Origin of the sequence: Desulfovibrio diazotrophicus, from assembly GCF_902498985.2 — a bacterium.
GTDB lineage: Bacteria > Desulfobacterota > Desulfovibrionia > Desulfovibrionales > Desulfovibrionaceae > Desulfovibrio > Desulfovibrio legallii.
Map to the genome: position 1 here is coordinate 1,355,001 of NZ_OX346397.1, position 461,373 is coordinate 1,816,373.

398 protein-coding genes, 8 tRNA genes, 1 other RNA gene, 5 pseudogenes and 1 CRISPR repeat array (2 of these 413 running past the window's edge) are annotated in these 461,373 nt (G+C 61.0%); of the genes and pseudogenes, 218 read left to right on the top strand and 194 right to left on the bottom strand.

Annotated elements, in window-relative coordinates; all coding sequences use genetic code 11:
* From J7I12_RS05840 to proC, 9 genes are all read left to right on the top strand, one after another.
* A protein-coding gene (locus J7I12_RS05840; RefSeq protein ID WP_302548742.1) for an energy transducer TonB crosses the window boundary here: on the top strand, positions 1-775 show its 3' portion. The gene continues 197 nt to the left of window position 1, outside the view; the window shows 775 of its 972 coding nt (coding positions 198-972); its start codon lies off the left edge, out of view; its stop codon occupies positions 773-775.
* A gap of 54 nt (positions 776-829) precedes the next feature.
* Positions 830-1,852 carry a TonB C-terminal domain-containing protein gene (locus tag J7I12_RS05845; protein WP_498794130.1) on the top strand — a complete coding sequence of 341 codons (1,023 nt, stop codon included), beginning with the start codon at positions 830-832 and terminating at the stop codon, positions 1,850-1,852.
* Between the two features lie 111 nt (positions 1,853-1,963).
* Positions 1,964-3,280: a PD40 domain-containing protein gene (locus J7I12_RS05850; RefSeq protein ID WP_118230559.1), complete on the top strand. Its 1,317-nt coding sequence runs from the start codon at positions 1,964-1,966 to the stop codon at positions 3,278-3,280.
* A gap of 215 nt (positions 3,281-3,495) precedes the next feature.
* Complete coding sequence (gene pal, locus J7I12_RS05855; protein WP_118230558.1) at positions 3,496-3,963, top strand: peptidoglycan-associated lipoprotein Pal; 468 nt, start codon at positions 3,496-3,498, stop codon at positions 3,961-3,963.
* A gap of 106 nt (positions 3,964-4,069) precedes the next feature.
* Entirely contained in the window at positions 4,070-4,864 is a 795-nt protein-coding gene (locus J7I12_RS05860; RefSeq protein ID WP_288907426.1) for a flagellar biosynthetic protein FliR, read from the top strand.
* Positions 4,865-4,979: 115 nt separating this feature from the next.
* On the top strand, positions 4,980-6,293 hold the full coding sequence (locus J7I12_RS05865) for a S41 family peptidase (RefSeq protein WP_118230566.1): 1,314 nt from the start codon (positions 4,980-4,982) through the stop codon (positions 6,291-6,293).
* A gap of 12 nt (positions 6,294-6,305) precedes the next feature.
* Positions 6,306-7,691: a divergent polysaccharide deacetylase family protein gene (locus J7I12_RS05870; protein WP_302413419.1), complete on the top strand. Its 1,386-nt coding sequence runs from the start codon at positions 6,306-6,308 to the stop codon at positions 7,689-7,691.
* A gap of 2 nt (positions 7,692-7,693) precedes the next feature.
* Positions 7,694-8,113, top strand: a complete 420-nt coding sequence (gene ndk, locus J7I12_RS05875) for a nucleoside-diphosphate kinase (protein ID WP_302548744.1) — start codon at positions 7,694-7,696, stop codon at positions 8,111-8,113.
* Positions 8,114-8,117: 4 nt separating this feature from the next.
* Positions 8,118-8,918 (top strand): pyrroline-5-carboxylate reductase, encoded by an 801-nt coding sequence (gene proC, locus J7I12_RS05880; RefSeq protein ID WP_302413418.1) that lies wholly within the window; start codon positions 8,118-8,120, stop codon positions 8,916-8,918.
* Between the two features lie 433 nt (positions 8,919-9,351).
* Here the strand turns inward: proC and J7I12_RS05885 are convergent, their stop codons facing one another.
* From J7I12_RS05885 to J7I12_RS05905, 5 genes are all read right to left on the bottom strand, one after another.
* Complete coding sequence (locus J7I12_RS05885) at positions 9,352-9,984, bottom strand: tetratricopeptide repeat protein (protein ID WP_118230555.1); 633 nt, start codon at positions 9,982-9,984, stop codon at positions 9,352-9,354.
* Complete coding sequence (locus J7I12_RS05890) at positions 9,981-10,373, bottom strand: hypothetical protein (RefSeq protein WP_118230554.1); 393 nt, start codon at positions 10,371-10,373, stop codon at positions 9,981-9,983. Before J7I12_RS05890 ends, J7I12_RS05885 begins: the two co-directional genes overlap by 4 nt.
* A 44-nt stretch (positions 10,374-10,417) precedes the next feature.
* Positions 10,418-11,089 (bottom strand): YkgJ family cysteine cluster protein, encoded by a 672-nt coding sequence (locus J7I12_RS05895; protein WP_118230553.1) that lies wholly within the window; start codon positions 11,087-11,089, stop codon positions 10,418-10,420.
* Between the two features lie 285 nt (positions 11,090-11,374).
* Positions 11,375-11,563: a ferredoxin gene (locus tag J7I12_RS05900; RefSeq protein ID WP_092152487.1), complete on the bottom strand. Its 189-nt coding sequence runs from the start codon at positions 11,561-11,563 to the stop codon at positions 11,375-11,377.
* 379 nt (positions 11,564-11,942) lie between these two features.
* Entirely contained in the window at positions 11,943-13,337 is a 1,395-nt protein-coding gene (locus J7I12_RS05905; protein ID WP_302413417.1) for a trypsin-like peptidase domain-containing protein, read from the bottom strand.
* A 219-nt stretch (positions 13,338-13,556) separates the two neighbouring features.
* Between J7I12_RS05905 and cobT the strand changes: the two genes are divergently transcribed.
* The 26 genes from cobT to rplL all read left to right on the top strand — a co-directional run bounded on the left by cobT (position 13,557) and on the right by rplL (position 33,715).
* Entirely contained in the window at positions 13,557-14,657 is a 1,101-nt protein-coding gene (gene cobT, locus J7I12_RS05910) for a nicotinate-nucleotide--dimethylbenzimidazole phosphoribosyltransferase (protein ID WP_288907429.1), read from the top strand.
* Positions 14,654-15,601, top strand: a complete 948-nt coding sequence (locus J7I12_RS05915; RefSeq protein WP_118230550.1) for an ABC transporter ATP-binding protein — start codon at positions 14,654-14,656, stop codon at positions 15,599-15,601. The genes cobT and J7I12_RS05915 overlap by 4 nt, the downstream gene beginning before the upstream one ends.
* A gap of 130 nt (positions 15,602-15,731) precedes the next feature.
* Complete coding sequence (locus J7I12_RS05920) at positions 15,732-16,931, top strand: sensor domain-containing diguanylate cyclase (protein WP_288908262.1); 1,200 nt, start codon at positions 15,732-15,734, stop codon at positions 16,929-16,931.
* 185 nt (positions 16,932-17,116) lie between these two features.
* Positions 17,117-17,950, top strand: coding sequence for a TatD family hydrolase (locus tag J7I12_RS05925; RefSeq protein ID WP_118230548.1), 834 nt, complete (start codon positions 17,117-17,119; stop codon positions 17,948-17,950).
* 422 nt (positions 17,951-18,372) lie between these two features.
* Complete coding sequence (locus J7I12_RS05930) at positions 18,373-18,936, top strand: tetratricopeptide repeat protein (RefSeq protein ID WP_118230547.1); 564 nt, start codon at positions 18,373-18,375, stop codon at positions 18,934-18,936.
* Positions 18,937-19,206: 270 nt separating this feature from the next.
* A complete protein-coding gene (locus tag J7I12_RS05935; protein ID WP_118230546.1) occupies positions 19,207-19,554 on the top strand; it encodes a DMT family protein in 348 nt (115 codons plus the stop codon).
* Between the two features lie 4 nt (positions 19,555-19,558).
* Positions 19,559-20,338, top strand: a complete 780-nt coding sequence (locus tag J7I12_RS05940) for a sulfite exporter TauE/SafE family protein (RefSeq protein WP_118230545.1) — start codon at positions 19,559-19,561, stop codon at positions 20,336-20,338.
* 143 nt (positions 20,339-20,481) lie between these two features.
* A complete protein-coding gene (locus J7I12_RS05945; protein ID WP_118230544.1) occupies positions 20,482-21,447 on the top strand; it encodes a D-2-hydroxyacid dehydrogenase in 966 nt (321 codons plus the stop codon).
* Positions 21,448-21,449: 2 nt separating this feature from the next.
* Positions 21,450-22,316 (top strand): amidohydrolase family protein, encoded by an 867-nt coding sequence (locus J7I12_RS05950; protein WP_118230543.1) that lies wholly within the window; start codon positions 21,450-21,452, stop codon positions 22,314-22,316.
* A gap of 26 nt (positions 22,317-22,342) precedes the next feature.
* Positions 22,343-22,433: signal recognition particle sRNA small type (gene ffs, locus J7I12_RS05955), an RNA gene on the top strand.
* A gap of 398 nt (positions 22,434-22,831) precedes the next feature.
* Positions 22,832-23,836 (top strand): DNA polymerase III subunit delta, encoded by a 1,005-nt coding sequence (locus J7I12_RS05960; protein ID WP_118230542.1) that lies wholly within the window; start codon positions 22,832-22,834, stop codon positions 23,834-23,836.
* 76 nt (positions 23,837-23,912) lie between these two features.
* Positions 23,913-24,629: a JAB domain-containing protein gene (locus J7I12_RS05965; protein ID WP_302548782.1), complete on the top strand. Its 717-nt coding sequence runs from the start codon at positions 23,913-23,915 to the stop codon at positions 24,627-24,629.
* A complete protein-coding gene (gene lon / locus J7I12_RS05970; RefSeq protein ID WP_118230540.1) occupies positions 24,626-27,187 on the top strand; it encodes an endopeptidase La in 2,562 nt (853 codons plus the stop codon). Before J7I12_RS05965 ends, lon begins: the two co-directional genes overlap by 4 nt.
* Positions 27,187-28,044: a peptide chain release factor N(5)-glutamine methyltransferase gene (prmC, locus tag J7I12_RS05975; protein ID WP_118230539.1), complete on the top strand. Its 858-nt coding sequence runs from the start codon at positions 27,187-27,189 to the stop codon at positions 28,042-28,044. Before lon ends, prmC begins: the two co-directional genes overlap by 1 nt.
* A 195-nt stretch (positions 28,045-28,239) precedes the next feature.
* Positions 28,240-28,315 (top strand) — tRNA-Thr (locus J7I12_RS05980).
* Between the two features lie 47 nt (positions 28,316-28,362).
* Positions 28,363-28,448: transfer RNA gene (locus J7I12_RS05985), tRNA-Tyr, on the top strand.
* 103 nt (positions 28,449-28,551) lie between these two features.
* Positions 28,552-28,627: transfer RNA gene (locus tag J7I12_RS05990), tRNA-Gly, on the top strand.
* Positions 28,628-28,838: 211 nt separating this feature from the next.
* Complete coding sequence (gene tuf / locus J7I12_RS05995) at positions 28,839-30,032, top strand: elongation factor Tu (protein WP_118230538.1); 1,194 nt, start codon at positions 28,839-28,841, stop codon at positions 30,030-30,032.
* Positions 30,033-30,036: 4 nt separating this feature from the next.
* Positions 30,037-30,186 (top strand): 50S ribosomal protein L33, encoded by a 150-nt coding sequence (rpmG, locus tag J7I12_RS06000; RefSeq protein ID WP_092152471.1) that lies wholly within the window; start codon positions 30,037-30,039, stop codon positions 30,184-30,186.
* 43 nt (positions 30,187-30,229) lie between these two features.
* Positions 30,230-30,306 (top strand) — tRNA-Trp (locus J7I12_RS06005).
* A 21-nt stretch (positions 30,307-30,327) separates the two neighbouring features.
* Positions 30,328-30,567: a preprotein translocase subunit SecE gene (gene secE, locus J7I12_RS06010; RefSeq protein ID WP_118230537.1), complete on the top strand. Its 240-nt coding sequence runs from the start codon at positions 30,328-30,330 to the stop codon at positions 30,565-30,567.
* A gap of 8 nt (positions 30,568-30,575) precedes the next feature.
* On the top strand, positions 30,576-31,148 hold the full coding sequence (gene nusG / locus J7I12_RS06015; protein ID WP_092152469.1) for a transcription termination/antitermination protein NusG: 573 nt from the start codon (positions 30,576-30,578) through the stop codon (positions 31,146-31,148).
* A gap of 121 nt (positions 31,149-31,269) precedes the next feature.
* Complete coding sequence (rplK, locus tag J7I12_RS06020; RefSeq protein ID WP_118230536.1) at positions 31,270-31,692, top strand: 50S ribosomal protein L11; 423 nt, start codon at positions 31,270-31,272, stop codon at positions 31,690-31,692.
* Positions 31,693-31,875: 183 nt separating this feature from the next.
* On the top strand, positions 31,876-32,583 hold the full coding sequence (rplA, locus tag J7I12_RS06025; RefSeq protein ID WP_118230535.1) for a 50S ribosomal protein L1: 708 nt from the start codon (positions 31,876-31,878) through the stop codon (positions 32,581-32,583).
* Between the two features lie 178 nt (positions 32,584-32,761).
* The gene (rplJ, locus tag J7I12_RS06030) at positions 32,762-33,286 is read left to right on the top strand and encodes a 50S ribosomal protein L10 (protein ID WP_118230534.1); all 525 of its coding nucleotides are present in this window, start codon (positions 32,762-32,764) and stop codon (positions 33,284-33,286) included.
* Positions 33,287-33,331: 45 nt separating this feature from the next.
* Entirely contained in the window at positions 33,332-33,715 is a 384-nt protein-coding gene (rplL, locus tag J7I12_RS06035) for a 50S ribosomal protein L7/L12 (protein ID WP_118230533.1), read from the top strand.
* A gap of 125 nt (positions 33,716-33,840) precedes the next feature.
* On the opposite strand, the gene ahpC is transcribed toward rplL, so the two are convergent.
* Complete coding sequence (gene ahpC, locus J7I12_RS06040) at positions 33,841-34,407, bottom strand: alkyl hydroperoxide reductase subunit C (RefSeq protein ID WP_118230532.1); 567 nt, start codon at positions 34,405-34,407, stop codon at positions 33,841-33,843.
* Between the two features lie 326 nt (positions 34,408-34,733).
* On the opposite strand from ahpC, the gene J7I12_RS06045 reads away from it, so the two are divergent.
* The gene (locus J7I12_RS06045) at positions 34,734-35,195 is read left to right on the top strand and encodes a Fur family transcriptional regulator (protein ID WP_118230531.1); all 462 of its coding nucleotides are present in this window, start codon (positions 34,734-34,736) and stop codon (positions 35,193-35,195) included.
* A 327-nt stretch (positions 35,196-35,522) separates the two neighbouring features.
* On the top strand, positions 35,523-35,723 hold the full coding sequence (locus J7I12_RS06050; RefSeq protein ID WP_498794137.1) for a hypothetical protein: 201 nt from the start codon (positions 35,523-35,525) through the stop codon (positions 35,721-35,723).
* A 375-nt stretch (positions 35,724-36,098) separates the two neighbouring features.
* Here J7I12_RS06050 and pstA read toward each other — a convergent pair whose 3' ends face one another.
* The 3 genes from pstA to J7I12_RS06065 form a co-directional block, all read right to left on the bottom strand.
* Positions 36,099-36,917 carry a phosphate ABC transporter permease PstA gene (gene pstA / locus J7I12_RS06055; RefSeq protein WP_118230564.1) on the bottom strand — a complete coding sequence of 273 codons (819 nt, stop codon included), beginning with the start codon at positions 36,915-36,917 and terminating at the stop codon, positions 36,099-36,101.
* A 149-nt stretch (positions 36,918-37,066) separates the two neighbouring features.
* A complete protein-coding gene (gene pstC / locus J7I12_RS06060) occupies positions 37,067-37,954 on the bottom strand; it encodes a phosphate ABC transporter permease subunit PstC (protein WP_498794138.1) in 888 nt (295 codons plus the stop codon).
* 146 nt (positions 37,955-38,100) lie between these two features.
* Complete coding sequence (locus J7I12_RS06065) at positions 38,101-38,919, bottom strand: phosphate ABC transporter substrate-binding protein (RefSeq protein ID WP_130958297.1); 819 nt, start codon at positions 38,917-38,919, stop codon at positions 38,101-38,103.
* Positions 38,920-39,176: 257 nt separating this feature from the next.
* On the opposite strand from J7I12_RS06065, the gene J7I12_RS06070 reads away from it, so the two are divergent.
* From J7I12_RS06070 to phoU, 4 genes are all read left to right on the top strand, one after another.
* Entirely contained in the window at positions 39,177-39,851 is a 675-nt protein-coding gene (locus J7I12_RS06070; RefSeq protein WP_130958296.1) for a response regulator, read from the top strand.
* Between the two features lie 97 nt (positions 39,852-39,948).
* A complete protein-coding gene (locus tag J7I12_RS06075) occupies positions 39,949-41,745 on the top strand; it encodes a HAMP domain-containing sensor histidine kinase (protein WP_118230526.1) in 1,797 nt (598 codons plus the stop codon).
* Positions 41,742-42,497: a phosphate ABC transporter ATP-binding protein PstB gene (pstB, locus tag J7I12_RS06080; protein WP_118230525.1), complete on the top strand. Its 756-nt coding sequence runs from the start codon at positions 41,742-41,744 to the stop codon at positions 42,495-42,497. Before J7I12_RS06075 ends, pstB begins: the two co-directional genes overlap by 4 nt.
* Positions 42,498-42,513: 16 nt before the next feature.
* On the top strand, positions 42,514-43,284 hold the full coding sequence (phoU, locus tag J7I12_RS06085) for a phosphate signaling complex protein PhoU (protein WP_118230524.1): 771 nt from the start codon (positions 42,514-42,516) through the stop codon (positions 43,282-43,284).
* Here phoU and J7I12_RS06090 read toward each other — a convergent pair.
* The 4 genes from J7I12_RS06090 to mtnA all read right to left on the bottom strand — a co-directional run bounded on the left by J7I12_RS06090 (position 43,281) and on the right by mtnA (position 47,239).
* Positions 43,281-43,601: a hypothetical protein gene (locus J7I12_RS06090; protein ID WP_498794141.1), complete on the bottom strand. Its 321-nt coding sequence runs from the start codon at positions 43,599-43,601 to the stop codon at positions 43,281-43,283. The two genes, phoU and J7I12_RS06090, sit on opposite strands and share 4 nt — an antisense overlap.
* 84 nt (positions 43,602-43,685) lie before the next feature.
* The gene (locus J7I12_RS06095; protein WP_130957740.1) at positions 43,686-44,123 is read right to left on the bottom strand and encodes a C-GCAxxG-C-C family (seleno)protein; all 438 of its coding nucleotides are present in this window, start codon (positions 44,121-44,123) and stop codon (positions 43,686-43,688) included.
* Positions 44,120-46,144, bottom strand: coding sequence for a TIGR04326 family surface carbohydrate biosynthesis protein (locus J7I12_RS06100; protein ID WP_498794142.1), 2,025 nt, complete (start codon positions 46,142-46,144; stop codon positions 44,120-44,122). The genes J7I12_RS06095 and J7I12_RS06100 overlap by 4 nt, the downstream gene beginning before the upstream one ends.
* A gap of 9 nt (positions 46,145-46,153) precedes the next feature.
* Complete coding sequence (gene mtnA / locus J7I12_RS06105) at positions 46,154-47,239, bottom strand: S-methyl-5-thioribose-1-phosphate isomerase (protein WP_118230835.1); 1,086 nt, start codon at positions 47,237-47,239, stop codon at positions 46,154-46,156.
* Between the two features lie 218 nt (positions 47,240-47,457).
* On the opposite strand from mtnA, the gene J7I12_RS06110 reads away from it, so the two are divergent.
* The 5 genes from J7I12_RS06110 (at position 47,458) to J7I12_RS06130 (ending at position 53,580) form a co-directional block, all read left to right on the top strand.
* Positions 47,458-48,639: an aminotransferase class I/II-fold pyridoxal phosphate-dependent enzyme gene (locus J7I12_RS06110; protein WP_118230834.1), complete on the top strand. Its 1,182-nt coding sequence runs from the start codon at positions 47,458-47,460 to the stop codon at positions 48,637-48,639.
* A 171-nt stretch (positions 48,640-48,810) separates the two neighbouring features.
* Positions 48,811-50,139 carry a homoserine dehydrogenase gene (locus J7I12_RS06115; protein WP_118230833.1) on the top strand — a complete coding sequence of 443 codons (1,329 nt, stop codon included), beginning with the start codon at positions 48,811-48,813 and terminating at the stop codon, positions 50,137-50,139.
* A 60-nt stretch (positions 50,140-50,199) separates the two neighbouring features.
* Positions 50,200-50,577 (top strand): secondary thiamine-phosphate synthase enzyme YjbQ, encoded by a 378-nt coding sequence (locus tag J7I12_RS06120; RefSeq protein WP_498794157.1) that lies wholly within the window; start codon positions 50,200-50,202, stop codon positions 50,575-50,577.
* 6 nt (positions 50,578-50,583) lie between these two features.
* On the top strand, positions 50,584-52,272 hold the full coding sequence (locus J7I12_RS06125) for a cation:proton antiporter (protein WP_118230831.1): 1,689 nt from the start codon (positions 50,584-50,586) through the stop codon (positions 52,270-52,272).
* Positions 52,273-52,374: 102 nt separating this feature from the next.
* A complete protein-coding gene (locus J7I12_RS06130) occupies positions 52,375-53,580 on the top strand; it encodes a DNA polymerase IV (RefSeq protein WP_302148688.1) in 1,206 nt (401 codons plus the stop codon).
* Positions 53,581-54,534: 954 nt separating this feature from the next.
* Here the strand turns inward: J7I12_RS06130 and J7I12_RS06135 are convergent.
* Positions 54,535-55,308 (bottom strand): TlyA family RNA methyltransferase, encoded by a 774-nt coding sequence (locus tag J7I12_RS06135; protein ID WP_118230844.1) that lies wholly within the window; start codon positions 55,306-55,308, stop codon positions 54,535-54,537.
* A gap of 181 nt (positions 55,309-55,489) precedes the next feature.
* Here J7I12_RS06135 and rpmE point away from each other — a divergent pair, with 181 nt between their 5' ends.
* The 3 genes from rpmE to prfA all read left to right on the top strand — a co-directional run bounded on the left by rpmE (position 55,490) and on the right by prfA (position 57,865).
* On the top strand, positions 55,490-55,702 hold the full coding sequence (gene rpmE / locus J7I12_RS06140; protein WP_118230843.1) for a 50S ribosomal protein L31: 213 nt from the start codon (positions 55,490-55,492) through the stop codon (positions 55,700-55,702).
* A gap of 157 nt (positions 55,703-55,859) precedes the next feature.
* Positions 55,860-56,774, top strand: coding sequence for a DUF1385 domain-containing protein (locus J7I12_RS06145; protein WP_118230845.1), 915 nt, complete (start codon positions 55,860-55,862; stop codon positions 56,772-56,774).
* Between the two features lie 20 nt (positions 56,775-56,794).
* A complete protein-coding gene (gene prfA, locus J7I12_RS06150; protein WP_118230842.1) occupies positions 56,795-57,865 on the top strand; it encodes a peptide chain release factor 1 in 1,071 nt (356 codons plus the stop codon).
* 181 nt (positions 57,866-58,046) lie between these two features.
* Here the strand turns inward: prfA and J7I12_RS06155 are convergent, their stop codons facing one another.
* Both J7I12_RS06155 and J7I12_RS06160 read right to left on the bottom strand, forming a co-directional pair.
* On the bottom strand, positions 58,047-59,102 hold the full coding sequence (locus tag J7I12_RS06155) for a sulfite exporter TauE/SafE family protein (protein ID WP_118230841.1): 1,056 nt from the start codon (positions 59,100-59,102) through the stop codon (positions 58,047-58,049).
* Between the two features lie 171 nt (positions 59,103-59,273).
* A complete protein-coding gene (locus tag J7I12_RS06160; RefSeq protein ID WP_302413340.1) occupies positions 59,274-59,696 on the bottom strand; it encodes a hypothetical protein in 423 nt (140 codons plus the stop codon).
* Between the two features lie 250 nt (positions 59,697-59,946).
* On the opposite strand from J7I12_RS06160, the gene J7I12_RS06165 reads away from it, so the two are divergent.
* The gene (locus tag J7I12_RS06165; RefSeq protein WP_118230839.1) at positions 59,947-61,401 is read left to right on the top strand and encodes a sensor histidine kinase; all 1,455 of its coding nucleotides are present in this window, start codon (positions 59,947-59,949) and stop codon (positions 61,399-61,401) included.
* Entirely contained in the window at positions 61,398-62,939 is a 1,542-nt protein-coding gene (locus J7I12_RS06170; RefSeq protein WP_302548828.1) for a sigma-54-dependent transcriptional regulator, read from the top strand. The genes J7I12_RS06165 and J7I12_RS06170 overlap by 4 nt, the downstream gene beginning before the upstream one ends.
* A gap of 33 nt (positions 62,940-62,972) precedes the next feature.
* A CRISPR array of direct repeats spans positions 62,973-74,867; the repeat unit is 31 nt; unit sequence GTTTCAATCCACGCCCCCGTGAAGGGGCGAC.
* Between the two features lie 836 nt (positions 74,868-75,703).
* Here J7I12_RS06170 and cas2 read toward each other — a convergent pair.
* The 8 genes from cas2 to J7I12_RS06210 all read right to left on the bottom strand — a co-directional run bounded on the left by cas2 (position 75,704) and on the right by J7I12_RS06210 (position 84,030).
* Positions 75,704-75,997, bottom strand: coding sequence for a CRISPR-associated endonuclease Cas2 (gene cas2 / locus J7I12_RS06175; RefSeq protein ID WP_118230349.1), 294 nt, complete (start codon positions 75,995-75,997; stop codon positions 75,704-75,706).
* 3 nt (positions 75,998-76,000) lie between these two features.
* Positions 76,001-77,032 carry a type I-C CRISPR-associated endonuclease Cas1c gene (cas1c, locus tag J7I12_RS06180; protein WP_118230348.1) on the bottom strand — a complete coding sequence of 344 codons (1,032 nt, stop codon included), beginning with the start codon at positions 77,030-77,032 and terminating at the stop codon, positions 76,001-76,003.
* Entirely contained in the window at positions 77,029-77,658 is a 630-nt protein-coding gene (gene cas4 / locus J7I12_RS06185) for a CRISPR-associated protein Cas4 (RefSeq protein WP_118230347.1), read from the bottom strand. Before cas4 ends, cas1c begins: the two co-directional genes overlap by 4 nt.
* A gap of 14 nt (positions 77,659-77,672) precedes the next feature.
* On the bottom strand, positions 77,673-78,551 hold the full coding sequence (gene cas7c / locus J7I12_RS06190) for a type I-C CRISPR-associated protein Cas7/Csd2 (protein ID WP_118230346.1): 879 nt from the start codon (positions 78,549-78,551) through the stop codon (positions 77,673-77,675).
* A gap of 3 nt (positions 78,552-78,554) precedes the next feature.
* Positions 78,555-80,300, bottom strand: coding sequence for a type I-C CRISPR-associated protein Cas8c/Csd1 (gene cas8c, locus J7I12_RS06195; RefSeq protein ID WP_118230345.1), 1,746 nt, complete (start codon positions 80,298-80,300; stop codon positions 78,555-78,557).
* Positions 80,297-80,941, bottom strand: a complete 645-nt coding sequence (gene cas5c / locus J7I12_RS06200; protein WP_118230344.1) for a type I-C CRISPR-associated protein Cas5c — start codon at positions 80,939-80,941, stop codon at positions 80,297-80,299. The genes cas8c and cas5c overlap by 4 nt, the downstream gene beginning before the upstream one ends.
* Positions 80,942-80,971: 30 nt before the next feature.
* Positions 80,972-83,179 carry a CRISPR-associated helicase Cas3' gene (gene cas3, locus J7I12_RS06205; RefSeq protein WP_118230343.1) on the bottom strand — a complete coding sequence of 736 codons (2,208 nt, stop codon included), beginning with the start codon at positions 83,177-83,179 and terminating at the stop codon, positions 80,972-80,974.
* 182 nt (positions 83,180-83,361) lie between these two features.
* The gene (locus tag J7I12_RS06210; RefSeq protein ID WP_207287299.1) at positions 83,362-84,030 is read right to left on the bottom strand and encodes a tetratricopeptide repeat protein; all 669 of its coding nucleotides are present in this window, start codon (positions 84,028-84,030) and stop codon (positions 83,362-83,364) included.
* A gap of 249 nt (positions 84,031-84,279) precedes the next feature.
* Between J7I12_RS06210 and J7I12_RS06215 the strand changes: the two genes are divergently transcribed.
* The 23 genes from J7I12_RS06215 (at position 84,280) to J7I12_RS06325 (ending at position 104,920) form a co-directional block, all read left to right on the top strand.
* Positions 84,280-84,792, top strand: coding sequence for a hypothetical protein (locus J7I12_RS06215; protein WP_118230341.1), 513 nt, complete (start codon positions 84,280-84,282; stop codon positions 84,790-84,792).
* 62 nt (positions 84,793-84,854) lie between these two features.
* Positions 84,855-85,133: a GIY-YIG nuclease family protein gene (locus J7I12_RS06220; RefSeq protein ID WP_118230352.1), complete on the top strand. Its 279-nt coding sequence runs from the start codon at positions 84,855-84,857 to the stop codon at positions 85,131-85,133.
* The gene (locus tag J7I12_RS06225) at positions 85,127-85,765 is read left to right on the top strand and encodes a LysE family translocator (protein ID WP_118230340.1); all 639 of its coding nucleotides are present in this window, start codon (positions 85,127-85,129) and stop codon (positions 85,763-85,765) included. The genes J7I12_RS06220 and J7I12_RS06225 overlap by 7 nt, the downstream gene beginning before the upstream one ends.
* Positions 85,766-85,825: 60 nt before the next feature.
* Positions 85,826-86,386, top strand: a complete 561-nt coding sequence (locus J7I12_RS06230) for a YceD family protein (RefSeq protein ID WP_118230339.1) — start codon at positions 85,826-85,828, stop codon at positions 86,384-86,386.
* 107 nt (positions 86,387-86,493) lie between these two features.
* Complete coding sequence (rpmF, locus tag J7I12_RS06235; protein WP_118230338.1) at positions 86,494-86,676, top strand: 50S ribosomal protein L32; 183 nt, start codon at positions 86,494-86,496, stop codon at positions 86,674-86,676.
* Positions 86,676-87,710 carry a phosphate acyltransferase PlsX gene (gene plsX / locus J7I12_RS06240; protein WP_118230337.1) on the top strand — a complete coding sequence of 345 codons (1,035 nt, stop codon included), beginning with the start codon at positions 86,676-86,678 and terminating at the stop codon, positions 87,708-87,710. The genes rpmF and plsX overlap by 1 nt, the downstream gene beginning before the upstream one ends.
* A gap of 15 nt (positions 87,711-87,725) precedes the next feature.
* Complete coding sequence (locus J7I12_RS06245) at positions 87,726-88,712, top strand: beta-ketoacyl-ACP synthase III (protein ID WP_118230336.1); 987 nt, start codon at positions 87,726-87,728, stop codon at positions 88,710-88,712.
* Between the two features lie 226 nt (positions 88,713-88,938).
* Positions 88,939-89,703: a 3-oxoacyl-[acyl-carrier-protein] reductase gene (gene fabG / locus J7I12_RS06250; protein WP_118230335.1), complete on the top strand. Its 765-nt coding sequence runs from the start codon at positions 88,939-88,941 to the stop codon at positions 89,701-89,703.
* Between the two features lie 81 nt (positions 89,704-89,784).
* On the top strand, positions 89,785-90,018 hold the full coding sequence (gene acpP / locus J7I12_RS06255) for an acyl carrier protein (protein WP_118230334.1): 234 nt from the start codon (positions 89,785-89,787) through the stop codon (positions 90,016-90,018).
* 243 nt (positions 90,019-90,261) lie between these two features.
* Complete coding sequence (gene fabF / locus J7I12_RS06260) at positions 90,262-91,509, top strand: beta-ketoacyl-ACP synthase II (RefSeq protein WP_118230333.1); 1,248 nt, start codon at positions 90,262-90,264, stop codon at positions 91,507-91,509.
* Positions 91,510-91,577: 68 nt separating this feature from the next.
* Positions 91,578-92,816, top strand: a complete 1,239-nt coding sequence (gene glyA, locus J7I12_RS06265) for a serine hydroxymethyltransferase (RefSeq protein ID WP_302549063.1) — start codon at positions 91,578-91,580, stop codon at positions 92,814-92,816.
* 116 nt (positions 92,817-92,932) lie between these two features.
* Entirely contained in the window at positions 92,933-93,424 is a 492-nt protein-coding gene (locus tag J7I12_RS06270) for a deoxycytidylate deaminase (RefSeq protein ID WP_118230331.1), read from the top strand.
* Positions 93,417-94,565, top strand: coding sequence for a bifunctional diaminohydroxyphosphoribosylaminopyrimidine deaminase/5-amino-6-(5-phosphoribosylamino)uracil reductase RibD (ribD, locus tag J7I12_RS06275; protein ID WP_118230330.1), 1,149 nt, complete (start codon positions 93,417-93,419; stop codon positions 94,563-94,565). The genes J7I12_RS06270 and ribD overlap by 8 nt, the downstream gene beginning before the upstream one ends.
* 162 nt (positions 94,566-94,727) lie before the next feature.
* The gene (locus tag J7I12_RS06280) at positions 94,728-95,432 is read left to right on the top strand and encodes a riboflavin synthase (protein ID WP_118230329.1); all 705 of its coding nucleotides are present in this window, start codon (positions 94,728-94,730) and stop codon (positions 95,430-95,432) included.
* 80 nt (positions 95,433-95,512) lie between these two features.
* Complete coding sequence (gene ribH / locus J7I12_RS06285) at positions 95,513-95,980, top strand: 6,7-dimethyl-8-ribityllumazine synthase (RefSeq protein ID WP_165450861.1); 468 nt, start codon at positions 95,513-95,515, stop codon at positions 95,978-95,980.
* Between the two features lie 3 nt (positions 95,981-95,983).
* Positions 95,984-96,469: a transcription antitermination factor NusB gene (nusB, locus tag J7I12_RS06290; protein WP_118230328.1), complete on the top strand. Its 486-nt coding sequence runs from the start codon at positions 95,984-95,986 to the stop codon at positions 96,467-96,469.
* A 14-nt stretch (positions 96,470-96,483) separates the two neighbouring features.
* The gene (leuS, locus tag J7I12_RS06295; protein ID WP_118230327.1) at positions 96,484-98,997 is read left to right on the top strand and encodes a leucine--tRNA ligase; all 2,514 of its coding nucleotides are present in this window, start codon (positions 96,484-96,486) and stop codon (positions 98,995-98,997) included.
* A 590-nt stretch (positions 98,998-99,587) separates the two neighbouring features.
* On the top strand, positions 99,588-101,543 hold the full coding sequence (locus tag J7I12_RS06300) for an NADH-quinone oxidoreductase subunit 5 family protein (protein ID WP_288908014.1): 1,956 nt from the start codon (positions 99,588-99,590) through the stop codon (positions 101,541-101,543).
* Complete coding sequence (locus J7I12_RS06305; protein ID WP_118230325.1) at positions 101,543-102,394, top strand: NADH-quinone oxidoreductase subunit H; 852 nt, start codon at positions 101,543-101,545, stop codon at positions 102,392-102,394. Before J7I12_RS06300 ends, J7I12_RS06305 begins: the two co-directional genes overlap by 1 nt.
* A 12-nt stretch (positions 102,395-102,406) precedes the next feature.
* Positions 102,407-102,955: an NADH-quinone oxidoreductase subunit B family protein gene (locus tag J7I12_RS06310; protein ID WP_118230324.1), complete on the top strand. Its 549-nt coding sequence runs from the start codon at positions 102,407-102,409 to the stop codon at positions 102,953-102,955.
* A gap of 18 nt (positions 102,956-102,973) precedes the next feature.
* Positions 102,974-103,450 carry an NADH-quinone oxidoreductase subunit C gene (locus J7I12_RS06315; RefSeq protein WP_118230323.1) on the top strand — a complete coding sequence of 159 codons (477 nt, stop codon included), beginning with the start codon at positions 102,974-102,976 and terminating at the stop codon, positions 103,448-103,450.
* Positions 103,447-104,529, top strand: coding sequence for a hydrogenase large subunit (locus tag J7I12_RS06320; RefSeq protein WP_118230322.1), 1,083 nt, complete (start codon positions 103,447-103,449; stop codon positions 104,527-104,529). Before J7I12_RS06315 ends, J7I12_RS06320 begins: the two co-directional genes overlap by 4 nt.
* Before the next feature lie 4 nt (positions 104,530-104,533).
* Entirely contained in the window at positions 104,534-104,920 is a 387-nt protein-coding gene (locus J7I12_RS06325) for a 4Fe-4S binding protein (RefSeq protein WP_118230321.1), read from the top strand.
* Positions 104,921-105,394: 474 nt separating this feature from the next.
* Here J7I12_RS06325 and rplQ read toward each other — a convergent pair whose 3' ends face one another.
* From rplQ to rpsJ, 29 genes are all read right to left on the bottom strand, one after another.
* Positions 105,395-105,820, bottom strand: coding sequence for a 50S ribosomal protein L17 (gene rplQ, locus J7I12_RS06330; protein ID WP_118230320.1), 426 nt, complete (start codon positions 105,818-105,820; stop codon positions 105,395-105,397).
* A complete protein-coding gene (locus J7I12_RS06335) occupies positions 105,810-106,853 on the bottom strand; it encodes a DNA-directed RNA polymerase subunit alpha (protein ID WP_118230319.1) in 1,044 nt (347 codons plus the stop codon). Before J7I12_RS06335 ends, rplQ begins: the two co-directional genes overlap by 11 nt.
* Before the next feature lie 12 nt (positions 106,854-106,865).
* The gene (gene rpsD / locus J7I12_RS06340) at positions 106,866-107,492 is read right to left on the bottom strand and encodes a 30S ribosomal protein S4 (protein WP_118230318.1); all 627 of its coding nucleotides are present in this window, start codon (positions 107,490-107,492) and stop codon (positions 106,866-106,868) included.
* A 45-nt stretch (positions 107,493-107,537) separates the two neighbouring features.
* Positions 107,538-107,927, bottom strand: a complete 390-nt coding sequence (gene rpsK / locus J7I12_RS06345; protein ID WP_092154033.1) for a 30S ribosomal protein S11 — start codon at positions 107,925-107,927, stop codon at positions 107,538-107,540.
* A gap of 127 nt (positions 107,928-108,054) precedes the next feature.
* Positions 108,055-108,423: a 30S ribosomal protein S13 gene (gene rpsM, locus J7I12_RS06350; protein WP_118230317.1), complete on the bottom strand. Its 369-nt coding sequence runs from the start codon at positions 108,421-108,423 to the stop codon at positions 108,055-108,057.
* Positions 108,424-108,438: 15 nt separating this feature from the next.
* Entirely contained in the window at positions 108,439-108,552 is a 114-nt protein-coding gene (gene rpmJ, locus J7I12_RS06355) for a 50S ribosomal protein L36 (protein WP_005027799.1), read from the bottom strand.
* 146 nt (positions 108,553-108,698) lie between these two features.
* Positions 108,699-109,490, bottom strand: coding sequence for a type I methionyl aminopeptidase (map, locus tag J7I12_RS06360; protein ID WP_118230316.1), 792 nt, complete (start codon positions 109,488-109,490; stop codon positions 108,699-108,701).
* 17 nt (positions 109,491-109,507) lie between these two features.
* Positions 109,508-110,821 (bottom strand): preprotein translocase subunit SecY, encoded by a 1,314-nt coding sequence (gene secY / locus J7I12_RS06365; protein ID WP_118230315.1) that lies wholly within the window; start codon positions 110,819-110,821, stop codon positions 109,508-109,510.
* 138 nt (positions 110,822-110,959) lie between these two features.
* On the bottom strand, positions 110,960-111,421 hold the full coding sequence (gene rplO, locus J7I12_RS06370; RefSeq protein WP_118230314.1) for a 50S ribosomal protein L15: 462 nt from the start codon (positions 111,419-111,421) through the stop codon (positions 110,960-110,962).
* 19 nt (positions 111,422-111,440) lie between these two features.
* Entirely contained in the window at positions 111,441-111,620 is a 180-nt protein-coding gene (gene rpmD, locus J7I12_RS06375; RefSeq protein ID WP_092154043.1) for a 50S ribosomal protein L30, read from the bottom strand.
* A gap of 2 nt (positions 111,621-111,622) precedes the next feature.
* The gene (rpsE, locus tag J7I12_RS06380) at positions 111,623-112,135 is read right to left on the bottom strand and encodes a 30S ribosomal protein S5 (protein ID WP_118230313.1); all 513 of its coding nucleotides are present in this window, start codon (positions 112,133-112,135) and stop codon (positions 111,623-111,625) included.
* 1 nt (position 112,136) lies between these two features.
* The gene (gene rplR, locus J7I12_RS06385) at positions 112,137-112,496 is read right to left on the bottom strand and encodes a 50S ribosomal protein L18 (protein ID WP_118230312.1); all 360 of its coding nucleotides are present in this window, start codon (positions 112,494-112,496) and stop codon (positions 112,137-112,139) included.
* A 10-nt stretch (positions 112,497-112,506) separates the two neighbouring features.
* Positions 112,507-113,046 (bottom strand): 50S ribosomal protein L6, encoded by a 540-nt coding sequence (gene rplF / locus J7I12_RS06390; protein WP_118230311.1) that lies wholly within the window; start codon positions 113,044-113,046, stop codon positions 112,507-112,509.
* A gap of 10 nt (positions 113,047-113,056) precedes the next feature.
* Positions 113,057-113,437, bottom strand: coding sequence for a 30S ribosomal protein S8 (gene rpsH / locus J7I12_RS06395; protein WP_118230310.1), 381 nt, complete (start codon positions 113,435-113,437; stop codon positions 113,057-113,059).
* Between the two features lie 110 nt (positions 113,438-113,547).
* Positions 113,548-113,733, bottom strand: coding sequence for a type Z 30S ribosomal protein S14 (locus J7I12_RS06400; protein WP_118230309.1), 186 nt, complete (start codon positions 113,731-113,733; stop codon positions 113,548-113,550).
* 10 nt (positions 113,734-113,743) lie between these two features.
* Positions 113,744-114,283 (bottom strand): 50S ribosomal protein L5, encoded by a 540-nt coding sequence (gene rplE / locus J7I12_RS06405; RefSeq protein WP_130957747.1) that lies wholly within the window; start codon positions 114,281-114,283, stop codon positions 113,744-113,746.
* Positions 114,284-114,292: 9 nt separating this feature from the next.
* Positions 114,293-114,625: a 50S ribosomal protein L24 gene (gene rplX, locus J7I12_RS06410; protein WP_118230307.1), complete on the bottom strand. Its 333-nt coding sequence runs from the start codon at positions 114,623-114,625 to the stop codon at positions 114,293-114,295.
* Between the two features lie 9 nt (positions 114,626-114,634).
* On the bottom strand, positions 114,635-115,003 hold the full coding sequence (gene rplN, locus J7I12_RS06415; protein WP_118230306.1) for a 50S ribosomal protein L14: 369 nt from the start codon (positions 115,001-115,003) through the stop codon (positions 114,635-114,637).
* A gap of 9 nt (positions 115,004-115,012) precedes the next feature.
* A complete protein-coding gene (gene rpsQ / locus J7I12_RS06420) occupies positions 115,013-115,276 on the bottom strand; it encodes a 30S ribosomal protein S17 (RefSeq protein WP_118230305.1) in 264 nt (87 codons plus the stop codon).
* A 1-nt stretch (position 115,277) separates the two neighbouring features.
* Positions 115,278-115,505 (bottom strand): 50S ribosomal protein L29, encoded by a 228-nt coding sequence (gene rpmC, locus J7I12_RS06425; RefSeq protein ID WP_118230304.1) that lies wholly within the window; start codon positions 115,503-115,505, stop codon positions 115,278-115,280.
* Position 115,506: 1 nt separating this feature from the next.
* Positions 115,507-115,920, bottom strand: coding sequence for a 50S ribosomal protein L16 (rplP, locus tag J7I12_RS06430; RefSeq protein WP_118230303.1), 414 nt, complete (start codon positions 115,918-115,920; stop codon positions 115,507-115,509).
* A 2-nt stretch (positions 115,921-115,922) separates the two neighbouring features.
* Positions 115,923-116,561 carry a 30S ribosomal protein S3 gene (gene rpsC, locus J7I12_RS06435; protein ID WP_118230302.1) on the bottom strand — a complete coding sequence of 213 codons (639 nt, stop codon included), beginning with the start codon at positions 116,559-116,561 and terminating at the stop codon, positions 115,923-115,925.
* 3 nt (positions 116,562-116,564) lie between these two features.
* The gene (gene rplV / locus J7I12_RS06440) at positions 116,565-116,903 is read right to left on the bottom strand and encodes a 50S ribosomal protein L22 (protein WP_092154068.1); all 339 of its coding nucleotides are present in this window, start codon (positions 116,901-116,903) and stop codon (positions 116,565-116,567) included.
* A 9-nt stretch (positions 116,904-116,912) separates the two neighbouring features.
* The gene (rpsS, locus tag J7I12_RS06445) at positions 116,913-117,197 is read right to left on the bottom strand and encodes a 30S ribosomal protein S19 (protein ID WP_092154070.1); all 285 of its coding nucleotides are present in this window, start codon (positions 117,195-117,197) and stop codon (positions 116,913-116,915) included.
* Positions 117,198-117,206: 9 nt separating this feature from the next.
* On the bottom strand, positions 117,207-118,055 hold the full coding sequence (gene rplB, locus J7I12_RS06450) for a 50S ribosomal protein L2 (RefSeq protein WP_118230301.1): 849 nt from the start codon (positions 118,053-118,055) through the stop codon (positions 117,207-117,209).
* Positions 118,056-118,057: 2 nt separating this feature from the next.
* A complete protein-coding gene (rplW, locus tag J7I12_RS06455; RefSeq protein WP_092154074.1) occupies positions 118,058-118,348 on the bottom strand; it encodes a 50S ribosomal protein L23 in 291 nt (96 codons plus the stop codon).
* 2 nt (positions 118,349-118,350) lie between these two features.
* The gene (gene rplD, locus J7I12_RS06460; RefSeq protein ID WP_118230300.1) at positions 118,351-118,983 is read right to left on the bottom strand and encodes a 50S ribosomal protein L4; all 633 of its coding nucleotides are present in this window, start codon (positions 118,981-118,983) and stop codon (positions 118,351-118,353) included.
* Positions 118,984-118,994: 11 nt separating this feature from the next.
* Positions 118,995-119,624: a 50S ribosomal protein L3 gene (gene rplC, locus J7I12_RS06465; RefSeq protein WP_118230299.1), complete on the bottom strand. Its 630-nt coding sequence runs from the start codon at positions 119,622-119,624 to the stop codon at positions 118,995-118,997.
* Positions 119,625-119,636: 12 nt separating this feature from the next.
* Entirely contained in the window at positions 119,637-119,954 is a 318-nt protein-coding gene (rpsJ, locus tag J7I12_RS06470; RefSeq protein WP_006008400.1) for a 30S ribosomal protein S10, read from the bottom strand.
* Between the two features lie 743 nt (positions 119,955-120,697).
* Between rpsJ and J7I12_RS06475 the strand changes: the two genes are divergently transcribed.
* Positions 120,698-122,059 carry a response regulator gene (locus J7I12_RS06475; RefSeq protein WP_302413452.1) on the top strand — a complete coding sequence of 454 codons (1,362 nt, stop codon included), beginning with the start codon at positions 120,698-120,700 and terminating at the stop codon, positions 122,057-122,059.
* A 21-nt stretch (positions 122,060-122,080) separates the two neighbouring features.
* Here the strand turns inward: J7I12_RS06475 and bioF are convergent, their stop codons facing one another.
* A complete protein-coding gene (bioF, locus tag J7I12_RS06480; protein WP_302548583.1) occupies positions 122,081-123,235 on the bottom strand; it encodes an 8-amino-7-oxononanoate synthase in 1,155 nt (384 codons plus the stop codon).
* An 8-nt stretch (positions 123,236-123,243) separates the two neighbouring features.
* Positions 123,244-123,942, bottom strand: coding sequence for a 6-carboxyhexanoate--CoA ligase (locus J7I12_RS06485; protein ID WP_165450862.1), 699 nt, complete (start codon positions 123,940-123,942; stop codon positions 123,244-123,246).
* 314 nt (positions 123,943-124,256) lie between these two features.
* Between J7I12_RS06485 and rfbF the strand changes: the two genes are divergently transcribed.
* The 5 genes from rfbF to J7I12_RS06510 are packed head-to-tail and all read left to right on the top strand — an operon-like array spanning position 124,257 to position 129,146.
* Positions 124,257-125,021 (top strand): glucose-1-phosphate cytidylyltransferase, encoded by a 765-nt coding sequence (gene rfbF, locus J7I12_RS06490; protein ID WP_118230295.1) that lies wholly within the window; start codon positions 124,257-124,259, stop codon positions 125,019-125,021.
* A 19-nt stretch (positions 125,022-125,040) separates the two neighbouring features.
* Positions 125,041-126,156 (top strand): CDP-glucose 4,6-dehydratase, encoded by a 1,116-nt coding sequence (gene rfbG, locus J7I12_RS06495; RefSeq protein WP_130957750.1) that lies wholly within the window; start codon positions 125,041-125,043, stop codon positions 126,154-126,156.
* 1 nt (position 126,157) lies between these two features.
* Positions 126,158-126,667 carry a dTDP-4-dehydrorhamnose 3,5-epimerase gene (locus J7I12_RS06500; protein ID WP_242621155.1) on the top strand — a complete coding sequence of 170 codons (510 nt, stop codon included), beginning with the start codon at positions 126,158-126,160 and terminating at the stop codon, positions 126,665-126,667.
* Entirely contained in the window at positions 126,664-127,644 is a 981-nt protein-coding gene (locus J7I12_RS06505) for a prenyltransferase (protein ID WP_118230293.1), read from the top strand. Before J7I12_RS06500 ends, J7I12_RS06505 begins: the two co-directional genes overlap by 4 nt.
* 23 nt (positions 127,645-127,667) lie before the next feature.
* Positions 127,668-129,146 (top strand): ATP-binding cassette domain-containing protein, encoded by a 1,479-nt coding sequence (locus J7I12_RS06510; protein WP_118230292.1) that lies wholly within the window; start codon positions 127,668-127,670, stop codon positions 129,144-129,146.
* A gap of 413 nt (positions 129,147-129,559) precedes the next feature.
* Here the strand turns inward: J7I12_RS06510 and J7I12_RS06515 are convergent, their stop codons facing one another.
* Positions 129,560-130,825 (bottom strand): O-acetylhomoserine aminocarboxypropyltransferase/cysteine synthase family protein, encoded by a 1,266-nt coding sequence (locus J7I12_RS06515; RefSeq protein ID WP_130957751.1) that lies wholly within the window; start codon positions 130,823-130,825, stop codon positions 129,560-129,562.
* 555 nt (positions 130,826-131,380) lie between these two features.
* Here J7I12_RS06515 and J7I12_RS06520 point away from each other — a divergent pair.
* From J7I12_RS06520 to J7I12_RS06530, 3 genes are all read left to right on the top strand, one after another.
* Positions 131,381-132,328 (top strand): hydrogenase small subunit, encoded by a 948-nt coding sequence (locus tag J7I12_RS06520; protein ID WP_118230290.1) that lies wholly within the window; start codon positions 131,381-131,383, stop codon positions 132,326-132,328.
* A 10-nt stretch (positions 132,329-132,338) separates the two neighbouring features.
* The gene (locus J7I12_RS06525) at positions 132,339-134,018 is read left to right on the top strand and encodes a nickel-dependent hydrogenase large subunit (RefSeq protein WP_118230289.1); all 1,680 of its coding nucleotides are present in this window, start codon (positions 132,339-132,341) and stop codon (positions 134,016-134,018) included.
* A 99-nt stretch (positions 134,019-134,117) separates the two neighbouring features.
* On the top strand, positions 134,118-134,615 hold the full coding sequence (locus J7I12_RS06530; protein WP_118230288.1) for a HyaD/HybD family hydrogenase maturation endopeptidase: 498 nt from the start codon (positions 134,118-134,120) through the stop codon (positions 134,613-134,615).
* Between the two features lie 376 nt (positions 134,616-134,991).
* Here the strand turns inward: J7I12_RS06530 and thiF are convergent, their stop codons facing one another.
* Both thiF and J7I12_RS06540 read right to left on the bottom strand, forming a co-directional pair.
* A complete protein-coding gene (thiF, locus tag J7I12_RS06535) occupies positions 134,992-135,597 on the bottom strand; it encodes a sulfur carrier protein ThiS adenylyltransferase ThiF (RefSeq protein ID WP_118230287.1) in 606 nt (201 codons plus the stop codon).
* A 9-nt stretch (positions 135,598-135,606) separates the two neighbouring features.
* Complete coding sequence (locus J7I12_RS06540) at positions 135,607-137,364, bottom strand: methyl-accepting chemotaxis protein (protein ID WP_118230286.1); 1,758 nt, start codon at positions 137,362-137,364, stop codon at positions 135,607-135,609.
* Positions 137,365-137,820: 456 nt separating this feature from the next.
* On the opposite strand from J7I12_RS06540, the gene J7I12_RS06545 reads away from it, so the two are divergent.
* Positions 137,821-139,866 carry a cache domain-containing protein gene (locus tag J7I12_RS06545; RefSeq protein ID WP_302549041.1) on the top strand — a complete coding sequence of 682 codons (2,046 nt, stop codon included), beginning with the start codon at positions 137,821-137,823 and terminating at the stop codon, positions 139,864-139,866.
* A gap of 355 nt (positions 139,867-140,221) precedes the next feature.
* Entirely contained in the window at positions 140,222-141,655 is a 1,434-nt protein-coding gene (locus J7I12_RS06550; RefSeq protein WP_303192725.1) for a diguanylate cyclase, read from the top strand.
* Between the two features lie 286 nt (positions 141,656-141,941).
* Here J7I12_RS06550 and J7I12_RS06555 read toward each other — a convergent pair whose 3' ends face one another.
* Together J7I12_RS06555 and J7I12_RS06560 are read right to left on the bottom strand one after the other, a co-directional pair.
* A complete protein-coding gene (locus J7I12_RS06555) occupies positions 141,942-146,450 on the bottom strand; it encodes a translocation/assembly module TamB domain-containing protein (protein ID WP_302148801.1) in 4,509 nt (1,502 codons plus the stop codon).
* Positions 146,450-148,435 carry an autotransporter assembly complex protein TamA gene (locus J7I12_RS06560; RefSeq protein WP_288907906.1) on the bottom strand — a complete coding sequence of 662 codons (1,986 nt, stop codon included), beginning with the start codon at positions 148,433-148,435 and terminating at the stop codon, positions 146,450-146,452. The genes J7I12_RS06555 and J7I12_RS06560 overlap by 1 nt, the downstream gene beginning before the upstream one ends.
* Positions 148,436-148,704: 269 nt before the next feature.
* Between J7I12_RS06560 and J7I12_RS06565 the strand changes: the two genes are divergently transcribed.
* The 12 genes from J7I12_RS06565 (at position 148,705) to clpB (ending at position 161,490) form a co-directional block, all read left to right on the top strand.
* Positions 148,705-149,052 carry a DsrE family protein gene (locus tag J7I12_RS06565; RefSeq protein ID WP_288907905.1) on the top strand — a complete coding sequence of 116 codons (348 nt, stop codon included), beginning with the start codon at positions 148,705-148,707 and terminating at the stop codon, positions 149,050-149,052.
* A gap of 117 nt (positions 149,053-149,169) precedes the next feature.
* Positions 149,170-150,003 (top strand): hydroxyethylthiazole kinase, encoded by an 834-nt coding sequence (thiM, locus tag J7I12_RS06570; RefSeq protein WP_118229585.1) that lies wholly within the window; start codon positions 149,170-149,172, stop codon positions 150,001-150,003.
* Positions 150,004-150,210: 207 nt separating this feature from the next.
* A complete protein-coding gene (locus tag J7I12_RS06575; RefSeq protein ID WP_288907904.1) occupies positions 150,211-151,215 on the top strand; it encodes a hypothetical protein in 1,005 nt (334 codons plus the stop codon).
* Positions 151,216-151,404: 189 nt separating this feature from the next.
* The gene (locus tag J7I12_RS06580) at positions 151,405-151,941 is read left to right on the top strand and encodes an RsbRD N-terminal domain-containing protein (RefSeq protein WP_118229587.1); all 537 of its coding nucleotides are present in this window, start codon (positions 151,405-151,407) and stop codon (positions 151,939-151,941) included.
* A 278-nt stretch (positions 151,942-152,219) separates the two neighbouring features.
* Positions 152,220-153,239, top strand: coding sequence for a sulfate reduction electron transfer complex DsrMKJOP subunit DsrM (gene dsrM, locus J7I12_RS06585; protein WP_118229588.1), 1,020 nt, complete (start codon positions 152,220-152,222; stop codon positions 153,237-153,239).
* 12 nt (positions 153,240-153,251) lie between these two features.
* Positions 153,252-154,898: a sulfate reduction electron transfer complex DsrMKJOP subunit DsrK gene (gene dsrK, locus J7I12_RS06590; protein ID WP_118229589.1), complete on the top strand. Its 1,647-nt coding sequence runs from the start codon at positions 153,252-153,254 to the stop codon at positions 154,896-154,898.
* The gene (gene dsrJ, locus J7I12_RS06595) at positions 154,899-155,279 is read left to right on the top strand and encodes a sulfate reduction electron transfer complex DsrMKJOP subunit DsrJ (RefSeq protein ID WP_118229590.1); all 381 of its coding nucleotides are present in this window, start codon (positions 154,899-154,901) and stop codon (positions 155,277-155,279) included.
* Positions 155,279-156,070: a sulfate reduction electron transfer complex DsrMKJOP subunit DsrO gene (dsrO, locus tag J7I12_RS06600; protein ID WP_118229591.1), complete on the top strand. Its 792-nt coding sequence runs from the start codon at positions 155,279-155,281 to the stop codon at positions 156,068-156,070. Before dsrJ ends, dsrO begins: the two co-directional genes overlap by 1 nt.
* 12 nt (positions 156,071-156,082) lie before the next feature.
* Positions 156,083-157,255: a sulfate reduction electron transfer complex DsrMKJOP subunit DsrP gene (gene dsrP, locus J7I12_RS06605; RefSeq protein ID WP_118229592.1), complete on the top strand. Its 1,173-nt coding sequence runs from the start codon at positions 156,083-156,085 to the stop codon at positions 157,253-157,255.
* A gap of 262 nt (positions 157,256-157,517) precedes the next feature.
* A complete protein-coding gene (locus J7I12_RS06610; RefSeq protein ID WP_118229593.1) occupies positions 157,518-158,468 on the top strand; it encodes a DnaJ C-terminal domain-containing protein in 951 nt (316 codons plus the stop codon).
* Between the two features lie 22 nt (positions 158,469-158,490).
* Positions 158,491-158,805, top strand: coding sequence for a chaperone modulator CbpM (locus tag J7I12_RS06615; RefSeq protein WP_118229594.1), 315 nt, complete (start codon positions 158,491-158,493; stop codon positions 158,803-158,805).
* Positions 158,806-158,889: 84 nt separating this feature from the next.
* Entirely contained in the window at positions 158,890-161,490 is a 2,601-nt protein-coding gene (gene clpB / locus J7I12_RS06620; protein WP_118229595.1) for an ATP-dependent chaperone ClpB, read from the top strand.
* 481 nt (positions 161,491-161,971) lie between these two features.
* On the opposite strand, the gene J7I12_RS06625 is transcribed toward clpB, so the two are convergent.
* Positions 161,972-162,358, bottom strand: coding sequence for a cytochrome c3 family protein (locus tag J7I12_RS06625; protein WP_118229596.1), 387 nt, complete (start codon positions 162,356-162,358; stop codon positions 161,972-161,974).
* Positions 162,359-162,681: 323 nt separating this feature from the next.
* Here J7I12_RS06625 and J7I12_RS06630 point away from each other — a divergent pair, with 323 nt between their 5' ends.
* Entirely contained in the window at positions 162,682-163,443 is a 762-nt protein-coding gene (locus J7I12_RS06630) for a DUF169 domain-containing protein (protein WP_270229163.1), read from the top strand.
* 116 nt (positions 163,444-163,559) lie between these two features.
* On the opposite strand, the gene cobJ is transcribed toward J7I12_RS06630, so the two are convergent.
* The 7 genes from cobJ to J7I12_RS06665 form a co-directional block, all read right to left on the bottom strand.
* On the bottom strand, positions 163,560-164,351 hold the full coding sequence (cobJ, locus tag J7I12_RS06635; protein ID WP_288908410.1) for a precorrin-3B C(17)-methyltransferase: 792 nt from the start codon (positions 164,349-164,351) through the stop codon (positions 163,560-163,562).
* Positions 164,348-165,631 (bottom strand): cobalamin biosynthesis protein, encoded by a 1,284-nt coding sequence (locus J7I12_RS06640; protein ID WP_288908408.1) that lies wholly within the window; start codon positions 165,629-165,631, stop codon positions 164,348-164,350. Before J7I12_RS06640 ends, cobJ begins: the two co-directional genes overlap by 4 nt.
* Before the next feature lie 49 nt (positions 165,632-165,680).
* Entirely contained in the window at positions 165,681-166,391 is a 711-nt protein-coding gene (locus J7I12_RS06645) for an ABC transporter ATP-binding protein (RefSeq protein WP_118229599.1), read from the bottom strand.
* Between the two features lie 2 nt (positions 166,392-166,393).
* Positions 166,394-167,164 carry an ABC transporter ATP-binding protein gene (locus J7I12_RS06650; protein ID WP_118229600.1) on the bottom strand — a complete coding sequence of 257 codons (771 nt, stop codon included), beginning with the start codon at positions 167,162-167,164 and terminating at the stop codon, positions 166,394-166,396.
* A complete protein-coding gene (locus tag J7I12_RS06655) occupies positions 167,161-168,147 on the bottom strand; it encodes a branched-chain amino acid ABC transporter permease (protein ID WP_118229601.1) in 987 nt (328 codons plus the stop codon). The genes J7I12_RS06650 and J7I12_RS06655 overlap by 4 nt, the downstream gene beginning before the upstream one ends.
* Positions 168,144-169,049, bottom strand: coding sequence for a branched-chain amino acid ABC transporter permease (locus J7I12_RS06660; RefSeq protein WP_118229602.1), 906 nt, complete (start codon positions 169,047-169,049; stop codon positions 168,144-168,146). The genes J7I12_RS06655 and J7I12_RS06660 overlap by 4 nt, the downstream gene beginning before the upstream one ends.
* A 144-nt stretch (positions 169,050-169,193) precedes the next feature.
* Positions 169,194-170,315, bottom strand: coding sequence for a branched-chain amino acid ABC transporter substrate-binding protein (locus J7I12_RS06665; RefSeq protein ID WP_118229603.1), 1,122 nt, complete (start codon positions 170,313-170,315; stop codon positions 169,194-169,196).
* Between the two features lie 459 nt (positions 170,316-170,774).
* Between J7I12_RS06665 and J7I12_RS06670 the strand changes: the two genes are divergently transcribed.
* From J7I12_RS06670 to glgP, 4 genes are all read left to right on the top strand, one after another.
* Complete coding sequence (locus J7I12_RS06670) at positions 170,775-172,979, top strand: amylo-alpha-1,6-glucosidase (RefSeq protein ID WP_288908405.1); 2,205 nt, start codon at positions 170,775-170,777, stop codon at positions 172,977-172,979.
* A 10-nt stretch (positions 172,980-172,989) separates the two neighbouring features.
* The gene (locus J7I12_RS06675; protein ID WP_302148827.1) at positions 172,990-174,315 is read left to right on the top strand and encodes a glycosyltransferase family 4 protein; all 1,326 of its coding nucleotides are present in this window, start codon (positions 172,990-172,992) and stop codon (positions 174,313-174,315) included.
* Positions 174,315-175,619: a glycoside hydrolase family 57 protein gene (locus J7I12_RS06680; protein ID WP_288907455.1), complete on the top strand. Its 1,305-nt coding sequence runs from the start codon at positions 174,315-174,317 to the stop codon at positions 175,617-175,619. Before J7I12_RS06675 ends, J7I12_RS06680 begins: the two co-directional genes overlap by 1 nt.
* Before the next feature lie 77 nt (positions 175,620-175,696).
* Positions 175,697-179,953: an alpha-glucan family phosphorylase gene (gene glgP, locus J7I12_RS06685; RefSeq protein ID WP_302148828.1), complete on the top strand. Its 4,257-nt coding sequence runs from the start codon at positions 175,697-175,699 to the stop codon at positions 179,951-179,953.
* A 262-nt stretch (positions 179,954-180,215) separates the two neighbouring features.
* Here glgP and J7I12_RS06690 read toward each other — a convergent pair whose 3' ends face one another.
* The 6 genes from J7I12_RS06690 to J7I12_RS06715 all read right to left on the bottom strand — a co-directional run bounded on the left by J7I12_RS06690 (position 180,216) and on the right by J7I12_RS06715 (position 186,673).
* Entirely contained in the window at positions 180,216-181,013 is a 798-nt protein-coding gene (locus J7I12_RS06690) for an FCD domain-containing protein (protein ID WP_118229608.1), read from the bottom strand.
* A gap of 305 nt (positions 181,014-181,318) precedes the next feature.
* Entirely contained in the window at positions 181,319-182,698 is a 1,380-nt protein-coding gene (locus tag J7I12_RS06695; RefSeq protein ID WP_118229609.1) for a sigma-54-dependent transcriptional regulator, read from the bottom strand.
* Positions 182,698-184,197 (bottom strand): sensor histidine kinase, encoded by a 1,500-nt coding sequence (locus tag J7I12_RS06700; RefSeq protein WP_118229610.1) that lies wholly within the window; start codon positions 184,195-184,197, stop codon positions 182,698-182,700. Before J7I12_RS06700 ends, J7I12_RS06695 begins: the two co-directional genes overlap by 1 nt.
* 228 nt (positions 184,198-184,425) lie before the next feature.
* Positions 184,426-185,766 carry a phosphoglucose isomerase-related protein gene (locus J7I12_RS06705; RefSeq protein WP_288907453.1) on the bottom strand — a complete coding sequence of 447 codons (1,341 nt, stop codon included), beginning with the start codon at positions 185,764-185,766 and terminating at the stop codon, positions 184,426-184,428.
* Between the two features lie 50 nt (positions 185,767-185,816).
* Positions 185,817-186,164 carry a hypothetical protein gene (locus J7I12_RS06710; RefSeq protein WP_302413269.1) on the bottom strand — a complete coding sequence of 116 codons (348 nt, stop codon included), beginning with the start codon at positions 186,162-186,164 and terminating at the stop codon, positions 185,817-185,819.
* Entirely contained in the window at positions 186,161-186,673 is a 513-nt protein-coding gene (locus tag J7I12_RS06715; protein ID WP_118229613.1) for a YchJ family protein, read from the bottom strand. The genes J7I12_RS06710 and J7I12_RS06715 overlap by 4 nt, the downstream gene beginning before the upstream one ends.
* Before the next feature lie 193 nt (positions 186,674-186,866).
* On the opposite strand from J7I12_RS06715, the gene J7I12_RS06720 reads away from it, so the two are divergent.
* The gene (locus J7I12_RS06720; RefSeq protein ID WP_118229614.1) at positions 186,867-188,474 is read left to right on the top strand and encodes an NADP-dependent glyceraldehyde-3-phosphate dehydrogenase; all 1,608 of its coding nucleotides are present in this window, start codon (positions 186,867-186,869) and stop codon (positions 188,472-188,474) included.
* Positions 188,475-188,659: 185 nt separating this feature from the next.
* Here the strand turns inward: J7I12_RS06720 and J7I12_RS06725 are convergent, their stop codons facing one another.
* The 5 genes from J7I12_RS06725 to J7I12_RS06745 are packed head-to-tail and all read right to left on the bottom strand — an operon-like array spanning position 188,660 to position 192,814.
* The gene (locus J7I12_RS06725; protein WP_118229615.1) at positions 188,660-189,484 is read right to left on the bottom strand and encodes a DUF4198 domain-containing protein; all 825 of its coding nucleotides are present in this window, start codon (positions 189,482-189,484) and stop codon (positions 188,660-188,662) included.
* A 49-nt stretch (positions 189,485-189,533) separates the two neighbouring features.
* Positions 189,534-189,851: a hypothetical protein gene (locus tag J7I12_RS06730; protein WP_118229616.1), complete on the bottom strand. Its 318-nt coding sequence runs from the start codon at positions 189,849-189,851 to the stop codon at positions 189,534-189,536.
* Positions 189,852-189,870: 19 nt separating this feature from the next.
* Entirely contained in the window at positions 189,871-192,354 is a 2,484-nt protein-coding gene (gene feoB / locus J7I12_RS06735) for a ferrous iron transport protein B (RefSeq protein WP_302413267.1), read from the bottom strand.
* Positions 192,351-192,575 (bottom strand): FeoA family protein, encoded by a 225-nt coding sequence (locus J7I12_RS06740; RefSeq protein ID WP_118229618.1) that lies wholly within the window; start codon positions 192,573-192,575, stop codon positions 192,351-192,353. The genes feoB (J7I12_RS06735) and J7I12_RS06740 overlap by 4 nt, the downstream gene beginning before the upstream one ends.
* Positions 192,576-192,589: 14 nt before the next feature.
* Positions 192,590-192,814, bottom strand: a complete 225-nt coding sequence (locus J7I12_RS06745) for a FeoA family protein (protein WP_118229619.1) — start codon at positions 192,812-192,814, stop codon at positions 192,590-192,592.
* A 340-nt stretch (positions 192,815-193,154) separates the two neighbouring features.
* Between J7I12_RS06745 and gdhA the strand changes: the two genes are divergently transcribed.
* On the top strand, positions 193,155-194,504 hold the full coding sequence (gene gdhA, locus J7I12_RS06750) for an NADP-specific glutamate dehydrogenase (protein ID WP_303193282.1): 1,350 nt from the start codon (positions 193,155-193,157) through the stop codon (positions 194,502-194,504).
* Positions 194,505-194,818: 314 nt separating this feature from the next.
* On the opposite strand, the gene J7I12_RS06755 is transcribed toward gdhA, so the two are convergent.
* From J7I12_RS06755 to wecB, 5 genes are all read right to left on the bottom strand, one after another.
* A complete protein-coding gene (locus J7I12_RS06755) occupies positions 194,819-196,918 on the bottom strand; it encodes a methyl-accepting chemotaxis protein (protein ID WP_303193274.1) in 2,100 nt (699 codons plus the stop codon).
* Positions 196,919-197,565: 647 nt separating this feature from the next.
* Positions 197,566-198,612 carry a DUF4434 domain-containing protein gene (locus J7I12_RS06760; protein ID WP_302548861.1) on the bottom strand — a complete coding sequence of 349 codons (1,047 nt, stop codon included), beginning with the start codon at positions 198,610-198,612 and terminating at the stop codon, positions 197,566-197,568.
* 11 nt (positions 198,613-198,623) lie between these two features.
* Positions 198,624-201,587 carry a tetratricopeptide repeat protein gene (locus tag J7I12_RS06765; RefSeq protein ID WP_302548862.1) on the bottom strand — a complete coding sequence of 988 codons (2,964 nt, stop codon included), beginning with the start codon at positions 201,585-201,587 and terminating at the stop codon, positions 198,624-198,626.
* Between the two features lie 187 nt (positions 201,588-201,774).
* Positions 201,775-204,105, bottom strand: a complete 2,331-nt coding sequence (locus tag J7I12_RS06770) for a glycosyl transferase family protein (protein WP_498794160.1) — start codon at positions 204,103-204,105, stop codon at positions 201,775-201,777.
* Positions 204,105-205,283, bottom strand: a complete 1,179-nt coding sequence (gene wecB, locus J7I12_RS06775; RefSeq protein ID WP_303193022.1) for a non-hydrolyzing UDP-N-acetylglucosamine 2-epimerase — start codon at positions 205,281-205,283, stop codon at positions 204,105-204,107. The genes J7I12_RS06770 and wecB overlap by 1 nt, the downstream gene beginning before the upstream one ends.
* Positions 205,284-205,790: 507 nt before the next feature.
* On the opposite strand from wecB, the gene J7I12_RS06780 reads away from it, so the two are divergent.
* A complete protein-coding gene (locus tag J7I12_RS06780; RefSeq protein WP_303193021.1) occupies positions 205,791-207,554 on the top strand; it encodes a DEAD/DEAH box helicase in 1,764 nt (587 codons plus the stop codon).
* 576 nt (positions 207,555-208,130) lie between these two features.
* Positions 208,131-209,612: an aldehyde dehydrogenase family protein gene (locus tag J7I12_RS06785; protein ID WP_118229627.1), complete on the top strand. Its 1,482-nt coding sequence runs from the start codon at positions 208,131-208,133 to the stop codon at positions 209,610-209,612.
* A 149-nt stretch (positions 209,613-209,761) separates the two neighbouring features.
* Here J7I12_RS06785 and J7I12_RS06790 read toward each other — a convergent pair whose 3' ends face one another.
* The 4 genes from J7I12_RS06790 to J7I12_RS06805 all read right to left on the bottom strand — a co-directional run bounded on the left by J7I12_RS06790 (position 209,762) and on the right by J7I12_RS06805 (position 217,048).
* A complete protein-coding gene (locus tag J7I12_RS06790) occupies positions 209,762-210,379 on the bottom strand; it encodes a nitroreductase family protein (RefSeq protein ID WP_130957759.1) in 618 nt (205 codons plus the stop codon).
* 64 nt (positions 210,380-210,443) lie between these two features.
* Complete coding sequence (gene mgtA / locus J7I12_RS06795; protein ID WP_130957760.1) at positions 210,444-213,185, bottom strand: magnesium-translocating P-type ATPase; 2,742 nt, start codon at positions 213,183-213,185, stop codon at positions 210,444-210,446.
* A gap of 510 nt (positions 213,186-213,695) precedes the next feature.
* Complete coding sequence (secA, locus tag J7I12_RS06800) at positions 213,696-216,272, bottom strand: preprotein translocase subunit SecA (RefSeq protein ID WP_118229630.1); 2,577 nt, start codon at positions 216,270-216,272, stop codon at positions 213,696-213,698.
* Between the two features lie 158 nt (positions 216,273-216,430).
* Positions 216,431-217,048, bottom strand: coding sequence for a hypothetical protein (locus J7I12_RS06805; RefSeq protein WP_118229631.1), 618 nt, complete (start codon positions 217,046-217,048; stop codon positions 216,431-216,433).
* Positions 217,049-217,441: 393 nt separating this feature from the next.
* Here J7I12_RS06805 and J7I12_RS06810 point away from each other — a divergent pair, with 393 nt between their 5' ends.
* From J7I12_RS06810 to J7I12_RS06870, 13 genes are all read left to right on the top strand, one after another.
* Positions 217,442-217,861, top strand: a complete 420-nt coding sequence (locus tag J7I12_RS06810; protein ID WP_302548644.1) for a F0F1 ATP synthase subunit B — start codon at positions 217,442-217,444, stop codon at positions 217,859-217,861.
* 70 nt (positions 217,862-217,931) lie between these two features.
* Positions 217,932-218,513, top strand: coding sequence for a F0F1 ATP synthase subunit B (locus tag J7I12_RS06815; protein WP_118229633.1), 582 nt, complete (start codon positions 217,932-217,934; stop codon positions 218,511-218,513).
* Complete coding sequence (gene atpH / locus J7I12_RS06820; protein ID WP_118229634.1) at positions 218,510-219,061, top strand: ATP synthase F1 subunit delta; 552 nt, start codon at positions 218,510-218,512, stop codon at positions 219,059-219,061. The genes J7I12_RS06815 and atpH overlap by 4 nt, the downstream gene beginning before the upstream one ends.
* A gap of 3 nt (positions 219,062-219,064) precedes the next feature.
* Complete coding sequence (gene atpA / locus J7I12_RS06825; protein ID WP_118229635.1) at positions 219,065-220,573, top strand: F0F1 ATP synthase subunit alpha; 1,509 nt, start codon at positions 219,065-219,067, stop codon at positions 220,571-220,573.
* Positions 220,574-220,598: 25 nt separating this feature from the next.
* A complete protein-coding gene (locus J7I12_RS06830) occupies positions 220,599-221,483 on the top strand; it encodes a F0F1 ATP synthase subunit gamma (RefSeq protein ID WP_498793439.1) in 885 nt (294 codons plus the stop codon).
* A 10-nt stretch (positions 221,484-221,493) separates the two neighbouring features.
* Complete coding sequence (gene atpD, locus J7I12_RS06835) at positions 221,494-222,915, top strand: F0F1 ATP synthase subunit beta (protein ID WP_118229637.1); 1,422 nt, start codon at positions 221,494-221,496, stop codon at positions 222,913-222,915.
* Between the two features lie 75 nt (positions 222,916-222,990).
* The gene (locus J7I12_RS06840) at positions 222,991-223,392 is read left to right on the top strand and encodes a F0F1 ATP synthase subunit epsilon (RefSeq protein WP_288908442.1); all 402 of its coding nucleotides are present in this window, start codon (positions 222,991-222,993) and stop codon (positions 223,390-223,392) included.
* A gap of 227 nt (positions 223,393-223,619) precedes the next feature.
* Positions 223,620-224,030, top strand: coding sequence for a transposase (locus J7I12_RS06845; protein WP_165450863.1), 411 nt, complete (start codon positions 223,620-223,622; stop codon positions 224,028-224,030).
* 65 nt (positions 224,031-224,095) lie between these two features.
* Positions 224,096-224,674, top strand: a complete 579-nt coding sequence (locus J7I12_RS06850) for a hypothetical protein (protein WP_498794161.1) — start codon at positions 224,096-224,098, stop codon at positions 224,672-224,674.
* Positions 224,675-225,193: 519 nt separating this feature from the next.
* Positions 225,194-225,487, top strand: coding sequence for a CopG family ribbon-helix-helix protein (locus J7I12_RS06855; RefSeq protein ID WP_302413260.1), 294 nt, complete (start codon positions 225,194-225,196; stop codon positions 225,485-225,487).
* On the top strand, positions 225,475-225,783 hold the full coding sequence (locus tag J7I12_RS06860; protein WP_118229641.1) for a type II toxin-antitoxin system RelE/ParE family toxin: 309 nt from the start codon (positions 225,475-225,477) through the stop codon (positions 225,781-225,783). Before J7I12_RS06855 ends, J7I12_RS06860 begins: the two co-directional genes overlap by 13 nt.
* Before the next feature lie 592 nt (positions 225,784-226,375).
* Positions 226,376-226,687 carry a helix-turn-helix domain-containing protein gene (locus J7I12_RS06865; protein ID WP_303193337.1) on the top strand — a complete coding sequence of 104 codons (312 nt, stop codon included), beginning with the start codon at positions 226,376-226,378 and terminating at the stop codon, positions 226,685-226,687.
* Positions 226,677-227,828 (top strand): type II toxin-antitoxin system HipA family toxin, encoded by a 1,152-nt coding sequence (locus J7I12_RS06870; RefSeq protein ID WP_303193338.1) that lies wholly within the window; start codon positions 226,677-226,679, stop codon positions 227,826-227,828. Before J7I12_RS06865 ends, J7I12_RS06870 begins: the two co-directional genes overlap by 11 nt.
* 441 nt (positions 227,829-228,269) lie before the next feature.
* Here J7I12_RS06870 and J7I12_RS06875 read toward each other — a convergent pair.
* The 5 genes from J7I12_RS06875 to rplU all read right to left on the bottom strand — a co-directional run bounded on the left by J7I12_RS06875 (position 228,270) and on the right by rplU (position 231,824).
* Positions 228,270-228,363: transfer RNA gene (locus tag J7I12_RS06875), tRNA-Ser, on the bottom strand.
* A gap of 89 nt (positions 228,364-228,452) precedes the next feature.
* Positions 228,453-229,667: a glutamate 5-kinase gene (proB, locus tag J7I12_RS06880; RefSeq protein WP_118229642.1), complete on the bottom strand. Its 1,215-nt coding sequence runs from the start codon at positions 229,665-229,667 to the stop codon at positions 228,453-228,455.
* Between the two features lie 52 nt (positions 229,668-229,719).
* Positions 229,720-230,820, bottom strand: coding sequence for a GTPase ObgE (obgE, locus tag J7I12_RS06885; RefSeq protein WP_118229643.1), 1,101 nt, complete (start codon positions 230,818-230,820; stop codon positions 229,720-229,722).
* Between the two features lie 306 nt (positions 230,821-231,126).
* On the bottom strand, positions 231,127-231,396 hold the full coding sequence (rpmA, locus tag J7I12_RS06890) for a 50S ribosomal protein L27 (RefSeq protein ID WP_118229644.1): 270 nt from the start codon (positions 231,394-231,396) through the stop codon (positions 231,127-231,129).
* Between the two features lie 119 nt (positions 231,397-231,515).
* On the bottom strand, positions 231,516-231,824 hold the full coding sequence (rplU, locus tag J7I12_RS06895) for a 50S ribosomal protein L21 (protein ID WP_118229645.1): 309 nt from the start codon (positions 231,822-231,824) through the stop codon (positions 231,516-231,518).
* 267 nt (positions 231,825-232,091) lie between these two features.
* Here rplU and J7I12_RS06900 point away from each other — a divergent pair, with 267 nt between their 5' ends.
* Genes J7I12_RS06900 through J7I12_RS06930 form a run of 7 tightly spaced genes read left to right on the top strand, consistent with a single transcriptional unit; the run spans position 232,092 to position 237,211 of the window.
* Entirely contained in the window at positions 232,092-233,246 is a 1,155-nt protein-coding gene (locus J7I12_RS06900) for an MFS transporter (RefSeq protein WP_498793441.1), read from the top strand.
* Positions 233,243-233,731, top strand: coding sequence for a methylated-DNA--[protein]-cysteine S-methyltransferase (locus tag J7I12_RS06905; protein ID WP_118229647.1), 489 nt, complete (start codon positions 233,243-233,245; stop codon positions 233,729-233,731). Before J7I12_RS06900 ends, J7I12_RS06905 begins: the two co-directional genes overlap by 4 nt.
* A 52-nt stretch (positions 233,732-233,783) precedes the next feature.
* A complete protein-coding gene (locus tag J7I12_RS06910) occupies positions 233,784-234,458 on the top strand; it encodes a site-2 protease family protein (protein ID WP_288907558.1) in 675 nt (224 codons plus the stop codon).
* A gap of 16 nt (positions 234,459-234,474) precedes the next feature.
* Positions 234,475-235,461: a tryptophan--tRNA ligase gene (gene trpS, locus J7I12_RS06915; RefSeq protein WP_302548915.1), complete on the top strand. Its 987-nt coding sequence runs from the start codon at positions 234,475-234,477 to the stop codon at positions 235,459-235,461.
* A gap of 1 nt (position 235,462) precedes the next feature.
* Positions 235,463-235,900 (top strand): Holliday junction resolvase RuvX, encoded by a 438-nt coding sequence (gene ruvX, locus J7I12_RS06920; RefSeq protein ID WP_303192999.1) that lies wholly within the window; start codon positions 235,463-235,465, stop codon positions 235,898-235,900.
* Positions 235,897-236,934 (top strand): endolytic transglycosylase MltG, encoded by a 1,038-nt coding sequence (gene mltG, locus J7I12_RS06925; protein WP_118229651.1) that lies wholly within the window; start codon positions 235,897-235,899, stop codon positions 236,932-236,934. The genes ruvX and mltG overlap by 4 nt, the downstream gene beginning before the upstream one ends.
* Before the next feature lie 40 nt (positions 236,935-236,974).
* Positions 236,975-237,211, top strand: coding sequence for a hypothetical protein (locus J7I12_RS06930; protein WP_118229652.1), 237 nt, complete (start codon positions 236,975-236,977; stop codon positions 237,209-237,211).
* Between the two features lie 411 nt (positions 237,212-237,622).
* Here the strand turns inward: J7I12_RS06930 and J7I12_RS06935 are convergent, their stop codons facing one another.
* The 3 genes from J7I12_RS06935 to J7I12_RS06945 all read right to left on the bottom strand — a co-directional run bounded on the left by J7I12_RS06935 (position 237,623) and on the right by J7I12_RS06945 (position 240,927).
* The gene (locus J7I12_RS06935) at positions 237,623-237,910 is read right to left on the bottom strand and encodes a hypothetical protein (protein ID WP_118229653.1); all 288 of its coding nucleotides are present in this window, start codon (positions 237,908-237,910) and stop codon (positions 237,623-237,625) included.
* A 669-nt stretch (positions 237,911-238,579) separates the two neighbouring features.
* Positions 238,580-239,608 carry a cytochrome d ubiquinol oxidase subunit II gene (gene cydB, locus J7I12_RS06940; RefSeq protein WP_118229655.1) on the bottom strand — a complete coding sequence of 343 codons (1,029 nt, stop codon included), beginning with the start codon at positions 239,606-239,608 and terminating at the stop codon, positions 238,580-238,582.
* 2 nt (positions 239,609-239,610) lie between these two features.
* Positions 239,611-240,927, bottom strand: a complete 1,317-nt coding sequence (locus tag J7I12_RS06945) for a cytochrome ubiquinol oxidase subunit I (RefSeq protein ID WP_118229656.1) — start codon at positions 240,925-240,927, stop codon at positions 239,611-239,613.
* A gap of 215 nt (positions 240,928-241,142) precedes the next feature.
* Between J7I12_RS06945 and htpG the strand changes: the two genes are divergently transcribed.
* From htpG to J7I12_RS06965, 4 genes are all read left to right on the top strand, one after another.
* Positions 241,143-243,110: a molecular chaperone HtpG gene (gene htpG / locus J7I12_RS06950; protein WP_302549001.1), complete on the top strand. Its 1,968-nt coding sequence runs from the start codon at positions 241,143-241,145 to the stop codon at positions 243,108-243,110.
* A 391-nt stretch (positions 243,111-243,501) separates the two neighbouring features.
* Positions 243,502-244,557: an NAD(P)-dependent alcohol dehydrogenase gene (locus J7I12_RS06955; protein ID WP_302549002.1), complete on the top strand. Its 1,056-nt coding sequence runs from the start codon at positions 243,502-243,504 to the stop codon at positions 244,555-244,557.
* Positions 244,558-244,872: 315 nt separating this feature from the next.
* Positions 244,873-247,161 (top strand): ferrous iron transport protein B, encoded by a 2,289-nt coding sequence (gene feoB, locus J7I12_RS06960; protein WP_130957762.1) that lies wholly within the window; start codon positions 244,873-244,875, stop codon positions 247,159-247,161.
* A gap of 29 nt (positions 247,162-247,190) precedes the next feature.
* Positions 247,191-248,519: a GGDEF domain-containing protein gene (locus J7I12_RS06965; protein ID WP_302413397.1), complete on the top strand. Its 1,329-nt coding sequence runs from the start codon at positions 247,191-247,193 to the stop codon at positions 248,517-248,519.
* 346 nt (positions 248,520-248,865) lie between these two features.
* On the opposite strand, the gene J7I12_RS06970 is transcribed toward J7I12_RS06965, so the two are convergent.
* From J7I12_RS06970 to J7I12_RS07005, 8 genes are all read right to left on the bottom strand, one after another.
* Entirely contained in the window at positions 248,866-249,102 is a 237-nt protein-coding gene (locus J7I12_RS06970) for a FeoA family protein (RefSeq protein WP_118229668.1), read from the bottom strand.
* Positions 249,103-249,480: 378 nt separating this feature from the next.
* Positions 249,481-249,744, bottom strand: coding sequence for a hypothetical protein (locus J7I12_RS06975; protein ID WP_118229661.1), 264 nt, complete (start codon positions 249,742-249,744; stop codon positions 249,481-249,483).
* Between the two features lie 117 nt (positions 249,745-249,861).
* Entirely contained in the window at positions 249,862-250,482 is a 621-nt protein-coding gene (gene mobA / locus J7I12_RS06980; RefSeq protein ID WP_302413398.1) for a molybdenum cofactor guanylyltransferase, read from the bottom strand.
* A gap of 108 nt (positions 250,483-250,590) precedes the next feature.
* Entirely contained in the window at positions 250,591-250,815 is a 225-nt protein-coding gene (locus J7I12_RS06985; protein WP_118229663.1) for a SlyX family protein, read from the bottom strand.
* 1 nt (position 250,816) lies between these two features.
* On the bottom strand, positions 250,817-251,233 hold the full coding sequence (locus tag J7I12_RS06990; protein WP_302548754.1) for an EF-hand domain-containing protein: 417 nt from the start codon (positions 251,231-251,233) through the stop codon (positions 250,817-250,819).
* A 48-nt stretch (positions 251,234-251,281) separates the two neighbouring features.
* Positions 251,282-251,671, bottom strand: coding sequence for a hypothetical protein (locus J7I12_RS06995; RefSeq protein ID WP_118229665.1), 390 nt, complete (start codon positions 251,669-251,671; stop codon positions 251,282-251,284).
* 155 nt (positions 251,672-251,826) lie between these two features.
* On the bottom strand, positions 251,827-253,356 hold the full coding sequence (locus J7I12_RS07000; protein ID WP_270229172.1) for an outer membrane homotrimeric porin: 1,530 nt from the start codon (positions 253,354-253,356) through the stop codon (positions 251,827-251,829).
* A gap of 233 nt (positions 253,357-253,589) precedes the next feature.
* Positions 253,590-263,303, bottom strand: coding sequence for a VCBS domain-containing protein (locus J7I12_RS07005; protein WP_498793445.1), 9,714 nt, complete (start codon positions 263,301-263,303; stop codon positions 253,590-253,592).
* Positions 263,304-263,719: 416 nt separating this feature from the next.
* Between J7I12_RS07005 and J7I12_RS07010 the strand changes: the two genes are divergently transcribed.
* Positions 263,720-264,235, top strand: a complete 516-nt coding sequence (locus J7I12_RS07010; RefSeq protein ID WP_288908277.1) for a YceI family protein — start codon at positions 263,720-263,722, stop codon at positions 264,233-264,235.
* A gap of 234 nt (positions 264,236-264,469) precedes the next feature.
* Positions 264,470-265,858 carry a GNAT family N-acetyltransferase gene (locus J7I12_RS07015; RefSeq protein ID WP_242621159.1) on the top strand — a complete coding sequence of 463 codons (1,389 nt, stop codon included), beginning with the start codon at positions 264,470-264,472 and terminating at the stop codon, positions 265,856-265,858.
* 238 nt (positions 265,859-266,096) lie between these two features.
* Here J7I12_RS07015 and J7I12_RS07020 read toward each other — a convergent pair whose 3' ends face one another.
* The 5 genes from J7I12_RS07020 to queA form a co-directional block, all read right to left on the bottom strand.
* Positions 266,097-266,639, bottom strand: coding sequence for a 2-oxoacid:ferredoxin oxidoreductase subunit gamma family protein (locus tag J7I12_RS07020; RefSeq protein WP_118230279.1), 543 nt, complete (start codon positions 266,637-266,639; stop codon positions 266,097-266,099).
* A complete protein-coding gene (locus tag J7I12_RS07025) occupies positions 266,632-267,435 on the bottom strand; it encodes a thiamine pyrophosphate-dependent enzyme (RefSeq protein WP_118230278.1) in 804 nt (267 codons plus the stop codon). Before J7I12_RS07025 ends, J7I12_RS07020 begins: the two co-directional genes overlap by 8 nt.
* Entirely contained in the window at positions 267,435-268,538 is a 1,104-nt protein-coding gene (gene vorB / locus J7I12_RS07030; RefSeq protein WP_288907351.1) for a 3-methyl-2-oxobutanoate dehydrogenase subunit VorB, read from the bottom strand. Before vorB ends, J7I12_RS07025 begins: the two co-directional genes overlap by 1 nt.
* Positions 268,535-268,759 (bottom strand): 4Fe-4S dicluster domain-containing protein, encoded by a 225-nt coding sequence (locus J7I12_RS07035; RefSeq protein ID WP_118230276.1) that lies wholly within the window; start codon positions 268,757-268,759, stop codon positions 268,535-268,537. The genes vorB and J7I12_RS07035 overlap by 4 nt, the downstream gene beginning before the upstream one ends.
* 96 nt (positions 268,760-268,855) lie before the next feature.
* Positions 268,856-269,953 (bottom strand): tRNA preQ1(34) S-adenosylmethionine ribosyltransferase-isomerase QueA, encoded by a 1,098-nt coding sequence (gene queA / locus J7I12_RS07040; protein WP_118230275.1) that lies wholly within the window; start codon positions 269,951-269,953, stop codon positions 268,856-268,858.
* Positions 269,954-270,169: 216 nt separating this feature from the next.
* On the opposite strand from queA, the gene J7I12_RS07045 reads away from it, so the two are divergent.
* The 9 genes from J7I12_RS07045 (at position 270,170) to J7I12_RS07085 (ending at position 279,358) form a co-directional block, all read left to right on the top strand.
* A complete protein-coding gene (locus tag J7I12_RS07045) occupies positions 270,170-270,781 on the top strand; it encodes a hypothetical protein (RefSeq protein WP_302148887.1) in 612 nt (203 codons plus the stop codon).
* The gene (gene coaBC, locus J7I12_RS07050; RefSeq protein ID WP_242621160.1) at positions 270,778-272,019 is read left to right on the top strand and encodes a bifunctional phosphopantothenoylcysteine decarboxylase/phosphopantothenate--cysteine ligase CoaBC; all 1,242 of its coding nucleotides are present in this window, start codon (positions 270,778-270,780) and stop codon (positions 272,017-272,019) included. Before J7I12_RS07045 ends, coaBC begins: the two co-directional genes overlap by 4 nt.
* Positions 272,001-272,861, top strand: coding sequence for a hypothetical protein (locus J7I12_RS07055; RefSeq protein ID WP_302548641.1), 861 nt, complete (start codon positions 272,001-272,003; stop codon positions 272,859-272,861). Before coaBC ends, J7I12_RS07055 begins: the two co-directional genes overlap by 19 nt.
* Positions 272,862-272,912: 51 nt before the next feature.
* Complete coding sequence (locus J7I12_RS07060) at positions 272,913-273,233, top strand: LysO family transporter (RefSeq protein ID WP_118230272.1); 321 nt, start codon at positions 272,913-272,915, stop codon at positions 273,231-273,233.
* Complete coding sequence (locus J7I12_RS07065) at positions 273,220-273,918, top strand: carbonic anhydrase (protein WP_130957769.1); 699 nt, start codon at positions 273,220-273,222, stop codon at positions 273,916-273,918. Before J7I12_RS07060 ends, J7I12_RS07065 begins: the two co-directional genes overlap by 14 nt.
* Before the next feature lie 33 nt (positions 273,919-273,951).
* Positions 273,952-274,539: a LysO family transporter gene (locus J7I12_RS07070; protein ID WP_242621161.1), complete on the top strand. Its 588-nt coding sequence runs from the start codon at positions 273,952-273,954 to the stop codon at positions 274,537-274,539.
* Positions 274,540-274,619: 80 nt separating this feature from the next.
* Entirely contained in the window at positions 274,620-275,330 is a 711-nt protein-coding gene (locus J7I12_RS07075; RefSeq protein WP_118230269.1) for a DVU0298 family protein, read from the top strand.
* A 164-nt stretch (positions 275,331-275,494) separates the two neighbouring features.
* On the top strand, positions 275,495-277,498 hold the full coding sequence (gene selB / locus J7I12_RS07080; protein WP_302548642.1) for a selenocysteine-specific translation elongation factor: 2,004 nt from the start codon (positions 275,495-275,497) through the stop codon (positions 277,496-277,498).
* A gap of 150 nt (positions 277,499-277,648) precedes the next feature.
* Positions 277,649-279,358, top strand: coding sequence for an FAD-dependent oxidoreductase (locus tag J7I12_RS07085; RefSeq protein ID WP_302548643.1), 1,710 nt, complete (start codon positions 277,649-277,651; stop codon positions 279,356-279,358).
* Between the two features lie 143 nt (positions 279,359-279,501).
* On the opposite strand, the gene J7I12_RS07090 is transcribed toward J7I12_RS07085, so the two are convergent.
* A complete protein-coding gene (locus J7I12_RS07090) occupies positions 279,502-280,803 on the bottom strand; it encodes a BPL-N domain-containing protein (protein WP_303193067.1) in 1,302 nt (433 codons plus the stop codon).
* Positions 280,804-280,839: 36 nt separating this feature from the next.
* On the opposite strand from J7I12_RS07090, the gene J7I12_RS07095 reads away from it, so the two are divergent.
* From J7I12_RS07095 to argJ, 6 genes are all read left to right on the top strand, one after another.
* The gene (locus J7I12_RS07095) at positions 280,840-283,506 is read left to right on the top strand and encodes a valine--tRNA ligase (RefSeq protein WP_118230265.1); all 2,667 of its coding nucleotides are present in this window, start codon (positions 280,840-280,842) and stop codon (positions 283,504-283,506) included.
* 146 nt (positions 283,507-283,652) lie between these two features.
* A complete protein-coding gene (locus J7I12_RS07100) occupies positions 283,653-283,997 on the top strand; it encodes an SMR family transporter (protein WP_118230264.1) in 345 nt (114 codons plus the stop codon).
* A gap of 157 nt (positions 283,998-284,154) precedes the next feature.
* Positions 284,155-284,526: a 30S ribosomal protein S12 gene (gene rpsL / locus J7I12_RS07105; RefSeq protein WP_118230263.1), complete on the top strand. Its 372-nt coding sequence runs from the start codon at positions 284,155-284,157 to the stop codon at positions 284,524-284,526.
* Positions 284,527-284,636: 110 nt separating this feature from the next.
* Complete coding sequence (gene rpsG / locus J7I12_RS07110) at positions 284,637-285,107, top strand: 30S ribosomal protein S7 (RefSeq protein ID WP_118230262.1); 471 nt, start codon at positions 284,637-284,639, stop codon at positions 285,105-285,107.
* Between the two features lie 101 nt (positions 285,108-285,208).
* Positions 285,209-287,290, top strand: a complete 2,082-nt coding sequence (gene fusA / locus J7I12_RS07115; RefSeq protein ID WP_118230261.1) for an elongation factor G — start codon at positions 285,209-285,211, stop codon at positions 287,288-287,290.
* A gap of 166 nt (positions 287,291-287,456) precedes the next feature.
* Complete coding sequence (gene argJ, locus J7I12_RS07120) at positions 287,457-288,644, top strand: bifunctional glutamate N-acetyltransferase/amino-acid acetyltransferase ArgJ (RefSeq protein WP_118230260.1); 1,188 nt, start codon at positions 287,457-287,459, stop codon at positions 288,642-288,644.
* Positions 288,645-288,977: 333 nt separating this feature from the next.
* Here the strand turns inward: argJ and J7I12_RS07125 are convergent, their stop codons facing one another.
* The 7 genes from J7I12_RS07125 to aprB form a co-directional block, all read right to left on the bottom strand.
* Complete coding sequence (locus tag J7I12_RS07125) at positions 288,978-290,735, bottom strand: bifunctional lysophospholipid acyltransferase family protein/GNAT family N-acetyltransferase (protein ID WP_118230259.1); 1,758 nt, start codon at positions 290,733-290,735, stop codon at positions 288,978-288,980.
* 492 nt (positions 290,736-291,227) lie between these two features.
* Positions 291,228-291,950, bottom strand: coding sequence for a hypothetical protein (locus J7I12_RS07130; RefSeq protein WP_288907710.1), 723 nt, complete (start codon positions 291,948-291,950; stop codon positions 291,228-291,230).
* 93 nt (positions 291,951-292,043) lie between these two features.
* Positions 292,044-293,225 (bottom strand): quinone-interacting membrane-bound oxidoreductase complex subunit QmoC, encoded by a 1,182-nt coding sequence (gene qmoC, locus J7I12_RS07135; RefSeq protein ID WP_118230257.1) that lies wholly within the window; start codon positions 293,223-293,225, stop codon positions 292,044-292,046.
* 13 nt (positions 293,226-293,238) lie between these two features.
* Entirely contained in the window at positions 293,239-295,515 is a 2,277-nt protein-coding gene (locus J7I12_RS07140) for a hydrogenase iron-sulfur subunit (RefSeq protein ID WP_288907709.1), read from the bottom strand.
* A gap of 5 nt (positions 295,516-295,520) precedes the next feature.
* On the bottom strand, positions 295,521-296,756 hold the full coding sequence (locus J7I12_RS07145) for a CoB--CoM heterodisulfide reductase iron-sulfur subunit A family protein (protein WP_118230255.1): 1,236 nt from the start codon (positions 296,754-296,756) through the stop codon (positions 295,521-295,523).
* A 217-nt stretch (positions 296,757-296,973) separates the two neighbouring features.
* On the bottom strand, positions 296,974-298,962 hold the full coding sequence (gene aprA / locus J7I12_RS07150; RefSeq protein ID WP_118230254.1) for an adenylyl-sulfate reductase subunit alpha: 1,989 nt from the start codon (positions 298,960-298,962) through the stop codon (positions 296,974-296,976).
* Positions 298,963-298,998: 36 nt separating this feature from the next.
* On the bottom strand, positions 298,999-299,487 hold the full coding sequence (aprB, locus tag J7I12_RS07155) for an adenylyl-sulfate reductase subunit beta (RefSeq protein WP_288907707.1): 489 nt from the start codon (positions 299,485-299,487) through the stop codon (positions 298,999-299,001).
* A 515-nt stretch (positions 299,488-300,002) separates the two neighbouring features.
* Between aprB and J7I12_RS07160 the strand changes: the two genes are divergently transcribed.
* On the top strand, positions 300,003-301,742 hold the full coding sequence (locus J7I12_RS07160) for a 3-phosphoshikimate 1-carboxyvinyltransferase (protein WP_288907706.1): 1,740 nt from the start codon (positions 300,003-300,005) through the stop codon (positions 301,740-301,742).
* 357 nt (positions 301,743-302,099) lie between these two features.
* Here J7I12_RS07160 and J7I12_RS07165 read toward each other — a convergent pair whose 3' ends face one another.
* The 11 genes and pseudogenes from J7I12_RS07165 to J7I12_RS07215 all read right to left on the bottom strand — a co-directional run bounded on the left by J7I12_RS07165 (position 302,100) and on the right by J7I12_RS07215 (position 311,075).
* Positions 302,100-302,531 (bottom strand): hypothetical protein, encoded by a 432-nt coding sequence (locus J7I12_RS07165; protein WP_118230251.1) that lies wholly within the window; start codon positions 302,529-302,531, stop codon positions 302,100-302,102.
* The gene (locus J7I12_RS07170) at positions 302,528-302,845 is read right to left on the bottom strand and encodes a hypothetical protein (protein WP_118230250.1); all 318 of its coding nucleotides are present in this window, start codon (positions 302,843-302,845) and stop codon (positions 302,528-302,530) included. The genes J7I12_RS07165 and J7I12_RS07170 overlap by 4 nt, the downstream gene beginning before the upstream one ends.
* 48 nt (positions 302,846-302,893) lie before the next feature.
* Positions 302,894-303,556 carry a flagellar basal body-associated FliL family protein gene (locus J7I12_RS07175; RefSeq protein WP_118230249.1) on the bottom strand — a complete coding sequence of 221 codons (663 nt, stop codon included), beginning with the start codon at positions 303,554-303,556 and terminating at the stop codon, positions 302,894-302,896.
* A gap of 92 nt (positions 303,557-303,648) precedes the next feature.
* Positions 303,649-304,029: a chemotaxis response regulator CheY gene (locus tag J7I12_RS07180; protein ID WP_118230248.1), complete on the bottom strand. Its 381-nt coding sequence runs from the start codon at positions 304,027-304,029 to the stop codon at positions 303,649-303,651.
* Between the two features lie 44 nt (positions 304,030-304,073).
* On the bottom strand, positions 304,074-304,847 hold the full coding sequence (locus tag J7I12_RS07185; protein WP_118230247.1) for a FliA/WhiG family RNA polymerase sigma factor: 774 nt from the start codon (positions 304,845-304,847) through the stop codon (positions 304,074-304,076).
* A 116-nt stretch (positions 304,848-304,963) separates the two neighbouring features.
* On the bottom strand, positions 304,964-305,776 hold the full coding sequence (locus tag J7I12_RS07190; protein ID WP_118230246.1) for a MinD/ParA family protein: 813 nt from the start codon (positions 305,774-305,776) through the stop codon (positions 304,964-304,966).
* Between the two features lie 29 nt (positions 305,777-305,805).
* Positions 305,806-306,840 carry a flagellar biosynthesis protein FlhF gene (locus J7I12_RS07195; protein ID WP_118230245.1) on the bottom strand — a complete coding sequence of 345 codons (1,035 nt, stop codon included), beginning with the start codon at positions 306,838-306,840 and terminating at the stop codon, positions 305,806-305,808.
* Positions 306,841-307,080: 240 nt separating this feature from the next.
* The gene (gcvH, locus tag J7I12_RS07200) at positions 307,081-307,461 is read right to left on the bottom strand and encodes a glycine cleavage system protein GcvH (protein ID WP_118230244.1); all 381 of its coding nucleotides are present in this window, start codon (positions 307,459-307,461) and stop codon (positions 307,081-307,083) included.
* 12 nt (positions 307,462-307,473) lie between these two features.
* The gene (locus J7I12_RS07205; protein ID WP_118230243.1) at positions 307,474-308,853 is read right to left on the bottom strand and encodes a dihydrolipoyl dehydrogenase family protein; all 1,380 of its coding nucleotides are present in this window, start codon (positions 308,851-308,853) and stop codon (positions 307,474-307,476) included.
* Between the two features lie 102 nt (positions 308,854-308,955).
* Complete coding sequence (locus tag J7I12_RS07210; RefSeq protein ID WP_288907704.1) at positions 308,956-309,780, bottom strand: thioredoxin domain-containing protein; 825 nt, start codon at positions 309,778-309,780, stop codon at positions 308,956-308,958.
* 46 nt (positions 309,781-309,826) lie between these two features.
* A pseudogene (locus J7I12_RS07215) lies at positions 309,827-311,075 on the bottom strand (MFS transporter).
* On the opposite strand from J7I12_RS07215, the gene J7I12_RS07220 reads away from it, so the two are divergent.
* Positions 310,974-311,312 (top strand): hypothetical protein, encoded by a 339-nt coding sequence (locus tag J7I12_RS07220; protein ID WP_270229314.1) that lies wholly within the window; start codon positions 310,974-310,976, stop codon positions 311,310-311,312. The pseudogene J7I12_RS07215 and the gene J7I12_RS07220 sit on opposite strands and share 102 nt — an antisense overlap.
* A gap of 166 nt (positions 311,313-311,478) precedes the next feature.
* Positions 311,479-313,014, top strand: coding sequence for an outer membrane homotrimeric porin (locus J7I12_RS07225; RefSeq protein WP_118230242.1), 1,536 nt, complete (start codon positions 311,479-311,481; stop codon positions 313,012-313,014).
* 457 nt (positions 313,015-313,471) lie between these two features.
* On the opposite strand, the gene J7I12_RS07230 is transcribed toward J7I12_RS07225, so the two are convergent.
* Together J7I12_RS07230 and J7I12_RS07235 are read right to left on the bottom strand one after the other, a co-directional pair.
* Complete coding sequence (locus tag J7I12_RS07230) at positions 313,472-313,900, bottom strand: OsmC family protein (RefSeq protein WP_118230241.1); 429 nt, start codon at positions 313,898-313,900, stop codon at positions 313,472-313,474.
* 107 nt (positions 313,901-314,007) lie between these two features.
* Positions 314,008-315,456 (bottom strand): aryl-sulfate sulfotransferase, encoded by a 1,449-nt coding sequence (locus J7I12_RS07235; protein ID WP_118230240.1) that lies wholly within the window; start codon positions 315,454-315,456, stop codon positions 314,008-314,010.
* A 244-nt stretch (positions 315,457-315,700) separates the two neighbouring features.
* Here J7I12_RS07235 and J7I12_RS07240 point away from each other — a divergent pair, with 244 nt between their 5' ends.
* A complete protein-coding gene (locus J7I12_RS07240) occupies positions 315,701-316,396 on the top strand; it encodes a Crp/Fnr family transcriptional regulator (protein ID WP_165450866.1) in 696 nt (231 codons plus the stop codon).
* Between the two features lie 26 nt (positions 316,397-316,422).
* Here the strand turns inward: J7I12_RS07240 and asnS are convergent, their stop codons facing one another.
* Positions 316,423-317,787, bottom strand: a complete 1,365-nt coding sequence (gene asnS, locus J7I12_RS07245; RefSeq protein ID WP_302413352.1) for an asparagine--tRNA ligase — start codon at positions 317,785-317,787, stop codon at positions 316,423-316,425.
* A 215-nt stretch (positions 317,788-318,002) separates the two neighbouring features.
* On the opposite strand from asnS, the gene J7I12_RS07250 reads away from it, so the two are divergent.
* Positions 318,003-318,479, top strand: coding sequence for a hypothetical protein (locus J7I12_RS07250; protein WP_118230237.1), 477 nt, complete (start codon positions 318,003-318,005; stop codon positions 318,477-318,479).
* 148 nt (positions 318,480-318,627) lie between these two features.
* Here the strand turns inward: J7I12_RS07250 and J7I12_RS07255 are convergent, their stop codons facing one another.
* From J7I12_RS07255 to J7I12_RS07265, 3 genes are all read right to left on the bottom strand, one after another.
* On the bottom strand, positions 318,628-319,614 hold the full coding sequence (locus J7I12_RS07255) for an NAD(P)H-dependent glycerol-3-phosphate dehydrogenase (RefSeq protein ID WP_302548872.1): 987 nt from the start codon (positions 319,612-319,614) through the stop codon (positions 318,628-318,630).
* A gap of 234 nt (positions 319,615-319,848) precedes the next feature.
* Positions 319,849-321,285, bottom strand: coding sequence for a M14 family metallopeptidase (locus J7I12_RS07260; protein ID WP_118230236.1), 1,437 nt, complete (start codon positions 321,283-321,285; stop codon positions 319,849-319,851).
* Positions 321,286-321,648: 363 nt separating this feature from the next.
* Positions 321,649-321,846: a heavy-metal-associated domain-containing protein gene (locus tag J7I12_RS07265; RefSeq protein WP_118230235.1), complete on the bottom strand. Its 198-nt coding sequence runs from the start codon at positions 321,844-321,846 to the stop codon at positions 321,649-321,651.
* Positions 321,847-321,930: 84 nt separating this feature from the next.
* On the opposite strand from J7I12_RS07265, the gene J7I12_RS07270 reads away from it, so the two are divergent.
* Entirely contained in the window at positions 321,931-324,270 is a 2,340-nt protein-coding gene (locus J7I12_RS07270; RefSeq protein ID WP_118230234.1) for a heavy metal translocating P-type ATPase, read from the top strand.
* A 333-nt stretch (positions 324,271-324,603) separates the two neighbouring features.
* Here the strand turns inward: J7I12_RS07270 and J7I12_RS07275 are convergent, their stop codons facing one another.
* The 3 genes from J7I12_RS07275 to J7I12_RS07285 all read right to left on the bottom strand — a co-directional run bounded on the left by J7I12_RS07275 (position 324,604) and on the right by J7I12_RS07285 (position 326,277).
* Positions 324,604-325,890, bottom strand: coding sequence for a sensor domain-containing diguanylate cyclase (locus tag J7I12_RS07275; protein WP_498793451.1), 1,287 nt, complete (start codon positions 325,888-325,890; stop codon positions 324,604-324,606).
* A gap of 223 nt (positions 325,891-326,113) precedes the next feature.
* Positions 326,114-326,190 (bottom strand) — tRNA-Asp (locus J7I12_RS07280).
* 11 nt (positions 326,191-326,201) lie between these two features.
* A tRNA-Val gene (locus J7I12_RS07285) sits at positions 326,202-326,277 on the bottom strand.
* A 235-nt stretch (positions 326,278-326,512) separates the two neighbouring features.
* Here J7I12_RS07285 and J7I12_RS07290 point away from each other — a divergent pair.
* Positions 326,513-327,634 carry a polysaccharide deacetylase family protein gene (locus tag J7I12_RS07290; RefSeq protein ID WP_302548458.1) on the top strand — a complete coding sequence of 374 codons (1,122 nt, stop codon included), beginning with the start codon at positions 326,513-326,515 and terminating at the stop codon, positions 327,632-327,634.
* A 300-nt stretch (positions 327,635-327,934) separates the two neighbouring features.
* Here J7I12_RS07290 and J7I12_RS07295 read toward each other — a convergent pair whose 3' ends face one another.
* The 4 genes from J7I12_RS07295 to J7I12_RS07310 all read right to left on the bottom strand — a co-directional run bounded on the left by J7I12_RS07295 (position 327,935) and on the right by J7I12_RS07310 (position 334,092).
* On the bottom strand, positions 327,935-330,931 hold the full coding sequence (locus J7I12_RS07295) for an AIR synthase-related protein (protein ID WP_288908447.1): 2,997 nt from the start codon (positions 330,929-330,931) through the stop codon (positions 327,935-327,937).
* Positions 330,932-331,053: 122 nt separating this feature from the next.
* Entirely contained in the window at positions 331,054-332,019 is a 966-nt protein-coding gene (locus J7I12_RS07300; protein ID WP_302548460.1) for a polyprenyl synthetase family protein, read from the bottom strand.
* Positions 332,020-332,027: 8 nt separating this feature from the next.
* On the bottom strand, positions 332,028-332,774 hold the full coding sequence (gene mqnB, locus J7I12_RS07305; RefSeq protein ID WP_498793452.1) for a futalosine hydrolase: 747 nt from the start codon (positions 332,772-332,774) through the stop codon (positions 332,028-332,030).
* A gap of 4 nt (positions 332,775-332,778) precedes the next feature.
* Positions 332,779-334,092, bottom strand: coding sequence for a nucleotide sugar dehydrogenase (locus tag J7I12_RS07310; RefSeq protein WP_288908214.1), 1,314 nt, complete (start codon positions 334,090-334,092; stop codon positions 332,779-332,781).
* A gap of 46 nt (positions 334,093-334,138) precedes the next feature.
* On the opposite strand from J7I12_RS07310, the gene J7I12_RS07315 reads away from it, so the two are divergent.
* Entirely contained in the window at positions 334,139-334,333 is a 195-nt protein-coding gene (locus tag J7I12_RS07315; protein ID WP_288908216.1) for a DUF2065 domain-containing protein, read from the top strand.
* Here the strand turns inward: J7I12_RS07315 and J7I12_RS07320 are convergent.
* The 11 genes from J7I12_RS07320 to J7I12_RS07370 form a co-directional block, all read right to left on the bottom strand.
* Positions 334,330-335,001 (bottom strand): ubiquinone/menaquinone biosynthesis methyltransferase, encoded by a 672-nt coding sequence (locus J7I12_RS07320; protein ID WP_118230711.1) that lies wholly within the window; start codon positions 334,999-335,001, stop codon positions 334,330-334,332. The two genes, J7I12_RS07315 and J7I12_RS07320, sit on opposite strands and share 4 nt — an antisense overlap.
* Before the next feature lie 83 nt (positions 335,002-335,084).
* Complete coding sequence (locus J7I12_RS07325; RefSeq protein WP_302413356.1) at positions 335,085-335,261, bottom strand: hypothetical protein; 177 nt, start codon at positions 335,259-335,261, stop codon at positions 335,085-335,087.
* A gap of 346 nt (positions 335,262-335,607) precedes the next feature.
* Positions 335,608-337,038, bottom strand: a complete 1,431-nt coding sequence (locus J7I12_RS07330) for an SLC13 family permease (RefSeq protein ID WP_118230708.1) — start codon at positions 337,036-337,038, stop codon at positions 335,608-335,610.
* A gap of 630 nt (positions 337,039-337,668) precedes the next feature.
* Positions 337,669-338,757 (bottom strand): butyrate kinase, encoded by a 1,089-nt coding sequence (buk, locus tag J7I12_RS07335; protein WP_118230707.1) that lies wholly within the window; start codon positions 338,755-338,757, stop codon positions 337,669-337,671.
* 149 nt (positions 338,758-338,906) lie between these two features.
* Entirely contained in the window at positions 338,907-339,812 is a 906-nt protein-coding gene (locus J7I12_RS07340) for a bifunctional enoyl-CoA hydratase/phosphate acetyltransferase (RefSeq protein WP_118230706.1), read from the bottom strand.
* A 62-nt stretch (positions 339,813-339,874) separates the two neighbouring features.
* Complete coding sequence (locus tag J7I12_RS07345; RefSeq protein ID WP_118230705.1) at positions 339,875-340,099, bottom strand: 4Fe-4S dicluster domain-containing protein; 225 nt, start codon at positions 340,097-340,099, stop codon at positions 339,875-339,877.
* A complete protein-coding gene (locus tag J7I12_RS07350; RefSeq protein WP_165450869.1) occupies positions 340,099-340,629 on the bottom strand; it encodes a 2-oxoacid:ferredoxin oxidoreductase subunit gamma family protein in 531 nt (176 codons plus the stop codon). Before J7I12_RS07350 ends, J7I12_RS07345 begins: the two co-directional genes overlap by 1 nt.
* Position 340,630: 1 nt before the next feature.
* Positions 340,631-341,461 (bottom strand): thiamine pyrophosphate-dependent enzyme, encoded by an 831-nt coding sequence (locus J7I12_RS07355; protein WP_302548462.1) that lies wholly within the window; start codon positions 341,459-341,461, stop codon positions 340,631-340,633.
* A 13-nt stretch (positions 341,462-341,474) separates the two neighbouring features.
* The gene (locus tag J7I12_RS07360; RefSeq protein WP_118230702.1) at positions 341,475-342,602 is read right to left on the bottom strand and encodes a 2-oxoacid:acceptor oxidoreductase subunit alpha; all 1,128 of its coding nucleotides are present in this window, start codon (positions 342,600-342,602) and stop codon (positions 341,475-341,477) included.
* Between the two features lie 322 nt (positions 342,603-342,924).
* The gene (locus J7I12_RS07365) at positions 342,925-344,193 is read right to left on the bottom strand and encodes a (Fe-S)-binding protein (RefSeq protein WP_118230701.1); all 1,269 of its coding nucleotides are present in this window, start codon (positions 344,191-344,193) and stop codon (positions 342,925-342,927) included.
* A complete protein-coding gene (locus tag J7I12_RS07370; protein ID WP_302548463.1) occupies positions 344,190-345,581 on the bottom strand; it encodes an FAD-binding oxidoreductase in 1,392 nt (463 codons plus the stop codon). The genes J7I12_RS07365 and J7I12_RS07370 overlap by 4 nt, the downstream gene beginning before the upstream one ends.
* Positions 345,582-345,995: 414 nt before the next feature.
* Here J7I12_RS07370 and J7I12_RS07375 point away from each other — a divergent pair, with 414 nt between their 5' ends.
* Positions 345,996-347,972 (top strand): sigma 54-interacting transcriptional regulator, encoded by a 1,977-nt coding sequence (locus J7I12_RS07375; RefSeq protein ID WP_302548464.1) that lies wholly within the window; start codon positions 345,996-345,998, stop codon positions 347,970-347,972.
* Between the two features lie 27 nt (positions 347,973-347,999).
* Here the strand turns inward: J7I12_RS07375 and J7I12_RS07380 are convergent, their stop codons facing one another.
* Together J7I12_RS07380 and J7I12_RS07385 are read right to left on the bottom strand one after the other, a co-directional pair.
* A complete protein-coding gene (locus J7I12_RS07380) occupies positions 348,000-349,175 on the bottom strand; it encodes a hypothetical protein (protein ID WP_498793454.1) in 1,176 nt (391 codons plus the stop codon).
* Positions 349,114-350,190: a hypothetical protein gene (locus tag J7I12_RS07385; protein ID WP_498793455.1), complete on the bottom strand. Its 1,077-nt coding sequence runs from the start codon at positions 350,188-350,190 to the stop codon at positions 349,114-349,116. The genes J7I12_RS07380 and J7I12_RS07385 overlap by 62 nt, the downstream gene beginning before the upstream one ends.
* A gap of 399 nt (positions 350,191-350,589) precedes the next feature.
* On the opposite strand from J7I12_RS07385, the gene J7I12_RS07390 reads away from it, so the two are divergent.
* The 15 genes from J7I12_RS07390 to J7I12_RS07460 all read left to right on the top strand — a co-directional run bounded on the left by J7I12_RS07390 (position 350,590) and on the right by J7I12_RS07460 (position 365,560).
* Positions 350,590-351,417 (top strand): nitroreductase family protein, encoded by an 828-nt coding sequence (locus tag J7I12_RS07390; RefSeq protein WP_302413358.1) that lies wholly within the window; start codon positions 350,590-350,592, stop codon positions 351,415-351,417.
* 793 nt (positions 351,418-352,210) lie between these two features.
* Complete coding sequence (locus J7I12_RS07395; RefSeq protein ID WP_302548690.1) at positions 352,211-355,927, top strand: complex I subunit 5 family protein; 3,717 nt, start codon at positions 352,211-352,213, stop codon at positions 355,925-355,927.
* Positions 355,924-356,895 (top strand): respiratory chain complex I subunit 1 family protein, encoded by a 972-nt coding sequence (locus J7I12_RS07400; RefSeq protein ID WP_288907452.1) that lies wholly within the window; start codon positions 355,924-355,926, stop codon positions 356,893-356,895. The genes J7I12_RS07395 and J7I12_RS07400 overlap by 4 nt, the downstream gene beginning before the upstream one ends.
* 11 nt (positions 356,896-356,906) lie before the next feature.
* Positions 356,907-357,356, top strand: a complete 450-nt coding sequence (locus tag J7I12_RS07405) for an NADH-quinone oxidoreductase subunit B family protein (RefSeq protein ID WP_118230694.1) — start codon at positions 356,907-356,909, stop codon at positions 357,354-357,356.
* A gap of 2 nt (positions 357,357-357,358) precedes the next feature.
* Entirely contained in the window at positions 357,359-357,937 is a 579-nt protein-coding gene (locus tag J7I12_RS07410; RefSeq protein WP_118230693.1) for a 4Fe-4S binding protein, read from the top strand.
* Positions 357,938-358,147: 210 nt separating this feature from the next.
* Complete coding sequence (locus tag J7I12_RS07415) at positions 358,148-358,498, top strand: NADH-quinone oxidoreductase subunit C (RefSeq protein WP_498793458.1); 351 nt, start codon at positions 358,148-358,150, stop codon at positions 358,496-358,498.
* Positions 358,495-359,580, top strand: coding sequence for a hydrogenase large subunit (locus J7I12_RS07420; protein WP_302548694.1), 1,086 nt, complete (start codon positions 358,495-358,497; stop codon positions 359,578-359,580). The genes J7I12_RS07415 and J7I12_RS07420 overlap by 4 nt, the downstream gene beginning before the upstream one ends.
* A 3-nt stretch (positions 359,581-359,583) precedes the next feature.
* A complete protein-coding gene (locus J7I12_RS07425) occupies positions 359,584-359,967 on the top strand; it encodes a hydrogenase maturation nickel metallochaperone HypA/HybF (RefSeq protein ID WP_302548696.1) in 384 nt (127 codons plus the stop codon).
* Positions 359,960-360,556: a 4Fe-4S dicluster domain-containing protein gene (locus J7I12_RS07430; protein WP_118230689.1), complete on the top strand. Its 597-nt coding sequence runs from the start codon at positions 359,960-359,962 to the stop codon at positions 360,554-360,556. The genes J7I12_RS07425 and J7I12_RS07430 overlap by 8 nt, the downstream gene beginning before the upstream one ends.
* 206 nt (positions 360,557-360,762) lie before the next feature.
* Positions 360,763-361,143 carry a desulfoferrodoxin gene (locus tag J7I12_RS07435; RefSeq protein WP_092154296.1) on the top strand — a complete coding sequence of 127 codons (381 nt, stop codon included), beginning with the start codon at positions 360,763-360,765 and terminating at the stop codon, positions 361,141-361,143.
* Between the two features lie 28 nt (positions 361,144-361,171).
* On the top strand, positions 361,172-361,309 hold the full coding sequence (locus J7I12_RS07440; protein ID WP_118230688.1) for a rubredoxin: 138 nt from the start codon (positions 361,172-361,174) through the stop codon (positions 361,307-361,309).
* A gap of 184 nt (positions 361,310-361,493) precedes the next feature.
* Positions 361,494-362,699 (top strand): FprA family A-type flavoprotein, encoded by a 1,206-nt coding sequence (locus tag J7I12_RS07445; protein WP_118230687.1) that lies wholly within the window; start codon positions 361,494-361,496, stop codon positions 362,697-362,699.
* A gap of 616 nt (positions 362,700-363,315) precedes the next feature.
* Positions 363,316-363,391, top strand: a tRNA-Ala gene (locus J7I12_RS07450).
* 546 nt (positions 363,392-363,937) lie between these two features.
* Positions 363,938-364,704 (top strand): IS5 family transposase gene (locus tag J7I12_RS07455; protein WP_368890570.1). Its coding sequence is split into 2 segments (ribosomal slippage): positions 363,938-364,313 and positions 364,313-364,704, totalling 768 coding nucleotides; the frame shifts between segments, so codons are not numbered across the junction.
* Positions 364,705-364,768: 64 nt separating this feature from the next.
* Positions 364,769-365,560, top strand: coding sequence for an acyltransferase family protein (locus tag J7I12_RS07460; RefSeq protein ID WP_498793460.1), 792 nt, complete (start codon positions 364,769-364,771; stop codon positions 365,558-365,560).
* Positions 365,561-365,566: 6 nt separating this feature from the next.
* Here the strand turns inward: J7I12_RS07460 and J7I12_RS07465 are convergent, their stop codons facing one another.
* Complete coding sequence (locus J7I12_RS07465) at positions 365,567-366,802, bottom strand: ISL3 family transposase (RefSeq protein WP_096152604.1); 1,236 nt, start codon at positions 366,800-366,802, stop codon at positions 365,567-365,569.
* Positions 366,803-366,877: 75 nt separating this feature from the next.
* Here J7I12_RS07465 and J7I12_RS07470 point away from each other — a divergent pair, with 75 nt between their 5' ends.
* The 3 genes from J7I12_RS07470 to J7I12_RS07480 all read left to right on the top strand — a co-directional run bounded on the left by J7I12_RS07470 (position 366,878) and on the right by J7I12_RS07480 (position 371,120).
* Positions 366,878-368,200, top strand: coding sequence for an acyltransferase family protein (locus J7I12_RS07470; RefSeq protein WP_498793462.1), 1,323 nt, complete (start codon positions 366,878-366,880; stop codon positions 368,198-368,200).
* Between the two features lie 635 nt (positions 368,201-368,835).
* Entirely contained in the window at positions 368,836-370,080 is a 1,245-nt protein-coding gene (locus J7I12_RS07475; RefSeq protein ID WP_303193154.1) for a tyrosine-type recombinase/integrase, read from the top strand.
* A gap of 26 nt (positions 370,081-370,106) precedes the next feature.
* Positions 370,107-371,120 (top strand): hypothetical protein, encoded by a 1,014-nt coding sequence (locus J7I12_RS07480; protein ID WP_303193156.1) that lies wholly within the window; start codon positions 370,107-370,109, stop codon positions 371,118-371,120.
* A 78-nt stretch (positions 371,121-371,198) separates the two neighbouring features.
* On the opposite strand, the gene J7I12_RS07485 is transcribed toward J7I12_RS07480, so the two are convergent.
* The 7 genes and pseudogenes from J7I12_RS07485 to J7I12_RS07515 form a co-directional block, all read right to left on the bottom strand.
* Positions 371,199-371,348, bottom strand: coding sequence for a hypothetical protein (locus J7I12_RS07485; protein ID WP_192113948.1), 150 nt, complete (start codon positions 371,346-371,348; stop codon positions 371,199-371,201).
* A gap of 251 nt (positions 371,349-371,599) precedes the next feature.
* Positions 371,600-373,249 carry a cobaltochelatase CobT-related protein gene (locus tag J7I12_RS07490; RefSeq protein WP_303193157.1) on the bottom strand — a complete coding sequence of 550 codons (1,650 nt, stop codon included), beginning with the start codon at positions 373,247-373,249 and terminating at the stop codon, positions 371,600-371,602.
* A 4-nt stretch (positions 373,250-373,253) separates the two neighbouring features.
* A complete protein-coding gene (locus J7I12_RS07495; protein ID WP_303193158.1) occupies positions 373,254-374,288 on the bottom strand; it encodes a DUF3150 domain-containing protein in 1,035 nt (344 codons plus the stop codon).
* 369 nt (positions 374,289-374,657) lie between these two features.
* Positions 374,658-375,632 (bottom strand): annotated as a pseudogene (locus J7I12_RS07500) (AAA family ATPase); the annotation flags it as partial.
* A gap of 78 nt (positions 375,633-375,710) precedes the next feature.
* Positions 375,711-376,184: an ATPase gene (locus tag J7I12_RS07505; protein ID WP_303193210.1), complete on the bottom strand. Its 474-nt coding sequence runs from the start codon at positions 376,182-376,184 to the stop codon at positions 375,711-375,713.
* A complete protein-coding gene (locus J7I12_RS07510; protein WP_209818072.1) occupies positions 376,184-376,366 on the bottom strand; it encodes a hypothetical protein in 183 nt (60 codons plus the stop codon). Before J7I12_RS07510 ends, J7I12_RS07505 begins: the two co-directional genes overlap by 1 nt.
* Before the next feature lie 93 nt (positions 376,367-376,459).
* Complete coding sequence (locus J7I12_RS07515) at positions 376,460-376,822, bottom strand: hypothetical protein (RefSeq protein ID WP_303193211.1); 363 nt, start codon at positions 376,820-376,822, stop codon at positions 376,460-376,462.
* A 334-nt stretch (positions 376,823-377,156) separates the two neighbouring features.
* Here J7I12_RS07515 and J7I12_RS07520 point away from each other — a divergent pair, with 334 nt between their 5' ends.
* Positions 377,157-378,392: an ISL3 family transposase gene (locus J7I12_RS07520; RefSeq protein ID WP_096152604.1), complete on the top strand. Its 1,236-nt coding sequence runs from the start codon at positions 377,157-377,159 to the stop codon at positions 378,390-378,392.
* Positions 378,393-378,398: 6 nt separating this feature from the next.
* Here the strand turns inward: J7I12_RS07520 and J7I12_RS07525 are convergent, their stop codons facing one another.
* The 12 genes from J7I12_RS07525 to J7I12_RS07580 form a co-directional block, all read right to left on the bottom strand.
* The gene (locus J7I12_RS07525) at positions 378,399-379,337 is read right to left on the bottom strand and encodes a hypothetical protein (protein WP_498793466.1); all 939 of its coding nucleotides are present in this window, start codon (positions 379,335-379,337) and stop codon (positions 378,399-378,401) included.
* Positions 379,338-379,405: 68 nt separating this feature from the next.
* Positions 379,406-380,107 (bottom strand): ERF family protein, encoded by a 702-nt coding sequence (locus J7I12_RS07530; RefSeq protein ID WP_303193213.1) that lies wholly within the window; start codon positions 380,105-380,107, stop codon positions 379,406-379,408.
* A gap of 232 nt (positions 380,108-380,339) precedes the next feature.
* Complete coding sequence (locus tag J7I12_RS07535) at positions 380,340-380,801, bottom strand: rhodanese-like domain-containing protein (protein ID WP_498793468.1); 462 nt, start codon at positions 380,799-380,801, stop codon at positions 380,340-380,342.
* Positions 380,802-381,066: 265 nt separating this feature from the next.
* Entirely contained in the window at positions 381,067-381,441 is a 375-nt protein-coding gene (locus J7I12_RS07540; RefSeq protein WP_303193168.1) for a putative zinc-binding protein, read from the bottom strand.
* 21 nt (positions 381,442-381,462) lie between these two features.
* Entirely contained in the window at positions 381,463-381,696 is a 234-nt protein-coding gene (locus J7I12_RS07545) for a thioredoxin family protein (protein WP_303193169.1), read from the bottom strand.
* 12 nt (positions 381,697-381,708) lie between these two features.
* Positions 381,709-383,010, bottom strand: a complete 1,302-nt coding sequence (locus J7I12_RS07550) for a permease (RefSeq protein WP_498793469.1) — start codon at positions 383,008-383,010, stop codon at positions 381,709-381,711.
* A 53-nt stretch (positions 383,011-383,063) separates the two neighbouring features.
* Positions 383,064-383,396 (bottom strand): ArsR/SmtB family transcription factor, encoded by a 333-nt coding sequence (locus J7I12_RS07555; RefSeq protein WP_303193171.1) that lies wholly within the window; start codon positions 383,394-383,396, stop codon positions 383,064-383,066.
* A 93-nt stretch (positions 383,397-383,489) separates the two neighbouring features.
* Positions 383,490-386,348, bottom strand: coding sequence for an efflux RND transporter permease subunit (locus tag J7I12_RS07560; RefSeq protein ID WP_498793470.1), 2,859 nt, complete (start codon positions 386,346-386,348; stop codon positions 383,490-383,492).
* An 89-nt stretch (positions 386,349-386,437) separates the two neighbouring features.
* Positions 386,438-387,673: an ISL3 family transposase gene (locus J7I12_RS07565; RefSeq protein ID WP_096152604.1), complete on the bottom strand. Its 1,236-nt coding sequence runs from the start codon at positions 387,671-387,673 to the stop codon at positions 386,438-386,440.
* Positions 387,615-387,911, bottom strand: a complete 297-nt coding sequence (locus tag J7I12_RS07570; protein WP_498793471.1) for an efflux RND transporter permease subunit — start codon at positions 387,909-387,911, stop codon at positions 387,615-387,617. The genes J7I12_RS07565 and J7I12_RS07570 overlap by 59 nt, the downstream gene beginning before the upstream one ends.
* A gap of 2 nt (positions 387,912-387,913) precedes the next feature.
* Entirely contained in the window at positions 387,914-389,011 is a 1,098-nt protein-coding gene (locus J7I12_RS07575; protein ID WP_498793472.1) for an efflux RND transporter periplasmic adaptor subunit, read from the bottom strand.
* Complete coding sequence (locus J7I12_RS07580; RefSeq protein WP_498793474.1) at positions 389,008-390,354, bottom strand: TolC family protein; 1,347 nt, start codon at positions 390,352-390,354, stop codon at positions 389,008-389,010. Before J7I12_RS07580 ends, J7I12_RS07575 begins: the two co-directional genes overlap by 4 nt.
* Positions 390,355-390,389: 35 nt before the next feature.
* Here J7I12_RS07580 and J7I12_RS07585 point away from each other — a divergent pair.
* A protein-coding gene (locus J7I12_RS07585) for an IS3 family transposase (protein ID WP_209817515.1) occupies positions 390,390-391,522 on the top strand; the annotation gives its coding sequence in 2 pieces (ribosomal slippage) (positions 390,390-390,642 and positions 390,642-391,522; 1,134 coding nt in all).
* A gap of 362 nt (positions 391,523-391,884) precedes the next feature.
* On the opposite strand, the gene J7I12_RS07590 is transcribed toward J7I12_RS07585, so the two are convergent.
* The 5 genes and pseudogenes from J7I12_RS07590 to arsB form a co-directional block, all read right to left on the bottom strand.
* Positions 391,885-392,202: an ArsR/SmtB family transcription factor gene (locus J7I12_RS07590; RefSeq protein ID WP_498793475.1), complete on the bottom strand. Its 318-nt coding sequence runs from the start codon at positions 392,200-392,202 to the stop codon at positions 391,885-391,887.
* Between the two features lie 45 nt (positions 392,203-392,247).
* Positions 392,248-392,958 (bottom strand): cytochrome c biogenesis CcdA family protein, encoded by a 711-nt coding sequence (locus J7I12_RS07595; RefSeq protein ID WP_498793476.1) that lies wholly within the window; start codon positions 392,956-392,958, stop codon positions 392,248-392,250.
* Positions 392,958-393,323: a thioredoxin family protein gene (locus J7I12_RS07600; protein ID WP_498793477.1), complete on the bottom strand. Its 366-nt coding sequence runs from the start codon at positions 393,321-393,323 to the stop codon at positions 392,958-392,960. The genes J7I12_RS07595 and J7I12_RS07600 overlap by 1 nt, the downstream gene beginning before the upstream one ends.
* Before the next feature lie 123 nt (positions 393,324-393,446).
* Positions 393,447-394,535, bottom strand: a complete 1,089-nt coding sequence (locus J7I12_RS07605) for a permease (RefSeq protein ID WP_498793479.1) — start codon at positions 394,533-394,535, stop codon at positions 393,447-393,449.
* A 47-nt stretch (positions 394,536-394,582) separates the two neighbouring features.
* A pseudogene (arsB, locus tag J7I12_RS07610) lies at positions 394,583-395,371 on the bottom strand (ACR3 family arsenite efflux transporter); the annotation flags it as partial.
* 59 nt (positions 395,372-395,430) lie between these two features.
* On the opposite strand from arsB, the gene J7I12_RS07615 reads away from it, so the two are divergent.
* Both J7I12_RS07615 and J7I12_RS07620 read left to right on the top strand, forming a co-directional pair.
* Positions 395,431-396,666 (top strand): ISL3 family transposase, encoded by a 1,236-nt coding sequence (locus J7I12_RS07615; RefSeq protein WP_096152604.1) that lies wholly within the window; start codon positions 395,431-395,433, stop codon positions 396,664-396,666.
* 96 nt (positions 396,667-396,762) lie between these two features.
* On the top strand, positions 396,763-397,998 hold the full coding sequence (locus J7I12_RS07620; RefSeq protein ID WP_498793481.1) for an ISL3 family transposase: 1,236 nt from the start codon (positions 396,763-396,765) through the stop codon (positions 397,996-397,998).
* On the opposite strand, the gene J7I12_RS07625 is transcribed toward J7I12_RS07620, so the two are convergent.
* The 5 genes from J7I12_RS07625 to J7I12_RS07645 all read right to left on the bottom strand — a co-directional run bounded on the left by J7I12_RS07625 (position 397,940) and on the right by J7I12_RS07645 (position 402,955).
* Complete coding sequence (locus J7I12_RS07625; RefSeq protein ID WP_498793482.1) at positions 397,940-398,272, bottom strand: arsenate reductase ArsC; 333 nt, start codon at positions 398,270-398,272, stop codon at positions 397,940-397,942. The genes J7I12_RS07620 and J7I12_RS07625 overlap by 59 nt on opposite strands.
* A complete protein-coding gene (arsM, locus tag J7I12_RS07630; RefSeq protein WP_303193232.1) occupies positions 398,269-399,117 on the bottom strand; it encodes an arsenite methyltransferase in 849 nt (282 codons plus the stop codon). Before arsM ends, J7I12_RS07625 begins: the two co-directional genes overlap by 4 nt.
* Positions 399,118-399,135: 18 nt before the next feature.
* Positions 399,136-399,498 (bottom strand): ArsR/SmtB family transcription factor, encoded by a 363-nt coding sequence (locus J7I12_RS07635; protein ID WP_303193231.1) that lies wholly within the window; start codon positions 399,496-399,498, stop codon positions 399,136-399,138.
* A 245-nt stretch (positions 399,499-399,743) separates the two neighbouring features.
* Positions 399,744-400,415, bottom strand: coding sequence for an autotransporter outer membrane beta-barrel domain-containing protein (locus J7I12_RS07640; protein WP_303193230.1), 672 nt, complete (start codon positions 400,413-400,415; stop codon positions 399,744-399,746).
* On the bottom strand, positions 400,379-402,955 hold the full coding sequence (locus J7I12_RS07645) for a beta strand repeat-containing protein (protein ID WP_498793484.1): 2,577 nt from the start codon (positions 402,953-402,955) through the stop codon (positions 400,379-400,381). Before J7I12_RS07645 ends, J7I12_RS07640 begins: the two co-directional genes overlap by 37 nt.
* Before the next feature lie 236 nt (positions 402,956-403,191).
* Between J7I12_RS07645 and J7I12_RS07650 the strand changes: the two genes are divergently transcribed.
* Together J7I12_RS07650 and J7I12_RS07655 are read left to right on the top strand one after the other, a co-directional pair.
* Positions 403,192-403,647 (top strand): helix-turn-helix transcriptional regulator, encoded by a 456-nt coding sequence (locus J7I12_RS07650; RefSeq protein WP_498793485.1) that lies wholly within the window; start codon positions 403,192-403,194, stop codon positions 403,645-403,647.
* Positions 403,648-403,703: 56 nt separating this feature from the next.
* The gene (locus J7I12_RS07655; RefSeq protein ID WP_498793487.1) at positions 403,704-404,570 is read left to right on the top strand and encodes a hypothetical protein; all 867 of its coding nucleotides are present in this window, start codon (positions 403,704-403,706) and stop codon (positions 404,568-404,570) included.
* Positions 404,571-404,600: 30 nt separating this feature from the next.
* Here the strand turns inward: J7I12_RS07655 and J7I12_RS07660 are convergent, their stop codons facing one another.
* The 6 genes from J7I12_RS07660 to J7I12_RS07685 form a co-directional block, all read right to left on the bottom strand.
* The gene (locus J7I12_RS07660) at positions 404,601-404,837 is read right to left on the bottom strand and encodes a hypothetical protein (protein ID WP_498793488.1); all 237 of its coding nucleotides are present in this window, start codon (positions 404,835-404,837) and stop codon (positions 404,601-404,603) included.
* Between the two features lie 150 nt (positions 404,838-404,987).
* Positions 404,988-405,644, bottom strand: a complete 657-nt coding sequence (locus tag J7I12_RS07665; RefSeq protein ID WP_498793490.1) for a YagK/YfjJ domain-containing protein — start codon at positions 405,642-405,644, stop codon at positions 404,988-404,990.
* A gap of 747 nt (positions 405,645-406,391) precedes the next feature.
* Positions 406,392-409,001 carry an AAA family ATPase gene (locus J7I12_RS07670; protein WP_498793491.1) on the bottom strand — a complete coding sequence of 870 codons (2,610 nt, stop codon included), beginning with the start codon at positions 408,999-409,001 and terminating at the stop codon, positions 406,392-406,394.
* Between the two features lie 49 nt (positions 409,002-409,050).
* On the bottom strand, positions 409,051-409,209 hold the full coding sequence (locus J7I12_RS07675) for a hypothetical protein (RefSeq protein WP_498793493.1): 159 nt from the start codon (positions 409,207-409,209) through the stop codon (positions 409,051-409,053).
* A gap of 147 nt (positions 409,210-409,356) precedes the next feature.
* Positions 409,357-409,611 (bottom strand): hypothetical protein, encoded by a 255-nt coding sequence (locus tag J7I12_RS07680; RefSeq protein ID WP_374283546.1) that lies wholly within the window; start codon positions 409,609-409,611, stop codon positions 409,357-409,359.
* 567 nt (positions 409,612-410,178) lie between these two features.
* Positions 410,179-410,850 carry a flavodoxin family protein gene (locus J7I12_RS07685; RefSeq protein ID WP_302413363.1) on the bottom strand — a complete coding sequence of 224 codons (672 nt, stop codon included), beginning with the start codon at positions 410,848-410,850 and terminating at the stop codon, positions 410,179-410,181.
* Between the two features lie 141 nt (positions 410,851-410,991).
* On the opposite strand from J7I12_RS07685, the gene J7I12_RS07690 reads away from it, so the two are divergent.
* The 3 genes from J7I12_RS07690 to J7I12_RS07700 all read left to right on the top strand — a co-directional run bounded on the left by J7I12_RS07690 (position 410,992) and on the right by J7I12_RS07700 (position 414,272).
* Complete coding sequence (locus tag J7I12_RS07690) at positions 410,992-412,008, top strand: GlxA family transcriptional regulator (protein ID WP_118230166.1); 1,017 nt, start codon at positions 410,992-410,994, stop codon at positions 412,006-412,008.
* A gap of 16 nt (positions 412,009-412,024) precedes the next feature.
* Positions 412,025-412,813 (top strand): DJ-1/PfpI family protein, encoded by a 789-nt coding sequence (locus J7I12_RS07695; protein WP_498793496.1) that lies wholly within the window; start codon positions 412,025-412,027, stop codon positions 412,811-412,813.
* Between the two features lie 280 nt (positions 412,814-413,093).
* Positions 413,094-414,272: a sugar transporter gene (locus J7I12_RS07700; RefSeq protein ID WP_165450928.1), complete on the top strand. Its 1,179-nt coding sequence runs from the start codon at positions 413,094-413,096 to the stop codon at positions 414,270-414,272.
* A 144-nt stretch (positions 414,273-414,416) separates the two neighbouring features.
* On the opposite strand, the gene J7I12_RS07705 is transcribed toward J7I12_RS07700, so the two are convergent.
* Complete coding sequence (locus tag J7I12_RS07705; protein WP_498793497.1) at positions 414,417-415,607, bottom strand: MFS transporter; 1,191 nt, start codon at positions 415,605-415,607, stop codon at positions 414,417-414,419.
* A gap of 529 nt (positions 415,608-416,136) precedes the next feature.
* Between J7I12_RS07705 and J7I12_RS07710 the strand changes: the two genes are divergently transcribed.
* The 23 genes and pseudogenes from J7I12_RS07710 (at position 416,137) to J7I12_RS07820 (ending at position 442,920) form a co-directional block, all read left to right on the top strand.
* Entirely contained in the window at positions 416,137-417,324 is a 1,188-nt protein-coding gene (locus J7I12_RS07710) for a M20 metallopeptidase family protein (protein WP_303193265.1), read from the top strand.
* Between the two features lie 52 nt (positions 417,325-417,376).
* Complete coding sequence (locus J7I12_RS07715; protein ID WP_288907375.1) at positions 417,377-418,639, top strand: MFS transporter; 1,263 nt, start codon at positions 417,377-417,379, stop codon at positions 418,637-418,639.
* 381 nt (positions 418,640-419,020) lie between these two features.
* The gene (locus J7I12_RS07720) at positions 419,021-419,563 is read left to right on the top strand and encodes a flavin reductase family protein (RefSeq protein ID WP_302548752.1); all 543 of its coding nucleotides are present in this window, start codon (positions 419,021-419,023) and stop codon (positions 419,561-419,563) included.
* A gap of 282 nt (positions 419,564-419,845) precedes the next feature.
* On the top strand, positions 419,846-421,885 hold the full coding sequence (locus J7I12_RS07725) for a proton-conducting transporter transmembrane domain-containing protein (RefSeq protein ID WP_302413575.1): 2,040 nt from the start codon (positions 419,846-419,848) through the stop codon (positions 421,883-421,885).
* Positions 421,882-422,820 (top strand): respiratory chain complex I subunit 1 family protein, encoded by a 939-nt coding sequence (locus J7I12_RS07730; protein WP_118230158.1) that lies wholly within the window; start codon positions 421,882-421,884, stop codon positions 422,818-422,820. The genes J7I12_RS07725 and J7I12_RS07730 overlap by 4 nt, the downstream gene beginning before the upstream one ends.
* A gap of 2 nt (positions 422,821-422,822) precedes the next feature.
* The gene (locus J7I12_RS07735) at positions 422,823-423,446 is read left to right on the top strand and encodes a hydrogenase-4 component E (protein ID WP_118230157.1); all 624 of its coding nucleotides are present in this window, start codon (positions 422,823-422,825) and stop codon (positions 423,444-423,446) included.
* Positions 423,447-423,695: 249 nt separating this feature from the next.
* Positions 423,696-425,192: a proton-conducting transporter transmembrane domain-containing protein gene (locus J7I12_RS07740; RefSeq protein ID WP_118230172.1), complete on the top strand. Its 1,497-nt coding sequence runs from the start codon at positions 423,696-423,698 to the stop codon at positions 425,190-425,192.
* A gap of 200 nt (positions 425,193-425,392) precedes the next feature.
* On the top strand, positions 425,393-426,493 hold the full coding sequence (locus J7I12_RS07745; RefSeq protein ID WP_498793499.1) for an NADH-quinone oxidoreductase subunit C: 1,101 nt from the start codon (positions 425,393-425,395) through the stop codon (positions 426,491-426,493).
* Between the two features lie 32 nt (positions 426,494-426,525).
* Positions 426,526-426,957, top strand: a complete 432-nt coding sequence (locus J7I12_RS07750; protein WP_498794163.1) for a hypothetical protein — start codon at positions 426,526-426,528, stop codon at positions 426,955-426,957.
* 9 nt (positions 426,958-426,966) lie between these two features.
* Entirely contained in the window at positions 426,967-427,746 is a 780-nt protein-coding gene (locus J7I12_RS07755; RefSeq protein WP_302548750.1) for an NADH-quinone oxidoreductase subunit B family protein, read from the top strand.
* A 447-nt stretch (positions 427,747-428,193) separates the two neighbouring features.
* Positions 428,194-429,615 carry a mannose-1-phosphate guanylyltransferase/mannose-6-phosphate isomerase gene (locus J7I12_RS07760; RefSeq protein ID WP_498793500.1) on the top strand — a complete coding sequence of 474 codons (1,422 nt, stop codon included), beginning with the start codon at positions 428,194-428,196 and terminating at the stop codon, positions 429,613-429,615.
* A 133-nt stretch (positions 429,616-429,748) separates the two neighbouring features.
* Positions 429,749-430,039: pseudogene (locus J7I12_RS07765) on the top strand (GDP-mannose 4,6-dehydratase); the annotation flags it as partial.
* Positions 430,040-430,068: 29 nt separating this feature from the next.
* Positions 430,069-431,913 carry an ABC transporter ATP-binding protein gene (locus J7I12_RS07770; RefSeq protein ID WP_498793501.1) on the top strand — a complete coding sequence of 615 codons (1,845 nt, stop codon included), beginning with the start codon at positions 430,069-430,071 and terminating at the stop codon, positions 431,911-431,913.
* Positions 431,914-431,916: 3 nt separating this feature from the next.
* Positions 431,917-433,065: a dTDP-glucose 4,6-dehydratase gene (rfbB, locus tag J7I12_RS07775; RefSeq protein ID WP_498793502.1), complete on the top strand. Its 1,149-nt coding sequence runs from the start codon at positions 431,917-431,919 to the stop codon at positions 433,063-433,065.
* A complete protein-coding gene (gene rfbA / locus J7I12_RS07780) occupies positions 433,062-433,955 on the top strand; it encodes a glucose-1-phosphate thymidylyltransferase RfbA (protein WP_118229475.1) in 894 nt (297 codons plus the stop codon). The genes rfbB and rfbA overlap by 4 nt, the downstream gene beginning before the upstream one ends.
* Entirely contained in the window at positions 433,946-434,473 is a 528-nt protein-coding gene (gene rfbC / locus J7I12_RS07785; RefSeq protein WP_498793504.1) for a dTDP-4-dehydrorhamnose 3,5-epimerase, read from the top strand. The genes rfbA and rfbC overlap by 10 nt, the downstream gene beginning before the upstream one ends.
* Positions 434,463-436,319, top strand: coding sequence for a rhamnan synthesis F family protein (locus tag J7I12_RS07790; protein ID WP_498793506.1), 1,857 nt, complete (start codon positions 434,463-434,465; stop codon positions 436,317-436,319). Before rfbC ends, J7I12_RS07790 begins: the two co-directional genes overlap by 11 nt.
* Positions 436,320-436,343: 24 nt before the next feature.
* On the top strand, positions 436,344-438,146 hold the full coding sequence (locus J7I12_RS07795; protein ID WP_208360841.1) for a class I SAM-dependent methyltransferase: 1,803 nt from the start codon (positions 436,344-436,346) through the stop codon (positions 438,144-438,146).
* A gap of 46 nt (positions 438,147-438,192) precedes the next feature.
* Positions 438,193-438,348, top strand: a pseudogene (locus J7I12_RS07800) (transposase); the annotation flags it as partial.
* A gap of 128 nt (positions 438,349-438,476) precedes the next feature.
* Positions 438,477-439,028, top strand: coding sequence for a glycosyltransferase family protein (locus tag J7I12_RS07805; protein ID WP_208360840.1), 552 nt, complete (start codon positions 438,477-438,479; stop codon positions 439,026-439,028).
* Complete coding sequence (locus tag J7I12_RS07810; protein ID WP_498793508.1) at positions 439,025-440,053, top strand: glycosyltransferase family 2 protein; 1,029 nt, start codon at positions 439,025-439,027, stop codon at positions 440,051-440,053. Before J7I12_RS07805 ends, J7I12_RS07810 begins: the two co-directional genes overlap by 4 nt.
* A 7-nt stretch (positions 440,054-440,060) precedes the next feature.
* Entirely contained in the window at positions 440,061-441,140 is a 1,080-nt protein-coding gene (locus tag J7I12_RS07815) for a glycosyltransferase family 4 protein (RefSeq protein ID WP_208360836.1), read from the top strand.
* A gap of 553 nt (positions 441,141-441,693) precedes the next feature.
* Positions 441,694-442,920, top strand: coding sequence for a tyrosine-type recombinase/integrase (locus J7I12_RS07820; RefSeq protein WP_208360834.1), 1,227 nt, complete (start codon positions 441,694-441,696; stop codon positions 442,918-442,920).
* Here the strand turns inward: J7I12_RS07820 and J7I12_RS07825 are convergent.
* Together J7I12_RS07825 and J7I12_RS07830 are read right to left on the bottom strand one after the other, a co-directional pair.
* Complete coding sequence (locus J7I12_RS07825; RefSeq protein ID WP_208360832.1) at positions 442,907-443,176, bottom strand: hypothetical protein; 270 nt, start codon at positions 443,174-443,176, stop codon at positions 442,907-442,909. The two genes, J7I12_RS07820 and J7I12_RS07825, sit on opposite strands and share 14 nt — an antisense overlap.
* 18 nt (positions 443,177-443,194) lie before the next feature.
* Positions 443,195-443,554: a helix-turn-helix transcriptional regulator gene (locus tag J7I12_RS07830; RefSeq protein ID WP_498794165.1), complete on the bottom strand. Its 360-nt coding sequence runs from the start codon at positions 443,552-443,554 to the stop codon at positions 443,195-443,197.
* A gap of 433 nt (positions 443,555-443,987) precedes the next feature.
* On the opposite strand from J7I12_RS07830, the gene J7I12_RS07835 reads away from it, so the two are divergent.
* The 10 genes from J7I12_RS07835 (at position 443,988) to J7I12_RS07880 (ending at position 458,690) form a co-directional block, all read left to right on the top strand.
* Positions 443,988-444,197, top strand: coding sequence for a helix-turn-helix domain-containing protein (locus J7I12_RS07835; RefSeq protein ID WP_208360828.1), 210 nt, complete (start codon positions 443,988-443,990; stop codon positions 444,195-444,197).
* A complete protein-coding gene (locus tag J7I12_RS07840) occupies positions 444,194-447,460 on the top strand; it encodes a helicase-related protein (protein ID WP_208360826.1) in 3,267 nt (1,088 codons plus the stop codon). Before J7I12_RS07835 ends, J7I12_RS07840 begins: the two co-directional genes overlap by 4 nt.
* Positions 447,457-448,167, top strand: a complete 711-nt coding sequence (locus J7I12_RS07845) for a DUF4391 domain-containing protein (protein ID WP_208360824.1) — start codon at positions 447,457-447,459, stop codon at positions 448,165-448,167. Before J7I12_RS07840 ends, J7I12_RS07845 begins: the two co-directional genes overlap by 4 nt.
* 3 nt (positions 448,168-448,170) lie before the next feature.
* Positions 448,171-449,073, top strand: coding sequence for a DNA adenine methylase (locus tag J7I12_RS07850; RefSeq protein ID WP_208360822.1), 903 nt, complete (start codon positions 448,171-448,173; stop codon positions 449,071-449,073).
* A complete protein-coding gene (locus J7I12_RS07855; RefSeq protein ID WP_208360820.1) occupies positions 449,057-450,793 on the top strand; it encodes an AAA family ATPase in 1,737 nt (578 codons plus the stop codon). Before J7I12_RS07850 ends, J7I12_RS07855 begins: the two co-directional genes overlap by 17 nt.
* 8 nt (positions 450,794-450,801) lie before the next feature.
* Complete coding sequence (locus J7I12_RS07860; protein WP_208360818.1) at positions 450,802-452,823, top strand: site-specific DNA-methyltransferase; 2,022 nt, start codon at positions 450,802-450,804, stop codon at positions 452,821-452,823.
* Complete coding sequence (locus tag J7I12_RS07865) at positions 452,820-453,857, top strand: virulence RhuM family protein (protein ID WP_208360816.1); 1,038 nt, start codon at positions 452,820-452,822, stop codon at positions 453,855-453,857. The genes J7I12_RS07860 and J7I12_RS07865 overlap by 4 nt, the downstream gene beginning before the upstream one ends.
* Positions 453,854-456,946, top strand: a complete 3,093-nt coding sequence (locus tag J7I12_RS07870; protein WP_208360814.1) for a type III restriction-modification system endonuclease — start codon at positions 453,854-453,856, stop codon at positions 456,944-456,946. The genes J7I12_RS07865 and J7I12_RS07870 overlap by 4 nt, the downstream gene beginning before the upstream one ends.
* 23 nt (positions 456,947-456,969) lie before the next feature.
* Positions 456,970-457,797, top strand: a complete 828-nt coding sequence (locus J7I12_RS07875) for a TIR domain-containing protein (protein WP_208360812.1) — start codon at positions 456,970-456,972, stop codon at positions 457,795-457,797.
* Positions 457,798-457,859: 62 nt separating this feature from the next.
* Positions 457,860-458,690 (top strand): hypothetical protein, encoded by an 831-nt coding sequence (locus J7I12_RS07880; RefSeq protein ID WP_208360810.1) that lies wholly within the window; start codon positions 457,860-457,862, stop codon positions 458,688-458,690.
* 45 nt (positions 458,691-458,735) lie between these two features.
* On the opposite strand, the gene J7I12_RS07885 is transcribed toward J7I12_RS07880, so the two are convergent.
* Positions 458,736-458,963, bottom strand: coding sequence for a hypothetical protein (locus J7I12_RS07885; RefSeq protein WP_208360808.1), 228 nt, complete (start codon positions 458,961-458,963; stop codon positions 458,736-458,738).
* A 218-nt stretch (positions 458,964-459,181) separates the two neighbouring features.
* On the opposite strand from J7I12_RS07885, the gene J7I12_RS07890 reads away from it, so the two are divergent.
* The gene (locus J7I12_RS07890) at positions 459,182-459,505 is read left to right on the top strand and encodes a plasmid mobilization protein (protein WP_208360806.1); all 324 of its coding nucleotides are present in this window, start codon (positions 459,182-459,184) and stop codon (positions 459,503-459,505) included.
* A protein-coding gene (locus J7I12_RS07895) for a DNA-primase RepB domain-containing protein (RefSeq protein ID WP_208360804.1) crosses the window boundary here: on the top strand, positions 459,502-461,373 show its 5' portion. Its footprint extends 396 nt past the window's final position; 1,872 of the gene's 2,268 nt are visible here — the first part of the coding sequence; the start codon lies at positions 459,502-459,504; its stop codon lies off the right edge, out of view. Before J7I12_RS07890 ends, J7I12_RS07895 begins: the two co-directional genes overlap by 4 nt.

The window sequence follows — 461,373 nt, forward strand, 5'->3', positions numbered from 1 at the left end:
GGCCCCCACGCCGCCCGCGCCCAAGGCCGAAGTGGCTGCGCCCGAACGGGCGGAGATCAAGGAGCCCACGCCCCTGCCGCCCACGCCCAGGCAAGAGGCTGCACCAGTTAAAAAGCCGGCGCCCAAACCGGAACCCAAACACGAGCCCAAGCCGGAACCAAAACCCGCGCCCAAAGAGGACGCCAAGCCCATAGCCCAGAAAAAAAAGGACAAACCCAAAGAAGAGCCCAAAAAAGAAGCGCCCAAGGATACAAAAAAGCCGGAGTCGACCAAACCGCAGCCCAGCAAAAAAGCGGACAAAAACGGCAAAAGTACGGCTGAGGATCCCGTGGCCGCAGCCCTGCAGCACGCCCGCAAAGCCACCTCGCGCGCCGATTCCGGCGACCGGGGCACTGCCGTGGAGCAGGCCCTGGCTCAGGCCCAGCGGCGGGCCGGCGGCAACCGCGGCGGCGGCGGGGGCGAAGGCTCCGGCCCCGGCGGCGGCGGTTTGGGCGACGTCTACATGGGCCAGGTTATGCTGGCCGTGCGCCCCAACTGGGGCTTTGCCTCGGCCGGACGCGTCAACCTGGTCTGCGTGGTCAACGTCAAGGTGGACCTGCAGGGCCGCGTGCAGCAGACCGCCGTAACGCGCGGTTCGGGCAACGCGCAGTTTGACGCTTCGGCCGTGAACGCCATTATCCGCACCAGCCAGAGCGGACAGTTCCCGCCGCCCCCTTCGGCGGAATACACCGACCTGGACCTGGTGTTCACCCTGGACGAGCTCATGGGGCGCTAGCCTCCGGCCGGCGCGCCCACGGCCCGCCAGGAAGTCCAGAGGAGGACGGACACCATGCCTTCCCCCATTTTTACACACCAGCGTTGCGCCGTAGTTGCGGCGTTCGCCTGCCTGTGGGCGGGCGTGCTGTCGCCCCTGTGCGCGCCCGGCCCGCTTCTGCCGCAGGCGCAGGCCGCTGCCGGCGCGGCTCTGGACCAGGGTGACGGCTACGGCGCAAAAATGCTGGAAAAAATCGTGGCCGTTTGGGCCCCGCCGCCCGCGCTTAAAGGGGACTTCATAGTCCGTTTGCGCGTGCGGGTGGACGCAAAGGGCGCGGTGACGGACTGCGTGCCGTTGCGTTCTTCCGGCATGGAAGCCCTGGATATTTCCGCCTGCGGGGCCGTGCGCCAGGGCGGCGGCTACGGCGTCCCGCCCTACGCCCAACCCCTGGAAGTCCAACTGGCCTTCTGGACCGGCACGCCCAAAGGCAAGCCGCGACTTACGGCCCCCAGCAGTGAAGAAGCCCTGCGCGCCGAAGTACGCGCCCGCACCAAGGCCGAGGCCGCCATAAGCGACGCCCGCGCGGCTGCGGCCGAAGACCGCGCCCGCGAAAAAGCCGAAGAGCTGGCCCGCCAGACGGCCGAGGCCGCAGTGGCGCAAACGCCCGCCGCCGCTGCGCAACAGCCTGCCCCGTCAGTGCTCCCGGCGGCCCCCTTTCCGGCGGCCGCCGGAAGGCCTGTTACCCCGGCAGCAGAGCCCCGGCAGCACGCCGTCCCTGCCGTGCAGGCGGACAAAACGGCGGGCAGCGCGCCGGACAAAGCGGCCTTGCAGCGCTATACGCGCGCTGTTTCCCGACGGCTGCGCGAACATATTGTCATCCCGGCGGAAACCGCACCCGGCGAATACCGCGTGCCGCTGCGCCTGGAAGTGGATTCGCAAAGCGGAGAAATCAAGGATTTTACAGTGTTGCGAGATACAGGCGACAAGCTCCTTGACAGATATATACGCCTCGGCATACGCCGTGCGGGCAGCGTACCGCCGCCACCGCAGGGCCAGGGCGGCAGGCTGGAATTCACCCTTGTGCTGCTCCGGCCCTGACTGGCTGACGTCGGCGGCCCCACAACGGCGCAGGCCTGCAGACCGCACGCCGTGGTCAAAATTTTCTACACAGATTTCAAGACCATTATGGTAAGGAAGGATGGGATAACCATGAAAAAAGTGCTGCTTCTCCTCACTCTGGGGCTCTGGCTGGCGCTGGAGGGCGGTGCGCAGGCCGCCATGCGCGTGGACATTTACGGCCCTGGCCAGAACATCGTCAATCTGGCCCTGGCCGCGCCCATCAAAGGCCCGCAGACCCAGGCCAGCGGCATGGGCACGGAACTGCAGAAAATTGTGGAACAGAACCTCAGTTTTCTGCCCTTTATGCGCCTCACGGACCCCAGGGCTGTGCTGGGCGGCGTGCTGCTGGCGGGCTACGAACCGCCCAGCCTGGATTTCAAACGCTTTCAGCTGGCTGGTTCCGACATTGTGGTGACCACCTTCTGGCCCGAGGGCGACAGTGGCACCCGCCCGGTGCAGATCCGCGCGTTTGAAACCAACACGGGCGGCCGCCTGTTCGGCAAGGAATACCCCAAGGTTTCTTCCCGCGATCTGCCCGAAGTGGCGGACCGCTTCTGCGCCGACCTGCTGGAAGCCCTTACGGGCAACGGCTCTTTTTTCCGCTCCACGCTGACCTTTGTGAAAAAGACGGGCAAACTCAGCGCCAACGTCTGGCTGGTCAAACCCACGGGCCGCGACCTGCGGCAGATCACCAACCTGGCCGGCGAATCCATGTCCCCGGCCTGGTCGCCCGACGGGCGCTTCATTGTCTTTACCCACATTGACCAGAAATCCCACGCTCTGGGCGTATGGGACCGCTCCACCGGCAAGGTGCAGCGCATCCGCTTTCCCGGCAACGTGGTCATCGGTCCGGCCTTTATGCCCGACAATAAGGTAGCCGTGGCCCTTTCCAACGGCAAGTACCCGGTCATCTTCCAGCTTAACCACGTCTTCCAGAAAGAAAGGGTGCTGGAACAGGGCAATTCCATCAATGTGTCCCCCACCTTTGATAAAACCGGCACCAAGATGGCCTTTACCTCCTCCCGGCTGGGCGGGCCGCAGATTTTCCTCAAGGATCTGAGCAGCGGCAGCACCACCCGCGTCAGCATGAACGGCACCTACAATACTGAAGCCAACCTCTCCCCCGACGGCACCCTAGTGGTCTACAGCCGCATGACAGACTTCGGCCACCGCATTTTTGTACAGGACATGCTCACGGGCATGGAGCGGCAGATCACCTTCGGCCCCGGCAGCGACGAGCAGCCCTCCTTCTGTGCGGACAGCTACTTCATCGCTTTTGCCTCCACCAGGGGCGGCGGGCGCGGCATTTACCTCACCACCAGGCACGGCGGCGATGCCAAGCGCGTGCCCACGGGCGGCGGGCCCGCCTCCTTCCCGCGCTGGGGCATGCCCGGCGCCGCGAAATAGCCGTGTCAGATCCCCGGCCGCAAAGCCTTGCCCCGCGCAGATTTTGACGGCCGGGTAAAAAATATTTTACAAAGTGCCCCGAAAGGGGCCTCACGCTTCTTGACAAAACTCTCACTGCAGATACCATCTTATATGCGAGGGCAAAACGGCCTCGTGTGTGAAGAAAGGAAAGGTATCATATTTTTTTTGGAGAATGAGCTGTTCAGGAGGACACAATGAAACGCTACGCTCTTATTCTCGCTCTGGTCATGGCCCTTGCCGCCGGTTTCGGCTGCGCAAAAAAAACCACCAGCGAACCCGGCTACGATGACGGCATGACCCCTGAAATGCGCGCCGCCATCCAGCAGATCACCGACGCCCGCGTCTACTTTGCCTTTGATAAATTCGACATCAAGGCCGAATACAAAGACATGCTCAAGACCAAGGCCGATCTGCTCAAGAAGTACGCCTCCATCCGCGTGCGCATCGAAGGCAACTGCGACGAACGCGGCACCCAGGAGTACAACCTCGCCCTCGGCGAACGCCGCGCCCGCGCCGCCTATGAGTACATGGTCATGCTGGGCGTGAACCCCAGCCAGCTTGAGATGATCAGCTACGGCAAGGAAAATCCGGCCGTCCAGGGCAACAACGAAGCCGCGTGGTCCAAGAACCGCCGCGACGACTTCCGCGTCATCGCCCACTAGGCTAGGTCTGCTCCGGCAGTACGGCCGCCCTCCTTCAGGAGGGCGGCTTTTTTTACGCCCTTTGCCCTTCCTCCAGTTTTGGCAGCTTTTTTGCAAACCTCCAGGCATGGACGTCTTCAGCTACAACCCGGCAGACATGTTTAGCCTGCTGCTTACCATCATGCGCGTGAGCATTGTGGTCTTCATGCTGCCCATCTTTTCCACCAACAACATCCCCATACAGGTCAAGGCAGCCATAACCATTGTTCTTTCTTTGGGAATATGGCCCAACCTGGCGGTGCAGGCGCCCATGCCGCAGCACCCTTTCGATGTGGCCCTCATGCTTCTGGGCGAGCTGGTGTTGGGCTTGGTCCTGGGCATGGCCGTCAATTTTCTGTTCATGGGCATCCAGGCCGGCGGCGAATTGCTGGGCTTTCAGATGGGCTTCACCATGATCAACTTCGCCGACCCCCTCACCGGCAACCAGACGGGCATCACGGCCTTTTTTCTCTGGATGGTCACGGCCCTGACCTTCCTGGCCCTCAACGGCCATCTTTACATGCTGCGGGGCTTTGCGGCCTCGTTCAGTCTGGTGCCCCCTGGGGGGCTGCTGCTCGGTTCCGTGGTGCTGCATCAGGTTCTCCATCTGGCGGGGCAGATGTTCGTGCTGGCCCTGCAGATCGCCGCTCCGGTCATGGTCGCTCTGTTCCTGGTGGAAGTGTCTTTGGGGCTGGTTTCACGCACCTCGCCGCAAATCCACATCATGGAATTCGGCTTTCCCATCAAGATTGGGGTGGGATTTTTCTTTACCGGACTTTTGCTGGTGGTGCTTTCCGAGCATGTGGCCGTGTTTGTGAGCGGGCTGGACGCCCTGTTCAGCAACCTGCTGCGGGCCATGAGCCCCTTAAGCGCCGCCGGATGATGCGCCCGCGCCGTTGCAATTTAGGCCGAAAAGGGTCAGTATCCGCCGATGTACGCCCGCAACGGCGCAAGCGGGGCGCGGCGTCAAATTCCCATCGTGTGGGGTGAGCATGGTCATGCGCGTTTTTTCCCGTTTTTGCCTTGTGTTGTGCCTTGGACTGACCGTTCTGCACGGCCCCGCCTTGGGCGCCGAAAAAAAAGATCCGCCCAAGGAGGCCCCCAACAAATACGAGGCCCTCAAACGCTTCAGCCAGGTACTTGACCTGGTGGAGCGCTACTATGTGCGCGACGTCACGCAAACGGACCTCATTAACGGCGCCGTCAAGGGCATGCTGCAGGGGCTCGACCCCCACTCCACCTTCCTCACTGCAGAAGAATATAAAGAAATGCAGGAGACCACCTCCGGCGAATTTTTCGGCGTGGGCATTGAAATTTCCATGGAAAACGGCCAGGTCACCGTGGTCACGCCCATTGAGGATACCCCCGCCTTTCGCGCCGGGCTGCAGTCCGGCGATGTGATCCTGTCCATCAACGGTCAGGCCACCCAGGAGCTTTCCTTGCAGGAAGTGGTCTCCCGCATTCGCGGGCCCAAAGGCTCGGAAGTGGAGCTCACCATCCTGCACAGCGACGCCAAGGCCCCGCAGACCGTCCATATCGTGCGCGACGCCATCCCCCTCATCAGCGTCAAATCCAAGAAACTGGACGAGGGTTACTACTGGGTGCGCCTTACCCGCTTCTCCGAACGCACCACAGAAGAGCTCCACGACGCGCTCAAAGCGGCGGAAAAAGAAAGCAAGGCCCAGGGTGGCCTTAAAGGCATAGTGCTGGACCTGCGCAACAACCCCGGCGGTCTGCTGGACCAGGCCGTCAGCGTCAGCGACACCTTCCTCGAAGGCGGCACCATCGTTTCCATCAAAGGCCGCCGCGAAAATACCGAACGCGTCTATACGGCCAAAAAACAGAACGACGATGTGCGCGTGCCCCTGGTGGTACTGATCAACGCGGGCTCCGCCTCGGCCTCGGAAATTGTGGCCGGCGCCCTGCGCGATCAGAAACGTGCGCTCATTGCCGGTGAGCGCTCCTTCGGCAAGGGCTCGGTGCAAAACATCATTCCGCTGACCGACGGCTCCGGCCTCAAGCTGACCGTGGCCCTCTACTACACGCCCAACGGCAGTTCCATCCAGGCCGAAGGCATTGTGCCGGACCTGGAAATCCCCTTTGAGCCGCCCCGCGCCGAAGACAAGGACGGCCGCTTCCTCCTGCGCGAACAGGATCTTAACCGGCACCTGGAAAACGGCAAAGCCAAAAAGCCCGCCAAGGCCAAAGACAGCAAGGGCGACGTGCAGGAACAACTGGCCCGCGATAACCAGCTGCGCATGGGCCTGCAACTGGTCAAAGGGTTGCCCAAAATGCGCGAACTCCGCAACTAGGACCGGCGGGCCATGCGGCCGCAGGCTTCCCCCACCACTTCCGGCGACGCCCTGCCCCACCAAGGGGCAGGGCGTCGCAACGCGCCTGAGCGCCCCCACCCGCGCAACCCCGCCGGGATGTCGCCCCCAGGGCTGCCCGCTTCCACCCGCCTTTTTCTCGGTGGTCTGGCCTGGTTGGCAGGCTGCTTCCTTTTGGTCTGGCTGCTCACCCCGCAGCAGTTCCCGGCGCCCAAGGCCGAGCTCCCCCATCTGCCGACCGGGCTCCCTGCACCGGAAGAACCAGCCAGCGTGGCAATATTGCAGCATCTGGACGCCCTGGTGGAGCAAATCCTGCCCCAGGCCCTGCCGCGGGCGCGCTGGCAGCGCAGCCTGACGCCCCCACTGGGCGCGGTTGACACCCCTGCCCTGCCTGCGAACGCGGCCCCCCGCCGCTATACCGTCACCGGGCCCTGCGCGCCCCTCCGCCTGGCCCTGGCCCTGCTGGCCGCCTTGCACCACGGGCCGGAAGGGGCTTTCGCCGCCCGTCCGACCCCCGCACAAAGCCATCCCGCCACTTTCCAGACCGATGTGCTCTGGACCGCCGCCGGCGTACTGGAAATCCGCGTCAACGGCCGCCTAAGCCACAGTTTTCACTTTCCGGGGCGTGAAAATATCCTTATGGACCTGGCCCAGCCCCCCACCTTGCCGGCCCTGGCCGTCGTCATGGACGACATGGGCCAGCGCCTGGAAGCGGCCGAAGCCTTGACGGCCCTGCCCTTTCCCGTGACCCTGGCCATCTGGCCCCACGCGCCTTTGGCCGCAGAAACCGCGCGCCTGACCGAAGAACGCCGCCTGGACAGCCTCATCCACCTGCCCATGGAGGCCCTGCCCAGACCGGACGGCCGACGGCCGAACCCCGGCCCCGGCGCACTGCTGACCCACATGGACGCCCGCCACCTGGCCCTGACCCTGGAAGAAGACCTCCAGGCCCTGCCCACGGCTATCGGCCTGAACAACCATATGGGCTCGGCCTTCACCGGCGACGTGGACGCCTGCCGCCGCCTCTGCGCCCTGCTGGCGGGCCGGGGCTATCTGGTGCTGGACAGCGTTACCCGCCCCCACGCGCTGCTGGCTGCCGCCGCACGGCAGACAGGCCTGGTCAGCGCCGAGCGCGACATTTTCCTGGACTCGCACCGCGACCCGCAGGCCGTGCTGCAGGCCCTGGACGCAGCAGCCCACACAGCGCGCCGCCGGGGCTGGGCCGTGGCCATCGGCCACCCCTACGGCGTTACCCTGGCCGCCCTGCGCGCCTGGTCAGACAGCGGAGGCGTAGCCCTGGTGCCCCTGCGGCGGCTTGTCTGGTTCTGGGCGCGGCAACAGTACGCGGCCCCCTTCATCCACCCAACCAACAAGGAGTGAGCATGCAACAGACCACCTTTGCCATCATCAAACCCGATGCCGTGGCCCGTAACCTCTGCGGCGAAATTCTGGCCGCTATGGAATCCGCCGGTCTGCGCATTGTGGGCCTCAAACGGCTGCGCCTTTCCAAACTCCAGGCCGCGGGCTTCTATGCCGTGCACCGGGAACGCCCTTTTTTTGAAAGCCTGACCGACTATATGTCTTCGGGCCCCGTGGTCTGTGTGGCCCTGCGCGGTGAAAACGCCATTGCCGCCTGGCGCGGCCTCATGGGCGCTACTGACCCGGCCAAGGCCGAACCCGGCACCCTGCGCCGCAAGTACGGCCAAAGCCTGGAGGCCAACACCGTACACGGCTCAGACGCGCCCGAAACCGCAGCCTTTGAACTGGGGTACTTCTTTAACGGACTGGAAATAGTGGAGTAAAATCATGAGCATCAGCGTGGGGTGTGTGGGCTGCGGCAATATGGGCGGGGCCATTCTGGCGGGACTGGCCCGGCACGAAGGCTACGACCTCTGCGGCTACAACCGCACCCGGGAAAAACTGCGCCCCCTGGAAACCCTGGGCGTGCGCGCCCTGCCGGACGCCCGCGCCGTGGCCGCTGCAGCCGACGTCGTTGTACTGGCCGTCAAGCCCTATCAGACGGCCGCCGTGCTGGAAGAACTGCGCCCGGCCCTCAACCCGCACAAGGTGCTGGTTTCCGTGGCGGCGGGCGTGAACATGGGCAGGCTGACCGCCGCCGTGGAAGGTCGCTGCCCCGTGGTGCGCTGCATGCCCAACACCCCGGCGCTGGTGGGCAAGGGCGTCTTTGCCTTCTGCTTTGACGACCCGGCCCTCAGCCCCGACACTCGCGACCTCCTGCTCCAGGTCTTCGGTTGCCTGGGCCTCTGTATCCCCCTGCCCGAAGCCCGGTTCACGGCCTTTTCCGCCTTGGTGGGCGCGGGCCCGGCTTACGTCTTTGCCATGATGCAGGGCTTGGTCCAGGCAGGCGTCACCCTGGGCCTCCAACACGCCGAAGCCCGCCGCATGGTCGTTGCCCTCTTTGCCGGTTCCGCCCTCATGGCTGAAAAAAGCTCCAAACACCTCATGCAGCTCCGCGATGACGTCTGCTCCCCCGCAGGCCTGACCATCGCCGGCGTCAACGCCCTGGACCAGGCCGGCCTCGCCGGCCTTCTGGTAGATGCCGTTCTCGCCGCCGACCAGCGCGGCCGCGAAATGGAGAAAGAATAAAAAAAGGGGAGGAGCTTTTTTGCGGGGGAGGGCTCTTTTAAAAAGGGGCGCCTCCCCCGCGCCCTCAGCCCCTAGAGCATTTAACACTTGAAATGCTCGCTTACGGCAGGCAAAAGCCTGCCTTCTCGCATTTCGTGGCAAGGATTTTCAAGAAAATCCTTGCAGAGCAGTTAGCTCATTTCATTCGCTAACTGCTCTAAAGTTTTTACTTTCTCAGTCTACGCCACAGCCCCTCCTTTTGAGAATATATCTTCTCAAAAATACGGCACGCTCGTTCCTGCAAAAAGGGCGCAACCGGAGTATCCCGGTTGCGCCCTTGCTCTTCCGCTCAGGGTACGCCCTGTGCGGTATGCTAAAAAATAAAATTTTTTGAAGGGTCCGGGGTGCGGGGGACTTTTGCTCACAAAGGTTCCCGCACCCCGCAAAAATCTTCCTACACTTCCTGCCCGGCGGTACGCAGCTCTTCTTTGAAGCCCTGGGGCACGTCGAAGCCCAGCTCGACGGCCTTGCGGGCGGCTTCGGCCGCGCCAACGGCGTCACCCAGGTCAAAGAGGGCCAGGGCCAGGTTATTCCAGGCCGGGGCAAAGCCGGGGTGGGTTTCAATAATTTTGCGGCACTGCTCTTCGGCGGCCTTGAATTCGCCCTGCATGTAATAGGCAGTAGCCAAGGCGTTTTGGGCCTGAACAAAGTCGGGATCCCACTTGAGGGCCTTTTTAAGGGCGGTGACGGCCTTGCCCGGTTCGCCGCGCTGCAGGTGGACGAAGGCGATATTGCTCCAGGGCACGGGGAATTTGGCGCGGCAGTTGGCGGCCTCTTCATTGTAGCGCAGGCAGCCGTCCAGGTCGCCGCGTTCCAGGCAGATGCCGCCCAGCTGCACATAGGCTTCGGCCAGATGCGGCGAATTGCGCACGGCATTGAGGAAAGATTCCTCGGCGGCCACAAAGTCGCGCTTGGTCAGCAGGGCCAGGCCCAGATTGTAGTAGTGGGTAGCGCACTGCTCATTTTGGGCGATTTCCGCCTTGAGGTCCGCAATATATTCGTCCAGGTCGTCGTAACGCGCTTTCATAGCCGGTGCCCCTCTTTTTTCAAAAGCTCGTTGTACCACAGGCAGAATTCAAAGATGCCCAGGTATTTTTCGTCTTTGTTGATGACGCCCAGGGCACATTCCGTAGCACCTTTGGCGTAGTCCTTGCCCACGGTCCCCTTGCTGGAAGCGTAGTGCAGAAATTCGTTGACCAGTTGCTGGGTGGTGCGCCGAGTTGCGTCCGTGCGCAGGTCCAGCGGGTCGTTAGGCTTCTGGAACGGATCCCAGTTGTCATAGCCGATGCGGTCCACAAACTTGCGCCGGCGCGGCTGCATTTTTTCGTAGATTTCGCGCTTGAGCCCTTCCTCTTCGGGCGTGAGCCGTTGCGGTGTGCCGTCACGAAAAACCGTTGCGGGAATATTGCCGAACATGCCGACTCCTTGAGGTCTGGCCCGCGCCGGCGCGGACCGCGCGCTCACTCCTGTTCCGGCCGGGCCGGGCCGATGCCCAGGTAGGCTTCGTCGTAGCGGGTGAGCAGGGCCATGGACAGGGGCACATAGACTTCGTGCAGCTCGGTAAACCGGGTCTGCACGGTCTGGGCCAGTTCCAGGCTCAGGTCTTCCAGCCGGTTCTGGATTTTGTCCAGATGTATGGTAGGATAGGCCTTACCGGCGGCAAAGGCCGAAAAGCCGCACACATGCCCCTGACCGGCGATGGCCGTAGGCACGCCGTAAACCCTGCAGGTAATGGGCCGCGCCGCGTAAAGCAGGCAACGGTCGTCCTGCCCCAGCAAAGGGCAGCGCAGTTTGATCTGGGCGGCGCGCTCCATAATGACGCCGGGGTCTTCACCGTCCTTTTCGGCCCGGTAGAGGTCGCGCTTGAGGCGCGTGGCCTGTCGGTCCAGGTCGGCGGCGCGTTGCAGCACGGCCGAACGCTCCGGCCCGTAGGGGAAGTGCTCCGCAAAGGCCTGGTTGATGTACATGGCCTCCACCAGAGAAAGGTCAAACAGGGCGTGACAGCAATCGCTGCAGCCCTCCTTGCAGGCGACGCATTGGGGGTACTGGTCGCGCACCCGCGCAAAGAGGCTGTCGGCCTCGTGGCGCAGGGCCTCGTAGCGGGCAAAAATGGCGCTCAGGTCGGGGATCATGGCGTTCCTGTAGCAAAAGTAGGGAAATGCCGCCAGACGCGCGCGCCGGGCGGCACTTCAACGAAATGGATGGCGGGGTTTGCGCCCCGTGCCGCAGACGGTCGCGCCCAAAGCGCGGCCGCCGCTTCCACCGTCAGGGGACTCAAAAGCGGGGCGTCTTCAAAAACAGGCGTTTTCAAAGGTGCGCCAGAAATCCACGCCCAAGGCCCATCACGCAGCCAGGCTGCGCCTTTGCGGCGGGCGTCCGCTTTCGCAGCCGCCAGAGCACTTCAGGGGTACAATGCTCTAGTTTTCCTCAACAGTGATGGCGCTGGCCTCGCACACTTCCACACAGGATTCACAGCCCAGACACTCTTCGGCGTTCACGGGTTCGGACTTGCCGTCCTTAATCTCGTAAACTTCCACGGGGCACACGTCCACACACTCGCCACAGCCCACGCACTTTTCCGCATCAACATTCACATTATAGCCCATGATATCCTCCCAAGTTGGCAGTATTTCTGCCCATGTAGTACAGCGGCCAAAATCCGCTTGTGCATTGGATAGCTTTAGCCCCCCACCCTGTCAAGTGCCGCACCCGAACCGCCGTAAAACCGGCGCGGACCAAGGCCCTGCAGCCGGGGGGACCATCCCCCCGGCCAGTGGCAGGACTAAAACATTCTGAAATTTCAAATGATTTTCGCAAGGGGAAAATCACACGTTTTCACAAACCGACGCCACACAGGGGTCTGCTCCACCGCTGAAGCTGGGGCGGACAGCCTTCAGGCACCGGTCCGCTCCGGATAACAGCCGGGGCCGGTTGGCCTGCCGCTGCGGGCGGGGACGACAGCCCTGGCCGGGAGCTTTCCGTCAGCTAGGGCGTCAGGCGCGCGTAATAGCCCTTGCCGCCGCGCGCCACCTGCAAAAGGACCTGACCGGCCATGCGCTCCCGCCGGAAAGCCTGCAGCAGGTCGTCCAGACTGCGCACGGCCGCGCCGCCCACGGCGGCAATCACGTCGCCCTGGCGCAAAAAGGCGGCCGGCCCGTCCCGCCGCACCCGACTCACCCGCACCTGCCGGCCGTTCTGGGCGGCCTCGAAGCCCCAGCGCCGTTCCATCAGGGCACGGGCCGCAGCATCGCTGAAAGGCGCCGGCGTCAGCGAACGTTGCAGGACAGCGCCCTCGCGCCGCAACTGCAGACGCAAAGGCGTACCCGCCGTCTGGTTGCGCAGAATATCCGCATAGTCGCGGCGGTCGCGCACGGGGGAGCCATTGATGCTTTCCAGGATGTCGCCGGCCGCCAGGCCCGTCCCTGCCGCCGGCGTACCGGCGAACACGCGGGTAAGCAGCACGCCGCGGGCCTCGCGCAGGCCCAGGGCCATGGCCACGCGGCTGTCCACATCCTGCAGCTCCAGTCCCAGCCAGAGCGGGGCCACCCGGCCCCGGCCCAGCAAGTCCGTCATGACGCGCCGGGCCTTGTTGCTGGGGATGGCGAAGCCAATGCCCTCGGCCCTGGCGTCCACCGCCGTGTTAATGCCGATGAGCACCCCTTCCAGGTTGAGCAGAGGGCCGCCGCTGTTGCCGGGGTTGATGGCCGCGTCGGTCTGAATCAGATCCGTAAAGGCGCCGTTTTTGCTGCGGATGGTGCGCCCCAGGGCCGAAACCACGCCTGTGGTCACTGTATGGTTAAAGCCAAAGGGATTGCCGATGGCCACCACAGTTTCGCCGGGCAGAATATCGTCGGAATCGCCCAGCCGCACAGCGGGCAGGTCGCGCGCGCCGGTCAGTTCCAATACAGCGATGTCGAAGTCGGAGTCCGCCCCCCGCACCCTGGCGGGAAATTCCCGCCCGTCCAGCAGGTGGACCATGATCTCGTCTCCGCCGGCGATGACATGGGCATTGGTCAGCACCAGCCCCTTGACGCCGTCCACAATGACCCCAGATCCGAGGCTCACCCGCTTCTGCCGCCGGGGCGCGCCGCCAAAATCTTCAAAACCCGGCAGACCGGAAATGCCGAAGCCGAAAAACTGTTCCAGAGGCGAAAGGCGCTGACCTTCTACCACATGGGTGCTGGTGATGTTGACCACGGCCGGGGCCACGGCCTGCACCACCCGCACCACAGGCGTGAGCCGCGGGCTGCCGGGGGCCGGGGCCGCCGCTGCCGGCAAGGATGCCAGACAGCAGAAAAGCGCCGCCAGCAGCGGCAAAACCCGCCACCGCAGCGCGTGGGAAATAACAAAAAAAGCGGGAAAAACACGGGGTCGGATCATGTCGCTCTGTCCTTGACGGCATGGATTGGTGCCGCTTTGTACATAAGCACCCCGCGCGCCCGCGTAAAGGGCTGCGGGCGGAGCAATCTGCCGCCGTCCCGAAAAACGGCGGTCCACGTCGACGGTCTGCGGCAGTCAACGCGGCCATGCGTCCCGCCCGATGCCGCCGCTGCCGCATGCCTCTTGCGCCCCGCCCGGCGAGAGGCTACACAAAACTCCATGACTACCGCACTGCTCCAAACCATCGACCCCGGCCTGCCTCTGCCCGCAGACGCCCCCCTGTTGCTGGAAGCCCGCAGCCGCGAAGCGCAGGCCCGGCTGGATTCCCTCACCAAGCCCCAGGGCAGCCTGGGCCGACTGGAGGAACTGGCCCGTCGCCTCTATGCTCTGCGGGGCGAACGGCCCTTGCGCGTTGCCCCGGCGGTCATGCTCACCGTAGCCGGAGACCACGGCGTGGCGGCCCAGAAAGTTTCGCCTTTTCCGCAGGACGTGACCCGGCAGATGGTCCACAATTTTCTGCGCGGCGGGGCCGCGGTCAATGCCCTGTGCGCGGCCTCCGGCATGGACCTTTACGTGGTGGACGCGGGCTGCGCCGGCGGGCCCTTTGCCCCCCACCCCCTGCTGCTGGACCGCCGCCTGGGCGACGGCACTGCGGACATGAGCCGGGGGCCGGCCATGAGCCGGAAGACCTGCCTGGAGGGCCTGCGCCGGGGCGTGACCCTGGCCCGCGAACTGGCGGCCCGGGGCTACCGCTGCCTGGGTCTGGGCGAGATGGGTATAGCCAATTCCACGGCGGGCGCAGCCCTGACCTGCGCCCTGCTGCACCTGTCGCCGGAAGCCATGGCCGGGCCAGGCGCGGGGGCCGACCCCGCAATGGTGCGCCACAAGGCGACCGTGCTGCACCAGGCCCTCACGGCCAATGCCGGGCTGCTGGACGAAGGCGACGCTGTAGACGCCTTGGCGGCCCTGGGCGGCTTTGAACTCACGCTTATGGCCGGACTGCTGTTGGGTGCGGCAGCGGAGCGCCTGCCCGTGCTGGTGGACGGCTTCATCTGCACGGCGGCCTGCGTGGCAGCCCTGCGCATAGCGCCGGAGGCCGCGCCGGCGGTTTTTCTTTCGCACGCTTCGGCAGAGCCGGGGCACGCCCGCATGACGGCAGCCCTGGCGGATCTGCTGCCCGCGCCCCTACTGCGGCTGGACATGCGCCTGGGCGAAGGCACAGGCGGAGCCGTGGCCTACAACCTGCTGCGTTGCGCCGCCGCCGTCTTCAACGACATGGCCACCTTTGACGAAGCCGGTGTGGCGGAGAAACTGCCGTGAGCCCTGCGGCAGTCAGCGCCCCCCTGCTGCGACTGGAGGGGGTGACCCGCCGGTTTGCCGTACGCCGGGGCTTGTGGGCCGCGCGGGGCAGCCTGCTGGCCGTCAATGACGTAAGTCTGGATTTGGCTCCGGGGGAAAGCCTGGGGCTGGTGGGCGAATCGGGCTGCGGCAAATCCACCTTGGGGCGGCTGGCCTGCGGCCTGTTGCCGCCCACCACAGGGCGCGTGCTGCTTGAGGGCCGTCCCTTGCCGCCGGCGGGCGCAGCCAGCTGGGCCGCCGGGCGCATCCAGATGGTTTTTCAGGATCCGTTTTCCTCCCTCAATCCCCGTTTGACCGTACTGGCTTCAGTGTCCGAGCCCCTGGCCGCCCAGGGCGTGCCCAGGGCGGAACGCCACGCCAGGGCTGCAGCCATGCTGGCTACGGTCGGGCTGGAAGGCGCGGGCGGCCGGTATCCGCACCAGTTTTCCGGCGGGCAGCGCCAGCGGGTGGCCGTGGCCCGCGCCCTGGTCACGGAGCCCTTGGCCGTGGTCTGCGATGAGCCCGTTTCCGCGCTGGACGCCTCAGTGCAGGCCCAGGTGCTCAATCTGCTCTGCGACGTGCGGGAGCGCTTCGGCCCAGCCTACCTGTTTATTTCGCACGACCTTGCCGTAGTGGATTTTCTGTGCACCCGTGTGGCCGTCATGTATCTGGGCCTGGTGGTGGAAGAGGCCCCCGCCCGCACCCTGCTGACAGACGCGGCCCACCCTTACAGCCGCGCTCTGGCGGCGGCCATGCCGGGCCGCAACGGCCGCCCGCTGGAAGGCGAACTGCCGAGTCCTCTGGCCCCGCCGTCGGGCTGCCCCTTCCACCCCCGCTGTCCTGAGGCGCGGCCCCTGTGCCGCGAAAGCCTCCCACAATGGAAAACCCTGGCCCCAGGCTGGCGCGTGCGCTGCCACCGGGCCTGAACCCGCGCCGCCGGGCAACGGGACGCCAGACGGACAGGAGGCTACCGGCTTGCCCTTTTGCGTGTTGCGGCATAGCATAATCCGTCCGCCTTTGACAAAAAAGGCGTCGGACGACCTGTCTGGACCGCCTATGCAGCACACCGCCCCTTCTCCTTTTTCCAGCACGGAGCGCAAAATCCTGCTCGTAGTGCTGGTGGCCATTCTGGGCACGGGTCTGAGCACCTACGCCATCTTCCAACAGACGCTCAGCCGCGTTATGACCGCCACCCTGGTCAACCGTTCCGACGCCGTCTTCAGCCTGCTGGGCCAACGCATTCCGCCCGCCAGCCTTACCTGCATCCGCAGCCGTGAAGACGCACACGGCCCCCTCTACCGCAGCGTGCACAGAATGCTGGCCAACACCCGTCACCTTACGGCCGTGCGTTACCTGTACACGGCCAGCCGCAACGCCGCGGGCCAGGTCATCTATGTAGTGGACGGGCTCCCCCTCGACGCCGCAGACTTTCGCTATCCCGGCGACCTGCTGGAATCTGAGGTGCTCCCCATGGTGCGGCGCTGTCTGGACGGGCAGACGGTCTGCGAAGGGGCCGTGCTGCAGACCTCCTGGGGCAAAATCATCCCGGCCTGCGCGCCCATAGCTGATGACAGGGGCGTGGTGGGGGCCCTGGTCATAGAATACGACCTGGACGGCTTCGCCACCGACATCCGGCGGTCTTTTTCCTACAGTCTGGTGACCACGGGCGTCATTGCCCTGGGCATTGCGCTGCTCACAGGCTGGTTGCTGCGTCGACTGGCCGTGCCCCTCTATCGCCGACTGGCCTATACGGACCTGCTCACCGGCGTTTACAACCGCAATGCTTTTGAACTGGACCTGCGCCGCCTGCACAACACGGGTGCGGAAAAAAATCTTGTGCTTCTGAGCTGCGACCTCAATCTGCTCAAGACCATCAACGATCAGCGCGGCCACGCGGCGGGCGACGCCACCATCCGCACCCTGGCGGGATTGCTGGTGCGCCAGTTTCAGGATGCGGGGCAGACCTACCGCATCGGCGGCGACGAATTTGTGACTGTCCTGCACGGCGTATCGCCTGAAAGCGTACTCCAGACCATTACGGCAATGGAGGCCAAAGCGCAGGGGACGGCCATCGCCGGCTTTCCACTGAGTTTCGCCTGGGGCGTGGCCGCCTTTGACCCAGAACAGGACGCCAACCTCCACGCCACCCTCACCCGCGCCGACGCCCGCATGTACGCCCGCAAACACGCCTGCAAGAAAGCCCCGCCCCAGAGCCCCGCGCGGCCTTGCTCTCCGGAAGACAAACCGGCGCAGTAGCGCAGTTTGCCGTTGGTTTCCCCTTGCAAAAGGCCTGCGCCCTTGTGGCGGGCCCCTGCGACACGCCGCCAAGACATTGCAGGGTAACGTCGTCTGAACGCAGCGACAAAACAGTCTGCCGCGCTGCAGGGACAAACTTGCCTTGCAGCCATGCTGTTGGTAAAAAAATCGGTTGCGAGGTAGCCATGTCCAAAAAATCCGTAACCCGAGTGGATCCCCTGACTCTGGCCCTGCCCCTGGGTGGCGTGGACAGCCACGCCCATCTGGACGGCGAAGAATTTGACCAGGACCGCGAAGCCGTGCTGACCCGCGCCAGGGCCGTGGGCCTGAGCCAGATAGGCAATATCTTTCAGGGGCCGGAAGCCTTTGCCGCGGGGCGCGGCCTGTTTGACGCCCACCCGGAAGTTTTTTTTGTACTGGGCGTCCACCCCTGCGAAGGCCAGCGCTGCACTCCGGCCTGCCTTGCGGCCATGGACGCGGCTTTTGCCGCCGAACCGCGCTTACGGGCCGTGGGCGAAATCGGCCTGGACTTTCACTGGCCGGACTGCCCGCGCGAAATCCAGCTGCAGGCCTTTGCCGACCAGCTGGACCTGGCCCGCGCCCGCAATCTGCCCGTGGTCATCCACTGCCGCGACGCCGAAGACGAAGCCCTGACCCTGCTGGAGGCGCGCGGTTTTGCCGGCTACCCCCTGCTCTGGCACTGCTTCGGCAAAGGGCCGGACCTGGCCCGCCGCCTGACGCACAACGGCTGGCACATTTCCGTGCCCGGCCCCATCACCTACAAGGCCAACGAGAATCTTCGCCAGGCCGTGCCCTTCATTCCCGCCGACCGCCTGCTGCTGGAAACGGACGCCCCCTACCTTGCTCCCCACCCCTGGCGCGGCCAACGCAACGAGCCTGCCTTTACGGTCTTCACGGCCCAGGCCCTGGCCGCAGCGCGCGACGAAGATCCCGCCCGGCTCTGGCGGCGCTGCGGCGACAACGCCCGCCGCTTCTTCGGCCTGACGACGCAGGCCTGACCCCACGCCGCGTCTGCAGATTCGGGACAGAACCGCGAACAGCGCCTCTTCCCCGCTTGCCGCACCTTTGGGCCTGGCGAAGATCTACGTACAGCCAGGCATTGACGCCGCTGGGCGACAGGGTCCCACTGTACTCGCCGCAAGCGACGTGCGACCCACGGCGGGCAGTTTTGTCCGTCCCTGCGCCGCGCCCGACACAGGAGAAAAGACCGGCGGGCAAAACTTGCCGTCCGCGCCAGGTTTTTGGCGCGCTCGGCCGTCCTTTTCCTGCCGTCGCACGGGCTGCGCCCTTTCACACAGCATACAATACTTCTTTTTTACTATATTTTTTTATTCTGGCACGCAGTCTGCATCCTTCCGTGCACGCCATTGGCGCAGTGAGCGTTCTGAACACAACAGCCAGAGCTGGGGAGGAAACTACCATGAGCAACCAACTGGATTACGAAATCAACAAAGAACTGGGCGAGTGCTACCTGTTTATGGGCGATTTTGACAAGGCCGAAGAATATTACCGCAAAGCCGCCAGCAGCGGCGCGCAGAATGCCGCGCCCTATATGGGGCTGGCTACGGTGGCCGTGCAGCGCTCCGAGCTGGACAAGGCCCTGGTCCTCTACCAGAAGGCCGCCGCCGTGGAAGAAACCGACAAGGCCCTCTGCGGCATCGGCCTGGTACTGATGGAACAGGGCAAGCACGAGGCGGCCTATGACCACTTTGCCCGCGCCCTGCACAAATCGGCGGAAAATATCGTGGCCCTCAACTGCCTGGTGCGCGAGGCCTACCAGCTGGGCCGGGTGGAAGAAGTCCTGCCCTATCTGGAAGACACCCTGCAGACCGGCGCGGAGGCCGAGGCCGTGCGCGTGACCCTGGCCGGCTGCCTCATCTATCTGGGCCGCAGCGATGAAGCCCGTCAGCACCTGGAAAGCGTGCTGGGCGTCAACCCCGGCAACGCCAGCGCCAAGGAACTGTTCGACACCATGGCCGCCTGAACCGGAGCGCCGCAACATCCCCTCCCCACATGATTTTCCGGCCTCGGCAGGCGTCGGGGCCGGGAAATCCTTTCTCCGGAAGGGGCCACGCTCTGCCCACATCCCTGAAGTTTCTTCAGGGATTTTTTTGCCGAACGGCCCGGCCGCCTTATTGACGCGCCCCGGCCCGCCAGCTATAGACCCCTCTGCGCCGCAACGCGGCTTCTGTCGCCGTGCCCCTCGCGCCCGCCCACGTGCGGATCTTTTTACCCGCCTTCAGAGGGCGTCGCCATGCACCTGCCCGTTCCCTGCATCACCGTGGGGCTGCTGCTTTGCTCCAACGTTTTCATGACCTTTGCCTGGTACGGGCACCTGCGTTACAAAAGCGCGGCTCTGCCTCTGGTCATTCTGACCAGCTGGGGCCTCGCCTTTTTTGAATACACCTTGCAGGTGCCGGCCAACCGCATAGGTTATGGCTATTTTTCCGCCGCGGAACTCAAAACCGTGCAGGAGGTCATCTCGCTTTGCGTGTTCATGGCCTTTTCCGTCTTCTGGCTGCACGAACCCCTGCGCTGGAACCATGTGCTGGGCTTTGCCCTCATCGTGCTGGCTGCCTGGGTCATCTTTAAAAAATGGTAAGCCCATGTGGGAACTGACGCTGCCCGTCCTGCTGGCGGGCATGGCCGCTGCCCTGGGGGGCGGCTTTATCGACGCCATCGCCGGCGGCGGCGGGCTGGTGACCATGCCCGTGCTGCTGCTCACCGGCGTGCCCCCGCACATGGCCCTGGGGGCCAACAAAGTCAGCGCCTGTCTGGGCACGGGCGTGGCCCTGGGCAACTTTGCCCGCAGCCGTCTGGTGCTCTGGCGCGTAGCCCTGGCCGGCCTTGGTTTCTCCCTGCTGGGCTCCTGGGTCGGATCCCGTCTGACCCTGCTGCTGGACGCCGCCCTGCTGGGCAAAATACTGGTGGCTCTGCTGCCCGTGGGCCTCTGCGCCACCCTGCTGCCCCAAAAAGACCGCAGCCTGCCCCCCCTGCCTCTGCAGGGACCGCGCTTCTGGCTGCCCGTAACCCTGGTCTGCCTGCTGCTGGGCGCGTACGACGGCTTTTTCGGCCCCGGCACCGGCAGCTTTCTCATTCTGGCCTTCCACTGGGTGCTGCGCATGGGGCTCATGCAGGCTTCGGCCACGGCCAAGGTGCTCAACCTGGCCTCCAATCTGGGCGGGGCCACGGTCTTCGTCCTCAACGGCGTGGTGCTCTGGAAGCTGGCTTTGCCCATGGCCGCGGCCTGCTGCCTGGGCAACTGGCTGGGCAGCCGCATGGCCATCCGGGTGGGGCCCGCCGCCGTGCGCCGCTTTCTGGTGGTTTCGCTCAGTCTGCTGCTGCTTTCGCTGGTCTGGCAGTATTTTTTTGCATCGGCAGGCTAAGCGCCGCACCAGCCCCCAGCCTTTATACTGTTCGCTGCCCTGCAGGCACGCGGCTCCCGGCCCACGCGGCTGCGCTTCTTTTCTTCAGGTTGCGGGCCGACGCGGGCCGCGCTACACTGCTTTGGCAAACCGAGGTTAGACCTATGAAAATCACCATTCTGGACGGCGCGGTGCTCAATCCCGGCGACGTGGACTGGGGTCCCATCACCGCTCTGGGCGATGTAACCATTTATGACGAAACCCCGGCGGACAAACTGGCGGAACGGGCCAAAGGCGTGGACGTGCTGCTGACCAACAAAACGCCCCTGGGCTGCGCAGATCTGGAAAAAATTCCCGACGTGCGCATGGTGGGCGTGCTGGCCACGGGCTACAATACCGTGGATATCGCCGCCCTGGCCAAGCGCAACGTGCCTGTGTGCAACGTGGTGGCCTACGGCGTGAGCGACGTGGCGCAGCACGCCATGGCCCTGCTGCTGGAACTTTGCCGCCACACCACCCTGCATACCGAAAGCGTCAAAAATGGCGACTGGATCAAAAGCCGCAACTGGTGCTACTGGAAAATTCCACCTGTCTGTCTGGAAGGGCTGACTATGGGCCTCATCGGCTTCGGCTCCATTGGTCGGCGCATGGGCGAACTGGCCCACGCCTTCGGCATGAGCGTGCTGGCCTACTGCCGCACGCCCAAGGATCCGCCCGCGTACAGCCCCTTTACCTTTGCCCCGCTGGAACAGCTGCTGGCCGCCGCCAACGTGGTTTCGCTGCACTGCCCCCTGACCGAAAGCACGCGCCATATCATCAATGCCAAAACCCTGGCCCTCATGCCCAAGGGGAGCTTTTTGCTGAACACGGCGCGCGGCCCCCTGGTGGACGAAGCCGCCGCGGCAGCTGCCCTCAAAAGCGGCCAGCTGCGCGGCCTGGGCACAGACGTACTTTCCACCGAGCCGCCCCAGATGAACAACCCCCTGCTCAGCGCGCCCAACACGCTGATCACCCCGCACATTGCCTGGGCCACCACCCGCGCCCGCCAGAACATCATCAACCTCACAGCGGAAAACATCCGCCGCTGGCAGGCCGGTACGCCCATCAACGTGGTCAACGGGGTCAAATAACCGTGCGCATAGACATCCATACCCACGCCTTTCACCCCAAAATCGCGCGTAAAGCCGTGGACCACCTCAATGCCTACTATCAGCTCACCTGCGCCGGCGATGGCACCATAGACCACCTGCTGGCCCGACAAAGCGCCGCCGGAATTGACAAATGCGTGGTGCTCTGCGCGGCCACGGCCCCGGCCCAGGTCATCCCGGCCAACAATTATGCCATAGCCCTGCAGCGTGCGCATCCCGACAGGGTCATTGCCTTCGGCACCCTGCACCCCGGCTACGCCCAATGGCAAAAAGAGCTGGACCGCCTCAAGGCCGCCAACATCCGGGGGATCAAGCTGCACCCGGACTTTCAGGGCTTTCGCCTGGACGACCCGCGCCTGTGGCCCATCTTTGAAGCGGCTCAGAAGGATTTTATTTTTGAAATCCACATCGGCGACGCCATGCGCCCGGAAAGCGCGCCCTCCTGCCCCTACAAGCTGGCCGCCATTCTGGACGCCTTTCCAGGCTTGCGCATCATTGCCGCCCACTTCGGCGGCTACCGCATGTGGGCGCACTCGCTCAAGGTGCTGGGCGGCAAATTGCGGGAAAATCTCTGGCTGGACACCTCCAGCACCTCGCCCTTTGCCACGCCCTTGCTGTTACGACGGCTGCTGGCCGCCTTCCCGTCAGAGCGCATCCTCTTCGGCACAGACTGGCCCCTCTACGATCCTCTGGACGAACGCCGCCGCCTGCAACAAAAAGCCGGCCTCGACGCTGAGGGAATGGACCGCCTGCTGACCAACGCCGCGGCCCTTTTCGGCCCAGGCCACGGGCAAGACGCCGCCGCGCCGGTCCAGGCAGTCCCGCCCCTTTCCGTGGCCGCCGGCCATTGACAAGCCGCCCCCTTACCGTATAAAGCAGGGCCAGGCCGGGCGGCGGCAGCACTGCCAACCCCGTCAGGTCCGAAAGGAAGCAGCGGTAACAGCCGCTGCCGGGTGTCCGGCCCCTGGAAGCCGCAACGGTTCGCCGTTGCGGCTTCTGCGTTATGGCCCGCAACCCGCCAGCCCGGCGACGGCAAGACCGCGCATACACCGGGGCAAAAACGCCCCGGCTGGTAGGGCATTGCAATGTTGCAATGCCCTGGCGGTTGCGTCAGCAGGGTAGTGTCAGAATTGTTCGCACATTGCGTAGCCGCCAAGTGGTTATGCCTGGGTTGGGCCTCAAAGTGCGGGCGCGGGCAGCCTCTTCCCCACACGGCCGTTTCGCCCTATACTGCAGCCAGTGTTCCCTGGGGCTCAGCCCGCTGCGCGCGTGCCGGGCCCCATTCGACCACGACGACGGAACAATTCACCGCAGGGATTTTTACGGGCGGCAGCACACGCCCCACAACCTTGTTACTGAAGGCATTATGAGCACTCCACGCCCCGGCTTTTCCCTCCTGATCTGCCCGGACGGCCAGCTCCTGCGCGCCCGCCTGGACCGCCTGCTGGCGGCCCATCCCCCCCGCTCCGGCGTCTGGGAACGCCGCGTCTACTGGGGCGATGAGGAACCGCCAGCCGCTTTCTGGGAAGAGCTGACCCTGCCTGGCCTGCTGGGCGCCTCCCGCGCTCTGGTGGTGCGGCAGGCCCAGCTCTGGCCCGTGGCAGTGTGGAAAAAACTTTCGCGCGCGCTCTCCCGCCCTACAGAACAGTGCTGGCCTTTTTTTTGCCTGGAAGTCCCGTGGGAAAAAGGCCACCCCAAACTGCCCGCAGCCCTGACCAAGCTGCGCTGCCTGAAATTTGCTGAGGAACAGGGCTGGCTGTGGCGGCACGAGGGCCTCACCCCCTACAGTCTTAAAAACCACCTTGTGCAACGGGGCCGTGCCCTGGGCCTGCGCTTTGCGCCCGACGCCCTGGAACGGCTCTGCGCCTCGGTGCCGCCCGACGCCAGGGCCGTGGAAAACGAGCTGGAAAAAATTTTGCTGCTGCGGGCGGCGCTGACGGCCCAGGGCGCGCCCCAGCCCCCTGAGGTGGACCTGAGCCAGATCCCCACAGGCGGCTGGAGCCCGGACTGCAACGTCTTTGCCTGCATCCGGCATATGGAGGCCGGCAACATCACGGCCCTCTGGCAGGAGCTGGCCCGCAACGAAGACGGCTCCGGCCTGCTTTTCTCCTTTCTGGCCCTGCTGGCCAGGGAACTGCGTCTGCTCTGGCAGATCAAAGCCGGTGAGAACGTACGCCTCTACCCCAAGGACGCCGCGGCCAAACGCGCCCTGGCCGCACGCCTGAGCCCCGCAACCCTGGCCGAGGCTCTGGCCCATGTTATGGACGCCGAATGGCAGGTCAAGAGCGGCCGCCGCAGCCCGGAACAAAGTCTGGATTTTCTGGCCGCACGCCTCACGGGGCTGCTGGCCCCGGCGGGGACCGTCCACTGACTGCGGCACGCTTGCCGACGCGGCGTCTTCTTTCCGCCGCCCAACCCCTTGCACACCTCTGAAAACTGCTTACTTTATGACAGCAAAGCCGGCATCCAATCCTTCAAGCTATCTTGGTCACCGGGCCAGAGTGCGTGAACGGCTGGCCCACGAGGCCACGGCAGTAGCGGATTATGAAGTGCTGGAGCTTTTACTGGGCTATGGGCTGACCCGCAAGGACACCAAGCCCCTGGCCAAGGAACTGCTGCAGCGTTTCGGCAGCATCCGCGGCGTGCTGGACGCCCGTCCGGACGAACTGCTGGCCGTGCCCGGCTTTGGACCGGGGCTGCTGGCCTTCTGGCAGGTACTGCGCGAAACCCGGGCCCGCAGCGTGGCGGCCCCGGTACGCCGACGCGAGGTGCTGGCCACCCCGGAAGCCGTGGCCCAAATGGCCCAGGCCCGGCTGGCCGGATGCCCGCACGAGGAATGCTGGCTGGCCCTGGTGGACCAGCGCAACGGCCTGATCGCCTGGGAACGCCTGCGTCGCGGCGGCGTGGCGGAGATACCCCTCTACCCCCGCGACGTGCTGGAGGCGGCCCTTGCCCACAAGGCCGGCGGCATCATCCTGGTCCACAACCACCCCGGCGGGCATGTCCTGCCGTCACAGGCGGACAAACTGCTGACGGAGGAACTGCAAAGGCTGGCGCCGCGCCTGGGCCTGCGCTTTCTGGACCATGTCATCGTTACAGAGGGAGACTGCTACAGCATCACGCAAGCACAGCGCATATGCCTGCAGTCGGGGAGTAATATATGAGCGATTTTGACAAAAAAACCACTTTGACGCCCAGCGAAACCGGCCCCACGCCCGACGCGAACCCGCAGCCGGAGCATGAGGCCGCCGCGCCCGAAACCGGCGAACACGAAGGCGGCCCTTCCGCCCAGGCCGTGCCCGACGTGCTGCCCGTGCTGCCCGTGCGCGATGTGGTCATCTTTAATTATATGATCCTGCCCCTGTTCATCGGGCGGGAAAAATCCGTGCGCGCCGTGGACGCGGCCCTGCAGAACGGCCGCCATTTGCTGGTCTGCGCCCAGAAGGAAGAAAGCACCGAAGACCCCCGGCCCGAAGACCTCTACCAGGTGGGCACGGTGGTGCAGGTCATGCGCATGCTCAAAATGCCCGACTCGCGCGTCAAAATCCTGGTGCAGGGCGTAAGTCGCGCCAAGGTGGAGGCCTTCAGTCGGGTGGAACCCTATCTGGAGGCCCGCATCACCACCCTGAGCGAACGCACGGCCGTCACCGACGCCACGGTGGAAGCCCTGTTGCGCTCCGTACGCGAGCAGAGCGAAAAAGTGCTCACCCTGCGCGGGCTTTCCTCGCCGGACGTGCTGGCCGTGCTGCAGGGCGTGGACGACCCCGGCCGCCTGGCGGACCTCATCGCCGCCAACATGCGCGTAAAAACAGCCGAGGCCCAGCGCATCCTGGAAACGGAAGACCCCATCGAACGCCTTATGCTGGTCAATACCCAGCTCCAGCGCGAAGTGGAAGTGGCCACCGTGCAGGCCCGCATCCAGAGCTCCGCCCGCGAAGGCATGGACAAGGCGCAGAAGGACTATTTTCTGCGCGAGCAGCTCAAGGCCATCCGCAATGAGCTGGGCGACAAGGACGAAGACGCCGAAGAAGACCTGGAAAACCTGCGCAAGGCCTTGGATAAAGCCGGCCTGCCCAAGGATGTGCGCAAAGAGGCCGACAAGCAGCTGCGCCGCCTGGCGGGCATGCACGCCGATTCCTCCGAAGCCAATGTGGCGCGCACCTATCTGGACTGGCTGGTGGAGCTGCCGTGGAAAAAGCTCTCCCGCGACCGCCTGGACATCGCCCACGCCAAGGAAATTCTGGATGCAGACCACTGTGGTCTGGACAAGGTCAAAGACCGCATCCTGGAATTTCTGAGCGTACGCAAGCTCAACCCCCAGTCCAAGGGCCCCATCCTCTGCTTTGCGGGCCCTCCCGGCGTGGGCAAAACCTCGCTGGGGCGCTCCATTGCACGGGCCATGGGCCGCAAATTCCAGCGGCTTTCTCTGGGCGGCATGCACGACGAGGCCGAAATCCGCGGGCACCGGCGCACCTATATCGGGGCCATGCCCGGACGCATCATCCAGGCCCTCAAACAGGCCGGCACGCGCAACCCTGTCATGGTCCTCGACGAAGTGGACAAGATCGGCACGGACTTTCGCGGCGACCCCTCCTCGGCCCTGCTGGAAGTGCTGGACCCGGAGCAGAACTACACCTTCAGCGACCACTACCTGAACGTCCCCTTTGATCTCTCCAAGGTCATGTTCATCTGCACCGCCAACCACTTGGACACCATCCCGGCGCCCCTGCGCGACCGCATGGAGGTCATCTCCCTGCCCGGCTACACCCTGCAGGAAAAGACCGAAATCGCCCGCAAGCACCTGCTGCCCAAAAAGGTTGAAGAAAACGGCCTGGAAGAAAAAGACGTGGTTGTAAGCGACGCGGCCCTGGTCAAGGTGGTGCGCGAATACACCCGCGAGGCCGGCCTGCGCAATCTGGAGCGTGAGCTCTCCTCCATCTGCCGCAAACTGGCCCGCCGCAAGGCCGAAGGCGAAGACGGCCCCTTCAAGGTGGGCGTGGCGGATGTGGAAAAGCTCCTGGGCGCGCCCCGCTTTATAGAAGATGAAAAGGAAAAGACCCTCCTGCCCGGCATGGCTCTGGGCCTGGCCTGGACCCCGGCGGGCGGCGAAGTGCTTACTGTAGAGGCCACGGTCATGAAGGGCAAGGGCGGGCTCACCCTCACCGGTCAGCTGGGCGACGTCATGAAGGAAAGCGCCCAGGCGGCCCTGAGCTACATCCGCAGCCGGGCCGACGAGCTGGGCGTGGACCCAGGCTTCATCACCAAACACGACATCCATGTGCATGTGCCCGCAGGGGCCACGCCCAAGGACGGCCCCTCGGCGGGCGTCACCCTGACCACGGCCCTCATCTCGGCCCTGAGCGGCCGCCGCGTGCGCGCCGACCTCTGCATGACCGGCGAAATCACCCTCCAGGGCCGGGTGCTGCCCGTAGGCGGCATCAAGGAAAAGATCCTGGCGGGCGTGGCGCGCGGCCTCAAGCACGTGGTCATCCCCTACCAGAACGTGAAGGATCTGGAAGACGTGCCCAAAGACCTGCTCAAGCGCATCAGCGTGCACCCCGTGCACCACTATGACGAACTGCCGTCTCTGGTCTTTGAAGACGCCCAGGGCGGCGCGCGCCCGACGGGCAACGGCTCCGGTCGGGGCGGCAAAGCTAAAACCGCTGCGGCCAAAACCGCCGCCAGGCCGCGCGCCCGGCGACGGGAAGGCGCGGAGGCCTAGTGCGTCTGGGCGAGTATCTGGCTCTGGCGGGCCGGCGTTTGCAAAAGGCGGGGGCGGACAGCCCCCGCCTTTGCGCGCAGGTGCTGGCCGAAAATCTGCTGGGCCTCAGCCGTCTGGAATGCGTGCTGGCAACCCGGCGGGAGCTGGACTCCCGCGAAATCGCAGCCCTGGACGCCCTTGTGGACCGCCGGGCCGCAGGCGAACCCCTGGCCCACATCACAGGCCACAAGGAATTTTACGGCCTGGACTTTCTGGTCACGCCGCAAACCCTTATTCCCCGCCCGGAAACGGAACTGCTGGTGGATACGGCTCTGGAGCTGCTGCCCGATCCGCAGGGGGAACTCCGCTTTGCCGACCTGGGCGCGGGTTGCGGCTGCATCGGCCTGGCCCTGGCCCGTTGCCGACCTCGCTGGCGCGGCCTGGCCCTGGACCTCAGCGCAGAGGCCCTGACCGTGACCCTGGCCAACGCCCAACGCCTGGAGCTTGCGCACCGGGTACGCCCCGTGCGGGCCGATCTGTTTGCCCCGCCCCTGCGGCCCGCAAGCCTTGACCTGGTGGTGAGCAACCCCCCCTATGTGGCCCCGGGCGAACGTTCGCGGGTCATGGCCGAAGTGCTGCGTTTTGAGCCGCATACAGCCTTGTTTTCGCCGCAAAACGGCCTGGCCCACCTGGACGCCGCAACCCAGGCCGCAACACGCAGCCTGCGGCCCGGCGGCCTGCTGCTGCTGGAACACGGCGACAGGCAGGGCGAAGCCGTGCGGGGCCTGCTGGTCCAGGCCGGCTTTGCTGCCCCCCAGACGCGCCGGGATCTGGCCGGGCTTGAGCGTTGCACTCTTGGCCGGAAAGCGGCACTATAAAAAAGCAGCCTTGTCAGAAACGCTGCGGAAACACGGCTTGCGCTTCTGGGCAGAGTGCAGTAGTATAAATGCCGTTTTTCCGCGTCCGGCGCGGACGAACGCCCCCTGCAGCCCAAGGGCGCAAACAGAAATTTGTCGCAAAATGCATTTTTTGCTTGCCAAGCAGGGTGGAAATAGCTAAGAAGCAGTGTTGCCGCTGGCGTAGCTCAACTGGCAGAGCAGCTGATTTGTAATCAGCAGGTTGCGGGTTCGAGTCCCATCGCCAGCTCCACAAAAAGCAGAACAAAGATCGCAATAGGGATCTTTGCCAAGCTCAGTGGAGGGGTTCCCGAGTGGCCAAAGGGAACAGACTGTAAATCTGTCGTCGTAAGACTTCGGTGGTTCAAATCCACCCCCCTCCACCACCACTTTTCCGTCTTCCCTTAATAAGGGACGGTAGGTGGGTGGTTACAAAAAACTGCCTTGGCTGTAGGAGACAGGAAGCCTGTCGGGGTACTACGGTAATGTGCGGGAATAGCTCAACGGCTAGAGCATCAGCCTTCCAAGCTGAGGGTTGCGGGTTCGAATCCCGTTTCCCGCTCCATTCCTGCTGGCCCTACCCCCCTTCAGTCATCTTGTCCGCCAATGCACGTTCCCTGGTGTCCAGGGACTGAATGCGGATAGCGGGCCGCCCTCACGGCCTTGCCCCCTGCCGCAGCCGTTACGCGAGGAGCAGGCGTTACAGCACGCGCGAACCCGATTTATCAGTGTAACGCAGGTAAAACGCAAAACTTTTTTCTCCAGGGAGACGTACAATGGGCAAGGAAAAATTTCAGCGCAAAAAGCCCCATGTAAACATCGGCACCATCGGCCACATCGACCACGGCAAGACCACCCTGACCGCCGCCATCACCAAGATCGCCGGCCTCAAGGGCGAGGGCAAGTTCATTTCTTATGACGAAATCGACAAAGCCCCCGAAGAAAAAGAGCGCGGCATCACCATCTCTACCTCCCACGTGGAGTACGAGACCGACAAACGCCATTACGCCCACGTGGACTGCCCCGGCCACGCCGACTACATCAAGAACATGATCACCGGCGCCGCCCAGATGGACGGCGGCATCCTGGTGGTGGCCGCCACTGACGGCCCCATGCCCCAGACCCGTGAGCACATTCTGCTTGCCCGTCAGGTGGGCGTGCCCCAGCTGGTGGTCTTTCTGAACAAGTGCGATCTGGTGGACGACGAAGAGCTGCTGGAACTGGTGGAAATGGAAGTGCGCGAGCTGCTCTCTTCCTACGACTTCCCCGGCGACGACGTGCCCGTTATCCGCGGTTCCGCCCTCAAGGCTCTGGAAGCCGACAGCGCCGACGCCCCTGAAGCCAAATGCATTCTGGACCTGCTCCAGGCTTGCGACGACTTCATCCCTGAGCCCGTGCGCGATATCGACAAGCCCTTCCTGATGCCCATTGAAGACGTGTTCTCCATCTCCGGCCGCGGCACTGTGGTGACCGGTCGTGTGGAGCGCGGCGTCATCAAGGTGGGCGACGAAGTGGAAATCGTGGGCATCAAGCCCACCCAGAAGACCACCTGCACCGGCGTGGAAATGTTCCGCAAGCTGCTCGACCAGGGCGAAGCCGGCGACAACATCGGCGTGCTGCTGCGCGGCACCAAGCGTGACGACGTGGAACGCGGCCAGGTGCTTGCCGCGCCCAAGTCCATCACGCCCCACAAGAAGTTCAAGGCCGAAGTGTATGTGCTCGCCAAGGAAGAAGGCGGTCGTCACACCCCCTTCTTCACCGGCTACCGTCCTCAGTTCTACTTCCGCACCACGGACATCACCGGCGTTATCAACCTGCCTGAAGGCGTGGAAATGGTCATGCCCGGCGATAACTCCCAGTTCCTGGTGGAGCTTATCGCCCCCATCGCCATGGAAGCCGGCCTGCGCTTCGCCATTCGCGAAGGCGGCCGCACGGTGGGTTCGGGCGTCGTGACCGAAATCATCGAGTAACGCCATGCGAGTCAACATTATCCTGGCCTGCACCGAGTGCAAACGCCGCAACTACAGCACCCGGAAGAACAAAAAGACCACTACCGGGCGGCTGGAAATGAAAAAGTATTGCCCCTGGGACAAGAAGCACACTGTGCATCGTGAAACCAGGTAACAACCTTTCCGCCGGGGGGCGGTAAGCCCCCCGGACGGCACGCAGGGCAGTAGCTCTAACGGCTAGAGCGGCGGTCTCCAAAACCGCATGTTGGGGGTTCGAATCCCTCCTGCCCTGCCATTTTTTATCCCCGGACGCACCATGGCAAAAAAACAGGCTCAAGCCGTTGACGTAAAGGCGGCCAAAGGTCCCAACCCCGTGGCCCGCTTTGCCCGCTATGTGGAGGACTCCAAGGCCGAGCTGCGCAAAGTCACCTGGCCCACGCTGCAGGAGACACGCAAGGCCGCATTGGCCGTGCTGGGCTTTGTCGCCGTGATGGCTGTCATCCTGGGGCTGGTGGACCTTGGTCTCTCCTCCCTCATCAAGACCATTCTGTCCTGAAGGCCGTTATGAAAGAACCCGTTATCGACGAAACTTCCGAGCTTTCCAAAAAAGCTCGCTGGTATATTGTGCACACCTACTCGGGCTTCGAGCAGCGTGTGCAGAAGACCATTAACGAGTTGCGCCGCACCGGGCAGGACCAGGGCCTGATTGAGGAAGTGGTGGTGCCCACCGAAAAGGTCATTGAGCCCACCAAGGGCGGCCAGCAGCGCACCTCCACCCGCAAGTTCTACCCCGGTTACGTCATGGTGCGTATGGTCATGACCGACCTTTCCTGGCACCTGGTGCAGTCCATTTCCAAGGTGACCGGCTTTGTGGGCGGCAAAAACCGCCCCACCCCCATGCGCGACGCCGAAGCCGAACGCATTCTGGCCCTGATGGAAACCCGCAAGGAGACGCCCCGTCCCAAGTTCAATTTTGACCGGGGCGACGAGGTGCGCGTCATCGAAGGGCCCTTTGGGGGCTTCAACGGCGTGGTGGAAGACGTGAATTACGACAAGGGAAAGCTGCGCGTCTCCGTATCCATCTTCGGCCGGCAAACGCCGGTGGAGCTGGATTTTGTGCAGGTTTCCAAAGGATAACGCGGCCCCTTTTGTCCGGGCGCTTTGCCAGGGTCTTGTGTCCTGCGCGCGCCCGGCTCTTTAATGACCTGCCCGCACGGCGCAATGTCCGCGCCACAGCAGCGATGTAAGGATTACGCACATGGCCAAAAAAGAAGTTGCCAAAATCAAATTGCAGATCCCCGCAGGCGCGGCCAATCCCTCGCCGCCGGTGGGTCCGGCCCTGGGCCAGCACGGCCTGAACATTATGGGCTTCTGCAAGGAGTTCAACGCCCGTACCCAGGACCAGAAGGGCATGATCATCCCGGTGGTCATCACGGTGTACGCCGACCGCTCCTTCACCTTTGTCACCAAGACGCCCCCGGCCTCCGTACTGATCATGAAGGCCGCCAAGATCGAAAAGGGCTCCGGCGAACCCAACCGCAACAAGGTTGGCAGCCTGACCCACGCCCAGGTGGAAGAAATCGCCAAGCTCAAGCTGCCGGACCTCAACGCCGCCAGCCTTGAGTCTGCGGTCAAGTCCATTGCGGGCACGGCCCGCAGCATGGGCATCGACGTCAAGTAAGCTCGCGTGCCGCCGGGAGCGCCGCCGGCGTTCTACCCTTTTGCGCGGCGCAACGGCCTTGTGGCGGCGGGAACCGGCGCGTTGCGTCGGAGATTATCGGCCCGCCCTCGTTGGAATCAATTGTACTGCCGGCCCCGTGCAGTCGGGCCCCGGCAGGAGATGCAAACGACAAGGATTATTCCCATGCCCAATCATGGCAAAAAATTTCGCAACGCCCTTGAAGGGGTTGACCTTCAAGCGCGATTCAGCATTGAAGACGCTGTGAGCAAGTCTCTGGCCGCCGCTTTCGCCAAATTTGACGAAACCGTGGACGTGGCCATTCGTCTGGGCGTTGACCCCAAATATTCCGACCAGATGGTGCGCGGCGCCGTTACCCTGCCCCACGGATTGGGCAAATCCGTGCGCGTGGCCGTGTTCTGTAAGGGCGAGAAGCAGGCCGAGGCCCGCGAGGCCGGCGCCGACGTGGTGGGCGCCGAAGACCTGGTGGCCAAGGTCAAGGAAGGCTGGCTCGAATTTGACGCCGCCGTGGCCACGCCCGACGTCATGGCCCTGGTGGGCCAGATCGGCCGTGTGCTGGGCCCCCGCGGGCTCATGCCCAACGCCAAGACCGGCTCGGTCACCTTTGACGTGACCAAGGCTGTCACCGAGCTCAAGGCCGGCCGCGTAGACTTTAAGGTGGACAAGGCCGGCGTGCTGCACGCGCCCTTGGGCAAGGTTTCCTTTGGGCCGGAAAAGATCCTGGGCAACCTCAAGGCCCTGCTTGAGACGGTCAATCGTCTCAAGCCCTCGGCCGCCAAAGGCTCCTACATGCTCTCCATGGCTGTTTCCACCACTATGGGCCCCGGCTTCAGGGTGGACATAGCGCAGGTCAAAAAATTTCTTGAAGGCTAAGCCTTCAGGAGCGCCCCCGGTCTTGCGGTTTGTCCGCGGGTTTTGGGGGCGCACTGTCTGAGGAACGGGATTTCGAGTCGAAGACGGCAGGCGGGGGCGACCCCTTAATCTGCCCTGCCCAGACGCTTCTTCTTTGGCTCGGCATTCCACCTGGCAACCCCAACGTGAGAGGTATCACGTGAACAGGTCTGAAAAAGCCGCCGTTATTGAGGCCATCAAGGCTCGCGCCGAGAAGGCTCCTTTTACGGTGCTCACGGACTTCAAGGGCATGTCGGTGGAAGAGCTGACGAACCTGCGTGTCAGCCTGCGCAAGGCTGGCGGCGAATACCACGTCGTCAAGAACACGCTGGCCCGTATTGCTCTGACCGACGGCACGCATGCCGCTATCAAGGACAAGTTCCACGATAACTGCGGCGTGGCCTTTGGGTACGACGACCCGGTGGCGGTGGCCAAGGCGCTTAGTGATTTTGCCAAGCAGAGCAAGCTCTTTGAGCTGCGTTGCGCCAGCCTGGACGGCAAGGCGCTGGACGCCGCCCAGATCGACGCTCTGGCCAAGCTGCCCGGCAGGGAACAGCTTCTGGGTCAGCTGCTCGGCACCATGAACGCCGTGCCCACCAATTTTGTGTCGCTGTTTGCCAACCTGCTGCGTGGCCTGCTCTACGCCCTCAAGGGTATTGAAGAGCAGAAAGGCAAGGCCGCCTAAGGCCTTTTGCAACGCAGCCAAGCCAAATTATTCAGGAGACATATCATGGCCATTACTAAAGAAGAAGTCGTTGAATTTATTTCCAGCATGACGGTGCTGGAACTTTCTGAATTCATCAAAGAACTGGAAGAAAAGTTCGGCGTTTCCGCCGCTGCCCCCGCTGCCGCCATGGTCATGGCTGCTCCGGCCGGCGGCGCCGCTGAGGCCGCCGAAGAGAAGACCGAGTTCGACGTGGTGCTGAAGGAAGCCGGCGCCAACAAGATCGCCGTCATCAAGGTGGTCCGCGCCCTCACCAGCCTTGGCCTCAAAGAAGCCAAGGAAAAGGTGGACGGCTGCCCCTCCACCCTCAAGGAAGCCGTTTCCAAGGAAGAAGCCGAAGAAGCCAAGAAGCAGCTTACCGAAGCCGGCGCCACTGCGGAAATCAAGTAAGTTCCGCGTATACCGGACGCAGGGGGCGGGGCCGCAGGGCTCCGCCCTTTTTTGTATGGAGCCCCAGCCAAATGGAGGGGCTCCATACAAAAATTACGTGGGGGCCGCCGCTCCCCACAGTATTCCTATAATTTGCCTACCAGATCCAGGCCCGGCTTCAGCGTGGCTTTACCCGGCTTCCAGCGGGCGGGGCAAACCTGGTCGCCGTGCTCGGCCACAAACTGGGCGGCCTCCAGCTTGCGCAGCAGTTCCTCTACGTTGCGGCCGATGCTGGTGTCGTGGATTTCATAGGCCTTGACCACCCCTTCAGGATTGATGACGAAACTACCGCGCAAGGCCTGTCCTGCCCCTTCGATCATCACGCCGAAAGCCCGGGAAAGTTCGCCCGCGCAGTCCGCCAGCATGGGATAACGGATTTTGGCAATGTTGGGCGAGGCGTCGGCCCAAGCCTTGTGCACAAAGGCGCTGTCCGTAGAGACGGAATACACTTCGCAATTGAGCTTTTTAAAGGCCTCGTAGTTCTCGGCCAGATCTTCCAGCTCCGTAGGGCAAACAAAGGTAAAATCCGCAGGGTAAAAGAAGACCACAGACCAGTGCCCCAGCAACTCCGCATCGGTCACGGTTTTCAGCTCCCCGGCCTGATAGGCCTGCACGCTGAACGGAGCCACTTTTTTGTTGATAAGATTTTCCATACTGTCATCCTTGTTCGGCGGAGCGTACCGCTCCGGCAAAGGTTTTTTGCTGTCTCTTTTTGAAAACAGTATTCAATCTTGTTATTCCTGTCAAGAACAGGGCAGCGAGAAATACCGCGTTACTGTAGTCTGCGCACGCCCTAACGACAAGGCCGTCGCGCCTGTGCGTAAAGCGTGCGCTGGTTTGGGGACTGCGCGTTGCTTTTTAAATAAAAGTGGTGCATCCTAGAAGCCGCGCGGACATCCCCAACCGTCACGCTTCCCCGCCTGGAAGCGTTTTGGCAGCCCCGCGCGCTGCCAGACCGCTTTCGGGAGCAGGCGCAATTATGACAGCAAAACCGAGGACCGTGGGCCTGCCGGAATTTCTGGACTTCATGAACCGCAAGGGCCTGAACACCACCTCGCAGCGACGCACCATTGCCGAGGCTTTTTTTGAACTGCCCGGCCACCACTCGCTGGAAGAATTTTACCAGCATATTTTGCAGCGCGATCCCGGCATCGGGCAGACTACGGTTTACCGTACGCTCAAGCTGCTCTGCGACGCGGGCCTGGCTATGGAGATCCACTTCAGCGACGGCATCACCCGCTATGAAGTGGCCAGGCCCGACAGCCACCACGACCACCTGGTCTGCCTCGGCTGCGGTAAGATTGTGGAAATCTGCGATCCCCGCATCGAAAAACTGCAACGCGAACTGGCCGAAAAATACGGCTTCAAACTGCGCGGCCATGTGCACAACCTCTACGGCCTCTGCGCCGAATGCCGGGCCAAGGCCGCCAAAGAGCTTTAGGGCTTTTCAAGGTTGAAACGCCCAGGCGACTGCTTGCGCAACCGCCCACCACGCAAGTTAAGCGCAAGGTATCTGCAAGGTTAAGTTCTGAAGCGCGCGAGCCGTAACTGTTGAGCATATGTATTCTTAAAGGCAAGCTGCGCTGAGACAAACGCACCTTAGCGTTCCCCTGTGGTTGCGGGCCTGCCTTTTAGGGCGCGGCCAGAAAAAATTTATTTCCCCCCGCAAAGAACTTGACTTTCATTTTCTAAAGAACCATCTTCTTGCTACAGACAACCGCGGTTGAGCGTCACATGTCGCGACGCCGCCGCGCCAAGGTGAATGCATATGGATCTGCAACTTGTCCTCATTATTCTTTGCGTCCTGGTGGCGCTGGTCTTCATGATCCGGCGTATGCGCCGCGCCATGCGCAGCGGCCAGTGCGGCTGTGGCTGCGACGCCAAGGCGCACCCCACCTGCAATTGCGGCGGGCAGGCAACTATTGAGCCTTTGCACCCGGAAAAAACAGAAAAAAACAAACTGTCCTGAGTGTTCCTGTCACCATGCCGCCTCGGCTTACGGCGGCGGACTTTACTCGCCCCCTCCTCCCGTTTCCCTGGGGGAAACGGATATGCGAAACCCCGGCCTTTCGGTCGGGGTTTCGTCATGTTCAGATGTTGTTGCCCAATTTCTGCTGCGCTGTCCGCACGCCCGGCAACCGGCGATCTGCCGCCACCTGTCCTGGCGGCAGCCGTATACGGCAGTCGGGAACTTCGCCCAGGGCAAGATAATCTGCTCCTCGAGCATTTAACACTTGAAATGCTCGCTTACGGCAGGCAAAAGCCTGCCTTCTCGCATTTCGTGGCAAAGGATTTTCAAGAAAATCCTTGCAGAGCAGTTAGCTCATTCCATTCGCTAACTGCTCTAAGCCCGCCTCTGCAGCCGGTCGCGCAACAGAATGGCCAGCAGGTTCATGCCCAGCACCAACAAGAGCAGCACCAGGCCCGTGCCGTACTGCAGAGGGCGGGTTTTTTCGATTTCCGTACCCGCCGTGGCCAGTACATACATGTGGTAGGGCAGGGCCATGACCGCACTGAATACGGAATCGGGCGTGCGCGGGGTGTAAAACACGGCGGCGGTAAACATGATGGCCGCGGTTTCACCCGCCGCACGGGCCACCCCCAAAATGGCTCCGGTAAGCATGCCCGGCAAGGCGCAGGGCAGCACCACCCTGGCGATGGTCTGCGACTTGGTGGCCCCCAGGGCCAGGGAGGCTTCACGGTAAGTATCCGGCACGTTGCGCAAGGCTTCTTCGGCCGTGCCGATGATCACCGGCAGGGTCAGCACGGCCAGGGTCAGCACGCCGGAAAGAATGCTCACCCCAAAGCCGCAAAAAGTGACAAAAAAAGAAAGTCCGAACAGGCCGAAGACCACCGAGGGCACGCCGGCCAGGTTATTGACGCCCAGGCGCACATAGCGGGCAAAAGGGCTGCGGCCCGCATACTCGTGCAGATATACGGCCGAGGCCACTCCCAAAGGAAAGGCCAGCAGCAGCGAGCCCAGCGAGAGAATGGCCGTGCCCACGATGCAGGGCCAGATGCCCCCCTCGGTCATCATGTTGCGGGGCGCCTGGGTGAGAAATTCCCAGCTCAGGGCCGGCAGACCGTTGCGCAGCAAAAAGGCGCACACCCCGAGCAGAGCCAGAACGTTACAGGCGGCCACAGCCCGCAGCAGCCAGAACATAAGGGTCTGGCGGCGGGCCCGCCGTCGTCCGCTGGCGGGCAGGCGCAGAGCGGACGACGGCGGAGCGGGCGGCGGGACGGGCCTGCCGCCCTGGGGCACGGACGGCAGCGTGGGGGTGGGTATGATGGAAGGCATGAAAATTCCCCTTGTTACAGGCTGGAGGTGCCGGCCTGGCGGTGTTTTTCAGCAATATGTCCGGCCAGAACATTGAAGGCCAGCGTCAGGAAAAAGAGCACTATGCCAATGGCGAACAGGGCATGGTAGTGTTCACTGCGGAAGGGGGCTTCGGCCATTTCCGCAGCTATGGAGGCGGGCATGGGCCGCACCGGATCCAGCAGTGAAGTGGGCAGAATGGCCGCGCCGCCGGCCACCATGAGCACCACCATGGTTTCGCCTATGGCACGGGACATGCCCAACATTACCGCCGTGCCGATGCCGGAAAGGGCGGCTGGCACCACCACGCGCACCGTGGTCTGCCAGCGGGTGGCCCCCAAAGCCAGGGAGGCCTCACGCAGGTCACGCGGCACGCTGTAGAGGGCGTCCTCCGAAACAGAACAGATGGTGGGCACGCTCATAAGGGCCAGCACCAGGGAGGCGTTGAGCAGGTTGAGGCCCGAAGCCGCGCCCAGGGCGTCCTGAAGAAAGGGGGCCAGCACCACCATGCCCAGAAAGCCCAGCACCACCGAGGGCAAAGCCGCCAGCAGCTCCACAAAGGGCTTGACCACGCGGCGCACGGCCGGGTGGGCGATTTCCGTCAGATAAACGGCCGTGAGCACGCCCAGGGGCACAGCCAGCAGCGATGAACACAGCGTCACGGCCAGCGAAGCCGCCAACAGCGGGAAAATGCCGAACAGGCCGGGCTCCTCCGTGGGGTACCAGAGCTTGCCGAACAAGAAATCGATAAAGGAATACTCGCTGAACAGCGGCACGCCTTCCATAAACAAAAACAACACAATGCCGCCCAAAGCCAGCAGAGAACTGCCCGCCAGGACGGCCAGGGTGTGCCGCACCAGATTTTCCCGCATTGCCGAGCGCATGGCCCCTCCCCTTCCCAGATGGTCTTGCATGATTTTTATTGGCCCTGGTCCACACCGGGCGGCCTTGTCCCGCCGACGGCGGAGGCCTCCGCCACGGCAGAGGCCTCCACGCGAGGCTTTATCACCCCGCTGTGTGTGGGTCGTCCTTATTTGGCCAGGGGCACATAGCCCACTTCCAGCACGTTCTTCTGGCCCTTGCCGGGATCCAGCAGGTAATCCACAAAGTCTTTAACGCTGCCGGCAGGCGCACCGTTGGTAAAGATGAACAGCTCGCGCGCGATGGGCCACTGCTTGGAAAGCGCCGTCTGGGCGTTGGCGGTCACCTTGTTGACCGTAAGGCCCTTGGTGGACTTGTCCACATAGCCCAGACCGATGTAGCCGATGGCGTTTTTATTTTTAGAAACAGCCTGCACCACAGCGCCGTTGGAAGCCTGCATAAGGGCTGCGGGGCTGACGCGCTGCTTCTTCATGACCATTTCTTCCCAGCACTCAAAGGTGCCGGAAGAGGTGTCGCGTGAGATGACCACGATCTTGGCGTTCGCGCCGCCCAGGTCTTTCCAGTTGGTGATCTTGCCGGTGTAGATGTCGCGCAGCTGCTCAACGGTCAGGCCGCTCACGGGATTGGCGGGGTTAACCACGGGCACGATGGCGTCCACGGCAATGGCCGTGCGCTGCGGGTTCACGCCGTTCTTTTTGGCCGCTTCCACTTCCTTGTCCTTAATGTCGCGCGAGCTCATGGCGATGTCGCACTGTTTTTCCAGCAGGGCCTTGAGGCCGTTGCCCGAACCGCCGCCGGAAATGCTCAGCTCCACGCCGGGGTGCGCGGCCATAAAGGCTTCGCCCGCCTTCTGCACCACAGGCAGCACCGTGGTGGAACCGTTGATAACGACCTGCCCGGCCGCAAAAGCCGGGGCGCTCAAGCTCAGCATGGCCAGGGCCAGAACCAATTTTTTACCAATAAACATGAATATGCTCCTTTGTTGCACTTTGGTTGCGTATGCCGTTCCGGGCGGGCCGTTTCCCGCCGCGTTTCCCTTTTGGCCCGCCTCTGTTACAGAATGATGACGGAACGCAGAACACTGCGTGAAACCGCGCAACACCCTGCCGCGCCGCGCAAAATTCTGTCAGCCCCGTTGACGGCGGCTGTCACGCAATTGTCACACAGCCACCACACGCCTGGCGCACAACCGCGCTGAACTGGGTCGGGAAAAAGGAAGACGCCATGCAGCAGATACTTGTAGTAGAAGATGAGGCCGACATTCGCGAACTGTTACGCTTCAATCTGGAGCGCGAAGGCTTCAGCGTGCTGGAAGCGGCCGACGGCCCCCAGGCCCTGGACATGGCCCGGCGGCACACGCCCGCGCTGGTCCTGCTGGACGTCATGCTGCCGGGGCTGGACGGCTTTGAAGTCTGCCGGCGGCTGGGCGCGCAGACGGAAACGGCTCACATCCCCATACTCATGCTCACGGCCCGCGGCGAAGAGATGGACCGGGTGGTGGGCCTGAGCCTGGGCGCAGACGATTATGTGGTCAAACCCTTCAGCGTACGCGAGCTTATGCTGCGGGTACGGGCCGTGCTGCGGCGCGGCGGACGCGAAACCCAAAGCCCCGCGCTGGAACGTCACGGCATTCGCCTGCGCACGGACGCCCATACCGCCGAAGTGGAGGATACCCCCCTCAACCTCACGGCCACGGAATTTCGCCTGCTGGAAGACCTGCTGCGCCACGCGGGCACGGTGCGCACCCGCGAGCAACTGCTCAACAAGGTCTGGGGCTACTCCTTTGAAGGCTATGCCCGCACGGTGGATACCCATGTACGCCGTTTGCGCGCCAAACTGGGGCCCGCCGCCCCCCTGCTGGAAACTGTGCGCGGCGTGGGCTACCGGATCAAGGAATAGCGCGGCAGAGCCGACGGCGTCATGCCCCCCGCCGCTGGCCCCTCCCCCTGTGACGGAAGGTTGCAGGGCACAACAATCTTATACCCCGGTGAAACACATGCTTTCTTTCAGAACGCGCATTTTTGGCGGCATGCTGGCCGTGGCCCTGGTGGTAGCGGGCATAGCCGTGTTTACGGGCCGTTCGTGGTTTGAGGAGGGCCAGTTGGAGGCCGCGCGGCAGCGCCTGCTGCGTGAAACGACCCTGGCCGCCGCCCTGCTGGCCCAGCTGGGGCCAGAACCGGCAAGTCTGCCCCAACTGGCGCGCATCCTGGACATGCCCCAGGAACGCCTGACCCTCACAGACGCCACGGGGCAGGTGCTGGCCGACACGTCCCCCGGCGCACAGCCGGTGACGCGCCTGGACAACCACGCCGATCGCCCCGAAATCCACGCCGCCCTTATGGGCGAGCCGGGCTTTGCCCTGCGCCCCAGCGGCACCCTGGGCACAGACATGGCCTACGCCGCCGTGCCCGCGGCCACCGGGCGCGTGCTGCGGGTGGCCGTGCCCCTGGACCACCTGCGCCAGGACATCGCCCACCAGGCTTCTTTTTTCACCCGTCTGGGGCTGACGGCTCTGTTGCTTTCACTGGTCCTGGCGGGCGTGCTTTCCGGCGCGCTGCGCCGTTCGCTGGACCAGATGGTGGCGGTGGTGGAGGCCATTTCGCTGGGACATTTTCAGCGTCGACTCCGGCACATCCCCGGCCGGGAATTTGCCCCGCTGGCCGAGGCCGTCAACCGCATGGCCGAGAATATTGAGGAACACATACGCGCCGCCGCAGAGCAGACCGCCCAACTGGAATGCGTGCTGGAAACCATGAGCGACGGCGTGCTGGTACTGGGGCCGCGTGGCCGCATCCGCCGCTGCAACCGCGCCCTGGCCCGATGCTTTCCCCAGGCCGCCGCGGCTCAGGGCGCGCCTGTGGTGGAGGTCATCCCCTCCCCCGCTCTGCAGGAAGCTGTAGACGCTCTTATGGCCGAGCCGGAAGCGCGAAGCGATGAAGCCGAATCCAGGGCCCGCCGGCAACGTTATCTGCACCTGGAGCTGTCTTCGGGCGAAGTCATGTCCGTCTGCCTTTCCCGCCCTTCCGGCCAGGAGGACGCGCACGTGCCCACCGGCGTGGGCGCGGTGGCCGTGTTCCACGATATCACGGAGCTCATGCGCCTGGAGCGCGTGCGCCGCGACTTTGTGGCCAACGTGTCGCACGAGCTGCGCACGCCCCTTACGGCTATCCAGGGCTATGCGGAAACCCTCATGAATCTGGACCTGCCGCCCCAGTGCCGCCGCTTCGGCGAGATCATCCTCAAACACGGCCTGAGCCTTTCGCGCATGGTGGAGGATCTGCTCTCTCTGGCCCGCCTGGAGGGCAAGGGCGGCAGCCTGGAGCTCAGCCCCATTGATCCGCTCGAGGCTCTGAACCAGGCCACGGCCCAGTGTCACGAGAGCCTGGAGGCTAGACGCTGCACGGTAGCGGTGAACATGCCCCAGGGCTGCCGGGTCATGGCCAGCCAGCCCCACCTGACCCAGGTCTTCCGCAACCTGCTGGAAAACGCGGCCCGCTTTACGCCTGAAGGCGGCACTGTGCGCGTGAGCGCGCAGGAAGCGGAAAACACGGTCACCTTTCGCGTGACGGACGACGGGCCGGGCATTCCCAAGGCGGATCTAGAACGGATTTTTGAGCGCTTCTACCAGGTGGAGCGCCACCGGGGCCAGGCCAGCACCGGGCTGGGCCTGGCCATCTGCAAGCACATCATTGAGCGGCACGGCGGCCATATCCGGGCGGAAAGTCCGGCCCCGGACGGCAGCACGGCCCTGGTCTTTACCCTCACACCCGTCCACGGAGCGGCACACTCATGAAGGAAGCACTGCTGACGCGCAAGGTCAGTGTTTTTTACGGGCAGAACAAAGCCCTGCACGAGGTCAGTCTGGAGTTCCCCCCCAGCCGGGTCACGGCCCTCATCGGGCCTTCCGGCTGCGGCAAATCCACCTTTCTGCGCTGTCTTAACCGCATGAACGACCTGGTGCCCGGCGCGCGCGTGGAAGGCGAAATCCTGCTGGACGGGCAAGACGTGAATCGCCCGGACACAGACGTAGTTTCCCTGCGCTGTAAGGTGGGTATGGTCTTTCAGAAGCCCAATCCTTTCCCCAAAACTATTTATGAAAACGTGGCCTACGGCCTGCGCGTCAACGGCCTGCGCGACGAAAGCCTCATTGCCGAAAAGGTGGAGCTTTCCCTGCGCCGGGCAGCCATCTTTGACGAAGTGAAGGACCGCCTGCAGGCCCCGGCCCTGGGGCTTTCCGGCGGGCAGCAGCAGCGTTTGTGCATTGCCCGCGCCCTGGCTGTGGAGCCGGAGGTGCTGCTTATGGACGAACCCGCCAGCGCCCTGGACCCCATTGCCACCCAAAAGATAGAAGAAAGTATCCGCGAGCTGCGGCAATCCCTGTGCATTATCATCGTCACCCACAATATGCAGCAGGCGGCCCGCGTTTCTGACTACACGGCCTTTTTCTACATGGGCAAACTCATTGAACACAATACCACGGACAGCATGTTCACCCGGCCGGCCAAAAAGCAGACCGAGGATTACATTACCGGCCGCTTCGGTTAGAGGGAGGGATTCTCTTATGCAACAGGAAATCAACTACTTGCAGCAACTGCTCGCCACTCTGCGCACCCGTCTGTTGGTCATGGCCGCCAGCGTGGGCATCGCGCTGGAAGAAGCGGGCAAAGCCCTGGCCGCCAACGACCCTGGCAGGGCCACGGCAGTTATGGAAAACGACGCGGCCATCGATGCCCTGGAAAACGAAATTGATGAAATGGCCCTGCAGCTGCTGGCCCGCACCCAGCCCGTGGCCGGCGATCTGCGCTTTGTGGTCAGCGCCCTGCGCATGGTGGTGGACCTGGAGCGCATCGGCGACGAAGCCGTGAGCGTGGCGGAACAGGCCGTGCTTATGCAGGACACGCCGGGCTGCGCCGTGATCCCACAGGTGCTGCCCATGTTTCAGCGCGCCCGCGAGGCCTATGAACAGGCCGTGCGCATTTTTCGTGAAAACCGCGCCGACGAGGCCCTGCAGTGCATCCACGGCGATGGCGAAGCTCTGCAGTGCGAGGTGCGCATCATCCAGGGCATTATGGAGCGGCTTTCGGATCCGACCTCTGGCCTCAAGCCGCCTTTGGCCATGCACATCATCCTCATCACCCGCTCCCTCACGCGCATCTGGCGGCGCTCCATCAATATTGCGGAGCACGTCTACTTCATCAGCCAGGGCGAGAGCCTCAAACACAACAAGCTCGAAGACAAAACCGCCCCTCCTGCGGCTTTGGCGGACGGGATGGAAGAAGACATTGCCACAGCGACAGAGGCTCCGACGACGGCAAATCCTGCGGAGGTCTAACCGGACGGGCGACTTTGTCCTGCAAGGCCGCCCTCGCCGCCGCATCCTCGCCGCCGCCCTGCCGTTGCATCCTCGCCGTTGCATCCTCTCTGGCGCGCCTTTGCTATGAAGCGCCGCGCCCCCAGCTGTTGCGCGAAGCCACCTTGGACCGCCGAGCTTGCGAGGCGGGGGCTGGTGTCGTAAGGATTGGGGGAAAATAAGATTTTTTTGATGCCGACAAGGAAACGGCGGATTTTTGCGCGCAGCGGACTCAAGTCCGTGAGCAGCAAAAACCCGCCGTTGACGCCGTCGGCGCAAAAAAGGCTGTTTTTGTCCAAACGGTACGATAATCTCCTGCCCCGCCCTGCGGCTGCCTCTACGCCAGAACCCGCCGCCCTGCCGTTGCATCCTCTCTGGCGCGCCTACTCCTCAGGCGGCAAGCCCGTAAGCGCGCGCACATAGTTATTCAGAAAACAAATGGCGTCCACGCTGAGAATCTCGCACAAATGGGGCGGATCCTTCTTGTGGAAGCCGCCGGGCCGCAGATCACTGCAGCCCAGACTGCCAAAACGCGCGGCAAACTCGCGGGCATAAGCGGCACAAATATCCACGGTTTCGTCCTCGCTCAGCCCCAGCCGCGCCCCGTACAGCCCAAGAAACAGCAGACCGCCTTCCACCAACCCGCACTGGGCGCCAATGCCCCCGGCCCCGTGGCAGCCCACCACGGCCTGATACAACTGTGGGTGCACCTCCTGCCCCGTCAGGCTTTCCATGCAGCGCAGGGTAGTACGCGCGCAGTTCATATCCCTGTCCCAGTAATAGTGGCGCACCAGGGCGGCCACGCGGTCGTGTACGGTCATGACGTCCTCACCAGGTTCAGAAGGTGTCGCCAACGCGGCAGAGCCAGATCCAGATCAAGATAGCCGGGAGGCAGGGCCAGCGGGGCCGCTGCGGCCAGGGCGGCCTTCACGTCCTCCAGAGTGCCCGTGCGGGGCAGGCCCGGCACATCCTGCAAGGGGCAGAGGTCAAAATCATTGGCCGGCAGCATGACCATGACCGGCAGCCCCTTGAGGGCCGCCTCCAGGGCCACGGTAGTGGAGTTGCTGGCCCAGACCAGCACGCCCGGCGCAAGCTGCGGTCCGATGGGGCCTTCCAGCACCCGCACCTCGCCCGCGCGACCGCCCAGCAGGATTTGCAGACGCTCGCTCACGGGCAGGTACGGGTGGGGCTTGACGCAGACTTCCCAACCCTCCAGCAGCCCGCCCAGCAGGGAGCGGGCCAGCAGCCGCAGGTGCGCGTCTGTTTCATCGGCAAAAAAACCCGTCACGGCCAGCAGTCGCCGGGGGGACGGCGGGGACAACGGCGCGGACAACGGGGGCACGCCATCCGCAAAAGAAGACGCAAAAGACGGCGCAGAGGCAGCAGCGGGAGAGCCGCCTGGCGCGGATGCGTCTGCAGGGGCATTCCCGTCAACGGTTCTGGCAAGATAAAGATAGCGCAAGGCTTCCACCAGGTCCAGCCTGTCGGCGGGCAAGCCCGCCTCCTGCCACTGCGCCAGGGCAGAGCCGCCATTGGCGCGCACCTGATCGGGCTGCAGAACGGCCAGGGGCGGCGCAAAGGTGCGAGGATCGTCAAAATAGCGGAAGTCTGTGGGCCGGATGGTGGAATGCTGGGCCCCCACCACCGGGCCGTTGCCCGCCCGGTGCGTGGCCGCTGTGAGCATACGCTCCCATGGGCAGTTTTCCAGAGGAAAGAGCGTCCAGCGCTGGGGCCCGGCGGCCGCGGCGTAACACTCGCAGGCGCGCAGCTGCAGGCAGCGCTCCAGGCCGCGCCAGCCCCGGAAGGATTCAGCCCAGTACGGCCCCAGGTATTCCCAGAAATTCAGCTGCGACCCCGGCAGCCGGAAGGCCGGACGCGCGGCCCGCTCCAGGCGCAGGCTGGAAAAGCAGATGCGCATGTAGCGCCAAATGGCAACGGCCAGATCGCGGGGCCGCAGCAGCTCCTCCAGATAGTGGAAGCTGCAGCCGTCCGCGCCGTTCTGCCGAAAACGGTCGCGCAGAGCCAGACATTGGTCCAGGCTGAGCTGCGGCGCGGGAAAACGGATGAACAGCCAGCGCACAAAATGCCTGCCCTCGGCTTGGGCGGTGGCGTTGAGGGCGTCGTGCAGGCTCTCCCAATAGCGGGAGCGGAAGCGTCCCTGCCGGGCCGCGTCCATATCCACGTTGGGGAAGTAAGTAGCGATGGTGGCGGTTTGTCCGGTTGTGGGCGACAGCGGGCAGGCAGGCAAGCGCCGCCGCACGGTCCACCACCAGTGGGCGTAGCGGGCCAGGGCGCGCACAGGCGCCGGGCAGGCCGCGTAACAGCGCTGCAGCAGGCTTTGCCGCACCGGAAGGGCGGCGTCCGTATCCGGCCCCACGGCGGCAAAGGTGCGGCCTCCGGCACGACAAAAGGCTTCCAGCACGCGGCGTAGGCGCGCATCGCCGCCGTTCAGACGCAGGGACGTGACGCCCTTGGCGTCCATAAAGCGTTCCAGAGCGCGCAGTTTGTAAACTTCGTAGAGACCCGGCGTCATCTTGGGATGGCGTTCGTAAAGCAGGGAGCACCACCACAGGGACAGAGACGCTCCACCGGTAAGGCGATCCTGCAGTTCGCGCCCTCCTGCGTCCAGCCGACCCAGCTCATAGGCCCAAGCCGCGTGTTCCGCGCGGATGTCCGCAAGCTCCCGCCGCAGCAAGGCAGGCAGAGAGTACTCACCCTCCGGGGCCTCCCAACCCTCCCAATGGAGCACCAGGCGTTCCGGCCCGCAGTCCGTGCAGCAATCCCGTCCGCAGGGCTGCGGACGGGGCGCCGCCACCGCCGCCACTACCAGTTCCAGTTCCATAGCCGCACCTCAATGGTCCGTTGCGGGGGCTGCGTCGCAGGCCCGACCCGCGTCGGCGTCGTTGCAGGCCGCCCAGATGGAAAGGCCGTAGGGCGGGCGCAGCACGCCTTTTTCTGTGATGATGCCCGTAATAAACGCGGCCGGGGTCACGTCAAAGGCAAAATTGTATACGGGTACGCCCTCTGGACACAGGCGGGTCGGGCCCATCTGGGTCACTTCCTCGGCCGGACGCTCTTCAATGGGGATGGCCGCGCCCGTAGGCGTGGCCGGATCAATGGTGGAAAGAGGCGCGGCCACATAAAAAGGGACGCCGAAGTGCCGGGCCAGCAGAGCCACACCCAGGGTGCCGATCTTGTTGGCCGTATCGCCGTTGGCGGCAATGCGGTCCGCGCCCACCACCACGCGCTGCACCAGCCCCTTGCTCATGAGCAGGGCGCAGGCATTGTCACAGGCCACAGTCACGGGGATGTCGTCCTTGTGCAGCTCCCAGGCGGTAAGCCGCGCGCCCTGCAGAAAAGGCCGTGTTTCGTCGGCGATGACCCGGATGCGCTTGCCGGACTCCACAGCGGCGCGCACCACGCCCAGAGCCGTGCCGTAGCCCGCTGTGGCCAGCGCCCCGGCATTGCAGTGGGTCAGCACGGTGTCGCCGTCCTCCAGCAGAGCCGCGCCGTGGTGGCCCAGGGCCCGACAGGCGGCCACGTCCTCTTCCTGCATGCGCCTGGCCTCTTCCATAAAGGCCGCCAGCAGGGCTTCCCGTCCCGTTTCCGGCCCCAGCCGCCGCCACAGGGCGCGCAGGCGCTCCACAGCCCAGCGCAGATTCACGGCCGTGGGTCTGGCCTGGGCCAGGGCTTCCAGGGCCGCGTCCAGCCGGGCGGGCCAGTCTGCGCCAGGCGGCAGGCCGTGCAGGGCCAGCACGCAGCCCCAGGCCGCGGTAACGCCGATGGCCGGCGCACCGCGCACCACCATACGGCGCAGAGCTTCGGCTACTTCCTGAGGCGTACGGCAGAGAACGTAGTCCTCCGCTGTCGGCAGCAGACGCTGGTCCAGCAGGCACAGTGCCGGAATGGCGGGGTCAAAGCGGATATGTTCTTCCATACCGTCCTCCTGGCGTAGCCCAGACTACACCAAGCGGCTTCCAAAGGCAAAAGCGCCTTTACAAAACGGCGGGCCGCTGGCTATGCTGCCTGTGCCGGAAACGCGGCCGATTGCGGGGCCGCGGCCCGGGCTGACGCGCTGCCCCGGACGGGCTTCCGCATGGTGCGGAGGTCACGCCGCGGGCGTCTGACGCGCCGAACCATTCAGGAGCCAGTGACATGGAAGATTTCTCGCGGATTCGCCGTCTGCCCCCCTATGTGTTTGCGCTGGTGGGCGACCTCAAAATGCGGCTGCGGCGGCAGAACATTGATATTGTGGACTTCAGCATGGGAAATCCGGATATTCCCACGCCGCCCCACATTGTGGAAAAACTTGTCGAGGCCGCCCAAAAGCCGGTAAACCACCGTTATTCCCTTTCCCGCGGCATTCCCAATCTGCGTAAGGCCATCTGCGACCGTTACGCCCGCAATTACGGCGTGCAGCTGGACCCGGACAGTGAAGCCATTGTCACCTTGGGCTGTAAAGAAGGTCTTGCCCACCTTTCTCTGGCCATGCTGGAACCGGGCGACGTGGTGCTGGCTCCCGACCCCACCTACCCCATCCACAAATACGCCTCGGTCATCGCCGGGGCGGACGTGCGCAGCGTGCCCATCGGCCACGGCCGCGATTTTTTTGAGGATCTGGAAACAGCCACCCGCCAGGCCTGGCCCAAGCCCAAGGTGCTCTTTCTCTGCTACCCGCATAACCCCACCACAGAAGTGACCGACCTGGAATTTTTCCAGAAGATTGCGGATTTTGCCAAAGAGAACAATATTTGGGTGGTGCACGATCTGGCCTACGCCGACCTGGTCTTTGACGGCTACAAGGCCCCCAGCTTTTTGCAGGCCAAGGGAGCCAAGGACGTGGGCGTGGAGTTTTACTCCATGTCCAAAAGCTATTCCATGCCCGGCTGGCGCGTGGGCTTCTGCGTGGGCAACCAGCACCTGATCCACTCTCTGGCGCGCATCAAGAGCTACCTTGACTACGGCATGTTCCAGCCCATCCAGATCGCCGCCACCGTAGCCCTCAACGGCCCGCAGGACTGCGTGCAGCACATCTGCGACGTGTACAAAGAACGGCGCGACTGGCTCATTGACGGGCTGAACCGCATCGGCTGGCAGACGCCTTCGCCGCGGGCCACCATGTTTGTCTGGGCGCACATCCCCGAACCCTTCCGCAAACTGGGCTCAGTGGAATTTTCCAAGCTGCTGTTACAGGAGGCCCATGTGGCCGTTTCACCGGGCCTGGGTTTCGGCTCCTACGGCGACGAATACGTACGCTTTGCCCTTATCGAAAACGACCAGCGTACCCGACAGGCCATGAGCAGCATGCGGCGTCTGCTTTCCGGCGTGGGCGACTAGAGCATTTAACACTTGAAATGCTCGCTTACGGCAGGCAAAAGCCTGCCTTCTCGCATTTCGTGGCAAGGATTTTCAAGAAAATCCTTGCAGGGCAGTTAGCTCATTTCATTCGCTAACTGCTCTAGCCCCAACCCTTTGGGCCGGACGTCCGGCGGCGGCAACGGAGCAACTATGACCAAGAACAGTGACAAACCCCTGGTGGCGGCACTGGCCGGCTACGGCACCGTGGGCGGCGGCCTGGTACGGCTGCTGCAGGAAAATGCGGAGATCATCCGCCACCGCACGGGGCGCGACATCATCCTCAAAAAAGTGCTGGTACGCGACGCCGCCAAGGCGCGCAGCGTGCCCCTGCCGCCGGACGCCGTCCTTACCACCGACCCGCGCGAACTCACGGACGACCCGGAAATCGACGTGCTGGTGGAGCTTATGGGCGGCATCGACCACGCCCGCGCCCTTATTGACCGCGCCTTGGACCAAGGTAAGCACATCGTCACGGCCAACAAAGCCCTGCTGGCCGAAGAAGGCCTGGCCCTTTTTCAGAAAGCCGACCGCAAAAAGCGCGTGCTGCGCTATGAGGCCAGCGTGGCAGGGGCCATCCCCATTGTAGAGACGCTCAAGGAAAGCCTGGCAGGCAACCGGGTGCTTTCGCTCATGGGCATTCTCAACGGCACCAGCAACTACATCCTCTCGGCCATGACCTCCGACGGGGTGGATTTTGACCTGGCCCTCAAGCAGGCCCAGGAACTGGGCTATGCCGAGGCCGACCCGACCCTGGACATCGACGGGCACGACGCGGCCCACAAGCTCATTCTGCTCATCCGTCTGGCCTTCGGTGCGCACTATCCGTATACAGCCCTCTCTGTGCGTGGCATCCGGGGGCTTTCCAGCATGGACATCCGCCTGGCGCGGGAATTCGGCTACCGCATCAAGCTCATCGGCCAGGCGCGCGAAGCCCTCCGTCCGGAGGGCGAGGAAGGCCCGGTGCGTCTGGAGGCCGGGGTCTTTCCCGCCCTGGTCTATCACAAGTATCTGCTGGCCAGGGTGGGCGGCGTGTACAACGCCATCCGTGTAGAAGGCAACGCCTCCGGCCCCCTCTTCTTCCATGGGCGCGGCGCGGGCGACCTGCCCACGGCCGGGGCCGTGCTGGCCGACCTCATGGCCGTGGCCAGAGAAGAACGCCCCAACAACACGGGCTTTGCCGGCAAGGAACTGCCCAAGGCCGCCATTGTGCCGCCGGAAGAATGGCGATCCTGCTACTATGTGCGCGTTATGGTAGAGGATACGCCCGGCGTGCTGCGCGATCTTTCGGGCTGCATGGCCGCCGAGGGCATCAGCCTGGCCCAGGTCATCCAGAAGTCTGACGAAGGCCACGGCGTGCCCCTGGTCTTCATGACTCATGAAACCACGGCCAAGGCCATGAGCGACGCCCTGCAGCGCACCATGGACGCCGGACTGCTGCGCGAGCCCGCCGTGTACTTCCGCGTGCTGGGCGGCGCGTAGCCACGCCCCCCGGAGACCGCCGTGTTCACCCTGGAATGCGCCACCCACAGCCGCTGCGAAATGCGCGACATCACCGCCGAGGTCCGTTCTTTTGTGCGGCGCATGGCCGTAGAGCGCGGCTGGCGCTACGGCGCGCTGACCCTCTTTTGCCCGCACACCACCTGCGGCCTGACCCTCAATGAAGGGGCGGACCCGGACGTGCGCCGCGACATGCTGGCCTTTTTCAGCCGCCTGGCGCCCGAAGCGGGAGACTACCGCCACGCCGAAGGCAACAGCGACGCCCACATCAAAACCACGCTGCACGGATCTTCACTGCTTTTGCTGGTGGAGGAAGGCGAACTCTGCCTGGGCACATGGCAGGCCGTTTATCTGTGCGAAGGCGACGGCCCGCGCCGCCGCAACCTCTGGCTGCAATGGTTGCCGGGGGCACGGGAGTAACCGCGCATGCCTCACGAAACAGTCCTTATCCTCACGCTGGCCGGCGGCCTGAGCGCCGCCCTGGTTCTGGGTATTATCACCCAGAAACTGCGCCTTTCCCCCCTGGTAGGCTATCTGCTGGCGGGTGTGCTGGTGGGGCCGTACTCGCCGGGCTTTGTGGCCGACGCGGCCACGGCTGCCCAGTTTGCCGAACTCGGCATAATCCTGCTCATGTTCGGCGTGGGCCTGCACTTTCACCTGCAGGATCTGCTGGCCGTAGGGGCCATTGCCGTGAGCGGCGCGATTATCCAGATCTCCGCCGCCACCCTTGCCAGCATGATCATTCTGCACTTTTTCGGCTTTTCCCTGCTGGCGGGCGCGGTGTTCGGCATGGCCATTTCTGTAGCCAGCACTGTGGTGCTTACCCGCGTCCTGGCCGACAACCACGTCCTGCACACCCACACCGGCCATGTGGCCCTGGGCTGGCTGGTGGTGGAGGACATCTTCACCATTCTTCTGCTGGTGCTGCTGCCCGCCGTGTTTGCCCCCGGCGGAGAGTTCTGGAGCGCCCTGGGGCTCACCCTGCTCAAACTGGGCGCCCTTACCCTGTTTACCCTGGTGGTGGGGCAAAAGCTCATCCCGCTTTTTCTGGGCTATGTGGCCCGCACAGGCACGCGCGACCTCTTTACCCTGACGGTCATTGCCCTGGCCCTGGGCATTGCCGTGGCCGCCGCCCACTTTTTTGACGCCAGCATGGCCCTGGGGGCGTTTCTTGCCGGTATGGTGGTGGGACAATCCGAATTCAGCGCCCGCGCCGCCGCCGAGGCTTTGCCCCTGCGCGACGCCTTTGCCGTGCTTTTCTTTGTTTCCGTGGGCATGCTTTTCAATCCGGCGGCTTTGCTGACGGACTGGCCCCTGATGCTGGCCACGCTTTTCATCATTTTGGTGGTCAAACCCCTTGGGGCCTTCATCACCACCAAGCTCTTCCGCAAGCCCCTGCGACTGTGTCTGGCCGTTTCGGCCTCACTTTCGCAGATCGGGGAATTTTCCTTCATCCTTGCCGGGCTGGGCATCAGCCTGGGGCTCTTTGATGAACGGGTCAACAACGCCATTATCCCGGCGGCCATGATCTCCATTACCCTCAACCCCATTATCTACCGCCGCCTGGAAGCCCTGGCCCGCTGGCTGGAATGCCGCCAACCGGGAAAAATCGCCCACAATGAACCCTGCCCAACCCTGCAGCACGAAGACGACGCCTCCCCCGTGGTGGTAGTGGGCTACGGCCCCGTGGGCCGCAGCTGCTGCCGCATCCTGCGGGACAGCGGCGTCCCGGTCATGGTTGTTGAGATGAATATCGACACCGTCCTCCACCTGCGCGACAAGGGACGGCCCGTAGTGCACGGTGATGCCCAGCAGGCTCAGGTGCTGCGCGAAGCCGGCCTGGAAAAGGCCGAAGCCCTGCTGCTCACCTCCACCAGCATACCAGCCAGGGAAGTGACCTCCATTGCCCGTGCCGTCAACCCGGACATACGCATTCTGGCCCATACGGCCTATGTGGGCGAAACCAGCGCACTAAAGGAGCTGGGCGTTACTGCCGTGTTCAGCGGCGAACGCGAGGTGGCCCTGGCCATGTCTGAATTTTTGCTGCGCTCTCAGGGCGCGCCCGAAGTCTATGTCCAGTCGGAACTGGAGCGCGTGCGGGAAAAACTGGCCTGAGGCGGCGCCAACGCGCATCAGCCCCTCCCCCGAACCATTTCCGCAGACCCCGACGCGCACCGTCCGGCGTCTGCCCTTGCCTCCTGCCGCACGGACCAGCCTATGATTCTGCATCTGGACATGGACGCCTTTTTCGCTTCCGTGGAGCAAAGGGACAATCCAGAGCTGCGCGGCCGCCCCGTCATTGTGGGCGGCGGCCAACGGGGCGTGGTTTCCACCTGCTCCTATGAGGCGCGGGCCTTTGGCGTGCGCTCCGCCATGCCCATGGGCACGGCCCGACGGCTCTGCCCCCAGGCTGTGGTCTTGCGTGGCCGACACAGCCGCTACGCCGAAGTTTCCCACACCGTCATGGCGGCCCTGGGCGAATTTTCCCCCCTGGTGGAACAGGCCAGCGTGGACGAGGCCTATATGGACGCCACCGGCCTGGAACGCCTGTTCGGCCCCCTGGAAGAACTCATCGCCCGCATGAAGGCCCGCGTCACCGCCGTCACCGGCGGGCTCACCTGCTCTGTGGGCGCGGCCCCGGTCAAATTCCTGGCCAAAATCTGCTCGGACATCAACAAACCCAACGGCGTCTGCATCCTCCACCCCGAAGAGGTGGACGCCTTTCTGGAAAACCTGCCCGTGGAAAAGCTCCCTGGCGTGGGCCAGCGCGGCGTGCAGCACCTGCACGGCCTGGGCATCCGCAGCGTGGGTCAGCTGCGCCGCTTCGGCCCGGATTTTCTGGAACGCCGCTTCGGCCAGTGGGGCCGCGTGCTGGGCGAACGCGCCCAGGGCCGCGACCCACGTCCTGTGGAACCCGTACGCGCGGCCAAAAGCGAAAGCGCGGAATGCACCTTTGCCCAAGATACCCGCGACCGCGAGCAACTGCGCCGCGCCCTGCTGGCCCACGCCGAGCGCGTGGGGGCCTCCCTGCGCCGCCACCATTGCAAGGGCCGCACCATTACCCTGAAGGTCAAATTCGCGGATTTTCGCCAGCTCACCCGCTCCCGCACGCTGCCTGAACCCGTCAACGCCACGGAAACCATCTTCACCGTGGGCGCGGCCCTGCTCCAGGCCCTGCCCTTGCCCCAACCCGTGCGCCTGGTGGGCCTGGGCGTCTCCGGCTTCGACCAGTCCCCCGCCGCACAGCTGGCCCTGCCCGGACTGACCGCCCCCACGCCCGGCGGCGTGGACCCCGCCCTGGAAGCCCGCCGCGAACGCCTGGACGCCGCCCTGGACCGCCTGCGCCATAAATTCGGCACCCAGGCCGTCCAACGCGGCCGCCTGTTCCACCCCCGCGCGCTCACGGATGAAGAGGAGAGGTAATTTTTTGTGGGGGGAAGGGAACTTTTGTGAACAAAAGTTCCCTTCCCCCCACACCCCCCATCCTTCAAAAAACTTTTTCTTCCCACAGAACCGCGTGGGGCATACCCAGACCGAGGAAACGGATTGGCCGCTTCTGTCTTCGCGGTCGGCGTCCCTGCGGGGCTTCTTCAAAACCGCGCTTCTGTAGAGTCCCGCCCCCAAAGACAGCCCTCCTGCACAGGCCGCCGCAAAAGAAAAATTTTTTGTGGAGAAAGGGAGAAAACCGCCCTGAACATCCTGACCTGCCGCCACATGCCACTGCCTTTCTCAGGATGTTGCGTAGAGCATACCTGCCGCCACATGCCCAATGCCTTTCTCAGGACGTTGAGCGCGGCATAAAGGGGGGTGGTCGCGCAGCGGCACACCCCAGCCGCGCCGAACATGGTCACGCGGACGCCCAACCAACAGAGGGCAAAAAATGACGGCAAACGCGATGAAGACCTGGAGGATACAAAAGCTGCGAGGCACGGGACAACGTAACGGATGTTGGCTGTAGGGCCTGCGGTTGTTGCGCCCGGCATAAGGGGCGCGGTCGCGCAAGCGGCGCGTCCCAGCCGCGCCGAACATGGTGGGGCTGCCCTGAAAAGCGGGGGGTTATGGGGGGTGTGGGGGGCCTAAGGGGGGGCGCAGCCCCGCCCTTGGCCCCCTGCCCTCGCCGGAGGCGGCCCAAACGCCAGACAAAAACCAAGCCGCCGCGCCCGCAGGGCAACCAGCCCCCGGTCAAGGCAGCCTTTTACTCAATGCCTTTCGCGCAGCGCCCCCCCCGCCTTCCAGCGGAACTCCCAGCCGCGCAGCGGCCCCCTCGCCGGAGGCGGCCCAAATAGCGTGCAAAGGAAAAACCCGCCGCGCCCGCAGGGCAACAAAAAACCAAAATAAAAGCAGGCTTCCCTTCTGCGGTTACCGCATTGAAATGCCCTATCTCGCTCCTTCAGCCCGCTCCAGCAAAGCCATGAATTCCTGATTCCCCTTGGGCCCCTTAACTGCGGCAGGCAACACCCCCCGACAGTCCAACCCCAGCTGCGCCCCGGCAAAGGTCAGGATCTTGTCCACAGCCCGCTGTCGGGCCTCAGGGTCACGTACCACGCCTTTGACCGTTTCGCCCGGCCCCAGCTCAAACTGCGGCTTGATGAGCACGGCGGCCTTCCCGCCGGGCTTAAGCCAGGTCATGCAGGATGGCAGCACCAGAGTGAGAGAAATAAAAGAAACGTCCGCCACCACCAGATCCACGGTTTCGGGGATAAGGTCTGACGGCGCGTGCCGCAGATTTACCCCCTCCAGACTGACCACCCGTGGATCGGCGCGCAGTTTTTCATGCAGCTGATTTTTGCCCACATCCACGGCGTAAACCCGCGCGGCCCCGCGCTGGAGCAGACAATCCGTAAATCCGCCCGTGGAGGCACCAGCGTCAAGGCAGACCAGACCGACCACATCCAGGTGAAAATGCTCCAGGATGGTCAGAAGTTTGTAGGCCCCCCGGCTCACATAGCGCTCCGGCTCCAGAAGGGTAAAGGCCGTGTCCGCAGGATAGGGGTGGCCGGGCTTGGGCACCAGTGTGGGCGGCGCACCCGGCGGCGTGCCGGCCAGGGCAATGCGTCCCGCCATGATCAGACGGCGGGCCTGCTCCCGGCTTTCAGCCAGGCCCTGTTCAAAAGCCAGTTGGTCAGCGCGTTGGCGCAAGGTCTTGGACATGGCGGCTGTATAGCGCCTTCGGGCACGGCTGGCAATGCGCGGCACATTCCCCTTGCCAATCCGCGCGCGAGAGGCTATATATTTTCCCCTTGTGCGACACCATTGCCGCTCGGGGCAACAACGCGCGGGCGTCCGGCAGGCTGTGCGCCGGATTATGCCGCGTTTACAAGGAAAAAGAGTCATGAAAGAAAACATCCATCCCAAAGTGTACAACGCCACCATCACCTGCGCCTGCGGGCATGAAGAAAAAGTGCTCTCCACCAAGGGCGAGCAGGTGCATGTGGAAGTTTGCTCCCACTGCCATCCCTTTTTCACCGGCAAGCAGCGCTTTTTGGATACTGCGGGCCGTATTGACCGCTTCCGCAAAAAGTACGCCAAATTTGAACAAAAGTAAGCGCATGCGTGAGCTTGCGCCCCATTGTGAAGGGCAGGCCTGCCCTTCCGGGGCAGGCGAACGCGGCGGCTTTGCCCGGCGTTGGCGGTTGTGGCCTTTGGCTGCGGCAGCCTTGCAGCTGGCCTCAGGTTGCCCCGTGGTGGGCGGTCAGGCGGTTATGGAGGGCGTGATGATGCGCAACGGCGCGGTGTACGGCTTGGCCGTGCGCCGGGCCGACGGCGGCATCTGCGCCCGACGTTACCCCTGGTACAGCCTGACCCGCACGTCCTGGCTGCAAAAGCCTTTTTTGCGCGGCTTCCCCGTGCTGCTGGAAACCCTGGTCAACGGGGTCAAAGCTCTCAACCGTTCGGTAGAGGTGGCGGCTCAGGGCGAAGGGGAAGAACTTTCGGGCTGGCAGCTCACCTTGACGCTGGCAGCGGCTCTGCTCATGGCCGTGGGCCTGTTTGTGCTGGCGCCGCACCTGCTCTCCCTGCTCATGCTCTGGCTGGGTTTGGGCGGGGATGTGGAAGGGCTCTCCTTCCACATCTGGGACGGCTTTTTCAAGTGCTGCATTTTCATGGCTTATATCCGGGCCATTGCCTGCGTGCCGGACATCCGTCGGGTGTTCCAGTACCACGGGGCCGAGCACAAGACCATCCACGCCTTTGAGGCGGGGGGGGAAGTGGACGCCACAACGGCGGCGGGCATGAGCCGGCTGCATCCGCGTTGCGGCACTACCTTTCTTTTGTTTGTGATCTGCCTTTCCATAGTGCTGCACGCCGTGCTGGTGCCCCTGCTGCTGCACGTTTACACGCCGCAGAGCGAGGTGGCCAAACACGCCCTGACGGTTGCTTTTAAACTGCTGCTTATGGTTCCCATCAGCGCGTTGGCCTATGAGCTTATCCGCTATGCGGCCCGGCTGCGTCAGGGCTTCTGGGCGACGTTTTTGCGCGCCCCGGGCCTGGCCCTGCAGCGCCTGACCACGGACGAGCCCGACGCCGCGCAGCTGGAAGTGGCTGTGGTAGCCCTGCGCGAGGCCCTGGACCCGGAGGAGGCGCAGCGCGTGCGCGCCGTGCCCTACGCTGCGGACTGAGAATTTTTACCGGAGATCCCATGTTTGCCAAGCTGGAAGGTCTGGAAAAGAAGTATCTGGAATTGGAACACAGCCTGGCGCAGCCCGAGGTGTTCAACGATCAGGAGCACTACCGCAAACTGGCCAAAGCTCACGCGGATTTGCGCCCTGTGGTGGATTTGTTCCGCCAGTACCGCTCCCTTTCGCAGGAACTGGAGGAAAACAAGCAGCTGCTCCACGACGACGATGCGGACATCCACCAGCTTGCCCTGGAAGAAGTTCACCGTCTGGAAGCAGCCCTGCCGAACATCGAGCACAAACTCAAGGTGCAGCTGCTGCCTACCGACCCCCTGGACGAAAAGAACACCATCCTTGAAATCCGCGCCGGAACCGGCGGAGAGGAAGCCGCCCTGTTTGCGGCGGACCTTTTCCGCATGTATTCCCGCTATGCTGAGCTCAAAGGCTGGAAGGCGGAGATTATGAGTGAATCCCCTTCCGAATCCGGGGGATATAAAGAAATTATCTGCCTTATCACCGGCGACCGGGTATACAGCCGCCTCAAGTTTGAGGCCGGAGCCCACCGGGTGCAGCGCGTGCCCGCCACTGAGGCGCAGGGCCGCATCCACACCTCGGCGGCCACCGTGGCCGTCATGCCCGAAGCCGAAGAGGTGGACGTGGAAATCAAGCCCGACGACCTGCGCATAGATATTTACCGGGCGTCGGGCGCGGGCGGCCAGCATGTGAACAAGACGGAATCGGCCGTACGCATCACCCATATCCCCACGGGCACGGTGGTCACTTGCCAGGACGAACGCTCCCAGCACAAAAACAAGGCCCGCGCCATGAAGGTGCTGGCCTCGCGCATCCTGGCCGCCGAGCGCGCCCGCCAGAGCTCGGAGCTTTCCGCCGACCGCAAGGCGCAGGTGGGCAGCGGCGACCGCTCTGAGCGCATCCGCACCTACAACTTTCCGCAGGGGCGCTGCACAGACCACCGCATCAACCTGACCCTTTATTCTCTGGACCGCATCATGGAAGGCGAGCTGGACCCCTTGGTAGAGGCCCTGGTCACGGCGGCCCAGGCGGACGCCCTCAAGGCACAGGCTTCGGAATAGCCGCAGAGGCGTTACGGCTGACGGACCGCGCACGCCCTTGCAGGCGGGCGCACCGGAAAGCAAACGAAACGGCACCCGCACGACGGACAGGAGCGGCAGTTCGTTGCGACACAGTATTGGCAGACAGCAAAAGGCGCGGGGTTTTGCCCCGCGCCTTTTTGCACTGTTGGGCGGATTCCGGTCAGGCGGTCTGGCAGGCCGTGCGGCTTCGGCGCGCGCCGCGCCACATACCGCCCAAAATCATGCCCGCGCCCACCAGCAGCCCGGCGCACATGACCACAAAACTGATCGCCTTGAGCGCGCCCAGCAGTTCGGGGCTCAGATTCATCAGGCCCAGATCCTGCAGATAACCGGGTAAGGCAATGATCCGGCTCACGGCCACAATAAGCATAATGGCGGCCATGACAAATTTGACCATGATGGGCCGCACATAGGTGGTGCCGATGGCCCCCAGCTGTACGCCCAGGAGGGAACCGCCCAGAATGATGAAGACCAGGCGGATGTCGATCATGCCGTGCAGGGCCCAGTTGACGGAGCCGCACAGTCCCATGACAAAAGCGGTAACCAGCTCCGTGCCTGAAGCCACCAGCCCAGGCACGCCCAGCACATAAATGAGGCCCGGCACGCCGATAAACCCGCCCACGGCAATGGTGGCGGCCAGCATACCCGTAGCGATGCCCACCGGCAGGGTAAACCACAGAGAAATGCGCAACCCAGAACGAGGAAAGGTAATCATGGGCGGCAGCTCAATGCGCTGCAGACGCGCGGCCAGGGGCGGCGTACCCTCAGGCGCGGCGGAATGGGAGGCCCGCAGCGCGTCCTTGAGAATATAACCGCCCACAATAACCAGCACAGCCACAAAAGAAAGGCTTACATACAGGTTGGAACCGGCCTGGCCCCAGCGCTCCAGAATGATGTTCTGGATGCGGATGCCGAATTGCACGCCCACCCCGGCAGAGGCGGCCACCACCAGACCGAGCTTGATGTCCACCTGCCCAAAGCGAAAGCGCCGGATGGCCCCAACCAGGGCTTTGGGAAACTTGTGGCACATGTTGCTGGCCACAGCCACGGTGCCGGGCACGCCCAGGCCCATCATGCCCGGAGTGAGAATAAAGGCCCCGCCGGAACCGATAAAGCCGCTGACCAGCCCCCCCACAAAGCCCACGCCCAACAAAAAGGCGATGGACACCGGAGTCAGGGTAATAAACAGGTCGGGGTTGAGCGTGAACACGTCCATACGCTTTTCCTTTTAGAACAGATTACCTTTGAAATATGTATTCGCAACGTTTACGGCACGCTCGCTCCAGCGCTTGAGCGCAGAAATAAATAGCGCTTGCGCCTCCACGGCGGGCGTTTGCTTACGCAACCGCCAGGGCATGTTAACGTTAAAATGCCCTAGCCAAAGCCGTTAACTGTGTGCGGCGGCCACATCCAGCCGCACAGGACGGCGAGACGCAGTGCCCCGCCGGTTCGTCGCCTCGGCGGCCTGGGGTGCGGCGGCCTCCTGCTTGCACACGCCGGTAATGCCGCACAGTTCCCACAGGGCGGCGGCAAAGCTGCCGTGCACATATGAAAGCACCAGCACGGACACAATGGGCAGCACGCTCCACCAGCCACCCCGCGCGCACAAAGACGCAAAGGCCGTGGCATGGCTGAAGGCCAGCACATAAATGAGCACACTGCCGCAGCCAAAGAGCAGCAACCGCGCAAGGGGCGTGCTCGCATGCTTTCCGTCAACGCTCCAGACGTCTTCCACCCAGCCGGGCTGGCCCGCATCGGCATACGCCACGGCCGTGAAACAATCTTCCATGTGTTCTTGCAAGCTGTTCATGGCTACCTCCTGCTTTTCCCTTTTCAACTTTTGTGCCATAAATCCCAATCACACATCTTCATTATTTTATTACTTATTTTTTTCAGCTGTTACATTCTGGAGGCCATATCGTTGCATTGTGAAACAAATTTTTTCGGCCAAAACTCCACAGGCGGTCGCAAACCCCGCACGCAGGCCCTTGCAGCTACTGTTTCATTCCGCTACGCTGTTTCAAAGTTAAACAGATACCAGCCCAGCGTCCGGAGGCCGCATGTCCCTGCTTTCACTTCGCCAGACCCTGCGCGGCAAAATCATCATGGGTATGGGGCTTTTTTTGGCCCTGCTGCTGCTGTTGGGCGGCATTGCCAGGTATGACCTGGGCCGCATAGAACGGGCCGCCAGGCTTATCGATATGGTGGACGACCTGCGCAATGATGTGCTGGAAATGCGGCGCTATGAAAAAAATCTCCAGATTTTTCCCGGCCGCGAAGGCGATTTGGCGGCTTTGCGCCATTTTGTGGACAATGCCCGCGCCAGAGCCGCCGCTATCCTGGAAGCGCACACCACCGCCCTGGGGCACCGCCCCGGCGACGGCACGCACCACAACCTGGGCCAGCTTCTGGAAGGGATGGAAAAATACGCCCGTCTGCTCACCCACCCGGATGAAAACCTGTCGGCTCTGAGCAGCCTGGGCACCGGCCTGAGCAATCTGGCAGACGCCGTGGTGCGCCAGATGCGCCAGGGCATTTTCAAAACCGTACGGGATCTGCGCCTTCAGTTGCTGGCCGCAGTGGTCACCCTGCTGGCCTTGGGCGTGGTCTTTGCCTGGCAGCTGGTCCGCCGCGTGCTGCTGGCCCTGGGGGCTATAGAAAGCGCCGCGCTGGAGGTGGGCGCGGGCCGCCCCTTGCCCCGGCCGCCTGCGCAACTGGAAAAAGAAGCCCGCCATGTGCTCCACACTCTGGAGCAAATGACCGCTGAGCTGGAAAACCGCCATGCCCTGCTGCTGCAGGAAAAAAAACTGGCTTCTCTGGGCGTGCTCACCGCTGGGGTGGCCCACCAGCTCAACAATCCGCTCAACAATATTTATGTGGGCTGCGGCCTGCTGCGCGAAGATCTGGAGGACGGCAGGCAGGGCCGCCGCCCCCCGCCTGCGCCCGACGACGTCCTGGCCCAGCTGGACGCCATCAGCGCGGAGACCCTGCGTGCCCGCGACATTGTACGCGGTCTGCTCGATTTCGCCCGTAACACGCCTTTTACGGCTACCTTCCAACCCCTGGCCCAGGCGGCGGCCCAGGCCCTTGCCCTGGTGCGTCACGACCTGGGGCCCGGCGTACAGGTAAGCGTCCACATCCCCCAAGACCTTGTCCTGCCCCTGGACGGCCGACATATGCAAGAGGCCCTCATCAACCTGCTGCTCAATGCTGCCCAGGCCATGCACGGCCAAGGGCACATCCGCATCACAGCCGTCGCCGACACTGACGCCGACCAGGCCGTACTGCGCGTGGAAGACTCCGGCCCCGGCATCCCGCCGCAGTACCTGAACCGTATTTTTGACCCCTTCTTCACCCTTAAGCCCGTGGGCGAGGGCACGGGCCTGGGGCTTTCTATCGCTTTCGGCATCGTGCGCCGCCACCACGGACGCATCGACGCAACCAACCTCCCCGAAGGCGGCGCGTGCTTCACCCTGCGGCTGCCTCTCACACCCCACAAGGACGGTACGGCATGACCACCCTTCCCCCGGCCAGAATTCTGGTGGTGGACGATGAACGCCTGGCGCGCGCCAACCTGGCGCGGGTGCTGGAACGTGAAGGCCACTTGCTGCGCCAGGCGGCCAGCGGCGAAGAGGCCCTCGCCCTGCTGCGCGACGAACCCGCCGACCTGGTCATCACAGATCTGGCCATGCCCGGTATGGACGGCATGGCCCTGCTGCGCGCCGTGCGCGCTGAGCACCCGCAGACAGAAATCATTATGGTCACGGGCTATCCCATGATCGAAAGCGCCGTGGAGGCCATGCGCCAGGGGGCCTTTCACTACCTGGCCAAACCCTATTCCCTGGACGAAGCCCGCCTGCTGGTGCGCCGCGCCCTGGAAAAATGCCGCCTGCGCCAACAGGTGGAACAGATGCGCGCGCAACTGGAAGCCGAAGGCCACATGCCCCCCATGGTGGGCAATTCTCCGGCCATGCGCGGCCTGCGTCAGGCCCTGCAACGCCTGGCCCCCACGGATGTGGCCGTGCTGCTGCAGGGCGAAACAGGCACCGGCAAAGAACTGGCCGCGCGCACCATGCACGCTCAAAGCCAGCGGGCCCGACGACGCTTCCTGGCCGTTAACTGCGGGGCGCTGGCCCCGGAACTGCTGGAAAGCGAACTCTTCGGCCACGAGCAAGGGGCTTTTTCCGGCGCGCTGCGCCGCAAGGAAGGCCTCTTTGAAGCCGCGGACGGCGGCACGCTCTTTTTGGACGAAATCGGCGAAATGCCCGTCCCCATGCAGGTCAAACTGCTGCGCGTTTTGCAGGAGCAATCCCTGCGCCGGGTGGGCGGCACTGCGGATATCCCTGTGGACGTACGCATCATCGCGGCCACCAACCGCAATCTCAAGGACGAAGTGGCCGCCGGGCGCTTTCGACGCGACCTCTACTACCGCGTGGCCGTGGTCACGCAGGAGGTGCCGCCCCTGCGCAGCCGCCCCGAAGACATCCCCCTTCTGGCCCGCTACTTCCTTGAAAAACTCGCCGCCGGCAAAAACGCCCCTCTCGAACTGGACGATGCAGCCCTGCAGGCCCTCTGCGCCTATCCTTTTCCCGGCAATGTGCGTGAACTGGGCAATATTTTGGAGCGTGCCGCCGTGTTTTGCCCCCAGGGCGGCCGCATAAGCCCAGCCAGCCTGCCTGCGGAAGTGCGCGGCGGCGCACCAGACCCGCAACCCGCGGATACACCGTCCATGCCGGACGCTTCGCCAGCCACGCCAACCACGCCCACAAGTCTGCCGCCCCTTTCCCCGACGACGACGCCATTCGCGTCGGCCACGCCCCCGGCCACGTCAATCCCCTTCCCGACAACGTCCCAAACGTTATCTTCCGCCGCCATCGTCGGCTCCAACCAGCCTGCGGGCACAGACACCTTGCCAACCTTGGCCGAACTGGAACAAAAATACATCCTCCAGACTCTGGAACGCGCCCAGGGCAACCGCACTTTGGCCGCCGACCTGCTCGGCATCAGCCGCTCATCCCTCTGGCGCAAACTGCGCCAGTACGGCGTGGAGTAAAACGAGAGAAGCCCCCTGGCGAGTCCGCCGCGAGATTCAATCCACTCCCCCGTGAAGGGGCGACACCAAGGACGACGTATCCGAATTTCTTGACGCCGTGTTTCAATCCACGCCCCCGTGAAGGGGCGACGGCTTTGGCGTCATCGGCTTCCGCGCCAGCCTAAGTTTCAATCCACGCCCCCGTGAAGGGGCGACGCGCCTTTCCATTTCACGGATAAGCGATGCTTCAGTTTCAATCCACGCCCCCGTGAAGGGGCGACTGTGGCCACTTGGGCCACTTTGGCCGATGGCACAGTTTCAATCCACGCCCCCGTGAAGGGGCGACCTGCGCGGTCTGCGCGATATTATGCACCGCGTCGAGTTTCAATCCACGCCCCCGTGAAGGGGCGACACACGCTGTGCGCCTTGCACCATATCTCGCTGTGGTTTCAATCCACGCCCCCGTGAAGGGGCGACCCCCGGCGCTCATGGACATAGGGCCGATGTTTATCTGTTTCAATCCACGCCCCCGTGAAGGGGCGACCGCGGTAGCTTCGTGCAGTTTTGTGTAGTCTGCCGTTTCAATCCACGCCCCCGTGAAGGGGCGACTTTTTGCCAGGCCATGCGCTTGATGGTGCGATCAAGTTTCAATCCACGCCCCCGTGAAGGGGCGACCTTCCCCACACGCACAGCTTCTCGCGCAGATTGGTTTCAATCCACGCCCCCGTGAAGGGGCGACAACCACGGGTTTCGCTCTTGTGCGTCATGTTGACGTTTCAATCCACGCCCCCGTGAAGGGGCGACCGCATAACACAGACGGGAGAGATACACTACTATGGGTTTCAATCCACGCCCCCGTGAAGGGGCGACAAAAGGTGCTGGGCTACGCCATCACGGGTTTGTGTTTCAATCCACGCCCCCGTGAAGGGGCGACTCGGCAGAGGACTGTCCTGTCGGCATCGCCAAGCGTTTCAATCCACGCCCCCGTGAAGGGGCGACTCTTGCCGACGCGGAGCGGACATGGCACTGCGCAGTTTCAATCCACGCCCCCGTGAAGGGGCGACTCGGCAGAGGACTGTCCTGTCGGCATCGCCAAGCGTTTCAATCCACGCCCCCGTGAAGGGGCGACTGCCTGCCACACAGATCATGTTTGGCTATACCCGTTTCAATCCACGCCCCCGTGAAGGGGCGACCTGCGCCAGCCTTGTCGCAGTCGAGAGCCACTAGTTTCAATCCACGCCCCCGTGAAGGGGCGACTGGACGGCATACGCGAGAGCGTGGGCGTAGCCGCAGTTTCAATCCACGCCCCCGTGAAGGGGCGACACCGCATCGCCGCACAGGCCAAGGATATGGACAGTTTCAATCCACGCCCCCGTGAAGGGGCGACCTGTAGCCGCGCAGTCATTCCATTTTGATCTCACGTTTCAATCCACGCCCCCGTGAAGGGGCGACCGTGGTTCGCTGCAACAAAATACGCGCGGAAACGGTTTCAATCCACGCCCCCGTGAAGGGGCGACCGGCGTACAGCTTGATGATACGCTTGTCTTTAGCGTTTCAATCCACGCCCCCGTGAAGGGGCGACTTTTTGCCAGGCCATGCGCTTGATGGTGCGATCAAGTTTCAATCCACGCCCCCGTGAAGGGGCGACGCTCGTGGGTATGTCTGGAGATATGCAGACAGATCTGTTTCAATCCACGCCCCCGTGAAGGGGCGACCCGTCCTGGGTGTTTTCACCTTTTCCGCTACACCGTTTCAATCCACGCCCCCGTGAAGGGGCGACCAAGGGCCCCGAAAACGGCGGCGGCCAGAATGGCGTTTCAATCCACGCCCCCGTGAAGGGGCGACGTCTCGCCCCGGCGACGTAACCGAGGTGGAGATTGTTTCAATCCACGCCCCCGTGAAGGGGCGACCCCTTCAAGCTTTTTGACGTTTGTGTGCAGCCAGTTTCAATCCACGCCCCCGTGAAGGGGCGACGTCAACAGTCCGCGAACGCCGCCGGGCTCTCAAAAGTTTCAATCCACGCCCCCGTGAAGGGGCGACTGTTGCAGACTTTGCAGCGCGGGTTTCTGGTGGAGTTTCAATCCACGCCCCCGTGAAGGGGCGACGAAGACGCCGAAGCGATAAGGGCTGATGCAACGGTTTCAATCCACGCCCCCGTGAAGGGGCGACTCAGACTGCACCGCGCACCGCACCCCACGCAACAGTTTCAATCCACGCCCCCGTGAAGGGGCGACTCCCATAAGCCAGCTTACCTTGCCGGAGGGTTGGGTTTCAATCCACGCCCCCGTGAAGGGGCGACGGCGCTTGCTGGCCCGCACGGGTCTTGCTGTAGGTGTTTCAATCCACGCCCCCGTGAAGGGGCGACGGAACTGGTGGTCAAGGATGCAAACCCGCGAGAGTTTCAATCCACGCCCCCGTGAAGGGGCGACCCACGCCTCGCGTTCTTATGTCCCAGCCTTACAGTTTCAATCCACGCCCCCGTGAAGGGGCGACCCAGGGCCCGCAGGCCGTGGCTGAAATGCTTGATGTTTCAATCCACGCCCCCGTGAAGGGGCGACTTCATGGTCAAAGGTTGCGTCAGTTTCTGGCTTGTTTCAATCCACGCCCCCGTGAAGGGGCGACATCGACAGTGCAGCATCAACGCCAAAGCTCACGTTAGTTTCAATCCACGCCCCCGTGAAGGGGCGACGGACAGATAAGCCGCCATGTCGGGATACGTCGTGGTTTCAATCCACGCCCCCGTGAAGGGGCGACTGTTACCGTTGCGGCTAATATTTATGCATTGATGTTTCAATCCACGCCCCCGTGAAGGGGCGACACTATAAAAAGTAGAAGTCGTCGGCACTGGTTCAGGTTTCAATCCACGCCCCCGTGAAGGGGCGACTCTCATGTCCCGCCCCGGCGACGTAACCGGGGTAGGTTTCAATCCACGCCCCCGTGAAGGGGCGACTGTTGAGCTAACGAAAAAAAACCTTCAAAGGAGTTTCAATCCACGCCCCCGTGAAGGGGCGACGTAACTGGCAGAGCCCTCGCCGCAGGCGCTGTGGGTTTCAATCCACGCCCCCGTGAAGGGGCGACTCATAGTTGTACACGTCCTGCAGACTGCGAACGGTGTTTCAATCCACGCCCCCGTGAAGGGGCGACGGGGTGATTTTGCTGGGCGGCTAGCGGCCCCAGGTTTCAATCCACGCCCCCGTGAAGGGGCGACTAGCCCCTCAAGGGAGCCCTCCCACGCGTACCCGGTTTCAATCCACGCCCCCGTGAAGGGGCGACTCGCGGCCCCAGTTTATGCCGACGACCTGGGCGCGTTTCAATCCACGCCCCCGTGAAGGGGCGACGCCGGAAGGATAAAGCTTGGAAGCTTTAGGCGCAGTTTCAATCCACGCCCCCGTGAAGGGGCGACGCGGAGTTACTGGTTTTAGATAGGCCGCCCACAGTTTCAATCCACGCCCCCGTGAAGGGGCGACCCAAGGAGTGCTATTCAGAAACTTTTTCGAGTACGTTTCAATCCACGCCCCCGTGAAGGGGCGACCAAGCCGCCCCAGGACGCTACAAATGCGCTGATGTTTCAATCCACGCCCCCGTGAAGGGGCGACGGCAAAATTATAAGCCCGGTCACCATCTGCAGCCGTTTCAATCCACGCCCCCGTGAAGGGGCGACCATAAGCGGTCTTGAGGATGCCCTGAAGGTCGATGTTTCAATCCACGCCCCCGTGAAGGGGCGACGGGGCGTACCGCCCGATGGCGTGATCTGCACAGTTTCAATCCACGCCCCCGTGAAGGGGCGACGACCATCCGCCGCGTGGGCGACCTGGAAGAAGAGTTTCAATCCACGCCCCCATGAAGGGGCGACGCTGGCTGAAGGAGAGTCTTTTAATTCTGGATAAAGTTTCAATCCACGCCCCCGTGAAGGGGCGACCGCCCATGCTTACAGATCCTCCAGCTTGCGCCTGTTTCAATCCACGCCCCCGTGAAGGGGCGACCAACCATGGATTTTGAGCTTCTTGGCATTGATGTTTCAATCCACGCCCCCGTGAAGGGGCGACAAAGCGACGGCTCCGCTTTCGCGGAGCCGTTCAGGTTTCAATCCACGCCCCCGTGAAGGGGCGACTGACGGCGTTGGCACGAGCCAGGCGTTCCAGCATTTCGTTTCAATCCACGCCCCCGTGAAGGGGCGACCGGCCCGGCCTTTTCTGGGCGTGAGCGCTCAGGACGTTTCAATCCACGCCCCCGTGAAGGGGCGACTCAGTGTCAGCCCCACGGATTTCCCAGGCCGCCAGTTTCAATCCACGCCCCCGTGAAGGGGCGACCGCTACCCCCCACGCCGAACCGTCCGTCGTTGTAGTTTCAATCCACGCCCCCGTGAAGGGGCGACTGTTTCAAGGGCGAGAATTTCTTTGCCCGCTTCTGTTTCAATCCACGCCCCCGTGAAGGGGCGACCTTGAAGCAGTTGGGGTTTGATGAGGCGGGAGAGTTTCAATCCACGCCCCCGTGAAGGGGCGACCCACGCCTCGCGTTCTTATGTCCCAGCCTTACAGTTTCAATCCACGCCCCCGTGAAGGGGCGACGCCACCAGCCGCGCCCATACGCACCATGTCATCAGTTTCAATCCACGCCCCCGTGAAGGGGCGACACAAGGTGCAAGGCCGTATCCGTAACATGGCTGTGTTTCAATCCACGCCCCCGTGAAGGGGCGACATTGACGGCGCGAACGGGGCGACCACCTGCCCGTGTTTCAATCCACGCCCCCGTGAAGGGGCGACTAATTATAACGCAAATCTGGGATAAGGTCGTTTGTGTTTCAATCCACGCCCCCGTGAAGGGGCGACGGACACGCGCCTGGAAGCATTGAGGCAGCGCAGCGTTTCAATCCACGCCCCCGTGAAGGGGCGACCCCCCCGCCGTGGGGGGTGTAAGCCATGTGGCGTGTTTCAATCCACGCCCCCGTGAAGGGGCGACGTTAAGCACAGGTGATGCGTCAAGACGTCGCAAAAGTTTCAATCCACGCCCCCGTGAAGGGGCGACCCTCATCATCCCCGGTCCCTGCCGGGTACTGGCGGTTTCAATCCACGCCCCCGTGAAGGGGCGACCGGAGATGGGTATGGAACTTAACGAGCGGCAAATAGTTTCAATCCACGCCCCCGTGAAGGGGCGACGACCAGCATCGGCCCGGTACGCGGTAAGCTGCTCGTTTCAATCCACGCCCCCGTGAAGGGGCGACTGACAACCTGACGGTGGGCGGCTCCCTCGACCTCGTTTCAATCCACGCCCCCGTGAAGGGGCGACACGGGATACGAGCCACGGCTTCCCCCCTGTTTGTGTTTCAATCCACGCCCCCGTGAAGGGGCGACCTGTCGTCAGCGATGGCGGCAGGGACTGGAGCAGTTTCAATCCACGCCCCCGTGAAGGGGCGACGGTGCAACATGGGTACAGAAACAACGGTCGAATGGTTTCAATCCACGCCCCCGTGAAGGGGCGACCGCATTATACGTCGCCAGCGAGGCCGTAGCGGCTGTTTCAATCCACGCCCCCGTGAAGGGGCGACCGCTGCTCACCTGCGGATACACATCCCGGTGAGCGTTTCAATCCACGCCCCCGTGAAGGGGCGACGTTACTACGCCCGCCCACCCCGTGGGGCCTGTCTGGTTTCAATCCACGCCCCCGTGAAGGGGCGACCGCCCACGTCGCCCTCGGCGCGCACCGGCACACCGTTTCAATCCACGCCCCCGTGAAGGGGCGACTCCCTGCGGGCGTACTTGCCTTCAATGATTTTTGCGTTTCAATCCACGCCCCCGTGAAGGGGCGACCTGTAGAGGCCGGACTGCTGGCAGCGGCAGACCCCGTTTCAATCCACGCCCCCGTGAAGGGGCGACCCCGGAAACTGTTCTCTTCCCGGTTCTGCCACGAGTTTCAATCCACGCCCCCGTGAAGGGGCGACCGCCCCATGAGCCAATCGCATTCCCGGCCAATGTGTTTCAATCCACGCCCCCGTGAAGGGGCGACCTCCGCGATGGCGCGAAAAATCGCCAAGGCGGATTGTTTCAATCCACGCCCCCGTGAAGGGGCGACCCGGGGGCTCCGACCATTCTCCTCATGCGGATGGTTTCAATCCACGCCCCCGTGAAGGGGCGACGGTATCGGCGGCGTGACCAAGTTTGTTTGGGACAAGTTTCAATCCACGCCCCCGTGAAGGGGCGACCGCCAAGAATCCGCCGATGATTTACAGGCTAAATGTTTCAATCCACGCCCCCGTGAAGGGGCGACCCCAGTACAATTGCAACTCGCCGTTTTCGTAGGCGGTTTCAATCCACGCCCCCGTGAAGGGGCGACTCCCCCCGCCGTGGGGGGTGTAAGCCATGTGGCGTGTTTCAATCCACGCCCCCGTGAAGGGGCGACCGTAGTGCCGGGCAAGAGCGGTGCGCGGATTGTTGTTTCAATCCACGCCCCCGTGAAGGGGCGACCTTTTCCTCAAGAGGCGTATCGATGAGATGACCAGTTTCAATCCACGCCCCCGTGAAGGGGCGACCTACAGAGTGGGTGCCGACATCGGCGCAATGGGATGTTTCAATCCACGCCCCCGTGAAGGGGCGACCCGACGATACCGGGCGCATGCTGCTGGACTGGCTGTTTCAATCCACGCCCCCGTGAAGGGGCGACCAGGGCGCACCTTTTTAGGGTTGATGCTGGCGAAGTTTCAATCCACGCCCCCGTGAAGGGGCGACCATATGCAATAATGTTGAATACATCCTTGCACTGGTTTCAATCCACGCCCCCGTGAAGGGGCGACGGCGCTATTCGCCTGCCAGGAACGTCCTTCGCAAAGTTTCAATCCACGCCCCCGTGAAGGGGCGACTAGAGTTCGCCCGCCTCACGGGCATCACTCACAAGGTTTCAATCCACGCCCCCGTGAAGGGGCGACTTGGCACGGTCAGGAGCCTTTCTGAAGGGGTTAAAGTTTCAATCCACGCCCCCGTGAAGGGGCGACTTTCGGCGACAACCTCTCCGTCCTGCTCCCAGCAGGTTTCAATCCACGCCCCCGTGAAGGGGCGACCGACCCCCTCGGTCAGCGCGGTAGCGTAAGCTGGTTTCAATCCACGCCCCCGTGAAGGGGCGACTGTCGGCGTCACACTGATAAACATCCCAATTAACGTTTCAATCCACGCCCCCGTGAAGGGGCGACCGTTGCGCGCGCTTCAGGGTTTGACGTCCCAAAAGTTTCAATCCACGCCCCCGTGAAGGGGCGACCCGCCCCGGCGAATTGTCATCCGCCGCTTGGGGAGTTTCAATCCACGCCCCCGTGAAGGGGCGACGGATAATCACGGTTATTGGTTTGGGAGCTGGATAAGTTTCAATCCACGCCCCCGTGAAGGGGCGACTTAACCTCAAGGACAGTCCCTGCACTTTTGACAGTTTCAATCCACGCCCCCGTGAAGGGGCGACCGATGCCGCCAGCTATCCAAAGAGCCTTGGCTGACGTTTCAATCCACGCCCCCGTGAAGGGGCGACGCAACAGCGGTGGGTCGCACAGTCCAAGACGCGGGTTTCAATCCACGCCCCCGTGAAGGGGCGACGCGGACACATACAGGCGCTCCGCATTCGGGTCCAGTTTCAATCCACGCCCCCGTGAAGGGGCGACGATCAGCGCAACCATGTATTGCGTACTTTGCTGCGTTTCAATCCACGCCCCCGTGAAGGGGCGACAGAGTCGGCAATGTGTCTCGATGGACTCAAGGAGGTTTCAATCCACGCCCCCGTGAAGGGGCGACCGGGGGTTACGGCCCCTGCCCGAAATCGAGAGCGGGTTTCAATCCACGCCCCCGTGAAGGGGCGACTTTATAGGCGCGCACGGCATCTCGCTTTTCAAATGTTTCAATCCACGCCCCCGTGAAGGGGCGACTGTAGTGCCGGGCAAGAACGGTGCGCGGATCGTTGTTTCAATCCACGCCCCCGTGAAGGGGCGACGCCGCCAGGGTTTTCGTGGCGCGGCGATGAACGACGTTTCAATCCACGCCCCCGTGAAGGGGCGACCGGGCCCCTCAAACCGCGCGATGACGGACAGGAGTTTCAATCCACGCCCCCGTGAAGGGGCGACATTGGCGCACAGTGACGGCAGACATAGAGCTGCAGTTTCAATCCACGCCCCCGTGAAGGGGCGACTTAAAATCGCACAGAAATGGCCTTCTAAGCGATGTTTCAATCCACGCCCCCGTGAAGGGGCGACACTATGGCTTGCAGACTGGTCCCAGGTATGGGTTTCAATCCACGCCCCCGTGAAGGGGCGACGAGTGGTGATATGTCCAGGGCTTCGGCCTAAAGGTTTCAATCCACGCCCCCGTGAAGGGGCGACACTATGGCTTGCAGACTGGTCCCAGGTATGGTCGGTTTCAATCCACGCCCCCGTGAAGGGGCGACTACGGGCAGCGTAAAGCGCCTGGGGCCTCTGGGAGTTTCAATCCACGCCCCCGTGAAGGGGCGACAACCGTTTTGCATCTGGCCGGGGTGGTCCGCCGTGTTTCAATCCACGCCCCCGTGAAGGGGCGACGTTGCGCGTACCGGGCGATGCGGAAGTGTCGGTTGTTTCAATCCACGCCCCCGTGAAGGGGCGACCATGGCTCCCCATCTTTCTCCACAACACGGACAGTTTCAATCCACGCCCCCGTGAAGGGGCGACTTTTTTTGGTGCGCATCTAGGTCGTCAGGATACGCGTTTCAATCCACGCCCCCGTGAAGGGGCGACCCCAAGGATATGAGCACGGGCCGTAGGGAAGCCTTGGTTTCAATCCACGCCCCCGTGAAGGGGCGACCCCACCACATGCCAAGAGGGGCCGCGTGCCCAGGGTTTCAATCCACGCCCCCGTGAAGGGGCGACCTGACGGCAACGACATTGTGCTGTCGCCAGATTGGGTTTCAATCCACGCCCCCGTGAAGGGGCGACCTGCGGCTTACGAGCGCTACGACACCATGAAGTGGTTTCAATCCACGCCCCCGTGAAGGGGCGACTGATACGGCTTTTCACCGTCTTCGGTGGCCGAAAGTTTCAATCCACGCCCCCGTGAAGGGGCGACCGTTTTGCGGTTGTCGGTCAACAAAGGATAGAGGGTTTCAATCCACGCCCCCGTGAAGGGGCGACAAAGCCTGCGACAATTCTGGATTGCCGCTCTTGATGTTTCAATCCACGCCCCCGTGAAGGGGCGACCCTTCTTCTGTGACGACTTCAAGCTTGTGGATCCGGTTTCAATCCACGCCCCCGTGAAGGGGCGACCTCGTCCTTTTCGCCGGGGACTAGGCTTGGGCAGTTTCAATCCACGCCCCCGTGAAGGGGCGACCATGACCTTTTCTCCTATATGTATTTTTGGGCCAGTTTCAATCCACGCCCCCGTGAAGGGGCGACTGGACGCCGTCACGCTGCTCGACCTTGAGGACATGTTCAATCCACGCCCCCGTGAAGGGGCGACTGAAACAGAAATCACGTATTGTATCTTTAATGTCTGTTTCAATCCACGCCCCCGTGAAGGGGCGACGAAATTCGGATACATCATCCTTGGTCAGTTCGCGGGTTTCAATCCACGCCCCCGTGAAGGGGCGACGGTCGCACAAACCCTGCCACCACCACAACGCAGGGTTTCAATCCACGCCCCCGTGAAGGGGCGACACAATATCACGCTGGTGGGGCTTGAGCATGGGGTGTTTCAATCCACGCCCCCGTGAAGGGGCGACCTCGGCCTTTGTTTTTTCAGCCTCGGTATTGCGTGTGTTTCAATCCACGCCCCCGTGAAGGGGCGACTCATTGGACACGCTGCCGCCGTAGCGCCAAGACAAGTTTCAATCCACGCCCCCGTGAAGGGGCGACGCAGGATGTTGGGGGCATGCTCAATGCCCTGACGGTTTCAATCCACGCCCCCGTGAAGGGGCGACGAGACGGTAGATACGTTGGAAAAAATGTCGTCAGTTTCAATCCACGCCCCCGTGAAGGGGCGACGAGGCGCACGAGGTCAATCACGCCCAGCTTCGCGGTTTCAATCCACGCCCCCGTGAAGGGGCGACCATGGCATTAGGCATATGGCTGCTTGGTGAGCCTGTTTCAATCCACGCCCCCGTGAAGGGGCGACGGCGAGGTGGCGCTCTACACCGATGAAGGCGATAGTTTCAATCCACGCCCCCGTGAAGGGGCGACTGGCACTCTTGCCCCAGGGCGTGGCGTGGTCGCGGGTTTCAATCCACGCCCCCGTGAAGGGGCGACCTGTCGTCAGCGATGGCGGCAGGGACTGGAGCAGTTTCAATCCACGCCCCCGTGAAGGGGCGACGTGGACAGATGCCCAGGGGGCCAAAGTAGCCCTTGTTTCAATCCACGCCCCCGTGAAGGGGCGACGCAAGTGGTTAGACCTTGACGACTTCACAGACCTTGTTTCAATCCACGCCCCCGTGAAGGGGCGACTAAACTCTTCGCTGGCGTGGGCATCATTTTCAGAGTTTCAATCCACGCCCCCGTGAAGGGGCGACGAAAGACTGCCGGTTTCTCTCATTTCCCGGCAGGGTTTCAATCCACGCCCCCGTGAAGGGGCGACTAATACCCTTGCCGCGCATTTCTTCCTGATAGCGTTTCAATCCACGCCCCCGTGAAGGGGCGACTTCCGAGACCTCCTTATCATGGACCAGATTCGGGGTTTCAATCCACGCCCCCGTGAAGGGGCGACGCTGATGGCGGAACTTGATGCCGGGCTGTCACCCGTTTCAATCCACGCCCCCGTGAAGGGGCGACGTCGGATTCTCCAAGGGTGTTTTTACGTGTTCATGTTTCAATCCACGCCCCCGTGAAGGGGCGACATTTTCCCGAAGAGGATATGGCAGCCTTTCTTCGGGTTTCAATCCACGCCCCCGTGAAGGGGCGACCTTGTCTCTACATCAGTAGAGAGACAAGCGGCAAGTTTCAATCCACGCCCCCGTGAAGGGGCGACCGCAGCGAAAAGCGTGTTATCTATGTGTAATAATTGTTTCAATCCACGCCCCCGTGAAGGGGCGACTTCTTCAAATCCTGTGATTGCGCCGTCTTGAATCGTTTCAATCCACGCCCCCGTGAAGGGGCGACCACCGCGGAACACCTGATTATTCCCGTCAAAGCTGTTTCAATCCACGCCCCCGTGAAGGGGCGACATAGTCCATCTGTCAGTCCTTCCAGGCGATGCCGAAGGTTTCAATCCACGCCCCCGTGAAGGGGCGACCCTTGCCGCCGGAGGCCTGTTCTGCAGCAGCGGAGTTTCAATCCACGCCCCCGTGAAGGGGCGACCGATCACGTTCAGGCCGGGCACAGCCGCTTCGAGGTGTTTCAATCCACGCCCCCGTGAAGGGGCGACCCCCGCCCGATACCGCGCAACGTCAAAACCTGGCATGTTTCAATCCACGCCCCCGTGAAGGGGCGACGTTCTGAGCGGAGGCGGTCAAAGAGGATTGGTTCCTGTTTCAATCCACGCCCCCGTGAAGGGGCGACTTTTGCGCCACTGAATCCCCAAACCATGCTTTAAAGTTTCAATCCACGCCCCCGTGAAGGGGCGACTAGCCTCACCCTCGCGGATATCGTTGTCAGGGAAGTTTCAATCCACGCCCCCGTGAAGGGGCGACGCCCGGCGCATTGCCTCCGCTGGTTTCTAGGTCGAGTTTCAATCCACGCCCCCGTGAAGGGGCGACACAGGGCGAAAGAAACGACCACCACATAGCGCAAAAGTTTCAATCCACGCCCCCGTGAAGGGGCGACGCCTCCGTTCCACGGCTGGCGCACTGGACAGGCTTACGGTTTCAATCCACGCCCCCGTGAAGGGGCGACTTGCAGCCCGCTCCGTTCAGTTCGCGCCCGATTTTGTTTCAATCCACGCCCCCGTGAAGGGGCGACGATATGGCCTCGCCCTGCTCGCGGGCGATACCGCGTTTCAATCCACGCCCCCGTGAAGGGGCGACAGCGGCGTCCAGGCTCTGCACGCCGCGCGGGATACGGGGCGCATTTCCGCGAACGTACGTCCCGCAGCCTCCAGTTGTTCTTCTCAAGCTGAGGCGGTCCTCCTATTTCCGCCACAAGCGGGCCTTGGCGCCATTTGCGAACCCGCTGGGTTTCCGCCACAGCTTGGGGTTCGCGGCGCAGCCAGTTTCTTTATGAAATTTATAGTAAATTCATACCGCAAGGCGATGCTGATGGCAAGATTTTTGAAATCGGTCCGGGGTCTGCGGCGGGCTCGCGGGCACAGGCCACGCCGCAAGGGATGGTGGCAACCCCACAAGACACTTGAGCAGCGGAGGGATACCACTAGGCACACCATTTTGCGCCGAAAAAACGCGCCCGCGATCGTCCACGTAAAGAGCCGGCTTCGGCAAGGGGAAACAGCTTAAAAAACTCCCCCACGCCTTTGCGTCGGTCGCCCTTGCACCTGTGAAGCAGATTACCGCCAAGGGATATCTCTCTCGCGCCCATGATTGACAGCTCGCACATACTTGCACCTGTGAAGCAGATTACCGCCAAGGGATATACCGCCCCCATGCATGAAAGGCAGGGAAGACGTCATTGGGGCGTAGTATTGCGCAGCCCGGCTTTACGTGCGCCTTTGCGGCAGGCGTCCTGCCCTCGCAGCCGCCAGAACAATTACAGACCAAGGCTGTCTTAAATCAGACTAACTTATGGATATTTATAAATATTATAACACACCCATTCTTGCGCTTAACCGCGCAAATACATCGCGATTGCGCCTCAACGGCGGGCGCCTGCTGACGCAACCGCCAGGGCATTGCAACGTTGCAATGCCCTAAAAAATGAGCGCGTCGGTTTCCGGGTCATAGCTCTGGCCCGCGCCGTGCTGCTCCACGCGCCGCTGCCAGTTTTTGCCCAAAAAATAAAACCTCAGGCTGTCCTGCGCGGCGTCAAACGCTTCCAGCAATTGCGCACGCAGCGCCGCCCACTGGGCCGGGTCCACCACGCATTCAAACACGGAATACTGCACGCGCTGACCGTAATTGGTGCAGATGCGGGCAATGCGCCGCAACCGCCGTTTGCCGCCGGGGTCTTCAAAACTCACATCATAACTCACCAGCACCAGCATGACTTACTTCCAGAAAAAGGGCGGATACCCGTCCAGATCGCCCCGCAGATATCGCGCCAGCAATTGCGCCTGAATATGGAAGACCAGCCCTAAGGGGAGAGACTGGTTCAGAAAAGGATGGGTCACTTCCTGCTGCTTGCGTTTCTGCCAGGCGGTGAGCACACGCTTGCGCGCGTCGTCGTCCATAAGCACCGCCCCGCTCTCTTTGCGCGCAAAATCCCGGCCGCGCACCTCGCCCCGGTTGATGAGCGAAAGTACTAGCCGATCCGCCACCACAGCGCGGAATTCTTCCATCATATCCAGGGCAAGGCCGGGCCTGCCGGGCCTGTCCCGGTGCAGAAAACCCACCTGTGGATCCAGCCCCACACCCTCCAAAGCGGAACGCACGTCGTGCGCCAACAGGGTATAGACAAACGAGAGCAGACAATTGACCGCATCCAGCGGCGGGCGACGATTGCGCCCGGCAAAGGGGAATTCCTCCCGATTCTGCAGAATCAGACAGTCGAACACGCCAAAATAGGCGCTGGCCGCCTGCCCTTCCATCCCTCGGGCCTGATCCAGACCCAACGGACGGCGCAACTCCTGGGCACAGGCTTCCAACACCTGCAGAGCCTGCCCCACGCGCGCGGCGTCCACCCGCTCACCGTGGTCCCGCAGGCAGCGGCGCAGCACCGTCCGCGTATTGGCCACCTTGCCCGCCAGCACGGCCCGCGCCACCCCGGCCACGCCCGCCGCGTCGTCGGCCTGGCGGTACTGAGCCTTGCGCAGGCGCACATTGCCCTGCTGCGGCCCGCGCACCATGGCCAGAAAGCGGCCGTGCTCCGTCAAAAAAGAAACAGCCAGCCCCTGTTCAGCGCAATGCCCCAGCAAAAAAGGGCTGCACAGCACATTGCCAAAGCAGACAATGCCGTCCAGCACATGCAGAGGGAAGCGCCGCGAAGCCCCGTCCTCGCCCCGCACCAGCACACACTCCCCATCCTTGGAAAGATACGTGCCCTGAGCCGTGATATAGAGGGTATTGAGCAGCTTTTTCATGACAAAAGCCCCCGCAATAAATAGTCCTCCACCCCTTGTCGGGGGGCCTTGGGCATGCAGCGGGAGAGGAGCGAACAGCCCCGGCAGCGCGGGCCGTAGCGCCCCGGCGGCGTGCGGCCGCCCTCCAGCAGGGCGTGCAATCCGGCACAGGATTCCGTCACCACGGCCCGCAGGCGGGCATCAAAGAGCACCCGCTCCCGCCGTCGCGGCTGCCCATAAAAAATGGCCCCTTCAGGGATGTCCCGGCCCAGCATTTCCTCCAGACACATGGCCTGGGCGCAAAGCTGCGCGCGGTCCCAGTCCTCCACCTTGGGGCTGCCCCGCTTGTATTCCACGGGATAGACCATGTCGTCCGCCGATGCTGCGGCTGACGCGCCGTTCTCCCGCCGTTCCACCAGATCGGCAATGCCGTAGAGCCCCAGACGTTCGCTCCTGACCGGCACGCTGCGATCCTCTGCCACACCGCCGCGCGCGCCGGGAAGCCCGGCGTCCACACGGCGGTGCAGCAGACGGCCCTCGGCCGTAAAGCGGTTCTCCTCCCAGACGCCTTCCAGATGAATGAGCGCGCACTGGCGCGGGCAGTACAGATAGTGCTGCAGGGCGGAAAGGGGCAGAAGATCGTCCACGGCCAGTCTTCCTTTTACAACAGTTCTTCCACGCTGACGCCAGCGGGCACGGCGGCCGCATCCACGCTCACCGCATAGTCGCCAAAGGCCCTGGCCGGCGCGCTGCCGTCGCCCTGGCGGGCCACGCGCACGGCGTCAAACAAAACGTGCGCCGGGGCGTTGCCCAGGGCGTCCGCATGCTTGAAGACAATGAGCTTACGGGCGCTCATGAGGCCGCGCGCCGCCGAATGGTCCAGATCGAACATCTGCCGCAGGGCCTGCCAGAAAAGCTGCAGGTCGTCGTCGGAAAAGCCCGTGCCTTTGTCCCCTTGCGCCAGATGGGGAGAAATAAAGCCGTGGGCCAGGTACAGGGCATAGGGCAGGATGTGTTTGTTGCCCATGGTACGGTTGCCGCCGCCCTGTTTTTCAGCCTCCTTCTCCGTTTCCACGGCCATGCGGGTGATGCTCACCTCCACAGGCACCACAGCTTCCACGCTGCGGGCAAAGGTCAATTGCACGGGGCCGCGTACCTGGCCGCAGTTGTTGAGCTTGGTGGACATGACCGCCCCGAAAGCGCGCACGTCATAAAAATTGGCGCACATCCAGCGCCGGGCCGCGTCGATTCTTGCCGACTCGCCTTTGCAGGCCTTGGCTTCGACGCTTTCATAGGCGGGTTCACGGGACTGGGACAATACGGCCCGCTCCGCCACATAAATCTTGTAGCCCGGCTCTCCGGCCTTGGCGATTTCCACAAAATTGCGCACCTTGCGCTTAAGGCAGACGTCCGTCACCAGGCCGAAGCCCGTTTCCGGGTCCAGACGCGGGGTGTTGCCCGCATCCGGATCGCCGTTGGGGTTGCCGTTCTCCACGTCAAACAGGTAGACAAAATCGTAACGGTTGCTGATGGCGGCCATGGCTTAGTCCTCCCTTTGCGCTGCGGGCGCGACGGTTGCGCTTTCTGCGGTTTCTTTTTTGGTAAAAAAGGCCTGGCGCTGCTGATAGTAGCCCAGGATAAACATGCCCTGCTCTTCCAGCCGAAGGGCAGCGGGAAAGCCGCCGCGGGCGGCGTCCAGGCCGTTCAGGATTTCCTGCAGAGCTTTTTCCAGATTAATGGCCTTTCCCGGCTCCTCCTTGCGAATTTTTGCCAGCCCGTGCTGGGCGTTGCGCAATATTATGGGAAAAACGCGGGCCGGCGTGGCCGAAGCCGCGCCGAAAAAGCGGTCACGCACTGTGGCGTTGGCCCCGGGAACGGCATTTTCCTGAATGCGTTCCACCAGAGCGAACAGACGGCCCAGACGATAGGCCACATCCGTAATACCGATATCCAGGCTCATGGGAACCTCCTTCTGTGCGTTGCGGACCAGCCAGGCCTTGAGCATGGCCGCCCGAAGAGAGTTGACGCCCCTGTCCGCCCGGATGCGCTCCACGGCGGCAGTGAGCAGCGTACGGGGGTAGGGCAGTTTGCCCACAATGGCCCGCAGCAGTTGCCCGGCCAGCAGAGGGGAAATGTTTTTGGAATCCCGTCGGGAGGCCAGCTCCCGCAACAGCTGCCAGGGGCTGGGGAACTCCGGTTCGCTGTCAAAACTGCGGCGCAGGCGTAACGCCTGGTAGTGGGCCGCCAGGTTGGCGGCCATGCCGCCCACTGTGTCCCGCTGCCAGAAGCGTACGGCCACGCGGGCCGCATTGCCCGCCAGGCCCAGCACAAAAAAGCCTGTGGCCGGGTCGCCCAATTCCTCAGGATAGCGGCCTTGCGCCACGGCGGTAAGATAGCCCTGCAATTGCCGGGTCAGGCTGTCGTCTTCCGCCTTGCCGCCCATGCTCATGCCGAACAGCCCCTCCGCCGCCGGGGCCGCGGACCAGAACACCACTGTGGTTTCGCCGATGACGACTTTGCGCGGGCTGCCCTTGGCCAGCAAGTGGTTGAGGGCCGTGGTGTAGGCAAAGGCCGCGCCCTGCCCTACCGGGGCATTGTAGTTCTGTTCCTTGCCGAAAGATTTGAAGGACGCGATGTTAAACGAAACCAGGGCGGCCCCGGTGGGCTGCGCCCCGGCCACCCCTTTGAGGGCCGGATGGATGGCCGGAATGGGCGCGTTGTCTTCGCCGGTCACCAGGCACATACCCCTTTCTTCTACGGCGTTGGCGGCCAGATGCCCCAGCCATGCCTTCTGAAACGCCGGACAGTCGTGCAGAAAACGCCGTTCTCCGTCCAGACGGAAAACCAGATTCCAGCCTTCCATTTCTTTCCAGCACGGCAGTTCCGCAGCCTGTTCCGGGGTCCAGGCTTCCAGAAAACGCAGCAGGGCCAGGGCCCCGGCGTCGTCCAGGGGATCCAGCAACTCGTGGGCCAGGGCCTTGAAGGCGGCGTGGGCCTGCGCCGTGCGTTCGGGCTTGCCCTTGGCGTCCGCGCCCAACACATAGCCCGTATTGTCCCAGGCGAAATTGGCCAACACGTTGACGGACCGCTTCACCGGCCCCGGCACACGGAGTATCTTTGCCTTGCCCTTGGCGTCGCGCAGGTCTTCCGGCGGCCCGGCCAGGGTGCCGTCGGGCCGCAGCGCCAGACAGAACTGCACGCCCTGCATACCGAAGCCGTAGGGCGAGATGTCGGCTTCCGGGTCGGCGGCCAGACGTTGGTAATAGTCGTTGAGGGCTTGCAGAATCATGCGCTTTCCCTCCCTTCCCGGCAGTCCAGCACGCCGTTGCGCAGCCGCGCGCGAAAAAAGCGCGGGCTCATGTCCGCCGTGTAGTCCAGGTCATAAAGCATCCAGCCCAGATCCGCTTCGCCCTGCAGGGGAGAAGTGGGAATATCCCCCTCCACCGGACCGAAAAAGGCGGCAAACTCCCGGCAGCCCAGGTACGGCCGGTGAAAGCACTGGCCTTTGGCCGCCCTGCGGTTAAAGATGTCCAGATGTTTGCCGTCATTGCGGTCTTCTGTCGAAGTATAGCTGAAATGGGCTTCAATGACGTAGTCCACCTGGCGCAGCACCAGGGCGGCCCGCTGCTGACGGCTGTCCTCCACAAAAAGTCGCAGGGGCGTGGTCCCGTCCTTCATGGCGGAACTCACCGTGCCAGGAGGGATTTTGTCGGCCACCTCGTTACGTCGCACATTATCAAAAACAATGGGCCGCAGGACGTGGATTTTGTCCACCACCCAGCAAATGCTGGGCTTCCAATACACGGCCTCCAGCACGCCGCGCGCGGCGGAGGGCGTCATGACGTCGTAGCTCACGCGCTCCGCCTTCATTTCCGGGCGGGTAAAGCAGGCATACTCCCCCCAGACCCGCAATCGTACACCTTGAGACACGGGCAGACCTCCTTGGTAAAAAGGCCAGGATCAAAAAATAAAATCTTCCGCCGTGGGGGCCTGGCAGACCAGCCCCAGGCGCTCATCGTAAAAATCCATATCCGCAAGCACTGCGCAGCCGCCCGCCCCGTCTCCCTGCTCCGTTTCCGGCCATTCCAGCGCGCCGCGCAGATCCAGAGCCTGGAACTGGCCCTCGTAAACCTGCACCGTGTACTGTTGCAGTTGCCGTAAAATGCCGCGCGGATGTTCCGCAAACGGCAGGGCGGCCAGCAGCTCGCGCGCCGTGGCGTCGTAGGGGATGACAATGGGCAGCATGGCATTTTCAATGAAGTGGAAGGCCTGCGCCGCACTGCGGAAAAACCACTGTCCTTTGGGGTCGGAAAGCAGATCGAGAATGCCCTTGCTGTCCAGGCTGTCCTCTTTTTTCCAGTACACTGTGCGAAAATAACGGTGCAACGCCTCAGGGCTGAAGGGATCCGCCACATGGCGCAAGACTTCGCGGGCGCTGTCAGCCGCGTAGCGGAAGGCCCTGGGCACGCCGCCTTCCGGCGTGAATACGGTGACCGGCGCAAGGCCGTCACATTCGCCCTCGCGGTTGCAGCGCCCGGCCGCCTGCACCAGCGAATCCAGACCGGCCAGTTCGCGAAAAACGCGGGGAAAGGACACGTCCACACCGGCCTCTACCAGTTGCGTGGACACGGTCAGGCAGGGCGCGCCTTCCCGCAGCTGCCCACGGATGTCCTCCAGCACGCGGGAGCGGTGCGCCGGACACATGAGGGCGCTCAAATGGCGCGCGCCCGGCTGGTCCTGCAGCAGACGAAACAGCTCCGCCGCCCGCTGCCGGGTGTTGACGATGCACAGAACCTGCCCTTGCTGCCGCAGACGGCCAGCCAGATTTTCCAGGCCAAGGGGCTCGTCAAGCAGTTCCAGACGGGTACGGGCCAGATCGCGCTGCAGACGGGTGGGGTCCGGGGCCAGCTCCCGCACCGCGCCGCGCAGGCCCTTTTTGAACTCCGTGGGGTCGTACGCCAGAGCCGGCTGGGTGGCCGTACAAAAAACAATGCTGCAGCCATAATGGGCGGCGAGTTCTTCCAGGGCCCGCAGGCAGGGAAGGAGGTAGTCCGTGGGCAACATCTGCGCTTCGTCCAGCACAATGACCGAACGGGCCAGATTGTGCAGCTTGCGGCAGCGCGAAGGTTTAGCCGCAAACAAGGACTCAAAGAACTGCACGTTGGTGGTCACCACCACGGGCGCGTCCCAGTTTTCGCAGGCCAGGCGGTGGCGGCGCGCGGCCGGGCTTTCGCCCACCGTGTCCGTGTCCGCGCCGGGCGCAAGCACGCGCGGGTCAAAATTGCTGTGGTGCTCAATCACCGCGCCTTCAGGAAAGATCTCCCGAAAAACCCTGGCGTTCTGTTCAATAATGGAAGTGTAGGGGATGACGTAGACCACCCGCCGCAGGCCGTGGGCCAGGGCGTGCCGCAGGGCAAAGCTCATGGACGAAAGGGTTTTGCCGCCGCCCGTGGGCACGGTCAGGCTGAACAGACCGGGCGCGAGGGCCGCCCCCTTGCGGCAGCTTTCCAGCACGGCGGCCCGCAGGACGTTGACCCGCCCTGTGGGGCTGAAGCCCGCGCAGTGCGCGTCCAGGGCGGTGGCCAGGGCTTCCAGCGGCGGCGCGCCAGACGCGCCTTTTTGCCGCTCCGCCGCCTTTGCCGGTTGGGTAAAGGCTTCAGTATCCGTATAGTCCGCATCCACCAGGGCGGAAAACAGCAGCCGCGTAAAAAAACTCAGGCCAAACGGCGTGGGCGCAAAGGGCGGCTGCAGCACGCGCACAAGGTCCGCATCCGGAGTGGCGACCTCCGGCAAGGGTACGGCCCGGGCGCAAAGCTGCCGCAAGGAGGCCGCCCCGTCCCGGCCGCTGTTGTGAAAATCCGGCAGGCCGCCGTGGTGTCCGGCCACGCAGTAGGCCAGCAACAGGCCCGGCGCCTCGCCGTGCTCCAAGAGCCAGCGCGCGCCGGGGCCCTTGTGGTCCACCAGGCGGCGCAACGTGCCCAAAAGCCGCTGCTGAAAATCGGGCAGAGCCTTGCCCGCATCGTGTGACAGACCACATTGCCGGCCCCAGTCCGCCGCGCCGAAAACGGCAGCCCTGGACGACGCCCCGGCCGCCACCTTTTGTAAATGCTCGGCCAGGGGCTGCCATTGGTCGGGCGGGCGACCTTCCAACGTGTGCGCGTAGAGCATACACACCCCCAAAAAACCATCGCGTCCTGTGCAGACGAGGCATTTCGTTATTTTTATTCATTGGCTTATCAAAATGCGCTTGCCGCAGCAAGCGCGGCAGAACAAAAAATGCCCGGCAGACGCGAAGCCGGGTTGCGGCTACCGCGCCTGCCGGGCGACAGGCTGTACAAAAACGGACAGGGTTACGGCATGGTGTATTCGCGCTTGGTGGCAAAGATATTGCCTTCGCGCTCCAGCCCCTGGGCAGCGGCCTTGCTGTACCACTGGGCGGCTGTGGTCGCGTCCTGCGTCGTGCCCACGCCATACTCGTAGCAGGCCCCCACATAGCGCTGAGCCTGGGCAAAGCCCTGGTCCGCCGCCAGCTTGGCCCAACGGAAGCTCTCTTCCGGATTTTTGGGGAAGCCGTACTTGCCCTGGCTGTAGTAGAGGGCCAGGTTGAAGCGGGCTTCGGCATTGCCGCTGTCGGCCGCGCGACGCATAAGGTCCGCCACGGCGGCCTCGTTGCGGGGCAGGCCCACGCCCAGTTCGTACTGATAGGCCAGCAGCACCTGCGCTTCGCTGTCGTTTTGGTCCGCCGCCAGGCGGAACCACTTGGCCGCGGTGCTCAGGTCCTGGTTCACGCCCAGGCCGTTTTCATAGCAACGGCCCAGCAGCACCTGCGCCCGCGGGTTGCCGTCCGAGGCCAGGGGCTGCACCATCTGGATAACCTGCTTGTATTGCCCTATGTTATAGGCCGTCCAGGCTTTTTCCAGAGTCTGCGCCGCAGTGGCGGCCGGCGCGGCCACCGCCGTCCCTGCAAGGCCGCAGGACAGAACCAAGGCCGCCAAAAGCGCCGGGAGGGATCGTTTCATGACAAAACTCCTTAGTATGGCGGGGCGGAATGGCCCCTGCCCGTGCATAAGAATAGTGTGCCGTCCGCCCCTTGGCAAGGGTTCCGCACGACCGCGCCGCATCCGTCATGGAGAGGCCGGGGCCGGTCCATCACCCGGTCCGGCCCCGGCCGTCTTCTGCACCCTGTCTTGACGCCCCGGCCCGCGCAGGGCACAACCAAGTGACCACATTGCCAGCCGGGTTCCCGAACCCGCTTTGAGGAGAACGTCATGCCCCAGTCCGACCAGCAGCCCCCCCGCACGCCGGGCGCAAACCCCGGCCGCAAAGCCCTGCCCGCGGGCAACGGCAGCTCCGTCACGGACGGCCCCAAGGTGGTGGAGGCCGAAGTGCTGCACGGGGACGCGGACGCAGGCCATGAAAGGGAGGACGCCCGCCGCGACGGGACTGCGGGCTCCCGCCGGGAAGAACATTTTTATTATCGCGCCACCTACGGCAACCGCGGCGACGGCTTTGCCCGACTGTGGAGCTTTGGCCGAGAGGACGGCAATGCCTGTCTGGCCCCCTGCATCACCTTTACGCTGTTTCTGGTCTGTCTTGCGCAGTTTGGCTTTCTGGCGGGCCTGGGCTTCGTGTTTTTTCACACCGTAGGGGCTGTACTGGGAGCCCTGAGCGAAGTGCGCCGCCTGGCCGCCGGCCGCGTATCCAATCCCTGGCTCTGGCGACTGGGCAACTGGGCGGTTTCGTTCCTTATCACCGTCTGGCTGGCGGGCGGCTTTGATTGAACTTGCGGGACCGCCTGCGCCATCTTTGCCAGATGCGGCCTCCCCGCGCCTCTACTATGATTATGCTGCAAAAATCCTTACTGTGGCAGGTCTACCTGCTGGAATGCGCCGACGGCACCCTCTACTGCGGCGTCACCCGCGACCTGCGCCGCCGTCTGGACCAGCACAACGGCCTGTGCGCGGGCGGAGCGCGCTACACGCGGGGCCGCCGCCCCGTACGCCTGCTGGAACACCGCACCTGCCCCGACCAGGGTACGGCCCTGCGCCTGGAGCGGGCGGTCAAGGCCCGGCCGCGCGCACAAAAACGGATTTTTCTGCAAAAGGGGACGCTGCCGTGCTGACGCCCGAAACCGCTTTGGCCTTTTTTGCCGCAGCCCTGCTGCTGGCCGTGGCTCCGGGGCCGGACAACATCTTTGTGCTCACCCAGTCCGCCGTGTACGGCGCGGGCGCGGGCGTAGCCACCACCTTCGGGCTGGTCACAGGCCTCTGCGTGCACACCACGGCCGTGGCCTTGGGCGTGGCCGCCCTGTTCCAGAGTTCGGCCCTGGCCTTTACCCTGCTCAAGGCCGCGGGCGCGCTCTATCTGCTGCGCCTGGCCTGGCTTTCCTTTCGCGCGGGCGCGGCCCTGGCCCTGACCCCGGAGGCAAAGCCGCCCTTTCCCGGCTATCTGGCTCTGTACCGCCGGGGCATTGTGCTGAACGTGACCAACCCCAAGGTTTCCCTGTTTTTTCTGGCTTTTTTGCCCCAGTTTTGCGACCCGGCGCGGGGCAGTGTGGCCCTGCAGGTGCTTCAACTGGGCGGGCTGTTCATGCTGGCCACGGTGGTGGTGTTCTGCGCCGTGGCCGCCCTGGGGGGACGGCTGGCCCTCTGGTTCAACCGCTCGCCGCGCGGGCAGATGCTCATCCACCGGGCAGCCGGAACCGTTTTTGCCGGGCTGGCCCTGCTGCTGCTGTGCAGCGGCCGTGGCGCTTGAGCGCGACTGCTTGACATCCCCTGCCCCAGGGCGTATGGGAATCAACTTTCAGAGGACAGCATGCAAAACTACCGCATCGGACTCGGCGATCTGCCCCCGGAGGGCAAAGAATTTGTGCTGGATGACCCCGCCATCTGGCTGGAACCCCTCAAGGAGTTCCATATGGATTGCCGGGTGCGCAAACCCTTGCGCGCCACGATTTCCGTAACGCCCGTAGAGGACGGCTGGCTGGTGCGCGGCAGCCTGGAGGGCGAAGTGGCCCTGCCCTGCAGCCGCTGCGCGGAAGACGCCATTACCCCGCTGGCCGCGCGGTTTGAAGACTTTGAAAGCCTGCCGGAAGAGCCCGAACCCGAAGCGCCCAGGCGTCACGCCGCGCAGGAACCGACGCCGGCGGGCGAGCGACTGGTCTGGGAGCGCGGCGCGCTGCTGCTGGACCTGGCCGCCGTATGCTGGGAAGAATTTGTGCTGGCCCTGCCACCCACGCCCCTCTGCCAAGAGGGCTGCAAGGGCCTGTGCGCCCGCTGCGGGGCCAACCTTAATGCCGGACCCTGCGGCTGCCCGCCCGAAGAAGGCGACCCCCGCCTGGCAGTGCTGCGCGGGCTTGTCCGGCGCGGCAAGTAGACATCCGCCCGACTTTTGCGTAACCTGCTGTGTCTTGCGGGCGGGCCTTTCCCGCCCCTTTGCACAGCCAGCCCAAGCCTTCCGTCTATACGGAAAAGGAGACCGCCATGGCCGTTCAGCAGAATAAAAAATCCCGTTCCCGCAAAGGAATGCGCCGCTCTCACGACCGCGTGGCCGTGCCCGCCGTCATCTACTGCACCTGCGGCGAACCCACCCTGCCCCACAGCGTTTGCCCTAACTGCGGCGAATACAAAGGGCGCAAGGTGATTGCCGGCAACGACAACGCGTGATGAACGAGCGCCCCGTCATTGCCGTGGACGCCATGGGGGGAGATTTTGGCCCTTCCGTGGTGGTGCCTGGGGCCATTGAGGCCGCCAGGCTGTACGACCTGCACGTGCAGCTTGTGGGAGATACCCCCAAGCTGGAGGCCGAGCTGGACAAGCTCGACCTCGTCAACGTGCATTTTGACATCGTGCAGGCCGATGACGTGGTGCACATGAACGAACGCCCCTCGGACATCCTGCGGCGCAAAAAAAACGCCTCCATCCAGGTGGCCTGCCGCCTGGTCAAGGAGGGCGCGGCCGACGCCGTGGTCAGCGCCGGGCATTCCGGAGCCACGGTGGCCTGCGGCATGTTCATCATGGGGCGGCTCGCCGGGGTGGAACGTCCGGCCCTGGCGGCCCTGCTGCCCACAGAAAAAGACCCCGTCGTGGTGCTGGACGTGGGCGCCAATGTGGATTGCCGCCCCTACCACCTCTTTCAATTCGGCCTCATGGGCGACGCTTTTGCCCGCGACCTGCTGGGCTATGCAGCGCCGCGCGTGAGCCTTTTGAGCATCGGCGAGGAAGAAGGCAAAGGCAACAGCCAGGTCAAGGAAGCCTACGAACTGCTGAAAATGGCTCAGAACCTCAACTTCGCGGGCAACGCCGAAGGGCGGGACATTTTTACCGGCGACCTGGACGTGGTGGTCTGTGACGGTTTTGTGGGCAATGTGGTGGTCAAGATGAGCGAAGGGCTTGCCGCCTCGCTGGTGCGCATGCTCAAAAAAGTCTTCACATCCGGCCTGTTGCCGGCCCTGGGCGGCATGCTGGCCCGGGGGGCCTTCCGGCGCTTTGCGCGCACGGTGGACTACGCCGAATACGGCGGCGCGCCGCTTTTGGGCCTGCAGGGTCTGGCCATCGTCTGTCACGGGCGCTCCAGCGCGCGGGCCATGACCAACGCCGTGCGCATGAGCGGCACCTTTATACGTAAAGGCACCAATCTTCGCCTGGCCGAAACCATCCTGGCCAACGAGGAGCTTACCCGCTTCTCCCGCGCCATCTAACCCACGGTACCCCCAATGAAGCCTTTTTGCCATCTGCTTGCCCTGCACGCCTACGTTCCCGACACGGTGCTGACCAATGCCGACCTGGCCGCCGTGGTGGACACCAACGATGAATGGATCGTTTCCCGGACGGGCATCCGCCGCCGCCACAGGCTGGACGCGGCCGACAACGCTTCGGACATGGCCCTGCGCGCGGCGCGCGGCGCGCTGGACGATGCGGGGCTGCTGCCTGCCGAGCTCACCCACGTCATCACCGCCACCTGCACGCCGGACGTGCTCTCTCCTTCAGTGGCCTGCATTGTGGCCGGGCAATTGGACACAGGGCCGGTCATGGCCTTTGACTTCAGTGCCGCCTGTTCCGGTTTTTTGTACGGCCTTTCCCTCTGCCGTTCGCTGCTGGCCCAGGATCACGAGGCCAAGATTCTGTTTATCTGCGCCGAGGCCCTCAGCCGCCGGGTCAACTGGGCGGACCGTTCCACCTGCGTGCTCTTTGGCGACGCGGCCACGGCCTGCGTGGTCAGCGCGGGTTCGGCCAATGTGCTGGCCGGGCTGGAAGACGTGCTCTGCCTGAGCGACGGCCGCCAGCGCGACCTTATCGTCGTGGGCGGCGGCACCTCCAGCCGTTATGGCCTGGGCGACCCCGTGGGCGAAGATTTTTTCATCCGCATGCAAGGGCGTGAAACGTACAAGCATGCCGTGCGCAGCATGGTGCAGGTCTGCGAAGACGTGCTGGCCAAAAACGGCCTCACGGCTGCGGATGTGGACCTGCTGGTGCCCCACCAGGCCAACCTGCGCATTATAGAAGCCGTGGGCGGCCGCCTGGGCATCACGGGCGAGCGCGTGTTCGTCAATGTGGACCAGTACGGCAACACCTCTTCGGCCTCCATTCCCCTGGCCATTGCCGAAGCGCACGCGCAGGGGCGCATCAGGCCGGGCTGCCGGGTACTGGCTACGGCTTTCGGCGCAGGGCTTACCTGGGGCGCGGCCCTGCTGCGCTTTTAAGCCGATTTTTCTCCGGCCGCACGCGGGGCCGGGGCGCACGCGGCGCACCGCGCGTGCAACAACATTTTTTACGGGCGTTTCTCCACGCAGGGGGCACGCCGGGCGCGCAGGACACGCCCAGAAAAACGGCGATGCTTCGCCCCTGCCGCGCGGCCGGCCCTGACGGCTTTTCCGCGCTTTTCGCTCCAACTGGCGTGCCGCACGCCGCAGACTAAAGGCAGGCAATATGACAACCGTGCAGTGCCCTTCCACCCAAGACGCGCCGACGGCCTTGGTAACCGGCGGATCACGCGGCATCGGCCGGGCCATTGCCCGCACCCTGGCACGGGAGGGCTTTCAGGTTTACCTTACCTACGTCAGCCGCCCGGAAGAGGCGGAAAAAACCGTAGAGGAAATCCGCTCCCAGGGCGGCCAGGCCAGGGCTTTTGGCCTGGACGTGAGCGACGGGGCCGCCGTGGCCGACTTTTTTGGCGCCGAGATCAAGGACCAGGTCAACCTGGCCGTGCTGGTCAACAACGCGGGCATCACCAGGGATGTTCTCTTACTGCGCATGAAGGACGAGGACTTTGACCGCGTGCTCACCGTCAACCTGCGCGGAGCCTTTTTGTGCTCGCGCGAGGCGGCCAAGATCATGAGCCGAGCCCGCTACGGCCGGATCGTCAATATTTCTTCCGTGGTGGGGCAGATGGGCAACGTCGGGCAGGTCAACTACGCCGCGGCCAAGGCAGCCCTGCTGGGACTCACCAAATCTTGCGCCAAAGAGCTGGCCGCCAGGCAGATCACGGTCAATGCCGTGGCCCCCGGCTTTATTGAAACGGACATGACCGCAGCCCTTACCGATGAAGTGCGCGCGGATTATGTGGCGGCCATACCCCTGCGGCGCATGGGCCGGGCCGAAGACGTGGCCGAAGCCGTGGCCTTTCTGGCCTCGGACAAGGCCGCCTACATCACCGGACAGGTGCTGGGCGTCAACGGCGGCATGTACTGCTGACCGCGCCCGCGCCACAAAGACCCCGCCCGGCCCCGACGCCGGGCCAACAGAGAGACCATTACTTTATTGCTGGAGGATACCATGTCTGATGTTTCTGAAAAGGTAAAAAAGATCATTGTGGATCAACTGGGCGTGAGCGCCGAAGAAGTGAAGCCCGAAGCCTCCTTTGTGGAGGACCTGGGCGCCGATTCTCTGGACCTGACCGAGCTGATCATGGCTATGGAAGAAGAGTTCGACATTGAAATTGCCGACGACGACGCCCAGAAGATCCTGAAAGTGCAAGACGCCATCAGCTACATCGAAAACAAGCAATAGTACCGGCGCGCCAACGCCGGAGGGGCTTCCGGCTTTCCGGCCCGCAGCCTGTCGCCGGGCTTTGCCGCACGGGCGCGCCGTGCCCACCCGTCGCAAAAACGGCGCGGCGGCACAAACGCCCAACGAAACCGCGCTGTTGCCGCGACCGTGAGGCGTCCGCCGCTGCGGACGAAGGACGCTTTGAATTCCCATGACAGCCGCAGTGGGGGGACGCCGCGTCCCCCCGCCTTCAAAGGAGCATGCATGACCCGTCCCCGCGTAGTGATCACCGGCATTGGCGGCGTTACGCCCCTCGCCAATGATATGGAAAGCACCTGGAAAAAGCTGCTCGCCGGCGAGTCGGGCATTGCGCCCATCACCCTTTTTGACGCTTCGGCCTACGATGCCCGCATTGCCGGCGAAGTGAAAAATTTTGTGCCCGAAGACCACATCCCCATGAAGCAGGCCCGCCGCATGGACCGCTTCACCCAGTTTGCCGTGACTTCGGCCCAGATGCTCCTCAAAGACGCGGACTTTACCGTAACCGACGCTAACGCCTACGATACGGGCGTCATCCTCGGCATCGGTCTGGGCGGTCTGCACACCCTGGAGACCTACCACGCCAAGCTGCTGCAGTCCGGTCCCAACAAAATCTCGCCCTTCATGATCCCCATGCTCATTTCCAATATGGGTCCGGGGCAGATTTCCATTTTTACCGGCGCCAAAGGCCCCAACATCGTCACCACCACGGCCTGCGCCTCCGCCATCCACGCTCTGGGCACGGCTTTTGACAACATCCGCCTGGGGCGGGTCACTGCGGTTATTTCCGGCGGCGTGGAGGCCACGGTCACGCCCCTGGGCGTGGCGGGCTTTACGGCGCTCAAGGCGCTTTCCACCCAGTTTAACGACGAGCCCACCCGCGCCTCCCGCCCCTTTGACGCCAAGCGCGACGGCTTTGTCATCGGCGAGGGCGCCGGCCTGCTGCTGCTGGAATCGCTGGAATCGGCCCAGGCGCGCGGCGCCAAAATCTACGCTGAAATGGTGGGCTACGGCGCCACGGGCGACGCCTACCATATGACCGCTCCCTGTGAGGACGGCGTAGGCATGGCCCGCGCCATGCAAAACGCCCTCAAGGATGCGGGCATCCAGCCAGAGGCCGTGGAGCACATCAACGCCCACGCCACCTCCACCATGCTCAACGACAAGACCGAAACCCGCGCCATTAAACTGGTCTTTGGCGCGCATGCGCCCAAGCTCAAAATTTCCGCCACCAAATCCATGACCGGCCATTTGCTGGGCGCAGCCGGCGGCATCGAATCCGTATTCACGGCCCTGGCCCTGCGCGACGGCATGCTGCCTGGCACCATCAACCTGGAAAATCCCGATCCGGAATGCGATCTGGACTACCTGGCGAACGGCACGGTGCACCAGGCCTGCAGCTACGCCATGTGCAACTCTTTCGGCTTCGGCGGCACCAACGCCAGCGTCATTTTTAAAAAGTGGGAAGCCTAGGGCCCCACGCCCTTTGCCCCGCGGCCGGGGGGGCATGGTCCGCCCCCGCCAACCATAAGGAAGCGCTCATGGACGAAATCCTGCTCCAAGACCCGGAACTGGCCCAGGCCATCATTCTGGAATCCAACCGTCAGGTCAGCAAACTGGAACTCATCGCCTCGGAAAACTTCGTTTCGCCGGCAGTGCGCGAGGCCCAGGGCAGCGTGCTGACCCACAAGTACGCCGAAGGCTACCCCGGCAAGCGCTATTACGGCGGCTGCGAATACGTGGATATAGCCGAGACCTTGGCCCAGGACCGCGCCAAGCAGCTTTTTGACTGCCAGTATGTCAACGTGCAGCCTCATTCCGGCTCACAGGCCAACATGGCCGCCTATCTGGCCTTCATGAAGCCCGGCGATACCATTTTGGGCATGAACCTTTCGCACGGCGGGCACCTGACCCACGGCAGCCCGGTGAACTTCTCCGGCCGCCTCTTCCACGTGGTTTCTTACGGCGTGGAGCGCGAAACAGGCCGCATTGACTACGACCAGGTGGCCACCCTGGCCCGTGAACACAAACCTCAGGCCATTGTGGCGGGCGCCAGCGCCTACCCCCGCGCCATTGATTTTGCGCGTTTTCGGCAGATTGCCGACGAAGTGGGCGCCACCCTGGTGGTGGACATGGCCCACATTGCCGGGCTGGTGGCCGCAGGCCTGCACCAGAGCCCCCTGCCCTACGCCCACATCACCACCACCACCACGCACAAGACATTGCGCGGTCCGCGCGGCGGCATGATCCTTTCCGGCGAAAGCATGGCCAAAACCCTCAACAGCCAGATTTTCCCCGGCATTCAGGGCGGGCCGCTCATGCACGTCATCGCGGCCAAAGCCGTGGCCTTTGGCGAGGCCCTGCGTCCTGCCTTCAAAAAATACCAGCTGCAGGTGGTGCAGAACGCCGCCACCCTGGCCGCCTGCCTCACGAAGGCGGGCTACGACCTGGTTTCCGGCGGCACGGACAACCACTTAATGCTGGTGGACCTGACCAGCAAGGACATTACGGGCAAGGACGCCGAACAGGCCCTGGACAAGGCGGGCATTACGGTAAACAAAAACACCGTGCCTTTTGAAACCCGTTCGCCCTTTGTTACTTCGGGCGTCCGCCTGGGCTCTGCGGCCCTGACCACGCGCGGCATGAAAGAAGACGATATGCGCCTGGTGGGCAGCTTTATTGTGGAAGCCCTGGAAAAACGCAACGAACCCGCCGCGCTGGAAAACATCCGTAAAAAGGTGGAGGAGTTCGCCCGGCAGTTCCCGCTGTTTGCCTGGTAAGCCGTTTATGGCGGTCCGGCTTACGTTTGGGCGTAAGCCGGACCGCGCTCAAGGCAGCGCACGCGGCGGCAGTCTGGCCGGGCTTGTCCCCGGCCGCAACTATTTCAGGTGGTCCTATGCAACGCATGCCTTGGCCCGAATACTTCATGAACATCACCTACCTGGTAAGCGGGCGCTCCACGTGCCTGCGCCGCCGGGTGGGCGCGGTGCTGGTGAAGAACAAACGCATCCTGGCCACGGGCTACAACGGCGCTCCGGCCGGGGTGCCCCACTGCCTGGAGGTGGGCTGCCTGCGCGAACAGCTGGGCATCCCTTCCGGCCAGCGGCACGAAATCTGCCGGGGGCTGCACGCGGAGCAAAACGTCATCATTCAGGCCGCGGTGCACGGCATCAATATCAGCGGCGCGGAGCTCTACTGCACCACCCATCCCTGCGTGCTCTGCAGCAAAATGCTTATCAACTGCGGCGTTCGCCATATCCTCTATGCAGAGGACTATCCAGACGAACTGGCCACGCAAATGCTGCGTGAAGCCGGGGTTCTTGTGGAACAGCTGCCCTTCGTCCCCCCCGTGGTCAGCGCTCAAACCGGAGAAGGCTCCCATGTCTGAACTGGATTACGCTCCCTTTATGCGCGAGGCCATAGCCCTTGCCGAGAGGGGTCGTTGGAAGACCTGTCCCAATCCCACGGTGGGGGCCGTACTGGTGCGCGACGGACACGTGGCGGCGCGCGGCTGGCACCATGCCGCCGGGGAAGACCACGCCGAGGTCGCCTGTATCAAGGACGCCCGCGCGCACGGGGTGGACCCGGCAGACTGCACCCTGGTGGTCACCCTGGAGCCTTGCTGCCATCAGGGCAAAACCCCACCCTGCACCGCGGCCGTGCGCGAGGCCGGCATCAAAAAGCTGGTGGTGGGTCTGGCCGACCCCAACCCCGTGGCCTGCGGCGGTGCGTGTCAGTTACGCGAAGCCGGGCTGGAGGTGGTGGAGGGCGTGTGCGCGCAGGAGTGCCGCGACCTGGTGGCGGATTTTCTGGTCTGGCAGACCCAAAACCGGCCTTACGTCATCCTCAAGATGGCCGCCACTCTGGACGGACGCATCGCCACGCGCAAGGGGCAATCCCAGTGGATCAGCTCCGAGCCTTCTCGGCAGGAAGTGCAGCGCCTGCGCGCAGGCATTGGCCTGTGCGGTGGAGCTGTGCTTATCGGCGGCGGCACCTTCAGGGCGGACGACCCGCGCCTGACGGTACACGAGGCCGGGGCAACGGCCCCACAACCCTTGGCCTGCGTGCTGACCTCGCGCCTGCCGCAGCCCGACGCGGATTTTCATTTGCTCAGGCACAGGCCGGAGCAGACCATTTTTATGGCCTCGCCAGCGGCGGCGGCCTCCACCACGGCCAAAGCCCTGCGCGAAATGGGCGTGCGCGTGCTGGCCCTGGGCCCGCGCGCGCGCGGAGGCGGCCCGGACTTTGTCGGCCTGCTGCAACTTTTGTGGCAAGAACTGCACTGCCCCTACGTACTCTGCGAAGGGGGCGGCAAGCTGGCGCTGAGCCTGCTGGAAGCCGGCATGGTGGACGACTTTCGCCTGCACCTGGCCCCTATAATTCTAGGCGACGCGGACGCCCATCCGCTGTTTTCCGGCCGTGCGCCCCTGAGCCTGGACGAGGCCCTGCGCCTGCGTGTAAGCCGCACGGACATTTGCGGCGGGGACGTGCACATCCGGCTGCATCCCCTGGACACGCTGCTCGCCTGAGCGCACGTGCCGCCTCCCCTATGCCGGTGGGCTCACCGCGCACACGCTTACGCAAAAAAGGTTTTTGAAAGATAGAGGGCGTGGGGCGAAGGGAACTTTTGATCACAAAAGTTCCCTTCGCCCCACAAAAAACACAACTAAAACCATCCCAAGGGTACAAATATGTTCACGGGTCTGGTGCAAGGCGAGGGCGAGGTCGCGGACCTGCGTCGTTCAGGCGCGGAGTGCCGCCTGCGTCTGCGCCCGCTGTTTGCTCTTTCCGGGCTTGTAGCGGGCGAATCCATTGCCGTCAACGGCGCCTGCCTTTCAGTGGAAACCTTTGGGGACGCGGACTTTACAGCCTACGCTTCGGCGGAGACCCTGGCCCGGACTACCCTGGGCGCGCTGCGGCCTGGCGACCGCGTCAATCTGGAGCGCGCCCTGGCCCTGGGCGACCGTCTGGGCGGGCATCTGGTAAGCGGCCATGTGGACGGCATTGCCACGGTGCAGGAAGTGCGGGCCGTGGGGCAGTCCTTGCGCTGTCGGCTGCGCTTTCCTCCGGAGTTCGCGCCGGAAATCATCCCCAAAGGGTCGGTGACCCTTGACGGCATCAGCTTAACAGTCAATGATTGCGGTCCGGATTTTCTTGAGGTCAACGTCATTCCCGACACCAGGCAACGCACGGGCATGCGCCGCTGGCGGCCCGGCGTGTCGGTGAATCTGGAAACGGACCTTATCGGCAAATATGTGCGGCGCGTACTGGACGCGCGCGCGGCAAGCAGCACGCCGCCGGGCGCGCAAACGGCGGCTGAAGACCCCGGCGCGCAGGACGCGGCCGGCGGCGCGGGCGTGACCCGTGAGCTGCTGCTGCGCAACGGTTTTATCTGATTATGGCGCGTTCCGGCTTTGGGCCGGGGCGCTTTGTCGTGAACAACGGCCTTGAGGAATATACCTTCCTGGGAGTGAACATGACCGTACAAACCATCGCCGGCCAGTTGGACGCCAAGGGCCTTAAAGTGGCCATGGTGGCCGCGCGTTTCAACGATTTTATCGTGGACAGGCTGATCAGCGGCGCGCTGGACTATCTGGAACGCCACGGCGCAAGCCAGGACGACATCACCCTGGTGCGCGTGCCCGGCGCTTTCGAGATGCCTCTGGTCTGCCAAAAGCTGGCCCAGAGCGGCCGTTTTGACGGCGTGCTGGCCCTGGGCGCGGTCATCCGCGGCGGTACGCCGCACTTTGACTATGTCTGCGCCGAGGCCACCAAGGGCATTGCCCAGGCCATGCTGCACGCGGGCACGCCCATCGGCTTCGGTCTGCTGACCTGCGACAACATTGAACAGGCCATTGAACGCGCCGGGGCCAAAGCTGGCAATAAAGGGGCCGAAGCCGCCGCCGCCATGCTGGAAACCGTCCGCGTGCTGGAGCAGCTCTAACCCATGGCCAAAGGAAAAAACGCCACCCGTCACGGCGAGCGGGCCCAGGCCTTTCAAGTGCTCTACGGCCTTTCTTTTACCTCGGCCACCAGCATGACGGACCTGCGCAGTCAGTTTTTGCGCACGCCCGCCGCCACGCCCGACCCCGCCAGGGAGCCGGGCGATATGCCGGTGGGCTTTGCCTGGGAACTGGTGGAAGGCGTCTGGCGGGAACGCGAACGCCTGGATCAGCTCATTGCCCGCCACGCCCGCAACTGGCGGCTGGACCGCATGGGCCGGGTAGAGCTGACCCTGCTGCGGCTGGCCGTCTACGAGCTGCTCTGCCGACCCGACGTGCCGCCCCGGGTAGCCATTAACGAGGCCCTGGAACTGAGCCGGGAATACGGCGCGGACACGGCCAAAAACTTTATCAACGGCATTCTGGACGCCGTAGCCAAGGCCCTGGAATCCCCCTCCGGGGAAAACCCTGCGCCCGTCCCGTCCGCCTAACCTCCTGGTACGCCATGACGCACGAACGCTACAATCCGCAAGCTATTGAAGAAAAATGGCAGGCCCGCTGGCAGGCGGAAAACGCCTTTGCCTGCAGCGACAAGAGCGACAAGCCCAAGTACTATGTGCTGGAGATGTTTCCCTACCCTTCGGGCAACATCCACATGGGCCATGTGCGCAACTACGCCATTGGCGACGTGGTGGCGCGCACCAGGCGCATGCTGGGCTACAACGTGCTGCACCCCATGGGCTGGGACGCCTTTGGCCTGCCGGCGGAAAACGCGGCCATCAAACACCACACCCATCCCGCCCGCTGGACTTACGACAACATCGCCAACATGCGCGCCCAGCTCCAACGCCTGGGCTATTCCTACGACTGGTCGAGAGAAGTCGCCACCTGCCGGCCGGAATACTACCGCTGGGAACAGATGTTCTTTCTGCGCCTGCTGGAAAAAGGTCTGGTCTACCGCAAGAAGGCCGCGCAGAACTGGTGCCCCTCCTGCCATACGGTACTGGCCAACGAGCAGGTCATTGACGGCCTGTGCTGGCGCTGTGACAGCCGCGTGATCCAGAAAGACCTGACCCAATGGTTCCTTAAAATCACGGCTTACGGCGACGAACTGCTGGAAGACCTGCAGAAGCTGGAGGGCGGCTGGCCCGAACGCGTGCTGGCCATGCAGCGCAACTGGATCGGCAAATCCACGGGCGCGGCCGTCACCTTTGCCCTGGAAAAACCCGTGGAGGGCGCGCAGAGCCTGGACGTTTTCACCACCCGTCCGGACACGCTCTTCGGCGTCACCTTCATGACGCTTGCGCCGGAACACCCCCTGGTGGAACAACTCATTGCCGGGCAGCCGCAGGCCGACCAGGTACGCGCCTTTGTGGAGCGCATCCGCAATATGGACCGCCTGGACCGGCAGTCCGAAAATTTGGAAAAAGAAGGCATCTTTACCGGAGCCTACGCCCTGCACCCCTTCACAGGGCAGCGCGTGCCCCTGTGGCTGGGCAACTTTGTGCTGGCGGACTACGGCACCGGCGCGGTCATGGGCGTGCCCGCCCACGACCAGCGCGACTTTGAGTTTGCCCGCAAGTACGGCTTGCCCGTCAAGGTGGTCATCTGCCCCAAGGGGGAGGAACTGCGGGCCGAAGAGCTTGCGGAGGCCTTTACCGCCGAGGGCGTCATGGTGGGCTCCGGCCCCTTTGACGGCCTGCCCAATGTGGAAGGCAAGGCCGCCGTGGCCGCAGCCTTGGAAAAAGAAGGCAAAGGCCGCGCCACCACCCAGTTTCGCCTGCGGGACTGGAACATCTCGCGCCAGCGCTACTGGGGCGCGCCCATCCCCGTGATCTACTGCGAAAAATGCGGCGTGGTGCCGGAAAAGGAAGAAAACCTGCCCGTGCTCCTGCCCATGGACGTCAAAATCCGCGAGGACGGCCGTTCCCCCCTGCCGGAGACCCCGGCTTTTGCCCAATGCGTCTGCCCGCGTTGCGGAGGCCCGGCCCGGCGCGAAACCGACACTCTGGACACCTTTGTGGAGTCTTCCTGGTATTTCGCCCGCTACACCAGCGCCCGCAATACCCAGGCCCCCTTTGACCCCGCCGCCCTCAGCTACTGGCTGCCCGTGGACCAGTACATCGGCGGTGTGGAACACGCCATCCTGCACCTGCTCTATTCCCGCTTTTTCACTAAGGCACTGCGCGACCTGGGCTTTTTCCCCGCCGGGCTGGACGAGCCCTTCGCCAACCTGCTCACCCAGGGCATGGTGCTGAAGGACGGCGGCAAAATGTCAAAATCCAAGGGCAATGTGGTGGCCCCTGCAGAGATGATCGCCAAATACGGGGCAGACACGGTGCGGCTGTTCTGCCTCTTCGCCGCCCCGGCGGAACGGGACTTTGACTGGTCCGATTCAGGCATCGAAGGAGCCTCGCGCTTCATCGGCCGCGTCTGGCGGCTGTTTATGGAAGAACGGGAACGGCTCCTGCCCCTCAAGGCCTGCCAGGCCACGGACGCGGACGCCCAAACGGTCGAAGCCCGCGACCTGCGCCGCCGCGAACACCTGACGGTCAAAAAGGCCGGGGAGGACATGGGCGAACGCTTCCAGTGCAATACGGCCATTGCCGCCGTCATGGAGCTGGTCAACGCCATGTACCTGGCCCGGGAAAAAATGGGCAACAGCGAGAGCGAACGCCGCGTGTTCTCCTCTGCCATGGCCACGGTGCTGACCCTGCTCGCGCCCATTACCCCCCACGTCTGCGAAGAACTGTGGGAGCGCCTGGGCCACGTCGACACCCTGTCCGGCGAGGCATGGCCCCGCTGGGAGGCCGCAGCCACCGCGCAGGACATGCTTACCGTGGCCCTGCAGGTCAACGGCAAACTGCGCGGCACCGTGCAGGTGCCGGCGGAAGCGGACAAGGTCGCGCTGGAGCAGGCCGCCTTGGCGGACCCCAACGTACAACGCCACACAGCCGGGCTTACCGTGCGCAAGGTGGTGGTAGTGCCGGGCAAGCTGGTCAACATCGTGGCCAACTGACGACAGCGCCGCCCGCTGCGGGCTGACCGGAGGAATCCGGAAAACGGGCGGCAAGGTCCGGCAACGAGAACTTGCCCCACTCTGAACAAAACCGCCCTTCTTTGCGCCCGCGGCGTTAACGGCCCGCCCGGCCGCTCGCGCCAATCTGACATCTGCCCCGCAAAAAAACGCCCCGGCAAGAGCCGGGGCGTTTTTTATGCGCCGCCCCAGAAACGCATACTCAGGAGGTAGGATTCTTACAAAACCTCAGGACGCACAGACCACCCCCAGTATGGCTGTTCTGCCTGCCTACTCGCATTTCGTGGCAAGGATTTTCAAGAAAATCCTTGCAGAGCAGTTAGCTCATTTCATTCGCTAACTGTTCCGGTAACACGTTTTTTGTAAATTTATTACAAGTAAACTACAACGATATTCATCAAGCAATCAATCTGTGAATTTTTTCTTGCCCATTGACGTAATACAACAGTTGCGATACTGGAATTATTACTCATATGCACCAATTTTTTTGAAGGAGGTCTTTGTTGCAGGTTGTGAGAAGGTCTGGATTTGGTGAATGTTTTCACAACTACTAGGGTAATGGGGCAACTATCATGAGCTTACTTGTTTTTTGTTGCGTTGTGCTGCCCTTTATTGTGGCCATTGCGCTTTATTTCACACAAAGCGACGGGTGTCGCAAACTGTTGGTGCCCACCGCCGTGGCGGTCATGGCGCTTTCTGCGGTCTTCCTGGGGGCCAACGGGGCCTTCCGGCTGGAAGCCGAAACCTTCTTTGGCATGCCGCTGGACACGCTTTTCAGCGTCCTGGACCTCCTGCTGCTGCTCTACATTCTGGGCATCGGCTGGAAGCTGGGCAGCAGACTGGTCATGGGCATGACCGTATTGCAGCTGGTCGGCCTGCTCTACCTCAAATTTGTGCTGGCCGAAGGGGACGCCCCCGCAGTAGCCTTTGCCCCCGATGGGCTTTCTCTCATCATGGTTATCATTATTTCCGTGGTGGGCGGGCTTATCACCATTTATGGTCTGGGCTACATGGATGTGCACGAAGAGCACCTGCATTTGCGCGTTTCCCGCAAGCCGCGCTTTTTTGCCATTATTTTCTGCTTCCTGGGGGCCATGAACGGCCTGGTGCTGTGCAACAATCTTTCCTGGATGTTTTTCTTCTGGGAAGTGACCACCTTGTGCTCCTTCCTGCTCATCGGGCACGACCAGACCGAAGAAGCCAAGGCCAACGCCTACCGCGCCCTGTGGATGAACGTGCTGGGCGGCCTGGCCTTTGTTTCGGCCATGCTGTTTATCCAGAAAAGTCTGGGCACCCTTTCCACCGAACTGGTGCTGCAGAAGATGACCGGCATGGATGTGAAGAGCACGGCCATGCTGCTGCCTTTTGCCTTCTTCTGCGTGGCGGCCTTTACCAAATCCGCCCAGGTGCCCTTTGAAAGCTGGCTGTGCGGGGCCATGGTGGCGCCCACGCCCGTTTCCGCCCTGCTGCACTCGGCCACTATGGTCAAGGCCGGCACCTATTTGCTGCTGCGCATGGCCCCGGCCTTTGCCGACACCACCATGTCCACCATCGTGGCCCTGTTCGGCGCTTTCACCTTTGTGGCCACCTGCATCCTGGCCGTAAGCCAGAGCAACGCCAAAAAAATTCTGGCCTACTCCACCATCGCCAACCTGGGCCTGATCATCGCCTGCGTGGGCATTAATACGGCAGCCTCCATGATGGCGGCCACCACCATCATCATCTACCACTCCGTTTCCAAGGGCCTGCTCTTCATGTGCGTGGGCACCATCGAACAGCGCATCGGCTCTCGCGATATTGAAGACATGCGCGGCCTGTACGGCAAAATGCCGCGCACGGCCGTCATCACGGTCATCGGCATCTTCACCATGATGCTGCCGCCCTTTGGCATGCTCATCGGCAAGTGGATGGCCATTGAAGCTATCGCCCGCGCCACCCAGGCCATGACGCCCATCGTCTTTTTCGTGGCCCTGGGCTCGGCCTTCACCGTGCTGTTCTGGGCGCGCTGGGCCGGCGTCATCGTGTCTTCGTCCAACTTGCACGAGCATCCGCGGCACGGCGACACCCGCCCGTCCATCATGTTTGCCCTGCGGTCGCTCTGCGGTCTGGCGCTGATCTTTTCCTTCATTGCGCCGCTGGTGCTCAAGACCTTTGTGGAGCCCTCCGTGGTCGGCGTTTACGCCCGCTTCAACCTGCACAGCGAAGGCTTCATCCCCGGCGCGTCCCTTACAGGCGCGGGGGGCTTCGGCTGGATGTACATTCTTTTCATCCTGCTGGCCGTGGGCGTCTGGCTGGCCTGGCGCGCGGCCCGCAAGGTGCCGGGCAAGGCCCATGCCGAACCCTACTTCTCCGGTCTGACCCAGGTAAAGGATGGCCAGGTGGGCTTCAAAGGCCCCATGAACGTCTTTGAACCAGCCCGTGTGGCCAACTTCTACCTGGCCCAGTACTTTGGCGAAGGCACCATCACCAGAGGCATAGACATCATTTCCACGGCATTCCTGATCGTTCTCATAGGAGGTCTGCTCTGATGCTCTCTATCCTCGGCGCTCTCGGCGGCCTGCTCTTGTCGCCCCTGGCGGGCGGATTGCTTAACGGTGTGGACAGACGCCTCACGGCGCGCATGCAGTCGCGCGTGGGGCCGCCCCTGTTGCAGCCTTTCTACGACATCCTCAAACTGGCGGGCAAAGAAGCCAAAGTAACTAACGCCTGGCTGGTCTTCTGCGCCTACATCACGCTCATTTCTTCGGCTCTGGCCCTGTTCATCTTCTTCATGGGCGGCGACTTGCTGCTGCTTTTCTTTGTACTTTCGGTGGGCGCGGTGTTTCAGGTGGTAGGCGCCATCTGCGTGCCCTCCCCCTACAGCAATGTGGGCGCCCAACGTGAACTGCTGCTCATGCTGGCCTACGAGCCCATCCTTATTCTGGTCTTTGTGGGTTTTGCCATGTGCACGGGCTCCTTCTCTCTGGCGGACGTGTTCAGCTTGAAGGAACCCCTGCTGCTCAAAATGCCCCTGCTTTTCCTGGCCCTGGGCTACGCCCTGACCATCAAGCTACGCAAATCGCCCTTTGACATCGCGGCCAGCCACCACGGCCATCAGGAACTGGTCCGCGGCGTGCAGACCGAATATTCCGGTCCTTTCCTGGCCATTATTGAAGTGGCCCACTGGCTGGACCTGGTGCTTATCCTGGGCCTGTGCGCCATGTTCTGGCACACCAGCGTGGTGGGTATGGCCATTCTGGTGGCCGCTTCGCTGTTTACGGAAATCGTCATCGACAACATCACGGCCCGGCTTACCTGGCAGTGGATGGTGCAGAAAAAGTCCCTGCTGCTCGGCATGGGGCTGGCCCTGGTAAACCTTTTGTGGCTGTACGTTGCGTAAGGAGGCGGGAAAATGGGATTTGTCGATAAAATGATCAAGCGGAGCCGGCTCAAGTCTCCGTGGATCGTGCACTTTGACTGCGGTTCCTGCAACGGCTGTGACATTGAGGTGCTGGCCTGTCTCACGCCCCTCTACGATGTGGAGCGCTTTGGCGTGGTCAACACGGGCAACCCCAAGCACGCGGACGTGCTGCTGGTCACCGGCACGGTGAACCACCGCAACCGCCATGTGCTCCAGCAGATCTATGAACAGATGCCCGAACCCAAGGCCGTGGTTTCCATCGGCGCGTGCAACCTTTCGGGCGGCGTGTTCAAAGACACCTATAATGTACTCAACGGCGCGCACACCATCATCCCTGTGGATGTCTTTGTGCCCGGCTGCCCGCCCAAACCCGAGGCTATCATCGACGGCGTGGTGCAGGCCCTGGGCGTGCTGCAGGCCAAGATGGGCCTGGGCCCGGAACCGGAACCCACCCGCATGCCCGGCGATGAGGACAATACCCCGCCCACGGAAGCGGCCGCCCCAAAAACCGACGACCAGCCACTGCAAAACGCGGGCTAGGACCCGAAGGATTGCGCCATGCTTTTTGAAGCCAAGGAAGTTACGCCGGAAACGCTGCTGGGCGAAGTGCAGCAGCTGGCCAACAAAAAATACCGTTTTGTGACCATGTCGCAGACCGTGGTGGACGAAAACACCCTGCGGCTGTTTTACCACTTTGATGAAAACCTGACCATGACCGACCTGCGCAACAACGCCGATATGTGCGTGTGGGAACCGCAGGACGCCAAGGGCATGGTCCATTTGCGCATGGACGTAAACAAGGATGCCCCCATCCCCAGCATCACGCCCGTCTACTTCTGCGCCGTGCTTATTGAAAACGAAACCCAGGACCAGTTCGGCGTGCGTTTTGCGGGCCTGCCCCTGGACTACCAGGGCGGCATGTACCTGGAAGGCGAAGTCAGCCACGCCCCTTACTTCACCATGACCACCGTGCGGCGCGCCCCGGCGGCCAAGGCCGGCGCCGCGGACGCGGCCCCCAAAGGAGAGCAGGCATGAGCAACCGCACCACCGTCATCCCCTTCGGGCCGCAGCACCCTGTGCTGCCCGAACCGCTGCACATCAAGTTTGTGGTGGAGGACGAAACCGTGGTGGGGGCCGTGCCCCAACTCGGCTTTGTGCACCGTGGGCTGGAAAGCCTGGTCCGCGTCAAGGACTACAACCAGATGGTCTTTGTGGTGGAGCGCATCTGCGGCATCTGCTCCTGCATCCACGCCAACTGCTATTGCAATGCCATTGAAGACCTCATGGGCATCACGGCCCCGCCACGCGCCCAGTTTCTGCGCGTGGTCTGGTCAGAACTGCACCGCATGCACTCGCACCTGCTCTGGCTTGGCCTGTTTGCCGATGCTTTTGGCTTTGAAAGCGTCTTCCAGCAGTTCTGGCGCATTCGTGAACACGTCATGGACATCTGTGAAGCCACGGCCGGCAACCGCGTCATCCTCTCCGTCAATGTGGTGGGCGGCGTGCGCCGCGACCTCACCCCGGACCAGATCCGCTGGATGCTGGGCCGCCTGGACGAACTGGAAACCGGCATGCGCGAGCTGACCCGCACCATGCTGGACGACTATACCGTGCAGGAGCGCACCCGCGGCATCGGCTATCTGAGCAAAGAGGACGCCCGCCTGCTGGGCGCAGCCGGCCCCACCCTGCGCGGCAGCGGCTGGGAAATTGATGAGCGCATGCACGGCTATGCCGCCTACAAGGATCTCAACTTCATCCCCGTGGTGGAGCCGGACGGCGACTGCTACGCCCGCGCCAAGGTGCGCTTTTACGAAGTGCTGCACGCCATTGAGCTCGTCCGCGAAGCCCTGAACCGGCTGCCCGAAAGCGAACTCACCGTCAAGGTGCCCGGCAACCCGGAGGGCGAATCCGTCTTCCGTGTGGAGCAGCCCCGCGGTGAGCTGTTCTACTACATCCGCGCCAACGGCACCAAAAACCTGGAACGCATGCGCGTGCGCACGCCCACTTTTGCCAACATCCCCGCCCTGCTGCACATGCTGCCGGGCTGCAAACTGCCCGACGTGCCGGTGATCGTGCTGAGCATCGACCCGTGCATTTCCTGCACTGAGAGGTAGCGCCATGTATATGCTTCCCAACGTGTTGCGCAATCTGTCCGCCAAGCCGGCCACCAGGCTCTATCCCCTGGAGGAGCGCGAGCCCTTCGCCAGCTACCGCGGCGTCATCACCAACGACGTGGAGCACTGCATCTTCTGCAGCACCTGCGCCAGAGTCTGCCCCACCGGGGCCATTGTGGTGGATGCCAAGGGCGGCAAGTGGAACTACGATCCCTTTCTCTGCGTCTACTGCTCCGCCTGCGTGGAAAAATGCCCTACCAAGTGTTTGCTGCAGGAACCCATCCACCGCAAGCCTTCGGTGAGCAAATTTGTGGTCCACCGTTCCGGCACCCCCAGGACAAAGAAAACCAAACCCGCTCCGGCAGCCGCCAAGGCGGAAGAAAAACAGTAAAAGGCCTTGCGGGGGCCCTCTTTTGCTCTGCCGTCTATTTTCCCAGGCCGCGGCCTGACAAGCGTCCATCCGGGACGCCCTGTGGACGGCAGAAAAAGAGGGCCCCCTATCCTTCAGAACAGCTTGCTGGTGAGAATCTGTATTCTCGCAACGGCACGCCCGTTCCGGCGCGTAACCACGCCAATCCTTGCACTTGACCTGCATGCCGGGCGTCTCTTATGCAGCTGCCAAAGCAGTTTCAACGTAAATTTGCCACCATACCTTTATTCCGCAACCCAATCATAGCGGAAAATGCAGGGGCAAGACAGCAAGATAGCCAGTCCGCTTGCCCAGGCAGACAGTTTGCCGCTATGGCGGCCTGCCGGTGCTGAAAAGGCGTTGCACAAGCGCAAAGCGCCCCCTGCAAACACAGGGGGCGCTTTGTATCTGGACGGCGCTACGGCCGTTGAGGGCCGCTGCTGTAGCGGTTTGTTGTTACTTGTCGCCTTCGGGCGCCGTGGCTTCCTTGGCGGGGGCAGCTTCCTTAACGGGAGCGGCCTGCTGGCTGCGCGTCAGCTCAATGACGGCCATGGGGGCGTTGTCGCCCTTACGCGGCATGGCCAGTTTGATCACACGGGTGTAGCCGCCGGGCACGCCGGCAAACAGGGGCCCAATGTCGTCAAACAGACGCTTGACCAGGGCATGATCGTTAAGGGCCCGATACGCCAGCCTACGAGAGTGCAGGTCGTTGCGTTTAGCAAGGGTAATCAGGGGCTCCACCACCCGGCGCAGTTCCTTGGCCTTCATTTCCGTGGTGCGGATTTTGCCGTGGAGCAGCAGCGCCTTGGCGAGATTGTGCAACAGGGCCTTGCGGTGCGCAGGCGTGCGCGAAAGTTTCCTTCCGGAATTGCTATGCCTCATTTTGCTGCTTCCTTTTCCAGTCCTGATATTTCTTGTCGAAGTTGTCGACCTTCAAGCCAAAGTCGAGGCCCATATCCAGCAGCACGCTCTTGATTTCGTCCAGCGATTTGCGGCCGAAATTCTTGGTCTTGAGCATTTCGGCCTCGGTCCGCTGCACCAGTTCGCCCACCAGGGCAATGTTGGCGCTGCGCAGGCAGTTGGTCGCCCGCACGGAAAGCTCCAGGTCATCAATGCTTTTGAACAAGTGCTCATTGAGCTCACCGCTGTCGCCGTTGCCGTCGCGCATGTCGCCGGAAACCCGCTCATCAAAATTGATGAACACGGAAATCTGGTCTTTAATGATCTTGGCGCTGTAGGCAATGGCGTCTTCGGGCGTGAGGGAGCCGTCGGTCCATACTTCCAACAACAGGCGGTCGTAGTTGGTCATCTGGCCCACGCGGGCCTGCTCCACCGTATAGGCCACCTTGCGCACCGGAGAAAAGCTGGAGTCCAGGCGGATCAGCCCGATCTCGTCGTCCAGGCCCTCATGCATGTCGGCGGGCACATAGCCCTTGCCCATGCGGACCTCAAACTCCATCTCCAGGTCCACGTCCTCGGTAAGAGTGGCGATGTGCAGGTCGGGGTTGAGCACGCTCACATGCTGATTGGTCTCAATCTGCCCGGCCAGCACCGGCCCGCGAGAAGAAGCCCGCAGAGTCAGGCGCTGGGGTTCCTCCGTATCCAGGCGCAGGCGAACCTGCTTGATGTTCAGAATGACGTCGGTGACGTCCTCCAACACCCCATGGATCGTGGTGAACTCGTGCTGCACGCCGGCAATCTTGACGGACACAAAGGCCGCCCCCTGCAGAGAGGAGAGCAGCACTCGCCGCAAAGCGTTGCCGATGGTGGTGCCGTAGCCCCGCTCCAGCGGTTCACAGATGAACTTGCCGTGGGTGGGGCTGGCGGTTTCTTCTTCACGCGCGATCTGTTCCGGCTTGACCAGCTCGGACCAGTTGCGCGCGTTGATAAGGCGTTCGCCCTGTTTTATAAGCATGCGAACCCCCGGTTATTTCGAGTAAAGTTCGACGATCAGCTGCTCGTTGACGGGGAACTGAATTTCGTCGCGCTGCGGCAAGGCCTTGACCGAGCCCTTAAAGGCGGCGCCGTCCGCTTCCAGCCAGGGCGGGCAGCCGCGGCGGGCAATGGCCTCCTGAGCTTCGGCCAGAACGGGAATTTTACGGTTCTTTTCAGGAATCTCAATGGTATCGCCCACCCGCACCTGCAGGGAAGGGATATTCACCTTACGGCCGTTGAGCGTGAAAATGCCGTGACGCACCAGCTGACGGGCCTGGTTGCGCGAGTTGGCAAAACCCAGACGGTAAATCACGTTGTCCAGGCGGCGCTCCAGCATAACCAGCAGGTTGGTGCCGGTAACGCCCTTCTGCATTTCGGCTTTTTCAAAATACAGGTGGAACTGACGTTCCAGCATGCCGTACGCGCGGCGGGTCTTTTGCTTCTCCCGCAGCTGCACCGCGTATTCGCTCACCTTCTTACGCGCACGGCCGTGCTGGCCGGGGGCGTAGGGGCGGCGGTCATAGGCGCATTTGTCGGTAAAGCAACGATCGCCCTTCAAAAAGAGCTTGCAGCCCTCGCGGCGGCACATGCGGCACTTGGCTTCGGTATATTTGGCCATGAATCTGATCCTCTTGCGGTTTTACGCTGTCCGCGCCAAGGCGGACTAGACGCGGCGGCGCTTGGGCGGCCGGCAGCCATTGTGCGGAATGGGCGTAACGTCACGGATAAAGGCCACCTTGAAGCCCACGGACGAAATGGCGCGCATGGCGGCCTCACGACCGGAGCCGGGCCCCTTCACATAAATGCCCACGGTGCGCATGCCGTTGTCCTGCGCCTTGCGAGCCGCCGTTTCGGCCGCCACCTGGGCGGCAAAAGGCGTAGATTTGCGCGAGCCCTTAAAGCCGCTCTGGCCCGAAGAGGCCCACGAAACGGCGTTGCCGCGCGTGTCCGTAAACGTGATGATGGTATTGTTGAACGAGGCCTGAATGTGGGCAATGCCCACAGGCACGTTCTTCTTTTCCTTCTTTTTGACCGCTTTCTTGGGTCTGGCCATACTGCAATCCCTCTGACTGGAGCTTTTCAGATTATGCTCCGCGCGGCGGCGGAAATTCCGTTCGTCCTCACGGCAGCCTTCTACGCTGCGTCCGCTTTACAAACTGCGTCCGACGCAACCGCCAAACTTACTTCTTTTTGCCCACGGCCCCACGGCGCGGCCCCTTGCGGGTGCGCGCGTTGGTGTGGGTACGCTGCCCACGGGAGGGCAGGCCGCGCCGATGACGCAGGCCACGGTAGCAGCCGATGTCCATAAGGCGCTTGATATTGCCGGAGATGTCACGGCGGAGGTCGCCCTCCACCTTGTAGTGCTGCTCCAGCTCTTTACGAATTTCGTTCACCTCGTCGGCGGAGAGGTCGTCAATGTTCCGCTCCCAGTTGACGCCGGTGGTGTCCAGAATTTTCAGGGCCGTGGTGCGGCCAATGCCATAGATATAGGTGAGCGCAATGTCCACCCGTTTGCCGCGCGGCAAATCAACACCTGCTATTCTCGCCACTGTACGTCTCCTGCCCTAGCCCTGGCGCTGCTTGTGCCGGGGGTTTTCGCAGATAACTCGAAGCACTCCCTTGCGCCGGATAACCTTACACTTGGGGCATATTTTCTTGACGGAAGGTCTTACTTTCATTTTACATCTCCCAAATACGAGCCATTGCGTTGGCCGATAAAGCCGCCGGCACAACCCGGGCCGCCGCAGCCGCTGGCAACCCGCCGCCCCAAGAAGAAGGAGCGGGAACGGAAATCTTTATCCGGCTTTAGGTATTCTGTCAACCATCAAACAATGGTGTGCCGGTTCAGCCCCTTGTCCGAAACGCTGAGGATGCGCGGTCCGGCCGGAGTGATGGCCACACTGTGTTCAAAATGGGCCGCCCACTGGCCGTCGCGGGTCACGGCCGTCCACTGGTCGTCCAGGATGTCCACTTCATAGGTGCCCATGGTCACCATGGGCTCAATGGCGATGACCATGCCGTTCTGCAGGGTCAGGCCCTTCATACCGGGGCGAAAATTGGGCACCTCGGGCTTTTCGTGCATGCGCGAACCCACGCCGTGCCCCACAAAACGGCGCACCACGTTGAAGCCGGCGGCCTCCACATAGTCCTGCACGGCCCCGCCGATACTGTAGACGTCGTTGCCGGCCCTGGCCTGTTCAATGCCCACGTAGAGGCTCTCCTCCGTAACCTTGAGCAGTTTGTGCACGTCTTCGCTCACCGTGCCCACAGGAAAGGTCCGCGCCGCGTCGCCCACAAAACCTTCAAACACCACGCCCATGTCGGCGCTGACGATATCCCCTTCCTGCAAAACCCGGTCAGAAGGAAACCCATGCACCACCTGCTCGTTTACCGAGCAGCACAGGGCAAAAGGATAGCCGCAGTAGCCCAAAAAGGCGGGCTTGACCTTATAGTCGGCGCACATGTCGCGCGCCAGCTCTTCCAGACGCATGGTGGGCACACCCGGCACCGCCATTGCGCCCACGGCATCCAGAATGTTGGCCACCATGCGGTTGGCTTCCCGCAGGCAGGCCACTTCCCGCTCATTCTTGATGAATGCGCCGTGATACTTCTTCATGATTCACCGTCCCGCGCTTAGAGCCTGCCGCTCTTGCGCGCCTTGGCCATCAGGCCCTGGTACTGGCTGGAGATCATGTGGGATTCCACCTGATTCATGAAGTCCATGGCCACGCCCACGAGGATGAGGAGGCTGGTGCCGCCAAAGTAAAACGGCACGTTAAAGTTGCTGATGAGCAACATGGGCAGCAGGCAGACAATGGAAATGTAGATGCCCCCCGAAAGGGTCAGCCGCGAAAGCACCGTATCAATATATTCCTGTGTTCTGTCTCCGGGCCGGATGCCGGGGATGAAGCCGCCGTTCTTCTTCAAATTTTCGGCCATATCCTTGGGGTCAAAAATAATGGCCGTGTAAAAATAGCAGAAGAAGAACATCAGCGCCACATAAAGCACGTTGTAAGCCACACCGTGGGGCGAAAACCACTCCGCGGCCTGCTTCACATAGTGGTTGGTCGAAAACTGCCCGATAGTGGCCGGAAACAACAGCAGCGAAGAGGCAAAAATAGGAGGAATGACGCCCGCCGTATTCAGCCGCAGGGGCAAATGCGAGTTCTGCCCGCCATACATTTTACGCCCGATCTGGCGCTTGGCATAGCTGATGGGGATGCGCCGCTGGGCCCGCTCCACAAAGACAATGGCCACCAGCACCGCCGCCATAAAGGCCACAATGACCACGGCCATAAAAAGGCTCATGTCCCCGGCTTCAATAAGGGCCACAGACTGAATGATGCCACGCGGGATGCCCACCACGATGCCGCAGAAGATGATCAACGAAATGCCGTTGCCGATGCCCCGCTCGGTGATCTGTTCGCCCAGCCACATGACCAGCACAGAGCCGGCCGTAAAGGTGATCATGGTCACCAGCCGAAAATGCCAGCCCGGCGTCAGCACCACGGGCATGCCCGCAGGACTGGTCATATTTTCCAGGCCCACGGCAATGCCCAGGCCCTGCACCAAGGTGATGAGCACCGTCATATAGCGGGTGTACTGGGTTATCTTGCGCCGGCCGGCCTGCCCTTCTTCGCGCGCCATACGCTTGACGTCCGGGCTGACCACCTGCAACAGCTGCATGATGATGCTGGCCGAAATGTAGGGCATGACGCCCAGGGCAAAGACCGAAACGTTGGAGAGCCCGCCGCCGGAAAACATGTCAAAAAGACTGAACAGCGTGCCGGACATACTTTCAAAAAAAGACGCCAGAGCCGAGGCGTTGACCCCCGGCACGGGCACATGCACGCCAATGCGGTAGCAGCACAGAATCAGGAAGGTCCAGCCCAGCTTTTTGGTCAGCGAAGCCTGTCCTGCCGTCACGTTTGCCGATCCTACTGCCATGTATCACCTGCCGTAAAAACCCTTTGTGGTGCTGCGCCGACGTAGGCACGCCGGCAAAAAACCGAACCCGGAACCACAACACGGCCGGGGCTTCGCCGCAAAGGACGCCGCCCCGGCTGTGTCGCAGCCTGAAACCGGCTATTCCGCCGGAACAGCCTCAAGCTCGTTGACGCTGCCGCCGGCCTGACGGATTTTGTCCGCCGCGGCCTTGCTGAACTTGTGGGCCTCCACCGTGAGGGCCGTCGACACGTCGCCGCGCGACAGCACTTTGACCGGTGCGCCCATACGGACCAGGCCACGGGCGTAGATGTCGTCCAGGGTGATGGAAGTCTGCTCGCCAAAGGCGGCAATAAGACTGTCCAGATTGATCACCGCGTAGGTCACCTTGAACAGATAGTTCTTGAAACCGTGCTTGGGCAGACGCCGCTGCAGGGGCATCTGGCCGCCCTCAAAACCGGGGCGCACGCCGCCGCCTGCACGGGCGTTCTGGCCCTTGTGGCCCTTGCCCGCCGTGCAGCCCAAACCGGATCCGGCGCCGCGGCCCACACGACGGCGGGTCTTGCGCTCTTCCGGAAAGGGAAAAAGATTGTGCAGTTGCATGGTCTATGTCCTCCGGCCGTTACTCAACAACGGCCACCATATGCGGAACTTTGGCGATGATGCCCCGAATGGCCGGGGTGTCCTTGAACGTCCTGACCTTTTCGCGGCGCTTGAGGCCCAGGGCATCCAGCAGCTTGCGTTGCGCGGGCGTAGCGCCGATGCGCGAGCGCACCAGTTTGACCTTGATTTCTGCTGCCATGACTACTTCCTTGGAGCTTCCAGCTTCTTGCCGCGCAGGGCCGAGACATCGGCCGCGCTGCGCAGGGCGCCCAGGCCCTGCAGTGTGGCGCGAAGCACGTTGTGCGGATTGTTGGTACCGATAGCCTTGGCCAGCACGTCGCGCACGCCCACGGCTTCCATCACCGCGCGCACGGCGCCGCCGGCGATGATGCCCGTGCCTTCAGAGGCGGGCTTAAGCATGACGCGCCCGGCGCCGAAACGCCCCAGCACCTCATAGGGCAAGGTGCCCTCCACCAGGGGAATCTGCACACGGTTCTTGCGGGCGCGTTCTGTGGCTTTGCGCAAGGCTTCGGGCACTTCCTGGGCTTTGCCCAGGCCAAAGCCCACGCCGCCCTTGCCGTCGCCCACCACCACAAGGGCGCTGAAGCTGAACCGGCGACCGCCTTTGACCACCTTGGCCACGCGGTTGAGGGAAACGATCTTCTCGATTTCGCCCAGTTCGTTCTGCTGGGTTTCGCTATTTTCCTGACGCATACTAGAACTCCAGGCCGCCTTCGCGGGCGCCGTCGGCCACGGCCTTGACGCGACCGTGATAAAGATACCCGTTGCGATCGAATACCACCAGGCTGATATTCTTCTCCTTGGCCAGGCGGGCAATTTCCTTGCCCACGCGTTGGGCGCCGCTCAGGTTGCAGTGCAGGCCCGGTTCCGTCTTGGCCAGCGTGAGGGTGGAGGCGCAGGCCAGGGTGGCCCCGTCCACGTCGTTCACGATCTGGGCATAGATGTGCAGGTTGGACCGGAAGACCACCAGACGCGGCCGTACCGCCGTGCCGTTGACCTTTTTGCGGATGCGAATCTTGCGGCGCTGCCGGGATGAGTTCTTGCTGTTAATCATGACGCACTCCCTACTTCTTGCCGCCGGACTTGCCCACCTTACGGCGGATGGTCTCGGTCACATACTTGATGCCCTTGCCCTTGTAAGGTTCGGGCTTGCGGATACGGCGGATCTTGGCGGCCATTTCGCCCACCAGCTCCTTGTCAATGCCGGAGAGGGTGAGCACCTGGCCCGCCACCGCCGCCGTAATGCCATCGGGCAGATCCACCACCACGGGGTGGGAATAGCCCACAGAAAGCTCAATCAAATTGCCCTTCACCGCCACGCGGTAGCCCACGCCAATGACTTCCAGGCCCTTGGAAAAGCCCTTGGTCACGCCTTCAATGCAGTTGGCCAGCAGCGTACGCCGCAGCCCATGCTGGGCGCGGGTGTGGCGCTCGTCGTCCACACGGGTGAGGGTCAGGTGGCCGTCGGCCAGTTCATACTTAAGCAGGGGGCAGACAGGGGTGCGCAACGTGCCCTTGGGGCCCTTCACTTCCACAACATCCGTTCCGATCTTGACGTCAACGCCATTAGGAACGGGAATGGGCAGTCTACCTATTCTCGACATGGTGCACCGCCTACCAGATTTCGCACAAAAGTTCGCCGCCCACTTTCTTTTCTTGGGCGGTCATACCGTCCAGCACACCGCTGGACGTGGACAATATGCAGATGCCGAGGCCGTTCTGCACCCTGGGGATCTGGTGCGCGCCCACATACACCCGGCGACCGGGCGTGCTCACGCGCTTGAGCCCGGTGATGACGGGCCGGCCCTTTTCGTAGCGCAGGGCTATGGTGATGTTTTTATCGGCCACAGCCACGTCTTCCACATAGCCTTCCTGCTTGAGGATGGCGGCCAGCGCTTCCTTCATTTTTGAGCGCGGCACTTGCACATCTTTATGCAGGGCCAGATGCGCGTTGCGGATGCGGGTGAGCATGTCCGCAATAGGGTCTGTCAACATGGAAAGCTCCTGAGAGGTTGGGGGGCGGGGTTGACGGCCCCATGCCGCCACTTCCCGCGGGCGTGCGGAGCACGCCCCGGACCGCCCTGAGGCGGCCCTGAAAAACTGTGCTACCAGCTGGACTTGCGCACGCCCGGCAGCTCGCCCTTGAGGGCGAGGCTGCGGAAGCAGATACGGCAAACGCCGAACTGGCGCAGAAAGGCACGCGACCGGCCGCAAATGGGGCAGCGGTTGTAGGCGCGGGCGCTGAACTTGGGCTTGCGCTTGGCCTTTACTTCCAGAGAAGTACGGGACATGGCTTGACTCCTACTTACGGAACGGCATGCCAAGCTGGTCCAGAAGGAATTTGCCCTCCTTGTCCGTGGCCGCCGTGGTGACGATGGTGATGTTCATGCCCTTGGGGTTTTCCACGCGGTCCACCTCAAGCTCGGGGAAAATGGTATGCTCTTTGATGCCCAGAGTGAAGTTGCCGCGCCCGTCAAAGCCACGGTCAGGAATGCCGCGAAAGTCGCGCACACGCGGCAGGGCGAAGTTCATGAGCTTGTCCAGAAAGTCCCACATGCGGTCCTTGCGCAGGGTCACGCGCGCGCCGATGGGCATCCCTTCGCGCAGTTTGAAGGCGGCGATGGACTTTTTGGCACGGGTCACCACAGCTTTCTGGCCGGCAATGGCGGTGAGCTCCGCCACAGCCTCTTCCATGAGCTTGTTGTTCTGGCTGGCCGCGCCCATGCCGATGTTCAGAGAGACTTTTTCAATCCCGGGCAGTTGCATGACAGAGGAGTAACTGAACTCCTTTTGCAGTACCGGAACCACCTTCTCTCTATAGATCTTTTCAAGGCGTGTCATCGTTTCACCTTATTCCATGACTTCGTTGCACTTTTTGCAAAAGCGCACTTTCTTTTCCTTGCCCTCGGACTCGATGGTCCTGTAGCCCACGCGCGTGGCTTTGCCGCAGGCGGAGCACACCACCATGACATTGGAGACATGGATGGGCATCTCTTTTTCCACGATGCCGCCGGGCTGTTGGGCATAGGGGTTGGGGCGCATGTGGCGCTTGACCATATTGGCCTTCTCTACCAGCACCTTGTCCTTCTTGCGCAGGATTTTGAGCACCTTGCCGATCTTGCCCGCGTCCTTGCCGGCGATTACCATCACCTTGTCGTCCTTGCGGATGCGATACGTTTTCATGACGGTCTCCTACAGCACTTCCGGGGCCAGCGAAATAATCTTCATAAAGTTCTGGGCGCGCAGCTCACGGGCCACGGGGCCGAAAATACGGGTGCCCACGGGTTCGCCCTGGCTGGACAAAAGCACAGCCGCATTGCCGTCAAACTTGATGTAGCTGCCGTCGGCCCGGCGCACTTCCTTGGCCGTGCGCACGATGACGGCCTTCATCACGTCGCCCTTTTTCACCTTACTGTGGGGCATGGCTTCCTTGACGGAAACCATGATGATATCGCCCACAGAGGCATAGCGACGGTGTGAACCGCCCAGCACCTTAATGCAGGCAACCTTTTTGGCGCCGGAATTATCGGCGACCTGAAGCGTGGATTCAACCTGAATCATGGCGCTACCCTACACGGCTTTTTCAATGACGGAGACCAGATGCCAACGCTTGTTGCGTGACAGGGGACGGTACTCCACAATCTTCACCTTGTCGCCCATACCGCATTCGTTCATGGGATCATGAGCCGTGAACTTCTTGCGGCGCCTCACATACTTTTTGAGCAGGGGGTGCTTGACCAGGGTTTCGACGCGCACGACAATGGTCTTGTCGTTTTTGTCGCTTACCACTACGCCGGTCAGCGTCCTGCCCTTGCGATCTTCCAGAGTGTGCATGTTACGCCCTCTGTTCCTTTTCGTTGAGAATGGTCTCCATACGCGCCACCTGGCGGCGCATGGCCTTAAGCTCGGAAGTCTTTTCGAGCTGCGCCATGGCGTGCTTGAAACGGGCGTGCATCATCTCCTGACGCTGTTCGGTCAGCTTGCCGCGCAGTTCTTCAGCGCTCATGGCGCGCAGGGCGGCAACGTCGGGCCTTGCGGCGTCGATCTTTTTTTTGGCAGCCATCTTACAGGCCCTCCCTCACCACAATAACGGTCTTCACAGGCAGCTTGTGCGCGGCGCGGGTCAGCGCCTCGCGAGCCAGGTCCAGGCTCACGCCGCGGATCTCATAGAGCACGCGGCCGGGTTTGACCGGCGCGCACCAGCCCACGGGTGCGCCCTTACCGGAACCCTGACGGGTTTCCAGAGGCTTGGCCGTCACGGGGCGGTCGGGGAAGATGCGGATCCAGACCTTGCCGCCGCGCTTGATGTGTCGCATCATGGCGATACGCGCGGCCTCAATCTGCTGGCTGGAAAGGTGCCCGTGCTGCACAGCCTTGAGGCCGATATCGCCGAAGGCAATGGTGGCGCCGCGGGTGGCCAGGCCGCGCAGGCGGCCTTTCTGCCACTTGCGGTATTTAACTTTTTTGGGCGCAAGCATTACTATTCAACCTCTTTGTCAAGGATTTCACCCTTGTAGATCCACACCTTGACGCCAATGATGCCGTAGGTGGTGCGCGCTTCGGCAAAGCCGTAGTCAATATCGGCGCGCAGGGTCTGCAGGGGCACGCGGCCGTCGCGGTACCATTCGGTGCGGGCGATTTCCGCGCCGGCCAGTCGTCCGGCGCAGGTCACCTTGATGCCTTCGCCGCCGAACTTGCGGGCCATGGAAACCGTGCGCTTCATGGCGCGGCGGAAGGCCACGCGGCGCTCCAGCTGCTGGGCGATGTTTTCGGCCACCAGCTGGGCGTCCACTTCGGGACGACGGATTTCATTCACTTCCAGCGAAAATTCGCGGCCGAATTTCTGGCGCAGGTCGGCGCGCAGTTTTTCAATTTCCACACCCTTGCGCCCGATGACGATGCCGGGACGGGCCGTGGACAGGATGAGCCGTACCTTGCCGCCGGCGCGCTCGATTTCGATTTTGGAAAGCCCCGCATGATAAAGGAGCTTTTTGACGAACACGCGGATTTTGCTGTCCTCGTAGACAAAGGCAGGGTATTCCTTCTTGCTGAACCAGCGGGACTGCCAGTTTTTGTTGTACCCAAGCCGGAACCCGAACGGATGTACTTTCTGACCCATAGCCTATTCCTGCCCTTCTGCGAGTATGACGGTGATGTGGCTCGTGCGCTTGCGGATCTTGGTGGCCCGGCCCTGAGCACGGGGCATGAAGCGCTTCCAGGAGGGGCCCTCGTTGACGACGATTTCCTTCACCACCATGGCGTCCACATCCACGCCGCCCAGCTGGGAGGCGTTGGCGAGCGCGCTTTTGACCACGCCGTAGAGCACGCCGGCGGGCTTGTTGGGCGTAAAGCGGAGGAGGTTCATGGCCTCTTCCACGCCCAGGCCCTGCACGTTGCGGGCCACCAGGCGGGTCTTGCGCGGCGAGACGCGCTGGAACTTGGCAATTGCTTTGGATTCCATATCCCTACCCTACTTCTTGGCGGCCTTGGCCTTTTTGTCGGCGGCGTGCCCATGAAAGGTGCGGGTGGGCGAAAACTCGCCCAGTTTGTGGCCCACCATGTTTTCGGTGACGAACACCGGCACGAACTTCTTGCCATTATGCACCGCAAAGGTCAGCCCCACCATTTCGGGCAGGATGGTCGAGCGGCGCGACCAGGTCTTGAGCACGCGGCGGTCACTGTTGGCCACGGCGCTGTCGACCTTCTTCATCAGATGGCCGTCCACAAACGGCCCTTTTTTCAGCGATCTCGGCATGAGCTACTCCTACTTCTGGCCGCGGCGTTTGATGATCAGCCGGGAAGAAGGCTTCTTCCTGTCACGGGTCTTGTAGCCCTTGGCGGGCATGCCCCACGGCGACACTGGGTGCCGGCCGCCGGAGCTGCGGCCTTCGCCGCCGCCCAAGGGGTGATCGATGGGGTTCATGGCCACGCCGCGCACCTTGGGGCGACGACCCAGCCAGCGGTTGCGGCCAGCCTTGCCCAGCGAGATGGTTTCGTGGTGCAGGTTGCCCACCTGACCCACCGTGGCCACGCACATGGCCAGCACCTTGCGCACTTCGCCGGAAGGCAGGCGCAGCAGGGCGTACTTGCCCTCCTTGGCCACCAGCTGGGCGTAAGCGCCGGCGGCGCGGCAGATCTGCCCGCCCTTGCCGGGATAGAGCTCCACATTGTGGAGCACCGTGCCCACGGGGATACGCTGCATGGGCAGAGCGTTGCCGGGCTTGATGTCGGCAGTTTCGCCGTTGCGGACGTTGACGCCGGCCATGACCGTATCGCCCTGCTTTAACCCCACGGGCGCGAGGATGTAGCGCTTTTCACCGTCTGCATAGTGCAGAAGGGCGATGCGCGCCGTGCGGTTGGGGTCATATTCAATATGGGCCACTGTGGCCGGAACGCCGGTTTTATCGCGCTTGAAGTCGATAATGCGGTACAACCGCTTGACCCCACCGCCGCGACGGCGGCTGGTAACGCGCCCCAGATTATTGCGACCGGCCTTTTTGGTCAGGCCCTCGGTGAGGGACTTTTCGGGCCGGGTCCGGGTGATTTCCTCAAAATCGGAAACCGTCTGGAAACGACGTCCCGCGGAGGTCGGTTTCAGCTTGCGGACAGCCATGATTACACTCCCTCAAAGAACTCGATTTTGTCGCCCTGGCGCAGCGTCACATACGCTTTCTTGAAGCCGGGCTTGCGGCCCACCACGCGGCCCTGCCGCTCCCGATTCCGGGGAGCGTGGCGCACCACGTTGACCGCTTCCACCTTTACGTCAAAGGCCTGCTCAACGGCCTTCTTGATTTCCATCTTGTTGGCCCCGGTGTGGACCAGAAAGGCCACCTGCCGCGCTTCGTCCTTGACCAGCGTGGTCTTTTCCGTCAGCAGGGGCTTGAGCAGAACAGAAGTGCTTTCCATGATTAGGCCCCCTTCCTGGCAAAACGCGCCTGCACGGATTCCACAGCGCCTTCCAGCAGCACCAGCTGCTTGTGCCGAAGGATCTCCAGCACGCTGAGGCTTTCTGCCGTAATCAGGGTGAGGCCCGGGATGTTGCGGACCGAGCGGCACAAGGCCTCGTCCGCGCCGGGCGCCACAATGAGGGCTTTGGAAAGGCCCAGGGCGTCGGCCACTTTGGCGAAATGCTTGGTCTTGGCTTCGGGCAGGGCGATCTCTTTGACCACCATCAGGCTGTCCTCGGCAAGACGGCTCGAAAGGGCCATCCTGAGCGCCAGGGCACGCACCTTGCTGTTGACCTTGAAGCTGTAGTCGCGCGGGCTGGGGCCAAAAATAATGGCGCCGCCCCGCCACACGGGCGAACGGTTGGAGCCCGCGCGAGCGCGGCCCGTGCCCTTCTGCTTCCAGGGCTTGACGCCGCCGCCGGAAACCAGGGCGCGGGTTTTGACCATGTGGGTGCCGGCGCGCTTGGCGGCCATCTGGGCACGCACCACAAGGTGGAGGATTTCCGGACGGACCTCCACTTCAAACACGTCGGAAGCCAGCGTCACTTCACCGCTTTCCTGTTTGTTTTGATCGTAAACTTTCACGGTAGCCATCGCTGCTTCCCCTACTGCTTGCGGATCAGCACCAGCCCGTTTTTGGGGCCGGGCACAGAGCCTTTGACCAGAATGACGTTGTCTTCGGGACGCACGTCAACGATGGTCAGGCCCAATTCCGTCACGGTTTCATTGCCCCAATGGCCGGCCATTTTCCGGCCCTTGAAGACGTGACCGGGAAAAGTGTTGTTACCGACGGAGCCGTTGTTGCGGTGCACCTTTTCGCAGCCGTGGGTGTCTTTAGAACCGGCGAAGTTCCAGCGGCGCATGCGCCCCTGATAGCCCTTGCCCACGCTGGTGCCCGTAACCTTGACCTTGTCGCCGGCGGCGAACATGCCCACGGTGAGCTCCTGCCCCAGCTCCTGATCCGGCGCGCCTTCCAGGCGGATTTCGCGCAGATGGCGGAAGAGCCCCTTGCCCGCCTTGGCCAGATGGCCGCGCAAGGGCTTGGAGACGTGCTTTTCCTTGGCGGCGGTCAGCGCGATCTGCACGGCGTTGTAGCCGTCCGTCGCCACAGACTTAACCTGGGTGACGGGGCACGGACCGGCCTCAATCACCGTGACAGGCACGGCGGCGCCGGCGCCGTCAAATATGCGGGTCATACCGAGTTTGCGACCCAAAATTCCCATTTTCTCAGCCATGACTGCCTCTCGCTAGAGCTTGATTTCCACGTCCACACCGGCGGGCAAAGAAAGCTTGCCCAGCGCGTCGACGGTCTGCTGCGTGGGTTCCAGAATGTCCATGAGCCGCTTGTGGATACGCATTTCAAACTGCTCACGCGACTTTTTGTCCACGTGCACGGAGCGCTGGATGGTGTACTTGTGAATGTTGGTGGGCAGGGGGATGGGTCCCGCCACACCGGCACCGGTATTGCGCGCCGTATCCACGATTTCCGCAACGGCCTTGTCCAGGATGCGGTAATCGTAGGCTTTGAGCTTGATCCGAATGCGATCGCTGCTAACTGTCGTCATTGTGCCTACTCCGTTTGCAAAAACATCCCACGCGGCCCCAGGGCGGCAACGCGGGCTCCTTCACAGCATACACGGGCCATGAAGCGTGGCTCAGAAGGCCGGCCTCACCCTCAAGGGACGATAACGGAGCAACGTAAGGGGCTGCGCTGTTGCGCGCATCACGCCTGAACGGATCAGGATATTCGGAAGATGTGGACGCCCGAGCGCGCCCTTTGTGCATCATCCGCGTGATGCTCCCCGGCGTCGCCCAGGCCAGGCCACCGCAGAAAAGCAGTGGCGCGGCGGTCCCGCAGGGTCACCAAATGGGGTTTTTCCCCCAACCTTACAGCCCCGGGTCACACGCCGCCATAAGGCTGCGGTGGGGTCCGTCCTTGGGCTGGAACGGCTCGACATTGTTCGGCATTTGGCAACGCCTGCACATGTCAAAACCCGTAACGCGCGGTATTCCGCCGCCAAGGGTACAGCAGAACGGGCTCAACCCGTCCTTCCCTGCCGTCCAGGGAATGCCGCCACAGTCTGCAGCGGCACCGAATGGATTAGCCTACCTCTGCCGCGGCGTCAAGTTTTTTTCGCGATTTTGCCACAACCTTTTTCCGGCGGCCCTGGGCGCGGCCCTGTGGGTTGTGATCGTCTTCACGCTGCCGAGGATATTGACACCAACTCCTCAAAGCCGATAGCCTGATTAAATTCATACAGTTTCGCGCATCCCGTGCGCCGCAACCGCACCATCCCAAGGGGCTCTCATGGCTTTTGATCCATCACAACGCGCCCGCCAGACCGTTTATCAAGATACCGTCATCAATTATTTTACTAAGGAAAAGGGCCAAGCCCTGACCGTAAGTGACGACCAAGCCTTCTGCACCCAGCTGCGCCTGACCCTTTCCCGCGAACTGGGCGTTACCGAGGTGGGGGCCATCACCCAGTTCCCCAACCCCGCGCAGATGGTCCGCTGCCTGAACGAACTGCCCCCCGACCATTCCTCGCCCCTGCTTTTTCTGGAGCGCGTCCTCAACGGACAGGATCAGAGCCTACTGGTCAAAAAACTGCGCCAGACCTTTCCCAACATCAAAATCATCATCCTCACTACCGAGGTGCCGCGCGAACGCCTTTTACTGTTCCATGAGCTGGGCGCGGACAACGTCATTGCCAAACCCGTGTCGGCCAACACCCTTATCGAAAAAATGGCCTTCACCCTCAAACCGCAAAGCCGCATCGGGCAGGCCATTGACCTGGCCCGCAGCCTGCTGCAGCAAAAAAAATACGCCGCAGCCCAGGACGCCTGCGCCAAAATCCTGGCGCTCAAACCCGGCAGCGCCGCCGCCTACCTGCTCTTGGGCGATACCTACCGAGAAACGGGCGACTTTACCAAGGCCCGCACCGCCTACGAAACCGCCGCCAGCAGCGCCGAGCTCTACCTGGCCCCCCTGCAGCGTCTGGCCGAGCTCTACGAAGCTACGGGCGACAAAACCCGCCTCAAGGAATGCCTGGAACGCCTGGACGAGCTCTCCCCCCTCAACGTTGACCGCAAAGTCAGCCTGGGATCCGTTAACCTTGACCTTGGAAATACGGAAGAGGCTGAAGAATACTTCAGCAAAGCCATGGTACAGATGCAGCGCGACGCGTTAGAGGGGATCAGCGCTCTTTCCGGCCGCATTGCGGATATATACACAGAACGAGATCCGGAAAAGGCTGAGAAATATATTCGTACTAGTTTAGAAGTAAAAGAAAAATTTCTTTCGCGTGACGACATCGCCCTCTTCAACCGGCTGGGCCTCAGCCTGCGCCGCCAGGGCCGCTGGCAGGACGCCGTCACCGAATACCGCCGTGCCCTCAAGCTGGCCCCGGACGACGCCAACCTCTATTATAACCTCGCCATGGCCCTGGCCGAAGGCCGCGCTTTTCCGCAGGCCAAAGCCCACATGCTCAAGGCCCTGGAGTACAACCCCCAGCTTCCCCAAACCGGCGCCACCATAGCCTTTAACTGCGGCGCGGTCTTTTTGCAGAACGGCGACCGCTCCCGCGCCGCCGCCTTTTTTCGGCAGGCCCTGGAACAGAACCCCGACCTGCGTTCCGCCCAGGAAGGGCTTGCCCGCGCCGCGGGGTAGCTGAAAGGCCGCCCCGCGCCCTCAGCGGCCCAGACGCAGCGCCTTTGCGATACAGGCGGCGGCGTAGTCCAGGTCCGCGTCCGTATGCCCGGCCATGACGGTAAGCCGCAGCCGGGCCGCGCCCCTGGCCACAGTGGGGTAACGAATGCAGGGGATGAAGACGCCCCTGCGCAGCAGTTCCTCGCCAGCGCGGCGGGCTTTCTCTTCATCGCCCACGATAATGGGAAAAATGGGCGTGGCGTCGGAGGCCGGCAGGCCCAAAGCCGTAAGGTTGCACGCAAGGCGGGCCGTGTTCTCCCGCAGGCGGCGCACCAGCTCCGGGTGCGCCATGATGTACGCCACGCCCGCGTGCGCGGCCGCCGCCGTGGCCGGAGAAAGGGCGGTGGTGAAGATAAAGGGCCGGGCCGTGTTGCGCACCAAGTCGCACATATCCCGCGAACCGCAGATGACGCCCCCTTCGCTGGGCACAGCCTTGCTCAGCGTGGTCATGACGATAGCCACATCCTGATGGCTGAGGCCGAAATGCTCCAGACTGCCGCGCCCCGTGGCCCCCAGCACGCCGGTGGCGTGCGCGTCGTCCACCATAAGCGGCAGGCCGTAGCGACGGCTGATGCGCGCCAGCTCCGGCAGGCGCGCCACATCGCCGTCCATGCTGAACACGGCATCGGTGACGATAAGCCCCTGGCGCGGACGTTCCCGCACAATCTTCGCCTCCAGGTCCGCTGGGTCGTTGTGGGCGTAAACTACTGTGCGCGCCCGCGCCAGGCGGCAGCCGTCAATGATGCTGGCGTGGTTGAGGGCGTCGCTGAAGATATGGCTTTCTGCGCCGCACAGAGCGCTGATGACGCCCACATTGGCCGTATAGCCGCTGTTGCACAACAGGGCGGCCTCGCTGCCCTTGAAGCGGGCCAGCAGGTTCTCCAGCCGCACATGGGGGCGCATGTTGCCCGAAACGAGGCGTGACCCTCCCGCGCCCACGCCGTAGGCATCCACGGCCCGAACGGCCGCGCGGAGAATTTCGGGACGGTTATTGAGGCCGAGATAACTGTTGGAGCAAAACAACAGCACGCGACGGCCGTCCATAACCACCTCGCGCCCCTGGGCCGATTCCATCAGATAGGGGGTCCTGTACAGGTGTGCGGCCTTGACGGCGGCCAGACGGGCGGCAAAATCCATGGGCGGCCTCAGCGCAGGTCCACCATGACCGGCTGACGCTCAAGATAGTCTATGCAGCGGGGCACATCCGCTTCCCCACCCCGAAAAAGGAACACGCGGCCGCCCAGTCCGCTCCCGCGCTCCTTGATATGGGGAATGCGCACATAGCCCCGCCCGCGCGCGGCAAAATACCCGGTGGTGTAGTCCGGGTCGTCGGATATGCACAACTCGCCGATAATCCAGGGGCAGTGCGCCACCTTGGTGGCCAGACACAGGGCTTCCTGCAGATGGCGTTTACCCCCGCCGTCATTGCCGGTGTAGTCCATGCAGGTAGCGCGCACGCCGCGCGCCTGATCCGGCTCCAGCCGTCGCAGACTGTCCGCATGCAGCAGCACGGCCCCACGCATGGGCCGAACGTCATAAAGCAGGGGCAAGATGCGCTCCGGCTCCAGGCCCAGCCATCGCAGCTCCGCGGCCAACACGGCGCGTGCCTCTGCCGCATTGTGCACCATGGGTTCCAGAACCGACAAAGGCGGCAGACTGACAACAGGGGCGGTAATGGCCCTTACCGTCAGGGTAACGGCGTCGGGCTCGCCGTTGGGGTGTTCCATCGCCCGCCGGGCCAGGGCCGCCAGGGCCGCTTCCACCTGCGGGCGCTCTACAATGCGCTCCGCCCCCGAAATATGCCGCGAGCCTTTTTCGGCCCGCATTTTGACGCTGAATGCCATTGCTGCGTACAACCTTTGTGCGGCCGGCGCGGCGCAAGGGGCCGCCGTGCACTTGCATTTGCGAAACAGGATAAAAACCCGCCCGCCCACGCCCCACGTTGTTTCGCGGCAAGGCCACATCCCGTTTCTGTGCGCGTGTGCGGGGCGACTATTAGGGTAGCGCCAACGCCGCCCGCTGACAATGCGCCGCCCGGCGCCCCCACGCCCCCAGAACCGCGCCGCCGGGCACACCTGCCGGGGCTTTTATTCCTGACGGGCATCTGCTACACAAAGGCCACGCGCCGCGCTGCACGCGGCCGGCCAAGGAGGCCTACATGAAAGTCGTCATTTTATGCGGCGGCAAGGGCACGCGCCTGCGCGAGGAAACCTCGGTCAAGCCCAAGCCCATGGTGGAGATCGGCGGGCGTCCCGTGCTCTGGCACATCATGTCCATTTACGCCCGCTTCGGCTTCAAGGACTTTATCCTGCCCCTGGGCTACAAGGGGGAGGTCATTAAACAGTATTTCCACGACTACAATATCCGCAATACGGATTTTACTGTGGACCTCAAAAGCGGCGCGCTCACGGTCTACCCCAACCATGCGGAAGACTGGCGGGTGACCCTCTGCGACACCGGGCAGGAAACCCTCAAGGGCGGCCGCCTCAAGCGGGTGGCCAAATATATTGACACGGACCGCTTTATGGTCACCTACGGCGACGGCGTGGCCGATATCGACCTGAACAAGCTCATTGCCTTTCACGAGCAGTCGGGCTGCATGGGCACTTTCACGGGCGTGCGCATGCCTTCGCGTTTCGGCTCCGTGCGCACGGACGCCGCAGGCAAGATCCTTTCCTGGGAAGAAAAGCCCCTGCTCAACGAGTATATCAACTGCGGCTTTTTCGTCTTCAAGCGGGAGTTTCTGGACTACCTGAGCGAAGACGAAAGCTGCGATCTGGAAAAAGAACCCCTGCAGCGCCTGGCCGCCGAGGGGCAGCTTTCCATGTATGCGCATCCCGGTCAGTGGCAGTGCATGGACACCCTGCGGGATTCGCTCTTCCTCAACGAACTGTGGGATTCGGGCCGCGCCTTCTGGGCCTGACGCGCGCAAGGAGCGGCATATGTTTGCAGACGCCTATAAAGGACGCCGGGTGCTGGTCACCGGGCACACGGGCTTCAAAGGTTCCTGGCTGGCGGCCTGGCTCACCCGCCTGGGCGCGGTGGTGGCGGGCTTTGCCGACGGCGTGCCCACCAGCCCCTCGCACTACGAGGCCATGGGCCTGGGCACGCATCTGGAGGCCGACCTGCGCGGCGACATCCGCGACCGCGAAGGCATGGTCCGCGCCCTGCGCCAATTCCGGCCCGAAGTGGTCTTTCACCTGGCGGCCCAGGCCCTGGTGCGCAAATCCTATGAGGATCCGGCGGCCACCTTCGAGGCCAACGCCCTGGGCACCCTCAACGTGCTGGAGGCCGTGCGCGCCTGCCCCGACGTGCGCGCCGTGGTCATGATCACCTCCGACAAGTGCTACCGCAACGACGAATGGGTCTGGGGCTACCGCGAAACCGACCACCTGGGCGGCAGCGACCCCTATTCCGCCTCCAAAGGCTGCGCGGAGATCATTGCCCATTCCTACTTCACCAGCTTTTTCAAGGACGGCCCGGCCTGCGCCACCGTGCGCGCGGGCAACGTCATTGGCGGCGGCGACTGGGCCCAGGACCGCATCGTGCCGGACTGCGCGCGCGCCTGGGCCGCCGGTGAGCCCGTACGCATCCGCAGCCCCTGGGCCACGCGGCCCTGGCAGCTGGTGCTGGAGCCCCTTTCAGGCTACCTCTGGCTGGGCGCGCGCCTGCTGACGGGCCAGAACAGCCCCTTTGACCTGCGCGGTCAGGCCTACAACTTCGGCCCGGCCGCGGATGTCAACAATACTGTGGCCGAAGTGGTGCAGGCCCTGGGCCGCCACTGGCCCCATTTCAAAAGCGAAATGGACGCCTCCGGCCAGGCGGGCATGAAGGAATGCACACTGCTCAAGCTCTGCTGCGACAAAGCCCTGGCCCATCTGGGCTGGAAGGCCACCCTGAATTTTGAGGAAACCATCCGCTACACGGCGGAGTGGTACCAGAGCTTCTACCACGGCGAAGGCGGCAAACAGCCCCAGCGCATGCTGGACTATACCCTGGGGCAGATAGCGGCCTACGTCAACGCCGCCGAGCAGCGCGGCCAGATCTGGATACGTTGACATGGCCGCGCACAGCGAGAATCCTGAAAGCCTGGCTCGCGACGCGGGCATAGCGGACGCCCTGCTCCAGCCCCTGGCCGCCATCCCCACGCCCGGAGGACCAGTGCTGCACATGCTGCGGCCGGGCTGCGCCCTCTGGCCCGAAGAAGGCCGCGTGGGCGAAGTCTATTTTTCCGAAACGCTGCCCGGGCACGTCAAGGCCTGGAAGCGCCATACCCGCCAGACCCAGCGCTTTGCCGTGCCCGTCGGGCTGCTCAGCATCGTGCTTTACGACGACCGGCCAGGCTCTCCCAGCCGGGGGGCCCTGCAGAAGCTGCTGCTGGGCAGGCCGGAGCACTACCAGTTGCTGTGCATTCCTCTGGGCGTGTGGTACGGCTTCACCGCCGTGGGGCCCGGCCCGGCCCTGATCTGCAACTGCCCGGACATCCCCCACGACCCCGCCGAAGGCGAGCGCCTGCCGTGGGATTCGGAGCGCATTCCCTACCGCTGGACAGAGGGGGCCGCGTCATGACCTGCCGCGCCCTGCTGCGCGCCGCCTGGCAGTCCCGCCCGGCCGACGCGCCGCCCCTTGCCCCGCGCCTGCGCCTGCGCGCCTGGTGGCAGGCCTGCCGCCCGCCCTTTTTCATCACCGCCGCCATTCCCGTAACTCTGGCCCTGGCTTTTGCCTTTCAGGTTCAGGGCGTTCTGTCCTCCCGCCAATGGGGCGTGTTCGCCCTGCTGCTGCTGGGCTGTTTCATGGGTCTGACCATCGCCAATTTTGCCAACGATCTGTTTGACCACATTCTGGGCGTGGACGGCGGCGACAATATCGGCGGTTCGCGGGTCATCCAGAGCGGGCTGATCAGCCCGCGCCAGCTCAGTGCGGCCTTGCTCCTGCTCACCCCGGCCACTCTGGCCGTGGGCGGCATCCTCATCTGCGGCGCGCCCGCCGCGCTGCGGCCCGGCCTGTGGGCCGTGAGCCTCTTTGCCGTGGCTTCAGCCGTCTTTTATGTGGCCCCGCCCATCCGCTACGGGCACCGTGCCTTGGGCGAAGTTTTTGTCTGTTGCAATATGGGCTTCATTATTGTGGGCGCCGGCGCAACGCTGCTGCTGGGGCGCTTTGACCCGCGCAGCCTGGCCCTGGCCCTGCCCGTGGGCCTCATGGTGGCGGGCGTGCTCTACTACCAGAGTCTGCCCGAAATCGACACAGATGCGGCCGTTGGCAAACGCACCCTGGCCAACAGCCTGGGTAAAACCCGCGCCGCCTTTTTGTTCACCCTCTGGTGGCCGGCGGTCTGGGCGCTGCTGGGCAACCTCTGGGCCGTGGGCCTGGCGGGCTGGCCCGTGCTCCTGGCTCTGGCTGCCCTGCCCCTCTACGCCAAGGCCCGCGCCCACATCGCCGCTGCCGGCCAGGGCGACTGGCTGCCCCTGGACAAGCACGGCGCGCTGGTGCGCCTGTGCTATCTGAGCAGCGGGCTCGCCCTTATCATTGGCGTGGCCCTGGCCTGAAAAACGCTTTCCGGGATTCTGCCATGTCCGCACCTCTGCTTACTCTTGAAGACGTCAGCCTGTTTCTGCCCGGCGACGCCAGTCAGACCCTCGTTCTGCACCATATCGCCTGGACTGTGGAGCAGGGCCGCCACTGCGCCCTCTTGGGGCCCAACGGTTCGGGCAAATCCACCTTGCTGCGGCTGTTGCGCGGCGAACTCTGGCCCGCTGCCGGCCACATTTTCTGGCACGGCCCCGAAGGCCCGGAGGAAGCCCCGCTGGCCGGCCGGGCCATGACCGCCCTGGTTTCCCCCGCCCAGCAGGAAAACTACCAACGGCAGGGCTGGGATCTCACGGGCCGCGACCTGCTGCTCACGGGCTTTGCCGACACGCCCCTGCTCTACACCGCACCCCAGCCCGCCCGGGAAGAAGCTGTGGAGGGCATGGCCCATCGCCTGCAGGCCCAGGGCCTGCTGGAACGGCGCATGCCCACCCTCTCACAAGGGCAATTGCGCCTGCTGCTGTTGGGCCGCGCCCTGCTGCGCGCGCCGGAACTGCTCTTACTGGACGAATGCGCCGAGGGCCTGGACTCCCGGCACAGACAAATCTTTTTTGACGTGCTGGAAGAACACGCCGCGCGCTGCACCGTGGTCATGAGCGCCCACCGGCCCAGCCAGATACCCGCTTGGTGCGCGGAACGCCGCTACCTGCGCCGAGGCCGCCTGCTTACGGCCCCGCCCGCCGAAGAATACGCTGCGGACAGCGTCGCCGCGATTGCGCCGGTGGCGCCCGCGCCCCCTACGGCTCCTGAGGCGCGGGGACATGTCCTTTTGGATCTGGAACAGGCCACGGTCTTCATTGACCGGCAGGAGACGCTCCACCAGATCACCTGGAGCCTGCACCGGGGCGAACACTGGCGCATCACCGGAGCCAACGGTTCCGGCAAATCCACCTTGCTGCGGCTGCTGGCCGGGGACGAATTTGTGGCCGCCGGAGGGCGGCTGGAATACTGGCTGCCCGGTCAGGGCGGCCCGGTAACCACCCTGGCCCAGGTGCGCCGGGGCGTACGCCTGGTTTCCGATCTCTCCCAGGCTCTGTACGGCTATACCCTTACGGCCGGGGACATGGTCTGCACCGGCTTTGACAACAGCATCGGCGTCTACCGCCGCTTTACCCCGGCCGAACGGGCCGAGGCGGCCAGCCACATGGCCTTCATGTTTCCCGAAGAAGACGCGGCGGGGCTGACGTGCCTGGCCGGCCGCTCCATCCGCCAGCTTTCCACCGGACAGCTGCGCCGCCTGTTCCTGGCCCGCGCTCTGGCCGGCGGGCCGGACATTCTGCTGCTGGACGAGCCCTGCTCCGGGCTGGACGCGCCAAGCCGCGCCCGCTATCTGCGCCTGCTGGACCAGCTGGCCGCCCGCGGCCTGCACCTGGTCTTTGTTTCCCACCACAGTGAAGATGCGCCTTTGTGCATCAACCGCGAAGCCCGCATGGAAGACGGCCGACTGCGCGTCCTGATCTAGAGCAGTTAGCGAATGAAATGAGCTAACTGCTCTGCAAGGATTTTCTTGAAAATCCTTGCCACAAAATGCGAGAAGGCAGGCTTTTGCCTGCCGTAAGCGAGCATTTCAAGTGTTAAATGCTCTCGCGGCGGCGCAACCGGCCGCTGGCAACGCCCTCAAGCATTGCAGCGCAGCACAACCCCGTGAATATACGCTTTTCACGACCTGTTGGAGAACGTTGCCACGGCAGGCCCCGGGTTTTATCTGCTGCGCTTTGACAGAAAGACGTCCGGACCGGAACGAGGCCAGTACGTACAGTACAACCCCGGACCGGACCGGACGTCTTTTACGGCCGCGTCAATGTCCTCGACGCCGCGGGCAGACGGCGGGCGTCTGCCTACGCAAGCGCCAGGGCCTTGCAACGCTGCAAAGGCCTACACTTGCGCCAGCGCCTGGCCCAAATCCTCCAGAATGTCGTCCAGATGCTCCGTACCCACAGAGAGCCGCACCATGCCGGGGGAGATACCCGCGTCCGCAAGCTGCTGGTCCGTGAGCTGGCGGTGGGTGGAGCTGGCCGGGTGCAGCACGCAGGTGCGGATGTCGGCCACGTGCACTTCCAGGGAAACCATTTTGAGGCTGTCGATAAAACGGGCCCCGGCTTCGCGGCCGCCTTTGAGGGTAAAGGCAATGACGCCGCTGCAGCCCTTGGGGAGGTATTTATCCGCCAGGGCCTTGTGCGGATGGCCGGGCAGACGCGGATAGTTGACCGCGTCCACGGCGGGCTGACCGCACAGCCATTGGGCCACGGCCTCGGCATTGCGGCAGTGGCGTTCCATACGCAGGGGCAGGGTTTCCAGCCCCAGGTTGATGTAAAACGCGCCCTGCGGGGTCTGGCAGCAGCCCATGTCGCGCATGAGCTGGGCGCGGGCCTTGACGATATAGGCGGCCTGGCCGAAGGCCTTGGTGTAGATCAGCCCATGGTAGGAGGGGTCGGGCTCGGTAAATTCCGGAAACTTGCCGGAGGCCCAGTCAAAATTGCCGCTGTCCACAATGACGCCACCCACCTGCAGGGCGTGGCCGTCCATGTACTTGGTGGTGGAGTGCACCACGATATCCGCCCCGAATTCAAAGGGCCGACAGAGCACGGGCGTGGCAAAGGTATTGTCCACTATGAAGGGCAGCCGGTGACGGTGGGCCAGCTTGGCAAAACGCTCCAGGTCCAGCACGTCCATAGAAGGGTTGGACAGGGTTTCGCCGAACACGGCGCGGGTTTCCGGGCGGAAGGCCTTTTCCAGCTCGGCGTCCGTGGCGTTCTGGTCCACAAAGGTCACCTCAATGCCCATGCGCTTGAGGGTGACGGCAAACAGGTTGAACGTGCCGCCGTAGATGCTGGAGGCGCTGACCACATGATCGCCTGATCGGGCCACGTTAAGCACGGAAAGCATGCTGGCCGCCTGGCCGGAGGAGGTGCAGAGCGCGCCCACGCCCCCTTCCAGTGCGGCAATTTTGCGCTCCACGGCATCCACTGTGGGGTTGCCCAGCCGGGAATAAAAAAACCCCGCCTCGGCCAGATCAAAGAGCTTGGCCACCTCGGCGGTGGTGGCGTACCTGAAGGTGGTGCTCTGCGCAATGGGCAGCACGCGCGGTTCGCCGTTGCCGGGTTCGTAACCCGCGTGCAGACAAAGGGATTCGGTTTTCATTCCTTCCTCTATATCCTGTAAAAAATTCCGGATGTTTTTGGCCGATACTGCAGCCGGACAAGCCTAGCCCAAGGCCGCGCCGGAGGCAACCGCCCGTGCCTGCGGCGGCCTCCAACATACCGTGCGCGTAAGGCAGAACATCCCCGGCGCCCCCCGCGCCCCTGTCGCCGCAAAACACGCCGTGACGCCCTTGCCCGCCCTCCTTCCGCTTCAAGCCGCCCACTTGTCGTAACCAGCCGCTCGCCCCGCGCATTTCGCCCGCATTTTCCGCGTAACTGTATTGACCGCACTGCACCTGGGGTATATGGTTACGACAATGGCGGACGGCGCTGCCGTGGGGCACGGGGGCGCTGTCGTGTTGCGGCTCTGCAATGCCGCGCGCCGACCATTTCCGGGTTTATCTTGTTACAGGCAGCGCCGCCGGGGCGCCGGTTTGTGCCGGTCGGGCCACGGGCTGCCGCGACGTGGACGGCGTGAGGTTTTTTTCGCGCCGCACTAGGGCTCTGTGGCAGAGCCCGCATCGCAAGCCTTATTCACTTTTGCCAGGAGGCTATTATGCGTATTGCCGTGGGTCTGGGCAAAAAAGACGGGGACGAGCGTTTGGAACGCCAGGGCATCAGCCGCCGCGACTTCATGAAGTTCTGTACGGCTGTGGCTGTAACCATGGGGTTCGGGCCGTCCTTTGCTTCCGAAGTGGCCGCCGCCCTCACGGGCCGCCGTCCCTCGGTGGTCTACCTGCACTGCGCCGAGTGCACAGGCTGTTCCGAAGCGCTGCTGCGCACCTACAAGCCCTTTATTGACGCCGTCATTCTGGACACCATTTCTCTCGACTACCACGAAACCATCATGGCCGCCGCCGGCGACGCCGCCGAAGAAGCCCTGCAGGCCGCCGTGGCCAACCCCAACGGCTTTGTCTGCATGGTGGAAGGCGCCATCCCCACCGCGCAGGACAACAAGTTCGGCTACATCGCCGGGCACACCATGTACGATATCTGCAAGGGCATCCTGCCCAAGGCCAAGGCCGTGGTAAACATCGGCACCTGTGCCTGCTACGGCGGCGTACAGGCCGCCAAGCCCAATCCCACCGCCGCCAAGGGCGTCAACGAATGCTTTGCCGACCTGGGCGTCAAGGGCATCAACATCCCTGGCTGCCCCCCCAACCCCCTCAATATGGTAGGCGCGCTGGTGGCCTTCCTCCAGGGCCAGAAGATCGACCTGGACGAACTGGGTCGCCCCACCATGTTCTACGGCCAGAGCGTGCACGACCTTTGCGAACGCCGCAAACACTTCGACGCCGGCGAATTTGCGCCCTCCTTCAATTCCGAAGAAGCGCGCAAAGGCTGGTGCCTCTACGAAGTGGGCTGCAAAGGGCCGGAGACGTACAACAACTGTCCCAAGGTCCTCTTTAATGCGACCAACTGGCCTGTGGGCGCCGGGCATCCCTGCATCGGTTGCAGTGAGCCCAATTTCTGGGACGATATGACGCCGTTTTACCAGAACTAGGGGGTAAACCATGAGCCAAGTTAAAGCGACGCCCCAGAGCAGCTACACCGGTCCCATTGTGGTGGACCCGCTGACCCGCATTGAGGGGCATTTGCGTATTGAAGTGGAAGTGGAAGGCGGCAAGATCAAAAACGCCCGCAGCTGCGGCACCCTCTTCCGCGGGCTGGAACTCATCCTCAAGGGCCGCGACCCGCGCGACGCCCAGCACTTTACCCAGCGCACCTGCGGCGTCTGTACCTACACCCACGCCCTGGCCTCCACCCGCTGCCTTGAGGACGCCATCAACAAGCCCATACCGGCCAACGCCACCTATATCCGCAACCTGGTGCTGGCCATGCAGTTCATGCACGACCACATCGTGCACTTCTACCACCTGCACGCCCTGGACTTTGTGGATGTGGCCAACGCCCTGCAGGCCGACCCGGCCAAGGCCGCCAAGCTGGCCGAATCCGTTTCGCCCCGCAAGGTCAAGGCCGCCGACTTGGCCGCAGTGCAGGCCAAACTGAAGACTTTTGTGGAAAGCGGCCAGCTCGGCCCCTTTACCAACGCCTACTTCCTGGGCGGCCACCCCGCCTACTACCTGGAGCCTGAAGCCAACCTGGTGGCCACGGCCCACTACCTTGAAGCCCTGCGCGTGCAGGTGGATGTGGCCCGCGGCATGGCCGTGTTCGGCGCCAAAAACCCCCACACCCAGTTTACCGTGGGCGGCGGCGTGACCTGCTACGACGCCCTCAAGCCCGAACGTATCAAAGAATTCCGCGAACTGTACAAGAAGGCCCGCGCCTTTGTGGAACAGGTCTACATTCCCGACCTGCTCATGGTAGCCGGTGCGTACAAAGACTGGGCAGGCATCGGCGGCACCACCAACTTCATGGCCTTTGGCGAATTCCCCTTCGCCGGCGGCGAGCGCGACCTCAACAAGCGCTGGTACCGGCCCGGCATCATCTATGATCGCAAAATCGGTGACGTGCAGAGCTTCGACCCCTCCAAGATCGCCGAACACGTCCGCCACAGCTGGTACGAAGGCGAAACCGCCCGCACCCCCTATGAGGGCGAAACCAAGCCCGCCTTCACCAAGATGGGTGACACGGACCGCTACTCCTGGCTTAAGGCCCCGCGCTACGACGGCCATTCCATGGAAACCGGCCCTCTGGCCCAGATGCTGGTGGCCTACGGCCAGAACCACAAGGTCATCAAACCCATGGTGGACCATGTGCTCAAGACCCTGGGCGTGGGCCCCGAGGCCCTCTTCTCCACCCTGGGCCGCACCGCAGCCCGCGGCATCCAGACCCTGGCCATTGCCCAGCAGACCGGCGTATGGCTGGACGAGTACGAAAAAAACATCGCCAAAGACAAGCAGATTGTTGAAAACTACGAAGTGCCCGCCGACGCCAAGGGCGTGGGCTTTGTGGACGCGCCGCGCGGCGGCCTCTCCCACTGGATGCGCATTGAAGGCGGCAAGATCGGCAACTTCCAGCTGGTGGTGCCCTCCACCTGGAATCTTGGCCCCCGCGACGACAAAGGCGTGCTGGGCGCTGTGGAAGAAGCCCTCATCGGCACCCCTGTGGCCGACCCCAAACGCCCCGTGGAAATTCTGCGCACCGTGCACTCCTTTGACCCCTGCATGGCCTGCGCCGTGCACGTTATTGACGGAGAAACCAACGAGGTGCACAAGTTCCGCGTGCTGTAACTGACCACCGCATTCCCTCGAGCGGGGGCTCCGGCCCCCGCTCTTTTTTTACCGGCCAGGGCTTTGCGCCCCCAAAACATCCCTTTCCAAGGACAGCCCATGAACAACCAGCGCGTGCTCATCCTCGGCGTGGGCAACATTTTGATGACCGACGAAGGCTTTGGCGTGCGCGCCGTGGAATACCTGCAGCAGCACTACGCCTGGCCGGAACACGTCAGCCTGGAAGACGGCGGCACCATGGGCCTCAGGCTCATGAGCACTCTCATGGACTGTGACAAACTCGTGGTGCTGGACGTGGTGCTCGGCCCCGAAGCCCCCGGCGCCACCTACCTTCTTGAAGGCGAAGACCTGCGCAAAAGCCTCAGCTTCCGCGATTCCATGCACCAGACCGACCTGGTGGACACCCTCATTACCTGCCAAATGGCCGGGCACAAGGTGGACGCCATTGTCGTGGGGCTGCAGCCCTTTGACTACCACACCATGCAGCCGGAACTCACCCCGCAGGCCGCCGCCCTGCTGCCCCAATTCTGCCGGAAGGTCGTTACCCTGCTGCAGGAACGCGGCCTCGCCCAGGCCACACCGTTGCAGACAACATAACTTTTGTGGGGGAGGCCCTTTTTTGAAAAAAGGGGCCTCCCCCACGCCCCCGCCACCAAAAACTTTCATTCCTCCACAGCACTGCGCAGGACATACCCAGGCCAGGACAGCGCCCTGCCCTTGGGCCGACAGGACACATCTGTGCCGTTACTTAGAGCAGTTTACGAATGAAATGAGTTAATTGCTCTGCAAGGATTTTCTTGAAAATCCTTGCCACGAAATGCGAGAAGGCAGGCTTTTGCCTGCCGTAAGCGAGCATTTCAAGTGTTAACTACTCTAAAAGAGAAAAGTTTTTTTGAAGGATGGGGGGCGTGGGGGGGAAGGGAACTTTTGTACACAAAAGTTCCCTTCCCCCCACAAAAAACCTTCCCTCTGCCTATTCTCCGTCCAGGATCATCTCAAGTACGGCGTCGGCCAGGAGGGCGGCGGCTTCGGTAACGCGGGGGGCCAGAGGCGGGGCCACAAGAATATCGGTAGTAAAATCGCCCACAAGAACAAGGTTGCCCAAGCTGCGGCGGCTCATGGGCGCGCCGCCGCAGCCGCCCATGCCGGAGGCGCTGGCCACGCGGCGGTCCAAGAGCAAAGCGTTTTCCACCAGCAGGCTTTTATCGTCCGGGCCGTCCAGGGCTTCCACCCAGATGGGGCAAACGGGCAGGATTGCGGGCAGGTTTTGGGGCGTAAGGCGTTCCTGGCGGGTCTGGACGTCCAGATCGGGGTTGAGTTCGCACAGTAATTCGGCCAGAGCCTCCACCTTAGGGCGGCCCACATGGCGGGGCCAGTACTGTTGGCGATTGAGGTTGGAAGCCTCCACCAGGTCGTGATCCACCAGCAGCAGATGCCCCAGGCCACAGCGGGCCAGCATGAGGGCGGCGTTGGAGCCAAGGCCCCCGGCCCCGGCCACGCCCACCCGCGCGGCGCTGAGTCGGGCGCGCTGTTCCGGGGTGAAGTAACGTTCCAGACCGGTGTGCAGAAGATTGGGCATGGGATTTCCCTACTGGGCGCGCAGGCTGCCCATGAGGTCCATAAGGTTGCGGGTCTGGGCGGCCAGGTCGGCCACGGCCCGGGCGGCTTCGGTCATGGCCTGGGCGGTCTGGGCGGACATCTGGCTCACCTGACCCATGGTGCGGTTGATTTCCTCGCTGGCGGCGGACTGCTCTTCACTGGCCGCGGCAATGGCCCCCACCTGGTCAGCTGTGGTTTCCACCGTGCTGACGATAGCCTCCAACGCATCGCCGGACTGACGGGCAAAGTTTGTGGCCGCACCGATCTGCTCCACCGCCTTGTCAGCCGAAGCCGCACTCTGTGAAGCGCTGCCCTGGATGGCCTGAATAGCCGCGCCCACGTCATGGGTGGAGGCCATGGTCTTTTCAGCCAGCTTGCGCACTTCGTCGGCCACCACGGCAAAGCCGCGACCCGCCTCGCCGGCACGGGCGGCCTCGATGGCGGCGTTGAGGGCCAGCAGATTAGTCTGATCCGCAATATCTGAAATAACGCCCATAATGCGGCTGATGGCCTGGGTATGCTCCTCCAGTCGGGCCATATCTGCCTTGAGGTCCAAAGAAACGTGCTGCACGGCGTCGATGCTCTGCAGCGAACGGCGCACCACCGCAGCGCCGCTTTCGGCTTTTTCACGGGTTTCGGCAGAGGCTGCGGAGGCTGCGGCCGCGTTTCTGGCCACCTCCTGGACAGTGGCGTTCATCTGGGTCATGGCCGTGGCGGCCTCGGAAAGGCGCTGCGAGGTTTCCTGCGCGCCCCGGTCGGACTGCTCGATCTGCGCGGCCAGCACGGAAGAGGCCGAAGAAACCACCTGGGCCACTTCTTCCAGGCGCAGGGCAGCTTCGCGCATGGCCTGGGTCCGTTCCGCGGCCTGCTCCCCGGCTTCTTCGGCCTGCTGCAGAGCTGCCGTGGCCTTTTGGGATTGGGCTCGCGCGTTTTCCGATTCGCGGCGGGCCTGTTCCATATGTTTTTTCAGGGCCGCCACCATGGCCGTCATGTGGGCGTACACCCCGGTCTTGGGTCCGTCGTCGTTATAGCTGTAGTCTCCTTCGGCCACCCGCCGGGCAATGACGGCCAGCTCGCCGGGATCCTTACCCAACTGCAGCCCCACGGAACGCGTGATGCGCCAGGCAATGCCCAGGCTGATGAGCACGGCGGCCAGGGCCAGGGCCACCGTCATGCGGCGGGCGCGTTGGCCGATTTCCGCCGCCTGCCGCGCCACTTCGCGGCTGCCCGTGACGTTGAGCTCCACGGCCTGGGCGTAGGTTTTGCCCAGTTCGTCGAATACGGGCCGGTACTTGCTGTTGAACAGGGCGTTAGCCGGGCCGCGACGGCCGTCCAGCATATTTTTGACCAGTTTGGCGCGGATGGCGTCCTCTTCTTTGGACAAATCGGCAATGCGGGCCATGAGCGCCTTGTCGCGGCTGTCCGAAGCCGCCGGCTGCACGTCAATAAGGGTGGCATAGAGGGCATAGTTCTTCTGGATGTCCGCCAGGGAAGCGGCCAGACTTTTTTCGTACTTGCGGATTTCATCCACATAGGTCTGCGAGAGGATAGAGGCCAGGTCGGCCCGCACGGCATTGAGGTCCACGTTCATAGACTGGATAGCAATGACCGAGGGCAGCCAGACGGCGTCCATTTCGTCGATGCGCTCGTTCATGGCGGCAATATTGCGCAACGCCGCCGCAGAAAGCACCAGCAGCACGGTGATGACGCAGCAAAACGATAAGGCCAGCTTGGTGCTCAATTTCATGGGCGTTCTCCAGCGCATATTTCAGGACGGCCGTCGGCAAAATCCGGGCCGCACCCGGCAGCGTAAAAAAAACGTTTGCGTGGATATTTTTTGCACTTTTCCTTTTCGGCTGCAATCACAATGCCATTACCCCCAGGGTGACGCCACACAGGCCACAGCAGACGACATTTAGTAAAAATCTGCGCAAATCGCGTTGTTGCCCCTTATGCTTTGGCTCCCCCGGTCGATGAGAGGCTTCTATATCCGTACGCTGCACGGCCGCAGCCCACTGCGAAAACAATACAATTTTGTTTTTTCAGTACAAAATAATTGCAGCCCCACGCGCGGGCATGACGCGGCGAAGGCCGCTGCCGCGCCGACGGCGTATTGGCATGGCCTTTGCTGACAAACGGACGCAACGCTGAAAATGACAATCCCTCATGCGGCTCTACGGCCGCGCAAAAAAGTGAGTTCCCCATGTCGGACGCCGGAACGCGCACGCAGACCTCGCTGAAGACCCTCCTTCCCCTTATGCCGGAAATCCGGCGCTGCCAGGATGTTTTTGCCCAGCTGGAACGCAAGTGGACCTGGATTGCCCTGACAGGCAAGATCAACTGCAACGCCATTGCGGCCACCCTGTTCGACTTCATCTTCAAGACCAGAGACACCTTTGCCGCCCTGCGGCAAAACCTCTCCGCCATGCTGGCCGAAAAATCTTTGGACAGGGCTATCCGGGAAATGGCCCCCGTGGCCCAGGTGGCCATTGACATCATCAAGCGTAATCTCTACGAACGCACGGCGGACGTGAGTTTTTTGGCCACCGACGCGGATATTGTCCATTTTCTCTGTCATCCCCGGCCGGACGCGGCAGCCATGCGCGAGCGGCTGGCCGCCTATCGCGCCAACTACACGGTGTACCAGGATATTCTCATTCTGGACCCCAACGGTAATGTGCGCGTGCAGCTGGACACGCGCCGGCCCGTACGCCGTTCGTGCGACCCGCTTATCGCCCAGGCCCTGGCCTCGCATGAATATGTGGAAGCCTTCGGCCAGACGGATCTGGTTCTGGACGGCCGTGCGGCATTGGTCTACGCCCACGCCATCCGTGCGGAAGGCGAAAGCGCTCCTTTGGGCGTGCTTTGCCTGGTCTTTGATATGGACGGCGAGGTGGCGGATCTTTTCGCCGGGCTGTCCCGCTTTGCCGACGACATGGTCATTCTGCTGCTGGACGACCAGGGCACAGCCTTTGCCGGCAGCGACAAGGCCCTGGCCCCCTTGGGCCGCCGCTACCGCCCTTCGCCCCAGGACGGCTATGCCGTGACCCGCTTCGGCAACGAAACGGGGCTGGCGGTAACCCGAAGTTCAGCGGGCTATCAGGGTTATACGGGCCAGCACTGGCAGGCGCATGTGCTGCGCGGGGCCTACAGCGCCTTTGCCCGCCGCCGTGCGGAAACCGGCCTGGATACGGCCCTGGTGCGGCGCGAAGCCGAATTTTCCAGCCAGCTCATCAGCATTGAAGAACAGGCCGGGGATGTGCTGGGCGACCTGACTCTGGCCGCCCAGAATGGGCAGATCATGGCCGCCCGCCAAAGCTCCAACGCCAAGGAAGAAGAACGCGGCGCGGCCCAGGCCCTGCCGCCCATTCTGGACGCCGTACGCCAGATGGGCGGCCAGATGGAACGCGAATTCCACTATTTTACCGACGGGCTGCTCAATACGGTTACGGCCTCGCGCCTGCGCGACGCGGCCTTTCTGGCCTCCATCACCGTGGAAATCATGGACCGCAACCTTTACGAGCGCGCCAACGACTGCCGCTGGTGGGCCCTGACCCGCGACTTCCGCGCCGCTCTGGCCAAGCCCGCCCTGGACCCGCAGGATCTGCGGCAACTGGAAGGCATCCTCGCCTACATCAACAGCTACTACACAGTCTATGCCAACCTGTTCCTCTACAACGCCCAAGGGAACATCTTGGCCTGTTCGCAGGAGGCGGAACGCTTCCGCTACGGCAGCCAGGTGGCCGAAGACTACGCACGCCGAACCCTGAGCCTGGACCACCCGGAAGACTACGCCGTTTCCGCCTTTCGGCCCACCGATCTCTACCATCCTGCAGGCGAGCCGCAGCCGACCTACATCTACAGCGCGCCGGTCTTTCCTCTGCAGGGGGGCAGGCCCGTGGGCGGCATAGGCATTGTGTTCGACGCCCTGCCCCAGTTTGGCGGCATGCTGCAGGAAACCCTGCCCAAAGACGCGCAAGGCGTGGTGCGCAAGGGCGCTGCGGGCCTGTTTGTGGATGCCGGGGGCACCGTCATCGCCTCTTCTCTGCCGGACCTGCCTCCGGGCGCGACCTATCGCCTCCACAAGGAATGGCTGACCCTGGACGAAGGCGAAAGCCGTTCCTATCTCGAATCGCAGGCGGGCGTGCTCTACGCCATGGGCTGCGCGCGTTCGCGCGGCTACCGCGAATACAAACGCGACAATCGCTACCGCAACGACATGTACTGCGTTATGCGGCTGCCCATCTGACCGCAGCGCTCTAAGGCAGCCGGCACATCCAGGGCATTGCAGCGCTGCAATGCCCTGGCGGTTGCGGAAGCAGACGCCCGCCATAGAGGCACAAGCACAGCTGCAGCTGTTGTGACGCGGGCGCTGCGGATGAGGACAGCAGCGCAATGTCTTTGCGCGGGTAAGCGCCGGAATGAGCGTGCCGTAAACTTTGAGAAGACATATTCTCAAAGGTAATCTGCTCCATGACTCGCCTTGACGCGCATCCGCCCGTTCCGCTCCTCCGTGCGGCGCTTCGGTCTTGACGGGTCGAATACTTCCTAGATATCATTCTCAGTTCAAACGTTTTACACACCCGGCTTGCAGGAACCGCGCCATGAACCAGACTTTGTCCACAGAGCTTTTGCCGGAATGGCAGAGGATCGTCGACCTCATTGCCCATATCGCCAAGGTGCCCGTGGGCCTCATCATGGGTCTGCGGGACAACACCCTCACCGTGCTGGTTTCCAGCCGCACCAAGGGTAATCCCTACCGGGCGGGCGAAACGACCAGCCTGCCCGACTCCGGGCTCTACTGCGAGCACGTCATCCGGTCGCAGCAGGCTTTGCAGGTTCCGGACGCGCTGCAATCCCCCCAATGGGACCATAATCCCGACCTGGCTCGCCACATGGTGGCCTACCTGGGCTTTCCCGTGCGCTACCCGGACGGCACGCCCTTTGGCACCATTTGCCTGCTGGACAGCAAAGAACACCACTTTTCGCAAGAAGTCACTGAACTTATTGAACGAATGCGCGCCCTCATTGAGGGCAATCTCAAAATGCAGAACCTGCTCAATCAGAACGCCAAAAGGGTGTCTGAAATCCACGAAAAAAACCAGAGGCTGGAAAAGCTCCTCCAGGCCCTGGACGAAAGCGAAAAAAAATTCCGCTTTATTACCGAAAATACCGTGGACTTCATCTGGATGTACAATGTCAGCAAGAGACGATTTCTCTATGCAAGCCCTGGCCTCAAGCAGCTCACCGGGCAGGAGGCCGAAACTCTGCTCACCATGCCTCTTCATAATATTGTACTGCCGCAGTATCTGGACAACATTAAACGCAATATGCAGAATGCCGTGCGCAAGTTGCGGGAAAACCCCACTACAGAACCCGTTTCACAGAGTGAAATTCAGCAGTATCGCGTGGACGGCAGCGCCGTGTGGGTAGAATACAAAGTCAAATATCTGATCAATCAGGAAGGAGACGTGGAAGCGGTGGGCGTCAGCCGCAATATTGAAGAACGCAAACGCAGGGAACAGGAAATCAGATTCCTCAGCACCCACGACTATCTGACCAAGACGCACAACAGGCTGTACCTGTATGCCGAGGCTCGCAAAGAAATAGCCTTGGCGGAACGGAGCGGCCGCCCCCTGGCCATGCTCTTTTTTGACCTGGACGGCTTCAAGGCCGTCAATGACCAGCACGGCCACGCCGTAGGCGACGCGGTGCTGCAGCGGACCACCCATGTGGTGATGCAAAACCTGCGCAAATCCGACGTGCTGGCCCGCTACGGCGGTGAAGAGTTTGTCGTCCTCATGCCGGACATGCCCCTGGAGGCGGCCCACAACGCGGCCGAACGCATCCGCCTGGCCGTGGAAGCCGAACCCATGCCCAAGGGCCTGACCATGACCGTCAGCATCGGCGTGGCCGTACGCGCCCCCAACGAAAGTCTGGAACAGTGGGTAGACCGGGCGGACAGGGCTATGTATGAGGCCAAGGACCAGGGCCGCAACTGCTGTATAGTCAGCTCTTCGGTCCCACCCGGCCCCTAGAGCATTTAACACTTGAAATGCTCGCTTACGGCAGGCAAAAGCCTGCCTTCTCGCATTTCGTGGCAAGGATTTTCAAGAAAATCCTTGCAGAGCCGTTAGCTCATTTCATTCGCTAACGGCTCTAGAGCAGCGCACCCTTGGGAATTGTCTTCTCAAAGTTTACGACACGCTCGTTAGCGCTTAACGACACAAAGACATTGCGCTTAACCTGCGTGACGGGCACCTGCTTACACAACCGCCAAGGCCTTTCAAAGTTGAAAAGCCCCGAACCGCGCGGGCAACGCGCTCAGTAATTGTACTTCCAGCGAAAGCCGCCCCAGGTGCCGCCCTCTTCCGTGCGCAGCTCCAGGTTGGCGCGCGAGGTCAGCTCCCATTGGATGATGAAGGCGGTACTGCCCTGCTTCATGCCCTGCTGTACGCCCACATAAAGCTCTTCTGTAAGGTATTTGCCCATTTCCACAGAAGCGCCGGCGGTCATATCCTCACTGTTCTCGCCGGACCCGCCGGACGTGCTCCGCCCGCTGTCCGTATTAAGGCGCAGCACATCCACGCCCAGCGTCTTGCGACCCAAATCTGAAAAGCTGCCCCCGCCGCCGCTGCCAAAACCGGCCAACTGGGCCACGGCTGCGGCCAGGCGCAGGTTTTCCAGCCGCCCCAGTTCACTGGTGCTCTTGCCAAACAAAATCTGGGCCAGGATCTCGTCCCTGGGCATTTCCGGCTCGCTACGCAGCGCCAGCTGCAGTTTGCGCGCGGTGCCAGTGAGGGCAATGTAGGCCGTAAGCTCCGGCGTTTCATTGCTCAGCAGCAGATCCAGCATGGGGTTGCCGGGCGAACCGCCGGCAAAGCCCACCCGGCCGCGCGACAACTTGAAATTTTTGCCCATGAAGTCCAGGCTGCCTCTGGCCGCCTCCACCTGACCGTCAATGATGGGCGCGGCGGGCGTACCGCCCACATGCATGTCAGCCCGCCAGACGCTCTTCAGCCCGTACCCTTCCACGGAAAACCGGCCGGGCATGACCAGGCGCAGGTCCAGCAAACCGGCGGGCTCTGTGGCTTTGGCCGGTGGCGCGCCCTTGGTTGAAGGCGGAGATGCGGCGGATTTGGCCGCCGCCGGGGCCGGAGCCTCGCTGAGGGGCAGGGTGGTCACCGTGCCCGTTACCGCCAGCTTGTTCAGCCAGACTTCGCCCTGATTCACGCGCACTTCACCGCGCACTTCCGGGGCCGCAGCCGTGCCCGTTACCGCGACTCGGCCAGAAAGGTCCACGCGCACGTCGCGCCGCCGCAAAGGCCGCAGCCGGTCCAGAACCGTCACAATATCCAGGCCCGCACCGTCCAGGCCGGCCTGGCCCGTGACCCGCAGGCTGCCGCCAAGGCCGTCGGCCGCGGCCAGACGCAGACGGGCCTTGCCCGGCTTCATGCCTTGCTGTTCCAGATCCACCCGCAGGTTGATGTCCTGCAGTTGCGCGCCCAGCTGCACATTTTCGTAGCGGCCGCCGTCCATCTGCACAAAACCCTTGACCGCCGGGGCTGCCGGACTGCCGCCCAAATCCAGAGAAAGATCCAGCTGTCCGCCCAGGCGCTGGTCCGCCACGGGCGCCAGGCTCCAAAGCGGCCCCACCGCCCCCTTCCAACGCACCACCCCTCTCAGGGGGCCGTGCATATCCGGCGTAGGCAGACCGTCCGGCCCAAACCGCAGAGGCAAACGCGCCTCCAACCGACAAACGCTGCCGCCCAGAGCCCGCACGCTTTCCGGGTCCAACAGCAGACGCAGGGCCAGGGCATCCCCACCGCCGCGCTCTATCTTGCCTGTAAGGGTCAAATGCAGGGGCTTGAGCGGGCTGTTGGGCAGCCGCAGATCCCGCACCTCCAGGCGCAGGTCGCCGCCAGGGGCAGCGGCCTTGCCGCTGAACTGGACCTGCGCCGCCACCACGCCTTCGGGCACGGCCTCCGCCAGGGTTCGCCAGGGGGTCAAATCCAGATTTTCCAGAGAGAGCCGCGCCGTCATCCCCGTTGCGTCCTTGCTGCCCTGCGCCCGCAGCCGCCCCGAAGGGCTGAGCCGCAAGTCCAGGCCCTCCAGGCCGAAGCCGTCCTCGCCATAGCGCAGCTGCAAACCGGGAGCCGCCGTGAAGCCCAGCTTTTTCTTCTCCAGGCGGGCCTCCAGGCGGTCCACCACAACGCTGCCGGGCTGCCAGCGCAAGGCCGTATGCGCGACCACAAAGCCGCTGGTCCGCAGTTCGGCGTTGAGGGGGCCGTGCAGTGAACCCTGGGCGCGCAGATGCGCCCCCAGCTGCAAGGCGGCCTGCCGCAACTCCGTCAGGTCCAGGCTGGCCTCGGCCAGGGCCTTGCCCCAGAGGTCCGCCAGCCGCACCGTGCCCGCAAGCCCACGCACCTGCAAAGGCTCCGCCCCCGCCGCCGTGTAGACAAGACGCGGCACGCGCCAGCCCAACGTCACCTCCTGCACTGCGGGCACGGGGGCGACGGGCGCGGTGGACGTCGACGGCAAGGAGGACGTCTGCAGCCCTGAAGGCTGCGGGGCGGGAGACGGTGGAACGGCCTGCGCCACCGCTGTGGCCGCAGACGGCTGCGCCGCCGGGGGGCGGAACGCATCCGTGGAAGAACCGGAGGAAGTAGCGGCCTGGGAACGCAGCTGCAGGGAAAGGGCCGCCTCGCCGGAAAGGCGTGCGCCGGGCAGCAGAGCGGCAAGGGCCTGCCAGTCGGCCACGCGCACGCTCAGCTCCCCGTCCAGCGCGGGGTAGGGGTTGCCCTGCGGCAGTACGGCGCACACAGCGCCTGTAGCCGCCACACCCGCCGTCAGGCTGGAAAGTTCACGCAGCCCCGCACGCAGGTCCGTGCCCGCGCGCGCAGCAAAAAGCACGGCATGGGTTTTGAGTGCCCGCCCGTCCAGCGCGCCAACAAGGTCCAGAGTCACGGTCAGCTCCGGAGCGGCGGCCGACGAAGAAGCCCCGGTCGCGACGGGCGCAACAACGGGCGCGGCATCGGGCTCATCCGGTCCGTTGCCCCGCTCCCCGGCCGCGGAGACAGGTTGCAAAACTGCGGCCGCCGTACTACCGGAGGCACTGACCTGCGCACTTTCGGCGGGAGCCGCGACGTCGGTCGGCGTCGGCAGCAGCGCTGTCCAGCGCAGGGGCTCGGCCGCAAGCCGCAGGGTTGTGCCTGTCAGGCTGTGGCCCCCGGCGCGCACACTTGCACAGTCCAGCGTGAGCAGGGTGCGGGGCGCTGCCAGCGGCCCCTGGGCGGTCAGGTCCAGGCGCAGGGGCGCGCCCAGCATATCCAGGGGTGAGGCGACGCCCTGCGCGGCGGCAACGGCGGACGCCTCGCCCGAAGCTGGAGCGGATACTGCCTGCGTGGTTGTGGTCGCCGGAGTTGCCGCGGCAGGCGGGGTCAGGCCCACGCCCAAGGCCAGATCCAGAGGGCCGCTCAGCCAGGAACCTGTGGTCGGGCTGGTCCAGACGGCGTGGCCGTCCACCTGCAGCGGCCCCGCAGTCAGGCGCAACGCTGTAAGCCCGGCGGAAAGCCCTGTGGCCGGACCCGCGTCCTCAGGTGCGGTGAGCCCGCCCTCCAGGCCCAAGGTCAGGGCCGCGCCTTGGGCCAGTACAGCGGCGGGCAGGCCGGCGGCCTGCGACGCGGTTCCGGCGGGTGCCGGGGTCAGGGCGGCCGTAAGGGAGGCCGTGGCCTTGAGGGACGCGCGCGCCCCCTGCCGGACCGGGGTCAAAGCCGCTTCCGCCTGCAGTGACGCGGCGGCGCAGACGGCGCCGCTCAAAAAGAAGGCCGCGCCCGTGGTTGGGGCCAGCGTGGCCATGGCGCGCAGGTGCGCGCCTGCCGTCCCCGCCTGCGCCTGCAGTGTCAGATCCACGCGTAAAGTCTGCGGCGCGGCCGGGGCCGGATTTGCAAGGGCCGCCCCGTCGCCGACGGGTGTGGCCTGTGCTGCTGCGTTGTTTTCGGACGTCAGTTTTTCGGGCGCAACCTTCGCCGACGGGCTCTTTGCAGCCGCCCCTTGCTCCGATGAACTGTTCTCCGGCCCGGACAGCGCCGATGCAGACGGCCCGGGCGCGGGCGGCAGGCTTGCGCCCAGCAGGTCAGCGGGCAGACGCGCGTTTTCCAGGGCCACTTCCTCCAGGCGCACCTGGGGCAGCCAGCCGGGCAATTGCGCCGCTGCCCGCACCGCTTGCCCCAACAACTGCCGCAAGCCCGCTTCAGTGAGCGGAGGCGCAGGCTCCGGCGGCGGGCCGGGCGGCAGCTGTGGCCGCCGCAGCAATGTCGCATTCTGCACGCGCAGTTCCGCAATGCGCAAAGCCCCCGGCAGGGCCTGCCAGTCCCAGACAAAGCGCACGCTGGGCACCCGCAGCCAGAGGCCCTGGCCGTCGTACAGCTCCAGCCCCAGCTGTGCGCCGAAGGGCAGCGGGCCCGCAAGACTGGTGATGCGCACGCGCAGACCTTCCGGCGCGGCGGGCGCTTCCGCAGGCGCGCCGGGCGGCGGAACAGAACCGGCGTCCAGGGTGACAGGCCGGTCCAGGGCGGCATTGATCCGTTCCACCAGCCAGCCCTGCACCGCAGGGCTGCGCAGGGCCAGCACCGCGCCGACCGCAACCAGGGCGAGCAGCAGCACCAGGCCCGCCAGCACACGCCACAGGACGCGCCAGATCCGCCACCAGGCGCGGGGCCGGACAGGGGGCCGGGCCGGGCCGGAAGCCGGTGGGCCGACGGGAGCCGACGGCTGCGGGGGACGGACGTCGGGGCTGGCGTCCGGAAAGCGGGGAGGAGTGGGAGCCGCCATCAGAAAGACTGTCCTATACTTATGTAGACCTGTACGGGCGGGTCGCCGTCAACAGGCTGCAGGGGCACGCCCACGTCCAGGCGCAGGGGGCCTATGGGCGTGTAGTAGCGCAGGCCCAGACCCGTGCCCCAGTTCATGTCGCCCAAAATGCGCGGCAGTTCGTCCCTGTAGACCATGCCGCCGTCCAGAAAGGGCACCAGGCCGACGTTTTCCGCCACTTTAAAGCGGGCCTCCAGGTTGACCACCTGGTAGGAGCGGCCGCCCAGGGGGTCGCCCCCGCTGTCGCGCGGGCCCAGCGACTGGTAGGCGTAGCCCCGCACAGACCCCGCTCCGCCCGAATAGTAGCGCAGGCTGGCGGGGATGGTGCGCAGATCCGCGCCCGCAAGGCCCCCGGCCTCCACCCGGCCCGCCAGAACCAGAACATCGTCCGGTCGCCCCTTAGCCGTGCGAAAAGGCGCATAATAAGCGCTGCCGCCCACGCTGCCGCCCAGGGCGTTGAAAGATTCCTCATAAAAGCCTGTGTACGGCCGGAACTTGACAAAAAGTTCCGAACCGCGCGTAGGATTGAGGATATTGTTGCGCGAATCGCGCCGCAGGCCTGCGCGCGGGCCAAAAAAACCGTAGCCCTGGGCGTCGCGCTCATTATCCTTGATGGAACCGCTCTCGCCGCCCAGCCCCAGACTGCCCCACCAGTGCCGGGAAAGACGGCGCTCCACATCCGCCCCGGCGTTGCCGGCGATCTTTTCGTAAGCCTGGGTGTTTTCGCGCAGGGCCGAGGCCGAACCCAGCAGGCGCTGCTCCCGGCCAAAAAAAGCAGGCTTCTCGAAAGCCGCTTTAAGGCCTTGGGTTTCGGTGGCTATGGGCGCGGTAAGAGTGAGCTTTTCGCCGTTGCCGAAGAGATTGCGGTGCTGCCAGAAGCCTTCCACGCCCAGGCCCGTATCTGTATCATAGCGGGCACTGCCGCCCACGGAGCGGAAGGGGGCCTCGGCCACCTCCACTTCCACGGGCAGCACGGCCAGACCGTCGGCTCCGGACCGCGCCCCGCCATCCGCACCGGCGGCAAGGGCCGCTGTCTGCGGTCGGGCCTCCACTGTGCGAAAAATGCCCAGGGCGCGCAGTTGGTTGGCGTAGTCTTCCACCTTATCCGCGTTCCAGGGGTCTTCCCCCGGCTGCCAGGGGGCCAGACGCTGCACATAGGCCGCGCTGACGTCCTCATTGCCGCGCACCGTCACCCCGCCCATGAGTGCAGGGGGCCCGGTGCGGATCACAATGCGCGCCAGCAGCTGCCGTTTTTCCCTGTCCAGGCTGTAATGAGCGTCCGCCACTGCGGCCAGGGGGTAGCCCCGCTTTTGCAGCCTCTGGGGCAGGGCCTCCACCGCCGCCAGCATGTCTGAAGCCGTCACCGGCTCCCCCACCAGGACGCCGGGCAGGGTGCGGGGAAATTTGGGCGGCGGCACGGGCTCCGTCTCCCACCCCCAGAAGCCCGTTTCACGCACGCGGTTACGAAAAGCCTCGGGCAGCACGGGTTCCGGCTCATAGATCACGTCCGCCGCGCCCAGCGTGTAGCGCGGCCCGGGCTGCAGGGACAGGGTCACCGTCACGGGCCTGGCTTCCTGGTCCAGACTGAAGGCGGCCGTGCCCTCGTAATAGCATTGGGACTGCAGGAGCTGCCCCGCCGTGTCCACATCCAGACGGGCGCGCCGCTCCAGGGCCAACAGACTGTCCGGCGGCTCTTTGACGAGTTGCTCCAGCTGGCTCAGGCCGCGCATTTTGTCGGCCAGCCCCCCAGCTTCCTTGTCAACGGGCTCCCGCACCACAATCCTGACCTTATAGGGGATGGGCTCGCCCTCCCAGGCGGCTTCGTCCTTGGCCGCGTCCCCACCGGACTGCCCCGCTCCGGCAGCCGCGGGATCGGACGGCGCGGCGTCCTTGGTGGCAAGCAGGCCGCAGCCGCCCAGCACCGGCCAGAGCAAAAGCCACAGCAAAGCCCAGGTCCGCCGCGCCCGCGCCGACAAACCACCACAGCAGCGGCGGCGCGGCAGGAGGGCACAGAACCTATGATCGCTGCGGCACAAACTCATGCGATTACTATACGCAGCTCTTTGCCTGTAAGCAAGAAACATTCGCAACTCTACTGCAGCCAGGCCACTTGGCAAGGCCGCGCCGCTCTGGTACCACGACAAGAGGGGTGCGGAACCCCTTTTCGGGAAGGCTGTTCACCGTTCCGAACCCCCAAGCCCAGGGAGTATCCACAATGAACTATGACCTCTGTCTGCATATGGACGCCGACGACCCCGCCGCCCTGCGCCTGACGCTCAAAAACGCCTTCAATTATCTGAAGGCCCTGCCGGACCAGATTTTCCAGCTGGTGCTGGTGGCCAACGGTCCCGGGGTGCGCCAGTTTGTGCTGCACAACGCCGACGGCGCGGCTCTGGCCGCCCCCCTGCAGGCCAAGGGCCTGCACATCCGACTCTGCGCCAACGCCCTGGCCGACAACAACCTTACCCCGGACGACCTCTGGCCTGGCTGCCAGGTGGTGCCTGCCGGCCTGGTGGAAATTGTGCGCCTGCAGCGCAAAGGCTTTGCCTACATCAAGCCCTGATCTGCGCGCGACTGCCGCGCCGCCTTGGCAAACCAGCGGCGCGGCGCTATCTTGATCGCCACAGTCGCCGGAAGAGCATGCCAGCACCCTGCGTCGATGGCCCGGGAGGAGAACAGCATGAACGGTTTTGCGCAGATTCTGGACGCCGCGCGCCGCACGACGCCCGTGGTGCACAGCATCACCAACTATGTGACGGTCAACGACTGCGCCAATATGATCCTGGCCTTGGGCGGTTCGCCCATCATGGCCGACGATCCCGACGAAGTGGAGCAGATCGTGGCCATAAGCGCGGCCCTTGTCATCAATATCGGCACCCTCAACCGGCACACCGTGCCGGCCATGCTGGCCGCCGGCAAGCGGGCCAACGCCCTGGGCAAACCCGTGGTGCTGGACCCCGTAGGCGCCGGCGCTTCGGATTTGCGCAACAACGCCCTGGCCCGCCTGCTGGGCGAGGTCCGTTTTGCGGCCATCAAGGGCAACAGCGCGGAAATTCGCTTTCTGGCCGGCAGTGCCGTGGCCGCCAGGGGCGTGGACGCCGGGGACGATACCCTGGTTACAGAAGCCAACCTGACGGCCAGCGCCCGCATGGCCGCCGGCCTGAGCGCCCGCACGGGCGCTGTGGTGGTGGCAAGCGGCCCCATCGACCTGGTGGCCTGCCCCACTGCGGTCTGGGCCGTACGCAACGGCAACGCGCGCCTGACGGGCATCACCGGCGCGGGATGCATGGCCGCCGCCGTCACGGGCTGTTGTCTGGGCGCCGCCCCGGACAAAGCCCCGGAGGCCTGCCTCTGCGCCATGACAATTATGGGCGTAGCCGGCGAAATAGCTGCGGCGCAATCTGCCCCCGATAAAGGCGGACCGGGCAGCTTCCGCATGTTTCTTCTAGACGCCGTGAGCAGCCTGAGCAGCCCCGCGCTGGCAGCGCGCGCCAGAGTGGAAGCCGTACTGTAAAGCGTCGGCCAAAGCAGTGAGAGTTACGACATTGGGTCGCCGCAGCTGGGACAAGGCGCATCCGGCCAACTATAACCGAAGTGGTTCCCGCCGTGACGGCGGCCTTGGTGCGCCCATCTTTACGCAAGGCACAAAACAGCCTATAGGGAGAGGGACATCCGTCATCCCGGCGCGTCCGCAGTCCACATTTCCAGCCACAGGTAGGTCATGAACCGCCCCCACGAAATTCTCATTGGTCCCTTGTGTCTTGCCCTGCTGGCCACGGCCTTCAGCACCTGGAGCGCTCTGGGCAACGAAGTCAGCATCTGCGTTACGGCGGGCTGTTCCTTGTATCAGGACAGCGCCATCGCCGGCATCCCTCTGTGGTGGCTGGGCGCAGGCGTCTTCGCCGCCTTGGCGGGGCTGGCCTTGCTGGGGCAGGCCGCAGCCGGTCGCGCCCTGGCCGGGCTCGCCCTGCTGGGCGATGTGTTTCTGCTCGCCCTCATGGCCTTCACCGCCCCCTGCGTAAGCTGTCTGGTAGCCGCCGTATTTTTTGCCTTGCTCTACCTGGGTTTCAGGCAGGCAACGGCGACGCGCAACCGCGCTTCACGGCCGGGGCGCTCGGTGCTGCTGGCGGTCTGGCTGGTGCTGTTTATCGTCAACGTAGGCGCAGTGGCCCGCAGTCTGGCGCAGGTCTGGCCCCTGACCGACAACGGCGAGGAAGCCACGGTCCACATGTTCTTTTCTCCGTCCTGCCCCAGCTGCCGCGAGGGCATCCGCGTCCTTTCCGGCCATGTGGACGTAGCCTTCTACCCCGTGGCGGAAAACGAGGCTGACGTATACAAGACGGCCCGCATGATGGAGCTCCTGGACCAGGGCCAAAGCATGGCGCAGGCCCTGGAAGGCGCGCAGCAAGCCCAGCCGCCCACGGGGCTGGCGGCCTGGTGGCCCGACCACTTCTGGCTGCGCTTCCGTCTGTTGCGCAACAAGGCGCACATTTTTCTTTCCGGCGGCCAGGCTGTGCCTTTCTTTGAATACCACGGCCTGCCCAGCATGCTGACCCGGCAGGGAGGGAACGCGGCACGAAATCAGGGGCAAAGCCCGCCCTTGTCGTCCGCCGCGCCGCAAGGCCAGAACGGCTTTGTCCCCACAACGGACCCGGCCCTGCCCGCAGAGCTGGCCCCGACCCCCCAGATAGCGGGGCAGTGCTCCGGGCCTGTGCCTTGCCCGTAGCCCTGCGTCACATTGAAACGGCTTCAGGGACGGGGGAGCAGCGCACTGCCCCGGCCACGACAACGCTGGGGGAGGCACACGTTTTCTCCACCGCCCCAGACTTGTGCCAAACACGACAAGGGGCTTGACGCACTTTGCGCTTCCCATTTATATGAGAGAGCCTTGGCCGCAAGGCTCTGAAGGGGTGGCATGAAAGCAATCGACGTTTTTCGTCAGCATAAGGATGCCGTGACGGCTTTGTGGACGGAGACCGTGTTCAACACCTATCCGTTTGAAACGACAGGGTTTCTGCGTACCAAGCACGACCCCTTCGGCAACCCTGTGGCCCACATGACCAAGGAGGCCGCCGCAGCCCTTTACGACGCCGTTACCGGCGAACATGTAGCTGTGGAGCAGGTCCGCAAGGCGCTGGACCGCTTCATCAAGCTGCGGGCTGTGCAAAAATTCACGCCAAGCCAGGGTTTGGGGGTCTTCAGCGCGCTGAAGCCCATCCTGCGCGCGCAGGTCATGCCCGCCCTGCAGGCGGAAGGCCTTTTGGCGGAATATCTGGAGACCGAATCGCGCGTGGATACCCTGACCCTCCTGGCCTTTGATATGTATATGGAAGACCGGGAGATTCTGGCGCAATCGCGCATTACGGAAATACGCAACCAGTACGCCCAGTTGGCGCGCTGGGCGCAAAAGCTGGAGAGCGGCTCGCCGGACGGCCCGGCGAACGCGCGCTGACCCCCCCTGCGCAGTGCAACCCTGATCTGCGTTGCGGCCGCATAGGCGGCGCATGCCCAAGCGGCGCGGCTGCGGCCGAAATCCGCGTTTTCCGGCTGCGCAAACCTTTGGGTGTTTCAAGGGGCTGCCCGCACCAGGGAAAGGCCTGCCGCGCCCGGGGCACGACAGGACGGCGCGGGATTCGGCAGGCAGTGAGAGGCCGCTCCGGGCCTGCTGCTCAAAAAGCGCCGGAAGCTCTTTTCCGGCGCCAAAATGCTCTAGTGGAAGTGAGGTAGGGAATGTTCAATTCATTACTGCTGGTGCTGCTCATAGGAGCCGTCGCCTGGGCGGGGTCGGCCATCGGGCTGGCGGGCCTGTTCGGCGTGGCGCTGCCCTATGTGGCGGTGGTCGTGTTCATCGGCGGCATGGTCTGGCGCATGGTCTACTGGGCCAAATCGCCCGTGCCCTTCTGCATCCCCACCACGGGCGGGCAGGAGCAGTCGCTGGACTTCATCAAACAAAACAAGATCGACTGTCCCAGCACCACCTGGGGCGTGGTCAAGCGCATGTTTTTTGAAGTCTTTCTTTTTCGGTCTTTGTTCCGCAACACCTATGCCGAAGTGCGCGAGTTTGACCCCGCCAACAAAGGCCCGCGCACCATCTACTATTCTTCCAAGTGGCTCTGGGCCTTCGCCCTGCTGTTCCATTACTGTTTTCTGCTCATTTTCATCCGGCATTTTCGCTTTTTTATGGACCCCGTGCCATCCTGTATCCGCTTTCTGGAGAGCATCGACGGCATCATGCAGGTGGGTTCGCCGCGCTTTTTCATGACCGGCGGCCTGGTGCTGGCGGCCCTGCTCTTCTTGCTGGCGCGCCGCGTGTTCAACGAACGGCTGCGCTACCTTTCGCTTTTCAACGACTACTTTCCCCTCTGGCTGCTCATGGGCATCGTGGGCACGGGCATCTGCCTGCGCTACTTTGATAAGACCGAGATCGCCCAGGTCAAGATTTTCATCATGGGCCTCACGCACTTTACGCCCGTGACCACTGCGGGCATCAATGCCCTGTTCTTTACCCACCTTACTCTGGTCTGCGTGCTGCTGATCTACTTCCCCTTCTCCAAGCTGGCGCACATGCCGGGCGTGTTTTTCAGCCCCACGCGCAACCTGGCCAACAATTCGCGCCGGGTGCGGCACATCAACCCCTGGAATCCGCCCAAGCAATTCTTCACCTACGCCGAGTACGAGGATACCTATCGCGACGCCATGGCCGAGGCCGGGCTGCCGCTGGAAAAGCAACCCGACAAGGCCGCCGAGTAAGGAGTCTTCATCATGGCCAAATTACCTACGCCGCAAATGCTTGTCGCCAGCCGTCCGGCCTTTCCGGACGCCCAATGGCTTGACGTCAAGCCCGAATTTACGCCGGGCAGTTACTGCTACCCGGCAAAAAAAGAGACTATGGAACTGCTGCACATGCCGCACCCCCACGACTGGGATCCGTCCGCCGAGGACTGGAACCTGCCCGAGGACTGGGAGCAGATTCTGTGCGACGCCTTTGCCGAACGCCTCGAAAAACACCGCTCGCTCAAACTCTTTATGGATATCTGCGTGCGCTGCGGGGCCTGTGCGGACAAGTGCCACTTTTTCCTCGGTACCAATGACCCCAAAAACATGCCCGTGCTGCGCGCGGAGCTTTTGCGCTCCCTTTACCGGCGCGACTACACCATGCTCGGCAAACTGCTGGGCAAGAAGGTGGGCGCGCGCGGCTGGGACAAAAGCGTAGTGAAAGAGCTTTTCTACTACGCCTACCAGTGTACGGAATGCCGCCGCTGCTCCCTGTTCTGCCCCTACGGCATCGACACGGCGGAAATCACCGCCATCGTGCGCGAACTGCTGCACGAAGTGGGCCTGGGCATTCACTGGATCATGGACCCGGTGAAAAACTGCAGTTTTACCGGCAACCACTTGGGCATTCAGCCCCACTCCTTTGTGGAAATCGTGGAAATGCTGGCCGACGACTGCGAAACCGTCTGCGGCATCCGGCCCAAGACTCCCTTCAACGAAAAGGGCCACGAAATCCTTTTCATTACGCCCTCCGGCGACGTTTTTGCCGACCCCGGCATCTACACCTTCATGGGCTACCTCATGCTCTTCCATGAGCTGGACCTGGACTACACCCTGTCCACCTATGCCTCTGAAGGCGGCAACTTCGGTTCTTTCACCACCTTCAACATGGCCAAAAAGCTCAACGCCAAGATGTACGCCGAGGCCGAGCGCCTGGGCTCCAAGTGGATTCTGGGCGGCGAGTGCGGCCATATGTGGCGCGTGATCAATCAGTATATGGACACCTACAACGGCCCGGCCCCCGCCAGCATGGAGGTGCCCGTTTCGCCCATTACCGGCACGGTGTTCAAAAACGCGGCTTCCACCAAGATGGTCCATATTGCCGAATTCACGGCCGACCTTATCCACCACAACAAGCTCAAGCTGGACCCCAGCCGCAACGACCACCTCATCACCACCTTCCACGATTCGTGCAACCCGGCCAGGGCCATGGGCCTGCTGGAAGAGCCCCGCTACGTGCTCAAGGCCGTGTGCAACAACTTTGTGGAAATGCCCGAAAACACCATCCGCGAGCAGACCTTCTGCTGCGGCGCGGGTTCGGGCCTGAACACCGAAGAAATTATGGAACTGCGCATGCGCTCCGGCATGCCGCGCGGCAACGCCCTGCGCTATGTGCAGCAGAAGTACGGCGTCAACCACATGGCCTGCGTGTGCGCCATTGACCGCGCCACCCTGCCCCCCCTGGCCAACTACTGGGCGCCCGGCGTCTCCGTAAGCGGCCTGCACGAGCTGGTGGCCAACGCCCTGATCATGAAGGGCGAGCACAAGCGCACCATGGACTTGCGCCAGGAAGACCTGCCCAATGTGGCGGAGGACGAGGACGACGCGCCTGAGACGCAGGGGGAGGGCCAATAAATGTACAACGCCAAAGCTGTCATTGTGGGGATCATCATCTTCGTGGTCCTGTTCACCTCCCCTTTCTGGGTCAGCATGCTGGGCAGCAAATATTCCAGCACCGGCATTGTGTTGCCCAAGAATGAAAAAGAGTGCATTGAAAGCACCGCCTTCATGCGCGACCAGCACATGCGCCTGCTCAACGAATGGCGCGACGAGGCCCTGCGCAAGGAAAACCGCGTTTATGTGGCAACCAACGGCAAAAAATGGACCATCAGCCTGCAGAACACCTGTTTAAAGTGCCACAACAACTACAAGGAATTCTGCGAAAAGTGCCACGTGGCCAACAGCGTTGATCCTTACTGCTGGACCTGCCACATCATTCCTCAGGGGAGCAAGTAATGAACAAGAGCAGAAGAAGCTTTCTGAAAGTGGCGGGGCTTTCTGCCTTTGCCCTGAGCAGCGGGGTGGCGGCTCTGGACGCTCTGGCCGGCAATGCTCTGGCCCAGGTGGCCCCCGGCCGCTATGAACGCGCCGACCACGCCCTGCACGCCAAACGCTGGGCCATGGTCATTGACACGCGGCAGTTTGCCGGCCCTCAGGACTATGAACCCCTGATCGAGGCCTGCCACAAGGCGCACAACGTGCCGCACATTCCCGACAATCAGGATATCAAGTGGTTCTGGCTCGATTCTTTTGAGCACACCTTCCCCGATGAAATGAACGCCCACCTGGACACCAAACGGGCTACCGCCAGCTATCCCTTGCTCTGCAACCATTGCAGCAATCCGCCTTGCGTGCGGGTCTGCCCCACCCAGGCCACCTACAAGATGGAAGACGGCATCGTGGCCATGGACTACCACCGCTGCATCGGCTGCCGCTTCTGCATGGCGGGCTGTCCCTTTGGCGCGCGCTCTTTCAACTTCAAAGACCCGCGCAAATTCCTGCCCGACCCGGTGCCCAACCCCGCCTTCCCCACCCGCATGATCGGCGTGGTGGAAAAGTGCACCTTCTGCGCTGAGCGCCTGGCCGTGGGCCAGATGCCCGCCTGCGTGGAAGCCGCCAAGGGCAAAATCCTGTTCGGCGACCTGGAAGACCCCAATTCGTCGGTGCGTCAGGCCCTGGCCAACAACTACAGTATCCGCCGCAAGCCCAACCTGGGCACGCAGCCCGGCGTCTACTACCTTATCTAGGGGGAACAGGCCATGCTTGAAAAATTGCTCGACGGTCCCAAGACCTACTACGTGTGGCTGCTCTTTCTGCTCTGCGTCATCGCGGGCTGCGGCCTTGTCTACCTTGATCAGCTTAAAAACGGCCTCTCCGTCACGGGCATGAGCCGCGACGTTTCGTGGGGCCTCTACATCTCGCAGTTCACCTACTTTGTGGGCGTGGCGGCCTCGGCCGTCATGCTGGTGCTGCCCGCCTACTTCCACCACTACAAGAAATTCAAGCGCATGATCATCTTCGGCGAGTTCATGGCCGTGGCCGCCGTGTGCATGTGCGCCCTTTTCATCGTGGTGGACCTGGGCCAGCCCCAGCGCATGCTTAACGTCATGATCCACCCCACGCCCAACTCCGTCATGTTCTACGACATGCTGGTGCTCATCGGCTACCTGCTGCTGAACATCACCATCGGCTGGGTGACCCTGGAGGCCGAGCGCCATGAGATTGATCCGCCCAAGTGGATCAAGCCCCTCATCTACCTCTCCATCCTCTGGGCCTTCTCCATCCATACGGTCACGGCCTTCCTCTACGCGGGCATCCCCGGCCGCCACTACTGGCTCACGGCCATTATGGCCGCGCGCTTCCTTTCCTCGGCCTTCTGCTCCGGCCCCGCCATCCTGCTGCTGCTCATGCTGGTGCTGCGCAAGCTCACCGGCTTCGAGCCCGGCAAAGAGGCCACCAAAACCCTGGCCACCATCATCGTCTACGCCATGTGCGTCAACGTGTTCTTCTACCTGCTGGAGCTTTTCACCTCCTTCTACAGCGGCATTCCCGGCCACGCCGAGCCCATCCGCTACCTCTTCTCCGGCCATGACGGGCACCTGCCCTGGGTGAGCTACTGGATGTGGGCCGCGGTCATTATGGCCTTCGGCTGCCTGGTCATCCTCATCCCGCCGCAGTGGCGCACCCACCCCACCCTCATGCCCATCGCCCTGATCATGCTGGTGCTGGCGTCCTGGATCGACAAGGGCCTGGGTCTGCTGGTGGGCGGCTTCACCCCCAACATGTTTGAAGCCGTCACCCCCTACATGCCCACGGCCAAAGAAATCGCCGTGGCTCTGGGCGTCTACGCCATCGGCGCCCTGGTCCTTTCCCTACTCTGGAAAGTGGCTCTGGGCATTAAACGCGAAACAGGCCACTTCTGCGGCGACTAACACCGCCGTCTCGCTACAATAAAAAAATACTTTTGCGGGGGAAGGACGTTGCAACAAACGCCCTTCCCCCGCAAAAACGTTTATGCTCCCGGAATTTTGCGTCAGCTGCACCCTTCCCGCTTTTCCCCTTTTCCGCTTTCGCCCGCTTGCCGCGCTTTTCCCCTTGACGCCACCGGCCGCGGCCTTACTCTTTTCCCAGACGCGCCGTTCCGGGTCTACACACCGGGGCGGCCTTGTCAGACCCGTACGGGGGAGCGCAAGCATGGCAGTATCGTACAAGGATTATTACAAACTTCTGGGCGTAGAGCGGGGATCCAAGGCCGAGGACATTTCCCGGGCCTACAAAAAGCTGGCCCGCAAATACCACCCGGACCTCAACCCCGGCGACAAGCAGGCCGAAGAAAAATTTAAGGAAATCAACGAAGCCTACGAAGTGCTGAAAGATCCGGAAAAACGGAAGCTCTACGACCAGCTGGGCCCCAACTGGCAGCACGGGCAGCAGTTTCAGGGCGAACCGGGCTTTGAAAACGTGCACTTTACCTTCAACGGCAAAAACTTTGACGGTTCGGGCTTTTCGGACTTTTTTGAGACCCTCTTCGGCGGCGGCGCGCGCAGCCAGTTTGGCGGAGGACGCCAGGCAGGCGGCTTCGGCCCGGACCCCTTTGGCGGCTTTTCCGCGCGGCAACGCCGGGGCCGCGACGTGGAGGCCGAGTTGCCCCTGAGCCTGGAGGAGGTCATGCGCGGCGGGCCGCGCACGGTCACCCTGCAGATGGCCCAGGGCCCCAAGACCCTGGAGGTCAACGTGCCTGCGGGCATCCGCGAAGGGGCCAAGCTGCGCCTGGCCGGCCAGGGCGACCCCGCCCCCGGCGGCACGCCCGGCGACCTTTTTTTACGGGTGCGCTATCTGCCCCACAACACCTTCAAGGTGGACGGCACAACCCTGCAGTGCGATGTGGCCCTAGCCCCGTGGGAAGCGGCCCTGGGCGCGCGCGTGCAGGTGCCTACCCTGGAAGGCGCGGTGGAAATGCAGATTCCCGCAGGCTCCAGTTCCGGGCGCAAGTTCCGTCTGCGCGGCAAGGGCCTCGGCGCGGCCGGCCAACGGGGCGACCTGCTGGCCAGAGTCATGATCAAGGCCCCAACTGCCCTGAGCGACGCGGAGCGCGAACTCTGGCAAAAGCTGGCGGAGACTTCGACCTTCAAGGCGCGGGCCTGACGGCCGGGTGGAGGGTAACATCATGAGCATGACGCCAAAAAAGCCGTCCTGGCCTGTCCCTTCTGCGGTCATGGCCTGGGAAGAATTTGTAGAGGCCACCGGCATCGCGCCGGAACGCCTGGAAGAACTGCTCAGCCTGGGCTGGATTGAAACGCGCACCAGCGCCGCCCGGCAGTACTTTTTCCGCGATGCGGACATTTACCGCGTGCGCAAGCTGGAGCGCATCTGCTGCGATTTTGAACTGCCCGTGCTGGGCGGTACTATTATTGTGGACCTGCTGGAGCGCATCGACGCTCTGGAACGCAGCGTGCGCAGCCTGCAGAAGTTTGAGGAATAACAGGGAGGCGGCTCCGGCCCCTGCGTAAAAAAGCCGGAAGACCACGGCGCCCCCTTGGGGGCGTACAGCGTGTGGAGGAATGTTATGGACATCAACAAGTTTACCGACAAAGCCCGCGAGGCCGTCAGCGAAGCACAGACCCTTGCCGCCGGCATGGGCCATCAGGAAACTGACGCCGAACACCTGGCCCTGGCCTTGGTGCGGCAGGAAAACGGCATCGTGCCCCGCATTCTGGAGCAGATGGGCGTGCAGCCCAAGGCCCTGGCCGTGGGCCTGGAAGGCGCGCTGCGCAAGCGGCCCGCGGTTTCCGGCGGCGGCATGGACCCCACCAAGATCATGATCACCCAGCGCCTGGCCAAGGTGCTGGGCGACGCCCAGAATGAAGCCAAACGCATGAAGGACGAATACGTCAGCGTGGACCACCTTTTTGCCGCGCTTACCGACGTTGCCCCTGCTTCGCCTCTGGGCGAGGTTTTTAAGGAATACAAGCTCACCCGTGCCGCCTTTGTGGCCGCCATGGAAGAACTGCGCGGCGGCGCGCGCGTGACCAGCGCCAACCCCGAAGACACCTTCGAAGCCCTTTCCAAATACGCCCGCGACCTGGTGGAGGCCGCGCGCCAGGGCAAGATGGACCCCGTCATCGGCCGTGACGCCGAAATCCGCCGGGTGGTGCGCATCCTCTCCCGCCGCACCAAAAACAACCCTGTGCTCATCGGCGAGGCCGGTGTGGGCAAGACCGCCATTGTGGAGGGTCTGGCCTTCCGCATCGTCAAGGGCGACGTGCCCGAAGGCCTCAAGGGCCACAAGCTCTTTGCCCTGGATATGGGTTCGCTCATCGCCGGGGCCAAGTACCGCGGCGAATTTGAAGAGCGCCTCAAGGCCGTGCTCAACGAAGTGGAAAAAAGCGAAGGCCAGATCATCCTCTTTATTGATGAGCTGCACACCATTGTGGGCGCGGGCAAAACCGAAGGCGCCATGGACGCGGGCAACCTGCTCAAGCCCATGCTGGCCCGCGGCGAGCTGCACTGCATCGGCGCCACCACTGTGGACGAGTACCGCAAGTACATCGAAAAAGACCCGGCCCTGGAGCGCCGCTTCCAGCCCGTCATGGTGGACGAACCCACGGTGGAAGACGCCATCTCCATCCTGCGCGGTCTCAAAGAGCGCTTTGAAGTCCACCACGGCGTGCGCATCAGCGACTCGGCCATCGTGGAAGCCGTGGTGCTCTCCCACCGATACATCACGGACCGCCAGCTGCCGGACAAGGCCATTGACCTTATTGACGAGGCCGCTGCCCTCATCCGCACCGAAATCGACTCCCTGCCTGCCGAACTGGACGAGGTGAACCGCAAGGTCATGCAGCTCGAAATCGAGCGCGAAGCCCTGCGCCGCGAAACCGACGCCGCCTCCCAGGACCGCCTGCAACGCCTGGAAAACGAACTGGCCGACCTGCGTACCCAGCAAGCCGCCATGCGCAAACAGTGGGAGAGCGAAAAAGGCTCCATCAACACCGTGCGCGAAATCAAAGGCGAAATCGAACAGACCAAGCTGGCCATCGAACAGGCCGAACGCGCCTACGACCTCAACAAGGCCGCAGAGCTCAAATACTCCAAGCTCCTTGAGCTGCAAAAAAAGCTGGCCGAAGCCTCCAAGGCCGGCAGCTCTGAAGGCCAGCGCCTCTTGCGGGAAGAAGTGGGCCCCGACGACGTGGCCGAAATCGTGGCCAAGTGGACGGGTATCCCGGTCACGCGTCTGCTGGAATCCGAACGCGAAAAACTCCTCAAACTGGCCGATCAGCTCCACGAGCGCGTGGTGGGCCAGGACGAGGCCGTGACCGCCGTGGCCGACGCCGTGCTGCGCGCCCGCGCCGGACTCTCCGATCCAGACCGGCCCACCGGCTCCTTCATCTTCCTCGGCCCCACCGGCGTGGGCAAGACCGAGCTTTCCAAAGCCCTGGCCGAAGCCCTGTTCGACACCGAAGACAATATGGTGCGTCTGGACATGAGCGAATACATGGAAAAATTCTCCGTGTCCCGCCTCATCGGCGCGCCCCCAGGATACGTGGGCTATGACGAAGGCGGCCAGCTTACTGAAGCCGTGCGCCGTAAGCCCTACTCCGTGGTGCTTTTTGACGAAATCGAAAAGGCCCACCCGGACGTGTTCAACACGCTGCTGCAGCTGCTGGACGACGGCCGCCTCACGGACAGCCAGGGCCGCACCGTGGACTTCCGCAACTGCATCATCATCATGACCTCCAACATCGGCTCCACCCACCTGCTGGACGGCATCTCTCCGGACGGAGCTCTCAAGGAAGGCGCACGCGAACAGGTCATGGAAGAACTGCGGGCCCACTTCCGGCCGGAATTCCTCAACCGCGTGGACGAAACCGTAGTCTTTCTGCCCCTGCGCCGCGACCAGATCGCCCGCATTGTGGACCTGCAGATGCAGCGCCTGCGCCAACGCCTGGAAGAACGCAAAATCAAACTGGACCTCACGGACGCCGCCCGCACCTTTATGGCCGACGCGGGCTACGACCCCGTCTACGGCGCGCGGCCCCTCAAACGCTACGTCCAGCAGGCGGTGGAAACGCCCCTGGCCCGCGAACTGGTCAGCGGCAAAATCCGCGACGGCCAGCACGTTACCGTGGACGTGCAGAACGACGCCCTGGTCTTCAACGCCAAATAAGGACTAAGGGGAGTTCTTTGTGGGGGGAAGGGAACCTTTTTGCAAAAAAGTTTCTTCCCCCCACGCCCCCCCATCCTTCAAAAAACTTTCCTCCCCTCACAGGGACCGCGCGGGCGGACCCTGACCGCCGCACCAACCTGGCGAAGGGCTGTCTTGTCGCCGGATTCTGCCCGCCACTGCTTCAAAAACGTCGCGCATTTCTTTACTGCCGCCCCACCGGCAGCCGGAGAAAGGGGATGTTATTCCCCGACAAAAAAGAGGCTGATGCGGAAGGGGGAAAGTACGCCTTGGTACAGACCCGGTCCACAACAGCCTCTTAACGCAGTCAGGGAGGCAAAAGCCGCCCGCGCTGCGGGCTAGAGCAGTTAGCGAATGAAATGAGCTAACTGCTCTGCAAGGATTTTCTTGAAAATCCTTGCCACGAAGTGCGAGAAGGCAGGCTTTTGCCTGCCGTAAGCGAGCATTTCAAGTGTTAAATGCTCTACGGATGGCACTTGGACTTAGCGCAGCCCGTAAGATCCTTCTTAAGTTCGGGCTTTTCAGCCACGACCTTGGAGTGGCAACCCAGGCAGGTCATGTGCTTGAGTTCCGTGCGGGTGTGCACCACGGCGTAGAGGCTCTTTTCGCCCTTTTTAGCCTTCAGGTCGTCGTGGCAACCGGCGGAGCCGCACTTGGCGAAGCTCTCTTTGCCGTTTACCAGATGGTGACAGGTGACGCACTCCACCTTGGCGTGGGGGGCATGGGGGAACATGACAGTCTTTTGTGCGCCCTTGAACTCCAGCGGCTTGTCCGGAGCAGTGGGGGCGGCCAGCGCGGGCAGAGCCAGCGCCAGCACGAGGCTACAGGCCAGAACCAAAGTTTTTTTCACGGCGGACCTCCTTGTAAAATGCGGAAAATGGGAATTGTCCAGACCATACGGTCCTCTTGTCCCTCTGTCAATGTGGACCGGCTGCAGGGGATAGCCCTTGCGTGCACCTTTTTGCCGAAAAGGAAACAACTGGCTACAATAGCTTGTATTTTCAATTTTAATGAGTACGCCGTATTCTTAAAAAGAGTGACATATTTGACGCCCCCCTTGCAAGGGTCTATATCCTGCCGTATCATTACGCCCTATAGGCAGAAAGTTCACCCCAACATACTTGACTGAAAGGGAGGAATATGAACATCTTCGCACGACTTCAAGAGGTTTTGATGCGTGAATTGCGGCTGATGCATTATCCCATAGCCGTAAAGTACTTTTTTGATAAAAAAGAATTGGAAGACTTCAAGCGCGATCAGCCCCACTATGCGCCCGTAAAGGCCCTGACTTTCTGCCAGGCCGAAGTAGGCGCGCGCATGGAGGGCCTTACCGTGCTGCTGGAGCAGGATAAGCTGGGCTGTTCCAATGCCAAGTTCGTCTTCGGCTGGAAAGGCCTGGACGAAGGGGAAATAAAGAGCCACGCCAAGTACTGCGCGGACGAGGCCCATGCCCGCAGCGTACTGGAGGCCAAACCCCGTCTCAAGGAAAATGCCCTGCTGGCCGTGGCTGTGTCGCCGCTGGCTCTGGCCTCCGGCATGCCGGACGTGGTGCACTTTTACTGCGATTCCATGCAGGCCTACCACCTGGTGGACGACTGGATGGCATCGCAACGACGGGCGCGCTTCCAGCCTTCCATGAGCGTAAATTCCGCCGCCTGTTCCGGCAACGTTTACAGCTTCAACACCCAGGAGGCCAACCTCTACCTGGCCTGCAGCGGCAGCTACAATTCCGGCAAGACCGAACGGGGCGAAATCAACGTTTCCATTCCCGGTTCGCAGTTGGAAGGCGTGGTACAGCGCCTGGAAGACCGCATCAAGGCCAAGGGCGGGGCCGCTATCACCCGTCTGGGCAATCCCTTCCCAGGCGCGGCCATCTGTAAGAACTGCCCGCTCATCATCTTCAAAAAGGAGACGAGCGGGGCGGCGCAGGCCTGACCTTCACGGGGCTGCGTTAGCCCACCCCAAAAGGCCGACGCAGCCGCACGCACAGGTGGGGGCTGTGTCCGGTCTGGAGTCTTATTTCAGCTTCCGGGGTGCGGCCTCTGCCCGCCTTATGCGCCCCGCATCGGCGGTCTGGCGTCCGGCAAGGGCCGCCTTTTGCGCTCGTAGCCGCGCGGGGTGAGCATGTACGGGCCCAGGGCGCGGCTTGTGGCGTTGCCGATGATGCACAGGCTGAGCATGTCCACCTGCTCCGGGTCCACCGTATCCAGACGCAGCACGGCCGCGCTCTGTCCGGGGCGAAAGGCCTGGCGCACCACGCCCACGGGGCAGTGCGGCTCCCGATAGTTGCGCGCCAGGTCCAGGGCCGCAGCCAACTGCCCCTGCCGTCCGCGGGAACGCGGGTTGTAGAGCACGCAGACAAAATCCGCGGCCAAAGCCGCCTCCAGCCGGCGCACAATGGTTTCCCAGGGCGTAAGCAGATCGCTCAGGCTGATGCAGGCAAAGTCGTGCATCAGCGGTGCGCCCAACAGGGCCGCCGCCGCGCACACCGCGGGCACGCCCGGCACCACGGCAAAGGGCACCACACCCACCAGACCGCGCGCCTCCAGGGTTTCCAGGGCCAGACCGGCCAGGGCGTAAATGCCTGGGTCGCCGGAGCAGACCAGGGCCGTGGGCTCTCCGGCCAAGGCCGCGTCCACGGCGGCGGCGCAGCGCTCGGCCTCCTGGCGCATACCCGTACTGATGCGGGTTTTGCCTTCCAGCAGTTCCGACGGCACCAAATCCATATAGAGATGGTATCCGGCCACGCAACGGGCTTCGTGCAGCACCTGCCGGGCCTGGGGCGTGAGGCATTGGACGTCGCCGGGGCCAAGGCCCACCACATGCAAGGTCGCGGGATTCATTTTTTTTCCTCCATGCCTACGACGGCCGCGCAGGGCGGACACAGGGCTACGGCCAAGGTCAGGGCCGCGCAAAATATGGTCTTGGGCGTGAGCAGGCGCGCCTGCCCTCCGACAGCTTCAGCCGCCAGCAGGGCCGCCCCTTCGCACACACTGAAGGGCGGCAGGCCAAAGCGCCGCCCCGCCGCCGCCGAAGGGTGCGGCACAGGGCAGTGGGCCAGATCTGCGGCGTCAAAACCGCGCAGGGGCACGCGCAGCAGGGCGGCCAGTTGTTGCAGGGCCGGTTCCTCCAGTTTTTCCCGCACGGTGGCCAGACCGGCCACGGCAGACAGCTCCAGCCCCTGCCGGGCGCAAAGGGAGCACAGGGCGTCTGCCGCCGACAGATCGGGAATACCCTTGCGGCAGCCCAAACCCACATATAGGCGCGGCACAGCCACCCGCAGCCTGCCGAACGCGGGGGGCAGCCGCCGATAGTGCGCGGCCAGCAGCAAGCCGCCTTCCGGCTGCCGGGGCGGCGCGACGTGCTCCGCCTGGGGGTCTGCCGCCGCCAGCCGGTCCGTTTGCGTGTCCACACGCTCCAGCCAGGGTCGGGACGGCACAGCACCGCAGGGATCCCAAAGCCGCACGGTCCGGCCTTCCAACAAGGCCGCCTGCAACCGGGGCAGCAGGGGCCAGTCTGCCAGGCGCAGGCCCGCATCCCGCAACAGCAGGTCCAGGGCTTCGGGCGGGCGGCCCGCCGTGCTGTCCTGTTCCGGCCCTGCCCCGCCCGTTGCTGTCCCTTGCTCCGCCGCGTCCGAAGCGGTGGTGATGACCGGCACGGCCCCCAGCAGAGCCGCCAGACGCCGGGCCAGGGCATTGCCGCCGCCCCAGTGGCCGGAAAGCAGGCTCACCACATGGCGGCCTGCCGGGTCCAGGACCAGCACGGGCGGGTCCACGCTTTTATGCGCCAGCAGGGGGGACAGGGCGCGCACGGCAATGCCCGCCGCACCCACAAAGATGTGCGCGTCAAAGCGGCGGTAGGTGTCGGCCAGCAGGGCGCTCAGGCTGTCAAAAGGGCTGGCGTCCGCCGGACAAAAGCGGCTGGGGGCATAAAGACGACAAAGAGCTTTATCAGAACCGAATGGAGAGGGAATGACGGCGTCAGCAGGTGTAACGGATGCCGCCGCAGGGCCGGATACAGCAGCAGGGGCGGGCCGGGGCGCGTTCGTGAGCGCCGCCGCCACCCGCCGGGCCAAGGCCAGGCCCCCGGAGCTGCAGACATAACAGGCCATGACGGCGGACATAGGCATCTCCAGGCAGTGCATCACGCCGCTGGGGAAAAAGGGGTTTCCCCTACCCTCCCAGATAGGCTTCGCGCACGGCGGGGTCGGCCAGCAGGTTGGCGGCGCTGTCTTCGCGCACCACCTTGCCTACTTCCAGCACATAACCGCGGGTGGCCAGGCGCAGGGCGGCGCGGGCGTTTTGCTCCACCAGCAGCACGGTAACGCCGCGTTTATTGATGGCCCGCACGGTTTCAAAGATGGAGCGCACCAGCAGGGGGGCCAGGCCCAAAGAGGGTTCGTCCAGCAGGAGCAGGCGCGGCTGGGCCATGAGGGCGCGACCGATGGCCAGCATCTGCTGTTCGCCGCCGGAGAGGGTGCCGGCCAGCTGGTCCTTGCGCTCCAGCAGGCGGGGGAAGAGGTCAAATATCCACTCCAGGGTCTTTTCGCTGCGGGCTTTGTCGCGCACGCAGAAAGCGCCCAGGCGCAGGTTTTCCAGCACGCTCATGACGCCAAAGACGCGGCGGCCTTCGGGGGACTGGGCAATGCCCAGGTCCACCACCTTGTGGCTGGGCAGGCGCAGGAGGTTTTGGCCCTCAAAAAGGATTTCGCCGGCAAAAGGGCGCACCAGACCGCTGATGGAAAGCAGGGTGGTGCTTTTGCCCGCGCCGTTGGCGCCCAGGATGGTGACGATTTCGCCTTCTTCCACGCGCAGGTTAACGCCGTGCAGCACTTCCACACTGCCGTAGCGTACCCGCACGTCGGCCAGTTGCAACAGGGCCATGCTTACCACTCTCCGTCGTCCGCGCCCAGATAGGCTTCAATGACCGCGGGATCCTGCCGCACGGTCTGGGGGCTGCCCTGGGCGATCATGGCGCCGTGTTCCAGCACCACCAGTTTTTCGCAGATCTGCATGACCAGGCGCATGTCGTGTTCGATGAGCAGCACAGTGATGCCCCGGTCGCGGATGGCGCGGATGGTTTCCACCAGGGCGGCGGTTTCCTGGTCGTTCATGCCGCCGGCGGGTTCGTCCAGAATGATCAGGCGCGGGTCCGAGGCCAGGGCGCGGGCGATCTCCAGCAGGCGCTGATTGCCATAAGAAAGCCCCCCGGCGGCCTCGGCGTAGTGGTCGGCCAGGCCCACAAAGCGCAGCTCCTCCATGCAGCGGTCCACGGCGGCGCGTTCTTCGCGGCGCTGGGCCGCGGTGTGCAGCATACAGGAGAGCAGCCCGGCGCGCATGCGGCAATGCCGTCCGGCCAGGACGTTTTCCAGGGCGGGCAGTTTGCCGAACAGCCGGATAGTCTGAAAGGTGCGGGCAATGCCCAGCTCCACCACCTTGTGGGGACGCAGCCCGGCGATGGACGCGCCGTCGAAAAAGACGCGACCCTGTTCCGGCGTGTAGTTGCCGGTAATGCAGTTGAAGACCGTGGTCTTGCCCGCGCCGTTGGGGCCGATGAGGCCCACGATGCTGTCGGCCTCCACGGTGAAGGTCAGATCGTTGACGGCCACCAGCCCGCCGAAGACCTTGGTCACCTGCTGCAAATGCAAGAGGCTCATACGGGCCTCCCGGCAGGGGCGACGGACGGTTCAGCGGGGCCGTCCGGGGGCGGCGTCACGCGGTAGCGCCGGGGCCGGGGGGGCAGCAGGCCCTGGGGCCGCCAGACCATCATGACCATCATGGCCAGACCAAAGATGAGCATGCGCGCGTTGGAAAATTCGCGCAGCAGTTCGGGCAGGCCGATGAAGAGAAAAGCGCTGATGAGCACGCCGATCTGGCTGCCGCCGGAAAGGATGACCACGGCAAAGATGATGACAGATTCCATAAAGTTGAAGGATTCCGGCGCAATGGTGGTCATTTTGGCGGCATAGAGCGTGCCGGCCATGCCGGCCCAGAAGGCCCCCAGCACAAAGGCGGCCAGCTTGTAGTGGGTGACGTTGACGCCGCAGCCTTCGGCGGCCACGTCGTCCTCCTTGATGTAGTTGAGGGCACGTCCGAAGCGGGAGTGCCACAGGCCGTAAAAGAGCAGCAGGCTCACGCCCACCATGCCCCAGACCAAATAATAGAAGTGCAGACTTTTGACGATTTTGAAGCCGAAAAAACGCGGCCGGGCAATGCCGAAAATGCCGTTGGAGCCGCCGGTGAGACCGAAAATATCGTTGATGAGCGCAATGCGCACTATCTCCACAATGCCTATGGTCACAATAAGCAGGTAGTCGCCCCGCAGATGAATGATGGGACGGGCCACCACCAGGGCCACCACAGCGGCGGCCGCGCCCGCCAGGGGCATGACCCAGAGCACGGGCCAATGGTAGACGGTATTGAGAATGGCCGTCGCATAGGCCCCCACGGCAAAGAACGCCGCGTGCCCCATGTGGAAGATGCCGGCCTGCCCCAGAATGACGTTGAGGGAAAGGGCCAGCAGGGCGTAGAGGCCGATGCTCACGCAGACGTCCAGCCAGTAGGCGTTGCAGACCAGGGGCAGAGCGCAGAGCAGGACGGCCGACAGAATATACAGCCAGGGAGAACGGCGCGCGCTCATAGCTTTTCCGCCGTGCGTTCGCCCAAAAGCCCCGTGGGCCGGACAATGAGAATGAGGATCAGCACCACAAAGGCTATGGCGTCCTTCCAGGCAATGGCAATGTAGCCCGCGGCCAGGGCTTCCACCACGCCCAGCAGCAGGCCGCCCAGCATGGCGCCGGGAATGTTGCCGATGCCGCCCAGGATAGCGGCGGTAAAAGCCTTGAGCCCATAGGACCAACCCATGGTAAAATCGATCTGCCCGTAGTAGATGCCCACCATGAGGCCCGCCGCGCCGCCCAGGCCGGGGCCGATAAGAAAGACCAAGGAGATGACCCTGTCCACGTTGATGCCCATGAGCTGCGCCGCGCCGGGGTCAATGGCCACGGCGCGGATGGCCGCGCCCGTGCGGGTGCGCTGGATAAAGGCCGAAAGACCCAGCATGAGCAGCACGCAGGCGGCGATGACCAGGAGGCGCACGCCGGGCACGGCCAAGCCGAACAGGTGCACGGTGAAGTCCGGCCGCAGATAGTCCGGGTAGACGTAGAAGCGCGCCCCGTAGATGAGCATGATGGCGTTCTGGAAAAAGATGGACGCGCCCAGGGCCGAAACCACAGCGGAGAGCCGCCCGGCGTTGCGCAGGGGCCGGTAGGCCGTGCGCTCCAGCAGGTAGCCCACCAGGGCCACCAGCAGCGCCACCATCAGAAAAACCAGCCCTACGGCCAGAAAGGGCGGCAAAAGCCCGGCCAGGTTGCAGCTCACCAGCAAGGTCAGGCCCAGGTAGGCCCCCACGGTAAAAAGGTCGCCGTGGGCAAAGTTGATGAGCTTGAGCACGCCGTAGACCATGGTGTAGCCCAGGGCCACCAGCGCGTAGATGCCCCCCACGGCCAGGCCGTTCAAAAGCTGTTGTAAGAATTGTTCCATGTTTTTTGGGTGCGCCCGGCCGCACGGCGGACCGCCAGCGGGGCACGGGAAGGCGGCGTAGGGCCGGGGCCCGCGCTGGCAAGGCGAGGCCCCGGTGTACCGGGGCCTCGCACAACCGCGCCGACAGCGGACAGCCGCCGGTGGCTATTTGGGTTGCAGCACAAAGCGGCCTTTGTCGTCCACCTTGTACACACGGTAAAACTCGCCCACCCTGTCGCCCTTGGCGTTAAAGCCCAGCGCGCCGGAAAGGGCCGGCATGCCCTTGAGCTGCTTGAGCCATGCGGCCATGGCTTCCGGCTTGTCCTGGCCGGCATCCAGCGCACCCACAATGGCCCTGAAGGCGTCGCCCGCCAGCACGGCCCAGACGGACACGGGCACCGCGTGGTAGCGGGCCTTGAAGGCATCCAGAAAGGCCTTGGCTTCGGGCGTGTCCATATCCTGCGGCAGGGGCGGGCTCACAAAAAAGTAGCCTTCGGCGGCTTCGTTGCCGGCGATTTTGACCAAATCCTGATGGTTGGCGGCGTCGCCGCCCATCATGGGCACGTTCCAGCCCATTTCCCTCTTTTGCCGCAGCAGCATGCCCGTTTCAGGGTAGTAGCCGGTAAAGAAAATCAGGTCGGGTTTAGCCGCCTTGAGTTTGGTGAGGATGGCCGTGTAGTCGCGCTCTCCGGGGGTAAGAGCGTCGTAAAAGACCACCTTCACGCCCAGCTTGTCCAGCTGAGCCTTGGTTTCCTGGGCCAGGCCCTTGGCGTAGGAGGAATTGTCGTGCAGCAGGGCCACAGCCTTGTAGCCGCCCTTGATAATGGTCGTGGCGGCGGCATGTCCCTGAGCGTCGTCACGCGGGCAGGTGCGGAAAAAAAGCGGCAGGCCCTTTTCCGTCAGGCGCACGCTGGTGGAGCCCGTGCCGATCTGCACCAGACCCGCCTCGTCCAGAATGCTCTGACTGGCTTCGGTCACGGCCGAACCGTAGGTGCCGATAACCGCAACCACGCCGGAGGAGGCCAGCTTCTGCGCGGCCAGGGCGGCGGTGCGCGGGTCGCCCGCATCGTCTTCCACCACCAGCTCGATTTTGCGGCCCTTGACGCCGCCTTTGGCATTAACCTCGTCGGCCAGCAGGCTGACGATGTTTTTCATGTCCTGGCCTTCGGAGGCCCACTTGCCCGTAAGCGGACACATGAGCCCGATCTTGACGTCCGCCGCCAGCGCCACGGCCGGCAGCAGCAGGGTCAGGGCCAACGCCCCGAGCCAACGGCCACATCCTTTCATGTAACACCCCCGTCAGGTATGCGTGTTGCGAACAGACCCCCACCCTAACCCAAAACGGCAAAAAGCAAAAGCCCCTGCGGTCCGCGGCCTTTTTGCACCGCTTTTCCGCTTTTCCGTAGGGGGTAAACCTCGACAAGTAAAGAAAACTGCCGTAGAATACAAGTGAAAACAAGGGGAATTCTCACTGCGGACACGCTATCTGACGTCGGCAGTTTTTCCCCTCCCTCTCCGCCGTGCCGATTCCGGGCACGTCACGGCAGACACGCAGCCCGGTTATGACGCCGCGTTTCGCTGCGCCTCTTTCCCGCCTTACCGCAGCCACGCGGCCCGCCGCCAGAGCGGTCGCCAGCCTTCCTTCCGCTTCGGAGTGCCCCCCCGCGGGACGCCCCTGCGGTTGGTCGCGGCGACCGCCCCACCCTGGCGGCCGCCGGGCGCGCAAGCCCCGGCAAGGAGCGCCCCATGCGGTTCAGTTTCGACAAGGCCGCCTGCCAGAACACCCGACGGGCTCTGCGCAAGGAATGGCTGCTCACCAACGGCCGGGGCGATTACGCCGCCGGCAGCATTCTGGGCTGCAATACCCGCAAGTACCACGGCCTGCTGGTGGTCAATACCGCGCACGGCCGCCATGTGCTGCTCTCCGCCCTGGAGGAATCCGTGCTGGGCGGCGGCAAAGAGTTTTTCTTCTCCACCCGCCAGCACCCCGGCCAGCTCTATCCCCACGGGCACGAGTATCAGGAGGCCTTCCGCCTGGACCAATGGCCCCAGTGGACCTACCGCGTGGGCGAAGTGCGTCTGGACCGGGAGCTTTTTCTCATCCGGGGCGCAAGCCGTCTGGTGTTGCGCTACAGCCTGCGCGGTCCGGCGGATTTGCCGCCCCTGCGTCTGCGCCTGCGGCCCCTGCTGGCCTGCCGCTCCATGCACGCCCTCACCAGAGCCAACCCCCAGGCGCGCTTTGCCGCCGTCCTTCTGCCGGGGGGCTTCAGCGTCCAGCCCTACGCCAGCCTGCCGCCGCTCTATTTTCAGGTTCAGGGGGCGTCCGCCCAAGGGCAAAGCAACGCGGACGGCCAGGGCGCCGGGGCAGGGTTCACCCCCTGGCCCGACTGGTACCGCGAGGTGGAATATTTTCAGGAGGCGGAACGCGGCTTCCCAGCCAGCGAAGATCTTCTCACGCCGGGATTTCTGGAAATTTCCCTGCCGGATCCGGCCGCCGGGGCCCAGGTCTACCTTTCGGTAGGCATTGCCCCCCACACGGACGATCTGGCCGCGCTCTGGACGACGGAAAGCCGCGCCCGCACCCTGGCCCACCGCGCAGGCGGCGGCCTGGCCGGGCACCTGACCCAGGCCGGACGGCAATTCTGCACCACCACGCCCCAGGGCGCGTCTGAGGTCGTGGCCGGCTATCCCTGGTTTGAAGCCTGGGGCAGGGATACCTGCATCAGCCTGCCGGGCCTGACCTTTGAAGCCGGCCGCACGGACTTCGGCCTGGCCGTGCTGACCCGGCTGGGCAAAAGCCTGCACCACGGCCTCTTGCCCAACATGTTCGCCGCCGACGGCAACCACGCTTACAACGCCGTGGACGCGGCCCTGTGGTATGGTTTTGCCGTGCAGAGCCTCTGCCGTACGGCCGGCGAGGCGGGCTTTGCCTGGGTGCGCGAAAACGCCTGGCCCGCCCTGCTGGCGATTATTGAGGGCTACCGCAAAGGCCCCGGTCAGGGCATTTATGTGGATGCCCAGGGCCTGCTGCACGCGGGCGACGCCCACACCCAGCTCACCTGGATGGACGCGCAGGTCAACGGCCGCCCGGTAACGCCGCGCCACGGCTTTCCCGTGGAGGTCAACGCCCTGTGGTACAATCTGCTGGCCTTTGCGGACTCCTTGGCCCGGCGCTTTCATGCATCGGAACCGGCCGGGGATGCACTGCTGCGCGACATGCGCCAGACCTTTTTGCAGCGCTTCTGGACGCCGGAAGGCGGCGGGCACCTGGGCGACGTCTGGCGCGGGGAAGGAGGCGAGAATGCCCCCGGCTGCGGCCCCGGCTGCGGCTCCGGCTGCGGACTGGACGCCAGCGTGCGCCCCAACCAGATCTTTGCCGTTTCCCTGCCCTATCCCATCCTGGCGGAAGACTTTCAGGCCCAAGTGGTGGAGTGCGTGCGCAACAAGCTGCTCACGCCCTACGGACTGCGCACCCTGGCCCCGGACGCTGCGGCTTACTGCGGGCGCTATGCGGGCGGCCCGGCGGAACGCGACGGGGCCTACCACCAGGGCACGGTCTGGCCCTGGCTGCTGGGGCATTACGGCGATGCCTTGCTGCGCACGGCCTGGGATGTGGAAGGCGCGGTGCAGGGTCTTTTGGAAACGCTCACCCCCCTCTACTGCGATCACCTTACCGACGCCGGTCTGGGCAGCATTTCAGAAGTTTTTGACGGTTCCCCGCCCTACGCGCCCAACGGCTGCATAGCCCAGGCCTGGAGCGTGGCCGAATGCCTGCGCCTGCTTTTGCGGCTGCGCGCGGCGGCCCCGGACGTGGTGGATCAGTGGGAACGCCGGGCGGCGCACCGCCTGGCCCACCCCACATCGGGCGATACGGCGGGCGTCTGCCGTGTGGTTATGAACCTGAGCGCGGCCCACGGCGGCACAGACGCCGCCCCGCGCTCGGCCCTGTGAGGACGTTGCCATGCGTGTGCTCATGTTCGGCTGGGAATTCCCCCCCCACATCAGCGGCGGTCTGGGCACAGCCTGCTACGGCATGACCCAGGCGCTGGCCAAAAAAGGCGTGGAAATCACTTTTGTGCTGCCCCACGCCAAAGAAGCGGCAAAACAAAACGGTTTTCTGCGGCTTGTGGAGGCCTCCGGCACGCCTATCAGCCCAGAGACGGAAGAACGCCTCACCTGGGCCGGACAAGAAATCTGGCGGCAAAGCATCCGCTACCTGCCCCTGGACAGCCCCCTCACCCCCTACCTCACGCCCGGCGGCTATGCCAAAGCGCTGGGGCAGCTGCGCCGCCAAAGCCGGGAAACGCTTACGAACGCGCCTGTCAAAAGCGGCAATCGAACCTACGCCCTGCGCGGCGGCTACGGCCCGGACCTCATGACCGAGGTGCGCCGCTACGCCCGCCTGGCCGCCACCCTGGCCCTGCGGGAGGATTTTGACGTCATCCACGCCCACGACTGGATGACCTACCCCGCCGGCATGCTGGCCAAGGCCCTTACGGGCAAGCCTCTGGTGGTCCACATCCACGCTACGGAATACGACCGCAGCGGCGAAAACATTAACGAACAGGTGGCCGGGCTGGAACGTGCGGGCATGCTGGCCGCCGACGTGGTGGTGGCCGTAAGCCGCCTGACCCGCAAAACAGTTGTGGAGCGCTACGGCATCCCGCCCGAAAAAATCGTGGTGGTGCACAATGCTGTGGCCCGGCACGAGGCGGAAAAGCACTACGCCATCCCGCCGCGCATCCGGCATGAAAAGCGGGTGCTCTTTCTGGGCCGGGTTACCTTTCAGAAGGGACCGGAATACTTTATGGAAGCAGCGCGTCTGGTGCTGCAGCAAATCCCCAACGTACGTTTTTTCATGGCCGGCAGCGGCGATCTGCTGCCCAGCCTCATCCGCCGTGCCGGGCAACTGCGCATAGGGCGGCGCTTTCATTTTGCGGGCTTTCTGCGCGGCGAAGATGTGGACCGCATGTTCGCCCTGAGCGACCTTTACGTCATGCCCTCGGTTTCCGAGCCCTTTGGTATCACCCCGCTGGAGGCCATGCTCTACGACGTACCCGTGCTGCTTTCACGCCAGTCCGGCGTGGCCGAGGTGCTGCAGCACGCTCTCAAGGCCGACTTCTGGGACACCCGCGACATGGCCGACAAAATCTGCGCCGTGCTGCGCTACCCCTGCCTGGCCGCCGAACTGGTCAAAAACTGCCGGGAAGAAATGAAATCCATCCGCTGGGAAAATGCCGCCGAACAACTCCTGGCCGTGTACCGCAATCTTTACGGAGGTCACTGATGCCAGCTCTCTGCCTGTGTTTTGAGGTTCACGAGCCTTATCAGCTGCGCCGCTACACCGTGTTCGACATGGGGCAGAACTCTTTGTACGAAGACGACGACCGCAACTGCGAAACCCTGCTGCGGGCAGCGCGCCTCTGCTATCTGCCCGCCAACGAGCTTATGCTCCGGCTCATCCGCCGCTACAAGGGCGCCTTCCGTCTGGCCTTTTCCATTTCCGGCACGGCCCTGGACCTTTTTGAGCAGTACGCGCCCGAAGTGCTGGACAGCTTCAAGGCCCTGGCCGCCACGGGCTGCGTGGAATTTTTGGGTGAAACCAGCGCCCATTCCCTGGCCTTCCTCTATTCTGGCAAAGAATTTGAGCATCAGGTCAGGGCCCAGGCCGCGCGCCTGCAAGAGCTGTTCGGCGCCAAACCCGTGAGCTTCAAGCATACGGAATGCATCTACAATAACGACCTGGCCGCAGCCTTGCCCCGTCTGGGCTTCAAAACCGTGCTGGCCGAAGGGGCGGATCATGTGCTGGGCTGGCGCAGCCCCAACTACCTTTATAGCCCGGCGGGCACGCCAAAAATGGCCCTGCTGCTGCGCAACGCGAGCCTTTCCGCCGATATGGGGCGACGCTTCGGCGACCGCGCCTGGAGCGGCTGGCCCCTCACGGCGGACAAGTTCGCCGCCTGGTGCCACGGGCTGGCAGGCTCGGCCCAGGTCATCACCCTCTGCAACGACTACCACCTGCTGGGCCTGCGTTTCAGCAAAGAAACGGGCATTTTTGACTTTATGGAAGCCCTGCCCAAGGCCCTGCTGGCCGACCACGGCTTTACCTGGAGCACCCCGGCCGAAGTGAGCGCAACGCAACATCCCGTGGGCGAGGTGGATGCGCCCCAGTTTCTTTCCTGGGAGGACGAAGGGCGCGACCTCACCACCTGGCTGGGCAACGATATGCAAAAGGACGCCATCCACGCCCTCTACAGCCTGGCCCCCCGCGTGCGCCGCTACGCCGACCCGGAACTGGCCCACGATTTTGAACGTCTGCAGACTGCCGACCACTTCGCTCACATGTCCACCAAGTGGTTTGCCCACCCGCTGACGGACAGGCCCAATCCCTTCGGCAGTCCCTACGACGCCTATATCACTTACATGAATGTGCTGGCGGACTTTGAAATGCGCCTGGACGCCGCCGCCCGCGCCAAAGCGTCCCGCGCCCGGTCCGCCCGCGCCAAAGCCGGGCACGACAAACCCGCCCCCGGTGCGGACGCCGCCAGCGCCAAGGGACGGCGCAACGGCAAACCGGTCACCAGGCCCTGACGTGCGGCCCCGGAAGTTGAACATCCCCACTTTGAGCGGAAAAACATCGCGCATCGCTGTCTTGTAAAGGAGCTGTCATGAATTTCGACGCGTCCCAGGTCACCCTGTTTGAAACCAGTTGGGAAGTCTGCAACAAGGTGGGCGGCATCTATTCCGTAGTCAGCAGCAAGGCCCTGCAGGCCGTGGAGCACTTTGGCGAGGACTACTTTCTCCTGGGCCCCGCCCTGCAGCAGAACCCCGGCTTTGAAGAAACGGACGAGCATATCTGGGATTCCCTGCGCATGGCCCTGGCCACCAAAGACCTCAAATGCCGCCTGGGCCGCTGGAACATCCCCGGCCGCCCCAAGGTTATTCTGGTGGATTTTGCCAAGCGCTACGCCAGCAACCAGCTGCTCTACGAACTGTGGAAAAACTACGGCGTAGACTCCCTTTCCGGCGGCTGGGACTATATCGAACCCGTTATGTTCGCCACGGCCTGCGGCGAGGTGGTGGCCGCCATCCACGAAAACCACGTCAGCCCTATGGAAGGCCGCTCCGTGGCCCTGTTCCACGAATGGATGTGCGGCGCGGGCCTGCTCATGCTCAAGCGCCTGGCCCCGCAGGTAGGCACGGTCTTCACCACGCACGCCACCATGCTGGGCCGCGCCCTGGCCGGCACCGGCCGCGACATCTACAGCAACATGCGCACCATCAATCCCGCCAATGAGGCCGCCAGCTTGAACATCACGGCCAAGTGGTCCATGGAGAGCGCCAGCGCCCGCGAGGCCGACGCCTTCACCACAGTAAGCCCCATCACCGGCGAGGAATCCGTGGTCTTTCTGGGCCGCCAGCCCGACGTCATCACCACTAACGGCCTGGATTTGCGCGTCATTCCCGACTACTCCGAACAGCGCGACGCCCCGCAGGAAAAACGCGTCCGCTTACTGGCCGCCGCAGAACGATTTCTGCGCTGCAGCCTGCCGGAACACACCCGCATCTTCGTCATCTCCGGCCGCTACGAAATGCACAACAAGGGCGTAGACGTCTTTCTGGAAGCCCTGGCCCGCGCCGACAAAAACCTGGCCGGCACGGAGGCCTCCGTACTGGCCCTCTGCCTGGTCATGGGCGGGCACACGGGCGTGAACCCCGCCGCCGTTTCGGGCGACCCCCAGGCCAACGACAACGGCAAGCCTTTCCTCTGCACCCACTTTGTCTGGAACGCCCCGCAAGACCCCATCATCAATGCCTGCCGCCGCCTGGGCCTGGACAACGCCCCGGACCGGCGCGTCAAGGTCATCTTTGTGCCCGCCATGCTGGACGGCAGCGACGGCTTCCTCAACCTGCCCTACGAGCAGGTGCTGGCCGCCTGCGACACGGGCTTCTTCCCCTCCTGGTACGAACCCTGGGGCTACACCCCGCAGGAAAGCGCGGCCTGGTCCGTGCCCACCCTGACCACGGACCTTTCCGGCTTCGGCATGTGGGCGCGTGACCAGCTGCAGGAATCGGCGGAGCGTCACCCCGGCGTCTGCATCATGCCCCGTCGCGGCATGAACTTTGAGCAGAGCGTGGCCGTGCTGCACGAATACATGCTCAAGGCCGTCACCTGCCCGGCCGACGAGCGGCCCCAGTGGCGCCGGCAAGCCCGCCGCCTGGCCGAACTGAGCTCCTGGAACCACTTTTTTGCCAACTACCTTGAGGCCTTTACCCTGGCCCTCAAAAAAGCCGCCGTACGGGCGGACCACGATGCCGGGCACACGGCCCTGACCCGCGTACTCACGGCCTCTTGCTCGGCTACGCCCTTCCTGCGGCCCGTCATGGCCGTGGCCGAAGTGCCGGAGGAACTGACCCGCCTGCGCGACCTGGCCCGCAACCTCTGGTGGTGCTGGCACGACAAGGCCAAGGCCCTGTTCATGGCCCTGAACCCGCCCCTGTGGGAAGATTGCCGCAACCCGCTGCAAATGCTTGAGGAGGCCACACCGGAGCGCTTCAAGGAGCTCTGCGCCAACCAGGAATATATGGACCTTTATGCCGAAGTGATCGCCGCCTTTGACGCCTATATGGCCGAACCCGTACGCAGCCCCGACCCCAACATCACGCCGGAGCGCCCCATTGTCTATTTTTCCACGGAATTCGGCCTCAACGAATCCATCCCCATCTATTCCGGTGGTCTGGGCGTACTTTCCGGCGACCACCTCAAGTCCGCCTCCGATCTGGCCCTGCCCCTGGTGGGCGTAGGCCTGCTGTTCAAAAACGGCTACTTCACCCAGGTGCTGGACGCCAACGGCCGTCAGGTGGCCCAGTACCCCGTCAACAACTTTGCCCGCCTGCCCATCACCCTGGTGCAGGACGCGGCGGGCGAACCCCTCTACGTCCATCTGGAACTGCCGGGGCGCATCCTCTTTGCCCACGTCTGGAAAATGCAGGTGGGCCGCGTGACCCTCTACCTCATGGATACGGACACCCGCCGCAATACCGACGAAGACCGCCATATTACCGACCGGCTCTACGAGGCCAACCGCGAGGTGCGCCTCCTGCAGGAAATGGTCCTGGGCATGGGCGGCATGCGTCTCTTGCGCATCCTGAACATCCTGCCCGGCGTATACCACATGAACGAAGGGCACTCCGTCTTCATGGCTCTGGAGCGCCTCAGAGACAACATGGCGTCAGGCATGGCCTTTGCCGAGGCCCTGGAGCGCGTGCGATCCAACACCCTCTTCACCACCCACACCCCCGTGCCCGCAGGCAACGAAGCCTTCTCTCTGGAGCTCATGCAGCGCTACTTCAACGGCATGGCCGCCAGCTTGGGGCTCTCCTGGCCGCAGTTCGCGCAGCTGGGGCAGATAGAGGGCGGGGACAGCAGCGCCTTTGAAATGACCGTCCTGGCCCTGCGCCTCTCCGGCTGGGCCAACGGCGTGAGCCGCCTGCACGGCGTGGTTTCCCGCCACATGTGGAACAATCTCTGGAAAAGCCTGCCCCTGGCCGAAACCCCCATCGGCTACGTGACCAACGGCGTGCACACGCCCTCTTACGTGGGCAGCTGGATGCACGAGCTGCTGTTGCAGCACCTGGGCCCCAACTGGCTGCAGGCCCCGCCCGAAGACCCGGTCTGGGACCGCGTGGACCAGATACCCGACGACGTTTACTGGGCCGCGCGCATGCACCAGAAGGAAGCCCTGCTGGAAGCCCTGCGCAGCAGCATCCCCCACTTTGCTGAGCTCTTCCACCTCACCACGGCCCAGCGCAAAAGCATGGAGCACCTGCTTACCCCCGAAACCCTGGTTATCGGCTTTGCCCGGCGTTTTGCCCCCTACAAACGCGCCACACTCATCTTTGCAGACCTGGAACGTCTGCTCCGCATCATGGGCAAGGCCGACCGCCCCGTCATTCTGGTCTTTTCCGGCAAGGCCCACCCTGCGGACGAGGCCGGCATCAACCTCATTCAGGAGGTGCTGCACGTCTGCCGCGACGAACGCTTCCTGGGCCGCGTCTTCTTTATGGAAAATTACAGTCTGGCCGTTTCCCGCCTGCTCTCCCAAGGCTGCGACGTCTGGCTCAATACTCCCCGACGCCCCCACGAGGCTTCGGGCACCAGCGGCATGAAACTGCCCGTCAACGGCGGCGTGAACCTGAGCATATCCGACGGCTGGTGGTGCGAAGGCTACAACCGCCAGAACGGCTGGACCATCGGCCCCGTGGTCACCACAGAACTGCCCAGCAGCGAACAAAACGACTACGCCGACGCCGAAGCCCTCTACACCCTGCTGGAAAACGACGTCCTGCCCCTCTACTTCGAGCGTGACGCCACCGGTCTGCCCGCCCGCTGGATCGGCCTCTCCAAGCGTTCCCTCAAAAGCCTCACCCCCATGTACAGCACCAACCGCATGCTCAACGACTACCTGCGCCAGTACTACCTGCGCGCCGCCCGCCGCCGCAACATGCTGGCCGAAAACGACTGGGCCGCCTGCCGCGCCCTGGCCGCCTGGAAGGCCGACCTGGCCACCCGCTTCGGCACCGTCAAGGTGGAGGAAATCATCGTCAGCGGCCTGGAAAACAATACTATGCTCTGCGGCGAACCCGTCAGCGTGCGCCTGCACATGCACTTGGGCAGCATGAAACCCGAAGAAATTCTGGTCCAGCTGGTCATCGGCCAGGCCCTGCCCAACGGCAACTTTGTCAGCAAACCCGAAGTGCTGCGCCTGGAACAGCGCCACGCCGACCACGGCGAAGACGGCATGAACTACGCCGCCAGCTACATACCCGCCCACAGCGGGCACTACCGCTACGGCATCCGCATTCTGCCCGTGCATCCGGCCCTGGCCAACCCCCTGGAAACCGGCCTGATCCTCTGGGCGTAAGAAAACCTGCGGTTTGTGGGGGAAGGCGCTGCGCAAGACACAAAGCCGCCTTCGGAACCACAACCTCACTGAATAACAAAAGGCAGACGGGAAAACCCGTCTGCCTTTTGTCTGGAGCAGTTAGCGAATGAAATGAGCTAACTGCTCTGCAAGGATTTTCTTGAAAATCCTTGCCACGAAATGCGAGAAGGCAGGCTTTTGCCTGCAGTAAGCGAGCATTTCAAGTGTTAAATGCTCTGGTCGGATGCGCCAAAAGCGCCCGCTATGCCTCTCCGTCGCCGGGGGCTGCCGGCTTTTCAGGCGCGGCCATAACGTCCACCTGATAAATATCGCGCATTTCCTCCAGATGGACGCGCAAGGCCGCCTCGGCCAAGTCGGAATCGCGCTTCTGCAAAGCCTCAAATACGGCCAGATGCGCCCGATAGGAGCGCTCGCTCTGCCGCCGCACCTGCATGGAGGCATAAAGCGGCGTGATGAGCCAGCCAGCAAAACCATCGGCCAGCAAGCCCAGAAAACTGTTGCCCACACACTCCACCAGATAACGGTGAAAATCAATGTCCGCCTCGGCAAAGGCCCGGATTTCAGAGGCGTCCAGCAGGCGGCGCTGGTTCTGCAGCATCTCCTGCAGCACGGCCAGCTGCTGATCCGTCACCGTGCGGGCCATGTGCCGCACCACCGCCGCCTCAAAAAACAAGCGCACGTCGTGCAGTTGCCGCCAACCCTCGGCGGAATTGGAATAGATATCCAAAGTGGCACGCATTTCACGCAGCAGCGGCTGCAGGGTAAGCCGGCAGACCCGCGCCCGCAGGCCTGGCGACACCTCAATGAGCCCCATGCGCGCCAAGGCCGCCAGGGCCTCGCGCACGGCGGGCCGCCCCACGCCGAATTCATCCATGAGTTCCCGTTCCGAAGGCAGATTCTGCCCCACGGCATAAACTCCGGACTGAATGTCCTCCAAAAGGCAGGACAAAACTTCCGTATGCACGCGCGGTCGCTGGATGCTGCGTCTGCGGCCGCGTACGGCCGGAGCGCGGCCGCTCTTGCTGTTGGTGCTGACCATTGCGGATCCTCTTTTCTGCAATCTTCTGCCTGCCCACGGCCCCGGCACAACCGCAGTGGTCCGCCAAGGACAAAAACGCGGTTCGCGCCGGGATCAAAACAATCGTCAGGCGAACGCGCCCTGCCGGACAGACCAGCAAACTGGGATACCGCCTGCAGCGCAACGAAACAACCCACAAACGACAGAACAGAAGAATTAGATTGGTTGTTCAACCTATTCCAAAATTTTCAGCATGTAAAGAGCGCACGGGGCCGCCCACCAACGCCGGGTTGAGCCCCGCACCGCTCCTGCGCCAATTTTACAGTTTAATGGCCTGTAATGCCGTATTTTTTCAGCTTATACTGCAGCAGACTTTTAGAAATGCCCAAAAATTCTGCTGCCTTGACCTGCACCAGATCCGCCCGCACCAGGGCCCGGCGGATGAGCGCCGCTTCGATTTTTTCCAGAGTGTCGGCCAGATCCAGCTGCACGGGCAAAAGGTCTACGGCGCTTTTGAACTGGGATTCCTCGTCACGGATTTCCGCGGGCAGGCTGTCCACCGGGATGACATTGCCGGGCACCAGCACCAGACAACTTTCCACCACGTTTTCCAGCTGGCGGATATTGCCGGGCCACTCATAGCCGGTCATATAATTGAGGGCCTCGGTGCTGAAGGTTTTGGCCGTCATATTGTTTTCGCTGCAGACCTTTTCCACAAAATGGGCCACCAGCAGGGGGATGTCCTCCCGCCGTTCCCGCAGGGGCGGCAGAGGTATCTGCACTACATTGAGCCGGTAGTAGAGGTCGTCGCGAAAGGAGCCCTTCTCTACCAGGGAGGCCAGATCTTTGTTGGTGGCGGCCACCACGCGGATGTCCACCTCAATTTCCTCACCGCCGCCCACACGCTCGAAGCGCCGTTCCTGCAGCACGCGCAGCAGCTTGACCTGCAGGTCCGGGGTCAGTTCGGCTATTTCATCTAAAAAAAGCGTACCGCCGTCGGCCTGCTCAAAACGGCCCCGGCGTAGGGCCACCGCCCCGGTAAAAGAGCCTTTTTCGTGCCCGAAGAGCTCGCTTTCCAGCACGCCGGGGTTCAGGGCCATGCAGTTGACCGATATAAAAGGCTTGTCCTTGCGCGGGCTGGTATAGTGGATGGCGCGGGCCACCAGCTCCTTGCCCGTGCCCGACTCTCCGGTAATCAGCACCGTGGAGCGGCTGGGCGCGGCGCGCTCCACCATGAGCAGCACGTCGCGGATGGCCTTGCTGCGGCCCACAATCTTGTGCACACCATAGCGGTCCTCCATGACCTCCTGCAGCAGACGGTACTGGCGGTGGGCGCGCGAAAGCTCCACGGCATTGTGGATGGAAAGCAGCAGTTCGTCATTGGAGAAGGGCTTGGTGATGTAGTCAAAAGCACCGTACTTCATGACTTCCACGGCGCTCTCAATAGAACCGAAGGCCGTCATGATCAGCACCGGAATGTAAGGCCAGTTTTTCTTGACCCTTTCCAGCACCTGCCGCCCCGAAACCCTGGGCATCTTCATATCCGTGACCACGGCATCCACTTCGCTTTCTTCCAGAAAAGCCAGAGCTGTTTCCGGGTCGCTGATGGCGGTCACCGTATAGCCTTCGTCCTCCAGCAGGGTCTGAAGCACCAGCAGATAGTTTTTTTCGTCGTCGATAACCAGAATATGCGCTTTTTCACTCATTACGTCTTCCCGTGCGCGGGTGTGGCCCTCGGCAACAGCACGCGCACCAGCGCACCGCCTTCGGGACCGTTCTCCAGCGCGATTGACCCGCCGTGGCTGGTGATAATGGACTGCACAATGGGCAGGCCCAGCCCGGTGCCGCCATCCTTGGTGGTAAAGAAGGGGTCCAGCAGATTGGGCAAAATGGCGGGGTCGAACCCTGGGCCGGAATCCAGAAATTCCAGGCAGACGCGGCCGTCCGGCTCCGCGCGGCTGACGATGCGCACCGTGCCGGGGCCCTCCATGGCCTGCTGCCCGTTGACCAGGATATTGTAAAATGCCCGATACAGCAAATCCTTATCGCCGTGCACAAACAGGCCCGGCGCGCACTGGCGCTGCACGCTCACGCCACACCGGCCCATTTCCCCTTCCAGGAAGGCCAGCACCTGGTCCAGCACCAGACCCACGTCCACCAGATCCTGCTTGGGCTGGCGGGGCCGGGCGTAGTCCAGAAAGTCATTGACGGTCTGGGAAAGGCGCACGGCCTCATCATAGATGGCCCCCAGAATGCGACGCGTGCCCGCATCGGCCTTGTCCGTGCGGCGCTGCAAAAGCTCCGCGCTGGAACGGATAATGCCCAGCGGATTGCGGATTTCGTGCGCAATGCTGGCCACCACCCGCCCCATACTCACCAGACGCTCGTTACTGTGGATTTCGTTCTCCAGCATGCGGTTTTTGTGCATGCGCGCGGCCAGCACCCGCTCGGAACGGTGGATGAGCATGAGCAGCAGCGCAAACATAACTACAGAGGAAAGCAGGCACATGACCACAATAATGCCCTGAAAGGTCAGCACCTGCTCATAGTCGCCCGTAATGTCCTGGGTCAGCTCCAGCGCGCCCATAACCGGGGCCGCCTCACCGGGGCGCAGGCTCTCGCCCCGCAGGGGATAGAGCACCCGCAGCACAAAGGCGCCTTCGCTCAAAGGCAGGCGGAAGGGGGCCTGCCAGGCCGGGATGGTGGAAATGATCTCCGAGCGCGGCGCGCCCCCCTGCAGGATATCGTCCAGATAGGGCGGCGAAAGCCCAGCCCGGCCCACATCCTCCTTGCTGGTGGAATAGGCCACCACCCGCGAAAAATCATAGATGCGCAGCCTCTCTACCGGCAGACCGTGGATTACGGACTGCACCACCTGATCCAGGCGTTCATACTGCTCCGGCTGGCGCAGAGCAATGCGCCCGTAGGCAAAGATAGTGGGCAGGGCAAACCTTCGAAAAATCTGACTGTTCAGATTCTGCCCCAACAGCCGGGCGAACTCCTGCTGGCGGGTGAGCAGGGTTTCCCGCGCGGAATTGGAAATAAAGAACGAAAGCCCCAGGCTGGTCAACAAAATGACAGCCAGCGACAGCCAGGACAGGGTGCGGGCATACCCCGGCAAGGCGCTTTCCGCATCGACCTGGGGTGCGCCGTCCCCGCCCTGTCGCGCCGCCTCCGGCGCTTTCGTTTTTTTAAATCTGAACATAACTCGTGGGGGGTTGCCGGTTGGTATATCGCTTTTGCGGGGGCCCTGCACGCCGCAGGAACCCCCGCCCAGACGTTTTTCCTTACGGATTACAACGCACGGCGCCGCGGGCTGCACGACCGGCCGGACGCCTTTCGGAAAGGATGCCGCGCCGGACGCCCTTTACCGGGACGCCTGTGCGGCAACGCCACCGCCCCAGGCCGGGCCAGGTTGGGCCAGAGCGCCGCGTCAAAAAGGCTGTTCCTGCCGGGGAGCGGCCAAACAGGCCGCAAGGTCCGCTTCCTCTTCCGGATAGCCGGGCGCGCCAAGACGGGCGTTGGCCAGGCGCTTGCCCAGCTCCACGGCGGGCTGGTCCAGGGGGTTTACGCCCATGAGCCAGCCGGTAAACAGGGTGGCGGCCTCCAGCAGCAGCATAAGCGAGCCGGCGGCGCGGGGGCTGGCGTCGTGCATGTCCACGTGCACCAGGGGCACGCCGCTCTGACAAAGGGCCATGCGCGTGCCCAGCCCCTCGGCTTCCAGAAGGCTGCCGAAAGGCTTGGCGCGCAGCCAGGCCCATTGCTCCGGCACGTCCATGCCGAAGGAGCGCCCCTGGGCCTGGTCCTGACAGGTCAGAAACAGGCAAGCCTTGTTGCGCGGACCGCTCAGAAACATCTGGTTGATGGAATGCTGGTCCGTGACGCCCGTGGCCGGCACCGGCTGACTGCCCTGCCCATCCTTGCCCAGGCTTTCGGCCCAGAGCTGTGCGAACCAGTCCCCATAGGCGGCCCACTGGGGAATATAGCAAAAAAAGATCAGCTGATCGTAGCCCGCGTCCTCCAGGGCCTTGGCCCAGCAGGCCAGGGCAAAGGAAGGGTGCGCCGCCAGGTCGGCCGGTTTTTCCAGCAGGGGAGCGGCCACAGCAGCCGCGCCGTCCAGCAGGCCCTGCCAGTCGATGCCCAGGAAAGCGGCGGGCAACAGCCCCACAGCCGAGAGGGCGGAATACCGCCCGCCCAGATAGTCCGGCACTTCCAGCGAAGCCAGTCCGTACTTCTGCACCTCTTGCCGCAGATAGCCCTTGCGCGCGTCCGTGACCAGGATCATCTGGTCCTTCCAGGCTGCGCCCAGGGCACTCTTGAGCCAGTCGCGGACCAGCAGGTACTGGGACACGGTTTCAATGGTGCCGCCGGACTTGCTTACGCAGACCACCACGGTTTCCTCAGGCCGCAAACTGTGCAGCAGGGCCTCAAAACGTTCGGCGCAGACATTGTCCGCTATCCAGAGCCAGGGGCCCGGATGGCCGGGGCCGTCCTGACCGGGGGCAAAGGCCTGCTGCATGGCGCGCGCGCCCAGGGCGGACCCGCCTATGCCCAACAGCAGCATGTGGCGGTAGCCCTTGATGCGCGGCAGAAGGGGGGCCATTTCCTTCTCCAGGGCTGCCCGGTAGGGCATGTTCAGAAAAGGCAGTCGGCCGGCGGCCGTTTCTTCGGCCAGGCGCTGGGCCAGCTCCGGCGCACGGGCCGCAAAAGGCGCGGCGTCCACGGGGTTAAGCCGGTGGGTGTAAGCTCTGGACCATTCGAGCAGATGGGACATGGCAACCTCCTCCGGCGCAACGGGCGTCAGGCCCCGCGCCGTCCGGCTGGTCACAGCAGCCGCAAGGGTTTGGGAGCAAAAAACCGCCGCCGCACGGCCTTATAGGTTTGCGGCCGCACCCCGAAGCGCCAGCGCCACAGGGGGCAGCCTTCCCGCGCGGCGCAGCTGCGCACCTCGGCCCGGCTGCCGGCGCAGGCCAGACACTGCCGACGCACGGCCCGCAGCACGGCGCGGGCGGCCTCCGGCCCCTTGGGAGCCTCCGGCAAGCGCCAGGGCCACAGGGAGCAGGCTGTGTCGGCGCAGGCGCGCACGGCCGAAGGCGCGTCGCCCTGACAGACCAGGCAAAAGCGCCGCACGGCCAGCAACGGGCTGCGCGGGCGGGCGTCGGCGGCGCTCAAGAGGCGGCCGCCCCACAGCATTTTTTGTACTTTTTGCCGCTGCCGCAGGGGCAAGGATCGTTGCGGCCCACCTTGGCCTCGGCCCGACGGTACCCCTCTGGCCGCAGGGGCACGCCGCCCACATAGTACAGTTTGCCGTCCTTGCGGCTGAAAGCGCTGCGCTCGGCCAGCTGGCGGGGCACGCCTTCCAGCTCATAATAGGCGTAAAAATCCACTTCGTCGTGGGGCTGCGCGCTGTCTTCGGAGGGCACGTCCGTGCGGGTGGCCGCAATGTCCAGACGCAGCCAGTGCACGCCTTCCGCCGAGCGGGCCAGCCGTTCCACCGTCACGTCCTCCCGGTGGTCCGGGTGAGTGCTTTCCACCAGCCAGTCAAACTGGCCCAAGCCGTAAGCCGTGTAGCGGGAGCGCATAAGGCTTGCCGCATCTTGGGGCCAGGCAGCGCCTTTCAGGTAAGGGCCGCAACACTGGGACAGGGCCTTGCCGCTGCCGCAGGGACATTCCTGAGTCATACATCCGCCTTGTTTTTCGCCCGTGGGCGTTGAGAAACCATAGCTCATGCGGCTTCGGGCGGCAAGCGGCCGCTGCAAAGCGGCCTGGGCCGCGCCCGGAAAAGGCCGCATTGACGCCCGCCGCGCGCCCTCGTATCCTGTGAAAAAATACGCGCGCAAGGACGGAGGCACGCCGCCCGCGCCAGGAGGGCCTATGCTCACGACCACGCTTCCCGGTCAGATCAGTCCCGATGCTCTGGATATCCCCGCGGACTGCCGCCAGCCCCGGCTGGACGAACGCCGCTACCTTGTGGGCGGCGAACTGCGTGAATGGAATGGCCCCACGCGAGAGGTGGTTTCGCCCCTCTATGTGGACGGCGAACCCTACGTCATCGGCAGCTGCCCCGCCCTGACCGAAGCCGAGTCCCTGGAGGCCGTGGCCGCCGTGGAACGGGCCTGGGACAACGGCCGGGGCGTCTGGCCCACCATGCGGGTAGAGGACCGCATCGCCCATGTGGAGGACTTTGCCCAACGCATGACGGCCGTGCGCGACCAGGTGGTGCGCCTCATGGTCTGGGAGATCTGCAAACCCCTGGAGGACTGCCGGGCCGAGTTTGACCGCACTGTGGCCTACTTGCGCGCTACGGTGGACGCCCTCAAGGATCTGGACCGGGCCTCGTCCCGCTTCGTCATTGAAAGCGGCATCTACGCCCAGATCCGCCGCGCGCCCCTGGGGCCGGTACTCTGCATGGGGCCTTTCAACTATCCGCTCAACGAAACCTTCACCACCCTCATTCCCGCCCTGATCATGGGCAACCCGGTCATCGTCAAAACGCCGCGCATCGGCAAGCTGCTCTATGCGCCCCTGCTGGAGGCCTTTGCCCAGGCATTCCCTCCCGGCGTGGTGAACATCCTTTTCGGTGACCGCCGGGTGGCCATCCCGGCCCTGTCTTCGGGGCGCATCAGCGTGCTGGCCTTTATCGGCTCCAGCCGCGCCGCAGACGCCCTGCGCCGCAACCACCCCCTGCCCCACCGGTTGCGCTGCGTGCTGGGCCTGGACGCCAAAAACGCGGCCATCGTCCTGCCCTGCGCCGATATGGAGCTGACCGTGGCCGAGGCCGTTACCGGCGCACTGACCTTTAACGGCCAGCGCTGCACGGCCCTCAAAATCTTTTATGTGCACGCCTCGCGCATGGAGGAGTTTCTTTCCCGCTGCGGCGAGGCCATCGCCGCCCTGCCTATGGGCGCGCCCTGGAAGCCCGGCGTCAAAATCACGCCCCTGCCCGTGCCCGGCAAGGTGGACGAACTGCGCGGTCTGGTGGACGACGCCCTGGCCCTGGGCGCGCGCGTGGCCAACCCCCACGGTGGCCAGGCCGAACGCACCCTCTACTATCCGGCCCTGGTGGCCGACGTCACGGCGCGTATGCGCCTGCACAACGTGGAGCAGTTCGGCCCGGTAATCCCCGTAGTGTCCTACACGGACGTGGCCGAGGCCACAGAAGCGGTCATCGCCTCGCCCTACGGCCAGCAGGCCAGCATTTTCGGCACGGACCCCGAAGCCGTGGCCGCCCTTATCGACCCCATGGTCAACCAGGTCTGCCGCGTAAACATCAACAGCCAGTGCCAGCGCGGGCCGGATACCTTCCCCTTCACCGGCCGCAAAGACTCGGCCGAGGGCACGCTTTCCGTAAGCGACGCCCTGCGGGCTTTTTCCATCCGCACGCTGGTGGCGGCCAAGGGCTCGACGCGCAATAAGGAGCTGCTGGCGGACATCCTCCGCCACCGGCGTTCGCACTTTCTTTCCACAGACTTCCTGTTTTAAGGCCGTCGGCCCCGGCGCGCGCCTCTGCGCCGGGGCCGACTGAGGGCCCGGCCTTTGCCGGCGGGTTTGCTGCGGCGCTGCGGCCGTACCAGCGTCAGGCGGCAGACGACAAAAGGCGCGGATGTCGCAAGACTGTCCGCGCCCTGTTTGTCGCCGGGTCTGCTGCGTTCAGGCCGAACGCGCGCTTACTTCATATCCACGGCTTTAACCCAGATAACGGCGTCCTGGGAAAGTTCCTTGCCCTTGTATTCCTTGTCCGGGCCCACGCCCAGAGCGGCAAAGCCCCACCAGCCGGCTTTGGGAATGCCGAAAGTCAGGTAGCCCTGGTCGTCGGTAAAAATGGTCTGGGTGACAAAGGCGTCATGCGGATACGTGACGCTGCCCTTTTTGGGCATGGCATTGGCCTTGAGGTCGGGCATGTGGCTCATGTACTCCACTTCCACCTCGGCGTTGGGCACGGGCTTGCCGCCGGAAAGCACGCGGGCCTTGAATACGTTGCCGGTCCAGAGGCCGTAGGGCTTGATGAGGGGCACTATTTCGCAGGGCAGACCCAGGGCGGCGTTCCAGTTGCCGGGGATGCCGCCCACGTTGACCACCAGCTTGGCGATCTGCTGCATGTAGACTTCTTCTTCCTTTTCATAATAATAGCCGGGCACCATCACAAAGGTGTAGTCGCCCATGGAGCGGATTTCTTTGCGGGGCACCCGCGCGGCAAAGGCCGGGCCGGAAGATTCGGGGTTTTTCCAGGTAATGGGCTTCAAGGTCTGCAAGAGGTCGATTTTCTTGGGTGCGTTGTCGCCCCGCTGGTACATGGCGTAGAACTCCTTCACCCCGCCCATGTCCATGGTGTGGCCGGCTTCGGCCGGATGGGTGAAGACAATGCGGAAGTCCAGGTCGCCGGCTTCGGACTTGGCAATTTCCGGCGTGTAGACCATCATGAAGTGCGCGTAGGCGGGCGCGGCCGCAAGGGACAAAAGTCCGGCCAGAATCAGGGTTTTGACGCTTTTCATGAAACCTCCGTTAGAAATTGGATTTCAATATCCGTTGTGACGCAAAAAATTACTGGACGATCTTGGCGCCGTCCACTTCCACCTTGTGGCCTTCACCGGCATCAAAAAGCACCTTGTAGGCCCCGGCGGGCTTTTTGAAGCTGTATTCGCCGTCCTTGTTCATCTTGCCCTCGATGAGGGTTTTGCCGCTGCCATCCAGCACCAGCATCTTCACGCCCGCGGCCGAAGAGCCGTCGGAAAAGCCCCCCTCGCAGGTGACGGTGCCGTCGCCGTTGTCAAAGCAGCTGCACAGGGGGCTGTGGGCCAGGGCCGGACCGGCCAGCAGCAGGGGCAGGCCGAGCACGGCCGCAGCAAAAAGGTTTTTCATCATATCCTCCTTGAAGATGTTATGCCGCAACGGGCGTTTTGGGTTTTACGCCTGCCGCAGGAGCCGGGTCGGGGACCATGCCCATGACAATGGTCAGGGCCACGCACAGGCCGTAGAACAGCCACATGGCCTGCCAGCCGGTGAGCCCCAGCAGGCTTCCGCCGGTAAAGACCAGGGTGGCCACGGCCAGCCCCAGGCAGGTTTGGTAAAGGATGGAAAAGAGCATCCAGCCCGTGGAATTGGACTGCAGCCGCACCATGACCGAAGTGGGCACGCAGGGCGGGTACAGGGCCATGAAAAGCATGAGGGCCAGGGCGTGCAGAGGGCCAAAGCCCGCGGCGCCCGCGCGCAGGCTTTCCTCGGCCGGGACGTCGCCATCCAGGCCGTAGATGGCTCCCAGGGTGGCGGCACTGTTTTCCTTGGCGGCAAAGGCGGAAAGCAGGGCAATATTGATTTTCCAGTTAAAGCCCGCATATTGGGTCACGGGCTCCAGGGCCTTGCCCGCCAGGCCCAGGGCGCTGTGCTCAAAGGTGTCTTCGCGCAATTCACGGCGCAGCTGTTTGCGCTGGCTGATGAGTTTGCGCAGGGCCGGGCGCAGGGCTTTGCCGTCCTTGCCCACGGAACGCGCAATGGTGAAATAGACGGGGTTGCGGGCCTGAAAGACGGCGTCCACGGCTTTTGAAGCCTCCTGGTCCGTAACGCCGCGCTTGGCGTCTTTGAGGGCTTCTTCAAACAGCAGCAGGGGCGTCACATCCTCCACGGCAAACTGCCCGGCCAGTGCGGTCTTGTCCACGGCCCGCAGAAAGGTCTTCATGGCCTGGTCGGCTTTTTGGTTGTAGGCGGCCATGCGTTCTTCCCCAAGACCGGGGTAGTTGATGAGGGCAAAAATGACCACAGCCACGGCCAGGACCACGGTGAAGATTTTTTTGAGGAAGACCCAGACCCGTTCAATGGCCCGCGCCAGCACGCCGCGCAGGGTGGGCAGATGGTAGGGGGGCATTTCCATGATGAAGGGCGCGCTGGGCTTGCCCCGCAGCAGGGTGAGCGAAAGGGCCTTGGCCACGGGCAGGGCCATAAACAAGGTGACCGTGGCGATGAAAAACATGGCCATGCCGCTGTGGGCGGAAAAATAAGCGCTGATGAGGATGAGGTACAGGGGCACCTTGGCCAGGCAGTTCATCATGGGCGCAATGAGGATGGTGGCCAGCCGGGCCCTTTCGTCCGGGATGGCCCTGGTGGCCATGACGGCCGGGATGGCGCAGCCGCCCACGTACACGCCGCCCAGGATGAGCGGCAGGGTGGACTGCCCGTGCAGGCCGAAGCGGCGGAAAGCGCGGTCCAAAATAAAGGCCATGCGCGGCATGTAGCCGCTGTCTTCCATAATAGCGATAAGAGCAAAGAGCAGAAAAAAGATGGGCAGATAGTTGAGAATGGCCGTGACGCTCTTCATGGCCCACAGGCCCAGGGCGCGCAGCGGGGGATCCTCCAAAAAGCCCGGAGCGGGCAGGAAGCCGGCCAGAAAGTTCTGCGCGCCGTCCCACAGGGGCCAGATCATGGCCGCCAAATCGCCGCCGTAGACAATGGCCACCTCATACAGTACGAGCAGGATGGTCAGCAGAATGAGCGGGCCAAAAAACCTGTGGCAAACAAACCTGTCCGCCCTGTCCGAAAGGTTGGGCGCGCTCTTTTGGGGCAAACGCACGTGGCGGGCGGTCAGGGCCGCAGCCGCGCGGTGGCGGGCAAAGGCCACGTGGCGTTCGGCATCCACGCCCTGTTCGCCGGCAAAGTTCTCTCGCAGCATGTCCACGCTGGCCAGAATGTCCGTATGGTTGGCAACCCGCGCCCGCAGCGTTTCTCTGGCGGCCTGGTCGTTTTCCATGAGTTTGACGGCCAGCCAGCGCATGGGCAGACCATCCAGGGCGGCTTCCCTGGCCAGCAGATCCGTCAGGTCCGCCAGATAAGGTTCCAGAACCCCGTAGTCCACCACAAAGGACGGCCTCCGGCCGGCCTGGGCGGCAGCGGCCACAGCCGCGCGCAGGCCCTGCACGCCACTGCGTTTTTTGCCCACCGTGGGGATCACGGCCACGCCCAGCTCACGCGCCAGGCCCGCCGTATCAATCTGAATGTTGCGCCGTGCGGCAACGTCCATCATGTTGAGGGCCAGCACCAGGGGCGTTTCCATCTCCAGCAGTTGCAGGGTCAGGTAGAGGTTGCGTTTGAGGTTGGCGGCGTCGGCCACGTTGATGGTGACCTGGGGCGCGGCGTGCAGGATAAAGTCCCGCGCGGTTTTTTCCTCCAGGGAATAAGAGGTCAGGCTGTAGGTGCCCGGCAGGTCCACCAGCTCCACGCGGTGGTCTTCCAGAGTGAAAAAGCCGGTCTTTTTTTCTACTGTGACGCCGGGGTAATTGGCCACGTGCTGGCGCGCCCCGGTAAGCATGTTGAACAGGGTAGACTTGCCGCAGTTGGGCTGTCCGGCCAGAGCCACAAGCAGGGGGGCGCTCATTGCCTGTCCACCTCCACCAGGTCGGCTTCTTCATGGCGCAGGCTGACGTGGCAGCCGTCCAGTTCGATTTCCACGGGGTCCACCAGAGGGGCGTTGCGCACCACGCGCACCCGCGCGCCGGGGTAAAACCCCAGGTCCATGAGGCGCTGCCCCAGCGCCCCTGTGGCGCTGAGATCCCGCACACTGCCGGTGTCGCCCGGAACCATTCCGCTGAGCGTCATTGTCAACTCCTTGCTTAGGCCACAATAACCGTGGCGGCCAGGGCACGTTCCACAGCCACCCGCGCCTGCCCCACGGCCACCAGAATGGGGCCGCCGTTGTCCGCCAGCACGTCCAGCTCTACGCCGGGCAACACGCCAATGGATTCAAGCCGTTGCCGCTGGGCCTCCGGCGCGTCCACGGCCAGCACAATCACCGTATGCCCGGCACCCACTGCCCGAAGGGTCTTGGCGTATGACATGTATAGTATCCCGGTCTGATATGAAATAAGAAATGAATTTCAATTTTTATATAACGGATACAAAAACAAGTCAACCGCAACGCGGCTGTTAAAACTGCGGGCCGCAATGCTCACCCCACTCGCTTGCCGGGAGAGAGAAAAAACAGCTTACTAAAAACTTTCTCCCATACGCCGTTCTGCCGGCAGAGGCCCGTACACAGCGGATGTTGTTCTGTTGCCGCAGTCCCTGCGCACAGGAAAATTCTTGTCAGCCGCCCTGAACTTGGATAGAAAGTTACCCGCTTCAACATCAATAGTGGTGTTCTGTGCAATCCTTAATCCCCCCTGAAAGGAGAGCGAAATGACTTATGTGCAGCGCGTTATGCGTGGATTGGAGGAGAAATACGCCTACGAACCGGAATTTCTTCAGGCTGCTCACAATGTTCTTGAAACGTTGCAGCCCCTTCTGGACAGCGATAGGAAATACGAAAAGAATAAAATTCTGGAACGTATTGTTGAGCCGGAACGGACAATTTCTTTCAGGGTGCAGTGGGTTGACGACAAGGGAGAGGTACAGGTCAACAAGGGCTATCGTATCCAGTTCAATTCCGCTATCGGTCCGTTCAAGGGCGGTCTGCGTTTCCACCCCAGCGTGAACCAGGGCATTCTCAAATTCCTGGGTTTCGAACAGATCCTTAAAAATTCCCTCACCGGGCTGGCCATCGGCGGCGCCAAGGGCGGTTCGGATTTCGACCCCAAGGGCCGCTCCGAAATGGAATCCATGCGCTTCTGTCAAGCCTTTATGACCGAGCTCTACCGCCATATCGGCCCCACGGTGGACGTGCCCGCCGGGGACATCGGCGTGGGCGGCCGCGAAATAGGCTATCTGTTTGGGCAGTACAAGCGCCTGACCCGGCGCTACGAAGGCGTGCTCACGGGCAAGAATCTGCTTTTCGGCGGTTCCCTGGCCCGCGTGGAGGCCACCGGCTACGGGGCCGTCTACTTTGCCCAAAGCATGCTCAGCACCACGGGCGAAAGCCTGGAAGGCAAAACCTGCGCTGTTTCCGGGGCCGGCAACGTGGCCACCTACTGCTGCGAAAAACTGCGGCAAGTGGGGGCCAAGCCCGTCACCGTGTCCGACTCGCGCGGAATGATTTATGATCCCGAAGGCATTGACGTGGCCCTGCTCAAGCAGGTCAAAGAAGTGGAGCGCGCGCCCCTGACCCGTTACGCGGAGCTTAAGCCCGGCGCGCAGCATACCCCGACGAGCGCCTACCCCAAGGGCCGCAATGCCGTCTGGTCCGTGCCCTGCGACGCAGCCTTCCCCAGCGCCACACAAAACGAGCTGAACCTCGCCGACGCGCAGGCCCTGCTGGCCAACGGCTGCCGCTGTGTGGTGGAAGGGGCCAATATGCCCTCCACCATCGACGCCGCGCACGCCTTCGTTAAGGCCGGCATCCACTACGGCCCGGCCAAGGCCGCCAACGCCGGCGGCGTGGCCATCAGCCAGCTGGAAATGGCGCAGAACGCCAGCATGCAGAGCTGGAGCTTTGAAACGGTGGACGGCAAGCTGCTCAAGATCATGCAGGGCATCCACAACTCCGCCGCCGAAACCGCCAAGGAGTTCGGCGCTCCCGGCAATCTGGTGCTGGGCGCCAATATTGCCGGCTTCCGCAAGGTGGCCGACGCCATGATCGCTCAAGGGATTTAAGCGCCAGGCAATAAAGCGCACGCGGCGCTGCTGCGTGCTGCAAAAGCCGCCGGACGTTACAACGTCCGGCGGCTTTTGCACTGATGGCCTTCTGCTGCGCGTCAGAACAGAGTCCCGTTGCGAACATGTATGCTCAAAATTTACGGTACACGCATTCCGGCCTTAACCGCGCAACTGCATAGCGCTGCTGGCTTTGCCCGTACCTTCCTTCGTCGCGGGCCAAGTTCCTGCGTCGCAACGGCCAAAGCTACGCTTGCGCCTCCACGGTGAGCGGCTGCTTACGCAACCGCAGGAGCTTTCAGAATTGCAATGCCCTAGTTGTCCTGCTTTTCCAGGTCGGCGATGAGCGTTTGCAGCACCAGAGCCTGCTGGGTCAGCCCTTCCACGGCGTGCGTGGCCTGCTCCATGGCCTGGACGGTTTCCGTAGAAGCTGCGGCCACCTGCTCTACAGAACGGTTCACCTCTTCGCTGGTGGCCGACTGCTGCTCACTGGCGGCGGCTATGGACTGGATCCTGTCGTTAACCTGGGCCACCAGAGCCAGAATTTGCTGCAGCGACTGGCCAGAGTGGGCGGAAAGATCCGCCGCGCTTTCAATGGCTGCGGCCACAGACTCCACATTGGCGATGTTTTTGCGCGTGCCATCCTGAATGCCGCCAATGGCCCGCCCCACCTCCTGCGTGGCGGTCATGGTTTTTTCCGCCAGTTTGCGCACTTCGTCGGCCACCACGGCAAAGCCGCGTCCGGCCTCGCCCGCCCGCGCCGCCTCAATGGCCGCGTTGAGGGCCAACAGGTTGGTCTGGTCCGCAATGTCGGCAATAACCTGCAGCACCTTGCCGATGGCGTCGGCCTGCCGGCCGAGCAGGTCCATATCCTCCCGAATGGCCTGAGACCGGCTGCGCACCGACTCGATGCCGTCTACAGCTTGGGTGACGATATCCGCGCCCTCCAGAGCCTGTGTTTTGGTGGCGTCAGAAGCGGCCGCGGCCTCCTGGGCGTTGTGGGCCACCTCGCGCACCGTGGCGTTCATCTCCTCCATGGCGGCGGCAGCCTGGTGCAGGCGTTGGGCGGCCTCGGCGGCGCTGCGGTTGGAAAGGCCTATGCGCGAAGAGAGATCCGCCGAAGCGGAGGATATGACATTGACCACTTCTTCCAGATGGCGGGCCGCGTCCAGCATACCTTCCCGCTTGGCCGCAGCGGCTTGGCAGGCGGCCGCTTCGGCCCTGGCGGTGGCCTGCTCCGCCTGGGCTGTAGCCTGCTCGGCGGCGCGGGTTTTCTGTTCGCTCTCGCGCAGCAGCGCCTTGATATCGCCGATCATTTTTTCCATGCCCTGGGCCAGAACGCCGCATTCGTCCTGACGCCTGCCGGCGGCGCGCAGCAAGGCAAGCTCCGCGGGGTCGGGCTCCAGACGTCCGGAGGAAACAGCATCTGTAATGCCCGAAAGCCCGGCCAGAACCCGCGCCGTGCCGCGGGCCACCACCGTGATCATGACGCCCACGACCAGCACGCAGCCCAGGGTCACCAGGGCTATGCTCCAGAGCATATTCCGGACAGGCGCGAGGATTTCCGCCCGGTCCACCTCCACGCAGAGCCGCCAGCCCACCTCTGGCATGGGCGTGTGAAAGACGACCCGCTCCGCCCCCTGCTCCGTGGTGTAGGTGAGGCGGCCTTCCCCGGACTGCAGCACGCGCTGCACCTGGGGGAGCTTGCTTTCATCGCGGCCGATGGCCTTGCCGTCCGGATGCAGCACCAGCTTGCCCTTGTCTTCATAAGCATACACAAAGCCTTTGCCGCCCATTTTGACCTGACTGGTTATCTCGTCGGCCATATTGCGGCTGTCCACACCGATGAGCAGCACAGCCGCCACCTTGCCGTTCTGCTTTATGGGCATGCTGAGGATGAGCATCATGCCGCCCGTGGTGTGGCTGAACAGATTTTCAAAGGCGGTTTCGCCCTGCAGCCCCTTACGGAAGTAGGCGCGGGCGGAATAGTCGGCCCCCACGGTCTTGCTGGGCTCTGTGCGGCCGGAAAGGTGGTGCGCTATGACCTTGCCGTCGGCAGCCACCAGACCGGCCAAAGCCACATTCTGGTTGACCGTGACAAAGGTGCTGAGCGCCGCATCCGCCGCCTCAAAAAGTGCGCCGCGCATAACTGCGGGCCCCAGGCTGCCGTAGGCGGCCAGGTAGTCTTGCAGACGACGGTTGCTGCCCAGGGCCTCCAGCCCGCCGCGCAAGCCCTTGATCACGGCGGCCAGGGCCACGCGCTGGCTCTGCAGCAAGGCCGCGCCGTCCTGCCAGACCTGTTCCCGCAACGTTTCTTGCGAGACTCTGTAACTGACTGCCGCTACAAGCAACTGCCCGACAATGGCAGGGATGAGAATAAACAACAGCATCTTGGTTTGCAGGCGCATTTTCATGGCAGATTCCTTTGTGCTGTGTGCCCGCGCCTGTGCTGCACAGCTGACGCGGACAGTCTGTGGCGAAAAAACTGCAACATCTCGCTCTTAGATCAGATTAATTTTGAGAATATACATTCTCAACGTTTAAAAAGCACGCGTTCCGGCGCTTAAGCGCACAAAAACAAGCAGTGCTGTCGTCATCCGTAACTTATTACGTCGCAACGGCTGCAGCTGCGCTTGCGCCTCCCCGGCGGGCGTCTGCTTACGCAACCGCAGGGCATTGCAACGTTGCACTGCCCTAAAACCAACCACCAACAAATATATTAAATGTTATAAGCAACAATCGGATAAAACAATACCTTCTTAAGACCTGTGCATTTTTTTACAAACCGGCGAGGATATAAAGAACCAACGGACATGGCGAGGAGCCAGGCCCGTACCGTTGCCGCCAGGCGGCAGGATGTGCAGGGAACAACGCGAAACTATACGCTGTTTTTCTGGAGCTGGAAATAAAAAGAGCCCGCCGGACCGGCCAGATCCGGGCATTGTCAAACAACCGCCTGACCGGAATGGGAGCTGCTCTGGAGAGGGTTTCTGCGCCATGGCGCGCGCACCGGCAAGCCACTCTTGCCTGTGGCGCAGATAAAGGCCACCTTCAGAAGGTGCTACTTGCCGTCCGGACCAGGGGGAACAGTTGCCGCCGGGCGGTAATGGTCTTTATATGCCGCGTAGAGGGCTTTTGCCTGTTCTCCCCCCATCGGCGAGCAGTATTCCGGCAGGCTGAACGCCACTATGCCCGCATGCGGCGCGGCTCCGGCGCTGGCCAACTGCCGCTGCAGCCTTGCCAGCTGTGCGGGAACTGCGCGAAAAGGCTTCTGATTTAACGGCTCGCCGTCCACTTGCGTAAAGGTTTCCACTACCGGAGTAAACAGACGTCCGGCACTTGCGGCGGCCCGCGCCACCGCGTGAAAAAACAGACCCACCTCCTGCTCCCGCAGCTTGTGCACGCCAACGCCGTCCTGAAAAAGAACCCGGTCAATGCCGCTCTGCATCAGAATATGTCGCCACAGCCCTTCCTGCGCTTCAGGCGCCGCATAGCCATTGGAAAATCCGGAAACGGCAACCGGCAAATCCGGGGCCAGGGTTCGCAGTCCCGCACGCAGATTTTTCAGAAAAAGCAGCAGCTCTGCCTGGCGGGCAGGTTCAAGCCAGCTCTGGTCGTCAATTTCTTGCGGAATATACAGGCCGGACAAGGCCGCCCTGTCGGGATCCAGCCGCGCCACGTCCGCGGCCGTCGCCAGGCTGACCCGGCACAACTGATGAAAGTACCGGCGTACAGCCTCAGGATCTCCCTTGATTTTTTCCCAGTACCCGCGGTCGTGCACAAGCCCCAGCGTCACCCGCATATGTTGGTCGTGCGCCGCGCGCAGCACCTTTTCCAGGGCTGGCCGCAAGGGGCCGACGCGCTGCGCGTCGTCGTGGACCGGCGCAATGCCGTCAACAGACCACTGCACCACTATTTCAGTAACGCCTATGGCGCGCATGGACGCAAGCAGATCCTGCCACTGCTGCCCGCTCCAGCCCGCGTGCGCATTCCACAACTGAAGAAACGTGCCGGAAAACGTCGGGCCGGCGGCGCGCCCCCAGGCGCTGGGGGCCGCAGGAGCCCAAAAAAGGCCGAGCAGCACGAAAAAATGCACAATGCTTTTCATGACTGAACCTGCTAAAAAGTAATGCTGGTGGTGAGAAACAGGGAATCTATCAGACTGTTTTTGTCGTCCCCCTGCACATGAAAGAGCGTCCCTCTTTTATATTGCAAAAGGACTTCCACAGATGAACGCGGAACTTCATAGTTAAATGCCGGGAGGAAAAAGCGCAAGGAAAGCCCGGCCCCAAATTCAACCAGTGAAGTCTGGTCGCGGTCTGGTTCTGTAATCCGGCTATCTGCCACCACATGCGGCGTCACAAGGAATCTGTCATAGACGTTGAAAGTCATGCCTTGACGAACTTCACCATAGACAACGCTTCGCGCATTTTCAGAGGTGTAATAATCGTACTCGCCAAAGAAAAAGGTATAATTCCAGTACGGGACGCCGGGGCTAAGGTCATACCCATCTGTCCAGGAATACATGGCCCGCAGCAGCCAGGTGTCCTCGGCCTTGTCGCCCAGATGAAAAAGGCGCTCCGCCCCCACATTAAAATTCTGGCTTTTGAACGGCTTGTAACGCAATCCCACAGCGCCCTGCCAGGAATCTTCGTCAAAAGAAAAACTGTCGTCCTCGTTAAGGTTGGCGCTTACCCGCCCAATAACCTGAAGGAGGCGGTCATCACGCAGCCCCAGGACAGGGGGCGTCCAGGCGACCTCGGCGCCGCCGCCGGATCGGATGGTGCGTGCGGTGTCTCCCCCGGCCCAGCGGGAAGGGCCTGCGCCGTCCGGCAGATACGACAGATAGGCCGTGGCAGAAAGATTTGTCTGTAGTTTGGTGACCTCACGCCGCAACCTGAATATCTTTTTGTCTATTTCGACCTGTTCGGCCCCGGTTTCCGCCCCTTGCGCTACGGCGGCATCAATGGCCTTTTTGAACGCCGCAACACTTTGCGCATTGCGGACCTCGTGCATAGAGGCATAACCAAGGTCTTCCCACAGGTGTGCAGCGTCCGGATCGGCGGCGAGCGCCTGCTCAAACGCGTCGGCTGCCGCCGCATACTGCCCGGCATCGCTCAAAGCGTAGCCCAAAGCGGCCTGACCGGCCGCAGTATTGTCCATACGCAGGGCCTCCCTGTACGCCGCTATGGCCTCCGGCGTGCGCTGGAGACGGCGCAGCAGGTCGCCCTGCCGGGAAAAAAGCGTAGCGTCCTTTTTCAGGCGTAAGGAGGCGGCCACAAGAGCTTCCGCTTCTTCATACTGCCCGTTCGCGATGGCTATGGACGCCAGATCTGCAAGACGCTGCACCTGCACGCTGACGGGCAACCCTTTGTCCGGCATGGCCGCAAAGGTCTGCCGGGCGGCCTCCGTCTGCCCCGCCAGCAGTTCCGCATGCCCAAGACGCGCTGCCGTTGCTGGGTCATAGCCCAGCGTCAGCGCTTGCCCAAACGCCTCTGCCGCCGCGGCATAGTCGGCTTGCCCCATCTGCAGAAAACCCAACGAAAGATAAAACTTCCGCTGTTCTTCCTGGCTCATGGCGGCTATGCCCTGGGCCGCCTGCCTGTAATTGACAAGGGCCAGACCGGGCTTGCCGAGTTTTTCGTATGTACGCCCCAGCGCCAGAGACGTGTCCGTTGTCGGGTGCATGGCTGCGGCCTGGGCAAAGTGCTCCAGAGCTTTTTCATACAGCCCGGCAGCATAGGCCGCATGGGCTGCGGCAAGGACAATGCGCCGCCGGGGCCCCGCAGCCTCCAGGGCCCGCCCAAAAGCCCGCTCGGCGCCGACGTGGTCGCCCATGTCGGTGAGGGCATAGCCAAGGCTTTCTTCCGCAAGGGCCACATCCTCGCGTGCGGCCCCTGGGCAGGCGGCCGCCTGCCGCCACGCCTTTGCGGCTTTTGCCGTATCGCCCAATGCGGCATAGGCCTGCGCCAGTTGCATGAAAATATTTACTTTTTCTCCAGGATAAACCGCCAGGCGCAGCGCCGTCTGCAAAGGCGCCACTGCCTCCGCCGGTTTGCCGGAGCCCATGGCGGCAAAGGCCAGTCCGGCGGCCAGCTGCGCCTGAGCCTTTTGGGGCAGGGCCGCGGCCAAAGGCACGGCTTCATGAAAGGCCGCATACGCCTGCGGGGCATCGCCCTGAGTGGCGTAGATATTGCCGAGCGCCAGCAGGGTTTCCGCCTTGCGCAGCGGAGAAACGCCGGTGCGCAAAAAAGCCGTGAACATGTCGATGGCCTGCTGTTCCTGGTGCGCCGCGGCAAAGCTCTGCCCTGCCCTGTACAGCATTTGCGGCTCTTTTGCGGCAATCTTGGCATAGACGGCGGCCGCTTCCGCATAGCGGGACGCCAGAAACAGGCTGTTGGCCAGAACCGCGGCATTTTCCGGCCCAGGGTGCAGCTTTTCCAACCGGGCGCTTAACCGGACAGCCTCTTTATAATTGCCCTTATGTTCGTAAAACAGGGCCTGTTCACGCAAAAGATCTTCGTCGTCCGGCGCAAGCGCGCGGGCCTGGGTCAGATAGCGCGCGACGACCTCCTCATCTCCATCCTGTTTGCCGACCAAAACAAGGGCACGCAGGGCGGCGATCCTTTCCGCATCGGTTCCGGCCGCGTCCAGCGCAGTGGCAAAGGCGGCCAGGGCCTGGTCATTGTCGCCCAGCTTGACGAGAACCATGCCCCTGGTCTGCTGCAAGGCGAAAATTTTCTGCGTGTCGGGCTGCCCCTGCAGCAGGGCAAGCGCTGCGTCGTACTCCCCCATGCGATAGAGCAGGTTCATGAAATCCGCACGGGCCTTGGCGTCCTGAGGGATGATGGCCAGGTATTGCCTGAACTCTTCCGCCGCCGCGCTGTTTTCGCCTGCCCGCATTTTGCGGTAGGCCATGTCCAGATGCGGGTACCCTTTGAACTGACGCAGCTGATCGCCGAGCCCGCCATTGCCCGACGGAGCGCTTTGCGCGGCATGTGGCGCAGCATCTGCCCGGGCGCAGACAGGCAGCGGCGTGGTCGCCAGAACAAGCACAAACAAAAAAATGTATATTTTAAACATGTATTGACCATGATCTGCGTTGTATTTGCCACAGGGATATTAGGGTATTGCAATGTTGCACAATGCCCTGACAGCTGCGCAAGCAGACGCCCGCCGTGGAGGCGCAAGCGTAAGTTATTTGCACTGTTAAGTTCCTGAATAAATGTACAGCGCCATTGACGCTACTTATTCTTAAAATGAATCTTCCCTAGCTTTGAATCATCGACGCCTGCGCCTGCTGCGCTGCAACAATGTTTTTCGTTGCAGATTTTACATCTACTTTTATAGCTTTTTTTGTCGCAGTCAGCGTTTCTTTTGTTACAAAACCAAGCTGCACAACAATGCTTTCCAGCAATGGAACTGCTTTCTGCTGCGCATCCAACGCCTGCCGTAACTGGTCTGCAGTAATCACCCCTTCCGTAACAAGAAAGTCGCCGAACCTGCATCGGGCATTGTGCTGCGCAAAAAACCGGGCTTCGGCCTGTTGCAGCTGCAAATATCCCAAAGCCCGTTCCTCAACCAGCACATCGCCAAGCCTGGCATATTGTTGCCGCTGCAGGCTTCGGGCCTGGTCAAGCTGTTCCCTGGTCAGTTGCTTCCACGCCACAAGAGCGGCGGCCAGGGCGGATTCTGGGATGGCACCCGGCGAGGAAAGGCGGTCAAAGCCGTACCGCAGGGCAAAGGCGAGATCGCTTCTGGCAACAAGATAAAGCACAATGGAACGCCCCGCGGCCTGCTCCATGGCGGCCAGAGCCTGTGCGGAAGGCGGCGTTTCCACTGCAACGGCAAGTTCGCCGGTGGGCCTGATTTCCAAGGGGAAAGCGCCGTTGGCCAGGGCCATGGACCGCGGCAGGGCGGCAAGGGCGTCCACCGGTGTTGTGAACGGGTCAATGGAGCGGGTTTCCAGGTGAAACTGCATGCCGAGAATCTGCACCAGCCTGCATTCCGTAGTCATCCCCATATCCAGCAGCACCCGCCCAAGGGGCAGGCCGGTTTCTTTCTGGCGTGCAAGGGCGGCATCCAGCTGGGCGGTGGTGATAAAACGCCTGTCCAGCATAAGGTCGCCCAGCCGCCTGCGGTAGGCCACCAATTCCGCCTCAGAGGGATACACGTGATCCGTTTTATCCCAGGCAATAACTTTGCCGGTAAGCAGATAGCGCGCATAAAGGCGAAAGGCCCGCATGGTGGCCGCAAAGTTGATGACGTTGGCCCACAGCAGCCGGGGCAGCGACAGCAAAGCCTGGCCAAACCCGTAGATCATATACACATAAAAGGCGCGCCACAATGACCGCCAGCAAAAGAAAAACAGATTGGCCAGCATAAGGTACCAGATCCATGTGCCTGGAGCCACCGCCGGCGGGTAATGATACGCATCCGGCGTAAAAACCTGATACAGCCAGATGCAGAGAACAACCGGCACAATGGCGTTGGCGAGCATGCTTGCAACATTGGTGACCAGGCTTTTCCTATCCCGAAAAAGCATATAGCGCGTCAGAAGATTGCCCTGCCAGCCGAGATTGGCCCAGCCTTGAAGAGAAATGCCCATAATCCAGCGGGACTTCTGCTTCACAGCAGCGGTGAAGGTGCGGGGGAAAAATTCGCGAATGGCAATGTACTCACGCTTCACCTTCAACCGGGTCTTGCCCATAAAATTCTTCTCGGTGACGGTGTGGCGCAGCACCTGACGCACAAAAACCTGGCGCAGGCCAAACTTGTGCATGCGCAATCCGAAATCGTAGTCTTCCGTCAACGATTCAATATTAAAAAGCTGGTTATTGCTGTCTTCAGCCAGCAGTTCCAGCGCACGACGGCTGTAGCCGCTGCCGACGCCGGCAGAGGGCACGGACTTGCTCAAAATCTCGCGGGCCAGCATGTCGCGCGCGTGATTTTCGGCAAATTCATCGGCGTAGTGCCCGGCAGTGAAGTCCCACCAGCGCCGCATCATGGGAAAAACCGGCAGCTGGATCATATCCATACGCGGGATGAGGTAGTTGAAGAGCTTGAGATACAGAGGATGGACGATATCTTCAGAATCGTTCATGACAAAAATTTCAAACCGTACCCCGTTTTCTTTTTCGTAATGCCGGATGCCCGCATAAATCCAGTTGAGGCAGTCTGCCTTATTGGTCGGCCCGTCCTTGGGACAGACAATGCGGTTGACGTTGCCGTATTCTTCTCTGACCAAAGCAACTTCGCGCTGGGTCTTGAGGTCATTGGAGTAGGTGCCGACAAAAATCTGATAATTTGTGTAGGTTATCACCTTTATTGTGTTATTCAACATGCGCCGAATAACGGCGGACTCATCCCAGCATGGAATCATGATCGCCACCGGCTTCTCCGGCGGCGCCAACAATTGCGCCTCACTCAGGGGAGGGAACTTGTGGCGGATAAATATCCAACGATAGACCTTGTCAATGATATATGTGCAATCAATGACAAGCTCGTCAATGCCGCTGATGACAAAGATAATCCCAAGCCCTGCCAGCAGAATATGAATGCCCAGCAACAGATAGGGCATAATCAGGTCTAGCGTGCCCATCAAAAACCTGTTGCTCTGGGGATAAACTGCTGTGCGACAGGCAGCACGGGTTTTTCTCCGGCAAAATAGCGGCGCAGGGCGCTTACTATTCGCTGTGCCGCCTTGCCGTCGCCATAAGGGTTGCTGCCCCGACACATTTTTTGCCGCGCCGCTTCGTCTGAAAGCAATTCCGAGGCCCGCGCCACAATTAAAGCACGATCCGTGCCCACAAGCTGCGCCATGCCCAGCCGCGAAGCCTCCGGACGTTCCGTCACCGTGCGCAACACCAGCACCGGCGTGTGAAAAGCAGGGGCCTCTTCCTGCCCGCCGCCGGAATCCGTCAGGAAAAGCGTGGCGTCGCGCATCAGGTTTACAAACGAGGGATAGTCCAGCGGCGGCGTGAGATGCACATTGGGCACCTGCCCCAAAGCAGGCAGAACCACTGCCTGCACATGCGGATTGCGGTGTACCGGATAAATAAAGGCAACATCGGGAAAAGCCCTGGCCAGGTCCGCCACCGCGCCGCAGATGTCTGCAAGGCCATGCTCCCAGCTTTCACGCCGGTGCGACGTCACCAGCACAAAGCGCGACGCGCCGCCAAGAAGCGGTGCAAGGTGCGGCGCCAGCCCCGGCCCAAGTTTGTCGGACAGTCTGGTCAGGGCATCAACCACCGTATTGCCGGTAACAACGATGTCGTCGGCATGGTACCCCTCCTGCAGCAGCGCTTCCTTTGCAGAAATGGTGGGCGCAAAATGCAGTGTTGTCAGCACGCTTGTAAGCCGTCTGTTGGCTTCCTCCGGAAAAGGATTGGCCATGTCGTGACTGCGCAGCCCGGCCTCCACATGGCCAACCTTTATTCCAAGGTAATACGCCGCCAGGGCGGCGGCCAGAACCGTAGTGGTATCCCCCTGCACCAACAGCATATCCGGCCGGGCCTGACTTAGATATTCGGTAAGCCCGTGCAGGGCCTTTTCCGTCAACGAGCTTAGCGTCTGGTCGGGCGCCATAAGGTGCAGGTCTATATGGGGCCTGAGCGCAAACAAGTGCAAAACCTGCTCCAGCATCTCACGGTGCTGCCCGGTGGAAATAATGCTGAGGCGCAGGTCATTGGCTGCGGACACTTCTTGAATGACGGGAATCATTTTTATGGCTTCCGGCCTGGTTCCAATAACAATGGCTATATGCGGAAGATGAGGCATATTTATTCCTTTGTCATAACAACTATTAAACACTTCAACAATGTTGGCTATAAAAGCGATGACGCACAAGTACACACATAGTCATTCCCTTTTCTGGCGCTTACACATCAATCAAAATAACACCTTTGCCAACTTCGTTCGAAGACATACCTCCCCACATGACCTTTTTGGCGCACCTGTTATAGTTCCACAACAGCACAATGGCAACTATGCTGTATTTACTAGATTAACCTGGAACGCTGCGCTTACTTCCTACGCCTCGCGCTGCCCCCGCTTGTATCCACAGGGGCGCTGTTTCCACTCCTGCCATGCGCCGCTTTTTAGCCGCCTCAGACCTGGCAGGGAGGGCAGAGGTTGCGCGCAGCGGCCGGGCTGCCTTTTTCAGGGCCCGCCGCACGGCGCCGGGAAAAAGCCCCTGCGCCCGCACGTCAGCGAAGAATAATAGCCATTGCGCAGAATCAGAGACAAGGATACTATAATGAACTCACCTTTATTCACAGGAAACACATGACCGCATCATTTGAAGATTTGGGCTTGTCCCAGGACTTGCTCGACGCCGTGAAAGATTTGGGCTTTGAAGAGCCCTCTCCCATACAACTCCTGGCTGTCCCGGTCCTGCTTACCGGCTGCGATGCCGTGGGTCAGGCCCAGACCGGCACCGGAAAGACCGCCGCTTTCGGTCTGCCGCTTCTGGAAAGACTTGTCCCGGGGAAAAAGGTGCAGGCCCTGGTGCTCTGCCCCACCCGCGAGCTGGCCATTCAGGTAGCCACAGAGCTCAGCCGTCTGGCCGCAAAAAAACGTGGCATTGCCATTTTGCCCATTTATGGCGGCCAGCCCATTGAACGACAATTCCGTACGCTGGAAAAAGGCGTGCAGGTGGTTGTGGGCACCCCCGGCAGGCTCATCGACCACTTGCAGCGCGGTACGCTGCAATTGGACGCGACATCCTTGATCGTACTGGATGAAGCCGATGAAATGCTGGACATGGGCTTTCGCGAAGATATTGAAACCATCCTTGAGCAGGCCCCGACCGACTGCCAGCGCGTGCTGTTTTCCGCCACCATGCCGCCGCCCATACGCGAGCTGAGCAAACGGTTTCTGCGCGACCCGCAAATGCTGACCATCGCACACAAGATGCTGACCATCCCCGCCATTGCGCAGGTCTACTATGAAGTGCGCCCGTACCAGAAAATAGACGCGCTGTGCCGCGTTCTGGATGCGCAGGGCTTTCGCAAAGCGCTTGTTTTCTGTTCCACCAAACGCAGTGTGGACGAGGTGACCACCCACCTGCAACAGCGCGGCTACCAGGCCGACGCGCTGCACGGCGACCTGGCCCAGCCCCAGCGTGACCGGGTAATGCAGCGTTTTCGCACAGAAGGGGTGGATATTCTGATCGCCACCGATGTGGCCGCCCGTGGCCTAGACGTGGAAGCTGTGGACGCTGTGATCAACTACGACATGCCGCACGATGTGGAAAAATATGTGCACCGCATCGGCCGCACCGGCAGAGCGGGCAAGGACGGCAAGGCCTTTACCTTTGTGACCGCGCGCGACCACTTCAAACTGCGGGACATCATCCGCTGCACCAAGGCGCATATCACCCAGGGGCGACTGCCTACCCTGCAGGATGTGGACACTATCCGCATGGCGCGCCTGCTGGAAGAAGTGCGCAAAACCATTCAGGAAGACCCGCTGGAACGCTGGCTGACGGCGCTGGAAAATTTTGTATCCGAATATTTTCCCGAAGGAGAAATCGCCAGCCGGGACATTGCCGGCGCCCTGCTCAAGCTGCTGGCGCAGAAAACTTTTGGCACCCAGAACAATGCCGCCGGAGAAGACGTCTTTGCCGTTGCGCCGCGCAGCGCCGGACCCGGACAGACCGGAACGCCCGGCGATCGGGAAAGCAAAAATAAGCTCAGGCAGCAACGCGGCCCCAGAAATACCGGCCCCATGGTTACCCTGCAACTCAATGTAGGGCGTGCCCACAAGGTGACGCCCGGCCAGATGGTGGGCGCCATCGCAGGCGAATGCGGCATACCCAGCAGCCAGATAGGCGCCATCGGCATCCGGCAGCTCTTCAGCCTGGTCGACATCGCCGCCGACGTTGCCGACCAGGTGCTGGACGTGCTGCAGAGGGGCGTCTTTATCTGCGGTGTGCGGGTGACGGCCAAGGTGGACGCCGGCAAAGGCGGCAGCGCGCCCGCACGCAAATTTTTTGCCGGGACGCGCCGCCAGCACTCAGGAAAATTCGGCAAAAAAACTTTGCGATAGCATCTGGCATTCCCACAAGCCCGCACCGCCAGGGCATTCCAACATGGGAATGCCCTGGCGCCACCGCTTCACAGACCAAAGGCCCCGACCACGTCAGGGGCCTTTTTTTGCCTGCTGTTGCCGCCGCAATGGCGCGCCAGCACGAGGCACGGCAGTATAGGCCGTGCACGCTGCAGCCCATGGCTTGAAAATGATAACTTAGTTTATTACTATGTTATCGTCGTGGCCGTCCCTCCAGAGGGCTGCGGCAGACCAGGCAAGATAACCGCTCTCTTTTGAAAAGCCATCCCTGCAGGATTGCATCATTTTTTTATAAAAACTGTCCTGATGTACGCACAGAGCGTGATGCGCTTGCAGTTTTTGCTTATTTTGCGTTTAGTACAAAACGTGAGTATAGCAGTATTGTCACTATTTTTACAAATATAGTGATAATTACAGTGATATTTTTTTCACAACCGTGTTCTTTTTCAGGACACTGTAGTTGTTGTTAAAATATTTACCTGCCGACACACGACACATGAAATACGTTAGTGTCGTTTACATCTTATATACATCATTATAATAGAGGAGTAAAAGATGCAGAAACCTGAGTTGCTCTCCCAGTACGGCCTCTACATTAACGGCGAATGGCGACCCGCCTCGGACGGCGGCACCTTTGAAACCTTCTGTCCGGCCAACGGTGAACGCCTGGCCGTCTGCGCCGAAGCCACCAGGGAAGACGTGGACAGCGCCGTCAAGGCCGCCACAGTCGCCTGGCAAAGCTGGAAAAAGGTCAACCCCATCGAGCGCGCCGACCTGCTGCTGCGCATAGCCGACGTCATTGACGCCCACAAGGAACATCTGGCCATGGTGGAAACCATGGACAACGGCAAGCCCATCCGCGAAACCCTTAACGTGGACATTCCCATGGCGGCGGATCACTTCCGCTACTTCGCCGGAGCAGTGCGCACGGAAGAAGGCAGCGCCAGCCTGCTGGACGGCAACACCCTTTCGCTGGTGCTGCGCGAACCCATCGGCGTGGTGGGCCAGATAGTGCCATGGAACTTCCCCTTCCTTATGGCCGCCTGGAAGCTGGCCCCGGTGCTGGCCTCAGGCTGCTGCACCGTTTTCAAACCCTCCAACCACACCTCCCTCTCCGTGCTGGAGCTGGCCCGCCTGCTGGGCGACATCCTGCCCAAGGGCGTGTTCAACGTGGTGACCGGGCGCGGTTCGCGCTCCGGCCAGTACATGCTGGAGCATCCCGGCTTCCGCAAGCTGGCCTTCACCGGCTCCACAGACGTGGGCCGTAACGTGGGCCTGGCCGCGGCCAAGCGCATTATCCCCTCCACCCTGGAGCTGGGCGGCAAGTCGGCCAACATCTTCTTCCCTGACTGCCAGTGGGACATGGCTATGGACGGCCTGCAGCTGGGCATTCTGTTCAACCAGGGTCAGGTCTGCTGCGCCGGGTCGCGCGTATTTGTGCATGAGGATATATACGACAAATTCGTGGCCGAGGCTGTGGAACGCTTCAACCGCGTAAACGTAGGCCTGCCCTGGGAACCGGACACGCAGATGGGCGCACAGATCTACGAATCCCATCTTAAGGCCATTCTCATGTGTGTGGAACAGGGCAAAGCCGAAGGCGCCGCCCTGCTCTGCGGCGGCGAGCGCCTCACCGACGGCCCCCTGGCCAAAGGCTGCTTTATGCGGCCCACCCTGCTCGGCAATGTCACCAATAAAATGCACGTGGCACAGAACGAAATTTTTGGTCCCGTGGCCGTGCTCATCAAATTCAAGAGTGAAGAAGAAGTCATTGCCATGGCCAACGACAGCGTCTACGGCCTGGGCGGCGCGGTCTGGACCCGCGACATCAACCGCGCCCTGCGCGTCTGCCGCGGCATTGAAACGGGCCGCATGTGGGTTAATACCTACAACAGCATCCCGGCTGGCGCGCCCTTTGGCGGCTACAAGGAATCGGGCCTCGGCCGCGAAACCCACAAGGTTATCCTGGAGCACTACACCCAGCAGAAAAACATTATGATCAATATGGCGGAAATGCCCACCGGCCTCTATCCGTAGGCCGCCCGGCGGGCCTGCCGCCCCAAATGGTGCGGGCGGACGCTTGCCGACCGCGTCCGCCCGCTCCCTCCGGACGGGCCCGCCTGCCAGCGCGGGCCGTCCCCTTCCCAAGCCCTTGCGTTCCCCACGCAAGGGCTTTTTTTACGACCCTACCGCGTCACGCCCACGGTCTGGACTATGAGCACGCGCCAGCCTTCGGGCAGGGGCAGTTGCCCCTCCAGGGCGCGCAGGCCGGAGGCGTGCACATAGCTGCCCAGCCCGGCCGAAGCGCAGTAAAGCCCGGCGTTCTGGTAGAGCGACCCCACATGCATGCCCGACCACGGGCTGGAGGCCGGCGCAGCGTAAAGCAGGGTCAGCGAACCGCCGCCCATGGCCGCGCGCCGGTCGCCCTCCAGCACCCGGACCAGAGCGTGGTCGGGCTCGTAGCGCCACACGCCGTCCGGCAGGGCTGCAAACACCAGCACCTCCTGCCGGTTCATGGCCGAGGGGGCCGTGCGGCGGCCGTCCGCCCGGTTGACGCCCCAAGTAGCCCAGAGCAGATCGCCCAACTGTTGGGGCGTCAAGGGTTCGCCGCTGAAGCCGCTCTTGGTGGAATGGCGCTGAGCCAGGGCCTGCATGAGCGGCAGGCCGCCGCTTTTGTCCGGCGCGGGCAATTCCAGACGCGGCGCAGCACCGGAGGAAGCGGCCTGGGCCGACACTGACGGCAGTACGGCCAGGGCTGCCAGAGACAACAGCAAGGAAAGGGTCTGACGCAGATGACGGATCATAACAATACTGCCTCCTTGAAGGATAAGGATGGTCGGCGGGAGCGCCGAAAAAAACGTACGCGGCTCACAGCCAGGCCTGATGCCGCCGCACAAAGCGGAGCTTCACCACACTGACCAGGCCAAGATAGCCTGTCAGCACGGCCAGCAGCCAGGGGAAAAATCCGACAGGCAGCGCGCCCATTTCCAGCCAGCGCCCCAAAGGGGCAAAAGGAATGGCCGTACCCACGGCCACGCCCAGAAAGGTCAGCATAGTCACCTGCCAGGCGGCGCGGCTCTGCAGCAGAGGAACCCGCGGCGTACGCAGCATGTGCAGCACCAGGGTCTGGGTCCAGATGGATTCCACAAACCAGCCCGCCTGAAACAGGGCCACAAAGGCCGCGCGCCCGGCCGGGTCCAGTCCGGCCCAGCCTCCCGCCGCCAGGGCTGCCGGGCAGATCACAAAAAACAGCAGCGCATAGGTAAGCAGGTCAAACAGAGAACTGACCGGTCCGAACCAGAGCATGAACCGCTGGATGCCTCCACTGTTCCAGACGCTGGGCCGCGCCAGCATGTCCGCGTCTACGTTATCCCAGGGCATGGCCGTGCAGGAGAGGTCGTACAGCAGGTTGAGAATCAGGATCTGCAGCGGCGTCATGGGCAAAAAGGGCAACAACAGGCTGGCCGTGAGTACAGAAAGCATGTTGCCGAAATTGGAACTTACGGTAATTTTTATGTATTTCAATATGTTGGAGTAGGTGCGGCGGCCCTCCATCACCCCGGCTTCCAGCACAGTGAGGTCTTTCTCCAGCAGGATAACGCCCGCCGATTCCCGCGCCACGTCCACGGCCGTATCCACGGAAACGGCCACGTCGGCGTTTTTCATGGCCGGCGCATCGTTGATGCCGTCCCCCATGAAGCCCACTACATGGCCGTTGCTCCGCAGGCTGGTAACGATACGGGCCTTCTGCAGCGGATTCAGCTTGGCAAAAACGTCGGCCCGCTCCACCGCCCGCCCCAGGGCGGCGGCGTCCATGCCCTCCAGGTCCGCGCCCAGCAGCACCCGCCGGCCGCGCAACCCCACCTGACGGCAAACGCTGCGGGTGACGGCGTCGTTGTCGCCCGTAAGCACCTTGACGCGCACGCCGTGCCCTTCCAGCGCGGCCACGGCTCTGGCGGCCGATTCTTTGGGCGGGTCCAGGAAGGCCAGAAAGCCCAGCAGCGTCATATCCCGCTCATCGTCCACGACATAGGCGCGGGGCGCGGCGTCCACGGCCCGGACGGCCACGGCCACCACGCGCAGGCCGTCAGCGTTGTAGCGGTGCACATGCGCCGTAATGTCCTGGCGCAGCTCCGGGGTCAGGGGCACATCCACGCCATTGTCCCGCGCTGCCGTGCAGATGCCCAACATCTCTTCCAGCGCGCCCTTGGTGATGATCTGCCTCTTGCCGTCCCCGCCCTCCACCACCACGCTCATGCGTCGACGGCTGAAATCAAAGGGCATTTCATCCACCAGCCGGTACCCTTGCCGCAGATCCTGCATGCGTTTTTCATCGGCGTGGCTGACCACGGCCGCATCCAGCAGATTTTTGAGGCCCGTCTGCAGCCAGCTGTTCAAAAAAGCGTGGCGCAGTACATCGTCGTCGTCCTTGCCGTGGATATCACGGGAATATTCCAGAATAATCCTGTCCTGGGTCAGCGTGCCGGTCTTGTCCGTACAGAGCACGTCCATGGCTCCCAGGTTCTGGATGGCGTTGAGCCGACGGACAATGACCCTCTTGCGAGCCATAAACACGGCCCCGCGCACCAGATTGGCCGAAACCACCGTGGGCAGCATCTCCGGCGTCAGCCCTACGGCCACGGAAAGGGCGAATATGGCGGCCTCCACCCAATCCCCTTTGGTCAGGCCATTAATAAAAAAGACCACCGGGGCCATGCAGGCCATGAGCCGCAGCAGCAGCCAGGAAACGGCGTTAACCCCTTTGTCAAAGCTGGTGGGCGCGGCCGTGACGGAAAGCTGCCGCGCCAAAGAGCCGAACAGCGTGGCCCCGCCCACGGCCAGCACCACCCCGTGCGCCGCGCCGCTCAGCACGTTGCTGCCAAAAAAAACAAGATTGTTGCAGTCCAGGGGGCTTTGGCGCGCGGCCTCAGCAGGCAAAGCGCGGGCAAACTTTTCCACCGGCGCGCTTTCGCCCGTCAGCGAGGACTGGCTCACAAAAAGATCCTTGGCCCGGATCACACGCATGTCCGCCGGGATCATGTCGCCCGCGGCCAGCCGCACCACATCGCCCACTACCAGGTCAGTTATGGGCAGCTCCCGCTCCCGGCCGTCGCGCAGCACGGCGATGGTGGTCTTGACCATGCCCTCCAGCCGGGCCAGGGCGTTGCCCGATCGCGCCTCCTGCACAAAATGCAACGTGCCGCTCACCAGCACCATGCCCGCCACGATGAGCACGGCAGTAAGGTCTTTGTCCCCGGCGGCGGCCAGAAGATAGTCCGTGATAAAGGACACGCAGGCCAGCACCAGCAGAACCACGCTGAAGGGATTAACAAAGGAACGGCACAAGCGCCGGGCCAGGCTGTCCCGGTTTTTCACGGCCAGGACATTGGCCCCGTAGCGCTGGCGCAGGGCGGAAACCTGTGCCGCGCCAAGGCCTGCAGCAGCCGAACCCAGACGTTGCAGCACCGCATCCGGCGCGGCGGTTGCGGCGGCGGCAAGCCGCGCCGCAGCCTCACCGGCCTGACGGGACGGGGCGGCGGGAACAGAGCGACGGCCCACACGCGGCAGGCCGCAAAGACGGGCCAGAACTGAGGGGAGACGCAGGAGCATGGGGGCCTCCGTGCTGACGACACAGGCCAGTGGGGGGATAGTGGGAATACGGACGGGCAGAAGGAAAACGGACGACGGTACGGAAAAACGTCCTCAGCGAGTGTGGGAAAGGGATGAAACGCCGCGACGGCCGCGCGGTGCAAGGGCCGTGCGGCCGCCCTTGCGCGGGGGTTCTTCATCCCCACAAAGGCTGGCCGCAGAGGCGTCCCGCTGCTGGGCCGGACTGAAGCCAGCGAGAGAAAACCTGTATCCACAACAGGCCGTCGTGGCCGGAGCCCAAGCTCGGATGCCACGCCCGCTGCCCGCGGGGCAGGGACGGCATGTAGCGACATGCCGCAACGGACGCTTCACAACGTGCCGTGGGGCAGCCGCACCGCGCTCCCGCATCGCCGCACCGCGGCTACAGCCCACTCCTGCCGACCGAAGATGTCCTGGCAGCATAGCCGCCTGTTTCTCCGTACCCACAGTCCCGGCAGGACGGCTGCGGGCCGACGCACGGCGGAAAAACCACTATTTGCCCCGGCCGCAGCATTTTTTGTATTTTTTGCCGCTGCCGCAGGGGCAAAGATCATTGCGGCCCACTCGCGGCGCGGCCTTGGCGGGCTTGTGCGCGGCCTCGGCCTCTTCGCCGCCGCCGGAATAGGAAAGGCCTGAGTCTTCCTTGTGCCGGTACTGCCGGGCCAGAGGCGTGCCTTCCGGTTCGGATGCTTCCACCGCATTGGCCGCAGCCGCCGCATTCTGGGCGGCCGCTTCCTCCAGCCGCACGTGCACGCGGGTCAGGGTGCGGAACACGCTCTCACGGATCTGGAAGAGCATGGCCTGAAACATCTCAAAGCCCTCGCGCTTGTACTCCAGCTTGGGGTCGCGCTGACCGTAGCCGCGCAGACCGATGCCGTCGCGCAGGGCGTCCATGTTGCGCAGGTGCTCCTTCCAGCAACGGTCCAGCTCCTCCAGCAGGAAGAAGCGCAAAATATCCTGATAACCGGTCCCGGCCTCTTCCCGCAGGCGGTCGAACTGGCTGCGGACCAGCGCGTCGCATTCCTCGCGTTCAGGCAGGCGGGCCCCTTCGGGCAGAGCGCGTTCCAGGTTGAAGACGTCGCGCAGGCGGCCCAGAGCGGCTTCGCGCAGGTCCGTGTCGTCGGGGGCGGCGTGGTCCAGGGAGGAGTAGACGTCGTCCAGCACGTCGCCCATGAATTCGTCCAGCACAGGGGTGAGGTCCGCCTCCACCATGAGTTCACGACGCAGGGTGTAGATGACCTCGCGCTGCTGATTCATGACGTTGTCGTAATCCAGCAGCGTCTTGCGGATTTCAAAGTGGTGGGCCTCCACCCGCTTCTGCGCGCCTTCCACCGCACGGGTGACCATGGCGTTCTCAATGGCTTCGCCGTCCTTGAGGCCCAGCTTTTCCATAAGGCCCTTGATGCGGTCGGAACCGAACAGACGCATGAGGTCGTCTTCCAGCGAAAGGTAGAAGCGCGAGGAACCGGGGTCGCCCTGACGGCCGGAACGCCCGCGCAGCTGGTTATCAATGCGGCGGCTCTCGTGCCGCTCCGTGCCCAGAATGTGCAGGCCGCCCAGATCCACCACGCCCTCGCCCAGCACGATATCCGTGCCGCGGCCGGCCATGTTGGTGGCAATGGTCACCTTGCCCTTCTGCCCGGCCTGGGCCACGATTTCCGCTTCCTTCTCGTGCTGTTTGGCGTTGAGCACACTGTGCGGGATGCCCAGTTTGGTCAGGCGCTGCGAGAGCATTTCAGACGTTTCAATGGAAATGGTGCCCACCAGCACGGGCTGTTCGCGCTGGTGCAGTTCCACAATGGCGTCCACAATGGCGTCAAATTTTTCCTGTCGGCTGCGGTAGATAAGGTCCGGGTAGTCCTTGCGGATCATGGGCCGGTTGGGCGGGATGGAAACCACCTCCAGATTGTAGATCTGGTGGAATTCCACGGCCTCGGTGTCGGCCGTGCCGGTCATGCCCGAAAGTTTGTCATACAGGCGGAAGTAGTTCTGGAAGGTGATGGAGGCCAGCGTCTGATTTTCAGCGGCCACGGTAACGTGTTCCTTGGCCTCCAGCGCCTGGTGCAGGCCATCGGAATAGCGGCGTCCGGCCATAAGGCGGCCCGTGAACTCGTCCACAATGACCACCTGGTCGTTCTGCACAATATAGTCCACGTCACGCTTGAAAACCAGATGCGCCTTGAGGGACTGCATAACGTGGTGCTGGGCCGTGATGTTGGCCGGATCAAAAAGGTTGTCCACGTTGAGCAGTTCTTCGCAACGGGCCACGCCCGCGTCTGTAAGCATGGCCGTGCGGGCTTTTTCGTCAATGGTATAGTGCTCCGGCGTCAGCCGGCAGACCACGGCGTCCACCGTGCGGTACATGTCCACGGATTCGTCCGCCGCGCCGGAAATGATCAGCGGCGTGCGGGCTTCGTCAATAAGAATAGAGTCCACTTCGTCCACAATGGCGAAGTTGTGCCCGCGCTGCACCAACTGACTGGCGTAGAACTTCATGTTGTCGCGCAAATAATCGAAGCCGAACTCATTGTTGGTGCCGTAAGTGATGTCGGCGTTATAGGCGGCCTTGCGCTCCTCATCGTCCATATCATGAATGATCACGCCCGTACTGAGCCCCAGAAAGCCGTAGAGCTGCCCCATCCACTGGGCGTCGCGCCGGGCCAGGTAATCGTTGACCGTCACCACGTGTACGCCTTTGCCCGTAAGGGCATTGAGCACCACGGGCAAGGTGGCCACCAGGGTCTTGCCTTCGCCGGTCTTCATCTCGGCAATTTTGCCCTTGTGCAGCACCATGCCGCCCACCAGCTGCACGTCATAGTGCCGCATGCCCAGCACGCGGCGCGCAGCCTCGCGCACCAAGGCAAAAACTTCGGGCAGCAGGGCGTCCAGGCTCTGGCCCTGCTCCTGTACCGCTGTTTTGTATTGGACGATGCGGGCGGGCAGATCCGCGTCCTCCAGGGCGCGCATCTGCTCTTCCAAAGCGTTGATGCGCTGCACCTGAGGCCGCAGCCGACGCAGATATCTTTCGTTTTTGCTGCCGAATATCTTTTTGAAAAGAAAGCCGAACATGGGGTCTCCTCGAGATGGCGGGATGCGCAACGCCCCCGGCCAAAACCGGCGCGACGTCGCCCTGCCGCCCTGAAACCCGGCGGCAGCCCCCTTAAGTAAGACATCCTGGCCGCCTTGGCAATGCGCCCCCCACAGCTGCGGCCGCCCCGCCGTCCGATTTATTCGTCGGCCGGGGTCACCCGCTTTTCAAAAACCGCGCCGTTCCACTGATAACCCACGCTGTTGGCTACCGGCACATGCGCCATGCCCGTGCTGGTCCAGAACAGGGGCAGGGCCTTGAGCCCGCCCAGCCCCAGGCAAAGCATTACCGTGGCCCGCACGTCGGGCGGCAGCTTCTGCCCTTTGGCCAAAAACTCGCTCACGTCCGGCTCCGGCGGCGTGTCCGCCGGTACCGCCCGACCAGAGGCGTCCACCCGCCACAGTTCCAGCGTGCACACCGGGCCGCCCAGAGTGCCTACGGCCGCCTCCACGGCGCCGTCATCCAGATGCCGGAACAGCCGCAACGCCACAGCCGCATCCCTGAACGGCAGCGAGGCGAAAACCAGCACATCCTCAGTCTCGCCGGCGATTTCCCAAAATTCCGCATGGCCTTCCGCCAGCAAGCGCTGCTTTTCGGCAGCGCTCAAGCCCTCGGGCGTATTCTCAAAAATGCTGGCCGGCAGCAGGGCAAACACGCTGCGGGCCGTAATCCCGCCCCCCTCGCCCGCCCGCGCCGGATTCTGGGCCAGGCCCAGCAGCAGGACCCCCAGCAGGGCGAGTATCCGTAATTGCAACATATAAACTCCTTCCCAGCGCGACTGCGCGCGCATTGCGGATTCAGCTCGTTAAAAAAATTATACCGCCTTTTGCTGCCCTTGTCCATGTGCCCGCCGGGATGCGGCCGCACCTTTTGATACCGGCCCCTTAGCCCGCCCCAACCTCTGCGGGCAGGATAAAAACAGCAGAAAAACGACAATAATAACGGTTTGTGAAAAAGTGTGACAGACCGCTGCCCCGGAAAGGCGCTCGTAAAAGCGGGCGGTTGGAGCCCTTTTTTAGGGGCTGCAATTTTTTTTGGGGAGTTTGCGAAATTTGTCACCAATACCCTTTGACAGAACAGGGGCGAGCGGATATGTTGCAAGGGCTTACACTTTTTTCCTTCAATCCGCATCGTTTGAGGAGGACGCGGCATGCTGGACCTGAACGTTACACTGGTGTTTCAGCTGGCGAACTTTTTTATCGCTGTGTATGTGCTTAATCTCCTCCTTATCCGGCCGATCCGCGCCATTATCAAAAAACGCAACGGCATCCTGGAAGGTATGGAAGAAGAAGCCGGCTCCTTTGAGTATCAGGCTTCCGAGCGTCTTACCAACTATGAGGCCGAGCTGACCCGCGCCCGTCAGGACGCCGGGCTGCAGCGCGAGGAAGGCCGGGCGGCCGGCGTGACGGAGCAGCAGCAGATCGTGGGCGAAGCGCAAAAGGGCGCCCGCGACATTCTGACTGAAACGCGCGCCGCGCTGGAGGCTCAGGCCGCCGCAACCCTTGCGGAGCTGCGCGGGAAGGTGGACGGTCTTTCGGCGCGTCTGGCCGACAGGCTGCTCAAGGGCTAGGGGTGGTATGCCGGAGCGCAGGGAGCGTTTTGCCGGCGCATGGCTAACTGTTTGACCGAGGGGGTGGGCTTTGAGCAAATGGAAACACGCGGGGTTTATCCTGCCGCTTTTCTGCGTCGCTGCGGCGCTGGTGCTGCTGCCCCAGGCAGCCTGCGCCAGTGAAGGCCACGCGGCGCCGCGCTGGAGCGACTTCGGCTGGCGTGTGCTCAACTTCGTGATCTTTGCGGGTATCCTCTGGTACTTTGTGGGCGGGTTGGCCAAGCGCTATTTCAAAAACCGCCGGCAGGGCATCAAGGATTCTCTGGACGGTCTTGAGCAGCGCCGTGCGCAGGCCAAGACCCAACTGGCCGAGGTGGAAACGCGCATCGCCAACCTCAATGCGGAGCGGGAGGCCATTCTGGCCGAAAGCCGCACCCAGGCCGAAGCCCTGAAGCAGGGCATTGTGGAAGAGGCGCGGCGTCAGGCGGCCCAGATTGTGGAACAGGCGCGCCTTACCGCCGAAAACGAGGGCCGTGCCGTGTTCGCCCAGGTGCGCTCCGCCATCGCCGACGAGATCGTGGACGCCACGGCCAAAGCCCTGAGCGCACGCCTCACGGCGGAAGAACACGACAAGCTGATCGCCAACTCGCTTAACAAGGTGGTGCTCCATTGATCGACACTGTGGTTGCACGCAGATACGCCAACGCCATCTTCGCCCTGGGCAGGGAGGAAGGGGATCAAGCCCTGAGCGCGCACGGCGCGTGTCTTGCCTCTCTGGGCGAGATGCTTGCCGCCGCCCCGGACTTGGGCCAGACCCTCAAAAGCCCGGTCATCGGCGTAGAAGAAAAAAAGGCGGTGCTTGGCAAACTGCTGGACAAGCTCAAGGCCGACCAGACCATGCGCAATTTCTGCTTCCTGTTGGCGGACAAGGAACGGCTCGCCTTCCTTGACGAAATTGCGGCCTGGTACGGCAAAATGCTGGACGAGGCCAAGGGTATCCTCCGCGGACAGTGCATTACCGCGGTGAAACTTTCCAACGACAAAAAAGCCAACCTCAAGGACGCGCTGCAGAAAAAGGCTGGCGCGGACATTGAACTGACCTTTGCCGTGGATAAAGACATACTGGGGGGAATGGTGCTCAAGCTGGGGGATCGGGTGCTGGACGCAAGTCTGCGCGCGCAGTTGGGAATCCTTCGGGAGACATTCAAGAGGGGTGAATAGCACATGCAGATCAAAGCGGAAGAGATAAGCAAGATCATTGAGGATCAAATCAAAAACTACGAGCAGCGCGTAGAAATGAGCGAAACCGGCACCGTGCTCTACGTCGGTGACGGCATCGCCCGCGTGTACGGCGTACAGAACGCCATGTCCATGGAGTTGCTGGAGTTCCCCGGCGGCGTCATGGGCATGGTGCTCAACCTGGAAGCCGACAACGTGGGTGTGGCGCTGCTCGGACCGGACGTGGGCATCAAAGAAGGCGACCCGGTCAAACGTACGGGCAAGATTTTCTCCGTGCCCGTAGGCGACAAGGTCATGGGCCGCGTCCTCAACCCGTTGGGCGAACCCATCGACGGCCTCGGCCCCGTTGAGGCCGAACATGTCCGCCCGGTGGAAATCAAGGCCCCCGGCATCATCGCCCGTAAGAGCGTGCACGAACCCATGCCCACGGGCCTCAAGGCCATCGACGCCATGACGCCCATCGGCCGCGGTCAGCGCGAGCTGATCATCGGCGACCGCCAGACGGGCAAAACGGCCGTGTGTATCGACGCCATTCTGGCCCAGAAAGAGACGGACATTCACTGCTTCTACGTGGCCATCGGCCAAAAGAAGTCTTCCGTCGCCCTGGTGGCCGACACCCTGCGCCGCTACGGCGCCATGGAGTACACCACCATCATCTCGGCCACGGCCTCCGACCCCGCGCCTTTGCAGTACATTGCGGCCTACACCGGTTGCACCATGGCCGAGCACTACCGCAATAACGGCAAACACGCCCTGATCATTTACGACGACCTTTCCAAGCAGGCTGTGGCCTACCGCCAGATGTCCCTGCTGCTCCGTCGTCCTCCGGGACGTGAAGCCTTCCCCGGCGACGTCTTCTACCTGCACTCGCGCCTTCTGGAACGCGCGGCCAAGGTGAGCGACAAACTGGGCGCGGGTTCCATGACGGCTCTGCCCATCATCGAAACTCAGGCGGGCGACGTTTCGGCGTATATCCCCACCAACGTGATTTCCATCACCGACGGTCAGGTGTACCTGGAACCCAACCTGTTCAACGCCGGCGTGCGCCCGGCCATCAACGTGGGCCTTTCCGTGTCCCGCGTGGGCGGCGCAGCCCAGATCAAGGCCATGAAGCAGGTGGCCGGCACCATGCGTCTGGACCTGGCCCAGTACCGCGAACTGGCGGCCTTCGCTCAGTTTGGTTCGGACCTGGACAAGGGCACCAAGGCCAAGCTCGAGCGCGGCGCACGTCTGGTGGAGCTGCTCAAGCAGCCCCAGTACCAGCCCATGCCCGCCCATGAGCAGGTGGCCTCCATCTATGCCGCCACGCGCGGCTATATGGACGACGTGCCGGTGGAATCCGTGCGTAAGTTTGAAGCCGACATGCTCACCTTCCTGCGCGACACCAGGAAGGACGTGCTGGACGCCATCAAGGACAAAAAGGTCATTGACGAGGCAGTGGAGAAAGCGCTGACCGAAGCCATCACAGCCTTCAAACAGGGCTGGACGGCCTAGGGCCCCCTAACAACGGGAGAAAAGCATGGCTTCACTCAAAGACGTCAAAATGAAGATCGTGGGGGTCGGCAAGACCAAGCAGATAACCAAGGCCATGAACATGGTGGCCTCGGCTAGGCTGCGCGGCGCCCAGGCCCGCATTGAGCGCTTCAGGCCGTACGCGGAGAAATACCGCGACGTGCTGGCCGAACTGGCCCGCAAGGTGGAGGGCAACGCCCACCCCCTGTTGGCCGAGCATGAGGAAAAGAAGCACTGCGCCATTGTGCTGGTGACCTCCGACCGCGGCCTGTGCGGGAGCTTCAACGGCAATATCATTGCCATGGCTCTCAGACTGGCCAAGGAAAAAGCCGCAGAAGGCATGGAGGTGAGCTTCGTGTGCGTGGGCCGCAAGGGCCGCGACGCGGCCCGCACCGCCGGGCATGCCATCACCACGGCCCATGGCGACCGCATGGGCAGCATCGACTTTGCGCTGGCAAGTTCCGTAGCTCAGGAAGTCATCCACGGCTACGAAACCCTGGCCCTTGACGAGGTGTGGCTGGTACACGGCGAGTTTATGTCCATGGGGCATCAACCGCCGAAGAGCCTGCGCCTGCTGCCCCTGCAGACCCCGCAGGCCGCTGAGGACGAGGAGCAGGCCGGTGAAGCCCGCTGCGAATATGTGTACGAACCGCAGGAAGAGCAGTTGTTGGCGGAGCTTTTGCCCCGCTATGTGAAGGTGCAGGTTTACCGTGGCCTGCTGGACACGTCGGCCAGCGAGCACGCCGCCCGCATGGCCGCCATGGACAACGCCACGCGCAACTGCAACGAACTGATCAACTCCCTTACCCTGCTCTACAACAAGACGCGGCAGGCTTCCATCACCAGCGAACTCATCGACATCGTCGGCGGCGCTGAAGCGCTGAATGGTTAAGGAGCCAGACATGAGCAAAAATATCGGTAAAATCGTTCAGGTTATCGGCGCCGTCGTGGACGTGGAGTTCAGCGACGGGAACCTGCCGAATATCTTCACCGCCCTGGAGATACAAAACCCGAACAACAGCGACGCCCCCGACCTCATCTGTGAGGTGGCGCAGCACCTGGGCGACAACGTGGTCCGCACCATTGCCATGGACGCCACCGAAGGTCTGGTGCGCGGCATGGACGTGGTGGACACGGGCAAGCCCATCATGGTGCCCGTGGGCAAGGCCTCTGTGGGGCGCATCCTCAACGTCATCGGCCGTCCGGTGGACGAGCTGGGCCCCATTAATGCTGAAAAATACTACCCCATCCACCGGGCCGCGCCGGCCTTCACCGACCAGAACACCAAGGTAGAGCTGCTCGAAACGGGCATCAAGGTGGTGGATCTGCTGGTGCCCTTCCCCAAGGGCGGCAAGATGGGTCTCTTCGGTGGCGCAGGCGTGGGCAAGACCGTTATCCTTATGGAGATGATCAACAACATCGCCAAGCAGCACGGCGGTTCGTCGGTGTTTGCCGGTGTGGGCGAGCGTACCCGTGAGGGCAACGACCTGTACAACGAGCTGCAGGAAGCCGGCGTGCTGGAACGCGCCACCCTGGTCTACGGGCAGATGAACGAGCCTCCGGGAGCCCGCGCCCGTGTGGCCCTGACCGCCCTGGCCTGCGCGGAATACTTCCGCGATGAGGAACACCAGGACGTGCTCCTGTTCATTGACAACATCTTCCGCTTCACCCAGGCCGGTTCGGAAGTGTCCGCTCTGCTGGGCCGCATGCCTTCGGCCGTGGGCTATCAGCCGACCCTGGGCACGGACCTTGGTTCTCTGCAGGAGCGCATCACCTCCACCAATGAAGGGTCCATCACCTCGGTGCAGGCCGTGTACGTGCCCGCCGACGACCTGACTGACCCGGCCCCGGCCACCACGTTTTCGCACCTGGACGGCACCCTTGTGCTCTCGCGCCAGATTGCGGAACTGGGCATCTACCCAGCGGTGGACCCGCTGGACTCCACCTCGCGCATCCTCGCCCCCGACGTCGTGGGCGAAGAGCACTACAGCGTGGCTCGGCGCGTGCAGATGGTGCTGCAGAAGTATAAAGAACTGCAGGATATCATCGCCATCCTGGGTATGGACGAGCTTTCTGATGAAGACAAGCTCACCGTGTCCCGCGCCCGGCGCATCCAGCGCTTCCTCTCCCAGCCCTTCCATGTGGCCGAAACCTTTACGGGTACGCCCGGCCAGTATGTAAAGCTGGAAGACACCATCAAGGGCTTCAAGGGCATTCTGGACGGCGACTACGACCACCTGGCTGAAGGCGACTTCTACATGCTGGGCAGTATTGACCAGGCAGTGGCCAAGTACGAAAAGCGCAAGCAGGAAGAAAGCAACTAACCGTTCTGTCCCGCCGCCGGTCCGGTGCCGCAAGGCTCCGGACCGGGCAGGACCGGCGGCAGCGAAGGAGTGCGTATGGGTACGCTGCAACTGGAAGTGGTAACGCCGGACAAAACCGTAGTGAGCTGCCCGGTAGAGATGGCTGTGTGCCCCGGCGTGCAGGGCGAATTCGGCGTGTTGCCCAAGCACGTCTCTCTGCTTTCGGCCCTGAAAATCGGGGGCCTGCGCTACAAGAGCGAAGGCAAGGAGGAGCATGTCTTTATTTCCGGCGGCTTTGCCGACGTAAACAACGACGTGCTCACCGTGCTAGCCGAATCCGCAGAACTGGCCGCGAATATTGATGCAGCCAGGGCTATGGCCGCCAAAGAACGAGCTGAAAAACGCCTGAGCAGCCATGACGAGGCTGTGGACACGGTGCGGGCCGAAGCGGCCCTGCAACGGGCCGTTACCCGTCTGCATCTGGCGCAGGTGCGGTAATATTTTGGCGGACGTTGGCTGAAAGTGCGATTCATGCCGCACTGACGGACGCGGACGCATCAGGACTGCGCAAAAGCCACCGATACCGGTGGCTTTTGCATTTTTGTATGGTCTTGTCCTCTCAGCGGGTGGAGGCCAAGATTCGGATAACGTGAGGTAGTTCCCAGAGGTACTCCCCAAAATTCGGACAGATGTGTAAGCTACACCTGAACGCAAGGAGAGTGCGAATGAACAAGCGTAAAAATCACGCCCCAGCCTTTAAGGCGAAGGTGGCCTTGGCAGCTCTTTCCGGTGAAAGGACCATCACGGAATTGAGTTCTGAGTCCGGCGTCCACCAGACGCAAATCCATCGGTGGGTCAAGCAACTCAAAGAATCGGCCCCGGGCATATTTGCTGGTGAAATCAAGACAGAAGAAGCCAAAAAAGAAAGAGAGCTGCACGAGTTGTATGCCAAAATTGGCCAACTCACCGTGGAGCGAGATTTTTTAGCACAAGCCTGGGGGAAGCGGGGAGCGTCTCCCGCAGGCAAGGCATGGTTCAGCATGACCATGCCACGCTCAGCATCGTCCGGCAGTGCGGTTTACTCTGTATTTCCCGCTCCGGCCTGTAGTATACGCCCAAGGGCGAACATGGCATAAACCATGTGCTGATGCGGGAGATCGATCAGGCCTTTACAGAGTGGTCTTTTCTCGGCGTACGCCAGATGCGGAACTATTTGCGATTGATGGGATACAGTACGGGCATAAAGCGGATCCGCCGCCTTATGCGCCTGATGGGGCTGATGCCGATTTATCGGAAACCAAGAACCAGTATTCCCAACACGGAGCACATCCGCTATCCGTATTTACTGCGCGACTTTGTCATTACACGGCCCAATCAGGTCTGGTGCGCTGATATCACTTACATCCCCATGCACAAGGGCTTTCTGTACCTGGTGGCCGTTATGAGGACTGGCACAGCAAAAAAGTGTTGTCCTGGAGACTTTCCAACACCATGGACGCTGATTTCTGCGTCGCGGCCCTGGAAGAAGCCTTGGCGAAAAACGGTAACCCCGCTATCTTCAACACTGATTAGGGCAGTCAGCTCACCAGTTTCGCGTTTACCAACGTTTTGCGGGAGAACGGAATCCGTATTATCTCCACGGATGGCCGGGACCACCTCTCCAGCGCAAAGGTCAGGCAAATCTACGGGGCCAGGGGCGGAAAGGGGAGTGACACCACTGCACTCTATGCAGCCTTTTGCAAATAATTGCAGGCTGATTGCACACATTCTTGCCAGATGATTAGGCATAATTTACCTAATTTTTTGACCTTTTTTAAAAAAACGTGAACGACTGAATCGTGTTGTGTCGTAAGCCCTGCGGACAGTATCACGAATGAAATCACGAATTGTCCCTAGGCACACCCAAAATCAGGGCATAAAAAAAGAGCTGGCTACGTTTGTAACAAGCTCAAATTATTTACTAATGGCGGAGAAGGTGGGATTCTAAATATAGATATAATACTTTGAAATAATTATTGAAAATATTTTTTATTTTCAAAATGTCATTTTTTATACCCCAAAGTATGCACAAAACTTTTGCGTGTGTGGATTCGAATCCCGCTACACAAGGATTTGCGGGTTTTTAAGTCGTCCAGAAAAATTTATTTCTGCCTAGTGAAGACCATTATGTCATGAGGCCTAAAAAGAGCATAAGCCTCTGCTTGGTAAAGATAAATACCTTTTTTATCGTCGTGCTGTGGACTCTCGGTATTGACGGGTAGTTCAAAGTAGTTAATAGTTCTACTCAGAGGTACAAGCCATGCAACAAAATATAGCAACAACGCCCGCTTCTGTAAAACTTCCCAATCCCCTGCGCGAGCGCATTAAAAGCCTTGCTGACGCCCGGAACCAATCCGCGCACGCCATTATGCTGCAAGCCATAGAGAACTATGTCGAGCGGGAAGAAAAACGGGAAGCTTTGCGCCAGGAAGCCAAGGCCGCACATGAGCATTATATGCAAACCGGCCTGCATCTGACAAACGCTGAAGCCGTCGAATGGATGGATAAGATCATTCAGGGCGAAAAGGTGCCCATGCCCAAATGTCATATCTAGTTCATTGGACGGACAATGCCACTGCCGGGTTGGAGAAGGCTTACCTGTTCCTGGCGGACAAAAGCGAAGAAGCCGCCATCGGCGCAATCAAGGCCATTCGGGAAAAAGTGCTGCTTCTTGAGCAGTTTCCCAATGCTGGCCGTCCTGCCGATGACATGGAACCGGAATACCGGGAGTTACTCATCCCCTTTGGCGGTGCCGGATACGTACTGGTCTACGAAGTGCTGGGCAACTCGGTCTACATTCTGGCGCTAAAACATCAGAAAGAAGCCGGATATTACGAAGCCGGCAGCTGAAGAGATGCCATGAGCCGCAGTGTTCGAAAAAAGCCCATAATGGGCATTACCATCTGCCCTAGCGAGCGCGACGACAAGCAAATCTGGCACCGCCGCTGGCGTGCTCATCAGCGAACAGCCATGGCCTCCACTCCGCTGGATGATGAAGATGACAACCTGCCTGAGTCTGTGACCTTACCCCATTGCGTATACCACTTGTAAGTTAGTAGTTCCCAATGGGGTGCAGGTTATATTCTTTTCGCGAAATTCTTCCGGTGTTAGCCAGCCCAAGGAACTATGTGGTCGACACGAATACGTTCAACGTATTCGTTAAACATAAAAGCGCCCGATTTGGCTTGGTGTCAATATTAGCTAGACGAGGAAAGACGGTGTTTACGCCTTCCTCGCCGTTTTCCAGGCACTGCTCCATACGCGCCCGGTGCTGGTTCAAACCCTCAACAGGTTATTCCTTTTCTTGGTGAGCTTCGGCCCCGATCTCGCTCGGCGGGGCTGGTGTTGACGGTAGAGCGCGAGTTCGCCCTCCCCCCCATCAACTAATTGCTATCATCTCATATTTTAGCTATTATACTAAAAAATAAAGTTAAGAGCTATTATGTTAGATGATATTCTAAAAACTCCGCAGGAAGTCCGGCTCGACATCGCTGCCAAGGCGCAGGCCAAACGTCTTGCTCTCAATATGAGCCAGAAAGATTTGGCGGCCCGTAGCGGCGTTTCCCTTGGCTCTGTGAAGCGCTTTGAAACAACGGGGGAAATCTCGCTCGCGTCCCTGCTGGCTATCGCCCTGATTCTTAACGATCTTGAAGCCTTTTCCGGCTTGTTCAACCCGCCGCGCACAGAAAACCTGTTCAAGCCGCAATCCCCAGCACTCCGCAAGCGGGCAGGGAGAAAACGCCATGAATCTTGACGTGCATCTACATGCATACGGCGTACGGCGCCATGTGGGAAAGCTCGCCGCGCACAGCAACGCCATTCTGTTCCAGTACACGCCAGAATTTCTTGATTCGGGCATCAACATTTCGCCGTTCAGGCTTCCGCTCAGCCCAGAGGTCAGGGAAGACCCCAAGCGCACCTTTGACGGCCTGTTCGGCGTGTTCAACGACAGTCTGCCCGATGGCTGGGGGCTGCTTTTGCTGGACAGGACATTACGAAAAAAAGGCTCATCGCTCCATGCCTGCCTGCCCTTGCAGCGCCTTGCCATGGTGGGTGCCCACGGCATGGGCGCGCTGGAGTACACCCCGGCGGCGGAACAGGCGGAAGAAGCCGTTTCTGTGGCGGAACTGGATGCTCTGGCAGAGGATTCGCTACGGATTCTGCGCGATGCGCCTGTGGATGCGGGGCAACTGGACAAACTTATTCAACTCAACGGCTCGTCCGCAGGGGCCAGACCCAAAATTCTGGTGAACGTTGCCGATGACTACCGCATTGTGCCGCAGGGGGCGGGGGAACCCCAAGGAACCCCCTGGATCATCAAATTTCGCTCCGCGCACGAACCGCCAAACACCGGGCTGACAGAGTACGCATATTCCCTGGCGGCCAGAGAAGCCGGGCTGGATATGCCGGAAACGCACCTGTTTCCTTCGGCAACCTCGCCGGGATATTTCGGCGTCCAACGCTTTGACAGGGTGCATGGTCAAAAGGTGCATGTGCACACCGCCTGCGGCCTGCTGCACGCATCGCACCGCGACCCCTCGCTCACCTATGAAAGCCTGCTGCGCCTGACGCTGCTGCTCACCAAAGACATACGCGAAGTGCTCAAAATGGTGCGGCTCATGGTGTTCAACGTGCGCTCCGGCAACAGGGACGACCATTCCAAAAACTTTTCCTTTCTGCTGAACAAGGAAAACCAGTGGCGCATGGCCCCGGTTTATGACCTTACGCCGTCAGAGGGCATTAACGGGGAGCAGACCTGCATGGTCAACAACAAGGGCAAGGATATAACCGAAAAGGATTTTTTGGCGGCCGCCGCAACTGTGGATGTAGACGCTTCGACTGTGCGCGAAATTATGCAGCAGGTGGACGCGGCTTTGGCCGAGATGAAAAAGTAAGGTGATCAAATGTGCAGGAAGGATGACCTTACCCCCTTGCCCGCTGCCGCGCCGATCCGCCGCGCCCCCCAGAAAAAAAGCACTCCTCCGCCCCAAACCTTCGGCGTTTTTCTGACGATTCTGTGCAATCCCAGAGCCTACGCAAAGGGCAAACAAATCTACGGGGCCAGGGGCGAAAAAGAGAAAGGTACAACTGCACACTATGCAGCCTTTTGCAAATGATTGCAGGTTGATTGCACACGTTCTTGCCAGATGATTAGGCATAATTTACCTAACTTCTTGACCTTTTTTAAAAAAGCGTGAACGCCTGAATCGTAGTGTTTTGCAAGGGCCTGCGGACAGTATCACGCATGAAATCACGCATGAAGCCTAGGCACGCCCAAAATCAGGGCATAAAAAAAGAGCTGGTCACATTTGTAACCAGCTCAAATTATTTACCAATGGCGGAGAGGGTGGGATTCGAACCCACGTAGGAGCTGTTAACCCCTAACTCGATTTCGAGTCGAGCGCGTTACGGCCGCTTCGCTACCTCTCCGCAGGCTTGGCATACGCACAAGCCGGAGACGCTAGATACCTTATACGGCGTGAAAAAGCAATGGCGTGGACTTGGGGGCGTCGCCCGGTTCAGACCGCATCCAGCAGAAAGTTGTCACGGTGGATAACCTCCGGGTAATGGGCGTCGCCCAGAATAGCGGCCACCTCGTGACGTTTGAGGCCCATAATTTTTTTGAGCTCTGCAGCGCTGTAATTGCTCAGGCCCACGCCCAGGCTGCGTCCCTGGTGTAGCACGCGCACCAATGCCCCTTGCTGAAATGCGCCTTCTACCCCATGCACGCCGCCGGGCAGCAAGCTGCCGCCCTGCTGGCGCAGGGCCTTGGCCGCGCCCGCGTCCACCTGCACGCTGCCGGCGGGGTCGGACTGGTAGGCCAGCCAGAATTTGCGTCGGGGGATGGGCTGTTGCCCAGCCTGTACCCAAGTGCCGCCATCCAGCGGCCCGTAGCCCGCAGGCGTTGTGCAGACTCCGGCGGCCGCCAGGGCGCGGAGAATGACCTGGGGCTCGCGGCCGGGCAAAATATAGGTGGGCACGCCGATCTGTGCGGCGCGGCGCGCGCCCAGCAGTTTGGAATACATGCCGCCCGTGCCTACAGAAGTTTTGCCGCCGCAGAGCTGGGCCAGGTCCAGGGCGGCCACATCGTCAATGTGATCCAGCACAGGGGCCTGCGGGTTGTGCTCCGGATTGGCGGCCAGTACACCCGGCGAAGAAGTAAGGTTGATGCAGAGGTCCGCGCCAGTCAGATTGGCCAGCAGGCTGGACAGACAGTCGTTATCGCCGAATTTGAGTTCACTCACGGAAACCGTGTCGTTCTCATTGACTACGGGCAGCACGCCCCAGTGCAACAGTTCCGCAAAGGTGTTGCTGGCGTTGAGAAAGCGCTGTCGAGCGCGCAGATCGTCGCGGGTGAGCAGCACTTGCGCCGTAGGCACACCGTGGGCGTAAAAGGCCTTGTCCCAGGCGCGCACCAGTTGCCCCTGCCCCACAGCGGCGGCGGCCTGACGGGCGGCCAGGCCCGCGGTATCCACATGCTGCCCATGGGCGGCCAAGGCCGCGCGCCCCGCTGCCACCGCGCCGGAGGAAACCAGCACCACGCGCCGAGGTTCGGCCAACCCAGGCACGGACAAGGCCCGCAAAGCCGCCAGCTGCGCGGCCAAATCCGTAAGCACGGCGACGTTAAGCCCGTGAGCGTCAGCCAGTACGGCGCTGCCCACCTTGACCACTACAACCCGGGCCTGGGCCAGAGTGCGGGCGCGTTCTTCCCGCCAATCGGCAATCCGCGTCATAAAGCTGTCCTTTGCGGGTCTGGACCGCCTTGGGAGGCTGCCGCCCGAGCAGTTACTCTCTGGTGTAGATGACCTCAATTTCAGGAAATTCTTCATCCGCCACCTGCACGGACTCCTGCGGATGCACCAGGGGCGTATGGGGTTCTGCGCTGTCGCGCAGCCGCCACAGTTCGTCCACCAAAGGCTCCAGCCCCAGGCCGTCGCGGGCCGAAATGAAGAAAACCCGCCGCCCGTCGGCCGTGGCGCGGGCCTCCAGGGCCGCCAGTTGTTCCGGCGTCAGCAGGTCAATTTTGTTGACAACCTCCACCTGGCGACGTTGCGCCAGATCCGGATCAAAACGGCGCAGCTCTTCGTTGATGAGGGTGAAGCCGGCCCAAGGGTCGGCGTCGTCCATGTCCTCGGCGCTGAGAATGTGGACCAAAAAGCGCGTGCGCTCCACATGCTTGAGGAAGCGCAGCCCCAGCCCCTGCCCCTGATGCGCGCCCTCAATAAGGCCAGGGATGTCGGCCAGCACCAGGCGCTTGTCCGGATCCACATCATTGATCATAACGCCCAGGTTGGGGGTCAGAGTCGTAAAGGGGTAGGCGGCAATTTTGGGCCGGGCCGCCGAAACGCGGCTGATAAAGGTGGATTTGCCCGCATTGGGCAAACCGATGAGCCCGGCGTCGGCCAGAATTTTCAGCTCCAGCCGCAACTGGCGGATTTCGCCCGGTTCTCCGGGCTGGGCAAAGCGTGGCGCGCGCATGGTGGAAGATTTGAAGTGCTCGTTGCCCTTGCCGCCGCGCCCGCCTGCGGCCACGGTCACCAGGGCTTCGGGGTCGCTGAGGTCGGCCAGCAGGCGTTCGCCTGCCTGGTCCTCCAGATAGACCAGCGTGCCCACGGGCAGATGCAGCACCAAATCCTCGCCTTTTTTGCCGTCGCACTGGCTGCCCTGTCCAGGACGGCCGCTCTGGGCTTCATACAGGCGCTTGAGACGGAAATCATAGAGAGAAAGCAGACGTCCGTCGGCCTTGAGCAGCACGCTGCCACCGTCGCCGCCATTGCCGCCGTCCGGGCCGCCGCGGGGCACGAATTTTTCGCGCCGGAAGGAGATGCAGCCGTGGCCGCCCTTGCCCGCGCGCACTTCAATGCGCGCTTCATCAACAAAACGCATACAACCATCCTTCCGCCGGGACGCGGGGGCAGCCGCACCGGACAACCTGTGCCCGCGTCTCAGGCCGGGACCGTTGCGGATTTTTCGGCAGGCTTGCGCCTTTACCGCGGACGTCCGGCGGGCAACCGCCAGACCGAAGCGCAAACAGCACGGCTGCGGAACCTGCCGCACCGGGCACTGGCCCATGTCCGGCCGCGGCCAGATTACTCAAAATCACAACAATAGTGCAAAAAACAAACACCGAAAGGGAAGAGGCTGTGCGGCCCCTTCCCTCAATCGGCGCGTAAAAGTGCTGCGCGGCGAAGGTTAGCCTTCGGGCGCTTCCACATGCACGCGGGTGAGCACGCGGCGCTTGCGCAGATATTTTTCAAAGCGCACCACACCGTCCACCTTGGCAAACAAGGTGAAATCCCTGCCCATACCCACATTGGCGCCGGGGTACACGGTGGTGCCCAGCTGCCGAACCAGGATGTTGCCGGCGAGCACGTTCTGACCGCCGAAACGCTTGACGCCGCGCCGTTGACCGGCGCTGTCGCGACCGTTGCGCGAAGAGCCGCCTGCTTTTTTATGAGCCATAAGAGCCTCCCAGAAAGGCCGACACCAGGTCGGCAAGGGGCGCGGCCATTGCCGCACCGGCCCAACGCGTGCCGCTGTGCAAAGCGCGCGCCACAGGACGGGCCGGTCAACCCCGAAAGTTAGCCGTTGATGCTTTTGACGCGCAGGGTGGTGCACTCCTGCCGGTGTCCGCGCATTTTGCGCGAATCATTGCGCCGCCAGCGCTTGAACACCTTGATCTTGGGGCCGCGCCCCTGGGCCACCACCTCGGCGGTGACGGCCGCGCCGTCCACATAGGGGGCGCCCACCTTGCAGGCATCGCCGCCCAGCAGCAGCACCTTGTCCAGGGAAATCTCGCTGCCGCTCTGAGCCGCGAGCTTTTCCACAACAATCTTGGAACCTTCTTCGACGCGGTACTGTTTGCCGCCGGTCTCGATAATCGCGTACATGGTCAACCTCCAAAACGGGAAAGGTTTATTTGCCCCAGCGCGGCCCAAAAGTCAAGCCCGTCGGGCCAATTTCCCACACGGTTTTTGATGCAGCCCCAAAGAGCCACGGCGGGCCCTGAACTTTGTCCGTTTTTTTTCACGGCTGCACGGCCAGCAGACGCTTTTGCGGCAGTGCGCAAAGGGAAAGGAGGAAGGCCTGTTCGGCGCAGACGCAAGACCAGACTTCTCTGGTATTGTTTTCCTGTCGGTTTCGTGTAGCCTGCGGCCATGGACAAAAAGAAGATACTTCTTGTTTCGCTGGGGCACCTTTCCTGTGATATCAACGGCGGCGCGCTGCCGGCGGTGCTGCCTTTTCTGCGTTCGGCCTATGGCCTGAGCTACCAAGCCACAGGCGGACTCATGTTTGCCTATTCCTGCCTTTCTTCATTGATTCAACCTGTGTTCGGACTGTTGGCCGACCGGTTTTCCAAGCCCTGGTTCATCCCGTTGGGCGTGTTGCTGGCCGGCGGCGGTCTTGCCCTGGTGGGCTTTATGTCCAGCTACTGGGCCATTTTTCTGGCCATTGCCGTAAGCGGCGTGGGCGCGGCCCTGTTTCATCCCGAAGGCGCGCGCTTCGCCAATAAGGTTTCGGGTGAGCAGAAGGGGACGGGGCTGAGCATCTTTTCCATCGGCGGCAACAGCGGTTTTGTGCTGGGGCCGTTGCTGGCCACGGGCATTCTGAGCGTATTCGGCCTGCGCGGCACCACGATTTTTGCCGCCATTGCCGTGGTCATGGCTTCGGTGCTCCTGACGCTCATCTGGCGCATGCGCGTCCCGTCCGGCGGCGGGGCCATAATCACGGAGGCCCCAGGCGTCAACAACTGGCCGGAATTTTCCAAACTTACCGTGGCCATTGTGGCCCGCTCCATCCTGTTTGCCGGCTTCAATACCTTTGTACCCCTCTACTGGGTCAATGTGCTGGGGCAGTCGCGCACGGCCGGGGCTCTGGCCCTGACTTTTTTCTGCACCTGCGGCGTGGTCAGCAACTTTTTCGGCGGATTGCTTTCGGACAAATACGGCTACCGCACCATTATCCGGCTGTCCTATACCCTGGTGGCCCCCGTGGTGCTGGCCCTCAGCCTGGCTGGCTCGGTCTGGGCCGCCTGGGCTTTGCTGCCTTTTCTGGGCTTTACGCTTTACGCTCCCTTCAGTTCTCTGGTGGTGCTGGGGCAGCAGTATCTGGCCAAGAACATCGGCTTTGCCTCCGGCGTCACTTTGGGCCTGGCCACCAGCCTGGGCGGGGTCATGGCCCCGCTGCTGGGGTGGATAGCCGACCATCAGGGCCTGCCCCGCGCTTTTCAGTTTCTGGCGGCAGTAGCCTTGCTGGGCGCAGTTTTCGCCTATACCCTCAAGCCTGTGGCCAAGAAGGAGCAGACTGCATGACCTACGCTCTTGTCCGCCGCCTGTTCCCTCTGGGGCGGGTGCGTTTTGTGGAAGAAGACGGTGCGCTGACCCGGCTGGAACTGGAAGGCGAGGGCAGCCTGCCGCCTCTGCCGGATGCAGAAGAACGCGCCACCCCTCTGCTGGAAGAGGCCTGTGCCCAGCTGATCGACTATCTGGCAGGCACGCGTCGTGAATTTGACCTGCCCCTGGCCCCCCACGGTACGGCATTCCAGCAAAAGGTCTGGCGGGCGCTGCAGGACATACCCTACGGCGCCACCCGCGCCTACAGGGAAATCGCTGCGGCCGTGGGCTCACCGCGCGCCTGCCGGGCCGTGGGCCTGGCCAACAACCGCAATCCCATTGCCGTGGTCATCCCCTGCCACCGCGTCATCGGCGCGGACGGGCGCCTGGTGGGCTACGGCGGCGGCCTGGACATCAAAGAAGCCCTGCTGCAGCTGGAACGACGCATGGCGGACCGCGACTGAATGGGCGCCGGGCCGCCCTTGCCGGGAAAGCGGGAACATGGTACCCGCATCTATGCTCAATTTTGACCTGACCCATGCGTTAAATCTGCTGGCCGTAGCCGCTGTGCCTGCCCTGCTGGGCATCATTCTGCACGAAGTGGCCCACGGCTGGGTGGCCTCCCGTTGCGGCGACCCCACGGCGCGCATGCTGGGGCGGCTCACGCTCAACCCCCTGCCGCACATCGATCCCGTAGGCCTGCTGGTCTTCGGCCTGACCAGCCTCACGGGCAGCTTTGTCTTTGGCTGGGCCAAGCCCGTGCCCGTCAACCCGCGCTACTTTCACAAGCCCGCCCGCGACATGATGCTGGTGGCCCTGGCCGGGCCCCTGACCAATTTCCTGCTGGCCGGGCTTTGCGGGGTGCTGCTCTGGCTCACGCTGACCCTGCTGCCGCCCCTGCAGTGGCAGCACAGCACGGGCTACATCTTTGCTCTCAAGACCCTGCAGGCCGGGGTGATTATCAATTTTGGCCTGGCCTGGCTCAACCTGTTGCCCATTCCGCCGCTGGACGGCAGCAAGGTTGTGGCCTATTTTCTGCCCATGAACGCGGCCCTGCGCTATTTGAGCGTGGAGCGCTACGGCTTTGTGATCCTGCTGGCCCTGCTCTTTACCGGGCTGCTGGGCCAGGTGCTCGGCCCCCTGGTGAGCGGCAGCGCCGTGGGCCTGTTGTCCCTGTTGGGTATTCTGTAAGGAAAGGACTCTGTTGATGAACAGCAAACCGCGCACTGTTTCCGGCATGCGGCCCACGGGGCCCCTGCACCTTGGCCACTACTTCGGCGTGCTCAAAAACTGGGTGGAACTGCAGCACACGGAAGAAGCCTACTTTTTTGTGGCCGACTGGCACGCCCTGACCAGCGACTACGCCGACCCCTCCAAGGTCCGCCGCAACATCCACGAAATGGTCAAAGATTGGGTGGGCGCTGGCCTGAACCCGGAAAAGTGCGTCATCTTCCGCCAGTCCCACGTCAAGCAGCACGCGGAGCTTTCTCTCCTGCTGTCTATGGTCACGCCCGTTTCCTGGCTGGAGCGCAACCCCACCTACAAGGAACAGCAGCAACAGATCAGCAACAAAGACCTGGGCAATGCGGGCTTCCTCTGCTATCCCGTGCTCATGGCGGCGGACATCCTTATGTACCGGCCTCACGGCGTGCCTGTGGGCGAAGACCAGCTGCCCCACATGGAGCTGACCCGCGAAATCGCCCGGCGCTTCAACAATTTTTACGGCGAGCTCTTCCCCGAACCCCAGGCCATGCTCACCCCGGCGGCCAAGTGCCCCGGCCTGGACGGCCGCAAGATGTCCAAAAGCTACAATAACGGCATCTTCCTCTCGGACAGCATGGACGACATCACCGAAAAAGTGCGCGGCATGTTTACGGACAAGGCCCGACTGCGCCGCAGCGACCCCGGCAACCCCGACGTCTGCAACCTCTACCCCTACCATGTGCTCCTGAGCAGCCCCGAAGAGCAGGCCCAGATCCGTCAGGGCTGTACCTGCGCGCAGCTGGGCTGTGTGGACTGCAAAAAAATCTTCCTCAAAAATCTTGCCGTCTTCCTGGGGCCTTTGCAGGAACGCCGCAATGCTGTGGAAGCCAAACCCGGTGCGGTGGAAGAAATTTTGGAACGGGGCAACGAGCGCGCCCGCGCCTTTGCGGAACAGACCATGGAACTGGCGCGCGAAAAAATGGGGCTGTAATGTGAAGCTGGTGGCCGTGGACTACGGCCTGGCCCGCACGGGGCTGGCTGTGTCCGACCCGGAAGGGCGGCTGGCCTTCCCCCTACGCACCCTGCGCCTGGCCGACCACCCCGACCGCAAGGCGCTGCTGGACGCTCTGGCCCAGGCTATCCTGGCCGCCGGAGCCGAGGCCGTGGTCATGGGCCTGCCCCTGCTGGCCGACGGCGGGGAAAGCCTGACCACCCGCCAGGCGCGCAATGTGACCCGACGTCTGCAGCGCCGCATCCCCCTGCCGTTTTACTTTATGTCAGAGGAACTGAGTTCCGAAGAGGCCTGGGACGACCTGCGCGCAGCCGGGCTTGACGCGCGACGGCGCAGGACCGTACTGGACCAGCAGGCCGCCGTGCGCATTCTGGAATCTTTTCTGGCCCTTGCGCCGCAACAGCGGAGACCGGCATGAAAACCTTTCTGCGCCTTGTGGGGCTGCTTCTGCTGCTGACCGTGGCCGGCGGCGGCTGGCTGGCCTGGGAGGCCCACCACTTTCTGACCACCCCGCCTGCCGCATCCGGCGAGAACGTCTTTTTTGACGTGACCCCCGGCGCGCGCCTGGACCAGGTGGCCGCCCACCTGGCCCACCAGGGTCTGGTGACCGACGCCCGCCGCTTCGGTTACCTGGCCCGCTACAAGCATTGGGAAAACCGCCTCCAGGCCGGGCGTTTTGCCCTCAATACGGGCTGGACGCCCGACAAGGTGCTGGACACCCTGGTCAACGGGCAGCCCGTGCTTTTCCGCGTCACCGTGCCCGAAGGCCTTACCTGGTGGCAGACCGGCCGCCTGCTGGAAGACGCCGGGCTGGCGCGCTTTGAGGACTTTCGTCAGGTCATCATGGACCCGGATTTTCTACGGCACTACGGCATCCCCTTTGCCACGGCCGAGGGCTTTCTCATGCCCGATACCTACCTGCTGAAAAAAGCCGACGTGCTGGACTTGGCCCAGGCCCGGGCCGTAGCCGGCCGCATGGTGGACAATTTCTGGCGCAAGGCCGCCGGCCTCTGGCCGGACGGCAAAAAACCCGATGCCGCCACGCTCAAAACCTGGGTCATCCTGGCCTCGGTAGTGGAAAAGGAAACCGCAGTGGAGGACGAACGCCCCCGGGTTTCCGGCGTGTACCAAAACCGTTTGCAGAAAAACATGTTGCTCCAGGCCGACCCCACAGTCATCTACGGACTGGGGCCCGCCTTTGACGGCAACCTGCGCAAAAGCCAGCTGGACGACGCCGCCAACCCCTATAACACCTACCAGCGGCCCGGCCTGCCGCCGGGGCCCATCTGCTCCTTCGGCCTCACGGCCCTGGCCGCCGCCATCCACCCGGAAGCCCACAAGTATCTCTACTTCGTCGCCAAAACCGACGGCGGCGAACACGTCTTCAGCACCAACCTCAACGACCACAACAAGGCCGTACGCCAATACCTGCAAAACCGGCGCAAACGCTGATCCGCGTTGCGCCGCTCCAGATCCGCCACAGGAGGCCACCGTGAAGTACTTGATCGTCGAAGATTTCTCCGGCCAGGCCGTACCCTTCATCTTCCCCCGTCGCGTGGACCACGGCGACATGCGTGAGCAACTGCCTTACAGCCGCGTCATCGCCGCCGGCTTTGTGGAGCTGGGCCCTCAGGGCTTTGTCTGCTCCGGCGGCAACCCGGAGCTGGGCCTCAACGCCCGCCCCGGCGAAGATGCCGCCATCATCGCCGAAGCCCTGCGCCAACGCTGACGGCGAAACTGCAGAGCAAAAAGCCTCGTTGCGGGAGGGGACCTCTGTTCACAAAAGTTTCCTCACCTCCCCACGCCCCCATCGTTCACGTTCTGGTACGTGTACCGAGGACACGAAGAAACCAGACCATCCTGCCCGCAATAGAGCATTTAACACTTGAAATGCTCGCTTACGGCAGGCAAAAGCCTGCCTTCTCGCATTTTGTGGCAAGGATTTTCAAGAAAATCCTTGCAGAGCAGTTAGCTCATTTCATTCGCTAACTGCTCTAGCAGGCGCTGCTGTCTTTGCCCGTAACTTCCTTCGTCGTAATGGGCCAAGCTCCTGCGTCGTAACGGCTGCAGCTAGGCTTGCGCCTCCACGGCGGGCGTCTCTGCTTACGCAACCGCCAGGGCATTGCAAAGGTAACAGGCCCTAATACCAAAGCGTCTTCAGCTCCGCATCGGTCACTCCCAAGCGGTGCATGCACATCTCAAAATAGGCCCGCCAGGGAAAATAACGGCTGTTCCCCCGCCATTCCGGATTCATCTGGCTGGCCTCCTGGCGACATTGGGCCTCGGCCATGCGCACTTGTTGCTCTTCAAACGTCAGGGGGCGTTGTACGCCGCGCTGGGCGCAGCCCAAGGCCGCAGCCAGCGCCAGGGCGCAGAGCAGTACTGCGGCCCTGCGGCAAACATAGGTCCAAAGGCGGTGCCAGCTCATGATAAAGCCCCTCCAGGGCTGTATGCGGCAGGCGATAACTGCGCCCGCACGATGTTCGCCATAATGACCCGGCGGGACCGCGACAACGCAGGCGTCCGCCACAAACGCACGGCAAGCGTAGGCTGGACAGAGGCTCCTGACAACTCCGCCCCGGACGCGCCCCGCCAGCCGCAGCCAGGGGACAGCCATGCCCAGCAACGCCCGCCGCATCCCGGTGGACGCGGCGCTGCGCAGTTTGGTCCCTGACACGAAGACGGCCCCGCCCGGGCGGGAATAGTACTCTTACGGTACAGCCCCGCCCCGGACGCGCCCCGCCAGCCGCAGCCAGGGGACAGCCATGCCCAGCAACGCCCGACGCATCCCGGTGGACGCGGCGCTGCGCAGTTTGGTCCCTGACACGAAGACGGCCCCGCCCGGGCGGGAATAGTACTCTTACGGTACAGGCCCGCCCCGGACGCGCCCCGCCAGCCGCAGCCAGGGGCAGCCATGCCCAGCAACGCCCGACGCATCCCGGTGGACGCGGCGCTGCGCAGTTTGGTCCCTGACACGAAGACGGCCCCGCCCGGGCGGGAATAGTACTCTTACGGTACAGGCCCGCCCCGGAAGGGGCCGTCGACACAGTCAGGGGGCAAAAGGCGCGCGCCCCGCCCACCGGGATATACTTATATGCTAGTAGGCGTGCTCATCCTCCTGCACATACTCCTTGGTAACCGGCGCGGAAAAGAGCCGGTAGGTCCAGAACTGGTAGGCCAGCACAATGGGCACCATGACGAGCGCCACGCCCAGCATGATCTTGAGGGTCAGCTGGCTGGAAGCGCCGTTGAAGGCGGTTATGGTGGCGGCCGGGTCAATAGAGGAGATGATCATGCCGGGGAACATGCCCATGACCCCGAAGAAGGTCACGCCCAGAATGAACACGGCGCTGCAGCCCCAGGCCAGCCACAGCTTGCCCGCACGCAGCATGACCCGCACGCCCACAAGCCCGGCCAGGGCCAGCACGGGCAGCAGCCACAGGGCGGGCATGGCCAGATAGTTGTCAAAGAGCCTGGTGTACAGGGCGGAAAGCGCCAAAAAAGCCACCAGCAGCACCAGCATAACGGGCCAGGCAAAAGTGGCCGTGGCCAGGGCGCGGGTCTGCAGGTCGCCCCGGCTCTTGATGGACAGCCACAAAGCCCCGTGCAGCACGAACATGCAGAGGAAGAACACCCCACCGGCCAGGCCATAGAGGTTCAGCAGACCCAGCAAATTGCCGTGGTACACGCCCTGGGCGTCCACAGGAATGCCCATGAAAAGGTTGGCAAAGGCCACGCCCAGCAGCACGCAGGGGATGAGGTTGGCGATAAAGTGCACGCCGTCCCACAGGGCGCGCCAGCTGTCGTGCTCCACCTTGTTGCGGAATTCAAAGGAAACCGCGCGGAAGATGAGGGCAAAGAGCAGGAGCAGCAAGGGCGCGTACAGCGCGCTGAACATAACCGCATAGACCTTGGGAAAGGCCGCAAAGGTCACGCCGCCGGCGGAAATGAGCCAGACTTCGTTGCCGTCCCAGAAGGGTCCGGCGGCGTTGTACATGATGCGGCGCTCGGTTTCGTTTTTGCTCAGGAAAGGCAGCAGGCTGCCCACGCCCAGGTCAAAACCGTCCAGGATGAAGAACACGGCCCAGAGCAGCGCCCAAAGCACGAACCAGATGGTTTCCAACATGGCTACACCTCCTGGGCGTCGGGGCCCTTGATTGCGTATTTGCGCAGCAGGTAAATATCCAGAATGCCCAGCAAGGAATAGACGACGATGAAGGCCGCCAGCGAAATCACCACGTTGTCCGCGGGCACGGGCGAAACAGCGTCGGAAGTGCGCATAAGATTATAGACGATCCAGGGTTGCCGGCCGATTTCAGCCACAGCCCAGCCGGCCATGATCCCGATATAGGGCAGCGGGATGCTCCAGACCAGAGCCTTGAGCAGACCGCTGCAGGGCATGTCGCGCTTGCGCTGCCAAAAAGCCGCGAAGGCCAGCAACACAAACAGGCCGCCCAGCCCCACCATGAGGCGGAAGGTAAGGAAGGTGGGCAGCACCGGCGGGCGGTCCTGCACGGCAAAGTCCTTGAGGCCCTTGACCTCGGCATTGGCGTCGCCGTAGGCAATCCAGCTCAGCAGGCCGGGAATGCCCAAAGCCTGCACCTTGTTGCCCTCGTTGGCCTCGTCAGGCCAGGCCAGCAGGTAGAAGGGCACGTTGCGGCCCGTTTCCCAGTGCGATTCCAGGGCCGCCAGCTTGGCGGGCTGGTAGTGGGCCACGGTCTTGCCCTGCTGGTCGCCGGAAAGGGCCAGCAGCAGCACCAGAATCAGGGTAAACGGGGCCGCCATGCGGAAGGAACGCTGAAAAAATTCCTTGTGGCTGCCGCGCAGCAGGTGCCAGGCAGATACGCCCAGGACAAAAAAGCCGCCCAAGGCCCATGAAGCGATGACGGTGTGGGCGTACATGCCCCAGGCGTAGCCATTGAAGACCACGTCCCAAAAGTTGGTGAGCTCGGCCCGGCCCATGCTCTCGTTGATGGCGTAGCCCACGGGATTCTGCATAAAGCCGTTGGCCAGGATGATCCACAAGGCAGACAGGTTGCCGGCAAAGGCCACAATGTAGATGGCCGCCAGGTGCATTTTTTTGCCCACGCGCTCCCAGCCGAAGTGCCACACGGCCAGAAAGGTGGATTCGAGAAAAAAGGCCACGGTGGCCTCAATGGCCAGCAGTGAGCCGAAAATATCGCCCACATACTCGGAATAACGCGACCAGTTGGTGCCGAACTGAAATTCCAGCGTGATGCCGGTCACCACGCCCAGAGTGAAGTTAATGAGAAACAACTTGCCCCAGAATTTGGCCTGATTTTTCCAGAAGACGTCCCCCGTACGAACGTACCGAGTTTCCATCCAGGCAAGGATTACAGAAAGCCCGAGCGTCAGGGGGACAAAGATGAAGTGGAAAAATACGGCCACGGCAAATTGCAGACGCGAAAGCATGACAACGTCCATTGGGCCCTCCTTGCTATATGCTTACTGCGCCATAGCTTTATTTTTCACAAAAAGCAAGTAATTATGAATAGCAACATGGCGGTTGCACGCGCCTGGCGCTGCGAATGGCAACGCGCGCTCTTCTGCAAAGATTTTTTGCGCTCCGCCCCGCCGCCCTCTTGAAAATTACAAAAGCGGCATTATGTTCCAGCATATCCATATTCAGGAGGTTTGTCATGGCTGAGGCAGGCAAAAAATCCCGCCAGTTCCGCGCAGAAGTGCGCAAAGTTCTTCACATTCTGACCAATTCGCTGTACACCAACCGCGAAATTTTTTTGCGGGAGCTCGTATCCAACGCCTCCGACGCGCTGGACAAATTGCGCTACCGCATGAACCGGGGCGAAAGCCCCCGCCTGCCCGATCTGCCGCTGGAAATACGGCTGACTCTGGACAAAGAGGCAAAAATCCTGACCATCGCCGACACGGGCGTGGGCATGACGGCGGAGGAACTGGCCGAAAACCTGGGCACCATCGCCAAATCCGGGTCGGAACAGTTTTTGGCCGATCTGGCGGCCCAGGCTCCCAAGGCAGGCGAAAAAACGGCGGACGACGACGCGGACGAAACTACGGCCGCTCCGGACGCGGCCAATATCATCGGCCGCTTTGGCGTGGGCTTTTATTCCGTTTTCATGGTGGCAAGCAAGGTGACGGTCACCTCCCGTCCCGCCTTTGGTGAGGCAGGCGATGCCCAGGTCTGGACCAGCGACGGCCTGGGCACCTACACTGTGGCCCCCAGCTCGGAGGCGGAACCGCAGCGCGGCACGGTCATCAAAATCTGGCTCAAGGACGACGCCACGGAGTTTGCGGAAAAATTCCGCGTGGAATCGGTCATCCGCAAGCATTCGGCCTTTGTGCCTTTCCCGGTCTTTGTGGACGGCGAGCAGGTCAACACGCAGCCCGCGCTCTGGCGCGAGCCCAAGTTCTCCATCAAAAAGGAACAGTACGACGCCTTTTACAAGGCCATCACCTACGACGCCAAAGACCCTCTGGACGTGCTGCACTTTTCTGTGGACGCGCCCGTGCAGTTCAACGCCCTGCTCTTCATCCCCGACAGTCCGCAGGACTTTTTCGGCATGGACAAGGACTTCTGGGGGCTGGATCTCTACGCCCGGCGCGTGCTCATCCAGCACCGCAACCAGGAGCTCATCCCGGACTACCTGGCCTTCCTCAAGGGCGTGGTGGATACGGAAGACCTGCCCCTGAACATCTCGCGCGAAACCCTGCAGGAAAATATCCTGCTGCGCAAAATGAACCAGGTTATCGTCAAACAGGCCCTGAACCATCTGGAAAAGCTGGCCAAGGACGATGCGGAAAAATACCTCCGGTTCTGGAACCTGCACGGCAAGATCCTCAAACTGGGCTACCGCGACTTTCCCAACCGCGAACGCCTGGCCGCTCTGCTGCGCTTCAACAGCTCCACCCTGCCCGAAGCCGCGGACCTGACCAGCCTGGACGAATACATGGGCCGCGCGCCAGAAGGACAAAAAACCTTCTGGTATGTGGCCGCGCCCAACCGCGAGGCCGCCCGCCTCAACCCGCACATGGAACGCTTCCGCCGCAAGGGCCTGGAAGTGCTCTGCCTCTATGAGCCCGTAGACGAATTCGTTATGGACGGTCTGGGCAAGTATAAGGACTGGGAATTCAAATCGGTGGAAACCGCTGCGGACGACGCCCTGGCCGCCTTTGCCGACAAAGAGGAAGCCCCGCACGAAACTGCGGCCCCACTCTCCGAGGACGACAGCACGAACTTTGACGCGCTGCTGACAAAAATGAAGGACATTCTGGGCGACAAGGTTACGGAGGTGCGCGTTTCCCACCGTCTCACGGACAGCGCCGCCATGCTTACGGCCCCGGACGGCGGCATTTCCTCCTCCATGGAAAAACTGCTCAAGGTCATGCAGCGCGACGACACCCTGCCCGTCAAAGTGCTGGAAGTGAACCGCGACCACCCCCTGCTGCGCAATATGCTGCGCATGTTCAAGGCCGACCGCGACGACGCCGTGCTGGCCGAGATGGTCCAAGGCCTCTTTGACGCCAGCCTGCTGCTGGACGGCTATATCAAAGAACCCCAGGCCCTGGCCGCCCGTAACGGCAAACTGCTGGAACAGGCCGCCGCCTGGTACGCCGAAGTACGCAAGCTGTAACGGCGCTAGCCCCGGCGGGGCAGATTTTACTGCCGGTGGTAGGGAAGGGAACTCTTGTAAACAACAGTTCCCTTCCCTACCACATCCCCATCCTTCAAAAAACTTTCCTCCTCTCGACAGAAACGCACGTCGCGCCCTGGCCGTAACGCCTTCGCCGCAGCCGCGTCACAGCACTACAGCGCCGTCCCTTTCCCAAAAGCCGCTCCCCGGCCGCAGAAAAACGCCAGGGCAGAGGCTTGCAGCGCCTTTTCAAGGCTTACTAATTCTGTGATTTCATACAAGTGAAAAAAATAACTTGAATCAAACCCCAACCTGACCTACCCTTCAAGCACGCACGGAAAACATCCACCGGCCCGCGCCAACCCGCGCCGGGCCACGCAAGGAGGCTTGCATGAAAGGTTTGGCCATGCTCCACCTGGAAGCAATCGGTTGGATTGAAAAAGAAGCGCCCGCCTGCGGGCCGCTTGACGCGCTTGTCCGGCCCCTGGCGGCGGCGCCCTGCTCCTCGGACGTGCATACCGTGTGGGAAGGCGCCATGGGCGACCGCCACAACCTTATCCTTGGGCACGAGGCTGTGGGCGAAGTGCTTGAAACAGGCGCGCTGGTGCGCGACTTCAAACCCGGCGACCGCGTTCTGGTGCCGGCCATCACGCCGGACTGGAATTCCCTGGAAGCGCAGGGGGGCTATGCCATGCACTCCGGGGGCATGCTGGCGGGCTGGAAGTTCTCCAACTTTAAGGACGGCGTGTTTGCCGAAGTTTTTCATGTTAACGATGCGGACGGCAATCTGGCCCATCTGCCCAAGGGCATGGATCTGGCCGCAGCCGTCATGCTCAGCGACATGGTGCCCACCGGCCTGCACGGGGCCGAACTGGCCGACGTGCAGTACGGCGATGCCGTTTTGGTGGTGGGCATCGGCCCGGTGGGACTCATGTCTGTGGCCGGAGCGGCCCTGCACGGCGCGGGGGCCATCTACGCCGTGGGCTCCCGCCCCCTGTGCCAGGAGGCCGCCAAAGGCTACGGCGCCACGGAAATCATCGACTACCGCGACGGCTCGCTGGCGGAACAGGTCCTGGCCCTCACCAAGGGCCGCGGCGTGGACAAAGCCATCGTGGCCGGGGGCGATGTGGACACCTTTGCCGACGTGCTCAAAGTTCTCAAACCGGGCGGACGCATCGGCAACGTCAACTACCTCGGCTCCGGCGAAGCCGTGCGGCTGCCGCGTCTGGAATGGGGCTGCGGTATGGGCCATAAATTGCTGACAGGCGGGCTTATGCCCGGCGGACGCCTGCGCATGGAAAAGCTGGCCGCCCTGCTGACCCACGGCCGGCTGGATGTGCAGCCCCTGCTGACCCACCGCTTTACCGGCTTTGATAAATTGGAGGAAGCCCTGCTGCTGATGAAAGACAAGCCGCGCGACCTCATCAAGCCCGTGGTCATGATGTAAGCCGGGCAGAACAGGATGTTGGCGGGGCGCGGCGCAAAACTCCACGTGCGCCGCGCCCCGCCTGAAAGTCGGATTTTCACCCGTCGCACGCGGCCCCCCACCTGCGCATAACTGCAGCATGCCCTTCCTGCGGCCTGACGCACAGTTACGCAGAAAAAATAAGATTCTGCAACGGTCTCTTTCTGTTGTTTAAAAACTTAGGGATGTGCTGGGAAACGGCTTGACTTTTTTATTTATTGAAAATAAATTTCATTTTTAAAAATAAACAATGCTGTTTTCCGCCACCCTGAAGGTGACGCCACAGGAGCGCCCTGCATGTCGGAAACTCTTTCCGCCGTCGGCGCGGGTGCTGCGGTCCAGGCCCGCGCCTGCATCGGCGGACTTGTCTATTCTTTGCGTCTGGCCATCGCGGGCAACCCCAACTGCGGCAAGACCACCGTGTTCAACGCTCTTACAGGCGCGCACCAGCATGTGGGCAACTACAGCGGCGTGACCGTGGAAAAAAAGGAAGGCTACATCCGGTATGAAGGGCAGGAGGTCATCCTGGTGGATCTGCCCGGCGCCTACTCCCTCTCCGCTTATTCGCAGGAAGAAATCGTGGCCCGCGACGTGCTGCTGGACGGCACGGTACAGGCCGTCATCAACGTGGTGGACGCCGGCATTCTGGAACGCGGACTGCTGCTCACCGTGCAGCTGCGGGAAATGGGCCTGCCCGTGGTCATTGCCTGCAACATGATGGACGAAGCCGAAGCCGCGGGCATTTGCATTGATTTTTCCCGACTGGAAGCCATGCTGGGGGTGCGCGCGGTGCCCACCGTGGGCACCACGGGCAAAGGCCTGCGCGAGGCCCTGGCCGCCGCCCGGGAGCTGGTCCGGCAAAAAGAGCGGTCCGATGGCCCTGAAGCTCCGCAGCCGGCGGCCCGCGCCTTGTACCTTGGCTACGGCCCCCTGCTGGACCCTGTGCTGGAAGGCATGGAAAAGCGCATCGGCCAAAGCCGGGCCCTGGCCGCCTCGGCCTACGCCCACTGCGCCCCCCGCTGGCTGGCCCTCACCCTGCTGCAGGACGACGCTGCGGCCACCGCCACCGTACGCGCCGCCGACCCCGACGCGGCCGCGGACCTGGCCCGGATGGCCCGTCAGGCGCAGGAAGAGCTGCAGCGCAGCGGCGAAGACGCCGAAAGCCTTATCGCCGACGGGCACAGTCTGTTTGTCCGCCAGACAGCCGCGGCTTGCGTCCGCAAAACCGGCCACCGCCACCGCCTGGGCCTGAGCGACAGGCTGGACCGCATCCTGACCCACGCCGTATGGGGCGTGCCCATCATGCTGGCCGTGCTCTACGCCATGTTTCAGATTACCATCGGGCTCGGCGCCTACCCTCAGGGCTGGCTTGAAGAGGCCTTCTCCCAGCTGGGGGGCGCGGTGAGCGCCGCCCTGCCCGAAGGGCTGCTTGCCTCTTTGCTGGTGGACGGCATCATCGCTGGCGTGGGCGGCGTATTCAGCTTTGTGCCCCTGGTGCTGATCATGTTCGCCCTGGTCGCCATTGTGGAAGACAGCGGCTATATGGCCCGCATGGCCTATATCTCCGACCGGCTGTTCCAATCCTTCGGGCTGCACGGGGCTTCTGTCATGCCCTACATCATCTCCGGCGGCATTGCCGGCGGCTGCGCCATCCCCGGCGTCATGGCCACCCGTACCCTGCGCAGTCCCAAAGAAAAACTGGCCACCATGCTCACCCTGCCCTATATGGCCTGCGGCGCCAAACTGCCCGTCTACCTGCTGCTGGTGGGCGCCTTTTTCCCCAACAAGGCTGCGGACATGATGTTTGCCGTCATCCTTGCCTCCTGGCTGTTCGCCTTTGGCATGGCCTGGCTGCTGCGCAAAACCGTTTTGCGCGGCGAGGCCACCCCCCTGGTTATGGAGATGCCCCCCTACCGCCTGCCCACCCTGCGCGGCATCTGCACCCATTGCTGGGAACGCACCTGGATGTACCTGAAAAAAGCCGGCACCATTCTGGCGCCCATAGCCGTGCTGATCTGGGCGGGCATGACCTTTCCCGCTCTGGACCCACAACACGCCCTGCCCTACGAAAATGAAATAGCCCGGCTTGCCGTGAACCTGGAAAACTCTGCCCTGGATCCCGGCCTACGCCAACAAGATGCGGCGCGCCTGACCAAGGTGCAGGAAGACCTGGACGCGGCGCGCCTGCGCTATTCCTTTGCCGGCAGACTGGGCGCGGGTCTGGAGGGCATTACCGCCTACGCGGGCTTTAACTGGCGCACCGACGTGGCCCTGATCGGCGGCATCGCCGCCAAGGAAGCCATCATCTCCACCCTGGGCACGGCCTACGCCCTGGGCGAGCAAAATCCGGAACAGGCCGTTTCCCTTTCGGAACTGCTGCGCAAAGACCCCTCGTGGAATCAGGGCACGGCCCTGGCGCTGCTGGTCTTTGTCATGCTCTACGCCCCCTGCTTTGTAACCCTGGTGGTCATCCGCCAGGAATCGGGCAGCTGGAAATGGGTAGGCTTCAGCCTTGTGGTCAACACGCTGCTGGCCTTTGTCATGGCCGTGGGCGTGTACCAGGCCTGTCAGCTGGTGCAGCCTTGAAAGCCGGACGCAACGCACAAGCACGGGGCATGGGCATAGACCGCTACCTGCGCCTGCTGCTGATTGGCCTGGCCCTGTTTTTTGCCGCCAGTTTCTTTTATTATATGAATCTGGCGCGCGAAATCAGCGTGGCGGGCACGCGCATCTATGGGGCCTACCTGCCGCTTGTGGCCGGCCTGCAGCAGCAGGAAACCCTGCGCGGGCAATTCTGGCGCGCCCTGGAAGCGACCTTGCGCAGCGGCGACGCCACAGCCCTGAACGCGGCCATGGCAGACATCAACGCCGGCCTCGCCACTGAATCGCCCACGCGCCGCCGCCTCTGGAGCGCGGCCATGCAGGCCGGCCAAAAGCTGGCGGCACTGCGCCGCACGGCCCTGACAGAGCAGGCGGAGGGCCCGGAGCGGGTCCGGCAGATGGAAGACGCGCTGGACGATTTTTTGCTGTCCCTCGGCAAACTGGAACCTGTCGCCTCACCTACGGGGGACATGCGCGCCCAACTGCACCGCACAGCGACCCTGGCCCATGATTTTGAAAACCGCCTGCTGGTGGGTTTTATTCTGCTGGGCACAGGGTTGGCAGGTCTGTTTGGCCTGCTGCATTGGCACCTGGCCCGGCCCTTGCGGGGCATCATGACCTACCTGAATCAACTGGGCACGGGCGTCGGCAGCCAAAAGCCGCCCCCAAGCCGCATTGCGGAGCTGCGCAACATCACGGCCGCGCTGGAAAACCTGGGAACCTACCTTTCCAACGCCACTGTGCGCTCCCAGAAACTGGCCTTTGAACACGACCGTTTTCAAAAAATATCCATCACGGACGCCCTCACCGGCATCTGCAACCGCCGGGCCTTTGACGACCGGCTGCGCCGCTGCTGGATTGAAGCCAGGGCAACCCAAACGCCCCTGGGTCTTATTATGCTGGATGTGGACAAGTTCAAGGCTTACAACGACGGCTACGGCCACCAGGCGGGCGACGTCTGCCTGGTGCGGGTGGCCGCCGCCATGGCCAGAACAGCCCGCGCCACGGACCTGTGCGCCCGCTACGGCGGCGAAGAATTTGCCCTGCTGCTGCCCGGCGCCAACGCGGCCACACTACGGTCCGTGAGCCGCCGCGTGCACGCCGAAGTGGCTGCGGAGGGCCTGCCCCACCCAGCCTCGCCCTGCGGCCCTCACGTTACGGTCAGCATGGGCGCGGCCAGCCTGATTCCTGAGCCGGACGCCCCGGACAACGGCGCGGAGCTGGTGCGCCTGGCGGACGCGGCCCTCTACCAGGCCAAGGAACAAGGCCGCAACGGCACGGTTGTGCACGAGGACGATCCGCCGGAAACCGCCGCGCCGTCGACCATGCCCCGGCAAGCGTAAGCCCCGGCCTGTAGCCCGCTACGACGGCCCAACGCAGAAAGCGCCCCCGCCACGCCGTTGCACACGACGCCCAGGGGCGCTCCCTTGCCGCCGCGAACCCTGCACGGCGCAAAAAATGGCCTTTTCCCATCGGTGGCTACGTTCCGGTCCCGGCCCTTTTCGCCGCGTCCGGCAGGTTCCCCCCTGCCGCCTTGCCGCACCCGCAGCAACGCTGAGCAGCGCAAATAAACAGCGGTATTCTCTTCATCCGTAGCTGGAGCTGCTGTCTTTGCCCATAACTTTCTGCGTTGCAACGGCTGAAGCTGCGTTTACGCCGCCACAGCACTGCAACGTTGCAATGCCCTGGTCAGTCCGCGCGCACCAAAATGGTGCGCGCCTCTTTGCGGCGCAGGGCAATGGTGGCCTCGGCGCAGCGCAAGGCCAGCGGATCGCGCAGGGGCGCATACCCCATAACGGAAACCGTCATGCCGGAGCCCAGACCCATGTCGCGAATGCGCCGGGCCAGTTCGCCGCGGGCTTCAATGCGCACAATACGGGCCTGCTGCCCCACAGAAAGCGCCGTCAAAGGAAAAACCGTTTCCATGCTGTCCCCCGCCAGTGCATAATAAAAAGGAATTTCATTTCCACACAAAAGCGCAAGCGCCGCTTCCCAAATACCTTGTCGGCGCCAAGGCTTGAGCGCCTTCGTGCCTGCGGCTGGCGCGCGCAGGGCGCGCCGGGACAACGCCGCCAAACGCGGCCTGCAGAAAAACCGCGGCACAAAGTACCTCGGCCTTCCAAAGACACCGAAGGCAACGGACTTTGCTGCCCGCAACACAAGACGCAAGCGCCCGCCGCCCGCCGCAACAAAGTTACGGCCAAAGGCAAGAGCACTGCTTTCCGAAGCGGTGGAGCAGCGTTATATAAAAACGCAAGCGAACGCCCAGAAGGACGCTCCCCAAGGAAGAAGAAAACCGTGCGGTTATTCTTCCTCTTCCAGCCAGGAGTCGTCTTCCAGCACTTTATAGCCGCGCACGGTGAGGTAGTTTACGCCGTCCTGCTCTTCCAGCAGGCCGGTAACCTCCACGGGCACGCTCACTTCATCGTCCAGGTCCACACCCGCGCCGCGCGGCACGATGCGGTATTCCACATCGTCCTGCATGACGGCCACACGGGCCTGACGCGCGTCCACCAAACGCGGCACCGCCGCGACATATCCTTTGACGGTAACGGGGCTTTTGTTCATACGCTCTAGCATGACCTTTTAATGCCGGTTTTTCTCGCCTATAGCGCCTTTTATGGCGGGACGCAAGAAAAACCGACGACGGCGCGAACCGGAAAACACAATTTTTTCGCAACGGATTCAGTGACGGAAGGCGGCGGCGGGCAGCATGGCGCGAGCAGCGGCCAGGTCCTGCGGGCTGTTGAGATTGAAAAAAGGGCGGGCGGCCTCCGGCCCGTAAGGGAGGACATGGCGGCAATGGGCGGGAATGCGCCGGTGCAGAGCGCCGCCGGACGCGGATCGGGCGGACAAAAAGGGCAATGCCGCAATTTCGTAAACTGCGGCCAGCGTCTCCAGCCGACCTGTGGCGGCCTGGGCATAGCAGGTCAGCACGGTCTGGGGCGGGGCGGCCTGCCGTGCGTCCAGCAGGGCGGTCAGGGTGGCGGCGTCCATAAAGGGCAGATCGCAGGAAAGGGCCAGGACGGCCGCAAAGCCCGCGTCCCTGGCCCTGGTCAGTGCGGCGGCCACGCCCCCCAGAGGCCCCTGGCCGGACACGGCGTCCCACACGCAATCATACCCAGGGCGGGGGCATTCCGCCCGGCAGGAAACCCAGCAGCACGGCAGCAGCGTGCACAGCAAGGCGTGGGTGCGGGCCAGCAGATCCGGAGCCTGAGGGGTCAGGCGCAGGGCGGCCTTGTCCTGCCCCAGACGGGTGGAAAGCCCCCCGGCCAGCACCACACCGGCCACTGGTCCTTTATTCATGCCCGGTCCTTGCGGCGGGGGCCCCCGCCGCGCGCGCCTGCCCCACGACAGCGCATTTCCGCCCGAACTCTGCCCAACCCCGGCGCGGCGAAAAAAAACGCCCCGCCCCTACCAGCGTTCGGGCATAAAATGGGGCGGCGGGGCGTTTTCCGGCCCCTGCTCCAGTTTGTCGCGCAGCAGACGCACTGCGGCCAGGGCGTCGGCCAGGTCGCGGGCCATCTGGTCCATCTGGCGTTGCTGGTCGGTGAGGGCCACATCCAGGGCGTTGAGGCGTTCTTCCTGAAAAAAAGCCTGCTCTTCCAGGCGGGCCAGGCGTTCTTCCGCGTCAGCCATGTTATTTGCCGGCGGGCGGCGTTACCAGGGGCATGCCGGCGGGGGCGTCGCCGCCCATCATGTTCTGGCTGCCGCCCATCATGCCCTGGCCGCCGCCCATCATGCCCTGGCCGCCGCCCATCATGCCCTGGCCGCCCTTGCCCTGCATCATGCCGGCGGCGTGGTTTTTGACAAAGGCGTCCCATTCGGCGCGGTCAATAACCTTGTCTTTGTTGGTATCAATGGCGGCAAAGGCCTCGTCGCGCATGTTGGGGAAGGCGGCTTTGAACTCCTGCAGGGAAATAACGCCGTTTTTATCCGTATCCATCCGGGTAAAGGTATCTTCTTGGGGCGCGTCGCCGCCAGCTCCGGGGAAGGCCCAGGCGGGCGCGGCACAGAGGGCGAGCAGGGTCAGGCTGCAGGCAAAAAACTGACGCATGGTGCAACTCCTTATAGCGTGGTCAATGATGCTGCTGGAGCGTGGCGCTCAGCAAAAATCCTCGCCTTGACGCGAGATGCGGTCAATGCAGAGGGTGAGGTTGTCCGGATCGCCGGATTTATGGTCGTCCGGGTAGAGCAAGGCGGACATATAGAACACGGAATTGAGCCGCAGGGCCGTACGCGCGCCGGCGGCGAAGTTTTCCAGGGCCAGGGCCAGGTTAAAACGCAGCTCACCGGGCAGCGGGGCCAGCAGGGGTTTGGCGTCTTCGGCCAGGGCGGCCAGACTTTCGGCCTTGCGGTGCATGCCTTGCGTATAGCCGGGCGTGTCGCCCGCATTGAGGCAGGCCAGGGCCGCGGCTTCCAGTTCCATGACAACGTCGTGGCGCTGCCGCAGCCAGACGATGAGCGCTTTCAGGGCGGGAAGGTTGTGGCTCATGGGGCACCTCCTGTGCATGGGCGCAGTATACGGCATGGACCCGGCTCTGTACAGGACGTGGCGCGATCAACGGCGGGGCCCCGCGACCACGCAAAAAGGGGAGCCGAAGCCCCCCTTTGCGGTTCCCGCCGAGCGGGATTGGAATGCCGTGAAACCTAGAAGCTGTAGGCGAAGACCACCTGGGCCTTCCACATGTCCTGCTTCTCAAAGGAAGAGTTGCGGGAGCCGGCCTTCTTCCAGGTGTCGTTGTCCATGCAGTTGACCAGGTAGTCCAACTCCAGGTTCATTTCCAGGTTCTCGTAGATCTTGTAGCTGTTGACCAGGTTGAACTCCACCAGGCCGTCTTCGGTGGTCAGGTAAGGACCATCGTAGTTGCTGGTGCCGTCGTTCCAGTCGTAGGCGTTCTTCATGTACTTGACCATGCTGGTGCTGTTGGTGCCGCCCCAGTAGGCCACGCGGAAGGTGTGGCTGAGGTCTTCAAGGAAGCTCATGTCGCGCAGCTGCAGGCCCAGGCCCCAGGTGCCGGCGTAGCTCAGGTTGTAGTCCTGATTAACCCAGCCCAGGTTGCCGTCGCCCATGAAGGAGGTGAAGTTGCCGGTGGCCACCAGGCTGGGCATACGCTCGGAGCCGTTTTTCACGTTGCCGTCGTCGCCGCTGGCGTACCAGCCGAAGATGCCGGGGGTGCCCCAATCCATCTTGTATTCCACCAGGGCCTTGGCCAGCCAGCCCTGACGCTCGGTGCTGCCGCGCTTGGCGAACACGCCGTTTTTGTAGGCGTCGTAACGGCCCATGCTTTCCACATAGCCGTAGTTCAGGTCCACTTCGATATTCAAGGGATCGAACATGGTCACGGCAAAGGGCAGGCCGGCCCAGAACATGGAGCCGTAGGCCTTGCTGGTTTTGCCGAAGGCTTCACCGGTGGTGGCGGGGTAAGGACGCAGGCTGTAGTTCAGCACGCCATCGCTGGTGCTCCATTTGTCGCCATAGCCGGTAAGGGCGTTCTTGCCGGCCACGCCGTACATGACCCAGGGGGTGGCGTGGAAGCCGTCAAACTTCAAAGGCAGCAGCACGCTGAAGAGGTCGATATTGTCCAGGTAGTTGGCGTGCGAGGTGTCGCCGTTACGATAGTAACGGGGGTCCTTGCCGTCAAAATTGTCGTTGACCGGGCGCGCCCAGAAGGCGGTGAGGCCCACGTTTTCGTTAAACTGGTAGGAAGCCACCACCGCGGCCGCATCCGTATCCATGATGGCGGAACCGCCGGCATAGGTGTTGGGCAGGGCCAGGCCCTGGAGGCCCATGCGGAACTTGAGGTCGGTCTGCGGCACGGCCCAGTCGATGTAGGCGTTCTTCACCTTCACCTGCTTGCCGTCAGCGCCCAGCGCAGCGCCGCTGTCGTTCTGGCCCCAGGTCTGGGTGCCGATTTCAAAGTACACGGTACCGGACAGCGCCTCGGAGGCCACGGCGTCCAACTGCAGGCGCACGCGCTGCTGCGCGTTGAACTGGTCGTTGCTGTCTTGCTTCTGCTTGGGGGCATTGCCGGTACGGGTCTTGTTGATCAGGCTGTCTTCGCCCACGCCGAAGCCCACCAACCACTGGCCCTTGGCTTTGAAATCGATGGCGCTGGCGCTGGTGGCCGCGCCGAACAGCAGGCCGGCGGCCAGAAGGAGCGTACAGATACGTTTCATAGTCCCTTCCTCTCTTGTTTTCCCACAGGGTATAAAAAGTTTGACCTGTCCCATACAGGCTATGGGACCGTTTACCTGCTTTTTATGCCGTTGGCAAGGCTTTTCGTCAAAAAATTTTTACCAGATTTTCACAAAAAGGAAGAAAAGGGCTGAAGCAAAGGACAAAAACGGCCGCCGGGCAAATGCCCGGCGGCCTGGGGTTGCGTCGTTGCTAAAAAGTGGGAAAAACGATTTTAGCTCTGCCCGCCGGACTCGCTCTGCATAAGGAGGATGGCCGTCTGCACCTGCTCCTCCGCATCGTTGCTGCCAGAGCCAGAATGCAGCGTCGTCAGCGTCAGGTCGGCAGTGGCGTTGGTAAAGGTGCCGTCGTGCCCGGCCCCTTGCGTCCACTGCTTGTCCAGGGTGATGGTCTGGTTGCCGTTGTCGTCCTGGCTCACGCTAATGCCCACCTTGGCCAGGTCGGCCATGCTGGTGAGGCTCAGGGTGGCGTCGCCTGGCTCCTTGCCCGCATCGGTAATGGCGGCCTCTACATGGCTCACCTTGCCGGCCTGAAGCAGGCTGTCCACAGTGCTGCTGTCCTTGGTCAGCAGGAAGTCCACGCCCGTGCCGCCGTCCAGCAGCTGATCGGCGGCGTCCGCGTGCAGCAGGTCGTTGCCTGCGCCGCCGTGGAGCTTGTCCGCCCCTGCGCCGCCCACGAGATTGTCGTTGCCGGCGCCGCCTTCAAGGTAGTCATTGCCGGAGCCGCCGTGGAGGTAGTCATGGCCGTCCTGGCCGTAGAGGCTGTCATTGCCGCTGCCGCCGAAGATGAGGTCGTCGCCCGTGCCGCCGTCCAGGTAGTCGTCGCCGCCCAGACCAAACAGGGCATCGTCGCCTGTGCCGCCAAAGAGGCTGTCCTTGCCGTCGGCGGCGTTTTCAAGGTGCTGCTCGGTCCAGCCGGCCAGACTGTCCAGCCCCTGCGCGTCCAGCGTGTGCAGGGCTGCGGCAAGGTCGTCCGTGTTCGGGTCGGCCGGGTTCTGGGTGGAGACGCTTAGGTGCCCGGCCAGGCTGCTTAGCCCGTCCTGCGAACCGTCGCCCAGCAGCACGTCGTTGCCGTGCTGGCCGAAGAGCAGGTCGTTGCCGCCCTCGCCCAGGAGGGCATCGTTACCGCCCTGACCGGGCAGCGAATCCAGCGCGTCAGCCAAGGCTTGCGGGTCGGCCTGGGCGTACGCAAGAATGTCCGCCGGAGTCAGGGCCTCGGCCGTACTCTCCAACTGTGCGGCAGCCAAGCCCGCTAGGTCGGCATGGTCGCCCAAAAGGAGGTCGTTGCCCGCGCCGCCCAGCAGCGTGTCGTGGCCGGTTCCCCCAGCCGTGGCGTCGCCCTGCAGAATATCCGCCGTAGCTGCGCCCTGCAGAACGCCTGCGTTATCTGTGCCTTCCTGTGCGGCCACCACATTGTAGGTGACCGTGGCCGGTTCGGAAATATGGCCCGCGCCGTCGCGCACCGTGTAGGTGAACTGCGCCGAGGCCGCTTCCGCGCCGGACGTGGGCTGCAGGTGTACGGAAAGGCCGTCCACACTTACTGCGCTTGCGGCATTGCCGGTGCCGGACAGTAACCCGCCGTCCTCACTGAAGGAATATCCGTCCGCCGGAGTTATGCCATTGGCCGTGATGTAGCCGACAATGTTGCCATTGGCATCCTGCAGCGTGGCCGTGAAGGCCGCAGCCGTGTCCGCCGTAAGGTGCAGGGAATCCACATTAAGGTGGACGTCGTGGGTAGTTGCGTTGCCGTCGCCGTCATCATCGTTGGTCAACAGGTCGGCCAGGTGGACGGTGTAGGACGCGGCAGCCACTTCGCCCGTGTCGCCGCCGACGGTGGTTATGGAGAAGGAAACAGAATCGCCCTTGGCGTAAACGGCAAGAGCGCCCTTAACGGTCAGATCCTTCCCCACTGCAACAACGCCCTGATAGTCATATGGGAAAACACCTTGCCTTTGACCGTAGATGGCCACAGCACCATCCACCACCGCACTGCCGCCGATGTAGACCAGATGGGCATTGGAGGTCAGAGACCCTGAAACATGCATATTCCCTGTTACAATCAGGTTGCAGTTGAGGGTTACGGCGCCCCTATCGGTAAAGTCGCCGTCAATAATGACAGTTTTCCCGGCCACGTTATAGCCAGCCAGATCGGCGAAGGAGGCATCTCTGCCTATCTTAATGACATCATCACCGTTACCAACGGCGCCTTGCAGTTGGGCAATGGAAACGGTGTTGCCCTTTGCGTCTGTAAAAATGCCATCCGTTGCGGCGTGATTGGTATACAGCCTCGCAGCGGAACCATTGATTGTGGCTGTGCCACCCACCACCAGCCCGGCGTTGGCTGTGGCCGTAACGGAGAGGCTTTCCGGCCCGCCGGTCTCGCCGGGATTGTCGCCGGTCGCGGGCGCATCCGCATAGTACACATCGTCCACGGCCACGGGCGCGGAAACGTTGAGGCCCAGGCTGCTGCCCGCCACAGCGGTGGCGGCCGTATCGCCGTCGCCGTCCGTGACCACAAAATTGAGCAGATTCTGGCCTTCGACAAGCTGGAAAGGCTGCGTTTGGGTGACCTTCCACTGGGCTGTGCCGTCAGTGTCCACATCGTTCAGGGTGGCGGTAAAATAGGTGGTGCCGTCTACTGTGCCGGTAAGGGTTTGGCCGTCATCCGTAGTGGCGAGGGTCATTGCTTTGCCGTCGGCCAGGGTGACGCTGGTAACGCTCTCGTCAAAAACAATGGAGGTTATGCCGTCCGCACTGACGCCCGTGACGTGCCCGGAAATAGCCGTAACGGTTTCCGCCGGGCTTTCCTGCTGCACGCCGCCAAAGGAAACGCTCTGGATGGTGAAGTCACTGTTGTCTTTTTGGTAGGTGTTATAAGTAATGCCATTGTCGACAGCAGATACCATGACTTTAGTAAAAGTGCTGTCAGGATTGAGAGCTTCAAGCGCTAATACGCTCCCGCCTTTTGCTTCAACCGTTTCACTCTTTATTAATGTAGTGCCATTATAGAAGGAGATTAGGGCTTTTTCCGGCTTGCCGTAAGTATCCGAGGAAGCGAAGCCGCCCAGGGTAATGGAAAGCGACGTAGCGCTCTGCCCTTCCGGCAGCTCGAAGACTACGGCTTCTGAAACGCCGGTGCCGTCAGCCTGCTTGGCAAAACAGATTTCGCTCAGGCGGCTGTTAGGACCCAGCTTCCCGTCTTCCCATGCAGTTTTGGCAAAGGTATCAATCCCATTCTCCTCAGCAGTCGTATCGACCCCTAGGCCACCCCACCAGGCATCGCTGCTTTTGAGATACAGGTCTCCAGCCGCGGTAAAGCTGCTAACCTTGTTGTCAGCAGCATAAACGACTTGTCCGGTGGAAATGGTCATACCTTCTGGCAGGCTCAGGCTGCCCGTCGCCACAGCGCCAGCAGGGAGACTCAAAAAGTCAAGCGTAATTTCGTCCCCCGCCGTGCCGGCCCCGCTGCCGGTGGTGGTCGTGGTGGTGCTGTCCACCGTGACCGTGGCCGTGGGCGCGTCGTCCTGGATGGCGATGATCAGGGTGTCGGAAACCGCCTGCGTGTTCGTGCCGCTGCCGCGGGCGATGCTGACGGTGATGGATTCCGTGGCGCTGTTCGCGCCTTCCACGTTGTCCACAGCCTTGTTCAACTCGTAGCTGTAGTGCACCGTGCCGCCTGCAATGGACGTGACCGTCAAGGTGCCGTGCTTGGTATGAATGGCGGTACCATCCGTGCCCACCGGGGCGTTGCCGTTGGCGTCCAAAGTAAAGGTCTGCCCCCCGATGGTCAGCGTGCCGCCCTCGCCGTAGGTATTGGCCGTAAACGTGCCCTCGGCGGTGGCGGAGGTTCCCTCCGTATGCTCCGTGCCGCCGGGCAGCAGGGCTTCGTCCACCGTGGGGGCAGATTCGCCCATGCTGAGGCTGGGGGCATCGTAAGCGCCCGTGATAGTCACGCCGATCATGTGGGTACTTTGCAGGCTGGTACCGTCCTCCGTAGCCGTGGCCTGGAAGCTGAAGGAGAGCTTTTCGCCCGCGGCCAGGCTATTGACGTTGCTCGTAATGGTCTGCAGAGCGGCGCTGATGTCGGCGTCCGCGCCGTAGGCTTTCTGCAGGGCCGTGGACAAGTCTCCGCTGTTTTCCGGCGTGCCCTTGGTAAAGGTATAGTGGCCGCTGGCGGTATTGAGGTCCAGCACGCCGTAGTTGGTGACCACGAGCTGGTGGCTGCCCTCATCGCTGTCGCTATCGACAGTTGCAGTTTTAAGAATCTCGATAGATTCGGTGTGCGCAGTAGTCTGTCCGTCAACGGTCTTGCTGACAGCTACCTCCAGAGTCTTGCCGCCGTGCTCGCCCGTGTAGTCCAGCTTGCCCCGCGCCACACCCCAGGAATCCTTGCCGTCGCTGAGCCCGGCCACGCCATAGACGAGGGTATCGCCTTCGGCATCCACGGGGGAAGCTCCGGTATTCTTACCGGGGATAAAATTGGCGGCGGAGGTCGCGCCGTCCTCTTGGAGGGTGACGCTGCTCCAGCCCATGAGCGGGATATCGTTGGCGCCCTGGATGTTGACCGTCACCGGCTGTTCCACGGTGCCGCCCTGGCTGTCCGCCACACTGACGGTAAAGGTCAAGGTTTTGGTTTCCCCTTCGTCCAGGCTGTTGACGGCGGCGGAGGCATTGTCCAGATTAAAGTTATAGTTGTAGGTGACGCTGCCGTCATTGTTGGTTGTGGGCGTAAGCACCAGGTCGCCGTAAGCGGTGTGGTAGGCAGTTGCGCCGTCCGCATTCGTGCCGGTGACAGAGGCGGCTGCATCTGTGCCGTCCGTAAAGGTCAGGCCCGTCACGCTCAGGGCGTCGCCGTCCACATCGTGTACGGTAAAGCTGCCGGAATCCGTGGACGTGCCCTTGGCGTTGTCGCCGTTTCTGCCGTTGGCAAAGTCGGTGCCGATATCGCCGCTCTTGCCCGATTCCGTCAGGCCAAGGGTGACGTCGGCCGTGGACTCCGCCACCGTGGGCGCGTCGTTGGCGCCGTTGATGGTGACGCCGATCAGGTGAGTGCCGGTAAGACCATGGCTGTCTTTGACCGTGGCCTGGAAGCTGAAGGAGAGCTTTTCGCCCTCGGCCAGGGAATCTACATGGCTGGTGATCGTCTTCAGGTAGGCGGCGGCAACGTCCGCGTCGAATCCAGCGTCGGTCAGCGCTGTAGAGAGCGCCGAGCTGTTCAGCGCTGTGCCGCTGATAAAGGTAAACGCGCCACTGGTGGTATTGAGGTCCAGCACGCCGTAGTTGGTGACCACGAGCTGGTGGCTGCCCCCATCGCTGTCGCTATCGGTAACAATCTTAATTATTTCAACAGATTCTGCACGCGATGTGGTCCGCCCGTCAACGGTCTTGCTGATGGACACGCCCAGGGTCTGGCCGCCGTGGTCCACGGCGTTGCCGTTTTCGTCCTTCCAGCCGTTTTCCTGGCCTTTGACCACATCCCAGGAGGCCTTGCCGTCGCTGAGCCCGGCCACACCAAAGGTGACCATGTCGCCGTCTTCGGGGTCAAAGCTGGGCAGGCGCGCGTAAACGGCGTTGCCGTTTTCGTCCTTGCCCATATACTTGTTGAAATGCTGAAGGTTGCCCCCAACGGTCATTGCGGTGGAATCGTTCTCCGTCAGGCCGACCGTCTGCCCGGACATGAGCGGGATATCGTTGGCGCCCTGGATGTTGACCGTCACCGGCTGTTCCACGGCCGCGCCCTGGCTGTCCGTCACCCGGATGGTGAACTCGTAGGAAGGCTTGTCCGCATCCGTCAGGGCATTGGCCGCCGCGTTGAGCGCAAAGCTGTAGGCGTAGGTGACGCTGCCGTCATTATTGGTTGTGGGCGTAAGCACCAGGTCGCCGTACTGGGCGTGGTACACCAGCGTGCCGTCCGTCTGGGTTTCCAGCGTAGCGCTTTCTCCACCCAGCAACAGGCTGACGGTTTGCGTATCGCCCGCATCCACATCCGTGACCGTAAAGCTGCCGTTGGCGCTTTCTACGCCCTTTGTGGCATGGTTGTAAGCATTGGCCCCGTTGTCGTCGCTCCAGCCCGATTCCGTAAGATTCAGAACCCCCGGACCCTCCGTGCTGATGACGGGCGCGTCGTTGGTGCCCCTGATGGTGATGGTCAGGTTGTTGGTGGCCGTGCCGCCGTGGCCGTCGCTCACCGTGTAGCTGAGGGTTTCCGTCAGGGTGTCGTTGACGCCCAGGGCCTGCACCGCAGCCAGATTGTTGTTCAGGGTGTAGGTGTAGGAGCCGTCGGCACTGAGGGTAAAGCTGCCGTACTGACCGGCGGTTCCCGTCTGCGCCACATAGGCCGGGACGTCCGTGCTGTCCACATCCGTGGGCGCGGGCAGCGTGCCGGTGACCTGGGCCATGTCTTCAGCCACGCTCGCCGTGGACGCCGCCACCGTGGGCGCATCGTTGGTGCCCCTGATGGTGATGGTCAGGTTGTTGGTGGCCGTGCCGCCGTGGCCGTCGCTCACCGTGTAGCTGAGGGTTTCCGTCAGGGTGTCGTTGACGCCCAGGGCCTGCACCGCAGCCAGGTCGTTGTCCAGGGTATAGGTGTAGGAGCCGTCGCCATTGAGGGTAAAGCTGCCGTACTGGCCGGCGGTTTCCGTCTGCGCCACATAGGTCGGGGTGTCCGTGCTGTCCACATCCGTGGGCGCGGGCAGCGTGCCGGTGACCTGGGTCGTGTCTTCAGCCACGCTCGCCGTGGACGCCGCCACCGTGGGCGCGTCGTTGGTGCCCCTGATGGTGATGGTCAGGTTGTTGGTAGCCGTGCCGCCGTGGCCGTCGCTCACCGTGTAGCTGAGGGTTTCCGTCAGGGTGTCGTTGACGCCCAGGGCCTGCACCGCAGCCAGATTGTTGTTCAGGGTGTAGGTGTAGGAGCCGTCGGCACTGAGGGTAAAGCTGCCGTACTGACCGGCGGTTCCCGTCTGCGCCACATAGGCCGGGACGTCCGTGCTGTCCACATCCGTGGGCGCGGGCAGCGTGCCGGTGACCTGGGCCGTGTCTTCAGCCACGCTCGCCGTGGCCGCCGCCACCGTGGGCGCATCGTTGGTGCCCGTGATGGTGATGGTCAGGTTGTTGGTAGCCGTGCCGCCGTGGCCGTCGCTCACCGTGTAGCTGAGGGTTTCCGTCAGGGTGTCGTTGACGCCCAGGGCCTGCACCGCAGCCAGGTCGTTGTCCAGGGTATAGGTGTAGGAGCCGTCGCCATTGAGGGTAAAACTGCCGTACTGACCGGCGGTTCCCGTCTGCGCCACATAGGTCGGGGCGTCCGTGCTGTCCACATCCGTGGGCGCGGGCAGCGTGCCGGTGACCTGGGCCGTGTCTTCAGCCACGCTCGCCGTGGCCGCCGCCACCGTGGGCGCATCGTTGGTGCCCCTGATGGTGATGGTCAGGTTGTTGGTAGCCGTGCCGCCGTGGCCGTCGCTCACCGTGTAGCTGAGGGTTTCCGTCAGGGTGTCGTTGACGCCCAGGGCCTGCACCGCAGCCAGATTGTTGTTCAGGGTGTAGGTGTAGGAGCCGTCGGCACTGAGGGTAAAGCTGCCGTACTGACCGGCGGTTCCCGTCTGCGCCACATAGGCCGGGACGTCCGTGCTGTCCACATCCGTGGGCGCGGGCAGCGTGCCGGTGACCTGGGCCGTGTCTTCAGCCACGCTCGCCGTGGCCGCCGCCACCGTGGGCGCGTCGTTGGTGCCCCTGATGGTGATGGTCAGGTTGTTGGTAGCCGTGCCGCCGTGGCCGTCGCTCACCGTGTAGCTGAGGGTTTCCGTCAGGGTGTCGTTGACGCCCAGGGCCTGCACCGCAGCCAGGCCGTTGTTCAGGGAGTAGGTGTAGGAGCCGTCGCCATTGAGGGTAAAGCTGCCGTACTGACCGGCGGTTTCCGTCTGCGCCACATAGGTCGGGGTGTCCGTGCTGTCCACATCCGTGGGCGCGGGCAGCGTGCCGGTGACCTGGGTCGTGTCTTCAGCCACGCTCGCCGTGGACGCCGCCACCGTGGGCGCGTCGTTGGTGCCCCTGATGGTGATGGTCAGGTTGTTGGTAGCCGTGCCGCCGTGGCCGTCGCTCACCGTGTAGCTGAGGGTTTCCGTCAGGGTGTCGTTGACGCCCAGGGCCTGCACCGCAGCCAGATTGTTGTTCAGGGTGTAGGTGTAGGAGCCGTCGGCACTGAGGGTAAAGCTGCCGTACTGACCGGCGGTTCCCGTCTGCGCCACATAGGCCGGGACGTCCGTGCTGTCCACATCCGTGGGCGCGGGCAGCGTGCCGGTGACCTGGGCCGTGTCTTCAGCCACGCTCGCCGTGGCCGCCGCCACCGTGGGCGCATCGTTGGCGCCCCTGATGGTGATGGTCAGGTTGTTGGTAGCCGTGCCGCCGTGGCCGTCGCTCACCGTGTAGCTGAGGGTTTCCGTCAGGGTGTCGTTGACGCCCAGGGCCTGCACCGCAGCCAGGCCGTTGTTCAGGGAGTAGGTGTAGGAGCCGTCGCCATTGAGGGTAAAGCTGCCGTACTGACCGGCGGTTTCCGTCTGCGCCACATAGGTCGGGGTGTCCGTGCTGTCCACATCCGTGGGCGCGGGCAGCGTGCCGGTGACCTGGGTCGTGTCTTCAGCCACGCTCGCCGTGGACGCCGCCACCGTGGGCGCGTCGTTGGTGCCCCTGATGGTGATGGTCAGCGTGCCCGTGGCCGTATCGCCGTCATTGTCTGTGTAGGCATAGGTGAAAGTCTGGTCCACCGACTGCCCCGCGCCCAAGGCCGCAGCCTTGTCGCCGCTCACCATAAAGCTGTAGCTGCCGTCGGCATTGAGGCTCACCGTGCCGTAGTCCGACAGTGCTTCCGACGTCCAGGCAAAGTGCGCGCCGTCCGCGCCGGCCACGGCTCCGGTCAGCACATTACCGTCGGCTGTGGGGGCGGTCTTGTCCGTAGCTGTGTCCGCCACACGCGCCGCAATGCTGGGCGCGTCGTCGTCCACGGTAAGCTGCAGGGTGGCCTGGGCGCTGTCGCCGTCACGGTCCATCACCGTCAGGGTCACTTCGTTGGTCAGGCTGTCCGCCCCTTCCGGGTGCGTAAGGGCCTCCTGCAGCGTATAGGTATAGGTCAGCTGGCCGCTGCGCGGATCAAATCCCACGGAGAGCGTGCCGCCGGGCACGTCCACAGAATCCGCCACCAGCCGGCCTCCGGTCCAGACCGTAACATTGTTGACAACAATGCGGCCCACACCGTCGGGCGCGGCCACGCGCAGGCCGCCGACAGCGGCAGCCTCTTGCGCATTACCGCCGCTGACCAGACCGGCCTCGCGCACTTCCAGGGTCTGCACCACGGGCCCAGGGCCGCCGTGACCAGGGCCAGGGCCGCCCTGCTGCTCCAGCACCTCCAGGCGTACGCCGTGGTCGGGCGGCGGAGGGGGGGGCACGGCCCCCGGCCCCCCCTTGGGCGTGGGCGAAGGCGTGCCGGGGATGGCCGAACCGCCATCGCTGAAGCCGCGCTGGCCTCCGCCAGTTTCACCAAAACGGTTACTACTGAAATTGAGGCCCCCAAGGGTTTTCAAGCCCTCCAACAGGGTGAGAGACGCGTCATTAAATTCCAGCGCATCAAGTCCGCCCGTGTGGGGGGCATTCAAAAAACCCGCCGCAGGCATAAGATCCGGATTATTAAGGGCGGCAAAAAAGGCCTCGCCGGAGATCGCCACGCCGTCCACGGCAAATTCGGGCAAATGGTCGGCAGGCAGGTCATAAAAGCCCACCAGCACCACCGTGCCCCCGTCGGGGAAGGAAAAAACAAGATCCTCCCCCTGGCGGGCAATGGTGGCGTCCTGCGGTACGAAATCCAGAGCCAGACGCCCCTCGGCCGTGGGGGTGATCTCCACACGTTGTCCAGCCTGAGGGCGAAAAATTTTTATCTCACTCATGATGGCGCCTCATAGCGATCTTGACGTTTTCTCGGTATATAGTGGGCGATGCCGCTTTTCTGACGCAAAAAAGTCCCCTGCCGCGCCGGGGCGGTACGGGACTTTTATCAATGCAAAATATGGGCCAAAGCGTTTCAGACAACAGGCAAAAGGGCACGGCGTCCTCCAAAGTCCATACAATAAGAGCAACTTATGCCAAAACGTGACATAAGCCCGCCTCTTTGTACGCACCGGCGAATCTGTGCCGTGCCCTTTCTCTCGATCATGGAAAGAAGGCTACAAAGTAAGTTTGTTTCCTGAAAAGTATTATTCTATAGTCAGGAAGTCAAGGGCTGCGGGGCATTTTTTTCCGCAAAAGGGCGCAGGCTTTGACGGGCGCGCCAAGCGTGGCTATAGTACATAAAAGGAGGTTCCTCATGAGCACATGGAAAAACGACCCCGCCCATTCCCGGCTCGGCTTTGTGGCTCGGCACCTCGCCATCACCGACATTTACGGCCGCTTTGCCGACGCGAGCCTGACGGTGGAAACAACCAAACCGGACCTGACGGACGCCGTGTTTACCCTCACGGCGCAGACCGCCGATATTGATACCCGCGTCCCCCCCAGGGACGAACACCTGCGCAGCGCGGATTTCTTTGGCGTGGCGCAGTTTCCCGAACTGCGCTTCACCAGCTCCGTGGTGCATCTGGGGCCCGACCGCACAGGCACGCTCACGGGCACCTTGAGCCTGCACGGCGTATCCAAAGAAGTAACCTTCAACCTCTGCGTAAGCGAACAGGTAACCAACCCCATGAACCAAAAGCCCACCCTCTCCTTTCAGGTCAGCGGCGCCGTCAAACGCAGCGACTTCGGCGTGGGGCCGGGCATCCCCGTGTCCATTGTGGGCGACGTAATCCGCGTGGTGGCGGATATGGAGTGCGCCCCGGCTTAAAGCCCTTACCCCTTTAAACACGCATACGCGGACGCCCACCGCAAAAACGCAGGCAAGCGTTGTGCGGAGCAAGGCCGGGGTGGGCGTCCTGCTTTTGCGTCTGTGCGCCCGCAAGGGCAGCCCGCCAAAGACGCCAGAGCCCGCTGGCGGAAAGCGCCAAGACGGCCCGACGCCCCTTGCGCAAAGCGACGCGAAGGGGTACAGGCCACCCATAATCCTTACGGATGGAGCGGAATGCGTATCCTCCACAAGCAGCAGCACTTGTCCCCTCTGGAAGGCCCGCGCCTGGAGCCGCACCCCTTTCACGCCGCCGGCGCGCCGCCGGACGAGCGCGACGGCGCACCCCTGGTGCCCGTAGGCCGACCCGAGCGCGGCGACCGCCCGGTTGCCGCGCCGCACCCTTCCGTACCCCACGGCGAGGCCTTTGAATTTCGCCAGCTGGGCGAAGAAGACTTTGAAGAGTTTGAAGCCCTGCTGCGCTACGCCTTTCAGGTCAGCACATCCGAAATGGCCCGCATCGGCTGGTCAGACAAGGAGATGAAGCAGTCCAAACTGCCCATTTTCGAGGCCTCGCACGTCATGGGCTGGTTTTACAAAGGGCACCTCGCTTCCCAGATCGTCATCTACCCCATGGAAGTGAACATCCACGGCGCCATCTGCAAAATGGGCGGCATTACGGGCGTGGCCACCTACCCGGAATACACGGGCCGGGGGCTCATCCGCACACTCATCACCAAAAGCCTGGAGTATATGCGCGACCAGCAGCAGAGCATTTCCTACCTCTGCCCCTACTCCATCCCCCTCTACCGCAAGCACGGCTGGGAAATCATCTCGGACAAGATGACCTTTTCCATCAAAGATACCCAGCTGCCCCACCGCCACCCCGTGGACGGACAGATAGAGCGCGTGGATATTGAAAGCGAAGACCTGCACCGCGTCTACCGCTACTTTGCCCGACAGGAGCACGGCGCGCTCATCCGTGGCGCGCTGGAATGGGAAGAATACTGGCGCTGGGATTCGGACGACGTCATGGCCGCCGTATACTACAGCGCGGACGCCAAGCCTCTGGGCTACGTCATCTACTACATTGAAAACGAAATTTTCAGCATCAAGGAAATGGTCTACCTGAACCAGGAAGCCAAATACGGCATCTGGAACTACATCAGCGCGCATTTTTCCATGATCACAAAGGTAGAAGGCTGCAACTACAGCGGCGAATCCCTGGCTTTTCAGTTTGAAGACAGCGAAATCGACGAAACCATCCAGCCTTACGCCATGGCCCGCATTGTGGACGTGCAGAAATTTGTGGAAGCCTACGCCTTCCAGTTCACGGACCCGCGCCTGGTGCTGGAACTCAACGTGAGCGACCCCATGGCCCCCTGGAACAACGGCATCTTCCGCGTGGCCTGGAACGAAGGCCGCACCCAGTGCGAAAAGGTGGCCGCCTGGAGCACCGGGCACCGCATCTCGCTGGATATCCAGACCCTCACCACCATGCTCATGGGCTACAAGCGCCCCACCTACCTCTACAACAACGACCGCATCGACATGGACTACCATCTGCTCAGAAAGCTGGAGGGACTGATCCCTTCGGACAAGCCCTACTTTTCCGACTACTTTTAGAGCAGTTAGCGAATGAAATGAGCTAACTGCTCTGCAAGGATTTTCTTGAAAATCCTTGCCACAAAATGCGAGAAGGCAGGCTATTGCCTGCCGTAAGCGAGCATTTCAAGTGTTAAATGCTCTAGAGCAAGCTGCAATTGCAGCGCAAAACCAGCAGCCGCAGGTCGGAAGGCGCGCCTCCCGGCCTGCGGCTGCTGTGCTGCGGCGTATGGCGCGGGGGCTGGGGCCCCCGCTCTCTTTACTCCGCGAAGTTGTAGCCCGCCTCCAGGGCTTTGGCGTTGACGGGCACTAGGTGGGCGTAGTGGCTGCTGACCACGCGGCGCAGGGCCTCCTGCACGGCCGCAAGGGGCAGCGCGCCGGTAGCCTTGATCCAGGCGCCCAGAGCCACCATGTTGGCCAGCTTCACATTGCCCAGTTCATGGGCCATGTCGTTGACCGGGATGTAAATGCTGCGATGCTGTCCGTCCAGCAGGCCACGGTCAATGAGGGAGGCGTTGACAATCTGCACGCCCTCCTTGTGCAGGCGCGGCTGGAACTTGGTCAGGGAAGGTTCGTTAAGGATAATGGTGGAGCGCGGTTCGCGCACCAGAGGCGCGCCGATGGGGTGGGTATCCAGCACCACGGTGCAGTTGGCCGTGCCGCCGCGCATTTCCGCGCCGTACACGGGGATGAAGGTCACCTCCAGCCCGTGTTCCATCCCGGCCTGGGCCAGCAGATTGCCCGCCAGCATAACCCCCTGGCCGCCAAAGCCCGCAATGATTACGTCCTGATACTCACTCATGGCTGGCCTCCTGCGCGGCGGTCACGTCCTTGCAGACGCCCAGGGGGAACACGGGGATCATGGCTTCCGCAATGCGTTTGTTGGCCGTAATGGGGTCCATGTGCCAGTTGGTGGGGCAGCCCGAAAGCAGCTCCACAAAGCCGAAGCCCAGGCCGTTGATCTGCACCTCAAAGGCGCGGCGCAAGGCCTTTTTGGCCGCGCGCACATGGGCCACGCTGTCCAGGGCGCAGCGCGCGGCATAGGCCACGCCGCCCAGTTGGGCCATGAGCTCGGCCATATGGATGGGCCCGCCCTCGTTGGCGGCGTTGCGGCCGTGTACGGTGGTGGTGGTCTTCTGCCCCAGCAGGGTGGTGGGGGCCATCTGGCCGCCGGTCATGCCGTAGACCGTATTGTTGATGAACACGGCGGTGATGTGTTCGCCCCGGTTGGCCGCGTGCAGGGATTCGGCCATGCCGATGGCGGCCATATCGCCGTCGCCCTGATAGGTAAAGACCACGGCGTCGGGCCGGGCCCGGCGCACGCCCGTGGCCACGGCGCAGGCCCGGCCGTGGGGAGCCTCCAGGCCGTCTACGTTAAAGTAGTCGTAAGTAAAGGTGGCGCAGCCCACCGAGGCCACCAGGATGGTCCTCTCCGCCACGCCCAGCTCGTGAAGCACCTCGCTCACCAGACGGTGGGCAATGCCGTGGTGGCAGCCGGGGCAGTAGTGAGTTTCGCGTTCGTTGAGCACGGGGTTGGCGTCAAAGACCAGAGTTTCGCCCGGTTGGGGGCGCAATTGGTTTTGCAGAGCGGTATCCATCACTTTTCCTCCAGAGCCTGGAGCATGGGCTCGCGCAGGGCATCGGCCCCGATGAACAGACCGGGCATGACGCCATGCCAGCGCACGTCGGCGGCCGCTGCGCCGGGCTGCGCGCAAAGGGCCAGGCGCACGTCCTCCACCATCTGACCGGCGTTCTGCTCCAGCACCAGAAAGCGCCGGCCTGGGGCCAGGGCGCGCAGGGCTTCGTCCGGGAAAGGATAGAGCGTCACAGGGCGGAACAGGCCCACCCGACGGCCTTCCGCACGCAGGGCGCGCACGGCGCTGCGGGCGATACGGGCAATGGAACCAAAGGCCACCACCACCAGATCCGCATCCTCGGTATCCACGCATTCAAACGCGCATTCGGCGCGCATGGCCGCGTACTTGCGCATGAGCATGCGGTTGCGCTCGGCCAGGGCCCCTTCAGCCAGATAAACGGACTTGAGCAGGCGCGGCGCAGCGTGTACCCCGCGTTTGCCGTAGCCTTCCAGCCGCCAGTCAGCAGCCAGACGGGCCAGGTCTTCGGGGGGCACGGCGTCCTTGGGCGGCACGCGGCGCACGGGCTCTTTAATCTGGCCCACAATGGCGTCGCCCAGCACCAGCACGGGGTTGGCGTACTTGAAGGCCAGAGCAAAGGCGCGGAACATGAAATCGTAGCATTCCTGCGCCGTGGAAGGGGCCAGCACCAGATTGCGGTGGTCGCCGTGGCCGCCGCCCTTGACGGCCTGAAAATAATCGCCCTGTGAGGGGCCGATATCGCCCAGGCCAGGGCCGCCGCGCTGCATGTTGACCATGACGCCGGGAATCTGGCTGCCCGCCATGTAGGAAACGCCCTCCTGCATGAGCGAAATGCCGCAGCCGGAAGAAGACGTCATGGCCGGCACGCCGCAGGCCGCCGCGCCCAGCAGCATATTGACGGCCGCCACCTCACTTTCGGCCTGCACAAACTGGCCGCCCCCATCGGGCAGCAGCACGGAGAGCGTTTCGGGCACTTCGTTCTGCGGGGTGATGGGGTAACCGAAATAGCAGCGGCAGCCCGCGTCCACCGCACCATAGGCAATGGCTTCGTTACCTTTGATCAAAACACGTTCGGCGGCGCTCATGCGTCACCCCCTTTGGCCTTGGCGGTACGGAACACGCGGATGGCCACGTCCGGGCACATGACGGCGCAGGCGGTGCAGCCCGTACACGGGCCCTCCTGCTCCATGACTTCATAGCCCTGACGGTTATAGCGGCCCGATGGCCGTAAAACGTGCGCCGGGCAGGCGGCCACGCACAGGCGGCAGCCCTTGCAGCGTTCTTCCAGAAAAACTACTCGTGACATGGGTACTCCTTTGCGCCCGGCGACGGGGCGCGGTGGGGGGTTGCCGCGCGGGCCGGGGCACGCCCCGCCCCAAAACGGCCGTCGCCGCGGGACGCTTCAGCGTATGAGCATGGCATCCCCATAGGAAAAAAACCGGTAACCCTGCGCCTCGGCCTCGGCATAGGCCGCCAGCACGCGCTGGCGTCCCGCAAAAGCGGACACCAGCATGAGCAGGGAGGATTCCGGCAGATGGAAATTGGTCACCAGCCCGTCCACCACGCGGAAACGCCGGCCGGGATACAAAAAAATGTCCGTCCAGCCCGCAAAGGGCTGCACCCGGCCGCAAAGCTCGGCCACGCCCTCCAGGGCACGCACGCTGGTGGTGCCCACAGCCACCACCGGACGCTTTTCGGCCTTGGCCTTGGCCACGGCCTGAGCCGTTTCTTCCGGCACTTCAAAGTATTCGCGGTGCATGCGGTGGGCGCGGATGTTCTGGCTGCGCACGGGGCTGAAGGTGCCATACCCCACATACAAGGTGACCTCTGCCCACTGAAAGCCGCGGGCGGCCAGATCCGCGCGCAGGTCTTCAGTAAAATGCAGGCCCGCCGTGGGCGCAGCCACAGATCCGGTCTTGTCCTCGCGGGAGTAGACCGTCTGGTAGCGGCTTCTGTCCTCGTCGCCGTCCGGACGTTTGATGTAGGGCGGCAGAGGGATGTGCCCCGTGGCGGCAAAGGCCTTGGCCAGGTCACCCTCCCAATGCAGCCGCACCCGCCGGCGGCCAAAGGCGCCCGATTCCAGCACCGTCACCCGTATGCCCGCGCCGAAATCAAAGGTCTCACCGTCACGGACGCTCCCGCCGGAACGCACCAGGCCCTCTGCCTCGGCGACCAGGCCGCCGGTTTTGGCGGGCACGGCGCGCTCCAGCACCAGGGGCAGGGGGGTCAGCAGCAAAAATTCCACCTTGCCGCCCGTGGCCCGCGTGCCCAACAGCCGCGCCTGCAGCACGCGGGAATTGTTGGCCACCAGCAGAGCGCCGGGGGGCAACAAATCAGGCAGGTCCGCAAAGCGCGCGTGCGTCAGCTCCACTGCGCCCGTACGCGGCAGCACCATGAGCCGCGAGGTTCCCCGCTCTTCAGGGGGGAACTGGGCAATACGCTCCTGGGGCAGATCAAAATTATAACTTTCCAACCAGAAATCGGCTTCCTCAATGGGCATGTTCCGGGCCTCGTGGCTGTGCCTCCACCGGACTTGTCAGCGCCGGACGGAGAGGCTAGGGTATGACTTCCGCTCTTGGGGCCGCCTGCTCCGGGCGGAATCGCAGGAGGCGCGCTTGCGGTCCTGGCGGCCTGTGCGCCGCAGGGGCGGAGTCCGTTTACGCTGCGGCCAGAGATTTCACAAGTGAAATGCTCTTGGGAGGGAAGGAGTATAGCCATGCCGCGCCCGCTTGTCATCCTCACGCTGTGTTGCGCCCTCGGCCTGGTTTCGGGCTGCGCCGACGGCCTGCGCAATCCTTTTTCCAACGACCCCCTCACCGGCGGCGCGGACGTGAGCACCAGCCGTCTGCTGGGCGTGCCCACGCCCGCGGGCATGCAGCGCTTCACCTCCCACGGCTATGAAACCGCCGGAACCGCCGGCAGCGAGGGCCTGGAAGTGCTGCGCGGCGACGCGGACCCGGGCTTTGCCGCCCAGATCATGTACACCGGCCTACAGGGACAAGGCTGGCAACTGCGCCTGGCCCTGCGCAAAAGCGGCCGCGCGGTCTACGTCTACGAGCGGGGCCAGAGCCTGGCCGTGCTCACCCTGCACCGCGAAACCCTGGGCACCGTGCTGGAAATCTGGACCGGAGCCCGCCTGCCCGACGGCGCTGCCCTGCCCGCCCCGGCCGCGCCCGAAGCGGGCGCTTCCAACCCCGCCGCAGAGGACGCCGGCAGCTACCCCCCCGGTGCGGGCGGCATGGACACCACGCCCAAGCCCGGCGCCACGGTGCGCACCTGGGGCGGCGGCAACAGCGGCTCCGGCGGGCTGGAGGAACGCAACCTGTGAGCGCGCTGCACACCCCCGTGGACCAGCTCACCCGCCTGGTCAACAAGCGCCTGCACCTGGGCGTCTGCGGCTCTGTGGCCTGCTGCCGGGCCGCGGACCTGCTGCGGGCCTGGCGCGCCCTGGATCTGCACGTTTCCGTAACCCTCACGCCCGGCGCGCGGCAGTTCGTCACGCCGCTGCTCTTTGCCGCTCTGGGGGCTGCGCCGGTCTATACGGACATGTTCACCCCCGGTGAAGACGTCTTCGCCCATCTGGAGCCGGGCCAGCACGCCCATGCCCTGGTGGTGGCCCCGGCCTCGGCGGACGCCCTTGCCCGGCTGGCCCACGGCGCGGCAAACGACATGCTGGCCGCCCAGGCCCTGGCCTTTGACGGCCCCCTGGTGCTGGCCCCGGCCATGAACCCGCGCATGTGGGCGCACCCGGCCACCCAGGCCAATGCGGCCCTGCTGCAGGAACGCGGGGCGCAGATTGTCCGACCCGGCTGCGGCGGCACAGCCTGCGGCGACCAGGGCGAAGGCCGCCTGGCCCCTCTGACGGACATTTTTCTGGCCGGGCTGCGCGCCCTGGCCCCACAGGACATGGCGGGCAAAAAAGTGCTGGTCACCCTGGGCCCCACCCGCGAAGCCTGGGACGGCGTGCGCTACTGGTCCAACCCCTCCACCGGGCTCATGGGCGCGGCCCTGGCCGTGTGCGCCTGGCTGCGCGGGGCCGCTGTTACGGCCGTGTGCGGTCCGGGCGTGAGTTATGCCCTGCCGCGCGATCTCGACCGCCGCGACGTGACCAACGCTCGCGAAATGCACGCCGTGGCCGCGGCACTGTGGCCAGGCATGGACATGGGCATATTCACTGCCGCTGTGGCGGACTTTTCGCCCAAACCACTGGGGCCGCACAAGTTTAAAAAAGCTGCTGCGCCCCAGGGCTTCAGCGTGGACTTCACCCCCAATCCCGATATTCTGCAGACCCTGGCCACCGCCCGCGCGCCCCACCAGAAAGTGCTGGGCTTTGCCGCCGAAACCGCGCCGGACATGGCCGCCCTGCTGCCCCTGGCCCGGGCCAAGCTGGCCCGCAAAAACGCCGACCTCCTGGCCGCCAACCGCGTCAACAGCGCGGACAGCGGCTTTGCCGCGCCCACCAACAGCCTGGCCGTGGCGGACGCAACCGGACGGGAAGAAATCTGGCCCAACCAAAGCAAGGCCGACGCGGCCTGGGATCTCTGCACATGGCTTTTGCGGCTCTGAACCCCCTGGCGGCCCTCTGGCGGCAACGCGGCCTGACCTGCCTGCTCATGCCTCCGGGCTTCGACGCCTTTGCCCCCACGCCGCCCACGGCCACAGCGGCGGCACAGGCCGTTCCCGCTCGCGACCTTGCGGCCCCGAACCAGCGCCGCCAGAACCCGCCGCGCCCCGTCCGCTCGGCCGCAACGGGCCCATCCGACCGGGACAGGCCCGCAGCAACACGCCCGCAGCAACGGGCCGCGGTCCACGCTTTTCCTTCTGAAGCCGTCCCGGCTCCCGCAAGCGCGGTCGACGCCCCCTGGCGGCCCTTGCCCCCCCACGTCTGGCCCGCTCCCTGGCGCGACCTGCTCGGCCAGACCCGGCCCGGCCATATTGTCTGGACCTACTGGAGCCTGGGCCCGGACATCCGCGACCCCGCCACCCCCGGCCGCGCCCAGCGCCGCGCCTTTTTGCAGCGCCTGCTGCACGACCTGGGCCACCCGGCGGGCACCCATACCTTTTGGCCCGTATGCCTGCCGCCGGATCCGGACGCCCTGCCCCCCGTGCCGGAGGACACTGCGCTCGGCGCGCTGGAAAAAACGCCTCCCGCCCCGGCCTATGCCCCCGCGCCCGACGTCTTCTGGTCCGGCGCACGGCAGCTCCGCGCCCGCGGCGTGGTGGTGCTTGGCTCCGTGGCGGGACAGGCCGCGGGCCTGCCCGGCGGGCTGCGGCCTTTACAGCAGCTGCGCCACAGGGGGCAGCTGGTCTGGGTTCTCTGGGATGTGGAAAATCTGCTGGCGCAGGAACAGCGCTACGCCTCCATGCTGGCTTTTCTGCGGCAGGCTTTTGTACCTGTGCTGCGGTAACAGCGCAGCCACGCGGGATAATAAAAAACTGTCGATAAAGGAAAGTGCTGTATGTTCATCGCACTGGGCCTGACCTTCCTCGGCATGGCCGTGGGCTACCTGCTGCGCCGCAGCCCCTGGCCTGGACGGTTGACGCGCGGCATCACTCCGGTAATCATGCTCCTCCTGCTGGGCCTGGGCATGGCCGTGGGCGGCAACGCCGCCCTCATGGAAGCCCTGCCCCGTCTGGGCGGCGCGGCCCTTACCCTCACCCTGGCGGGGCTGGCCGGATCTCTGGCCTGCACCCTGCTGGTCAGCCGCGTTTTCCGCCGCGGTTCCGGCGCGCCGTCAGGCCAGGGCCGCAGCAAAAAGGACGCACATGAAGACCGTTGAACATCTGCTTCAGGGCAATGCCTTTTTCCAGCGCAATTACTTCAGAAAGCACGAATCGCAGCTGCTGGACCTGGTGGCCCACGGCCAGCACCCCAGAGCGCTGTTCATCGGCTGCGCCGATTCGCGGGTCATCCCTTCGCTCATCACCAATGCGCCCCCAGGCCAGCTCTTTGTGCTGCGCAACGTGGGCAACTTCGTGGCCCCCTACAAGCCGGACGAAGACTACCACGCCACGGCGGCGGGCATTGAATACGCGGTCACGGCTCTGAACGTTGCCGAGGTCATTATCTGCGGCCACACCCACTGCGGGGCCATTGCAGCCCTGTTTACGGGCAAGGACGAAGGCGACGACCTGATCCATACCCGCAAATGGCTCTCGCTGGGGAAAAAGGCCAGGGAAATGGCCATGCTGGCCCTGGGCAAGGATGCGGAACCAGACCGCCTGCTGCGCCTGACGGAAAAGCTCTCCATTGTCTTCCAGATCGAAAACCTCATGACCTACCCCTGCGTGCGCGCCAAGGTGCGGGAGGGCAGCCTGCACGTCCACGGCTGGCTCTACCATATCGAATCGGGGGCCATGCAGTACTACGACCCTGATGAACACGAATTTTTGGCCCTGAACCAGCAACCGGACGACGCGCAGAAGGCTCTCCCGCAAACAGACGGCGCGCCCTCCCAGGTCTGAGCGCCGGCCTGGCGTATCCCCATGCAAGGCAGTATGTACATAGTGGCGTTTTTCGCGACGGGCGTGCTGTTGGCGCGTCTGGGGCTGGCGCCCTCCTGGCTGCTGGAACACGACCTGACCCTCTACGTGCTCTGGCTGCTCATGTTTCTGGTGGGGCTTTCCATCGGCGCGGACCGGCGGCTGGGCGAAATTCTGCGCACCCTGCGCCCCCGTGTGCTGCTCCTGCCCCTGGCCACCACCGTGGGCACCTTTGCGGGCACGGCCCTGGCCAGTCTGGTCCTGGTCTACAGCGTTACGGAGTGCATGGCCGTGGGCGCGGGCTTTGCCTATTATTCCCTCTCCTCCATCTTCATCACCCAATATAAGGGACCGGAGCTGGGCACCATCGCGCTAGTCAGCAACATTGCCCGCGAGCTCTTCACCCTGCTCTGCACGCCGCTGCTGGTACGCCTCTGGGGGCCGCTGGCGCCCATCACCTGCGGCGGGGCTTCCACCATGGATACCACCCTGCCCGTCATTGTGCGCTACTCCGGCAAGGACTGGATGTTCGTCTCCATCATCCACGCCATGCTTCTGGACATGAGCGTACCCTTCTGGGTCATGTTCTTCTGCACTCTGTGAACGGCGGGCCCGCCTTGCCAGAGGGCGCAAAAGCGGTCACTATACGGGCAGTAGTCATCACCTCTACCGGAGGGACAGCCATGCCCCGCATGCGCTCCGCCAAACTGAAACTCAAAGAAAGCCTCACCGGCCCGCACTGGCGCGACCATCTGGACGCCATCAGCCAGGGCGGCATGGAAAATGTGGGGCCGCTGTTTTCCTTCCTGCTCCTGGGCCCGCAGACCATGCACCGCGCCGCCGTGGCCCTGGGGCAGGTCACCGCCCGCCTGGCCGTCAGCCAGCCCGAAGCCGCGCGCAATATCATCCGCCGCCTCATGTGGCACCTCAATGAGGAATCGGGCAACATCGGCTGGGGCATTCCCGAAGCCTTCGGCGAAATCCTGGCCGCCAGCGCCCCCCTGGCCAAAGACTTCCACAAAATTCTCCTCACCTACATCATCGACCTGGGCCACGACGACAACTTTTGCGACCACGATGTGCTGCGCCGTTCCTGTTACTGGGCCATCGGCCGGCTGGCCCAGGCCCGTCCGGACCTCTGTCTCACGGCCCGGCCCTGGCTGCGCAAAGGCCTCGCCGACCAGGACGTGGTCTGCCGGGGCATGGCCGCCTGGGCCCTGGCCCAGCTGCCGCCGGACCTTATGGACGCCCCGGCCCTGCGCACCCTGGCCCTGGCCGGGCACACGGAAGTCTGCCAGCTTTTCGACGGCAACGACGTCTACGAGGCAAGCGTCACCCAACTGGCCCAGGAGGCCCTGGCCCGACTGGCTTCGCCCTCCGCCGTAAAAATCTGAGCCGCAGGCCCGGTGCAGGGACGCGGTTGTACCGGCCACGGGCTGCCGGACGTTTCTCTTGCCGCAGCCCAGCGCAGTTTACAGAAAAGAAAAACGGAAAGGCGCAAAGCAGGCAGGCCTTGCGGTCCCTTCCTGCAGCAGCCTCTCCGGAATGAGGTTTTTTCATGGCAGTAGTACTGGGTACGGCCGGGCATATCGACCACGGCAAGACCTCGCTGGTGCGCGCTCTCACGGGACAGGACTGCGACCGCCTGGAAGAGGAAAAACGCCGGGGCATCACCATTGAGCTGGGCTTTGCCTGGCTGGACCTGCCGGACGGCGAACGTCTGGGCATTGTGGACGTGCCCGGTCACGAACGCTTTGTCAAAAACATGGTGGCCGGGGCCGCGGGCGTGGACATGGTCATGCTGGTCATTGCGGCGGATGAAGGCGTCATGCCGCAGACCCGCGAACATCTAGAAATCTGCTCTCTGCTGGGCATCCGCACGGGACTGGTGGCCCTGACCAAGACCGACATGGTGGAGCCGGACTGGCTGGACATGGTTACAGAAGACGTGCGCGCTTTTCTGGCGGGCACCTTTCTGGCGGACGCGCCCGTCTTTCCCGTTTCTTCGGCCACGGGAGAAGGCCTGGAAGCCCTGCGGGCGGCCCTGACCGCCCTGGCCGGGAGCCTTGCGCCTCGGCCCCGCAGCGATATCTTTCGCCTGCCCGTAGACCGCGCCTTCAGCATGAAGGGACACGGCACGGTGGTCACGGGCACGGTCATTTCCGGCCGCTGTGCTGTGGGCGAAGCCTTGTGCTTCATGCCGCCGGACCTGCCCACCCGCGCGCGCAGCCTGCAGCGCCACGGCAAGCCCGCGCAGGACGTGGCCGCCGGACAGCGCTGCGCGGTCAATGTGCAAGGGCTGGAAGTGGCGGATATCGAACGCGGCTTTGTGCTGGCCCGGCCCGGCGAGCTGTTTCCCTCCTCGCGCTGGATGGTGCGCCTCACCTGCCTGGCCTCCGCCCCGCGCGCCCTGCGCCAGCGGGTAGAAATCCACTTCCACCACGGCACGCGCGAGTGTCCGGCCCGCGTGGTGTTTCGGGATAGGGACAAACTGGCCCCGGGCGAAACGGCCCTGGCCGAACTGCGCTTCAAAGAACCGTTGGCGGGTGTCTTTGGCGACCACTGCGTACTGCGCGCGGGTTCGCCCCTGCGCACCGTGGCGGGCGGTCCGCTGGTGAGCCCCCTGCCGCCGGAGCTGCGCCGCAACAACCCCCGTTTTGCGGAAAATCTGCGCCTGCTGGCCGCCCTGCCCGCTCTGCGCGAAGCCGTGGACGCGCCCGCCGCCCCCAAGGGCGACGGCAAGGCCGCCGCAACGCCTAAGGGCACGGCCAAGGCCCGCGACGCGGCCTGCGCCGCCTTTTCAGCCGCCCTGCTGGACCTGCGCGGCGCAACGGGCGCGGATGAAGCCCTGCTGCGCGTGCTCAGCGGCCTGCCCCGCAACGTGCAGGAAGCGGGCCTGCAACTGCTGGCCGCACGCGGGCAGGCCCTGTGCTTTGACAAGGACGCCCACGCCTGGATCGGCCGCCCGGCCTTCGACGCCTTGCTGGCCGCCTGCCTGCAGCGCGGTGCGGATCTGCACCGCAAAGAACCGCTCAAGCCAGCCTTCACCCGCGGCGCGCTCTGCACGGGCTGGAGCGCCCGGCTGGCCCCACGTCTGACCCAAAAAATCCTGGACCAGGCCATCAAACAGGGCGAACTGGCCATTGAGGGCGAGGGCCTGCGCCTGGCCGGGCACGAAGTCAGTCTGGCGGCGGACCAGGCAGGCCTGCGCGCGGCCCTGCTTGCGGCCCACGCCGACGGCGGCCTGACCCCGCCCAACCTCAAGGACGTGCTGGAAGAGCTCGGCGTGGCCCCCAAGGCGGCCGCGCCCGTGCTGCGGCTGCTCTGCGAAAGCGGCGAACTGGTCAAAATCAAGGAAGGGCTCTACTACCACGGCCCGGCCCTGACGGACATCCTGGAGCGCGTGCGGCAGTGGTTTGCCGACCACGACAACCTGGACGTGGCCGGACTCAAGGAAATCACCGGGCTTTCGCGCAAGTACCTCATCGCCCTGCTGGAATACATGGACAACGCCCACATCACTGTGCGCGTAGGCGACCAGCGGCGCTACCGGGGGCGCTGAAGCCGTCCGCGCAGGCAATGATACTTTTTTGTTTTCCGGGCCGGAAACTCCCCGCCGCCCCCTTGCCCTGCGGCGGGAAATGCGCATTATAGAGGATGGTAATGCTCATTTGCTCATAATCACCTCAACCCCAACCCAAGGAGCGCACCTATGTCCGAAAAGATTCTTGTTGTGGGCGGCGTGGCCCTGGGGCCCAAGGCGGCCTGCCGTTGCAAACGGCTCATGCCCGACGCCCAGATCACCCTGGTGGACGAAAACGAACTGATTTCTTACGGGGGCTGCGGCATCCCTTATTACGTTTCCGGTGAAATCCAAAATCTGGACGATCTGCGCTCCACTCCCTACCACACCGTACGCGACCCGGCCTTTTTCCAGGCCATGAAGGGCCTCAACGTACGTACCCGCACCCGCGCCCTGGCCATTGACCGCGCAGCCAAGACCCTGCTGGTCAAGGATCTGAACTCGGGCAAGGAAGAAAAGCTGCCCTACGACAAACTGGTGCTGGCCACGGGCGCCAGCCCGCGCATGCCTCCCGTGGAAGGCAAGGACCTCAAAAACGTCCTCTCCCTCACCCGTCTGGAGGCCGCCGGGGCCATCCGCGCCGCCTGCCAGGAAGGCAAGGTGACCGAGGCCGTCATCGTGGGCGGCGGCTTTATCGGGCTGGAGGCCGCCGTGGCCCTGGCCGACATGTGGGGCGTGAAGGTCAGCGTGGTGGAAATGATGGACCAGATCCTGCCCGGCGTGCTCTCGCACTCTCTGGCCCTCATGGCCGCGCACGACTGCCAGGCCCACAAGGTGGACGTCCATGTGTCCGAAAAAGTGCTCAGAATCGAAGGCACGGACGGCGCGGTGAGCGCCGTAGTCACGGACAAGCGCCGCATTCCGGCCCAAATGGTCATCTTTGCCGCCGGGTTCACCCCCAACGGCGGCCTGGCCAAAGAAGCCGGGCTGGAAGTAGCCCCCTTCGGCGCAATTGTGGTGGACGAACACATGCGCACTTCCGACCCCGCCATCTACGCGGGCGGCGACTGCGTTTGCATCAAAAACATCATCACCGGCAAACCCGGCTACCTGCCCCTGGGCAGCATGGCCAACCGTCAGGGCCGCGTCATCGGCACCAATCTGGCCGGCGGCGACGCCACCTTCCCCGGCTATGTGGGCTCCTGGGCCGTCAAACTCTTTGACATGGCCTTCTGCGGCGTGGGCCTTACCGTGGAGCGCGCCCGCAAAGAAGGCTACGACGCTCTGAGTGTGGGCGTGGAGCAGCTGGATCACGCCCACTTCTACCCTGAAAAATCCATGATGACCCTGGAACTGGTGGTGGATAAGCCCTCCCGCCGCGTGCTGGGCCTGCAGGGGGCCTGCGCCGACCCCGATTCCCTCAAGGCCCGCATCGACGCCGTGGCCGCCGCCCTGCAGTACAGCAAGCCCACAGTGGATGACATCTCCAACCTGGAAGTGGCCTACGCCCCGCCCTTTGCCTCGGCCATGGACGTGGTCAACGCCGTGGCCAACGTGGCGGACAACGCCCTGGACGGCCGCTTTACGCCCATCACGGGTGACACCTTCATGGAGCTTTGGAAAAATCGAGATAAGAACAACGTCTTCTTCATTGACGCCCGCCCGGCAGCCGCCGGTCGCGCCGTGCAGGAAAAACACCCCGATTGGCACGCCATCCCTCTGGAGGAAATCGCCGCCCGCGCCAATGAGGTGCCCAAAGACCGCCCCGTGGCCATTATCTGCAACACGGGCCTGCGCGCCTACGACAGCCTGCTCATCCTCGCCCGCAGCGGCGTGAAGGAACTGGTGAACGCCTCCGGTGGCATGCAGTCCGTCATCAAGATGGGGTTGAGTGTGTAGCCGCTTGCGCAACGGGCGGGGGGCTGGTCCCCCTGCCCCAGGAGAATGGGGCGCGAACGGCGTTCGCCTCCAACAACTGCATCTGTTTGTATTTGTGTAGAGGGCCAAGGGCGAGGCTGCGCGCGCCTCGCCGCCCCGGATAATTATATGCCACAGGGAATGCCGCCCTGCGAAAGATACGTCAGCTCTTCGGCTATGGTCAGCAACTCTTCCAACAGACCGCCGCCGTTCATGGGGTGGCCGAAAAGCGCCTCGCGCTGGTGCTCCAGTCCGCGTCTGCCCACGGCTTCGGGCAGGGTGGAGGCCAGGGTGTCGGCCAGACGGCAGGCCAGAAAATAGCCTTCAGCTCCGGCGGTAAAAAGGTCTTCCAGCGCGGTAAAACGCGGCCCGACCTCGCGCCAGTAAGCCAGCGCCGCCGCCGAAGGCGGCAGGCCCGCGGCCGTGCACAGGGCCGCGTGCAAGTTGTTGCAGGCCGCGCCCGGCTGTCCGGCTCGCCAACCCCACAGCCAGTGGGTGCGGGCGAAAAACAGATGGTGTTCTACGGCCAGGTCCAGCAGGCCGCGCACATGGTTCAGGGCACGCAACAAGGGCGCGCCGCTTTCCGCCGGCCAGGCCGCGCAGGGCGCGCGCAGCTGCCACAGGGGCACCAAGGCCTTTTGCGGGGCGTAACCCGCCATACGCAGCAAATGCGCCAGCCAGGCGTTGGCCGCCGGGCTGCGCGGCGTTTCCAGGTGCGAATAGCTTAGAATGTAGCCGCCCGCACCATACGCGCCGCCCACCACCAACGGTTGCCCTGCCAGAAAATCCGCTGAAAGATTGACCCCGTACAGCGCCTGCCAAGTTTCAAAAACCTGCGCCGGAATACGTCGCAAAGGCAGATCCGCCAGCCAGAAGTCTTCGCCCGGCGCGTCGTAGGCCGCCAGCACGCGCACGTCTTCCCCCGCCTCCGGCGCAAACCGCCCCGGCCACCACACTGGCAGGGCGGCATCTACCGCCTGACCGGCCGTCAGCTCCGGTGGCACGCGGGGGTCGTCCGCCCGCAGGCGTACCCGTACATGCCCGGAAATAAGGTGGTGCAAACGCTGCGGGTAGGCAGCACGCATCCAGGGGCAGAGGTTCAGGCCGGCAGCGGCGTTCTCGTGGCGCAGGGCCAGCCCGGCCCCGCCGCAAAAACCCAGATAGCGCCCGCCCTGGGCCACCCAGCGGCGCACGGTCTCCAGTCCGTCCGGCCCCAGGGCCTGGGCCTTGAGCCGGGCGTTGCCGCCGGGAACCAGCAGCAAGGCAGCCTCGCCGGGCCCCGGCTTGCGTAAAAACGCGCCTTCGGCTATTTCTTGTCCCTTGACCAGGCGGCAGGGCAGGCCCAGGGCGCGCACAGCGCGCCAGGCCATGAGCCCCCAGATGTGGGCGCTGTCCCACAAAATATGAATCGGTGCAACGGCTGGCATTGCCACACTATTGCCGCCTTTTACGGAGAATGCAAGATGGCGGATACGCTCCCCAAGGGCTACGAGCCCCACGGCGTGGAAGCCCGGTGGCGCAAACACTGGGAAGAAAACAAAACCTTTACGCCCGACCCCGACGCGCCGGGCGAGGCGTACTCCATCGTCATTCCGCCGCCCAACGTCACGGGCGCGCTGCACATGGGCCACGCCCTCAACCTCACGCTCATTGACGTGCTCTGCCGTCACGCCCGGCAAAAGGGCAAAAACGTGCTCTGGGTGCCGGGCACGGACCACGCGGGCATTGCCACACAAAACGTGGTGGAGCGCGCCTTGGCTAAAGAAGGTAAAACCCGCCAGGATCTGGGGCGGGAAGCCTTTGTGGAGCGCGTCTGGGCCTGGCGGGCCGACTACGGCCACCGCATCCTGGAGCAAATCAGCGCCATGGGTGCTTCCGTGGACTGGACGCGCCTGCGCTTTACCATGGACGAAGGCCTTTCCGCCGCCGTGCGCAAGGTCTTTGTGCAATTGTACAACGAAGGGCTCATCTACCGGGGCGACTACATTATCAATTGGTGCTCCCGCTGCCACACGGCCCTGGCCGACGACGAGGTGGAGCACGAACAGGAGCGCGGCAAGCTCTGGAAGGTGCGCTACCGCCTGGCGGACGGCTCCGGCGCTATAACCATCGCCACCACCAGGCCGGAAACCATCCCCGGCGACACAGCCATCTGCGTCCACCCCGAGGACGAACGCTACGCCGGGCTGGTGGGCAAAACAGCCCTGGTGCCCGTGCTGGGGCGCGCGATCCCCATCATCGCCGATGCCTATGTGGACCGGGAGTTCGGCACCGGTGCGCTCAAAGTGACACCCTGCCATGACCACAACGACTGGATGCTGGGCAAGACCCACAACCTGGACTTTCTGCAGGTTATTGACGAAAACGGCGTCATGAAGGCCGAAGCCGGCCCCTATGCCGGGCTGACCAAGGCCCAATGCCGCGAAAATATCGTGGCCGACATAGAAGCCGCCGGGCAGCTGGAAGGCGTGGAGGAGCTGGAGCACGCCGTGGGCCACTGCTACCGTTGCCATACAGTGGTGGAGCCGCACGTTTCCAGGCAATGGTTCGTGGCCGCCACCAAACTGGCCCCGGCCGCCCGCAAGGCCGTGCCGGAGCTCACGCAGATTTTCCCCGAAACCTGGCTTAAGACTTACTACCACTGGCTGGACAACATCCGCGACTGGTGCATCAGCCGTCAGATCTGGTGGGGACACCGCATCCCGGCCTGGACCTGTGACGCCTGCGGCGAGCTGGTGGTGGCCGAAGAAGCCCCCTCCATCTGCCCCAAATGCGGCGCAACCAATCTGAGCCAGGAAGAAGACGTGCTGGACACCTGGTTCTCCTCCGCGCTCTGGCCCTTTTCTACTATGGGCTGGCCGCAGGACACCAAAGAACTGCAGCGCTGGTACCCCACGTCCGTACTGGTCACGGGTTTCGACATCCTCTTCTTCTGGGTGGCCCGCATGATGATGATGGGCCTCCACTTCATGGGCAAACCGCCCTTTGCCCACGTCTACCTGCACGCCCTGGTGCGCGACGCCACAGGCCGCAAAATGTCCAAATCCACGGGCAACGTCATTAATCCTCTGGAGATGATCGACAAATACGGCTGCGACGCCCTGCGCTTCACCCTCACGGCCTTTGCGGCCATGGGACGGGATATCCGCCTCGCCGAAGAACGCATTGAAGGCTACCGCCACTTTGTCAACAAACTCTGGAATGCGGCCCGCTTCGCCCTCATGAATCTGCCGGAAACCGCCCCGGCTCCCGTGGCCCCGGAAAGCGTGCCGGGCCTGCACCACCAGTGGTTGCTCCACCGTCTGGAGACCGTCAAAGACGAAATGGACCGGGCCTTTGCGGAATATCGCTTCAACGACGCCGCACAACTGGGCTACAAATTCCTGTGGAACGAATTCTGCGACTGGTATCTGGAACTCATCAAACCGGATATGCAGAGCGAAGACGCGGCGCGCAAGGCCCATGCCCAATATGTGCTCTGGCTCGCCCTGCGCGAAATTCTGGTGCTGCTGCACCCCATCATGCCTTTTGTGACCGCCGAAATCTGGACGGCCCTGCCCCAGCCCCTGGGGCAAAGCGCCACGGATCTGGCCACAGAGCTCTGGCCCGCCCCCAGACCTGCCTGTCTGCGGCCCGACGAAGCCCGGCGCATGGAATGCCTCCAGAGCATTATTGTCGCCGTGCGCACCATCAAGGCAGAGCTGGGCATCAGCCCCGGCCACAAGGTCAGCCTGCTGCTTCACCCCGTGGACGCCGCCCAGGCCGCACTGCTGGAAAACAACCGCCAATGTCTGCTGACCCTGGCCCGGCTGGAAGGCCTTACCGTGGACGCCGCCGCCCACGCCCCCAAAGCCTCGGCCTCGGCCGTGGTGGAAGGCTGCCAGGTCATCGTGCCCCTTAAAGGCGCGGTGGACCTCAACGGCGAACTGGCCCGACTGGACAAAGAACTGGCCAAGCTGGAAAAAGATCTGGTAACCACCAACAAAAAATTGAGCAACGAAAGTTTCGTCAGCCGCGCCCCCGCCGCCGTGGTGGAACGGGAACGCCAGAACGCCGACCGCCTGCTGGACGCCAAAAGCAAGATGCAGGCCCTGCGCGCCCGCTTTGCCGAAGCCCTGGCCGAAGGCTAGGGAAAAGGTTCTTGTGGGGGGAAGGAACCTGTGGCGAACAGACGTTTCCTTCCTCCCACGCTCCATGCTTCAAAAAATTTTTTCCCGCAGGGGGCGCGCCAGGTCTGCCCTGAACGAAAACGGACCGTCCCCAAAGAAGCCGTCGTATGAGCCCCGCCGTCACCGCCTATTGCCAACTGGGCGCGGCCATTCTTCTGGAAGTGGCCGCCACAGCCTGCCTCAAGCAGTCCGCCGGCATGACCCGCCTGCTCCCTACCCTGGCCGCTGGGCTGGGCTATACGGCCTCGCTCTGGCTGCTGGCGCAGGTGCTCAAGGTGGTGCCCATGGGCATTTCTTATGGCATCTGGAGCGGCGTGGGCATTGTGCTGGTTTCTCTGGTGGGGCTTTTTCTGTTTGGTCAAAAGCTCGACCTGGCCGCCTGCCTGGGCCTGGGGCTGATCATCGCGGGCGTGCTGGTCATCAATTTTTTTTCGGCTTCGGTGCCGCGCTGAAACAGATCTGTAAAAAATCGCTGACAAAATTTGTCGTTGAAGCCGGAATCCCGCCCCTGTCGCGCACAATTGCCATTGACAGCGACGGCGCGACAGGCTATGTCCTGTCCTCTTAAAGGCGTTATCATACGCTCAAACCATTCCCATGGAGGGAAGCATGCCCACTATTAACCAGCTTATCCGCATTGAGCGGAAGGCGGTGGTCAAGCACAGAAAGACCCCGGCCCTGCAGGCCTGCCCGCAGCGCCGCGGCGTGTGCACCCGCGTGTACACCACCACCCCTAAAAAGCCTAACTCGGCCCTGCGTAAGGTCGCCCGTGTGCGCCTGACCAACGGCATTGAAGTGACGGCCTACATCCCCGGCGAAGGCCATAACCTGCAGGAACACTCCGTGGTTATCATCCGCGGCGGCCGTGTCAAAGACTTGCCCGGCGTGCGTTACCACATTGTGCGCGGCACCCTGGACACCTCCGGTGTGGCGGATCGTCGCAAGAGTCGTTCCAAGTACGGCGCCAAACGGCCCAAGTAGTGCATTTTATCCGGCGTGCGCCATGCGGCGCGCCTGGCAGCCCGCGAAAGCGGCGCGCCGGCGCGGCGCGGGGTTGGTGACGCCGCAGCCAAGCATGAAGGAGAAACCCCATGCCCCGTAAAGGTCCTGTTCCCAAGAGGGAAGTGCTGCCCGATCCGCTGTATTCCAGCCGTATGGTCACCAAATTTGTGAACCGGCTCATGTACAGCGGCAAAAAGGGCGCCGCTGAAAAGATTTTCTACAGCTCGCTGGAGCATCTGGCCGAAAAGACCGGTGAAGACCCCATGCGCGCCTTTGAAAAGGCCCTGGACAACGTAAAGCCCCACATGGAAGTGAAGGCCCGCCGCGTGGGCGGCGCCACCTACCAGGTGCCCATGGAAGTGCGCCCGGAACGCCAGATCTCTTTGTCCATCCGCTGGCTCATCAACTACGCCCGTTCGCGCGGTGAAAAAGGCATGACCGCCAAGCTCTCCGCCGAGCTGCTGGATGCTTATAACGGCCGCGGCGGCGCGGTGAAAAAGCGTGAAGACACCCACCGCATGGCCGACGCCAACAAGGCCTTCTCTCACTACCGCTGGTAGGAGGCCCGCCAACTCGTCCGCAGATCCCGTCCGACGCCGCATCCGCAAGGAAGCGGCGTCGGTTTTGGACCTCACCGCATCCGCAGTATGGAGGAAACACCGTGTCCCGCACTGTTCCTGTAGACAAACAGCGCAATATCGGCATTATGGCCCATATTGACGCCGGCAAAACCACGACCACCGAGCGCATCCTTTTTTACACCGGCGTCAACCACAAGATCGGCGAAACGCACGACGGCGCATCCACCATGGACTGGATGGAGCAGGAACAGGAGCGCGGCATCACCATTACTTCCGCCGCCACCACCTGCTTCTGGAAAGACTGCCGCATCAACATCATCGACACCCCCGGACACGTGGACTTCACCATTGAGGTGGAGCGCTCCCTGCGCGTCCTGGACGGCGCCGTCTGCGTCTTTGACGCCGTGGCAGGCGTGGAGCCGCAGTCTGAAACCGTGTGGCGTCAGGCCGACCGCTACCATGTGCCCCGCATCTGCTTTGTCAACAAGATGGACCGCATCGGCGCCGATTTCTTCCGTTGCGTGCAGATGATCCACGACCGCCTGGGCGCCAAGGCCGTGCCCCTGCAGCTGCCCATCGGCTCTGAAGACAAATTTGAAGGCGTGGTGGACCTGGTGCGCGGCCATGCCATCCGCTTTGACAAAACCACCAAGGGTGCGCAGTTCAGCGTGGAAGACATCCCCGCCGACATGAAGGACCTGTTTGACGAAAAGCACCACGAAATGCTGGAAGCCGTGGCCGAAGAGGACGAAGTGCTGCTGGATAAGTACCTCAGCGGCGAAACCCTTACGGAAGAAGAAATCGTCTCCTGCATCCGCAAAGCCACTGTGGCGCGCAACATTGTGCCCGTGCTTTGCGGTTCGGCCTTCCGCAACATGGGCGTACAGCCCCTGCTGGATTCCGTGGTGGACTATCTGCCCTCGCCCGTGGATATTCCGCCCATGACCGGCCATGTGCCCGACAAGGAAGACCAGCTCATCGAATGCCACTGCGACGACAAGGAACCCCTGGCCGGTTTGCTTTTCAAGCTCTTTTCCGACCCCTTCATCGGCCACCTTTCCTTCTTCCGCATCTATTCCGGCTTTCTGGAATCGGGCATGACCGTGTACAACGCCAATACCGGCAAGCGGGAGCGCATCGGCCGCATCCTCAAGATGCACGCCAACAAGCGCGAGGACATCAAGTGGGCCGGCGCCGGCGATATTGTGGCCCTGGTGGGTCTCAAAAACGTCTCCACCGGCGACACCCTCTGTGATGAAAAGCGCCCCGTTATTCTGGAATCGCTGAACATCCCCGAACCGGTCATTGAAGTGGCCATTGAGCCCAAAACCAAGGCCGACCGCGACGCCCTTTCCGCCGCGCTCAACAAGCTGGCCAAGGAAGATCCCTCCTTCCGCGTCAAGGGCGACGAGGAAACCAACCAGACCCTCATCGCCGGCATGGGCGAACTGCACCTGGAAATCATCGTGGACCGCCTCACCCGCGAGTTCAACGTCAACGCCAATGTGGGCAAGCCCCAGGTGGCCTACCGCGAGACCATCTCCAAGCCCTCCAAGACCGACCTCAAGTACGCCAAGCAGTCGGGTGGCCGCGGCCAGTACGGCCATGTGGTCATTGAGGTGGAGCCCAACCCCACCAAGGGCTACGAATTCGTAAACTCCATCTCCGGCGGCGTCATTCCCAAAGAATACATCCCGGCTGTGGACAAAGGCATGCGGGACGCCCTCAAGTCCGGCGTGCTGGCGGGCTTCCCCGTGGTGGATGTGAAGGTCAACCTGGTCTTCGGCTCCTACCACGAGGTGGACTCCTCCGAGCAGGCCTTCTATGTGGCCGGTTCCATGGCCATCAAGGACGCCATGAAAAAAGCCGGCCCCGTGCTGCTGGAGCCCATCATGGACGTGGAAGTGGTCACCCCTGAGGAATACCTGGGCGACGTCATGGGCGACCTCAACGGCCGCCGCGGCCGCGTCCAGAATATGGAAGCCCGCGCCGGCGGCGCGCAGAGCATTCGCGCGCAGGTGCCCCTGGCTTCCATGTTCGGCTACGCCACGGATCTGCGCTCCCGCACCCAGGGCCGCGCCACCTTCACCATGCAGTTTGACCACTATGAACGCGTGCCCCAGGCCCTAGCCGACGAAATCCAGAAAAACCGCACCGCCTAACGGCAACGCGGCATTAGGCTGATTGAACGATACGGGGGGGGCTTTTGCAAAAAAGTCCCCCCTATCCATACCCCTTCTCTCAAACTTTTCTTCCCCCTGGGGGCCGCATCCGGAGCATGCCGCGCCGACATCGCCCGCTGCCCGCCGCCAGATACAGGAGACGGCCATGCAGGACGATCTGCCCAAAGGCTTCAAGGCCGGCGCCGCGGCTGCCGGATTCAAGGCCCAGAACCGCGACGATCTGGGCCTCATCGTGTCTGACCGCCCCGCCGCCCTGGCGGGCATGTTTACCCAAAACGTCTTCAAGGCCGCCCCTGTGCTGGTCTGCCAGGAAATTCTGGCCCAAGGCGGCACGGCCCGCGCCGTGCTGGCCAACTCCGGGCAGGCCAACGCCTGCACCGGCGAAGAAGGCCTGGCCAACTGCCGTGCCACCCAAGCTATGGTGGCCGGGCTTACGGGCCTTAAGGTGGAAGAAATCCTGCCCCTTTCCACCGGCGTCGTGGGCGCGCACCTCAAAATGGACCTCTGGCTCGACGCCGTTCCCCTCCTGGTCAAAAGCCTGGGCAGCCGCGATGCCGAAGGCTTTACCCGCGCCTTCATGACCACGGACGCCTTTCCCAAATTTTCCAGCCGCGAACTCCAGATGGAAGGCGGCACGGTGCGCCTCACCGTCATGGCCAAGGGCGCGGGCATGATCTGCCCCAACATGGCCACCATGCTCTGCGTGGCCCTCACTGACGCGGATGTGGAGCGCGGACCCTGGCAGGCCATGTTCCACCGCGCCGTGGAACAGACTTTCAACCGCGTAAGCGTGGACGGCGACACCTCCACCAACGACACCATTCTGGGCCTGGCCAACGGGGCCTCCGGCGTGGCCGTCCGCTCCGCCCGCGACCTGGCCCAACTGGAGGAGGCCCTCACCGCCATTCTCGGCACGGTTTCCCACATGCTGGTCATGGACGGCGAAGGCGCCAGCAAGGTCATCCACATTACCGTCACCGGCGCGGCCAGCGAGGCCGACGCCGCCCTGGTGGCCCGCAGCGTGGGGCATTCCCAACTGGTCAAAACCGCCATTTACGGAGGCGACGCCAATTGGGGCCGCATTGTCACTGCCGTGGGCTACAGCGGCGCGTCCTTTGACCCCACTCAGGTGGGCCTGACGCTCTGCGGTGTGGAACGCTTCCGCCAGGGACGCCCCGTTAACGACGATAAAGAAGACCTCCTGGCCGAACGCCTCAAGGCCAAGGACATCCCCGTGGAAATATCCCTGGGCGACGGTCCCGGCTCCTATACCCTCCAGGCTTCGGATCTTGGGCACGAATATGTGACGCTCAACTCGGACTACCGGTCATAATTCTTTACTGGCCCCAGCATAGTAAAAAGCCCCACGCATCTCGTGCATGGGGCTTTTTACTATGCTGGGGGAATCTCTACGCAGCCGGGTTGACCAGTCAGCAGCCAGGGCATTGCAACATTGGAATGCCCCTGAACTGATTGCCACAGTATCTGAGGAGGACATGCAGGGCACGCGAGGCGAGGCCGTGACGCCTCCACGACATTTGGCAGATGCACAAAAAAATCAGGGGACGCCTGTTGCCTACCCTAAATAAAAAAGTTTTTTGAAGGGTTGGGGGGTGTGGGGGGGAAGGGGGACTTTTGTGAACAAAAGTCCCCCTTCCCCCCACCATCATTTCTCGTACACGATGCCATCGCGCAGGCGCTGGAAGCCCTCGTCGCCGAGGTAACGGCGCAGGAAGCGCTCTGGGGCAGTGCGCAGGTCCACCACCAGGAGGGCGTCGAGGGTGCCGAAGGCGGCATCCTGGTGGAAAGCGACAATGCGTCCGCCCAGTTGCAGGTAGTGTTTGAAGAGGATGGGCAGGTTGCGGCCGTTTTCCATGTGCCGGACAAGGGCATTGATGTCGGCATAGGCCATTTGGCGCACAAAGGGGGTATCCACGGCGGGCCGCCGGGGTTTGCGCCCGCGCACCAGGGTTGCCAGGGGCGCGTGCCAATGGTTGCGGCGCAGATAGTTGCAGAGCAGATCCACGCTTTGAGGCTTGTAGTCCAGCCCCATGCTGGCGGGACCAAAGAGGGTGCGCGCACCGCTGCGCAGGGCCAGTTGCCCTATGCCCTTCCAAAGCAGGAGCAAGGGAGCGTAGTCGCGCTGGTAGGCGGCGCGGATAAAGGCGCGGCCCAGCTCCAGGGCATTGCCGCAGTGGCGGAAAAATTCCGGATTATACCGGAACAACGCAGCGGTATAGAGATTTTTGGCGCTATAGCTGTGGGCCGCGTCGGACCGGACCAGGCAGGCGCGGTAGGCCCCGGCCAAGGCCTGCGCCTCTTCATCCACCAACACTAGATGGGCGTAGGCGGCATCGTAGCGGTCGGTATCGCGGGCCTTGCCGCTGCCTTCCCCCAAAGCGCGGAAGGCTTCTTCGCGGCGCATGGTCAGTTCATCAAGAAGTACGGGGGATTCCGCTCCGAGGAGCAGATAGACGCTGTAGCGGCCTTCGCGGGCCAGTACGCGGTCCTGGGGCAGGGCCGCCAGCGCGGCCATAAAATCCTCCTGAACAACGGGCGCGGCCAAAGGGGCCGGAGATACGGCACGCTCGCGGGCCACTGGCGCGGGGACAAGAGACTCCTGTAACAGACGCAGACAGAGGGTGCGTTGGGCGTGGCTAAGGGTGCGCAGGGATTCGGCTTTATACGGCCGGCCCACACGCATGTGGACCAGACTGCCGCGCTGGCGCTCCAGAACGTGCGGCAAAAGGGCCGTGCCCAAGGCTTCGCTGAACTGGGTGGCGAGCAGAAAGGCGGGACTGACGCGGGCAGTGAACCGCAGAGGCAGGCAGTGCGTGCCAGGGCAGGCGGCCAGCAGACCCAGAAGACGGGACCAGGGCTGTTCACGCACACCCGCGCCGGGCGACCAGCGGGCCACCTTCCCGGCGGGAAAGATGCCCAGCGCACCGCCCCGCCGTAAATGGCGCAGGGCGGCGCGCAGTACGGCGGCATTGGCCGCGCCGGCCGCCCCTGGGGAAAGGTCCAGGGGCAGCAGACGCGGCGCCAGGGGGGCCAGTTGGGGCAGACTGGCGAGGGTGGCGGTGGTCAGAATCTTCAGGTCCGGACGCAGACGGCCACAGCGGGCCAGCAGGACCAGACCTTCCAGCGCGCCTGTGGGATGGTTGGCGTAGAGGAGCAGCGGACCCTGGGTGGGGATGCGCTCCAGGGCGTGGGGCTCACTGCGGACGCGCACATCCAGGGCCGCAAGGCAGGCGGCGGCAAAGGCGGGGGCGTCGCCGCAACGGGGCAGGCCCTCGGCGGCTTTTTGCAGCCGACCCAGGGCGGTAAACCGGCGCGCCAGGGCGCGCAGCAGCCGCCGGGGGCGGCGCGGTTCAAGGGGCGCGCCTTGCGGCGCCGGTGACAGAATTTCTATGCTGCCGGGCATGCTCCTCCTCCTTATCTTAGAGTATTTAACACTTGAAATGCTCGCTTACGGCAGGCAAAAGCCTGCCTTCTCGCATTTCGTGGCAAGGATTTTCAAGAAAATCCTTGCAGAGCAATTAACTCATTTCATTCGTAAACCGCTCTAGCAGGTTACCTTTGAGAATATGTACCCTCAAAGTTTACGGCACGCTCGTTCCGGCGCTTAACAGTGCAAGTACATTGCGCTTGCGCCTTCACGGCGGGCGTCTGCTTATGCAACCGCCAGGGTATTGCAAAGTTGCAATGCCCCTGAACTGGTTGCCACAGTACCTGGGGAGAACATGCGGGGCGTGCGTGGCAAGGCCGTGACGCCTCCACGACATTTGGAAGTTGCACAAAAAAACTCAGGGGACGCCTGTTGCGCACCCTGAGTAAAAAAGTTTTTTGAAGGGATGGGGTATGGGGGAAGGGGAACTTTTGTGAACAAAAGTTCCCCTTCCCCCATAAAAACCTTTTAAAACCCGAAGCCGTCGTTGTTTGCACCGGAAGCGCCGAAGCCGAAATCATCGGGCACGGCGTTTTCTTCAGCGGCGGGTGCGGCTTCTTCAGCGGCCGCGCCGGCCGCGCCGGCGGCAGCGCCGCCCACAACCATGCCCTTGAGGCCGTCCTTGATGGCGTCTTTGATGGTCTGCATGAGATCATCGTGGCTCACGGCCACCTTGCCCTGGAATTCGGCCACCTGGCGACGCAGGCCGCCCATATCGGTGTTCATGGTTTTGATTTTGGCTTCCAGCTCATCCACCTTTTTAGTCAGGGCTTCGGCGCGGGCCTCAGCGGGCTCCAGGGCGCGCACGCGCTCTTCAAGGGCGGAAGCGGCGGCCGTTTGGGCGGCCATGCTCTTATAGGTATCGGCCAGGGTATCCAGAGCCTGGTCCACCAGAGCCTTGGTGCGGCCGTCCATGCAGGTAAGGGAAACATTGTCGCCCAGCAGGCTGCGGCCGGCGCTCACAAAGCCATCCCAGGACTGGCCTTCGGCCCAGTCCAGATCCATAAACTTGGGGAACCAGCGGGCCAGCCAGGCGGCGGCAAAAGGACCTACGGCCTTGGCGCAGCAATCACACTCAATGGAGCGCCCGGCCACGAAACCGGCGATTTCTTTGATATCCACGTCTTCCTTGCCCACGACCAGGGCCAGGACGGACTCCACAGGAAAGACTTTACGGGACGTATCGGACATGGCGGCCTCCTCCTCGGAGATCGAAATTATTCTGTACAACGCGGTACGCAAGGGCGGCCCCGGCGGACCGGGGCCGCGCCACAAGGTTACCTTCTAGCTTCTGCCGTACATGCGCACATAGACCAGGGCCGCCGTGCGGTAGACAAAGTGGCCGAGTTTGGACCAGGGCAGGTAGGCGAAAAGCATCCAGACAAACACCAGGTGCAGATAATAGACCAGAAAGGCGGGCACCACGGCGTCGGCCAGGCGAAAGCACTGGGACAGGATGCCGGTGACGGCCACCAGCCAGATAATGCCCAGAAGGTACCAGTCGTACCAGCTGGAGGCCTGGTATTTGGGGTTGAGCCGCACGCGCCGCGCAGTGAGCACGGCCAGGCCGCAGAGCAGCAGCAGCGCGCCCAGGTTGGCCAGAATTTTCACCGGGAAGGTGAGGGGCATGGGCGTTTCGATCTTGATGAGGGGGATGACCTTGCCGCCCCAGTGCCCCAGGGCCACGATGGCCGTGACGCAGGCCAGGATGGCAAAGCTCCAGACCAGGAGGAAGTGCCCCCACTTGCGGTTGGGCGTTTCTTTGCCGGTATCGGGACCGGATTCGCAGTCGTCGAAGCGGCGGTGGGTGATGATCTCATCCCAGAGCACATCCCAGAGGTGCCAGAGCCAGCATTTGGTCTTACCGATGACGGCCAGCTTGCCTTCGGGTTTGAACAGGGCCCAGAGCTTCATGACGCCGCGCGCCAGGATGAACACCGCGCCGAAGAACGTGAGCATGAAGATGGGGTCAATGGTGTAGTCGCCGTAGAAGATCTGGCCGAAGACGATGCGTCCGTCAGCGGCGCGGGGGAACCAGTTGCCGCCGTTGAAGCCGGCGCGGATCCACCAGACCACCAGCCAGAGCAGGGCCGGGATGGCGAAGAGCACGGGCAGGCCCGAAGGTTTGCTCATGAGCTTGCCTACGGCCACGGGCTCGGTCAGTTCCTTATAGATAACGTTGCGGGCCGCGCCCATAAGGTCGGCCGGGCGCGCGCCGCGGGGGCAGAGGTCCGCGCAGTTGCCGCAGTTGTGGCAGAGCCACAGGTCCACATCGGCGCGGAGCTTGTCCTTGAGGCCCCAGGAGGCCCAGACCATTTCCTTGCGCGGATAGGGCGCGTTGGCCGGAGCAAGCGGGCAGGCCACAGAACAGGTGGCGCACTGGTAGCACTTTTTGAGGGACTCTCCCCCCGCTTCTTCCAGCGCCCTGACAAACTCCATATCAGGTTTGATTGTGCATTGTGCCATTGCTGCCATCCTCCTACATGCCCTTGAACGGGTTGGGGCCCAGGGCCATGATGCGGTCCACAAAACCGTCGATCAGGTCAGGTACCGTGTCGTATTCGTCAATGGCCACTTCAAGCTGCTCCACCCGTTCGGGCTGCACGCCCAGACGGTTGAGGGTCTCGGCGATGTTTTCCTTGCGGCGGGAGCAGATTTCAGAGCCCTTGACGAAGTGGCACTGGTAGTCGTCGCCGTATTTGCAGCCCAGCAGCATAACGCCGTCAAAGCCTTTGCTCATGGCGTCGGAAACCCAGATGGCGTTGACCGAGCCAAGGCAGCGCACCGGGATAACGCGGCAGTAGGGGCTCCAGGTCTTGTGCCGCGCCCCGGCCATATCCAGAGCCGGGTAGGCGTCGTTTTCGCAGGCCAGGATGAGGATGCGGGGGCCTTCGTTTTTGAAGTCCTTGGGCACCTGCACCTCGCGGATCATGGAGCCGATCTGGTCGATATTGTAGTTGGCAAAGGAGATGACGCGCTCCGGGCACGCGCCGAAACAGGTGCCGCAGCGACGGCAGCGCGCCGGATTGGGCTTGGGCGTGCCTTTTTCGTCGTCGTCCAGAGCGCCGAAGGGGCACTCCTCTGTGCAGCGTTTGCACTGGGTGCAGCGCACAAAGTTGAACACGGGGTAGGAAAGGTCGCCGGAACGGGGATGCACGGCCACGCCGTGGCTGGCCGCCTCAATGCACTGGACGGCCTTGAGCACCGCGCCGCGGGCGTCTTCTTCGCAGGCGTCCATGGTCAGGGGCTGCCGCACGCAGCCGGCCGCATACACGCCCGTGCGCCGGGTTTCGTAGGGGAAGCAGATGTAGTTGGAGTCGGCAAAGCCGTCAAACAACTGCAGGTCGGGGAAATCCGGCCCCTGGCGGTAGTCGAAGTTGACCGTCACGTCCTTGGCCGTGGTGGGCACCAGCCCCGTGGGCAGAACCACCAGGTCCACGTCCAGGTCAAAATCCATGCCCAGCAAAGTGTTTTTGCACTCCACCACCATGTGGTCGCCGGCTTCACGCACGGCGGTCACGTCGGCCTTGGTCATCATAACGCCCAGGCGGTCCTGCATCTTCTTGTAGAAGCGCTCCAGAATGCCGGGGACGGTCATATCCTTATAAAGGATAAAGGTTTGGCAGGCGTCGTTGGTCTTTTCACAGACCGTATTGGCCAGACGCAGCATACCCACGCTGTTGACGGCGTTGGAGTAGGTAAGGTGGCGGAAAGTTTCCAGGTCTTCTTTGACAAAGGCCTTTTCTGCATTGTCACCCTCTGCCGGGGCGGCCTTGGGAGCCTCCTCCGGGGCGGGGGCCGCGGCGGCTTCTTCCGCCGCCTTGCGCACTGCCGCCTCGGCCAGGCTCACGTCCAGCACAAAGGCGATACGCCGCGCGCTGACCTGGCCAGCCACCAGTTGCTTGCCAAAGGTAGCGGCGTCCATGACCTTAGGGCTTTTGCCCAGGCCCATGGGCTCCAGATATTTCTGATCCAGGGGCACCCAGCCCGTGGCCAGCACCGCCGCGCCCACGTCCACGCTGACGGGGCCGCTCTGGGTAGCTATAGTGGCCTTGAATTCGCCGGGCTGGCCTTCCAGTTTTTCCATACGGGCGTTGCAGTGCACGGTGATGCGCGCGTTGCCCGTAACCTCGGCGATCCTGGTTTCCAGGTTGGTGGGCTGCTTGTCCGTCCAGGGCGAGGCCAGAGGCGACGCCATGGGGATATTGTTGGCCGCGCCGCCGAGCTTCTCGCTCTTTTCCACCAGCACCACTTCGTAGCCCGTGGCCGCCGCTTCGGCTGCGGCGGTAAGGCCCGTCCAGCCGCCGCCGATGACCAGCACACGCTGCACGCCGGTGATGGCTGCCGAATCGGGCACCGAGCTTTTCTGCAGTTTGACCACGCCCATATTGATATAGTCGCGAGCCATAAGAGTGAGCAGCGCGGGCGCGCCCTGGCTCAGGTCCACCGGGCTCTTGTCCGGATTTTTATAGGCCAGCACGCACTGTTCGCGCAGGTTCACATGCTCCACCTGCACAGGCAGGCGGTAGATATCCGCATCCACCCGGGGCGAAGCGCCGCAAAGCAGCACGCCGTCCAGGCCCTGGGCTTCAATATCAGCCCTGATTTCATCCACGGCCGCGGCCAGCACGGGAACAACCTTAACCACAGGCGTGAGGTCGCCCCACTTTTCTCCAGTCTGTACGGCCAGAGCGGGCACATCCAGCCCGCCGCCGATGTTCTGCTGGTCAAAATAGACGCCAATTTTACCGGCCATGCCGCCTACCTCCCTTTCACCGTTTGCACCGCCTTCAAGGCGGCGGCTGTGCCGGACTGCGCGGAGCGCATCACATCCAGGGGCATGCGTGCGCAACCGGCGGCGAAAATGCCGGCCTCTTCGCCGCCCGCAATAAAGCCGTCTTCATCCAGAGGCAGGGGCAAGGGCGCGTCCTCACCGGCCAGCGAAGGCTGCATGCCCGTGGCCAGCACCACCAGATCATAATCCAGGGTCATTTTCTCGCCGCGCACAGCGTCTTCGGCCGTAAGCCGCACCATGTCGCCGGGGGCCTGAACCACGTCCGCCACCTTGCCCTTGACGAAATGCACGTTGGGCAAGGCCTGGACTTTTTCCAGCACCTTGGTGTAGCGGCCAGGGGCGCGCAGGTCGATGTAGTAGACGGTGATCTGCGTCTGGGGGCTCTGCTCCGAAAGATACAGACACTGCTTGAGTGTGGCCATACAGCAGATGTAGGAGCAGTAGTTGAGGTGGTTTTGGTCGCGCGAGCCCGCGCACTGCACAAAAGCCACCTGCAAGGGCTGCCGCCCGTCCGTGGGCCGCACCATACGGCCGCCCGTGGGGCCGAAGGGCGAAGCCAGACGCTCCAACTGCATGTTGGAAATACAATTTTTGACTTTGCCCGCGCCCAGGTTGCTGAGGCGGGTCACGTCATAGGGCTTCCAGCCCGTGGCCACCACCACAGCGCCCACGCTGAGCTCCACCTCGTGGGGCTTTTCGGCCAGGTCCAGGAACTGGGCCCCCGCCACCCGGGCCGTATCGGCCTTGGAAAGGGTGTGCGTGTCCAGGGTGTAGCGTGCGGGAAAGGCAAAGGGCATGGCCTTGTAGAGGGCCTTGCGCTTGCCGAGCCCCAGGTCAAACTCGCTGGGGGTCGTGCCTTCCAGACTGGAGGCCAGCAGGCTGAAATCCACATTGTGGGGCGCGGTGTGGCGCGGTTCAATGCGCACCTGCACCTTGTAATCGCCCTTGACGCCCACAAAGCCCACCACCTGGGCCTGGGTGAAAAATTTGATGCGCGGGTTATTCCTGATGCGCTGGAACTGGATTTCCAGCCCGCAGGAGGGGGGACAGAGTTTGGGGAAATATTTGTTGAGCTGAGCCACGCGGCCGCCCAGCCAGGGCGACTTTTCGACGATGAAGACGTCGTGCCCCAGTTCCGCCGCTTCAATGGCGGCTGTGAGGCCCGCAAAGCCGCCGCCCACGACGAGAATGGCATTGGACATCCTGGATATCCTCCTGCGTTGTTGCATAGCGGCTAAAGAAGGAAAAGGCCTCCCGCCGCGGAAAGTGGAAACGCCGCCCGTGAGGCCCCGCTGCGCCGTGAAAAGGGGCGGTCTTGCGACCGCCCGGCGGCGCGGGCCGACGGCACGCATCGCGCCGACCCGTCAGCAGTCTGGGGCGGCCTTGCGGCCGCCCCAGTGTCGTTTCAGTGCCGCCTGACTAGTCAGGGATGATCTGGTAGTAGGGCTTCTTGAAGATCTTGGTCTCGCCGGTGGCGGGATCGTACTTGGAGTTCACAAAGCACTTCCACTTGCTGTCGTCAAGACCCATGAAGTCCGCACGGTAGTAGAAGCCGGGGTACCGGGATTCCTCACGGAAGGCAATGTGCTGCATGTGCAGACGCACGGTCCAGAGGCGGTGGTAGTTTTCCCAGCAGCGCAGCAGTTCGTGCAGGTCGCGGGCGGCCAGCTTTTCAGAGTCTTCTTCCATCATCTCAAGCAGATAGAAGCCAGTGTCAAGCAGGGCCTTGGAGGTGGTGTAGTAGGTGCCCACGCCGCCGCCGTATTCATCGGTGCACTTGACGAGGCGCATCATGAAGTTCTTGGGCGTGATGTAGTTGGGGTTCACCACGGGGTCGGTGGAAGCGGCCTTGCCTTCCATATAGTTGTAGTAAGGACGGTAGATGAGTTTTTTCAGCTCGTCGGCCGTTTCCTTGAACTCAGGCTTGAAGTCCTTGTGGTCCAGGCACCAGCGCACCATCTGCTTGCCGGCGATGCGGCCTTCGGCGTGCGAGCCGGAGGAGAACTTGTGGCCGGAAGCGCCCACGCCGTCGGCGCAGGTGAAGAGGCCTTCCACGGTGGTCATGCGGTTGTAGACCTTGCCGTTGCTGGCTTTGACTTTGTAGTCTTCCGGCACCCAGGCTTCGTCCGGGCCGGAGGCCCAGATACCGCAGCAACCGGAGTGGGAGCCCAGCAGGTAAGGCTCGGTGGGCATGATTTCGGAGCCGCGTTCTTCAGGCGCGGTGTTGGTGGCGGCCCACAGGTTGGCCTGGCCCACGCACATGTCAAGGAAGTCTTCCCACGCTTCGGATTCCAGGTGCTTCTGCTGCTCTTCGCTCAGGGTGGCAAAGGTGTTCAGCAGGGCGGTCTTGGTGTCCATGTAGATGGGGCCGCGACCTTCGCGCATTTCACGCAGCATCATGTGGTTACGCAGGCAGGTGGGGATGACGTTGCCCTTGGCGTAGCCGCGGTCCTCGTAAGGCTTCAGCATGGCCTTGTTGGTGGAGCAGTAGTCTTCACCCTTGGAGTTGGTGGCCTTGGCCTTGAAGAGCAGGAACCACGCGCCCACGGGGCCGTAACCGTCCTTGAAGCGGGCGGGCACGAAGCGGTTTTCCATCATGGTCATTTCGGCGCCCACCTGCGCGCACAGGGTGTAGGTGGAGCCGGCATTCCACACGGGATACCAGGCGCGGCCCATGCCTTCACCGGTGGAGCGGGGGCGGTACACGTTCACCGCGCCGCCGGCGGCCACCATGATGGCGTTGGCTTTGAAGATGTGCACTTCGTTGGCGCGCAGGTTAAAGCCCACGGCGCCGGCCACCCGGTTGGGGGTGTTTTTGTCCAGCAGCAGTTTCACGATGAAGATGCGCTCCATCATGCGGTCTTCGCCCAGGGCATTCTTGGCCGCTTCGGCCACGATGCACTTGTAGGACTCGCCGTTGATCATGATCTGCCAGCGGCCGGAACGCACGGGCTTGTCGCCCTTGCGCAGGGATTTGCCCGCGGCCTTGGCGTCGGCGCCGTTCATGTTGTGGCCGTCTTCGCTCTTGATCCAGCAGGGCAGGCCCCAATCTTCAAACAGATGCACGGAGTCGTCCACGTGGCGGCCCACGTCGAAGATCAGGTCTTCGCGCACCAGACCCATAAGGTCGGTGCGGACCATGCGCACATAGTCGTCGGCGGAGTTTTCGCCCAGATAGGTGTTGATGGCCGAAAGGCCCTGGGCCACGGCGCCGGAACGCTCCAGCGCGGCTTTGTCGCAGAGCATGATTTTCAGGCCATGTTTGTCGCCCCAGCGCACGGCCTCATAGGCCACGCCGCAAGAGCCCATGCCGCCGCCCACGATGAGCAGGTCAACCGCATGTTCTTTGACTTCGGGTTCGGCAATGGCAACGCCCTTATTCACTTCCTTCACGGGAATCATAGGCATAGTGATTTCTCCTTTCGCACTTGCTGTTGCAAAAGCCTAGCGGCCGTGTTCTTTGCAGGTAAAGACCTTGTCGGCTTCCGACACATCGAACTTTTTGCCCAAGGCTTCCTTGGGAGTGGCCAGCGCGGTTTCGGTGAACAGCAGCTCGTCTTCCAGGTTGGCGCCTTCGGGGCGGCCGTCGTAAGGTTTGATGGAGCCTTCAGGCGTGGTGCGAATGGGGAACTTGAAGCGCTTCACGTTGCCGTTGCGGAACTTGACCGTCCACATGATGGAGTCGGCCGAACGCATGGGGATACAGGTGCCGCCCATGGGCGCGAAGTCCGCATAGGGGCGGGCCGTAATGGCGCCCTGAGGGCAAATCTTGACGCAGGAATAGCATTCCCAGCAGGCGTCCGGTTCCTGGTTGTAGGCCTTCATTTCCTCAGGGTCGAGGATCATGAGGTCGTTGGGGCAGATGTACATGCAGGCCGTCTTTTCGCCACCCTTGCAGCCGTCGCATTTGGACGGATCGACAAACGTCGGCATATGTGTCCTCCAACTCGTAAAAGTGTTACAGAAAACCCGCCGGGTTCGGCGAGGCGCAAAGCAAATCCGTCACGCCGGGGGTCAGCCGAGCGCCTCCGCAACGAAGGTAGGGCGTATGGCTTGCGCAATTAGTAACAAGCCCTTGGCATCTACGTCAAGACCCCCTGGAAAAATTTCGTGAAAACATTCGCGCGTTGTGCAAAAAAAATCTTAAATTCTCCATGGTTATAAATCTTGTGAAAAAAACATTTAATACCGCCGCCACGTGGCCGTCACCGCCCTGTCGCAGTGACGCGGCACTGCCGCCCCGTACCGGGGCCCATACCGACCGCAACAGCCCTCCGCAGGGCCACGGACACGCCACAGACCTTGCCAGAGAAGTCGATTCAGGCTAACACGCTTACGCAGACAAGGGAAGCCCCCACGCCCCGAATTTTTACTGGGTGCGCGGCCAGCAGCCGAACGGGCTTATGCCTGCCGGCGCCCACCCACCTCATCCTTTTGGACAATTGCATATGACCGAGCACTCTCATGAAGGGCGCACGCCGCGCCGGAACCCCGAACAGCGTGATGCGCGGCCCCGCCGCCCCTTGCGCGAGGTGGTCAGCGACCTTGACCACGACATTTTGCGGCTCTTGCTGCGCCGCCACAATCTGCTTACGCGCATGCGGGGCGACAAGCCCCGCCTGGAGCCCGCAGAAGAAAAATTTCTGCGTGAATCATGGGAGGCCGCCGCGGCCCGCGTAAGCCGCGACCCACGCCTGACCGGCCACTTTTTTTCTCTGATGCAGGAAGTGGTCTTTCAACCCCGACCAGTGGCCCCGGACGCGCAGGAAAACGGCGCAGACCAGCGCCCGGAGCCTCCCCGCACGGCTTTCAACCTGGCGCCGCCCGCGCGGCCTGTGAAGCTGGACTGCACCGCCCCGCTGGCCTGCCGCGTAACCCGCGCATGGCTGTTTCTGGCCGCGACCAGCGGTCGGCCCCTGTGCCTGGCCCCTTGCCTTATGAACGACCCCATTGTGGACTGCGTGCAGATGCTTACCCAGGCCGGGGCCGCCCTTACCCGTACGGACGACGGCGTGCTAGCCCGTGAGGCTGCCCCCCTGGGCACGCCGGACAAAGTGCTGCACGCGGGCGACAGCGCCTGGAATTTTTTTCTGCTGTTGGGGCACTATCTGGGCCGGCCCTCCCGAGTCAAAATCACAGGCGGCTCTGGTCTGAAACTGGCGGATTTCACCACCCTGCGCCATGTGTTGCCTGCCCTGGGCGCGCGCCTGGTGCACGCCGTGCCCAAGAGCACGGGCCTGCCCGTGCGGCTGGAGTGTTCCGGCTTGCTGCCGGACGCCTTTACCCTGCCCGCGGACGTGCCCGTGGAGCTGGCCGAGGCCCTGCTGCTGGCCGCGCCCGGCTATGAACGCCCCTTGTTGGTGGACCTGAGCGCCCACCCGGACCAGGCCACGGCCCTGGCCCGCGTGCTGCCCGTGCTGCGTGCGGCCGGCGCCGCCGTGCAGGCCGATGGCGGCAGGGTGCGCGTCACCCCCGGCCCCCTGAATTTTCCCGAAAGCCCCGAACTGCCGCTGGAACCGGAACTGGCCGTATTTTTGCTTGCCCTGCCCCTGGCTTTGGGCGGCAGCGCCCGGCTCACCGGCCTGTGGCCCCGCTGGCCCGCAGCCGTGGCCGGCTGGGATTTGCTGCAGGCTCTGGGCCTGGACTTGCGCCAGGATACCCGCAAGGAACACGGCGAAATTGTTGCCCAAAACGCCGTCCCCGTGCACGTTTTTGATCTTGCGGCCCTGCCGGTCCACTTCCCTGCGGACTGGGCGGCGCTGCCCCTGGCCCTGGCCGCCTGTGCGGCCCTGCGCGGCGGCGAAGTTCGTCTGCCCGCCCTGTCCGGCGGCGTGGACCCCGCCGAGGTGGAAAGTTTTCTGCGCGCAGCGGGCTGCGACCTGAGAGATGACGGCCGATTGTGCAAAAAAGAACAATGTGGTCAGGAAACCCCCTGGAACGCCCCCTCGCCGGTCTGGGCTCTGGGCCTGGCTCTGGCCGCCTGCGCCCGCCCCCACCGCAAGTTGGGCAATCCTGGCGTCATGACGGAGTTGTATCCGGCCTTCTGGGCGCTCTACAACAGCCTGCCCGAACCTGCCCTGCGCCGACAGCCTCCCCCGGCCGCCACGCCCGAAGCGCCCCGTCGACGGCGTATCCATACGGCCTCTGTGGCTGTACCGCCGGAACTGCCGCCCGACGAAGAATGGTAGCCACCAGCCGACTCTAGAGTATTTAACACTTGAAATGCCCGCTTACGGCAGGCAAAAGCCTGCCTTCTCGCATTTCGTGGCAAGGATTTTCAAGAAAATCCTTGCAGAGCAATTAACTCATTTCATTCGTAAACTGCTCTAAAGCGCAAGGGCGCGCAGACGGACAATCCCGTCTGCGCGCCCTTGCGCGTCAGCACATTGAAACTTTGAGAGTATACATTCTGCACTGGTAGTGCTACGCGCACTCCGGCACCTACCAGCGCAAACACCTTGCGCTTACGCCTGCGTGACGGACGTTTTGCGCACGCAGTCGCCAGAACAATGCAAAAATAGAATGAACCTGAAAACGCCGCCGCCTCAGTCCGCACCCGCTTCCTGGGCGAGGATGAGTTCCACTTCGTCCAGGCTCAAACCGGCGTTTTTGGCGATTTGGCGGGGAGAAAGACCTTTTTTGCGGCCATTGAGGATAATCTCGCGCAAAAAACGGGGAGAACGGCTGATGCCTTCGGCCTGCTCCAACAGGCGGCGCAGCTCCCGGACGCGTGCTTCCAGCTTGGCGTCCAGGTCACGCAGTTCGGCCTGACGCTGGGCAAAGCTGCCTACGATTTCGCGCTCCAGGCGGGCGTTCATCTCAATGCGCTGCAACAGGCTCTGCTGGTTGCCCTGAAGGGTATTGATGAGCGTTTCCGAACGGCGCAGCCGCAGATAAAAGAACAGCACGCCGCCCAGAATGGCCAGCTCTAACAGAGAGAAGACGCCCGTCAGGACGAGCAGCAGGGTTGTATTCATACCTTAAGATTCAAAAAATTGCCCACCAGGGGCGAAGCGGGGGCCGGCTCTTCTTCCGTGGCCGGGGCCGCCCGGGCCCGCCGTCTGGTGGCAAAACCGGGCCTGCCGCCGCCCTCCCGGGCTTCGGCCTCCAGCGACATTTTAGCGCCGGGTTCGCTCTTGTTGATCTGGCGCTGTTCCTGCCGGGCCATTTCAGCCGCCAGCACGCGCGCCATGGCGGCGGAAGCCTGCGGGGCCACCGCCGCGGCATTGGCCAAAGACGTGGCCAGACCGGTTTGGGCATACAGCACGGCCACGGTAGCGTCAACGCTCATGCCGGCCTCCCGCCTTGCCGTCCGGTCCGTGCGCGGCACGGCAAAGGCTTATGAATTGAGATAACTTTCCAGCAAAATGTCCGTAACCTGCCCCTGGGTCAGGTAGTCGTTGAGCACTTCCGTCAGATCCCGCTTGATGGTGGGGGCGTTGTCGGCGTTGAGCAGAAAGGCGTCCGTCTTGCTGCCCAGGTAGAAGTAGAGGGCATCACGCAGGGAAACCATTTTGCGGTCCAATTCCGCGCCCAGGGCCGGATTTTTGTAGACCACAGAAAACTTGCAGATCAGAAAGGCCGTACCGTCGCCGTCAGCGCGCGGCACCACAAAGGGGGCCAGCTCTTTGACCTGGTCCTGGGGCATCTGGGCCGTGGGCGTCTGGGGCACCACAACTACCTCTGGCTTGACGGCCTCCGCCGGTGGAGGCGGCGGGGTGCGCGGCCAGAGCCGCCAGGCGGCGCCCGCCCCGATCAGAACCAGCAGCCCGGCCACCGCCGCCGCCAGCCGCCAAGAGCGTTTTTTGGGCGGGGCCGCACCGTCTTGCGGCACTGCGGGCGCGGCCTGGCTTGCGGCCACAGCCGGCATTTTTTCTTCCGATTTGAGGAAGGGGGCGTCGTCCAGGTCCAGTTCCACCTTGCGGCGGACGGGGTCAGGCCCCAGATCCATCTGCAGGGCTTCCGTGTCCGGAGCGGTTTTCACGTCAGTTTTTGCAGCCACGCGCCCCTCCCGGGCCCTGAGCCGTCGCGGCAGCCCGCGCACACCAGGACGGCGTCTTGCCCCTGCATCGCCGCGTCATGGTCGCGCCCCGCTCAGGCAAAGATCTTGTCAATTTTCTGCTTCATGGTATCAGCGGTGAAAGGCTTGACGATGTAGTTGGACACCTTGGCCTGCACCGCCTCAATAATATTTTCCTGCTGGGCTTCCGCCGTGACCATAAGAAACGGTATATTTGCAAATTGTTCACTGGCGCGAACCTTGCGCAGCAAATCAATGCCGGTCATCTGGGGCATATTCCAGTCGGAAACGATGAAGTCTATCTTTTCTCTGTTGAGGACTTCCCATGCGGAGGTGCCGTCGTCGGCCTCCACCACGTTCTGAAAGCCGATCTGGCGCAGGATGTTGCGAACAATACGGCGCATGGTGGAAAAATCGTCAACCACAAGAACGCGCATGTTGGGATTGTAAGGCATGAAAAATTCCTCCCGCCATCGGCCCCCGCGGGACCGTTTATGCATTATGCTTCAGGTTCCTCGCCGTAACGGCTGACGAATTCTCTGCGCAGACGGCTCAGGGCCTGAGAGTGAAGCTGAGACACGCGCCCTTCGGTGATGCCCAGAACTTCGGCGGTTTCACGCATATTCAACTCGTCCGTATAGTAAAGCGACAGTACCAATTTCTCTCTTGGCGTCAAGGTATCAATAAGCGGCGCGACGCGTTCCACCAGTTCCCGCAGGGCCGTGCGCCGATAGGGTTCGCCTTCGCCGCCCTGTGCGTCGCCCGCAAAGGTGTCCTGGATGGCGTCCAGCGAAACCCACAACTGGTTCTGCAGTGCTTCCAGGCCCTGACGCACCTCGCGCAGCTCCAGACCAGTGAGGTGTTGCAGTTCTTCTTCCGTGGCGGGGCGGCCCTCCAGATTTTCCACCTGCCGCATGGCCTCGTCCAGCACGCGCACCCGCTGCCGCAGGGAACGGGGGAACCAGTCCAACCGACGCAGTTCGTCCAGCATGGCGCCGCGGATGCGGCTTTCTGCATACGTTTCGAAGCGGATGCCCAACTGCGGCCGGAATTTGCCGAGCGCCTCCATCAGCCCCAACGTGCCGGAGCTGATAAGCTCGCCCAGCTCCACGCTGCGGGGGAGTTTGGCTTTGAGGCGCAGTGCCAGAAAGCGGATCTTGGGGGCATAGTGCCGCACCACCGCTTCCTGCTCCGGCGGCGAAAAGCGTTCCCATGCGGTAGCGCCGCTTTCCAGCGCCTCCCAGGGTTGTATCCGCGCTGTGGCGGTTTTCATGGCCGTTTCCTCAGTTGCAGCCTCTTCCCGCGTGGCGGCGCGCCACGCCTGCTGTCCGCCGCCGCTGCCGGCCCGCCCGGCACTGCAGCGGCGGTGTTGCCGCACAGGCAAAACGCCTAACGGAATAAAAGTTTTTTCCAGAAAAACTTGATATTGCCATCCAGATTTTCGGGCACTTCCCAGGTGGTGATGGTCTTGGCCATCGCCAGCACCCCACGGGAGGCCGGGCTCTGCGGCTCGCTGACGCAGAAAGGCAACTGCTGCACCACGGCCTTGCGCACGGCCGTATCGCGCGGGATAACCCCCGCCAACTCCAGCGAAACGCCGCTCAAAAAGTGATCGCAGGCCTGGTGCAGGCGCACAAACATCTCCCGCGCAGTTTTGGCGTCCGGGGCCATATTGACGCAGACCTCAAAGCGCTCCACCCCATGATTGGTCTTGAGCACCTTGATGAGGGCGTAGGCGTCCGTAAGGGAGGTAGGCTCCGGCGTAAGCACCACCAGGCGCTCCTGCGCGGCCATGTTGAAATACAGCACATTGTCGTTGATGCCCGCCCCCGTGTCCACAATAAGATAATCCAGGTCGTTCTCAAGTTCGTCTACGGCTTCCAGCAAATCCAGCTTCTGGCCGGTGGAAAGGGTAAGCATTTCGCTCATGCCAGAAGAGGCCGGCAGAATGGAAAAACCATAAGGCGTGGGGAAAAGAATTTCCTGGATGGTCGCGCCTTCATGAAACAGGTGGAAAAGGTTTTTCTGCGGCGTAAGCCCCAGCACCACATCCACATTGGCCAAGCCCAAGTCCGCGTCAATAAGTACCACCCGCTTGCCCAGCTGGGCAAGACAGATGGCCAGATTTACCGATATATTGGTTTTGCCCACGCCCCCCTTGCCGGAGGTAACGGAAAAAACCAGGGGAAAGGTGCCGCTCATCCGAGTGCTCCATATGTTTCAGCCAGGGATCAGGCCGCCTGGCCGGGCAACTGCCGTTTGAAAATCAGGCGCCAGACCAGCGGCTCCGTGGCCGGGGCAAGGCTCTGCTGCAGCTCCGCGCCGAACGAAAGGGCCGATACAGGCAAGCCGGCGGCGCAGGCCACATTGACCATAGTACCAAAGCTAACGGCTTCGTCCAACTTGGTCCAGACCAGGGAGCCCGGCCCGTCATGGCTGTAGCGCCGCAGCAGGGCGCGCGTCTGCGTTGCGTCATAAAAAGGAGAAAGCACCAGATGCGTGGCCGCGTCGGCCAAATCCAGCCCCATGTGCTCGCACCAGGCGGCCAGGGTATCGGCGCGGTCCAGGCCGGGCGTATCCACAAACACGGCGCGCGCTTCGGCGCAGGCGGCCAGGGCCTGCTCCAGGGCGGGCTTGTCCGGGGCCTCCATATAAGTAAAGCCCGAAAGCTCCGCCCAGTGGCGCAGCACCAGACGCCCGTTGCCGCGCAGGCAGTCCGCGTTGATAAAAGCGATGCGCGTCTCCGGCGCTTCCCGCCGCCAGTGCAGGGCCAGGCGCAGAGCCGTAGTGGTCTTACCCGCGCCGTACGGACCCGCCAGCACATGCAGGCGCTGGGGCCAGTGCTCCCTGCTCCAGGGCCGCACCGGCACCATGCGGCACAGGCTTTCCAGCACAGAGGCGCCGGGCGCGTCGGTCAGGCGCTGATAAAGGTCCACGGCCACGGCGTCGGAAACGCCCTCGCGCTGCAGATATTCCAAGGCCACACGCTGCCGGGGAGTGAGGCGATCCAGGCGCATGGCAGGCTTCATGAGGGCAAAAAGTTGTTCTTTGACGTGCTGCCAGTCCTTGCGCCATTCGTTCCAGCCCGCACCCACGGGCTGGGCGGAGGCTTCCGGGCGTTCCAGGCCGGCGGTGATCTCGTGGTGGACGACCCCGTTCTTACGGTAGGTGCGGCTGCCCAGAATGACGGCTTCAGGCCCCATTTCGGCCTTGATCCTGGCAAGCAGCTCCTGTGCTGTGGCTCCGGTAAATGTCTTGACCTGCATGTCTTGTCCTTCTGACCACGCGCGTCCGCCGCGCTGTCGATTGTGCCGTTTGTCTGACGACGCGGCAGAAGATGCAATTTACAGGCCAAAGTCACAAAAAGTGCAACAACGCAAAAAGGCGGCCCCAAGGCCGCCCTGACGGTACTGCGGCCCGCCCCCGTCCTGAAGGACGATTTTGGGGCGGGCCTGCCGGAAGGTGGCCAAAAAAGCCACCTAATGTACGGATACCACGTTAAAAAATCAAGCCTGTACCTGGGCGGCGTAGGCCGCTGCCGTCAACGCGCCGCCCTCCTCTGGAGCCGTGCGGCGGACTTCCACCAGCCAGCCCTCGCCGTAGGGGTCCGTGTTGCACAGCTCCGGCGCGTCTGCCAGGGCGGGGTTCACGGCCGTGACTTCGCCGGAAACGGGCATGAGCGCGTCGCTTGTCACTTTGACCGATTCAATGGAGGCGCAGGAAGCCCCCTGGGCGAATGCGGATCCTGCTTCCGGCAGGTCCACAAAGATGACGCCGCCCAGCTGTTCCTGCGCATAGTCGGTAATGCCGATGCGCCAGACGCCCTCAGGACGCTGCTGCGCCCAGAGGTGGTCGGCGTGGTACTGCCTGTCGTCGGGAAATTGCATGACAAGATCCTTTTATTGGGGGACAGCGCGGGGCGCGTTCATGGCCAAAGGCAGAATTTCATCCAGGGTGGGGTGCGCAATCATGACCGTGTGCAGTTTCTCGGGCGTATAGTCGCCGGCCAGCAGGAGGCTGGCCACGCTCACCAGGTGCGACACGCCGCCGCCCACCGCCGCCATGCCCACCGGGCGTTCGCCCTCCCAGACTACTTTGACGAAACCGGCGGTGTGCCCGCTGGCCTGGGCAATGGGGTTCATGGTCAAGGGCGCTTGCGAAACGCTGACAGCCCGTCCCTCTCGCAAAAGTTCCTTGGCCGTGGGGCCCACACGCATAATTTCCGTGCTGCCGTAGACGCAGGAAGGTACCGGGCCGGATGCGTATGCGCCAAATTCCCGCCCCAGAATGCGCCGGGCCACATAGCCCGCCTGGTGCTCCGCCGCGTGGGCCAGCAGAGTCAGACCGTTGACGTCGCCCACAGCATAGACGCCAGGGGCCGCCTCCAGGTGCGCGTCCACCGCCAGATAGCCGCGTCTGTTCAAAGTGCAGCCCAGGCTTTCCGCTGCCAGCGCCCGCGTGTTGGGGGTGCGGCCCACAGCCACCAGGGCCTTGGCGGCCGTAATTTCGCGGCCGTCCTCCAGGGTCAGGCGGGCCTGCCCGTCCACCGTACGCAACTCCTTGGCCCGCGCGCCTTCCAGGCAGGTGACGCCCGCCTTGGTCAGGGCGCGGAGCATCTCTTTGGCCACGTCCGCGTCCTCCAGGGGGGCGATGTGCGGGGCGGCCTCCACAATGGTCACCTTGCTGCCCATGGCGCGGAAAAAGTCACCCATTTCCAGACCAATGGCCCCGGCGCCCACAATAAGCAGGCTCTCGGGCACGGCCGCGATGCGCAGCAGGGCCGTGCTGTCCAGCACGCAGTCGTTGTCCGGAGTCAGGCCGGGAAAGGCTGCGGAAGACGTACCGCAGGCCAGCACCACCTGGGCGGCCGCCAGTTCCGTGACGCCGTCCTTACCCTCCAGGCGCACCCGGTGCAGGCCTTCGGCCGTGCCGGCGCAGACACCACGACCTTCCAGCAGGGTCACGCCCAGGCCGGTCAGCTCCTTGGCCAGGGCCTGACTGCTGCCCTTGGTGAAACGGGCCACGCGGGTCTGCAGGGCCGTATAGTCCACGGCGATTTCGCCCTTGGCCACCCGCAGGCGCTGCTGGGCGGCCAGAAGCGCGCCCGGCGCCACGGCCCCCAGCAGGAGCTTGGTGGGGATGCAGCCGCAGTTGAGGCAGGTGCCGCCCCAGTGCGTATCCTCCGCCAGGGCCACCTTTTTACCGCCTTTGGCCAGCAGGCGTGCCGCCGACGTGCCGCCGGGGCCGCCGCCCAAAATCAGGACATCAAAAGTCTGCACGGATATTCCTCCCGCAGCGACGCTCCAGAGCGTCGGATAAGTGTCCGGGTGTACGGCGCGCGGCGCGGTTCCAGCCAGGCCGGAGCCGCGCCGCAAAAGCGCCTATTTGCCGATTTCGGCTTTGTACAGAAACTGCCGGGCAGCGGAACGGTACAGCAGAAGGTTCTGTTCCGGCAAGGGCTCCAGGCCGTGCAGGTCCACCGCCGCGTCAGGCGGCAGGGCCTCCACGCGGTAGGGCAAGGTAGGCTGTCCGTAGGCTTCGGCCACCATCTGGGCAGCGTCTCTGGCATCTTCGCGTCGGGGCCAGGTCCACTGTCCGTCCGCGCCGGGCAAAGGCATGGCCAGAAAGCGCACGCCGCCGCCGGGAATATCCCGCACCAGCCCTATACTCGCGGCCAGGGCGGCCGTGTCGGGCGCGCCGCCGTACACAGCGGCCGTGGCGGCCGCGCCACCCACGGCATTGAGCACGGCCTTCACGTTCTTGATGGCCAACAGGCGCTCCAGGAGGTCCGGCTTGCGGCCGTCCGTCTGCAGCCAGACCTCCAGGCCGCCCGCAGCCAGCCTGTCCACCAGAATACAGAGATTCTCCTCCTGGCCGTCGGGACACTGCGAGGGATAGATGCCGCCGATCTTGCCGTGGAGCAGGTCGCTTCTGGTGATGCAGGCTTCCAGCACATGGCCGGAAAGCAGGTAGGCGATGATTTCGCCCGAACCCTGCTTGATGACCTGGCCGTCATTGAACAGGGGAAACTCCACACCTTCGGGATTACGATAGATGGCTTTGCGGTTGGCGCGGTAGAAGGCGTTAAATTCCTGCGCGTCAGCCTTAAAATCCACTGTGGCGTAAGGAATATCCCTTTCGGCCAGAAAGGCTTTGACAATTTTGCAGCGGATGCACTCCGGTGCAGTATACAGTGTTATGCTCATACAAACCTCGTACAGAATAGGTTGGGGCAGCGCCAGACTATGAAGGTCAGGCTATGTCCTCCAGCGACTTGCCGCCGGTGCGCGCGCCCCAGATTCCCAGGATAAGCGCCGCGGCAATGCAGAGCGCGGTAAAAATGTAGAACACTCCGTCAAAGCTGTATGCTGCGTAGACAACAGGAATCAAGGGTTGACTGAAGGCCACGGCCAGCCGGCCCGACGCGGCGTGGAAGCCCGTGGCCGTGTTGCGCGACATGGTGGGGTAGGACTCCGCCGTATACGAAAACACCGTAAAGCCCATGCCCATGACGCCCGCCGTGAGCAGCCCGCCAATGAGCACCACCAGCCAGTAGCCCGACACGTTGCCGAAAATGGGCGCCAGAACCGCCATGAACAGCAGCATGCAGACAATGGGGATTTTGCGGCCGCCCATGTCGGAAAACAGGCCGGAGACAAAGCAGCCCACGGGCACGCCGATGGAAATAAGCGTGGTGGCCATGAGGCAGTCTTCAAGACTGAAACCGTGAGCCTTGAGCAGCGTGGCCGTCCAGTTGGTCACCAGGAAGGTCGCCGGATTGGTGAGAACGACCAGCAAAAAGATGACGATGGTGCGTTTGATGTATTTTTTGCTGCACATGCTCAACAGCACGTCTTTGAGCGGGGCCTTGCGGGGCGGAACCTTGGCCGCCGCCGCCGCAAGGTCGATGTTCTGCCCGGTGATGTCGCGCATGACATCCTCGGCTTCGGCCACCCGGCCGCGGGCCACCAGCCAGCGGGGCGACTCGTCCAGATACTTCCAGGCGATGATGAGCGCCACGTAGCCGAATCCGCCCATATAGAAGATATACCGCCAGGCCTCTTCGTGCAGAGGAATGATGGCCCGGCAGAGCATGCCAATGACCGGCACGGCGCAAAAACCCACGGCGGCCACCGTGTTCTGCCACTTGCCGCGGCTTTCCGCCGGGGCCATTTCGGCTATGTAGGCCTGCGAGCAGACCATAAGACAAAATACGCCAAAGCCCGTCAGCGCGCGAGGCCACAAACACGGGAAAGCTGTCGGTCAGGCCGTTGATGATGGATGCGGTGGAAAACAGCGTAATGGCAATAAGAAAGGTCTTGCGCCGGCCGATGATGTCCGAAATGACGCCGCCCACCAGACCGCCGCAGGTCATGGCCACAAAGTACCAAAAGGTGACGTGGCCCAGATCCTTCATGGTCAGGCCCCAGTTGTGCATGAGCGCCGGCGCGATAAAGCCGAAGTTCCAGTTGTCCATCTGCTCGCAGAAATAAGCGATCATGATGATGAAAAACACAACTTTATGTCGTCCACTGACCTTGAGCCCGTCAAAGTAGTTGTTGCTGATGCGTGGTGCGTCCTGCATGACCCCTCCTTGCGCGCGCTGCTGCGGCGGCTGCGGCCGGTTGTGAAAGGTAAAATTTGCACATGGCGTGCATGTATCCACCTAGGCCAGCACAGGGGTGGGCAATGTTGTGGCGGCAACCTTTTTGCGGTTTTTTTCACAATAGTATTTTAACCTATTGAAATAAAATTATTTATTTTAATAAAAAATAGTTTGTGAAAAAACCCTCTAATTCTTGAAAACGTTGCTGCCGCAACGTCGCGCCGCCGCGCCCACAGGCATGAATAGGCCAATGACGAGGAAAACGGGAAGGAATGTTCTTAAAAGTACAGGAGGTCACATGCACTATGCCCGTCGTTTTCTGACCCTGGCCGCCGCGCTCGGCGTCCTTTTTGCGGGGGCGCAGCCTGCCAATGCCGTGGATTTCAAAGTCAAAGGCGCTTTTGACGTCAGTTTTGAAACGTCCAACGTGCTGCCCAGGGGGGTGGGCGGCAGGGACACCTTCGGCGCCATTGAGCGCCTGCGCACGCAGATCGACGCCGTGGCCGGAGAAAACCTCTCCGGCAGCGTCCTGTTTACCGTGGGCACCGGCACCATGAACTGGGGCTCGGCCAAGGACGGCGCGGCCCTGGGCGCGGACGGCACGCAGAATCTGGGCGTGCGTCACGCCTATCTTGACTGGGTTCTGCCCAAAACCGATCTCAAGGTGCGCATGGGCATGCAACCCCTGCTGCTGCCGGGCTATGTAACGGGCTGGAGCGCCGTGTACGGCCAGTACACCACCGGGGTAAGCCTGAGCGCCCCCCAGATTAAACTGGGCGATGCCCAGGTGGGAGCCGCGTTTTTCTGGGGACGTCCGTACAACGACAATGCGGATCTGACCAAGTACGGCAAGAACGAAACGGGCTATCTGGACAATCTGGACGTGTTCGGGCTGAGCATACCCGTCACCGCGCCCGGCCTCAAGATCACCCCCTGGGGCATGTACGCCCTTATGGGTGAAAACAGCCTGCGCGGCATCAACGACAATACCGCCCAGCGGGAGCCCTCCATTTACGCGCCCCGCGGCGGCCTCATGCCCGTGCTGGGCAGCGGCGGCAACTATGTGAGCACCTTTGAAAAAGTCTACCGCAGTGCGCACAATACCTGGAGCAACGGCTACTGGGGTGGCCTTACCTCCGAGCTGAACCTCTGGGCCCCCTTCAACATCGCTGCCGAATTCAGCTACGGCGCGGTGGATATGGGCGAACTGCAAAACTACACGGGCTTCGGCGCTTCCGCCGCCCAGAACAAGACCTTTGAGCTGACCCGTAGAGGCTGGTATGCGGCCCTGCGTGTGGACTACAAATGTTCCTGGGGCACGCCCGGCGTCACCGCATGGTACGGCAGCGGCGATGACGACAACCCCTACAATGGCTCGGAACGTCTGCCCCAGTTCAATACGGCCTGGCCCGTGACCCCCCTGGGCTTCGGCGGCGGTTTTTTTGACCTGAACACCTGGAAAGTGCTGGGGCACAACCCCAGCGGTCTGGCCGGCGGCGTGGTCGGCATCAAAGACCTGAGCTTTCTTCAAGACCTCACCCACACCATAAAGGTGGGCTATTTTCAGGGCACCAACAGCGCGCAGATGCCCCGCAAGGCCAATATGACCAGCTACCCCACCCGTGCGGACGGCCCCATGGCCTACCTGACCACCACGGACCATGCCTGGGATTTCAGCGTCTCCAATACCTACAAGCTCTATGAAAACTTCTTGGTCAACCTGGAAGCCGCCTATGTGAACCTGCACCTGGACAGCGACACCTGGAACGGAGTGGAAGATTCACAATACCGCGATAACTGGCGGGTTTCCCTCTCCTTCCGCTACATGTTCTGATGTCGGCCGCGGCCGGGAGGCGGATTTTGCCCCGCCTCCCGGCCACTCTCGGCTGTATTTCTCGCGCGCTTTTTCTGAAACGCCGCTCCGCCGCCGGAGCGGCGTTCGTTTTACTCGCAAGGCTCTGTACGGGTTCTCTTTGCGCGGCAAAAAACCTCCTTATCCCGCGCGCCGCCTTTTCCCGCATCCGGCGCACCATTTCTTCTCGACTACGAACCGTCAGTTTGGCATTCTTATGGCTGTTCACCCTTTCCCCCTCTCGGTTTGCTGTTGTCTGTTAACTCCAGCTTTACCGATTTGGGGAGGGTGAACAACCTATTGAAACACTACACCTAGAGCATTTAACACTTGAAATGCTCGCTTACGGCAGGCAAAAGCCTGCCTTCTCGCATTTTGTGGCAAGGATTTTCAAGAAAATCCTTGCAGAGCAGTTAGCTCATTTCATTCGCTAACTGCCCTAAGCCTGCGGCGCGGCTTCGGGCCAGTCAAAGGTGAAGACCTGCTCCACTGCCGGATGCAGGCTGTGGTGCACGCCGCAGGTTTTGGCCGCGCGCTCCATGACGGTTTTTTCCTTGGCGCTGTAGGGCCGGGCGGGCATGTGGAAAATGACCTCCAGACGGCCGATGCGGCTGGGGCTGCCGGCCGTCATGGTCTTGGCGATTTCCAGGCGCGTGCCGCTCACGTCCAGGCCGTGGTTTTCGGCATAGGTGGCCAGCACGCTCATGGCGCAGGCCCCCAGGGCCGCAGCGCAAAGATCCGTGGGTGAAAAGCTCTCTCCGGAGCCGCCGTGGTCCGGGGTGGGGGTAGTGTACAGTTTGGTGCCGCTCAAGGTGTGGACGCATTCCACACGCCGGTTGCCCAGATAGGTTTCGGTAATGTTGGCCATGGGTTCCTCTGTTTGACGAAAAAGTTTTTTTGGGGGGGCGGGCCCAGTATGCAAAAAGGCCCCGTCGGCAGCAACGGGGCCTTTATATGGAGGAGGCGGGCCGGAGGCTACTCGGTGGCGGCCACGCAGTGGCCCGCGCCGCTGTAGTAGCCGATGGTGCCCTTGACGGAAACCGTGCTCATGGGGCCAAAGGGCGCTGCGCCCGGCACGCGGAAGTCCTTGACGCTCAGGGGTTCAATGGCCTTTTCCGCGGGGGCTTCAGCCTGCGGCACCCAGGCGTAAGGCAGGCGGTAGGCCCGGTACACCCAGTTCATGGGCAGGCTGATGTGCCCTTTGTAGGGGCAGACGTATTCCCAGACGATCTCGTGTTCGCTGGTGACCTCAAAAATACGGCCGTCCGAGCCCTCGCAAATGAGGGTATTGCCGTTGGGCAGACGCTGGGCCGAGCTGATGAAGGGGCTGTAGAAGCGGCTGGCGTCCAGCGGGACAAGGAAGCCGGCCTCATGCGGGGTGTACTGCCAGACCACCTTGAGGCTCACGGGGTCTATTTCCAGCACGCGGGAGTAGTCGCGCTGCGCGGCCTTGACGCCGTGGGCCGCGCCGGGGTTGGGCGCGCCGTAGCCGGCCCAGCCGCCGTTGTCGAAAACCAGGATGTTGCCCTCGCCGGGCAGACCGCGGGGAATCATGTGCGCGTGGTGCTGCCCGATAATCCAGCCCAGAGCTTTTTCTTCCGGCGTGTGGTTGTAGTCCGGACCCAGACGCCAGACGATCTTGCCGGTTTTTTTGTCCAGAATCAGGATGATGTTGGTTTCGCGGCCGTCAATGATAATGTTGTCGGGGTGGAAGCGGCTGTCCCCGGCGTCGAACCACTTGTTGGGGCCCAGGGTGGACATGGAGTTGACGTGCATCCAGTCGCCCACGCCGGGGGCGTCTTCCATCAGGGTGCCGCCGCGGTAGTTGGGGTCGCGGCACATGGCGTTGCGGGCCTCTTCTGAAAAGCCCATTTCTTCCACATGATCCGAGCAGGCCCATTCCCAAAGAATGTCGCCTTCCCAGTTCACTTCATAAATAACGTCGTCCACCAGGGTTTTGTCGCTGATGTAGGGCTGTACGGTATTGCGGTGGCAAAGCACCAAGGTGTTGCCGGAATCGATTCTGGGCTCGGAACCGGGCGCATAGTAGCCGGTGGAGCTGCCCTCGCGCTGAAAATCGTGGTGCTGCCGGGCCATCCAGCGCGGCTCCTGGCCGGGGTCTTCCACAAATTCCGCCCGGTCAAATTTCCAGACGATATTGCCGTCCCAGTCGATCTGCACCAGGTCCAGCTGGTCCTGCAGGCCGTGCTTGGGGTGCCTGGTGCCGGTGCTGCCCATGAGCATGCCGCCAGGGAACATTTTATTGGGAAAGCCGTGCACATCTTTCCACATGCGGATTTCATGCCCGTTCATGCCCAGAAGCAGGGCCCCGTTGTCGGGAGCCTGAATAATGGTGAAGCCGTTCCAGGCCTTGTCGGGATTGTACAGAGTGACGCCGGTGGGATAAATGGTGGGATGCCCCATAAGAACCTCCATTGTGGTAGCGTCGCGGGCCTTGCGCCCCGCGGCTTTGTGCTGCATGGGACATGGTATGGCGGGGAAGCGGGCCCGGATGTTGTGCTCGCAACATTATTCACAAAAAGAGGGGCGTAAACTGCCTCCAATCGTGAACGCGGGGCTGACAGCAAGGCTGGAAGCCGCCATTTGGTTTTGTCCTTTGCTTCACATATACTGGGGGTACGACCGCCTCGAGGGCAAGGAGAAACGCATGTCCTTCACCGAACTCGTTGGGCAGAACATGTGCTGGCGCACGGTAGCGCCGGCCAGGCCCAGACTGTGGAAAAAAGGCCACAAATTTAACGACGACGTGCCGCAGATGTTTTTTGTGGTCAGCGGCCGGGTACGGCTCATGGCCCTGGCGGAGGAAGGCGGCGAAAAAACGCTCTGGTATCTGCGCGACGGCTGCTGCTTTAACGAAACGCCCCTGTTTGCCATAAATGGCGGCATGGACATGCGCATCATGGGCGACGCCCGTTTTTATCACGAATGCGTGGAGGACAGCTACCTCTGCGCCTTCAGCGTCGAGGACGTGCTGCGGCTGGGCGCGCGGCAGCCGGAGCTGCTGCTCAACCTCTGCCACAGTTTCAGCTTCAAGGTGACCCTGCTGTCGCAGCAGGTGGTTTCGCTGAGCCTAGAATCCCAGATGACCCGCGTCTGCAAGTTCCTGGCTTCGCGCATTGTGCCGGGCTCGCAGCCCCTGCGTGCCCGGCGGGACATGTCCTACCGCGAAATGGCCGACCTGCTGGGCATGCACCGCATTTCCCTCTACAAAATCCTGCGTCAGGCACAAGGCCGGGGGCTCCTGCGCTTTGACAAGAACAGCGAGGACGTCCTCATCCTCCAGCCCGCAGAATTTTTCAAAGAAGCGCACCTGCCCCCCGCCGCCTGCGGCGGCCGGAACTGACGCCCGCCCCCTGCGCGGGAGCCGTCCTAAAACTCCAGGTTGCCCGGCGTACGCGGAAAGGGAATGACGTCGCGGATGTTGCTCATGCCCGTAAGCAACATGAGCAACCGCTCGAAACCCAGGCCAAAGCCCGCGTGGGGCACGCTGCCGAAGCGGCGCAGATCCAGATACCACCAGTAGTCTTCGGGCTTCTGGCCCAGCTCTTCAATGCGGGCCGTAAGCCTGTCCAGACGCTCTTCGCGCTGCGAACCGCCGATGAGCTCGCCGATGCGCGGCACCAGCATATCCACTGCGGCCACGGTGCGCCCATCGTCGTTCTGGCGCATATAAAACGCTTTGATTTCCTTGGGGTAATTATACACAGCCACGGGCCTGCCAAAATGATCCTCTGCCAAATAGCGCTCGTGCTCGGTCTGGAGGTCCGTGCCGAAGGCCACGGGATAGATGAACCTCTTGCCGCTCTTGCGCAAAATTTCCACGGCCTCGCCATAGGTCACGCGGGCAAAAGGGGCCGCCAGCAGGCCTTTGAGCCTGACCAGCAGGCCTTTGTCCACAAAGCTGTCAAACAGGGCCAGATCCTCGGCGCAGTGGGTCAGGACGTGATCAACCACATGCGTGATGAGGCTTTCGCCCAGTTCCATAAGGTCATCCAGATCCGCAAAAGCCATTTCCGGCTCAATCATCCAGAATTCGGCGGCGTGGCGCGGAGTATTGGAATTTTCGGCCCGGAAGGTGGGCCCGAAAGAGTAGACCCGACCCAGCCCCGTGGCCAGGGCTTCGGCCTCCAATTGTCCGGACACGGTCAGATTGCAGCGGCGGCCAAAAAAATCCCGGCTCAGATCCGTCTGCCCCGGCTCCAGAGCCGTCACGCGGAACATCTCGCCTGCGCCTTCGCAGTCCGCCCCGGTGAGCACCGGGGTGTGCACCAGAGCAAACCGGTGGGAGCGAAAAAATTCGTGCACCGCGTATCCGGCCTCGGCCCGGATGCGAAAGGCCGCACCGTACTTGTTGGTGCGCGGGCGCAGGTGGGCGATACCGCGCAGAAATTCGTCGGAATGGCGTTTTTTCTGCAAAGGGAAGGCTTCCGGATCGGCCTGGCCGAACACCTCTACCGAGGTGGCGCGCACCTCCCAGCGCTGGCCCTTGCCCGGCGAAACCACCAAAGCGCCGTGCACGCTCACGGCCGCTCCCGTGGAGGCTTCGCCCAGGCCCTCGTGCGCTGCCGTGCCCGCATCCACAACACACTGCAGATTGCCGCGACAGGAGCCGTCATTGAGTTCCACAAACGAAAATTCCCTGGAGTCGCGACGGGTGCGGATCCAGCCGCAGACGACCACATTTTCCACAGGCGCTTCGGCGTTCAGCACGTCCACAATCAAGGTACGCTGCATGGCGGTTGCCCTCACTTGCTGCAAAATATGCGCGCAGTGTAGCCCCTTTGCGGGTACGGCTCAAGGGGGCGGGCACGCAGCCGCGCCTAGCCGCCCCTTGGCCTTTTTTTAAAGATTATATAGACTGCGTTTCGGGCAACGCCCCAGCATCACGCAACGGCGCCGCGCCTTGGCGCGGCTTTTGGGCACCTTCAGCGCAGCGGAGTACATGCGGCATGAAAAAACTTTTTGGCATCCTGACCCTGGTCTGCGCGTTGGCTTTTTGCAGCGCAGCTTTGGCGGCCCAGCCCCAGGCGGGCAAACCCGTGCAGGACAAACCGGAAAAACACCTGGACCGCGTAACCACGGTGAGCGTGGCCTTGGACGGTTCGGACAGCATCGGCGCGCGTCTGGGCACGCGGCTCAAGGAGCGCTTTAACCAGAGCAGCCTTTTTGCCCTCAACGACGATGAGGAAAAAGACGTGCCCAAGCTCTACCTCATGCTCGACACCAAGCCGGAGTTTCCCGGCCGACCGGGCGTGGGTTCGATCTATTCCGTGAGTTGGGTCTTCAAACAGGGCAAGGGCTATCTCGGCTATCTGCTGGCGCGCGACCTGGGTGCCGTCAACGCGGAAGATATCGACGCCCTGGTGGACAAGCTCGTGGAACGCACGGACGGCATTGCCGCCAAGTATGGCAGCCTCTGGAAATAACGCATTACATCGCAAAGGCTCGTGCAAAAGGCTCCGGCGGCGCGGGGCCCTGCCATCCTCCCCTTCCCCTGTTTCGCTGAAATACTTTTGGCGGGAGGTCCCACACCAGGGGCCGCCCGCCAAAACGTTTTTCTCCGGTCCGCCCGGCTTATTCTTCCCGCAGGTCGCGGCCCATGAGGTCGCGCAACACCGCTGCCGGCTGCCGTCCTTCATAAAGGATGGCGTGCACGGCGGCGGTCAGGGGCGCATCTACCCCCAGTTGTCGGGCCAGGGCGTGCACGGCGGCCGTGGTTTTGACGCCTTCGGCCACCATGCCCAGGCTGGCGGTGATGCTTTCCAGAGCTTCACCCCGCCCCAGGCGCAAGCCCACCTGCCGGTTGCGCGAAAGGTCGCCCGTACAGGTCAGGGTGAGGTCGCCCAGGCCGGAAAGGCCCATGAAGGTGCGTGCCCGTGCCCCGCGCGCCACGCCCAGACGGCACATTTCCGCCAACCCACGGGTGATGAGGGCCGCGCGGCTGTTGTGCCCCAGGCCCAAGCCGTCACAGATGCCCGCAGCAATGGCCATGACGTTTTTAAGGGCCCCACCCATCTCTACGCCGGTGACGTCTGTGCTGGAATAGCAACGGAAGGTGGGCCCGGCAAAGACTTCGCGCAGACGCTGGCCCAGCGCCCGGTGGCGCGAGGCCAGCACCACGGCCGTGGGCAAGCCCTCCAACACCTCGGCCGCAAAGGAAGGCCCGGAAAGCACGGCGTAACGCGGCCGCACGCGGGTCAGGGCGCTTGCCGCAATGCCGGAGCAGGTGGACAGGGTTTCCAGTTCCAGCCCCTTGGCCGCGTTGACCAGCATGACGCCGGGACGGAAAAAATCCACCCGTTCCGTCAGCCAGGCGCGCAACTGCTGGGTGGGTACGGCCAACACCACCAGGCCGGCGGCCAGGGCCTGCGGGTCCGTACTGGCCGCAAGACGCGGACTGAGTGCGCGGCCCGGCAGATAGCGCGGGTTTTCATGCCGCCGGTTAATGGCCTGGGCCACGGCCGCATCCCGCAGCCAGAGGGTGACCCCATGTCCCTTGACGGCCAGCAGGTGGGCCAGGGCCGTGCCCCAGCTGCCGCCACCGGCCACGCAGACCTGCAGAGTATGGCTGTTCACTGCAAAATGCTCCTCACCCTTTTCCGCGGCAGATATGCCTTTGCAATGCAGGCAGACGCCCGCGTTGACGTATGGCCGCACAATGGCACAGCAGCGAAGTCGTGCCCGTAACGTCTTCTGCCGCAAAGGGGCACGCCCGCGGCGCAAAAATCAGCTTCCAGGAGGCCTGCCGCCCCGCCAACGCACGCCGCGACAGGACGGACGGCGACCGCCTGCGCCTCAGAACCCCAGGGCGGATTCCGGCCCCGGCCTGTCGGGCAACGGCGCGTTGCGCGCCTGCCGGGGTGCGTCGGTCACGAAGCGTACCAGAAGCATGCCACTGCAGCGCTGGCCTTTATACGCCTCCACCCGAAAAATGCACCCCTGCCGGTCCACGGAAAAGCGGGGCAAAAAATCCTTGCGGCGCAGGGTCAGGCCGCTTTCGTCCGCCTGGCCGCTGTCCACGCCGATGGCGTTGACGCGCACGCCCTGCTGCGGGTGTACCAGCAGCTCCCCGCGCACGTCCAGCACCTGGCCAAAAGGCACGTCCATGTCCTGGCCGTCCACGCGCACGCGCAGACCGCCGAGGCTGGTGTCCACCTCCCGCCATTCGGGCCGGATGAGCGTGATCATGCGGTTGCCGTAGTGCACGCAGTACTGGCCGTCGTTTTGCTCGCAGGGCAGCACGGCCATGATGGGTTTGGAAGGCACAGCCGTGGTCGAGGCCTCCTTGGGCAGGGGCAGATAATTGATGGTCGGGCGCGCGTCCTCCAGGGGCAAAAAAATGCGGTTGCCGGCAAAGGACACGCCCAGATTTTCCAGCAGGGCCCCGCGCACGCCCTGAGGGCTGAGCTCAAAGCCGCGTGCAAACTCCACCCCGGCCTGGCGCAGCAGCGATTCCACCATGCACAGATGATAGTAAGCGCGCAACTCCACGGGGAATTCCTTGCTGGCCTCCAGGCCAAAGGCCGCCTTGCCCTGGCGCACGGCGTAGTACGAAAGGCTTTTTTCCATCTCGCGGTCGCCTTCGGCCGTGCGCGTGTTGTGCACGTGCAGACGGTGGCCGGGGTCCAGCAGGCCCTCATTGGCGGCGGCGGCGGCCTGCCGCGCCTCATGGACCAGATCGCCCATGAACACGCCCGGCAGGCGCTCCTGATCGATGATTACGGACTGTCCCCAGCGCGCAGGATTGCGCAGCTTGTCCTCATGGGCAGGACGGTAGTAGCCGCTGCCGTCGTGCAGGTTGAGCACCAGAACCACCTTGGGATGCCGGATGAGATCCTGAATGCGACGCACCACGCTGTATTCCGGGTCGCCCCGGTCCAGCCGGGCGAACTTACGGTTCATGTCACCGTAGAGCCCACGCGAGCGCTTGATAATACTGGGGAAATTGAGATTTGGCACCACCCACAGGCCGCCCCGGCGGATGGTGTAGTGCGTGGACAGCAACGTGGCGGCGGAAAAGCCGCCGGGCTCATCGCCCTGGATGCCGCCCACCACCAAGACCACCTGCCCGCTCTCGTCGCCCAGGCGCACCAGGGTAAAGTCCAGCGCGGGCACAGGGGCCGTGGCCGCAGCCCGCGGCCACAGGCAGCAAAAAACCGCCAGGGCCAGCGCCGCCCATAAAAACGGGAAACGCCCCCCGCGCAAACCGGTAGAAGAAAAAAAGTCTTGCATGCCGCTGCCGCCGTTACGGGCCCGGCAGTATGGCCGCCGGGCCCGGAGGTGATTGCCGATACCTACGATATTCGGCGGCAAACGGCAAGGCGGCGACAGCGTCTCCCCGCCGCAACGGCCAGGCCCGGACCGGCGACGCAGCCCGGAACAGCCCGGAACAGCGTTGACCGGGCGGCGGTCAGGCGACGGACGCCTCGCTCCCTTTATTTAGAGCATTTAACACTTGAAATGCTCGCTTACGGCAGGCAAAAGCCTGCCTTCTCGCATTTCGTGGCAAGGATTTTCAAGAAAATCCTTGCAGAGCAGTTAGCTCATTTCATTCGCTAACTGCTCTAAAAAAACGGCAGTTGAAGAAAAAAACCCTTATTCCGGGTCAAAACCGATATTGGTGATGGCCGAGCGCAGGGCGGCCATATCCACGGGCGCGCTTTCTTCAAAGCGCAATTCCTTGGCCTCCAGGTCCACCTGCGGGTTTTTCACGCCGGCAATCTTGCCCGCTGCTTCCTCCACCGAGGCCTTGCAGTGCCCGCAGCGCATACCATTGACTTTCAGCGTTTTCATCATATCCTCCTTGGGAAACAATTTTCATTTTCAGATGACGGCAGTATACGCGCCGCCACGGTCAATGACAAGACGGAGGTCTGCATGAGCGCCAACAAGGAAGCAGGGGCCTGCCCCTTGCGTTTCGACATCGGAGGCATGCACTGCGCGGCCTGCTCCTCGCGTATTGAGCGGGTGGTGGGCCGCATGGAAGGCGTGGACAAAATCAGCGTCAATCTGGCCACGGCCAAGGCCGAAGTCTGGACCAGACCGGGCGAAGAGGACGCCGTCAGCAAAAGTCTGGTGGAACGCGTGGCCGCCCTGGGCTTTACGGCGGCCCCCGCCGCCGAGGACAACGCCTCCGCCGAGTTTGCGGCCAACAAAGCCCGCGCGCAGGCCGACATCCAGGCCCGCCTGCGCCGTCTGATCCCCATGGCCTGCTTTGCCGTGCCCTTGCTGGTGGTTTCCATGGGGCACATGGTGGGCCTGCCCCTGCCCTCCTGGCTGGACCCGCACAGCGCGCCCCGCACTTTTATGCTGGTGCAGCTGCTGCTGACCCTGCCCGTGGTCTGGCTGGGCCGCCATTTTTACAAAGACGGCATCGTGGCCCTGCTGCGCCGCGCCCCGGCCATGGACAGCCTGGTGGCCGTGGGCACGGGTGCGGCCTTCCTGTTCAGTCTGGGCAACACGCTCCTGGGGCTGGCCGGATCCGAGCCCATGACCCGCGCCATGAACCTCTACTACGAATCCTGCGCCGTGCTGCTGACCATGATTGAGCTGGGGCAGTTTCTTGAAGCCACAGCCAAACGCAAGGCCGGGGACGCCATGGGCGCGCTCATGAGCCTCACCCCGGAAACGGCCCTGCTGCTGGATCCCGCCGACGCGGCCGCCGCCCCGCGCGAAGTGCCCCTGGCCCAGGTGCGCGCCGGTGACACACTGCTGCTCAAGCCCGGCGGCCGCGTGCCCGTGGACGGCGTGGTGCTCACGGGCCGCAGCGCCGTGGACGTTTCCCTGCTGACGGGCGAATCCATGCCCGTGCCCGTGGCCCCGGACGACAAGCTGGTGGCGGGCAGCGTCAACGGCGAGGGCTCGCTCACCCTGCGGGCCGAGGCCGTGGGCGGTCATACGCGCTTGGCGCGCATCATCCGCCTGGTGCGCGAGGCCCAGGGCAGCAAGGCCCCCATAGCCCGGCTGGCCGACAAGGTGAGCTTTTACTTCGTGCCCACGGTCATGCTGCTGGCCGTGCTGGCCGCCCTGGCCTGGCTGATCTTCAGCAACGAGCCCATCACCACAGCCCTCACCGTTTTTGTGGCCGTGCTGGTCATGGCCTGCCCCTGCGCCATGGGCCTTGCCACGCCCATGTCCATCATGGTGGGCACGGGTCGCGGCGCGCAGTTGGGCGTGCTGATCAAGAACGGCGCGGCCCTGGAACAGGCCGGACGCATCAGCGTGCTGGCCGTGGACAAAACCGGCACCCTCACCACGGGCAAACCCGTGCTTACGGGCCTGGACGTGCTGCCCGACGCGGCGGCATGGGACGAAAACGCCCTGCTGGGTCTGGCCGCCAGCCTGGAGGCCCGCTCCGAGCACCCCCTGGCCCATGCCATTCTGGCCGCCGCCAAGGAACGCCAACTGATTGCCGCCGCAGTGGACGAAGTGGCGGTCAGCCCCGGACTGGGCATTGCCGGCAAAGTGGGCGCGGAAACCGTGGCCGTGGGCAACCGCGCTTTTATGGAAGAACGCGGTCTGCGCGTGCCGCAGGACGTGCTGGCCCATCTGGCCGCCCTGGCCGAAGCCGGCCAGACCCCGCTGCTTCTGGCCCTGGGCGCGGGGGCCGAGGCCCGCCTGGCTGCCGTGCTGGCCCTGGCCGACGCCCTGCGCCCCGAATCGGCCTCCGTGGTGGCCCGGCTGCGCCATATGGGCGTGCGCGTGGTCATGCTCACCGGCGATAACGAACGCACGGCCCGCGCCGTCGCCGCCAGAGCCGGCGTGGACGAAGTGGCCGCCGGCCTGCTGCCCGCACAAAAGGCGGACTATGTGCGCCGCCTGCAGGAGGAAGGAAATATCGTGGGCATGGTGGGCGACGGCGTTAACGATGCTCCGGCCCTGGCCGCGGCGCATGTGGGCATGGCCGTGGGCACGGGCGTGGACGTGAGCGCCGAAGCCGGCGACATGGTGCTCATGCGCGACGGCATGGAGGCCGTACTCACGGCCCTGGCCCTTTCCCGCGCCACCATGCGCAATATTCGCCAGAATCTGTGCTGGGCCTTTGGCTACAACATATTGGGCCTGCCCGTGGCCGCCGGCCTGCTGCACGCCTTTGGCGGCCCCATGCTCTCCCCCATGATCGCCGGCACCGCCATGGCCCTTTCCTCTTTCTCTGTGGTCAGCAACGCCTTGCGGCTGCGCTGGTTCCGCATCAAGGAGCAACCATCAGCCAGCTGAGAAGCCAGAAAACAACCTTGCGCAGCCCGTGAGCAGCAAAAAAACGTTGCCGCGGGCAGCGCAAAAAGGCTGCCGCTGCTGCGACGTTCTGCTTTGTCAGAGCAGACTACTTTTGAGAATGTATATTCTCAAAAGTTACGGCGCCCCCGTGCCGGCGCTTACCCGCGCAACTACATAGCGCTGCTGTCGTCATCCGTAGCCAGCACTGTTGTCTTTGCCCGGAGCTTCCTCCGTCGTAACGGGCCAAGCGCCTGCGTCGCAACGGCTGAAGCCGCGCCTCCACGGCGGGCGTCTGCCTACGTAACCACCAGGGCCTTGCAACGTTGCAATGCCCTATTTTTGTTCCTCCATCCTGCAGACCTTGTCCGCAAAGGCTATGGCGTTTCTGCCGTTGGCCTTGGCCCGATAGAGCGCCTTGTCCGTTCCCATGACGATGGCTTCGCCCGCACTGTGTTCACAGTAGGCGCAAACGGCAGCAATGGTTTTAAGGCCAATGCTCACGGTCACCCGTCCCCAGGAGCTGTCCACATGAGGAATCTGGAGGGCATAGACGGCGTCGCGCAGACGCTTTGCCATGACCAGAGCGCCCTCTTCGTCCGTATGGGGCATAAGGACGGCAAATTCTTCGCCTCCGTAGCGGAACAGCCTGTCCTCAGCGCGGAGCAGGCTGTCGCTCATGGCCTTGGCCACGGCCGTGAGGCAGTGGTCGCCTGCCAGATGCCCATACCGGTCATTAAAGAGCTTGAAATTGTCCACATCGATGAGCGCCACACTCAGCACGCCGCCGGCCCGGCCCAATCGCGACACCTCGCGGGCAAGCGAAGCGTCGAAATGCCGTCGGTTGTAGACGCCTGTCAGGTAATCCCTGGAGTTCAGTTCCGCCAGGCGGCGGTTCGCTACCTGCAACTGACGCTCAAGGTGTTTGCGTTCTGTAATGTCCAGATGGATGACGCAGATGGCGATGATTTTGTTCATCGCGCTGGTGATGGGGGTCACGGCAATAAGATATTCCCTGTCGCCTATGGCCAGTTCATGGTCAGGGATGCGGCCGCCGGCATCCAGCTTTATGAAATCCTGGACTATTTTTTCCCCGCTCTCCCGGTGCAGATCCTTCACGTGCCGGCCAATGACCTCCATGAGCGGCCGCCCCGATAGAACGGCATGCCTGGCATTGGCGGCCAGCAGCCGTCCGTCCCGGCCCACCACGCAAGCGGCTATGGGGGTCAGGCCAAAAATGGTGTCCAGCGCGGGCATTTCCTGCCCGGTCCGGGCCGGCAGGGCGGCCAGGTCGCACTCCACCCCCTGAAAGCCCAACAGCGCGCCGTCTTCGGCAAACAGGGGCACGCCACTGATTTCCACCACCAGCAGAAAGCCCGTGGCGGAAATATAGCGCACCACCACATGCGCAAAAGCGCACGGGGCCCCTTCACGATAAAACAGATCAGGAATTTTCGCGGCGTCCGCAGGGTCCATGAATTCCTGGAAGGGCCGCCCCAGCAGCCCACCCGCGTCCAGACCGAACAACTGTTCCTTTTGTGTGGAGGCCTGAAGGTAGTTCAGACCGGGGTCGACCTTCCACGACGGTGTTTCCACAGTCGCGCCTTGAAGTCCGTGTGGCAAAAGGCACCTCCTCCACGGGCCGTGGCGTGCGCCGCACGCGTCTGCAGGCCGTTACCATGTCTCTTGGGCAATATAGTTTTTTTTGCCGGTGGCGTAAACGAGGTCTGCAGGGTCTGCCGCAAAGAACGGGGCATAGCGGCTATAGAAGGCGCTTGCCCCGTTCTTGGGTGCGGAACCAAAAAGCGCGGCACCGCGATGTGGTCGCAGTGCCGCGCTTGGCTTCTGGCGGAGCGGAAGGGACTCGAACCCTCGGCCTCCGGCGTGACAGGCCGGCGTTATAACCGTCTTAACTACCGCTCCGTAAGGTGGGCTGGTGGGCAGTACAGGACTTGAACCTGTGACCCCCGCCGTGTGAAGGCGATGCTCTACCAGCTGAGCTAACTGCCCGCCCCGGAGATAGAGTTCTATGCAAAAGCCCCCGCTTCGTCAAGAAAATTTTGCCAAGTAAAAAAATTTAAACTTTTTTACTCTTTTATTACCCTCAATTTTCTGGCTATTTCTCCCGTCCACCGCGCAAATGCGGCAAAATCGCACCGCGCTGCCTTGCGGTACGCCGTGGGGAGTGCTAGACCTGCCCCCAGGACGGGTTCTGCCCCGTCCCATGTTTTTTTCCGAGGCTGGTATGCAAGCGCTTTTGAAATATATCGGCATCGCAGCCTGTTGCAGCCTGCTGGCGCTGACCGCTCAGGCGGCCCCCGCCCGGGTGGTGGACGGCGCTGTCATCATGCGCCAGCCCATGCGGGAAAATCTGTGCGCCATCACCTTTGACGACGGGCCTTCCGTCAATACGCCGCAACTGCTGGATATGCTGGCAGAATACGGCATCCCCGCCACATTTTTTCTCTTGGGCAGCCAGGCCGAGCGCCACCCGGACACCGTCCGGCGCATTTTGGCTGAAGGGCATGAGGTAGGCAACCACTCCTATTCTCACCCCAATCTGCGTCTGGCTTCACCGGAGCGCAAAGCCGAGGAAATTCGCCGCACCGACGCCGTGCTGCGTTCCCTGGGGGCCGCGCCAGTGTTTCTGCGGCCGCCCTACGGGGCCTTTGACGCCTATACGGAAAAAGTGGCCGGTGAACTGGGGCTCTCTATTCTGCTCTGGTCGCTGGACAGCCGCGACTGGCAGCGCCTGCCCGCCAATTATGCCACCCTGCGCTCCACTCTGGGCACGGTCTACCAGCCCGGAACCCTGCGGGGCATTTTTCTGTTTCATGACACGCACAAACGCACGGTGGACGACCTGCCCCGCATCATCCGCGACTTGCGGGCAGGCGGCTGCCAGCGCTTTGTTACCGTGAGCGACTATCTGGAAGGGCTTCTGGATCCGGAACCGGGCATGCTCATGACCCGCCGTACGCCCCGCCCCTTGCCCCCGGCCGACGCGGAAATGCCCGCCGCCGCGCATGAGGTGCACGGTGTGCGTCAGGCGGAAGAGCTGCCCCCTGCCAGCTACCCCGCCGGATCCACGCCCGTGCCTTTGGCCCGCAGCAGCCGCCCTTGGCTGCAGGATACGTCCGCCGCAGCCTCTCAGGCCGCAGCACAGGGACAGGCTGCGGCACAAAGCCCTGCTGATGCCCAGAGCCCCACAGAGGGACGACCCGACGCGACGCACGCCGGACCAGAGGGCTCCTCCGCCCCGGCCGCCACGCCGCAAGAGACTCTGCGTCCGCACCCTACCACGTCCATGCCTGCCGCCAGCCCTGGCCTGCCCGCCGCCCACGGCCCTGCCAGGCCGGTTTCCTGATTTTTTCTCTGTAACAGTTTTTCGCTGTTCCTCCCCCCACAGGGAAGTACCAAGAACCGCCCCGACCAATGTGGCCGGGGCGGTCAGCATCAAAACGCTTTCTCGCCGGGATTGCCCCAAATCCGTGGGCAGCAAAAATCCGCCGCTGACGCCGTTTGGCGCAAAAAAGGCTGTTTTTGCTGCAGCGGGACGACCAACCTCCGGTCCCGCCATCCCTGCCGCGCCAGGCCCGCTATTCTCCCGCAGCCAGCGCCCCCCCTGCCCTGCCTTCTGCAGCAGTCAGCGCGTCGGCCCCTGCCGCTACCAGTCCAGGGTACGCTTGAAGGCCTTGGCCAGATCCTCCACGGGCGCAGCACAAAGCAGGCTGTCGCCGCTGCGCAGGGTCAGCCGTGCGTCCTCCGTAACCGTGCCGATGCGGGTACAGAGCTGCCACTGCCCCAGGGCGTCAAAAATCATGCCCAGGTCCGGCCGCACGCTGATGACCAGTCGGCTGGCCGACTCGCTGTAAAGCAGTTCGGTCAGGTTCATGGCCTCCAGAGCGGGCACGGCGTTCAGGTCCACCTCGGCCCCCAGACGCCCGCCAATGCACATCTCGGCCAGGGCCACAGCCAGGCCGCCGTCGGAACAGTCGTGGCAGGCGGCAATGGCCTTCTGCCCCATAAGGGCGTTGACGGCGCGGTAGCGCGGCAGGGCCGTGGCGGCGTCCACATGGGGCACACGCCCGCCCTTGAGGCCCAGCTCGTCGGCGGCCTCGCTGCCCGCCATTTCGCGCCAGGTGCCGCCCAGCACATAGATGAGGTCGCCGGGACGCTTGAAATCTGAAGTCTGCGCCGCCGTCACGTTGCCCATGACCCCCAGTACGGAGAAGAGCACCGTAGGCGGAATGGAGATGCGCTCCCCGCCGCCGGTGTAGTCGTTCTTCATGGAATCCTTGCCGGAAATGCAGGGCACGCCGAAGGCCAGGGAGAACTGCCGCAGGGCACGGCAGGCCCGCACCAGCTGGGCCAGCTTGTAGCGGCCATCGGGGTTGGACGGGCTTACCACCGGGTCGCACCAACAGAAGTTGTCCACCCCGGCCAGGGCGTCGGGGTTGGCGCCCACAGCCACGGCGTTGCGGATGGCTTCGTCCATGGCATTGGCCATCATCCAGTACGCGTCGTAGTCGCTGAACTTGGGGCAGATGCCGTGCGAAACTACCAGACCGGCGTCCGATTCCAGCAGGGGCCGCAGCACGCCCGCGTCTGACGGACCATCGCGCTTGACGCCCACCATGGGCTTGACCACGCTGCCGCCGCGCACCTCATGGTCATACTGGCGGACAATGTATTCCTTGGAGCAGATGTTCAGCCTGCCCAGCATGCGCTGCAAAAAGGCCCCCTGCTCCACCTGCGCCACGTCCACACGGATGTCCCGCACTTCGGGCGCGCTCCACTGGGCTTCCAGGTGCAGCTGGGGCACGCCGTTGTGCATGAAGTCCATATCCAGCGAGGCCACCACGCGTTCGCCGTAGCGCACTTCAAAGCAGCCGGATTCCGTAAAGTAGCCCAGGGCCGTGGCCTCCACGTCCATACGGGCAGCCAGCTCCAGAAACTGCTCCAGTTTGTCCGGGGGCACGGCCAGGGTCATACGCTCCTGCGCCTCGGAGAGCAGGATCTCCCAGGGCCGCAGGCCGTCGTACTTGAGGGGGGCCTTGGCGATGTCCAGCACGCAACCGCCCGTATCTTCGGCCATTTCGCCCACGGAGGACGAGAGGCCGCCCGCGCCGTTGTCCGTAATGGCGTGGTACAGACCCATATCCCGCGCGCGCAGAATAAAGTCATACATCTTGCGTTGCGTAATAGGGTCGCCGATCTGCACGGCCGTGGCCGGGGAGCCTTCGTGCAGCTCTTCGGAGGAAAAGGTGGCCCCGTGGATGCCGTCCTTGCCGATGCGGCCGCCAGTCATGACAATGACGTCGCCCGGCTCGGCCTTCTTGTACCAGCCGGCGCGGCCGTTGATTTCTGCAGGCAGCAGCCCCACGGTGCCGCAAAAGACCAGGGGCTTGCCCAGAAAGCGCTGGTCAAAGACCAGAGAGCCGTTGACCGTGGGAATGCCGGACTTGTTGCCGCCGTGCTCCACGCCTTCGCGCACGCCTTCCAGCACGCGGCGGGGGTGCAGCAGGCGCGGGGGCAGGGGCTGGTCATAAAAGGGCGAGGCAAAGCAGAACACATCCGTATTGCAGACCAATTCCGCGCCCATGCCCGTGCCCATGGGGTCGCGGTTCACGCCCACAATGCCCGTAAGCGCCCCGCCGTAGGGGTCCAGGGCCGAGGGGCTGTTGTGCGTCTCTACCTTGATGCAGGCGTCGTAGCCGTTGATAAACGCAATGACGCCTGCATTGTCCTTGAACACGGACTTGCAATAGTCCTTCTCGCCCATGCGCTCCCGCAGGATGGCCGTGGCGTCGCGGATGCAGGTTTTGTAGAGGTTGTCCACCACCTCGCGGCGGCCCGTATCCGCGTCCGTATAGTCGATACGCGCGGCGAAAATCTTGTGTTTACAATGCTCGGACCAGGTCTGGGCCAGCACTTCCATTTCCACGTCCGTAGGGTCGGCGGGCAGCTGCAGGGCGGCGCGCCGGGCGGCTTCCTCCAGCCCGGTGAAGTGCGCACGGATGCGGTGCAGCTCCGTAAGATTAAGTGCCCAGGTGTTTTCCCGGCTGGCCCGTTGCAGGGCCGCGTCGTCCATAGCGGAGAGGGCCACGGTTTCCACCGTGGCGTCGGCCGCGCCCGTAACCTTGGCGGCCTGAGGCTCAAAGCCGGGGGCCGCCTGCCATTCCTGCGCGCTTTTGACGCGATAGCGCTGGATCAGGGTATTGCAGAGCAGGTCGCGGGCCAGGGCGTCCACCTGTTCGCGGCGCAGGGGCGCGGCGGGGTCCTCGCTGATGCGGTACTGCACCGAGGTATAGACGCGCAGGCCTTCTCGCGGCAGACCCAGCACCAGAGCGGCCGTGTCCCGCGCCGTGCGGGCTTCGTTGTCCGTGACGCCGGGGCGAAAGCCCACTTCCACGAACCACTGCGCGGGCTGCGCCAAAGGCAGCGGGGTAAGCGCCGCCTGCTGCAGAATGGGGTCGTGCCAGACGCCTTCGTCCAGCAGGCGCTGCACCTGGGGCGCGTCCAGACCGTCCACGGTAAAGACCTTGGTCTGCCGCACGGCGGCCACGGTCAGGTCGAGATCCTTGCGCAGCCGCAGGGCCGTCTTACGCCCCTGCGTATCGTCCATTCCGGCGTGGGGGCCGGTTTCCACCCTGTAGAGCATGACACGCTTCCTTGTGAATATTCCCTTTTTGCGGGGGCTCTTCCCTCTCCGGTTCAAACCCGAAGGGGAAGGGCAAACGTGGGCCCGGAGGCAGCGTGCTGCCGTCCCCGCCCCCTGACGAACTACTTTTTCCTGTCCCGCACGTAATCGGCCATCTGGAGCAGAAAACGGCGCTCCGGCCTTTCGGGCAGGCCGTGCACGGCCTCACGGGCCACGTCCAGAAAGCCTTCGGCCTGACGGCGCACCTGGGCGTCAAAGCCCGCCTCGCGGATACGCGCGGCAATGGCGGCGGCGTCCTGCGCGGTCATGAGTCCAGCGCAGAAGGCCGCGTCAAAGGCGGCGCGTTCCGCCTCCGCAAGGCTCTCGCGGTAAAGGCGCAAAGGCGGGGTCAGCTTGCCTTCGCGCACATCGCCGCCCGTGGGTTTGCCCGTGACGCTTTCCGGCGCAAAGTCCAGGGCGTCGTCTACCATCTGAAAGGCCATGCCCAGATTTTCGCCGTAGGCCGCGGCCGCGGCCACCAAAGGATCTGCGACCCCGGCGGCCAGGGCCCCCAGCTCACAGGCCGCGCGGATAAGCCAGGCCGTCTTGCCCCGGATGATTTCTTCATAGGCCGCGGCACTCACGTCCACCCGGCCCTGGGCCTCAATTTCCAGAATTTCACCCGCAGCCGTACGGCTGGTGGCCTCGGAAAAGCAGCGCGTCAGACGCGTGTCGCCAAAGCCCGCCACCAGCGCGTTGGCCCCGGCCAGCAGCGCGTCTCCGGCCAGAATGACCGTGCCCACAGTATACACCGTGTGCGCAGCAGGCTGCCCCCGACGGCTCACGGCATTGTCCAGCACGTCATCGTGCAGCAGGGTGGCGGCGTGGAGCATCTCCAGCGTCACGGCCAGGTCGTGGATGTCTTCCCGCCCACAACCAAGAAGCCGCGCCATAAGCACGGTGAGCAGGGGCCGCAGGCGCTTGCCCCCAGCCTGAAAAATATGCCGGGCCACGGGCCGCACGGAGGCGGGCAGGCTTGCCGTCGCCCGCTCCAGGGCCCGGTTGACGGCGGGCAACTCCAGGGCCAGGCGCGCTTTCAGTTGGATCATGACGCTACTCAGTTGCAGTTGAGGGCGGGCAGCACCCCGGCCAGGGCGTGCAAAGCTCCCGCAAAGTCTTTTTCGTCCCTGGCGCGCGGGCCCACCTTGTTGGACACGCAGCGCGCCTCCACGCAGGGCAGTCCGGCCCGGGCACAGGCATAGGCCACGGCAAAGCCTTCCATATTTTCCAGGTCCGCGCCGTAGCTCCGGCACAGCTGCTCCGCCCGTTCACGGCTGGCCGTCACTCCGGCCACGGTGAGCGACCGGACTGCAGGCAGCGCCGCCGCGCCTGCGCCCAGGACGTCCGCCCCGGCCAGGGGCAGACGGTCGCGCACGGGCGCGCCGCCGGGCGGCTGCCAGAGGGGAAAACCGAAGGCCCCGGCCACCACAGAGCGCCCATCGTTGAGGCCGTATTCTGGCCAGATTTCTTCACGCACCAGACAGAGCGAACGGAGGGGCCGATCCTCCAGGCCGAAGGCCCCGGCCAGACCAGCGTTGCACACAACGCTCACGGGCGTACCTTCCGCCCGCGCCCGCTCCAGGGCCAGCCCCAGAGCCAAGGCCGCGTTGAGCGGCCCCACGCCCGTCAGGCAGCACAAGGCGCGGCCCCGCCGCAAGGGCAGGGGCCAGAGGCGCATTTCCGGCCAGGGGTCGTCCGTAGCTCCCGCCGGCGCAACGGCCAGGGGCGGCAGCCCCGGCGGCGCAAAGCCCGGCGCAAGGCCCGCCAATTCGCGGGCCGTGGCGGCGCAGAGCAGCAGGGTCACGCGGCTACAGCCTCCAGTAGTCTATGCCTGCGGCGCGCATGGCGGCCGCGTCGAAAAAGGACTTCACGTCCAAGACCACGGCATTGTCCGGCGCGGCGAAGAGCGCTTTCACGGCAGCAGGGGTCAGCCCGGCATAAGCCTTATGGCTTACGGCCAAGATGAGGCCGTCCAGGTCGTGCAGATCCTCCTGCGGCAGCAGGGTCTGGCCATATTCGCGCAGGGCTTCTTCCGGATCGGCCTCGGCATCGCTCACCAGCACGGTGACGCCGTAGTCCTCCAGCTCACGCACCACGTCCACCACGCGGGTGTTGCGCAGGTCGGGGACATTCTCCTTGAAGGTGAAGCCCAAAATGCCCACGCGCGCGCCACTGATGACCCGGCCGCTCTTGATGAGACGCTTGACGACGCATTCCGCCACATACTTGCCCATGTTGTCGTTGATGCGGCGACCGGCCAAGATGACTTCGGGGTGAAAGCCCAGTTCTTCGGCCTTGTAGGTGAGGTAATAGGGGTCCACGCCAATGCAGTGCCCGCCCACCAGACCGGGCCGGAAGGGCAGAAAGTTCCATTTGCTGCCGGCGGCCTCCAGCACTTCCTGGGTATCGATGCCCATGCGGCCGAAAATAATGGCCAGTTCGTTCATAAGGGCGATGTTGAGGTCGCGCTGGGTGTTTTCAATGACCTTGGCGGCCTCGGCCACCTTGATGCTGGAGGCGCGGTGGGTGCCCGCCCGCACCACGGAACCGTAGAGCCTCTCCAGCAGGTCGGCGGTAGCCTTGTCCGAGCCGGAAACAATCTTGACGATGGTTTCCACGGTATGGACCTTATCGCCGGGGTTGATGCGCTCCGGCGAGTAGCCCACGGTAAAGTCCCGCCCCAGCTTGAGGCCGGATTCCCGCTCCAGAATGGGCACGCAGATTTCTTCGGTCAGACCGGGATAGACCGTGGATTCGTAGACCACCACGCAGCCGGGGCGCAGATTCTGCCCCACAGTGGTGCTGGCCCCCACCACGGGGGTCAGGTCCGGCGAACGGTGGTGGTCAATAGGCGTGGGCACGGCCACCACCACCACGTCGGCCTGCCGCAGGTCCGCGGGGTTGTCGGAATAGCGCACCCTGGCGGCGGCCAGACGGTCGTGGTCCACCTCGCGGGTGTGGTCGCTGCCGGCCTTGAGCTCGGCAATGCGCCGGGCGCTGCAGTCAAAGCCCAGAACAGGCATGTGGCGTGAAAAGGCCACGGCCAGCGGCAACCCCACATAGCCCAGGCCCACCACGGCCAGGGTGCCCTTGCCGGCGCAAAGATCCTCAAATGTCACCATAGTTGTGGTCCTTTACAAAACCGCGCTTTTCCGTCACCACCAAAGCATGCGGTTTGATTTTGATCTTTTTTTGCGCGCCCTGGGCCTGGCCGTTGTGCTGGAAGGGCTTTGCTGGGCGCTCTTTCCCCGCGGCATGCGCCGCGCCCTGCGCGAGCTGCTGGCCCAGCCCGAAGGACGGCTGCGCGCCGTGGGCCTGGCTGCCGTGGCCGTGGGCCTGCTGCTGACGAGCCTTGCCCGTTAACGCCCTTTTTCGCCCACGTGCAGGCAGACAATGCCCGAGGTGAGCTTTTCGTGCCAGGCGCGGGCAAAGCCCGCATCGCGCATTTCCCGCTCCAGGGCCGCCGCCGGCGGAAACTGCCGGATGGTGGCGGCCAGGTACTCATAGGCGGCGGGATCCTTGGAAAAAATCCGTCCTACCAGTGGCAGCGCGCGGTTGAGGTAAAGATTATACAGCCCGCCCCAGATGCGTTCCCGCCCGGAACCGAACTCCAGAATACAAGCCCGGCCGCCGGGCCGGAGCACGCGCAGCATTTCGGCAAAGGCCCGCTCGCGCGGCAGGATGTTGCGGATGCCGAAGGCCATGGTCACGCAATCCACGCAGGCGTCCGGCAAGGGCAGACGCTTGGCGTCGGCGGCCACGGGCAGAATGTTGCGGGCGTCGGCCCCGCGCAGCTTGCGGCGGCCCCGCACCAGCATGGGCGGACAGAAATCCATGGCGGGCACGCACGCGCCGGGGTAGCGGCGGCGCACGGCCAGGGCCACGTCCAGAGTGCCGGCGGCAAGGTCCAGCACCAGGCCCGTCTGCCCCAGGCGCACGTTGCGCGCCAGTACGCGCCGCCAGTAGACGTCCAGCCCCAGGCTGAGCACCCGGTTAAGCAGGTCGTAGAAGGGCACGATGCGGCCGAACATGCCGGCCACAGCCGCGTCGTGTCCTGTGCCCGGAGAGGTCGCGCGCGGGTCGGCCCCGCGCGGCGTAGTGGAGGGCGCGCCGCTCACACCCGCTTCCCGCCGTTGTCCGGGCCGGGGTCCACGCCAATGGCGGCGCAGACTACCTTGTAGACCGCCGGAAAGACCTCGGCGAAATTGCCGGGCGAAACGGTGCGCGTTTCAATAAACTTGGCGGTCAGTTCCTTGGCCACCTGCAGGGCTTCCTTGCGATCCTTGTCCATACCACCTCGGCTTACGGCCCCACGGGGCGCGCCGGAAAAAACCCCGTCCTCCGGGGAATGGCCAAGACCCACAACGGGCGTTGCCTGGACGGGTAAAAGAACGGAAACGCAGGCCCCCGCCCTTTTATACAAAAAAATGCTCTTGCGCGAAAAAAATTCACCAGAACGCGCAAGAGCATATGCGTTCCGCCCGGCCTTGGCAAGGCCGCGGGCGGACACGGCCCGCGCAACAAAGACACGCGGCCTTGCGCTAGGCCGGACCTTGACGCAAAACCCGCGGACGGGGAAGACCCCGCCCGCGGGTTACAACTGGTTCAGACCGCAAGCGACATCCTGCGCTGGGCGGCTATTTTATCAGGCCAAGCATACGCCAGTAGGGAATGCTGACCAGGAAACCCAAGGTGCAGATGACCGAATAGGCGGCGGAAAGTTTGACCATAGAGCTGTGCTTGGCCAGTTGCCCCTGCGTGCCAAAATGCGCGCAGAGATAGATGGAGTTCATATAGCTCAGGTACCAGATGTTGCTGCCGGCAAAGGTGACCATGCAGGCTATCCAAGGGTTGATGCCGTTGGCGATCATCAAAGGCGGCAGCACCAGCACGAAAATGGCTGCGGCGGAGGTAAGCGAAACAATGATGAGCTTGATGACCGATGCGGCCACCACCAGAGTGATGATGAGCAGCGCCGGCTCGGACACCACGTTGACCAGAATGGGCTGCAGCTCGGACCCCAGCCAACGGTCCACTTTCAGAGACTGGATAACAGCGGCCATGTTCAGGATGCTGCCCACAAAGACCACGGACGTCCAGTCAATGCGCGTCTTGAAGTCGTTCTTGTCCATAACCTTGAGCACCAGGAGCAGACACATGGCCATGATCGCCACTTCACCGGCGGAAATCCTGTGCAGCTTTTCGGTCATCCACATCAGCAGGGTGCCAATGAGCACCAGCAGGCAGATTTTCTCGTCCCGGCTCATGGGGCCGAGCTTGGCCAGCTGTTCCGAACTGTAACCGGGCGGCAGCATCACTTTTTTGTCAGGCCGGTAGGCAAAAACAAGAAACAGACCCAGCCCCACGAACACACACACGCCCCAGGGCAGCGACCACAACAGCCACTGCAGCCAGGTGACATCCCGATAGCCTTCCGGCAGCATGCCCACCAGCACATAGTGGCTGAAAGAACCGCTCATGAACATGTGCCCCATAATGATGAAGCCCACGTAACACGCGCCGAAAAGCCCGTTGGCCGCACGGGACTTGCGCTCAATGCCCAACTCGTCGCTGATGCTCATGGCAATGGGAGTAGAAAGCGTGGCCTTGGCGTTCATGCTGGGAATCAGCGGAGAAATAATTGTGCCGGAGCCCAGAAGGCCCCAGACCTGGCCGGTGTAGCTGGCGGGGAAAAGCTTGAGCACCCACAGGGAAATGCGCTTGAGCAGGCCGGTTTTGCCCGCCACGGATCCCAGGGCGAAAGCGCCCACCATAATCCACCAGCCGGATGTGGAAAAAGTGGAAAAGGCGGTTTTAAAGGGCACGCACTTGAGCGCGGCCCAAAAGATGCACATCATGAGGCCGGTGACGAATTCGGGCACGATTTCGGTTATCCACCAGCCCACAGCCCACACCGTAATACCCAAAGCCACCATAGTCTTGGAATCAAGTCCCGGGGGCGGCGGCATCATGGCTACCCAGATGCCGAGAAAGATAGAAAGAATAGCTCCACCCAAACGTATTTTTTGGGCAAGGTTCCCCTTCGAGTTCACAGCCGTGTCTGCCATAACAGTTCCTTTACGTGAGCAATTCGCCCCACAGCATGGTGCCGGCGGGGGATGGGACCGTCACGACGGCCCCCGGTAACGACGGTTAGTCAGATTGAAACGGGCGTCCTGCGCGCGCCTTCCACCGGCCGCGCGGCCCTAAAGCATGCCTGCTTTACCTCCTTGTCATCTTGCCGGCATTACGCTGCAACGCCGCAGTTCCTGGCGCAGGCTTCCGCCGTACGCGCAATAGCCAATAATTTAATATAACTAAACAATTTAATCATTGCCGTTGCCTGTCGGAACAGCGCCGCAAAGGCCTTTGCAGCTTGGGATACCAGGCAAAAGCAAGCATTGTGCCATATAGCATATGTCCAATTATGTTAGCATGCTGTGAGTATCTATCCTTATTTTACCCACTGCCAGCGCTTATTTTGTTAACAATATTTACCTGCAGGTTTATTTCGTTATCCACTAGACCAAGGAAGGCAGTGGGCGCCGGAGTGAATCGCGTAAAACTCCGGCGCCCGCCCCGGGAGGTAGGGACTACCGGGAACTTGCCGCCCGCCGCAAGCCCGGCCGCAGAGAAAGCGGCGTGCGCGGCAGCCGCGGCCCCGCACGGCAAAGGGTCGTGGAATCCGCGGGCAACGCCTAGCAAGCCTGGGGATCGTGAAAGATATGGAAGCCCTCGTCCTTGCGCAGGACGCGCAGGATGCCGTAGGCCAAAGCCTCAAGCTCATTCTCGCCGGGCAGCACCTGCACTTCGCCGAGAAAGGCCACACGGGGTGCTACGCGGTCAATAATGTACGAGGAGTGGGCCAGGGCTCCGGTCAGCACCACCAGATCCACTGCACCGCTGACCACGGCCCCCAGCGAGGCCACGTTTTTGGCCACCTGGTAAGTCAGCCCGTCGTAAACCAGGCGGGCCTCGGCGTCCCCGGCGGCAATGCGGTCTTCCACCTCCAGGGCGTTGTTGGTGCCCAGGTAAGCCATAAGCCCGCCCTGACCCCGCGTCCTTTTGGTGGCCGACAGGCGGTCGAACCCGCCGGAAAAGCACAGGTCGATAAGCTGTCGGTTGGGCAGGCCCCCGGACCGTTCAGGAGAATAGGGGCCCTCTTCGTCCGTGATCACGTCCACCATCCGGCCTCCGTGGATGACCGTGGCGCTGATGCCCGCGCCCATATGACAGACGATGATGTTCTTCTCCTCCAGACGCCAGCCCTTGGCCTGTGCGGCCTTGATAGCCATAGCCCGCATATTCAGGGCATGGCAGGAAGCCTTGCGGCGGATTTCTGGCAGGCCGGAAAGCTTGGCAATGTCTTCCATCTGGTCCATGACTACGGCGTCGTAAATGTAGGCCGGGATGCCGAGGGGCTGGGCGATCTCCTGCGCCAGCAGCGCTCCCAGGTTGGAAGCGTGATCATCAATGGGGTGGTCGCGCAGAAAGGTGAGCATATCGTCGTTGACCAGATAAGCGCCCTGTTCCAGTGGGGGGAGTTTTCCGCCGCGCCCCGCCACGGCAGCAAGCCGCCGCAGGTCGAACTGCTCCGCCGCCAAAGCCGCCTTGATGGCTTCAAGACGGATGGGGAACTGCGCCACGTTGCTGCTGAAGACACGCAACGATGCCGCCGGGTGGTCCACCTTTTTCTGGAACAGCAGGGTCTGGTTTTCGTAAACGGCAATGCGCGTGGAGGTGGAACCGGGATTAATGGCAAGAATGGTGTACTTGGTGTCCGCCATGGGGTGTCCTTATGCAAGTTGTGGTAGCGCGCCTGGGGCGCGGCAGCCGTGCCCCAGGCGTGCGCCGCCTGTACGACGGCGCAGTGGAGGAATGCGGCGTCCGGACTGAAAGGCATCAGCCGGGCCGGACGCCGCGCCTAGCATCTGGATCAGCGTGCCGCGGCCGCGGCCAGAACCATGGTCCTAAACTTGTCCTCGGCGCTGGCAGCGCGCGAATTCAGCACCACCGGCACCCGTCCGCCCACCACTATGCCGGCGGTGAGGGCGTTGGCCATGTGGCGCAGACACTTGATCAGCACGTTAGCCGCCACAATGTCCGGACAGACAAGCAGATCAGCCACGCCGGCCACGGGGCTGTGGAAACCCTTGGTTTGCGCGGCCTCAGGGCAAATGGCCAAGTCAAAGGAAATGGGGCCTTCCACAATGCAGCCCGTGATGCTGCCCTGCTGCTGCATTTCTTTCAGCCGAGCCGCGTCCACGCTGGCGGGCATTTTTTCGTTAACGGTTTCCGCAGCGGCCAACACGGCCACCTTGGGGTTGTCGATGCCCATGCGGGCCAGAGCGTCCACGGCGTTCTGCAGGATATCTCGCTTCTGCTCCAGCGTGGGCGCGATGTTGATGGCCGCATCGCACAGAGCCAGCAGCTTGGGGTAGGCGGGCGCCTGCACAAGGTTCATGTGCGAAATAAGCCGCCCGGTGCGAAAGCCCGTTTCTTCCTTAAAAAGGCCTTTGAGCAGCACGCCCGTCTGGATCAGCCCCTTAAGGATGAAATCCGCACGGCCGCCCTTGACGGCCAGACCGGCCCTGGTGGCCGCATCCAGCGGATCTGTAGCGGCAATGACGGGGCAGGCGTCCGGGGAAAGGCCCACCTGACGCATTTTTCCCTCTATGGCGGCGGGATTGCCGAACAGCAGCGGCTCCACCAGCCCCACGTCCACCGCATGTCGCACGGCTTCCAGCACATGGGCGTCCGCAGCTTCCACCACGGCCACTCGGCACTTGTGGGCCTTGCCCATAACTGCGGATTCAAGTTCCACAAACGTTTTATATACCATACAATCTTTCCAGAATCGTCTAGAAGAGTTGGGGTTGTCCGCCCCTTGGGGGCAAACCGCGCTTAACGCTCGGAAACCTCGATGGCAAAGTCGGGACAGACCATCATGCAGGTGCGGCAGCCGATGCAGTTGTCCATGGCCGCCACGGTCATAAACGTATAACCGGCCGCATTATATTCCTGTCCCAGAGCATACACCCCCTTGGGGCACAACTCCCGGCAATAGCCGCAGCCTTTGCACAGGACATCGTCCACGCGGACATTGAAGCTCTTCTTTTCCGCACTCATCAGTTGCCCCCCTGCGCGGATTCGGCAGCGGCCGCGCCCCGTCTGATCACTTCCACATTCAGTTTGGCCACCTCCGGCTTGCCCTTGTGCGCTGCAATGGTGAGCAGGGTCTGCACCGGAAGGGCACCGCTGATGACCATGGCCGCGCCAAGGCCGGCCAGGTTGGCAGATTTGGGCGCGCCCAGCTCGTGCGCGATCTGCGACATGGGGACGCCTATCCAGTTTTTCATGGTGCGGGGCTTCATGAGTGAGCAGTCATAAACCACAGGCCCTTGGGCCGCGTCGTAGCGCGTGCCCACCACATCATTTAGGGCAATGATGATGTCGGGCCTGACCACCTGCTGGAACAGAATTTCTTCATCGTCCAGCAGCACTTCAGCACTGATGAAGCCGCCACGCTGCGAGATGCCGTAAGACTGGGTCTGGACCACGTTTTTTCCGTCCAGAATGGCGGCCTCAGCCAGAAAAGAGGCGGAAAACACAAGCCCCTGCCCACCCGTGCCGGCCATAAGAACTTCATGATGGGCCATGCTACTTACCTCCTTTGGCGGCCAGGATGGCCGCGCGCTCACCCTCGTAGCTCGTGTTAAAATCAGGCACGTCTTTGTCGACAATAACGCCGGTAACGAAATACCCTTGCTCGGCCGCATTCTCTATGGCGTCAAACTTGGCCTGAGAAACGGCCTTTTCTTTAAGATTACGCAACATGTCCACGGGGTTGCGCATTTTGTTCCGCGGACCAAACAGAGTGGAACAGGGGCTCATGGCCTCAATGAGGGAAAAGCCCTTTTTCTGGATGCCGGCGACGATGCGGTTTCTCAGACGCATACCGCTGGTCACGGACTCGCGCGCCACATAGTTGGCCCCGGCAGCGCGCACCAAATCGCACACGTCAAAGCCGCGTTCGGGGTTGCCGCCCACAGAGGTGCTGGTAATGGCCCCGTTGGGCGTGGTGGCCGAATACTGCCCGCCCGTCATGCCATAGTTGAGGTTGTTGACGATGATGGCCGTTAGGTCCATGTTGCGGCGGGCGGAATGGATAAGATGGTTGCCGCCAATGGTGGTGCCGTCGCCGTCGCCCATCAGCACGATGACATTGAGCTTGGGGTTAGCCGCCTTGGCCCCGGTGGCAAAGGCCAGCGCGCGGCCGTGCGTCACGTGCAGAGCGTTGGCCAGGATATAGTCGTCCGCCTTGCCCCAGCAGCCAATACCCGTCACCACGAGCACGTCTTCTTTTTTCAGATCCAGGTCGTCCAGGGCGCACAGCAGGGCGTTGAGGACGATGCCGTTGCCGCAACCGGCGCACCACATGAGAGGCAGCGCGGACCTGTTGAGCAGTGAGCGTGAAATAGCTTGTGCCATGTCTGGTTCTCCTTTACAGCAACGCCGCCGCGATCTGGGACGGGGTCATGATGCCACCGTTGTACGTGTTGACGCCCACTACCAGCGACGGGTCCGGCACACACTTCTTCACTTCGCCAGCCAGCTGCCCGGCATAGTTCATTTCAGCCACCACAACACGGCCAGCCTTGTGGGCGGCCTCGCGCACTTCCGCATCGGCAAAGGGCCAAAGGGTCTGCAGCTGCAGCACCCCCACCTTGTCGCCAGCGGCATTGGCCGCACGGGCAGCGCTACGGGCAGCGCGGGTGACCACGCCGGAGGTAACGATGAGGGTTGCACAGTCTTCAGGCCCGAAATAGCGGGTCATGACAATATCCTTGCGCCCCCTGGCCAGCTTGGTGTGCAGCTGGGCCACGCGCCGGGCCGCATTTTCCGGCGTATTGCAGCTGTAGCCGTTTTCGCCGTGCATGGAGCTGGTCACATGAAAGACATACCGGCTGCCGTAACTGGCGAGCGGGGCCACGGCTCCCTCGTCAAAGCAGAAGGGCTTATATTCTTCAGGCGCGCAGGCAGGAGCCGTACGCTCAATGACCTCAAGCTCGCCCGGTTCGGGAATGGTCAGGTTTTCGCGCATGTGCGCGGCCACTTCTTCCGGCGCCATGATGACGGGCACGCGGTATTTTTCAGAAAGATTGAAAGCCTTGACCGTCAGCTCAAAGCATTCCTGCACTGAGCTTGGGGCAAGGGCGATGATTTCCTGATCGCCATGACGGCCCCAGCGCAACTGCATGATGTCGGACTGGGCGGGCTTGGTGGCTAAGCCCGTGGAAGGGCCGGAACGCTGCACGTTGACCACCACCACGGGCACCTCGCCCACCGTGGCCATGCCCAGGTTTTCCTGCATAAGCGAAAAGCCGGGGCCGCTGGTGGCCGTAAAGGCCTTGGCGCCCGTCAGCGAGGCGCCCACGATGGCGCCCATGCTGGCCAGCTCGTCTTCCATCTGCATAAAGACGCCGCCCAGGCGCGGCAGCTCTCGCGACGCTATTTCCGCTATTTCCGACGACGGCGTGATGGGGTAGCCGGCATAGTATCGCGCACCGGCGTAGAAAGCCCCCTGTGCTATGGCCGCATTGCCTTGCACGAGCTTACACTGTTTTTTCATCGACTTCCTTTTCCTTATTTCCTGGGGTGGCGGGCCGGCGCGGCCCGGGGGGAACCCGTGGGGCTCCCCGCGTCTGTTGGAATACTAAACAAACATGTTTATGAAATGAGCAATATATGTGCCAAAATACGTTCATTACGCATTTTCGGCTAGATACCTTGCTATCTAACGCTCCTCACCAAAATTTTTTGCCATTAATGTTTTTTTATTAAACATTTATTTCAATAAAATTAACTATCAGAAGCGCCCTCCCCATGGGCCGAGAGTCTGTCCTGCGGGAAGGGCGCAACGCAGGCGGGGTGCGGCTGGTCGGGCGCACCCTTTACACCCCGTAGGCCCTGGCCAGCAGTTCCACCGTGTGCAGCACGCGCATGCGGGATCCCCGCTGGCTCAGCCCATCGATAATCTGCATCTTACAAGCGGAGCAGCCCGTGGCCACCACATCCGCACCGGTGGACAGAATATCGCTGGTCTTGTCGGCAAGGATTTTTTGCGACAGGGCGTAGTGCGTGGCGCTGAATGTGCCCGCGCAGCCACAACAGACGGCGGGACGCTGCATTTCCATCAGCTTCACGCCGGGAATGGCCCGGATCAGGTCCCGCGGCTGCGAGGCCACGCCCATGCCCCGCACCAAATGGCAGGCATCATGGTAGGTCACCTTCCAGGGCAGTTCTCGCGCATATTCGGCAGGCCCCAGGCGCAACAGGAAGTCAGAAATGTCGTAGACCTTGTCCTTCATGCCTTCCCAGACAGCCAGAGCTGGGCTGCCTTCCAGCACCGCCCCGTATTCTTTCTTCAGAGCCGAGCCGCAGGTGGCGCAGCCGGTGATCACAGCGTCAAAGCCGCCCCCGGCAAGCCGCCGGACGTTGTTTTCGGCCAACATGGCCGCCCCTTCAAAATCGCCGGACGAAAACAGCGGCGTGCCGCAACACTGCAGTTTGTCCAGCAGGTGCACTTTCACGCCATTGGCCAGCAGCACGTTGATGAGGGCGAGGCCCGCATCTACATACACATAGTTGAGCATGCAGCCGGGGAAAAAGGCCACGCTGGCCCTCACCTCCCCGTGGGGGTGACTGACAGCGGGCACGAGCTTGCGCAAGGGCTTTTCGGCAAATTCCGGCAGGATACGTCTCTTGTTCAGGCCAGCCACGGGAATGGGCATTCGTGAAACCTTGCCCCGCCCGTTTTCGCTGCGTTTGAAAAGCAGGGACTGCATGCCCTTGCCGTGGGACATGACCATATCAAACAGCCGCCCCTTGGTGATGGCCTTAAAGGCAAGCTTTTTGGCGGCCGGCAGGCGCCCCTGCTCTTTCATATAGTGGCGCAAGGCCATGATGAGGTCGGTGGTGTTGACGCCCGATGGGCAGATGGCCTTGCAGCGCATGCACAGGGTGCAGCGCGCCGCCAGGTCCATAAGCTCCGCACTGGGCTCCACCGTACCGTCGGCCAGCGAGCGCAACAGAAACAGTTTGCCGCGCGACGAAGTGCCTTCTTCAAAGGTTTTGCCGTAAACGGGGCAAATGGTCAGGCACTGCCCGCAGCGGGTGCACTTAAGGGCGGCGGCCTTCAGTTCTTCCAGGGTCTTGCTCATGCTTCGCCTCCGAAGATGCAGCCCGGATTCAGGATATTGTTGGGGTCCAGAGCCTTTTTGATGGCCCGCATGGCCCCCACCTGGGCTTCGCCCAGCTGCTTGACGATATAGGGAGCCTTTTCGCGCCCCACGCCGTGTTCGGCCGAAACGGTGCCGCCCATCTTGATAATTTCGTAATGGAATTCGGAGCGGGCCTTGGCCGCAGTTTTCTTTTCTTTATCGTTGTTGAAGAAGAAGTGCGGATGAATGTTGCCGTCGCCGGCATGGCCCTGACAGCTCACCTTGATGCCGTACTTTTTCCCCACCTCGAACAGGGTGTGCACGGCCTGGGCCAGCTTGTTGATGGGCACGGCCGGGTCGCCGCCCAAGCGGCCTTTGGCCACGCGGGCCAGGGCGGGCAAGCCGGAACGGCGGGCCTTCCACAGCTGTTCAGCCTCTTCGGGAGTTTCCGCCACATGAAAGTCCACCATGCCCAGCTGTTCACACACCCGGCGGATGACGTCGGCCTGCGGCTTGAGGGTGGAGGGGTCGCCGTCCACCTCAATCAGCAGCATGGCGCCAGCGTCCACCGGCAGGCCGGCGTGGGTATAGTCCTCCACAGCGCGGATCAGGGTCTGCTCCTGAAATTCCATGATGGAGGGCACCACACCGCTGGTCATAATGGCCGAAACAGCCTTGGCCGCGTTTTCAATCTCCTTAAACGCCACGCGGATAGCTCGTTTGGCCTGAGGCAGAGGAATAAGCTTGAGGGTGATTTCGGTAATGATGCCCAACGTGCCCTCGCTACCGGTAAAAAGCTGGGTGAGGTTGTAGCCGGTCACGTCCTTAATGCACTTCCCGCCGCAGCGGATGATGTCGCCTGAGGCCAGCACCACCTGCATCCCCGAAACATAGCCTTTGGTGGTGCCGTACTTGACGCACTGCAGCCCACCCGCGTCGGTGCCCACGTTGCCGCCGATGGAGGAAAACGTGAAACTGGCCGGGTCCGGAGGGTACATAAGGCCGTGTTCCGCAGCCGCCTTCTTGATGTCAGCGGTGATGGCGCCGGGGCCCACTTCGGCCGTGAGCGTTTCCGGATCGATGACGATAGAATTCATCCGCTGCATGGAAATAATGATGGAATAGTCGCTTTCGGGAATGGCGTTGACGCTCAGCCCGCTGCCCTGGGAACGGGGCACGATGCTGATTTTGTTGGCGTTGCAGAAGGCCGCCATCTGCGCCACTTCTTCCGCCGTGCCAGGCAGGGCCACCAGGATGGGCAGGTGCGGCGAGGGGGCCGCGCCGCCGGCGTTGTAGGTGTAACAGACCAGATCTTCCTGTTTGGTGAGCATATTCTGCTCCCCTACAATGGAGGCTATACGAGCGCGAACATCTTCTTTTGTCAGCATATTTTCCTCTTGACGCAGAAGGGTAAAAGAATGGCCGGGAGGACCGAGCCCCCACGCGCCTGCCACAAACACAAAAGGCCGTCGCCTTTCTGAAATACATACCGCCTCGGGGCCGTTGCCCCATCGCCCGCCAACGGCATTGTGCGGGTCGGAAAGGGGACTTCCGTCCGGGTTAGGTCACTTGTCAACATATCTGAGCAGCATTCATGCCATGTCATAAAAAAGTAATAATTTAAGTATATTAATATTTTTATTCAAAACAGATGCGCCACTTCTCCGCTTTGTTGTTTATTTTGTATACAAACTTCATTTGATTTTTTAACATGTGCAACATGCCCACCGTGCGGGGCGCGCCGCGCGGACGACAATTTTTTATACGACAGGCTTGCCCTGAGGGCAGCCGGGAGGACGGTCATGTGGGAAAAAACATCGCAGCCACGTATTCTCTGCGTATCGATTTATGACGAATTGGGCGAAATGGTGACCAATTACGCGCAGCAGTACGGCGTGACTGTGGATATTTATAAGGGCGGCATATATAATAACGGCCATATCCATGCCCTGGAAAATCAAGACAAATACGACGTTATCATCAGCCAGGCCGGCACGGCTCTGGCCATCCAGCGGATGGTAAAAATACCGGTCGTTTCCATACAGATAACGGCAAAAGACATTATAGAAATAATGCAGGAGGCATGGAATGCGCACAAGGAGGTTCTGTGTATCAACTATGAAAGTGACATAAGCAAAGACATAGATGCCATCGCCTCCTTAAGCTGCAAGGGCTCTTTTCATCAGATCGTTTACAGAAGCAGCTCTGAATTCAATTCCATTATTGAAAACCTGGGCAATTATACCCACGACGTGGGCGTAATCGGGTTTGGCGGCTGCGTGGTGCAGAAAGCTGACGAATACGGCCTGCCCTATTATCTGGTGCGCTCCAGTGGAGAGAACATCCGGCAGGCGGTGCTTGCCGCCCGCAACATCACCGAACAGCACATCAAGGAAAAAGCCCGGGCGCGCCGCCTGAACAACATCATCAACTATTCCATCGGCGGCATCCTTTCCGTGGGCAGCAACAACACGGTGACTATCTGCAACCTTCCCGCCAAACAAATGCTCAAACTCACCGGTAGAAAGGTGCTGGGCACAGACATCAATGCCCCGGACGCCCCCCCGGAAATCAGGATGTTTCTTGAAGACGGGGACTACACCGTGGACAAGCTCGTTTCCTGCAGCGGCAAATCCTATGTGATGAACCGCGTGCCCATCCGGGTGCGCGACCACCACCAGGAAACCATCATCACCTTTCAGGAATTGTCCAAAATCCAGAAGACGGAAGTGCAGGCGCGCATCCAGCTGGCGCACAAAGGGTTGGTGGCCAAATACCAGTTCCGCGACATTGTCTGCGCCGAAGGCGAAATGACGGAGATGCTCGCCGAGGCCAAACGCTTTGCCAAAGGCGACGCCTCTATCCTGATTGAAGGGGAATCGGGCACGGGCAAAGAGCTGCTGGCTCAGAGCATCCACAACAGCAGCAACAGAAAAAAGGGGCCCTTTGTGGCCGTCAACTGCGCCGCCCTGCCCGAACAACTGCTGGAAAGCGAGCTTTTCGGCTACGACGAGGGCGCTTTTACCGGCGCGCGCAAAGGCGGCAAGGCCGGCATGTTTGAAATGGCCCACAAAGGCACGCTGTTTCTGGATGAAATAAGCGAAATGACCCAGGCCAACCAGGTGCGCCTGCTGCGCGCCCTGCAGGAAAAAGAAATTTTCCGGGTAGGCGGCGACAGGGTAGTCAACATTGACGTGCGGATTATTGCCGCCTCCAACCGGGACCTGTTCCGTATGGCCAGCGAAGGCCTGTTCCGGCGCGACCTCTATTTCCGTCTTAATATCCTGCCCCTGCACATTCCCCCGCTGCGCGAACGCAAGGACAATATCCCACTGCTCATTGCCCATTTTGCGGCCAAACGGCGGCGTTTCGACATCGCGAAAAAGGCCAAAAAATTCCCCCCCGCCGTGCTGGAAGCCCTAAACCAGCACAACTGGCCGGGCAACGTGCGCGAACTGGAAAATGTGCTGGACAGAATTTTTACCCTGGACGACGGCTCGGAACCTTTTGAAGACCTGCTGCTGCGCATTATAACCCGGCACCGCCAGTGGCAGCACGCCCGACAGCGGCAGACGACCGCGCCGGACGGCTCCCTGACGGTGCCTGTGGGCAGCATGGCTGCAATGGAGCGCTATATCCTGGAAGCGGAACTACAGAAGTACAACGGCAACAAAAAGGCCTTGGCCGACGCCCTGGGCATCAGCCGTGTGACCGTATGGAAAAAATTCAAGGAGTATGGCCAGCAGGAAACTGCCGCAGCGCAGGATGCCCGCGCCTAGCGCCGGGCGGCCTAACGCCGCCCAGGCTCAGGCGTCGGCCAGCAGGCGGGCGATCTCTTCGCGCAGGATGCGCGCCGCCGCAGCAGCGGCGGCCTTTTCCACCCGCTCGTTAAAACGGGGCTCCAGTTCGTCCAGACGACGCTCCAGGGCGTCCAGACGGGCGGCGGCGCTGCGCAGGGAGGCCGCCAGCGGGGCCAGCTTTTCTTCCAGCAACGCAGTGCCCTGTTCTTCCGTCAGCCCGGCGGGCGGTTCCTTGCGCGCGTCCGCAACCGCGGCCAAACGCTCGTTCACCAGGGCGTCCACCTGTTCCGCCGTAAGCGGCGCTGGTTGCTCCGTCAGGGCGGTGGCCAAACGCTCGTTCACCAGGGCGTCCACCTGCTCCGCCGACAATCCGGGCGGCGTCTGCTGGGCGGCCGCTTCCAGAGCGGCCAGACGTTCCTGCGCGTCGGCCAGGGCCGCTTCGCACTGTTCCAGGCGCAGACTCAGGGCCTGGGCGGCCTCGGCAGCTTCGGCCGCGCGGGAAGAGGCCGAAAAGGCCTGTTCGAAAGCCTCCACAGCGTGGGACGTGGCTTCCGCCGCCTGGGCCGTGGCGGCAGCCACGGCGGCCGCATCGGTCACGGCCGCCAGGTGGGGAACGTCCTCCGACGGTATTGCCGTCGCAGCGGCCTCCTGCGCAAAAAGTTGTTCGTCCGCAAACGGCACTGCCGGATCGCCGCTGGGACCAGAAGCCGAATCCGACGCGGGGCTGGCCGTCTGGTCCAAGGGGGAAGCCGCAAAGGCCGCATCCGCTTCGGGCAGACCTGCGGACTCCGCGCCCACGGTGAAAGGCCCCTCCTCCACGGCGGGCAGGGGCGCGGCCTCCTCCGGCGCGGGCAAATCCACAGAAGGCAAATCCGCAGAGGTCGAATCCACACGGGACGCGTCTGTGGCAGAATTTGCTGCAATCTCAGCGGATTGCGACACAGCGGCCGCGCCTGCAGCGGGCTCCGGAGCGGCAGGGGGCGGCACGACGCTTGTACCGTCAGACGCCGCCCCGACGGTCTGCGCTTCGCCGGTCGCCGGAGCCGCATCGGCCGCCGGAGTCGCATCAGTCGCCGGAGTCGCGCCGGCCGCCGGAGCCGCGCCGGAGGGCACTTCCTGTTCAACGACCGATACCGGACGTGCTGTGGGGTCGGCGTCCAGATGGGCAGTGGCTTCGGCCAACAGAGCGTCCAGATCCGCCGTCAGGTCCGGCGTTGCGCCGGCAGGCGGAACGGGCGCAGCGGAGGAAGGTGCGGGCGCAGCGCCGGGGGCGCCTCTGCAACGGGTTGCGGGGACTGGGCCGCGGGGGCTCGGGCGCGGCGGCCACGTCATCGGCGGCGGCGGCCAGCAAATCAGCCAGTTCGTCGGCGGAAATAGTGGCGGCGGACGCGGGGGCAGCCCTGCCCGGAGAAGGCGTTGCGGCTGTAGTGGCGTCGGCCGCGTGCGCAGTCGGCGGGGCTGTGTCGGCGGGCCGGGCCGGAGCGGATTGCGCCGACGTGCGGGAGGGCGTGCCGACGGCAGCCGCCTCAGGCTGGGCTTCGGCCAGCAGAGCCGCCAAATCGCCGGGATCAAGGGGAGCTTCCTCCTTGGCGCCTGCGGCCAGCAGGTCGTCCAGATCGGGCATATCGGACAGCGGAGCTGCCTCAGGCTTTGCCGCCGGAGGCTGTCCTGCGCCGACCGGCGGTTCCGGAGCGGCTTGGGCCGCCCCTTGTGGGGCCGCATCCGCCCCGGCGGCGTGCAGAGAATCCAGCATGGCGTCCACGGCCAGAAGGCTGTCCAGATCCTGACTGCCCGCGTCCGCCCCGGAGGCGGACGCACTGTCCCCATCTGTTTCTTCGCGCGGCTGCGGCGGCAAATCCAGCGACTGCAGCAAATGGTCCACATCGCCCAGACCGGGCATGTCCAACTTTTCGTTGGGGTCCACCGGATGATCCGGCTCTGGTCCGCCTGCGGCCACTGAAGGGATGGCGCTTTCGTGCGTTTCCATCTGAGCCAGCAGGTCGTCGATGGCCGCCTCGGCGGGCAGAGACGCGTCGTTGAGGCCGCGCATATGGGCCTGCAGATCGTCTTCCGCCCTGTCGTGGGGCGCGGGGGCTGCCGTGGCCTCCTGGCCGTCTTCCGGCACGCTGCCTCTTTCGATCAGCTCGGTGAGGTCGATGATTTCTTCAGTATTTGCAGTGGGATTTTGGGCAGCCATGCGCAACCTCAATAGAGTATGACTCCGGCGGCGCGCCGGAATGGGGTAAAAAACATGTTCCACCCCTGAAACGACACTTTTTCGTAGCAGGTTATGGCAAAAGACGCAAATTTTCAGCCTCGCGCCGGAGCTTTCCCTCCACGCCGGGTGACGTTATCATACCCCGGCGCTCTAGAGCATTTAACACTTGAAATGCTCGCTTACGGCAGGCAAAAGCCTGCCTTCTCGCATTTCGTGGCAAGGATTTTTAAGAAAATCCTTGCAGAGCAGTTAGCTCATTTCATTCGCTAACTGCTCTAACTGGTTTAGCGCAGGGCTTCCCCTCCACGTCGGGCGGCGTTATTATGAGAGAAGAACGCGATGCCCCAAAACCGCGCCGATAATCTTCAGGAGAATCACATGAGCCATTTTGTTGTTGACCGCGACCGCTGCCGCAAAGACGGCATCTGCGCACGCGTCTGCCCCGTACATATCATCCAGGCCGCGCCGGGCGACTTTCCCGCCATGAACAGCCATCAGGAAGCGCTCTGCATCGGTTGCGGCCAGTGCATGGCCTTCTGCCCCACGGCGGCCTGTGTTGCGCCGGGTCTGGACCCGGCCCAGTGCCGTCCCCTGCGGCACGATCTGCAGCCCGCTGCCGAGCAGGTGGAGGAACTGATCTTTGCCCGCCGCTCTGTGCGGGTCTTCAAAGAGACCCCCTTGCCGCGGGATGTGCTGCTGCGCCTGCTGGACGCCACGCGCTTTGCCCCCACAGCCAAAAACGCCCAACCCCTGCGCTGGATCGTACTGGAGTCGCGCCCGCAGACCAAGCGCCTGGCGGAACTGGTCGTGAACTGGATGCGCCGCCTGCCGCAAGAAGACGCGAACATGGCCCGCGCCTGCCATGCCGAGGGCCTGACCCGTGCATGGGACAGGGGCACGGACGTCATTACCCGCGATGCGCCCCAGGCCGCTGTGGCCGTGGCTCCCGCCGACTGGCACTGGGGCATGAGCGACGCAGCCATTGCCGCCGCCTATCTGGAACTAACGGCTCAGGCCCACGGCGTGGGCTGCTGTTGGGGCGGCTATGTCTGCCTGGCCCTGCGCCACCCGACCGGCGGCGAGGTGCGCGCATTTCTGGGCGTTGGCGAGCAGGAGGCCGCCTGCGCCGTGCAACTTATGGGCCGCCCCCTGTTCAAGCCCCACGCCCGGCCCCCGCGCAAGCCCCTGGACCTGACCTGGCTGTAAGCCATTGCAACGCTGCAATGCCCTGCGGCTGCATAAGCAGCCGCCCGCCGTGGGGGCGCACGCCTAGAGCATTTAACACTTGAAATGCTCGCTTACGGCAGGCAAAAGCCTGCCTTCTCGCATTTCGTGGCAAGGATTTTCAAGAAAATCCTTGCAGAGCAGTTAGCTCATTTCATTCGCTAACTGCTCTAGGCGCGCGCCCGCTGTCCGTCTTTCTGCGGCAACATCCGCAACGCGGCCTCTCTAGAAAAAACTGCGCCCGGCCCGCCTCCCTACAAAAATTTTTCTCTGTGGGGAGGCGGGCCGGGGCGGCGAAGGCTTGTTAGAATTTTCTCCAATATCTTTATCCAACTGCAACGCCGCCCAACGCCGCCCAAAGATACGACGCCTTTCCTCCGTCGCCCCCACTGCTTGGCCGAGCATGTGGACAATATCCTCATATCCTTCCATTTCAAAAATTTTCTGCCATACCTCCAGCGCCACATCGCCCATTGACTGTACGACCAAACATTTTTACCCTGTTACACAGTAAGGGGTGCATACAGGAGGGCCCGGACAGCCCCGCAGCAAAGTTTTTTCCGCCCCCATTGGCCGGGCAACGGCGTAATAATCATATAATTGCGTTACATTTTGATAAACTGCGCACTTGCAACGTGCGGCAATCTACGCTAAGGCAGGCACAGAAACTTCGTAACTTTTTTCACTAAACGGTATGCTTGCTATACCATAAGGTTAACGCCGCCCGGCTGTGCCGGGCCGACGCCCACAGACCCGCAACCCACGGGGCAAACGTATGACTGCATCCTTGTTTACGGTCGGCCTGCTACCGCTTTTGGCGGCCACGGCCCTCATGCTCTGGGCCACGGCGCAGGCCGTGCGCCAGCGTGACCTGCCGCGCCGCCTCATTCTTTGGGGCGCGCTGCACGATACGGCCCTGGCCTGTCTGGCCCTTGCGGCCGGCGGCGGGGCCGCGCGCACGGGCCTCTGGCTGTTTGTCCTTTTCCAGCTGGCCTCACGCCTGCTGGCCTGGACGTCCTTGCGCCGTCTGCAGGACGGGGCCGTCCGGGCCGACGCCGCCGCGCCCCTGCGCCTGGAAGACCTGCGCGGCGTGGGCGCGCGCAGACCCTGGACAGGCGCGGCCTTTGCCCTGGGCCTGCTGGCCGCCGTGGGCGGCTCGCCCTTCCTTATGCCGGAAGCCCGCGCCTTCATAACGGCCGGCGTGCTGAACAACCTGCCCGGCGGCCTGCCTGTCCTGCTGGCGGCGGCCCTCACCACCACGGTCTTTATCTGGCTGTATGTGACGGCCGTGCGCGTAACGGTGCTGGAACCCGCGCCCGAAACCACGCCCGGCACAGGTGCGCCACGCGCCGGCGGTCTGACGACGCTGCTGTTGGCCTGTGCCGTGGCCCTGCTGGGCCTTGGGCGCGGCCCTCTGACGGACCTCCTGGCCTCCGGCGGCTTTGCGGCCCCGCACAGCGCCGTGCATCCGGCCTACTGGTGTTATTATCTGGGCGCCTTCCTCACCGGCCTGGCTTTTCTGGCCCGGCTGCCCTGGGCCTCCAAGGCCGGCGCGGCCTTCGCCGCCCTGGCCCTGGCCGCGGTGCTGGCCGTGCCCGCCCCGCCCACGGCAAAACTGTTTCTGCTCATGCTCTGCGGCATAGGCCTGGTGGTAGCCGTATACTCCCTGGGCTATATCCACGGCGCGCACCAGGGCCGCTATTGGTTCTTCCTGCTACTGACCTTCGCCTCTCTGGCGGGCATCGTCTCCTCCTCCGACGTGACCGGCATGTACGGCTACTGGGAGCTGATGACCTTTGCCTCCTATTTTCTGGTGGTGCACGAAGACACTCGCGCGGCGCACGACGCCGGCGTCAAATACTATGTTATGTGCGCGGGCGGCGCGCTGCTCATGCTGCCCGGTCTGCTGCTGCTGGGGCAGGGCCTTTCTCCGGCCCTGCTCAAGGGCGCACTGCTGCTCTGCCTGGCGGGCTTCGGCGTCAAGGCCGGTCTGGTGCCCCTGCACTCCTGGCTGCCCGACGCCCACCCCGCTGCGCCCTCATCCGTTTCCGGTCCGCTTTCGGGCGTGATCACCAAGATGGGCGTGTTCGGCATTGTGGCCGTGCTCTTTGTACAGCCCGGCGCGCTGAGCATGCCCGGTCTTATGGGCTTTTCCTGGCTGGGCACAGGGCTGGTGGCCCTGGGCGCGGCCACCCTGGTCTACGGCGAAATTATGGCCCTGTACCAGGACGACATCAAACGCATGCTGGCCTACTCCACCCTGGGGCAGATCGGTGAAATCACCCTGACCCTGGGCTTGGGCACCTGGCTCGCCACCACGGGTGCGCTCTGGCACATGCTTAACCATGCGGTCATGAAGGACCTGCTCTTTCTTGGAGCCGGCGCGCTTATCCTGCGGGCCGGCAGCCGCAAACTGACGGACCTGCGCGGCCTGGGCGCGCAGATGCCCATCACCGTGGCCTGTATGGGCGTGGGGCTGATCAGCGTCATGGGGCTGCCGCCCTTCGGGGCCTTCTACAGCAAATACCTGATGATTCAGGCGGCAGTGTCTTCCGGCCACGTCTGGCTGGCCGTGCTCATTCTGGCCGGATCCCTGGTGGGGCTCATCTACTATACGCGCATTCTCAAAACCCTGGTCTTTGAGGAGCGCCCCGCCCACCTGCCCACCGTAACTGAGGCCCCGCGCAGCATCCAGATCGCTCTGATCGCCCTGGCGGGCACGAGTCTGCTGCTGGGTCTGGCCCCGCAGCTGCCCGCCCAACTGGTGGCCCCTGTGGCCTCCCTGATTTTTGCGCCCCAGGCGGGCGACCCCGCCGCGCTGCTGGCCATGCGGGTTTCCTGGCCCGTATATGTGCTGGTGCCCGTGTTTGGCGCGGCCCTGCCCGCCCTGTTCCGACGCGACCGCATCAAGGCCGGCAAGGCCAGCGCGGGCGTGCTGCTGCTGAGCGCCCTGCTGGTGGTCGTGTTCGGCCGCCAGCTGGACACCCTCTCCTTCTGCTTTGCCCTGCTGGTGCCCCTGCTGGGCGCGCTGAACATGGTTTACGCCCTGGGCTACATGGAACACAGCCACCGGCAGTGGCGCTTCTACTGCGCGTTTACCTGCATGTGTGGCGGCCTCATGGGCATGGCCGCCAGTCAGTACTTACTGAGCTTCTTCCTGTTCTGGGAAATTATGAGCTCCTGGACGCTCTACCTGGCCATCGCCCACGAAGGGGACAAAGCCTCGTTGCGCGAGGCCTTCAAATACTTCAGCTTCAACGTCTGCGGCGCGGGCTTTCTGTTCGTGGGCCTCTGCGTGCTGGGCCCGGCCACGCCTTTCAACGCCAGCCTGCTTACGGGCAACGTGCCCAACCTGCCGCCTTTCGCCGTTGGACTGGGCATGGCCCTGCTGGCAGCGGGTTTTGTGCTCAAGGCGGCGCAGCTGCCCTTCCGCATTGACTGGCAGATGCACCCGGCCCTCGCGCCCACGCCCGTTTCCGGCTACATTTCCTCCGTGCTGCTGAAGAGCGCCATCCTCGGCCTGATCAAGCTCTTCATGCTGCTGGGCGGCGGCTTTGCCCTGGCCGGGCTGCTTTCCGGCTTTACGCAAAGCGCCATCAGCACCGTGGTCATGTGGATAGGCGGCGTTACCATCATCATGGCGGCGCTGCAGGCCCTGCGCACCAGTGGCATCAAGCTCATGTTCATCTACTCCACGGTGAGCCAGCTGGGCTACATGGTGCTGGCCGTGGCCGCGGGCGGCGCCCTGGGTTACGCGGGCGGCATGCTGCACGTGGTCAACCACGTCTTCTTCAAAGACCTGCTCTTTCTGGTCTGCGGCGCGGTCATGTTCGCCAGCCACAGGGAAACCCTGGACGATCTGGGCGGCCTGGGCCGCAAAATGCCCTTTACCCTGGCCATGTTCGCCATTGCCGGGCTTTCGCTGGTCGGCGTGCCGCCCACCAGCGGCTTTTCGTCCAAATGGCTCATCTACCATGCTCTCATGAACGCGGGCCAGCCCTTCCTGGCGTTGCTCTCGCTGGTGGGCAGCGTGCTGACTCTGGCCTATGTGGCCAAATTCCTGCACGCGGCCTTTCTGGGGCAGCCTGCCCCGGACCTGGAGCACATTGAGGAAGCGCCGCGCATCATGCGCGTGCCCATGGGCATTCTGGCCGCGGGCTGCGTGCTCACGGGCGTATTCCCCGGCTTGGCGCTCTACCCCATCAACGCCATTTTAGCGGAATACGGGCTTGCGCCGCTCCATGTGGGACTTTCGGGCATACTTTCCGGACCGGGCGCGTGGAACGCCACAGGCCTCTGCGTCATGGCGGCCCTGGCCTTTCTGGGCGGGCGCTGGTTTGTACTGCGCTTTACCCGCCTGCGTGAAATTGACGTGCACACCTGCGGCATGCCGCCGGAAACGGCCGCCACCCGCATGACGCCTTCCAGCATCTACGGCGGCCTGCCCCGCCTGCTGGGCGGCCACAAGCCCGCCAAGGAGAACCGCTCATGAGCGACACCCTGCTTGCCATTGTGCATATGTGCCTGTTTCCCGGTGGGGTGTTCGCCCTGCTGGTGGCCATGTTCTTCAAAGGACTGGACCGCCGGGTGGAGGCCCGCCTGCAGCGCCGGGTGGGGCCGCCCTTGACCCAGCCCTGGCTGGACATCGCCAAACTGCTGACCAAGGAAACGCTTATCCCCAAGACGGCCTGCCGCCCGGCCTTTCTTATGGCCCCGGTGTTCGGCTTTACGGGCATGGCCGTGTGCGCGGCCTTCATCCCCGTACCGGGGGTGTACTCCGGGCTCTACAACATGGGCGACCTGCTGGTGCTCTTCTACCTGCTGCCCATTCCGGCCATGGCCCTTATGCTGGGCGGCTCCGCCTCCAGCTCGCCCTTTGGGGCCGTGGGCTTCTCGCGCGAAATGCTGCTTATGCTGGCCTATGAAACACCCTTGCTTATGATTTTGCTTTCCGTAGCCATGCTGGTGGGCAAAGCCCTGCACGGCGGGGCCTGGGGGGCGGAATTTTCGCTCTTGCGCATTGTGGCCTGGCAGCAGGAGGCCGGATCTCTGGGCTTCAACCCCGCCATGGTGCCGGCTTTGCTCGCTTACCTCATCTTTCTGCCCGGCACCATGGGCGTGGCCCCCTTTGACATTCCGGAAGCGGAAACGGAAATCATCGAAGGACCGCTGCTGGAATACGGCGGCCCGCTGCTGGCGCTGTTTCAGATCACCTCGGCCCTCAAGACCTTTGTGGTGCTGGGGCTGGGGGTGGCGCTTTTCTTTCCCGGCACTATATCTGACTTGTGGCCAGTGAACCTGCTCTGGTTCCTGCTCAAGTGTCTGGCGCTCATGCTGCTGTCGCTCACGCTGGTCAAGTCGGCCATGGGGCGCTTGCGCATCGACCAGGCCTTCCGCTTCTATGTGACGGTGCCCACGGGCCTGGCCCTGCTGAGCCTCGTCCTGGTCTGGGTACTGTAAGGAGGCCCCCCGTGTCCCTGGACAATCTGCTCAAAAAACTTTCGGTGCGCTCGCCGTGGCTGTTCCGCATCAATGCGGGTTCGTGCAACGGCTGCGACGTGGAGCTGGCCACGACAGCGTGCATTCCGCGCTATGACGTGGAACGCCTGGGTTGCCGCTACTGCGGCAGCCCCCGCCACGCGGATATTGTGCTTATCACCGGCCCGCTGACCACGCGGGTACGCGACAAGGTGCTGCGGGTCTGGAATGAAATTCCGGAACCCAAGGTCACCGTGGCCGTGGGCATCTGCCCCATTTCGGGCGGGGTCTTTCGCGAGGGGTATTCCATTGAAGGCCCCATTGACCGCTACATCCCCGTGGACGTCAATGTGCCGGGCTGTCCGCCGCGGCCCCAGGCCATTCTGGAGGGCGTGGTGCAGGCCAGGGCCATCTGGATGAAAAAACTGGGTCTGGAGGCATAGTTATGGCGGGCTTTCTGAAAGTGCTCTTCCACAACCTGCTGGAAGGCCCCAGCACCGATCCCTTTCCTTTTGGCGAAACCTTCACTCCGGCGCGCCTGCGCGGCCGGGCGCGGGTAGACCCAGACCTCTGTATGGGCTGCGGCACCTGCCGTCACTACTGCGCTGCCGGGGCCATCAACATCACGCAGCTGCCCGACGGCACCGGCTTTACCATCACCATCTGGCAGAACTCCTGCTGTCTGTGCGCCTCGTGCCGCCATTACTGCCCCACCGGGGCCATGAGCATCACCAACGACTGGCATTCGGCCCACCCGGAGGAAGAAAAATTCCGTCGGCTGGAGCAGCATACCATCAAATACGAGCCCTGCGCCCACTGCGGCGCGCTCATGCGGCCCCTGCCCAAAAAACTGGCCGAGCGCCTCTATGCCCATAACAGCGAAATCGACCACGAACTGACGCGCCACCTCTGCCCCAAATGCCGGCAGATTGAGGACGCCAAGCGCAACGCCTGCCTGCTGCCGCAGCACGCCGCCGCCGCGCCGGATTCGCCCGTCACTTCGGCCGCCCCCACCAAGGATTAGCGGGCCCGCCCCGCGGAGAACGTTATGCAAGAAATCATCAAGGGCAACGCCGCCGTCATTGAGGGCCTCAGCGCCCTGTGCCCGGAGGCGGACGCCGTCCACCACAGTGCCGACAGCTTCGGCAACGCCTTCCACTGGTTCCGACTGGGCACGCCGCGCACCCTGCCGGAGGCCGCCGGCCTGCTGCGCGACGCCGGCGCGCGCCTGTGCATGACCACTGCCTACAACCGCCGCCAGCTGAGCGAACCCATGCAGGAAGTGTGCTACCACTTTGAGCTGGAAGGCGTCATCTACAACCTTACCGTGACCCTCAACGGCGAATGGCCCACCGTGCCTTCCATCACGCCCCTCTTTGCCAATGCCGACTGGCACGAACGAGAAATGATGGAGCTCTACGGCATCAGCGTGACCGGCCACCCCAATCCGCGCCGCCTGTTCCTGGACGAAGAGCTGGACGCCGGCATCCTCAACGAGGCCGTGCCCCTGTCCATCATGATGAACGGGGCCTGCACCACAGACCTCTGGGAACGCATCCTCAAAGAAAAAGGGGCCCGCTCATGAGCACCAGCACCTTTGATATGCCTCTGGGCCCCGTGCATGTGGCCTTAGAGGAACCCGTCTACTTCCGCCTGACCGTAGAAGGCGAAACCGTGCGTCACGTAGAGCTGACCTCCGGCCATGTGCACCGCGGCATGGAAGCCCTGGCCAGCCAGCGCAACCTGATCAAAAACGTGACGCTCACCGAGCGGGTCTGCTCTCTTTGCTCCAACAGCCATTCCTTCACCTACTGCATGGCCGTGGAAAATGTGCTGGGCATCACCATTCCCCCCAGGGCGCGCTATCTGCGCGTGCTGGCCGAAGAAATCAAGCGCACGGCCTCCCACCTCTTCAACACCGCCATCCAGGCCCACATCATCGGCTTCAAATCCCTGTTCATGCACGTCATGGAAGTGCGTGAAATGATGCAGGACCTGAAAGAGACAGTCTACGGCAACCGCATGAATCTCGCCGCCAACTGCATTGGGGGGGTCAAGTACGATGTGGACAGGGAATTGTTGGACTATATGCGCAAAACAGTGGACAAAATCGAACCCCAGGTGGAGCAAATCTGCGAGATTTTCAACACCAACAGCCTGGTGCTGGCCAGGACCAGGGGCCTTGGGCTGCTGCCCAAAGCAGACGCCCTGCGCCTGGGCGTGGTGGGCCCGGTGGCCCGGGGTTCCGGCGTGCACATCGACGTGCGTAAGGATTCTCCCTACGCCGCCTACGGCGAGCTGGACTTTAAATCTGTGGTGCGGGAAGACTGCTGCATCCACGCCCGCACCATGGTGCGCCTGCACGAAATATTCCAGTCGTTCTCCCTTATCCGCCAGTGCCTCGAGCGCCTGCCACAAGGCCCGCTGACCGCTCCCTTGCGTCAGATCCGCACGGCCGAGGCCTGCGCCCGCACCGAGGCCCCGCGCGGCGAGGTGTTTTACTACATCCGCACCAATGAAACGGACATCCCCGCCCGTCTCAAGTGGCGCGTGCCCTCCTATATGAACTGGGAGGCTCTGGGCGTGATGATGCGCGACTGCAAGGTGGCCGACGTAGCCCTGATCACCAACAGCATTGACCCCTGCGTTTCCTGCACGGAACGCTGAGCCATGCACGAAGCCAGTCTGGTACAGGGGCTGCTGGATATGTGCCTCACCGCTGTGCGGGAACACAACGCCGCTCACCCTGAAGCGCCCGTCACCCGCGTGGAAGAGGTGCGCTGCCAGCTGGGCCTGCTCAGTTGTGTGGAACCGCAGACCCTGACCGCCTGCTTCGAACTGTTTACTGAAGATACCCCGGCGGCCGGGGCACGACTGGTGCTGGAAACCGCCCCCCTGTCCTGCCGCTGCCAGACCTGCGGCCACGACTTTACCCTGACGCAACGGCGCTTTACCTGCCCCCGTTGCGGTGGCGAAAACATCCATTGCGACGGCGGCCACGGACTGACCCTCCTGGCCCTGCACGTCGCCGCCGAGGAACCGGACCATGACTGAACACATCCAGGTCATACCCGACAAATGCCGCGCCTGCCGTCGCTGTGAGGTGGCCTGCATTGCCGCCCACCACGGCATTTCCTTCAAAGAGGCCATGAAGCACCGCGACGAAATGGTGGCCCGCGTGCAGGTGGTCAAGGCCGAAGGCTTCAAAACCACCGTGCGCTGCCACCAGTGCAACCCCGCGCCCTGCGTCAACGTCTGCCCGGCAGGCGCCCTGCAGCAGGACGCCGAAGGCCGCATCATCATGCGCGTGCAGTACTGCCTGGCCTGCAAAATGTGCATCGCCGCCTGCCCCTACGGCACCATCAGCATGGACACCATCGGCATGCCCGACGTGGACGCCGATGGCGGCGAAACCCTGGCCCAGCGCTCCCGCCGCGAGGTGGCCGTGCGCTGTGACATGTGCCGGGCCTGGCGCATGGAAAACGGCAAGAAGATTACGGCCTGCATGGAGGCCTGTCCGGCCCACGCCCTGGCCCTGGTGCTGGCCGACGGCACCGTTGTGGAGGCCCCCACCCCGGTCAAGGCCGTCAAGCCCGCAAGTGCAGCGCCCACAAAGGCACAGCCTGCGACACCTGCAGAATAGCCCAGGCATCGTTATGGCTTGCCGCATATTGCGGGTTTGCGGCAGAACTATTTTTAAAAATAGTTACTGATATCTTTAAAAAGGGCTTTACAACGCCCGCCACTTTATACACAATGTTTTTCGGCGGACGAGGCCCCGGCGGGCCTCTGTCCCCGCCGAAGGCATCCCAACCAGGCCCGTGCGGCCCCAAAAAAGTGAGGGAAACCATGCCCAAGCATCTGGAAGTGTATAAGTGCGTTCACTGCGGCAACATTGTTGAAGTGCTCCACGGCGGCGGCGCCGACATCGTTTGCTGTGGCGAGCCCATGAAGCTGATGAAAGAGGGCGCCACTGACGGCGCCCTGGAAAAGCATGTGCCCGTTATTGAAAAAGTGGACGGCGGCTATAAGGTGAAGGTGGGCAGCGTGCCCCATCCTATGGAAGAAAAGCACTGGATCGAATGGATCGAACTGCTGGCCGACGGCCGCAGCTACACCAAGTTTCTCAACCCCGGCGACGCGCCCGAGGCTTTCTTTGCCATCGACGCCGCCAAGGTGACCGCCCGCGAGTTCTGCAACCTGCACGGCCATTGGAAGGCCGAAAACTGAGCCTGAGCGCGCTTGAAGGAGAATCCCCATGCAAAAGTATGTTTGCAGTGTCTGTGGTTACGAGTACGACCCGGCCGAAAACGACAACGTGGCCTTTGAAGATCTGCCCGATGACTGGTGCTGCCCCGTGTGCGGCGTGGGTAAAGATCAGTTCAACCCGGCCTAGTTTTTTATAAGCCCGCACTGTGCGGCATGGCGTCGCCCTGCTTTGGCGGGGCGGCGCAATCGGGTTTTATGCGCCTTGCCCTGCGCGGCGCGCAGGGCCGTTCCGCCGCCCGGCATTTCCCCCGCCCTGCCCTTGCGGCTTGGCGGGTTTTTTTTCGCACCGCAATCATACCGGAGGATGGTACATGCAACCTGTTGAGATTAAAAAAGACATTTACTGGGTAGGTTTTGTGGACTACGACCATCGGGATTTTCACGGCTATTCCCGTTCGCCCGACGGTTCCACCTACAATGCCTACCTTATCAAGGACGAAAAAAACGCCCTGCTGGACACCGTTGCCCCCGGCTGCCACGGCACCCTGCTCTGCCGCATGGCCCAGGTGCTGGAGCCGCAGAAGGTGGACTACATTATCTGCAACCACCTGGAGCTGGACCACTCCGGTTCGCTGGAAATCCTGGTGGAACGCTGCAAGCCCGAAAAAATCTTTGTTTCCCAGACGGGTCTCAAATCCTTGGCCGGCTACTTTAACGCCAAGGACTGGCCCGTGCAGGCCGTTAAAACCGGCGACCGCATCAGCCTGGGCAAGCGCAGCGTGGTCTTTCAGGAAACCCGTATGCTGCACTGGCCGGACAGCATGGTTTCCTATATCCCTGAAGAAAAACTGCTGGTGAGCAACGACATCTTCGGCCAGAACATCGCCAGCTCCGCCCGTTTTGTGGACGAATTCGGCGACATGGGCGAATTTTGGCGGCGCGTGAAGGAATACTACTACAACATCGTGCTGCCTTACTCCCCCATGACCCTCAAAACCCTGCCCATTGTGGAAAAGCTGGATGTGGACATGATCGCCCCGGACCACGGCCTCATCCACCGCGGGCCCGAAGCCGTGCGCGCCATCATTGACATGTACCGCACCATGGCCGAGCAGAAGCCCCAGCAGCGCGCGCTTATTTTTTACGACACCATGTGGCAGTCTACGGAAACCATGGCCTATTCCGTGGGCAGCGGCCTGGAAGAAGCCGGCGTGCCCGTGCGCCTCATGTCCGTGAAGCACAACCACCACAGCGCCGTCATGACCGAACTGGCCGACTGCGGCGCGGTGCTGGCGGCCTCGCCCACCCACAACAATACCGTGCTGCCCCTGGTGGCCGCCCAGCTCACCTACATGAAGGGCCTGCGCCCGCAAAACCGCATCGGCGGCGCTTTCGGCTCCTACGGCTGGTCCGGCGAAGGCCCCAAATTCCTGCAGGAGCAGCTGGCTTCCATGAATATGGAAATGCCCTGCGAAGCCGTCAAATGCATGTGGCGGCCCAACCACGAAGCCCTGGCCGCTTGCCACCAACTGGGCAAGGACGTGGCCGAAGCGCTCAAAAAGAAGTGCCAGGGCTAACCGCCCGGTACGGTTGTCACAGCGCCAAAACGCCGGGCACCGGCGTAAAAGCGGTCGGGAACTGTGGTTTCCGGCCGCTTTTTCAGAACAATTTCACTGCGAAACTGCTCTGGCCGCTGCGTGCGCAAACGCCCGCCACGCAGACATAAACGCAATGCCTTTGTGCTGTTAACCGCTGAGGCGAGCGGAGTAAAATTTTTGAAAATGGATATTCTCAACGTTGCAATGCTCCAGACAGGGCGTGCCCTTTTTAGACCTGCCCCAAAGGGCGCGGACCGTCTGTCCGGTTGCCCCGCGGCAACGCCTTGAGGCCCAGGCCGCAAACGCTTGGCGGCTGCACAATGTGCAAAAAATTTGACACGCCCCCCCAAAAGGCTGGTGAGGTTGTGCGTGCCACGCACGGCAGACGGCGTGCCCCGATGGATGGGCCTGAGCAAAGGTTGCCGCGACTGCCCGGCGGGCTTTCATGCCCTGTGCAGACTTTTGCCGCCCTGCCGGAAAACGGCCTACAAGGCGGGAAAATGCCCCAACCTCCTGCCTCTCATGAGAAAACAAAAAAAAATTGCAAAAATTTGTTGACAGAGGGGCTTGTTTTGGGCATTGTTTCTTTCGCCGAGGGGCTGTAGCTCAGTTGGGAGAGCGCTTGAATGGCATTCAAGAGGCCGTCAGTTCAATTCTGTCCAGCTCCACCAGATAGTTTAAAAACCCCCGATCATTGAAAAATGGTCGGGGGTTTTTGGCGTTTGGGGAATTCATGGAAAAACATAGGTTCCCTTTTTCTTGACCCTTGCGCAACTTCATAATATGCTTATATTTCTCAATAAGATTGAAAAACGTGTGTATTGTGGACAGCCTTGCACTACTCTACTTAGAGGATATCGCTGGAGAATAATTTTATCGGTACTTGGCAGAGTTTCGTGCCGCGTTGCTTGAGTAGGGGGCTGCCACTGCCGACACTGAGGGGATGGCGCGGTGTGCAGCATGATGGCGTGTGGGAGGACACAGGCGCATCGAGGGTGTAACTTCCGCCGTAAAACTCGCGCTGTGGTCAGAAGCTCGATTTGTAGTCGCCCCTAAAATGGGGGATTACCCGCCCTCTGCTTGCCCCAGAACGGCAGCGTAGGCCACGAAACTGTCCTCCTTAATTATGTCGTTGACTAGATAGTGTCGTCACGAGATTGTCTAAAATTTGATTTTGTGGCATAGTTCGCTTGCCTTCCACCGCAAGCGAGGACCACATGTCACGACCTGCCCATAGACGACACGACATTTCTGATGCTGTTTGGAAAAAACTCGAGCCTCTTTTGCCTGGCCGCGAAGGGAGTTGGGGCGGCGTAGCCCACGACAACCGACGCTTTATAGATGCAGTTTTTTGGATCATGCGCACCGGTGCGCCATGGCGAGATTTGCCGCCCGACTTTGGCGGCTGGAGCAACACCCACCGTAGATTTATTCGCTGGCGTGATAATGGTGTGTGGGAACGACTGCTTGAAATGTTGATCGACGAGCCGGACTTTGAATGGCTGATGATCGATGCCAGCCATTGCAAAGTTCATCCCCACGCGGCTGGAGCCAGAGGCGGCAATCAGGACATGAGCCGCACAAAAGGGGGCTCAACACAAAATTGCATCTGGCCGTGGATTCGCATGGTATGCCGCTCAGGGCTATTATTACACAGGGTACAACAGCAGATTGCACTCAGGCAATCGCACTGATTGACGGATTTACAGCCGAAAATCTTTTGGCGGACAAAGGCTATGACACGGATGCGATTATTGAGCAGGCCAAAAGCCAGGGGATGGCACCGGTCATCCCCTCGAAGAAGAATCGCAAAGTACAACGAGATTACGACAGGGAGCTATACAAAGCTCGTCATCTGGTAGAAAACGCCTTCTTGCACTTGAAGCGGTGGAGGGGCGTTGCTACCAGATATGCAAAAAACACGGCGTCATTTCTGGCCGCAATACAGATCAGGTGCATCTTTTTATGGGCTTCTGTCTCGTGACTACACTGTCTAGTCCGAGAAACGAGTTGCCTCTCACGGAAAATGAGGAAGGCCTCAAATTAGTATGAGCGAAAACAAATCACCCGCCAAGTATCGTCCCGACATTGACGGGCTACGAGCGATTGCCGTTTTGTCTGTCGTAATTTATCATGCCTTTCCAAATAAACTCACTGGTGGCTTTCTTGGTGTTGACATTTTCTTTGTAATTTCAGGATTTTTAATATCTACCATTCTTTTTCAAAACATTGATCGTGGTTCGTTTTCAATCGGTCATTTTTACTCTCGCCGTATTCGTAGGATTTTCCCGGCCCTTGCTTTAGTTTTAGTTTCTGTTTTGGTCTTTGGCTGGTTATGTTTATTCCCTGACGAACTTCAACAATTAGGGAAGCATACGGCGAGTTCTGCTAGCTTCATTCAAAACTTCACCTTGTGGAATGAGGTTGGCTACTTTGACAACGCCAGTGAAACAAAACCACTACTTCATATTTGGAGTTTAGGAATTGAAGAACAGTTTTATTTTCTGTGGCCTTTGCTTTTGTGGGGAGCTAGTTATTTAGGGAAAAATCTGCGGGGCGGGTGTCATAAAAAATTATCTTATTTCCTTACCGTGGTTTTAGTTTTTCTCGTTTCATTCATTCTCAATTTAAAAACGGTCACTGTTGATCCCACAAAAACTTTCTACCTGCCACAGTATCGTTTTTTCGAACTGGCCCTTGGTGGTTTGCTGTCATGGTGGGTTTTATATCAGCCAAAAATCTCGCTCACTTTCGCCGACGGGAAAGAAAACTTTTGGCCTGATTGGCTTACCGAAACAAAGCTTAAAAACATTTGGTTCTTCCGGGTTTTCCGTGGGTAACCCCTGTCAGGAACTGGCCGGGTAGAGGTTTAGACCGCCACAGAAGAAGTAGATGGCTGTCTTGAAATGCTCCCGGTTCCTATAACCGCAAGCCTTCCTCTTGATGGCCATGATCTTGCTGTTGAGGCCCTCGGCCACGCCGTTGGTGATCCTGTGGCGGCAGAAGGTCAGGATGTTCTCAAGATGTCTCTGAATCAGTCCGCCCACTTTGCGCATTGGGGCAAGATCTGACCTGTTCACCCAGACCAGCCATCGCTTCACAAAACGTCTGGCCCATCCCGTGCTCAGGTACTTCCAGACGTCGTTCAGGCTTTCCTTCATGGCCCAGGCCTTGGCCACCTTGAGGTTCGCTGTCTTCAAGGCCTCCAGGGCTGGCCGGTGTTTGTCCGGCAGATTCTCCTCCCGGTATAGCCAGAGGAATTTCGTGCCCTTGAGTCGATGGTCATCCTGACTTGTGAGTTCGCGGTGCTCTTGCTTGCGTACCCGGTCCACAGCCTCGCCTACGTGTTTCATGACGTGGAACCGATCGTGAACGATTTTCCCCGCCGCGTCCGGCACATGTTTGAGCGTAGCTTTAAAATAGGGCTCCCACATGTCCATGGCCACGGCCTTGATCCGCTCCAACTGCGCCTTGGTGAACTGAAGGTAGTACCCCTCAAGGCTTTCGGCCTTACGCTCGTCGGCCACATACTCCACCGTGCTGCCGATCAGATCACAAACCACGGTCACATAGTCGTGCCCCTTGCGGAATGCCTTCTCGTCAACGCCAAGATACCGCGAGGGATTCGATTGCTTGCGCTCCCGGCCCCGGCGCACCGCCCTTTCCATGACACCCCATGCTTCGTCCCAGGTGATGCGCAGGATGCGCCGCGCTCCTGTTACGGTGGCGCACTCGGTCAGCACGTCGATGATCAATCGCTCCATCAATATGGTGAAACGTGCCTTGGACTCGGCCCAAGGCACGTTGACCTGAAGGACGCCATGCTCGGGGCAGTCCACTCGGGGAATCCGAGCATGCAGGAACGTCTTGAACTGGCACGTGTCCAGATGGCGCCAGACACGAGGCTCGGCATGGTCGCGGCAAGCCAGCTCTCGACCACAAGTAGGGCAAAACCAGCGAACACCAGGACCATGCTCCACGCGGATGTCTACCCGACCTTCCGCCGTGTCCAGTTCAACAGCCTCAACAAACCAGGGCTCGGTCAGCCCGAGAATCCGAAAATATAGGTCCGTATCCTTCATTGGTGCCCTCCGGGAAGGACATTAGCAGATCAGCTACCCACGGAAAACCCGGAAGAGCCAAACATTTTAAGTTTTATGGGGCTTTTAATTCTATTTCTTATATTTTGTAAATTTAACAAAGAAACTGTATTTCCCGGAAAAAATGCTTTATTTCCAATTTTTGCGACGGTTTTTATCATTTGGGCTGGCCCACAATCTTGGTTAAATAGAAAGATCCTATCTCACAAAATATTAGTATGGTTCGGGCTTATTTCTTACCCTCTCTACTTATGGCATTGGCCCATTCTTGCTTATGGACGAATCATTTATGGTGAAATGCCCCCCCCTGAGTTTCGTTTTCTAGCCGTGGCGGTTTCGATTCTTCTTTCGTGGCTCACGGTTAAGATCATTGAAAGACCGTTTCGCTTTGGAAATACCAACGTCCCTTTGAAACTCGCCACCCTTTGCTTGCTTGTTTTCGGTGTGGGTGGGGTTGGTTTATTTGCGAGTAAAATGGACTTCGAAACAACGCATACCTACAAAAAATTGCCAATCAAGCAAAAAAAGTTTGAATTTGCTATCGGCAATTCACTGACGTGGTATAAAGGAAAAAGTGACTGGCTATTTCTTGGTAATACCTACGACAGGACTGTTGAAAAACTTATGGGGGCTATCACTCCCACTGAGGACGAAATAAGAGCCACCAATAATCCATTTTTAGATCTGGCAAAAGTAGGAGAAAAAACAAACACAAAAATCGTTTTGATCGTGGGCCCGGATAAAAACTCTGTCTACTCAGAGTTTCTACCAGATGACTTTGTGCCCTCACCAAAGAGGTATAGTAGTCACTTTTTGGATCAACTCAATAATGTGCCAAGCCTCACAGTTTATAACCCCACTGAGGATATTCTTCGCCTTAAAAAAACAGAAGGGATTTTGTATTGGAAAACAGACACACACTGGAATAACAAAGGGGCTTTTCTTGTTTATTCTGGATTTTCAAAACTACTTGGTTTGCCCATTCCCCAAGTTAAGTTCCAACACAACGGGACCCACTCCGGCGATTTGATCCATATTAGCAAACAGGTCAATTTTCCACTTCACGCAGAGGACAACTGGGAGGTCGTTTGGGGCAATAAACCAGAATGGGTTGAAAAAGAAATCCCAGGCGGCCAAGTAGATGATATCACTGGAAAACAAACAATAGTGACAAATCAAAAACCTCTTTCAAATAAAAAGATATGGGTTGTTGGTGACTCATTCACAGCAGCTCTAAAACAATACTTGAATGCGACCTTTAGACAAATCCGCTATATGGGACACTGGAGACACACTCTAAAAGACTTGGCAAGTGAATTGGAAAAGACAAAGGACAAGCCAGATATTATTGTGGTCGTGCGAGTAGAGCGATCATTTTAATATGAGCTAGTTTTGGTAATCCCCCATTTTAGGGGCGACTACAAATCGAGCTTCTGACCACAGCGCGAGTTTTACGGCGGAAGTTACACCCTCGATGCGCCTGTGTCCTCCCACACGCCATCATGCTGCACACCGCGCCATCCCCTCAGTGTCGGCAGTGGCAGCCCCCTACTCAAGCAACGCGGCACGAAACTCTGCCAAGTACCGATAAAATTATTCTCCAGCGATATCCTCTAAGTAGAGTAGTGCAAGGCTGTCCACAATACACACGTTTTTCAATCTTATTGAGAAATATAAGCATATTATGAAGTTGCGCAAGGGTCAAGAAAAAGGGAACCTATGTTTTTCCATGAATTCCCCAAACGCCAAAAACCCCCGACCATTTTTCAATGATCGGGGGTTTTTAAACTATCTGGTGGAGCTGGACAGAATTGAACTGACGGCCTCTTGAATGCCATTCAATTCTCTTATGAATTGTTGGGAGGGATATTGAATGCTAAATCTCTTTTTTCATGTGTATTTTCAGCATACTATTTTCACTATCCTTCATAGTGCTTCATTGCCTTTATCCTGTAAATATGGCACAAATTTGGCACAAAGGACTCAAAAAATCCTAGATACTGCCGGAGGGGTGTATGGAGTATGACAAATCAAAAAATACAGATTGGTCGCGCATTGAATCCGGTATCCGTTGCCGTAAGCATCCCACCCGCAAGCACGGTGTCAAGCCAGACATGTATTTTGTTCTTCGTTTCACGGTCGATGGTAAAACCCATCAAGAAGCCCTCGGGTGGGCATCAGAAGGTGTTACGCTTGACAAGGCACGCCTTGAGCTTGCCAGGCTTAGAGAAGCCAAACGCACCGGCAAAGGTGCACGCTCGCTTCGTGAAAGGCGCACGCAAGAGGCTCAGATACGAAAAGAGAAGGATCTCGCGGATCAGGTTGCTAAGGCTGCGAGAATTACTATAGCCGAATATTGGCGAGAGACCTATTGGCCTGCACAAACCTATAAGGCGAGCGGCAGCCGTATGGCAGAGAATGCGCTGTGGAACAAGTGGATTGAACCCGCTATAGGCGATACATCACTAGTTGCGTTGTCAGCTTTTGATGTCGAAAAGATAAAGAGGGCGATGCTGGAAGATCGAAAGGCACCAGGCAGTGTCAAATACGCCCTAGCGGTAATATCTCAAATTTGGAGTGCTGCACATAGGGATGGCATTGTCTCGGGAGATTGTCCGACAAAGCATGTAGCGATTCCCAAGAAAGACAATCGACGCCAACGCTATCTAACGCAAGATGAGTCGGATAAGCTCCTTACAGCCCTTGCTGCTCGCAGTCCTATTTCTTACGACATGTCTATATTCGCGCTGGATTGTGGCTTGCGTTTTGGTGAAGTTGCGGCTCTTTGCTGGGAAGACTGTGATCTTGAACGCGGCCAGATGCTGATCCGAGATCCTAAGGCAAGAGCTAACCGTTTCGCCTTTATGACCGCTAGGGTCAAGAGTGTTCTGGAACGCAAGGGCAAAAAAACTTCCGGGCTGATTTTCCTTGATGCTAAAGGCAACAGACTTGACAGAGTGTCCAAAACATTTCGACGCATTGCCGATGAAATGTTCAATACCGGCATTGAAGATCCACGCTTACGTGTCTGTTTTCATACACTTCGCCATACGTTTGCTTCGTGGCTCGTAGAGGGTGGGGTGAGTCTCTACGAAGTAAAAGAACTTATGGGGCATGCTGATTTTTCAATGACGCAACGATACAGTCATCTTTCGCCTGAGGGATTGCGAGCTGCTGTAAAAATTCTTGAGAATAAAGATGTCAATGCCGCGACAAAATTCAATGGAGTGGCTATGTTCAGTAACAAGCTCAAAATGTAGAGAAAAAATTCCTGAAAGAGGATGCTATGCCCCGATATGATGCCTCCACCGATGAAAATCTAAAAAAAACCTTTCAGCTTACTCTGGAGAAGCAGTTTTTTCTTGCTCAGTATAGGAAGAGAAAGTTCATTACAGACAAGAATGTATTATTCGACGAAAATGATCCTGAAGATGCGAAAGAGAAAATTTGTAACGCTTTTTCTTGTAGTGAAATGGAGTTCAATGGTATTTTAGTACTTTATGACAATGCCATAGACTTGGTAACAAGTAGCATTTTACTGCCTCATATTTTTGTTGAAATAGATATTTACAAAGATAACTTGGCTGAGTATTCAGCGCAAAAAGTACGCCAGACAATCGATGACTTGCAATGGTATGTCGCTTATCATCACTTCAAATTATCCCAAAGAGATGCTGAGCCGTATATAGCCAATTCTGCCTTGTGTAAAAATCTATTGGAATCTCCTGAAATAACAACCATAATAAAAAATTTAACATTAATTTCACTCAGATATGGCCTGCTCATTACCGATTTGTGTTCATGTCCACCTAGCATCGATATTAAACCGATGATTGATGAAAAAGATCTCGCACTATGTAGAACATTTTTTCATTCCTCTGATTTTGATCCCTATACAAATCCGCATGTTTTGCCTGAAGAGGAAAGTCTACATAGAAAGCGGCTTATGAAGTTTCGGGAAGCGACCAATGCTGGTAGCCAAATTGACAGGCTGGAGGCATCAGCAGCTAAAACTGCATTGAAGAACATTGTTCCTGGATCTTTCTATTCTAATTCTACACTAAAAAGGCGAGCTGGCTTATGGATTTGGGATCAGTGTAACAGCCCATTAACTGAACAAAAAAATACAAAAACAGCTGCGGTTAAGACTTTATGTGCGTCAGACATTGTCAACTACAAAGGGCATGATGAGTCTTCGGTAATGCGAGAGTTGCATCGTGTCTATGAAGTTACGAAAAAAAGTATTGCGGCTGGAGAAATCCTGCCCATTGAAGATGGCAAGAGAAAGAAGAAAAAATAACTACTTCATATAGATAGTGCCAAAGGACAGGCACCCTTCTAAGTGCCTGCCCTTTGGCTTGTGCCTCATTAAACGCGATTACTCTGGTAAGGCCAACTTTTCCGGTTCCCCCACGGTATCGCGGCTGCTGACACCTCGGTCTTCCATCTCCACAGAAATCGCCGCCGCAGTGAATACTCCTGCGATCCCAGCCAGTATACCGCCTATAAATGCCCACTTATTGCTCATGTTTTTACTCCTTTTGTTCTTACGAAATGACAGAAGGCGGGCTTGCCCCGCCCTCTGCATGCCGGCCTTGTGGGCTAGTCGTCCCAGTTGTCTTTGATGACCTGCAATACAGCGATGGCTACTGGTATCCAAGCCAGTGGGTTCATATGCCCTCCATTGTTTTTAGCAACGCGGGATGCGCCGCTTTTTGTTAAGCGTAAAGAATCGGAATAACCCCGTTCGGTACCAAGGGCTGAAATCAAGGGGCACCATCATACTTCACCGCCCTTGAGCAAGGCAGCCTGCAGCATGGCAAACATGGCAGGCACCAGATCGGGCAAGTCGTTGACCACCTTGCTGGTATGCGGCAGCAGGTGCGTGATGTGTTCATCCCGAATGCCAAGGCCGTAAACTTCAAAGCCAAGTTTTTGCGCCACCCCTATGGCATTGTTTGCAGCGAGCGGGTTGTCCGGCATGCCGTCAGTGATAACCAAAATTATCTTGCGTTGCTCTTTTAGGGACAGCATGGTTTGCAGAACCCACCACAATGCCCCAGCCAAGGGGGTGCCGCCAGAAGCCCGAAGGTCGAACATATCTGGCACCGCCTGCCCGTGTCGCATGATGGGGAATACTGAATTGGTCGCCGTGGCAGCAGGGAAAGCCGTAACCGCTGGATTCACGCCACGGATATGGCTTAGCGCTGTTGCCACGGCATAGCAGGCCCGATTGGCAAGATTAATCGGTGCGCCAGCCATGCTGCCGCTTACGTCCAGCAGGATATGGACAGCCGTATTGAGGCCCAGTTGCAATGACTCTTTTTGGAAAACACGAGCATTGCCAACCTGCAGGCGGTGTAGCGAATTGGCGTGCAGTGTGCCCCTGCGCCCAATACTGCATTGCCTTTGCGTTTGCGCCTGCAGAAAGCCCTGAAGGCGAGTGCGCAGGGCAATGCTGGCCTGAAGCGCTTGCAGCTTCTGGTCTGCAGGCAACGGTGTTGCTTGGCGGGTGCCTTCTACGGCCACGGTCAGCGCGTCACCGGTGGATTCTGATCTGCAATTGCTAAGCTCAATCGCCATGATTTCCCCAATGTTCTGGGGTAAGTCTTGTGCCTCCGCATGAAAAAGAGCTTTGAGCGGTAACGCGTTCAAAGCCCTCGATTGTTGAACCGGCGCAGAGGCGCAAGCCGATTCAGCTTGTTGGACGATTTGTGAGGTAGAATTGTTGGCCTCCTCTTTAGCCTGACACACGGCTGCTTTATTGTTTGCGTTTGAGCAGTTTCTGGTTGCAGTTGGTTGAGGTGGTTCCCACTGTTGGATGCACAGGGCGATCTGTTTCGCGTATTCAATCGTTGCCTTTGTATCAGGGCAATGGATGTAGGCCTTGGCCATGATGGCATCCAGGGCCTCTATCAAGCCGGGAAAGTATTGCTCCATGATGCTCGCCGCGTTTTGGCGCGCCGGGGTCACCTCGTCCACATCCCAAGCCCTCACCGTCAACAGCACATAATCCAAAACAGCAAGGGCCGGGGAATCGTCCCCGGCCCTTGGCTGTGCTTGCTCTACAAAGAATCGTCGTATCAGCCAGTTTAGGTTTCTCCGGCAGCCTGGGAAAATACCCGACAGCTTCTTTTCAACACGCCAATCTTCGAGGCAGTTGAACAAATTAAAGGTCACAGGATCAAGGTTTGCAGCTTTCAGCACGCTGAAATCTGTATGCCGAATATGGCCGGATTCATGATCCACAAACGACCTCGCCAATGCCAGCAATTCAGGTTCACAATCCATTGGCAATGAGGGCAAGTGAATTACCTTACCGTTGGTGCAGGCCTCATTGCCGCCAATACGCACCTGCACCCCATAGCGGTCACCCAGGATGGACGCCACCAGGGGTAGGCAGTTGAGAACGTCTTTTGTGCGTATCATAGCGTCACCACAGACCCAGACTAGGTATGGCAGGATGCGGTAACGCGCTGTCAGCCACAGGGATATCAGGCAGAATGGGTTCGTCGTCATCTCCATCAGCTGCACCGTCTACCTGCATTGAGCTGCCGTCTTGCTTAGCAATAACTCCCGGACCAGCCAACAGGGCATCCAGCACAAAGGCCGGGCCGTACCCCTCAATAACTTTCTGAGCGTGCCCCACAAGAGCCGTACTGTCTTTGAGCAGGCAGACCAGTCCCTGCAACAGTAGCAGGTCTGTACCGGTGATGTTGCCCTTCTTGGGCATGCGCAACAGTGCAGCCTGCACGATGTCAGCTACCGGGGCCACATGTGGCTCTACAAATGACAAGCCCGTGAGCTTGGCATGCAGGGTACGCAGTGGCGAAAGCGCCTTGTGGGTTACCTCCGTTTTGCCATGATAAACCCTGCGCCATATATCGTCAGCCGACTTGGCCACCTCATCAAACAGGGTGCCGCCGAGGCCCTGCACCTCTTCCGCCAGGCCAGCTTCCAGCACAGCAGTGTTGTCTGTGTGCTGCTCAAGCGGAGCCACCTTATACAACTGCCAGCGGAAATCCATGCGGGCGCGTACATAATCAGGCCCCACAAGGGAGTTGCGGATAATTTCGCCCCACTGATGGTGCTTCTCAATCCATGCCTGCACATTCTGGTCGTAACCAGCCAGGAAAAATTCCTTTTCTTTCTGGAAGTCGTTGCGGAGGCTGCAAAGCTCCTGCACGATTTCGCCGGCCTTTTCTTCAGGTATAGCCCAGCCAGACATGAACCGTACACCATGTCGGTCAAGGTAGTTGAATGCGCGGGCCTTGAGCGTGCCGAACACTTTGAGATTTTCTGGGTCAGCGATGCGCTTTGAGCCCAGCGAGGCCAGATCTTCGGGGGGCAGCTCTGCGCCGCCCAGGTCTTCTTGGCTCATTTTGCGTCGGGCCGACCACAAGCTGACGTTGAGATTAAGGGCCAGCAAGTTATCCAAAATGCGTATGTCAGAAATAAGTTGTGCCATTATAGCCTCCTAGAATGAACTTTTTGTAGTATTAAGTGAGTAGCCTTCGTTGAGCTTCTTTGCTGCACGGGTTTCAAGCTCCATCACGGAATTGTTGCCCTCACAGTTTTCGGCGGCAATAAAGTGCTGCTGACCAACGGTGTCTGGCTTGCCCCACTTCAGTGTAAGCCCCACAGGGCTAGCCTCGCCGATCCAGAACTTGCCGTCCTGCTTTTTGCCGGAAAGGTTGTGAATTACCTGAAGATGAACGAGGGGCTTGGCCACCGTGGGTGTGTGGTGCAGATGGCCGCGCATGAAGCGTAGGGCTTGCTCGCCTTGCAGGATTTCAATTTCTGCCGTTACGGTTTGGGGGGACTTAACTTCCACCTGTTGAGGGAACATGCGCTGAGCCAGCTCGTGCAACATTGCGCGGGTTTCATGGCTTGCACGGTAGGCCAGTGCCCGGTCGAGGGCGTAGGTGACAGGCTGTACGCCCTGATGGGCCAGAGGCTGAAAGCGTACGGTCAGATCTCCCCAGCGCAGCAAACTGCGTGTGGAAAATGTAACTTCAATGGTATTGGTCAGATTGCTGGTAGAAGACTCACCCATGAACAGTTTGCGAACCTCATTGGCGTAGTCCACCATGCTGGCGCACAACGATTCGGGTAACGAAGGGAAGCGCCGTGCGAGCAGGCGTTTTTCCACCTCGGCAGATGGGTAGCCAACTTCACAAATTGTAAAGCGATCCAGCCATGCGAGGTTTTGCCGCTGGGTTCCCTGGTAGAGGCCGGTGTCATCGCCACCGCCATTGGTATTGGCCGTGGCAACCAGACGGAACATGGGGTGCGGCACAATCAGTTCGCCGCCGTTTTCTGCTATGCACAGGGGTGATCCGTCCAGCACGCTGTTCAGGCCTGCGGCGATTTCTGGTGAGGTCAGGTCGATTTCATTGATCAGCAGAAGTGCGCCGTAGCGCATGGCAAACGCAAGCGGGCCGTATTCAAAGGTCATATTGCCGTCCTTGACTGTCAGGTGACCAACCAAGTCTGCAAATTCCAGCCGCCCATGTCCGGTGACCTCAAAGACGGGATAGTTAAGCCTGGCTGCCAGCTGCTTGATGCATGTCGTTTTACCGCAGCCTGTGGGGCCGAAGACGTACAGTGGTTCCTGGGGGTTGAGAAACCAGACTACAACATCGCGACTGGACTCATGGAAGATATAGTCGTGGTCAATGGACGGGGTGTAGGCCGAAGGTACGGCGTAGCCCCTGACCGTGGTGCCGGAGGGATTGCCACTGAAGACTTGGCCTGCATCGAATTCTGTGGGTTGCTGGTTACTAAGCCCTTCGGTCAAACTGGTGTTCATAATTGTTACTCCTTAAATGCAGAAAAGCCCGGCTCCTTTTAAGGAAACCGGGCTTTTCGAAATATGGTATCAGTTTTTCTAGGAGATCTTTCTGTAATTACAGAAAGAATTGTCCAAAATCGTCACTTTGTCCGCCAAAGCCATAGCCTTGGGCAAATTCTCAAGGCTGCGTTTGAAACGGCGGACAACATCCTGATGCGGAACACTATGCCCACCACGAGATGCGCGGGCTGCAACTCTTTTTAGCGCAAGTTCCTCTGACGCGAGGCGTATGTATACAAGCTCAACTTCATAACCCCGCTGTTTTGCCTTTTCCATCAGAGTGAAGTCAAACTTGGCCGTAAGGGTAGACTCCCGCGCAAATGAAACTCCCTCCTCCAGAAAAAGGCGAGCCATACGAGCAGCCGCCTTACCAGCGGCAATCGGGGACAGTCCTTCTGCAGCAAGTTTATCAGGGTCAATAACCAGCAGATTTTCCCGCATGGCAATTGTCCTTGAGAATGTACTTTTTCCCGCCCCATTGGGGCCACAGATGCACAAAAGCTTTGGCATTATCCGGCCTGTTGGGCTTCGGTGATGGACGTTATTTCAGTATGTCCGTCTGGATAGCGAAGGGTATACTGCCCGTTTTCGTCCAGGTAGTTCAGCGGAACTCCTTTTTTTAGCTCAAGCTCAAGGATTATACGCTGATTTTCTATGGCCGTTTCGACCAGTTCTTCGAGTGTGAGCGACATAATTCCTCCGTTTTCACAGATTACGGGTAAGCCTGCGGGCGGTCAACGGTCTGTATCTGTGGCAAACATTTGAAAGGGGATGAAGGTCTGCTGCTAACCTGCTATAATTTTTCGTTCTACGGAAATGTTGAAAGGGGTGCCACAAAAGTTGCCGCGAATTGTAATGTCGTCATAATCTTCGCCAAGACGGATGAACAGGAAGTCTTCGTGGGGCAAGTTGTCCATGAGCTTGCCAACAAAGGCGATTTCATCAAATTCATCGTACCACCGTTCCCCCTCCCACAGAAAGCCAACAGCCCCGGGGCTTTCATCGGTTCTGTTGGGTTCATCACCAATAAGGATTTTGATTGCTGCAAAGCTATCAGGCTTGTTCCTTTCTGCCTCTGCAAGAGCAATTTTTAGCTGAACCATGCCATTTTTTGTCAGGCACAGGGCCACGTCGGAATAATACCCCATGATAATCTCCCGGAGTCTAGTTTATGGGCGAAATGCTCAATTTTTCGAAAGGTGAGCCTGTGTGCTCACAGCGGGCCAGCAAGGTATCTACGTCGAGGCCTCCCAGGTGCTCAGCGTTAAGAATCTCGGTCAACTTCTCACGCAGAGCATCCTTGTCTAACGTGGTCCGGCCTGCTGCCACTGACATGCGGAATCGGTAGTTTCCCGTGTCTACCCAATCCCGTGTGCCAGCCTGGCGGTGAACAAGCTTGAGCACAGTTTCCATCTCTTTTATTGGCTCTTCCGGGTTTTCCGTGGGTAGCTGATCTGCTAATGTCCTTCCCGGAGGGCACCAATGAAGGATACGGACCTATATTTTCGGATTCTCGGGCTGACCGAGCCCTGGTTTGTTGAGGCTGTTGAACTGGACACGGCGGAAGGTCGGGTAGACATCCGCGTGGAGCATGGTCCTGGTGTTCGCTGGTTTTGCCCTACTTGTGGTCGAGAGCTGGCTTGCCGCGACCATGCCGAGCCTCGTGTCTGGCGCCATCTGGACACGTGCCAGTTCAAGACGTTCCTGCATGCTCGGATTCCCCGAGTGGACTGCCCCGAGCATGGCGTCCTTCAGGTCAACGTGCCTTGGGCCGAGTCCAAGGCACGTTTCACCATATTGATGGAGCGATTGATCATCGACGTGCTGACCGAGTGCGCCACCGTAACAGGAGCGCGGCGCATCCTGCGCATCACCTGGGACGAAGCATGGGGTGTCATGGAAAGGGCGGTGCGCCGGGGCCGGGAGCGCAAGCAATCGAATCCCTCGCGGTATCTTGGCGTTGACGAGAAGGCATTCCGCAAGGGGCACGACTATGTGACCGTGGTTTGTGATCTGATCGGCAGCACGGTGGAGTATGTGGCCGACGAGCGTAAGGCCGAAAGCCTTGAGGGGTACTACCTTCAGTTCACCAAGGCGCAGTTGGAGCGGATCAAGGCCGTGGCCATGGACATGTGGGAGCCCTATTTTAAAGCTACGCTCAAACATGTGCCGGACGCGGCGGGGAAAATCGTTCACGATCGGTTCCACGTCATGAAACACGTAGGCGAGGCTGTGGACCGGGTACGCAAGCAAGAGCACCGCGAACTCACAAGTCAGGATGACCATCGACTCAAGGGCACGAAATTCCTCTGGCTATACCGGGAGGAGAATCTGCCGGACAAACACCGGCCAGCCCTGGAGGCCTTGAAGACAGCGAACCTCAAGGTGGCCAAGGCCTGGGCCATGAAGGAAAGCCTGAACGACGTCTGGAAGTACCTGAGCACGGGATGGGCCAGACGTTTTGTGAAGCGATGGCTGGTCTGGGTGAACAGGTCAGATCTTGCCCCAATGCGCAAAGTGGGCGGACTGATTCAGAGACATCTTGAGAACATCCTGACCTTCTGCCGCCACAGGATCACCAACGGCGTGGCCGAGGGCCTCAACAGCAAGATCATGGCCATCAAGAGGAAGGCTTGCGGTTATAGGAACCGGGAGCATTTCAAGACAGCCATCTACTTCTTCTGTGGCGGTCTAAACCTCTACCCGGCCAGTTCCTGACAGGGGTTACCCACGGAAAACCCGGAAGAACCCTTTTATTTCGCTATCTAAAGCGGTGCGCTGTTCCTTGAGGGCCGCCAGCTTTTCCAGAGCTGGTTCCCATTGGGGCATTTGCACGCCCTGCGGGAATTTGGGGCAGTCACCGTTGTGTTCGCAGTACGAGCACAACGGGTAAAAGCCCTGAGCGCAATCCACCTGTGCCAGGGTTATGTGCCCGGCGCGGAAATCTGCAAGTTCGCCCCAAAGTTGTGCCGCATGGTCAAGGGCAGTATCCAGCATGGCCTGATTGAAGCCATAGGGGCCGAATGCTTTAATCTCTTTCATGGAAAGGCAGAGCAACCACGCTTCCATACTTGCCTCGGCAGCAGTTGAGGGCATCTCAAGACCAAGCTGGGCACGACAAAGTTGAGGGAAGGTCATCTTCTCATGCAGAAGCGTACCGTCCTCAGCACGGAGGCTGAAGACGGGCTTGTTCCATGCTTTTACCAAAAGGCCGATTTGCCCGTGCAGTTGCAGCAGATGGGAATCGTGAGGCGAAGCTGGTAACTTGTCCGTGCTTTTAACTTCCAGAATCCGTATGGCATTAACAGGCGCACCCCAGACCAGCACAAAATCAAGATGGGCTTTGATGGGCACGCCCTGATGCTGCCAGTTGATCTCAATCTGGGGCAATACATGCAGGCCCAGGGATGCTAGAGCTTGCCCAACCCCGGATTCGAACCAGTGCCCGCGCTGCAGCGTAAGCAGACGCTCCAGGCTGTTTGTGGTGGGCAGCACTTTTCTGGCCAGTGCAGCCCGTGGGCATTCCCAGCGCTGGCCGATGTCGCTCATTCCCACATAGCAGGAGCGGTCGCCCAGATGGGCAAGTGTGTCTTTGTGGGCAACAGTCTGCAGGCCTTGCCTGATTAACGCCCTCAATCCCTCCGTGCGGTCCATCTGTTCCATGGGGTAGTCTCCATAAAAGCGAAAGGGCCGCCATTCGGCAGCCCTTTCACTCGGTATTTTGATTTTCATTATGCGGCGTCAACATACTTCCACCACAATTTTCTCTGCGGGTTCCAGCGGAAGCCTGAGCCCGTCAGTAATTCCTTTTTGGCCTGCGTGTTGCCGGTGGCAATGATGCAAGGACGTCCGTCCTGGGCTGTAACTTGTTGGTAGGTGACGCCTTCCAGCGGCGGGAGATTTTCAAGGCTTGCTGGCGGTCGATTTGAGGGGCCTGAAATATTGTTTGCGGTAGATGGATTGCGGTGTTGCCCTTTTTGTGATTCAGGGGCAATTACTGGCAATTGGGGCCGTGTGGGTGATTTTTTGCCATTTTTAGCACCTTCACCGTCGTCATCTTCAGTTACCATACCCAACATGGCGGTTAGAGCGTAGCGACGGGCATAGGTAATTGCCGATCCCAGGCCCTGTGGGTCGGCCTTGGGCAGAGGAATCACTGCCAAAGAACTTTGCCACTGACCAGACTCCGCATGCGTCAGCTTGGTAACCAGCCCTAATGAGTTAGGCTGTTCCACCGGCACAGGGTACTGGCAGAGCCAGATGCCATTTTCGATCAGCGCATCACGGCAGGTATCCATGACGCTGTTGAGGCTGGCGTACCAGCTTTTGGTGAAGGGATTTTCAGCGTCTTTTGTAGCAGGTTGAACGGTTCGCTGTACGTTAAGCAGGGCCTTAGCCAAATCGGTAATGTTATCTGATTGATATGTAGCCATGAAATTCCTCCAGTATAGCAAAGCCCCGTCCAGTATGGCACAGGACAGGGCTTTATTAGGACGTTTAGATACATTATTGCAGTTCTATCATAAACGTAATATGTCGCTAAAAATCATTGAATTACAGTGGATTAATTTGCCACATTGTTCAATGAAGATCTATAGTCATCATGCAGGCGATGTCTGACAACCTACAATCATAATTACACCACAAAAAATACCAGTGGGGTTCTTACTTCCTTGATCTCTGCCCTTCAATAAAATCTTTGGCCACATCGCCGCGCAGCAATTCAGCAAATCCGACCAACCCATCTACCAGATATCGAGCATTATACCCTTGAGTTCTCAAGTATACCATGGCGATATTTGATCTGTCGATGTGGGGACATGCCGTCACAATGATTTTGTCTTTTGGTATTTCCTTCAAGCGATTCGGCAATTCGTTCAGTGGAATTTTCATAGCAAAGTTCATCCCCCAGGCCTGTTGCTCCTCAGGGAATCGTATATCAATGAGAACTGCTTCATTTTTTGCCAAAAGGGCCAGCAGTTCTTTCCCTGTGCATTTCATGTCCTTTCTTGTTTCGTAGTTAAAATTACGAACAAAACTATCCAAGGTCATGGGCTCAGCAGAAATAGCTGGCTGAGCTAAGCACGAAACAACCAGAAGGCAGGCGCAAAATACAAGTTTATTCACAACTACTCCCTAGCCCTAAAAATGCCTTTATCCACAAGCTTCCAAAGGGCAAATAGTCAAAAATAAGGTTAGCACCATGTATGCGGAAGATGATTGGGAGACTCCCAATCATCTTCCGCATACAAATACTCGGCATTATACTGCCAAGCCACCATCATTCGAGGGCCCATCGCCATTCGGCGTTCTCTTTCTCAGATTTTTTGCTGGCTCAGCAAGCCTTGCGGCTTAATCGAACTTCACAAGTTTGTGTCGGTCGCTATCAAAGTTACGAGCACCGCAGGGCATCTTTGATTTTATCTGCTACATTTTCCAGGGCTTGGCTTGTGACAGGGGATTGGCCTTTGGCAAACCCCATTTCACCAAGCTGGATGTGGGTAAAATTTGTAAAACCAGCTTCTTCTAGAGTTTTGCGTGCGCAATTCAGTGGGCAACCATCAACTGCCACTATTTTTGCCGCAGCTTCCGTACTCTTTACGATGCCAGATACCTTGCCACCAATGCCTGCTAGACAAAACATTTTGCCGACGCCATTCTTGGAAGCCAGTCGAACGGCCTGATCGGCGATTTCACCCACGTCAGCAGCGCCAGAACAAGCAAACAACAAGTTCGGCGCCCCACCACATGCACATGATGCGCTCATATTAGTCCTCTCTGCTGGGGGTTATGCAAGCATTTGCTTGAGTTCGGTTATGGAAGGAACTTTTCCTACCACTTTGACCTCGCCATCAACCACAAGCGCCGGAGTGCTCATGACGCCAAACTGAAGCATGCTCGAAATGTCGCTAATTTTTTCGATTTCATACTGAATCCCAAGTTCCTGAGCGGCAGTTTCCGTATCTTTCTTCAGCTTTTCACATTTGGAGCACCCAGGGCCAAGAACAAGAATTTTCTTCATGATATCCTCCGATTATGAAACCAAACTACCAAAAATCATTCCGCTGAATGTGGCCATGATGATGACAAGGGAAACATAGACAATGGTTTTTTGTGTTCCCATGATACTTCGAATAACAAGCATATTGGGTAAGCTTAGTGCTGGCCCGGCAAGCAGCAACGCCAGCGCAGGCCCCTGCCCCATGCCGCTGCCGATCAATCCCTGCAGAATCGGTACTTCAGTAAGCGTGGCAAAGTACATAAATGCACCGGCAAATGATGCGAAAAAATTTGCCATAAATGAATTGCCACCCACAGACGCGCTGACCCACGATGAAGGAATAAGGCCCTCGCTGCCAGGCCTGCCGAGCAACGCTCCCGATATGAGAACACCGTAGAGAAGCAACGGCAAAATTTGCTTGGCAAATCCCCAGCTTTGACCAAACCAGTCTTGGAGTTCACCTTCTTTTGAACTCGTAATCCACGAAAGACCAATCATGCCTGCGACAAAGGCGATCATGGGAATTTCTGGAAACAGCAAGGCTAGCGCCGCCACGGGAATGATTGCAATAACAAGGTGAAAAATCCGCACATTAAACCACGCGACAAGAATTACGCCAAATCCAAAAGCAAACAGGGAAGTAATGAGCCATTTAGCGCTGTAAATTGCAGCCCAGAGGCCTTCACTTTCTGAGGGCTTTCCCCAGTTGGCAAAGACAAGCACACCGATCATGGCCAAGAAATACAACGCGGTTTTCCACAATGGGCGGCTTGTGACTTCTGGGGGCAGTTGCGCCATTGCTTTTGATTTTTCACCTTCTTCTTTTCTGTAGATAAGGTGCATCATTAAGCCAATCAAAACACTGAACAAGATTGCTCCCACCGCGCGCGCAAAGCCAAGCTCGGGGCCCAAAATCCGTGCAGTAAGGATGATGGCTAAGATGTTTATAGCTGGCCCTGAATAAAGAAACGCTGTTGCAGGCCCCAATCCCGCGCCCATACGGTAAATTCCTGCAAATAAGGGAAGAATCGTGCACGAGCACACCGCGAGAATTGTTCCAGAGCATGAAGCAACGGCGTATGCGACGAATTTGTTGGCAGTGGGTCCCAGATACTTCATTACAGACGCCTGGCTAACAAAAACACCGATGGCACCAGCAATAAAAAAAGCGGGCACAAGGCAAAAAATCACATGTTCCTGAGCGTACCATTTTACAAGATGAAAAGCCTCAAGAACCGCGTTGTCAAAACGCTCCCAACCTACAGGCAAGTAGTAGCAGATGAGGAATATTACAATGATTACAGCGAGAGGCTTCCATTCCTGTTTCCAGTTCATGTGATTTCTCCTGTGTTCATTTTCCAAAACAGCCAAATGTTCCGGCAAAAAAATTAGCGCTGCGCCGCGAGTACTTTTTCCACGCACTGAAAAAAATTGACCACACACGGCACTTTGAGCCGATAAAAAACCATCTTCCCTCGCTTGTCGTCCTCAACGATCCCAACGGATTTAAGCGTGCGCAAATGTTTCGACACCGTTGAAAAGTCGCATCCAAGCATATCCACAAGCTCGCATACGCAGCACTCACCGCGAGAAAGCGTGTCAACTATCATCAGGCGCGAGGGGTGAGCTATCGCCTTCAAAATTTTAGCCCGCTCCTCGTAGTGCGCGTTACCGTCGCGCACAAAAATACGGGGTCTATAGTTAGATAGTTGCTTGTCCATATTTGGCGATTACGCCAAACGTTACGCACTGTCAATAAACTCGCTCACGCAAAAAGCATAAAAATGATAGCTGTTCATCTGAGTTATAGCTTGCTAATTGGCTTGTTTTTCTAGGGGGTTGTCAATAGCGCCTGAAAACGAGCTGGCACAGAGAACATAAAGACATGGCACCATGAGCAGAGCAACAAAAATGCCAGCCGCTACGCCGCCTATTGCGCTTACAGCCATCGGCTGAAGCATGTCTCCACCTTCTTCGAGGTTGAGGGCAAGCGGCAAAAATCCGGCTATGATGGTCACACCGATCATCAACCGAGGGCGCAATCGTAACGTTGAAGCAGTAACAACGGCCTGTATTGGTGAATATCTAGAGTTGACTCTTAAATGTTCAGCAAATGTGAGAAGCAATACCCCTTCGTTAACGGTCGAAGATATGACAACAAGTGCGCCAATCACAACGGTGGCCCCAATTGGAATGTTCGTCAAAAACAAGGCATACACCATGCCAATAGCGCAAAAAGGAACAGCACTCAAAATAAGAACAGGCAACTTCAAGCTGTTAAACTGAACTGCCAGCACAATAAATGAAAAAAACAGAGAGAATAACAGAACAACCAACATGGAAGAAATCATTTCTTCCTGCATCTGAGCCTGGCCACCAATAGAAATGGTGTATCCTGCTGGCAAATCCTCTGGTAAACAGCTTATTGCTGCATTTTTTGCTGAACCAACGGAAACATTGGCACCGTCGGCACGCAAAATTACTTGCTTAATTTGATTTTCCCTTATGATCTCTACGGGGCCAAAGCCATTATCAACTTTTGCCACATCACCCAAGCGGATATAATTCCCCTGGTTTGTTTTGATGGGCAACTTGTTGATATCGCTCATACTCCTTACCGTTACCTCGGGTGCAAGCACACGCACGTTATAATAACGCCCTTCATCGCGGTATTGTGTGGCGACACTCCCACTAATTAGCGAGCGCAACGCCGCACCAACCGCATTCACGCTAACACCAAGTTCAGAGGCCTTTATTCTGTCAACATGCACTTGATATTCCGGTTTTGTCATATCAAGCGAAATATAAACGTTTGTTAGCACATTAGTGGCATTCATGCGTGCAAGAGCTTTTGTTGCAATTGAATAAAGCTGATCCAGATCAGGGCCTTTAATTTTGACCTCGATATCAGCGTCTCCGAGTTTACGTAGCCCTTTCACTTTTTGCTGCATAACCATAACCTTTCCGCCTGGAACCTTTATGGCAGAAACTCGCTTACGCAGCGTTTTCAAATATTGCAGTGTAGTGATATTTCGCTTTGAACGCGCTACAAGCTGAATGTCTATTTGCCCTTCTTCGGCCACTTCAGAGGTGACCAATCCCCACACCTTGCCGCCAACAAGGGTAAAGGCAGACTCCACCAGGGGATCAGTGCTGACAAGACTCTCTAGCTCCTCCAAAATGCGGTTGGTTTCACCAATGGCTGTTCCGGTGGGGAGCTTCAGCTTGATCATGACCCTTCCATCATCCATCTGGGGCAAAAACTCGCTGCCAAGATAGGGAACAAGAGCAACCCCACAGCAAAACAGCAGGATAAAAATTGCCATTACTCGCTTTGGCGCTTTCAAAACACGTTCAAGAACAACCCGATATCGTTGAGAAACTTTGTCGTAAAATAGTTCAAATTTACTGGATGCACTCTGCTTGCCCAAAAATATAACGCCGAGCATGGGGGTAAGAGTAACAGCAATGGCAAGGCTAAGCACCACAATACCCGCAACAACAAAAATCAATTCTTTGAACAATAATGTTGTAAGGCTTGGAACAATAAGGAATGGGATAAATAACGCTAAAAATGAAAGTGTAGCTGCCACAATAGCTGGACCAACCTCTGTCGTACCCTGCAAAACATTTTCTTCTATTGAGGCATTATGGTTGGCATGTTGCAACCGCGTAATATTTTCTATGACGACAGTCGCATTGTCTAGCACCACACCGATTGCGACTACCAAGCCACCCAACGAAAAGATATTTAGCGAAAATCCAAACAACTGCATAAGGCCAAAGTTTATGGCCAGAGTAATAGGCAAAACTAATGACATGGCTACCATTTGTCGCCAACTGCCAAGAAAAATGTAAACTACCAATATGACGAGCAATGCTGCCTCAATGGCAGCATTGCGGACGCCATCTATTGCTGATTCAACGTAGATTGCCTGGTTTTCGACCATCCCAAGTTTAACACCCTTCGGAAGGCCTGGTTCAAGGCTGCTGATCGTTTTGTTAACGGCGTTCGCAACTTCAACCGTATTTGCATCCGCCTGCTTTAAGACGCTTACTTTAATACTCTGCTTGCCATCCAGGCGTGTGATTACCCGTATGTCCTGGTGTGCATCTTCAACGGAAGCAATATCTGATAATAAAACTTTTGACATGCCATCATGAGCAACTACAACGGCACGAATTTCTTCTAGATTTTTAAATTCTCCGGATGTTCTTACAACAAATTCCTTATTAGACCTTGTGATGCGCCCGGAAAATTGGTCAAGGTTGTCTTCCCGAAGGGCAGCAAGAACACTAGAAATTGATAAATTGTATTTTACAAGTGCGTCTGCATCCAGTTTAACTCGAATTTCGCGCTGAAGCCCCCCCACAATCTCCGTTCCAGCAACACCGGGAACACTCGTCAAAACGGGCTCCAACGAGTTTTCTGCCCAGCTGCGCAGCTTAACCAGATCCCAACTGTCCGACTGAACAGTTAGTTGAACAACAGGCAATTGCGAAGGGTCAGCTTTTATAACAACCGGGGGGTCAATATCCTTAGGAAGTTGGCGCGCCACGCGAGCCATCGCTGCAAGTGTGTCCTGATATGCTGTGTCTATCCTCACCCCATACCGGAAATTGAGCATGAGGCTGTACATCCCTTCGATGGCGGACGATTCAACCGAATCCACGCCATCTACAGTTGCAACTACCCGTTCTATCGGGTCAGCCAGGCTCCTATCAATCTCGGTTCTTCCGGGTTTTCCGTGGGTAACCCCTGTCAGGAACTGGCCGGGTAGAGGTTTAGACCGCCACAGAAGAAGTAGATGGCTGTCTTGAAATGCTCCCGGTTCCTATAACCGCAAGCCTTCCTCTTGATGGCCATGATCTTGCTGTTGAGGCCCTCGGCCACGCCGTTGGTGATCCTGTGGCGGCAGAAGGTCAGGATGTTCTCAAGATGTCTCTGAATCAGTCCGCCCACTTTGCGCATTGGGGCAAGATCTGACCTGTTCACCCAGACCAGCCATCGCTTCACAAAACGTCTGGCCCATCCCGTGCTCAGGTACTTCCAGACGTCGTTCAGGCTTTCCTTCATGGCCCAGGCCTTGGCCACCTTGAGGTTCGCTGTCTTCAAGGCCTCCAGGGCTGGCCGGTGTTTGTCCGGCAGATTCTCCTCCCGGTATAGCCAGAGGAATTTCGTGCCCTTGAGTCGATGGTCATCCTGACTTGTGAGTTCGCGGTGCTCTTGCTTGCGTACCCGGTCCACAGCCTCGCCTACGTGTTTCATGACGTGGAACCGATCGTGAACGATTTTCCCCGCCGCGTCCGGCACATGTTTGAGCGTAGCTTTAAAATAGGGCTCCCACATGTCCATGGCCACGGCCTTGATCCGCTCCAACTGCGCCTTGGTGAACTGAAGGTAGTACCCCTCAAGGCTTTCGGCCTTACGCTCGTCGGCCACATACTCCACCGTGCTGCCGATCAGATCACAAACCACGGTCACATAGTCGTGCCCCTTGCGGAATGCCTTCTCGTCAACGCCAAGATACCGCGAGGGATTCGATTGCTTGCGCTCCCGGCCCCGGCGCACCGCCCTTTCCATGACACCCCATGCTTCGTCCCAGGTGATGCGCAGGATGCGCCGCGCTCCTGTTACGGTGGCGCACTCGGTCAGCACGTCGATGATCAATCGCTCCATCAATATGGTGAAACGTGCCTTGGACTCGGCCCAAGGCACGTTGACCTGAAGGACGCCATGCTCGGGGCAGTCCACTCGGGGAATCCGAGCATGCAGGAACGTCTTGAACTGGCACGTGTCCAGATGGCGCCAGACACGAGGCTCGGCATGGTCGCGGCAAGCCAGCTCTCGACCACAAGTAGGGCAAAACCAGCGAACACCAGGACCATGCTCCACGCGGATGTCTACCCGACCTTCCGCCGTGTCCAGTTCAACAGCCTCAACAAACCAGGGCTCGGTCAGCCCGAGAATCCGAAAATATAGGTCCGTATCCTTCATTGGTGCCCTCCGGGAAGGACATTAGCAGATCAGCTACCCACGGAAAACCCGGAAGAGCCTCAATCTCATTGGGAGTCGCTCCAGGCCACCAAACGTAAACCTTTATGAGAGGGTATGCCATGTTGGGCAAAAAATTTACAGGCAAACGCCACAGTCCATACAAGCCGAGCACAACAAGGCCCAACACAATGACAGATGCAGCAATCCTATTCTTTATGGTGTATTGTGTTATCTTCATAGTTATTTAACGGAAGTTTCAGTATGGGAATTTATGACGCCCGATGCACTCTGCTGCCCATTCGCATTTCCCTTGTCAAATTGAACTACTGCGCCGTCTTTCAGCTTTTCCCACCCATCTGTAACCACAATATCGCCATCGTTTAGGCCCTCAAGAATTTCTACTAGCTCATTTTGCTCAATGCCTATCTTCACAGGCTGTTGAATAACTGTTTCTCCCCGAACAATAAAAATTGCTTTCTTACCATTCGCAACTTCCTTAACAGTACGAACTGGAACTGACAACGCATTGGCACTATCATTAAGAAGCAAATGAAGCCTGGCAAACATCCCTGGCCGTAGGTTTTCTACTGTTAAAGGAACAGCTTCCAACGTCAAGCTTCGTGTCTTGCGGTCTAACTCAGGATAAATACGGCTAATCTTGGCAGAAAATCGCTGGTTTGCAAAAGCATCAAGCTGGAAATCAATTGACATCCCAACGCGCACCTGAGCCGCAAGCCCTTCAGGGACAGTAAAAAGCAAAGCTAAACTTGAAGGATCGTAAAGCTCTACCAAAGGAACGCGCGGTGCCATAAAGTTTCCTTCCCTAACAAAAACTTTGCCAACAATAGCTGGCCAAGGAGCTTTAATTTGAAAATCATCCATATTTTCAGTTAGTTTAGAAAATTGAGCCTTGGCTTTTTTTAAATTTGCCCGTGCTGTCGAAAGTTGCTCCGCTGGGATTGCACCGTTCTGCACCAACGCTTCAACTCGCCGGACCTCTAATTCTTCTTTGCGCAAATCTTCAGCGGCAGAAGACAGGTATGCTTCTGTAGAGTGGCGTCGGCCAATGCGCAGCAAAATGTCACCTTGGCCCACCATATCGCCTTCTCGTGTAGAGCACTCTACCACTGGACCTTCTGCCGGGGATGCTAGTACTGCAATTTTTGTGGGTTCAATGGAGCCTGTTCCGTCATAATAGTGCTGAAAATTATTCCTTATAACCTGCTGAACACGAACTACTGGCTTGATCTTATTAGTGGGTTGTTCTGCGCATACACCATTTAAAGGAATTACACTTAGCAATATAAAAAACATAAATAATGAACGCATGCGAATCATGACAATACTCCTGTAGCAAATCTAAGTTTTGCAGAATATATATTATAATCAGCAAGTGCTTTATAGTAGTTGACCTGTGCCGTGATAAGCTCAGATTGCGCATTTAACGTATCCAAAATCGTGCCTTTCCCCAAATCATATTTCATGGATTCTATCCGGTAACTTTCTTTAGCTTGTTCAACTGCTTTTTTAGTAGAGGAAATGCGTGAAACTGCTGATTGAAGCTGCAATGTTGCAGACCGAACCTCAAGATCGATCTGCTTTTCCAATTTTTCCAGCCTGTTCTTTGCAGCCATGAATTTTGACTTTTCTTCACGAACCTTGGCCATGGTATTCCCACCTTCAAACAGTGGGATTTCAAACACCACACCAACGCTCGCAACTTCGACATTTTCCTTGAGGTCAATGGCATTGCGCTTGCTGTCCAGTACGGTCAAATATGGACCAACTGTTTGGCGCTGCCCGTAGGCCGCTTTTAGCCCGACAGTGGGGAGAAAGGCCGCCTGGGCAATAGCAATGTTTTTCGACTGTGCTTCAAGTGAATTGAGAGCAGCCTGATAATCCTTTCTTTTTTTTAGGACTTCTTTCAACTCATATTGATTATCTACCGTTGTTGCCATTGGTGGCAACAACTGGTCTGATAGTGAAAGCTTCTTTTCATCTATTGGTGCTCCAAGCATATTGATGAGCGATAATCTTGTTGTGGCATAAATATTTTTTTCAAGAATTATTTTTTCTCTGACATCTGCAAGCCGAACTTCCGCACGAAGAAGGTCTACATTAGCCGCTTTTTGCTCATTTATTAATGCGGTTATGCGCTTTGCCTGTTCCTCCAGCGCGGCATACGAGAATTCTAGGGCGCGAATGACATGTTCTTCTGCAAGAATCGACATGTATAAAGAAGTGACGTTAAAGATTAGCTCTTCACGAGAAAAAGCCATTTTGTTTTCTGCTGACAGGCTCAACAAGTCTGTCGCCTTGATATTGTTCCAGTCCTTACCACCAGAAAACAAGGGGAGTGCCAACACGATATCTTCACTTGCAATATCAGCCGTGAATAGCCCCGGCTCTCCATTATAAGCAGCCTGAACTAACCGAATCTTGTCGTTGTAATGTGTATACCCCCCAACCACTGAAATCTTAGGCCACAGTGCCGATTTCGCACCTTCAAATCGTGCTGACGCTGCCTCTACGTCATACTTTGCCGCAGAAAAATCCGGGTTATTTCTTAGTGAAACTTCAATACATTTCTGTAGAGATAGCTGAGACGGAATTGTTTGATCACTAATTTTTTTGTCATCTCGATTCGCATAATTTGACCCTCCCCCCGAAAAGTATGCCATTGAAAAGTTAGTGTTCCTGACATAGGAGCACAAGAATGAAACGTAGCAGATTCACCGAAGAACAGATTATTGGGATCTTGCGGCAAGCCGAGGCTGGCGTTCGCGTTGTCGATCTTTGTCGTCAGAATGGCATTTCGGATGCGACCTTTTACAAATGGCGCAGCAAGTTCGGTGGGATGAACATCTCTGACGCCAAGCGGTTGCGCCAGTTGGAGGAAGAGAACGCCCGTCTGAAACGACTTGTAGGCGAACAGGCGCTTGATATCGTTGTCCTGAAGGACGTGATCTCAAAAAACTTTTGAAGCCCGCAGCCAATAGGGAAGCCGTGCATCACATTCAGTCTGCGCATGGCTACTCAGAGCGGCGGGCTTGCCGAGTGATTCAGTTTAATCGCTGTTCAGCCAGACGGCCACCATCTGAGGACCGTGATCTTCTTTTACGGACTCGGATGCTGGAACTGGCAAATGACAGGCGGCGTTTTGGCTCTCCGCGCTTGCATGAATTATTGCGTCGGGAAGAGCTGGTGCAGAATCACAAACGGACAGAAAGGATTTACCAGGAAGAAAACCTTTCACTGCGCACCCGCAAGCGAGTGAAGCGCCCAAGCCATGCCCGTATTGTCCAGGCTGGCCCTGCTGGCCCGGATGAGCAATGGGCGATGGATTTTGTAAGCGACTCCCTTATGGGTGGACGCCGCATCCGGATTTTGACAATTGCCGATCTGTGGGATCGTTCAAGCCCCGCGCTCGAAGTGGATATGTCGTTGCCTGGAGTTCGAGTTGTGCGTGTGCTTGAAAGACTACGCCTTCAAGGTCGGTTGCCACAGCGTATCAAGGTTGATAATGGGCCGGAATTTAGCGGTAAAGCCCTGGATACATGGGCTTTTGAGCATGGAGTGCAGATAGAGTTTACTCGTCCGGGGAAGCCCACGGATAATGGGCACATTGAAAGCTTTAACGGAAAATTCCGGGATGAGTGTTTAAATCAGAACGTGTTTCTGTCCCTACACGATGCCCGCAGAACAGTTGAAGCCTGGCGCCATGATTACAACCAGCGGCGACCGCACAGCTCATTGGGCTGGCTGACGCCGGAAGAGTTCCGTGAAAAGAATATAACCTGCAACCCAGTGGGAACCACTAACTTACAAGTGGTATACGCAGTGGGGTAAGGTCAAATTGCTTGGAATATGAGCTTTCGTAGCGGCGGAATCAAAACCCCTCGGAAGCTCTATATGCTCACGCTGCTGTACGCACCCAAAGAATGTCATGACGAGCATTGCTAGAATAATGTTTTTGGCAGTATGCATGGATGTGTCCCCTTGCAGTAGATATATTTTCAAACTCTCCTCGCCTCATATGCGGCTAGTGCCGCATCAAGCTGAAGGTCTTCACGGTCTTTTCAATTTTCACCCCTAGTTGGGTATATTTTACTCACCATGCTGGGCACACTGAGTAAATTGACCTCAGTGCGCCCAGCTTTAATGTTGGCTATTTTGCCAAATAGCCAAATATAGACCACCAAAAAAATCTGTCACTTAAGCAGGCCAATTTGTTTGATGGCCGAGGATTCAACAATCTTGCCAGTACACGTTAAAAACCTATCCAGGCATGACAACGTGAGCTTGTAATAAACACTTGTCCCCTTTTTTTCTGTCGAGACCACACCGGCTTCTTTAAGTATGGCTAAGTGCTTGGATATTGTTGACATGTCAAAGCCAAGCATTGGTTGCAATTCGCATACACATTTTTCACCTTCCCGAAGCGCAGTAACCATTGTCAGTCTGCTGGGATGCCCGAGAGCCTTAAAAATCTTTGCCTGTGCAGCGATATAACTTTGATTTAGCTTCATAATGATATCCCAACAATTCCGTACGTATGAGCCTCATCGCAAATGCTAGAGTAGGCTGGCAATGGCAATAGTGATAAAGAACAAGCCAATGGCTATGACCAATCCACCGGCCAATCTTCTTCCTAGAACCGTTGCCGATTGCATTCCCTTTGCCGACAGCAGGCGTTGCGCAATTGCCACAGAACTACCCGCAATGACAATCGGCAGGCAATGACCAAGCGCAAAGCTGAAAATTAGTGATATGCCTTTCAGTTGCTGCCCCTGAGTCATTGCCATCGCCAGGATAGGGGCGATAAAGCCAAATGTGCAGGCTCCGGAAAGGACCCCATAAGCCAGGCCCAAAACAATGGCCCCGCCATATCCACGCATTTTAATATTGCCATATCGTCCCGATGGCAGCGTGCACAATTGTACACCGACGAGACTGAGCCCCAGCCATACAAAAAGTGCACCAATCGGAATTCCCCACAAAGGAGAGAGATCACCAAGCATCCTGCCAAGCCATGAGCAGACAAGCCCGATAATGGTGATTGAAATAAAAAGCCCAGTGCTGAACATGACCGCATACCCGGCAGCTTTTTTGCCGTCCACAAGGGTGTTTTGGCCTGCCACATAGCCAACCATCAGGGGGATAGACGCTAAATGGCATGGACTAAACAGCACGCTGACGAGGCCCCATAAAAAGGAACCCACTACGGCCCATGCAAAGTCGCCCACCATCCAAGAGTTAATGGTTAATAAAAATTGATCAAACATTATTTTTCCGAAATAAGCTGATCAAGAATTTCTTTCATGCTTTCTTCATCAAGAAAACCCTCATGCCTTTGTATTTCAACACCCTTTTTGTTGTAAAAAATTTGCGTCGGGATTGATCTTATCCCAAATTCTTTGCCGACTTCAGGAGTCTTCCAGACATCAATGAAAACAACGGAAGCTTTTCCTTTGTAGTCTTCTCTCACTTTTTCAAGGACGGGGGCCATCATCTTGCATGGAATACATGCGGTTGCTCCAAGGTCAATAACTGTCACAACCCCTTTTTCAACATAATCAGTAGTTGCGGCATTGGCGAAACCAACGCACGCAACCGAAATGGCAATGGCCAAAGCGAATTTTTTAAGCATACTCTCTCCTAATGACCTGATTTGTACGCATAGGCGGTTATGAACCTATTGTGATAACTGACTATGCGCTAAGAAAGTTGGCATTTGTGCGTAGTTGTTTTTCTTTTCATGCCGTTATCTGTGTCATATCAGGGCATTGAAAAGATATCCGACCAGTAAAATGCCAAACCCGACTACTCCTGCAAACACAAAAATCAATCTTGGCTTCAGCACCTTCCGCAGAATGATCATTTCGGGAAGCGAAAGGGCAATGACCGCCATCATGAATGCCAAAACCGTGCCAAGGGCGGCTCCTTTGCCAAGAAGTGCCTCAACAACCGGCACGATACCTGCGGCATTGGAATACATGGGAATGCCAATCACAACGGCAGCAGGCACCGACCACCATGCTTCTTTGCCCATAATGGAAGCCATAAAACCTTCCGGCACGTAGCCATGAATACCAGCGCCGACTGCGATGCCAATCACGACATACAGCCAGACCTTTCCGACAATGTCTTTAACTGCATAGATGCCCGCTTCAATCCTCTCCACCCACCCCTGATTATCAGGCGGAAGGTTTGAAGGATCTGTTCTGATCTTCATGACCCAGTCTTCGATGTAGGGTTCCAAATTGAGCTTGCCAAGCACCCAACCAGAAACAATCGCCACGCCTAAGCCTGTGCCCAGATAGAGTGCCGCAACCTTCCAGCCCAAAAGACCATAAAGCAGAACAAGAGCTACCTCGTTGACCATCGGCGCGGAAATAAGGAACGAGAAGGTCACTCCCATGGGAACCCCTGCCGTGACAAAACCAATAAAGAGGGGGACCGCCGAACAGGAACAAAAGGGAGTGACGATGCCAAGCAAGGCAGCCATCACGTTTCCGGCTGATTCGCGTCTTCCCGCCAAAATGCGCCGGGTGCGCTCAGGCGTAAAAAAAGTACGGATGACGCCCACGAAAAAAACTACCAGGGTAAGCAGCATCAGTACCTTAGGGGTGTCATAAAAAAGAAATTCCAGGGAATCGCCAAGGTGGCTGCCCTGAGTGACACCCAAAACGTCATACGTTAACGCTTTGGAGAATGCTGGCAGCAAACCATAAACCAGCCACCATCCGACCAATGCTGGCGCAAGCAGCAGAAGATAACGAACCAGCTTGCCGCTGTTGGTACTACGGCATGTTGCCGCTGCGCCACCCGTTCCGCAGGTTTTGCACTTAGATGAATTCATAACTGCCTTCTTTAAATGATTGCAGACAAAACAGGTTTACCAAATGCCTACTTTGAGGGTGGGCAGGACACATGACAGACGCCAGTGATAGTTTTCACTTCATGCGGAAAATATCTACGGCGTATGAAAAGCGCGACATTCACAAGGGCAATCAACACCGGAACTTCCACCAAAGGTCCGATAACCGCTGCAAAAGCCTCGCCGGAGTCTATGCCGAAGACCGCAATTGCAACAGCAATTGCCAGCTCAAAGTTGTTCGAGGCGGCAGTAAAGCTAAGTGTTGCCGACTGCTCATAGGTTGCCCCCGCCTTCGCTGAAAGGAAGAAAGACACGAGAAACATGACGAGAAAGTACACCCCAAGAGGCACTGCAATGCGCACCACATCAAAGGGAAGCTGCACAATGTATTCGCCCTTGAGAGAAAACATGACCAAGATGGTAAAAAGAAGAAAAACAAGGGTGAGCGGACTGATTTTGGGCAATAAGGTATTCTCATACCAATCCGCTCCCTTCATTTTAAGGCCGACAAATCGTGTTATCATACCCGCGATAAAAGGAATCCCCAGATAGATGAACACGCTTTCAGCAATCTGCGCCATGCTAATATTTACTACTGCCCCAGAGAGCCCCAACCAACCGGGCAATACTGTGATAAACATGTATGCATACACAGAAAAAAAGAGCACCTGAAAAACTGCATTGAATGCCACAAGCCCGGCACAGTACTCGCGGTCGCCCTCAGCCAGGTCATTCCAGACAATGACCATGGCGATGCAACGGGCAAGCCCAATCAGTATAAGGCCCACCATGTAACTGTTGTCGCCGGAAAGAAAAGCGGCTCTTCCGGGTTTTCCGTGGGTAGCTGATCTGCTAATGTCCTTCCCGGAGGGCACCAATGAAGGATACGGACCTATATTTTCGGATTCTCGGGCTGACCGAGCCCTGGTTTGTTGAGGCTGTTGAACTGGACACGGCGGAAGGTCGGGTAGACATCCGCGTGGAGCATGGTCCTGGTGTTCGCTGGTTTTGCCCTACTTGTGGTCGAGAGCTGGCTTGCCGCGACCATGCCGAGCCTCGTGTCTGGCGCCATCTGGACACGTGCCAGTTCAAGACGTTCCTGCATGCTCGGATTCCCCGAGTGGACTGCCCCGAGCATGGCGTCCTTCAGGTCAACGTGCCTTGGGCCGAGTCCAAGGCACGTTTCACCATATTGATGGAGCGATTGATCATCGACGTGCTGACCGAGTGCGCCACCGTAACAGGAGCGCGGCGCATCCTGCGCATCACCTGGGACGAAGCATGGGGTGTCATGGAAAGGGCGGTGCGCCGGGGCCGGGAGCGCAAGCAATCGAATCCCTCGCGGTATCTTGGCGTTGACGAGAAGGCATTCCGCAAGGGGCACGACTATGTGACCGTGGTTTGTGATCTGATCGGCAGCACGGTGGAGTATGTGGCCGACGAGCGTAAGGCCGAAAGCCTTGAGGGGTACTACCTTCAGTTCACCAAGGCGCAGTTGGAGCGGATCAAGGCCGTGGCCATGGACATGTGGGAGCCCTATTTTAAAGCTACGCTCAAACATGTGCCGGACGCGGCGGGGAAAATCGTTCACGATCGGTTCCACGTCATGAAACACGTAGGCGAGGCTGTGGACCGGGTACGCAAGCAAGAGCACCGCGAACTCACAAGTCAGGATGACCATCGACTCAAGGGCACGAAATTCCTCTGGCTATACCGGGAGGAGAATCTGCCGGACAAACACCGGCCAGCCCTGGAGGCCTTGAAGACAGCGAACCTCAAGGTGGCCAAGGCCTGGGCCATGAAGGAAAGCCTGAACGACGTCTGGAAGTACCTGAGCACGGGATGGGCCAGACGTTTTGTGAAGCGATGGCTGGTCTGGGTGAACAGGTCAGATCTTGCCCCAATGCGCAAAGTGGGCGGACTGATTCAGAGACATCTTGAGAACATCCTGACCTTCTGCCGCCACAGGATCACCAACGGCGTGGCCGAGGGCCTCAACAGCAAGATCATGGCCATCAAGAGGAAGGCTTGCGGTTATAGGAACCGGGAGCATTTCAAGACAGCCATCTACTTCTTCTGTGGCGGTCTAAACCTCTACCCGGCCAGTTCCTGACAGGGGTTACCCACGGAAAACCCGGAAGAACCAGAAAGGCTCTTCCGGGTTTTCCGTGGGTAGCTGATCTGCTAATGTCCTTCCCGGAGGGCACCAATGAAGGATACGGACCTATATTTTCGGATTCTCGGGCTGACCGAGCCCTGGTTTGTTGAGGCTGTTGAACTGGACACGGCGGAAGGTCGGGTAGACATCCGCGGGGAGCATGGTCCTGGTGTTCGCTGGTTTTGCCCTACTTGTGGTCGAGAGCTGGCTTGCCGCGACCATGCCGAGCCTCGTGTCTGGCGCCATCTGGACACGTGCCAGTTCAAGACGTTCCTGCATGCTCGGATTCCCCGAGTGGACTGCCCCGAGCATGGCGTCCTTCAGGTCAACGTGCCTTGGGCCGAGTCCAAGGCACGTTTCACCATATTGATGGAGCGATTGATCATCGACGTGCTGACCGAGTGCGCCACCGTAACAGGAGCGCGGCGCATCCTGCGCATCACCTGGGACGAAGCATGGGGTGTCATGGAAAGGGCGGTGCGCCGGGGCCGGGAGCGCAAGCAATCGAATCCCTCGCGGTATCTTGGCGTTGACGAGAAGGCATTCCGCAAGGGGCACGACTATGTGACCGTGGTTTGTGATCTGATCGGCAGCACGGTGGAGTATGTGGCCGACGAGCGTAAGGCCGAAAGCCTTGAGGGGTACTACCTTCAGTTCACCAAGGCGCAGTTGGAGCGGATCAAGGCCGTGGCCATGGACATGTGGGAGCCCTATTTTAAAGCTACGCTCAAACATGTGCCGGACGCGGCGGGGAAAATCGTTCACGATCGGTTCCACGTCATGAAACACGTAGGCGAGGCTGTGGACCGGGTACGCAAGCAAGAGCACCGCGAACTCACAAGTCAGGATGACCATCGACTCAAGGGCACGAAATTCCTCTGGCTATACCGGGAGGAGAATCTGCCGGACAAACACCGGCCAGCCCTGGAGGCCTTGAAGACAGCGAACCTCAAGGTGGCCAAGGCCTGGGCCATGAAGGAAAGCCTGAACGACGTCTGGAAGTACCTGAGCACGGGATGGGCCAGACGTTTTGTGAAGCGATGGCTGGTCTGGGTGAACAGGTCAGATCTTGCCCCAATGCGCAAAGTGGGCGGACTGATTCAGAGACATCTTGAGAACATCCTGACCTTCTGCCGCCACAGGATCACCAACGGCGTGGCCGAGGGCCTCAACAGCAAGATCATGGCCATCAAGAGGAAGGCTTGCGGTTATAGGAACCGGGAGCATTTCAAGACAGCCATCTACTTCTTCTGTGGCGGTCTAAACCTCTACCCGGCCAGTTCCTGACAGGGGTTACCCACGGAAAACCCGGAAGAACCTCGGAACAAAGCGTTATCACTATGTCAGGCTTTCCTGCCAAATTGTCCCATGACTTGCTGGACAAGCCCTCCGTAGGGAGACCTGCTTCTCGTACTGCAGCCAGGGCCCTGGGGTGAACATAACCAGCTGGCCGACTTCCAGCGCTTTGCACCGTGATGCCCTTGGGGGCCATGGATTTAAGCAACGCCTCTGCCATTATCGAGCGACAGGAGTTCCCCGTACATAGGAAAAGAAAATTCATAGGTCCCCCTCTTTTCTAGCAGCGATTGAAAGGCTCACGACGTAATCAGACATTTCGCTTCCCTTGGGCAATGATTCTGCAATCTGCTTGTACAGTGGGTCATTCCAGCTTTGCATATGCCGTACATAGTCAGGCTTAGGTGTAAGGGTGATGTCTGTAAAACCTGCTAGCTCCATCATTTTTTGAGTTTCGTCTACCAGTGTTGCCCCGGCTATACAGCCCACTAGGGCTTCCACCATTTCCCGGATATTTGCGGGAAGTGGTCTTAGCAATGCCAAGTCTGAAATTGATACCGTTCCCTTCGGCTTTAAAACGCGGAATATTTCCCGCCATACCTGTGGCTTGTCAGGAGATAGGTTGATGACACAGTTTGAAAGCACTACGTCAACGCTGGCATCTGGCACAGGCAGATGCTCAATTTCTCCGAGTCTGAATTCCACATTGTCCAGGCTCGTGTGCTGCCTGTACTGGAAAATATTTTTTCTCGCTTTTGCCAGCATTTCTGGAGTCATATCTACCCCAATGACCCGGCCTGTTTCCTTAACCATTGCTCCGGCTTGAAACACGTCAAAGCCACCACCACTACCCAGATCAAGCACAATCTGCCCTTCATGCAGCGCGGCTATCGCGACGGGGTTACCGCAAGATAGCCCCATATTTGCCCCTTCGGGCAGATTAGAGAGGGTTTGGGCTCCGTACCCAAGTGCGTGGGCTAACTGCTGTGGATCGGAATTGCCGCAGCATCCTGTGGAACAGCCACAACGCCCGTCATTGGTCGCAATAGCGCCGTATCCTGCTCGAACAGCTTCTCTTATTTCATCAGTTGTCAATTCTGGAAGATCCATGCCCCATCCTTTATAATGCTACTTCGTTTTACAACGGTCAGGCAAAAACACGTGGTCAACTGTACTTTCAGAGCGGTACATTTGGCATTGTTCCGGATTATCAGAACAACATTCATCCGTAAGATATGCGATGGTTTCCAACACCAGGGGAATGTTGGCCTTGTACCGTGTGTTGCGGCCCTCACGTTCAACGCTCGCCAATCCGCTGTAGACGATACTTTTCAAGTGGAACGATAAGTTTGTCTTGGGGGGGGCTAACTTCTGAGCAATTTCTCCGGCGACCAACCCATCCGGCGCGTGTTTGACCAACAACCTGAAAATGGAGAGCCGAGCCTCGGAGGTCAGGGCTTCAAAAACCGTGGCAGCTTTTTTTGTGTTCATTAGGCAATAGTTCAACTCCATTTGAACATTGTCAAGTTAATAATAACGGAGGCAGGGGAACACCCCTGCCTCCGTTATTATTAACAGGCCTGAATAACATAAAACTGTATATTGCATCGGATCAAATAGACCATATCCAGTGCGAGTTCCGAAGCTTGCTGATTACGGTTGCATCAAAGGGTGAAATTTTTCTTTCCACGTTCAAAGCAAAGGCCGCCCGCAATAGTAGTAGGGCCTGGCCTGCACTATATTTCGGCATGGCTGTTCACACCGGGAACGCGGGCCTTGCTCCTGGCCTTTACGTCTCCCGCCGCCGGAATAACACCCAGATCAAGCTGTGGCTTGACCTGCCAACCGCTCTCGTTTTCAAAGGTTTTGGCAAAGCTCACGCCTGCGGGGAATGTCCAGATGGACTGCGTGCTCTCGTCCACCTCAAAGACCGTACCGCCGCTCTTCACGTCATAGCCATCGGTCACAAGGCCCAGATAGCGCACCCCCACATGCGGAATAATATCCAGCGCACCGGCGTTGAATTTGTATTCCGCCTTGAGGCCTGTATTCCAGGCATGGCTGGTTACGTCGGCCTTGAGGTCACTCATCTGCATGGAGGCGGGCATATCCTGCTCCACCTTGCTGTAGTTGCCGGTATAGCCCACATCGGCAGAGAGGCCGAAGTTGTTGTACACCCAACCGCCGTAAAGGCTCACGCCCCAGAAGTTGAAGCGGTTGTCCGTGCTGTTGAAATCGCCGTTGGATTTGGCGTACCCGGCACCAACGTTGAACGCCGCACCAAAGCGGAACATGTCGTTGATGGTGTAATCCGCACCCAGGGCAATGCCGCCCAGGTTGCTGTTGTAGCCAGTCTTAAAGTTCTCCGCCTTCATGCCCCAAACATTGTTGGACTGGTAGAGCGGCATGATCCACACCCCAAGGCCGTTTTTGAGTCCGTCCCCGGCACTGAGCCGGAATCGAGGCTAAGGCTGCCGTCCGTATCTTGGCGCACGGCCACGGCTTGGCTCATATCCATACGCGGCAACGCCATAGATGTGCGGTTGAGCACCGCACCGGAAGCAGCTGTCGCAGCGCTCAGGGTGCTGCCCTGCACGGCACCTACAGCAGCCATCTGGGCCGCACCTTCAACAGTTGCGGCGGCCTTGTTGCGGTCTGTTGTGCCGATGTAATTGTCGCTCATGGCACGGGATACGAAGCGCACGCCCGCGTTTGGCGAATTCGGGTTTACCCCGGTCTGAACCACCATGCGATCTACCAGTGCCCCCATGCTGTTCGACAACATGGGGAAGGACGAAGACGCCGCATTGGCCTTAAGGCTCACGCTGTATGCGCCATTGGCTGTATCAAACGTGCCGCCCGTGGCGGAAAGCAGAGCAGTGCTTGTGGTCAGGTTACTTCCCGTCCAGCTGGCAGCATCCTTTGTGGAAGCGCCAAAGCCGCCAGTGACGTTCAGCGTTTCTCCGTCCTGACCGCCCACGATGTGCAGTTTTGCTCCAGAATCCACAGTAAGGGTGCTGGTGCCCCCGGCTTCACCTGAAAGGGCCACGCCGCTGCCAATGCCCGCAGCGTCCACCACAAGCAGGGATTTGTTGGCAAAATGAGCGGTGTTGGCCGTGGCAGCTGCGCCGCCCGTGACCCATGTTCCATCCACATTGATGCCGCCAGTGGTGCTCAAAGTCTGCGGCGTGCGAAGGGCGAGCGCCGCTGTTATGTCTTGTCCCCACAGGCCCTTGCCGTCACTCTGGTAACGCAGCACTTCTGTGCGCAGCCATTCGGCATCTGTGCTGCCCAGCGAAACCATGCTGTTCTGGCCCACTGTCATCAGGGCATCCACAGTATTTGCGGTGAAGGTCAAACCGCCCATGGAGGCGTTTGAAGTGTCACCAGCGGCAGCGAAAGGCGGGTCAAAGTTGAGCTGGCCACCGTTCATGCTGACGCCGGTGGCAACAAGGGTGCCGTTGCTGGAACTGCTGCCCACGGCAACCGTAGTGGTTGCGTTGCCAGTGAGGCCCCCTGCCACGGTGTGTGTACCGTTGATCACGTTGATAGTGTTGGTGCCGGTTGAGGCATTAATGCCGCCCTGTAGCGTGCCGCCGGTTGAACCGCCCGCAGGATTGCCCAACGTCAGTATGCCACCGTTGAGCGTGACGCCGCTGTCTGCCAGAACATTGCCGGAAGTCTGCCCCGTAAGGGTCAAAGCTGCATTGCCGCTGACAGTGGTTGCGCCGGTGATGCCGCCAACCGTTGCGGCCCCGGAAGCGAGCCCTCCGCTACCGTTTATGACGGCTGTGGGCGTGGCAAGACGGGCATCGCCCACATCCTGCAATGATGCGCCGGAAGTGCTCACCGTGATGCCTTGGACTGTGCCCGTGCTGCCAGCCGCCAAGAGCTTGTCTGACAAAGTTTTGAATTCAGCCAGCGTCATGCCTGAACCGGCATAGCCATTCAGCAGCAGGGTTCCGCCATTGGCAACATTGATGGCGTGCTGGGTGGCAGAGTCTTTGAAGTCATCGCCCGTGGCGTTGACCAGTTCATTATACTTTACCTGCAAGGAGCCCGTACCCGTTACTGCCACGCCCGTGGAACCGGCAGCGTAGGCGGCATTGGCCACACTGCCATTGACCACAAGTTTGCCGGAATTGGTGGTGCCGCCCACAGTCAGCAGGCCGCCGGTCTGGTCGAGGTTGTTCACAGTCAGCACCGCGTTGCCGCTGATCTTGGCCTGCCCGCCGGTCTGGGTCAGGTCGCCAGTCTGCCAGTTGCCGTGCCCAACCTGTAGCGAACCGCCGCTTACAGCCAGAGATGTGGTGGATGTCTGGTTGCCGCCGGGGCCGGAATCCGCCCCCAGAAAAACGTTGTTGCCCGCACCAACGCTGAGACTTGTTCCCTGAAGAAAGTCCGTGCCGTCGGTGGTGCCAAGCAGTGTGAGAGTGGCGCTGTCGCCGCCTGCAACATTAAAAGCAAATGTGCCGTTGCGCATGTCCAGCGAATTCAGCGTGAGCATACCTTTTTTCAGGGTTGCCATTCCGCTGGGGGCGAGCCCCATGTGTTGGGCGCTAACAGTGCCACCGTCCAGGGTGAGGCTGCTACCAAGCAGACCCGTGCCCGGCTCTGGGCTGAAAGAGCCGAAGTGCAGATTCTTCGCAGAAGTCAGCGTGCCGCCGGTGTTAACGGTTACGTCTGACCCGCTCACCTTGGCGTTGCGCGCAATGGCCAGCGTGCCACCATTGTTCACATCAATTGTGGTGTAGGTTTCTGCCGCACCGTCCCCTACCTGATGCGTGTCGCTGATGGCGATGGGCGCAGCGGCAACTGCCATGCCAGCACTTCCCATCAAAAATGTGCTAATTGCCACTCCGCCAAGCACATTGAGCATGTGACATTTTTTCAGAATTCCCCTGTAGCGCTGCGCGAGCATACCCAGGGCACCTTGTGTAAATCGCATGCAATCCTCCTCAGAAATTGTCTGGTTGTGTCCAACCGGCTTCCTTCGCGGAAGCTGGAACAACTTTGTTCTTCCCGTTGCGAGGATTATGTAAAATTAGCCGTCGGTCAATACCCTACTAGCGAATGTGCCGCATTTCATTCAAATCTTGCATCATGCAAGAAAAATCATGCCCATTCGGACCGGCTTTTAGGCGGGAGCGTCAACAGCGGGGGATATCGCAGTGGACGGTATCCATGCGTCTGCAGTACCACACGCGTAACATTCAACGTATTGAAGATGGCTCGCGCCAGCCTGGTGTGCTGCTCGCGCTACGCATGGTGGTCGCAGTAGGTGCGGATCCGGGGGATTTTTTTGAAACTCTTTTTGAAGAAGCCGTCGGCGAAGCGGGCGATGGGGTCTTATCGCCAGCCCAGAGGGTGAGCGTGACTTACCAGCCACTGGGGGCAGTTGAGGGCCTTAAGAGTATATTTGGTCCGTTACTGGTTCAGGCACGGTTGGCCGTCGGCATGTCGCAGACCGCCATGGCAAAAAGCGCGGGTTATAACCTGCGCAATGTCAATGCGGTGGAAAAAGGGCAGCAAGAGCCTGGCGTGATGTCTGCTCTTGCCCTAGTGGCGGCAACGGGTGTGGATATCCGCGAGTTTTTTGATCAGCTGCATCATGCCTCAGCCGCGCTCCCCAAGGAGTAAGTGCGGCGGGCCGTGGAGATATGGTCAACTGGGTGTTCCTGTGCTAGTGGCAGGACATGGCAGACACAAAAGGATGCACAAGTAAAACCAGCAGAAAATACGCAGGTACGTGGCTGTGCTGTGCTCTGGGCGTTACTCTGTGCCTTTTATCTGCCTGCGCTTCCTCGCCTCGGCAAAAAGCCAGTGCTCTTGCGCAAGAGCAGGGATTTTCCGAGCGCCTCTTCTCAACGAAGCTGTTTACTTTGTGCGGCTTGCTTCGTCCCGGCTTATCGTCTGACTCAAAAATTTTGCGCGTGTATATTGAAGGCGACGGACACGCCTGGGAGTCTCGCACCCGGCCATCTGCAGACCCCACGCCGCGCAATCCTGTTGCCCTGCGCCTGGCTATGGCTGATCCGGGGGCGGATCCCGTGCTTTATCTGGCGCGACCATGCCAATATGTTCAGGGCGAGGATAGGCGGCAGTGTTCAAAGCGCTACTGGACATCAGCGCGGCTTGGGCCGGAGGTAATTAACAGCCTTGATACGGCCATTACCCAGGCCAAGGCTGCATGCGAGGCAGAGCAGATTATTCTGGTCGGGTTTTCTGGCGGTGGCGGGGCTGCGGCACTACTTGCTGCCACGAGGGAGGATGTGGCCTTTCTGGGAACAGTTGCGGGCAATCTTGATATTGATGCTTGGGCAGACCTGCAGGGCGTTAGCCAGCTTGCAGAATCTTTGAACCCTAAGGCGGTGGCTCCATCGCTGCAGCACTTGCCCCAGCGGCATTTAAGCAGCCGCACGGATGCGACCATGCCCCCGGAAATCAGCGCAAAGTTTTGCCGAGCAGTGAACCAGTCAGAAAGTTGCGTTGTCATTTCAGGCGTGCCGCATGGCGGGCCGTGGCAGAATTACTGGAGCTATGATTATACAGGCCCCAAATGAAAATGCGAAGCCCATTCGTTTGAGTAGAGTTTACACTAAGGCAAGTCCATAGGTGTAGCAATGGGCCTCATCCGCACTGTAGTTCGCATCGTTGCTCTTGATTGTTTCAATAAGGCCATCTGCTTCGATCTCAGACAGATCAGCCAAGTCTTTGCCGAAATGCATTGATGATAAAACTTCTGCGTCAACACCATAATGCACAGCCAGGCTGAACACGAATGATAGCCTTTGTGGGGAAGCTTTGTGTGGTTTGTTAAGGCTGCTCATTTTCGAATCCTTTCCGTATGTGCATTGAGATTGTTTAGCAGAGGGGTATCGCTATGGGGCGATACCCCTCTAGGGGCTATTGCAGCGTATATGTTTTCAGTTTTCTTCGCAGATAGGCAATGAACGACTCACATGCATATCCGACCACGTTTATGCGTAGCTGAAGCTATCTGCACCATCCCGTTCACAGCTTGCACAATGAGATCTACGGCGTGAGATATTCGCCAAACGTGTCATGCCGAAATCACGAACACCATCGTTGTAGATCCCCTTGGTGTGGTCTTTAGCCAAGTACATGGCCTGCCGGACAACGGTATCAATCTTGTCTTCGTAGTAGGGGTCATCACTGCGTAGGATGATGCCATTGACTTGCCTGTTGCCCTCAGGGGATCTATTGCAATAATGAATCAATCCGAGAGGGTCCACATTGAGTATCCTTCCCCATATTTCTTCTGCTGCTTCAATGTAGGGATAGTACCTACGAGTCTTGTTACCATCGAGCAAAAGCATGCAGTGATAGTGTTGGTTGTTGCTTCTAAGAGATTGCTCTCTCACCCAGAAATACGCTGGGGATACCCCTTTGCGTGAACACTGTTGAATCAACAACTTCATGAGAGCTGATATGTCGCTATTGTCTTCGATAGCCTTAAACATTTTGGGGTAGGTTACATCAAACCGAATAACCATTGTTTTGCTATGTAACGTTGCGTACTCCGTAAGGAGTGTTGCTAGATTGTCACGTATAGTTGGTCTATACAGGCTATGGTCATCATCGTGCATCATAGGTCTAAAGTTTATGTTGTTCATTTGAATCTCCTGTCTGTGTTTCTTCTTGCTTACTGTTTTGTGTTCACATATCTATATCGTTCTCATGTTTGTATTTCTAGCTATGCCACTTGTTGTGGCATAGCTGTAATACTTATAGCTATAATATTTCTATATTCTTATGCTTCTATATTCTTATATAAGTACTACAATCATACCTTATTTGTTATTACAGAGAATCAAGTCGTTTAAGTTAAATGCCTCAAGCCAACCAAGCTAAATCTGACATGTGAGGTTGAGGGAATTAGCTTCTGCATATCATTAGGTGCGGAGTAATGAGATTGGATGGCCCCATGAGTTCGATGTCGGTAGATGATGTTTATCGGTGTAGTTGTTATTGCAGGTATGCCGAAGACCAGCGAAGCTGCCCCCGCAGGTACTGCCCCTCTGACATATGGGCCTTTGGTTCAAACGAATGTTAAAAGGGCCTTCCCCCCCACTAAGGGGACAGTGTCATTTGGCATCAACGACTGCCGAGGCTATGCTTGAAGAATAACGATTTTTTACCCGGTCACAGGAAATGGTCGCTAGCTTAACATGCTGAAATTGTTGATTTTCAACAATTCTGATAACCCTCGCGGGGGATAAACGTGTGATAAAACGAGGGTTATGGCTGCCCCAACGAGGGGTTATGCGAGGGGCCGCGAGGAATACAAGGAGATGCTACAGCCCAGAAGTGGCATGAGGTTGGTCCCCCATGCCACTTCATGAAGCACTGTCACAATGGGATTAGTGCGCTGTGCGCTCCGCATAACAGGTGGAAAGCTTGTAGCCTGCTGTTGGCCCCTTACCGAAGGCTTCAATAAGGCCAACAGCTTCAAGCCTTTTCAAAATGGACCTGGCCTTTGTCTCCTGGCACTGCAAAAGAGTGCCGATGGCACCGGTCTGAGCCGTTTTACGCTCCGTAATATATGCGTACACCTTTTGTTCATCCTGAGACAGATTAAGACCAGCCAGACCATCCTCTTCGCGGTCAGGCCCCGCGGATGTCGCAGGCGTGAGATCGGTACCCTTCACAGCGGCAGGGGAATAAGCAACCTCATGCCCGTCTGCCCCGGTTACACCCAGAAAACGACATTGGGATGCACCCAGCGGCAAATGAAGCCAGAATGTCTTTTTCTGCAGCACGCAGGCCGCCTTGCAGACTTTAAAGCAGACCCCGAGCGTCAGGCCATCACACGCTGCTGCCTGCAGCACGGCCTCAGTGCCGAGTCTTTTTTCAAGGATTTCCGTAGCCCGGATTAAAACAACTTCCGTATGAGCACGGATGGAAAATTCCTGGCTGCCACGTGCCTTGGCTGACCCCGTGCCTGCATTGGCATCATCCTGGGTATGATGTACCAAAATAGTGCAAATGCCGTGCTGCTGTTGAAGTTTTTCAACCCATTGAAAAAATCCGCTGACCACACTGCTTTGGTAGACCCTGCCTTCATCCATCAGCGAAGTGAGGTTGTCCAGCAAAAGGTAACGGCAGCCACGCTCAAGCAAGGTGTTTTCCAGCTTGTCACGGAATACATGATCAGTGAGAGAAAAGGCGTAGTCCGGGACTGCATGATCAAACTTCGAGAGCAGGAACAAACGCTGTCCCACTTCCCCAGCAATACCATACTGATTCAGGCGTTCCGCAAGAAGGGCTTGTGGCGTTTCGCTGTCCACATACACAATTTTGCCTGTCTTATCAGAACGGAAAAGGCCAAACAGTTTTTCCCCTGTGATAAGCGCCTTGGCTGCAGCAAAGCAAAACATGCTTTTTCCTGCATCTTTCAAACCGTGCAGTAGAACAATACCACCCGGTGAAAAAACCTGCGAAGTGTCAACGTCCGTGATGTGGGCAGATTGCTGTGCGGCAGAGCCGGATTGGGGCTGAAATAATACAAGATTATTAGCAGAAGTAGTCATTCCGCTGGAATCCTGCTCTGTAGTTTTGAAGAGGCCCAATCGGTGGCCCCATGCCTTGAACTCGGCATACGGAACAGAACGCTCCGTGATGTATTTGACCAGCAACGAAGGCCGCTCCCAGTCCTCAAGAACAATAGAAGCGTCCAACAGTTGTGATTCCAGCTCACTGATGCCCGCCACTTCTTCGGATGACGTGCAATGGGGGGCTGAGTGAAGCAAAAAACCTTTATATACCTTGAAACTCAGTGCGTTGACCTGAGCGGCCATATTCTCGTACAGCTTGACCATAGCCAAATCGTACTTGGTCGGGGCAGGTACGAATACCACATGACGCCCATGCAGGTAATTTGAGGGCAAAACGGAAAGATCACTGCCCAGGTGGGCCGTGACGATGATTCCCGTTGGTTCACCTTCGCTTTTTTTCTGCATCATGCGTCTGAAAGCCAGGGCGGTGCGCATGTCCTGACAGAGCACGAGGGTGGCGTAAGGCTGCGTGTCCATAAGGTGCTGATCAAGCCAATGGGCTGTGGCCTTGAATTTGCCCACGCAGAGAACATTCCGCCCAACGGTGGCGGGCAGGCAGAAGTCCTTGCCGTTCAAACGGTAGCGTAGAATGGCACCGATTATCTGCCCGGCATGCCCGTAGCTATACACCTTCTCTACCAGATCGGCACAGGCACCTCCTGCTGGAAGACTCCGCAGATGGAGGTGCGTAGGCACCTCGTCAACCGGGCACAAACCTGTATGAAGCTCTGCAGCATGTTTTGTGCTGGAAAGCTGATAGAGATTGTCAAAATTCATATTGAGGAAACTCGCAAGGGTCGCCAGAGAATCCATTCTGGACAGGTTCAAAACGCTGCCCACCAAAGCAGTCCATGACGACCCCTTGGCTTTGCCATGGTTCAGGTGCCAGTGCAGCGCACCATCATTCCCAACGGAACCAGAAACCAATAAGCCATGTTCTTTTATGCCCATGAGTGTCTGAAGATGGCTATTTCTGCCAGCGCGAAACTGATGGGAGGCTTCCTGTTCGATAAGAGACTCAAAAACATTCTCAAGGGTCAGCATGTTTTCAAGCCCGTGGATATCGGTAGCATTCGCTGTGCCAAGTGCGGCTAGAAAGGCAGGAGAAAAATCTATTTTTCCAGCCAGTTTCAGGCAGCCCTTGGGCACCGATGGCTTCTGCACATAGGACCACGTTGTGGCAAGGCGCTGCAATGTGGCAGACGTGTGAACTTTGTGAGAAGGTGGGGTACGATAGTCGCTAGGAGGCAACTTCTGCTTCTTGTAACGGGCAGAAGGTGCATATTGGGCAACAGTGTCAATGGTCATGCTGGAAACGGCGTCTGCCACATCAGCATCCACAAACAACGGGCTAGATTCTGAGACGGGCTTGCCCGAGCTCACAGCCTTGTGCAATAATTTTTTGTAATCGAACATATATCCTCCATAGACGGATGGGCAGGAACACCTGCCCATCCGTCTATGATTAGGAGTTCTTGGGATGAATGTTTACGGTCAGTACGGGCTTCCAGTCCAACTGCAACTCAAGGCGAGAAACCTTGTTCAGATCTTCTGCGGGAAGCTGCAACATGGCGTGGATTTCCTGTTGGATGGCCGTGACTGCTGCAAAAGTATCCTTGGACATGATTGTTCCGTTCTGATTTTCTGTTTCCATTTGATTGGCTCCCTGCATTGTTTTTGGGGTTTCACAAGACATATCAACCTCAAGTGGTAGCACGCTTTTTCAAGACGTGGTTAAAAATTAGCTCGTCGGCAAAAGGCCGATCAGGAATCACCTTGCCTTCTTGATCTGCGAACGATACCATTTCAGGAAAGAGTTTTTTTCGTAGGTCGCGTGCTTGTTGACCAGGAAGTAGGGCGGACCATCCTTACCGAGGTTGGCAAGGGTGCCGACGGTCAGCGAGCCGCCGACATACTTGGGGATTTCCCGGCGAGCGAATACAGCGGGCATTGAAGTTTCGAGGCCCGTGATTGCCGCTTCGATAAGGATGTCGTCCAGGTTATGGTCATCAGGGTGAGCGTCCATACATCTCTCCTCAAATTCGTTCTACGATCACAGATTGAGGAAAAATGAGTTGCTTTCCTAGTGACAGAATGGGGCAACTTTTACGCTAACTAGCGTTATTTGTTGAATTTACCCTTGAGTTTTTTATGAGGGGGGGGGCTGTGGGCATGTCTGGAGGAATCGCTGTGGGATGGCGTGATGCGGAGGGGGATTTTTGAATCCTTGAGGCGCAGATTTCTGCAGAGGTATTGAGACGGGGAAAAAGAGCTATGTTCCCAATCAATCAGAGATGGTCACGTTGCTTCACTGAAAAATATGGCACAGAGATGGCACAAAAACGCATGGCAATAGAAAAAGGGCTTACGATTTTCATCGTAAGCCCTTTAAATATCTGGTGGAGCTGAAGAGAATTGAACTCTTGACCTCTTGAATGCCATTCAAATGCGCTGCGGACATGCTCCTACCCTCGTCAAGGATATATTTGCATATTTTTTATATAGTATCAAGCAACACATGTCCACGTCAAACGGATCTCCCGCAAAGCAAGGGGCATACCCCTGTTCATGGGGCATACCCCTGTTTATCAGGTTAGACCGTCTGCCTGCCGCCCGTGACCATTGCCGCGCCCATGCGCCCGGCCTCCGCCAGATCCAGCGGAAAGTGACTGTCGCGCCAGGCGGCTTTTTCCGGCTCTGAAAACCGCTCGGCCCTGTATTTGCTGTAGTCGTCAAACTGATAGGTATTGCAGACGTGCAGCACTGCGGGCCGGCTGAAAATGCGCCCCACAAACATCTCCATTCTTTCAAGGCCGCTGCGATAGCCGTACTGCTCCATTTCCTCGCGGCTCACGTTCATGTCATACAAAAAGGCCGTGGGCATGCGCTTGGGGGCCAACGTGCTGTAGGCTTTGTCGTACACCAGATAGGCGAACAGCAGCCGCTCCAGAAGGCAACGCAGCTTGCCGGTAACGTTGCCGAAGTAAATGGGACTGCCGAAAATGATGCCGTCCGCCTGCGAAAGTTTTTCCAGCACAGGGGAAAGGGCGTCCTTGAAGCCGCAACGGCCATAGCTTTTTGCCCCCAGCCGCTTGCAGGCAAAACAGCTCATACAGCCCTGAAAATCCAGATCATACAGGTGAATCATCTCCGTTTCCACGGCCTCGGCGCAGGGCGCGGCGGCAGCGCCGCTAAGGGCAGCCTGCAACAGTTTTGCGGTATTGTGTTTTTTTCTGGGTCCACCGTTGACGGCGTAAATCTTCACGATGACCTCCTGGATCTGAAAAGAATATTGTTGCGGTTAGATGTGGTCCACCTGCCCCCTAAGCAGACTGTGGACCACATTGGCAGGAATATCACTATCAATGTCATTGTGCCACGGGGGGCCCTGGCCTAGGGTACGGCCATGAAATGTGCACAACGCCCCACCGCCTGTGGTCCAACTGCCCCGCGCCTTGTCGTCATGGCTGTCCATGACGGAGCGGAAATCCTCGACATCACGGGGCCCCTGGGCGTGTTTTCCACAGCCAACGCCCTACATGCGCAGTCCGGCGGCACAGAACCACTTTACCGCATCCAGGTCGCGGGCGAAACCCCTGACGCGGTAGTGCGGACCGCCTCCGGCATGCGGCTGCTGACGGATACGGCATTGGGGCAGTGCAGCGGCATTGATACCTTGCTGGTGGCTGGCGGCCCCGCGGCAACGCAGGCGCCACAGGCGCTGGTGGACTGGCTGCGCGAAGCTGCGCCTCTGGTGCGGCGCGTGTGCTCCATCTGCACCGGAGCCTTCATCCTGGCGCGCGCGGGGCTGCTGGAAAACCGCCGGGCCACCACCCACTGGCTCATGCTTGAGCAACTCCGCGCCTTTTCTCCAAATATTGATGTCCAGACTGACGCCCTGCATGTGAAGGACGGCTCCGTCTACACCTCGGCCGGAGTGACGGCGGGCATTGATCTGGCATTAGCCCTGCTGGAGGAGGACTGCGGCCGCGATTTGGCGCTGCACGTTGCCAGGGTGCTGGTGCTCTACCTCAAGCGTCCGGGTGGGCAATCACAGTTCAGCACAACCCTGCTGGCGCAGACCCACGAGGGCGGCGCCCTGGCCTCGACGATCCAATGGCTGCGCGACAACCACCAGCGCCCGCTGCGCAATGAGGACATAGCCAAACACGCGGCCATGAGCCCGCGCAACTTCGCCAGGGTCTTCAAACGCGAAACCGGCGAGACTCCGGCCCATTTCATTGAAAATATTCGCCTTGAAGCAGCTGTGAAACGCCTGGAGGAAACAACGCAAGCACTGAAAACCATCGCCCGGGAGTGCGGTTTCCAGTCCGGCGAGCACTTCCGCCTGACATTTTCACGCCGCTTTGGCATCACCCCCGGCCAGTACCGGAGCAGATTCCGTTCCGGTACATGGCGTTAACACTTAGGATAGGCATATGAAACAGATCTCTTTGCAGTGCCTTGCGCTCGCGCTCATGCTGCTCGCATCCGCCCGCTCTGTTCCGGCGCAAGTGCCATCACCCCAACCAGAGAATCAGGTCATGTATGAAGTCCACCCAGGCCACGTCTCCCGGCAGGTAACTGTCGGGGTGCTCCTCTTCCCCGGCTTCGAAATGCTGGACGCATACGGCCCCATGGAAATGTGGGGCAGCCTCAAGCACGCCCCGGCCCGTTTCTGGGGTGGAGAAGAAAAGCGTGTGGGTGTACGGCTGGTAACCATTGCGGCAACGCGGGGAGAAATTCCCTCGAACCAAGGGCCGAAAACAGTAGCCGACTACAGCTATGCCGACTCGCCCAAGCTGGACTATCTGCTGGTGCCCGGCGGCAGCGGGGCAGTGCCCCTGGTTCGCGACACGGCAACACTGGATTGGCTGCGCGACCAGGCGACCAAGACGAAGATCGTCATGTCCGTGTGCAACGGCGCGTCGCTTTTGGCTGCAGCGGGCATTCTGGACGGCAGGCCGGCCACAACGAACAAAATGGCCTTCAAGGCTTCTACAACGCCCGGCCCCAAGGTGAACTGGGTCAAACAGGCGCGGTGGGTGGATGACGGTACGGTGGTGAGCTCTTCCGGCGTCTCCGCCGGGATGGATATGACCGTGGCGGTCATCTCCCGTCTGTATGGCCGGCTTTTGGGCGACTGGCTGGAGCAGGTCACCGAGTACGACGCGCACCGAGACCCGGCCTGGGATCCTTTTGCGGTCAAGGCCGGGCTGGTGCGCTGACCCTGCCCACAGAACGTTCCTAAACAAGCGGCAGGGGGCCGAAAATCCAGGCCCCCGCCGCTTTCCCTGTGCGAAAAGGCTCACCCCTGTACCACGGGCTGCAGAACACGATTTTTATATGAGGCAGCCTTGAGTTGGGGCCGTCTTGATTTGATCCGACAGAGCCCGGTGTTCCCCCCCCCGCCAACCGTGCCGCCGCAAACAGCCCGGCTTGTACTCCGCCGAAAGCAGGCGTATGGGAGACACTGGTATTACTGTTGCGCGTGATAAGGATCAGATCATGACTTCGATTAAAACCCCGGAAGGCAGACGCCTCTGGGTGCCTGTTTTTTCTCTGGCTCTGGCTGCCTTCATATTTGTCACCACAGAGGTTCTGCCCATTGGGCTGCTGCCGGAAATCGCCAAGGATCTTGGCGAAACCGAGGCTTTTACCGGGCTTCTGGTCGCCATGTACGCCTGGAGCGTGGCCCTGCTTTCCTTGCCGCTCACCGCGCTTACGGCACGGGTTGAGCGCCGTAAGCTGCTTATTGGCCTGTTTGTCGTGTTCATAGCCGGGCATGTGCTTTCCGCTCTGGCCCCCAACTTCACAACCCTTATGCTCGCGCGCATTTGCATCGCCAATGCGCACGCCGTGTTCTGGTCCATAACAACCCCCATTGTGGTCCGCATTACGCCGCAGGGGATGAAGGCCAGGGGCCTTGCCATTGTCATCGTAGGCAGTTCGCTTGCCACGGTGATGGGGGTTCCGCTCAGCACCGTTGTCGGACAGCACTTTGGCTGGCGGGCAGCCTTTTTGCTTATTGGCGCTGTGGCCGCCTGCATTGCCTTTATACTCTGGCGTCTGCTTCCGCCGCTTGTCGCCAAAGATACAGGCTCATTCAAAAGCGTTCCCGGCTTGTTTCGCAACAAAGAGCTCGCACTCCTTTACCTGCAAACCCTGCTGGCGGTGACGGGCTATTTTCTTGCCTATACCTATCTTGCGCCTCTGCTGATCCAGATTGGCGGCTTCTCCGGCCAGGCCGTGCCGCTGTTTTTGTTGCTGATGGGGCTTTCCGGCATTTGCGGCAGCCTGTTCGCCACGCGGCTGGCGGCCATGAAGACCAAACTGGTGTTTATTCTGCCGTCAGTGGCTATCTTTCTTTGCCTTCTGGCGCTCAATATCTCCATAGCGCATCTGGCGGCCATCGTGCCCATATGCATCCTCTGGGGGGGAAGCATGGCTGTGCTTGGGCTTTTGTTTCAGAGCAAGATTCTTGAAATAGCAGCACATTCCGCAGACATCGCCACGTCCATCTATTCGGGCATTTTTAATGTGGGCATTGGCGGCGGGGCCTTCATCGGCAGCTTTGTGTTTAACACTCTTGGCCTGCACACGACAGGCTATGCGGCAGCGGCCTTTTTTCTGGCCACAATTTGCGTCAGCGTCTATTCTGCGCGCAGTACCAGGACAACGCCATAACTCCGCCAGGGGCGTCCTGCACGCTGGCGGGGGCCGCAGCGAAGAGCCCCTGTGCGCCTGCGACTGGAATTGCCCCGATAAAACCGGACGCGCAGCCCTTGGCGCAGGCGGGTGCATTTTCTCGGAAAACGCAGTAGCCCCGCCTTATTTCCCTGTCGGGCCGACCAGGCCATACACGGGGCGAAACACAACCCTTGCAATGCCGGCCAGAAGAACCAACAGCGTGATATTGAACCAAAAAGCCGTTTGCAGGGAGCTGCCGTGGGCGATAAGGCCGATAATAACGGGGCCCAGCACAGTTCCGGAATAGCCTATAGTGGTGACCGCGGCTATGGCGGCATTGAGGGGCACCCTGTGCTGGCTGCCGGCCGCAATAAAAATAATCGGCACAATATTGGACACGCCAAATCCCAAAAGGAAATAGCCGGCCATTGCCCAGAAACCCGGAAGAATTTCCATAAACAAAAGCATGCCGCCCACAGCGGTGACGCTGCCGATAAACACCGCCCTGCCGATACCCCCCAGGGTGCGGATCAGCCCTTCGCCGGACAATCTGCCCAGGGCGACAGCGGCAACAAACACACTGTAGCCGAGAGCGGCATACGACTTTTCAAAGCCCTTATACTGCAACATGTACAAGGCGCTCCAGTTGGCTATTACTCCTTCCGCCAGGTAAACAATAAAGCACATCAATCCCAGGACGATAACAATCCCTCTTGGAAAAACCGCGGTTTTCCGCTCTTCTCTGGTGGGGATGTGGTGCAGGAAAGAGTGTGAAAAAAGCAGCAGCGGCGCGGCAATAAACAGGACGCATGAAAAAGCCGCCCAGCTTACCGGAAGCCCGATCCAAAGCAGAAAAATCAGATAGCCGGAGCCAGTCAGGCTGCCGATGCTGTAAAATGCGTGGAAAACAGGCAGCATCACAACATGGCTTTTTTTCTGGACTATGCTGGCCTGAATGTTTGCGGCCACGTCCACAGCGCCCACACAGCCCCCGAACAGCAGAAGCACAACGCACATAAGGATAAAGTGGTCCAAAATGGCCAGCAGAGGAAAACTTGCCGCCAGCAGCGCCGATGCAACCAGTATGACCCTGTGACAACTGAACCTGCCGGCAAGCACTCCGGTAATGGGCATGGTTATGATCGACCCCAGCCCAAAGCACAGGAGCATAATGCTTAATGAGGCCTCATCAAGAAAAAGCCTGTCACTGGCATAGGGAATAAGCGGGGCCCAGGCGGCATAGAAAAAACCGACTAAAAAAAATACCGACATAGCCGCGTATTGCTGTTTTTTTACTTTCCGGGGGAATTCGTGTCTGGTTTTGAGCCACATGGCAGTGCCTCTCACGCCCTACGGCGTATTCTTGGAGATGCGGGATCCTGTGCCAAAACGGGCGAACCGCAGCGCCGGAATGCACGCCCCCCAAACTTCTGCCTGAAGCCGGAGGGGCGCCCGCGATCCTTTCCCTATACCACAACGGCGCTGAAGCCATATGGCTCTTATGGCGATTGCGCTTCGCGGTTATTGCGTTATGGCAGGCAAAATCCGCATGCGCGCTGCCCCCGCCCCGTTTTAGCGGCAGACAGGGCCTTGTAAAGCGGCAGGTACATAAGACGCATTTCTCCTGCACGCAAGGGGCTTCAACAGGACTGCTCCCCGCGGCCGCCAATGGTTCCGGCTGCGGCGCAGGGCTTTTTGCGCGCCACAATTTGTTTTCTTATTATTTATTCAAAAAAATAAGCGGATTGGCAATTGTCATCCGTTTTTGCGTGGTATATAATCACGCCGTTTTATCAGTACAGCGCGCTGCCGGCAGTTCCCCCCTGCCCGGATGGAACTGTCTCCAGTAAAGGAGAAGAACATGCACCATATGCGCAGCGAAGCCGGGGCCATCAGGGAGCAACTGTCAACGTGGCGTGAAACCCTGCACCGGCACCCCGAACTGAGCCTCAAGGAATTCTGGACCACGGACTATCTGAAAAAAGAACTGGCCGCCATGGGCGTCGAAATAGTGGACTGGGGCGGCGAAACCGGTGTGGTGGGGCTGCTGCGCGGCGCCAGGCCCGGCAAGTGCGTGGCCCTGCGGGCCGACATCGACGCCCTGCCCATTGAAGAAAAAAGCGGCGTTCCTTTTGCTTCTGAAAATCCCGGCGTCATGCACGCCTGCGGCCACGACAGCCATATGGCCGCCCTGCTCGGCGCGGCCCGCCTGCTGGCCGCCCGCAAAAACGACCTGGCCGGCACGGTGAAGTTTATCTTTCAGCCTGCCGAGGAGATTTTTACCGGCGGCCCCCTTATGGTCAAAAAGGGCGTGCTTGAAAATCCCCATGTGGATTTCATCTTCGGGCAGCACAACATCTGCGAATACCCGGCGGGCAAGGGCCTTGTTTCCCCCGGCCCCATCATGGCCTGCACGGCCTTCATTTCCATCACAGTGCACGGCAAGGGCGGGCACGGGGCCGTGCCCCACCTGGCCCATGACCCGGTGGTGGCCGCGGCCGCCATTGTGTCGTCCCTGCAGACGGTGGTCAGCCGCGAAATGCGCCCAACCGAAGCGGTGGTGGTCACCATCGGCAGCATACACGGCGGCACAGTGGCCAACGTCATTCCCGATACCGTGACCATGCAGGGGACGGTGCGCTGTTTTGATCTGGAGCTTTTCCACGAGCTTGGGGACCGCCTGCGGCGCATTATTGACCATACTGCCGCCGCGTACAACGTCAAAGCCGACTTTGACTACAACGAACTGGTCCCCAATGTGAACAACCCGCCGGAACTCGTCCAATGGCTGCGCAATGGCCCCATGAAGGAAGTTTACGGCGCAGAAAATATCCTGCCCTGCACGCCCAGCATGGGCGGGGAGGACTTTGCCTGCTACATGGCCCAGACGCCGGGCGTCTTTGTCTGGTTTGGCAGCGGCAATCCGGAGAAAGGCATCAGATTCTCATGGCACAACCCGGCCTTCAATGTGGATGACGAAAGCCTGATTTACGGTGCGGCTCTGTATGCGCAGGTGGCTTTGGACTGGCTTGCCGAAACGGCCGGATAAAAACATGGGGCGGGCCGACGGCAGGCCCATACCAAGCTGAGGGGGAGGCCCTATGAAGTTTACGTGGAAGCACAGGCACACGGCCCTGTCTGTGGTTTTTATGGTCTGGCTGGTTTCCTATCTTGACCGTATGGTCATGTCCACCGCCATACCCTATATTGCCGATGAATTTAACCTTTCCGCCGGTGAAATGGGCGTGGTCATGAGCGCCTTTTTCGCGGGCTATGCCTTGTTCCAGATTCCCGGCGGCATCTTGAGCGACCGCTTCGGCGCGCGCAAAGTGCTTGTCTTCGCCATTGCCTGGTGGTCTCTCTTCACCCTGTTTACCGGCTATGCCGGCAGCCTGCTGGGCCTGATTATCATCCGCATCTGCTTCGGCATCGGCGAAGGCATCGGCCCCGCCGCCACGTGGAAGTCCCTGGCCGTCTGGACGCCCGCCGCAGAGCGCGGACGCGCCAATTCCATCATGATGAGCACCAACTCGCTGGGCCCCGCCCTGGCCCCCCTCTTTGTGGTGGCCATCATGTCCTATTGGGGCTGGCGGGCCGTTTTCCACTACCTGAGCATTCCGGGCTTTCTGCTCTGCGTCTGGATCTGGTTCACCCTGTATGACAATCCGCAGGAAAAGAAGGGCGTCAGCGCCGAAGAGCTCAAGGAGCTGGAAAACGAACCCGCAGCCGACGGCGTGGAACAGAAAAACCTGACCTTTCTTCAGGTGCTGACCACGCCTGTGGTCTGGAAATCCTTTCTTCTGCTCTTTTTCAGCAATACCGTGGCTTGGGGCTACATGTCCTGGCTGCCCACCTACCTGGTCAAAAGCCGTGGTCTGGCCATGGGCCAGATGGGCATAGCCGCTTCTCTGCCTTTTTTCGCCGGCTTCATCGGCGCCATTGTTTCCGGCTACCTCATGGACGGCGCGCTGAAAAAGTACCGCTTCCACTATGTCGTCGTCACCCAGTTGTGCATGGCCCTGTTCCTCTACCTTATGTTCACGGCTGAAAGCGTGACCGCCCTCATGACCTTCAATATCATTGCGGGCTACTTCTGCTTCTGCTGCGTGGCTTCGGTCTTCAGCCTGCCCATGATGGAAGTGCCCAAAGAAATTGCGGGCCGGGCCATGGGCATAGTGAATACCGCCGGGCAACTGGCGGGTTTCCTGGCCCCCATCGTCGTGGGCATGCTCATCACCACCGCTGCCGACGGCGTGCAGAACTACAACGTGGCCTTTGGCTTTCTGTGCTGCTCCAACATCATGGCGGCCATAATCGCCATTTTCTTCCACAGGAGCGACGTCAAGGCCGCAGCCGCCGCATAACAAAATAACGCAAAAAACTTGCCAAACGCTTTTCCCCAAGAAAATACGCAAACACGCCCAAGACCCCGCGCACCCCAAGGTGCTCCGGGGTCTTGGGCGCTCCCTTTTTCTTTGCGGCAAAACGGATATGGCCCCCTGCCGCCTGCGGGCACAGCCGCCCGCCCCTCGCCGCGCATTGAACTCTTGCCGCCGGGCTGCTAGAATATTTAACACTTGAAATGCTCGCTTACGGCAGGCAAAAGCCTGCCTTCTCGCATTTCGTGGCAAGGATTTTCAAGAAAATTCTTGCAGAGCAGTTAGCTCATTTCATTCGCTAACTGCTCTAGGCTCTTTTCAGATTCGCGCCGCAACACACGGCACGGCAAATCCGGGAGGGCGCGCATGCAGCCTTATCCGCTCCATAAAGCCTTTACGCTGCTGGAACCGGGGCCGGTCGTCCTGGTCACCACCTACGACGGCCACAAAAACAACGTCATGACCATCACCTGGACCATGGTTCTGGATTTCGCGGCCGGCTTCGCCATAGCCACGGGCCCGTGGAACTACTCCTACGCGGCGCTCATCACCACCCGCCAATGCGTGCTGGCCATCCCCACCGTGGACCGGCTCAACACGGCGGTGGGCATCGGCACCTGCTCCGGGCGGAATACGGACAAGTTTGCCCGCTTCGGGCTCACCGCCCTGCCCGCTGCGCAGGTACGCGCCCCCTTGATTAAAGAGTGCCTGGCCAACATTGAATGCCGTGTCACTGCCGTGCTGGAAGAGCACAATATCCTTATTCTGCAAGGCATTGCCGCCTATCTGGATGCCTCCCGCCACGAAAAGCGCACCCTCCACGCCGTGGGCGACGGCACGTTTATGGCGGACGGCCAAAAATTAGACCGCAGAGAGATGATGCGCTCCAAGCTCCCGGACGGCCTGTAGCGCCGACGGGCCTCCGCTGCAGCGAACCATATGCGCGGCAGGCCGAACGCCTCCCCCGCCCCGCACCACAGCAATTATCTGCCCTCCCGCCATTGCTTTGCCCGAACATAAGGGCTATGCTGCCTCCGCTTTGTGGTTGCCTTGGGCGGCCACGCCTGTCTGGGGAGGGGGAACCATGTCCACACATACACACGCTCCGGCCGTGAACGGTCCGGCGTGTCCTGACGCGCGCCCGCACTTCCGGATGCGGCCGGGCCGCGCGGCAGCCTAGGCGCACGCCACATGTTTCTTTTCATTCTGGCTCTCTGCATTCTTGTGGCCGCCGCAGCCCTCTGCGCCTTGCTGGCCGTGTGCCGTCCTTCCAGGGCCGTTGGCCGCGCGGCCAACCTGGTGGGCCCATACGGGGCCGTCGCCGCCTGCCTTACAGGGCTTTACGCCGTGGCTGTCGGGCCGTGGAGCTCCGTCCTTGCCGTGCGCCTGCCCATGGGGCTGCCCGTGGGCGCGTGCGACCTGGGGCTGGACGCCCTGAGCCGCCTGTTCCTGCTGCCGGTCTTCGGCCTGGGCATGGTCTGCGCCGTTGCCGGCGGTCTGGCCCTGCGGCATGAGAATCCCAGACGTCACAACCTGGGCGCACACTGGTTTTTCTTCCTCTTGCTGCTGCTGGGCCTGGCCCTGGTCATGACCGCACGCGACGCCGTGCTTTTTTTGCCCTCGTGGGAAATCATGTCCCTCGCGCCCTTTTTTCTCATTGATTTCAACGATGGCGACAGCCGGGTGCGCGACGCCTCCTGGATCTACCTGGTGGCGGCCCACCTGGGGGCCGTGGCTCTGCTGGCCTTTTTCGTCCTGCTCTGGCAGACCACGGGCGCAACCACCCTGCTGCCGGGCGGCGCGCTGCCCCTGACGCTGGGCACGACCGGCACGGGCACGCTTACGGCCCTCTTCATCCTGGCCGTCCTCGGCTTCGGGGCCAAGGCCGGGCTTGCGCCCCTGCACGTCTGGCTGCCCGAAGCCCACCCCGCCGCGCCGAGCCACGTTTCCGCCCTGCTTTCCGGGGCCATGATCAACGCCGGACTGTACGGCCTGACCCGCACGCTCGGCCTGCTGGCCCCGGCGGGCGCGGCTCCGGAATGGTGGGGCTGGGCCCTGCTGCTGCTGGGCCTTTCCACCGGGCTTATGGGCATTCTCAAGGCCGCCGCGCAAAGCAACCTGAAGCGCCTGCTGGCCTATTCCAGCGTGGAGAACATGGGCCTCATGGTCCTGGGCCTGGGCGCGGGGCTGGTGGGACAGGCCAACGGCAATGCCTGGATCGCCGTCCTGGGCTTCGGCGGCGCGCTGCTGCACATGTGCAACCACGCGGCCTTCAAGGGCCTGCTGTTTCTCTGCGCGGGCGAAGTGCTGCACGCCACGGGCACGGTGCGCATGCCCCTGTTGGGCGGTCTGCAACGGCGGCTGCCGTTGCTGGGGGCCTTTTTTGCCGTAGGCGCGGCCGCCATTGCCTGCCTGCCGCCCCTGAACGGCTTTACGGGCGAATTAGCTCTGGCCCTGGCCCTGTTGGACGCCCCCACCCTGTCGGGCGTGGAACGCCAGATGGGCCTGCTGCTGGCCCTGGCCGGACTGGCGGCCATCAGCGGCCTGGCGGCGGCCCTCTACGCCAAGGCTTACGGCATCACCTTTCTCGGCGAGCCGCGTTCGCCCTTTGCGGCCACGGCCCACCCGTGTTCCTGGCAGACGCTCTGGCCCCTGGCCCTGCCCGCCGCGCTCTGCCTCGGCGGCGGACTGGCCGGACCGTGGCTGTTTGACCTGGCCGCCGCAGCCGCCCAGAGCGCCCTGCCCCTGCCCGCGTCCCTGGCGGATGCGGGCCGCGCCGGGCTGACCCAAGCCCGTTTGAGTCTGACGGCCGTGGCCCAGGTGGGCGGCGCGGGTCTGGCCCTGACGCTGCTCCTGTTGCTGGCGCGGCGTTTGCTGCTCAAAAAACGCCCGGTGCAGGCCGTGCCCACCTGGGGCTGCGGCTTTCAGGGGGCATCGCCGCGCATCCAGTACACCGACGCGGGCTTTTCCGAACCCACGGCCAAAATTTTTGCTCCGGTCATGGGCCTGAAAACCCGCCTGGAGATGGATTCCGGCCTGTTCCCACAGACGGGCGAGCTGTATGTCAGCGCGCCGGACCGCCTGCGCAGCGGACTGTTCACCCCTCTGTTCACAGCTGTGGAAAGCCTGTGCAATGCCTGCAAGGTCATCCAGCACGGCAAGATCCACCTCTATATCCTTTATATTCTGGCCACCCTGGTGGCCCTGCTGGTCTGGGGGCTGCGTTCATGAACAACGCCGCAGTCTATCTGTTTCAGTTTGCACTGGCCCTGCTGCTGGCCCCGCTCCTGCCCGGCATCATCAACCGGGTCAAAGCCGTCTTTGCCGGACGCCACGGCAAACCCCTGCTGCAGACCTACTACGACCTGGCCAAACTGCTGGGCAAGGGCGAGGCGCGCAGCCGCACCACCACCTGGATTTTTGCCGCCGCACCCGCCATTGGCCTGGCCGGCGCGCTCTGCGCTCTGGCCCTGCTGCCCCTGGGCGGTGCGGTCTCGCCCTTGGCCTTTACGGGCGACGTGCTGCTGGCGGCCTACCTGCTGGGCATGGGGCGCTTTGCCCTCATGCTGGCGGCCCTGGACACGGGCTCGGCCTTCGAGGGCATGGGCGCCAGCCGCGAAGCCACCTTTTCCGCTTTAGCGGAACCGGTCCTGTTTCTGGCCTTCATGGCCCTTACCAGCCTTTGTCTGGACCTGGGCCGGGGTACGGACACGGCCTTTACCCTCTCCGCCATGTTCGGCGGGCAGACCACCAGCGCGTGGCTCCGGGGCAACGGAGCCCTGCTCCTGTTGCCCGCCATCTTTTTCATCCTGCTGCTGGTGGAGAACTGCCGCATCCCGGTGGACGACCCCAACACCCATCTGGAACTGACCATGATCCATGAAGTCATGGTGCTGGACCACTCCGGCCCCAACCTGGCCTGCATCCTCTACGGATCAGCCCTCAAGCTCTGGTTTTTCGCCGCCCTGACGGCGGGCCTGCTCATCCCTGCCCTGCCCGCCTGGCAACAAGCCGGGCTGCGGCTCGTCACCGTGCTGCTGCTGGCCGTGATCGTGGGCGTGGTAGAATCGGTCATGGCCCGCCTGCGCATGGAACGGGTGCCCTGGCTGCTGGGCGGCGCGGCGGTCATGGCCGCTCTGGCCCTTATCCTGATTCAGGCGAGGTGAACATGGACACGCTGCTGCAATCCTGCCTTTTCCTATTGGTGCTCAGCAACTTTCTCATGCTGGGCACGCGGCGCGTGGCGGGCATGACGCGCCTGACGGCCCTGCAGGGACTGTTGCTGGCCGCCCTGTTGCTGAGTCTGGACCACAGCCTGCTGGCCGGGGCCGTGCTGCTCATCAAGGGCGCGCTGCTGCCCGGCCTGCTCTGGCGCACCCAAAGCCGCCTGCCCGCCGCCGCGCTGATTTGTCCGGCCCGCCGCGTGGGCCTCTGCGTACTGGCGGGCATGGCCGGGCTGGCCTTTGCCATCTGGCTGGACGGCAAACTTGTCATGCCGCAGGGCCTGTTTCCGCCCATGCTCCTGCCGGCCGGCCTGACCACAGTGTTCTGCGGGCTCATCCTTATTGTGGGCCGCATCAAGGCCATTACCCAGGTTATTGGCTATCTGGTGGCGGAAAACGGCATTTTTTTGCTGGGCGTGCCCCTCATGACCGCGGGCACGGTGTGGTTTGAACTGGCCCTGCTGCTGGACGTGTTTGTGGCCGTGTTTGTCATGGGCATAGCCATCAACCACATCAGCGATTCCTTCGCCTCCATCGACGTGGCGGGCTTCCGCAGCCTGCGGGACTAGCCGCCGCGCGCGCGTGGCCCTTGCCGGAAGGGGGCAACCCCTGAAAGTTTGCCCTGCGGCAGACCGGCGGCGAGCGTTGGCTGCAGCAAAAGAACGGGCAGCGGGGGCTGGCCTCCGGGCAACCGACACCTTTATTGATCATTTCAAGCGCGCAGCGTTCCGGATCCGGCGCCGCACGCGCAAGGCATACGGCATGAACAGACCACACGCCCCCCACGGGGCCCACCTTTGCTTCTGCGGGACGCGCCCATGCTGACGGCACTGCTTTTTCTCCCCCTGGTCATGGGCTGCCTCATGCTGCTCTGGGGCCGCGCCGTTGTCTGCCGTCTGGGCCTGCCCCTTACGGCCCTGGGCCACACCGTGCTGACCGGCTCCGTGGCTGCGGCCGTGGCGCGGGGCGAAAAGCCCACGGCCCTGGGCGGCCTGCTGGCCCCGGATCCGCTGGGCACGCTGTTCCTGAGCCTGGCCAGTCTGCTGTTTCTGGCGGCGTCAGTCTACGCCGTGCACTATCTGCGCGACGAAGAACGCATCGGAGAACACACCAACATCCTGGACCACGGTCACTTTACCAATGCGCCCGAACGCCGCTTTACCGCCTGTCTGTGTTTTTTTCTGGCGGCCATGACCTTGGTGACCGTCACGCCGCACATGGGCGCGCAGTGGGTGGGCATTGAGGCCACCACCCTTTCCAGCGCGCCGCTGATCTATTTCCACCGGCATAAAAGCTCGCTGGAAGCCACCTGGAAGTACCTGATCATCTGCTCCGTGGGCATTGCCCTGGCCCTGCTGGGCAACATCCTGCTGGCCGTGGCTTTTCACGGCGCGCAGGGCACGACGCAGGGCGCCGAGGGCATGGACCAGGTGGGCTGGTTTGTGCGCAACGCCGCCCTGGCGGAGCCCACCTGGCTCAAGGCGGCCTTTGTCTTTTTGCTGGTGGGCTATGGGGCCAAAATGGGCCTTGCCCCCCTGCACAACTGGCTGCCCGACGCGCACAGTCAGGCCCCCTCGTTGGTTTCCGCCCTGCTTTCCGGAGCGCTGCTCAACTGCGCAATGCTGGGCATGCTGCGCGGCCATCAGATCATGCTGGCCGCCGGTCTGGGCGGGATTTCCAGCGGCATGCTCACGGTCCTGGGCCTGCTTTCGCTGGCCACGGCCGCCATCTTTATTGTGGGCCAGGGGCACTACAAACGCATGCTGGCCTATTCCAGCGTGGAGCACATGGGCATTCTGGCCCTGGGCGTGGGCGTGGGGGGACTGGCCGTTTCCGGAGCCATGCTGCATGCGGTCTGCCATTCTCTGGTCAAGTGCATGCTCTTTTTGCTTTCCGGCAACATTCTGGCCCGCTACCACACCTATTCCAGCTACGACGTGCGCGGCATGCGCTGGACCATGCCCGTCACCGCCGCACTGTGGACCGCAGGTTTCCTGGCCGTAGCCGGTTCGCCGCCCTTTGGGCTGTTCGTCAGCGAGTTGCTCATCTTCAAGGGCATGCTGGCTGCGGAGCAACCCTGGCTGGCCGCCGCCTATCTGATCTTGCTGGCCGTCATTTTTGTGGGGCTTTCCGTTTCTGTGCTGCGCATGGTGCAGGGCAACCGGCCCACAGATATGCCCGCCCTGCGCCGGGAAGCGCCCTGCAGCGTGCTGCCGCCCCTGGCGCTGGGGCTGGCCGTGCTGACCCTGGGCCTGTGGATTCCCGACGGGCTGTGGAATTTTCTGACCCGAGCCGCCGCGCTCATCGGCGGATAAGGGCGCAGGCGCAGTTGCAGCCGTTGCGGCGAAGGAGCTTGACCCATCACGACGAAGGAAGTTGCGGGCACAGACAGCAGCGCCAGCTACGGATGAAGACAGTACCGCTATGTATTTGTGCGGGTAAGCGCCGGAACGAGCGTGCCGTAAACATTGAGAAGGCATATTCTCAACGGTAATCTGCCCAAGTGAGAAAATAAATGTTGTTTGACTACCGCGATACCGTGCCCCTGAAAGGCATGCCGCCGGTTTCCGTAGAGGAGCTGGGCGATACTGTGCGTCGTCGTCTGGCCGAAGGCTGGCGGCTGCTGGTCCTGTGCGGCCTGCCGGATGCGGACGCCCCCAGGGACAAACCCGAAGAAGTCACCCTGTGCTGTGTACTGGCGCAGGACAGTTCACACTATCTGGAGGCCCTGCGCACCCCGCCCCTGCGCAGTTTTCCTTCCCTCGCGTCCGTCTGTCCGCAAGCCCAGCTCTTTGAGCGCGAAATCTGGGAACAGTGGGGCGTGGAGCCCCTGGGGCACCCCTGGCTCAAGCCCGCGCGCCGCATCCCCGACGCGGCGGAAGCCGCAGCCCGCACCCAGAGGGAAGGCGGCCCCTGTGCGGCGCAGGCCACGCCCGCTGCAGCCCCTTATCCCTTTTTTCGGGTGAAGGGCGAAGAAATCCATGAGGTGGCCGTGGGGCCGGTGCACGCCGGGGTCATCGAGCCAGGGCACTTCCGTTTTCAGTGTTACGGCGAAAACGTGCTGCATCTGGAAATCGCCTTGGGCTACCAACACCGGGGCCTGGAGCGTCTCGTGCTGGAGGGGCCGCCGCACTGCCGTCTGCCGCTGCTGGAGTGCGCGGCAGGAGACACCAGCGTGGGGCACGCCACGGCCCACTGCGTGCTGCTGGAACGCCTGGCGGGCAGCGTAGCGGCCCCGCGCGCCCAGCGCCTGCGGCGCATAGGGCTGGAACTGGAACGGCTCGCCAACCATGTGGGTGACCTGGGGGCCATTGCCGGCGATACGGGCTTTCTGCCCACGTCCTCCTGGAATGGCCGCATCCGCGGCGATTTTCTCAACCTTACGGCCAGCCTCTGCGGCAACCGCTTTGGCCGGGGCCTGCTGCGGCCCGGCGGCTCGGGCCACGACCTTGACCCGGAGCAGTGCGCCGACCTGCTGGCCCGCGTACGCGAGGCAGGACGCGACGCGCGCGGGGCCGTGGACGTCATGCTGCACAGCCAGAGCGTGCTGGATCGCCTCACCGGCACGGGCGCGCTGCTGCCCACCCTGGGGGCCGAGGACGGGAACTGGACCTGACCGGCCCGGCGGCGCGGGCCTGCGGACTGGCGCTGGACGCGCGCTTCCACTTCCCCCTGGCGGACCTGCCCACCGCGGGCTGCGCCCCGCGCGTGGCGCAAGGCGGCGACGTGCTGGCCCGCACCCTGGTCCGCAGCGCGGAGCTGGACGACTCCCTGCGGCTGCTGGAGCTGGACCTCTCCGCCTTGGCGAACATGCCAGGCTGCGCCGCCGCCCCCGCAACGGAGCCCCTGGCCCCCCTGCCGCCCGACACCCTGGCCGTGGCCCAGGTGGAAGGCTGGCGCGGCGAAATCTGCCACTTGGCCGTCACCGGCCCGGACGGCGGACTGCGGGTCTACAAGGTCGTGGACCCTTCGTTCCGCAACTGGCCGGGCCTGGCCGTAGCCCTGCGCGGCAACCAGATCTCCGACTTTCCGCTCTGCAACAAGAGCTTCAACCTTTCTTACTGCGGCCACGATTTGTGAGGCCTTGCCATGCTGCGCATCATCAGGGAACGTCTGCACCAGAAATACCGCACGCTGGACTACCCCCGGCGTCAGCCCGCGCTTTCGCCCCGCTTTCTGGGGCGGCCCGTGCTTACGCCGGTGGACTGCGGCCCTTGCCGAGTCTGCCTGGATATCTGCCCCACGGGCGCGCTGCTGCCCACCCTGGGGGCCGAGGACGGCGCCCCCACGCTGGACATGGGCCGCTGCACCTTCTGCGGGGCCTGCCGCGACGCCTGCCCCAAGGGAGCTATTGCGTTTACAGGCGAACACCGCCTAGCCTCATTCACCCGCGAGGGCCTGCTGGTGCGGCCCGGCGTTGCCGCCGCGGAACAGGAGGCGGCCCACAATGCACCGCCGGCCGCGCGAGAAAAGTTTGCCCTCTTCCGCCGGTCGCTCAAACTACGGCAGGTCAGCGCCGGGGGCTGCAACGCCTGTGAGGCGGACTGCAACGTGCTCACCACCCTGGTCTACGATCTGGGCCGCTTCGGCATTGATTTTGTGGCCTCCCCGCGCCACGCGGACGGCCTGGCCGTCACGGGCCCGGTTACGGAAAACATGCGCCTGGCCCTGCTGGACACCTACGCCGCCCTGCCGGAACCGCGCCTGGTGCTGGCCGTGGGCGCGTGCGCCATTTCCGGCGGCCTGTTCCGCCACGCGCCCCAGTGCAACAAAGGGGTCAGCAATCTCCTGCCCGTGGACCTGTTCATTCCGGGCTGCCCGCCCAATCCCTGGACCATCCTGGATGGCCTGCTCTCCCTGCGGGGATAGGACACTGCAACGGTGAAATTGCTCTGGCGGCGGTGTGGGCAGACGCCCGCCGCGCAGGCGCCAGTAAGGTCTTTGCGCTGGCAAACGCCGAAGTGGTGCAGGAACATCTTTGCAAATGGATATTCGCAAAGTTGCAGTGCTTCAGGCCCAACAGGGGCCGCCGCTGCGGAAGGCCATCCCAAAATCCGGCGGTTTCGTCAGCTGCAACCGGCTGCGGCACAACCTTGTTCCGCGCCCGGAAATGGTGTATCTTGCGTCTGCATCCCGACAAATACCCCTTAGAGCAGTTTACGAATGAAATGAGTTAATTGCTCTGCAAGGATTTTCTTGAAAATCCTTGCCACGAAATGCGAGAAGGCAGGCTTTTGCCTGCCGTAAGCGAGCATTTCAAGTGTTAAATGCTCTAGACAGACTTTTGGCAGCATCTATCTTATTGGTGAGAAACTCATGTCGGACATAGTTCCCGTTATTCTGTGCGGCGGCAGCGGCACGCGCTTGTGGCCGCTTTCGCGCGAAACCTACCCCAAGCAGTTTGTGGATCTGGGCGCAGGGCGTACCCTGTTCAAAGACACCGTAGCCCGTGCCGCCGCCGTGGCCCCCAATGCGGCCCCCGTCATCGTCTGCAATGAGGCGCACCGCTTTTATGTGAATGCGGCGCTCTACCAATGCGGGATCAGCGGCACGGTGCTGCTGGAGCCCGCCCCGCGCAACACGGCGCCGGCCATTGCCCTGGCCGCGCTGGCCCTGGCGGCCGACGGCGCGGACCCCTGCATGCTGGTGCTGCCCTCGGACCACGCCATCGCGGACGTGGACGCCTTTGCGGCGGGCGTGGAGCGCGCCGTTCGCCTGGCGGACCAGGGGCATATCGTCACTTTTGGCATCGCACCCACGGCTGCGGAAACGGGCTTCGGCTATATCGAACAGGGCGCGCCCCTGGGCGAGGACGGTTTTACCGTGGCCCGCTTTGTGGAAAAGCCCGACCAGGCCAGAGCAGAAGCCATGCTGGCCCAGGGCGGCTTTTTGTGGAACAGCGGCATGTTTTTGCTGCGGGCTTCCGTGTATCTGTGCGAGCTGAAACGCTGCGCCCCGGGCATGGCCGCCGCTTGCCGCGCCGCCTGGGAAGGACACAAGGACGACGGCGTGTTCCACCGGCCGGACAAAGACGCTTTTCTGGCCGCGCCCGCCGATTCCATAGATTACACCGTCATGGAGCACACTGCCCTGGCCGCCGTCGTGCCGCTGGCTACGAGCTGGAGCGACCTGGGCTCCTGGGAAGCCTTTTATCAGGCTGGGCAGGCGGATACGGAAGGCAATGTCTGCAGCGGGGACGTGCTGCTGGAAGGGGCCGCCCACTGCTACTGCAACGCCACCCACCGGCTGCTGGCCGTCATGGGCGTGCGCGACCTGGTGGTGGTGGAAACGCGGGACGCCGTGCTGGTGGCCCCGCGGGAACAGGCCCAGGACGTCAAAAAAATCGTGAACCGCCTGCAACGCGCCGGCCGTCCCGAATGCCGTCAGCACCCACAGGTCTACCGGCCCTGGGGCAGCTACGAAACGCTTGTTCTGGACGGACGCTTTCAGGTCAAACGCATCATCGTCACACCCGGCGGGGAACTCTCCCTGCAGATGCACCACCACCGCGCCGAGCACTGGGTGGTGGTCAGCGGCACGGCCGAGGTCACCAACGGCGATGTGACCCGACTGTACACTGAAAACCAGTCAACATATATTCCTGTCGGGACACGGCACCGGCTGAAGAACCCCGGCGTCATCCCTCTGGTGCTTATTGAAATCCAGTCCGGCTCCTATCTGGGCGAGGACGACATCGTGCGCTTTGCCGACGTCTACGGCCGGGGAGATCGTGCATAGCTAAACACATAATCCCCGCCGGCAACGCGGTGGACAAGGGCACAGAAACAGGATATTTTGCTGCGATTCTGAAACAAACGGACTTCCAGACGCGGGCCAGTGCGCCCGCTGCAAAGGATAGCTGCCCGGCATCATGAAAAAAGCGCTCATTACCGGCATCACCGGCCAGGACGGGGCCTATCTCGCGGAATTTCTGCTGCGTAAGGGCTATGAGGTGCACGGCATCAAACGTCGCGCATCACTGTTCAATACGGACCGCATCGACCATCTGTATCAGGATCCGCACGCCAGTGCGCGGCACTTTATCCTGCACTACGGCGACCTGAGCGATTCCAGCAATCTGGTTCGCATCATGCAGGAGGTGCGCCCCGACGAAGTCTACAATCTGGCCGCCCAGAGCCATGTGCAGGTCTCCTTTGAATCTTTCTTCGCCCCCCATAGGGCGGAGGCCGCATGCTGAACCCGCAGATCGGGAAAGTTTTTCGCGCCATCTACAGCCGCCTGGGCAAGGATCTGCAGGCCCGATTCTGGCGGGTCATGGGGCTTTCCGTACTGGTGGCCCTGACGGAATTTGTGCTCACGGCGGCGGTATCCCTGTTGGGCGTGGTCCTGGCCTCGCCGCAGACCATTGCCCAGTCCGGCGTCATGCACAGGCTGGTAGCCTTCTATCCGCCCCTGCGGCCCATCACCGAGGATCCGCGCCTGCTGCTCATCGTCCTGCTCACCGGCCTGTGCGGGGCCGTACTCTGCAAATCCTTGGCCCTGACCCTGCTCACCTGGCGGCAGGCCAGCTTCAGCCAAGCCGTCAACCTGGAGATGGGGCGACGGCTGTTTCACGGCTTTGTACACGCGCCCTACCTCTGGCATGTGGAGCAAAGGGTCAGTGACCTGTCTATGGCCTTAGGCTGGCGCAATAGCGTTGGGCTTTACGGTTTTGCCGTTGTCCAGGCCCTGGGTCAGCTGGCGGTTGCCGCGTTGCTCATTATAGTTGTTCTGGTGGTCACCCCCTTGGCTGGCAGCGTGGTTTTTCTGGGAACAGGAGTGAGCGCTTATATCATTTTCCGGTTGAGCCGCAAGCTGGTCAACAAATACAGCCAGGAATTGACCGCAGCGCAAAGGGATTCCAACTGGGTCAGCCACACAGCGCTCTATGGCGTACGCGAATTGATGATCTACCGTCAGCAAGCTCCTTTTGAAGCACACTATCTACAACATGAAGGGCGCGTGGCCCATGCCCAGGCCCTGTTGCCCTTGTGTCACCCGCTGCCCTCCTGGGTTCTGGAATGGATGGGCATGGTGCTGCTGCTGGGCGCAGTGGTGCTGCTGTCCTGGCAGGGAGCTGGCGTAGCCCGCACTGTGGGCACGCTGACCTTGCTGGCGGCCGTGGCCTGGCGGCTTTTGCCCACCATGAACAAGCTGGTGCAACAACTGCTCATGATGCAGCAGCAGATCCCGCAGATTGAACCGGTCCTGCGCAAGCTGGATGAAGTGGCGGCCCTGCCGCGAACCGACGCAGTAACCGCACAGGACTGCCCCCTGCGTCAGGAACTGCGGCTGGAGGACGTTTCCTTCCGCTATCCCTCCACGCCGACGGGCAAACCCGACGCCCTGCGCCATTTGCATATCCGCATTCCACGCGGCAGCATGGTGGGCTTTGTGGGCCCTTCCGGCGCAGGCAAAAGCACCATTGTGGGGCTGCTCACAGGCCTCTTCCCGCCCACCGCCGGACGCATCACGGTGGACAGCCAGCCCATGGACGCGGCCCTGCGCGAAGGCTGGATCCGGCGCATCGGCTATGTGCCGCAATCCCCCTTTCTGCTCAATGCCAGCATTGCGGAAAACGTGGCCTTCAGCCATTGGGGCACAACGCTTGACCGCGAGCGGGTGCGTCAGTGCTGCCGCATGGCGGCCATGGACTTTGTTGACGAGCTGGAACAAAATATCGATACTGTCATTGGTGAACGCGGGGTGCGCCTTTCCGGCGGACAAGTACAGCGCGTGGCCATTGCCCGCGCCCTGTACAACGACCCGCAGTTCATTTTGTTTGACGAAGCCACCAGCGCGCTGGACGGCGCAGCGGAACAGGCCATTCAGCACACTATCAACAGCCTGCGGGAACATATGACCTTGGTGGTGGTGGCGCACCGTTTGAGCACCGTGGAAGCCTGCGACTATGTGTACTGGGTTGACAAGGGCATGGTTCGCATGGAAGGAAACCCCAAACAGGTGCTACCTGCCTATGCGGATTTTCTGGCTGTCCAAAATACTGCGACCCCCCAGGAAAAAAGTGAGAATTAGCTCGTGACGCAACCCACCCTGCTCATCACCGGCGGCGCGGGCTTTATCGGCTCCTGCCAGGTATTGCTGGCCCGCGCGCGCGGCTTTCGCGTGGTCAATCTGGACAAGCTGACCTACGCGGGCAATCTGGAAAATCTGGCCGCCCTGCGCCACGATCCGGAGCACATCTTTGTCCGCGGCGACATAGGCAATGCCGAGCTGGTGGACTACCTGCTGCACGCCTACGCCCCCGACGCCGTGCTCAACTTTGCGGCGGAAAGTCATGTGGACCGCTCCATCGTGGACCCGGAAGCCTTTGCACGCACCAATGTGCTGGGCACGGCCACTCTGCTGCGGGTGGTCAAGGACTGGTGGCGCGGGCTGGACGCATCCCGGCAGCAGGCCTTCCGCTTTCTGCACGTTTCCACGGACGAAGTCTTCGGCGCGCTGCGACCGGACGACCCGCCCTTTACGGAATCCACGCCCTACAGCCCCAACAGCCCCTATTCCGCCTCCAAGGCCGCCAGCGACCACCTGGTACGGGCCTTTCACGAAACCTACGGCCTGCCCGTCCTGCTGACCAACTGCTCCAACAACTACGGGCCGCGCCAGTTTCCGGAAAAGCTCATCCCGCTCATGGTCCTCAACGGCCTGGCTGGCCGCCCCCTGCCCGTGTACGGCCAAGGAAGCAATGTCCGCGACTGGCTGCATGTGGAAGACCACTGCGCGGCCGTCTTCCGCGTGCTGGAGGCCGCCCGGCCCGGCGCAAGCTACAATATCGGCGGCCGGGCCGAGCGCAGCAACATGGAGGTGGTGCGGGCCGTCTGCGCTCTGCTGGACGAGCTGGCCCCGACGGCAACGCCCCACGCGGAGCTCATCCGCTTTGTGACCGACCGGCCGGGCCACGACTTCCGCTATGCCATGAACTGCGCCAAACTGGAGCGCGACCTGGGCTGGAAGCCGCAGCACGATTTCACTTCCGGCCTGCGGGCCACTGTGCGCTGGTATCTGGACAATGCGGACTGGGTAAAGCATGTGCAGAGCGGAGCCTACCGCCAGTGGCTGGCCGTCAACTATGCCGGTCGCGGCGTCGCCCCTGACAGCACCGGAGCGGCAAGCCCCGGAGCAGAAGGGGCCGTCCCGGCGCGCGCGACCCAGGGAGGCGCGTCATGACCGACTGGAAGGGCATCATCCTGGCCGGCGGGTCCGGGTCGCGGCTCTATCCGCTGACCCTGAGCGTGAGCAAACAGCTCATGCCCATCTACGACAAGCCCATGATCTACTACCCGCTGGCCACGCTCATGATGGCGGGCATCCGGGATATCTGCCTCATTTCCACGCCGGAGCATCTGCCCCTCTACCGGGCCCTGCTGCACGATGGAAGCCAGTGGGGCTGCCGCCTCAACTATGTGGAGCAGCCCCGGCCCGAAGGCCTGGCCCAGGCCTTTCTACTGACGGAAGAACACATCGCCGGGCAGAACACCTGCCTCATCCTGGGCGACAACGTCTTTTTCGGCCACGGCCTGCCGGACCTGACCCACGAGGCCATGACGCGACAGCGCGGGGCCACGGTCTTCGCCTACCATGTGCGCGACCCGCAGCGCTACGGCGTGGTGGAATTTGACGCCGCGCGCCGCGTGCTGAGCATTGAGGAAAAACCCCAGTCGCCCAAATCCAACTTTGCGGTCACAGGCCTCTATTTTTACGACCGGGACGTGCTGGACATCGCCCGGCAGGTACGCCCCTCGGCCCGGGGCGAGCTGGAAATCACGGACGTGAACAACGCCTATCTTGAGCGCGGCGATCTGCATGTAGAGCTCATGGGCCGGGGCATCGCCTGGCTGGACACGGGCACCCACGATTCGCTCATGGACGCCGGGGCTTTTGTGCAGGCTGTGGAAAGCCGTCAGGGGCTCAAAGTGGCTTGCCTGGAAGAAATCGCCTGGCGGCAGGGCTACATCACGGCCGATCAGGTGCGGGATCTGGCCCGCCCCATGCTTAAAACAGGATACGGCCAGTACCTTCTGGAACTGGTGGATACGGGAGGACAACCGTGGAAGTAGTGTCCACGCCTATCGCGGGCGTGCTGCTGATCAAGCCCAAAATCTGGGGCGACGCGCGGGGCTATTTTGTGGAAACCTGGCAGCAGGAGCGCTACACGGCGGCGGGCATAAACCTGCCCTTTGTGCAGGACAACCACTCCATGTCCACTTACGGCATTCTGCGTGGCCTGCACTTTCAGAAAACCCGGCCGCAGGGCAAGCTGGTCTATGTTTCTCTGGGCAAGGTCTTTGATGTGGCCGTGGACATCCGCCCCGCTTCGCCCACCTTCGGCCAGTGGTACGGCGTGGAGCTGACCCAGGAAAACCAGTGGCAACTCTGGATTGCGCCGGGCCTGGCCCACGGCTTTGCGGTCACCAGTGAAACGGCCCACTTCCACTACAAGTGCACGGACTACTACTGCCCGGAAGATGAAGGGGCCATCCGCTGGAACGACCCCACCTTCAACGTGCGCTGGCCCGTGGCAAATCCTCGGTTATCAGAAAAGGACGCGGCGGCAGGGTATTGGCATGAGTGTTAGGCTACTTCGACGTATAAAAAAATTTATACAAATATATAAATATGATGGTTTTGATGCAGCATACACGAAAACCCGTTTCTTTCTTCTGAGAAAATTTTTCAAACCAAAAGCAAGGGCCTTTTCTCTTCTCAAACAACTCTCTCCTAACAAAGATAATGCGCATCAACAAGCTACAAAAATAATAAAAAATATATTTTCAGCAAGACATAATATAGCGGGATATATTACAGTCACCACTAAACAAAACTTGAACTTTTCAGGCGCAGAAGTCGTACTTTTGGCGCATTGGGATCCTGATGCCGTTATTGATCCGTATGTTAAACATTTTTGTCATCATATGCGATCTATCGGCAAAAAAGTAGTAATTTGCACTGCCGGGATTCAAAATGAAACAAAGGGATACGACAGCTACGCTGACGCTATCGTGCATAGAGGATGTGGAGGATACGATTTTACAAGCTGGAAAGCCGGATTTGAAGCTTTCCCAGCGCTATTTAGTGCAAAGGAAGTGACACTTTGTAATGACAGTGTATTCTCTCCAATTGGGTCATATTCGGATGTATATGCTACAATGGAGAAAATTCCCTGTGATTTTTGGGGGTTGACGGCCTCTACAGAAGAAATACCGCACATTCAGAGTTATCACTTGGTGCTGCGCGAAGAAACCCTTCGACACCAAGCCTTTAAGGAACTCATTGATGCAATCCCTATAAATGCGACAAGAAAAGAGGCTATTGAGTTTGAACTTCGTCTTGGACTTTGGTTGGAAATACACAACCTGCGTCCAGCAGTATTTATTACGCCGCTTCCTCGTTTTTTTGATTGTTCAAATCCAACATTACTTTTTTGGGATTGTTTAATAAACTGGGGATGCCCTATATTCAAGCGGGAGTTGTTACTAAAGGGAGTGCCTATTGGCCCATGGTGGGACGTTTTTGAAAAAAAAGGTTATCCACAAAATTTATTAATGAATTATTTCTATCGCTTGGGAATAGACATTTCACGATCCTGCTGCCTTGGGAAGAGGGGAAAAGACACCGGAACGGATATCCTTGCGCAACAAATTCCAGTAACCCTCTCCAGGGAAGAAACAGCAGAAGTAAAACTTGCGGTAATAATACACTGTTACTACATAAATATTTTGGAAGAATTGATTTCTTACATAGAAAATGTTCCTAGATATGCGGATATCTATGTATCTACGGATACAGATGAAAAATGCAGGGCAATAAAGACACAATTGGAACCTCTGAAGTTTGCATCGCTCACTGTAAAAAAATTTCCGAATAAAGGCTGGGACATAGCACCGTTTTTCGTTGGCTTTCGAGATGAAATTCTTTCACATGAAATAATTTTAAAGATTCACGCCAAAGCGTCTACACATATTAAGGCCAAGTTATCGTCCTGCTGGAGAACGCTCCTGTATTCCTCATTAATGGGGAGCAAAGAGCATGTACGAAAAATTCTTGCGACGTTCATTGATAACCACCAACTAGGGATCATCGCGCCGCCGACAATGCCCGCAATGGCCGCATCTCAGTTGGGAAACCAACAACAACTTGGCCGCATCTTAGATGCGATGGACATCAGTATAGCGCCAGATGCAGCCATCGATTTTCCCGTTGGAACAATGTTCTGGGCACGACGCAATGCACTTGCGCCGATTCAAGATCTTAACCTCTCTTTTGATGACTTTGATGAAACTAACACCAAAAATCGTGACTCTTCCTTAGCTCACGCTTTAGAAAGGGCATTTTTTTTTAGTTGTGTGAAAGCTGGATTCAGGTGGGGGAGGATCCCCCCTGCGCCGTATCCTGGATTCAGGATTATAAACAACTATAAATAATATCTATCTTATGAGGATAAAAAAATGATAAATACACTAAAATATTTTTATATATTCAACAATGAACTGAATATATGGCATCGCGAAACGACACACCATTTTGCATATTCAGACGGAGAAAATATAGAAGAAAGGCTTCTACAGGCATTACGTTGCGTTAAGGATAAATCTACTCTATCCACAGAGCTTTATGAATTACAACGCGATTGGCCTAGTTATTATCATTTTTCTTCGCTGAGAGCCAATTTACTGCGCCCCTTTGCCTCTACTCTGCTCCAAGGTTCACGCGTACTTGAGTTGGGGTGTGGGTGCGGTGCCCTAAGTCGTTTCTTGGCAGAAACTGCAGAATATGTCTGTGCGGTGGAAGGTAGTAAAAAACGTGCTGCTATTGCGGCAGCACGGTGTGATGATCTAACAAATATCACGATTGTGGCCGATGCAATTCAAAATTTACCACAAGAAATTGGGAAGTTTGATATCGTCACACTGATTGGGGTGTTGGAGTATGCTGCCATCTTTGACGACCATGAAACTCCAGCCTTACACCTCTTACAATTGGCGCAAAATTTTTTGAAGCCGGGAGGCTGCCTCATCCTGGCCATTGAAAATAAGCTAGGCTTGAAATATTTTGCTGGCATCCCAGAAGATCACATCGGGATAGCTTGGGGTGGCATTACAGGCGCCTACAAAGACCATGGAGTTAAAACTTACAGCAGACATGAACTTCAAGAGTTGTTGAAAAAATCCGGTTTTAATAAATTTGAACAGTTTGTCCCTATTCCAGACTACAAACTACCAACAGACATTCTAACTCCTGAGGGACTACACACATCATCTAATATATGGAATGTAGCTCCGCTGCTAACTTCTCGCCGGAATTATGAACCTCAGGGCATTTTTAACCTTCCCAATGCATGGCGCAACATAGTCGAAGCCGAATTACTGCCAGACATGGCGGACTCCCTAGGTTTTTTGGCATATGCAGGAGGCAAAAGAAACAACTTCACTCCGTGGTCCCCCAATATACTGCTCTATCACTACGGCGTTACACCTCGCGATGATAAAAATTTTGCCAAAGAGGCTACTTTCCAGAAGACATCGTCAGGAATCAAAATTGAACGAAAACTTTTATATCACGACGGAGATATAAAAGAGGGGCAATATACCTTTAGGCCTATAAGTGAGCTTTACATACGCGGGACTGAACTTCTGGAAGAAGCGCGAAAGGCAACCGCTCGTCCCGGGTGGACGACGAACGATTTGGCCCGAGCGTTGCAGCCGTGGATAGATGCGTTAAAACAAAATATGGTTGAAGGCAAATTGCCTCCAAAATTTCTTGACGCCGCGCCCTTTAATGCCACGCTTACCTCAGCAGGTAATGTACAATTTTTTGATTTGGAATGGATTGATAGCGGCCCTGTTGATTTTCTCTCCACAGTAACGAATCATCTCTATCACTCTCTAGACAAACTGGGCGGCGTCTACCAGCCAAGTGATAATACACCGACTGCATACCCTGAGTTAATATTAGCCCTTTTGCACGCTTGGGGGTTCACTTTTTCATTGAGAGATCTTAAGAATTGCTGGATAAATGCGAAAACACTATGGACGCACCTTTTCAAAAATAGGCCAACATGGGAAGAGCTATGTATGTGTCATGTTTTTATTACGCCATCGGCAATAACAGATTATAAATCGCTGCAAGCAGAACATAAAAAAATAATAAACTCCTTCTCGTGGAAAATAACAAAACCACTACGCAAAACAAAAACTTGGTATGTCAAGGCCAAGACTGCTTTCCGGGGTAATCCTCCCAAAAAGAAGTAGCGTTTATGGGTAGAATTTCCGATACTGACCCGAACGGAGATTTTACATGAAAGCGTCCAGATTTTCTGACAGCCAGATTTTGGGAATTTTGAAGCAGGCCGAGAATGGGATCCCCGTGACCGAGCTTTGCCGCGAACACGGCATAAGCAGCGCCACGTTTTATAAATGGCGGGCAAAATATGGCGGCATAACTCCCGCCATGAAGCTCGCACAGGTGTCTTAGGCTCTACTTGTAAGTGCTCCTAAAAATGGAAGGATTACCATACCGTAGCTTTCTTGGAGGCTGACGATGTCTGGGCGTCTGAGTCGTTGTCTGTGCGTCTGAAGGCAATGCAACAGCCCAATACAGCGCTGGTTTTTAACGCTCCGTGGCTTATGGTGGAGTCAGAGCGGGACATCGACTACTATCAGGGGATTCTTGCTGTGCAGTCGCAGATAATCGCCAAGCGGCGCCCGCCACAGGTGGCAGCGCACGAATTAATGGCCACCAACCTAATCACAGGATTTTCCTGTGTGATGACCCCACGTGATCTTTTACTGAACTGTGATTTTAACTCTCCGTCTGCTCCTCATTTGGACAAATGGTTGTGGCAGCAACTTTCTCTCTGGGGTGTTTGCCGTTTTGTTCCGCAAGCCTTGACAGGGTGGAGGCTGCACGGGCGGAGCTATATCTCCACTTACAAGGGCAATGCCGCAGCCGAAGATCGCTTGTGGCGTCAAAAAACGCACATGCTGCTGGCAGACCAATCCTATCAAGGTGCCGGGCTTTGGTTGGCTCGGCATACCCCAAGGGCGCATAGTGCGGCTGTACGCACATGGTTCAAACTGCGAACACAGGGGCTTGTCGGGGTACTATGCGCCATAATGAAGCGGTTGGCATGACGACTACTGTATCTGCGTCTTTCACGGCGGAGCAGGTAGCCGTGATTCTTTTGAATTACAACAACGCGGGCGATACCGTCGCCTGCCTGCGCTCGCTCCATGCCCTGAAAACGCCCCCCGGCCAGATTCTGGTGGTGGACAACCATTCCACAGACGATTCCTGCGCCACAATAGCGCAGGCCTGGCGGCAATGGGCCGCACCGGTTTCTGTCGCGGCCCAAGCGCCGCCACCGGCTGAAAAGGCGGTGTTATTGCAGATGCCGACCAATGAAGGTTTTTCTGCCGGCAACAACGCCGGCATTCGTTTGGCGCTGCAGAACAAAGAATGCCGGGCCGTGTGGCTTCTTAACAACGACACAGAAGTCCTGCCGGACGCCCTGGACAACCTGTGCGCCTGCCTCAACGCGCAGCCGGAGGTGGGGCTTGCGGGCTCAACCCTTGTTTACGCGCACGACCGCACTATTGTGCAGTGCGCCGGGGGCTTCAAAATCAACAAGTACTGCGGAACAACCCCTGCGGTTTGCGGGCAAGGCACGCTGGATGCCGTCCTGCGGCGGCCGGTTGCGGAAATTACACCCCAGATTGACTATCTCTGCGGCGCGTCCATGCTCATTAAACGCGAAGTTTTTGACCGCATCGGCCTTTTCCGTGAAGACTACTTCCTCTATTATGAGGATGCAGAATTCTGCCTGCGCGCCACCAACGCACGCTTCACTCTTGCCTGGGCTCCCAGCAGCATTGTCTATCACAAAGAAGGCGGCAGCACCGCGGCCAAGAGCGCCGTCCAGGACAGAGAATTCCACCGCCCTGCCTGGGTGGACTATCTCAGCCTGCGCAACCGGGTCTACATGATGCGCAAGCACTATCCATGGGCACTTCCTTTGGTATTGCTGAGTTATCTGGGCGTGCTGGTCAACCGCATCCGGCGGGGCCAGGCCAACCGCATTCCCCTGATCTTCCGGGCCGCATGGGACGGTCTGCGCGGACACATGGGCAAGCCCGTACACCTTTTCCCTACCCTATGAGATCTGCATGAGAACCCTGGCCATTGACTGTCGCATGGCCCGCATGTCGGGCATCGGGGTGTACCTGCGCAACGTCGCACCCCGTTGCATGGCGCTGCTGGCGGATGCCGTGCGGTTTCGCCTGCTGGGGTATGACGGCGCATTCCCTGTGCCAGATGGCGTTTCCTGGGAGCCTGTTTCTTTTGACGCTCCCATCTACAGCATTACAGAGCAATATCGCATGCTGCCCCTGCTGCGCGGCTGCGACGCCCTGTGGCTGCCGCACTATCCGATCCCTGTGCTGGCGGGCATCCCTTTGGTGGTGACAGTCCATGATGTGACCCACCTGGCCCTGCCGGGGTTATTTACCGGCATACAAAAAATGTATGCCCGCCTCATGTTTCAGGCTGTACGCCATAAGGCGGCAGAGCTGCTTTTTGTTTCAGAATTTTCCCGGCAGGAATTTTTACGACTGGTAGGCCGCCCACGGGGCGGCGCAACCGTTACCCCCAACGGGGTGGACGCAAGCTGGTTGGAATGCCCCCTGGTGGACGCCCCGACGCAACCGCCGTATTTTCTGGCTGTGGGAAATGTCAAGCCCCACAAGAATATTCGCCTGCTGTGTCATACTTTTGCCGGGATAGCAGGCCAATGTACGGCTAACCTTGTGCTGGCGGGCGCATATACGGGCTTTCGGAGCGCAGAAACGTCTACGGAAGCCTTGGCGGCCATCTGCCCAGGCCGCATCCACTTCACCGGAGCGCTAGAACAGACCGAACTAGTGCACCTGATGCGCGGCGCAACGGCCCTGGTTTTCCCCTCACGCTATGAAGGATTTGGCTTACCGCCACTGGAAGCTCTGGCCACCGGCGTCCCTGTGGTCGCCTCGGACATTCCCCCGGTGCGGGAGGTCTGTGGCACACACGCCCAGTATTTTTCTCCGGACAGTGAAGGGCAACTTGCTCAGGCCATGCTGCAAGTGCTCGCCCTTCCCCCACAGGAACGACGCCAACACGCCGCAGCAGGACGCGCGCACGCCCACACTTTCTCTTGGGCAAGGGCTGCGGAAACAACAGCACAGGTGCTGCAAAAAACACTGCACCTATGATGTGGCAAGAACAGTACGAGGCAATCCCACGCTTCTCCTCCATGCGCCACAGAGGCAGAAGCAGACTTTCCGGGTCCTGCCTTCTATTGGGTATCGGCTCAAAAAAACAGGCTGAAGGAAAACCCAATAAGAGCGCTTGCCCCCGTCTTTGGTGTAGACCCGCGTATGGCTTCCGCAACTTCGAAAATTACCGCCTGCGGGTGCGTGTATTGTGCTGCTGAAATGGATGGGGAATTGTTCAGAAACCTGTCGGAAAAACTGCCCTTTGAAGGGGCTTGCCCCCGTCTTTGGTGTAGAGCCCTATTTGGGGGCAGAGTGAGATAATGCAAAAAACAAAACGGGCCAGCGAAGGAATGAACCTTTGCTAACCCGTTGTTTTTCCTATGGTGCCGAAGGGGAGACTCGAACTCCCACCCCGTTGCCAGGACTAGACCCTGAATCTGATTGCGAAGTTCCCCCGGCTTCCCTGGAGTAGTGATTTCAATGGGATAGATCATCGCAAGTTCCCTGGAGTGCCCTTGTTTTCCCCCAAAAGTGGGGGCATAGTGGGGGCATGAAAAAGCCAAAAATCAAGACACCGTACCCCGGAGTTCGTTACTACGAGCACTCTACCCGGAAGCAGCGCAACGGGCAACCCGACCGCTACTACTCCATCCGCTATAAAAAAGATGGCCGCACCATCGAAGAAGGCATGGGATGGGCCACTGAACAGTGGAATGCGGAAAAAGCCTTCAAGGTGCTGTCCGGGATCAAGGAGAACAAAAAAACCGGTGCTGGGCCTCAGAGCCTTTCCGAAATGCGCCAAAAGGCGGCTGCCGAACGCGCTGCCGCCGAAAAGGAGGCGTCTGAAAAGTATGTCACCAACATGCCCTTCCAGGACTTTTTTGAAAGGTACTACATGCCCGAAGCCAAACGCTCCAAGCGAAGCTGGCTCACAGACGAGCAGCGCTACCATAAAATCATCAAACCAGCCATTGGCGCAAAGCCGCTGCCTGCCATCACGCGGGAAGATATCCAAGGCATCATTGACAGCCTGGTGGAGTCCGGGGCGGCCCCGTCTACCATCAAGCAATACCGCAGCATCATAAATTACACGTTCACTCAGGCCAGTCTCACGAAGTTGCAGGGCACGACCATTTTCGGTGGGCAAAACCCTGTTCGTGGCGTAAAAATTCCTCCTATCAAGAATGCCCGTGAACGATTCTTGACGGCCAAGGAAGTAAAATCGCTGATAAACGCGGCCAAAAAGCTGCCCTGCATAGACTTGCATGATTGTATCGTGCTCTCGCTGAACACCGGCTTGCGACTTGGTGAGCTTCAGCGTTTGGAATGGCCCGATGTGGACATGGCTCATGCCATGCTCACCGTGCGCGACGAAGCACACCGCAAACCAGGGGGCAAGGTGCCGTTGAATGACGCCGCACTTGGGATTTTCAAAGAACGCTGGAAGCAACAGAAAAAAGGAATTGCCACCGGCTTGATTTTCCCGCCCATAGTGGGCGGCAACATGCGCGCAAGCCTTACCCATGCGTTCAGGGCACTGGTGGATTCTGTAGGCCTCAATGACGGAATCAGACCGGATGACAGAGCGAGACGAATTGTATTTCATAGTCTTCGCCACACCTTTGCAAGCTGGCTCGCTTGTAATGGCGAAGACATATACCGCATCCAACGACTGATGCGGCACAGAACCATTACAATGACCATGCGCTACGCTCATTTGATACCCGATGCCACCCGGTCTGCCGTTCATAACCTGAAGCCGCCTAAAGCTCTTTGATGTTGTTTTTTAGCCGTGATACGCCCATCGTACCTATCAGCCAGTTCACAAGGGATTCTGTGGGGTACACGACACTCCGACCAACCTGGAAGGCCCCCAAAGGGCCATCTCCCGACGAATCGGCATTGGCGAGAGTTTTGGGGGTAATGATGCCGCCAAGCTGCCGCTCCACATCCTTGCGGGCTATGGTTGGCGGAAGCTTGGACAGCAGCAACTGACGAAACTCATCTTCTGGCCGTAAAGCAGTCTGTGTCATGCCAACCTCAGTATGTTTTCAACGATCAGATTGCACTTCATGCTTACATGATTCATGAACCCTATGGCGTTTATACTTGGCAATCAGACAAAGCATGGATTCACAGCCATTTTTCCACAGCATTTTTTCGCAATGTCTGCGAACCCCACTCACACTCATGCCCAACTGTATTGCAATTTGCTGATATGTAAAACTGTGCATGAACAACTCCAATACCTGCTTTCCGCGAGGCGATAGTTTGATTTTACTTGGAGGCGTGACCGTTGTGGTGGAGCTTGCCTCGATCTTGATCAGCAATTCACGGGTTGTTCGCACTGCAAAAGCACTCCTGAGATTAACGAGATGCCAGCGCACTGTCCCATAGGAGATTGATAACATCTTCGCAAGTTCTTTTAGGTCGTATCCCGTGGGCAAGTAGCCCTACAATTTGCCGCTCCGTCTGAGTCAAATTTCGCACTTTCTTCTCCATGCTATAGTGTCTATAAAAAAGTACATCTTTACAGGCAGTAGCATGGTGAGAACGCTCAAAACAGTGGCCTTTTGATAGGGGCTGAAAAAAAATAATCCGACGACGATGGAAATAGCCTGATTATATTTCTTTTAAATACAGCATGTTGTGAGTGTGCGTTTGTGACTCCAAAAGCCTTTTCCGCTTAATCCCTTGCTCGCCAATCCTTGCCTATCCGGGCTTGTGCGTTTGACAGCCCGGCATTGCTAAAATAGACTGAAAAAGTCGAATGTTAAAACTGACTGCAATACCCACATATCCACTCTCAGGCGCGGCAACCCGTGCCCAAGAGGAGCCTCCCCAATGTCTGAAATGAAAGATCGCTGGTTGTCTGTAGGTGAAATTGGCGAATACCTGGGCGTCAGCAGCGACACTGTTTACCGCTGGATCAGCACACGCTCAATGCCTGCCCACCGCATGGGCCGTTTTTGGAAGTTCAAAAAAGACGAGGTTGATGCGTGGGTAAAGGCTGGAGGGGCGAATGAACACGATTCAAAAGGCTCAAAGCAATGAAAATAATCGACAATATCAATTCATTGCTTGGCGATGACATTAAAAATTCATTGCATAAGAAGAGCAAGCTCAAAATTGCTGCTTCGTGCTTTTCGATATACGCATACGAATCTCTTAAGACTGAGCTTGCAAAAATTGATTCATTGCAGTTTATATTTACATCACCAGCCTTTATTGCTGACGAAGTTACTGACAAGATACGCAAGGAACGTCGAGAGTTTTTTATCCCCAAAAAAGAACGAGAAAAGAGCCTGTACGGCTCAGAATTTGAGATACAGCTCAGGAACAAATTGACGCAACGAGCCATAGCAAGAGAGTGCGCCGAGTGGATGCGCAGAAAAGCTATTTTTCGCTCTAATAGAACCAAAGCGCCAATGCAGCAGTTTGCCTGTATTCATCAAGAAGAACAGGATATTGCCTATATGCCACTGCACGGTTTTACAGCAGTGGATATTGGCTATCAAAAGGGTGATGCCGTTTCAAATATCGTAAATAGGTTTGATGAACCTTCATTTACAGGAACATATCTTCAGCTATTTGAGCAAATCTGGAATGATCCCGACAAGCTCGAAGATGTAACTGCTATTATCTGCGACCACATTGAGTCAGTCTATCAGGAAAATTCCCCAGAGCGAGTTTATTTTCTTATTCTCTACAATATATTCAGTGAATTTCTTAGCGATATTGATGAAGACGTTCTGCCAAACGACAGAACTGGATACCAAAATACGCTTGTCTGGCAGAAGCTTTTCAACTACCAAAAAGACGCTGCGGTAGGTATCATCAATAAATTGGAAACATACAATGGGTGTATTCTGGCAGACAGTGTTGGACTTGGCAAAACATTTACCGCTCTGGCGGTCATAAAATACTATGAATTACGCAATCGCTCTGTTCTTGTCCTTTGTCCCAAGAAACTCTCTGACAATTGGTTGAACTACAACAGTAACCTTAACACAAACATTTTTGCAAAAGATCGCTTTAATTACGATGTTCTTTGCCACACTGACCTTTCAAGAACATCAGGTGAATCTTTTGGCATTCCACTCAACCGCATAAACTGGGGTAATTACGACCTTGTTGTTATTGATGAGTCGCACAACTTCAGGAATAATGAGGCATTTAAAGACAGAGAAACCAGATATCAAAAATTGATGAACAAGGTCATCAAGAACGGCGTAAAAACAAAAGTGCTTATGCTCTCTGCTACGCCGGTCAACAATCGTTTCAGCGACTTACGCAACCAATTGGCTTTGGCCTATGAAGGCGATTCTGAAAACCTCAGCAACAAGCTGCGCAGTCAGCGAAGCGTTGAAGAGGTCTTTCGACGCGCCCAGGTTGCCTTCAATCAATGGGCAAAGCTCCCCCCGGAAGAGCGCACGGCAAAGGCCATTCTGGATACACTTGATTTTGATTTCTTCGAGCTGCTCGACTGCGTTACCATCGCCCGCTCGCGCAAACACATTCAGGCTTTTTACGACACCAAGGACATTGGCCCTTTTCCAGAGCGACTCAAGCCCCTGTCCTTCCGCTGCCCTTTGACGGCACGGGCTGATGTTCCCGATTTTAACGGTATTTTTGCGGAGTTATCGCAGCTCAAGCTCTCTGTTTATGCGCCCATAAGCTACATTCTGCCCAGCCGCCTGAAAAAGTACGAGGAACGGTACGACACGCAGGTGGAAGGCGGAAAAAGCAAATTCCGCCAAGCCGACCGGGAGCGCAGCCTTCAAGCCCTGATGACCACCAATCTCCTGAAGCGCCTCGAAAGCTCTGTGGAGGCATTCAGACTGACGCTCAGTGGCCTGCACGAAAACCATGTTCAGATGCTTTCGCGCATTCAGACCTTTAAGCAATCGGGGAGTGGAATCGTCACTGACTGGAGCGATCGGCTGGAAATGCTGGATGCCGACGACGATGACATCCCCGTATTTTCTGGGAACGCTATCGGTGGCAAGGTTAAAATACACCTTGCCGATATGGATTTGCCTTCATGGGAAGCCGATTTATCCGCCGACCTTGCCGTCATCACCGGCTTGCTGACTTCCATGAACAAAGTTGCTCCTGAAGACGATGCCAAGCTGCAACACATCCAGGAGCTGATCCAGAAGAAAATTGCAGCGCCCCTCAATGCCGACAACAAGAAGGTGCTCATTTTTACAGCTTTTGCCGACACTGCCAACTACCTGTACGACAACCTTGCCCCACTCTTCAGGGCAAGGGGGCTGCACACCGGCAAGGTCACAGGCAAGGACGCGCCCAAGTCTACCCTGAAGAAAAGCTATGATTTCCAGGCTATTCTCACGCTTTTTTCACCTGTCAGCAAAGAAAAGGCACTGGCGCTGCCTGATGAACCTCATGAGATTGATTTGCTTATCGGGACGGACTGTATTTCTGAAGGGCAAAACCTTCAGGACTGCGACTACCTGATCAATTACGACATCCACTGGAACCCCGTGCGCATTATCCAGCGTTTTGGGCGCATCGACCGCATAGGCTCCCGCAACACCCATATTCAGCTTGTTAATTATTGGCCGGACATCTCCCTTGACGAATACATAAACCTCAAGGAGCGGGTGGAAACCCGCATGATGATTGCAGACGTGACGGCCACCGGCGATGACAACATGCTCACCGCGCAAAGCAGCGAAGTGAGTTACCGCAAAGAGCAACTCCGCCGCCTTCAGGATGAGGTCATTGAGCTGGAAGACCTGAAAACAGGCGTTTCCATAACCGACCTGGGGCTGAACGATTTTCGCATGGATCTTCTGGGTTACGTCAAAGCGCACGGCGATATGGAGCTTGCCCCCAAGGGGATGCACGCCGTTGTTCCGGCACAACCGGCTTTGGGCCTCAAGCCCGGTGCCATTTTTGCTCTGCGTAATCGTAATGACGGTGCCACCGTTCATCAGCACAATCGTCTTCACCCCTACTACCTTGTGTATGTTGCCAAGGATGGGGAGGTTGTCGCCTACCACACGGAAGTAAAAAGGCTGCTCGATCTTGTACGCACCTCCTGCAAGGGGCAGAGCGAACCCATTGCCGAAGTCTGCCGCCTGTTTAATCAACAGACCAAGGAAGGCAGAGACATGAAAGCGTATTCCACGCTGCTGAGTGCGGCTGTCCGCTCCATGATCGAGGTGAAAGAGGAAAAGGACATTGACAGCCTGTTCACCGGCGGCAAAACCACAGCCCTGACCAATACTATTTCGGGGCTTGATGACTTTGAGCTTATTGCCTTCTTGGTCGTGCAGGAGGCGCAGTGACAACGCTCTTTGCCTATCCTTCCAACGCCGCATTTGGTCGGGTGCTGCCCAAGAGTAAAATCTATGAGCGCACCCAGCCCACTAATGCTGTGAAAGAACTGTTTGTCCGCCAGGTTGAGCAGATTGTCTGGCAATATAAACTGGCCCCCGAAACCATCAATGTGCAAGGTACAGCCGCTGTTCCAGAAATCCAGATATTCCATATCACCCTCAAAACTGGTGAGCTGAAGCAGGAAGTGCTGTGCTGCATCGACCAGGCCATTCCCTTTCCGCTTATTTTTGAGCTGTACCATGAGGGCAAGGTCAAGACCATTGCCGCCTATAAACGCCCCAACGAGGCAGACGCCGCCAAAAGTGTCATCAGCCCCTATTTTGCCACTGACTGGCTGCCAGAGGATACGCCGCGTCAGCCACTGCCAGTGGTGTTTGACCTTGAGGCGCTCTACGCGCAGCTTTTGACACCGCTGCTGCCCTATCCGCCACGTCAGGGAGAGAGTTTGCCGGAGCAGGTTGACCGCATGGCAGAGATTGAGCAGGTGCAGCGCGAACTGGAGCGATGCGAGGCACTGCTTGCCAAGGAAAAGCAGTTTAATCGTAAGGTGGAGATTAATCAAAATATCAAATTGATAACAGGTCAAATTCTTGCCCTTACCCATGCAACTCCATACAATGCAGGCATGTTGAAAGCATGTATGCGAAGGACATAGCATATGGGTTTTATCAATAATTATAGTCCACTACGGTATCCCGGCGGCAAGGCTGCTGCTGCGGAATTCTTTATAGAAGTCTTGTCTGCAAATAATATTGGACAAGAAGGTGTTTATTGTGAACCTTTTGCAGGTGGTGCAGGAGTTGCGCTAACACTACTTCTTACAGAAAGAGTTGAACGCATAATAATAAATGATTTTGACCCTTGCATAGCAGCTTTTTGGATGTCTCTCCTAGATCAAACCGATAATTTTATAAAAAAAATATATGACTGTAAAATAACAATTGAATCGTGGAAAGAGCATAGGGCTGTTTACGATAATGCCACTATATCGGATTTATCTTCGAAAGAAATGTGCCTTGCCCTTGGTTTCTCGACATTCTTCCTCAATCGCACGAATCGGGCAGGAGTTCTGCCAAAAGCCGGGCCGATTGGTGGCAGAAAGCAAGACGGCGCTTACCGCCTGGACGCAAGGTTTAAAAAAGATGTGCTCATAGAACGCATTAATAAAATTGCCTTAGTAAAAGATAAAATTACTTTTACCTCTGAAGATGCATTGGAATTTATTAAAAATATTGAAAATTGCACATTGAATCGAGATAGAGTTTTTTTATATCTTGATCCTCCATACTACCACAGAGGTAAAGATTTATATCTAAACTTTTACACTCACAACGATCATTTACGACTTGCAGAGTATATGAAAAATTTTAAGCATTGCAGGTGGATGATGACGTACGACAATTGTGAAGAGATAAAAAATATTTATGATGATGAGTTTGTTTCGCTTCATGAGTTTTCATTGCAATACAGTATGCAGCACGTGAGAAAGGCCAAGGAAATTTTGATTGTACCTCAAATTACAGTTACACAAATGAGGTCGGACAATGCCAAGACATACTAGACAAACAGCGCCAAAAACACGAGTAGAAAAATTAGCCATAGAAAAATTTCGGGCTTTTTCTCCAGGTTCAAGTTTGTCTGTGGGAGAAAAAATTACCCTGATTGCCGGGCAAAATGGAACAGCAAAATCAACGATTCTTGGAATGCTATCGCAGCCTCTCGGTTTTCCAAACCGGTCTAAGGGAGATTCTCAATATACAACGGCCTATCATGGCATAGATTTATTGACTTTAAAAACTATCACAGGTGAATATTTTAAGGCGGAGTATTCGGAAATTTTTAGAATGTCCGCAGAATTTGACCCGCCACAGGAGCATAGGTACACAGTATTTCTTACAGGAGACACTGTCATTCCTGCATCGCGGGTTGCGACACAAGGACTCGTTGTAACGTCGGAAGCCAGAAAAGACCAAAAAAAGAATCATTTAAGGTTTGTAACCAACTCTGACTCGCGTGCCCCTGGAGAGGGAAACTTTCCACATCCGGTGATTTTTCTTGGACTTGAACGGTTACGCCCACTCGCCACCTGTGAAAAAATTTCAACAGCTCAATGCGCGTTAGGCAGCGAGGACAAGGCCTACTGGGAAAAAAGCTATAAACAAATTCTCTATACTCCACCCGGCGAGCAAGTGGTTTCGGAAGAAATTAATACAGGCAATGCAAAAGGTATCTACCAATCGGTTAGAACAGCTGCTTATGACAGTTTAGGAGCTTCAGCCGGACAAGATAATGTTGGCCAAATTTTAACCGCAATTATTTCCTTCCGAGCATTAAAACGCCAGCTTGGCGATAAATACCAGGGCGGTTTGTTGCTGGTTGACGAACTTGACGCATCGCTGCACCCAACCTCACAAGAAATCTTGTTTCGTATTTTGTTTGAAGCGTGCAACGACCTATCTTTACAGGTTGTGGCAACAACACACTCTCTCGCCCTACTAAAATTTGCCGACGAGTTTACACCACAGTGCTCTAAGCTGGCTTATTTGCGAAAGCGTGGTGGAAAAATTCATATCCATGAAGGGGTAGATTTTAGTTTTGTTGAAAGGGATCTTGCTCTCATCAGAAAACCTACTCCAAAAGCAGCACGGCCAATTAAAACAACTGTTCTTTTTGAAGATAGTGTGGGGAGTGAATTTTTTAAGCAAGTTACGGGAAATATTTTCTCTAAATATGTAACAATTCACATAACTTCAAAAAATAATAGAGAAATGTCTCTGCCAGATAATGTGTTGTCTCGATTAGCAAAAAGCAAAATTCCTGAGTTCAGAAAAATTGTATATGTACTCGATCCCGATGCACATAACATGGCAAGCTCTGTAACTGATCCTATCATAGCGCTCCCTGGCGGGTCTGCTATAGAGCGTGTACTTTTCCAATTTCTTGCAAGCCTGCCGGATGATGATTCAGCGTGGGAAAATGACCTAGCTTGCTCTCAGCAAGAGTGCTTTACTAATTTTAATCACTTGAATCCATCTTCTGATCAAACCGAAGAATTCAAAAAATGGATGCGCATGTGCAGACGATACACTTACTTTGGCACCAAAGACAGGGATGTCTACCAGCTTTGGGTAAAACGCAATAAAGAAGCTGCTAAAGCCTTTTGCTTGAAGCTTTTAGAAAAGCTGAAGATGGTTAAAAATGAGAGCGTGATTGATGCGTGTGATATGATTACGCTTGATATAGAGCAAAAATTTCTATCCACGCCTAATTCCGCAAATTGAGGTTCTATATGCAAAAGCTCAAAATGCACTCTCCCAATCTGACCCAGGAAAACGTGGCCCGCATTCGCGAGCTTTTCCCCAATTGCGTGACCGAGGCCAGAGATGAAGACGGCAAGGTAAAGCTCGCGGTGGATTTTGACTTGCTGCGGCAAGAGTTGTCCGAATCCATCGTTGAGGGGCCGCAAGAGCGATACCGTCTTGACTGGCCGGGCAAGCGTGAAGCCCTGCTCACTGCCAATGCGCCCATTGCCAAAACGCTGCGCCCTTGCCGGGAAGAGAGTGTGGACTTTGACACCACCAAAAATCTGTATATTGAGGGCGACAACCTTGATGCCTTAAAGCTCCTTCAGGAGACGTATCTTGGCAAGGTCAAGATGATCTACATTGACCCGCCGTACAACACGGGCAAAGACTTCATCTATGAAGACGACTTTGCAGAGAACACTGATGAGTTCTTGTACCGCTCCAACCAGAAAGACGAGGAAGGAAACTGGCTAGTTGCCAATACAGAAAGCAATGGGCGTTTTCACTCCGACTGGCTGAGCATGATGTATCCGCGTTTGAAGCTGGCAAGAAATTTATTGCGTGATGATGGAATCATTTTTATTAGCATTGACGACAATGAAATGTCTAATCTCACAAAGATGTGTGATGAGATTTTCGGAGGTGAAAATGCCTTATCCTGTTACACAATTAAAGTGCGGTATGAGGGCAAGACCCTTGTCGAAGACATGCTTTTCCAAAAGGTAGTAGAAAATATTTTAGTTTACACAAAGTCTAAAGAATGCATTAGTATAGTTCAGGAAGTCGAAGACTATAACTATGACAAATTTATTTGGGATGTTTTAGAAAAAAATCCACCCACTCTTACTGAGTTGGGAGGGAAAAAAGTAGAAATATTTAATCCAGGCGACTTTGAAATAATAAATAAAGATGCTGACAGGGGATTACTTAAGGAAATTTGGGCTACTGGATCGATTTTAGATGGAAACTCTTCCGGCAGATTTTTTCGAGATCACTTAGCAGGCCGTTACAGGACAGATGGGTTGGGTGTTTTGTATAAGGTATATGGGATTGGGGATGATGAGCGACCGTATAGGTACTTTACAGGGCCACAAAGAGAAGGTGCAACAAAGGGGAAATATTTCCAGGGTGTGCCAGTTGATAAATTAAACTCGCCAGATGAAGCCAAAAAGAAAAAAACAATTGTTACTTTTTTAGATCTGGCAGCCGATTTTGGAAATTGTCGGCACGAAGGAGATGTGGATTTTAGGAGCGGGAAGAAGCCAACAATATTGCTCCGAAAGCTCGCTGCTATTGTTCCATGGGATCAGGGAGACATCATCCTCGACTTCTTCTCCGGCTCCGCCACCACCGCCCATGCCGTCATGCAGCTCAACGCTGAAGACAGCGGCAATCGCCAATTCATCATGGTGCAGTTGCCAGAGCCGTGCGACGAAAAATCCGAAGCCTACAAGGCGGGCTACAAAACCATTGCGGAAATAGGCAAAGAGCGCATCCGCCGGGCCGGAGCCAAGATCAAGGCGGAACTTGACGCGCAGAACAGCCAAAATGCCCAGGGCAGCCTGCTGGACGCCAATGCACGGCGCAGCGCTCCTCTGGACATCGGCTTCCGCGTCCTCAAGGTTGACTCATCCAACATGGCCGATGTGTATTACACGCCGGACACACTGAACCAGTCCATGCTGGACATGATGACCGACAACATCAAGCTTGGCCGCAAACCGGAAGACTTGCTCTTCCAGGTGCTGCTGGACTGGGGCGTGGATTTGACCCTGCCCATTCGCAAGGAAACCATTCTGGGTAAGACCGTCTTTTTCGTGGACGAAAACGCCCTTGTGGCCTGCTTTGATACCGGCCTTACCGAGGAGCTTGTCAAAGAACTCGCCCGCGCAAAACCTTTGCGCGTAGTATTCCGCGACAACGGATTTTCTTCTGATGCCGTCAAAATCAACGCCACACAAATTTTCAGGCAACTGTCTCCTGGCACAGAGGTCAAAGCCATATGAATGACAAGGTGCCTATGATTCCTTGCGAGAATATGGGGGAATTGCTTTTCTTCCAGACCGATGGGCAAGGCCCCAAACTTGAAGTGCGCCTGCATAATGAAAGCGTATGGCTCTCCCTCTCCCAACTGGCAGAGCTGCTTCAGGTTGATAAGTCGGGCATTTCCCGTCACCTCAAGAATATATTTTCCAGCGGGGAATTGCAGCGCGATTCAGTTGTTGCAGTTTTTGCAACAACTGCCGCTGACGGCAAAACCTATCAGGTAGAGTATTTCAACCTTGATGCCATTATTTCCGTGGGATACCGCGTAAATAGCCTGCGAGGAACCCAGTTCCGCATGTGGGCCACGGAGCGCCTGAAAGAATATATCGTCAAGGGCTTCACGATGGATGATGCTCGCTTGAAAGAAGCTGGCAACAGCCGCTACTTTGAAGAGCTTCTTGCCCGCATTCGGGATATACGCAGTTCTGAAAAAATATTTTGGCGTAAAATTTTAGATATTTATGCAACAAGCGTGGACTATAACCCACAAGCCCCTGAATCACAGCTATTTTTCAAACAGGTACAGAATAAAATGCACTGGGCAGCGCACGGCCACACTGCTGCCGAGCTCATCTACGCCAGGGTGGATGCCACGAAACCCAACATGGGGATAACCAACTATCCGGGCAACACTTTACTTCTGCGTGATGTGGAAATTGCCAAGAACTACCTAACGGAAGAAGAGCTGAACATTCTCAACCGCATTGTCTCCGCCTACCTTGAAGTGGCGGAAATACAGGCTTTGAACCACATTCCCATGACCATGCGAGACTGGATGGAACGCCTGCACCAATTCCTGACCATGACAGGTCGGGAAGTCTTGGCTCATGCCGGGCAAATCAGCCACGAAGCAGCTATGCACAAAGCTCACGCAGAATACGATAAGTTTTGCGCCGTCAGAGCACAGTTGCCCACAGCCGTCGAGCAGCATTTTGTCGAAGCCGAAAAGCGCGTTCTGCAAAATATTCCAAGTCGGGACAGGAACAAGTCATGAAACTGAAGTTTAAGGTTCAGCCCTACCAGACCACGGCTGTGGAATCTGTGATTGATTGTTTTGCCGGGCAGGTGAACAGCGCCGGTGTAACGTACCGCGTTGACCCAGGTCGGGGAAAACAAATAGCACCCGGCCAGTATGTGGATACCCTTTCCGAATCCCTTGGCTTCAGGAATGCCCCTTGCCATTTAAGCGATGCGCAGGTGCTGGCCAACATTCAGGCCGTGCAGCGCCGCCAAAACTTGCCCCTGTCTTCCGCCCTGGTGCCCAGTGCCGGGTGCAACATCAATCTTGATGTTGAAATGGAAACAGGCACAGGCAAAACCTATTGCTACATCAAAACAATTTTTGAACTGCACAAGCTCTACGGCTGGAGCAAATTCATCATTGTTGTCCCCAGCATTGCCATTCGTGAAGGTGTGCTGAAGTCACTGGCCATCACTGCGGAGCACTTTACCGAAAGCTATGGCAAGAAAATTCGCTTTTTTGCCTACAACTCTCGGCAACTCCACCATTTGGAGAGCTTTTCTTCTGATGCGGGCATCAACGTCATGATCATCAACATTCAGGCATTCAATGCCACAGGCAAGGATAACCGCCGCATTTACGATGAGTTGGACGATTTCCAATCGCGCAAGCCCATTGACGTGATCAGCAGCAATCACCCCATCCTGATTCTGGATGAACCACAAAAGATGGAAGGCAAGAAAACGCTGGAGGCCTTGAGTAAATTCAAGCCTCTGATGATTTTACGTTACTCCGCCACCCACCGCACCACGCACAACAAAATTCATCGGCTGGATGCGCTGGACGCCTATAACCTGAAGCTGGTGAAAAAAATTGCCGTGCGCGGCATCGCGGTTAAAGGCCTGGCTGGCACCAATGCCTATCTGTATCTGGAATCCATTGAAATTTCCAAGAAGGCTCCTGTGGCCCGCATTGAAATGGAAGTACGCCAAGGAGGCGGCATAAAGCGCATCGTCAAGCGTCTGGAGCGCGGCCGCGATCTGTTTGCGGAATCCAACGAACTGGATCAGTACAAGGGCTTTGTGATTGCCCAAATCGACGCCACCACCGACACAGTGGAGTTCACCAATGGCCAGGTTTTGACGGCTGGTGACGCCACCGGCGATATTACCGAAATGACCATGCGGCGTATCCAGATCAGAGAAGCCATCAAGGCCCATTTGGATAAAGAGCAGGCTCTTTTTACGCAGGGCGTCAAAGTGCTTTCTCTCTTCTTTATCGACGAGGTTGCCAAGTATCGGGATTACAGCCAGCCGGATGAAAAAGGCGAGTACGCCAGAATTTTCGAAGAAGAGTACGAAAACCTGAAAGCTGAAATGTTGGCAGCGCTGCCCGCTAATACCAATGCTTACGGCCAGTTTTTGCAGGCTATTCCTGTGGAGCGCACCCATAACGGGTATTTCTCCATCGACAAAAAGAGCAGACGCCTCGTTGACCCCAGCATCGTCAAGCGCGGTGAAGAGGCGGGCCTTTCTGATGACGTGGACGCCTATGACTTGATTCTGAAGGACAAGGAATCCCTTCTGTCTTTTCCCACCGCCGGTGACGATGCGGAAAGCCGCAAAAAGAAAGAAGTCCGTTTCATTTTTTCTCACTCCGCTTTGCGCGAAGGCTGGGATAACCCCAACGTGTTTGTGATGTGTATGCTCAAACACAGCGACAACACCATATCTCGCCGCCAGGAAGTGGGCAGAGGCTTGCGCATCAGCGTCAACCTGCACGGGGATCGCATGGATAACCCGGCAACCGTCCATGACGTGAATGTGCTGACGGTTGTTGCCAGCGAGAGCTACAAGGACTTTGTGAGCAACTTGCAGCAGGAAATCAGCGCGTCGCTCTCCGAAAGGCCACGAAAGGCCGACGAGGCGTACTTCACAGGCAGAATCATCACAACAGAAAGTGGCCCCGTGGAGATTACCCCGACGATGGCCAAGCAAATTTACAAGTATCTGCTCAAAAATGACTATACCGATGACGCAGATCACGTTGCCACCGCCTACCACGAGGCAAAAGCGACCGGCACCCTGGCTCCTCTGCCGCCAGAGCTTACACCTCACGCTGCACACATTTTTGGCCTGATTGATAGCGTGTTCAGCGAGTCTGGCTTGCCAACATTTGATGACGAGCGCCGTACTAAGTCAAACCCGCTGAATGCCAATTTTGATAAGAAAGAATTCAAGGCACTCTGGAATCGTATCAACAAAAAGGCCGTTTATCGTGTTGCGTTTGATTCCGCAGAACTTGTTCAAAACAGTATCAGCACGCTGAACAAGGAGTTGCACGTAACACCTTTGCAATACACCATTCAAAGTGGTGTGCAAGGTGAGCAGCTTACCGATGACCAGCTCAAAAATGGTGACGCCTTCACGTTGATCAGCTCAACAACAGAGGCCCACACCATGTCGGTTCACTCCGCTGTGAGCTATGACCTGATTGGCAAAGTTGCTGAGAATACGCACCTGACACGGAAAACCATCACAGAAATTTTGCGTGGCGTCAGGCCAGATGTTTTTGACCAGTTCAAGCAAAACCCGGAGCATTTTATTGCCGAGGCTTCACGACTAATCAACGAACAAAAAGCCACCATGATTATTGAACGACTGAGCTATGACAGCCTTGCCGAAAGCTATGACATGGACATTTTCACGGCGAGTCAAAGCAAGCAGGATTTCAGCAAGGCAGGAGAAAAGCTCAAGAACCACATTTATGACTACGCAATCACAGATTCCAAGGTCGAGAGAGCGTTTGTCAAAGAGCTGGACACCAGTGCCGAAGTGGTCGTGTACGCAAAACTTCCGCGAGGCTTTCTGATTCCCACACCCGTGGGCGACTATAACCCCGACTGGGCCATTTCCTTCAAAGAGGGTTCCGTCAAACATATCTACTTCGTTGCCGAGACCAAAGGCTCCATGTCCAGTATGGAGCTACGCGCTATTGAAAAAACAAAGATCAAGTGTGCCCAGAAGTTTTTTGCAGAAGTGAACCGCAAAATTAACCCTGAGCATGTGCAGTATTCTGTTGTGGATAGCTATGGAAAGCTGATGGAAATTGTTACGCAATAATGCAAATTTTTTGAGGGAATTCCATGAGCAGAGACGTTAACATTGAAGCAATTTGTGTTGGGGATCCAGATTTTAAATATCAAGAATTTGTTACCATATTGAATACTTCTCAAAAAAGTATCAACCTTTCTGGATGGAAGATTGTATGGAAAGAGGTACCTTCTGGGCGAGAGTTGCATTCACATGTTTTCGATTTTCCAAGTAAAGGCTCATTTGATCCACAAGAGAAATTGTTTCTTGCCAGTGGGACAGGAAAATACAGATTTCGCAATCCTGGCGAAGACCCAAAATGTCCAATAGCTCACTGGGTATTTTTTACTGGAACACCAAAGCACATTTGTTCTGTGCCTCATCTAAAAGTCACTTTATATGATTCAAACGGGAATGAGATAGACCATAGGTACTCACATCAGAAGCGGGAAGAGCCAAGCGTGCGCCCCGCCATTGCAATCGGTCATGGAAATGATCCTGCATGGCGCACTATTAAAGATTACTTACACGATCTACATGATTTTTCCGTTGATGCCTTCGAGATGGAACCACACGCTAGTGAAGTTGTTCCAGATATTATTGAAAAAATTGGTTGCAATTCCAACATGGCAATTCTTGTTCTTTCTGGAGAAGATAAAACGGATGCAGGAACTTACCGAGCACGGCAGAATGTCATTCATGAATTAGGTAAATTTCAAGAAAAATTTGGATATAAAAAAACAATTATATTGGTAGAAAGGGGTGTCGAAGTGCCGTCGAACGCTTCTGGGCTTATTCGTATTGACTATGAGCACGGAAATATAGGCTCAACCATTGGTGGCATTATGGCGGCTATCCGAAGAGAGTTCAAATTATGGTAATTCCAGCGAAATAATTTAGTGAAATTGCAGCCACGCTCCTAAACTTATTATGGAGAAAAACGATGCTTGCAACGAAACAATGGAAGGATGAAATTCTTCTCCGGCTTAGCTCTCTTGTAACCGATAGTGGAAAAATTTCGCTCACCCTCGCGCAAGAGATTATTGAAGGCTGTGCATGGTGGGAAGGCCATCCTTCTGGGCCTGTCAGGGCACGTGGCCATGCCAAAAATATTCAAGGTCAAAATGGTTCATGGAGCCTTGAGTTTGGTGCTAATTCTTTTCTTATTTCTACTGCGGTTTTGCGTAGTTGCAATCGAATTAGAGCATGGCTATCCAAGCAGAACGGCGAAATTTTTCCCACAGATTGGGCAGAATTACATTCAAGCATTGCCAGCGCATTGAGGGGCTCTGTTTCAAATCACAGTGGAGACGAGTATGATTATTACTCCGCTGGGACCGAAGACAAAATTATCTTCGGTGTTCAAGCCATCTCAATTAATGGCTTTGTATTAGTATTGGGAAGCAAACTTAAGCTTCCAGAAATGTATACCTTTAAGCACCCCCCTATTCGGCGTTCACAAACTCCTGCTCCTGCAAATCATAATAGGCATGCTTTAAATTCTTGCCCTTGGTGTAATGCACTAATATCCCTTAAAAATAAGAAAAAACATCTTTCGCGTTGCCCCAAAAAGCCACAAAGTAAAACTACACAGCCATCAAATTCTTCACATTCTCCTTCTGCCATCAACACACAAGGAACAACTTTGACGGAATTACAAAATTCGCCTGCTTTAGTAAAATGCCCTTGGTGTGCTGCGAATGTATTGCAGAAAAACTTACAAAAACATATGCGCGCGCGGTGTCCAAAAAAACCACAAAACAACAAAAAATAAACTATTCATTATTTCCACTTGTGGTGACATAAATTTTATCCACACTTACGATTGTTGCATTGCTTTTGACAACGCTAATGTAACCCCTTCCTTGCCTAAAATTTCGCGTATTTCTTTTACGGAGTACCCCTTCTTCAAAGCCTCCTGAAAGTCCCCGGCCAGTATCTCCAGAGCTTCCTCGCGGGTTTTACCCGTTTCTTTTGCAGGGAGCTTCTGGAGCTTTTTTTTGACCGCCATAATCTTTTCCATCGGTATTCTGGTCTTCACTGCCATTGATGTTTGCCTCCATTCTTAGAATTTCCCGGCAGCATAGCACAAATATTCAATCCATATCAATACGCCACTCCCTGTTGTGGGTTCTTCGTGGCAGGATGGTAGTTGTCTGACGCCAACTACTATCCTGCCAAAGGGCTTGCGCCCTCTGGACTCCCAAAGGCAGCGCATTCGGCGCAGGCTTCTCACGCGCTAAACCAAAAGACAGGAGAAAAGGCATGGCAAAGCCGGAGCGTAAATTCCATAAGCGGTACACCCTCTGGGTGTCAGAAGGCGAAGCAAAGCAGCTTGAAGAACAAGCCAGCCTGGCCGGGCTTTCGGTTTCCGAATGCCTCCGGCGTCGCGGCTTTGGCGGCAGGCCAGTGGTGGCGCAAACGGACATGACCACAGTCCGTGAATTGCGCCGCATCGGGGGCCTGCTCAAACATCATTTTGAAACACTGCGGCAGGCAGGAGCCAGCCGTGAGCACCTGGAAGGGCAAGAAGAAACCCTGCGGATTTTGGGCCGCGCCATTGAAAAATTGGGGAGCGGTAAACCGTGATCGTCAAGAAGGTGAAGTACACCGACATGGACAAGCCCAAGGTCTGGCAAATTGGCGATCTGGTGGATTATATCCGCTATCCGCACAATACGAATCCGCAGGAAAAAATCGCCCATGCCGGGAGCAGAAACTTTTTTGCCGCCACGCATAATGGCCAGAAAGTGGAGATGATTGCGCTTGCTCAAGAGAGCGTCCACAGCAAAATGCCGGTGAGCCATTGGGTGTTTTCATGGCAGGAGCATGAACAGCCCACCCGCGCCCAGGTCGATGAGCTGGTGGATATTTTTCTGGAGCGCATGGGTCTTGTCGGGCACCAGGCCGTCTATGGCTTGCATTACAACACCGAAAATTATCACGTCCACATTGCGGTCAATCGGATGCACCCTGTGACCGGAAAAGCGGTGCAACCGCACAAGGGGTTCGACAAAGAAGAGGCCCATAAAATCGTCGCTCTGGTGGAACACAAGCAGGGCTGGGCCAGCGAAACAAATTCCCGCTACACGGTGTTGGAAAGCGGCGAACTTGCCCGAAACATACGGCCTAAAAAAGTACAACCCCGGCAGGAAGCAATGGCCGTGGAACACGCCACCGGCGAAAAATCTGCCCAACGAATTGCCCAGGAACGGGGGCATGACATCATCAAAAATGCCACGTCCTGGCCGGAGCTGCATCAGAAATTGGCGGAAAAAGGGCTGCATTTTGAAAAGAAAGGCTCTGGGGCCATAGTCTTTGTGGGCGAAACAGCGGTGAAGGCTTCGTCCATAGACCGTGATTTTGGCATGAGCAAACTGTGCAAAAAACTCGGAGAGTTTGTGCCTGCGGAAGCACCGCCTTCACTTGAAAAAATTCCGCCGGAGCCGGTGAGCGAGGTCAACCTGGAGGAATGGCGGGAGTATCAGAAAGATATTTCTTTGCCCGTTTCGGAGCAGAGCGAGGCAAAAAAACAGCCGCAACTTGAAGCCTTGAAAGCCCGCCACCGCAATGAACGTAAACAGATTTTGAACGGCCTTGGCAAACGCGGGCTGCCCGTGCTCAACGCTGAACGGCACAGTATGAAAGTGCGTCAACGCGGAGAATGGCATCAGCTCCAACGGCAGCTTGGCCGCAAGAAAACTCCGAAAGCAGGCAAGCCTCGCTTTGAAACCTGGCTACGCGGGCGTGGTCTGCACACGCAGGCCGACCTCTGGCGGCACAGGTTCCGTATCCAACCCCAACGCCCGGAGCTTCCCGTGCAACAGCCCTCCACGGCTCCATCCACACCTGCGCATGAACAGTTCCAGCAATATGTTGCCGCTGTAAATGCGGATCGCGTCCGCGTGACCTGTATCCGCATGAGGCCGGACGGCGACAAAAAGGTCTTCATTCTGGACAAGAGGGACGGAGCGTCCCAAGGCTTCACACCAGAGGAGTTGGCCGAGCACCTGCCGGAAATGCTCCGGCTTCAGCAGCGAGGTGAAAACATTTATTACACGCCGCTTTCAGAAGACCGGCATCACATCCTCATCGACGACATGACGCGGGAGAGCCTGGAAAAGCTCTATGCGGACGGCTTCCGGCCCGCTGTGGTGCTGGAAAGCTCGCCGGGCAACTATCAGTGTGTGCTTACCATTCCAAAGCTGCAAAGCCCGCACAACCGGGACGTGGGCAACCGGATCACTGAACGCCTGAATCGGGAATACGGCGACAAAAAGCTCTCCGGCTGCATTCATCCGCACCGAGCACCAGGCTTCGGCAACTTGAAGCCCAAACACCGGCGAGAGGACGGCTCCTTCCCCAAGGTCAAGCTGCTTCAAGCCGAAAAGCGCGAATGCGCCAAGGCTCAGGAACTGGCCAGGCAGATTGAGCGTGAATATGCCGTAGCGGAAGTC

Coding starts and splice junctions, on each gene's coding strand:
- J7I12_RS05895 (WP_118230553.1), bottom strand. CDS start 11,089: ATGATCCCCGACCTGAGCGCCATTTTTGCCCGCTACGAGGCCCTGCGC.
- J7I12_RS05930 (WP_118230547.1), top strand. CDS start 18,373: ATGAGCAACCAACTGGATTACGAAATCAACAAAGAACTGGGCGAGTGC.
- J7I12_RS06045 (WP_118230531.1), top strand. CDS start 34,734: ATGACAGCAAAACCGAGGACCGTGGGCCTGCCGGAATTTCTGGACTTC.
- J7I12_RS06280 (WP_118230329.1), top strand. CDS start 94,728: ATGTTCACGGGTCTGGTGCAAGGCGAGGGCGAGGTCGCGGACCTGCGT.
- J7I12_RS06945 (WP_118229656.1), bottom strand. CDS start 240,927: ATGGACGTTGTCATGCTTTCGCGTCTGCAATTTGCCGTGGCCGTATTT.
- atpD (WP_118229637.1), top strand. CDS start 221,494: ATGAGCAAAAATATCGGTAAAATCGTTCAGGTTATCGGCGCCGTCGTG.
- J7I12_RS06900 (WP_498793441.1), top strand. CDS start 232,092: ATGGACAAAAAGAAGATACTTCTTGTTTCGCTGGGGCACCTTTCCTGT.
- J7I12_RS07745 (WP_498793499.1), top strand. CDS start 425,393: ATGTTGTTTGACTACCGCGATACCGTGCCCCTGAAAGGCATGCCGCCG.
- rpmJ (WP_005027799.1), bottom strand. CDS start 108,552: ATGAAAGTAAGACCTTCCGTCAAGAAAATATGCCCCAAGTGTAAGGTT.
- J7I12_RS06715 (WP_118229613.1), bottom strand. CDS start 186,673: ATGACTCAGGAATGTCCCTGCGGCAGCGGCAAGGCCCTGTCCCAGTGT.
- rplD (WP_118230300.1), bottom strand. CDS start 118,983: ATGGCTACCGTGAAAGTTTACGATCAAAACAAACAGGAAAGCGGTGAA.
- J7I12_RS06135 (WP_118230844.1), bottom strand. CDS start 55,308: ATGTCCAAGACCTTGCGCCAACGCGCTGACCAACTGGCTTTTGAACAG.
- rpmA (WP_118229644.1), bottom strand. CDS start 231,396: ATGGCTCATAAAAAAGCAGGCGGCTCTTCGCGCAACGGTCGCGACAGC.
- rplN (WP_118230306.1), bottom strand. CDS start 115,003: ATGATTCAGGTTGAATCCACGCTTCAGGTCGCCGATAATTCCGGCGCC.
- J7I12_RS07190 (WP_118230246.1), bottom strand. CDS start 305,776: ATGAGCGGCACCTTTCCCCTGGTTTTTTCCGTTACCTCCGGCAAGGGG.
- J7I12_RS07600 (WP_498793477.1), bottom strand. CDS start 393,323: ATGCTTAAAAAATTCGCTTTGGCCATTGCCATTTCGGTTGCGTGCGTT.
- feoB (WP_130957762.1), top strand. CDS start 244,873: ATGTCGGAAACTCTTTCCGCCGTCGGCGCGGGTGCTGCGGTCCAGGCC.
- J7I12_RS05960 (WP_118230542.1), top strand. CDS start 22,832: ATGAGCACTCCACGCCCCGGCTTTTCCCTCCTGATCTGCCCGGACGGC.
- dsrP (WP_118229592.1), top strand. CDS start 156,083: ATGCTTGAAAAATTGCTCGACGGTCCCAAGACCTACTACGTGTGGCTG.
- J7I12_RS06850 (WP_498794161.1), top strand. CDS start 224,096: ATGCGGAACTATTTGCGATTGATGGGATACAGTACGGGCATAAAGCGG.
- J7I12_RS07240 (WP_165450866.1), top strand. CDS start 315,701: ATGTCCTTCACCGAACTCGTTGGGCAGAACATGTGCTGGCGCACGGTA.
- J7I12_RS06115 (WP_118230833.1), top strand. CDS start 48,811: ATGACCAAGAACAGTGACAAACCCCTGGTGGCGGCACTGGCCGGCTAC.
- J7I12_RS07415 (WP_498793458.1), top strand. CDS start 358,148: ATGACCACTGCCTACAACCGCCGCCAGCTGAGCGAACCCATGCAGGAA.
- J7I12_RS05935 (WP_118230546.1), top strand. CDS start 19,207: ATGCACCTGCCCGTTCCCTGCATCACCGTGGGGCTGCTGCTTTGCTCC.
- J7I12_RS07145 (WP_118230255.1), bottom strand. CDS start 296,756: ATGTCCAATGCCATTCTCGTCGTGGGCGGCGGCTTTGCGGGCCTCACA.
- J7I12_RS06970 (WP_118229668.1), bottom strand. CDS start 249,102: ATGGAAACGGTTTTTCCTTTGACGGCGCTTTCTGTGGGGCAGCAGGCC.
- cydB (WP_118229655.1), bottom strand. CDS start 239,608: ATGTTGGAAACCATCTGGTTCGTGCTTTGGGCGCTGCTCTGGGCCGTG.
- fabF (WP_118230333.1), top strand. CDS start 90,262: ATGACCCGTCCCCGCGTAGTGATCACCGGCATTGGCGGCGTTACGCCC.
- J7I12_RS07130 (WP_288907710.1), bottom strand. CDS start 291,950: ATGTCCGATACGTCCCGTAAAGTCTTTCCTGTGGAGTCCGTCCTGGCC.
- J7I12_RS07445 (WP_118230687.1), top strand. CDS start 361,494: ATGCAACCTGTTGAGATTAAAAAAGACATTTACTGGGTAGGTTTTGTG.
- J7I12_RS07805 (WP_208360840.1), top strand. CDS start 438,477: ATGCAACAGCCCAATACAGCGCTGGTTTTTAACGCTCCGTGGCTTATG.
- J7I12_RS06910 (WP_288907558.1), top strand. CDS start 233,784: ATGCTCAATTTTGACCTGACCCATGCGTTAAATCTGCTGGCCGTAGCC.
- plsX (WP_118230337.1), top strand. CDS start 86,676: ATGAACGAGCGCCCCGTCATTGCCGTGGACGCCATGGGGGGAGATTTT.
- J7I12_RS07250 (WP_118230237.1), top strand. CDS start 318,003: ATGAAAAAACTTTTTGGCATCCTGACCCTGGTCTGCGCGTTGGCTTTT.
- J7I12_RS05965 (WP_302548782.1), top strand. CDS start 23,913: ATGACAGCAAAGCCGGCATCCAATCCTTCAAGCTATCTTGGTCACCGG.
- J7I12_RS06660 (WP_118229602.1), bottom strand. CDS start 169,049: ATGGAACAATTCTTACAACAGCTTTTGAACGGCCTGGCCGTGGGGGGC.
- rpmD (WP_092154043.1), bottom strand. CDS start 111,620: ATGGCAGCAGAAATCAAGGTCAAACTGGTGCGCTCGCGCATCGGCGCT.
- trpS (WP_302548915.1), top strand. CDS start 234,475: ATGAACAGCAAACCGCGCACTGTTTCCGGCATGCGGCCCACGGGGCCC.
- J7I12_RS06100 (WP_498794142.1), bottom strand. CDS start 46,144: ATGGAACTGGAACTGGTAGTGGCGGCGGTGGCGGCGCCCCGTCCGCAG.
- J7I12_RS07310 (WP_288908214.1), bottom strand. CDS start 334,092: ATGGTGACATTTGAGGATCTTTGCGCCGGCAAGGGCACCCTGGCCGTG.
- prfA (WP_118230842.1), top strand. CDS start 56,795: ATGTTTGCCAAGCTGGAAGGTCTGGAAAAGAAGTATCTGGAATTGGAA.
- J7I12_RS07230 (WP_118230241.1), bottom strand. CDS start 313,900: ATGGCCAACATTACCGAAACCTATCTGGGCAACCGGCGTGTGGAATGC.
- J7I12_RS05845 (WP_498794130.1), top strand. CDS start 830: ATGCCTTCCCCCATTTTTACACACCAGCGTTGCGCCGTAGTTGCGGCG.
- phoU (WP_118230524.1), top strand. CDS start 42,514: ATGCAACAGGAAATCAACTACTTGCAGCAACTGCTCGCCACTCTGCGC.
- feoB (WP_302413267.1), bottom strand. CDS start 192,354: ATGAGCGCCCCCCTGCTTGTGGCTCTGGCCGGACAGCCCAACTGCGGC.
- rplO (WP_118230314.1), bottom strand. CDS start 111,421: ATGCAACTGCACAATCTTTTTCCCTTTCCGGAAGAGCGCAAGACCCGC.
- J7I12_RS06510 (WP_118230292.1), top strand. CDS start 127,668: ATGTCCGCACCTCTGCTTACTCTTGAAGACGTCAGCCTGTTTCTGCCC.
- gdhA (WP_303193282.1), top strand. CDS start 193,155: ATGACTTATGTGCAGCGCGTTATGCGTGGATTGGAGGAGAAATACGCC.
- J7I12_RS07160 (WP_288907706.1), top strand. CDS start 300,003: ATGACCGAGCACTCTCATGAAGGGCGCACGCCGCGCCGGAACCCCGAA.
- J7I12_RS07870 (WP_208360814.1), top strand. CDS start 453,854: ATGAAACTGAAGTTTAAGGTTCAGCCCTACCAGACCACGGCTGTGGAA.
- J7I12_RS07530 (WP_303193213.1), bottom strand. CDS start 380,107: ATGGCTACATATCAATCAGATAACATTACCGATTTGGCTAAGGCCCTG.
- nusB (WP_118230328.1), top strand. CDS start 95,984: ATGGCCAAAGGAAAAAACGCCACCCGTCACGGCGAGCGGGCCCAGGCC.
- J7I12_RS06580 (WP_118229587.1), top strand. CDS start 151,405: ATGAAAGCAATCGACGTTTTTCGTCAGCATAAGGATGCCGTGACGGCT.
- J7I12_RS07605 (WP_498793479.1), bottom strand. CDS start 394,535: ATGAATTCATCTAAGTGCAAAACCTGCGGAACGGGTGGCGCAGCGGCA.
- J7I12_RS06855 (WP_302413260.1), top strand. CDS start 225,194: ATGCAACAAAATATAGCAACAACGCCCGCTTCTGTAAAACTTCCCAAT.
- secE (WP_118230537.1), top strand. CDS start 30,328: ATGGCAAAAAAACAGGCTCAAGCCGTTGACGTAAAGGCGGCCAAAGGT.
- J7I12_RS06130 (WP_302148688.1), top strand. CDS start 52,375: ATGATTCTGCATCTGGACATGGACGCCTTTTTCGCTTCCGTGGAGCAA.
- J7I12_RS07425 (WP_302548696.1), top strand. CDS start 359,584: ATGCACGAAGCCAGTCTGGTACAGGGGCTGCTGGATATGTGCCTCACC.
- J7I12_RS06125 (WP_118230831.1), top strand. CDS start 50,584: ATGCCTCACGAAACAGTCCTTATCCTCACGCTGGCCGGCGGCCTGAGC.
- J7I12_RS07820 (WP_208360834.1), top strand. CDS start 441,694: ATGAAAAAGCCAAAAATCAAGACACCGTACCCCGGAGTTCGTTACTAC.
- J7I12_RS06165 (WP_118230839.1), top strand. CDS start 59,947: ATGTCCCTGCTTTCACTTCGCCAGACCCTGCGCGGCAAAATCATCATG.
- cobT (WP_288907429.1), top strand. CDS start 13,557: ATGACTACCGCACTGCTCCAAACCATCGACCCCGGCCTGCCTCTGCCC.
- J7I12_RS07470 (WP_498793462.1), top strand. CDS start 366,878: ATGGGGCTTTTAATTCTATTTCTTATATTTTGTAAATTTAACAAAGAA.
- rplL (WP_118230533.1), top strand. CDS start 33,332: ATGGCCATTACTAAAGAAGAAGTCGTTGAATTTATTTCCAGCATGACG.
- J7I12_RS06695 (WP_118229609.1), bottom strand. CDS start 182,698: ATGAGTGAAAAAGCGCATATTCTGGTTATCGACGACGAAAAAAACTAT.
- J7I12_RS07270 (WP_118230234.1), top strand. CDS start 321,931: ATGAGCGCCAACAAGGAAGCAGGGGCCTGCCCCTTGCGTTTCGACATC.
- J7I12_RS06300 (WP_288908014.1), top strand. CDS start 99,588: ATGAGCTTACTTGTTTTTTGTTGCGTTGTGCTGCCCTTTATTGTGGCC.
- rplA (WP_118230535.1), top strand. CDS start 31,876: ATGCCCAATCATGGCAAAAAATTTCGCAACGCCCTTGAAGGGGTTGAC.
- rpsH (WP_118230310.1), bottom strand. CDS start 113,437: ATGTTGACAGACCCTATTGCGGACATGCTCACCCGCATCCGCAACGCG.
- J7I12_RS06270 (WP_118230331.1), top strand. CDS start 92,933: ATGCAACGCATGCCTTGGCCCGAATACTTCATGAACATCACCTACCTG.
- J7I12_RS07650 (WP_498793485.1), top strand. CDS start 403,192: ATGCGTCTGCAGTACCACACGCGTAACATTCAACGTATTGAAGATGGC.
- J7I12_RS07695 (WP_498793496.1), top strand. CDS start 412,025: ATGAAACAGATCTCTTTGCAGTGCCTTGCGCTCGCGCTCATGCTGCTC.
- J7I12_RS06070 (WP_130958296.1), top strand. CDS start 39,177: ATGCAGCAGATACTTGTAGTAGAAGATGAGGCCGACATTCGCGAACTG.
- J7I12_RS05865 (WP_118230566.1), top strand. CDS start 4,980: ATGCGCGTTTTTTCCCGTTTTTGCCTTGTGTTGTGCCTTGGACTGACC.
- J7I12_RS06335 (WP_118230319.1), bottom strand. CDS start 106,853: ATGCTTATAAAACAGGGCGAACGCCTTATCAACGCGCGCAACTGGTCC.
- J7I12_RS05920 (WP_288908262.1), top strand. CDS start 15,732: ATGCAGCACACCGCCCCTTCTCCTTTTTCCAGCACGGAGCGCAAAATC.
- J7I12_RS06840 (WP_288908442.1), top strand. CDS start 222,991: ATGGGTACGCTGCAACTGGAAGTGGTAACGCCGGACAAAACCGTAGTG.
- cas8c (WP_118230345.1), bottom strand. CDS start 80,300: ATGATTCTGCAAGCCCTCAACGACTATTACCAACGTCTGGCCGCCGAC.
- J7I12_RS07735 (WP_118230157.1), top strand. CDS start 422,823: ATGGACACGCTGCTGCAATCCTGCCTTTTCCTATTGGTGCTCAGCAAC.
- thiM (WP_118229585.1), top strand. CDS start 149,170: ATGAACGGTTTTGCGCAGATTCTGGACGCCGCGCGCCGCACGACGCCC.
- cas7c (WP_118230346.1), bottom strand. CDS start 78,551: ATGGCCGCCATCAGCAACCGTTACGATTTTGTCTACCTGTTTGACGTG.
- J7I12_RS06095 (WP_130957740.1), bottom strand. CDS start 44,123: ATGACCGTACACGACCGCGTGGCCGCCCTGGTGCGCCACTATTACTGG.
- J7I12_RS07525 (WP_498793466.1), bottom strand. CDS start 379,337: ATGGAACAGATGGACCGCACGGAGGGATTGAGGGCGTTAATCAGGCAA.
- J7I12_RS07195 (WP_118230245.1), bottom strand. CDS start 306,840: ATGCAGGTCAAGACATTTACCGGAGCCACAGCACAGGAGCTGCTTGCC.
- J7I12_RS07260 (WP_118230236.1), bottom strand. CDS start 321,285: ATGCAAGACTTTTTTTCTTCTACCGGTTTGCGCGGGGGGCGTTTCCCG.
- J7I12_RS07595 (WP_498793476.1), bottom strand. CDS start 392,958: ATGTTTGATCAATTTTTATTAACCATTAACTCTTGGATGGTGGGCGAC.
- J7I12_RS06575 (WP_288907904.1), top strand. CDS start 150,211: ATGAACCGCCCCCACGAAATTCTCATTGGTCCCTTGTGTCTTGCCCTG.
- tuf (WP_118230538.1), top strand. CDS start 28,839: ATGGGCAAGGAAAAATTTCAGCGCAAAAAGCCCCATGTAAACATCGGC.
- J7I12_RS07540 (WP_303193168.1), bottom strand. CDS start 381,441: ATGAGCGCATCATGTGCATGTGGTGGGGCGCCGAACTTGTTGTTTGCT.
- fabG (WP_118230335.1), top strand. CDS start 88,939: ATGACAACCGTGCAGTGCCCTTCCACCCAAGACGCGCCGACGGCCTTG.
- rpsC (WP_118230302.1), bottom strand. CDS start 116,561: ATGGGTCAGAAAGTACATCCGTTCGGGTTCCGGCTTGGGTACAACAAA.
- J7I12_RS07855 (WP_208360820.1), top strand. CDS start 449,057: ATGCCAAGACATACTAGACAAACAGCGCCAAAAACACGAGTAGAAAAA.
- J7I12_RS06215 (WP_118230341.1), top strand. CDS start 84,280: ATGCCCCAGTCCGACCAGCAGCCCCCCCGCACGCCGGGCGCAAACCCC.
- J7I12_RS06785 (WP_118229627.1), top strand. CDS start 208,131: ATGCAGAAACCTGAGTTGCTCTCCCAGTACGGCCTCTACATTAACGGC.
- J7I12_RS06545 (WP_302549041.1), top strand. CDS start 137,821: ATGTCGGACGCCGGAACGCGCACGCAGACCTCGCTGAAGACCCTCCTT.
- J7I12_RS07875 (WP_208360812.1), top strand. CDS start 456,970: ATGAGCAGAGACGTTAACATTGAAGCAATTTGTGTTGGGGATCCAGAT.
- J7I12_RS07840 (WP_208360826.1), top strand. CDS start 444,194: ATGAAAATAATCGACAATATCAATTCATTGCTTGGCGATGACATTAAA.
- J7I12_RS07070 (WP_242621161.1), top strand. CDS start 273,952: ATGTACATAGTGGCGTTTTTCGCGACGGGCGTGCTGTTGGCGCGTCTG.
- ahpC (WP_118230532.1), bottom strand. CDS start 34,407: ATGGAAAATCTTATCAACAAAAAAGTGGCTCCGTTCAGCGTGCAGGCC.
- J7I12_RS07655 (WP_498793487.1), top strand. CDS start 403,704: ATGGCAGACACAAAAGGATGCACAAGTAAAACCAGCAGAAAATACGCA.
- J7I12_RS06745 (WP_118229619.1), bottom strand. CDS start 192,814: ATGTCATACGCCAAGACCCTTCGGGCAGTGGGTGCCGGGCATACGGTG.
- J7I12_RS07830 (WP_498794165.1), bottom strand. CDS start 443,554: ATGTTATCAATCTCCTATGGGACAGTGCGCTGGCATCTCGTTAATCTC.
- J7I12_RS06740 (WP_118229618.1), bottom strand. CDS start 192,575: ATGACGCTCAGCGGAATGGTTCCGGGCGACACCGGCAGTGTGCGGGAT.
- J7I12_RS06725 (WP_118229615.1), bottom strand. CDS start 189,484: ATGAAAAGCGTCAAAACCCTGATTCTGGCCGGACTTTTGTCCCTTGCG.
- lon (WP_118230540.1), top strand. CDS start 24,626: ATGAGCGATTTTGACAAAAAAACCACTTTGACGCCCAGCGAAACCGGC.
- J7I12_RS06650 (WP_118229600.1), bottom strand. CDS start 167,164: ATGAGCCTCTTGCATTTGCAGCAGGTGACCAAGGTCTTCGGCGGGCTG.
- J7I12_RS05890 (WP_118230554.1), bottom strand. CDS start 10,373: ATGTTCGGCAATATTCCCGCAACGGTTTTTCGTGACGGCACACCGCAA.
- map (WP_118230316.1), bottom strand. CDS start 109,490: ATGAAGAAGTATCACGGCGCATTCATCAAGAATGAGCGGGAAGTGGCC.
- J7I12_RS07375 (WP_302548464.1), top strand. CDS start 345,996: ATGTGGGAAAAAACATCGCAGCCACGTATTCTCTGCGTATCGATTTAT.
- selB (WP_302548642.1), top strand. CDS start 275,495: ATGGCAGTAGTACTGGGTACGGCCGGGCATATCGACCACGGCAAGACC.
- J7I12_RS06760 (WP_302548861.1), bottom strand. CDS start 198,612: ATGAAAAGCATTGTGCATTTTTTCGTGCTGCTCGGCCTTTTTTGGGCT.
- J7I12_RS06120 (WP_498794157.1), top strand. CDS start 50,200: ATGCGCGACATCACCGCCGAGGTCCGTTCTTTTGTGCGGCGCATGGCC.
- J7I12_RS07225 (WP_118230242.1), top strand. CDS start 311,479: ATGCACTATGCCCGTCGTTTTCTGACCCTGGCCGCCGCGCTCGGCGTC.
- rplC (WP_118230299.1), bottom strand. CDS start 119,624: ATGGCTGAGAAAATGGGAATTTTGGGTCGCAAACTCGGTATGACCCGC.
- J7I12_RS07715 (WP_288907375.1), top strand. CDS start 417,377: ATGAAGTTTACGTGGAAGCACAGGCACACGGCCCTGTCTGTGGTTTTT.
- J7I12_RS06310 (WP_118230324.1), top strand. CDS start 102,407: ATGGGATTTGTCGATAAAATGATCAAGCGGAGCCGGCTCAAGTCTCCG.
- J7I12_RS07690 (WP_118230166.1), top strand. CDS start 410,992: ATGAAATGTGCACAACGCCCCACCGCCTGTGGTCCAACTGCCCCGCGC.
- J7I12_RS07505 (WP_303193210.1), bottom strand. CDS start 376,184: ATGCCAAAGCTTTTGTGCATCTGTGGCCCCAATGGGGCGGGAAAAAGT.
- J7I12_RS07760 (WP_498793500.1), top strand. CDS start 428,194: ATGTCGGACATAGTTCCCGTTATTCTGTGCGGCGGCAGCGGCACGCGC.
- J7I12_RS06520 (WP_118230290.1), top strand. CDS start 131,381: ATGCGTATTGCCGTGGGTCTGGGCAAAAAAGACGGGGACGAGCGTTTG.
- J7I12_RS07430 (WP_118230689.1), top strand. CDS start 359,960: ATGACTGAACACATCCAGGTCATACCCGACAAATGCCGCGCCTGCCGT.
- J7I12_RS07330 (WP_118230708.1), bottom strand. CDS start 337,038: ATGGCAGACACGGCTGTGAACTCGAAGGGGAACCTTGCCCAAAAAATA.
- J7I12_RS07100 (WP_118230264.1), top strand. CDS start 283,653: ATGAGCCCCGCCGTCACCGCCTATTGCCAACTGGGCGCGGCCATTCTT.
- argJ (WP_118230260.1), top strand. CDS start 287,457: ATGCAGGACGATCTGCCCAAAGGCTTCAAGGCCGGCGCCGCGGCTGCC.
- obgE (WP_118229643.1), bottom strand. CDS start 230,820: ATGCGTTTTGTTGATGAAGCGCGCATTGAAGTGCGCGCGGGCAAGGGC.
- J7I12_RS07465 (WP_096152604.1), bottom strand. CDS start 366,802: ATGAAGGATACGGACCTATATTTTCGGATTCTCGGGCTGACCGAGCCC.
- J7I12_RS06145 (WP_118230845.1), top strand. CDS start 55,860: ATGGAGGGCGTGATGATGCGCAACGGCGCGGTGTACGGCTTGGCCGTG.
- rpsG (WP_118230262.1), top strand. CDS start 284,637: ATGCCCCGTAAAGGTCCTGTTCCCAAGAGGGAAGTGCTGCCCGATCCG.
- J7I12_RS07555 (WP_303193171.1), bottom strand. CDS start 383,396: ATGGACAAGCAACTATCTAACTATAGACCCCGTATTTTTGTGCGCGAC.
- qmoC (WP_118230257.1), bottom strand. CDS start 293,225: ATGGCACAATGCACAATCAAACCTGATATGGAGTTTGTCAGGGCGCTG.
- dsrJ (WP_118229590.1), top strand. CDS start 154,899: ATGTACAACGCCAAAGCTGTCATTGTGGGGATCATCATCTTCGTGGTC.
- J7I12_RS06655 (WP_118229601.1), bottom strand. CDS start 168,147: ATGAGCGCGCGCCGTTCTCCCTGGCTGTATATTCTGTCGGCCGTCCTG.
- J7I12_RS06780 (WP_303193021.1), top strand. CDS start 205,791: ATGACCGCATCATTTGAAGATTTGGGCTTGTCCCAGGACTTGCTCGAC.
- pstA (WP_118230564.1), bottom strand. CDS start 36,917: ATGTTCTGGCTGCTGCGGGCTGTGGCCGCCTGTAACGTTCTGGCTCTG.
- cobJ (WP_288908410.1), bottom strand. CDS start 164,351: ATGAATCCCGCGACCTTGCATGTGGTGGGCCTTGGCCCCGGCGACGTC.
- J7I12_RS07060 (WP_118230272.1), top strand. CDS start 272,913: ATGTTCATCGCACTGGGCCTGACCTTCCTCGGCATGGCCGTGGGCTAC.
- J7I12_RS06565 (WP_288907905.1), top strand. CDS start 148,705: ATGAACTATGACCTCTGTCTGCATATGGACGCCGACGACCCCGCCGCC.
- J7I12_RS07140 (WP_288907709.1), bottom strand. CDS start 295,515: ATGGCCGGTAAAATTGGCGTCTATTTTGACCAGCAGAACATCGGCGGC.
- proB (WP_118229642.1), bottom strand. CDS start 229,667: ATGACGCGGATTGCCGATTGGCGGGAAGAACGCGCCCGCACTCTGGCC.
- J7I12_RS05940 (WP_118230545.1), top strand. CDS start 19,559: ATGTGGGAACTGACGCTGCCCGTCCTGCTGGCGGGCATGGCCGCTGCC.
- clpB (WP_118229595.1), top strand. CDS start 158,890: ATGGACATCAACAAGTTTACCGACAAAGCCCGCGAGGCCGTCAGCGAA.
- nusG (WP_092152469.1), top strand. CDS start 30,576: ATGAAAGAACCCGTTATCGACGAAACTTCCGAGCTTTCCAAAAAAGCT.
- J7I12_RS06245 (WP_118230336.1), top strand. CDS start 87,726: ATGAAGCCTTTTTGCCATCTGCTTGCCCTGCACGCCTACGTTCCCGAC.
- J7I12_RS07850 (WP_208360822.1), top strand. CDS start 448,171: ATGGGTTTTATCAATAATTATAGTCCACTACGGTATCCCGGCGGCAAG.
- aprA (WP_118230254.1), bottom strand. CDS start 298,962: ATGCCTATGATTCCCGTGAAGGAAGTGAATAAGGGCGTTGCCATTGCC.
- rplE (WP_130957747.1), bottom strand. CDS start 114,283: ATGACACGCCTTGAAAAGATCTATAGAGAGAAGGTGGTTCCGGTACTG.
- J7I12_RS05870 (WP_302413419.1), top strand. CDS start 6,306: ATGCGGCCGCAGGCTTCCCCCACCACTTCCGGCGACGCCCTGCCCCAC.
- J7I12_RS07090 (WP_303193067.1), bottom strand. CDS start 280,803: ATGCCAGCCGTTGCACCGATTCATATTTTGTGGGACAGCGCCCACATC.
- J7I12_RS07355 (WP_302548462.1), bottom strand. CDS start 341,461: ATGGCACAAGCTATTTCACGCTCACTGCTCAACAGGTCCGCGCTGCCT.
- J7I12_RS06400 (WP_118230309.1), bottom strand. CDS start 113,733: ATGTCCCGTACTTCTCTGGAAGTAAAGGCCAAGCGCAAGCCCAAGTTC.
- J7I12_RS07315 (WP_288908216.1), top strand. CDS start 334,139: ATGCGGTTTGATTTTGATCTTTTTTTGCGCGCCCTGGGCCTGGCCGTT.
- rpsD (WP_118230318.1), bottom strand. CDS start 107,492: ATGGCCAAATATACCGAAGCCAAGTGCCGCATGTGCCGCCGCGAGGGC.
- J7I12_RS07290 (WP_302548458.1), top strand. CDS start 326,513: ATGCAAGCGCTTTTGAAATATATCGGCATCGCAGCCTGTTGCAGCCTG.
- J7I12_RS07640 (WP_303193230.1), bottom strand. CDS start 400,415: ATGCCGCTCTACCAGTCCAACAATGTTTGGGGCATGAAGGCGGAGAAC.
- J7I12_RS06700 (WP_118229610.1), bottom strand. CDS start 184,197: ATGTTCAGATTTAAAAAAACGAAAGCGCCGGAGGCGGCGCGACAGGGC.
- J7I12_RS07730 (WP_118230158.1), top strand. CDS start 421,882: ATGAACAACGCCGCAGTCTATCTGTTTCAGTTTGCACTGGCCCTGCTG.
- J7I12_RS06770 (WP_498794160.1), bottom strand. CDS start 204,105: ATGGGCACGCTAGACCTGATTATGCCCTATCTGTTGCTGGGCATTCAT.
- pal (WP_118230558.1), top strand. CDS start 3,496: ATGAAACGCTACGCTCTTATTCTCGCTCTGGTCATGGCCCTTGCCGCC.
- ndk (WP_302548744.1), top strand. CDS start 7,694: ATGCAACAGACCACCTTTGCCATCATCAAACCCGATGCCGTGGCCCGT.
- J7I12_RS06830 (WP_498793439.1), top strand. CDS start 220,599: ATGGCTTCACTCAAAGACGTCAAAATGAAGATCGTGGGGGTCGGCAAG.
- pstC (WP_498794138.1), bottom strand. CDS start 37,954: ATGCGCTCGGCAATGCGGGAAAATCTGGTGCGGCACACCCTGGCCGTC.
- J7I12_RS06555 (WP_302148801.1), bottom strand. CDS start 146,450: ATGGCGGCTCCCACTCCTCCCCGCTTTCCGGACGCCAGCCCCGACGTC.
- J7I12_RS07180 (WP_118230248.1), bottom strand. CDS start 304,029: ATGCCTTACAATCCCAACATGCGCGTTCTTGTGGTTGACGATTTTTCC.
- J7I12_RS06220 (WP_118230352.1), top strand. CDS start 84,855: ATGCTGCAAAAATCCTTACTGTGGCAGGTCTACCTGCTGGAATGCGCC.
- J7I12_RS07860 (WP_208360818.1), top strand. CDS start 450,802: ATGCAAAAGCTCAAAATGCACTCTCCCAATCTGACCCAGGAAAACGTG.
- J7I12_RS06730 (WP_118229616.1), bottom strand. CDS start 189,851: ATGAAAAACCTTTTTGCTGCGGCCGTGCTCGGCCTGCCCCTGCTGCTG.
- rplU (WP_118229645.1), bottom strand. CDS start 231,824: ATGTACGCGATTATCGAGACCGGCGGCAAACAGTACCGCGTCGAAGAA.
- J7I12_RS07390 (WP_302413358.1), top strand. CDS start 350,590: ATGAGCCATTTTGTTGTTGACCGCGACCGCTGCCGCAAAGACGGCATC.
- J7I12_RS06325 (WP_118230321.1), top strand. CDS start 104,534: ATGTATATGCTTCCCAACGTGTTGCGCAATCTGTCCGCCAAGCCGGCC.
- asnS (WP_302413352.1), bottom strand. CDS start 317,787: ATGCAGCGTACCTTGATTGTGGACGTGCTGAACGCCGAAGCGCCTGTG.
- J7I12_RS06305 (WP_118230325.1), top strand. CDS start 101,543: ATGCTCTCTATCCTCGGCGCTCTCGGCGGCCTGCTCTTGTCGCCCCTG.
- J7I12_RS05905 (WP_302413417.1), bottom strand. CDS start 13,337: ATGATCCGACCCCGTGTTTTTCCCGCTTTTTTTGTTATTTCCCACGCG.
- J7I12_RS07880 (WP_208360810.1), top strand. CDS start 457,860: ATGCTTGCAACGAAACAATGGAAGGATGAAATTCTTCTCCGGCTTAGC.
- rfbF (WP_118230295.1), top strand. CDS start 124,257: ATGAAAGTCGTCATTTTATGCGGCGGCAAGGGCACGCGCCTGCGCGAG.
- J7I12_RS07395 (WP_302548690.1), top strand. CDS start 352,211: ATGACTGCATCCTTGTTTACGGTCGGCCTGCTACCGCTTTTGGCGGCC.
- mgtA (WP_130957760.1), bottom strand. CDS start 213,185: ATGCTCCTGCGTCTCCCCTCAGTTCTGGCCCGTCTTTGCGGCCTGCCG.
- J7I12_RS07810 (WP_498793508.1), top strand. CDS start 439,025: ATGACGACTACTGTATCTGCGTCTTTCACGGCGGAGCAGGTAGCCGTG.
- J7I12_RS07590 (WP_498793475.1), bottom strand. CDS start 392,202: ATGAAGCTAAATCAAAGTTATATCGCTGCACAGGCAAAGATTTTTAAG.
- J7I12_RS06500 (WP_242621155.1), top strand. CDS start 126,158: ATGGCCGCGCACAGCGAGAATCCTGAAAGCCTGGCTCGCGACGCGGGC.
- J7I12_RS07025 (WP_118230278.1), bottom strand. CDS start 267,435: ATGGATACCGCTCTGCAAAACCAATTGCGCCCCCAACCGGGCGAAACT.
- J7I12_RS06790 (WP_130957759.1), bottom strand. CDS start 210,379: ATGATCCGTCATCTGCGTCAGACCCTTTCCTTGCTGTTGTCTCTGGCA.
- J7I12_RS06630 (WP_270229163.1), top strand. CDS start 162,682: ATGCGTGAATTGCGGCTGATGCATTATCCCATAGCCGTAAAGTACTTT.
- J7I12_RS07420 (WP_302548694.1), top strand. CDS start 358,495: ATGAGCACCAGCACCTTTGATATGCCTCTGGGCCCCGTGCATGTGGCC.
- J7I12_RS07085 (WP_302548643.1), top strand. CDS start 277,649: ATGTCCGAAAAGATTCTTGTTGTGGGCGGCGTGGCCCTGGGGCCCAAG.
- J7I12_RS07710 (WP_303193265.1), top strand. CDS start 416,137: ATGCACCATATGCGCAGCGAAGCCGGGGCCATCAGGGAGCAACTGTCA.
- J7I12_RS07010 (WP_288908277.1), top strand. CDS start 263,720: ATGAGCACATGGAAAAACGACCCCGCCCATTCCCGGCTCGGCTTTGTG.
- rpmG (WP_092152471.1), top strand. CDS start 30,037: ATGCGAGTCAACATTATCCTGGCCTGCACCGAGTGCAAACGCCGCAAC.
- J7I12_RS06935 (WP_118229653.1), bottom strand. CDS start 237,910: ATGAGCTGGCACCGCCTTTGGACCTATGTTTGCCGCAGGGCCGCAGTA.
- J7I12_RS07545 (WP_303193169.1), bottom strand. CDS start 381,696: ATGAAGAAAATTCTTGTTCTTGGCCCTGGGTGCTCCAAATGTGAAAAG.
- J7I12_RS06615 (WP_118229594.1), top strand. CDS start 158,491: ATGAGCATGACGCCAAAAAAGCCGTCCTGGCCTGTCCCTTCTGCGGTC.
- rpmC (WP_118230304.1), bottom strand. CDS start 115,505: ATGGCTGCCAAAAAAAAGATCGACGCCGCAAGGCCCGACGTTGCCGCC.
- J7I12_RS06065 (WP_130958297.1), bottom strand. CDS start 38,919: ATGTTTATTGGTAAAAAATTGGTTCTGGCCCTGGCCATGCTGAGCTTG.
- rpsS (WP_092154070.1), bottom strand. CDS start 117,197: ATGCCGAGATCGCTGAAAAAAGGGCCGTTTGTGGACGGCCATCTGATG.
- rplP (WP_118230303.1), bottom strand. CDS start 115,920: ATGCTTGCGCCCAAAAAAGTTAAATACCGCAAGTGGCAGAAAGGCCGC.
- J7I12_RS06810 (WP_302548644.1), top strand. CDS start 217,442: ATGCTGGACCTGAACGTTACACTGGTGTTTCAGCTGGCGAACTTTTTT.
- rpmF (WP_118230338.1), top strand. CDS start 86,494: ATGGCCGTTCAGCAGAATAAAAAATCCCGTTCCCGCAAAGGAATGCGC.
- J7I12_RS07165 (WP_118230251.1), bottom strand. CDS start 302,531: ATGAATACAACCCTGCTGCTCGTCCTGACGGGCGTCTTCTCTCTGTTA.
- J7I12_RS07825 (WP_208360832.1), bottom strand. CDS start 443,176: ATGACACAGACTGCTTTACGGCCAGAAGATGAGTTTCGTCAGTTGCTG.
- J7I12_RS07265 (WP_118230235.1), bottom strand. CDS start 321,846: ATGAAAACGCTGAAAGTCAATGGTATGCGCTGCGGGCACTGCAAGGCC.
- rpsL (WP_118230263.1), top strand. CDS start 284,155: ATGCCCACTATTAACCAGCTTATCCGCATTGAGCGGAAGGCGGTGGTC.
- J7I12_RS07340 (WP_118230706.1), bottom strand. CDS start 339,812: ATGGTATATAAAACGTTTGTGGAACTTGAATCCGCAGTTATGGGCAAG.
- J7I12_RS05860 (WP_288907426.1), top strand. CDS start 4,070: ATGGACGTCTTCAGCTACAACCCGGCAGACATGTTTAGCCTGCTGCTT.
- J7I12_RS07000 (WP_270229172.1), bottom strand. CDS start 253,356: ATGAAACGTATCTGTACGCTCCTTCTGGCCGCCGGCCTGCTGTTCGGC.
- rpsK (WP_092154033.1), bottom strand. CDS start 107,927: ATGGCCAGACCCAAGAAAGCGGTCAAAAAGAAGGAAAAGAAGAACGTG.
- J7I12_RS07360 (WP_118230702.1), bottom strand. CDS start 342,602: ATGAAAAAACAGTGTAAGCTCGTGCAAGGCAATGCGGCCATAGCACAG.
- dsrK (WP_118229589.1), top strand. CDS start 153,252: ATGGCCAAATTACCTACGCCGCAAATGCTTGTCGCCAGCCGTCCGGCC.
- J7I12_RS07550 (WP_498793469.1), bottom strand. CDS start 383,010: ATGAACTGGAAACAGGAATGGAAGCCTCTCGCTGTAATCATTGTAATA.
- J7I12_RS07185 (WP_118230247.1), bottom strand. CDS start 304,847: ATGAAAACCGCCACAGCGCGGATACAACCCTGGGAGGCGCTGGAAAGC.
- J7I12_RS06110 (WP_118230834.1), top strand. CDS start 47,458: ATGGAAGATTTCTCGCGGATTCGCCGTCTGCCCCCCTATGTGTTTGCG.
- wecB (WP_303193022.1), bottom strand. CDS start 205,283: ATGCCTCATCTTCCGCATATAGCCATTGTTATTGGAACCAGGCCGGAA.
- J7I12_RS06230 (WP_118230339.1), top strand. CDS start 85,826: ATGCAAAACTACCGCATCGGACTCGGCGATCTGCCCCCGGAGGGCAAA.
- J7I12_RS06955 (WP_302549002.1), top strand. CDS start 243,502: ATGAAAGGTTTGGCCATGCTCCACCTGGAAGCAATCGGTTGGATTGAA.
- J7I12_RS07485 (WP_192113948.1), bottom strand. CDS start 371,348: ATGAGCAATAAGTGGGCATTTATAGGCGGTATACTGGCTGGGATCGCA.
- vorB (WP_288907351.1), bottom strand. CDS start 268,538: ATGAGCGCCGCCGAACGTGTTTTGATCAAAGGTAACGAAGCCATTGCC.
- J7I12_RS07055 (WP_302548641.1), top strand. CDS start 272,001: ATGGCTTTTGCGGCTCTGAACCCCCTGGCGGCCCTCTGGCGGCAACGC.
- rplF (WP_118230311.1), bottom strand. CDS start 113,046: ATGTCGAGAATAGGTAGACTGCCCATTCCCGTTCCTAATGGCGTTGAC.
- J7I12_RS07365 (WP_118230701.1), bottom strand. CDS start 344,193: ATGAGCAAGACCCTGGAAGAACTGAAGGCCGCCGCCCTTAAGTGCACC.
- J7I12_RS07770 (WP_498793501.1), top strand. CDS start 430,069: ATGCTGAACCCGCAGATCGGGAAAGTTTTTCGCGCCATCTACAGCCGC.
- rplB (WP_118230301.1), bottom strand. CDS start 118,055: ATGGCTGTCCGCAAGCTGAAACCGACCTCCGCGGGACGTCGTTTCCAG.
- cas3 (WP_118230343.1), bottom strand. CDS start 83,179: ATGCTCTACGCGCACACGTTGGAAGGTCGCCCGCCCGACCAATGGCAG.
- J7I12_RS05900 (WP_092152487.1), bottom strand. CDS start 11,563: ATGGGCTATAATGTGAATGTTGATGCGGAAAAGTGCGTGGGCTGTGGC.
- J7I12_RS06765 (WP_302548862.1), bottom strand. CDS start 201,587: ATGTTTAAAATATACATTTTTTTGTTTGTGCTTGTTCTGGCGACCACG.
- J7I12_RS07095 (WP_118230265.1), top strand. CDS start 280,840: ATGGCGGATACGCTCCCCAAGGGCTACGAGCCCCACGGCGTGGAAGCC.
- mtnA (WP_118230835.1), bottom strand. CDS start 47,239: ATGGAAGAACATATCCGCTTTGACCCCGCCATTCCGGCACTGTGCCTG.
- J7I12_RS07570 (WP_498793471.1), bottom strand. CDS start 387,911: ATGAAGATAACACAATACACCATAAAGAATAGGATTGCTGCATCTGTC.
- J7I12_RS06865 (WP_303193337.1), top strand. CDS start 226,376: ATGTTAGATGATATTCTAAAAACTCCGCAGGAAGTCCGGCTCGACATC.
- J7I12_RS06995 (WP_118229665.1), bottom strand. CDS start 251,671: ATGAGCCACAACCTTCCCGCCCTGAAAGCGCTCATCGTCTGGCTGCGG.
- cas2 (WP_118230349.1), bottom strand. CDS start 75,997: ATGCTGGTGCTGGTGAGTTATGATGTGAGTTTTGAAGACCCCGGCGGC.
- J7I12_RS07460 (WP_498793460.1), top strand. CDS start 364,769: ATGAGCGAAAACAAATCACCCGCCAAGTATCGTCCCGACATTGACGGG.
- gcvH (WP_118230244.1), bottom strand. CDS start 307,461: ATGCAATTTCCCGACGACAGGCAGTACCACGCCGACCACCTCTGGGCG.
- J7I12_RS07680 (WP_374283546.1), bottom strand. CDS start 409,611: ATGGACGCTCACCCTGATGACCATAACCTGGACGACATCCTTATCGAA.
- J7I12_RS07510 (WP_209818072.1), bottom strand. CDS start 376,366: ATGTCGCTCACACTCGAAGAACTGGTCGAAACGGCCATAGAAAATCAG.
- J7I12_RS07045 (WP_302148887.1), top strand. CDS start 270,170: ATGCCGCGCCCGCTTGTCATCCTCACGCTGTGTTGCGCCCTCGGCCTG.
- mltG (WP_118229651.1), top strand. CDS start 235,897: ATGAAAACCTTTCTGCGCCTTGTGGGGCTGCTTCTGCTGCTGACCGTG.
- thiF (WP_118230287.1), bottom strand. CDS start 135,597: ATGCCCAATCTTCTGCACACCGGTCTGGAACGTTACTTCACCCCGGAA.
- J7I12_RS06870 (WP_303193338.1), top strand. CDS start 226,677: ATGAATCTTGACGTGCATCTACATGCATACGGCGTACGGCGCCATGTG.
- htpG (WP_302549001.1), top strand. CDS start 241,143: ATGGCTGAGGCAGGCAAAAAATCCCGCCAGTTCCGCGCAGAAGTGCGC.
- J7I12_RS06975 (WP_118229661.1), bottom strand. CDS start 249,744: ATGAACAAAAGCCCCGTTACCGTCAAAGGATATGTCGCGGCGGTGCCG.
- cas1c (WP_118230348.1), bottom strand. CDS start 77,032: ATGAAAAAGCTGCTCAATACCCTCTATATCACGGCTCAGGGCACGTAT.
- J7I12_RS06645 (WP_118229599.1), bottom strand. CDS start 166,391: ATGGCCCTGTTGCAACTGGCCGACGTGCGGGTACGCTACGGCAGTGTG.
- J7I12_RS07370 (WP_302548463.1), bottom strand. CDS start 345,581: ATGCTGACAAAAGAAGATGTTCGCGCTCGTATAGCCTCCATTGTAGGG.
- rpsQ (WP_118230305.1), bottom strand. CDS start 115,276: ATGCACACTCTGGAAGATCGCAAGGGCAGGACGCTGACCGGCGTAGTG.
- J7I12_RS07015 (WP_242621159.1), top strand. CDS start 264,470: ATGCGTATCCTCCACAAGCAGCAGCACTTGTCCCCTCTGGAAGGCCCG.
- J7I12_RS05945 (WP_118230544.1), top strand. CDS start 20,482: ATGAAAATCACCATTCTGGACGGCGCGGTGCTCAATCCCGGCGACGTG.
- J7I12_RS06525 (WP_118230289.1), top strand. CDS start 132,339: ATGAGCCAAGTTAAAGCGACGCCCCAGAGCAGCTACACCGGTCCCATT.
- J7I12_RS06170 (WP_302548828.1), top strand. CDS start 61,398: ATGACCACCCTTCCCCCGGCCAGAATTCTGGTGGTGGACGATGAACGC.
- J7I12_RS07865 (WP_208360816.1), top strand. CDS start 452,820: ATGAATGACAAGGTGCCTATGATTCCTTGCGAGAATATGGGGGAATTG.
- J7I12_RS07300 (WP_302548460.1), bottom strand. CDS start 332,019: ATGATCCAACTGAAAGCGCGCCTGGCCCTGGAGTTGCCCGCCGTCAAC.
- J7I12_RS07345 (WP_118230705.1), bottom strand. CDS start 340,099: ATGAGTGCGGAAAAGAAGAGCTTCAATGTCCGCGTGGACGATGTCCTG.
- ribH (WP_165450861.1), top strand. CDS start 95,513: ATGACCGTACAAACCATCGCCGGCCAGTTGGACGCCAAGGGCCTTAAA.
- J7I12_RS07210 (WP_288907704.1), bottom strand. CDS start 309,780: ATGAGCATAACACTGTATACTGCACCGGAGTGCATCCGCTGCAAAATT.
- J7I12_RS07005 (WP_498793445.1), bottom strand. CDS start 263,303: ATGAGTGAGATAAAAATTTTTCGCCCTCAGGCTGGACAACGTGTGGAG.
- J7I12_RS07410 (WP_118230693.1), top strand. CDS start 357,359: ATGGCGGGCTTTCTGAAAGTGCTCTTCCACAACCTGCTGGAAGGCCCC.
- rfbG (WP_130957750.1), top strand. CDS start 125,041: ATGTTTGCAGACGCCTATAAAGGACGCCGGGTGCTGGTCACCGGGCAC.
- rpsE (WP_118230313.1), bottom strand. CDS start 112,135: ATGCGTCAGGAAAATAGCGAAACCCAGCAGAACGAACTGGGCGAAATC.
- dsrO (WP_118229591.1), top strand. CDS start 155,279: ATGAACAAGAGCAGAAGAAGCTTTCTGAAAGTGGCGGGGCTTTCTGCC.
- J7I12_RS06640 (WP_288908408.1), bottom strand. CDS start 165,631: ATGTCCGCCGTCATGGCCTGTTATGTCTGCAGCTCCGGGGGCCTGGCC.
- rfbA (WP_118229475.1), top strand. CDS start 433,062: ATGACCGACTGGAAGGGCATCATCCTGGCCGGCGGGTCCGGGTCGCGG.
- J7I12_RS07440 (WP_118230688.1), top strand. CDS start 361,172: ATGCAAAAGTATGTTTGCAGTGTCTGTGGTTACGAGTACGACCCGGCC.
- J7I12_RS07235 (WP_118230240.1), bottom strand. CDS start 315,456: ATGGGGCATCCCACCATTTATCCCACCGGCGTCACTCTGTACAATCCC.
- J7I12_RS07740 (WP_118230172.1), top strand. CDS start 423,696: ATGCTGACGGCACTGCTTTTTCTCCCCCTGGTCATGGGCTGCCTCATG.
- J7I12_RS06705 (WP_288907453.1), bottom strand. CDS start 185,766: ATGTCCCATCTGCTCGAATGGTCCAGAGCTTACACCCACCGGCTTAAC.
- J7I12_RS06160 (WP_302413340.1), bottom strand. CDS start 59,696: ATGAACAGCTTGCAAGAACACATGGAAGATTGTTTCACGGCCGTGGCG.
- rplV (WP_092154068.1), bottom strand. CDS start 116,903: ATGGAATCCAAAGCAATTGCCAAGTTCCAGCGCGTCTCGCCGCGCAAG.
- ribD (WP_118230330.1), top strand. CDS start 93,417: ATGTCTGAACTGGATTACGCTCCCTTTATGCGCGAGGCCATAGCCCTT.
- J7I12_RS06985 (WP_118229663.1), bottom strand. CDS start 250,815: ATGGCTGACGCGGAAGAACGCCTGGCCCGCCTGGAAGAGCAGGCTTTT.
- acpP (WP_118230334.1), top strand. CDS start 89,785: ATGTCTGATGTTTCTGAAAAGGTAAAAAAGATCATTGTGGATCAACTG.
- J7I12_RS07635 (WP_303193231.1), bottom strand. CDS start 399,498: ATGAACACAAAAAAAGCTGCCACGGTTTTTGAAGCCCTGACCTCCGAG.
- J7I12_RS07795 (WP_208360841.1), top strand. CDS start 436,344: ATGATAAATACACTAAAATATTTTTATATATTCAACAATGAACTGAAT.
- J7I12_RS07625 (WP_498793482.1), bottom strand. CDS start 398,272: ATGAATTTTCTTTTCCTATGTACGGGGAACTCCTGTCGCTCGATAATG.
- J7I12_RS06755 (WP_303193274.1), bottom strand. CDS start 196,918: ATGAAAATGCGCCTGCAAACCAAGATGCTGTTGTTTATTCTCATCCCT.
- J7I12_RS06845 (WP_165450863.1), top strand. CDS start 223,620: ATGAACAAGCGTAAAAATCACGCCCCAGCCTTTAAGGCGAAGGTGGCC.
- J7I12_RS05850 (WP_118230559.1), top strand. CDS start 1,964: ATGAAAAAAGTGCTGCTTCTCCTCACTCTGGGGCTCTGGCTGGCGCTG.
- J7I12_RS07890 (WP_208360806.1), top strand. CDS start 459,182: ATGGCAAAGCCGGAGCGTAAATTCCATAAGCGGTACACCCTCTGGGTG.
- J7I12_RS07320 (WP_118230711.1), bottom strand. CDS start 335,001: ATGTTCGGCCGCATCGTGCCCTTCTACGACCTGCTTAACCGGGTGCTC.
- J7I12_RS07065 (WP_130957769.1), top strand. CDS start 273,220: ATGAAGACCGTTGAACATCTGCTTCAGGGCAATGCCTTTTTCCAGCGC.
- rplW (WP_092154074.1), bottom strand. CDS start 118,348: ATGGAAAGCACTTCTGTTCTGCTCAAGCCCCTGCTGACGGAAAAGACC.
- queA (WP_118230275.1), bottom strand. CDS start 269,953: ATGCCCATTGAGGAAGCCGATTTCTGGTTGGAAAGTTATAATTTTGAT.
- rpsJ (WP_006008400.1), bottom strand. CDS start 119,954: ATGACGACAGTTAGCAGCGATCGCATTCGGATCAAGCTCAAAGCCTAC.
- J7I12_RS07835 (WP_208360828.1), top strand. CDS start 443,988: ATGTCTGAAATGAAAGATCGCTGGTTGTCTGTAGGTGAAATTGGCGAA.
- secA (WP_118229630.1), bottom strand. CDS start 216,272: ATGTTCGGCTTTCTTTTCAAAAAGATATTCGGCAGCAAAAACGAAAGA.
- J7I12_RS07520 (WP_096152604.1), top strand. CDS start 377,157: ATGAAGGATACGGACCTATATTTTCGGATTCTCGGGCTGACCGAGCCC.
- J7I12_RS07515 (WP_303193211.1), bottom strand. CDS start 376,822: ATGGGGTATTATTCCGACGTGGCCCTGTGCCTGACAAAAAATGGCATG.
- J7I12_RS06670 (WP_288908405.1), top strand. CDS start 170,775: ATGCGGTTCAGTTTCGACAAGGCCGCCTGCCAGAACACCCGACGGGCT.
- J7I12_RS07480 (WP_303193156.1), top strand. CDS start 370,107: ATGCCCCGATATGATGCCTCCACCGATGAAAATCTAAAAAAAACCTTT.
- J7I12_RS06680 (WP_288907455.1), top strand. CDS start 174,315: ATGCCAGCTCTCTGCCTGTGTTTTGAGGTTCACGAGCCTTATCAGCTG.
- J7I12_RS06905 (WP_118229647.1), top strand. CDS start 233,243: ATGACCTACGCTCTTGTCCGCCGCCTGTTCCCTCTGGGGCGGGTGCGT.
- rplR (WP_118230312.1), bottom strand. CDS start 112,496: ATGATTAACAGCAAGAACTCATCCCGGCAGCGCCGCAAGATTCGCATC.
- J7I12_RS07755 (WP_302548750.1), top strand. CDS start 426,967: ATGCTGCGCATCATCAGGGAACGTCTGCACCAGAAATACCGCACGCTG.
- buk (WP_118230707.1), bottom strand. CDS start 338,757: ATGGCGGACACCAAGTACACCATTCTTGCCATTAATCCCGGTTCCACC.
- J7I12_RS05885 (WP_118230555.1), bottom strand. CDS start 9,984: ATGAAAGCGCGTTACGACGACCTGGACGAATATATTGCGGACCTCAAG.
- J7I12_RS07705 (WP_498793497.1), bottom strand. CDS start 415,607: ATGTGGCTCAAAACCAGACACGAATTCCCCCGGAAAGTAAAAAAACAG.
- J7I12_RS06475 (WP_302413452.1), top strand. CDS start 120,698: ATGGCTTTTGATCCATCACAACGCGCCCGCCAGACCGTTTATCAAGAT.
- J7I12_RS06315 (WP_118230323.1), top strand. CDS start 102,974: ATGCTTTTTGAAGCCAAGGAAGTTACGCCGGAAACGCTGCTGGGCGAA.
- J7I12_RS07325 (WP_302413356.1), bottom strand. CDS start 335,261: ATGGACAAGGATCGCAAGGAAGCCCTGCAGGTGGCCAAGGAACTGACC.
- mobA (WP_302413398.1), bottom strand. CDS start 250,482: ATGAATAAAGGACCAGTGGCCGGTGTGGTGCTGGCCGGGGGGCTTTCC.
- J7I12_RS07170 (WP_118230250.1), bottom strand. CDS start 302,845: ATGAGCGTTGACGCTACCGTGGCCGTGCTGTATGCCCAAACCGGTCTG.
- proC (WP_302413418.1), top strand. CDS start 8,118: ATGAGCATCAGCGTGGGGTGTGTGGGCTGCGGCAATATGGGCGGGGCC.
- J7I12_RS06965 (WP_302413397.1), top strand. CDS start 247,191: ATGGGCATAGACCGCTACCTGCGCCTGCTGCTGATTGGCCTGGCCCTG.
- J7I12_RS06665 (WP_118229603.1), bottom strand. CDS start 170,315: ATGAAAGGATGTGGCCGTTGGCTCGGGGCGTTGGCCCTGACCCTGCTG.
- J7I12_RS06690 (WP_118229608.1), bottom strand. CDS start 181,013: ATGGTCAGCACCAACAGCAAGAGCGGCCGCGCTCCGGCCGTACGCGGC.
- bioF (WP_302548583.1), bottom strand. CDS start 123,235: ATGGATTTTGCCGCCCGTCTGGCCGCCGTCAAGGCCGCACACCTGTAC.
- J7I12_RS06610 (WP_118229593.1), top strand. CDS start 157,518: ATGGCAGTATCGTACAAGGATTATTACAAACTTCTGGGCGTAGAGCGG.
- J7I12_RS06720 (WP_118229614.1), top strand. CDS start 186,867: ATGCTCACGACCACGCTTCCCGGTCAGATCAGTCCCGATGCTCTGGAT.
- J7I12_RS07645 (WP_498793484.1), bottom strand. CDS start 402,955: ATGCGATTTACACAAGGTGCCCTGGGTATGCTCGCGCAGCGCTACAGG.
- J7I12_RS07575 (WP_498793472.1), bottom strand. CDS start 389,011: ATGATTCGCATGCGTTCATTATTTATGTTTTTTATATTGCTAAGTGTA.
- J7I12_RS07435 (WP_092154296.1), top strand. CDS start 360,763: ATGCCCAAGCATCTGGAAGTGTATAAGTGCGTTCACTGCGGCAACATT.
- J7I12_RS07385 (WP_498793455.1), bottom strand. CDS start 350,190: ATGGCTGCCCAAAATCCCACTGCAAATACTGAAGAAATCATCGACCTC.
- glgP (WP_302148828.1), top strand. CDS start 175,697: ATGAATTTCGACGCGTCCCAGGTCACCCTGTTTGAAACCAGTTGGGAA.
- J7I12_RS07815 (WP_208360836.1), top strand. CDS start 440,061: ATGAGAACCCTGGCCATTGACTGTCGCATGGCCCGCATGTCGGGCATC.
- pstB (WP_118230525.1), top strand. CDS start 41,742: ATGAAGGAAGCACTGCTGACGCGCAAGGTCAGTGTTTTTTACGGGCAG.
- J7I12_RS07475 (WP_303193154.1), top strand. CDS start 368,836: ATGGAGTATGACAAATCAAAAAATACAGATTGGTCGCGCATTGAATCC.
- rplQ (WP_118230320.1), bottom strand. CDS start 105,820: ATGAGGCATAGCAATTCCGGAAGGAAACTTTCGCGCACGCCTGCGCAC.
- J7I12_RS06860 (WP_118229641.1), top strand. CDS start 225,475: ATGTCATATCTAGTTCATTGGACGGACAATGCCACTGCCGGGTTGGAG.
- J7I12_RS05925 (WP_118230548.1), top strand. CDS start 17,117: ATGTCCAAAAAATCCGTAACCCGAGTGGATCCCCTGACTCTGGCCCTG.
- J7I12_RS06505 (WP_118230293.1), top strand. CDS start 126,664: ATGACCTGCCGCGCCCTGCTGCGCGCCGCCTGGCAGTCCCGCCCGGCC.
- J7I12_RS06210 (WP_207287299.1), bottom strand. CDS start 84,030: ATGAAACGATCCCTCCCGGCGCTTTTGGCGGCCTTGGTTCTGTCCTGC.
- J7I12_RS07075 (WP_118230269.1), top strand. CDS start 274,620: ATGCCCCGCATGCGCTCCGCCAAACTGAAACTCAAAGAAAGCCTCACC.
- J7I12_RS06530 (WP_118230288.1), top strand. CDS start 134,118: ATGAACAACCAGCGCGTGCTCATCCTCGGCGTGGGCAACATTTTGATG.
- rpmE (WP_118230843.1), top strand. CDS start 55,490: ATGAAAGAAAACATCCATCCCAAAGTGTACAACGCCACCATCACCTGC.
- J7I12_RS07020 (WP_118230279.1), bottom strand. CDS start 266,639: ATGAGTGAGTATCAGGACGTAATCATTGCGGGCTTTGGCGGCCAGGGG.
- arsM (WP_303193232.1), bottom strand. CDS start 399,117: ATGGATCTTCCAGAATTGACAACTGATGAAATAAGAGAAGCTGTTCGA.
- J7I12_RS06320 (WP_118230322.1), top strand. CDS start 103,447: ATGAGCAACCGCACCACCGTCATCCCCTTCGGGCCGCAGCACCCTGTG.
- J7I12_RS06155 (WP_118230841.1), bottom strand. CDS start 59,102: ATGGACGTGTTCACGCTCAACCCCGACCTGTTTATTACCCTGACTCCG.
- J7I12_RS07295 (WP_288908447.1), bottom strand. CDS start 330,931: ATGCTCTACAGGGTGGAAACCGGCCCCCACGCCGGAATGGACGATACG.
- atpA (WP_118229635.1), top strand. CDS start 219,065: ATGCAGATCAAAGCGGAAGAGATAAGCAAGATCATTGAGGATCAAATC.
- J7I12_RS06075 (WP_118230526.1), top strand. CDS start 39,949: ATGCTTTCTTTCAGAACGCGCATTTTTGGCGGCATGCTGGCCGTGGCC.
- J7I12_RS06540 (WP_118230286.1), bottom strand. CDS start 137,364: ATGAAATTGAGCACCAAGCTGGCCTTATCGTTTTGCTGCGTCATCACC.
- secY (WP_118230315.1), bottom strand. CDS start 110,821: ATGGCAGTAGGATCGGCAAACGTGACGGCAGGACAGGCTTCGCTGACC.
- J7I12_RS07495 (WP_303193158.1), bottom strand. CDS start 374,288: ATGGCACAACTTATTTCTGACATACGCATTTTGGATAACTTGCTGGCC.
- rplX (WP_118230307.1), bottom strand. CDS start 114,625: ATGAAAACGTATCGCATCCGCAAGGACGACAAGGTGATGGTAATCGCC.
- rplK (WP_118230536.1), top strand. CDS start 31,270: ATGGCCAAAAAAGAAGTTGCCAAAATCAAATTGCAGATCCCCGCAGGC.
- leuS (WP_118230327.1), top strand. CDS start 96,484: ATGACGCACGAACGCTACAATCCGCAAGCTATTGAAGAAAAATGGCAG.
- aprB (WP_288907707.1), bottom strand. CDS start 299,487: ATGCCGACGTTTGTCGATCCGTCCAAATGCGACGGCTGCAAGGGTGGC.
- J7I12_RS06990 (WP_302548754.1), bottom strand. CDS start 251,233: ATGCGTCAGTTTTTTGCCTGCAGCCTGACCCTGCTCGCCCTCTGTGCC.
- J7I12_RS07400 (WP_288907452.1), top strand. CDS start 355,924: ATGAGCGACACCCTGCTTGCCATTGTGCATATGTGCCTGTTTCCCGGT.
- J7I12_RS07700 (WP_165450928.1), top strand. CDS start 413,094: ATGACTTCGATTAAAACCCCGGAAGGCAGACGCCTCTGGGTGCCTGTT.
- J7I12_RS07615 (WP_096152604.1), top strand. CDS start 395,431: ATGAAGGATACGGACCTATATTTTCGGATTCTCGGGCTGACCGAGCCC.
- glyA (WP_302549063.1), top strand. CDS start 91,578: ATGGACGAAATCCTGCTCCAAGACCCGGAACTGGCCCAGGCCATCATT.
- J7I12_RS06805 (WP_118229631.1), bottom strand. CDS start 217,048: ATGTTGCAATTACGGATACTCGCCCTGCTGGGGGTCCTGCTGCTGGGC.
- J7I12_RS07350 (WP_165450869.1), bottom strand. CDS start 340,629: ATGGCCCATCATGAAGTTCTTATGGCCGGCACGGGTGGGCAGGGGCTT.
- J7I12_RS07565 (WP_096152604.1), bottom strand. CDS start 387,673: ATGAAGGATACGGACCTATATTTTCGGATTCTCGGGCTGACCGAGCCC.
- J7I12_RS06515 (WP_130957751.1), bottom strand. CDS start 130,825: ATGAAAACCGAATCCCTTTGTCTGCACGCGGGTTACGAACCCGGCAAC.
- J7I12_RS07885 (WP_208360808.1), bottom strand. CDS start 458,963: ATGGCAGTGAAGACCAGAATACCGATGGAAAAGATTATGGCGGTCAAA.
- J7I12_RS07670 (WP_498793491.1), bottom strand. CDS start 409,001: ATGTTCGATTACAAAAAATTATTGCACAAGGCTGTGAGCTCGGGCAAG.
- J7I12_RS07490 (WP_303193157.1), bottom strand. CDS start 373,249: ATGATACGCACAAAAGACGTTCTCAACTGCCTACCCCTGGTGGCGTCC.
- J7I12_RS06485 (WP_165450862.1), bottom strand. CDS start 123,942: ATGGCATTCAGCGTCAAAATGCGGGCCGAAAAAGGCTCGCGGCATATT.
- J7I12_RS06675 (WP_302148827.1), top strand. CDS start 172,990: ATGCGTGTGCTCATGTTCGGCTGGGAATTCCCCCCCCACATCAGCGGC.
- J7I12_RS07790 (WP_498793506.1), top strand. CDS start 434,463: ATGAGTGTTAGGCTACTTCGACGTATAAAAAAATTTATACAAATATAT.
- J7I12_RS07125 (WP_118230259.1), bottom strand. CDS start 290,735: ATGCCCGGCAGCATAGAAATTCTGTCACCGGCGCCGCAAGGCGCGCCC.
- J7I12_RS07720 (WP_302548752.1), top strand. CDS start 419,021: ATGCAGCCTTATCCGCTCCATAAAGCCTTTACGCTGCTGGAACCGGGG.
- J7I12_RS07725 (WP_302413575.1), top strand. CDS start 419,846: ATGTTTCTTTTCATTCTGGCTCTCTGCATTCTTGTGGCCGCCGCAGCC.
- J7I12_RS07580 (WP_498793474.1), bottom strand. CDS start 390,354: ATGGCATACTTTTCGGGGGGAGGGTCAAATTATGCGAATCGAGATGAC.
- J7I12_RS07675 (WP_498793493.1), bottom strand. CDS start 409,209: ATGTCCAAGGATACTTTTGCAGCAGTCACGGCCATCCAACAGGAAATC.
- J7I12_RS07665 (WP_498793490.1), bottom strand. CDS start 405,644: ATGAACAACATAAACTTTAGACCTATGATGCACGATGATGACCATAGC.
- J7I12_RS06550 (WP_303192725.1), top strand. CDS start 140,222: ATGAACCAGACTTTGTCCACAGAGCTTTTGCCGGAATGGCAGAGGATC.
- J7I12_RS07035 (WP_118230276.1), bottom strand. CDS start 268,759: ATGTCACGAGTAGTTTTTCTGGAAGAACGCTGCAAGGGCTGCCGCCTG.
- J7I12_RS07660 (WP_498793488.1), bottom strand. CDS start 404,837: ATGAGCAGCCTTAACAAACCACACAAAGCTTCCCCACAAAGGCTATCA.
- J7I12_RS07620 (WP_498793481.1), top strand. CDS start 396,763: ATGAAGGATACGGACCTATATTTTCGGATTCTCGGGCTGACCGAGCCC.
- dsrM (WP_118229588.1), top strand. CDS start 152,220: ATGTTCAATTCATTACTGCTGGTGCTGCTCATAGGAGCCGTCGCCTGG.
- J7I12_RS06050 (WP_498794137.1), top strand. CDS start 35,523: ATGGATCTGCAACTTGTCCTCATTATTCTTTGCGTCCTGGTGGCGCTG.